Source organism: Xanthomonas sp. NCPPB 1132, assembly GCF_056629235.1.
Genome location: NZ_CM152819.1, coordinates 2,638,492 through 3,094,825, shown reverse-complemented (window position 1 = coordinate 3,094,825; position 456,334 = coordinate 2,638,492). Strand labels below are relative to the sequence as shown.

The following is a 456,334-nucleotide window of genomic DNA, read 5'->3' as shown; positions in this document are numbered from 1 at the left end:
ACATGCAACTGGCAGCAGAGGCCGTGCCGCATCGAGACGCAGCTGGCGTCGACGCTGGCGTCTCGCATTGGCCGGCACCGGCGCCGTTTGGTGTTGCGGTCGCCGCCAGCCTCGCCGCCGGCGTGCTGGCCGCGCTGTGGCTGCCGCGCCTGCTGCCCTGGCCGCTGGCCGTGGCGATCCTGCTCGCCGGGGCGGCGCTGTACGTGGCGGCGCCGCGCTGGCGCTGGCTAGGGGCGTTCGCGATCGGTGCCGGCTGGCTGGCGTTGGTCGCCGGCATGGTACTGGCAAGGCAGTTGCCGGCCGACTGGGAAAAGCGCGTGGTCGACGTCCGCGGCCAGGTGGTGGAACTGCCGCAGGCGGAGACCCGCCGCACCCGCTTCCTGTTCCGCGTGGACAGCGACGCGGCGCAGCCGGCGCCGTTGCGCGGTCGCCTGCTGCAACTGGCGTGGTACGACGACTTCGGCACGCATCAGGCGGGGCCGCGCAGCGCGCTGCGCGCCGGCGCGCGCTGGCAGTTGCAGGTGCGCGTGCGCGCACCACGTGGCCTGAGCAATCCCGGCGGCTTCGACGCCGAGGCCTATGCGTTGGCGCAGCGCATCAGTGCCAGCGGCTACGTGGTGGCGCCGCATGCGGCAGCGCAACTGGCGCCGGGACAGGGCATCGACGCCTGGCGCGCGGGCATGTCCGCACGCATCGCTGCGGCGATACCGCAGGCCTCGGCGCGCTACGTGCAGGCGCTGGCGCTGGGCGACACGCGGCGTCTGGACGATCGCGACTGGCGCATCCTGCGCGCTGCCGGGCTGACCCATCTCATCGCCATTTCCGGCTTCCATGTCGGCCTGGTCGCCGGCGCCTTCGCGTTGCTTGGCGGCGGCCTGTGGCGGCTGTGGCCGCAACTGGGCCGCCATTGGCCACGCCGCCAGGCCGCGGCCGCGCTGGCGCTGCTCGGTGCCGGCGGCTATACGCTGGTGTCGGGCATGGCCCTGCCGACCGTGCGCACCGCCCTGATGATCGCGGTGGTGGTGGCGGCACGGCTGTGGCGGCGACCGGTGCGGGTGGTCGATGCGCTGGCGCTGGCGGCGATCGCCATGCTGCTCTGCGACCCCCTGGCGGTGCTCTCGGCCGGCTTCTGGCTGAGCTTCCTCGGTGTCGCCTGGCTGGCCTGGTGCATGCCCGATGCCGGCCGCGGCTGGCGCGAGACGTTGCGCAGTTTCCTGACCGCGCAGGGCGTGGCCACGGTCGGCCTGCTGCCGGTGAGCACGATGCTGTTCGGGCAGGCCTCGCTGGTCGGGCCGCTGGCCAATCTGCTGGCGATCCCCTGGTGGAGCCTGGTGGTGGTGCCGCTGGCCCTGCTCGGGACCGCGCTGGAGGCACTGCATCCCGGCGCCGGCGCCTGGCTGTGGCGCCTGGCCGCGGCCTGCTTCGACCTGACCTGGCCGTTGTTCGTTGCCCTGGGCGAAAGCCGCTTCGCGCTGCGCTGGTTGCCGGAGGCGCGCGACTGGGCGCTGCCGCTGGCCATGCTGGGCGCGTTCTGGCTGCTGTTGCCGCGCGCGGTGCCGGGCAAGCCGCTGGCGGCGCTGCTGTGGTTGCCGTTGCTGCACCCGCCACTGGAGCGGCCACGGCCGGGCGAGGTCGATCTGGTGATGTTCGACGTGGGGCAGGGGCTGTCGTTGCTGGTCCGCACCGCCCACCACCAACTGCTGTACGACACCGGGCCGGCGGTGGAGGACGGCTACGACGCGGGCGAGCGGGTGGTGGTGCCGGCGCTGCATGCGCTCGGCGTGGCGCGGCTGGATCGCGCGGTGATCAGTCATGGCGACAACGATCATGCTGGCGGCCTGGGCGCGGTGCGCGCGGCGCTGCCGATTGGCCTGACCCAGGCTCCCGCCGGTGCGCCGTTGCCGTTGGACCGGGCCTGCGTGGCCGGCGAGGCCTGGGAGTGGGATGGAGTGCGTTTCCGGTTCCTGCATCCGACGCCACACTTTCCCTATCTGCGCAACGAGTCCAGTTGCGTCCTGCGCGTGGAGACCGCGCACGGTGCGTTGCTGCTGGCCGGCGACATCGGCGACGTGGTCGAGCGCACGCTGCTGCGCGAGACGTCGCAGGCGCTGCACGCCGAGGTGGTAGTGGCGCCGCATCATGGCAGTGCGCATTCCTCGCAGCCGGCCTTCGTTGCCGCCACCGGCGCACGGCTGGTGCTGGTCTCGGCAGCCTACGGCAACCGCTTCGGCCATCCGCACCCGGGCGTGGTGGCGCGCTGGCAGGCCGCTGGTGCCGAGGTCGCCGGCACGCCGCAGGGCGGTGCGCTGCGCGTGTGGCTGGGGCGCGCCGGCCTGCAACTGCGCGAGCGGCGGTCCTGGCGGGCGCGGCTGTGGGACGCGGCGGAGCGGGCGCGGGCGGCTGCTATCCTATCGGCCAGTGAACGAACGGCCGAGCGTGCCGGAGGGTTGCGACGTGTGGGAACTGGTCAAGGCCGGTGGCTGGCCGATGGTGCCGTTGCTGCTGTTGGGCGTGGTCGCGCTGGCGATCGTCCTGGAGCGGTTCTGGAGCCTGCGCCGTAGCGAGGTGTTGCCGCCGGGACTGGGCCAGGAAGTGCGCAACTGGGCCACGCGCGGCAAGCTCGATCCCACCCACATCGAGTCGCTGCGGCGCAATTCGCCGCTGGGCGCGCTGCTCGCCGCCGGCCTGGACGTGCGCAACCGCCCGCGCGAGATCGTGCGCGAGCGCATCGAGGACACCGGCCGGCACGTCGTGCACCGCATGGAGCGCTACCTGAACGCGTTGGGCACGATCGCTTCGGCCGGGCCGCTGCTGGGCCTGCTCGGCACCGTGGTCGGCATGATCCAGATGTTCCTCGGCATCCTCGACCATGGCCTGGGCGATGTGAACCAGCTCGCCGGCGGCATCGGCAAGGCGCTGGTGTGCACCGCCACCGGCATGATCATCGCGGTGCCGGCGCTGATCTTCCATCGCCATTTCAAGGGCCGCATCGCCGGCTATGTGATCGAGATGGAGCAGGAAGCCACCGCGCTGACCGATGCGCTGGACGGCCACGGCCGTGCCGTGGCGCCGGCGGCACGCGGCGCCGCGTCGAACGCCGCGACGGCCAAGGGCTGAGCCGGTGCGGATCCGCGACGACCGTGGCCAGGACGAGCCGCAGATCGACCTGGTGCCGTTGATCGACGTCATCCTGGTGCTCATCATCTTCTTCGTCGTGACCACCACCTTCGATGCACGTTCGACGCTGCAACTGCAGTTGCCCAACGCCAGCGACCGCAATGCGCCGCCGCCGGCGCGCGCGCTGAGCGTGCTGATCAACGCCGACGGGCATTACTTCATCAACGACCAGGAAGTGCTGCGCACCGACGTGGAGTCGGTCAAGCGCAGCATCGCCCAGGTCGCCGGCGACGACCGCGAACAGCCGGTGTTGCTGCGCGCCGACGCGCGCACGCCTTACCAGGCGGTGGTCACCGCGCAGGACGCGCTGGGCCAGCTCGGGTTCCGCCGCATCGCCATCGCCACTGCCCCCGAAGTCAACAGGGACGGAAGCTCCAAGTGAATGTACCCACCGACGTGCCCGTCCAGGATTCCCCCTGGCGGACCTATCGCCGCCTGTTGTCCTATGCCGGCGGCTACCGCGGCCTGCTGCTGATCGCCGCCGTCGGCGCGCTGCTGGAAGCGCTGGCCGGCTCCGGCTTCCTGGCGCTGATGAAGCCGATCACCGACGAGACCTTCATCGCCCGCAACCGCGAGGTGGCGATGTGGCTGCCGTTGCAGATCGTCGGCCTGTTCGTGCTGCGCGGCATCGCCGGCTACGTCACCGACATGTCGATGGGGCGTGCGGCGCGGAGCATTTCCCGCGATTTCCGGGTCAACGTGCTGGACAAGTACCTGCGCCTGCCGGGCAGTCGCTTCGATGCCGAGCCGGTGGCGTCGATGCTGGTGCGGCTGGGCTCGGACAGCGAGCAGGTGGCGCAGGCCGCGGTCGACGCGATGAAGGTGATGGTGCAACAGACCCTGCAGATCGTCGGCGCGCTGGCGGTGATGCTGTGGTACAGCTGGACCGTGACCGTCACCATCCTGCTGGTGGCGCCGCCGCTGGCCTGGGTGATGGACCGCGTGGCCAAGCGCTATCGGCGGGTCAGTCATCGCATCCAGGAAAGCAACGCGGAACTGATGCAGTCCGCCGAGCAGGCCCTGTCCGGCAACCAGGAGGTCAAGGTCTACGGCGCGCGCGCCAGCGAGATGGAGCGCTACCAGCACCTGGCCAATACCAACCTGCATCTGGCGATGAAGGTCGAATCCACCCGCGGCATCTCCTCGGCGGCGGTGCAGTTGCTGGGCGCGATCGGCCTGGCCGCGCTGCTGCTGATCGCCGGCCACGAGGCGCTGGCCGGGCGCCTGACCGCCGGCGAGTTCGTGTCGCTGATGACCGCGATGATGGCGATCATCCCGGCACTGAAGAACCTCACCAATGTGCAGAACATGCTGCAGCGGGGCGTCGCCTCGGCGCAGCGGCTGTTCGTGGTGCTGGACGCGCCGGAGGAACAGGACAGCGGCACCCGCCACATCGAGCGCGCGCAGGGCCGGATCGAGTTCCGCGAGGTCACCGCCGCCTATCCGGGGCAGGCGCGGCCGGCGCTGGCCGAGGTCAGCTTCGTTGCCGAACCCGGCACCGTCACCGCCATCGTCGGCCGCTCCGGCAGCGGCAAGTCGAGCCTGGTCAAGCTGATCCCACGCTTCTACGACCCGCAGTCCGGGCAGATCCTGCTCGACGGCCATCCGCTGCAGGAGTACCGCCTGGAGGATCTGCGCCGGCAGATCGCCCTGGTCGGCCAGCAGGTGATGCTGTTCGACGGCAGCATCGCCGAGAACGTCGCCTACGGCGAGATGCGCGACGCGGGCCCGGCGCAACTGCAGCAGGCGATCGCCGACGCCAACGCGATGGAGTTCGTCGAGCACCTGCCCGAGGGCGTGCAGGCGCAGGTCGGGGCCAAGGGCGGGCGCCTGTCCGGCGGCCAGCGCCAGCGCCTGGCGATCGCCCGCGCCATGCTGAAGGACGCGCCGATCCTGATCCTGGACGAGGCCACCGCGGCCCTGGACAACGAATCCGAGCGGCTGGTGCAGGATGCCTTGCACCGGCTGATGCCCGACCGCACCACGCTGGTCATCGCCCACCGCCTGTCGACCATCGAACACGCCGACCAGGTGCTGGTGATGGACCACGGCCGCATCGTCGAGCGCGGCACCCACCACGAGCTGCTGGCGCTGGGCGGGGTGTATGCGCACCTGCACAGCATGCAGTTCCGCGAAAGGCAGTTCGGATGAGCGAGCGCGGGCCGCACACCCCCGCCTACTGGTACGGCACGGGTTCGCCGCCGCTGCATGCGCGCGTGTTGACCCCGCTGTACGCGGCGGCGATCGCGCTGCGCCGTGCGCTGTACCGGCGCGGCTGGCGCAAGCGCCACAGCATCGCCGCACCGGTGGTGGTGGTGGGCAATCTCACCGCCGGCGGTACCGGCAAGACGCCGCTGACCATCGCCCTGGTGCAGCGCCTGCGCGACGCCGGCTGGAATCCGGGCGTGGCCAGCCGCGGCTACGGCCGCAGCCAGCCGCAGGAACCGCGCTGGATCGAGCCGGGCACCTCGGCCGAGCAGGGCGGCGACGAGCCGGTGCTGATCGCGCGCAAGACCGGCGTGCCGGTGCGGGTGGACCGCGACCGCGTCGCCGCGGCGCGCGCGCTGCTGCAGGCCGGCTGCGACATCGTGGTCTGCGACGACGGCCTGCAGCACTACCGCCTGCAGCGCGACATCGAGATCGAGGTGGTGGACGGCCAGCGCCGCTACGGCAACGGCCGCCTGCTGCCGGCCGGGCCGCTGCGCGAGCCGGTGGCGCGCGGCAACGAATGCGATTTCCGGGTCATCAACCTGGGCCAGGCCAGCGACAGCGGCGCGCTCGAAGCCGGCTTCGGCGAATGGGCGATGCGCCTGCGCATCGACAGCGCGCAGCCGTTGCGCGGCGGCCGTGCGCGGCCGCTGCGCAGCTTTGCCGGCCAGCGCGTGCATGCCGTGGCTGGCATCGCCCACCCGCAGCGCTTCTTCGACATGCTGCGCGCGCAGGGCATCGGCGTGGTCCCGCATGCCTTTCCCGACCACCACCAGTACCGCGCCGCGGACCTGGCCTTCGGCAGCGAACTGCCGGTGCTGATGACCGAGAAGGACGCGGTGAAGTGCGCGACCTTCGTCAACGATTGGTGCTTCAGCGTGCCGCTGGTCGCCGAGCTGCCGGCGGCGTTCTGGATCGGCCTGCTGGACCGGCTGGACAAGCTGCGCGGCCGCGCCGGCGAGTCCGGCGACTAGCGGCGCGGCGCATCAACTGTTTCCGCCGCAATCGCGCCGGATCCAGCGTCTCCCGTAGGAGCGGCTTCAGCCGCGATGGGGCGTTACCGGTAAAGCCCATCGCGGCTGAAGCCGCTCCTACAGGACGCTCAAGACGCTTCCGACGAGAGGTGCCTGGAGGCACGCAGGCGGCACGACGCTCGTCGCAGCCCACGCCTTGAGCACCGCGTTCCGCCAGCGAACCGCGCTAGAACCGGTAGTTCAGCGACAGCGCAGTGTTGCGTGGCGCGCCATAGTAGCCCTGCGCCCAGTACAGGCTGTTGATGTACTTGCGGTCGGTGACGTTGTAGACGTTGAGCGTGGCGCTGAACTGCGGGGTGAAGTCGTAGTGCGCCATCAGCCCGAGCAGCGCGTAGCTGTCCTGTCGGGTGAAAATCTCATTGCCGCTGGTGTCCACGGCCTGCTGGTCGCGGGAGATGTCGCTTTGCCAGGTCAGCGTCGCGCCCAGCTTCAGCGCTTGCCACTGCGGCACGGTGTAGGTGCTGGCGAGCTTGAAGGTGCGGCGCGGCACGTAAGTGCGCACGTTGTTGCCGGCGTCGTCCTTGAGGCTCAGCTGGGTGTAGCCGGCATTGAGCTGCCAGTGTTCGCCGAGCCGGCCGGCGATGTCGAACTCGTAGCCGGTGGAGGTGGCGTCCACCGGCTTGTAGGTCTGCAGCGTGCCGACGTAGGCATCGGCTTCGGCGGTGTTGTCCTGCTTGGCGCGGAAAATGGCGAACGAAGCATTGACCCGCTGCTGCAGCCACTGGCCCTTGATGCCCAGTTCCGCGTTGCTGCCGGTGATCGGGTCCAGCACCCGCAGGTTGCGGTCCAGTTCGGTCTGCGGATTGAAGATCTCCGCATAGCTGGCGTACAGCGCGTAGTTCGGATCGAAGGTGTACACCGCGCCGACGAACGGGGTGGTCTTGCTGGCGTCGTAGACGTGCTGCACGCCGTAGTTCTGGCCGCTGCTCTCGATCCGGGTGTGGTTGACGCCGGTGATCAGCTTCAGCGCATCGCTGAGGTTCCAGCGCGCGGTGGCGTAGGCGCTGCGGCGGATCATGTCGAACGCGGCGCCGGTCGGCGCGGTGGTGAACGCCGGCAGGCCGATGTCGCCGCTCCAGTTCTCCAGGCTGGGCAGGGCGAACCAGGCGCTGGTGTCGCTGGAATCGGGGTAGGTGGAGACCTGCGAGACGTCGATGCCGGCCCACTTCACCCCGGCCACCAGTTCGTGCTCGCGTCCGCCCAGCACGAACGGGCCACTGGCGTAGAGGTCGGCGTACTTCTGGGTTTCGTGGCTGACGTAGCGCGAGGGATAGGAGTACAGCCCCAGCCCGGTGGCGCGCTCGGGCGTGCCGTAGGCGTAGAACAGGTTGCCGTCCGACTCCAGCTTGCGGTAGTTCAGCGCGGCCTTGAGCTGCCAGCCGCCACCCAGCGCCTGCTGCAGTTCCACGAATGCGCGCTTGTCGGTGCTGTTCCAGTACGACCAGTCGGCCGAGGTGCTGGTCGAGCGCGCATAGTGGGTGGCGCTGCCGTCGCTGTAATACAGGGGCAGGGCGCCCCACATGCCGCCGTGGGGTTCGTTCTTCTGGTAGCTGGCGCCCACGCTGAGCAGGGTGCTGTCGCTCAGGTCGGCCTCGACGATGCCGTAGACGCTGCGCTTCTTCAGCGAGTAGCGGTCCAGGTAGCTGTCGCCGTCCTGGCCGGCGGCGACGATGCGCCCGCGCACGCTGCCGCTGTGGTTGAGCTTGCCCGACAGGTCCGCGTCCACCCGCCGCATGTCCCAGCTGCCGGCGGTGACGCCGACGCTTCCCTGCAGGTCCTGGGTCGGGCGCTTGCGCACGAAGTTGATCGTCGCCGACGGGTTGCCGGTCGAGGACAGCAGGCCGTTGGCGCCGCGCAGCACCTCCACGCGCTCGTACATCGCCGTGTCCAGGTCGCCCTCGGCGCCGCCGTTGGTGAACGGCAGGCCCAGCCCGTCGACCTGGAAATTGATGATGTCGAAGCCACGCGCGGTGTAGTAGGTGCGGTCGGTCTCGATCTTCTCCACGTTGACGCCGGTGGCCAACGCCAGCACGTCGTTGGCGTTGCGCAGGCCGAAATCGTCCATCTGCTCGCGGCTGATCGTGCTCACCGACTGCGGCGTCTGCAGGGGGCTCAATACCAGGCCGGTGCCGGTGGCGCTGGCCGGCGGGGTGTAGCCGTCGCTGCGCTGCGCAACCACTTGCAGCTTGTCCAGCAGCGTCGGCGCGGCCTCGCCGGTCGAGGCCGCTTCTGCGGTGGTCGTATCCGCATCGGCCGCGCTGGCGGCCAGCGGCGCCAGCAGGGCGGCGAGCGCCAGGCACAGCGCGTGGCGGCGGACGGGGGCGCAAGCCGGCGATGCGGCGAGCCGGGCGGAACGGGCAGGAAGGTTCATCGGGCGGGATCTATAGAATGGGAGGGAACGGCGGTGCGCCGCGTGGCCGGCAAGCGCCATCGAGGATGGTCTGCTGCCGTTTCGTTGGCGAATACGAACTATTCTCAATAAGCAATGGAGAAAGATCAACGCATGTGTCGGTTTCCCGAGTTCCAGCGTTCAGCCATGACCCTGCGCGCGGGCGCCGCATGAGCGCGCCGCCCCCCTTCGTGGTCGCCATCCCGGCCCGCTATGCCGCCTCGCGGCTGCCGGGCAAGCCCTTGCGTGCGCTCGGCGGCGAGCCGTTGATCCGCCACGTGGCCCGGCGTGCGCTCGCCGCCGGTGCCACGCAGGTGTGGGTGGCCGCCGACGATACGCGCATCGCCGCCGCGGTGGCCGACCTGGACGGCGTGCACGTGGCCACGACCTCCAGCGACCACGCTTCCGGCACCGACCGCCTGGCCGAGTGCGCCGACGTCGCCGGCTGGGACGATGCGACCCTGGTGGTCAACCTGCAGGGCGACGAACCGTTCGCGCCGGTCGCCGGCATCGTCGCGGTGGCCCGGACCCTGGCCGACAGCGGCGCCGAGATGGCGACCCTGGGCACGCCGGTGGACGCGGCCGAACACCTCTTCGATCCCAACGTGGTCAAGCTGGTGCGCCGCGCCGACGGCGATGCGCTGTACTTCAGCCGCGCGCCGCTCCCCTGGCACCGCGACGCCTTCGCCGCCTCGCAGGCGCAGCTGCCGCTGCCCGGCCCGTGGTTGCGGCATATCGGCATCTATGCCTATCGCGCCGGCTTCCTGCGCCGGTTTGCGACGATGCCGCCGGGGCAGTTGGAGCGGATCGAGTCGCTGGAACAGTTGCGGGTGCTGGAAGCCGGCTTCCGTATCGCGGTGGCGCTGTCGCCGGCGCCGTTCCCGCCCGGCGTGGACACGCCCGAGGACCTGGCGCGCGCCGAGGCCTATCTGCAGGGCGGCCAGGCATGAAGCTGCTGCTGGTGTGCCTGGGCAACATCTGCCGGTCGCCGATGGCCGAGGGCGCGCTGCGCCACCACCTGCAGCGCTCGCCGCTGGCGAGCGTGGTGGAGGTCGACTCGGCCGGCACCGGCGACTGGCACCGCGGCGAGCCGCCGGACCGGCGCGCGGTGGCCTGCGCGGCCGCGCACGACGTGGACATCGCCGGCCTGCGCGCGCGGCAACTGCGCGACCGCGACTTTGCCGAATTCGACTGGCTGCTGTGCGCCGATGCGGCGAACCTGCGCGACGTGCTGCAGCGCGCACCGGCGTCGGCGCGCGAGCGCGTGGCGCTGTGGCTGCCGTGGGCCGGCGTGCAAGGCCGGAGCGAGATCCCGGATCCGTACACCGGCGGCAGCGCGCAGTTCGAGCAGGTCTGGCAACTGGTAGACGAAGCGGCCGCCGGCAGCGTGGCACGAATGTCCGCCGACCTCGGCTCCGGCATAATCGGCCGATGAATTCCATCGCCGCCCTGGAACTTCCCGCGTCCGGCGCCTGGCTCAACGCCGAGCCGATCCGCCTGCGCGATCTGCAGGGCCGGGCGCTGGTGCTGGCCTTCGTCAACGCCGCCTCGGTGTGGTGCGCGCAGCGGCTGGCCGAACTCGGCCAGTGGCAGGCGCGCAATCCCGGACGGCTGCAGGTGATCGTGGTGCAGGTGCCGCGCTTCGACAGCGAGCGCGAGCCGCAGCGGGCACTGAAGCTGCTGCGCAGCCAGGGCGTGTCCGCGCCGATCCTGCTCGATGCCGATTGGGCCGCCTGGCAGCGCTTCGACATCCAGGCCTGGCCGACCTTGGTGCTGATCGACGCTGGCGGTGTCGAGCGCGAGCGCCTGGTCGGCATCGGCGGCGCCGAACTGGACAAGGCGCTGCACGCGCTGTGCGCCGGGCAGCCGTTGCCGCTGGACGAGGACCTGCGCGACGCCCGCGAGACCCAGCCGGAGCCGCGCCTGCCGCTGCGCTTCCCGACCGGCCTGGTGGTGGCCGACGACCTGCTGTACGTGGCCGACAGCGGCCATCACCGCATTCTCGAATGCAGCACCAATGGCCGCGTGCTGCGCCAGTTCGGCATCGGCACCGCCGACTTCATCGATGGCGCGATCGGCGAGGCGGCATTCCACCGTCCGCGCGGGCTGGCGCTGGAGCGCGGCGTGCTGTACGTGGCCGATACCGGCAACCATGCGCTGCGCCGGATCAACCTGCTCACCGGCCAGATCGACACGCTGTGCGGCAACGGCCGCGCCGGCGAGCCGGTCGAGGGGCGGGTGGAGCAACCGTTGCTGGCGCCGCTGAACCATCCGCAGGACGTGGTGATCGCCGACAACCAGGTGCACCTGGCGATGGCCGGCGACAACCGCATCTGGAGCTACGACCTGGGCAGCCGCAGCCTGCGCTGGCGCGCGGGCGCCGGTGCGCTGGAGTTGCGCGACGGCAGCGGCCACCTGGCCGCGTTCGCGCAGCCGTGCAGCCTGGCCGCGGTACAGCAGGTGCTGTACGTGTGCGATGCGCTGGGCTCGGCGGTGCGCTCGATGCAGTTGCGCGGGGACCTGGTGCAGACCCTGCTCGGCGGCCAGGGGCCGTGGGATTTCGGTAACGAGGACGGGCCGCGCAGCCGTGCCCGCCTGCAGTTCCCGCAGGCGATCGCGCTGAGCCCGGACGCGCCGCTGCTGTGGATCGCCGACAGCGGCAACGGCAGCCTGCGCAGCCTGCGCCTGGGCGGCGGCGAACTCTCCACCGCGGTGTTGCCGCGGCGCCTGCACGGCCCGGGCGGGCTGGCGGTGAGCGTGGGCACCGTGTGGATCGCCGAGACCGATGCGCATGCGGTGCTGCGCTACGACATCGCCAGCGGCGAACTGCGCGACCTCGCGATCGGCGAATGAGTACCCCCGAATTGCCCCCGTTCGACGGCAAGGCCTTTGCCGCCAACCTCAGTACCGCGCCCGGCGTCTACCGCATGTACGCCGCCGACGACACCTTGCTCTACGTCGGCAAGGCCGGCGCGCTGCGCAAGCGCGTGTCCAGCTACTTCAGCGGCTCGCCGAAGAACGCGCGGACCATGGCCATGCTGGCGCAGGTGGCGCGCATGGACGTCACCGTCACCCGCAGCGAGGGCGAGGCGCTGCTGCTGGAAAACCAGCTGATCAAGTCGCTGTCGCCGCGCTACAACGTGTCGCTGCGCGACGACAAGAGCTATCCCTACGTGCTGCTGACCCGCGAGGAGTGGCCGCGGATCACCCTGCACCGCGGCCCGCGTGCGGTGCCCGGCCGCTATTTCGGGCCGTATCCCGGCGTCACCGCGGTGCGCGAGACGCTGAACCTGATGCACAAGCTGTTCAAGCTGCGCAGCTGCGAGGACAGCGTGTTCCGCAACCGCTCGCGGCCGTGCCTGCAGTACCAGATCGGCCGCTGCAGCGCGCCGTGCGTGGCGCTGGTGGCGGCCGACGAGTACGCCGAGGCGGTGCGCCGCTCCACGCTGTTCCTGGAAGGGCGCAGCGACCAGCTCGGCGAGGAACTGGTGCAGGCCATGCAGGCCGCCAGCGAACGCCTGGAGTTCGAGCGCGCCGCGCGGCTGCGCGACCTGCTCGGCTCGCTGCGCAGCATGCAGAGCCGGCAGTACGTGGACGGCCGCGCCGCCGACCTCGACGTGCTGGCTTGCGCCACCCAGGGCGCCAACGCCTGCGTGCTGCTGCTGGCGTTCCGCGACGGGCGCAATCTCGGCACCCGCGCGTTCTTCCCCAAGACCAATGGCGAGGACAGCGCCGCCGAAGTGCTGGGCGCGTTCGTGTCGCAGTACTACGTCGAGCACGCGCCGCCGCGCGAGGTGCTGCTGGACCGGGAGATTCCCGACGCCGAGCTGATCGAGGCGGCGCTGAGTTCGGCGGCCGAGCGCAAGGTGCAGCTGAAGTGGAACGTGCGCGGCGAGCGCGCCGGCTACCTGGAGCTGGCCAGCCGCAACGCCCAGGCCACCCTGGTCACCGAACTGACCAGTCGCAACGCCCAGCACGCGCGCAGCGAGGCGCTGCGCGAGATGCTCGGCCTGGCCGAGCCGGTCAAGCGGGTGGAATGCTTCGACATCAGCCACACCATGGGCGAGGCCACGGTGGCCTCCTGCGTGGTGTTCGATGCCAGCGGCCCGGTGCGCAGCCAGTACCGCCGCTACAACATCAGCGGCATCGAGCCGGGCGACGACTACGCGGCGATGCGCCAGGCGATCGAGCGCCGCTTCCGCCGCGCCGCCGAAGGCGAGGGCAAGGGCGACGTGGTGCTGCCGGACGTGCTGCTGATCGACGGCGGCGCCGGCCAACTGGCGCAGGCCAATGGCGCGCTGGCCGACCTGGGCGTGGACGGGGTGCTGCTGATCGGCGTGGCCAAGGGCGCCGAGCGCCGCGCCGGCCACGAGACCCTGGTGATGCCGGACGGGCGCGAGTTGCGGCCGGGCGCGGCGTCGCCGGCGTTGCAGTTCATCCAGCAGGTGCGCGACGAGGCGCATCGCTTCGCCATCACCGGCCACCGCGGGCGCCGCCAGAAGGCGCGCATGACCAGCAAGCTGGAGGACATCCCCGGCATCGGCCAGCGGCGCCGCGCCAGCCTGCTCAAGCACTTCGGCGGACTGGCCGGGCTCAAGGCCGCCGGCGAGGCCGAGATCGCGCGGGTGGAAGGGATCAATGACGCACTGGCTGCACGAATCTACGCTAACCTGCACGGGCTGCCGGTACCCGATCCGGCAGGCGAGTAGAGCAGCGCAATGAAGTTGACCATCCCCACCTGGCTCACGCTGCTGCGGATCGTGATGATCCCCGTGCTGGTGCTGGTGTTCTATCTGCCGTACACCTGGACCAACTTCGCCTCGGCGGCGATCTTCGGCCTGGCCGCATTCACCGACTGGCTGGATGGCTGGGTGGCGCGGCGCTACCACCAGTACTCCGCGTTCGGTGCGTTCCTGGATCCGGTGGCCGACAAGCTGATGGTGGCGGTGGCGCTGTTCCTGATCGTGCAGGGCCATCCGACGCCGTGGATGGCGTTCTGGGCGGCGGTGATCGTCGGCCGCGAGATCGCGGTGTCGGCGCTGCGCGAGTGGATGGCCGAGATCGGCCAGCGCGCCAAGGTGCGCGTGGCGATGATCGGCAAGATCAAGACCACCGCGCAGATGGTGGCGCTGCTGTGCCTGCTGTACTCGGTGATGCCCGACGGCTCGCCGCCGGAGAGCGTGTGGATGGGCCTGTTCGTCTTCCACGTCGGCGACTGGACCCTGGCCATCGCCGCGATCCTGACCCTGTTGTCGGGCATCCAGTACCTGCATGCGGCCTGGCCGAGCCTGCGCGACGACGAGCGCGCCGCGGTGGCGGAAAAGAACGCGAAAAAAATCGAAGGCAACGGTTGACAGGCTGCGTGGTCCCGGTAGAATTCGCGGCCTCAAGCGGGAATAGCTCAGTTGGTAGAGCGCAACCTTGCCAAGGTTGAGGTCGCGAGTTCGAGTCTCGTTTCCCGCTCCAGATCATGAAAACAGGACCTTCGGGTCCTGTTTTCGTTTTGGGCGATGCCCTGCGATGGTAGGCGGGGCACGTGCACGCGGCGCGACCCTCGCGCGTTGCGGCGGGGGCTTTGTCCGCTTGCCGACGGTGCGGCGTCGTGCGCAACGTTTCGCCCGGACAGCACTGCCGTCGTCTCCCGCTGTCGCAGCCGCCGTGCTCCCTGTCGCTGTCATTGGGCCGCGTGATCGCGCGACGTGGCGCGTGTGGTTTCCTTGCTCCCAACTGCGTGTGCCGACGACGGTGCCTCTTCCCGCCATTGGCCTGGTCGGTCGCGCGCGAATGCTGGCGCATTGGCGCCGGCGACCGGAATGGCGGTTCCGGATCGGGATTGTGTCGACCGCCGTGACGGCCGCCTGCGGTAGCGTCGATGGCGGCTTGCAGACCGTGCAGCGACGCCCGCCGAGAGGCAGTTGGCCCGGCCAGGGTGTGCGGGCAACGCGTGCGCCGGCATCGACTGTCAGGCGCCGCGCGGCGCGATGCCGTCCACTCACCTGCCACTTCAGGAGCTACCGATGACCTTCGAGATCGCGACCTGGTACGACACATGGAACGCCACGGGCGCCGACAATCTTGCGCAGGGCAAAGTCCCGCTCGGCTATGCGAGCCGTTACAACCTGGCGTTCGGCAGCTTCGTGCCGGCCGCCAGCGGCTACACGCTGGATCTGGACCAGCAATTCGCCATGCAGCATCTCGCCCAGATCAAGGCGCAGGCGCCGACGGCGGTGATCTATGCCGGTGTGGGCGACACCGGGCTGGCCGAGACGGCGGCCGACAACCGCAACAACGCCAACCGTTCCACGGCCAATATCGTGGCCTACCTGCAACAGCATGGTCTCGCTGGGATCAGCATCGACGCCGAAGGCGGTGGCATGCCGTTCGTCGTCGAACTGGTCGGCCAGCTCAGCGCCAGCTTCAAGGCGGCGGGGCTGGGCATCGCGGTGTCGGTGCCATGGCCTGGCGATGGTCCGGACGGCCTGTATGGCGAGGGTGCGGTGGCGGCATTCAATCAGTACGTCGATGCCGCGGAGTTGCAGGATTATTCCTCGCTGGGCACGCCGCAGGATGCGCAGGTGTGGCTCGATGCCGGAGTCAGCGCCGGCATCCTGATGGGCGGTGTGGCCACCGAGAACGGCGATGTGCAGACCTCGCTCGAGGACACCGCCGCCTGGACCAATTACGCCTTGCAGCACGGACTGCGCGGCATGTTCAGCTGGCGGCTCGACAACGATCATGGTCTGGACGGCAAGAACGAAGACGTGCAGCCGACCTTCACCGGTGCCAAGACGATCTACGACACAGCCCAGGCGCAGTCGGGCGGTACGACCGCAGCGCGCTAGCGCGTGGCGCGTGTCGCGCCGCCTGTTCGTGCGCAGCGACACGCCTTGCGGCAGCGAGCGCATCGCCGGCCACCGATGACCGGCGATGCGCAGGCGCAGCAGTGCCACCCAGTGCTGCTGCACCTCGCGCGCCAGCGGTGGCGACGCCGTGCGGACGTGCGCCATCGCGCAGACGACACCCGCATGCCTGCGCCGACTCAGGGCGCGGGGGAGACCGCGCGGAATCCAGCATGTCCGCAGGCGGCGTCGTAGGCGTAGTCGCCCGCGGCGAGCAGGTGGCGGCCGCTGTTGATGTGCGCCGGTGGCGTCTTCAGCGGTCCGCGCCACTGCACGCTGTCCGGCGTCGCCAGCTTGCCGTCGCCGACCGCGAAGCCGTAGCCGAACACCGGCTGTCCCTTGGCGTCGACGACATCGAGTCGCAGTTGGGTGGCATCCGGCACCACGCGCGTGGCATGGCCGGCCAGTTGCACGGTCTGTTGCAGGCTGGCCGGCGTGGCGGGCGGCACCACCGGATTGAGCATCATGTAGGACACGCCGGTGTCGGGTAGCAGTTTGCCGCAGACGCGGTAGTCGCTGCCGCTGTCGGGGAAGCTGGCGCAGGCGGTGGGCGCCTGCCAGTCGCTGGGCGCGGTGGCGGTGGCCGCGCCGCGCTGCAGCGGCACCAGGGCGAAACCGGTCAATGCCTGCTTGCTGACACCCAGGGTGATGCCCTTGGCGCCGACGATGTAGCCGGGGCTCATGCGCTGCGCACGCATCTGCGACAGGTTGAGAAACGGATTGCGCGCGGCGTCGACGCCGCGGTCGTAGCCCACGCCCATCATGCCGAAGCCCGGCGCAATGGTGCTGCAGTCGCGCAGCACCTGCGTGGTGCTGCTTAGCGCGGGGCTGCCGTTGTAGCCGGCGCAGGTGGCGGGTACCTGCGCCAGCGGCTTGGGTGGTTGGGCCACGCTGGCGACATCGCAGGTGCACTGCGCCGCCAGCACGGTGATGCGGTCCACGCGCGCCGCGGCGCGCTTGCCGTCGGTGGAAACGCCGAGCCGCATCGGTACGTCCACGTACTTGCCGGGGTGATACTTGCCGTCGCTCGAGTAGAAGATGTAGCCGGGCGTGCTGGACGCGTCCCAGGCGCTGCGCAGCGCGTCGCTCAACGGCACCACCACGCCCGTGGAACCGATATCGACTTCCAGCACCTGGCTGCCGCTGCTGCGGCCATCGGCATCGCTGCCGAGCTGCACGCGCACTTGGTAGGCGAATTTGGGCGTGGCCTTGGAGACCAGCGGCAGATCCACGGTCTGCGACTGCAGCGCGCAGGTCTGCGCGGTGGCGGTGGCGCTCGCGGCCAGGCAAAGGACGGTGCCGCTCCAGCGTTTCCATCGGTTCATGGCGATGCCTCGGTTGGGTGTGGCGCCATGCTAGAGCGCAGCAGAACGGCGATCGCGCGCGGAGGTGCGCGATACGGCGCTTGTCTACTGCCACCGGCATGGCGCTGTGGTGGGCATTCCAGTCGTCGTGGGGCGGCACGCGCGTGTCGTAGTGTCCGCAGTGCGCTCTTCGCAAACGCTGAGCACGCGCAGCGCAGGGTTGCCAAGCCGGGGAGCTTGGTACACAATGCAGTCCGTTGTGCGTCGGGCTGATTCAAAAACATCTTTTGAATCAACGTGCTGGACGAAAGCCGTAAGGCGTTGTCCGATTCCCGCGCCAGGGGGCCCCGGCAGCGGGGCTTTGTTTTTGTCGGGCGCCATGGGCGTTGCGACAAGACGTCAGTCCACCGGCCTGGTGGCAGAGTGGTTATGCAGCGGACTGCAAATCCGCGTACGCCGGTTCAATTCCGACCCAGGCCTCCATTTCGTTTCAACGACTTACGTTCGTTTTTGCGGGTCCTGATCTTTCCGCAATCCAGGGGCTTTTTCCGCAATCGTCAGCGCATTTGGGGTCAACTTTGCCCCGTAGCGATTGCGCACATAGTGCTCGGTCATAACCACCGATCTGTGTCAGACCTGCTTCTGGGCCTGCCAAATATCGCCCGCCTCATCTGCTGACAGCCTCTTACTGCTCGTCCTTGATGCACAGGTCCCCGCTGGTCTCGCGCAATCCTTTGATGCCAGTGCACTGATTCGGCATCGCGGTGTAGCTTCGTTCACGCGCGAATTACAGATGTACGATATCGGGGCTTTCTCGCGGTTCGCGCTGACGTGCCGCTGCCCGCGATGGCACACCAAGTCACGTACTGACGGACGTGAATGGGCTTGATGGTTTGCGGCGCCGCAGGCGGGTCGGCATGCGGCGGCGTCGAACGTAATGCGCCCGCCCAGCTATGAGCATAGGTTGCGAGAGATCTTGTTCGTCTCGCTCGCGACGCACACGACCAGTTCGGCATCTGCCAAGTCGTGATCTCCGGCGATAAATGTGAGCATTTAAGTTGAAGGCCGGGCTAGACCGATGGGGTTGTTCTTGATCAACTCTAAGATGATGCGGATGTTGGTTGACTCGATGATTCCGGTATTCGCCCTGTAGACCAATGAGTGCTCCGAGTCACCCTCGTATACAGGCTCGGCTACATATCGGAAGCTGGTCACGACACTGCAGACCTGAAAATCATTTGAGCCTGGTGGAATAAAAACTACAGGCCCGCCAGAGAATCCAGGGTTGTTGAGGCCGTCTAGAAATATTGTTTCGAAACCATCTGCAACGACCATGGCGGAAACAATTGCTTTTTTGACGAAGGGAAGGGGGTATTTCCCATTAAGTTCGGGGGGCACTTCTGCACGCCATCCGTATGGGAAGCCAAGAAAAAATACATCTTGGCTCCATATCAGGCCTTTGCTGCTCGCCTCCAAGGGCAGGCGCTGGGACAGTTGCATGGAGGAAGCAAACACCGCTACATCTCCTGCTTCGTGGGTGCCAACTAGCTCGACAGGCATGCCTCGCCATTCCTTGCCTTGCCAGATGCCAATATAATCACCTGATTCCCATTGCTCAAGCAGGTGATTAGCCGTCACCAAGTACTGAAGACCTTGGACTTCTATGGTAAATAGCGTTCCCACATTATCGCCAATCTTAACTTGACGAACGCAGTGCAGAACATTTGAGTTGATCATGCGCAAGCTGCCTCTCGTCTGCGTATTGGGGGCTTCCTGTCTAGGCGTCGCTAGTGAAGCGGAAGGCTTTGATCCTAGTCGGAAACGCTACATCAAGTCGCAGCTAATTGGCTATTCCGGACTCGTGACTCATGTCAACTAGAACAGTCGCCAGTAGGCAGCGGAAGACGCAGTCGACCGGGAGGTTGCGTCCGACAAGTGGCAGGCCTGAGCCCAGCCAGTTGGGATTCTTAGCCTGCCTTCGATACGCCATTTGACGGCGTCTGAGGCGCGATGTTTACCCAGTAGGTCCTGCTCCGAAGCGTTCATGACGCAATAGAACATCCATCTTGGGTCGGACATGATCGGATCCGATGGCGACATGGTCCGAGCCTCGACATAAGGAGACATGTGCGCGATCGCTCCTCTGGCCATCGCGCACACGCGGCCTCACCAGCGATACGTCGCCGTCGCGGTGACCCGACGCTGCTCGCCGTAGTAGCAGTTGTCGTAGGCGTCGCAGTTGCTGAGGTAGGTCCTGTCGGCGAGATTGCGCACGTTCAGAGCGAAGTTCCAGCGGTCGCGGTCGTAGCCGAGCAGTGCGTCGAACAGGGTGAATGCCGGCACCTCGGCGCGCGCGGCGTCCAGGTCGCCGCGATTGGCGCCGGTGTAGCGCGCGCCCAGGCCGACGCGGATGCCGCTGTCGAAGCGGTAGTCGCCCCACAGCGCGGCGGCATGGCGTGAGACCGCTGACAGTGGCTTGTCCAGTTCATCTGGATTGCTGCTGGCGGTGACGTGCACCGTCGGCGTGTAGCTGTAGGAGCCGATCAGTTGCAAACGCGGCAGCGGGTGCAGCGTCGCCTCCAGTTCCAGGCCGCGGACCAGGGTCTCGCCGGTCTGGCGCGGGACGTAGTCCGGGTCGTAGGTCAGGTAGTTGCGCCGGCGCAGGTCGAACACGGCGGCGCTGTACGACTGGGTGCCGCCGTCGGGCTGGAAACGCAGGCCGGCTTCGTACTGGCGCCCGCTTTCCGGGCGGAACGCGCGGCCGCTCAGCGGGTCGCGCGTGGCGGTCGGCACGAACGATTCGCTGTAGCTCAGGTACGGCGCCCAGCCGTTCGCGGCCACGTAGGTCAGGCCGGCGCGCTTGCTGGCCTTGCCTTCGACGATGACGCTGCGGCTGCCGTCCAGGCGGCTGTCGAGCCGGCTGTCGGCGCGGTCGTAGCGGGCGCCGAGGGTGAGCAGCCAGCGCTCGCGCCAGCGCACCTGGTCCTGCACGTACAGGCCGGTCTGGCTCACCGTGGCGATGCCGTCGTACCACGGCGCGGGCATTCGCACCGGGTCGCCGTAGACCGGATGGCGGATGTCCAGCGGCGTGGTGGTGCCGCCGCTGTGGCTGACCTGGTCGATGCGCGTGCGCTGGTAGTCCAGGCCGAACAGCAGTGTGTGCTGCACGGCGCCGGCGTGCAGGCGCAGCTCGAGCTGGTTGTCCAGGTTCAGCGCGTGCACCGTTTCCCTGCTGTCCGAGGCGGTGCGGCGCAGTCGTGCGAAGTTGGCCGGGTCCAGTGGATCGGCGGGATCGTCGATGATGAAGCCGCGTCCCTGCACGCTGCGGTAGTCCACCTTCAGGCGGCCGTAGCGTGCGTTCTGGCGCAGGCGCAGCACGTCGTTGACGCGGTGTTCGAACAGCGCGGCGAGCATCGCCGTGTCCAGGTCGAAGCGGTTGTAGGTGGGGTCGCTTTCGAACAGGCGGCTGGGGAGATAGGTGCCGATCGCGGTCGGCACCAGCGATCCCACCGCCGGCCGCATGCGCAGGTACACGCCGGCGCGGGTGCGGCCGAGTTGCGAGAGCAGGGTGAGGCGGGTGGCCGCGCTGGGCGCCCAGGTCAGCGCCGGGGCCAGGAAGCGGCGGTCGTCGCGCATGCCGCCGGCCGGCAGTTCCGCCTCGCGCGCCAGGGCGGTGAGGCGGTACAGCACGGTGCCGTCCTCGCTGAGCGGCCCGGACAGGTCGCCGGCGAGTTGCCGGCGTTGGTGATCGCCGAGCTGCACCTGCAGCTCGTGCAGTGGTTCGGCGGTCGGCCGCTTGCTGATCGCGTTGACCAGCCCGCCCGGGCCGCTCTGTCCGTACAGCACCGAGGCCGGGCCGCGCAGCACCTCGATGCGCTCGGTGCCATAGCGTTCGATCGGCCAGATGCCCCAGTTGCCGTTGTTGCGCAGCGGCATGCCGTCCAGGTAGAAGCCGGGCGCATAGGCATCGAAGCCGCGCAGCGAGATCCAGTCGTAGCGCGAGTCGGTGCCGTAGCGGGTGGGGATCACGCCGGGCGTGTAGCTCAGCGCGTCCTTGAGCGTCTGCGCGCCCTGGGTCTGCATGCGCGCATCGTCGATCACCGACAGCGACTGCGGCGTTTCCAGCAGGCTGGTGTCGGTCTTGGTGGCGGTGCTGCTGCGCGTGCCGGGATCGCTGCGCTCGCTGACGCGCACGGTGGGCAGGGTGGTGGCGTCTTGCGCATGCGCGGCGTGCGGGCCGGCCGTGACAAGGACGGCGATGGCGGCGGCCAGCGGTGCGACGCGGCGGGTACGGCGCGCGAACGCCGGGCGGTAGAACATGGGCGACATCAGGCGGCTCCTTCGTTGCGATGCCTGTGCGCGACGAACGGGTCGCACAGGCGGAGGGAAGGGCTGCCTGGGCGCGGGCCTGGGTGGCGGGGTAATGATGGGTCCGCCGCCGTTGCGGCGGCGGACGCTGCGTGTGCTGGGCGTTGCGCGAGCGGGCGCTTACCAGCGGATGCCTTCGAACGGGTTCCAACTGGTGCTGCCCTTCACCCTGTCCAGATAGTAGGCGTAGTTGGCGGTCATGCCGACCAGGATTGAGTAGGCGATGCCGAAGGCCCGGGTGGCCGCGTCCGGCAGGAAGGTCAGCACGATGCCGCAGCACAGCGAGATGGCGAGCAGCATCAGCGCCTTGCGCCACAGCCCGAGCACGAACAGGTAGATGAAGCCGAAGAAGAAAGCAAACCAGTTCATGTTGAGGCGCAGCTTCTCCTTGAACGGCAGCGCCTTCATCGCCTCCTTGAAGCTTGCCGACTTGGGTTCGCCGTAGGTGTCGTAGAAAGTGAAGCGGAACTGCCATTTCGGGCTGTACTGGCTGTAGTCGTGGGTCGTGCTGTGCATCGGGGTTCTCTTCTTCGGGTGGTTGGGGTGGGGGAATGCCGGAGCGTCGACGCGCGCGACCGCGCCGGTCGGGCGAGGTGGTGGCGCGTTGACCTTTGGCGATGGCGTGGGCACCGTAGGCGCGCTCCGCCGAGCTGGCTCGCCGTGTTTGCGGGGGGCGCCGGGAGTGGAAGGCCAGGAGGGACGCCCTGGCCGGTCTTGATGCCGCAGTCGACCAGGAGCTCGCGATGGTTCTGAAGGACATCTCCGCTACGGCACGCCGCGCGCTGCCGCTGCTCGTCGCCACCCTGTTGGCGGTGCCGGCCGCAGCCAGGCAGACGCTGCAGTGTCCCGAGCGCCTGCGCGTGGCCGAAGCGCCATTGCAGAGTCCCGACCTGCCGGCCGACGCCCGCGTCGCATTCGCCGCCGCGCCGTCGCTGCGGCTGTTCTCCAGTGGCGTCTATTCCGGGCCGCCGCGCGAAATGGCGGCGCTGGTGCCGAGCAACGAGGACACGCGCCGCCCGGGTGATGCGGGCGTGTCGATCTGGCGCTTCGATGCGCCCGACCCGCACGGTCTCTATCTGGTCTGCGGCTATGGTCCCGATGGCCTGGTGCAGGTATCGCGGCGCGTCGGCGACGTCGCGCGTTGCGAGGCGAGGTCACTGCGTCCCAGTGGCGCCGAGCCGGCTGCCGGCACCCTGTTCGTATGCGAGTGAGGCCGCGCGATGGCAGGCGCGCGCAAGCTCGTGGCGATCACCGCGCAGGTGCTGTCCTGGAGCGCCTATGCGTTGGGCATGCTGCTGCTGTACGCCGTGTCCGGTAGCCCGTACGCATGGGTGGACGGTCCCGATCCGCAGCTGTCCTCCGCCAACTTCCAGCACAGCGGCAACGGGTGGCTGGTCGGCCTGTGCGTGCTGGCCGCGCTGCTGCTGGTGCAGGGCGTGCACGCGCTGCTGAGCCGCAGCCGCAGCGTGCGCCTGTGCTGCCTGGCTGCGATGGTGATCGCCTGCCTGGCCTGGTACTGCTGGAACTGAGCGCAGTCTCCAGACCGCGTGCATGCGGGACTGACGCAGGCACGCGAACGCCACGCGGCGCATGCCGCGAGCGGTGACGTCCTTGTCGCGCGTGGCGCGGTGCTGCATCGGGAGAACGGTTGTCCAGGACGGCAGAGCGGCCGGCGCCGCGTGCGCCGACGCGATTCCAGCCCGAAAGGGAAAATCCTGGTGAAGAGACGAGCGAGGGAGGGCGATCCCTACCTGGGGAGTCGGGATTGGGGATTGGTCAGGGCGGTGTAGCGCGGGCCTGACGGTTTCGTCGGTGATGGCGCGCGGCCGCTGTCATGTGCTCGCCTGGCTTGGCGCGTGGCTCAGCCCTGTGGCGTCCGATTTGCGCTGTCGCGCGACTTGCCCCGCACGCGCCGACGCAGCAGCCAGGCCGCCGCGGCCAGCAGCGCCAGCCCGGCCGCGCCCAGGCCGACGCGATGCGTGTGCACGAACTGTCGCACGGCCTGACCGCGCTCGATCCACAGACGCCGCCGCGCACCTTCGAAATCCGGCGTCTCGCAGGCGCCCACGCCGAACACATAGGCCTTGCCGGGCACCGGGTTGAGGGCGCCGTGCGCGACATAGCGCTGGTAGGAGCGGCGCGCCTGCGCCGGGTCGAGGGTGATCAACCAGTCGGTGGCCTGGCACAGCACCGCGGCGTAGGCCTGGCTGCGTGCGGGCAGGTCGTCGGCGGCGCGATCGGCCAGGGCGGCGGCGATCCAGCGGTAGTGGTAGCGGCGGTAGGGCTGGGCGGCGGTAGCGGTCCAGCGCTGCGCTTCGGCGGCGGCGAGCAGACCGCCTGGGCGCACCTGCGCATGCGGGGCCGCTTCGGCGAAGTTGCCGGCGTACACCCGGTTATCCGGCCCCAGCTCATAGCCCAGCAGTTCCATGCCCTGGCGGCGCGCGATCAGTGCGGCCCGGTAATGGCCCTCGGCGCGGCCGATGCCGGTCCAGGCCGATGCGCCCTGCCGCCGCGCATCGCGGTAACGGCGAGCCGCCTCGCGCAGTTCGGCCTGGGCGAAGTAGGGCAGTGCCTCGTCGTAGCGGCCGTCGCGCATCAGCCGGCGCGCCAGCAGTTCGCGCAGTTTCAGCGCCGGTGTCCGCTCCCAGTACTCCGCTGCCGCATCTGCGGCGGTCGGCGGCGCAGCGGGGACGTGGCGATCCACGTAGTCCTGCAGTTCCTGCACGGTGAGCACGCGCTCGGCGACCGCCGCGGCGTCTTCCCAGTAGAGGTCGCCGCTGCGGTACAGCTGCGCGAACGCGTCCACGTAGCTGCCGCGTTGCAGGGCCAGGATCGCCGCTTCGCCCTCGATGCGGCACTGCGGCTTGACCGTCTCGTTGCTCCAGTCGCCGTTGCGGCGCGTGCCCCAGTCTTCGTTCGGCGGGAAGCGCCGGGATGCCTGCGCATAGGCCTGGGCGGCGCGTGCCGCGTCGCCGTCGCGCAGCGCCATCTTCGCGCGCAGCCACCAGGCCAGGCCGCTGTCGCCGGCATGCGCGAGCAGGCGCGCGGTGGCAGGGTAATCGCCCTGGCGATAGGCCAACGCCGCCAGCCGGTCGGCGTCTTCCACCGGGTCGCGCTGCGCCTGTTCGAGCAGGCGCAGGAAGCGCGCCGAGGACAGGGTGCTGCCGGTCTCGGGGTCGAATGCAGTGGTGTCGCTGAGCAGTTTGGCGATCAGCAGCCGTCGCACCGCCTGTTGCTGCAGCAGCGGCGCCAGTTCGGCATCGCGGCGGCCGGCGAGGTCGGCGGCTATCTGCTTGAGCGAACTCATGCCGGTGTCAGAGCCCTGCGCCGCCTGCACCGCGTACAGGCCGATCGCGCCGTTCCAGTCGCCGCTGGCGAGCAGCAGGCGCGCCTCCTCGCCGAGGCTGGCGATGCCCAGCTCCAGCGGGTCGTCGAACCCGGCCAGGCGCAGCGCACGGGTCTGCTGGAAGGCTTGCCGCGCCTGCTGTCGGTACGTCTGCCGCTGCGCCAGTGCATCGCCGGCCAACGCGCCGTCGGCGGCCAGCGCCAGGCTGCGCCCCAGCGAGTAGGCGGCCCAGGTGCTGCGCGATCGGCGCTGCGCTTCGGGCAGGGCCAGCACCTTGCGGAAATAGTCCGTAGCCTGCGGATAATGCCCCTGCGCGAATGCGACCGCGCCGGCGGTGTACAGGCGCAGTTCCGGCGGCAGGTCGACCCCTTCGCGCTCGACGCGCCGCGCGTCGTCCAGCGCGCGGAGGTGTTCGATCCGGGCGAACCGCGCAGCGCCCAGTTGCGTGCGTTCGACGGCATCGTGCTGCTGCGGGAACTGCGCGCCGGCGTCCCAGTAGCGCGGCAGGGTCGCTGCGCTGGCACGGCCGAGGCCGTCGATCGGCGCACCCAGGCGTTGCACCTCGCGGGCGAAGCTGCCTTCCGGCAACTGCGCCAGCGCGCCGGCGCGGTCGTCGAGCAGACGGTACGGAAACTCCGGGCCGCAGGCGCGGGCGCGGCCCAGCGGTAGCAGGATCAGCGCGACGGCGAGCGCGGCGGCGCGCTGGGAATCACGGCAGGACATCGATGGCACCTGTGTGCAGGTTGCGGCAGCGGACCCAGCCGAGCGCACGGCGTTCTCCGGCGGCCAGGGGCGAGGAAGCGGTGGTGCGGTCGAAGCGGGGTCCCTGCTCCTGCAGGTGCAGCCGGTAATCGCCGAGGGCGTCGCCGGCCTCGCAGGCGCTGCCGTGCAGGACCACGTGCCGCGGCAGCGCAGCCGCGGCGGTGCAGTGGTTGGCCAGGATCAGGTCGTAGACCGGGCCGCTGCCGCTGGCGTGGACCTGCACCGCCGCCTGCAAGGGACGCCCGTGCACCACCGCCTGCAGCGTCGCCAGCGGCCAGGCGCGGCGATCGCCCGGCAGCGGCAGGCGGAACCAGACGATGCCGGCCAGGTGCGGCGGGCGGTGCGCGCGCAGCGCCTCGACGAAGACGGCCAGCTGCTGCGGCGACACGTGCAATTCGTGGCGCGTGCCGCGTGCCGACAGCGGCGCTTCGCTTTCGATCAGCGGTATGGCGTCGGTATCGGCATCGGCGTTGTCGACCAGGGCCACGCCGTAGGCCGGCAGGGCCAGCCAGAACGGCCTGGCGCTGCGCTGGGCGTAGCGGTCGGCCCAGCGTCGCGCCTGCGCCGGATCGAACAGGCCGGCCGCAGGCGCGTCCACCGCATGCACCTGCAGGACCGAACTGTCGACCGTGCGCAACAGCGGCGCCAGCGCCGGGCTGTCCAGCCAGGCGGGCAGGGCGGTGATGCTCAGCGCCAGGTCGGCCGGCAGCGCGCCGCGCAGCTGCCGCAGCAGCACGGCGTAGGCGGGCAGGCGCGCGGTGGCGCAATCGTGGTCGATCTCCACGCCGCGCAGCGCCACGCCGGCCGCGCGCCAGCGGCGCACCAACTGCAGGACCTCGGTGTCGATCCGCGCCGTGTCCAGTGCCGGCAATTGGCCGTCCAGCCGCACCACCGCGATCACCGGGCGGCGATCGGCGGCGAGCTGCCGTAGATCCACCGCGGCGCGGCCCCAGCCGGCGCGCGGATGCGCCTGCAGCGCCAGCACGCGCAGCGCTGCAAAGTCCGCGCGGGTTTGCGCCAGCGCCACTGCATGCGCGGCGCTCCATTGCCGTTGCCAGACGTAGACCTGCTGTTCCAACGGTGCCGGTGCCGACGCCGCGCAGCCGACCAGCAGCAGGCTCAGCCCGAGGAGCGCGTGGCGCAGTGACACGGCGGCCGGGTCAGGACACGCGCGGCCACACGCGGCCGCAGCGTGGCCACTGCACCTTCGCGCGGGCAGTGTGCGAAGCGTGGCTCATGCGCCGGCGATCACGAGAACAGCCCGAACAGGCGCTTCTTCGGCTTGGCCGCCAGTTGCCGGGCCAGCTCTTAGCTCTCGCGCACGTCCGCGCGCTCGTGCAGCGCCAGCGAGCGCTCGAAGGCGGCGACCGACGCGGGATAGGCGCCGAGGTTCATGTGGCAATTGGCTTCCATCATGTACAGCTGCGCCGCCGAACCGGGGTCGGCCTGCAACAGGTTGTCGTCGAGCAGGGCGCGCGCCGCGTCGCAGGCCGGCAATGCGCTGCGATAGTCCTTGAGCACGTAATGGCAGTTGGCCTGGTAGTAGTGCGTGTAGAAGTCGTCCATGCCGTCGCGCTGCACGGCGAGGAAGTCCTGCAATGCGGCCTTGGCGTCCGGCAGATAGTACAGCAGCAGGTAACCGCGCCCGTGCCGCGCGCGCTTGCCTGCCTGGGCGTCCTGCTGCTGCGTGGCCTGGGCGATCAAGGCGCCGTAGGCGTCGACCGCGGCCGGGTACGCGCGCGCCTCGCCGAGCGCGCTGGCATGCACGAACAGCGTGTCCAGGTCGTGCGGATTCGCCTGCGCGGCCGCCTGCGACAGGTCGGTGTCGACCTGCTGCGGCTGCAGCCGGCCCAGCGCCCGCGCCGCGGTCAGGCGGTGGTGCGCCTGCACCAGCGCGTACAGGCGCAGCAGGTCCGGATCGGCCTGGGCGTCGTCGGGCAGCGCCTCGAACGCCTCCTGCGCCGCATCGGCGATTTCCAGCACGTCGGCATGGCGGCCGACGCGGTTGAGATGGCTGCACGCCGCCTGCGCGCAATCCAGGAACAGCGGGGTGTCCAGATCGTAGTCCAGCATCAGGGTCAGCGCCAGCTCCGCCGCCTCGGCGTGCATGCCCTGGTAGCGATAGGCCGTGCGCAGGTTCTGGTACAGGAACTGGAACTGGCTGTGGCGCAGGCCTTCCTCGAGGATGGCCTGCGCCTGCGCGTACAGCCCGCGGTCCAGGTACAGCAGGCCGAGGTTGTTGCAGCACATCGCGAAGCTGTGGGTGTCGGTGTTGCAGGTCGCCGCATCGCCCAACTCCAACGCCTGCCGGAACAGCGTGGTGCCGTGCTCGTAGAGTGCGAACTGCACAGCGTCGACGTAGCCCGCGTCGGCCGGATCCATCCCCGCGTGCTTCCATTTGCCGATGGACACGCCGGCGCCGTAGTAGTGGCAGGCATGACGGTCGCGGAACTCCAACTGCAGCAGCTGAGGCGATTGCCCGGTAGGCAGCGCTTCCATCTCGAACAGACGAACCTGCAGATCCACCTGTGGCTGCAGCGCATGCGCCGTGCGGTAGGCGTCGATCGCGGCGGCGGGTTCGTCCAGCCAGTAGTGCGCGCTGCCCAGCAGGCGGTGCGCCTCGGCGTCGTGCGGGGCCAGGCCGATCGCGCGCTCGGCCCAGGCGGCGACGGTGCGCAAGGCCTGCGCGCGGTCGCTGCCGAAGTGTTCGCTGCGGTCCAGGTAGACCAGGCACTTCAGCCGCCACGGCGCCGCCTCGCCCGGGGTGGCCTGGATCCGCGCATCGCAGCGCTGCATCAGCAGATCGAGGTCGGCCGCCTGCAGATGGTTGAGCACGGTGGTGCCGGACCACAGCGTGTACAGGCCCTCGAGGTCGTCCTGGTGGAGGGCGGCCATGCCGCGTTGGATCAGGGTCTGCATGCAGCGGATGCTCCGGGACAGGACGGTGCGGGAGCCGGCAGCAGCGCGCGGCAGCGTCTCCCGCGGGGGACGTTGCGGTAGATAGACGAGCCAGTCGCGGCTTTCCCTACCGTGCCGCCTCGCGCGACTAGGGCGCCGCCGCCCCGAAGCGCCGGGTGTACTGCACGAACAGCTGGCGGCCGACGGTGTCGAACCAGGACATGTCGTAGAACGGGTACACCGTGGCGCTGCGATCGCGCGGTGGCATCGCATCCAGCAGGTTGGTCGCGGCCAGCGAGAGCGTGCTGCGCGCGTCGAGCCGGCATTCCACGGTGGCGTTGACGCGGTAGCTGGCGCCGATCCAGGCCGATCGCCCGCTGCCGGCATCGTAGCGGCCGAAGGCCGATTCCCAACTGGGCAGGCGCCCCAGCCGTTGCGCATGCAGGGTCGCCGACCAGGCCTGGCGCGACCAGCGCAGGCTGGCGTTGGCCTTGGTGCGCGACATGTCGACTCCGCTGTTCGCCGCGAACGCGTCCTGCATCGGCTCGCCGGCGTAGAGCTGGGTGCGGTACTGGCGGACCCAGGTGTAGGCCAGCGACACGTCGAACGTCCCGACGCGCGTCTCGCGTTGCCCGTGCAGCAGCGCATCGACGCCGCTGGTGGTGGTGCGCGCCAGGTTCATCGGTGCCAGCGCGACGGCGTAGAGCCGGCCGTCGGCGCTGCGGACCACGCGGGCGATGCTCTGCTGGCAGGCGGGCGAGGCGAGCGGGCGGCGGCCCAGGCGGCAGTCGGCTTCGTCGCGCAGCGCGCGGTCGGCGAACAGATCCTGCACCTGGTCGCGCAGATCGATGGCGAAGTAATCCAGGCTCAGGTCCAGCCCCTGCCGCGGCGACCACACCAGCCCGGCCGTCCACGAACGGCTGGTCTCCGGCTTCAGGTCCAGGTTGCCGCGGCGCCGGCGCAGCAGCGGTTCGCTGTCGAAGCGGCAATCGGCCGCGGCCACGGTGGCGTCTTCGCGGGCGCAACGCACATAGTCCGTGCCCACGCTTTCGTCGATGCCCTCGCCGGCGTAGAGGTAGTGCAGGTCGGGTGCGCGGAACGCCAGACCCTGCGAGGCGCGCAGCAGCAGGCGGTCGCTCGGTCGCCACTCCAGGCCATTGCTCCAGGTCAAACGGCCGATCTGGCGGCCGGAATAGGCATAGCGGTCGTAGCGCACCGCGCTGTCCACGGTCAGCGGCTCCAGCAGCGGCAGGCGCAGTTCCGCGGCCAGCGCCCCGCGCCGACGCTGGCCGGCGCCGTCGGCGTCGCGCCAGCTGTAGTAGTAGGACTGGGTCGCCAGCGGGTCGGGGTGCAGGGCGTAGGCCTGCGTGCCGACCTCGGCGGTGAGGGCGAGGCCGGCACCGCCGCCGCGCAGGCCGAACAGTGCCGGTTGGCGCAGGGTCAGCGTGGCCGCGTCGACCCGGGTTTGCGGTCGGTAGGTGGTGCGTGCGGCGATCGCGGCGTACTCGGCCGGCGTCAGCGCGGTGTACAGCCGTGCGGGGTCGGCGTCGAACATCGGATAGCCCGAACCCGGGTCCACGCCGACCTGCTCGCCGAGGAACAGGGCATTGGCACGCGCGGCGACGAGCTGCGGCCAGGTGGTGCGCAGGCGCGCCTGGGAGTGGCTCAGCACCGCCTCGTAGGCCCAATCGCCGCTGCCGAGCGCGCCCTCGACGCCGGTGGCCACGCTGAGCCGCTGCTGCCGGTTGTGGACCATGCCCACGTCCAGCCCGCCCATTTCCTCCGGGGCGAACTGCCGGCTCCAGTACTCCACCTGGGCGGTGCGGCGGTTGTAGAAATAGCCTTCCTCGTTGCCGTCCGGGCGCATGTAGGCCCAGGTCTGGACGCCGCGCATCAGCGCGATGTCCTGCAGGCCCACCTGCACGTCAGCGAACCACTCGGCACGCGTGCCCAGCGCGCGGTGCAGCGTGGCATAGGCATCGAGACTGCGCCGGCGGTGCAGCACGGTGCCGTAGCCGATGGCGCGACGGCTCCCGCAGTAGTAGCCGGGCAGGCCGCCGCCGCCTTCGCCGTCGCGCGCGCTATAGCCGGTGTCGTGATCGTTGAGCGAGGCCAGCCGCGCACAGGTCGCCGCGCCCGGATCGAGATACACGTCGTTGGCATCGGTGCGCAGGAACGCGCGCCGCGGTGCCGCCGCGCGCGCGGTGGGGGCGTCGCTGCTGGAATCCTGGCGGGCACGCTGATATGCCCATAGCGGCTGTTGCAGATTCGCCTCGACGCTGACCAGGCCGGACAGCGTCTCTCCAGAGAAACCGTGGGTGAGACTGGCCTGCAGCGTGCGTGCGTCGCCGCGGCTGCTCTGGCCGACGCGGGCGTCCACGGTGGTGCCGTCGGCGTCGCGCTTGAGCAGGATGTTGATCACCCCGGCGATCGCGTCGGAGCCGTAGATCGCCGAGGCGCTGCCGCTCAGCACCTCGATGCGCTCGACCATGGCCAGCGGGATGCTCGCCACGTCGACGAAGTTGCTGCGCCCGTTGAACGGCAATGGGAAGTCGGCCACGCGGCGGCCGTTGATCAGCACCAGGGTGTGGTTCGGACCCAGCCCGCGCAGGCTTACCTGTTCGGCGCCCGGCGTGTAGTCGGCGCCGCTGGCCGATTGCTGGCTCTGGGTCTCGCCGCCGTTCTGGGTCAGCGCGCGCAGCACATCCGGCAGGCGCTGGAAGCCGTTGGCGCGGATCTGCCCGGCGTCGATCGCCGTCACCGGCGCCGGCCCCTCCAGTTGCGCGCGCGGGAGGCGCGAGCCGGTCACCTGCAGCGTGGCGAGTTGCGCCGTCGCCGCGGCAGCGGGTGGCACAGGCGCCGGTGCGGCGACCGCGGCCATGCGCCGCAGCACCAGATCGCTGCCCTCGCGCCGGGCCTGCAGGCCGGTGCCCTGCAGCAGCGCGTCCAGTGCCTGCAGCGGATCGGCGATGTCGTGCACGCCGCGGGTGGACAGGTCGCGGACCAGGTCGGGCCGATACAGCAGTTGCAGGCCCGCCTGCCGCGCCAGCGCGTTCAGTGCCGGCGCCAACGGCCCGGCCGGGATGTCGAAGCCGCCTGGCTGCGCGATCGCCGCGGCGGCTGCCGTGGCGAGCAGCGCGCCCCACGTCAGTCTCCGCTGGATCGCGCGATGCGACATCTCCATCTCCTGGTGGTGCGACGGAACGAGGCGGGCGGCGCGGCGCAGCACGGCGCGGCTGCGGCGGCTAACGGCGGTGCAGGATCACCGCTTCCGCATGCGCTTCCATGCGGACCGGATACTCGCGTTCCAGCAGCCGCGCGAAGCCCTCCAGGTCGTTCCAGCGGACGCTGCCGCTGATCCGCAGCGCCTGCAGCGCCGGATCGGCCAGCACCAGCGGCCGCCGGTTGAAGCGGTTGATCTCGGCCACCGCCTGCGGCAACGCCACGTCCTCGAAACTGAGGTAGCCCTGGCGCCAGTCCAGTTGTCGCTCCGCCTCGGCGATGCTGCTGCGCTGCACGCGCGCGCCCTGCGTGTCTGCCGTGGCGATGCTGCCGGCCGGCAGCAGCACGGCCTGCGTGCGGTCCATGGCGTCGGTCTCCTCCATGCGCACCATGCCTTCGGTCACCACCACGCGCAGCGCATCGTGGTCCTGGCGCACGTCGAAGCGGGTACCGACCGCGACCACGCGACGCACGCCGCTCTGCACCACGAACGGTCGCGTCGGATCCTTGCGGACCGCGAAGAACGCCTCGCCTCGCTGCAGCACCACCCGGCGCGCCTGCGGCCCGATGCTGGCCTCGAGCAGGCTGTCGCTGCTCAGCGTCGCCTGTGAGCCATCGGCGAGGGTGACGGTGCGCAGTTCGCCGATGTCGGTGCGGTAGGCCTGGGCCATCGGCATCCCGGGCGCCAGGCGAAGATACAGCCCGGCGGCGACCGCGACGCTGGCCGCGGCCCCGAGCGCGGCCAGCAGCCATCCGCGGCGACGGGAGGCGGCACGCTGTCGCATAGCGCCCGCGCGCTTTGTGGTCGGTGGCGGGAGCGACGGCCCCGGCGTCACCGTCAGGCCCGTGCTCAGGCCGCGCGGCGCCGGATGCCCCGCGGGAATGCCGGCGCCCAGCGCGCGCAGGCGCGCGGCTTCGTTCCAGGCCACGTCCAGGCGCAGAAACGCGACCCGGTGCGCGGTGGACGCCTCCAGCCATGCGTCGAGTTCGGCCTGGTCCGCCTCGCGCCAGGTGCCGCTTTCGCGCCGTGTCAGCCACTGCGCGGCCAGCGCTTCAATCGCCCAGCTTTCCATCTTGCGGTTCCTGCAGCACGACGGGCATCGGCGCGGCGGTCACCACCGCGCCATGGAAATGATCGGCGAGCAGGCGCACGCCCTTGGCCATGTGTTTCTCGACGGTCTTCTCGCTGATTCCTAGGCGCACCGCCACCTCCTTCTGCGAAAGTTCCTCCACCCGCCGCAGCCAGATCACCTCGCGGCAGCGGTCCGGCAGCCGGTCCAGGGCATGGGCCAGCCGTGCCAGCACCTGGCGGCCGCCGAGCCAGCGTTCCGGCGAGCGTTCGTCCACCAGGACGTTCAGGTCGTCCGGATTCCCCACCGCCTCGATGGAGACGATACGGCTGCGCCGCACCCGGTCGGCCATCAGGTTGCGCGCGGTGGCGAACAGGAACGCCTGCGGGGTGTCCGGCAAGGCGCGCCGCGCCGCTTCGTAGACGCGCGTGTAGACCTCCTGGCGCAGATCGTGGATCTCCTGCGGATGCGGCCAGCAGCGCATCAGGTAGGCGATGAGTGCCGACTCGTGGGCGAGGATGTGCTGGGCGAACCAGCGGTCCAGTTCATTCGCCATGGCATCGCTCGATGCAGGCGCGCCGCGCACGCGCGCGGCAGCGCAGGCGCTGCGCATACGCGTCACGTCGCGGAGGCGGCGGTGCTGCCAGGGAACCGCCATGGCGGCAAAGCAGGGTGCGTCCTGTCACTGTGCTACTCCTCGATCCGCTGCCATGGGGGAAGCGGCGGTCTGCTTCGTCTATTCCAGCACGGGCCGAGGCGATCGGCCCGGTCACTCCATCTAGTTTCCCACCAAGGACCCGGCCAATGCACCTGCTGTCCCGTTTGCGTCACCACACCTTCGCCCTCCTGCTGTGCGCGCTGCCGCTGGCCGGCGCCACCACCAGCGCATCCGCCGAGCCAGCGCGGCCGGAGGTGGCCAAGCAGGTCAAGGCCTACGCCTCGGCCGACGGCGTGAAGGTGTCGACGCTGCGCTATGGCCCGCGCGAGCGCCAGCAGGCGCTGATCCAGGTCATCGACGCGGACAGCGCCATCGACGGCAGGATCCTGCTCGCCAGCACGCGCAGCACCGACAGGGACACGCGCTACACCGTGCAGCTCGACGGCCGCCCCTACGTGCTGCTGATCGTCAGCGAGGCCGCGGGCGAGCTGTACGTGCCGGACACGCCGAAGCCGACCTCGGTGCGTTACGACGCCGATCTGTCGGCGCAGAGCAATCCGGAGCACTACCTGACGGACTACCAGGAGCAGGGGAACGGGCGCTGACGCGCTGCGGCGTTCCGGCATGCCGGCACAGGTCGTTTTTGCGATGATGCCGGCCTCGCCATTCGCGCCTGACCTCATGCCCCCAACGCGCCCCGTCCTGCAGTGCATGCGCGTCATCGGCGCGGCCTTGGTCGCCGCGCTGAGCCTGGTCGCTGTTGCACAGGCGGCGCCGCCTGCGCAGACCGTCACCCGCTGCGGCTGGTTCGACAATCCCACGCCAGGCAATGCCACGCTCGTGGACAAGGACGGCGAATGGACGGTCGGCCAGCAGGGCGGGCACCAGGCCGAGGGCACGTGGCCGACGTTTCCGCCGGCGCGCTGGGTGGCGACCGGCACAGGCAGTGCCGGTTATGGCTGCGCCTGCCTCAAGGTGCGCGCGCGTGACGACACCCAGGAAGTCACCACGATCGTGGCGGCCACGGCGCAGCCCTTGAAGACCTGCCGACAGGACAAGGCGCTGCAGGGCAGGGAGCCGGAGAATCCGCTGAAGTAGCGCCTCGGTTGCGTGGCCGGTTGCCGGTGCGCTGCCATCAGGGGACGCGTTGCCGCCGAGAATGCGTTCCGATTCAGCGAGGCGGCCATGCCCGACCGAATCTCGCCATGGTCGACGTTCGCTGCGTTCAGGATCGGACGGCCGCGGTTGCGTGTCGCGCCGGCGGTGGCCGCCCGACCCGGCGTGCACGCGGCCGCTACCGATCCGACCCCAACGCCGCCGAACCGCGAACGGGAAAGGCCGGATCGCGGCCTGGCACGCCGCCAGCCGGCGGCGGACATTTTTTTGCAACGAAGGGCTAGCGCACCTCCCGGGAGGCGTGTAGAATGCGCGGCTCCCAAGCGGGAATAGCTCAGTTGGTAGAGCGCAACCTTGCCAAGGTTGAGGTCGCGAGTTCGAGTCTCGTTTCCCGCTCCAGATTGCGTCACCTGCCTCTTGCGAGGCAGGTGAAACCCCGAAAAAGGAGCTGCGGCTCCTTTTTTCGTTTCCGCAATTCGTCTTTTCCGAAGAACGCCGGCCCCGGCCTTGCGCCACGACGTCCTCGGCATCACGAACACGCCCGGCGTCCGCTCACGCAAGCGAGCCGGCGAGGAGCGCCTGTCTGGTCGCATCGTCGGCGGGGTAGAAGCATTCCAGCGTCAGCTCCGCCAGGGTCACGTCCGTTGCGGTACCGAAGACGGTGGTGGTGGAGAGAAACGACAGGATGCTCCCGCTGGCTCCGCTGCGGATCGAAAGCGGCACCGCGATCCGCGCGGCAGCGCCGTGCGGGCGATCGCTGGCCGGGCAGGGGAAGCCGTTGAGTTCGGCATGCAGCCTTTCGAGTGCGGGATCGGCGGATCGGTCGATCTCGAGGCGAAGCCGGGCCAGCAGATGGTGCCGCCATTCGGCGAGGTTGGCGATGCGCGGCGCCAGGCCATCGGGATGCAGGGTCGCGCGCAACACGTTGAGGGGCGCCGCCCGCAGCGCCGGATCGATGCCGACCAGCATCGCGGCCGCTGCGTCGTTGGCGCGCACCAGGTTCCAGTGACGGTCGACCGCAAGTGCAGGAAACGGAGCGTGAGCGCGCAGCACCGCGTCGACGGCCGCCAGCGCGGCCGCCATGTCGGGCGCGTCGAGGGCGCGCTCGCCATGCACGGGCGCATAGCCCGCGGCGTGCAGCAGCCGGTTCTGTTCCCTGAGCGGCATCGCCAGCGGTTCGGCCAGTCGCAGCAGCAGATCGCGGCTGGGCGCCGCCCGCCCGCTCTCGACGAAGCTCAGATGGCGCGTGGACACCTCTGCCGCGCAGGCCAGATCGAGTTGGCTGAGCCGGCGCCTGGCCCGCCAGTCGCGCAGCACGTCGCCCACGGTGATCGCGTGTGTGGTCATGTCCTCATCCTAGCGACCTGCGGCGGTGGGGCCATTACCTGTGAGGTAATCGCATCGTCGGATCGGTATCGGCATGCTCGGCCCATCAACGACGAGGAGATGGCGATGAACGACCCGGACACGCTGGCACGTGCCTATCTTGCGCTATGGAATGATGCGGATGCGGCCTCGCGCGACCGGCGCTTGTCCGATGGCTGGACCCCCGATGCCTGCTACGCCGACCCGATGATGACCGGCGCAGGCCATGACGGCATCGCCGCGATGATCGCGGCCGCCCGCGCACAGGTTCCCGGCCACCGATTCGCGCTGCGCGGCGCGCCCGATGCGCATGGCGCCTTCGTGCGCTTCTCCTGGACGCTGTCGCCCGAACAAGGCGCGCCGATCGCCGCCGGCACCGATATCGCCCGACTCGCAGCGGACGGGCGCATCGCCGAAGTCATCGGCTTTCTCGGCAAGGACAGCGCATGACGCCGGCCTTCATCCCGCGTGGCGATGGTCATGCGCTGTTCGTGCGCGACTGGGGCGAGGGCCCGCCTGTGGTTTTGCTGGCGGGCTGGGCGATGGACGGCCGGCTCTGGGGCGATACCATGCTCCATCTCAACGCCGCCGGCCTGCGCACCATCGCGTACGACCGCAATGGCCACGGAAGATCGACCGACCGTGCCGACTACGGCTACGACGCGCTCGCCGACGACCTGGCCGCCGTGCTGGAGACGCTCGACCTGGAGGGCGTCACGCTGGTGGCGCACTCGGGGGCGGGCGGCGAGGCGATCCGCTATCTCGCGCGCCACGGTCGTAGACGGATCGCGCGATTGATCCTTGTTGGGGCGACCGGTCCGCGGGTCGTCGGCAACAGCGGGATCACCCCGGCGATGGTGGATGCATTGTGCGCGCAGCTCGCCTTCGACCTGTCGGGCTGGATCGACGCCAATATCGCGCCCTTCGCGCCAGGGGCATCGGACCGCGTCAACGCGTGGATGGCCGCCATGGTGCTGGACTGCTCGCGCCGCGCCGTGGTCGCGTTCCAGCGCACCATCGCGCTGAGCGATCTCTCGGCGGAGGCCGCCGCGCTCACGTTGCCGGTCACCCTCCTGCATGGCGATCGCGACGTGTCCGCGCCGCTCGATGCCAGTGGCCGTGTCTATGCCGCGATCATCCCGGGCGCCGAACTGATCGTCTACGAAGGCGTGGCGCACGGCGTGATGGTGACGCATGCGGCGCGGCTTGCCGGCGATATCGTGCGGCGGATGAGGTGCTGCGCATGAGCTGCGGGCGAGGGCGAACGCGACGGCGCCGATCGTATTGCCGAAGTGCAGATAGCGGAGACGCTGGCATGAGTGCGAGGACACCTCCTGAAACGTACGTCATCACCTTCCACGTCAAGCTGGATCAGGTCGACCGCTTTCGCAGGCTGCTCGACCCGGTGCTCGACGCGATGCGTCACGAGCAGACCTTCGTGCGTGCGGTGCTGCACGTCGATCCCGAGCGACCGAATGTCTTCCAGCTGCACGAAACCTGGACCGACCGCGAAGATGTCCTCAACGTGCAACTGCATCGGTCGTACCGGCGGGAGTGGCACGCCGCGTTGGACGACCTGCTGCTTGCGCCGAGGCAGATCGCCATCTGGACGGTATTGCGCGCCGATTGAGGCCGGCCGCGAATGATGGCGTGCGGTTGGAGGAGGCTGGACGCGGCTTCGCGCGAGCATCGTGGTGGCGACGACCGCGAACCTGGCCGAGGTCGCGCAGACCGGTGCGCGGTTGCGTGCAAGGACATCGGCGCCTCAGCGTCCATCGCCTGGCGCACCGTTTGTCTGCTGGCGCTTCGTCGCGGAGCCGGCCGAAGGCGCTGCGCAGGTGACCGCTGCGTCCGTCATCAGTTTCGCGAGCGCAGCCCGGGCGATCGGGCGCGCGGCCTTGTTGTCCAGGCGCGAAAGTCGGGCGACGTCCAGGCCCGTCGCCTGCGCAAGCCGCAGACCCAGGTAGTAGCCGAAACGATCCGGCAGCCCATCCGGGGGATGACCGCCCATCTGCAGGGCGCTGGAGGTCGCCGCGCTGTCGGCGTCGTCGAAATGTGCAGCGATGAAGCACAGGGCCACCGACCAGCGGCGATCGGTCGCTGCGCGAATGGGTGCGGGGATGTCGAGCAGCAATTGATGATCCGTCGCCTGCGGCACCAGTGTGGCGGTCGCGTCGACGGCCAATGCTTCCTGCCACAGCGTGCACCAGAGCTGGTCGCAATCGGCGAAGTAGCGGGCGTGTTGCAGATGGAAGAGCTCGTGGATCAGGAACGGTTCGAGCGAATCGTCGGCGTGGTACTTCGCGATCAGGTCGGCGCCGAAGAGCATCACGTGCCGATGGCCCGGTTGCAGGTAGTCCGAACCGCCATCGCGCTGCCCAAGCGAGTGATAGAGGTAGATCGGCAGCGGTGACGCGAAGCCGGGAAATACACGCTCGAATCGCACGATCGCGCCGCTCAGGGCGGCCGGGAAATCGGCGATGGCGCGGTCGTAGTCCTCGTGATCGGCGGAAAGCTGATGCAAAGCGGCGTCGATCCGCTTGTCTGTGCCGGCACCTTCTGGATAGAGCCCGGGCAGCATCGCATCGATACGCGACCGGACCGCCGCGTTCCGTGCATCGTCCGGTTGTCCCGCCGTCTCGAGCGCGGCCTGTTCGAACGGCGTGGCGAGATCGACATAGTGGGTCGCTGGCGCCGCGCTCGCCGAATGAGCGATGGTCGAGAGACCGATGGTGAGGCAGATGCAGGTCAACAGCCTGCGCCCATTCCTGGCGTGTCCCATGGTCGCTCCTGGCGGATCCGGCGGAGGGGACGTCCCGCTTCGCGGGACATGCGTCGCGCCCATCGCGTCCGCATACGCGGGCGAGGGGCGATCGCGGCTTCAAGCGTAGCGCGGTTGCGCTTCGCCACCTGAGCGCTTCCTGTTTTGCACGCGTGGGTTCGCATGGCCCAGGGGCGCCGATGCCCGTTCGATGTTGCAGGAACGGCTGGCGCCGGCCTGGATCGGCTTACGCCGCCAGCCACCACCACGCGATCAGCGCGATCGACAGCGCGGCGACGCCGCCCAGCAGCCGCGGCCGCCGCCACCAGCGCCGCGGCTGGCGGTCGATGGCATTGGCGCCGGCCCGGCGCAGCAGGCCACGGGCGAACCCATGGCGGTCCATGCTGCGATCGCAGGCGTCGATGCAGGCACCGCAGGCGGTGCAGGCGTAGTGCGCACCGTTGCGCGGGTCGATGCCGGCCGGGCAGGCCTGCACGCAGGCGTCGCAGGCCACGCAGTCGCCGAGCTGCTCGGCGCTGAACTTGGGCAGGGTGCCGGCATACGCAGCCAGTGCCTCGCCGCGGCTGCCGCCTTGGCCGGCGAGCTGGGCGATGCTGGCGCGCCAGGCATAGTCGCGGGCGGTGACGGGATCGAGCAGGCGCCGCCCGCGCTGGGCGATGCTGCCATGGCCGCAGGCGCGGGCGCCACGCTGTTCGCCGCGCATCGCGTCGTAGCCGATCAGCGGCGTGTCGCGGTCGCTCAGCAGCGGCTGCAGGCGCGCGTACGGGCATAGGTAGCGGCAGACCTGGCTACGCAGGAAGCCGGCATTGCCCCAGGTGGCCAGCGCGTAGAACAGCACCCAGAACGTCTCCCAGCCGCTCCAGGCGAATGGATGCAGGCGTGCGACCAGGTCGGCGACCGGCACGAAATAGCCGACGAAGCTGACCCCGGTCCACAGCGCCACGCTCGCCCACACCACATGGCGCGCCGCGGCGGGCCAGTCGGCGAAGCGGCCCTCGATCCAGGCGAATGCATGGCTCCACACCGTCTGCGGACAAGCGACGCCGCACCACAGGCGCCCGGCGACGGTGGTGAGCACCGCCAGGGCCGCCGCGGCAGTTCCCAGCGCCAGCAGCAGCCAGCCGACATCGTGCGGCCACAGGGTCCAGCCGAACAGATCGAAGCGCCGCGCCGGCAGGTCCAGCAGCAGCGCCTGGCGACCGTGCCAGCGCAGCCACGGCAGTACGTAGAAACCGGCAAACAGCAGCCAAAGCGCGATGCGGCGCACCTGCGTATAGCGTTTTGGCGGCGCAGGACCGGTGGCAGTGACGGGCGCAGTGACCATGTGCAGGGGAATGGGACGCGGCATCTGCAGTCCGCTCAGGACAGCGGCGCGTCGTCGCCATGCGGCGCCGGACGCAACAGGAAGCCGGTCAGCAGGCTCGAGGCCAGCGTCGCCAGCCAGAACATGAAGAAGCCCACCGTGTAGCCCAGTTCGCGGCTCAACTGACGGCCGGGAAAGGTGATGTCGCGCAGCGCCAGCGGATCGACCAGGGCGAAGAACAGCACGCTCATGGCGCCGGCGACCAGGAAGCTCGGCCACAGGATCACCCCCAACCGCTGCACCAGCGGGCGCGGCGCGTCGGGATCGAGCGGGTCGAGCAGCGGATCGTCGGCTGAGGGCATGACGGTGGTTCCATCGCGAAAGGGAGATGCGGCATGCGCCAAGGCAGCGGCGCCACACGTCGCCGCGCCTGCCAGCCGCCTGGCCGCCGATCCCCCGTCGACACCGGCGTCGGCGCATGCCGCAGTCGCAGACTAGGCAGCGCGGGCAGGGCGGGCATTGATCCTGATCAAGGCCGCCGCTGCCACCGCGTGGAGACTGGGCAGGTCGAACGAGGTGGAGCGGGCCATGCAGGACGAGATCGAAGGCATGCCCTTGCCGGGGCCGGACCTATGCAGCGAAGCGGAGGTGCAGGCGCTGGTGGAGGTGTTCTACCGCCGCGTGCGCGCCGATGCGGATCTGTCTACGGTGTTCGCCGCGCACATCGAGGACTGGGACGCGCACCAGCAGCAGCTGTGCGATTTCTGGTCGGCGATGCTGCGCGGCACGCGGCGCTTCCGTGGTGCGCCGATGCCGCGGCACATGGCCATGCGCGAACTCAGCGCCCTGCTGTTCCAGCGCTGGCTGGGCCTGTTCCGCGCCACGACCGCCGAGCTGGCCAACCAGCCAATGCGCCTGCTGGCCGACGACATCGCACAGCGCATCGCCGAAACCTTCTGGCGCCGCCACCAGATGAGCTGGCGCCCGTTCGAGCCGGTGTCGCCGCTGCCGTCGGCCGCGTGTGCGGATTGATCCAGGTCAAGGCGGCCGCGCCGCGCGCCGCGCATGCTCGGTCCATGGACATCCTCACCGCGCCCGACCCCTCCGCCGCCTGGACCTTCGACGCCGACCTGCTGCGCCGCTACGACCGCCCCGGCCCGCGCTACACCTCGTACCCGACCGCGCCGCATTTCCAGACCGGCTTCGGCCCGGCGCAATTGTTCGCCGCGGTCCAGGCCAGCGATCCGCGGCGGCCGCTGTCGCTCTACGTGCACGTCCCGTTCTGCCGCAGCCCCTGTTTCTACTGCGGCTGCCACCGGGTCATCACCCGCGATCCGCAGCGCGGCCGCGCCTACGTGCAGCGGCTGCTGCGCGAGGCGGCGATGATGGCCGCGTGTTTCGACGGCGAGCGCGAGGTGGTGCAACTGCACCTGGGCGGCGGGACCCCCAACTTCCTCGCGCCGGAGCTGCTCGGCGAACTGGTGCAGGGCCTGCGCGGCCTGTTCCGCTTCAGCCAGGCGCCGGACCGCGACATGTCGATCGAACTGGACCCGCGTACGGTGACCCCGCAGGACATTGCCACCCTCGCCGAGCTGGGCTTCAACCGCGCCAGCCTGGGCATCCAGGATTTCGACCCGCTGGTGCAGCAGGCGATCAACCGTCGCCAGGGCGTGCACGAGACCCTGGACATCCTGCGCGCCTGCCGAACGCATGGCATGCGCTCGGTCAACGTGGACCTGATCTACGGCCTGCCGCGGCAGACCCCGGCCGGGTTCGAGCAAACCCTGGAGACGGTGATCGCGGCGCGACCGGACCGCCTGGCGGTCTACGGCTACGCGCACATGCCGCAGTTGTTCAAGGCGCAGCGGCGCATCGTCGACGCCGATCTGCCGGATGCCGAGCAGAAGCTGGCGCTGCTCGGCCTGGCGGTCAGCCGGCTCTCTGCAGCGGGCTATCAGTACATCGGCATGGACCACTTCGCGCTGCCGCAGGAAGACCTGGCGCGCGCGCAGCGGCAGGGCAGCCTGCACCGCAACTTCATGGGCTACACCACCCACGCCGACACCGACCTGCTGGGCCTGGGCGTCAGCGCGATCAGCCGCATCGGCGCCAGCTACAGCCAGAATCAGCGCGACCTGCCGGCCTGGGAAGCGGCGGTGGACGCCGGCGACAGCCCGGTGCTGCGCGGCCTGCAACTCAGCACCGACGACGCCCTGCGCGCCGAGCTGATCCAGCAGCTGATGTGCCAGGGGCGGGTGGACGTGGCGGCGGTGGCGCGGCGCCACGGCATCGACGTCGCCAGCTATTTCCGCGAGGAACTGCGCGCGCTGGCGCCGCTGTGCGCGGACGGCCTGGCCGACTACCGCGACGGCGTGGTCCAGGCCACTGCCCGCGGCCGCCCGCTGCTGCGCCTGATCGCCATGTGCTTCGACCGCTACCTGCGCCAGCCCGACCAGCCGGCGCGCTATTCGCGCGCGATCTGAGCGCCGCGCGCCACGTTTGCCGTTGGCATCCCCGGTGCCGCCGTGGCGGCGGTGCCGGGGACGTTTCGACGGCGGTGCCGCTGGAGCGACATTGGCATCCCCGCCATTTGCTGGAGGACCGGTGGACTTGTCTTGAGCATTCAAGCTGATCGGCGTCTCCGAGAGCGCCGGGCGATGGCTTTCAATCTCTACCCAAAGACCATTCGATGAGGAGGTCGTCGGGATCGATATTCTTTTCTCTGAGCGCAGCGATGATGATGGACTCAAGGCTGTCACGATCCGGTGCGCCATCCACTTCGTCGAGGATCCTCTTGCCCAACTGTTCCTTCTGGTCTTTGGAAAGCGGGCCACTCCACGTGTCACTGATATATTGGGCGAACGCACGCGCGCGCTTTTCTCTCTGGTACGTCTCGTTCACTCGCTTCTCCCTAAGCAGCCGGCGCGGCTGGTGTCGCAAGGTTTAGCACGGTGCCGTCCTGTGAGACGCGGTGACTGTGCCTTGCGTTCCGACAGTTTGCAGGACATCCCACAAATCGGATGAATTTTTCGGGCGCTTCTGCTCGCTAAGGCAGAGGGGCGAAGCCGCGCTTGGCGCTTCAGTGAACAGCCTAGGTGTGGAACATCCCCTGCGCGAGGCGCCTCCGGAACGATCAGCAAGCGCTAAGGCGACAGAGATGGCTGCCCTGGCCTGTGTGGCGTGTCGGTCTGCCACTAGCTGGTGCCCGGAGCCGGAATCGAACCGGCATGGGGTCGCCCCCGGCGGATTTTAAGTCCGATGCGTCTACCAGTTTCGCCATCCGGGCCTGGTGCAGGTAGGTTGCCCGATCGCGGTCGAATTGGGAACCGTGTAGCGCATCCCAGCGTTGGGCGGTCAACAGGTCAGGGGGATGCATGAGCACCTACCACGCCCAATGTGAACGCTCCGCTTTCTTTCACTTCTCCGAAAGGAGTGCGAAAGACAGCGTGCCTAGGCTCTGCCCCCATCAGCCGGAGAGCCACCTTGCGCGCCCAATGGAACATCCTTTGCGATTTTGACGGTACCGTGTCCCTGCAGGACGTGACCGACCGCCTGCTCGAGCACCTCGGGCGCCCCGGTTGGCAGGAACTGGAGGACGACTGGGTCGCCGGTCGGATCGGCGCCCGCGAGTGCATGAGCAAGCAGGTCGCGCTGCTCGACGGCGACGTCGATGCGCTGCACCGGGTGCTCGATGGCGTGCGGATCGATCCGGCCTTCGTGCGCTTCGTCGCGCTGGCCGAGCGCCTGGGCATCCCGCTGAGCATCGTCAGCGACGGCCTGGACTACGGCATCGCCCGCATCCTCGCCCGCCACGGCCTGCACCATCTCCCGATTATCGCCAACCGCCTGCTGCGCACCGATGCCGGCGAATGGCGCATGGCCTCGCCGCATGCGCGCCCGGACTGCCCCAGCGGCACCTGCAAGTGCGCGGTCATGGCGCAACAGCCGCCCGAGCGCGCCACCTTGCTGATCGGCGACGGCCGCTCCGATTTCTGCCTGGCCGGCAAGGCCGACCTGGTGTTCGCCAAGGACGGTCTGCTGCGCCATTGCCGCGCCAACGGGATCGCCCATTGCGCGATCACCGGTTTCGACGACGCCATCGCCCTGCTGCCCGACCTGGCGGTGCCGGCGACCACCACCGTGTCCTTCCCGCTTCCCGTCACCCAACGAGCCTGATCCCGATGAACCGGAATGTTTCGCTTTCCTCGCTCGCACCGCTGCATGGCGATGCCGCGCCCGATCCGGAGGCGCTGCTGCGCACCGGTGCCGACCACCAGCGCGCGCTGAGCGATGCGCAGATGCTGGCCGACGAGGCCCAGTACTGCTCCTACGGCGACACCGTGCACTACAGCGAGCCGCCGCGCATCTTCGGCCGCTGCGACGGCAGCTACCTGTACGACACCGAGGAAGTGCCGTACCTGGACCTGCAGATGTGGTACTCGGCGGTCAACTTCGGCTATGCCAATCCGCGCCTGAACCAGGCGCTGACCCGCCAGATCGAGACCCTGCCGCAGGTCGCCAGCCAGTACCTGCACCCGACCAAGATCGAGCTGGCCAAGACCATCGCGGTCGACGCCGAGCGCAAGTGGGGCCGCAAGGGCCGCGTGCACTTCAACGTCGGCGGCGCGCAGTCGGTGGAAGACTCGCTGAAGCTGGTGCGCAACGCCAGCGCCGGCAAGAGCCTGGTGTTCGCCTTCGAAGGCGGCTACCACGGCCGTACCCTCGGTGCCTCGGCGATCACCTCGTCGTACCGCTACCGCCGTCGCTTCGGTCATTTCGACCGCGCCCAGTTCATCGAATTCCCGTACCACTTCCGCGGCCCCAAGGGCATGTCCAAGGAAGAGTACGGCGAGCAGTGCGTGGCCAAGTTCGAGCGCCTGTTCGAGACCGAGTACAACGGCGTGTGGGATCCCAAGGCCGGGCAGTGCGAGTATGCGGCGTTCTACGTCGAGCCGATCCAGGGCACCGGCGGCTACGTGATTCCGCCGCCGAACTTCTTCACCGGCCTGAAGCGGGTGCTGGACAAGTACGGCATCCTGATGGTGGTGGACGAGATCCAGATGGGCTTCTTCCGCACCGGCAAGCTGTGGGCGATCGAGCATTTCGGCGTGACCCCGGACGTGCTGGTGTTCGGCAAGGCGCTGACCAACGGCCTCAATCCGCTGGCCGGCATCTGGGCGCGCGAGGAGCTGATCAACCCGACCGTGTTCCCGCCGGGCTCGACCCACTCCACGTTCGCTTCCAACCCGCTGGGCACCGCGGTCGGCCTTGAGACCATGCGCATGCTGGCCGAGACCGACTACGAGTCGATGGTCATGGCCAAGGGCGCGCACTTCCTGGACGGCCTGCGCGACCTGCAGAAGCGTCACCCGGAAATCGGCGACGTCGACGGCCTGGGCCTGGCCCTGCGTGCGGAAATCTGCCAGGCGGACGGCTTCACGCCGAACCGCAAGCTGCTCGACACCATGGTCGACATGGGCCTGGAAGGCGAACTGCGCCACAACGGCAAGCGCATCGGCCTGATCCTGGACGTGGGCGGCTACTACAAGAACGTCATCACGCTGGCGCCGTCGCTGCACATCAGCCACGAAGAGATCGACCTGGGCCTGTCCTTGCTGGACCAGTTGCTGACCCGCGCCAAGCAGGTCGCATGAGCCGGGCGGGAGACGACGCGCGCGGTTCGCGTTGCCTCCCGCCGTTGTCTGCGGCGGCGGGCGTTTCAGCCCGCCGCGCGCAGCGCGATCACCGCATTGAGTCCGCCGAAGGCGAAGGAATTGCTCAGCACCGCCTGCACCTGGCGGGCGCGCGCCTGGTTGGGCACGTAGTCCAGGTCGCATTCGGGATCGGCATCGAGGAAGTTGGCCGTGGGCGGCACCACCTGCTCGCGCAGCGCGCCGATCGCCGCCACCAGTTCCAGCGCGCCGGCCGCGCCGAGCGCATGGCCGTGCACCGCCTTGGTCGAGCTGACCGCCAGCGCCTCGGCGTGCGTACCGAACACCTGCCGCAGCGCCTGGGTTTCGCAGCGGTCGTTGGCCTGCGTGCCGGTGCCGTGGGCATTGATGTAATCGATCTGCTCAGGGGCCAGGCCGGCATCCTGCAGCGCCAGGCGCATCGCCGTGGCGGCGCCGTCGATGCTCGGCGCGACGATGTCGCCGGCATCGGAACTCATGCCGAATCCCGCCAGTTCCGCCAGCGGCAACGCGCCGCGGGCGGCGGCGTGCTCGGCGCTTTCCAGCACGAACATCCCGGCGCCTTCGCCCAGCACCAGGCCGCTGCGCTGCGCGCAGAACGGCCGGCAGGTGTCGTCGCTGACCACCCGCATCGCTTCCCAGGCGCGGATCAGCGCCAGGCTCAGGCAGGCTTCGCTGCCGCCGGCGATGGCCACGTCGGCCAGGCCATGGCGGACCATCAGCGCGGCCTGGGCGAAGGCGTGGTTGGCCGAGGCGCAGGCGCTGGACACGGCGAAGGCCGGGCCGCGCAGGCCGAAGGCGATGCTGATCTGGCTGGCCGGGGCGTTGGCCATGCTGCGCACGATGGTCAGCGGATGCAGGCGCTCGGCCTGGTCGCGGTACAGCCGGCGCGATTGTTCGTCGCGGCTGAGTTCGGCGCCGACGCCGGTGCCGACCACCACCGCGCAGCGCGCGCCGAGCGCGGCATCGCCGTGCGGCAGGCCGGCCTGGGCGATCGCCTCGCGGGCGGCGACCAGCGCCATCTGGGTCATGCGGTCGAGCTGGCCGGGGGCGATGCCGCCGGTCTGCGTGGCGTCGGGCGCGAACCCCGGCAGGGTCGCGGCCTTGCGCATCTTCAACGTGCTGAGCGGATCGGGCGAGGGCAGGGCGGCGATGCCGCTGCGGCCCTCGCGCATCGCGCTCCACAGGGCTTCGGCGCCCAGGCCGAGCGCGCTGACCGCGCCCATGCCGGTGATGACGACGCGCCGCGCGTGCGGAGAGGCGCCCATGGCGCGTCAGTGCGCCGGTTGCGCCGCGCCGGCCGCCGCCTTGGCCGCCAGCGCGTCCTCGACCGCCTGCACCAGCTTGCCGAGCGAACCGTCGTCCAGGTTCGGGTCGCGCTGCGGGAAGGTGATGTCGAAGTGTTCTTCGATGTCGAACAGGATTTCGATGGCCTCGAGCGAATCCACGCCCAGGTCCTGCAGCTTGGCATCGGGGGTCAGGCGCGCCGGGTCGATTTCGCCATGCTTGGCGACGATGCTGTGGATTTGCGACTCGATGGACGGGGTCATGGCAGTGCTCCGCGAAATGAAGGGCCACCGCGCGGCGCCCGCCGCCGGTGGATCGCACGCTGCGGCCTGGGCCGCAGCATCCATTCTCCACGCTAGACGATCAATCTTGCAGATGCCTTTCGTCAACCAACTCGAGCCGCAGGCCTTGCAGCGGCAGTTCCTGCAGCACCCGCCAGCCGGTTTCCTGATCCAGCCCCTGGAGCACGGGGTACCGGCCTTCGAGGCCGATTTCGACCTGCTCACCACCGCCGAACCCGCGCTGCGCGCGAAGGTGGCGCGGCTGCCGCTGCAGCGGCTGTGGCAGCGCCTGTTGCGGCCGCGCACCAGTTTCGTCGGCAGCACCGTCAGCGAATACGCCTGGCTGCCGCGCGCGGCCGACCCGGCGCAGTTGCCGCGGCAGTGGCGTACGCAACTGGGCCGGCGCCGCGCGCTGATGATCGTCAAGGACGTGCCGCAGCGCTCGCCGCTGCTGGACGACGCCGACAACGCCTGGGCGCAGGCCTTCCTGGACGCCTGCGAGCGCAACGGCTACGTGCTGCTGCGCGGGCAGGCGCTGGCCTGGGTGCCGATCGACTTCGCTTCCACCGACGAGTATTTGGCGCGGCTCTCGCGCGGGCGCCGGCGCAACATCCGCCGCAAGCTGCGCTCGCGCGCCGACCTGCAGATCGAGGTGCTGCCGACCGGCCCGGCCTTCGCCGATCCGGCGCTGCGCGCGCACTGCTATGCGCTGTACCAGGAGGTGTATGCGCAGAGCGAGATCCATTTCGACCTGCTCACCGCGACGTTCTTCGACGCGCTACTGACCGACGCCGACTCGGGTGGGCAGGTATTCGTGTATCGGCACCAGGACCGCATCATCGGCTGGAACCTGTGCTACGTGCACGAAGGCCGGCTGCTGGACAAGTACATCGGCCTGCATTACCCGGACGCGCGCGACCACAACCTGTACGCGCTGAGCTGGATCGAGAATCTCGACTACGCCTGCCGCCACGGCCTGACTGCCTATGTCGCCGGCTGGACCGATCCGGAAGTGAAGGCCCAGCTCGGTGCCAGCTTCACCTACACCTGGCATGCGGTGTACCTGCGCAATCCGCTGCTGCGCGCGGCGCTGCGCCGATTGCGGCCGCTGTTCGAATCCGACGACGTCGGGCCGGCCGCCGATGCCGCCGAGGAGGACTGAGATGCGCACTCCGGTTCTGCTCGATCTCGATGATTCGCTGGGCGCCGTACCCGATGCCGTGCGCCTGCCGCTGCGCGACTGGTGCGACGGCCTGCGCTTCGCCTGCTCGATGGCGCGGCTGCGCCGCTTCGGCGAGGCGCTGGAGCAGGCGCTGCCGGCGCGGTACGGCACCGTGCTGCTGGGCAGCGGCGATTTCCATCACCTGAGCCTGCCGTTGATCGTGCGCCTGGCGCAGCGCGCGCAGGCGCCGTTGCGGGTGGTGGTGTTCGACAACCATCCGGACAACATGCGCTTCCCGTTCGGCGTGCACTGCGGCTCGTGGGTGCGCCGCATCGCCGCGCTGCCGCAGGTGGCGCAGGTCGAGGTGGCCGGCATCACCTCCGGCGACGTCGGTCCCGGCCATGCCTGGGAAAACCATCTGCTGCCGCTGTATCGCGGCAAGTTGCGCTACTGGTGCAGCGGCGTGGACGTGGGCTGGGCGCGGCGGCTGGGCCTGGGCCAGGCGGTGCGCGGTTTCGACAGCGTGAGCGCGCTCAGCGACGCGTTCGTCGAGCACCTGCGGCGCACGCCGATGCCGACCTATCTGTCGCTGGACAAGGACGTGCTGGATCCGCAGGACGTGCGCACCAACTGGGACCAGGGCCAGCTGCGCGTGCCGCAGTTGCTGCAGGCGATCGAGGCGCTGCGCGGGCAGGTGTGCGGCAGCGACATCACCGGCGAAGTGTCGCTGGCCCATTACCCGCAATGGTGGAAGCGCAAGCTGGCGGCGCTGGATGCGCAACCCGAACCCTCGCCGGCGGACCTGTCGGCGTGGCAGGCGCAGCAGCACGCGTTGAACCTGCGGCTGCTGGCGCCGCTGGACGCGGCCAGTGTCGGTTAGCGCAGCCCCAGTCTGTAGGAGCGGCTTCAGCCGCGAGAGGCGTTACCGGTAATGCCTCTCGCGGCTGAAGCCGCGCCTACAGGATGCTTCCGGTCATTACGAGCGGCACATTTTCACCGCGACGCTGGCGAAGCCGCACGTCGCCCGGTCAGGCGCTCGGCGCGGCGGCGTGCACCAGGTCGAGGTCCAGCGGCGCCGGCCCGACCGCGCCGGCGCAGGCCGCCTGCAGCGTGGCGACGATGGTCTCGAAGCGCGCCTCGTCCAGCCAGGGGCTGTTGCTGATGCTCAGGCAGCGCGCGGCAAAATCGCTGGCGTTGGGCATCGGCGTGCGCTCGACGATGCCGTCCAGGTAGTCGTAGCCGGGCAGGGCATGCACGAACGGCACCGCCACGCCCAGTCCGCGCGGCCACAGGGTGGTCAGCACCGATTCGCGCGCGGCCGCGTCGGGCAGCAGCACCATCAGGATCGGCCAGCTGCCCTGGGCGCCTGGGGTATCGGCGATCACGGTCAGGCCGGGGATGCCGGCCAGGCGTGCGCTGCGGCGCCGACCCTGCTCGCGGATCTGGGCAAGAAACGCCGGCCAGCGCGCGCTGGCGCGTACGCCCACCGCTTCGCGCCAGGCGCCGACCGCGTGCTGGGCGATGGCCGTGCCGAAGCGGTCGCCGGCCGCACCGACGCGGTCGCCGCGGCGCAGCGCGCGACGGACCGGCGCGCCATACGCCCAGCGCAGCGGCTGCGGCCGGTACAGCGCGGCGTAGCCGAGCAGCTCCAGGCTGCGCCGCAGTTCCCAGCGCCAGTCGCGCTGGCCCAGGCGTGCGGCGGTGTCGGCCAGGCTGCGCTGCAGCGGCGCATGCCGCGACATCAGCAGCCCGCCTTCGTAGAGGGTCAGGCCCTTGCCGGCGGCCAGGCTGCAGAAGCCGATATCGCCGCCCAGGCCGGCCGGGCGGCCGTCCGGGTGCACGCCGCCCAGCGCCTGCGCCGCGTCCTCGATCAGCAGCGCGCCGCAGCCTTCGGCGGCGCGGCGCAGCGGCGCCAGGTCGGTCAGGCGTCCGCCCAGGTGGGTGGCGATGATCGCCAGGGTATCGCTGCCGCAGCGTTGCGCCAGCTGCACCGGGTCCAGTTCCAGCGAGCCAGGCAGCAGATCGCACAGCACCAGTTGCAGGCCGCAGTGCGCCACCGCCAGCGCCACCAGCGGGCAGGTATAGGCCGACACCAGCACCTGCCGGCGCCGGCTGGCCGCGGTCAGGGTGCGCAGCGCCACGATCAGCGCCGCGGTGCCGGAGCAGGTCAGCAGCGCCTGCGGCAGGCCGACCGCGCTGGCCAGGCGGGTGCGCGCACGGCCGGGCCACAGGTCGCGCCACTGCAACGGCAGACCGGCGGTCGGCGGAATCTCAATGCGCATCGGCGGGATCCGCGCGTTCGCCCATCGCCAGGCAGACGATGCCGCCGACGATCAGCGCCGCGCCCAGCGCCTGCAGGACGCCGATGTGTTCGTTGAACCACCAGGCCGACAGCAGCATCACGCTGACCACCTCCAGGTGCGAGGCGGCGAAGGCCGGGCCGATCGGCGCGTGCTCAAGCAACTTCATCCAGGTGAAGAACGCGCCGATGTAGCCGAGCAGCGCGGCGTACAGCCATGGGCTGCCGAGCAGGCGCAGCACCCAGGCCAGTTCGGCCTGCGGCGGGAAGGCGTGGGTGCCGGCCAGCTTGAAGCCGATCTGCGCCAGGGTGTCGAAGCTCAGCAGCAGGGCGAAGCCCACCGCGTAGCGATGCAGCGGCGGCCGGCTCACGAGCCCAACCCCACCACGGCCACGCCGGCGCTGACCAGGCAGATGCCGGCCACCTGCATGCGCCCGAGGCGTTCGCCGAACAGCCAGCGCCCGGCCAGCATGATCGCCACGATGTTGATCGAGCCCAGCAGCACGCCACGGCCCAGCGGCACCAGTGACAGGAACGCGGTCCAGGCGAGGAATTCGAACACGTAGCAGGCCACGCCGGCCCACAAGTACGGCTGCCGGGCCATGTTCTGCCAGCGCGCCATGCCAGTGCCCTGCGGTCGGCTGGCAACATACTTGAAGGCCAACTGGCCGGCGGTGTCGAGTGCCACCGTCGCCAGCCAGATTCCGACCACCGCGCCGCTCATCGCCATCAGGCGGCCGCCTGTTGCGGGGTGGTGAGGGCCGCGAAGAACTGCGCCAGGCGCGCGCCGAGCACGCGCCGTTCGCGGTCCAGGGTGATCATGTGGTAGCTGTCGTGCAGCAACAGCAGTTCCGTCGGCCCGGAGACGTTGGCGATCACCAGCCGCGCGTTGCGCAGGTCGGCGATGTCGTCCTCGGCCGCGTGCGCGACCAGGCACGGCGCGACCACCTTGGGCAGGTTGCGGCGCACGTCGCGCGAGAGCAGGTACATCTCGGCCAGCGCGTGCCACGGATTGCCGGGCAGGCCGGCGGCGCTGCTGTCGCCGCCGAGCATGGCGCTGCTGACCTGGGCGCGGATGCGCTCGTCGCGCAGGCCGTACGGCGGCTCTTCCAGGAACATGCGGCGCTTGCCGATGCCCAGGCGCTTGAACCACGGCAGCAGGAACGCCAGGCGCGCGCGCTTGGGGATGTTCCAGCCGTCGTAGCGGAAGGTGGCGCCGAGCACGCCGACCCCGTCCACCCACTGCGGACGTTCCTGCGCCAGGCGCAGCGCCAGCAGCGCGCCCATCGACAGCCCGGCCACGAACAGCCGGTCGACCTGCGGGCGCATGCGCTCGGCGGCGGCCTCGACGCTGGCGTACCAGTCGCGCCAGCTGGTGGCGAGCAGGTCGTCCTCGTCGCCGCAGTGGCCGGCCAGCTGCACGCCGTGCACGCTGAAGCCTTCGCGGTTCAGGCTCTTGCCGAGCAGGCGCATCTCGCTGGGCGTGCCGGTCAGGCCATGGATCAGCAGCACGCCGTTGCGGCCGCCTTCGAAGTGGAACTCGGCAGATTGGATCATCGGAATGGGCGCGGCTGTGCAGTCTCGGCAATCCGTGCAGGGTCGCCGCCGCGCGTTTCAGCAGCCTTTCGCCGCGGTGGCGGCGTGCAGGCTCAGCGCTTGGCCGCGGCCGGGTTGCGGAAGCGTACCAGCACGCGCTGGCCCAGGCGCAGGCTCGAGGGCTGGGTGAAGGCCAGCACGCAGGCCACGCTACGGTCGTTGCCGGCGGGCGTGGCGTCGTCGTGCAGCTGAGTGGGGCCGTAGGCCGGCGCCAGCCAGCGCACCACCGCCTCGCCGAGCACGGTCTGGCGGCCGTCGTCGCTGATCACCTCGGCGGCCATGCCCGGGGTGACGCTGCCGGCATAGCTTTCGTTCAATTCGGCGCGGACCAGGCGCGGCGCGTCCGGCAGCAGGGTCAGCAGCGGCGCGTTGGCCTCGCTGCGCGCGCCGACCGCGGCCGACAGCTGCAGCACGCGACCGGCCACCGGCGCCTGCAGCCGGTACTGCGCGCGCTGCAATTCGGCCGCGCGCACCTGCGCCTCGGCCAGGGCCGCGTCGCTGCGCGCGGTGTCCAGCGCGTCGACCAGGCTCTGCACCGCGTCGCTGGCGTCGTCGGCGCTCTGCCCGTCGCTGGCGCCAAGACGTGCCGCCTCGGCCAGCCGCCGTTGCTTCTGCTGGGCACTTTGCAGGCGTTGCTGGAGTTGTTTCAGGTGGGTGGCCGCGGCCTGCGCGCGGGTGCGGGCGATGTCCAGGTCGACCGCGGCGCTGCGGTCGTCGCCGGCGATCAGCAAGGCGCCTTTCTGCACCGCGTCGCCCTCGTGCACCGGCACCTCGCGCAGGGTCGCGGCGATCGGCAGGCCGAGCTTGAGCACGCCGCCTTCCACGTCGATGCGGCCGCGCGCCACCGCCAGGTAGGCCGGGGTGGTGGCCGGCGCCGGGGCCGGGGTGCGGTCCGATGGCGCGCATGCGGCCAGCAGCAGGCTCAGCAGGGGCGCGGCGGCGAACGCTTTCATGGTGCGGGATTCCGAGAGGGCAAGGGCGAGGGCGGCGCGTTGACGCGGCGGTCGTCGAGGATGCGGCCGTCCTCCATCGACAGCACGCGGTCGGCGTGGCGGATCAGGCGCGGGTCGTGGCTGACGCACAGCACCATGGTGTTGTGGCGGCGCGCGATGCGGTGCAATAGGTCGATCACGATCTGGCCGTTGCCGGCGTCCAGCGCGCTGGTCGGTTCGTCGGCGAACAGCAGCGCCGGGTGCTTGGCCAGCGCGCGGGCGATCGCCACGCGCTGCTTCTCGCCGCCGGACAGCTCGGCCGGGCGCAGGTGCTGGCGGTGGGCGATGCCGACTTCGGCCAGCGCCTCTTCGGCGCGGCTGCGCACCTCGGCCGGGGCCAGGCCCATGTACTGCAGCGGCAGCCGCACCTGGTCCAGCGCGCACAGCGCCGGGAACAGGTTGAAGCCCTGGAAGATGAAGCCCGTGTGGCGCAGCCGGAACTGCTCCAGCGCGGTGGCGCCGAGTGCGCCCAGTTCCTCGCCCAGCGCCAGCACCTGGCCGGCGTCGGCGCGCTGCAGGCCGCTGAGGATCGACAGCAGGGTGCTCTTGCCGCAGCCGGACGGGCCGGAGATCAGGGTCAGCTCGCCCGGCCACACCTGCAGTTCCACGTCGCGCAGCACCGGCGTGCGCAGGCTGCCGGAGACGAAGCTCTTGCACAGCCCGCTGCCGCGCAGGGTGGCGGCGGCCGGGTGCAGCGCGGCGGCGGCGACGATCCGGCTCATCGCAGCAGCAACGCCGGATCGGCGCGGCGCAGCCCGCGCAGCGCGGCCAGGGCCGAGACCACGGTCAGCAGCATCACCGCGCACACGCACAGGCCCCAGCCGCTGGCGTTGAACGCCACCGGCACGTCGTGCGCGCGGGCCAGCGCGACCAGCGCCGCGCCCAGCGCGCTGGCCCCGATCAGGCCCAGCGCACCGACCCAGGCGGCCTGTTCCAGCACCACCCAGCGCAGGTTGCGCATGCTCACGCCCAGCGCGTTGAGCGTGGCGTACTCGCGCGCGGCGCCGAGCACGGTGCCGAGCAGGGTCTGGCTGGTGATGGCCACGCCGACCAGCAGCACGATGCCGCCCAGGAACAGCACGCCGGAGCCGGCGCCGGTGTCGAACATCCAGAACAGGATGCTGCGCCGGGCGAAATCGTCGGCGCTCCAGGCTTCCACGCGCGGCCGCGTGACCGCGCTGTCGATCGCCTGCGCCACCGCCTGCGGGTCGGCGCCGGGGCGCAGCCTGGCCACCATGTAGGTCGGCCAGTCCGGATGTGCGGTGTCGGTGTTGAGCGCGCGCGCGGTGTCCAGCGAGGCCAGTACGTTGACCCCGCCCAGCGCGCGCAGGCCGCGGCCGACCCCGATCACCCGCACGCGGTGGCCGTTGATGCGCGCGCTGCTGCCGATGTCGACACCGAGCTTGTCCAGTTCCGCGCGGTCCACCACCACGGTGTCCGGTTCGCGCAGCGCCGCGCGCAGCGCCGGGCTGAGCAGGCGCGAGAACATCAGCCCGCCGTCGCGGGTGTCGATGCCGGAGATGTAGACCGACACCGCGCCGGTGTCGCCGGGGCCGCGCCAGTCGCCGTCGAACCAGATGAACGGCTCGACCTGCGCCACCCGCGGGTCCAGGTACAGCGGCGCGGCCGCGTCCGGATCGATGGCGCGGCCCTGGTCCACGCTCTGCGTGCCGGGATAGCCCAGCCACAGGTCGGCGTCGGAGCCGGAGACGTACACGCTGGCGCTGCCGAAGATGCCCAGCACCAGCGCGGTCTGCAGCAGAAGCAACAGGCTGGCGAAGCCCACCGACACCACCACCGGCAGGAAGCGGCGCCACTCGTAGCGCAGGGTCTGGCGGGCCAGCGCGACCATCAGGGCTGCGCGCCTTCGCGCTCGTTGCCGGTACCGGTGCCGGGAATCGGCGTGGTGGCGCTGCCCAGCGCGGTGTGCAGGGCGACGTAGGCCAGGTCGCGCTGGCGCTGCGCTTCCAGCAGCTCCAGCGTCGCCTGGTCGCGCGCGGCCTGCTGCGTGGCCACGTCCAGGTCGCTGCCCAGGCCCAGCCGCCGGCGCTGCTGCGCCGCCTCGGCGACCTGCTGCTGCGCCTGCAACACCTGTTGCTCGGTCTCGACGTTGCGCCGCTGCTGTTCCAGCGCGGTCAGCGCGTCCTCGACCTCGTTGACCGCCGACAGCACGGTCTGCCGGTAGGCCAGGGTGGCCGCTTCCAGCAGGTCGCCGCGCGCCTTGGCCCTGGCCTGGCGGATGCCCCAGTCGAACAGCGGGATGTCGATCACCGGGCCGAACGAGGCGATGCCGTGGGTGGCGGTGCGGCGGTGGCTCAGCAGACTGGTCGACCAGCGGATCGCGCCGCCCAGGCCGATGCTGCCGTAGCGGTCGGCGCGGGCGATGCCCAGCGCGCCGGCGGCGCTGATCACCTCGGCCTCGCGCGCGGCGATGTCCGGGCGCCGCCGCAGCAGGTCGGCCGGCACGCTGTCGACCGCGGCGATCTGCAGTTGTCCCGGCGCGCTGCTGGCCGCGGCCGTGCTCCACGCCGGGTCGGGCGCGTCGCGGCCCAGCAGCACCGCCAGGCGCCGGGCGGCCGCCGCCGCGGCATCGCGCGGCTCGTTCACTGCGGTCTGCGCCTGCAGCACCGCCGCCTGCGCCTGCGCCGCGGTGGCCGGCGCGGCCAGATGCAGGTCGACCAGGGTCTGCTGCAGGCTGGCCTGGCGCTGGCGCGCGTCGGCGATGTCCTGCAGCAGGCGTTCGGCCTGCTGCGCGTGGCGCAGATCGATCCAGTTGTGGGTCACGTCGGAGATCGTCGCCGCGCGGACCTGCGCCAGGTTGGCCTGGGCGCTCTGCAGGTCGCCGCGGGCCACGCGGTTGGTGGCTTCGCCGCGACCGAACAGCGGCAGCTCCCACTCCGAATCGACGCCCACGACCAGGAACGAGGCGCTGGCGTCCGGATCGATCGGGTCCTCGGTGCGCGCACGCAGTTGCGGCCGCAGCGTCGCGTCGGCGACCGCGTCCAGCCGCCGCGCCGCGCGCAGCCGTGCCAGCGCCTGGCCGACCTCCAGATCGTCCTGCAGCGCCTGCGCGACCAGCGCATCGAGCTGCGGATCGTGGAAATCCTGCCACCAGGCGCTGCCCGGCGGGCGCGGCGCGGCCGCCTGCGGCGTCGCGCTGCTCCAGTGCGCGGGCAGCGACGGCTGGCGCAGATCGGGAATGGGCTTGCTGGCGCAGCCGCCCAGCGCGAGCGCGGTGGCCAGCGCCAGTGCGCCGGCGCAGCGAAGACGGTGGCGGCTCATGCCCGCGGCTCCGCGCCGGCCGGCAGGTCCAGTTCCGCGCGCAGGCCGCCCAGCGCCGAGCGCCGGTAGCGCAGCGTCGCGTGGTGGCGGGCAGCGATGTTGGCGACGATGGCCAGGCCCAGGCCGGTGCCGCCTTCGGGCGCGTCCGGCGCGCGGAAGAACCGCTCGCCCAGGCGCGGCAGCAGGGCCTCGTCGATGCCGCTGCCGGCATCGTCCACGGCCAGGCGCACGTACAGCGGATCGCGGCGCAGGCTGACCGTGACCATGCGGCCGGCGGCATGCCGGAAGGCATTGTCCAGCAGGTTGTCGAGCAGTTCGCGCAGCGCATAGGTGTCGGCGGCCACCCAGGCGGGCGCGTCGTCGTCGCCGGCGTCGTAGCCCAGGTCCACGCCGGCGTGCAGCGCGTCGGGGATGCGGTCGGACAGGGCCTGCGGCAGCCATTGCGCCAGGTCCAGCGGCAGCAGCTCGCGGATGCTCTCGCGCGGCGCCTGGGTGCGGGTCAGCGCCAGCAGCTGGGTGGAGGTGCGGGTGGCGCGGTCGGTCAGCTGGCGGATGTGCTGAAGCGCCTGCGCGGTGTCTTCCGGGCGCTGGCTGGCCTGGGCGCGCTGCACGTGCATGCTCAGCCCGGCCAGCGGCGTGCGCAACTGGTGCGCGGCATCGGCCAGGAAGCGTTCCTGCAGCGCCATCATGTGCTTGAGCCGGCCCAGCAGGCCGTCGATGGCCTGGGTCAGCGGCAGGATCTCCACCGGGATGTCCGGGCCGGACACCGGGCTGAGGTCGCGCTGGCTGTCGTCGAGCCGGCGCACCGCCGGCTCCAGCATGCGCAGGCCGACGCGCACGCCATGCCACACCAGCACCAGCAGCGAGCAGGTGAGCAGCAGTTCGGTCGGCAGCATCAGCACCAGGATCTCGCGGGCGCGGCGGTGGCGGTCGTCCAGGGTCTCGGCCACCGACACGGTGAGCCAGTCGCCCGGCTCCAGCGCCGAGGGCAGCAGCAGGCTGGCCACGCGCACCGGCACGCCGTTGTCCATGCGGTCGTCGTACAGCATCACCCGGCCGATCTCGGCCGGATCCGGGTGCTTGGGAATCGGCTGGGTACTACCGCTGATCACCCCGTGGCGGCGGCTGTCGAGCTTGAAGAACACCCGGCCGTCGCTGCTGTACTCCAGCAGTTGCCGCGCCTGCAGGGTCAGCGGCATGCGCTCGCCGGGGTCGTTGACCGCGTTCGCCAGGCCCTGCGTGTCCTCCTTCAGGTCCATGTCATGGACGTGATTGGTGTACTTGAGCATCAACAGGTAGAACAGCGACGACACCATCAGCATCAGCAGCACGGTCGGGATCAGCAGGAACGCCAGCAATCGCTGGCGCAGGCTGGGATGGCGGTAGGCCGGCGCGTGCGCGGCGGTGGTGGCGCTCACTGCGAGGTCTGTGCGTGGTCGGCGGCCGGTGAGGCGGCGTGCGACTCCTCCAGCAGATAGCCCAGGCCGCGGATGGTTCGGATGCCGACGCCGGCGCCATGCAGCTTGCGCCGCAGGCGATGCATGGAGATGTCCAGGCCGTTGTCGGTGATTTCGTGCTGCCAATCGCACAGCGCCTCGGTCAGCTGGCTGCGGCTGACCACGCGCCCGCTGCGCAGCAGCAGGGTTTCCAGCAGCGCGAACTCGCGCGCGGTCAGGTCCAGCGGCTGGTCCTGCAGCCACACCCGGCGTCCGGCCAGGTTGATGCGCAATTGCCCCAGCACCAGCTCCGGCACGCCGCCGCTGCTGCTGCGGCGCAGGAGCGCACGGGTACGGGCAAGGAACTCGGACAGTTCGAAGGGCTTGATCAGGTAGTCGTCGGCGCCCTCGTCGAGCGCGCGGATACGGTCTTCCACCGCGTCACGGGCGGTCACCACCAGCACCGGGATCTCGTCGCGGCGGGCGCGCAGGCGTTGCAGCACCTGCAGCCCATCGCGGCGCGGCAGGCCCAGGTCCAGCACCAGCAATTGATAGCTTTCGCTACCGAGTGCGCGTTCGGCGGCGGCACCGTCGCCGACATGGTCTACCACGTGGCCGCACTCGGCGAGCGAGTCGCGTAATGCAACGGCAATGGACGTATCGTCTTCGGCGACCAGGATGCGCATGACGCGAAATGCTTGCAACGGGGATGTGGGAAAACCGTCGTAATCGACGGCGGCGAAGTCACTACGTTCACATACGTCGATGTAGCTTCGATGGAGTCTGTATCCAGATTCTTCGATGCGGTGATGACGATTGTCATCCATGACATCTTTTGCGCGCTCGCCGGTGCGGACGCCGCCGGGTAGGAAAAATCCTATAGCCGACCGCGGCATCCGCCGATCCTCATGCCCCCGGGGCGGCGGCATCATGCATGCGTCGGCAACGTCACCGCTCCCGCGCCAGGGAGACGGCTCCCACGGAATCGAACGGATCTCGATTCGCCGGCCACGTTTCGCTCCCGCAGGCGCCGACGGATCGGCGCAGCGCCACTGCGATCGGAATCGAAGGGAAGAAAACGCACGAGGCCCCGGCATGCCGGGGCCTCGTGCGTTCAACGTGCCGCTATCGAGCGCGAATCATGTCGGCATCATGCACGGACCGGCGGTCTGCACCGATCCTGTCAGCGCCGCGCCGCACACCACTGTCTGCACGCAGACTTTCAGGCCGCAGCCCGCCCGCCTTTGCCAATCCCCAATCCCGAATCCCGAATCCCGGCCCCTCAGAGCGCCCAGTCCAGCCGCAACCCCGCCACCAGGGCATTGGGCAGGTCGCGGGTACGCGCCGGCTCGTTGAACTGGTCCGGGTGCACGATGTAGTGCAGGTTCGGGGCGATGCGCAGCTGCTGGGTCACCTGGATGCCGTAGCTCAGTTCCATCATGGTCTGGGAGCGGTGCGGGGTGCCGCTGCCGCCGGCCGCGGCGCGGGCCAGGCGCAGGTCTTCCAGGGCGTCGTCGCTGTAGTGCTGCTGGGTGACGACGAAGGCGATGTTGTCCTGCGGGCGGCTGGCGAAGGTGCCGCGCTGGACCAGGCCCAGTTCCAGGAAATGGTCTTCGATCAACTGCCCGGAGGTGCCCTTGAGCACCGAGCCGAACAGCACCAGGCCGCGGTTGCTGTCCGGGTCGGGGCGGGTGACCTGCTGTTCGAAGCGGAAGAACGCGCCTGAGCGGCCGCTGCGGGTGGCGTAGTCCAGCCCGCTCAGCCGCGCCGGATTGCTGTTGCGGTCGTTGAGCGGATCGCGGTAGTCGGAATTGTCCTGCCAGCCGCCGAGCTCGTACATCGCCGGCAGGCGCGCGCCGCTGGCCTGGGTGCTGTAGCCGATCGCGTACGGCACGATCACCCCGGTGCTGTCGTTGGTGCTCCAGTTCAGGCCGTGCTGGCCGCGTTCGGCCTGGATCGGGTTGACCTCGTAGGCGCCGACGTGGACGTAGACGTTCGGGGTCACCCAGGCCTTGGCGTGCGCGGCCCAGCTGGACACCGGCCAGTAGGTGAAGTTGCTGGTGCGGAACACAAAGGTCGGGTTGCCGCAGGCCGAGTTGCCCTGGAAGTAGCCGCACAGCTCCGAGCCCAGGAAGTGGATGTTGGCCACGCTGCGGCCGGCTTCCAGTTCCAGGCGGTCGTTGAACAGCTTCTGGTCGATGGTGAAGTTGGCCAGGCGGGTGCCCTGGCCGCCGTAGATTTCCTGCACCGAGGTGCTGTTGCCGATGTTGCCGTTGGCCAGGTTGGTGCCATGGCGATTGATGCCGTAGACCTTCAGCGTGGCGCCGTTCCAGCCCATCAGCCGTTGCAGGTCCACGTCGGTGCCGAACATCAGCTGCCCGGCGTAGGCGCTGCCCTCATGCTTGCCGCCGTCCAGCGACACGGCGCCTTCGCCGGTGTAGGCGAGCTTGAGCTTGAAGGCGTCGCTGGCGTCCTGGGCGTGGGCCAGCGGTGCGGCGAGCGCCAGCGCCAGGGTGGCCAGGGGCAGGGACGAGACGAGGGGACGGGACATGGCGGAACTCCTCAGCAGGGAAAGGCCGGCGCGCCGCCAGCGGCGACGGGGGGAGGGGCATCGCATGGCGACGCGCCGGCGCATGGACGGGATCAGGCGAGAACCGGCTTCTTCAGCACCCGCAGCGCCACCGCGGTGACCACGGTGCCGGCGAGCAGCGCCACCAGGTACATGCCCAGGTGGCTGACCGCATTGGGGATCGGCAGCACGAACACACCGCCGTGCGGCACCTTCAGTTCGGCGCCGGCGGCCATCGAGATGGCGCCGGCCAGCGCCGAGCCGAGCATCAGCGCGGGGATGGTGCGCAGCGGATCGCGTGCGGCGTAGGGGATCGCGCCTTCGGTGACGAAGGCCAGGCCGAGCACGCCGGTGGCGGCGCTGCTGCCGCGCTCGTCCTGGGTGAAACGGCTGCGGAACACCCAGGTGGCCAGGGCGATGCCCAGCGGCGGGGTCATGCCGGCGACCATGGCTGCGGCCATCGGCGTGTACACCTGGCTGGCGATCAGGCCGGTGGAGAAGGCATAGGCGGCCTTGTTGACCGGCCCGCCCATGTCGAAGGCCATCATCGCGCCCAGCAGCAGGCCCAGCAGCACCGCGCTGCTGCCCTGCATGCCACGCAACCACTCGGTGAGCCAGGCCAGCAGTTCGGCCACCGGCTGGCCGACCACGTAGAGCATGGCCAGGCCGACCAGCAGGGTGCCCAGCACCGGCAGGATCAGCACCGGCTTCAGGCCCTCGAGCGTGCGCGGCAGCTTGATCGCCCGGTTCAGCGCGGCCACGCCGTAGCCGGCGATGAACCCGGCCAGGATGCCGCCGATGAAGCCGGCGCCGAGGTTGGCCGCGACCATGCCGCCGATCATGCCGGGGGCGATGCCGGGGCGGTCGGCGATGGAGTAGGCGATGTAGCCGGCCAGGGCGGGCACGATCAGGGTGAAGCCGGCCTTGGCGCCGATCTGGAACAGCGACCAGGCCAGGGTGCCCTTGTGCGCGTCGTCGAAGGCGTAGATGCCGCCGAGCGCGAACGCCAGCGCGATCAGCAGGCCGCCGGCGGTGACGAAGGGCAGCATGAACGACACGCCGGTCATCAGGTGCTTGTACGGGCCGGCGGAGCGGCCGCCCTGGGCCTTGGCCGGGGCGCTGCCGCCATTGCCGGCGGCGTGCACGCTGGCCTCGGCCAGGGCCTTGCGGATCAGGCCCGGGCCGTCGTTGATCGCCGGCTTGGTGCCGCTCTTGAACAGGCGCTTGCCGCCGAAGCGGCCCAGGTCGACCTCGCGGTCGGCGGCGATCAGCACCAGGTCGGCGGCGGCGATCTCCTCGGCGCTGAGCGCGTCCTGCGCGCCGACCGAGCCCTGGGTTTCCACCCGGATCTGGTGGCCCAGCAGCTTGGCCGCCTGCTGCAGGCCTTCGGCGGCCATGAAGGTGTGGGCGATGCCGGTGGGACAGGAGGTGATGGCGACGATGCGCTTGCCGGCGCCCTCGGTATTGTCGGCCGCGGCCGGCACGGCGGCGGCGTCGGACGTCGCGGCGGCCAGCAGCGGCGCCAGCACCGCGCCGGCGTCGGCCAGCACCGCGTCCAGCGCGCTGCGCTGCACGCGGCGGCCGGCGAAGCGGGCGGCATCGACGTCGCCGTCGCCGACCAGCAGCAGCGGCGCGGCGGCGGATGCGGCGGCCAGGTCCAGCGGTGCGATCACGCCCTGCGGCGTACGCACCTCGGCCTGCAGGACGGCGCCCCGCAGCGTGGCGGCATGCCGCAGCGCCTCTGCGGCGAGGACGGCTTCGGTACTGCGATCGCCGGCGGCGATCACCACGAGGATCGGATTCATGCGGGCTCCCGATGAGCGCAAGAGGGCGCGGCGCACAGCAGCGACGCGACGGAAGTCATGCCAGGGTCTCCACGCGGACCGCGGCGGCCAGCTCGGCCAGGCGCTCTCGCGGCAGCCGGCGGGCCACGCCGCTGCCCAGCGTGGCCACGGCGAAGGCGGTAGCCTGGCGCGCGCAGGTCGCCAGGTCGGCGTCGGCGCGCAATGCCGCGACCAGGCCGGCGACCATGGCATCGCCGGCGCCGACGCTGCTGCCGCCGGTCACCTGTGGCGGCTGCGCCAGCAGCGCCTGCTCGCCGCGCACGAACAGCGCGCCGTCGCTGCCCAGCGACACCACGACCAGGCCGATGCCGCGCGCCAGCAAGGCGCGTGCGGCGCCGAGCAGGTCGGCGGTGCTGGCCAGCGGTGCGCCGGCCCATTCCTCCAGTTCGTGGCGGTTGGGCTTGATCGCGAACGGCAGTTGCGCGCGCGGCGCGTCCAGGGCGGCGTGCAGCGGCGCACCGCTGGTGTCCAGCAGCACCCGCGCGCCGGCCGCGGCGGCCTGCGCCTGCAGATGCCGCCAGGTGTCCTCGGCCAGGCCGGCAGGCAGGCTGCCGCAGAGCACCACCGGCAGGTCGGGGCGCAGCAGCTCGGCCAGGCGCGCGCCGACGCTGTCGAGCTGCGCCTGGTCCAGGGCCAGGCCGGGCAGGTTGATGTCGGTGGTGGCGCCGCTGTCGTCGGCGACCAGCTTGAGGTTGGTGCGGGTGTCGCCGGGCACGCGCAGGCAGCGGTCGTCGATGCCGCGTTCGGCGAACAGCGCCTCGAACGTCTGCGCGTTGTCCGCGCCGAGCGCGCCGAGCGCGGCGCAGCGCAGCCCGGCGTCGGCCAGACAGGCGGCGACGTTGATGCCCTTGCCGCCGGCGATGGCATGGGCGCTGCGCGCACGGTGCACCTGGCCCGGTTGCAGCCGGTCGATCGCCACGGTCAGGTCGATCGCCGGATTCAGGGTGACGGTGACGGCATCGACGCTCATGCGCCGGCTCCGCCGTCGAGCGCGCGCACGTCCGCCGCGCTCTCGCACTCCAGCGCGCGCTGCGCCAGCGCCTGCAGCGCGTCCAGGCGGCTGCCGCGCAGGCGCGCCTTCACTGCGGGGATGTCGTTGGGCGTCATCGACAGCTCGTGCACGCCCAGCCCGGCCAGCAGCGCCGCGCCGAACGCATCGCCGGCCAGGCCGCCGCACACGCCGACCCAGCGGCCGTGACGCGCCGCGCCCTCGACGGTGGTGCGGATCAGCCGCAGCACCGCCGGATGCAGGCTGTCGGCCTCGGCGGCCAGGTCCGGGTTCTGGCGATCGATGGCCAGGGTGTACTGGGTCAGGTCGTTGGTGCCGATCGAGAAGAAGTCCGCGTGCTTGGCCAGCGCATCGGCCTGGATCGCCGCGGCCGGCACTTCGATCATGATGCCCAGCGGCACCTCCGGCGCCTGCAGTTCCGCGCGCAGACGCTCGCATTCGGCGCGCAGCGTCAGCAATTCCGCCGCCGAGGTGATCATCGGGAACATGATCGCCAGGCGCGCGCCGTCCTTGGCCGCGCGGTACAGCGCGCGCAGCTGCGGTTGCAGCAGGTCGGCGCGGCGCAGCAGCAGGCGCGCGCCGCGCACGCCCAGGAACGGGTTGTCCTCGCGCGGCAGATTCAGGTGCGCGACCTGCTTGTCGCCGCCGATGTCCAGCGCGCGCACGATCAGCGCGCGGCCGTCCAGCGCCTGCGCCATCGCGGTGTAGGTGGCGTATTGCTCGTCCTCGCTGGGCGTGCTGCCGCGTTCCAGGAACAGGAATTCGGTGCGCATCAGGCCCACGCTCTCGGCGCCCTGCGCCAGTGCCGCGGCGACCTGCTCGGGCAGGTTGACGTTGGCGCCGATCTCCACGCGATGGCCGTCCTCTGTCTGCGCCGGCTGGTTGCGCTGCTCGGCCTCGCGCGCGCGCAGTTGCTGCTGTTCGTCGATGTAGGCGCGGGCCGAGGCCAGGTCGGCCTCCGACGGCGCCAGGTACAGGCGGCCACTTGTGCCGTCGACGATGACGGTGGCGCCGTCCTCCAGGTCCAGCAGGTCGGCGCCGCCGGCGACCAGCGCCGGCAGGCCGAGGGTGCGCGAGAGGATCGCGGTGTGCGAGGTCGGCCCGCCGACGGCGGTGGCCAGGCCGAGCACGCGACCAGTGTCGAGGTTGGCGGTATCCGACGGCGACAGGTCGTGGGCGAGCAGGATGCACGGCGCGGCCGGCAACTGCGCCAGGCTGCCGCCGGCCAGGCTCGGATCCAGGTGCGCCAGCACGCGGCGGCCGACGTCGCGCAGGTCGCTGGCGCGCCCGGCCAGCACCGCGTTGCCCAGCGCCGAGAGCTTGTTGGCCAGGCGCTCGACCGACTGCTGCCAGGACCAGGCGACGCCGTGGCCCTCGACCATCAACTGGCAGGCCAGGGTGATCAGGTCGGTGTCGTTGAGCAGTTCGGCCTGGGCGCGGAAGATCGCCGCGTCGCCGGCGCCGAGGCGGCGCCGGGTGTCGTCCTCGATGGCCTGCAGTTGCGCGCGGGTGCGCTGCAGGGCGTCGTGCAGCAGGGCGCCGCCGTCGCTCAGCGGCACCGGCGTGTCCGCCACCGCGACGTCGTGGCCGGCGAGCTTGTGCACCACACCGATCGCCAGACCGGGGCTGGCGCCGATACCGACGATGGCCGGCTGCGCCTGTGGCGGGGTCCAGCCGGCGACCGGCGCGGCGCGACGTTGCGCGGCGGCGTCGGCATCGGCCTGCTCCTGCGCGGTCAGCGCGTCGATCACGCTGCGCAGCCGCGCCAGCGCCGCCGCGGCGTCCTGGCCCTCGGCGGAAATGGTCACGGTGTCGCCGGCGTGCAGGCCCAGTTGCAGCAGCGACACCAGGTTCTTGGCGTCGCCGACCTGGTCGCCGGCGCGCACCTGGATGCGGGCGGCGAAGCCGCGCGCGGTTTCCACCCAGCGCGTGGCCGGGCGGGCATGCAGGCCGGTGGGATAGCGCACGGTCCAGTCGAAGCGTTCGGCCAGGTCGCTGGCCGGGGCGGTGGGCGCGGTGGGGGCCGCGTCCTCGCTCAGCGCGGCGACGATCGCCTGCGGGTCGTCGCTGGCGAACAGCGCCTCCAGCCGCGGCGGGTCCTGGATCAAACGGGTCAGCCGCCGCAGCACGGCGATGTGGGTGTCGGACTGGGCGGCGATGGCGACCACCAGGCGCGTGGTCTGGCCCGGGTTCCACTCCACACCCTCACGCAATTGCAGGACGGCGATGCCGTCGCGGCGCACCAGGTGGCGGTCCTCGCCGGTGCAATGCGGGATCGCCACGCCATGGCCCAGGAAGGTGTTGGCCAGTGCTTCGCGGCGCAGCATGCTGGCCTCGTAGGCCGGCGGCACGCAGCCGGCGGCGACCAGCAACTGCGCCGCCTGGGCGATCGCGTCGGCCTTGTCGTGGGCCTGGGCGGCGACCCGGACCAGGTCGCTGGAAACCAGGGAGGAGGAGGGCGTCTGGGACACGCGGAGTCCTTGAGGGTGGGCGACGAGTGGGCGCAGTGTGGGAACGTTCCCAGTCGATCGTCAATGTGCAGTGCACAATTCTTCCGGAAAACCCTGGTGCTACTATCCCGAGGCGCCACAAAGACAGGGGGTTGACATGGAAAACAAGCGGGAACGTTGCCAGTGAGCGTCAGCATCCACGACGTGGCGCGGGTCGCCGGCGTCTCGACCTCGACGGTGTCGCGCGCACTGGGCCACGGCCCGGTGAGCGAAGAGGTGCGCGCGCGCGTGGAAGCAGCGGTGCGCGAAACCGGCTATCGGCCCAACCTGATGGCGCGGCGGCTGCGCTCGCAGCACTCGGGGGTCGTGGGCCTGATCGTCGCCGACATCCGCAATCCGTTCTTCACCGCGGCGATCCGCGCGGTCGAGGACGTGGCCTACCGCGCCGGCATGCGCGTGATCCTGTGCAATACCGACGAGGATCCGCAGCGCGAGGCGTTGTACCTGCAACTGATGCAGGAAGAGCGGGTCAGCGGGCTGATCTTCGCCCCCACCCGCACCACCCAGAGCCAACTGGGCAAGTTGAGCTTCGGCCATCCGGTGGTGCTGCTGGACCGCGCCGGCAAAAGTGGCACGCACGACAGCGTGGTGCTGGACAATGCGGCAGCGATGGCGGCCCTGGTCGATCACCTGGTCGACCGGGGCGTGCGCCGGATCGGCGGCCTGTTCGGCAGGACCAGCAGCACCGCCGCCGAGCGTCGCGACGGCTATCTGGAGGCGATGCGCGGGCACGGCCTGGCGCCGGATTACCGCGAGGTGGCGCCGAGCGCGGAGGCGGCGATCGCCGAGGTTCAGGACTGGCTGGCGCAGGCGTCGCGACCGGACGCGCTGGTGGCCAGCAACAGCCTGCTGCTGATGGGCGCGATGAAGGCCGCGCGCGGCGCCGGCCTGCGCATTCCGCAGGATCTGGCGCTTGCCGGCTTCGACAACGAAAGCTGGACCGACCTGGTCGAGCCCGGCATCACCGTGATCGAACAGCCGGTGGAGGAGATGGGACGTACCGCGATGTCGTTGCTGCTGGAGCGGATGAACGCGCCGACGCAGCCCACCCGCAAGGTGGTGCTCAGCGGCCGCTGCATCGTGCGCGGATCGAGCCTGCGCTGATGGCCGAAGGGGCGTGAGGGAGCGAGAGGGGTGCCGCTGCGGCGACGGTACGCTGCCGCAGCGGGCGTGGTGGCCTGCTTACTCGCTGCCGTCCGGTCGCGGGTAGTCGTGCTCGGGATCGGCGTGGTCGCGCTTGGGGTCGCTGTCGGGTTGGTCGCGATCCTTCCACTGCGCATCGTCGTTGTGGATCTTGTCCGGCGTGTGGCTGCGTTGCTGGGAATCGTGGGCGTTGTCGCGGTTGGCGGGCGGGGACATGACGAACTTCCTGGATCAGGCGGGGGTGGGCGCCGGATCCGGATGGCGGTCGTGCTGCTCGGATCCGTCCAGGCGCGCCCAGCAGGCGACGACCAGGGTTTCGGCATCGCTCCAGGCGATGCGCGGCCAGGGGTGTTCGGCGTCGTAGCGCTGACGCAGGCGCTGCAATCGCACGTCGTTGGATTCGCGCGGCAACTGCAGGAACACATCGCAGGCCATCTTGATCAGGCGCGCATGTTCGCTGAACGACTGCGACCCCAATTTGCCCGCCGCGTGCAGCGCCTTCCAATGCGCCAATTCGGCTTCGACATCCACGAGCAGGCTCGGAGCGTGACTCACGCGAGTTCTCCTTGAGTGAGAGGAAAGAGGGAGGCGGAGGGTGCCCCCCTGGCAGCCACCGCTCCATCACCCTAGGCCGCGGCGCGTAAAGGTGAGGTGGTGCTCATGTGGTGTGGATGACAAGACGCGCGCTCACACGGCCACAAAGCGTGATGTTGGACGCCGACTTTCACACACAGCGTTGTGAAGGCGGCCGACGCGGCGTGTGAAGACGAGGCGCGCATCTGCGACCCCGGCGTTCCGCCGGTCGACTTGGTCCGCGCCGCTGCAGCGGCTTACCATGCACGAGGTCCGCGTCCGCGGGCACCCCGATTTCCCCACCACGCGCCGACGGCCGCCGCTGCCGGCGCCCGTAAAGGATTGGCATGTCCGTCGCCCCCGTGTTCGATTCCGCGCCTCCGCGCATTGCCGTGATCGGCCTCGGCTATGTCGGCCTGCCGCTGGCGGTGGCGTTCGGCGCCCGCCACGACACGCTCGGCTACGACATCGATGCGCAGCGGGTGGCGCAACTGCGCGCCGGGCACGACCAGACCCTGGAACTGGAGGCCGAGGAACTGCGCGCCGGCGTGCACCTGCGCTACAGCGACGATGCCGCCGAGTTGCGCGACCGCAACGTGTACATCGTTACCGTGCCGACCCCGATCGACGCGCACGAGCAGCCCGACCTGCAGCCGCTGCGCCAGGCCAGCGAGTTGCTGGCCGGCGTGCTCAAGCGCGGCGACCTGGTGATCTACGAGTCCACCGTCTACCCAGGCACCACCGAAGAGGTCTGCGTGCCGTTGCTCGAGCAGGGCTCGGGATTGCGCTGCGACGTCGACTTCCATTGCGGCTACAGCCCGGAGCGGGTCAACCCCGGCGACCGCCAGCGGCGCCTGGCCGACATCCGCAAGATCACCTCCGGCTCCAACCCCGCCGCCGCCGCCGCGGTCGACGCGCTGTACGCCGGCATCATCGCCGCCGGTACCTGGCGCGCGCCGTCGATCCGCGTGGCCGAGGCGGCCAAGGTAGTGGAGAACATCCAGCGCGACGTCAACATCGCCCTGGTCAACGAGCTGGCGCTGATCTTCGACCGGCTCGGCATCGACACCCAGGACGTGCTGGACGCCGCCGGCACCAAGTGGAACTTCCTGCCGTTCCGGCCGGGCCTGGTCGGCGGCCACTGCATCGGCGTCGATCCTTACTACCTGCTGCACAAGTCCGAGAGCGTGGGCTACCACCCGGACCTGATCCACACCGCGCGCCAGGTCAACAACCGGGTCGGCGCGCATGTCGCCGCGCGGGTGCAGGCACTGCTGGCCGGTAAGGGCGTGGCGATGGCCGATGCGTCCGTGCTGGTGCTCGGCGTCACCTTCAAGGAGAACTGCCCGGACCTGCGCAACAGCCGCGCGCTGGAGCTGGTGCAGGCGCTGGCCGCGGCCGGCGCCCGCGTCGATGCGTGCGATCCCTGGGCCGATCCGCAGGCGGCGCAGGCACACGGCGTCGAGCTGCTGCCCGAACCGGTGCCCGGCCGCTACGACGCGGTGGTGCTGGCGGTGGCGCACGCGGCCTACCGCGACCTGGACGCGGCTCAGATCCGCGCGCTCGGCACGCCCGACCTGGTGGTCTACGACGTCAAGTCGGTGTGGCCGCGCGCGGCGGTGGACGACCGCCTGTAAGACGGGGCGCGGGCGCGCCTGGCACCGGCAAGCTGTACCTGCGCGGAGCGACCCCGGCGGCGGTGGCAACGCCATGACCGCCACACCCTCTACACTCGCCGGCTTCCGACGCCTGCGAGGACCGCGATGCACCGCTACCTAGCCTATCTCGCCAGCTGCCTGCTGCTGGCGCTGTCCATCGCCCTGTGCGCGATCTGGCCGCTGTGGGGCTGGGGCGTGGCCGCCTTCGCCGTGCTGGCGGGGCTGGGCACCGTGGACCTGCTGCAGACCCGCAGCACCCTGCGCCGCAACTACCCGATCCTGGCGCACTTCCGCTATGGCCTGGAATCGGTCGGCCCGGAGATGCGCCAGTACTTCCTGCAGAGCGACATCGAGGAGGCGCCGTTCTCGCGGCAGCAGCGCGCCCTGGTGTACCAGCGCGCCAAGAACGTGATGGACGTGGTGCCGTTCGGCACCCAGCGCAGCACTTACGCGCCGGACTACGAGTGGATCAACCATTCGCTGGCCACCAGCGAGATTGCCGACCACGACTTCCGCGTCACCATCGGCGCCGACTGCGCGCAGCCGTATGCGGCCAGCGTGTTCAACATCTCGGCGATGAGCTTCGGCGCGCTGTCGGCCAACGCCATCCGCGCGCTCAATTCCGGCGCGCGCCAGGGCGGCTTCTACCACGACACCGGCGAGGGCTCGATCTCGCCCTACCACCGAGAATGCGGCGGCGACCTGGTGTGGGAGATCGGCTCGGGCTACTTCGGCTGCCGCGACGAGGAGGGGCGCTTCGACCCGCAGCGCTTCGTCGCTAACGCGACGCTGGAGCAGGTCAAGATGATCGAGATCAAGCTCTCGCAGGGCGCCAAGCCGGGCCATGGCGGGGTGCTGCCGGCGGCCAAGGTCAGCGCCGAGATCGCCGCCACCCGCGGCGTCGCCATGGGCCGCGACTGCGTGTCGCCGTCGCGGCATTCGGCGTTCTCCACGCCGCTGGAATTGCTGCAGTTCGTGGCGCGGCTGCGTGAACTGTCCGGCGGCAAGCCGACCGGTTTCAAGCTGGCCATCGGCCACCCGTGGGAGTGGTTCGCCATCGCCAAGGCGATGCAGGAAAGCGGGCTGTACCCGGATTTCATCGTCGTCGACGGCGCCGAGGGCGGTACCGGCGCGGCGCCGGCCGAGTTCATTGACCACGTCGGCGTGCCGATGCACGAAGCCCTGCTGCTGGTCCACAACACCCTGGTCGGGCTGGACATCCGCGAGCGCATCAAGCTCGGCGCCGCCGGCAAGATCACCAGCGCCTTCGACATCGCGCGCACCCTGGCGCTGGGCGCGGACTGGTGCAACGCCGGGCGCGGCTTCATGTTCGCGTTGGGCTGCATCCAGTCGCTGAGCTGCCACAGCGACCGCTGCCCCACCGGCATCGCCACCCAGGACCGGCGCCGCTGGCAGCACCTGGACCCCACCGACAAGGCCACCCGGGTCGCGCACTACCACGCCAACACGCTCAAGGCCCTGCGCGAACTGCTCAGCGCCGCCGGGCTGACGCATCCTTCGCAACTGGGGCCGGAACACATCCTGCGCCGCATCTCGCAGGTGGAGATCCGCTCGCTGGCCTCGCTGTACCGCTACCTGGAGCCGGGCGAACTGCTGCGCACGGTGCCCGACCATGCGGTCTTCCACGATTACTGGGGCGACGCGCGCAGCGATTCGTTCCAGCCGCCGGAGCGGATCCGGCGCCTGCGCGACAGCAAGTCGCAATGAGCGAGGCGCCGCCGCCGATACGGTTGCGGCACGGGGTGCCCGAGGACATCCCGACGCTGTGGGCGTTGCGCACCCGTTGCGTGCGCGAGGTCTGCTGCAGCCATTATCCGCCGGAGGTGATCGCGCGCTGGTCGGCGGCGCCGGCACCGGCGTCGTACCGCGGGCTGGTCGTCGCGGGTGGGGTGATCGTCGCCGAGGATCGCGACGGACGCGTGTTCGGCTTCGGCACCGTCGACCTGGCCGGTGCCGAGATCGACGGCCTGTTCGTCGATCCCACCCTGCGCGGCGGCGGCCTCGGCCGGCGTCTGCTGCAGGCACTGGAACAGCGCCTTGCAGCCTGTCCGCGCATCCATGTCGCCGCTGCGCTGAACGCGGTGGCGTTCTACCGTTCGCAAGGGTATGTGGCGGTGCGCGAGGGAGGCTATCCCCATCCCAGCGGGATCGTGCTGGCGTGCGGGTTCATGGAGAAGCGCGGCGCGGCGCCACGCTGAGGTCGGTATCCCACAACATGGCGCGGATGTGGCAACGACGGCCTTTTTTGCACTGCCGCACGCGTTGCGCATGCTCGCCATCCACACCGCTGCCGGCTATCGTGCCGGTTCCTCCTCGGCGTGCTGCGCATGAACCAACCCTCGGTCCCCGACGTCGTTCCCGCGCCGCTGCCCGTCGACGAAGCGGAGCGCCTGCGTGCGCTGGCCGAGCTGGGGATGCTGGACACCTCGCCGGAGCCGACCTTCGACGACCTGATCTGGCTGACCAGCCGGCTGTGCGAGGTGCCGATCGCCCTGGTCTCGCTGATCGACGAACGCCGGCAATGGCTCAAGGCCAGCTGCGGCCTGCCCGCCGGCACCACCGGCTATCCGCGCGAGATGGCGTTCTGCACCTATGCCTTGCTGGAGTCGCAGTTGCTGGAGGTGCCGGACGCCACACTGGATCCGCGTTTCGCCGGCAACCCGCTGGTGTGCGGCGCGCCGCACCTGCGTTTCTACGCCGGCATGCCGCTGGTCGGCGACCAGGGCTATAGCTACGGCACCCTGTGCGTGATCGACACCCGTCCGCGGCAACTGGACGCACGCCAGCGCGAAGGTCTGCAGCGCCTGGCCCGGCAGGTCACCGCGCATCTGGAGGCGCGCCGCGACGCACGCATCGCCCACGACCAGGCCAAGACGCTGAGCCTGCTGCTGGAAACCATGCCCGACGGTGTGGTCTCGTGCCTGGCCGATGGCACGCTGGGCGAGTTCAACCAGGTGGCGCGGCAGTGGCACGGGGCCGATCCGCGCGCCTTGCCGCCCGAGCAGTGGGCGCAGTACTTCGACCTGTTCGATGCCAGTGGCCGGCGCCCGCTGACCAGCGAGGAAGTGCCGCTGGTCCGCGCCTGGCGCGGCGAATCGGTGCGCGATGCGGAAATCGTGATCGCCGCCAAGGGGCAGGCGCCGCGCAGCGTGCTGTGCAATGCGGAACGGCTGGACGGCGGCGATGGGCGCAGCCTGGGCGCTGTGTGCGTGATGCGCGACGTGAGCGCCGAACGCGCGGCGTCGCACGCGGCGCTGCTGGCGGGGCAGCGTTTCTCCGGCGCCTTCTCGGCGGCCGCGCACGGCATGGCGCTGGTGTCGCTGAAGGGGCGCTGGCTGGACGTCAACGACGCCTTGTGCGCGATGCTCGGCTACAGCCGCGAAGAACTGCTGGAGTTGCGTTTCCAGGATCTGACCCATCCCGAAGATCTGGCCGAGGACATGGAACAGGTGGCCGCGCTGATCGCCGGCCACCGCAGCGATTACCGCAGCGAAAGGCGCTACCGTCACCACGACGGCCATACCGTGCGTGCGCGTCTGGCGGTGTCGCTGGTGCGCGACGAACAGCAGCGTCCGCTGCACTTCGTCACCCATATCCAGGACATCACCGAGCAGCATCTGGCCGAACATCGCCTGCGCGACAGCGAGGCGCAGCTGCGCACCATCGCCGACAACGCGCCGGCGCTGATCGCCTACCTCGACCACGACCTGTGCTACCAGTTCGTCAACCGGCCGTATGCGGCGTGGTTCGGGCTGGCACCGGAGCGCATCATCGGCCGCCGCCTGCACGAGGTGCTGGACCCGCAGCAACTGGCTTTGCTGCAACCGCATCTGCCGGCGGCATTGCAGGGCGTGCCGGCGCAGTTCGATGCGGAGTTATGCGATGCCGCCGATGCCCTGCGGATCATGCACTTCAGCCTCATCCCGGACGTGGCGCTGGCGCCGCAGCGGGTCGGCCTGCACCTGATGATCAGCGACATCACCGGGCAGACCCGGTTGGCGCGGTTGCTGGAAGAGCGCGCGCTGCGCGACGAACTGACCGGGCTGCCGAACCGGATGGCCTGGAATCAGACGCTGCGGCGACGCATGAGCGAGCGCCGCAGCCAGGGCCAGGTGGCGGTGATGTTCCTGGATCTGAACGACTTCAAGGGCGTCAACGATCGTTTCGGCCATCACGTCGGCGATGCGCTGCTGGTGCACTTCGCGCGGCTGCTGCAGCGTTGCCTGCGCGGGCAGGACAGCATCGCGCGGTTGGGCGGCGACGAGTTCGTGGTGCTGCTGGAAGGCCTGGCCGACGCCAGGCGCGAAGTGCTGGCGGCCGCGGCGCGGATCATGGAGGCGTGCGCGGACGGCTGCGAGGTCAGTGGCCGGCACCTCCCGTTGCAGCCGAGCATCGGCATCGCCGTGCAGTCCGGCCCCGGCTTCGATCCGGTGCTGCTCACCCAGCGCGCCGACGAGGCCATGTACGTGGCCAAGCGCGATCCGCAGGCGCGGGTGCAGATCGCAACCCTCTGAGCGCGTTCTGCCGGCGCGATGCCCGCGCTGGCTACGGTGCGCTGTCCGCGGCCACGCGCCGGAACGGATAGTGACCGCCATCGGCGTCGAGCGTGCCCTGGTCGGCATCGCCGCGCGTATCGAAGCGGATGACGATGTCCTGCGCGCTCAGGAAGAATGCGTGATCCGACGCGGGAATCAGCGGATACGCCTGATCCTTGCGCAGTTCCACCAGCAGGCGGCCCTGCGCTTCGCGGATCCGGAACGTGCCCAGCTCGGGAATGGCGAACGTGCCGACGAAGCGTCGTTGCGCGGCGATGTCCAGCGCGACGGCGGTGCGCCGGACCGGCTGGAAGTCCGGCCAGGCGTAGGCCGCGGCGATGGCGCGCACGATCTCCAGACCCAGCTGGTAGCCCTGGTCGCCATTGCTGAGCACCACCGCGCCATCGCATCCCTGCGGATACACCACCAGCGTGGCCTTGTAGCCGGCGTTGGAACCGTCGTGATAGACGTACTTGCGCGCGCTGGCGCCGCCGATGTTCAGGCCCAGGCCGTAGCCGTCCCGCACCGGGGTCATCATGGCGCGGGCGCTGGCGGCGGACAGCACGCGGCCGCGGCCGGCCTGCGCAGCGCACAGTTCGATCGCATAGCGCGCCAGGTCCTGCGCGTTGGTCCACAGGCCGGCCGCGGCCAGTTCCGGGTAGGTGTGTGGGCCGCCTGCCACCGGTGCGCCATTGGCATCGTGCGGTTGCGCCGCGTGCGCCAGATCGCGTGCGGGCAGCGGTTGGCGGAAACTGCTGGCGCGCATGCGCAGCGGCGCCAGCACGCGCTGCTGCAGCAGCGTCAGAAAGTCCTGTCCGCCGACGTCGATCAGCAACTGCTGCATCACCGTGTAGCCGCCGCCCGAATAGCGGTAGCGCACCCCGACCGGCGCCTCCACCCGCACCGGCGCCGAGTTCGCGGGCGCCTGGCCGTCGAGCACCTGCTGCAGGGTGGGGACGGCGGCGCCGCGGGCGTAGCCGTCGAAACCGTGCACGCTGGTGCCGGCGGTGTGCGACAGCAACTGACGCAGGGTCACCGGATGGTCGTGGCTGTCGGCGGAATCGGGCAGGGTCCACCAGGTCAGGCGCGCATTGACCGGGGCGTCCAGCGTCACGTGTCCGTCCTGGACCAGGGACAAGGCCGCCATCGCCGCCACCGGCTTGCTCACCGAGCCGGCCTGGAACAGGGTCCTGGCGTCGACCGCAGCGCCGCCGGTGGCGGTGACACCATAGCCCTTGGCCCAGGCGATGCGGCCGCGATGGATCACCGCGATCGCCACGCCCGGGACGTGCAGTGCGTCCATCTGGTCGAGCAGCGACAGCTGCGCGCCCGCCTGGTTCTGGGTGACCACGGCCGGCAACAGGCCATGCTCGACCTGGCGCATCGTCGTGCTGGTGTCGGGTAGGGCGCTCGCGGCCACGACGTTGCCGGCCAGGCCAAGTGCGCAGAACAGGATCGATGGACGCATACGTCGCTCCAGGCGGCAGGTGACCTGGAACCGCGAGACAGCCGCGGTCACCACGTCCATGCAGGAATACGTGCTGCGGCGATGGCGACGACAGGCCCGAAGGTCACTGGCCGTTCCGGCCAGTCGCCGTGCCGATGTCGATCAGCGCGTGGCGCGCTGCAGCCAGGCCGCCGCGCCGCGCCCGGCGCGCACGCCGCTGGCGAAGCACGCGGTGAGCAGGTAGCCGCCGGTCGGCGCTTCCCAGTCGAGCATTTCGCCGGCGCAGAACGTGCCCGGCAGCGCCCGCAGCATCAGGTGCGCATCCAGCGCCTCCAGGCGCACGCCGCCGGCGCTGCTGATCGCCTCGGCCAGCGGGCGCGGGCGCTGCAGGGTCAGCGGCAGGCGCTTGAGCGTGGCCGCGGCCAGCGCCGGATCCTGGCCGGCCTGCTTGCCGAGGATCTCGAACAGCAGCGCCGCCTTGACCCCGTCGATGCCGGCCTGGCGGCGCAGGTGCTCGCCGAAGCTGCGGCCGCCGCGCGGCTTGCCCAGTTCCGCCTGCAGCCGCGGCAGGTCGCGGCCGGGTACCAGGTCCAGCCACAGCGTGGCCGGGCCGTGCGCGGCGATGGCCTCGCGCAGGTCCGCAGCCAGCGCATAGATCAGGCTGCCTTCGATGCCGTGCTCGCCGACCACGCATTCGCCCTGCAGCGACTGCGCCTGGCCCTGCGCATCGTGCCAGTGCGCGACCACCGGCTTCAGCGGCGCGCCGGCATGGCGTTCGCGGAAGTGCGCGCTCCAGTCCACGTCGAAGCCGCAGTTGGCCGGCTGCAGCGGCGCCACTTCCACGCCGCGCGCGCGCAGCGTGTCCTGCCAGGCGCCGTCGGAGCCGAGCTGCGGCCAGCTGCCGCCGCCCAGCGCCAGTACGCAGGCATCGGCCTGCACGCGCTGCTCGCCGTCGGCCCCAGCGAAGCGCAGCGCGCCGTCCGCGGCCCAGCCCAGCCAGCGCTGCTGCACGTGGAAGCGCACGCCGGCGTCCTTCAACCGCCGCACCCAGCCGCGCAGCAGCGGCGCGGCCTTGCGGTCCAGCGGGAACACCCGGCCGGAGCTGCCGACGTAGGTCTCCACGCCCTGCGCCTGCGCCCAGGCGCGCAGCGCGTCGGCATCGAAGTCGGCCAGCCAGTCGCCGACCGCGGTCGCGCGGTCGCGGTAGCGGGCGACGAAGCGCTCGAACGGATCGGAGTGGGTCAGGTTGAGGCCGCCCTTGCCGGCGATCAGGAACTTGCGTCCCACCGAGCCCTTGGCCTCGTACACGTCGACCTCGGCGCCGGCGGCGCGCGCGGTCTCGGCGGCGATCAGCCCGGCCGGGCCGCCGCCGACGATGACGAGACGGCCGCGCACCGGCGCGGCGTGCTTGCTGGCGGGCATCGGCGCAGTCGGCTCAACGCGGCTGGACATCGAGCAGTTCGACCTCGAACACCAGCGAGGCGCCCGGCGGGATCACCCCGCCGGCGCCGCTGTCGCCGTAGCCGTAGTCCGACGGCAGCATCAGCAGGCGCTTGCCGCCCACGCGCATGCCGGCCACGCCCTCGTCCCAGCCGCGGATCACCTGACCACCGCCCAGCACGAAGCTGAAGGGCTGGCCGTGGTCGGCGGAGGCGTCGAACTTCTCTCCGCGCTTGTCCTTGGCGTGCTCGTCGTACAGCCAGCCGGTGTAGTGCACGGTGACGCGGCTGCCGGGGCGCGCCTCGGCGCCGTCGCCGACGCGCTCGTCGGTGGCCTGGAACGCGACGATGCTGCCGCCCGGCGGCGGACCCGGCGGCGTGCAGCCGCTCAGCAGCCACGCCGGCAACGACAGGCTCAACAGCAGCAGGATTCGGCGCATGCGGGACGTCCACGGCGGGCAGGGCGTGCAAGGGTAGCGCATCGCCGCAGCGGCTATCATGCGGCGCATGGCCAAACTGCTGCTCAACCTGCGCCACGTGCCCGACGACGAACGCGCCGACGTGTGTGCGCTGCTCGACGGCGCCGGCATCGGCTACTACGAGACCCGCGCCGGCACCTTCGGCATCTCCGCCGGCGGCATCTGGCTGCGCAAGGACGCCGAGCAGGCGCGCGCCAGGGTGCTGCTGGCCGAGTACCAGGCCGAACGTGGCCAACGCGCCCGCGCCGAGCGCGCCGCGGCGTTGCGCGACGGCAGCGCCGAGACCTTCGCCGGCCTGTTGCGGCGGCGCCCGCTGTTCGTGCTGGCGACGCTGCTGGGCATGCTGCTGGTCGCCTCGCTGGTGCTGCTGCCGTTCCTGCTGCTGCGCGGGTAGCGGCGCGCGCTGCAACACGCGTCGCCGGGGTGCCGGTGTGCGCTGGCGCGGCCGGATTCGCGCAGCGGGCATGCGCCGCAGGCTCTAAAATGCGCCGATGATCGCCAACACCGCCGCCTACCACTTCGTCGCCATCACCGACCCCGACGCGCTCGCCGCGCAGTTGCATGCCTGGGCGCAGGACGGCGACCTGCGCGGCACGATCCTGGTGGCGGGCGAGGGCATCAACCTGTTCCTGGCCGGTGCGCCGGCGGCGATCGACGACTTCTACGCGCAGTTGCGCGCCGATCCGCGCTTCGCCGACCTGCGCGTCAAGTCCAGCACCAGCGCACAGCAGCCGTTCGCGCGGCTGAAGGTCAAGGTCAAGCCGGAGATCATCAGCTTCCGCCGCGACGCATCGTCGCCGCTGGAGGCCGAGCGCGCGCCAACGGTGGCCCCGGCCACCCTGCAGCGCTGGCTGCGCCAGGGGCACGACGACGATGGCCGGCGCGTGGTGCTGCTGGACACGCGCAATGCGCAGGAAGTGGTCTACGGCACCTTCGCCGGAGCGCTGACCCTGCCGATCGTCAAGTTCACCGACCTGCCGGAGGCGCTGGCCCCGCATCGCCCGGCCCTGGCCGATGCCACCGTGGTCAGCTTCTGCACCGGCGGCATCCGCTGCGAAAAGGCGGCGCTGTGGATGCGCGCCGACGGCATGGACAACGTGCTGCAACTGGACGGCGGCATCCTCGGCTACTTCGAGGAAGTGGGCGGCGAGGGCTACGACGGCCGCTGCTTCGTCTTCGACGAACGCGTGGCGCTGGATCCGCAGTTGGAGCCGCTGGTGGGCGGCTGATTGTCGCGGGATTGGGGAGTCGGGATTGGGGATTGGCAAAGGCGGGTTGCTGCCAGCTAATGCACGTGGCCCGTCAGGCGAAGCAGCAGCGGCTTCAACGAATCCCCAATCCCGACTCCCCAATCCCCACGCCGTCAGGCGTACTGCATCTTGCGCGTCATCCCGCCATCGACCACGAACTCCTGGCCGGTGATGAAGCCGGCCTGGGCCGACAGCAGATAGACCGCCAGGGCGCCGATGTCCGGTGGCGTACCGACACGACCGACCGGATGCTGCGCATGGTCCTGCCGCGACAGCTTGGGCGTGCGCCGCGCATTCGGCTTGCGCCAGGCATCGGTCGCGATCCAGCCGGGGCTGATGCAGTTGACCCGCACCGCCGGCCCGGCGCTGATCGCCAGCGCGTGGGTGAACGCCACCAGCCCGCCCTTGGACGCGGCGTAGGCCTCGGTGTCCGGCTCGGACTGCTGCGCGCGGGTGGAGGCGATGTTGACGATGGCGCCGCCGTCGCGGCTGTCGCGCAATGCCGGCAGGGCGTGCTTGCTGCACAGGAACGCGCCGCCCAGGCTCGCCCCGAGTCGTCGGTTCCACTCCCGCAGCGACAGCCGTTCCAGCGGTCCGGTGTGTGGATCGGCGATGCCGGCGTTGTTGACCAGCCCGTCGATGCGGCCGAACCGGGCCAGCGCAGCATCGACGAAGCGGCGCACGCCGGCCTCGGCGGCCACGTCGACGCGGCGGAACAGCAGGCGCTCGCCGACATCCAGTTCGGTCACGCAGGCACGCCCGGCGTCGGCGTCGAGATCGCCGAACACGACCGTGCCGCCAGCCCCCAGCACCGCCTGCACCACGCCGCGGCCGATGCCTTGCGCGCCTCCGGTGACCAGCACCACACGGTCGCGCAAGGGCAGGGCGGGGACGGGGGCGGGCGGCGGGATCAGCGACATGGGGGCGACCGGGCGAGGGCAGGGGTGTCAGCCTAGCCAGCGCGCTGTGCAACCAATGTGGTAGTGGCGCTTGCGTTGATCGGATGATGCGAGGCTTCGCCCGTACCCTCATCCGCCCCTTCGGGGCACCTTCTCCCGGAGGGAGAAGGAAGAGGCCAAAGCCCCTCTCCCGTTTGGAGAGGGGTTGGGGTGAGGGTACGGAGCGCGTAGCGCCCGCATGGATCTGTCGACGCGAGGCTTCGCCCGTACCCTCATCCGCCCCTGCGGGGCACCTTCTCCCGACGGGAGAAGGGGGGAGCCAAGCCCCTCTCCCACCGGGAGAGGGGTTGGGGTGAGGGTACGGCGGCCAGCCAAGCATCCCGCCCCCACGCACACCCATCACACCCAGCGCAAATCAGCGTTCCGGCCACGGCCGCTGCAATCGGCAACCGGCGTCCCCACCTCGTCCGTATCGCCTGCAGGAACCCGCCGCATCATGATGCCGATCTCCATCCTCGACCTCGCCCCTGTCTGCGAAGGCAGCGACACCAGCACCGCCTTCGCCAACATGCTGGACCTGGCCCAGCACGCCGAACGCTGGGGCTACCACCGCTACTGGCTGGCCGAGCACCACAACATGCCCGGCATCGCCAGCGCCGCGACCGCGGTGCTGATCGGGCATGTGGCCGGCGGGACCAAGCGCATCCGCGTCGGCGCCGGCGGCATCATGCTGCCCAACCACGCGCCGCTGCAGGTGGCCGAACAGTTCGGCACCCTGGCCTCGCTGTATCCCGGACGCATCGACCTGGGCCTTGGCCGCGCGCCCGGCACCGACCAGGCCACGGCGCGCGCGTTGCGCCGCTACTTCGACAGCGCCGACCAGTTCCCGCACGACGTCGCCGAACTGCTGCGCTATTTCGAGCCGGCGGTGGACGGGCAACTGGTGCGTGCCGTGCCCGGCGCCGGCATCGAGGTGCCGGTGTGGCTGCTCGGCTCCAGCCTGTTCAGCGCGCGCCTGGCCGCGGCGATGGGCCTGCCGTTTGCTTTCGCCTCGCATTTCGCGCCGGACGCGATGGACGAGGCGCTGGTGGTGTATCGCCGCGAGTTCCGCGCGTCGGCGCGCCTGCAGGCGCCGTATGCGGTGCTGGCCTTGAACGTGGTGGCCGCCGCGTCCACCGAAGAGGCGCGGCGTCTGTTCACCACCCAGCAGCAAAGCTTCGTCAACCTGCGTCGCGGCCGTCCCGGGCTGATTCCGCCGCCGATCGACGACATCGAAGCGTTCTGGGCACCGCACGAGAAGCTGGGTGTTGAGCGGGCGCTGGCCTGCACCGTGCTCGGCGATCCCGGCACGGTCGCGCAGGGTCTGTCGGACTTCGTCGCGCGGCACCGCCCGGACGAACTGCTGTTGACCGCGAACATCCACGATCACCCGGCGCGCTTGCGCTCGTTCCAGTTGGCGGCGGAGGCATGGACCCAGGTCGCTGCGGCCGCCTGATGCGCGCAGTTGCGCAGGTGTCTACGAGCGCAGACGCACCTGGGCGATAAACGCCGCACTCCTGTTGATGAACATCACAGCACGCACGGCTTTCACGATGTCTTGATTTTGCCCGGTATGTGATCGTGGTGCGTCACGCATCAGCGTGGCGTTCGGCCCAGGACATGGCCGTACAACGACGCGAACAGGGGATCGGCAATGAACGCACAACATCCGATGGCGCCGGTGCACGAATGTGGATTGGAGGCGGCACTGCAACAGCTGAGCAAATGCCTGGAGCGCGTCCGCGGCCAGGCGACCGAGCGGTCGACCCAGAACGCCTCGCCGCGCCAGGCGCACATGCGTAACGTGTTCGCCAACGAGACCGGGCTGTACCTGGTGAAGTGAGCGGGTGGCGCTGCGCGCTGCCGCCGCGATGCGTCAGCGCAGCTTCTGCATCCATTCCCGGCCCAGGTCGACCACCTGGTCCGAAGCCAACCCCAGGCTCAGCGCCACCGCGATGCTGCCCAGCCACGACAGCAGCATCAGCCCACCGTCCCGTTCCAGCAGCGCCAGCGCGAACAGCAGCAGCATCGCGCCGAAGGCGTAGTTGGTGAACGGGATCGGCAGCGACAGCAGGATCCCCAGCACGACCAACAGCAGGCCGCTGAACGCACGCGCCGGCAGGGTGTCGACCAGCGCCGGCAGGCGCGGCTTGAGCAGCCGGTCCAGGCGCCGCAGCCACGGCGCGATGCGGCCGACGAAGCGCTGCATGGTGCGGCGGCGCGGCCCGCGCTCGCCGATGAAGCGCGGCAACCACGGCTTGCGCAGCCCGATCAGCATCTGCAGGCCGATCAGCGTCACCAGCGGCCCGCTGATGCCGCCGGCCAGGCCCGGCACCGGCAGGAACGCGGGCAGGATCGCCACGAACAGGAACACGCCGAACGCGCTCTGCTGCAGATCGGCGAGGATCAGCCGCAGCCGCAGGTGTTCGTCCGGGTCGCCCAGGACGAAGGTATCGAGCAGGGTGCGGATGCCCTCGGCGCTGTAGCCGTGGTCGCCGTCGTGCGGCGCACCGCCGGGTGCGTCACCCGGTGATGTCATCGCTGTTCTCGTCCTGCAGCCTGCGCAGCAGCAGCTTGTCCACGCGTGCGCCGTCCAGGTCGACGATCTCGATGCGCCAGCCGGCCCAGTCGAAGAACTCGCCGGCGTGCGGGATGCGCCCGAAGTAGTAGATGCAAAGGCCGGCCAGGGTGTTGTAGTCGCCTTCCTCGGCGCTGGGCAGCTCGGCGCCACCGAGCAGTTCGCGCAGCTCCTCGATCGCGAGCGAGCCGTCGATCAGCAGCGAGCCGTCGGCGCGGGTCACCACCAGCGCGTCCTCGTCGGCGGTGTCGGCCGACTGCAGGCGCCCGACCACCGCGCCCATCAGGTCGCTGATCGTCACCAGGCCCTGGATCTCACCGTACTCATCCACCACCAGCGCCATCGACTGCTGTTCCTCGCGGAAGATCTCCAGCAGCTTCATCGCGTGGGTGGACTCGGACACGAACAGGGTGTCGCGCAGGCTCTGGAACAGCTGAGTGGCGTCGCCGTCCATGCGCGTGACCAGCGACTTCACCTCCAGCACGCCGGCGATGTCCTGATCGCTGCCGCGGTACACCGGGTAGCGCGAGAACTCGTGTTCGCGCATCACCTGCAGGTTGCGTTGCGGCTCGGCGTTGGCGTCGAGCCAGGCGATGCGGTTGCGCGGGGTCATCAGGCTGTCCGCGGTGCGGTCGCCCAGGCGCATGACCCGGTTCATCATGTCGCGCTCGTGCGCGTCGATCACGCCCGCCTCGTGGCTCTCGGCCACCAGCATGCGGATCTCCTCTTCGGTCACCGAAGCCGATTCCTCCTTGCCCAGGCCGAGCAGGCGCAGTACCAGCCGGGTCGAGCGCGACAGCACCCAGACGAACGGCGCGGCGGCCCGGGCCAGCCAGCCCATGGGAATGGCGACGAAGCCGGCGATGACCTCCGATCGGGTCAGCGCAAGGCGTTTGGGCACCAGCTCGCCGAAGATCAGCGTCAGGAAGGTGATCAGCACGATCGCCAGGGTCTTGCCGATCAGCGCCGACCACGGCTGCGGGTCGCCGAACAGGGTGAAGTTGGCCGCCAGCGCCGGGAACAGCGCCTGCAGCTTGGCCGCGATCGCCACGCCCATGGCCTCGCCGCCGAAGGTGCCGGTGAGGATGCCGATGGCGGTGATGCCGATCTGCACGGTGGACAGGAAGTGCTCGGGGTTCTCGGCCAGCGCCAGGGCCTTGGCCGCGCGCGTGCTGGACTGGGCCATCTGCTTCAGCCGGCTCTTGCGCGAGGTCATCAGCGACATCTCGGACATCGCGAAGAAACCGTTGAGCAGGATGAGGGCTGCAACGATCAACAGTTCAAGCATGTGCGCGCTCCTTGGCGCCAAGGAAAGCGGGGACATGGGCGCCGTTGCGGCGCAGGGGAGGGGGGCTGGGGTTGTCGTCCATAGGGTGCGCCCGCGAAGGGCGCGGCGGCGATGGTAACAAACCCGGGCGGGGGCCGCGTCCACGCCGCGCCGACATGGCCCGGGGCCTGCCCAGCGGCCGCGACTACCCGCAGGTGTCAGCAAACAGTCATAATTCCGCCCCAGTGCCGTCCTTCCCGCGACGGCGGGAAGCGCGTTGCATGTTTTCGTTGCAGACCATCTTCGGTTCCGGCAAGCAGTTCTACACCCTGCTCGACGAGGCGGCACAGGCCGCCTACGACAGCACCAAGGCCCTGCACGCGATGATGCGCGAGTCCGACCGGCAGCCGGCGCTGGACGCCTTCAAGCTGGCGCGCCTGCGCGAGCGCGCGGCCTCGGACAAGATCGGCCAGGCGCTGGTGGACAGCTTCATGACCCCGATCGAGCGCGAGGACATCGAGGCGCTGGGCTCGGCGCTGTACAAGATCCCCAAGCAGGTGGAGAAGTTCGCCGACCGCTACTCGCTGGCGATCCAGCACCTGGAGCACATCGACTTCGCCCCGCGCGCGGCGATGCTGGAGCAGGCCGCGGCGGTGGTGGTGGAGATGGTCCACGACCTGCGCAACATGCACCTGGACCGGATGAGCGCGCTCAACGACAAGCTGCGCTCGCTGGAGAACGAGGCCGACCGGCTGATGCTGGAGCTGTACCGCGACATCTACTCCGGCCGCCTGGACAACCTGCAGATGTTCCTGCTCAAGGAGTTCTTCGAAATCCTGGAGAAGGCCATCGACCGTTGCCGCGAGGCCGGCGTGGTGGTCTACCAGATCGTGCTGAAGAACTCCTGATGGACGCGCTGCGGAGTAGCTGCCCGCGCGGCCGTGGCGCCCTGCGCGCGCCGGCCGCCGCCGCCGCGTGCGTGGAGGCGCGCCGATGCTGAGCCTGGTCCTGATCGTGATCCTGGCGGCGCTGGTGTTCGAATTCATCAACGGCTTCCACGACACCGCCAACTCGATCGCCACGGTGGTCGCCACCAAGGTGCTCAGCCCCGGCTGGGCGGTGATGCTGGCCGCGGCGATGAACCTGGTCGGCGCGCTGACCGGCACCGCGGTGGCGATGACCATCGCCTCCGGCCTGCTCAACACCGACGTGGTCGCGGTGACCCCGCAGGTGGTGCTGTGCGCGCTGCTCGGCGGCATCGTCTGGAACCTGATCACCTGGTGGAAGGGCCTGCCGTCCTCGTCCTCGCACGCGTTGATCGGCGGCCTGTGCGGCGCCGGCCTGGCCGCGGCGCACAACGACTGGGATGCGCTGATCTGGTCGCAGACCGTCGGCGACTGGGCCAAGAACAAGGGCCTGCTGTGGAAGGTGTTCGTGCCGATGGTCACCTCGCCGATCGCCGGCTTCCTGCTCGGCATCGCGGTGATGCTGCTGCTGTGGGCGGCGATCGCCGGCCTGGCCAGGCTCGGCGGCCCGCTCGGGCGGCTGGCGCGGCCGCGCTGGGTCAACGCCTTCTTCGGCAAGGCGCAGATCGCCTCGGCCGCGTACATGGGCTACGCGCACGGCCACAACGACGCGCAGAAGACCATGGGCATCATCGCCATGACCCTGATCGGCGCGCAGAGCACCGGCGCCCTGGACGACCTGCCGTCGTGGCTGGCGTTCCTGCATCCCGACGCCCATCAGGGGCAGGGCATCGCGACCTGGATCGTGCTGACCTGCGCGGTGGTGATGGCCGCCGGCACCGCCTCCGGTGGCTGGAAGATCATCAAGACTCTGGGCCACAAGATGGTCAAGCTGCATCCGATCCACGGCTTCGCCGCGGAGACCAGCTCGGCCACGATCCTGACCCTGGCCGCGCACTTCGGCATGCCGGTGTCCACCACCCACAGCATCTCCACCGCGATCATGGGCGTGGGCTTCGCCAAGAACCCGCGCTCGCTGCGCTTCGGCGTCATCGAACGCATCGTCTGGGCCTGGATCCTCACCATTCCCGCCGCCGCCGGCGTGGCGTATCTGATTTTCCGCGGATTCGCCTTGGCTGGGTGGGTGTGAGGGAGCCGGGAATCGGGAGTAGGGAAACGGGAATCGTAAAAGCATAGATTTCCCGCGAACGGTGACGATGTCGCCCTCCGAAAGGAGTCTGGATACGGCTTACGTCCTCTTGTCGCAGCGAGTGTTGCCTGCGTGGCGACGTCGCGCAGCCGAGTGACTCTATCGCGATAGCACTCCCGAACCACGCAGGTCGGGGTATCGTCTCGATGACTGGGGAACCGCTTTTGCGATTCCCCATTCCCAATTCCCCATTTCCATCAATTCGCCCGATACATCGCCAGAACATCCTGCCGCAACGCGCGCTGGCTGTCGGCGCGGTTGTAGAACATGTGGCCGCCGGGGTAGTTCTTGACCTGCACGCGGGTGGGGTCGTTGCCCATCACCGGCATCTGGTCCACGGTCAGCACCGAGCCCATGAACGGGCACGACAGGTCGTTCCAGCCGTGCACGATCAGCACGCGTAGCTTCGGGTCGATCGCCACCGCCTGGCGCAATTGCGTCACCGAGCCCTTGCGCAGTTCGTCGTCCCAGTCCCACAGCCGGTTCACGTCGTAGTTCAGCGCCTCGTAGCGGGCGTCGACCTTCCAGCCGACCACGCGGGTCACGAAATCGACCATCGCGGTGGTGGTGGGGGCGATGATGCTGTCCAGCAGCGGGTCGTTGGCGCGTTGCTCGGGGGCGTTGGGGAACGGGTCGAAGGCGGTGACGTTGGAGTCGTAGCGGCTGCCCAGTTCGCCCTTGTCGCGGAACACCTCGCGCAAGTAGGCCTGGGTCTCCAGGCGGCCGCCGGCGCGGCGCACGAAGGCCGGGTCCAGGCCGGTCATCGCGGTCACCTGCTGGATCATGCGGGTGGTGCCGGCCGGGTCGGAGCGCCCGCGCAGCAGCGCGGTGACGTAGTCGCCGCGGGTGTAGTCGATCACCTGGCGCATCGCCTCCGGGGTCAGCTTGCCCTCGCGTTCCAGGCGTGCGGCGGTGATCGACGGCAGGGTCAGCATCCACGGCAGCGGCGAGACGTCGCCGTTGTCGTCCAGGGTCGGGTTCAGATACGGCGAGACCAGGACCACGCCGTTCATCGCCACGCCGAGCTTGGTCTGCAGGTAGTGGGTGATGCGCGGGCCGCGGAAGCCGCCGTAGCTTTCGCCGACCAGGTACTTGCGCGACTGCAGGCGCTGGTTCTTCAGCAGCCAGTCGTAGATGGTGCGCGAGAGGTACTCGATGTCGGCCTGCGGGTTGTAGAACTGCTTCTTGGCCTGCTCGTCGGGCACGCGCGAGCGGCTGAAGCCGGTGCCGACCGGGTCGATGAACACCAGGTCGGTGAAGTCCAGCCAGGTGCCGGGGTTGTCGCGCAGCTGCGCCGGCGCCGAGGCGCTGTCGCCCTCGCTGCCGAACGCCACCACCTTCGGCCCGATCGCGCCCAGGTTGAGGTACACCGAGGCCGCGCCGGGGCCGCCGTTGAGCGCGAAGGTGACCGGACGGTCCTTGCCGTCCATGGTGTAGGCGGTATAGACCACGTCGGCGACGACCTTGCCCTGCTTGTCCTTCACCGGCAGCGTGCCGACCTTGACCGTGTAGCGCAGGGTGCGGCCGTCGAGCTGGGTGGATTGGCTGGTCTGCGCGTCGGCCGGCAGGGGCGCCGGTTCGACGGCGGCGGGCTTGTCGGCCTTGTCGGCGTTCGCCGCATCGGCGTCGGCGGCCAGTGCCGCGGTCATCGGTGTCGCCGCCAGCAGCACGGCCAGCAGCACGGAGGGGAAGGTCGGCACGGGCGGTCGCTCGCAGGGAGGGAGCCGGCATGCTAGGCCGCGGCGCCGGCGCGGCGGATGTGCACAAAGCCATGGTCGGCGGCAGTGCACCGCGCCATGCCGGTCATCGGCGCTGGCTACAATCCTCGGCTCGTCCCGTACTCCGATCCGTCACGCATGCCTTCAGTTCGTTTCCAGCTGCCGTTGTGCCTGTCCCTGGTTGTGCTGCTGGCCGGTTGCGCCGGTGCGCCGCCGCCGGTGGCCGACTCGCCGGCCGCGCACGATGCGCATGCGCACGATCGGCATCGCCTGTGGCGATTGGTGAGTACGCGTTGCCTGCCGCAGGCGCGGCTCGGTGCCGATCCGGCGCCGTGCAGCGACGTGCATCCCTGGCCAGGCGAACGCTATGCCTTGATGAAGGACCTGCGCGGCGACTACCAGTACCTGCTGATCCCGACGGTGCCGGTGAGCGGGATCGAGGATCCGCGCGCGCGCGGTGCCGGCGCGCCGAACTGGCTGGGCCTGGCCTGGCAGGCGCGCACCCGGGTCGAGCGGTTGTTGCAGCGGCCGCTGCCGCGCGAACTGACCAGCCTGACGATCAATCCGCCCTCGGCGCGTTCGCAGGACCAGTTGCATATCCATATTGATTGCCTCGCGCCGCAGGTGCGCGACCAGTTGCAGGCGATGCAGGCGGCGATCGGCCCCACTTGGGCGCCGTTGCCGCAGCCGCTCCACGGGCACGCCTATCGGGCCATGCGCCTGGACGGCGAGGCGCTGGAGGCGAATCCACTGACCCTGCTGGCACGCGCCCTGCCGCCGCACCAGCACATGGCCCACCAGACCCTGGCGGTGGTCGGCGCGGAGTTCGATGGCCGTCCGGGCTTCGTGCTGCTGGCCGCCACCGCGCTTCCCGGTGATGGGGTCGGTGCGGAAGAACTGCAGGATCACGACTGCACCGGCGTGGTGCCGGCGGCGCCTGCGCGCGGCTAAGCCCCAGGTGGCGGTCGATCGCCGGTTGCCTGACTAACAGGCGTGCTGGTGCGAAAGCCCAGGCTCCGCCGCCGGGCTTCAGCCGCGACAGGGCTTTCCCGACAACGCCAGGTCGCGGCTGAAGCCGCTCCTGCGACGGCAGCAAGCAGCCGCGCTTGCGTCGCCTCAGACCTCCAGCGACGCCAGGTCGCCCTTGGTCTCCAGCCACTGCTTGCGGTCGCCGGCGCGCTTCTTGGCCAGCAGCATGTCCATCAGCGAGCGGGTCTGGTCGCCGTCGTCCACGGTCAGCTGTACCAGGCGCCGGGTGTCGGGGTGGATGGTGGATTCGCGCAACTGCTGCGGATTCATCTCGCCCAGGCCCTTGAAGCGGGTGACGCTGACCTGGCCCTTGATCTTCTCGCGTTCGATCTTGTCCAGCAGCGAGCGCTTCTCTTCCTCGTCCAGCGCGTAGAACACCTGCTTGCCCACGTCCACGCGGAACAGCGGCGGCATCGCCACGAACACGTGGCCGGCGCGCACCAGGGCGGGGAAGTGGCGCAGGAACAGCGCGGTCAACAGGGTCGCGATGTGCAGGCCGTCGGAGTCGGCGTCGGCCAGGATCACCACCTTGCCGTAGCGCAGGCCGTCGATCTCGTCCTTGCCCGGGTCGCAGCCGATCGCGATCGCCAGGTTGTGCACTTCCTCCGAGGCCAGCACGCTGCCGGAGGCCACTTCCCAGGTGTTGAGGATCTTGCCGCGCAGCGGCAGGATCGCCTGGAAATCCTTGTCGCGGGCCTGCTTGGCGCTGCCGCCCGCCGAGTCGCCCTCGACCAGGAACAGTTCGGTGCGCGACAGGTCCTGGCTGATGCAGTCGGCCAGCTTGCCCGGCAGCGCCGGGCCCTGGGTGACCTTCTTGCGCACGATCTGCTTCTCGGTCTTCAACCGCGCGCTGGCGCGGTCGATGGCGATCTGCGCGATGCGCGTGCCGGTCTCCACGTTCTGGTTCAGCCACAGGCTGAAGGCGTCGTGCGCGGCGCCCTCGATGAAGCCGGCGGCCTGGCGCGAGGACAGGCGTTCCTTGGTCTGGCCGCTGAACTGCGGGTCGGTCATCTTCAGCGACAGCACGAACGCCACGCGGTCCCACACGTCTTCCGGCGCCAGCTTGACGCCGCGCGGCAGCAGGTTGCGGAAATCGCAGAACTCGCGCAGCGCGTCGGTGAGGCCGCTGCGCAGGCCGTTGACGTGGGTGCCGTGCTGCGCGGTGGGGATCAGGTTGACGTAGCTCTCCTGCACCAGTTCGCCTTCCACCACCCAGGCCACCGCCCAGTCGACGATCTCGCGGTCCTTCTTCAGGCTGCCGACGAACAGCTCGGCCGGCAGCAGCTCGCGCTCGGCCAGTTCGCCGCGCAGGTAGTCGCGCAGGCCGTCCTCGAAATACCAGGTGTCCTGCTCGCCGGTGGCCTCGTCGTGCAGCTTGACGGTCAGGCCGGGGCACAGCACGGCCTTGGCGCGCAGCAGGTGGCGCAGCGCGCGCACCGCGAACTTCGGCGTGTCGAAATACTTCGGGTCCGGCCAGAAACGCAGGCGCGTGCCGGTGTTCTTCTTGCCGACGCTGCCGACGATCTCCAGCTTGGAGGCGGCAAAGCCATCGGCGAAGGCCATGCGGTACTCGTTGCCGTCGCGCTTGATGAACAGTTCCACCCGGGTGGACAGCGCATTGACCACGCTGACGCCGACGCCGTGCAGGCCGCCGCTGAAGGTGTAGTTGCGGTCGCTGAACTTGCCGCCGGCGTGCAGCCGGGTGAGGATCAGTTCGACGCCGGAAATCTTCTCTTCCGGGTGGATGTCCACCGGCATGCCGCGGCCGTCGTCGGACACCTCGCAACTGCCGTCCTTGTACAGCGTCACCTCGATGTGCCGGGCATGGCCGGCCAGAGCCTCGTCGACGGCGTTGTCGATGACTTCCTGCGCCAGGTGGTTTGGCCGTGCGGTGTCGGTGTACATGCCGGGCCGGCGCTTGACCGGGTCCAGGCCAGAGAGAACTTCGATGTCGGCGGCGTTGTAGCGGGTATTCATGCGTCTCAGCAGGTGGCGCGAAGCAGATCCGGAAGTGTGCGGTCTGCGGCGGTTTTTTGCACGTCGCCGGTGTTCAGGGCGGGTGCGGGGGGTCCACGCTACGCTGGCCCTGGAAAAACCGCGACGTCGCCCACATCTTCGTCGCACGCCCCAAAGGAGTCCGCCATGAACGTTCGCAAGCTGTTGACCCTGGCCGCCCTGGTCGCCGCCGCGGTGGCCGTGCCGGTCGCGATGGCCCAGGCGCAGAGCGCCGATCCGGCCGCCTCCGGTGCCGCCGCCTACGAGGCGCAGGTCGCCAAGGAAAAGGCCGAGGCCGACGCCAAGGCCAAGCGCCGCGCCGCCGCGGCCGCCGAGCACAAGGCCGGCAAGGATGCGGCCGCGCCGAAGAAGGAAGAGGAAGAGGAAGCGCGCAAGCCTTGAGTTTGCGCACGGTTTCCTGCACACGACGCCCCGGTCGCCCGGGGCGTCGCTTTTTTGTGGGGCGGCTGTTGCGCAAAAGCGCTTGGGCAAATCCGCTTCACCCGTTAAACTATGGCTTTCCGGGAGGCCTTTGAGCCATGACCCCCCTGATCTTCGTTACCGGCGGCGTAGTGTCCTCGCTTGGCAAGGGCATCGCGGCCGCTTCGCTTGCGTCCATTCTCGAAGCACGTGGCCTGTCGGTCACGATGATGAAGCTGGACCCCTACATCAACGTCGACCCGGGCACGATGAGCCCGTTCCAGCACGGCGAGGTGTACGTCACCGACGACGGTGCCGAGACCGACCTGGACCTGGGGCACTACGAGCGCTTCGTGCGCACGCGCCTGTCGCGCAAGAACTCGGTCACCACCGGACGCATCTACGAGAACGTGATCCGCAAGGAGCGGCGCGGCGACTACCTAGGCGCCACCGTGCAGGTGATTCCGCACATCACCGACGAGATCCGCCGCTGCGTGGATGAAGCCACCGCCGGCTACGACGTGGCGCTGGTCGAGATCGGCGGTACCGTCGGCGACATCGAATCGCTGCCGTTCCTGGAAGCGATCCGCCAGGTGCGCACCGAGCGCGGCGCCGAGAAGGCCATGTTCATGCACCTGACCCTGGTGCCGTACATCGCTGCGGCCGGCGAACTGAAGACCAAGCCGACCCAGCATTCGGTCAAGGAACTGCGCTCGATCGGCATCCAGCCGGACGTGCTGCTGTGCCGCTCGGAGCAGGCGATTCCGGATTCGGAGCGGCGCAAGATCGCGCTGTTCACCAACGTCTCCGAGCGCGCGGTGATCAGTGCCGCCGACATCGACGTGCTCTACGGCATGCCGCTGGAATTGCACCGACAGGGCCTGGACGAGATCGTCATCGAGCAGTTCAAGCTGCGCGACAAGGTCGGCGCGGCCAACCTGTCGGAGTGGGAAGCGGTGGTCGATGCGATCAAGCATCCGCTCGACGAGGTCACCATCGCTGTGGTCGGCAAGTACGTGGACCACCAGGATGCGTACAAGTCGGTCGGCGAGGCGCTCAAGCACGGCGGCCTGCGCCAGCGCACCAAGGTCAACCTGAAGTGGCTGGAAGCGCAGGACCTGGAAGGCAGCGACATGGCGGCGCTGGCCGACGTGGACGGCATCCTGGTCCCGGGCGGCTTCGGCGACCGCGGCTTCGAAGGCAAGGTGCTGACCTCGCGCTATGCGCGCCAGCACGGCGTACCGTACTTCGGCATCTGCTACGGCATGCAGGCCGCGGTGGTCGACTATGCGCGGCATGTCGCCGGGCTGGATGCGGCCAACAGCACCGAGAACGACCGGCAGTCGCCGTACCCGGTGATCGGCCTGATCACCGAGTGGCGCACCGCCAGTGGCGACGTGGAGAAGCGCGACGAGAAGTCCGACCTCGGCGGCACCATGCGCCTTGGCCTGCAGGAGCAACGGCTCAAGCCGGGCACGCTGGCGCGCGAGCTGTACGGCAAGGACGTGGTGGCCGAACGCCATCGCCACCGTTACGAGTTCAACAACCGCTACCGCACCCAGCTCGAGGACGCCGGCCTGGTGATTGCCGCCAAGTCGATGGACGACACCCTGGTGGAGATGGTGGAACTGCCGCGCGAGACGCATCCGTGGTTCCTGGCCTGCCAGGCGCACCCGGAATTCCTGTCCACGCCGCGCGACGGCCATCCGTTGTTCATCGGCTTCGTGCGCGCTGCGCGCGAACGCAAGGCGGGTGGGAAGTTGTTGAAGGAAGCGCGCGCGTAGTTCCTTCTCCCTGTGGGAGAAGGTGGCGCGAAGCGCCGGATGAGGGTGCGGGGCGAAGCCTCGCGGAGTTTGAGTTCCCTAGGCTTCGCCCGGACCCTCACCCCCAGCCCCTCTCCCGATGGGAGAGGGGAGTAACCTCGCCAAACATCTCGTGCCCGAACGGAACGAGGCTCAACCGATAGGTGATCCAATGAAACTGTGTGGCTTCGACGTCGGCCTGGACCAGCCGCTGTTCCTGATCGCCGGCCCGTGCGTGATCGAGTCGATGCAACTGCAGCTCGACGTTGCCGGCAGGCTCAAGGAGATCACCGGCCGGCTGGGCATCAACTTCATCTTCAAGTCCAGCTTCGACAAGGCCAACCGCACCTCCGGCACCAGCTTCCGCGGCCCCGGCCTGGAAGAAGGGCTGAAGGTGCTGGAGGCGGTGAAGACCCAGATCGGCGTGCCGGTGCTGACCGACGTGCACGAGTACACGCCGATGCACGAGGTGGCGGCGGTGGTGGACGTGCTGCAGACCCCGGCGTTCCTGGTGCGGCAGACCGATTTCATCAGGAACGTGTGCGCCGCCGGCAAGCCGGTCAACATCAAGAAGGGCCAGTTCCTGTCGCCGTGGGACATGAAGCCGGTGGTGGAGAAGGCCAAGTCCACCGGCAACGAGCAGATCATGGTCTGCGAGCGCGGCGCCAGCTTCGGCTACAACAACCTGGTCAGCGACATGCGCTCGCTGAGCGTGATGCGCGAGACCGGCTGCCCGGTGGTGTTCGACGCCACCCATTCGGTGCAGTTGCCGGGCGGGCAGGGCGGCAGTTCCGGCGGCCAGCGCGAATTCGTGCCGGTGCTGGCGCGCGCGGCGGTGGCGGTGGGCGTGGCCGGCGTGTTCGCCGAGACGCACCCGGATCCGTCCAAGGCGCTGTCCGATGGCCCCAACGCGTGGCCGCTGGACCAGATGGAAGCGCTGCTGGAAACGCTGATGGAACTGGACGCGGTCACCAAGAAGCACGGGTTCTCGCGCTTCGCCTGAGGTGCGCATGGCGGCGACCTCGTCGCCTCGCTGCGGCCGGTCGTGGGGGCTGGCCGCGTTGCTGCTGGCGCTGCTGGCGCTGCTGGCCTGGCTCGCCCTGGTCGGCACGGTCCTGTCCTTCCTCGCCAGCATCGGCGTGCCCGGCGATGGCGACAACGCCATCCGGGCCATGCGTCCGTGGATCCTCACCTCGCTGGGCGTGCTGGCGGTCTCCGCACCGGGTGGGCTGCTCGCCGCGGTGCAGGCCTGGCGATTGCGGCGGGGACGCGTCTTTGCGGTCATCGCGGCCGCGCTGCTGGCGCTGCTGCTGATCGTGGCGATCCCCCTGTCCGCGATCCTCCGCTGAGCCGCGTTATCGGCGTGATTTGGCAAGTGATGGGCCGGCGGGGATAATCATGCGGCATTCGTTCCCCGCCCCCTCTCCTGACAGGTAACCGGCCCGCCCATGAGTACGATCCGCAGCATCCACGCCCGTGAAATCCTCGACAGCCGCGGCAATCCCACGCTGGAAGCCGATGTCATCCTGGAGGACGGTTCGTTCGGTCGTGCCGCGGTGCCCTCGGGCGCGTCCACCGGCACCAAGGAAGCGGTCGAGCTGCGCGACGGCGACAAGACCCGCTATCTCGGCAAGGGCGTGCGCAAGGCGGTGGAGAACGTCAACACCACCATCGCCAGCGCGCTGCAGGGCTTCGACGCCGCCGACCAGCAAGGCCTGGACCGCCGCCTGATCGACCTGGACGGCACCGAGAACAAGGGCCGCCTGGGCGCCAACGCGCTGCTCGGCGTCTCGCTGGCCAACGCGCATGCCATTGCCGCCTCGCGCAAGCAGCCGCTGTGGCAGTCGCTGGCCGCGGGCAACACCGCCAACCTGGCGTTGCCGGTGCCGATGATGAACATCATCAACGGCGGCGCGCATGCCGACAACAACGTCGATTTCCAGGAATTCATGGTGCTGCCGGTCGGCGCCGCCTCGTTCTCCGAGGCGCTTCGCGCCGGCACCGAGATCTTCCATGCGCTGAAGTCGGTGCTGAAGGGCCACGGCCTGTCCACCGCGGTCGGCGACGAAGGCGGCTTCGCCCCGGATTTCCGCAGCAACGTCGAAGCGCTGGACACCATCCTCGAAGCGATCGGCAAGGCCGGCTACACCGCCGGTGAGGACGTGCTGCTGGGCCTGGACGTGGCCTCCAGCGAGTTCTACGACAACGGCAAGTACCACCTGGTGGGCGAGGGCAAGCGCCTGACCAGCGAGCAGTTCGTCGACTTCCTCGCCGACTGGGCCGCGCAGTACCCGATCGTCAGCATCGAGGACGGCCTGGCCGAGGACGACTGGGCCGGCTGGAAGCTGCTCACCGACCGCATCGGCAACAAGGTGCAGCTGGTCGGCGACGATCTGTTCGTGACCAACCCGAAGATCTTCAAGCAGGGCATCGAGTCCGGCACCGCCAACGCGATCCTGATCAAGGTCAACCAGATCGGCACCCTGACCGAGACCCTGGAAGCCATCGCCATGGCCGACAAGGCCGGCTACGCGGCCATCGTCTCGCACCGTTCCGGCGAGACCGAGGACACCACCATCGCCGACATCGCCGTGGCCACCACCGCCACCCAGATCAAGACCGGCTCGCTGTGCCGCAGCGATCGCGTGGCCAAGTACAACCAGCTGCTGCGCATCGAGGAAGCGCTGGGCAGTGCCGCGCGCTACGCCGGGCGCGACGCTTTCGTCTCGCTCAAGCGATAAGCCGTGCGCAACTGGCGCTGGCTGCTGCTGGTGCTGGCGGGACTGCTGGCGTGGCTGCAGTACCGTTTCTGGCTCGGCCCGGGCAATTCCGGCGAAGTGCTGGTGCTCGAAAGCCAGGTCGAGCACCAGAAGCGCGACAACGAAGGACTGCAGCAACGCAACGCCGCGCTCGCCGCCGAGGTCAAGGACCTCAAGGACGGCGAGGCGGCGATCGAGGAGCGCGCGCGTAGCGAACTGGGCATGATCAAGCCGGGCGAAAAGTTCTACCGCGTGGTCGAGAACGCGCCGGTGGCGGCGCCGGCCGGCACGGCCGCGGGCGCGCAGCCGGCGCCCGTCACCCCGGCGCCGGGCGAGCAACCCTGATGGCCACGGTCTGGGCCGTGGTCCCGGCGGCCGGCCGCGGCACCCGTTTCGGCGGTGCCACGCCCAAGCAGTATCTGCAGGCGGGTGGGCGTCCGTTGCTGGCGCATGCGTTGGAAGCGTTGCTGGCGCATCCGGCGGTGGCCGGGGCGATGGTGGCGCTGGGCGCCGACGATGCGCAGTGGCCGGGCTGGACCGAGTTGGCCGGCAAGCCGGTGCTGACCTGCCTGGGCGCTGGCAGCCGTGCCGGCTCGGTGCTGGCCGCGCTGCACGCGTTGCCCGAGTCGGTGAAGGCGGACGATTTCGTGCTGGTGCACGATGCGGCGCGACCGAACCTGGCGCTGGCCGACCTGGACCGGTTGCTGGAGGCCGGGCGCGGCGATCCGGTCGGCGCGATCCTGGCCGCGCCGGTGCGCGACACGCTCAAGCGTGCCGGCGACGACGGCGGCATCGACGGCACCGAACCGCGCGAGCGCCTGTGGCGCGCGCTGACCCCGCAACTGTTCCGGCGCATGCAACTGAGCCGGGCCCTGGAGCAGGCCGCCGCGGCCGGCGTCGAGGTCACCGACGACGCGATGGCGATGGAGTTGCTGGGGCTGCGGCCGCTGCTGGTGGAAGGCGCCGAAGACAATTTCAAGGTCACCACGCCGGCCGACCTGGCGCGGTTCGAGTTCGAACTGTTCCAGCGCGCGCGGCAGTCGTGATGCGCCTGCCGTCGGATGTGGCCGCCGCGGCGCGGCACGTGCTCCGTCCTTTTTCATTTTTTGTGGGATGTCTCCATGCCAATGTCTGAACTTCCCCGCATCCGCATCGGCCAGGGCTACGACGTCCATGCCTTCGGCGACGGCGACCACCTCATGCTCGGCGGCGTGCGCGTGGCGCACGAGCGCGGCGTGCTCGCCCACAGCGACGGCGACGTGGTGATCCACGCCCTGTGCGATGCCTTGCTCGGCGCGCTGGCGCTGGGCGACATCGGCCAGCATTTCCCGCCGTCCGATCCGCGCTGGAAGGACGCCGACAGCGCGCAGTTCCTCGATCACTGCGTGGGCCTGCTGCACGCGCGCGGCTGGCGCGTGGGCAATGCCGACATCACCGTGATCTGCGAACGGCCCAAGGTCGGCCCGCATGCGCAGGCGATGCGCGAACGCCTGGCGGCGCTGCTGCAGGTCGAACTGGACTGCGTCAGCGTCAAGGCCACCACCAGCGAGAAGCTGGGCTTCACCGGCCGCGGCGAGGGCATCGCGGCGCAGGCGGTGGCCTTGCTGGTGGCGCTGTGAGCGAGCTGCCGCGCGCGTTCGGGCCCGCGCCCCTGCAGGCGCGCATGCGCTGCAGCGCCGAGGATTTCCAGGTCGATGAAGTGCCGGCGTTCGCGCCCAGCGGCGAAGGCGAGCACCTGTTACTGACGGTGCGCAAGCGCGGCATGAACACCGCCTTCGCCGCGCGCCGCCTGGCGCAGTGGGCCGGGGTGGCGGAACTGGCGATCGGCTATGCCGGCATGAAGGACCGGCATGCGGTCACCACCCAGCGCTTCTCGGTGCATCTGCCCAAGCGCGTGGCGCCGTCCCTGGACAGCCTGCAGGACGCGGACCTGCAGGTGCTGGAGGCGCACTGGCACAACCGCAAGCTGCCGCGCGGCGCGCTGGCCGGCAACGGCTTCGTGCTGGTGCTGCGCGAGGTGCGTGGCGAGCGCCCGGCGATCGAGGCGCGGCTGGCGCAGATCGCCGCGCGCGGGATTCCCAACTGGTTCGGCGAACAGCGCTTCGGTCGCGACGGCGGCAACATCGGCGCCGCGCTGGCGATGTTCGGCGGTCGCCGGGTGCGGCGCGAGCAGCGCTCGCTGCTGCTGTCGGCGGCCCGTTCGGAACTGTTCAACCGGGTGCTGGCCGCACGCGTGGCCGCCGGCAACTGGGACAGCGCGCTGGACGGCGAGGTGTGGATGCTCGACGGCAGCCGCAGCGTGTTCGGTCCGGAGCCCCGGTCTGACGCGCTGGCCGAGCGCCTGCAGCGATTCGACATCCATCCGTCGGCGCCGCTGTGGGGCGCCGGCGAGTTGCGCAGCGTCGAGGCGGCGCGTGCGCTGGAACTTTCGGCACTGGACGAGGCGGTCGCACTGCGCCTGCGTGAAGGTCTGGAACGCGAGGGCCTGAAGCAGGAGCGGCGGGCGACCCGCCTGCGCGTGGCCGACCTGCAGTGGCGCTGGCTGGACGGGCAGGGCGACGCGCTGGAGCTGCGTTTCGCCCTGCCGCCGGGCAGCTATGCCACCGCGTTGCTGCACGAACTCGGCGAGGTCGAAGAGGCGCCGCAGGCGTCTACCGAGGCTTGAGCTTGGCCGCATCCGCCACGCCGGCCGCCAGGCCCTAGAACCGGTAGCTGCCGGTCAACAACAGGCTGCGGCCCTCCGGCAGCGGCACGAAGGTCTCATCGAACTCGTCGGCGTACAGCCGCCGATCGAAAATGTTGCGCATGCCCACGGTCACGCCCCAGGTCTCGGTGTGATAGGACACGTTCGCGTCCACGCTGGCCTGCCCGGGAATCTTGAAATAGCCGCCGGCCAGGCGGCGGCCGAGGGTGTGATCGCGCGCGAGGATGCCGCCTGCCACCCCCCAGCCGCTCCAGCGGCTGTCCTGGAACTGGTAGCTGCTCCACAGGGTGAAGCGCGTGCGCGGCACGCCGGTGGTCGGCGTACCGTCGCGCCGGCCGATGCGGGCCAGCGCCAGGCTGCTGCTCAGTTCCAGGCCGGGGGCGAGGGTGCCGACGACATCCAGGTCCAGCCCGCGGTTGCTCTGGCTGTCGATCGGCCTGGCGAAGTACGACGGATGCGCCAGCACCAGATCGAAACTGCGGTCGACGGTGATCTGGTAGTAGGCGGCGCTGAGCCGCGCCCGGTGGTCGAACAGATCGACCTTCGCACCGACCTCCACCTGCCGCGACAACGCGGGCGGCAGCGGCCGGCCGTTCTTGCCGAGCACGGCGCTCGGCGCAAAGCCGTTCATGGTGCTGGCGTACAGCGACGCCTCCGGGGTCAATTTGTAGACCACGCCGACATTGGGCACCCAGCGGCGCCGGCGCAACTGGCGCAGTTTGCCCCTGGCGTCGTAGCTGGAAATCTCGTACGCCGAGCGGCGCAGCGCCAGCAGCACGTCCCAGCGCTCGCCCATGCTGATCTGGTCCTGCAGCAGGATGCCGCTACGGCTCGACCAGGGGCTGCCTGGGGAATGGCGGATGCCGCGCTGCGAACGCGGCCAGTGCACCGGACCCAGCCGCTCGTCGCCGAACACGTCGTAGCGGTTGCGGTGCATCCGGATGAAGTAATCGCTGCTGCCAATGCGCGCGCGCGTGTAGTCCAGGCCGAGGGTCACGGTCTGCCGCAGCGGCCCGTCGCCGAAGCTGCCGACCAGGTCGTTCTGGATGGTGGAGTGCGCCGTTGTATTGCGGTAGGCCTCGGCATAGGCGAGCACGATGCCGTTCGGCGACGGCGACAACATGCCCCAGTTGCGCGCGTCGACGGCCTGGGTCACGTACTGGCCGCGGCTGCGCAGTTGCCAGCGGTCGCTGAGGCGCTGATCGAACAGGTAGTAGGCGCGCTGGGTGCGGTAGGCGGTGTGGTCCTGCGGATTGCCCAGGCGCAAGGTCCTTGGGGTCATCGCCGACACGCGGTTGCCGAGCAGCAGCGCATGGTCGGCGGCCGGCTGGCGATCGGTCACGCGCTGCACGCCGAATACCAGACGGTTGTCGTCTCCCTGCCAGGCGATGGACGGGGCGAGGTAGGCGGCGTTGCGCGGGCCGTAGCCTTGCGCCGTGGAATCGGCATGCTGGCCGGAGACGACGAGCCGGTAGCTCAGCGGCGTGGTGCCGATCGGCCCGGTCGCATCGAGGCCGGCCTGCACGTCGCCGCGTTCGCCCAGGATGTAGCTGAGTTCACGCTTGGGCGTGCGCAGCGGTTGCTTGGTGACGACGTTGATCAGCCCGCTCATGTCGCCGCCGTTGCTGTCGCCGAGGATCGATTCCGGCCCCTTGAGCACCTCGACCCGCTCCACGCCGATCATCGGCGGATAGCCGCCGAGCCCGACGAAGCTGTTCGGCATCCCGTCGGTCATGCCGTTGCCGGTGTAGATGCCGCGGATCTTGAACAGCGGCGCGCGCAACGGGTTATCGATCTGCTGCACGCTGGCCACGTTGCGCAGGGCGTCGGCGACGGTGCGCACCTGTTGCGATGCCAGCAGGTGTGGGGCGACCACGTTCACCGACTGCGGCACGGCGATGGAATCGGCGGCATAACGCAGTGCGTCGCTGGCATAGGCAGGCACGTCGCCCATGGCGTGCTCGGTCAGCGCCGCGGCGTCGACCTGTTCCAGCAGCTTGGGCGGCGTGCCGGCGCGGTGCGCATCGGCGGCGTCCGCAGGATCCACCGGCGCCGTGGCCGCAGGGGTGACCGCCACCGTGTTCGCATCGAGCATGCTGTAGGTGAGGCCACTCGATCGCAGCAGGCGCTGCAGCGCCGCGTCCGGGGTGAACACGCCTTGCAGCCCGTCGCTGCGCAACCCGGACAGGGTCGGGCTGGCGGTGAGCACCTGCACCTTGGCCTGCTTGCCGAATGCGATCAGCGCCGTGGACAGCGCCTGCGGCGGGATCGAGAACACGATCTGGCGTGCATCGGACGGGAGGGGCGCGGCTGGAGCTTGGTTCCAGGTTGCGAGCGGCAGCGCCAGGCTGCCGCAGATGATCACTCGCCTCAGCCCACGCACTGCACTTCGCCCCCCAGCGGAAGCGCGAATTATGCCATGCGCGGCTTCCCCGACGCGGCGCCCGGTCCGTCTGGCCGCGCTGCGCGCTGTCCAGGCAAAACTGGGCGGGAGAGGGCCGGGAAGCCGCTGCCTAACGGCGGCTCAGCACGATCTCGTCCTTGCCCTGGCGTACCCGCAGCGGGAACACCTGCGGCAGGGCGTCGATCCATTGCGCGGTCGCCTGGGTGTCGACCGTACCGGTGAAGCTCAGCCGCGCCAGCTCCGGGTCGGCCAGGCGCAGCGGGCGGTCGCTGTAGCGGTTGACCCTGGCGATGACCGTGTCCAGCGGCGTATCGACGAACTCCAGCCGGTGATCGCGCCAGGCAGTGGCCTGCGCCACGTCGATCTGGCTGACCTGCAGCGTGGGCCGGGCCGGGTCGTAGGACACGCGTTGCCCGGCCACCGCTTCCAGGCCGCCGCTGCCGTCGGCCGGCACCTGGCCGGCGCCGTAGATGCGGACCCGGCCTTCGGTGACCGCGACCTCGACGCGTTCGCCGTCGCGGCTGACATCGAAGGCGGTGCCGACGTCCAGGATCGACACGCCGCCGGCGTCGACCACAAACGGGCGCCCGGCGTGATGCGCCACCTCGAAGAAGGCCTCGCCGGCGATCAGGTCCACGTGGCGCTGCGCGGCACTGAAGCTGGTGCTCAGTCGCGAGGCGCCGCCGAGCGCGATCTTCGACCCGTCCGCCAGCACGATGTCGTGATGGCGGCTGATCGCGCTGCTGTAGACCTGGGTGACCGGCGGCGGGTGCAGCTGGCGCCAGGCGAGGGCGCTGCCGAGTGCCAGCACGCCGATGCAGGCCGCCACCTGCAGCGGCCGCCAGCGCGCGCGCGGCGGCGCGAAGGTGCGGACCAGTTCGTCTCGCGCCACGGGATCGAGCGTGCGCAACTCGCCGCCGAACGCATTGATTTGTTCGAACGCCTGCAGGTGCCGCGGGTCGGCCTCCGTCCAGTCCAGCCAGCGCGCGACGGTGTCCTCATTGCTGTCGGGTGCGCGCAGCAGGGTCCACCAGCGCGCGGCGTCGTCGAGGATGTGCTTGTCGATGCCGCTGTCCATTACGGGATCTCCGCTTCGTCGAAGCGTTTGCGGCAATGCGCGAGCGCGTTGGCCACATGGTAGCGGACCATCCGTTCGCTCACGTTCATCGCCTTGGCGATCATGCCGAAGTCCTTGCCTTCGATCACGTGCAGCACGAAGGCGCGGCTGGTCTTGGCCGGAAGTTCCTGCAGCGCCCGGGTCAGCACGCGCAGTTGCTCGCTGGCCGTGGCGTGACGCTCCGGAACCGGCGGGAGCGGCAGGTCGTGCTCCGGCAGCTCCACCGCCGCGTTTTCGCGGACCTTGCGCATGCGCAGCCGGTCTACCGCCAGGTTCGAGGCGACATGGAACAGATAGGCGCGCGGCGATGTCAGCGCGTCCGGACGCTCAAGGGTCACGATGCGCATGTACGCCTCCTGGGCCACGTCCTGCGCGTCCGCCATCGAGCCGAGCTTGCACTGCAGGAAGGCGAGCAGGGCGCGGTGATGTTCCTTGAACAACGCGTCGACGTGATGCGCATGTGCCCGCTCCGGCGACAGCGCGCCTTCGGTGTGCTCGGCCCGGCTCACGAATGCTGGTGCTCCTGCAGGGAAGCGGCCGCGGCAGTATAGCCAGGCTCACTGGCCGCCACGCGGCGCGGCGGCGCACGCGGTCGGCAGTGCGGCGGCCAGCAGGCCCTCGGCATGCGCGCGCAATGCCTCGCGGCGGCGAAACGCCGCGCGATGCTGGCTGGGCACATCGGCCGCGGTCTTGCGCGCCGGAGTCAGTGGCAACGCGAACCAGCCATCGGCAATGGGCGTACCGCCTTGTTCGATCCAGAACGCGTCGTAGTCGGACAGGAACACGTCTCGCTTGCGCTGCAGCGGATGCGCGCCATTGCAGACGGCACGGATCGCGTTCGCGCCGAGGCGCTCGGCGAAGGTGCAGGCCAGGGACAGCATCAGTTGCTTGGGCCTCAGCCCGTTCATCTGCTTGGTCAGCGCGCGCACCACGTCGCGGGCGTCGGCCCCCTTGGGGCCCTGCAGGCAACCGATCAGCACCGTCGGATGGGCAGCGTCGCCGGTCACGGTCAGCACCAGGCGATACAGCTCGCGTCCCGCCGCGTCGCTGAGCTGCAGCCACAGTTCGCCTTCGCAGCTCATTGGCGCCGGCGGCAGCAGCGACAGCGTCAGCGCGCTGCCATCGTGCAGCGGCAGCGTCCCCAGGTCCGCCTGGCCTTGCCGGTAGATGGCGTCGAACAACGCGGCCGGCAGGCGCTCGAGCATCAGGCGATAGTGCTGCCGGAGGTGGCGCAGCCGCGCCTTGCTGCCCCAGCGGGTGTTGACGAAACGATGCAGGTGGCGCTCGAGCAGACGCGGATCGCGCTCGGCATAGCCGCGCATCCGCGGATCGCGGCGCAGCTCGTCGAGGAAACGCAGATGCGTGGCAGGCATGCGCAGCGAACGCAGCAGGTACTTGGCGGCCTTGATCCCGCGCTGCACCGGGTTGCCGTGCCAGTCGGTCCGCCCCTGGAACGACGCCAGGAACAGCGGCCACCAGCGGGACGGGGCAGCCTTGCCGCTCGGCGGGGGCGACGGTGCCGGCCGGGCCAGCCGAGCCGATGTCGACGCGAACGCTGCAGCGCTCGCGGAAACGTCCACCAGATCAGTGGGTTGCAGGAGGAATTCGGTGGTTGCGTCGGTCACGTTCGGCTCGCAGAGGGGCGGTACTCTCTGACAAGACGTTTCAGCGGGCGAAAATTGAAATGCGTGCGTACGTCAGGTGATCGCGTCCGCGCGTATGGCGTCCTGGCCTGACCGGACCTTTGGCGGGCATGCCGCAGGTGCGTGCGACGGCACGCCGATGCACCGATGCAGGAGCGGCTTCAGGGCACCTCTAAAAACCCCACCTTTGGCATCATTGGTCTGGAGAACACGCCGAGGACGCCACGATGATCAGCCTGTTTGCCGGCCACGAACGCGAAGCCAAGCGGCAGCAGATCGGCGATCCTCTGGCTCTGCTGTCACGGCATATCGACTTTGCCGGGATTGCTCACGCCGTAGACGCGAAGCTGTCCTTGGGTACCGGCAAGCGCGGCGGCCGTCCGGCTTGGCCGACGCAGATGATGATCAAGCTGCTGCTGTTGCAGCAGTTGTACAACCTCTCCGACGATGCGCTGGAGTATCAGGTGCTGGATCGGCGCAGCTTCCAGCAATTCCTTGGACTGGAACACAGCGGCAAGGTGCCCGACGCCAAGACGATCTGGGTGTGGCGCGAACGGCTCAAGACCAAGGATCTGATGGGCGACATCAGCACGGCGATCGGTGAGCAATTGCAACGTGCTGGGTTCATTGCCCGCGGCGGTCAGATCATCGACGCCAGCATCGTCAGCGCTCCGATCCAGCGCAACACGCGCGAGGAGAACGCGCAGATCAAGCAGGGCGATGACGTCGGCCAGGACTGGAGTGATGCCAAGCGTGCGCAGAAAGACGTGCAGGCACGCTGGACCAGGAAGCATGGGGTGACGTTCTACGGCTACAAGCTGCACGCCAGCACGGACCGCCGCTGGGGTTTCATCCGCCGCTACGACGTGAGCGCGGCCAACGTGCACGACAGCCGCCACTTCGAGCAGGTGCTGGACCCGGACAACACCGGCCGCACGGTATGGGCCGATAGCGGGTATGCCGATGCAGCGCGAGAAGCAGACCTGAAAAAGCGTGGTTACCGCCCCGCGATCCAACATCAAGGGCAGGCACGCAAGCCCTTGAGCGAGGCAGCAAAGCGCCGGAACCGTCGCATTGCCAAGGATCGGGTGTTCGGCGAGCACCCGTTTGCGCGCTTGGCCCAACAAGGCGGCAAGTTCGTACGCTGCATCGGCTTGGCGCGGGCAAAGGTGGTGATCGGGCTGAAGGTCGCCAGCCATAACGTGATGCGGCTGGCACGGCTACAGGAGCGGGCCATGGTGCCGGCGTGATCGGCTGAGGTGGCCGAGCGGCCACCTCAGCCTCCCAACCACCACGATCAGGCGCCGCTCTGGTGCCGTTGCGACAGATGCTGCCCCTGGCTCCAGGTCGTGGCAGGTTGTTCGAGGTGCCCTTCAGCCGCGAGGGGTCTTCTCGTTCAAGCCGGTCGCGGCTGAAGCCGCTCCTGCGCAACTGTTACAGATCCGTGTGCGATGGCGGCTTCCGTGTGGACATGGTCCGGCCGGCGATCTCGGTGGTGCGTCGATCTTCCCTCGATCCGCGCCACCGCGCCGCGGCTGCGGCACCGCTCAGCGCCGCGCCAGCAGCACCAGCATCGCGCCGGTGCCGCCTTGCGCGGTCGGCGCCGAATGGAAGGCCAGCACGTCGTTGCGCTGGCGCAGCAGGCGGTCCACCAGGTTCTTCAGCAGCGGCACGCCGCCGGATTGCAGGCCCTTGCCGTGGACGATCCGCACGCAGCCGAACTCGTGCGCGTGCGCCTCGGCCAGGAACTGCCGTAGCAGCGCCTCGGCCTGCGCGGCGGTGGCGCCGTGCAGGTCCAGTTCGTCCTGGGCCGAGAACTGGCCCTTGCGCAGGCGTTGGAACACCCGCGCCGGCAGATGCTCGCGGCGGTAGCTGGCCACGTCGCCGGCTTCCAGCGGCGCGCTCTGGCGGAGCAATTGCTGGAACTCGCCTTGCGCCTCGGCGTCGTCGCGTTCGGCCATGCGTGCGCGCGGCTTGGGGCGCGGCTTGGGGTTGGCCGGCGGCGTCGCGTTGAGCGGGGCCACCTTGCCGATGGCCGCGCGGAACAGGGCGGCGGGGTCTTCGTCGTCGGAATGCGCCATGCGCACAGCTTAGAGCGTGCTGCGTGGTTTGAGGTGAGTGCGGGTGTCGCCGACAGCGCCTGCGCCATGGATCGTGGTCACGCTGATTGCCAAGGACAGCGCCGCTGTTGGCTGCCGCGCGAAGGCCGCCACCGCGATCGTCGGCGCGCCGTCAGCGACCTGGCCGGACGCATCCGGTATCATGCCCCGGTTTTCGAGGAGCACCATGCGCGTATTAGTGAGCAACGACGACGGCGTCGACGCCCCCGGCATCCGCATGCTGGCCGAGCAGTTGCGCGGCGCCGGCCACGAAGTGACGGTGGTCGCACCCGACCGCGACCGGTCCGGCGCCAGCAATTCGCTGACCCTGGATCTGCCGATCCGGCTCAAGCGCATCGACCATGACACCTGCAGCGTCGCCGGCACCCCGACCGACTGCGTGCATCTGGCGCTCACCGGCATGCTGGAGTTCGACCCGGACATCGTGGTCTCCGGCATCAACAATTCCGCCAATCTCGGCGACGACGTGATCTATTCCGGCACCGTCTCGGCGGCGATGGAAGGCCGCTTCCTCGGACTGCCCGCGGTGGCCGTGTCGCTGGTCACCCACAACCACGACCCACAGCATTTCCAGACCGCCGCACGTGCCGCGGTGGAGATCGTGGCCCAACTCAAGGCCGATCCGCTGCCGGCCGACACCATCCTCAACGTCAACGTGCCCGACCTGCCGTGGCAGGAGATCAAGGGCTTCGAGGTCACCCGGCTCGGCAACCGCCACCGCTCCGAACCGTGCCTGCCGCAGACCGACCCGCGCGGCGCCACCGTGTATTGGATCGGCCCGGCCGGGCGCGAGCAGGACGCCGGCCCCGGCACCGACTTCCATGCGGTGCGCACCGGCTTCATCTCGATCACCCCGATCCAGGTCGATCTGACCCGCTATCAGGCGTTGGAAAAGGTCGCCAGCTGGGTCGGCGGCCTGACCGCCGCGCTGGGCCGCACGGCATGACCCCGCGGTTGCGCCTGCAGCCGGAAGCGATCGGCATCGGCATGACCTCGCAGCGCGTGCGCGACCGCCTGGTCGAGCGCCTGCGCGAGGCCGGCATCCGCGACGAGAGCGTGCTCAACGCGGTGCGCACCGTGCCGCGGCATCTGTTCATCGATGAGGCGCTGGCCTCGCGCGCCTACGAGGACACCGCGCTGCCGATCGGCCATGGCCAGACCATCTCGCAACCTTGGGTGGTGGCGCGCATGACCGAGACGGTGCTGGAAGCGGCGCCGAAGAAGGTGCTGGAAGTGGGCACCGGTTCCGGCTACCAGGCGGCGATCCTGGCCGCGCTGGGCCTGGAGGTGCATACCGTCGAACGCATCGGCGACCTGCTGCGGCAAGCGCGCAAGCGCTTCCGCCAGCTCGGCATGAACGTGCGGAGCAAGCACGACGACGGCCGCATCGGCTGGCCCGAGCATGGCCCGTTCGATGCCATCGTGGTCACCGCTGCGGCACCGGCGCTGGTCGATGCGCTGGTCGAACAGCTGGCTCCGGGCGGTTGCCTGGTGGCGCCGGTCGGCGGCCCGTCCGCGCAATCGCTGATCCGCCTGCGCCGCGCGGCCGACGGCCAGATCGAACAAGACGTCCTGGCGCCGGTGACCTTCGTCCCGTTGCTTTCGGGCATGCTGGATTGACCTTTCGGAGCCTCGCTGGATGAAGATTTTCGGGCCGTTGTACGAACGTGCCATCGGCTGGTCGCGGCATCGCCGCGCGCCGGCGCTGCTGACCGGGCTCAGTTTCGCCGAGGCCATCGTGTTCCCGGTGCCGCCGGAAGTGATGCTGGCGCCGATGTCGCTGGCGCAGCCGCGGCGCGCGCTGTGGTTCGCCACGCTGAGCCTGCTCGGCTCCCTGGCTGGCGCGCTGATCGGCTACCTGCTCGGGCATTTCGCCTTCGCCGCGGTGCAGCCGCTGATCGAATGGCTGGGCTGGACGCAGAAGATCGACGCCCAGGTCAGCCATCTGCGCGAGGTCATCGCCGAGTCGCCGTGGCGCGCGTTCTGGCTATTGGTGCTGGCCGGTTTCACCCCGATTCCGCTGAAGATATTCACCTGGGCCTCAGGCATCGTCGGGGTGCCGCTGCTACCGTTCCTGGCGAGCATGCTGGTGGGACGCGGCAAGCGCGTGTACCTGGTGGCCGGGGCGATCCGCCTCGGCGGGCCGCGCGCGGAAGCCGCGTTGCGCCGCTGGATCGAGCCGCTCGGCTGGGTCGCCTCGGCGATCCTGGCGCTGCTGGTGGTGTGGGTCATATGGAGAGCCAAGTTCGGATGAGCGTCGATCGGTTGGTGCGGAACGGCCTGCGTTGCGGCCTGGGTGTGCTGGTGGCGGTGGCGCTTGGCGCCTGCAGCAGCGCCACGGTGGTGCGCACGCCGGGCGGTACGCCGGTGCGCGGCACCGCTGCCGCCTTGGCGCCACGCGTGTCCGTGCCCAAGCCCGGGGTCAGCGCCACCGTGCGCCGCGGCGACACGCTGTATGCGATCGCCCGCGCCAACAACATCACCCCGCAGGACCTGGCGGGCTGGAACGGCCTGCAGCCGCCGTACACGATCTACCCGGGGCAATCGCTGCGGTTGTACCCGCCTGGCGGCACGGTCGCCGCACGGCCCGGCGCTGGCCCTGTGGTGCCGCCGCCGGCGTCCGGTGCCGGCTCTGTCGCGCGGCCTCCGGTCGCGCCGGCGCCGACACCGGTCAGCAGCGGCTTCTCCTGGCGCTGGCCGGCCGATGGCGTGGTGGTCAGCCGCTTCGTCAGCGGCGAAACCACCAAGCAGGGTGTGGACATCGCCGGCAGCAACGGCGAGGCGGTGCGGGCCGCCGCCGATGGCGTGGTGGTGTATTCCGGCGCCGGACTGGTCGGCTATGGCGAATTGATCATCGTCAAGCACAACGAACAGTGGCTGTCGGCCTACGGCCACAACCGCAAGCGCCTGGTCAACGAAGGCCAGAACGTCAAGGCCGGCCAGCAGATCGCCGAGATGGGCCACAGCGGCGCGGCGCGCGACATGTTGCACTTCGAGATCCGCTACAACGGCAAGCCGGTCGACCCACTGCTGTATCTGCCGCCGAAGTAACCGGTCGCGCCGTCGCGTGGGCGGATCCCCGGCCCGGCGCAGCGCGCCGGGCGTTCGCCATCGGCGCGGCCCAGTGGGCCGCAAGCGCCGCGGTTCCCCCGGTGCGACACCGCGCACGCATTGTTTTGTGGGAGGGGCTTCAGCCCCGACGCGCTGTGCTCGAATCCCGCGGCAGACGCCACGCAGCGATCTGCAGAGACGAAAGGAACTACAGGCGTCATCTCTGTCTCGATCGCATGTTGTCCGCGGCGCGGCCAGGCCGTGGTTGAGGCCGCTAAGGTCAACGATCAGGAGGTCGCAGCGCCCGGCCCGCGACGCCTGGCTCAGCCTTCGAGCAGGAACCCGACCGCCACGCGCCGGCCTTCGGCGGCCAGCACGTTGTAGGTGCGCGCCGCGGCGGCGTTGTTCATCACTTCGATGCCGATGCCGCGGGTCAGGAACAGCGCCATCACCGCCGCGGCGGGAAACACCTGGCGTTCGCCGGTGCCGAGGATCACCAGGGCCGGGCTGAGGTCCAGCAGCGGTTGCAGATGCTGCGGCTGCAGGTCGCCGGCCAGCGGCGCCTGCCAGTCCTCGACCAGGGTGTCCGGGGCGAGGATGAAGCTGCGGGTCAGCAGCCGGTCGTTCACCTTGGCCTGGCGGCCGTCGGCCATGCGCAGGGCGTAGGCGTAGTCGGGCAGGTCCTGAGTCAGTTGCATAGGGTCACCGGGAGCGCGCTCAGGCGCGCGGCAGCACGATCTGCCGGTTTTCCTTGGCCGGGCGATACAGGATCGCGGTATGGCCGATGCGCTGCACCAGCACGCTGTGCGATTGCTCCACCAGGCTGCCGATGGCGGAGTCGCGGGCCTCGCGGTCGTCGCCGCCGACCTTCACCTTGACCAGTTCGTGGCGCTCCAGCACCTCGTCCAGTTCGGCCAGGAAGGCCGGGGTGACGCCCTTGCTGCCGATCTGCAGCAGGGGTTTGAGGTCGTGGGCCAGGCCGCGCAGGAAGCGGTTCTGGGCCGAGGTCAGGCTGATCGACATGCAGGTGGGAGCAGGGTTGGCAAGGGCGATCAGGGTATCATGGCCGCCCCTCCCGACCGTGCGTCCATGGCCACCCGCAGCAAAAGCAGCCAACGCTGGCTCCGCGAACATTTCGCCGACCCCTTCGTGAAGAAGGCGCAGGCCGAAGGCATGCGCTCGCGCGCGGCCTACAAGCTGGAGGAACTGCTGCAGCGCGACAGGCTGCTCAAGCCGGACATGGTGGTGGTCGACCTCGGTGCTGCCCCGGGCGGCTGGTCGCAGCAGGTGCGCAAGTCGATGGGCGACCGCGGCCGGGTGCTGGCCCTGGACATCCTGGAGATGCCGCCGCTGGCCGGCGTGGAGTTCCTTCACGGTGACTTCAGGGAAGACACGGTGCTATCGCAGTTCGAGGCCATGCTGGGCGACACCCCGGTAGACCTTGTGCTGTCGGATATGGCCCCCAATAAGAGCGGAATGGACGCGGTGGACCAGCCGCGGATGATGCATCTGGCGGAATTGGCGATGGCGTTCGCCGACAGCCACCTGAAGCCGAATGGCGCGTTCCTGATCAAGCTGTTCCAGGGCGTGGGGTTCGACGACTACATCCGCGACATGCGCCGCCGCTATGAGAAGGTGACCATCCGCAAGCCGGCCGCGTCGCGCAAGCGCTCGCCGGAGGTCTACGCCCTCGGACAGGGCAAGCGCGCCCAGATCAAGTAAGCTGAACGCAAGGCTGAATCCGCAATGCCACGCATCGAGACAGAGTTGAAGGGACACCGGAGCCAATGAGGATGAACGACTTGACCAAGAATCTGCTGTTGTGGGTAGTCGTCGCCGTCGTGCTGATGGTGGTGTTCAACAGCTTCTCGCCGCGTCTGGCCGGCGGCGCGGGCGTCGACACCGTGACCTACTCCCAGTTCCTCAAGGACGTGGATGCCGGGCGGGTGAAGTCGGTCGATTTCACCGACGCCACCAACCTCTCGGTCAACGCGATTCGCTTCAAGCGCGCCGACGGCAGCGAGGGCTCGGTGTACGGCCCGAGCGACGACAAGCTGATCGACGTGCTGTACAGCAAGAACGTGGACATCACCCGGCAGAAGCCCGACAACGGTCCGGGCTTCTGGTCGCTGGTCCTGAACTTCCTGCCGGTCATCCTGATCATCGGCTTCTGGCTGTTCATCATGCGCCAGATGCAGGGCGGGGGCGGCGGTGCCAAGGGCGCGATGTCCTTCGGCAAGTCGCGTGCCAAGCTGCAGGGCGAGGACCAGATCAAGATCACCTTTGGCGATGTGGCCGGCTGCGACGAGGCCAAGGAAGAGGTTGGCGAACTGGTCGACTTCCTGCGCGACCCGACCAAGTTCACCAAGCTCGGCGGCAAGATCCCGCGCGGCGTGCTGATGGTCGGCCCGCCGGGTACCGGCAAGACCCTGCTGGCCAAGGCGATCGCCGGCGAGGCCAAGGTGCCGTTCTTCAGCATCTCCGGTTCGGACTTCGTGGAAATGTTCGTCGGCGTCGGCGCCAGCCGCGTGCGCGACATGTTCGAGCAGGCCAAGAAGCACGCGCCGTGCATCATCTTCATCGACGAAATCGATGCGGTGGGCCGTCACCGCGGCGCCGGCCTGGGCGGCGGCCACGACGAGCGCGAGCAGACCCTCAACCAGTTGCTGGTGGAGATGGACGGCTTCGAGGGCGGCGAGGGTGTGATCGTGATCGCCGCGACCAACCGGCCGGACGTGCTGGATCCGGCGCTGCTGCGCCCGGGCCGCTTCGACCGCCAGGTCGTGGTGGGCCTGCCCGACGTGCGCGGCCGCGAGCAGATCCTCAAGGTGCACATGCGCAAACTGCCGCTGGCCGACGACATCGAGCCGATGGTGATCGCGCGCGGCACGCCGGGCTTCTCCGGTGCGGACCTGGCCAACCTGTGCAATGAGGCGGCCCTGTTCGCCGCGCGCGAGTCGGTCAAGGAAGTGCGCATGGATCACTTCGACCGCGCCCGCGACAAGATTCTGATGGGCGCCGAGCGCCGCTCGATGGCGATGAGCGAGGAAGAGAAGACCAATACCGCGTATCACGAAGCCGGGCACGCCATCATCGGCCGTCTGGTGCCCGACCACGATCCGGTCTACAAGGTCACCATCATTCCGCGCGGCCGTGCCCTGGGTGTCACCCAGTTCCTGCCCGAGGGCGATCGCTACAGTTCCACCCGCGAGAGCCTGCACAGCCGCCTGGCGACCCTGTACGGCGGCCGCGTCGCCGAGGAATTGATCTTCGGTTCCGACAAGGTCACCACCGGCGCCTCCAACGACATCGAGCGTGCCACCAAGATGGCGCGGAACATGGTCACCAAGTGGGGCCTGTCCAACGAGCTGGGGCCGATCGCCTACGGCGAGGAAGAGGACGAGGTGTTCCTTGGGCGTTCGGTCACGCAGCACAAGAGCGTGTCCGACGAGACCGCGCGCAAGATCGACGACGAAGTCCGCGAGATTCTCGACAACGCCTACAACCGCGCCAAGAAGATCCTCACCGACAACATCGACAAGCTGCACACCATGTCGCACTTGCTGCTGCAGTACGAGACCATCGACGCGCCGCAGATCGACGCGATCATGGAAGGCCGCGATCCGCCGCCGCCGATGGGCTGGAACAAGTCCGGCAAGGACGGCAGCAACGACAAGGGCAATTCGCGGCCGCTGCCGCCGATCGCCGGGCCGGCCGAACAGTTGTAAGCGCGGGGCAGCGTTCGATCGCCGAAAAGCCAGGGAGCGATCCCTGGCTTTTTTGTGGGCGGCGGCGACGCGTCTGGCGATACCAGACTCGTCGCCGCGGCGTGCGTGGGCGACAATGCGCGCTTCGTAGTCGGCGGGTGCCGGCCGATGCGCGCGTGCTGCGCACTACGGCAGCGTTCGGCCCGGCGCTGTCGCCCGCCGACGTCACCGTCGCGGCACTCGCCGAGCCGCTTCGCCGCCTGCCGCGGCCACCATCAGGAGACCCGCCGATGTTCGACACCTCGCCCAGCCTGCAGTGCGGCGCCCACCGGCTGCTGCTCGATCGCCCACGGGTGATGGGCATCGTCAACGTCACCCCGGACTCGTTCTCCGACGGCGGCGCGTACGCCAGTGTTGATGCGGCGGTGGCGCACGGCCTGCGCCTGGCCGCGGAGGGCGCCGACCTGCTGGACATCGGCGGCGAATCGACCCGTCCGGGTGCGACCCCGGTGCCGGTGGAGGAGGAGCTGCGGCGGGTGATCCCGGTGATCGAGCGGCTGGCCGCGCAGACCGCGTTGCCGCTGAGCGTGGACACCTTCAAGCCGGAGGTGATGCGCGCCGCGGTCGCCGCCGGCGCCGGCATGATCAACGACGTGCAGGCCCTGCGCCAGCCCGGCGCGCTGGACGCCGCCGCGGAACTCGGGGTGCCGGTGGTGCTGATGCACATGCCCGCCGACGCCTATGCCGCCGGCAGCGCGCCCGGCTACGACGACGTGGTCGGCGAGGTGCACCGTTTCCTGGCCGAGCGCATCTTCGCCGCGGAGATGGCCGGCATCGACAAGCGGCGCATCCTGGTCGATCCGGGCTTCGGTTTCGGCAAGAGCACCGCCGACAACCTGCAGTTGCTGGCGCAGTTGGCGCGGCTGGTCGAACTGGGTGTGCCGGTGCTGGCCGGGCTGTCGCGCAAGCGCAGCATCGGCGAGCTGACCGGGCGCGAGGCGCCGGAACAGCGGGTGGCCGGTTCGGTCGCTGCGCACCTGCTGGCCGCGCAGCGCGGCGCCGCGCTGCTGCGCGTGCACGACGTCGCCCCCACCGTCGACGCGCTGAAGGTCTGGCAGGCCCTGCAGGCGGTGCCGTTGCCGCGCGCCGTCACAGCGTCCGCTGCGGCGACGATCCGCTGGCCGGACGAGGACTGATGGCGGCCGACCGGCGCCCGCGCGCGATCGCGCTGATGGGCCCGACCGCCTCGGGCAAGACCGCCGCGGCGATCGCCCTGGCCGAACGCTGCGGCGGCGAGATCGTCAGCGTCGATTCGGCGCTGGTCTACCGCGGCCTGGACATCGGTGCGGCCAAGCCCGATGCGGCCGAGCGCGCGCGGGTACCGCACCACCTGCTGGACCTGCGCGATCCCTGGCAGACGTATTCGGCGGCCGAGTTCGCCGCCGATGCCCGCGCGGCGCTGGACGCGATCGTCGCCCGCGGCCGCCTGCCGATCGTCGCCGGCGGTACCGGCCTGTACTTCCAGGCGCTGCTGGAGGGGCTGGCGCCGATGCCGGCGGCCGACCCGCAGTTGCGCGCGGCGCTGGCCGCGCAAGCGCAGACCGACGGCTGGGCGGCGCTGCACGCGGAACTGCAGCGGATCGATCCGCCGGCGGCGCAGCGGATCCGCCCCGGCGACGCGCAGCGCATCCAGCGTGCGCTGGAGGTGTACCGCCTCAGCGGCCGGCCGATCAGTGCCTGGCAGGCGGATCCGGGGCCGCCGCGGCTGCCGCTGCGGGTGCTCAAGCTGGTGCTGGCGCCGGCCGAGCGCGCCGTGCTGCACGGGCGCATCGAGGCCCGCTTCGACGCGATGCTGGGGCAGGGCTTCCTCGACGAAGTGCGCGCCTTGCGCGCGTTGCCGCAGATGCAGGCAGTGGCGCAGCCGCTGGCGCTGCCGGCGGTGCGCGCGGTCGGCTACCGCCAGGCCTGGGAGTACCTGGACGGCATCGGCGATGCGGCGGACTTCCGCGCCCGCGCCATCGCCGCCACCCGGCAACTGGCCAAGCGCCAGTTCACCTGGCTGCGCGGCGAGCAGGATGCCCGCTGGTTCGACCCCATGCACGACGCCGGGCGCCTGCAGGCGGCCCTGGACGCCTTCCTCGGCTGATCCGGCGGCCGGTCGCGCTGTGCTGGCGCCCGCGGTTGTGTAACATCGACGTTCCGGACCACGGCAGGGGAGCTGCAGTGCCGTCCCGGACAATAAAAACAATAATCTGGGAGTCAAGCATGTCCAAGGGGCAATCCTTGCAGGATCCTTTCCTCAACGCGTTGCGTCGCGAACGGGTCCCTGTCTCGGTGTATCTGGTCAACGGCATCAAACTGCAGGGCACGATCGAGTCGTTCGATCAGTTCGTGGTCCTGCTGCGCAATACCGTCAGCCAGATGGTCTACAAACACGCCATTTCCACCGTGGTGCCGGCGCGCAACGTGCGCGTGGGACCGGGCGGCGGTTATGTGCAGCAGAACGAAGGTGGCAGTGCGGGTGATGACGAAGTCGAGTAGTTCGGTGGTAAACAGCGGAGCCGCGGGTGTTTGATCGGTCCCGCCGCGGCGAACACGCACTGCTGATCCAGCCCTACGCGGGCGGTCCGTTGGAAGACGATGTGCTGGAGGAGTTCGCCGACCTGGCGCGCTCGGCCGGCGCCAGCATCGCCGCCACCGTCACTGCGCGCATCGACAAGCCGAGTCCGGCGACGCTGATCGGCAGCGGCAAGCTGGAGGAGGTCAAGGCCGCCGCCGATGCCAGCGGCGCCGATCTGGTCCTGGTCAACCACGCGCTCAGCCCCGGCCAGGAGCGCAACCTGGAGAAATACCTGGAGCGGCGGGTGATCGACCGCACCGGGTTGATCCTGGACATCTTCGCCCAGCGCGCGCGCAGCCACGAAGGCAAGCTGCAGGTCGAACTGGCCCAGTTGCGGCACATGGCCACGCGGCTGGTGCGCGGCTGGACCCACCTGGAGCGCCAGCGCGGCGGTTCGATCGGTCTGCGTGGCCCAGGCGAAACCCAGCTGGAAACCGACCGCCGCCTGCTGCAGAAGCGTGTGGAGCAGTTGCAGAAGCGGCTGGAGAAGGTCGAGGTGCAGCACACCCAGATGCGCCGCGCGCGGGTGCGCAGCGAGCTGCCGCGGATCGCGGTGGTGGGCTACACCAATGCCGGCAAGTCGACCCTGTTCAACGCCCTGACCGATGCCGAGGCCTACGCCGCCGACCAGTTGTTCGCGACCCTGGACCCGACCGTTCGGCGCATCGCATTGCCCGGCGGCAACGCCATGCTGGCCGATACCGTCGGCTTCGTGCGCAACCTGCCGCACGAACTGGTCGCGGCGTTCCGCTCGACCCTGTCCGAGGCGCGCGAGGCGGATCTGCTGCTGCACGTGGTCGACGCCGCCGATCCGCTGCGCGAGGAACGCATCGCCCAGGTCGACGAGGTGCTGCACGCGGTCGGCGCCGGCGAGCTGCCGCAGTTGCTGGTGTTCAACAAGATCGACCGCATCGACGGCGCCGAGGTACGTCACGATGCGCAGGACGGGGTGCCGGACACGGCGCGACGCGAGCGGGTGTGGATCTCCGCGCGCGACGGCCGCGGCCTTGACCTGCTGCAGCAGGTGCTCGGCCAGCGGCTGGGCCTGCGCCACGTGCAGGGCAGCCTGCGCCTGCCGCCGAGCGCCGGGCGCCTGCGCTCGCAACTGCACCAGTTGCAGGTGATCCGCAGCGAGCAGGCCGACGAGGACGGCTGGCTGCTGCAGGTGGACATCCCGATCACCGAGGCCGAGCGCCTGGCCGCCGCGGCCGACGGCGCGCCGATCCGCGCATTGCTGCCGCCGCGCGAGCAGGAGGAGTGGCAACAGCGCTGAGCGGCGCGTCGGCGTTGTGCGGTCGATGCCGATTGGCGGACCGGCATGGCGGCGGGACCTGCGCCGCGTTGGCTGACGGCCGGCCATCCGTCGGCGCGCGCAGGCGCGACAGCCACGGCGAATTGGGCTACAAAGCGCACTGGTTTCCCGAGCTGTGCCATGACGCTTCCCACCGATTCGGAGTTGTTGCAACAGGCCACCGCGCTCAGCGATCGCTTGCGCACCGCGCGCGAGCGCCTGGTCACCGCCGAAAGCTGCAGCGGCGGCTGGATCGCCAAGGTGATGACCGACATCGCCGGGTCCTCGGCCTGGTTCGACTGCGGCATCGTCGCCTACAGCTACGAGGCCAAGCAGGCGCTGCTGGGCGTCCGCCCGCAGACCCTGGAGCACCACGGCGCGGTCAGCCGCGAGACGGTGATCGAAATGGTGTCCGGCGCGCTGGTCAATTCCGGCGCCAGCGTCGCGGTCGCGGTGACCGGCATCGCCGGCCCCGGCGGCGGCTCGGCGGACAAGCCGGTCGGCAGCGTCTGGCTGGGCTGGAAGCGCCGCGGCGGCTATGCCAGCGCGCAGTTGTTCCAGTTCCCGGGCGACCGCGATGCCGTGCGCCGGCAGACCGTGGCGGCGGCCCTGCGCGGCCTGGACGCGCTGTTGTGAGCGTGGCCGCGCGCCTGCGTCGAGGATGAGCGCGATGTGGGAGGCGTTGAGCACCGTCCGCGACCTGGGACGCCTGCAGGAAATCGCCTCGGTGCTGATCCGCTACGGGTTCGGCGACGTGGTCCGGCGCATCGGCATGGCCGACGTGCTGGAACGCGCCGGGCGCCTGTTGCACTGGCACAACGCCGAGGAACTGCTGCGCATGTCGGCGCCGCAGCGGGTGCGGCGCGCCCTGCAGGACCTCGGCCCAACCTTCGTCAAGCTCGGACAGGTGCTGGCCACGCGCGTGGACCTGCTGCCGCCGGAGTGGATCGACGAACTGGGCGAATTGCAGAACGCCGCGCCGGCACTGGACTACCCGCAGATCCTGCCGCAACTGATCGAGGCGCTCGGCGAGGCGCCGACGGCGATCTTCGCCGAAGTCGAGGAAATTCCACTGGCTGCGGCCTCGCTGGCGCAGACCCACCGCGCCTGGCTGCACGACGGCACCGCGGTGGTGATCAAGGTGCGCCGCCCCGGCATCCGCGAGGTGATCGAGGCCGATCTGCGGCTGCTGGCGCGGCTGGCCGAGATCGTCGAGGCGCGTGCGCACGACCTCAAGCGCTACCACCCGGCCGCCGTGGTGCAGCAATTCACCCTGTCGCTGCGCCGCGAGCTGGATTTCGCCGGCGAATGCCGCAATGCCGAGCGCATCGCGGCCAACTTCCAGGGACACGACGAGATCGTGATCCCGCGGGTGCACTGGCAGTGGACCTGCGAGACCTTGAACGTGCAGGACTTCGTCGACGGCATCGGCGGCCGCGACCTGGCCGCGGTCGACGCCGCCGGCCTGGACCGTCGCCAACTGGCGCGCACCGGCGCCGACATCGTGCTGAAGATGGTGCTGGAGGACGGCTGTTTCCACGCCGATCCGCATCCGGGCAACATCTTCTACCTGCCCGGCGAGCGCATCGCGGTGATCGACTTCGGCATGGTCGGGCGCATTTCCGAACAGCGCCGCTACCAAGTGGTGCAACTGCTGCACGGGCTGGTCACGCAGGACGCCGAGGCGGTGGCCGACATCCTGCTGGAGTGGACCGACGGCGAAGTCGAGGTCGATGAGGCGCGCCTGCACCTGGAAATCGCCGCCTTCGTCGACCAGTACCGCGGCGTGCCGCTGAAGGACCTGCGGGTCGGCGCGATGCTCGGCGACGTCACCGCGCTGCTGCGCCAGCACGCGCTGGCCTTGCCGGCCGACCTGGCGCTGATGATCAAGACCTTCCTGACCCTGGAAGGCGTCGGGCGCCAGCTCGATCCGGACTTCGACATGGCCGGCGCCGCCGCCCCGTACCTGGAGCGGGTGATGCTGCAGCGGTTCGCGCCGCGGGCGATGGCCCGGCGCGGCCGTCGCACCGTGCTGGGCGCGCTGGAACTGCTCGGCGACCTGCCGCGCGATACGCGCCGGCTGCTGCAGGCGGCACGGCGCGGGCGCCTGCAGTTGAACGTGGAGACCGGCTCGCTGAAAGGCTTCGGCGACCAGGTCAACCGCGCCGCCAACCGCCTGACCATGGGCATCGTCACCGCCGCGCTGATCATCGGCTCGTCGATCGTGATGAACAGCGTCGGCGGCATTTCCAGCCGCTGGCTGCTGGCGATCGGCGTCTGCGGCTTCGTCGGCGCGGCGCTGTCGGGGGTGTGGATCCTGTTCTCGATCTGGCGCAGCGGGCGCTGAGGGCCGCGCACGCTCTCGAGCATGGTCCGCCGGAAGGTGGAGCGGCTGGTCCGCAGGCACCACCTCGCTTCATCGGCGTGTCGGCGCGCACGCAATCCCTTGTGGGAGGGGCTTCAGCCCCGACGCGATGCACTCGAATCCCTCGGCACACATCGCTCTGACGCGATGCAGGGTCCAAAGAGGCGCGAGAATCAGCAGCCGCGCACCTGCCGATGACGGCATCGCAGGGCTGTCGGCGGAGTGGCCGCTACTGCCGGCAGCGAAGCGCGCCAGCACTCCAGATCCACGCGCCAGTTGCTCGCCAGCCAATTTAGTAGTATTACTACTAACCATGGACCTGACCGAAACCCAGCAGGCGATCCTCGACCTGATCGCCGAGCGCATCGAACACGATGGCGTGCCGCCGTCGCAGACCGAGATTGCCCGCGCCTTCGGCTTCAAGGGCGTACGCGCGGCCCAGTACCACCTGGAAGCGCTGGAACAGGCCGGCGCGATCCGCCGCGTGCCCGGACAGGCACGCGGCATCCGCCTGTTGGGTGGGGCGGCCGCTCCGGCCCCCGCGCCGCAGGTGGACAGCGCCGACGTGCTGCGCCTGCCGGTGCTCGGGCGCGTCGCGGCCGGCCTGCCGATCGGCGCGGACATCGGTTCCGACGACTTCGTGGTACTGGACCGGGTGTTCTTCTCGCCGGCCCCGGACTACCTGCTGAAGGTGCAGGGCGACTCCATGCGCGACGAGGGCATCTTCGACGGCGACCTGATCGGCGTGCACCGCACCCGCGACGCCCGCTCCGGGCAGATCGTGGTGGCGCGCATCGACGAGGAGATCACGGTCAAGCTGCTGAAGATCGGCAAGGACCGCATCCGCCTGCTGCCGCGCAACCCGGACTATGCGCCGATCGAGGTGCTGCCGGACCAGGAGTTCGCCATCGAAGGCCTGTACTGCGGCCTGCTGCGCCCCAACCGCTGATGCCGCGCGTGGAGCAGGGCATGCACTACAGCGCCGGCCGGAGTTTTCCGACCCCGGATATCGCCATTCGCCGCTGCCGTCGCCCGGTCCGGACGAATTATTTTCATCTCGCCACGCACTGTCTCAGTCCGTGCGATACCAGGCCCTTACATTGACCTCACTCCGCAAATCCTCCTCACCTTCCAAGGACACCACAATGGACGAGAACAAGAAGCGCGCGCTCGCTGCCGCCCTGAGCCAGATCGAGAAGCAGTTCGGCAAGGGCTCGGTGATGCGGATGGGCGATCGCGTCATCGAAGCGGTGGAAGTGATCCCGACCGGCTCGCTGATGCTGGACATCGCGCTGGGCATCGGCGGCCTGCCGAAGGGCCGCGTGGTCGAGATCTACGGTCCGGAATCCTCGGGCAAGACCACCCTGACCCTGCAGGCCATCGCGCAGTGCCAGAAGAACGGCGGCACCGCCGCGTTCATCGACGCCGAGCACGCGCTGGACCCGATCTACGCCGCCAAGCTGGGCGTCAACGTCGACGAACTGCTGCTGTCGCAGCCGGACACCGGCGAGCAGGCGCTGGAAATCGCCGACATGCTGGTGCGCTCGGGTTCGGTGGACATCGTGGTGGTCGACTCGGTCGCCGCGCTGACCCCCAAGGCCGAAATCGAAGGCGAGATGGGCGACCAGTTGCCGGGCCTGCAGGCCCGTCTGATGAGCCAGGCGCTGCGCAAGCTCACCGGCAACATCAAGCGCTCCAACACCCTGGTGGTGTTCATCAACCAGCTGCGCATGAAGATCGGCGTGATGATGCCGGGCCAGAGCCCGGAAACCACCACCGGTGGCAACGCGCTGAAGTTCTACGCCTCGGTGCGCCTGGACATCCGCCGCATCGGCGCGATCAAGAAGGGCGACGAGATCATCGGCAATCAGACCAAGATCAAGGTCGTCAAGAACAAGCTGGCGCCGCCGTTCAAGCAGGTCGTCACCGAAATCCTCTACGGCGAAGGCATCAGCCGCGAGGGCGAACTGATCGACATGGGCGTGGAAGCCAAGCTGGTCGAGAAGGCCGGTGCCTGGTACAGCTACGGCAGCGAGCGCATCGGCCAGGGCAAGGACAACGCCCGCGGTTACCTGCGCGACAACCCGCAGGTCGCGGCCAAGCTGGAAAGCGAGCTGCGCGAGAAGTTCCAGCCCACGGAAATCGCCCCGAGCGAGGCCGAGGCGGAAGACGACGACGCGTAATGGTTTTCTGCCGGGGGAGCGGTGGAGTCAGTGCCGCTCGTCTCCCTCGGCAGTCTTGAGCAAGCCAGGAGGGCGCGCGCCAGGGACGGCGCATTCTGAATCGGGGTGGCATCGCCGATGAGCGACGAACAGGCACAAGAAGCACCACGTCGGCGTCGCCGGCAACCGGAGCAGACGCCGCTGCAGAAGGCACTGGGCCTGCTGGTGCGGCGCGAGCATTCGCGCAAGGAGCTGACCCGCAAGCTGCGTGCGCGGGGCGTGGAAGCCGAGGCCGCTGCGGAAGCGGTGGAGCGCCTGAGCGGCGAGGGCTGGCAGGACGATGGCCGCTTCGCCGAACTGCTGGTGCGCAGCCGCGCCGGGGCAGGGTATGGCCCGCTGCACATCCGTGCCGAGCTTGGCACCCACGGCCTGGACAGCGAGGCCATCGCTGCCGCGATGGGCGCTTTCGAAGGCGACTGGACGGAGAACGCCCGCGATCTGGTCCGGCGTCGCTTCGGCGCCACCGGGGCGATGGACCTGCCGCAGCAGCGCAAGGCCGCCGATCTGCTGGCGCGGCGCGGTTTCGATGGCGACAGCATCCGCGCCGCGGTGCGCGACGCTGCGGAGGACTGAGCGGGCCGGGCCTGCTACCCTTGGCGAGTTGTCTTGTCCGGTTTCCGTGGCGCCCTCATCTACAGAGGAGCGCCAGGACGCCCGTCCGCTCGTCTATAGCCAGCCCATGAACGCACCCGCCAAATTCTCCACCTCCCAGATCCGCAGCGACTTCCTCGACTTCTTCAAGGGCAAGGGCCATACCATCGTGCCGTCCGCACCGCTGGTGCCCGGCAACGACCCGACGCTGCTGTTCACCAATTCCGGCATGGTGCAGTTCAAGGACGTGTTCCTGGGCGCCGAGAAGCGCAGCTATGTGCGCGCGGCGGACGTGCAGCGCTGCCTGCGCGCCGGCGGCAAGCACAACGACCTGGATTCGGTGGGCTACACCGCGCGCCATCACACCTTCTTCGAGATGCTCGGCAACTGGTCGTTCGGCGACTATTTCAAGAAGGATGCCATCGCCTGGGCCTGGGAACTGCTGACCCAGGTCTGGAAGTTGCCGGCCGAGCGCCTGCTGGTCACCGTCTACCACACCGACGACGAGGCCTACGCTTTGTGGCGCGACATAATCGGCGTGCCCGCCGAGCGCATTGTGCGTATCGGCGACAACAAGGGCGCGCCCTATGCCTCGGACAACTTCTGGCAGATGGCCGATACCGGCCCCTGCGGTCCGTGCACCGAGATCTTCTACGACCACGGCGCGCATATCGCCGGCGGTCCGCCGGGCTCGCCCGACGAGGATGGCGATCGCTTCATCGAGATCTGGAACCTGGTGTTCATGCAGTTCGATCGCCAGCCCGACGGCACCCTGGTGCCGCTGCCGGCACCCTGCGTGGATACCGGCATGGGCCTGGAGCGCCTGGCGGCGATCCTGCAGCACGTGCACACCAACTACGAGATCGACCTGTTCCAGACGCTGATCCGCAAGGCCTCCGAGCTGACCGGAACCGCCGACCTGGAGAACAAGTCGCTGCGCGTGATCGCCGACCACATCCGTGCCTGCGCGTTCCTGATCGTCGACGGCGTGCTGCCGTCCAACGAAGGACGCGGCTATGTGCTGCGCCGGATCATCCGCCGCGCCCTGCGCCATGGCTGGATGCTCGGCGTGCGCCAGCCGTTCTTCAGCAAGCTGGTGCCGACCCTGGTGGAGCTGATGGGCGAGGCCTATCCGGAACTGACCGCCGCCCAGGACACCGTGCTGCGTGCCCTGCAGGCCGAGGAGGAGCGCTTCGCCGAAACCCTCGATGCCGGCATGAAGATCTTCGAGGACGTCGCCGCCAAGGCGCAGGGCGGGGTGATCGCCGGCGAAGATGCCTTCCGCCTGTACGACACCTACGGCTTTCCGCTGGACCTGACCCAGGACATCGCCCGCGAGCGCGACCTGCGCGTTGACGAGCAGGGCTTCGAGACGGCGATGGACGAGCAGCGCCGGCGCGCGCGCGAAGCCGGCAAGTTCGGCGGCGGCGTGCAGCTGCCGGCGGACCTGGTGGCGACCCTCGTTCCGACCGTGTTCCTGGGCTACGACAGCCTGCAGGCCGACGGCCTGCGCGTGGTCGCCCTGCTCAAGGACGGTCGCCCGGTGCAGTCCGCCCAGGCCGGCGATGCGGTGATCGTGCTGACCGACAAGACCCCGTTCTATGCCGAATCCGGTGGCCAGGTTGGCGATCTCGGCACATTGACCGCCGCCGGCACCCGACTGTCGGTCACCGACACGCAGAAGTTCGCGGGCCAGTTCCACGGCCACGTTGGCACGCTGGAAGAAGGCAGCCTGAAGGTCGGCGACCTGCTGGCCGGTCAGGTCGACGCCGAGCGCCGCGGCGCCACCATCCTCAACCACTCGGCAACGCACCTGCTGCATGCGGCGCTGCGCGAGGTGCTGGGTACCCACGTCCAGCAGAAGGGCTCGCTGGTGGCGCCTGACCGCCTGCGTTTCGACTTCTCGCACTTCCAGCCGATCGCGGCCGAGGAACTGGCGCTGATCGAGCGCAAGGTCAACCAGCAGGTGCGCGCCAACAACGCTGCCGAAGTGCACCAGATGGGCATGCAGGAGGCGCTGGATTTCGGTGCGATGGCCCTGTTCGGCGAGAAGTACGGCGAGCGCGTGCGCGTGCTGAAGATGGGCGACTACTCCACCGAACTGTGCGGCGGCACCCATGTCGGGCGTACCGGCGACATCGGTTTGTTCAAGATCACCAGCGAAGGCGGCGTCTCCGCCGGCGTGCGCCGCATCGAGGCGGTGACCGGGCAGGGCGCGCTGGACTACGTGGCGGCCGAGGAGGCCAGGCTGCGTGAGGCGGCCGACTTGGTCGGCGGCAACAGCCATGACGTGGTCGACAAGATCCGCCAGCTCGGCGACCGCTACAAGCGCATGGAGCGGGAACTGGAGGCGCTGAAGGCCAAACTGGCCTCCGGCGCCACCGCCGATCTGGCCGGGTCGGCGGTCGACGTGGCCGGTGTGAAGGTGCTCGCCGTGCGGCTGGAAGGCTTCGATGCCAAGGCCCTGCGCGAGGCGATGGACCGCCTGAAGCAGCAACTGGGCGACAGCGTGATCGTGCTGGCAGGCGCCAGCGAGGGCAAGGTTGCCCTGGTCGCCGGCGTGAACGGCAGCCCAATGGGACGGGTCAAGGCCGGGGAACTGTTGAGCCACATCGCCGGTCAGATCTCTGGCAAGGGCGGCGGCCGCCCGGACCTCGCCCAGGGTGGTGGCGAGGACGGGCCCGCCCTTGCCCCTGCACTCGCCGGCGTCCCGGCCTGGGTCAAGCAACATCTCCCCTGAACACCCCAAGCCGCGCGCCTTGCTGGCAAGGCGCGGCTTCCCGTAACATCACCCCTCTTTTCACCTTTCATTTAGGCGTCCCGCAGTGCGGGCACCGTGCCGGTGAGACCCACCGGCTCCCTGGAGAATTTTAAACATGTTGATCCTGACTCGCCGGGTAGGCGAAACCTTGATGATCGGCGATTCGGTCACCGTGACGGTGCTTGGGGTCAAGGGCAATCAAGTGCGTATCGGCATCACCGCGCCGAAGGACGTTGCGGTGCATCGCGAAGAGATCTACCAGCGCATCCAGCGCGGCGACGAGCCGAACTCCCACGGCGGCGGTCACGGCGACCAATCTGCCGATTGATGCGTCGAAAGGGTTTACCTGGGACCCCACAACCCGGTATTCTTCGCGCCCGGTCGCGGAATATCCGCAGCGCAGAAATCCGGAGTGATGCCCGAGTGGCTGAAGGGGCTCCCCTGCTAAGGGAGTATAGGGTCAAAAGCTCTATCGAGGGTTCGAATCCCTCTCACTCCGCCAGTGTCAAGGAAACGCCCGCAAATCAACGATTTGTGGGCGTTTTTCTTTTTCGCCACCTTGGACGCTCGCTTGGACACTTCCATGCGAGTAGCGCACTACCTCACGCGCGGCGAGACCGGCCGCTACGACGTTCGTTTGCGCGTTCCTGCTGACCTGTAGACACAGTTCGAGCGCACGGTCTTCAATGCAGCACTGAAGTGACGTGCGATGCGCCGTGCTGCTGCAGCGTCATGCTCGCCTCTGCGCGTCGGCATGGTGGCACGTGAGCGCTGACGTGCCTTGCAGGAGTTCGAGCAGACGGTATCGCGCATGCTTGTGCTCAAGGAGCCGGTGATGAGCGCAGCGCCCTTTGACGTGTTGCATGAGGAAGCTTGGAGCCTGCCGCTGCGTTCAAGCTTCCCGTGAGTGTTTGCCGTGGGCCGTAGAGGATGAAGGCCAGGGCGATCGCTGCATCGTCCAGACTCTCTACTTTGTCGCTTTCAGTTGGTAGCAGTATCCAGGTGCATGCAGCTCGTTTTGCCACGCAATGTGATCAAGCGCGCAGGGCTCAGTGCTGTTCTGGGCAAACGCGGCCAGCGCGCCCTGAAGCGCAGCCCATCCTGCCGGTATCGATCGACCGTCTCTCCGCAGTGTGCTCTTGTCGACGATGGTGGTGAGTCAGATCGCGCTACTGCGTTTGCTTTCCGAGTTCGTCTGGACACGCGGGATGACAGTGGCAAGTCTGGCTGCAATGCTGCTTCATGTCGTTTTCCAGCCACGCATTTGCGCTGCTCATCTTGCGCCCGTCGCGTGTCGCGGTTGCAGGCTTCGCTCGGCAACGGTTGACGCGACGCCTCATTGGGATCGAAGTGCTTGAGCATGCAGGCTGGAAGCCAAGGATCTCATTGAGACGCAGGGGGAATGGCGATCCATCGATTGATTCCCATGCCCTGTCACGAAAAAATGTGCGTCGTCGCTGGATCGCGACGTTTCCTTCTTGCTCTGGTATCGAGATGCAGTCACACAAAATCCGCTTCATCATCATCGCGTTGCTTTGCCTTGGCGTCACGATCGCCAGCGCCGTCACGTTTTTCAGCAGGCCTGCGGCAGTGCCGACCCATTTGGCTGAAGCCGATGGGACGGTCGAAAAGGTGGACGCAACGCAGCGAAAGGGACGGCTTCAAAGCGTGAACTTCACCCTCGCGCCCGCCGGCGATGCATTCGAGTACTCCAGTGTGCTGCCCGGCATCGATGCGCTGTGGGGGCGTCTCAAGGTAGGATCACCGGTTCGCGTCACCTTCGACGATGCGGATGGCAAGCGATCCATCTGGGGGTTGCGCTTGGGCGATGACGTGGTCCTCACGCCCGAGCAGGCGCTCCAGGCGCGGCGCAAGAATGGCCAGGTTGGTGCCATGATCGGACTGATCGCCTTGCTTGGAGCAGGATACTTTCTGCATCGTGCTCGCAAGGCGTAGCCAAGCAGCCTGACAGCCTCGGCGCGCATCGGCCCGCCGCCGAGTCTGGATCTGCCAACAAGAAAGGCAGGGTAGGCCGGTGTTCTTCGGCAAGAAACGCATTTGGCCGCGTTTCTGTCCGGGTGAGCGCCAGTGGCGGCTGCCTAACGCCCGAAATGGCGTCGGTGGCGCATTGCACGGCGCTGTCTTCAGCTGTCCGCGTCGAGGGTCATCATGATGTGGATGATTCTTCCATGTTCGAGCTGAAAAGAGAGGCGCTTGTTCCTGGCCTGATAATAGCGCCAGTGCTGGCCATCGCTGTCATCCGTCGTGCCTTGGCCATAGGTGTCGATCAGCACATTCTGCGTGTCGCCGATCGCGACGCCTCTGGCTGTTTTGATCGTGGATGCGTTGATGGTGATCTGCGCAATGACGTAGCTGTCGATGTCGCGTTGCTGTTTTTGCCAGGATAGGTTTGCCGTATAGATGTCAAATCCGGCATATCGATGCTGGTAGTACTTGTAGCTGCTATCCCCGGCGGGCACATCCCCTACAAAGCGCTCGCTGATCTGGGTGCCTGCCTGCTTCCTGACCTGGTCGCTCCAGCTTTCACCCAAGGCGAAAGCGTGTGTGTTGATTGCCACGGTAAAGTCGCTTTCGGTCATTTCGACAAGTGCTGCGCGAGCTGCTGCCGCAGCCGTCATGTCAGCCTGGGCGGCAGGAAGCAGCAGGAAGAGCAATAGCGCTGCGCTTCTGGGGGAGGTGATCATGTGCATCGATGCTTTAATTGGGGCGCAATGTCTCGGGTGTGCGCGTGGTCGGTCGGCTGTGCACATGCGCGGGTTGTCGGATCACGCAGTGCATTGCGCATCGGCGAGGTTGTCCCGATGCCAGCGCAACGTGAGCTTCAGTATGGTGGGGCGCATGGAGTAATGCCATCGATTCCGAAGTGGCATGCGCCAAGCGACGTCATGGGGGTGCCTTCCCAACAGCTTCCGCGTCGATCTGATCAGGCGTGTGGTGGATCGCTTTCGAATCCATGCGAGTCCACTGTGAGCGGCGCATCGTGTCGTTTTGGATGCCCCTGCGAATGCTGTTTCGGCAAGCCACTTCGGGACGTGTCGCGTTCGATCGCCTTGGCTTCGCTGACGGGCGTTTTGGCAGCGCGTTGAAGCTGCACCGCGTTTCGTACGCCAGTCCGTCCATCGGTCATTTCAGAGGCTTGTATGCCTCTGGCTCTAGCGCGTCAGGCGAATCGACAGCAAGTCCACGCGGTGCAAATCGCTCGCAACAGCTCCCCGGCCATTGGCGGCAGGGGAGCAAGAGAACCTGGAACTCAGCCGCGCGCGTGGTCGCGCGCCTTGCCCACTTCACTCTGTACCTTGCCGGCGTTCTTCTGCATCTTGCCTTCGACTTCCTTCAGCTTGTTGCCGGTGACCTTGCCGGCGACTTCCTTGATGGTGCCCTTGATCTGGTTCTTGGCGCCTTCGGTGCGATTCTTGTCCATCGTTGACTCCGCAGTAGGGATGCCCTCAAGTGGGCATTGCCAAACTGCGCGCGGGCCGGTGGCGTGCAAGTGAAAATTGCGCGGACGTGCGCTCCATCATTTAGGTAGCGGACGGGTTGTAAGCCGAAGCCTGTAGCGGCGATCGCGCGCCCCGTTCGGGCTGGGCGCACTTGGTGCTTCTACAGCGGGAACACGCGCACCGCGACATGTCCTTCGTCTGTCTGCTGGCGGCGACGGCGTGGTCCGCATAGGTGCGCCGAGTGGCGACCCGCGACCGCGCTGCGCGCTCAGTACCAGCCCAGATACAGGGTGGTCACGCCCCAGGTGTCGATCAGGCCATGCGCGAGGATCATCGCCCACAGGTTGCGCCTGGAGCGCAGATAGGCATAGCCGAACATCGTGCCGACCACGCCGGTCAGCAGGATGCCAGAGGCGCCTTGCGCGGCGTGCATCAGGCCGAACATCACGCCGCCGACCAGTGCGGCGATCCAGCGGCCGCCGCGCAGACGGCCCAGCAGCGCATCGAGCTGGTGCATGAGGAAGGCGCGGAACACCAGTTCTTCGCCGAGCGCCGCGCTCAGCCACGCCGCGCCGATCAGATGAGTCGTGGCCTGGACGTTGCCCTTGAGCGCGCCGTAGGCGCTGTAGTCGGTCTTGTGCCCAGTGATGATGTCGATCAGCGGTTGCAGCACCGGCGTGATGAAGCCCACGGTCAACACCACCAGCAGCGCGGTCCAGCCAATCACCGACACCAGGCGAGGGCGCGCCACGCCGCATGCGAGGGAGGAGCGCGTTTCGATCCACACCAAGGAGAGACCGAGCAGGCCGACCACGGGCATGCGCCACGGAAACGGGAGCCATGCATAGGACGCCAGCGCGAGGATCGCGGCGCTGAGCGCAATACGCAGCAGCGGGTGGCGCATGAAGGAGGTGTTGGACGTGGCGTGGGTGTTGCTTTGCGCGGAGTACTGCATGCCTGACCTGGAAGGAAGCGGGCACTCAGCCTAGCGAGCCCGCGCCATCGAGCACTGTGCCAAAGGCCATGTAGACCAATGCAATGCGGCGAGCCCTACGGAAGATGCAGATGCCAGCATCGTGCGCGTCGCCAGCGACAAGCGCTGGCGACGCAATGCAGGCGCGGACGCGTCAATCCGCGTGCAATCCGAAACGGCGTGTGGCGACTATGCGCCCGGCGTCTGGCACTCGAACACGCTGACGCTGCGCGGCGGCGCCAGGAACTCGCTGGCACCGGCCGGCATGCTGTCGACCTGCAGCGCGTCGTCGGTGGACAGCACCAGCTTCCAATGCAGTTCCTCTTCCGAGGACGGCAGCACGAAGCTCACGCCCTCGTGGTAGGCGTTGATGACGATCAGCAAGGTATGGTCGTTGGCCAGTTCCTTGACGCCGGAGGTCTGCGCCTTGCCTTCCAGCAACAGCCCGACCGAGCGTGCGCCGGCATCTGTCCAGTGCGCATCGTCCATCTCGGTGCCGCCCGGGTTGAGCCAGGTGAGGTCGCGAACGCCGGCTTCTTCGTTGTACTGGCCGTTGAGGAAGCGACCGCGGGTCAGGATCGGGTAGCGCTGGCGCAGCGCGCTCAGCGCCTTGACGAAGGCGGTGAGGCGGCCCTCGGTGGGGTCGCGCTCCCAGTCGATCCAGGTGATCTCGTTGTCCTGGCAGTAGGTGTTGTTGTTGCCGCCCTGGGTCTGTGCGCGCTCGTCGCCGGCCAGCAGCATCGGCGTGCCCTGCGACAGCAACAGTGTCGCCAGCAGGTTCTTCATCTGCCGCTCGCGCAACTGCAGGATGCCGGCGTCGTCGGTCTCGCCTTCGACGCCGTAGTTGCAGGAGCTGTCGTGGTCGGAACCGTCGCGGTTGCCCTCGCCATTGGCGTCGTTGTGCTTGCCGTTGTAGCTGACCAGGTCGTGCAGGGTGAAGCCGTCGTGCGCGGTGATGAAGTTCACCGAGGCCCACGGCCGGCGCCCGCGCCGGTCGAACAGATCGGCCGAGCCGGTGAAGCGGGTGGCGAACTCGGCGAGCTTGCCTTCGTCGCCCTTCCAGAACGCGCGGGCGTTGTCGCGGAACTTGTCGTTCCACTCGGACCAGCCTGGCGGAAAGTGGCCGACCTGGTAGCCGCCGGGGCCGCAGTCCCAGGGTTCGGCGATCAGCTTGACCTGCGACAGCAGCGGATCCTGGTTGCACGCGTCGAGGAAGCCGCCGCGCTGGTCGAAGCCGGTCGGCTCGCGGCCGAGGATGGTGGCCAGGTCGAACCGGAAACCGTCCACGTGCATTTCGCCGGCCCAGTAGCGCAGCGAATCGTTGACGAACTGGATCACCCGCGAGTTGCTCAGGTTGAGCGTGTTGCCGGTGCCGGTGTCGTTGATGTAGTAGCGCTTGTCCTCGGCCAGGCGGTAGTAGCTGGCGTTGTCGATGCCACGGAAGGACAGGGTCGGGCCCAGCTCGCTGCCTTCGGCGGTGTGGTTGTAGACGACGTCGAGGATGACCTCCAGGCCCTGGCGATGCATGGCCTTGACCATGTCGCGGAACTCGTCGCGGTGGCCGCTGGCCAGGTAGCGCGACTTGATCGCGAAGAAGCCGAGCGTGTTGTAGCCCCAGTAGTTGCGCAGGTCCTTGTCGAGCAGATGCTGGTCGTCGAGGTAGGCGTGCACGGGCAGCAGTTCCACTGCGCTGACGCCCAGTTCCTTGATGTAGCGCAGCACCGGTTCCTGGGCCAGGCCGGCGCAGGTGCCGCGCAGTTCGTCCGGCACCTGCGGGTGGCGCATGGTGTAGCCGCGCACGTGGGTCTCGTAGACCAGGGTCTGGCTCCACGGGGTGAGCAGGCGCTGGTCGTCCTCCCAGTCGTAGGTGTCCTCTACCACTACGCACTTGGGCATGAACGGTGCGCTGTCGCGCTCGTCGAAGCTCAGGTCGCCGTCCGCATGGCCGACGGTGTAGCCGTACAGCTCGTCGGCCCAGATCAGGTCGCCCTCGAGCTCGCGCGCATAGGGATCGAGCAGCAGCTTGTTGGGGTTGAAACGGTGGCCTTCGCTGGGCGCGTAGGGGCCGTGCACGCGATAGCCGTAGCGCTGGCCCGGCTTCACGTCGGGCAGGTAGCCGTGCCAGATTTCGTTGGTGTATTCGGGCAGGTCCAGTCGGGTCTCGGTCCCGTCTTCGTCGAACAGGCACAGTTCCACGCGGGTAGCGTGCGCCGAAAACAGCGCGAAGTTGGTGCCCTGGCCGTCGAAGACGGCGCCGCGCGGAAAGGGACGCCCCTCGCGGATGCGCGAAGGGGTGGCATAGGCGGCACTGGTCGGATGGCGCATCGGGCTCTCGGCCGGCACGCCGGCAGTAGGGGAGGGAGAGCGGAAGCATTGCCGTGGATACCGTGCAGGACGCGTTACGGGATGCCGAAGGTGGCGTGAGGGCCCAGTGGAAAGCGAGCTGGCGGACGACGCAACGACGCTGTGGCGCCGCTGCGCGGGCCGCGATCGCGACCGTCGCGGCCCGGTCCGATGGTCCCGGGCGCGACTGGCCTGCAGCGCTCAGCGCGGCAGGTCGAACAGCAGGAACTCGCTGTCCTGGGCATCGGCGAACTGCAGGCTGGCCTCGTCGATCGCCTGGACCGCGTCGCCGGCCTGCAGGGTCTGGCCGTTGACGCTCAGCGTGCCGCGCACCACCTGCACATAGGCGCCGCGCCCGGCCGCCAGCGGGTAGTCCAGGCGCGCATCGCCGTCGAGGATGGAGGCGTAGATGCGCGCGTCCTGATGGATGCGCACCGCGCCGTCCTCGCCCTGCGGGGCCGCGATCAGTCGCAACTGGCCGCGCTTGCTGTCGGGGGCGAAGTGCTTCTCCTCGTATCCCGGATCGATCCCGGCGCGCTCGGGCATCACCCAGATCTGCAGGAAGTGCACCGGCTCGCTTGCGGAGTGGTTGAACTCGCTGTGGGTGACCCCGGAGCCGGCGCTCATGCGCTGCACGTCGCCGTAGCGCAGCACCGAGCCGTTGCCCATGCTGTCCTTGTGCTCCAGCGCGCCTTCGACCACATAGGACAGGATCTCCATGTCGCGATGGGCGTGGGTGCCGAAGCCCTGGCCGGGCTGCACGCGGTCCTCGTTGATCACCCGCAGCGGCCCGAAGCCCATGTGGCGCGGGTCGTGATAATGGCCGAAGGAGAAGGTATGGCGCGAGGACAGCCAGCCGTGTTCGGCGCGGCCACGGGTATTGGCGGGGCGGATCTGCAGCATGGGAGGCTCCTTGGTGGCGTTGATGTGCAAGTGGATCGAAAGCGCCCGGCTTGTTGATTTCGCGTGCGCTTCGGCTTGGAAACAAGTATCGGCGCTGTCGCCGGGTTTGAAAAACGGATAGATTCGGCATCCATCATCGAAGAATTCGAATGCTCAAGCTAAGTCTCGATGCCCTGCAGATCCTCGACGCCATCGACCGTCGCGGCTCGTTCTCGGCCGCCGGCAAGGCGCTGCACAAGGTGCCGTCGACCATCTCCTACACCGTCGCCAAGCTGGAGGAGGACCTGGGCGTGCAACTGTTCGAGCGGATCGGGCCGAAGGCGGTGCCGACCGCCGCGGGGGCCGAACTGCTGCGCGAAGGCCGCCACCTGCTGCGCGCCGCTGGCGATCTGGAACTGCGCGTGCGCCGCGTGGCCTCCGGCTGGGAGACCGAGTTCGCGCTGGGCCTGGATGCGGTGTTCGCGCCGGAATGCCTGGCGCAGGACATGGCGGCGTTCTACGCGGTCGCCGATCGCACCCGGTTGCGGGTGGTGCAGGAATCATTGTCCGGCACCTGGGAGGCGTTGCTGGACCGGCGGGTGGATCTGCTGGTCGGGGCGGCCGGGGAAGGGCCCAGCGGCGGTGGCTACGTGGCCGAGCCGCTGGGCACGTTGCCGTTCGTGTTCGCGGTCGCGCCCGGGCATCCGCTGGCGCAGGCGCCGGAACCGCTCAGCCGCAGCCAGTTGAGCGCGCATCGCGCGATCGCTGTGGCGGATTCGGCACGGCGGCTGCTGCCGCGCACGGTCGGGCTGCTGTTCGGCCAGGACGCGCTGACCGTGCCGGACATGCGCAGCAAGTATCGGCTGCAGCTGGCCGGGCTCGGCTTCGGCTTCCTGCCCGAGCCGTATGCGCGCGCGGCGTTGGCGCGTGGCAGCCTGGTGCGCAAGGCCGTGGAGGAGCCGAAGCCGGACGAGGTGTTCCAGCTGGCCTGGCGCAGCGGCGAGGAGGGCGCGGCGCTGGCCTGGTGGCGCGCGCGCATGCGTCAGCCGGGCGTGTTCGCGGCATGGCTGGCGCAGATGGCGGTGCGGCTGGATGAGGGGGTGTGAGGCACGTCGGGACACCGGCGAGGCGTGCTGCAGGGCGACGATGGATGGGTCTGTTCCGCCGGTGATGTCCTGCTGCCTGCGCGCGCGGTGGGCGACGGGAGGATAATGCGCGGCATCTTCTTCTTTTCGCCCGCCACGCCATGCAGGACCTGATTGCGCGCTACGGACTCGGGCTGGTCTTCGTCAACGTCCTGGCCTTGTCGCTGGGCCTGCCGGTGCCGGCGCTGCCCACGTTGATCCTGGTCGGGGCGACCTATGCGCTGCTCGATGGCACGGCGATGTGGAGTGCGCTGCTCGGCGCCTTGTCGGTGTCGATCGCGGCGAGCTTGCTCGGCGATCTGCTGTGGTTCGGTGCCGGGCGTCGTTACGGCAACCGCACCCTGCAGTCGCTGTGCCGGCTGTCGTTGTCGCGCGACACCTGCATGAAGCGCACCGAACGCTTCTATGCGCGCTGGGGCGTGCGCGTGCTGGCGGTGGCCAAGTTCGTGCCGGGCCTGTCGATGGTGTCGGTGCCGATGGCCGGCGCGATGCGTGTGCGCCCGGTGGCCTTCCTGCGCTACGACGCGCTGGGCGCGGCCTTGTGGGCGGGCGTCGGGTTGTTGCTGGGCCTGTGCTTCGCCGACCAGGTGCAGGACCTGCTGGACTGGCTGAGCCTGCTCGGCAGGCGCGCGGCGCTGCTGCTGGGCGGCCTGCTGGCGCTGTACGTCGGCTACCGCGCCTGGCGCCGGCACTCGCTGCGCAAGGCGATGGAGATGCGGCGCATCGACGTCGACGAACTGCACGCGCTGCTGCAGGGCGAGGCGCCGCCGCTGCTGCTGGACATTCGCGCTCCCGGCTACCGCACGCTGGAGCCGTTCGCCATTCCCGGCGCGCTGGAAGTGGACGATCGCCAGGTCGATGCGCTCGTCGCGCGCTTGCCGCGCGACCGCAGGATCGTCATCTACTGCGCCTGCCCGAACGAGGTGTCGGCCGCGATCCTGGCCAAGCGCTTGCGCCAGCACGCGTTCGAGGACGTGCTGCCGCTGCGCGGTGGGCTGGATGCGTGGCGTGCGGCGGGCCATCCGCTGGTCGCGCTGGACGCTGCGGCTGCAGTGGCGCCGCCGCCGAAGGGCGACACGATCGCGGCGTGAGTCGCCGTGGCGGGAACGTCATGCGTCCCGACGACGTCACGACGCATACGCTCCCGCCGATGCCGGCAAGTGCGTCGTCTGTAGGCATGGGTGTGGTTGGATAGGTAGGCAGGGCGCGCGTCCCGCTCCAGCGCGCTCGATTCTTCCGCCTGCATCGCCCGCATCCCGCTGGCGTGGCGAAGTCGAGCGGAGGTCCCGCCTGGGGCGCGTTCACTTGCTTGCCGGCGGATGCGTCCATGATTCCGTCGATGACAGCACCTGTTCGGCAAGCGCCTGTCGACGGCCATCCCGCAAGGCCGGCGCCGAAGCGAATCCTCATCCTCACCCTGCTGCACGGAGACAGCCATGAACATCGATCTATCCGGAAAAACTGCCCTCGTCACCGGCTCCACCGCGGGCATCGGCTTCGGCATCGCCAAGGGCCTGGCCGCGGCGGGCGCCGAGGTCGCGCTGAACGGTCGCGACCAGGCCCGTACCGAGGCCGCCGTCGCCGCGCTCAAGCGCGACCTCCCGGCCGCCAGCGTGCGCGCCGTGGTGGGCGACGTGGCGACCGCAGCCGGCTGCGATGCGATCGTCGCCGCGCTTCCTGCGGTCGATATCCTGGTCAACAACGCCGGCATCTTCGGGATGCAGGACTTCTTCGAGACGCCCGACGCGGAGTGGGAGCGCTTCCTGGCCGTCAACGTGATGTCCGGCGTGCGCCTGTCGCGCGCGTATCTGCCGGGGATGGCCGACAAGGGCTGGGGGCGCGTGCTCTTCGTCTCGTCGGAGTCCGGACTCAATATCCCGGTCGAGATGATTCACTACGGCGTGACCAAGACCGCCGATCTCGCCCTGTCGCGCGGCTTGGCCAAGCGCATGGCCGGCACCGGCGTCACCGTGAATGCGATCCTGCCGGGGCCGACGCTGACCGAAGGTGTCGCCGCCATGTTGTCCGAGCAGGTGGAGCAGTCCGGCAAGCCACTGGAGGAGGTCGCCGCCGATTTCGTCAAGGCGCATCGCGCCAGCTCGATCATCCGCCGCGCCGCGACGGTGGAAGAGGTCGCCAATCTGTGCGTCTACGTCGCGTCGCCGCAGGCGTCGGCGACCACCGGTGCGGCGCTGCGCGTCGACGGCGGCGTGGTGGATACCATCGCCTGAGCTGGTGTGGCCTCGTCGGTCGCGCAGGCGGGGTCGACGGCGCGCATCGCTCGCCGCTGCACGCGGCATGCAATCGCCGCCGCGCAGGCAAAAAAAACGACAAGCGATGGCTTGTCGTTTTTGATCTGACTGGTGCGCCCGGAGAGATTCGAACTCCCGACCGCCTGGTTCGTAGCCAGGTACTCTATCCAACTGAGCTACGGGCGCGTCGTCAGGCGCGGGATTATTCACGAGTTGCGGCGATTCGTCTACACCTGCGTGTCGTGCGCATGACGCAAGCGGGCGAGTACGCCGCCGCGCGCGGCCTGGTTGCGATCGCATCGCGGCGGCAAGGCAAAAAAAAACGACAAGCGGTGGCTTGTCGTTTTTCATCTGACTGGTGCGCCCGGAGAGATTCGAACTCCCGACCGCCTGGTTCGTAGCCAGGTACTCTATCCAACTGAGCTACGGGCGCGTCGTCAGGAGCGGAATTATGCGGGAGTCGATCTGGCCCGTCAATGCTCTTTCGGAAAAATTTCACCGATCCTCGCCCAGCAGCGCCGCGGCGACCGCAGCGGGTCGCTTCATCCAGGCGAAATGATCGGCGGCCGTGCCCAGCTGCGCGGCGTCCAGGCGATGGAGGTGCGATGCCGGCGACGCCAGCTTTTCGAGCAGGCCGCGCAGCGAACTCTCCGGCGCCAGCCAGTCGTCCTGCAGCACCACGCCGCGCACCGGCAGCGCCAGTTGTGCCAACTGCGCCTCCAGGTCGATGGCCAGGCCGGCCGCGGCGTAGCGGCCGCTGCGGCCCACGCGCGCCCAGTCGGCGATCAGGCCGCGCGCCTCGGTGCCGCCGAAGCCCAGGCGGCGACCATGCAGCACGCCCTGCCGCTGCGCCAGCCATGGCAGCAGACGGTACGCCAGCGGCAGCAGATAGCCTCGCGGCGCGGGAAAACGGCGCCAGTACGGCGTGCCGCTGGCGACCAGCCACAGCGCGGCGAAGGCCTGCGGCTGCAGGCTGGCGTAGCAACAGGCGAGCTGTCCGCCGAGGCTGTGGCCGCCGACGAACAGCGGTGCCGCGATCCTGCACCCGGCGATCGCCGCCTGGCTGGCGGGCAGATCCAGTTGCAGCAGGGCGCGATAGCCCCAGTCGCATTGTCGCGACGGCCGCAGCGTGCTGCTGCCGTTGCCGCGCCATTCGTGCATGAACACCGCCACGCCGTGCGCGGCCAGCGCTTCGGCGAACGGCAGGTAATGGCGAGCGGCCACGCCCAGCGCCGGCAGCCACAGCAGCGCCTGCCGCGGTGCGTCGGGAACGCGCGCCAGCAAGGTCCAGCGATGACCGTCGGCCGCGGCGACGGGCAGGGCGTGCTCGGCGATCGCGGACGCGCGGCTGGGTGCGGCACTCATGGGCCGCGCGCCGCGCCGAAGTGGTCCAGCACCGCCACGTCGCTGCGGCCGGGCCGGTAACTGCCGCGCAGTGCGCGCGCCACGTAGTCGATTGCCGCTTCGCAGGCGGCCGGCAAGGCCAGGCCCTGGCACAGCTGTGCGGCGATCGCCGCGGCCAGGGTGCAGCCGGTGCCGTGTGCGTCCAGCGCCAGTCGTGCGTGGCTGAACTCGCTGCGGCTGACGCCGTCGTCGTAGCGGTCGATCACCCGCTGGCCTTCCTGCAGATGACCGCCCTTGAGCAGCACCGCCTGTGCGCCGGCCTCGAGCAGCGCCGCGGTGGCGTGCTCGGCGTCGTCGGCATTGTCGATCGGGCGGCCGAGCAGCAACTGCGCTTCCGGCACGTTCGGCGTCACCAGCGTCGCCAGCGGCAACAGGCGGCCGCGCAGCGCGTCCAGGGCGTCGTCCTGCAGCAGCTTGGCGCCGCTGGTAGCCACCATCACCGGGTCCAGCACCACCCACGGCGGGCGGTACTCCTCCAGCGCATCGGCGACCAGGTGGATCACCTCGGCGTTGGCGAGCATGCCGAGCTTGACCGCGCCGATGTCGAAGTCGGCGAAGCAGGCATCGATCTGTGCGCGCAGGAACGACAGCGGCGGCACATGCACCGCGGTGACGCCGCGGGTGTGCTGCGCGGTCAGCGCGGCGGCGGCCGCCAGCCCGTGCACGCGATGCGCGGCGAAGGTCTTGAGATCGGCCTGGAGGCCGGCACCGCCGCCGGAATCGGTGCCGGCGATGCTCAGCGCGGAGACGACGGTGGGTTCGCTCATGCGCCGATTGTGCAGGGCTGGCGTCGCTGATGCACTCGGCCGCGCCTTCAGCGTTCGCGGCTGCGGTAGTGCGCCTGCAGCGCGTATAGCGTGCCGACCGTGCCGGTCAGCAGGGCGGGGCCGAGCAGGGCGTCGAAGCCGACCTGCCGGTAGGCCCAGGCGCCGAGGACGCCGCCGCACAGGAAGCCGCCGATGATCAGCAGGCTGAGGCGGATGCGCCGGCGCGGCAGCGGCAGTCCGCGCAGCGCCTGGCCCAGACCGATGCCCAGGTCGGTGAACATGCCGGTGAGGTGGGTGGTACGCACCACCGCGCCGCTGTAGACGGTGGTGGTGGCGTTCTGCAGGCCGCACGCGATCGCGGCGAGGACCGCGCCGGCGAGCTGCTGCTGCTTGAAGGCCTGCATCGCCGCCAGCAGCAGCAGCGCTTCCAGCGCCAGCGCCACGCCATAGCGGCGGCCCAGGCGCAGGCGGCTGTCCTGCACGATGAAGCCGCCGAGCATCGATCCGCCAAGGAACGCCAGCACCACGCCGACCAGTTGCGCGATCGCGCGCGCGTCACCATCGGCCAGCGCGGCGCCGAGCAGGGTGGTGGTGCCGGTGAGGTGGGTGACCGCCTGATGCTCGAAGCCGAGATAGCCGACCACGTTGACCATGCCGGCGACGGCGGCCAGCGCCCCGGCGAAGGCCCAGGCCCAGCGTGGCAGTTCCAGGTTCATGCCGCGCGCGAAGCAGCCGCGGCGCGGCGGCCGCGGGATGCAGCCGCCCCAGCGTGCCGCCGTTGGCGCCTGCCTGCGGCCATCTCAGCGTGCGCCGTTGACCGCGATCTCGGAGAAGCGGGCGCTGGCCGGGTCGTAGACCGCGCCCCAGAAGCGGCCGCCGCCGCCGCAGGCGCGGACCGCGTCGACCGCGGGGTCGCGCTCGCTGCCGTCGTCCGGTGCGAAGGCGTTGACGTAGATCGCCTGCTTGCCGCGGTACAGGATGCCGACGTACTGGCGATCGGACGCGGTGGGGTCGGCGATCTGCGGCTGCAGTTGCGCCAGGTGCGCTTCCAGTTGCGCGATCTGTTCCGGGGTCGGGATCCAGTAGCCGGTGACCGCGCCGTCCTGGCGCGCCGGGCTGTCGCGCGCGCAGGTGTCGAGCACCTGCGCGGCGGTGCTGTTGCGGGTGACGATCCACGACTGCCCGGCCTTGACCGCGGTCGGCACCATGGCCGGCCCGCGCGCGGTGGCGCAGGCGCCGAGCAGGGCCATGGCCAGCGCCGCGCCGGCCAGGCGCACGCCGGCGGCCGCGTTCACAGGACCTCCGAGGCGTAGTCGGCCAGGCGCGAACGCTCGCCGCGGCGCAGGGTGATGTGCGCGCTGTGCGGCCAGGCCTTGAAGCGATCCACCGCGTAGGTCAGGCCGGAGGTGGTCTCGGTCAGGTACGGCGTGTCGATCTGTTCGACGTTGCCCAGGCACACGATCTTGGTGCCGGGGCCGGCACGGGTGATCAGCGTCTTCATCTGCTTCGGGGTCAGGTTCTGCGCTTCGTCTAGGATCAGGTAGCGCGACAGGAAGGTGCGCCCGCGCATGAAGTTCATCGAGCGGATCTTGATGCGGCTGGCGAGCAGGTCGTTGGTGGCCTGGCGGCCCCAGGTGCCGCCTTCCTGGGTATGCGTGAGCACTTCCAGATTGTCGGTGAGCGCGCCCATCCACGGCGTCATCTTCTCTTCCTCGGTGCCGGGCAGGAAGCCGATGTCCTCGCCGACGCTGACCGTGGCGCGGGTCATGATGATCTCGCGGTAGCGCTGCTGGTCCATGGTCTGCGCCAGGCCCGCGGCCAGCGCCAGCAGAGTCTTGCCGGTGCCGGCGGTACCGAGCAGGGTGACGAAGTCGATTTCCGGGTCCATCAGCGCGTTGAGCGCGAAGTTCTGCTCGCGGTTGCGCGCGGCGATGCCCCACACCGCGTGCTGGCCGCTGCGGAAGTCGTCGACCAGCGCCAGCGTCGCCTTGCGCTCGGCGTTGACCTTGACCACGCGCAGTTCCACTTCGTCCTCGCCGGGCAGGTACAGGTACTGGTTCGGATACCAGTCCTCGTCGGCGGCCAGGGCGATCTCGTAGCAGGTGCGGCCCTTGTCGCTCCAGCTGCGCAGGTCCTGGTTGTGCTTCTGCCAGAAATGCTCCGGCAGCTCGATCGCGCCGGTGTAGAGCAGGCTGAAATCGTCGAGCGCGCGGTCGTTCTCGTAGTCCTCGGCGACCAGGCCGCTGATCGCCGCCTTGATCCGCAGGTTGATGTCCTTGGACACCAGGATCACCGGAATTTCCGGCTGCTCTTCGCGCAGCGCCAGCACCGCGGCCAGGATCTTGTTGTCCGGGGCGACGCTGCCGAAGCTGCGCCCCGGCTCGACCGGGCGCACCTGGAAGTACAGCCGGCCGATGGCGCCGGTGCTCTTGAGCTGGATGCCCTGCGGGTGGCTGAGCGGAATGCCGGATTCGATCTGCTCGGCGCCGGCGCCCTCGATCAGCTCGTTGAGGAAACGGCTGACCTGGCGCGCGTTGCGGCTGACTTCGGACATGCCCTTCTTGGCATTGTCCAGTTCCTCGATCACCTGCATCGGCAGGAACACGTCGTGTTCCTCGAACTTGAACAGCGCGGTCGGATCGTGCATCAGCACGTTGGTATCCAGCACGTAGATGCGCTTGCCTCGGGTCATCATGGATTCCTGGAAGAGGAGCAGGGACGAACCATCGCTGCCTGCGGGGCAGGGCGATGCGGGGTGCGGGAAACGGCAGTGGTCACTGCTTGGCGGCGGCCTGCAGCGCGTCTAGCACGGCCTGGGCGTGGCCGGGGACCTTGACCTTGCGCCAGCTGCGGACCAGTTGGCCGGTCGGCGAGAGCAGGAAGGTGCTGCGCTCGATGCCCAGCACCTGGCGGCCGTACATGTTCTTTTCCTTGATCACGTCGAAGGCGCGGCACAGCGCTTCGTCGGCGTCGCTGATCAGGGGGAAGCGGAAGCCCTGCTTGGCGCAGAAGTTGTCGTGCGACTTCACCGAGTCGCGCGACACGCCCAGCACGGTGGCGCCGGCCTGTTCGAACTGCGGCAGCAGTGCGTTGAACTCGATGCCCTCGGTGGTGCAGCCGGGCGTGCTGTCCTTCGGATAGAAATACAGCACCAGCCAGCGGCCGGCGTAGTCGCCGAGCGTGGCGCTTGCGCCGCCGGACAGCGCCAGCGGCAAGGCCAGCGTGCTGCGGTCCAGGGTGTCGCCGTCCTTCATGGGGTGTCCTCCGCGTGCATCGCCATCATCCGCGTTCGATTGCGTCGGTGTCCAGCGCGGCGCACTCAGAACTTCATCGGATCCATGATCGCGTCCAGGTTGAGGTGGTCGCAGAACTCGAGGAAGTCGTCGCGCAGCGCGGCGATGTGCATGTTCGCCGGCACGCCGATCGTCACCTGCGCCGAGAACATCTCCGCGCCGGTCTGCATGGCGCGGTAGCGCGTGCTCTGCAGGTTCTCGATGGTGATGCCCTGGCGGTCGAAGAAGTCGGCCAACTGGAACAGGATGCCGGGTTTGTCGGCGGCGATGACTTCGACGATGTACGGCAGCAGGTTGGACTGCGCCTGCTTGGCGCCGGTGCGGTACCACACCAGCTTCATGCCTTCCTCGCGGTCGAGGCGGGTGAGCATGGCTTCGAGCTTGGCCACCGAGTCCCACGAGCCGGTCGCCAGCGCGGTCACCGACACGTCGCGGCCGACCGTGGCCAGGCGCGCATCGACGAGATTGCAGCCGCTGTCGGCGATGCGACGCGTCACCGGCAACAAGGGCGACTCCGGATGCGTCGTGTAGGCGTTGATCAGGAGGTGGTTTTCGGTCGGCGCGGGCCGGGGCGTGGTGTCGGTCAAAGGGGCTTCCGGCATTGCGTAAGGCTGAACGGCATCCGGGCGGTCGCCCGGCATGGTGTGCAGCATACTTGCCCGCGCTTTCGGGCCGCAAGTAACATGCGGGGCGACCTTGCCCCGCTTGCGGGGCCGACCCGTCCGCGCAGCCTGCGCGGCCCTTTTCTCCCAGCGAGCACCCGGCATCTTGTCTCTCTCCGGCATCATCACCGCCCTGGCCACGCCCTTCCAGGGCAATGGCGACCTCGACCTCGACGCCTGGCAGCGGCTGCTCAAACGCCAGCTCGACGGCGGCGTGCAGGGACTGGTGGTGGCGGGATCGACCGGCGAGGCGGCCACGCTGCTGGACGAGGAATACGACCGGATCCTGCGCGAAGCGGTGCAGGCGATCGGCGGACGCGTGCCGGTGCTGGCCGGCACCGGCCTGTCCGGTACCGCCAAGACCGTGGCGCTGACCCAGCGCGCCGCCGCCGGTGGCGCGCAGTACGCGCTGGTGGTGACGCCGCCGTACGTGCGTCCGACCCAGGCTGGCCTGATCGCGCACTACACCCAGGTCGCCGAGCAGGGCGGCCTGCCGGTGCTGCTGTACAACGTGCCCGGCCGCACCGGCTGCGACCTGCTGCCGGAGACCGTGGCGCAACTGGCGCAGCATCCGAACATCGTCGGCATCAAGGAAGCCGTGAGCGACCCGCAGCGCATCGCCGCGCTGGCGGCCCTGCGCAGCGACCAGTTCGCCGTGTTCAGCGGCGACGACGGCAGCGCCGCGCAGGCGATGCTGGCCGGCTATGACGGGCTGATCTCGGTGGCCTCCAACGCCTTGCCGCGCGCTTACCGGCGCCTGTGCGACCTGGCGCGCGCGCGCCAGGCCGAACCCGCGCAGGCCTGGGACGCGCGGCTGCAGCCGTTCCATGCGTTCTGCGGCATCGAATCCAACCCGATCCCGGTCAAGGCGCTGTTGCAGCGCGCCGGGATCGGCCACGGCCTGCGGCTGCCGCTGCTGCCGTTGTCCGCGGCGCATCACGCCACGGCCGACCGACTTGCCGCCGACGCTGCCGCGTTGGAAGACCTATCCAGCCGCGAAACGCTCGCGGCCTGACTCCAGGAGATTGATTGATGCGTGCTTCCGTTCCCTACGTCCGCGTGCTGTCGGCCGCCGTGCTGGCGACCACCCTGGTCGCGGCCACCAGCGGTTGCAGCTGGTTCCACAAGGGCAAGCCGCGCGGCGACTACGCGCTGGCGCCCGACATGCGCCCGCTGGAAGTGCCGCCGGATCTGACCTCGCCCGATACCTCGGCGGCGATGAAGGTGCCGGCGCTGGCCTCGGCGCAGCGTCCTGCGGCCCCGGCCGGCCAGGCCCCGGCGGCCTCGAACAGCGGCTTCGTGGTGCCGGGGACGCGCGACCAGGTGTTCGGCCAGGTCGGCGATGCGCTGGGCGGCATCGAAGGCGTTACCATCGCCAGCCGCGCGCAGTTGCTGGGCTCCTACGACGTGGCCTACGAAGGCAGCAACTTCCTGGTGCGCGTGGTGGCGGTGGATGCCGGCGTGTACGTCTCGGCGGTGGATCCGCGCGGCCTGCCGGCCACCGGCGAGGCGCCGGTCAAGCTGATCGCCGCGCTGAAGGCAAAGCTGGGTCATTGATCCGGTGTGGTCCGGCGCGTGCGCCGGATCTGCTGCAGAACGCGAAACGGGCGCCTAGTGCGCCCGTTTTCGTTCCGCGAGAAAGGAGTGCAAGGGCAAGCGCCGTTCCTTGCTTCAGCGCCACGCTGCGCGCCGTACCCTCACCCCAACCCCTCTCCCGGAGGGAGAGGGGCTTCGGCTTCTTCCTTCTCCCCTCGGGAGAAGGTGCCCCGAAGGGGCGGATGAGGGTACGGGCGAAGCCTCGCGCCTAGGAGGGTGTAACCGCGTGTCTGGTCGAGCGGCGGCAACGCGAGTTGTCAGAGGCGCCCTGCGTATGCGAGTAGCGGCGTTGGCCGGGATGGGCTCTGCAAGATGCGCGTCGCGGCTGATTCAAAAAAGCAATAAGAGCTGCTCCTTGCTTCAGCGCGCTGCTGCGCGCCGTACCCTCACCCCAACCCCTCTCCCGAGGGGAGAGGGGCTTTGGCTTCTTCCTTCTCCCCTCGGGACCATGGTCCCCTTTTTGGGGGAAGGTGCCCCGAAGGGGCGGATGAGGGTACGGGCGAAGCCTCGCGTCCTACGAGGGTGTAATCGGATGTACGGTCGAGCGGCGGCAACGCGAGTTGTCAGAGGCGCCCTGAAGCCGCAGCTTGTCTCTACGGTTTTGTACGGTCTGGCGGGCGGCGCCTGGGCAGAATCCGCGGCGCGGTTACTTCTGCAGCAGCGGCAGCTTGTTCGGCTTGCCGTCCCACTCGGCGGCGTCGGGCAGCGGTTCCTGGCGCGTGGTCAGGACCGGCCAGGCCTTGGCCAGTTCCGCGTTGAGCGCGACGAAGCCTTCCTGGCCGGCCGGCACGTCGTCCTCGGGATAGATGGCATTGGCCGGGCATTCCGGCTCGCACAGCGTGCAGTCGATGCACTCGTCCGGATCGATCACCAGGAAGTTCGGGCCGGCGTGGAAGCAATCCACGGGGCACACTTCCACGCAGTCGGTGTATTTGCACTTGATGCAGTTTTCGGTGACGACGAAAGGCATGGCGGGATCCGGCGATTAACCCGGTAATTCTAATGCAAAGCGGCTGTCGCCGCCGTGTGTGCGGGGCAGCCGGGCAGGAGACAGGCGGCGGGCGGCTCAGCCCGCGAGGCCGCCGTGCTGCTGCGCCAGCCGATACAGGCCGCGTGCGGCCAGATCCTCCGGATGGGTGCGCACGCGGCTGCCGAGTGCGGCCAGCGCATGCGCGTAGCGCGCCAGCAGGCCGCTGCCGCCGACCAGGTGCACCACCGGCGGCAAGGTGGGGTGCGCGCGCAGTTCGTGGCCGATCAGCAGGCCGGACAGATACGACGGTGCCGCGGCGGCGCTCAGGCGTTCGAACAGGCCCAGGCTGCGCACGCCGAACAGATGGTGCAGCACCCCGCCGGGGTCGCCGCTGCGCTGCACGCCCGCATCGAACGCGGCCGCATCGAAGACGCCGTCGTCGGCGTCCATCAGCCGCGCCAGCAGGCTGTGCGTGCGCAGCAGCGCGTACAGCTCGCCGGTCATCATCGTCGCCAGCGAGGCGATGCGCCCGTCCTGCAGGGTTACCCACTTGCTGTGGGTGCCGGGCAGGCAGACGTGGTGGATCTCGGCCGTCAGCGGTTCCTGCGCAAGCAACGCGAGCAGGCCGATCAGTTGGGTCTCCTCGCCACGCATCACGTCCGGCACGGCGTCGGCGTCGCTGGCCACGCCGGGCACGAACCACAGCGTGCGGCCGGGCAGCGCCGGATCCTGCAGTGGCTGCATCGCCGCGGCCAGGGCGGCAGCGTCGGCCGGGCAGGGCGCGTACGGCAGTTCGATCCAGCCGTTGCGGCTGCCGATCATCCCGCACAGGACGATGTCGCCGTCCCAGCCGTCGATCAGGGCGGCCAGGGTCGCGGCGAAGCGGCCCTGGCAGGCGGCGATGCCCTGGTCGCTGCGGCGCTGGTCGAGAATGCCGCCGTCGGCGTCGAGCCGATAGCCGCGCAGGCTGCTGGTCCCCCAATCGACGACGATCATGCGCTGGCGATGCGTCCTTCGGGCAGGCCGGCGATGCCGACCGCGGCCACGTACACGCCGCCAGCCTGCGGCGTGCGTGCCAGTTCGTCCTCGCTGTGATCCTGCCGCGAGGTGCTCAGGTACAGCGTGCCGCCATCGGCGCCGCCCAGGGCGGGGCAGGTGGGATGCTTGACCGGCAGGGCGACACGGCGCTCGACGCTGCCGTCGGGGCGGTAGCGCACCACCTGCCAGGCGCGCCATTGCGCGTTCCACAGGTGGCCTTCGGCATCGACGATGGCGCCGTCCGGCTCGGCGCCGGCATGGTCCAGTTCGGCGAACACGCGGCTGTTGGCGGTGTGCGCGGTATCCGGGTCGTAATCGCAGCACAGGATGCGCGGCTGCACCGAGTCGCAGTAGTACAGGGTGCGGCCGTCGGCGCTGAAGCAGATGGCGTTTGGAATGGCCACGCCCGGCAACGGCAGGCGGCGCAGGCCGTGGCGCGCCGACCATTGGTAGAAGCTGCCGACCGGCGCCTGGTCCTCGCGCTCGCTCATGGTGCCGAACACGAAGTTGCCGTGGCGGTCGGCGCGGCCGTCGTTGCTGCGGGTGTCGTCGCGTTCCGGCTCCACGTCCGCCAGATGCTGCAGCGGCAGCGCGCTGTCGGTCTCGGCCGCGGCATCCGGATCGGCGGCGTACACGCCCTTGGCCAGCGCCAGCAGCAGGCGGCCGTCGTCGAACAGGCCCAGGCAGCCGGGGCGGTCGGGCAGGTCCCAATGGCGGCTGACGTTGCTGGACGGATCGTGGCGCCACAGGCAGCGGCCGCTGATGTCGACCCAGAACAGCACGCCGCGGCGTTCGCACCACAGCATGCCTTCGCCATGCGCGCAGCGGCTGTCCACCGCCAGCGTGGCGGTGTGGCGGGGCGGGGTGGACACGTTCATCGGCTCACCACTCGGCGATGCTGCCGTCGGCGTGACGCCAGATGGGGTTGTGCCAGTCGGGTGGGTTAGCGTTGGCATGGCGCAGGCGCTCCTCGTCGATCTCCACGCCGAGGCCCGGTTTGGGCAATGCGGCGATGCTGCCGCCATTGTCGCAGGCGAAGTCGTCCTTGTTGAGCACGTAGTCGAGCAGGTCGGCGCCTTCGTTGTAGTGGATGCCGATGCTCTGTTCCTGCAGCACCGCGTTGTGCGAGACGAAGTCCACCTGCAGGCAGGCGGCCAGCGCCACCGGGCCGAGCGGGCAGTGCGGCGCCAGGCCGACCTCGTAGGCCTCGGCCATGCTGGCGATCTTCAGGCATTCGGTGATGCCGCCGGCGTGCGAGAGATCCGGCTGCAGCAGCGACAGGCCGCCGGCCTGCAGCACCGGCTTGAAGTCGAAGCGCGAGAACATGCGCTCGCCGGCCGCCAGCGGGATGGGCGTGGAGGCTGCCAGCCGCGGGTAGTACTCGGCCTGCTCGGGCAGCACAGGCTCCTCGACGAACAGCGGCCTGAACGGCTCCAGTTCGCGCAGCAGCACGCGCGCCATCGGCGCGGCGACGCGGCCGTGGAAGTCGATGCCGAAGTCGATGGCGGTGCCGAACGCCTCGCGGATCTGCGCCACCTTGGCCACCGCGGCATCCACCGCGCGCGGGCCGTCGATCAGCTTCATTTCCTCGGTGCCGTTGAACTTGAAGGTGTCGAAGCCGAGGTCGCGGTAGCCCTGAATCTGCGCGATGGTCGCCGCGGGGCGGTCGCCGCCGACCCAGCGGTAGGTCTTCATGCGGTCGCGCACGCGCCCGCCCAGCAGTTCGTACACCGGCACGCCCAGCGCCTTGCCCTTGATGTCCCACAGCGCCTGGTCGATGCCGGCGATGGCGCTCATCAGGATCGGGCCGCCGCGGTAGAAGCCGCCGCGGTAGAGCATCTGCCAGATGTCGTTGATCCGTGCCGGGTCCTTGCCGATCAGGCTGTCGCCGAGTTCGCGCACCGCGGCCTCGACGCTGCGCGCGCGGCCTTCGATGACCGGCTCGCCCCAGCCGGTGATGCCCTCGTCGGTCTCGATCTTCAGGAACAGCCAGCGCGGCGCGGCGTGGTAGGTGGTGAGGCGGACGATCTTCATGCGCGGTCCAGATAGGCGTGGCGGAAGGCGGCGGCGTGCGCCTGGGTCTGTGCGAGCGACTGGCCGGGGCGGTACAGCTCGCCGCCGATGCCGGCGCCGATCGCGCCGGCGCCGAGGTAGTCGTGCAGGGTCTCGGTGTTGACGCCACCGACCACGAACAGCGGCACCTGCGCCGGCAGCACCGCGCGCAGGGCGCGCACGTGGCCGGGGCCGTAGGTGGCAGCGGGGAACAGCTTGAGCATCTGCGCGCCGGCATCGAGCGCGTCGAACGCCTCGGTGGCGGTGGCGAAGCCGGCCACCACCTGCAGGCCGCGCGCCACCGCGTGGCGGATCACCGGCGGACGCGTGTTGGGGGTGACGATGAAGCGTGCGCCGAGATCGGCCAGGGCATCGACGTCGCCGATCTGCAGCACGGTGCCGCCGCCGATCCAGCAGCGCTGCCCGAACGCCTGCGCGGCCGGGCCGATGCTGTCGGCCCAGCGCGGCGAGTTGAGCGGGATCTCGATCGCGTCGTAGCCGGCATCGGCCAGCGCCCCGACGTGCGCCAGCGCGTCCTCGGGAGTGAGACCGCGCAGGATCGCGATCAGCGGGAGTCGGAACGGGGAAGCGGCGGACATCGGGATACCTGGCGGAAACGACGGTGACGGAGGCGCCGGGCCAGCGAGACGCCGCGGCGGGACCGGAGGCGGGAGGCCACGGTCCGCGCCCGTGCGTCGGCGCGCTGGCGCAAACCCGGCGGCATCCGCCGCGGCAGGCCGGTGCCCGACGAACGGCGACGCCGGCGGGGGCGCGATGGACCGTAGCCTGCGCGCGTGAGCTATGCTCTGCAAATGAAATTTTAGGCATATTCTATTCCGCCGCCGAATAGGCGGTTTCGCCTTTCAGGACGCCTGCCCACGATGAATGCTTCTGCCAATCCCTGGTTCAACGCCGCGCGCCTGAAGACCCGGCATCTGTTGCTGCTGCTGCAGTTGCACGAGCACCGTTCGGTGCTGCGCGCCGCCGAGGCGGCCAGCATGACCCAGCCGGCGGCGTCCAAGTTGCTGGCGGAAATGGAGGACCTGCTGGGCGTGAAGCTGTTCGAGCGCCACGCGCGCGGGGTCGAGCCGACCTGGTACGGGCAGGTGCTGATCCGCCGCGCGCGCGCGGCGATGTCGGAGATCGGCCGCGCCCAGGAAGAGATCGCGGCGCTGTGCGAGGGGCGCATGGGCCAGGTCTCGATCGGCACCGTGGTCAACCCGGGGACCAATCTGGTGCCGCAGGCGATCGCCGAGGTCAAGCGCGAGTTCCCCGGCATCCTGGTGCGGGTGGAGATGGACTACAGCCGGCCGCTGGTGGCCAAGCTGCTCGACGGCCAACTCGACATCGTGATCGGGCGCATCCTCGGCCCCTATGGTGCCGAGGCGTTGGAATTCGAGCCGCTGGCCGACGAGCCGCACTCGGTGATCGCCCGCGCCGGCCACCCGCTGTCCACCCGCGCCGACCTGCGCCATGCCGACCTGGCCCGCTACGGCTGGGTGCTGCCGCCGGCCGACAGCGTGCTGCGCGCGCGCCTGGACGCTATGTTCCTGGAGCATGCGGTGCCGGCGCCGCAGAACGTCATCGAGACCTCGTCGCTGCCGGTGATGACCAGCCTGCTGCGCGGCAGCGACCTGCTCGCCGCGCTGCCGGCCGAGGCGGTGGCGCCGTACGTGCAGGCCAAGCTGCTGACCGTGTTGCCGATCACGCTAGGCGTGCGCATGGAATCGTTCGGCATCGTGCGCCGCCGCGATTATCTGTTGCCGCCAGGCGCCGAGCGCGTGTTGCTGGCGCTGCGCAATGCCGCCAAGCGGCTGTATCCCGAGCGCGCGGCGGGCCTCTGACTGTCATCGCTGGCGTTGTCATGCCGCGAGTGGACGATTTCGTAGACATGCCGTGGTGTGCATCCCGCTAGTCTGGAATCGCATAGCTGGGCGTGAAATTTTCATTTGCGTCACGCGAAGTGCATTTCTAGTCTCGGCCGATCGCGGTAGCGACGCGCTTGCCTGACAGCAGCAGCGCCACCCGATACGGCAGAGGCTTCGGCCGTGCCGTCACAACTCGCAGGACGGCGCCCTGTCGCGACCGTCACCCGTGTCTGTGTGCATGTCTCCTGGGAGGGAAACAGCATGGCATCGCAGCATCCCCGTGGTCCGGCCTGGCCGACCGCAGCGTCGCGCCGTCCCCGCGTTTTGCCGTATTCGCTCATCGCGCTGAGCATCGGCGTGTTGCTCAGCGCACAGGCGCTGGCGCAGGACGCCGAACCTGCCGCCAAACAGCCTGCCGCCAAGAAGAGCGATCCGGTCCAGCTCGATGCGATCGAGGTCAAGGGCGTGCGGGCGAGCCTGATCAAGTCGCAGTCGATCAAGCACGACGCCGAGCAGATCGTCGACGCGGTCAGCGCCGAGGACATCGGCGCGCTGCCGGATCGCAGCGTCACCGAGACCCTGCAGCGGGTCAGCGGCGTGACCATCGATCACTTCATGGCGCGCAACGACCCGGACCACTTCTCGGCCGAAGGCAGCGGGGTGATGATCCGCGGCATGACCCAGGTGCGCGGCGAACTCAACGGCCGCGACAGCTTCAGTGCCGCCAGCGGACGCGGGCTCAGCTTCGAGGACGTGCCGGCCGAACTGATGGCCGGCGTGGACGTGTACAAGAATCCCTCGGCGGAGATCATCGAAGGCGGCCTCGGCGGCACGGTCAACCTGCGCACGCGCATGCCGTTCGACCAGCCCGGCCGCGTGGTGGGCTTCACCGCCGACGTCAACTACGGCGACCTGAGCAAGACCTATAAGCCGTCGGGCTCGTTCCTGTTCAGCGATCGCTGGAACACCGGCCTGGGCGAAATGGGTTTCATGCTCGATGTGGCGCATTCGGAACTGGCCACGCGCAGCGACGGCATCCAGGTGGAACCGTTCGTGCGCCGCACCGATCCCGCGCTGCTGGCCGGCACCAGCTTCGACAAGGTGTACGTGCCCGGTGGCGTCAACTGGCGCCAGCTGGAGTTCGAACGCAAGCGCAAGGGCGTGGCGGCCGCCTTCCAGTGGCGGCCCAGCGACGCCACCGACCTCTACGTGCAATACCTGCGCTCGTCCTACGACATGAACTGGCAGGAGCGCGCGGCGTTCTTCAACGACGACACCAACGCGATCGCGCCGGCGCCCGGCACCACCTTCACCTACGACGACGCAGGCCGTTTCGTCAGCGGGTCGCCGGTGTCCAGTTCCTGGCGCGGCAACGTCACCGGCAACGACGGCGTGCGCTTCTACACCGACAACCGCTACGCCCGGCAGAGCACCACCACCTCCGACCTGTCCGGCGGCTTCACCCATCGCCTGACCGACCGGCTGACCGTGCGCGGCGACATGCAACTGGTGCAGTCGCAGAGCGACACCCTGGACTTCACCCTGTTCAGCTCGATCTATCTGCCGGGCCTGACCTTCGACCTCAGCGGCAAGTACCCTGCGGTGACCCTGGCCGACCCGAGCTACACCGCCGACCCCTCCAACTACTTCTGGAGTGCGGCGATGGATCACCTGGCCAAGAACCGCGGCCGCGAGCTGGCCACGCGCTTCGACCTGGAGTACAGCTACGACGACAATCCGTGGCTGCGCACCTTCCGTGCCGGCATCCGCGCCACCGACCGCACCCAGACCAACAAGAATTCCGGCTACAACTGGGGCGTGATCAGCGACAACTGGGCGACCATCCCCGGCACCGCCACCGGCCTGGCCGACCTGGCCAGCTACATGACCGCGTCCTCGTCGCTGTATTCCTTTTCGAACCTGTTGCGCGGCAAAGTGCGCGTGCCCAACAACCTGTACTTCCCGCGCAACAGCGCGGTCAAGGACTACGCCGGTACCTCGGCGCTGATCGAGCAGATCGTCGCGCTGCGCGGTTATGGCTGGGCGCCGGATCAGTACCAGTTGCAGGACACCAACCGCCAGTTCGAACGCACCCAGGCCGCGTACATGGTGATGTACTTCGGCAACGACACGGCGCTGGGCGTGCCGGTGGACGGCAACATCGGCGTGCGCGTGGTGCAGACCAGAACCGAGGCCTCGGGCTACGGCCAGTATCCGGACCTGTCCGCCACCTCGGCCTCGGACGCGCTCAAGGCCCAGTACTACGGGCAGTATTTCCCGAACGACGCGCGCGGCAGCTACACCGACGTGCTGCCGAGCCTGAACCTGCGCTTCAAGTTCTCCGATGCGCTGCAGCTGCGCCTGGCCGCGTCCAAGGCGATGGCGCGGCCGGACTACACCCAGTTGCAGCCGTATCTGCTGCTCACCGCCACCGTCAACGACGATGGCTCGCTGAAGGACTGGACCGGCTCCGCCGGCAACCCCAACCTCAAGCCGATGAAGGCCGACCAGTACGACGCCGCGCTGGAGTGGTACTTCGACAGCAGCGACATGATGTACGTGACGCTGTTCTACAAGAGCGTCAAGGACTACTTCTCCAACCAGACCGTCACCGAGAACTACGGCGGCCAGGATTTCCTGGTGACGCGTCCGTACAACATGGACAAGGGCCGCATCCGCGGCTTCGAGTACGGTTACACGCAGTTCTTCGATTCGCTGCCGGGCTGGATGAGCGGCTTCGGCGTCAATGCCAACTTCACCTTCGTCGACAGCAGCGGCGGCGTGAACACGGCCACCGATCCCTACACCAAGACCACCGTCACCGGCGTGGCGCTGCCGCTGGAAGGGCTGTCGCGGCGCAGCTACAACCTCGCCGGCATCTACGAGAAGGGCCCGCTGTCGGTGCGCCTGGCCTACAACTGGCGCTCGCGCTACCTGCTGACCGCCAGCGACGTGTCGACCAAGCTGCCGACCTGGTCGGACGACTACGGCCAGCTCGACGGCTCGGTGTTCTATCGGTTCACGCCGCACCTGCAACTGGGCATCCAGGCCAACAACATCACCAACGCGGAGACCAAGGTGCTGATGGGGCCGACCTCCTACAGCGATGGTGAGGTCGACACTCACCTGTACACGCGCAGCTGGTTCGTCAACGATCGTCGCTACTCGCTGGTGCTGCGCGCCAACTGGTAGGCGCGCAGCAATCTCCGGCGCGCGGTCCGCCTGCGGCGAGCGGGTGGCTGCCGCCGGCTTTCCTCCCGACGCAGGAACCGCTCATGGCAAGACCGCTGCATTCCACCGTTCGGCTGGCGCTGCTGGCGCTGGCGCTCGCGTCATGGCCGGCCGCGGCGGAACTGCAACTGCCGTTGCTGTTCGCCGACGGCGCCGTCCTGCAGCGCGATGCGCCGATTCCGGTGTGGGGCTGGGCCTCGCCTGGCGTACGCATCCAGGCGCGCCTGGACGGTGCCAGCGCCAGTGCGGTCGCAGGCCGTGATGGCCGCTGGCAACTGCAGTTGCCGGCGCATGCGGCCGGTGGCCCGTACGTGCTGGAGGTGCAGGGCGACGGCAGCCAGCACCGCATCGGCGATGTGCTGATCGGCGACGTGTGGCTGGCCAGCGGCCAGTCCAACATGGAGTGGCCGCTGGCGCAGGCGCGCGACGGCGCGCGCGAAGTGGCGGCGGCAACCGATCCGCAACTGCGCAACTTCAAGGTGCCCAAGGCCTGGGCGGCGCAGCCGCAGCCGCGGCTGCCCGGCGGCAGTTGGGTCGCGGCGACGCCGGCCACTGCCGGCGCGTTCTCGGCAGTGGCGTATTTCTTCGCGCGCGAGCTGCGCCAGCGCAACGGCGTGCCGATCGGCATCATCGACAGCACCTGGGGCGGCAGCGCGATCGAAGCCTGGATGGACGCCGCCTCGCCGGGCGTGGATGCGGCGCAGGTGCGCACGCGCATCGCGCAGATGCAGGCCAAGGACGCACAGGACCTCGACGAGACCCGGAAGCGCCTGGCGCGCTGGCCGCAGCCGACCATCGCGGATGCGGATGCCGGCTGGGCCGCCGCGGATCTGGACGACCGCGACTGGGACCGTCAGCCGCTGCCGGGGCTGTGGGAACAGCATGGCTACGTCGGCATGGACGGCGTCGCCTGGTACCGCAGCACTTTCACCCTCAGTGCAGCCGAAGCCAAGGCCGGCGCCGTCGTGGGCATCGGTCCGGCCGACGATGCCGACACCACCTACGTCAATGGCGTGGAGGTCGGCCACACCGAAGGGCGCTACACCGAACCGCGCCGCTACCGGGTGCCGCCGGCAGCGCTGCGCGCCGGCGTCAACCACGTCGCGATCCGCATCCTGGATACCGGCGGCTTCGGCGGCATTCCCGGCGATGCGGCGGCGTTCTTCATGCAGCCCGACGGCGGTCGGCCGCGCTCGCTGGCCGGCGACTGGCAGTTCCGCCCGGGCAAGGTCACGCTGGCCGCCAACGACGACAAGAACCAGGTCCCGACGCTGCTGTACAACGCGATGATCCATCCCTTGCAGCCGTTCCCGGTCAAGGGCGTGATCTGGTATCAGGGCGAGAGCAACGCCTACCCGTATGGCGCGCTGCGCTACCGGGAGCAGTTCGCGTCGCTGATCGGGCGCTGGCGGCAGGAGCGCGGACAGCCGCAGCTGCCGTTCCTGTGGGTGCAACTGGCCAACTGGAAGGCCGGCAACGACCAGGGCGACCTGAGTCCATGGGCGCAACTGCGCGAATCGCAGACCAGGACGCTGGCGCTGCCGGCCACCGGGCAGGCGGTGACCATCGACGTCGGTACGCCGGACAACATTCATCCCCCCAACAAGCAGGACGTGGGGCATCGCCTGGCGCTGGTCGCACGCCACGTGGCCTACTGCGAAACCCTGGTCTACAGCGCGCCGATGTTCGCGCGCGCCACGTTCGCCGATGGCCAGGCACGGGTGATGTTCGACCTGATGGGCAGCACCCTGGCGGTGCGTGGCGGCGGCACGGTGGTGCGTGGCTTCGCCCTGGCCGGCGCCGATCGCCACTTCCATCCGGCGCAGGCACGGATCGAGGGCGACCAGGTGGTGGTCCGCAGCGACGCGGTGCCGCAGCCGCAGGCACTGCGCTACGCCTGGAGCGAAAACCCCGAGGACGCCAATTTGGTCAACCGCGAGCAGTTGCCGGTGGGCCCGTTCCGCAGCGACGATTGGTGAGGCAGGGCACTGGCCGCATGCAAAGAACCGGATCGCCGTCGCGCGCGTTGCGCACCGCATGGCGGCTGCCGGTCCTGCTGTCGCTGCTGCTGAGCGCCTGCCAGGCCGCGCCGGATGCAGCGTCGGGTGGTGGGCACACGCCTGCTGCCGCGACATCGGCGCCGGGCCAGGCACCGATCCCGCGCCTGGTCAGCACCGACGGTCGCCATGCCTTGTTGGTCGACGGCGCACCGTTCCTGATCCTCGGCGCGCAGGTCAACAACTCCAGCAACTATCCGGCGGCGCTGGCGCAGGTGTGGCCGGCGATCCGCGCGCTGGGGTCGAACACGGTGCAGGTGCCGGTCGCCTGGGAGCAGGTGGAACCGGAAGAGGGCCGCTTCGATTTCTCCTTCGTCGATACCCTGCTGGCGCAGGCGCGCACGCAACGGGTGCGGCTGGTGCTGCTGTGGTTCGGCACCTGGAAGAACAACGGCCCCAACTACGCGCCGCACTGGGTCAAGACCGACGATGCGCGCTTCCCGCGCGTGGTCACGCGCGATGGGCGACGCCTGGGTTCGCTGTCGCCGCTGGCGCCGGCCACGCTGCAGGCCGACCGCACCGCCTTCGTTGCCTTCATGCGGCATCTGCGCCAGGCCGATCCGCAGCGCACCGTGATCATGGTGCAGGCCGAGAACGAGCCCGGCACCTACGGCAGTGCGCGCGATTTCTCGCCGATGGCGCAGCGCGTGTTCGACGGCCCGGTGCCGCAGGTGTTGCTGCAGCGGCTCGGCAAGTCGCCGGGCAACTGGGCGCAGGTGTTCGGCGCCGATGCCGACGAGATCTTCCATGCCTGGCACATCGCGCACTTCATCGACCGTATCGCCGAGGCCGGCAAGGCCGCGTATCCCTTGCCGATCTACGTCAATGCGGCGTTGCGCGGCCCGTTCAATCCGGGCCAGCCCGGGCAGTACGCCAGCGGCGGCCCCACCGACAACGTGCTGGACGTGTGGAAGGCGGCGGCGCCGCACATCGATTTGCTGGCGCCGGACATCTACATGCCCGAGTACCCGCTGTACACCACGGTGCTGCAGCGCTACGCGCGCCCCGACAACGCGCTGTTCGTCGCCGAGACCGGCAACCGCCCCGAGTATGCCCGCTACCTGTATCCGGCGCTAGGCCACGACGGCATCGGCTGGTCCACCTTCGGCATCGACTACAGCGGCTACTCCAACTATCCGCTCGGCGCCAAGCGCATGGATGCGCAGGCGCTGGCGCCGTTCGCGCTGGGCTATCGCGCGGTGGGCATGGGCATGCGCGTGTTCGCCCGCGCCGCGGCCGCGGGCAAGCTGCACGGCACCGCCGAGGCGCCGGGCCAGGCGGTGCAGGAACTGCCGCTCAACGCGCGCTGGAGCGCCACCGTCACCTATGGCGTGCCGCAGTTCTGGTTCCAGGGCGAGCCGCCCGGCAATCCCGCACCGATCGGCGCGGCGCTGATCGCCGAACTCGGCCCGGACACCTTCCTGATCACCGCCCAGCACGCGCGGGTGACCCTGCACCCAGCCAGCGCCGCGACCGCCAACATGCTCTACGACCGGGTCGAGGAGGGCGTGTACGACGGCGAGCAGTGGCGGTTCCGGCGCAACTGGAACGGCGACCAGACCGATTACGGACTCAATTTCTCCGACGTGCCGCAATTGCTGCGCGTCACCCTGGCGACCTATTGACGACGCGGCGGCGCCAGACGCGCCGTGCCGCGTGACTTTCCAAGGGAGTGAACATGCACCACGCCAACCGTTGCCTGCCGCCTTCGTTGCCACGCCTGTTGGTGCTGGCGTTGCTCGCGGTCGCCGCGTCCGCCGCCGCGCAGCAGGTGACCCGCGATGCCGACGGCATCACCGTGCATCCCAGCGCCAGGGGCGCGGCGCCGGTACGCCTGCAGGTGATCGATCGCGGCATCGTCCGGGTCAGCGCCGATCCTGCCGGCGCTTTCCAGCGCACACCCAGCCTGATGCGGGTGCCGGTGCAGGGCGACACCGGCTTTACGCTGGAGCAACACGGCGACACGGTGCAGCTCAAGACCGCGCGGATGACCGCGCAGGTCTCCACCCTCGACGGCCATGTCGGCTTCACCGATGCGCAGGGCACGCCGCTGCTGGCGGAAGTGGCGGGCGGGCGCAGCTTCGCGCCGCTGCAGGTCGAAGGCAGGAACTATTTCAGCGTGCGCCAACGCTTCGTCTCGCCGCCAGACGAGGCCTTCTACGGGTTCGGTCAGCACCAGCAGGGCTGGATGAACCAGAAGGGTCACGACATCGAACTGCTGCAGAGCAATCTCGACATGGCGGTGCCGTACCTGGTGTCCAGCCGCAACTACGGGATCCTGTGGGACAACAATGCGATCACCCGCTTCGGCGATCCGCGCGGGCTGCAGCCGCTGCCGGCGACACTGCGCCTGTACGACGCGCACGGCAAGCCCGGCGCGCTGACCGCGCACTACGCGATCGACGGCAAGCCGGTGCTGGAGCGTCGCGAAGCCGACATCGACTATCAGTACATCAAGGACCTGGCGAAATTCCCCGCCGCGGCCAAGCCCGGCGACAAGCGCCGCATGCAGGTGCGCTGGGAAGGCCAGATCGAGGCCGAGCGCGGCGGCACGCATACCTTCTCGCTCTACGCCAGCGAGTACGCCAGGCTGTGGGTCGACGGCAAGCTGCTGGTCGACCGCTGGCGGCAGAACTGGAACCCCTGGCACCACGAGTTCGCGCTGCAGCTGCAGCCCGGCCAGCGGCATACCCTCAAGGTCGAATGGGACCTGATCGATCCCAGCTACATCGCGCTGCTGCATCGCGACCCGCTGCCGGCGGCCGAAGCCGGCGACCTGTCGCTGTGGTCGGAAGCGGGGCAGATGATCGACTACTACGTCGTCGCTGGCGACAACGCCGACCAGGTCATCGCCGGCTACCGCACGCTGACCGGCAAGGCGGTGTTGCTGCCGAAGTGGGCCTACGGCTTCTGGCAGAGCCGCGAGCGTTACAAGACCCAGGACGAACTGCTCGGCGCGCTGGCCGAGTACCGTCGGCGGCAATTGCCGATCGACAACATCGTGCTCGACTGGTCGTACTGGCCGGAGAACGCCTGGGGCTCGCACGATTTCGACCGCGCGCGCTTTCCGGATCCGGACGGCATGGTCAAGGCGGTGCACGCCAGCCACGCGCAACTGATGATCTCGGTCTGGCCGAAGTTCTATCCGAGCACTGCCCACTACAAGGTACTGGACGCGGCCGGGCACATCTACCGGCGCAACGTCGAGGTGGGCGAACTGGACTGGATCGGCAAGGGCTACACCAACGCGTTCTACGACCCGTACGCGGCCGATGCGCAGGCGATCTACTGGCGGCAGATCGACGAAAAACTCAACCGCAAGGGCATCGATGCCTGGTGGCTGGATGCCGACGAGCCGGACGTGCACTCCAACCTGGACATCGCCGAGCGCAAGGCGCGCACCACTCCGACCGCGCTGGGGCCGTCCACCGAGTTCTTCAATTCCTACCCGTTGCCGCACACCCACGGCGTCTATGCCGGCGATCGCGCCGCCGATGGCAAGCGCGTGTTCATCCTCTCGCGCAAGGGCTACGCCGGCATCCAGCGCAACGCCGTGGCGGTGTGGAGCGGCGACATCGCCTCGCGCTGGGAGGATATGCGCGAGCAGATCTCCGCCGGCGTCAACCTGTCGATGTCGGGCCTGCCGAACTGGACCTTCGACATCGGCGGCTTCGCCGTGGAGAAGCGCTACGAAACCCAGGACCCGGCGCACCTGCCCGAGTGGCGCGAACTCAACACACGCTGGTTCCAGTTCGGCGCCTTCGTGCCGCTGTTCCGTTCGCACGGCCAGTTCCCGTACCGCGAGATCTGGAACATCGCGCCGGAAGGCACGCCGTACTACGCCAGCATGGCCTACTACAGCCGGCTGCGTTATGCGCTGCTGCCCTACATCTACACGCTCGCCGGCGACACCTATCACCACGACGGGGTGATGATGCGCGGCCTGCAGATGGACTTCCCGCACGACCCCAAGGTCGCCGACATCGACGACGAGTACCTGTTCGGCCCGGCGTTCCTGGTCGCGCCGGTGACCCGATTCGGTGCGACCTCGCGCCAGGTCTACCTGCCGGCGGGCACCGACTGGATCGACTTCACCAGTGGCGCGCGCCACGCCGGCGGCCAGACCATCGACGCCGCCGCGCCGCTGCAGCGCATGCCGCTGTTCGTGCGCGCCGGCGCCATCGTGCCGATGACCCAAGTGCAGCAGTACGTCGACCAGATTCCGGATGCGCCGCTGACCGTGGTGGTCTATACCGGCACCGACGGCCGCTTCTCGCTGTACGAGGACGACGGCACCGGCTACGGCTATGAGAAGGGCGAGTTCAGCCGAATTCCGCTGCAGTGGGACCAGGCCAGCGGCGTGTTGCGCATCGGCGCGCGCGAGGGGCGCTGGCCGGGCATGCATGACCGGCGCACCATCCATGTGCGCTTCGTCGATGGCCCGCGCGACGATGCCGGCGCACTCGAACCCGCCGCCGACGCCAGCGTGGAGTATCGCGGCCAACCCCTGGAGGTGCCGCGCAAGGGGACCGGCCATGCCGTCGCGGCGCGGGCAGGATGAGCCTGGGATGGCGCGCGAGATGGTGCCAGCGTTGGTTGCCCCATGCTGGCGGTCGTGGCGTGCTGACTGGGTCGCGATGCAGCTAAATAGGCGCGCTACGCCCGCACCCTCATCCGCCCCTTCGGGGCACCTTCCCCCAATGGGAGAAGGAACAGCGGCTAGCCCCTCTCCCCTCGGGAGAGGGGTTGGGGTGAGGGTCCGGCGCGAAAGCGACTCGTGGAGCCCGGGTGTACGAGGCTTCGCCCGTACCCTCATCCGCCCCTACGGGGCACCTTCTCCCAATGGGAGAAGGAACAGCCGATAGCCCCTCTCCCGTCGGGAGAGGGGTTGGGGTGAGGGTACGGAGCGAAGCGCTTCATCTGCTCCCTAGGGTACTTCCCCCGAAGAGGACCATGGTCCACGGGGAGAAGGGATGCATCGAATGCGCAACGGTGCAACATGCGCACACCCTGCGCGCAGGTTTGATGCAGCGCATCAAGATGGTGCCGTGTGTAGACACATCCTGCGCAGAGTCGAGACCGCGCCAGTCGCCATCGTGTCGCGCATGCGACGGGCCATCACTGCCCGCAATGACATGCGTTGGCTCGATCCGTGTCCCGCTTCTGCATGCGTTGACCGTGAATTGGCTGCAGGGCGGCAGGATCCATTGCGTGCGTACGTCATCGCTCGGGCCGCCCTGGCAGAGCGCGACGCGCAGCGTCATCATGCGCCGCTACGTGATGCATGCAGTGCGCACTACACTCGGCGTCACGGCGGGCGGTCCCCGCACGCCGGCCTTTCTCCTGGAGCGATGATGGAACTGGGTGTGTGCACGATGTGGCGGGTAGGGCAATGAGTCTGTACATCGGCCTGGACGTGGGCACGCAGAGCGTCAAGCTGCTCGCCTACCATGCCGACAGCCGGCAGGTGGTGGCCACCCACGGCCACGCGCTGGAGCTGATCAGCCGCGATGACGGCACCCGCGAGCAGCAGGCGCAGTGGTGGATCGACGGCATCGTCGCCTGCTTCGCTGCGCTGAGCGCCGAACAGCGGGCGCAGGTGCGGGCCATCGCGGTGTCCGGGCAGCAGCACGGCTTCGTGCCGCTGGATGCGCAGGGCCAGGTCACCGCGCCGGTGAAGCTGTGGTGCGACACCAGCACCCAGCGCGAGTGCGAGGAGATCATGGACGCGGTCGGCGGCGCGCAGCGCTGCGTGGAACTGGCCGGCAATCCGATCCTGGCCGGCTACACCGCCTCCAAGCTGCCGTGGACGCGCAAGCATCGTCCGGATGCCTACGCGGCGATGACGACGGTGCTGCTGCCGCACGACTACGTCAATTTCTGGCTCACCGGCGAGCGCTATGCCGAGGTCGGCGACGCCTCCGGCAGCGGCTGGCTGGACGTGCGTACCCGGCAATGGTCGGCGCCGCTGCTGCAGGCGATCGATCCGCAGCGCGACCTGGCCGCGGCGTTGCCGCCGCTGGTGCCGACCGAAAGCAGCCTCCGCTTGTCCGCCGCCGCAGCGCAGACGCTGGGCCTGCCGCGCGAGGTGCGCGTGGCCACCGGCGGCGGCGACAACATGATGGCGGCGATCGGCACCGGCAACGTGGTGCCGGGACGCCTGAGCATGAGCCTGGGTACCTCCGGCACGCTGTTCGCCTATGCAGAGCGCCCGGTGGTGGACCCGGACGCACGCTGGGCCGCGTTCTGCTCTTCCAGCGGCGGCTGGCTGCCGCTGATCTGCACCATGAATTGCACGGTGGCCACCGAGACCATCGCGCGCCTGTTCGGCATCAAGACCGGGCAGGGCGAGGCATTGCTCGCCGCCACCGCGCCCGGTGCGGATGGACTGGTCCTGCTGCCGTTCTTCAACGGCGAACGCACCCCGAACCTGCCGGCCGCGCGCGGCTGCCTGACCGGCATGGACCTGCACAACACCACGCCGGCGCATTTCTATCGCGCGGCGATGGAGGGCGCCAGCTACAGCCTGCGCAACGGTTTCGACGCCTTCGTTGACGCCGGGCTGCAGTTCGATGCCATCTCCCTCACCGGCGGCGGCAGCAACAGCATCGGCTGGCGCCAGCTCATCGCCGATCTCTTCGGGCTGCCGGTGCACGTGCCGGCGCAGGCCGAGGGCGCGGCATTCGGCGCCGCGCTGCAGGCGCTGTGGGCCGACGGCTGGGCGCAGGGCGCGCGCGCCAGCCTGGCCGAGGTGGTGCTGCAGCACCAGCAGGACGACCCGGCGCGGTCCGCGCAGCCGGATGCGCAACGCGGTGCGCAGTACCAGGCGCACTACCAGAGCTTCCAGCGGCATCTGCAGGCCATCGGCCCGCTGTACGCCGCGTGATTCCCTTTCCCCCGCAACGCACCAGGACTTCGTGATGAGCACTTCCGTCTACACCGGCGCCAAGGAGTTTTTCCCTGGCATCGGCCGCATCCCGTTCGAGGGCAAGGCCTCGGACAACCCGCTGGCGTTCAAGGTCTACGACGCCGACAAGCGCGTCGGCGACAAGACCATGGCCGAGCACCTGCGCTTCGCCGTGGCCTACTGGCACAGCTTCTGCGGCAACGGCGCCGATCCGTTCGGCCCCGGCACCCGCGCCTATCCCTGGGACGCCGGCAGCGATGCGCTGGGCCGCGCCGAGGCCAAGGCCGATGCGGCCTTCGAGTTCTTCACCAAGCTCGGCGTGCCGTACTACTGCTTCCACGACGTGGATCTGGCGCCGGACGCCGAGGACATCGGCCAGTACGAAAAGAACCTCAAGCACATGGTCGGCATCGCCAGGCAGCGCCAGGCCGACACCGGGGTCAAGCTGCTGTGGGGCACCGCCAACCTGTTCTCGCATCCGCGCTACATGAACGGCGCGGCGACCAACCCGGACTTCGACGTGGTCGCGCGCGCGGCGGTGCAGGTCAAGGCCGCGCTGGAGGCGACGGTGGAATTGGGCGGCGAGAACTACGTGTTCTGGGGCGGCCGCGAAGGCTACGCCTGCCTGCACAACACGCAGATGCGGCGCGAGCAGGAGCACCTGGCGCGGTTCCTGACCCTGGCCCGCGACTACGGGCGCAGCATCGGCTTCAAGGGCAATTTCCTGATCGAGCCCAAGCCGATGGAGCCGATGAAGCACCAGTACGACTTCGACAGCGCCACCGTGGTCGGCTTCCTGCGCCAGCACGGCCTGGACCAGGACTTCAAGCTCAACATCGAGGCCAACCACGCCACCCTGTCCGGGCACAGCTTCGAACACGACCTGCAGGTGGCCAGCGACGCCGGCCTGCTCGGCAGCATCGACGCCAACCGCGGCAATCCGCAGAACGGCTGGGACACCGACCAGTTCCCGGTCGACCTGTACGACACCGTGGGCGCGATGCTGGTGGTGCTGCGGCAGGGCGGGCTGGCCCCGGGCGGACTCAACTTCGACGCCAAGGTGCGCCGCGAGTCGTCCGATCCGCAGGACCTGTTCATCGCCCACATCGGCGGCATGGACGCGTTCGCGCGCGGTCTCGAAGTCGCCCACGCGCTGCTCACCGCCTCGCCGCTGGAGCAGTGGCGCCGCGAGCGCTACGCCAGCTTCGACAGCGGCGCCGGCGCGGCCTTCGCCGCCGGCAACAGCACGCTGGTCGACCTGGCCGCGCACGCCGCGCAGGCCGGCGAGCCGACCCAGCGCAGCGGCCGCCAGGAAGCCTACGAGAACCTGATCAACCAGTACCTGCTGCGCTGAACCGGTGCGCGGCGGCGGCCCGGTGCCGCCGCTGCGCACGCTCCTTCCCGCGCGCCGGCCGTCTTCCTCTTGCACGCCACCAGGTGAATCCATGTCCAGTGTTCCGATCGATCGCCACGCCGACGCCGGCGAGAACACCCGCCTCATCATCCTGATCAGCTGCGTCGCCACCATCGGCGGCTTCCTGTTCGGCTTCGACAGCGGCGTCATCAACGGTACCGTCGATGGTCTCAAGGAGGCCTTCCAATCCAGTTCCGCCGGCACCGGCTTCGAGGTCGCCTCGATGCTGCTCGGCTGTGCGGTCGGCGCGTTCCTGGCCGGCTCGCTGGCCGACCGCTGGGGCCGGCGCACGGTGCTGATCGTCTCGGCGGCGCTGTTCCTGCTGTCGGCGTTGGGCGCCGGCGCGGCGCACAACTCGGCGGTGTTCGTGCTGGCGCGGATGATGGGCGGGTTCGCGGTGGGCGCGGCCAGCGTGATGTCGCCGGCCTACATCGCCGAGGTCGCCTCGGCGCGCTACCGCGGCCGCCTGGCCACGGTGCAGCAGATCGCGATCATCGGCGGGCTGTTCTGCGCCTTCCTCAGCAACTATCTGCTGGCCAAGGCGGCCGGCGCGTCCACCGAGGCGCTGTGGCTGGGGCAGCCTGCCTGGCGCTGGATGTTCTGGATGCAGGCGCTGCCGTCCACGGCGTTTCTGCTGCTGTTGCTGGCGATTCCGGAGAGCCCGCGCTTCCTGGTGGTGAAGGGCCGCCGCGAGCAGGCGCTGGCGGTGCTGACCCGGCTGTACGGCGCCGGCACCGCGCAGACCAAGCTGACCGAGATCTCCGCCTCGCTCTCGGCCGACCAGCACAAGCCGCGCCTGTCCGACCTGGTCAGCAAGGTCACCGGCAAGGTCCGCCCGATCGTGTGGATCGGCATCGGTTTGGCCACCTTCCAGCAACTGGTCGGCATCAACGTGGTGTTCTACTACGGCGCGGTGCTGTGGCAGGCGGTGGGCTTCTCCGAGAGCGACGCGCTGTTGATCAACGTGCTGTCCGGCGCGTTGAGCATCGGCGCCTGCCTGGTCACGGTGGTGCTGATCGACCGGATCGGGCGCAAGCCGCTGCTGTGGATCGGCTCGGCAGGCATGGCGGTGTCGCTGGCACTGGTCACCATCGCCTTCGCCAGCGCCTCGCTGGATGCGGCGGGCAAGCTGGCGCTGTCGCCGGGCATGGGCCGGCTGGCGCTGATCGCGGCCAATGTCTACGTGGTGTTCTTCAACATGTCCTGGGGTCCGGTGATGTGGGTGATGCTGGGCGAGATGTTCCCCAACCAGATCCGCGGCTCCGGCCTGGCCGTGGCCGGCGCGGCGCAGTGGATGTCCAACTTCGCCATCACCGTGACCTTCCCGATCCTGCTCGGCAGCATCGGCCTGGCCGGTGCCTACGGCATCTACACCGTTGCTGCGTTCCTGTCGGTGTTCTTCGTGCTGCGCTATGTGTACGAGACCAAGGGTAAGGAACTGGAGCAGATGCAGGGCTGAGGCCGATGCGCACGCGCGTGCTGCGCGCGTGCCGTGTCCGGATCGAGGTGTCTGTAGTGAGCGGCTGAAGGCATTGCCGGATCGGTGGCGGCGCTGCGCGCGCCGGACCCTCACCCCAACCCCTCTTCCGGTGGGAGAGGGGCTCTGGCCTCTCCCTTCTCCCACTGGGACCATGGCCCCCTTTTCGGGGAGAAGGTGCCCCGCAGGGGCGGATGAGGGTCCGGGCGAATCCTTGCGAGCAGGTCCGCGCAGCCCATAGACATCATTGATTCCTGAGGTTCGCGAAGGGCGGTCCCATCGGCGTGCGCTTGTTGTGTTACTTTATAACAATTGCGACTCCGCCTTGCTTGCCTTCCCTCGCTCCCTTGCCGCTCCCGCCGATCCGATGAACCTGCAGATCCCCTCGCCATTGCCCGATGTCGCTGCCGACGAACCGTCGCAGATCTCCGCTCCCCTGAACTGGGTGGGCATGGACGGCATCGCGCTGCCGATCAGTCTGGAAATGGGCGAGGGCGTGCCTGCGGCACCCGTGCCGGCGCAGGCCGCGCTTGCCGTCGATCTGCCGTCGGCGCAGGTCAAGGGCATTCATATGTCGCGGCTGTACCGCCTCCTCGACGAGAGCGCGCAGCAGCCGCTGTCGCCGTCGCGCCTATCGCAATTGCTGCGGGCGATGGTGCACAGCCATGCCGACTGCGCCTCGACCGCGGCGCGGGTGTCGCTGCGGCTGGAACTGCTGCGTCGCAGCCCGGCGCTGCGCAGTCCGGGGCTGGCCGGCTGGCGGGCGTATCCGCTGCGGATCGACGCCGAGCTGCGCGGCGGCGTGGTCCGCCTGGGGTTGAGCGTGGAGTTGTTGTATTCCTCGACCTGTCCATGCTCGGCGGCGCTGGCGCGGCAACTGCTCAGCGAGGCTTTTGTGCAGCAGCACGTGGATCAGGCCTTGGTCCCGCGCGAGGCGGTCGCGGACTGGCTGCTCCGGCACGGCAGCCATGCCACCCCGCATAGCCAGCGCAGCGTGGCCTCGGTGCGGGTCGGCGTGTCGCCCCGTGCGGTGCGCTTCGACGCCGAGGGAGTGATCGTGCTGGCCGAGCAGGCCCTGGCCACGCCGGTGCAGGCGGCGGTGCGCCGCGCCGACGAACAGGCATTCGCGCGCCGCAACGGCGAGAACCTGATGTACGTGGAGGACGCCGCGCGGCGCCTGCAGCATGCGCTGGGTGCGCGCTACGCCGACGTGCAGGTGCAGGTGCGGCACCTGGAGAGCCTGCATGCGCACGATGCGGTGGCGGAGACGGGGTCGGCGCCGGTTGCCATCGCGGCGGGGGAGGGCGGCCGCTGACGCAGCGCGAGCTGACCCGCGGCGACGTGCCCAATGTCGCCGCTCAGCTCCTGCGCCTGTGCGATCGAGCCTTCGCCCGGGCCGGCATGGGCGCCTCGGCGTTCTTCGAGACGCCGGCCGGCACCTGCTTCCGCCTGGTCGAGGGCGACCGGCGCCAGCGCCCACTGATAGACACGGCGTTGCCGACCGCCGGCCCCAGAACGCAAAAAACCCCGCCAAGGCGGGGTTTCTGCGGTGTCGCGCTGCAGGCGAGGCGAGGATGGCGCTCCCTAGGGGACTCGAACCCCTGTTTTAGCCTTGAGAGGGCCACGTCCTAACCACTAGACGAAGGGAGCGTTTGGTCGCGTCGATTGCAGCGCGCTAGTATATGGGTCTCGCCGCCCTTCGGCAATCCCGCAACCCGATACGGAAGCGCCATCATCAATCCGCCAGTTCCATCGCCATTCACCCTGCGCGCGATTCCGCGCGATCAGCACCCCATCTCGCGCAAGGACATCAGCCCCAACGCCCTGCGCGTGCTGTACCGGCTGCGCGAGGCCGGCTTCGGCGCGTACCTGGTCGGCGGCGCGGTCCGCGACCTGCTGGTCCAGGTCCAGCCCAAGGATTTCGACGTCGCCACCGACGCCACCCCCGAACAGGTCAAGCAGCTGTTCCGCAACTGCCGCCTGATCGGCCGCCGCTTCCGCCTGGCGCACGTGGTCTATGGCCGTGAGATCATCGAGGTCGCCACCTTCCGCGCCAACGTCGACGACGGCAGCGGCGACCGCGAAGTGGACAACGGCCGCCTGGTCCGCGACAACGTCTACGGCAGCATCGAGGACGATGCGGTGCGTCGTGATTTCACCTGCAACGCCTTGTACTACGCCATCGAGGACTTTTCGGTGCGCGACTACGTCGGCGGCTTCGAGGACGTGCAGGCGCGGTTGATGAAGCTGATCGGCGACCCCGAGCAGCGCTACCGCGAAGACCCGGTGCGCATGCTGCGTGCGGTGCGCCTGGCGGCCAAGCTCGATTTCGAGATCGAGGCCGGCACCGCCGAGCCGATCCCGCGCCTGGCCGGGCTGCTGGCCGAGGCCGCGCCGGCGCGGCTGTTCGAGGAAGTGCTCAAGCTGTTCCTGTCCGGCCATGGCGTGGCCAGCTTCGAGGGCCTGGAGCGGCACGGCCTGCTCGCCGCGCTGTTCCCGGAGAGCGCGGCGGCGCTGCGCTCCAACCGCAGCGGCGCATTGCGGCGGATGCTGATCGAGGGCTTGCGCAACACCGACAACCGCGTCGCCAACGACGAGCCGGTGTCGCCGGCGTTCCTGTTCGCGCTGCTGCTGTGGCCGGCGTACTGCCGCGCGCTGATGACCCTGCAGAAGCAGGGCATGCAGATGGAGGAGGCGCAACGCCGCGCCGCCGACCGGGTGACCCTGCACCAGCTGAGCACCGTGGCGCTGCCGCGGCGCTTCTCGCTGCCGATGCAGGAGATCTGGCTGCTGCAGTCGCGCTTCACCTCGCGCCAGCGCAAGCGGGTGATGCGCACGCTGTCGCACCCGCGCTTCCGCGCCGCGTTCGATTTCCTGATCGTGCGCCAGTCCGCCTCGGACGAGCATGCGGCCGACATCGCCTACTGGCGCGAGCTGCAGCAGCAGCCCGGCTACGCGCCGCCGCCGCGCGGCTTCGATCCGGAGGTGGACTACGCCGGCGACGAGCTGGCGTTCGCGCCGCCGGCCGACAGCGAAGAGACCCCCAAGCGCCGCCGGCGCCGGCGCCGCCGCCCTGACGCCGCCACGCCCGTCGAGTGAGCGCCGCGACACCGGCGCCGGTCCAGGCCTGCATCGGCCTGGGCGGCAACCTTGGCGACGCCGCGGCGACCCTGCGCGCGGCGCTGGCCGCGCTCGACACCCTGCCGCAGACCCGCCTGCTGCGCGCCTCGCAGCTGTACCGCAGCCCGGCCTGGGGCCGCGAGGACCAGCCGGACTTCATCAACGCCGCGGCGCTGGTGGCCACCGCGCTGCCGGCGCCGGATCTGTTGCAGGCGCTGCTGGACCTGGAACACCGCCATGGCCGCCAGCGCCTGCCCGGCGAACGCTGGGGTCCGCGCACCCTCGACCTGGACCTGCTGCTGTACGCGCAGGCGACGATCGACCTGCCCGGGTTGCAGGTGCCGCATCCGTTCCTGCACCAGCGCGCCTTCGTGCTGCTGCCGTTGGCTGAGATCGCCGCCGACGCGGTGATTCCGGGGCATGGAACGGTACGTGACGTACGCGACCGCATCGAAACCGGCGGGATCGCGCCAATCGGTAGATAATGCTCGGCTCATTACCGCCGCACATGAGCTTATGAGCAGCCACGCCGACAGCAAGCCCTGGACCGTTCCCGCCCTGGCCGAGGCCAAACGCCGCCAGCAGAAGCTGGTGATGCTGACCGCCTACGACGCCGGCTTCGCGCGGACCTTCGACGCCAACGGGGTGGACCTGATCCTGATCGGCGATTCGCTGGGCATGGTGGTGCAGGGCCATGATTCGACCCTCCCGGTGAGCGTGGACGACATCGCCTATCACACTGCCGCGGTGGCGCGGGTGCTGCAACGCGCGCTGCTCGTGGCCGACCTGCCGTTCCAGTCCGATGCCACCCCCGAGCGGGCGCTGGACGCGTCGACCCGGTTGCTGCAGGCCGGCGCGGAGATGGTCAAGCTGGAGGGCGCCGGCCACAAGCTGGACGTGATCCGCTTCCTCAGCGAACGCGACATCCCGGTGTGCTCGCACCTGGGCCTGACCCCGCAGTCGGTGCTGACCTTCGGCGGCTACAAGATCCAGGGCCGCGAAGAGGCCGCCGCGGCCAAACTGCTCGCCGACGCCAAGGCGGTCGCCGCGGCCGGCGCCGCGCTGCTGGTGCTGGAGTGCGTGCCGTCGCCGCTGGCCGCGCGCATCACCGCCGAGATCGACATCCCCACCATCGGCATCGGCGCCGGCCCCGACTGCGACGGCCAGGTGCTGGTGATGCACGACTTCCTCGGCCTGGACAGCGGCCACCGCCGCCCGCGCTTCGTCAAGGATTTCCTGGCCGAAGGCGGTTCCATCGCCGGTGCCGCCCGTGCCTACGCCGACGCGGTGCGCGCCGGCACCTTCCCCGACGCCGAACACGCCTACGCCAAATGATCGAGACCATCACCGACCTGGCGCGACTGCGCGCCACTGTCTCCGGCTGGAAGCGGCAGGGCCTGCGCGTGGCCTTCGTGCCGACCATGGGCAACCTGCATGCCGGGCATTTCTCGCTGGTGATGCTGGCGCGGCAATACGCCGACCGCGTGGTCTCCAGCGTCTTCGTCAATCCGACCCAGTTCGGCCCGAACGAGGATTTCACCCGCTACCCACGCACGCCCGAGGCCGACACCAGCGGCCTGGAAGGCGCCGGCTGCGACGTGCTGTGGCTGCCGACGGTGGAGAGCATGTATCCGCTGGGCGTGGAGCTGGCGCTGCGCATGCACACCCCGGGCGTCAGCGAAGTGCTGGAGGGCGCGTGCAGGCCCGGCCATTTCGACGGCGTCTGCACCGTGGTCGCGCGCCTGTTCAACCAGGTGCAGCCGGACCTGGCCGCGTTCGGCAAGAAGGACTACCAGCAACTGGCGGTGATCCGGCAGATGGTCGCCGACCTGGCGTTCCCGATCGAGATCCTCGGCGGCAGCATCGTGCGCGAGGCCGACGGCCTGGCGATGAGCTCGCGCAACCAGTACCTGTCGGCCGAGGAGCGGCCGCGCGCGGCGCAGATCCACCGCACCCTGCGGGCGATGCGCGACGGCCACCTGGCCGGGCGCCCGCGCGCCGAGGTGGAGGCGGACGCGACCGCGCAGTTGCAGGCGGCCGGCTTCGAGGTCGACTACAGCGTGCTGCGTGCGCCCGACCTGAGCGAGCCGCAGGACGCCACCGGCCCGCGCGTGGCGCTGATCGCCGCGCGCCTGGGCCGCACCCGGCTGATCGACAACCTGGAATTCTGAGCGCGGTCGTCTGATCCCGTCGTAGGAGCGGCTTTAGGGCACCTCTAAAAACCCCACCTTTGGCATCATTGGTCTGGAGAACACGCCGAGGACGCCACGATGATCAGCCTGTTTGCCGGCCACGAACGCGAAGCCAAGCGGCAGCAGATCGGCGATCCTCTGGCTCTGCTGTCACGGCATATCGACTTTGCCGGGATTGCTCACGCCGTAGACGCGAAGCTGTCCTTGGGTACCGGCAAGCGCGGCGGCCGTCCGGCTTGGCCGACGCAGATGATGATCAAGCTGCTGCTGTTGCAGCAGTTGTACAACCTCTCCGACGATGCGCTGGAGTATCAGGTGCTGGATCGGCGCAGCTTCCAGCAATTCCTTGGACTGGAACACAGCGGCAAGGTGCCCGACGCCAAGACGATCTGGGTGTGGCGCGAACGGCTCAAGACCAAGGATCTGATGGGCGACATCAGCACGGCGATCGGTGAGCAATTGCAACGTGCTGGGTTCATTGCCCGCGGCGGTCAGATCATCGACGCCAGCATCGTCAGCGCTCCGATCCAGCGCAACACGCGCGAGGAGAACGCGCAGATCAAGCAGGGCGATGACGTCGGCCAGGACTGGAGTGATGCCAAGCGTGCGCAGAAAGACGTGCAGGCACGCTGGACCAGGAAGCATGGGGTGACGTTCTACGGCTACAAGCTGCACGCCAGCACGGACCGCCGCTGGGGTTTCATCCGCCGCTACGACGTGAGCGCGGCCAACGTGCACGACAGCCGCCACTTCGAGCAGGTGCTGGACCCGGACAACACCGGCCGCACGGTATGGGCCGATAGCGGGTATGCCGATGCAGCGCGAGAAGCAGACCTGAAAAAGCGTGGTTACCGCCCCGCGATCCAACATCAAGGGCAGGCACGCAAGCCCTTGAGCGAGGCAGCAAAGCGCCGGAACCGTCGCATTGCCAAGGATCGGGTGTTCGGCGAGCACCCGTTTGCGCGCTTGGCCCAACAAGGCGGCAAGTTCGTACGCTGCATCGGCTTGGCGCGGGCAAAGGTGGTGATCGGGCTGAAGGTCGCCAGCCATAACGTGATGCGGCTGGCACGGCTACAGGAGCGGGCCATGGTGCCGGCGTGATCGGCTGAGGTGGCCGAGCGGCCACCTCAGCCTCCCAACCACCACGATCAGGCGCCGCTCTGGTGCCGTTGCGACAGATGCTGCCCCTGGCTCCAGGTCGTGGCAGGTTGTTCGAGGTGCCCTTTAGCCGCGACCGGGCCTGACCGATGAAGGCCCGGTCGCGGCTAAAGCCGCTCCTACGACGCTTACGGCGGGCGCCGCCTGCCACCGCCGTTTCACCCCTCGGCTGCTAAACTGCGCGTCTTTCCTGACCGCAGTCCCGCCCCATGCAACTGAGCCTGTTGAAGACCAAGATCCACCGCGCCACCGTCACCCATTCCGAGCTGAACTACGAAGGCTCGATCGCCATCGATGGGCTGCTGCTGGACGCGACCGGCATCCGCGAGTTCGAGCAGGTGCATATCTGGGACGTCACCAACGGCGCGCGGTTCAGCACCTATGCGATCCGTGCCGACGAGGGCAGCGGCATCATCTCGCTCAACGGCGGCGCCGCGCGCCACGTGCAGGTCGGCGACCTGATCATCATCGCCGCCTTCGCCGGCATGAGCGAAGAGGAAGCCGCGCGCTTCCAGCCGACCCTGGTCTACGTGGACGGCAACAACCAGATCACCCATACCAACCACAGCATCCCAAAGCAGGCCGCATGACACAGTCCACCGGTTTCGACGCACTGCATTCCCACGCCCAGCGCTTGCGCGGGGCGCGCCTTCCCGACCTGCTGACGGCCGAACCTGGCCGCGCCGAGACGTTGGCGCTGCAGGTCGGACCGCTGTACTTCAATTTCGCGCGGCAGAAGTACGACCGCGCCGCGCTCGACGCGCTGCTGGCGCTGGCCGCCGACCACGACCTGGCCGGCGCCTTCCAGCGCCTGTTCCGCGGCGAGACGGTCAACGTCACCGAAGGCCGCGCCGCGCTGCATACCGCGCTGCGCGGCGACCTCACCGACGCGCCGGTGGCCGGCCAGGCCCACGCCAGCGCGCGCGAGGTGCAGCAGCGCATGCGCGCGCTGATCGACGCCCTGGCGCAGACCGAGGTCACCGACATCGTCAGCGTCGGCATCGGCGGCTCCGATCTCGGCCCGCGCCTGGTCGCCGACGCGCTGCGTCCGGTCAGCGGCGCGCGCTTCCGCGTGCATTTTGTTTCCAACGTGGACGGCGCAGCGATGCAGCGCACCCTGGCCACGCTGGATCCGGCGCGCACTGCCGGCGTGCTGATCTCCAAGACCTTCGGTACCCAGGAAACCCTGCTCAACGGCCAGATCCTGCGCGACTGGCTGGGCGGCAGCGAGCGCCTGTACGCGGTCAGCGCCAATCCCGAGCGCGCCGCCAAGGCCTTCGACATCGCCGCCGGCCGCGTGCTGCCGATGTGGGACTGGGTCGGTGGGCGCTACTCGCTGTGGTCGGCGGTGGGCTTCCCGATCGCGCTGGCGATCGGCGCCGATGCCTTCGAACAATTGCTGGAGGGCGCGGCGCAGTTCGACGAACACGCCCTGACCGCGCCGCTGGAGCGCAACGTGGCCGTGCTGCATGGCCTGACCACGCTGTGGAACCGCAACCTGCTCGGCTACGCGACGCAGGCGGTGATGACCTACGACCAGCGCCTGGCGCTGCTGCCGGCCTACCTGCAGCAGCTGGTGATGGAGAGCCTGGGCAAGCGCGTGCGCCTGGACGGCAGCCCGGTCGAGGCCGACACCGTGCCGGTGTGGTGGGGCGGCGCCGGCACCGACGTGCAGCACAGCTTCTTCCAGGCACTGCACCAGGGCACCAGCATCGTGCCGGCCGACTTCATCGGCTGCATCCGCAACGACGATCCGTACACCGTCAACCACCAGGCGCTACTGGCCAATCTGCTGGCGCAGACCGAGGCGCTGGCGAACGGGCAGGGCAGCGACGATCCGGCCCGCGACTACCCGGGCGGCCGCCCGAGCACGCTGATCCTGCTCGACGCGCTGACCCCGCAGGCACTGGGCGCGCTGATCGCGATGTACGAGCACAGCGTGTACGTGCAGTCGGTGGTGTGGGGCATCAACGCCTTCGACCAGTTCGGCGTCGAACTGGGCAAGCAACTGGCCAGCCAGTTGCTGCCGGCGCTGCAGGGCCAGTCCACCGAGATCGCCGACCCGGTCACGCGCGCGGTGCTGGCGCGCTTGCAGGGCTGAGCGAAGCAGCATCTGATCGCGCGAGCCTGGCTGGCTCGCGCGATCGGTCAGTGATGCTGGACGCTGCGCTCAGACGTCGTCCAGGCGCAATCCGACCGGGTCGCCAGTCAGATAGCCCACCGCGGCACCGTAGCGGTCCTTGTAGTTGGCTCGGACCAGTGGATCCAACTGCGCCTTGACCTTGTCGTGCAACGGGCTTTCCCAGTCGCCGGGATGCTGGAAGTTGCTCATCACGTAGGTCCAGCCATGGATCTCGTCGACCGCATGCAGGCCGGTGGATTCGGCCCCGGCCGGCACCGACAGCAGCCGCGACAGCTTGCCGGTATCGACGTTGTAGGCCCACAGGAAGTTGTTCACGTGCATGGCGCTGTCCTCGCCGATGAACAGCGTGCGCAGGCGTTGCGAGAACTTGATGTTGTCCGGATTGGCGATGCGCTCCGGGTCGGCCAGATTGCCCAGCGTGTCGGCCGCCGGCAGGTCGCGGCCGGTCAGTGCGGGCGGGGCGCTCATCGACACCGGTACCCACTCGCTGCGGATCGGCTGGCCGAGCTGGTCGCGCTGGCCGCCGCGCAGCGGCAGCGCATAGATCGCGCCGGCGGTCGGGCCTTCCACGCGGATGTCGCCGGAGCCATCGAGCATGCTGCCCTGGATGTAGGACATCGCCGAGTAGGCGATGCGGTCGCGCGTGTCGACCGTGGTGCCCTCCATCTTGGTGAAGCCCAGGCTGCCGCCGACCAGCGCGGCGTAGCGGTGGGTTTCCAGGAAGGCGGCGGCCTGTTCCATGCCCGGGCGCAGCCGCACCCAATTGAAGCCGCCGCTGTAGGGAATGCGGGTGTAGCCGGCGTCGCCCGGATCGCGCGTGGCCACGTCCATGATGTCGCCGATGCGCAGCACGTCGGCCATCGCTTCGATCTCGTCGCTGCTGGCGTGGCCCAGGCGGATCCAGTCCAGGGTGGCCGCGCCGGGGCCGCTGGCCGAGCGCTGCCGCCACTTCGCCACGTACAGGGTGCCGCTGGACAGGTCGCACTCGCGATCGGCGACGAACAGGAACAGGCCGCCGTTGCTGGCGTCGTCGCCCATCAGCACGGTGCGCCGGTCCGGCATCACCTGCACCAGTTCGTGCGAGATGCGGCCCAGGCAGTAGTGCTTGCGGATGCTGCCGCTGCCGTCGGCGTGCACGGTCACTTCCGGCAGGTGCCCGTAGTGGTACGGATTGGCGCGGGTGGGATCGCCATAGAGGTGTTCGCTGAAGCGCTGGAACTGGGTGTTGCCGGCGATGCTGGCGGCATCGGGTTCGTACTCCTCGCTGGACAGATGCGTGTTCCAGGGCGACAGGCTGGCGCCGCAGGTGGTCCACAGGCCATGCACCGCCGAGGTATCGACGTTGTGGTACTTGACCAGGCGCAGGTGGCCGCTGCGCGGGTCCTGGTCCAGGGTCAGCACCGCGATCGGCGCCGGCAGTTGACGATAGGTGCCGTTGCCGGCCAGATCGCGCGTGGTGTACTCGAACTGCACCACCGCGAACACCGTGTTGCCGCGCACGCCGGGCACGTGCGCGTGCGGCAGGGTCAGCAGCGACGAGCCGTCGGGACAGTCCGAGAAGAACGGACGTTCGGCACCCGGGACCGAGCGGTCCAGGATCGGCCGGTTGTGGATGTCGTAGTAGCCGCCGGCCAGCACGCTGCCGCCGGCGCCGTCGGGGACCTGGTCGCCGGTCATGAAGAACGGGCGGTAGGTCAGGGCGTAACGCTGGCGGCTGCCATCGTGCAGGATCACATCGACATGCGAGCGCACGCTGGTGGTGGCCATCGCCGCGGGGTCGGCGAGCGACGGCGCAGCCATGCCGTCGAAGCTGACCGCGCGCACGCGCGGCCGTGGTGGGCGGCCTGGCCGCGGTCCCGGCTGAGGTGGCAGACGCGCGGCCGCGGCGTCGCTCGCCAAGACGGCGGCGGAAAGGCTGCCGAGCGGCAGCAGGGAGGTGCCGGCGAGCAGGCGCAGGGCGCGGCGGCGACCGGAATCGGGGAGATGCGACATCGGGGGACTCTCCAGAACGGGCGGGATACCGACCACTCCCCCTCTGTGCCGGCCCGGCCCAACCTAGGCGCGCTTGGTGACATTTGTTTGAAATCCGGGAGCGCGCGCGGCAGGCGGCTGCCGCGGTGGACGCGGTGCCGCTTGCGCAGTGCGCGACGAGGTCGATATTGCAACGCAGCAAATGCAGGGTCGGCACTGGGTGCCGGGGGAGGGCCGGCAACGACCCGGACGCGGCCCCAGGCAAGCCACGCCGGTATTCCATCGCTATAGCGTCAGTCCATATCCGTGCGGCATCGAGGCATACCTCGCGTCGCGGTTGACAGGCTTGGGGCGATTCGGGAAGCGTAGGCGCCGGCCGCACCTCGGCGTGTGCGGTCCGGCCGCGACATGGCATGCGTTCGCCGTTCCTGGGAGGGAGTCTCTTGCACACACAGACCGCTGGCGCGCGCGCGCCGCTTCGCACGGCGCTGGCCGCGGCCGCCGCTTTGGGCCTGCTGGCCCTGGCCGCCGCGGTTCCCGGTCGCTCCGTGCCGGTCGCACCGGCGGCCGCACCGCCGCCGCCGATCCATCCGGACCGGTGGCCGTCGCCGGCCTGGCCATTGAAGGAGGATCCGGCGCTGGAGGCGCGCATCACCAAGCTGATGGCGCAGATGTCGGTGGAGCAGAAGGTCGGGCAGACCGTGCAGGGCGACATCGGCAGCATGACCCCGGAGGACGTGCGCAAGTACCACATCGGCTCGGTGCTGGCCGGCGGCAATTCCGATCCGGGCGGCAAGTACGACGCCAGCCCGGCGCAGTGGCTGGCGCTGGCCGATGCCTACTACGCGGCGTCGATGCAGACCGACGGCGCCGGCCCGGCGATCCCGATCATCTTCGGCATCGACGCGGTGCACGGGCAGAGCAACATCGTCGGCGCCACGCTGTTCCCGCACAACATCGGCCTGGGCGCGACTCGCGACCCGGAACTGATGCGCAAGATCGGCGAGATCACCGCCGCCGAGACCCGCACCACCGGCATGGAGTGGACCTTCGCCCCGACCGTGGCGGTGCCGCAGGACGACCGCTGGGGCCGCACCTACGAAGGCTATTCGGAGTCGCCCGAGGTGGTGGCCAGCTTCGCCGGCAAGGTGGTCGAGGGGCTGCAGGGTGTGCCCGGCACGCCGGGTTTCCTGGACGGGTCGCACGTGATCTCCTCGGTCAAGCACTTCCTCGGCGACGGCGGCACCACCGACGGCAAGGACCAGGGCGATACCCGGATCAGCGAACAGCAGTTGCGCGACATCCACGGCGCCGGCTATCCGCCGGCGATCGCGGCGGGGGCGCAGACGGTGATGGCCTCGTTCAACAGCGTCAACGGGGTCAAGATGCACGGCAATCAGGTCATGCTGACCGACGTGCTGAAGGGGCAGATGCATTTCGGCGGCTTCGTGGTCGGCGACTGGAACGGCCATGCCCAGGTCCCGGGCTGCCGCAAGGACGATTGCCCGGCCGCGTTCAACGCCGGCGTCGACATGCTGATGGCGCCGGACAGCTGGAAAGGCGTGTACGAGAACGCGCTGAAGGCGGTGAAGTCGGGCGAGATCCCGATGGCGCGGCTGGACGATGCGGTGCGGCGCATCCTGCGGGTCAAGCTGCGCCTGGGCCTGTTCGAGGCCGGCAAGCCGTCGCAGCGCCCGCTCGGCGGCAAGTTCGCGCTGCTCGGCGCGCCCGAGCACCGCGCGGTGGCGCGGCAGGCCGTGCGCGAATCGCTGGTGCTGCTGAAGAACCAGCAGCAGCTGTTGCCGCTGAAGCCGCAGCTCAAGCTGCTGGTCGCCGGCGACGGCGCCAACGACATGGGCAAGCAGGCCGGCGGCTGGACCCTCAACTGGCAGGGCACCGGCACCAAGCGCGCCGACTACCCCAATGGCACCACCATCTGGGAGGGCCTGCAGCAGCAGGTCGGCGCCGCCGGCGGCAGTGCCGAACTGGCGGTGGACGGCAAGTTCACCACCAAGCCGGACGTGGCGGTGGTGGTGTTTGGCGAGCATCCCTACGCCGAGTTCCAGGGCGACATCGCCACGCTGCTGTACAAGCCCGGCGACGACAGCGACCTGGAACTCATCAAGTCGCTCAAGGCCCAGGGCATCCCGGTGGTGGCGGTGTTCCTGAGTGGGCGGCCGCTGTGGGTGAACCGCGAAATCAACGCCGCCGACGCCTTCGTCGCGGCCTGGTTGCCGGGTTCCGAAGGCGCCGGCATCGCCGACGTGCTGCTGCGCAAGCCCGACGGCAGCGTGCAGTACGACTTCCACGGCAAGCTGAGCTTCTCCTGGCCGCGCACCGCGGTGCAGTTCGCCAACAACGTCGGGCAGAAGAACTACAGCCCGCAGTTCGCCTTCGGCTATGGCCTCACCTACGAAGACAAGGGCGATCTGAGCCGGCTGTCCGAGGTCTCGGGCGTGTCCGGTGCGCAGGCAGTGGGCGGGGTATACCTGGACCGCGGCAAGCCGGCGGTGGGCATCAACCTGATCCTGTTCGGCGGCGCCCAGGCCAACCTGCCGGCGGCGACCTTCCCGGCGGCACTGGCCGACGGATCGCTGAAGGTCACCGCGATCGACGACAAGGCGCAGGAGGATGCGCGCCGCTTCGTCTGGTCCGGCAGCGGCAAGTCCGGGTTGGCGCTGGTGTTGCCCAAGCCGCTGGACGTCTCGCGCGAGAGCAATGGCGACGTGCAACTGATCCTGACGTTGAAGGTGGACGCGGCGCCCAGCGCAGCCGCGCGCCTCGGCGTGGCCTGCGGCCACGACTGCGGCGCGCGCGTGGACCTGGGCAAGGCCTTGGCCGCGCTGCCCAAGGGCGAGTGGCGCACGCTGGGCGTGCCGTTGAAGTGCTTCGCGGCGGCCGGCGCCGACCTGACCCGGCTGGAGCGTCTGCCGGAGATCGAGAGTGACGGCGCACTGGACCTGGCGCTGTCGCGGATCGCGCTGGGCAGCAGCAACGACGCGCAGAGCGTGGTCGACTGCCCGCTGCACTGAGCGGCGGCGCAGGCGGCGAATGGGTTGATCGAACGAGCGGCGCCGCCCATGCGGGCGGCGTCATGGACAACGGTGCGACAGGGCTGCGGCCCGTAGGAGAAGGCAGTGGGGTTGGCGACGTTGGATGTGGCGATCGTGGTGGTCTACCTGGCGGGCATCTTCCTGCTCGCGCAATGGGTGTCGCGGGAGAAGGCGGGGCACCGCAAGAGCGCGGAAGATTACTTCCTGGCCAGCAAGACCCTGCCGTGGTGGGCGATCGGCGCCTCGCTGATCGCGGCGAACATTTCCGCCGAGCAGATCATCGGCATGGCCGGTTCCGGTTACGCGATCGGCCTGGCGATCGCCTCCTACGAGTGGATGGCGGCGCTGACCCTGCTGATCGTCGGCAAGTTCTTCCTGCCGATCTTCCTGCGCAACGGCATCTACACCATGCCGCAATTCCTGGAGCAGCGTTACGGCAAGTGGATCCGCACGCTGATGGCGGTGTTCTGGCTGCTGCTGTACGTGTTCGTCAACCTGACCTCGATCCTGTGGCTGGGGTCGATCGCGGTGAGCCAGGTCACCGGCATGGACCAGACCCTGGCGCTCGCGCTGATCGGCGTGTTCGCGCTGGTCTACCAGCTCTACGGCGGATTGAAGGCGGTGGCGCTGACCGACATCGTGCAGGTCACCCTGCTGGTGCTCGGCGGCCTGCTGGTCGCAGGGCTGACCCTGTCGAAGATCGGCGACGGCGCCGGTGTGCTCGCCGGCTTCCGGCATCTGTGGAACGCTCACCCCGAGCACTTCCACATGATCCTGTCCAAGGACAACCCGTTCTACAAGGACCTGCCGGGCCTGAGCGTGCTGCTCGGCGGCCTGTGGGTGATGAACATCAGCTACTGGGGCTTCAACCAGTACATCATCCAGCGCGCGCTGGCGGCCAAGAACATCGGCGAGGCGCAGAAGGGCATGGTGTTCGCCGCGTTCCTGAAGCTGCTGATGCCGGTGGTGGTGGTGGTGCCGGGCATCGCCGCGGTGGTGCTGGCGCCGGACCTGGCCAAGCCCGACCAGGCCTATCCGACCATGATGCAGTTGCTGCCCAGCGGCATCCTCGGCCTGGTGTTCGCCGCGCTGGTGGCGGCGATCGTGGCCTCGCTGGCGTCCAAGATCAATTCGGTGGCGACCATCTTCACCCTGGATTTCTACGCCAAGTTCCGCCCGCAGGCCGACCAGCCGCAACTGGTGCGGGTCGGCCGCGTGGCCGCGGTGACCTCGGTACTGATCGGCATCCTCACCGCGCGGCCGCTGCTGGGCAATTTCGACCAGGGCTTCCAGTTCATCCAGGAATTCACCGGCTTCTTCACCCCGGGCGTGGTGGTGATCTTCATGCTCGGCCTGTTCTGGAAGCGCGCCAACGAGGCCGGCGCGCTGACCGCGGCGATCGGCTCGGTGCTGCTGTCGTTCGCGCTGAAGAAGCTGTGGCCGGAACTGCCGTTCATGGACCGCATCGGCCTGGTGTTCGTGCTGTCGCTGGTGGCAGCGGTGGTGGTGTCGCTGCTCACCCCGCTGGCGCCGGCGCGCGATCTGATCCGCACCGACGATGTGCGCTACGGCACCACGCTGGGCTTCAAGCTCGGCGCCGCCGTGGTGATCGCGATCCTGGTAGCGCTGTACGCGGTGTTCTGGTGAGCCACGGGCCGGCCGTGGCGCGGTGCGCTCAGGCGTCGCCGCCCTGCCACGGCTCGGCCAGCCAGGCGTCGAGCGCCTCGGCCGGCATCGGCCGCGCGATCCAGTAGCCCTGGCCTTCGTCGCAGCCCCACTCGCGCAGCATCCGGTACACGGTTTCGCTCTCGATGCCTTCGGCCACCACCTGCTGGCCGAAGTCGTGGCCGAGATGGATCATCGACGGCACCAGCATGCCGTCGCTGCGGCTGCCGGGCAGGGCGCGGATGAACGACTGGTCGATCTTCAGCGCGCTGGCCGGGATGTTCTTCAGATAGCCGAGGTTGCTGTAGCCGGTGCCGAAGTCGTCGATGGCGATCTTCACCCCGAGCGCGCTGATCTGCTGCAGCTTTTCGCCCACACGCTGCGGATCGCGGATCATCGCGCTCTCGGTGAATTCGATCTCCAGCGCGCCGGGGGCCAGCGCGTGCTGCTGCAGCAGCGCCTGCAGGCGGACGATGAAGTCGACCTGCTCCAGGTCCACCGCCGACACGTTCAGCGCGACGCTGAAGGTGTAACCGCGCCGTTGCCACAGCGCCGCCTGGGCGATGCCGTTGCGCAGCACCCAGGCGGTGATGCGGCTCATCAGTGCGGTCTTTTCCGCCAGCGGAATGAAGTCGTTCGGCGCCACCGTGCCCAGCAACGGATGCTGCCAACGCAGCAACGCCTCCACGCCGACGCATTCGCCGCTGCGCAGGCTCACCCGCGGCTGGTAGTGCAGGCTCAGCTGGCCTCTGGCGTCCAGTGCCTCGGGCAAGGCGGCGAGGATGCGGAAGGCATTTCGCTGGTTGGCGTCGTGGTTGCGCTCGTACAGGCTCCAGCGCTGGCCGCGCTGGCGCGCCATGTCCACCGCGGTGGTCAGCGAGCGCACCGTGTGGTTGGCGCTGAGCGCACCGTCCAGGCGCACCGCGCCCAGCGAGGGACTGGCCGCGTGCGGAATGCCCTGGTGGTCGATCGCCGCGGCGAAGGCGTCGCAGACGTGCTCGCACCAGTACTCCAGATGCGCGGTGTCGCTGCCTTCCATGATGAACACGAAGGTGGTGGTGTCGATGCGGTACAGCGGCAGGCTGCCCAGCGCCTGGCGCAGGCGGTCGCGCGCGGCCAGCAGGTAACCTTCTGCGTACTCCCAGCCCAGCGCCTTGACCATGTCGCGGAAATAGTCGATGCCGCACACGTCGATCGCCACCGCGGTGTCGTGCTGGTCCGCGCTCTGCAGCGACAGCCACATGGTCAGGTCGTCGTTGAAGCGGCTGCGGTTGGGCAGGCCGGTCAGCGCGTCGACGAAGCCGCTGTTGCGCAGGGTGTCGATGCGCACCATCAGCAGGTCGCGCAGGTCCTGCAGGGTGCGCCGCGCGACCTCGTCGAACTCGTGGCGCGGCTCGCTGTCGATCACGCACAGCGTGCCGAGGCTGGCGCCGTCGGCCATCAGCAGCGGCGCGCCGGCGTAGAAGCGGATGAACGGCGGTCCGGTGACCAGCGGGTTGTCGCAAAAGCGCGGGTCCTGGCGCGCGTCGGGCACCACCATCAGTTCCGGGCTGTGGATCGCGTAGGCGCAGAACGCCTGGCTGCGCGGCGTCTGCGGCACCTCCAGACCGACCCGGGACTTGAACCACTGGCGATGTTCGTCGATCAGCGAGACCAGCGCGATCGGCACCCGCAGGTAGCGGGACGCCAGTTGCGTGACCAGATCGAAGACCTGGTCGGCCGGCGTGTCCAGCAGGCACAGCTGGCGCAGGGCACTGAGCCGTTGCGGCTCGTCCAGCAAGGCGGGTGGGGGAGACTTCAGCATGCCGGGTTATCGGCCCGGTAGCAGGGGACTTGAGCGCTGGCCGGACGGGCGGTTCAGGCTGCCGCGGCGCCGCGCCGCACGCTCAGCGCGGCGGATCGCGCTGCGGGCTGGGCCGCTTGGCCAGCTTGCGCTGCAGCGAGCGGCGGTGCATGCCGAGCAGGCGCGCGGCCGCGGACACGTTGCCGCCGGTCTCGTGCATGGCCTGCTGGATGTGCTCCCACTGCAGGCGGCTGAGCGGGGTCATCGCGTCCGGCACGTCGCTGCCGTCCTCGTCTTCGTCCTCCTCGGCCTCCAGGCCGATCGCGCGCAGGATCATCGGCACGGTGGCCGGCTTGGGCAGGTAGTCGTCGGCGCCGAGCTTGATCGCCTCCACCGCGGTGGCGATGCTGGCGTAGCCGGTGACCAGCAGGATCTGCATGTCGGCGCGGATCGCGCGCAGCGGCTGGATCAGCGCCAGGCCGGATTCGTCGCCGAGCTTGAGATCGATCAGCGCGTAGTCCGGCGGCGACTCGGCGGCAAGCGCCAGCGCGGCGGCGGCGCTGTCGGCGGTGCGCGTCTCCAGGCCGCGGCGGGCGAGGGTGCGTTGCAGGGTGCGCAGGTACAGCGGATCGTCGTCGACCAGCAGGCCCAGCGGGGTGTCGGTGTTCATGCGGAGGTCTCCAGGGCGAGCAGCGGCAGGCGGAAGCCGACCCGGGCGCCATGGTCCGGCGCCGGCTCGGTCCACAGTTCGCCGCCCAGGCGTTCGATGGTCGCATGCGACAGCGCCAGGCCCACGCCCATGCTCTCGGGCTTGCCGCTGCGGAACAGGGTGGCCGGCAGGCCGACCTGGTTGGCGTCGAAGCCGCCGCCGTAGTCGCGCACCTCGCCGACCAGTTCGCTGCCGGTGACCCGCACGTTCAGGTCCACCTGCGGATGGCCGGCGCGTTCGCCGGCGTCGGCGGCGTTGTTCAGCAGGACCTGCAGCAGGTGGCCGATGGCGCTTTCCATGCGCAGCTGCAGCGGCGCGTCGTCGTTGCGGCGCAGGCGCACGGTGGGCCGCACCAGTTGCCACTGGTGCAGCACCTGCGCCAGCGACACGGTCTGCCCGCCGGCGCGCTGCGCCGGTGCGGCCAGCGCCAGCACCCGCTCGCGGCACTGCACCAGCAGTTCGCGCAGCGTGTCCAGGTCTTCGCGCAGTTCCGGCTGGGTGCTCTGTTCGGCGATGTCGTCGGTGAGCAGGGTCATCGTCGCCAGCGGCGTGTTCAGCTCGTGCGCCACCGAGGCGGCATGGGTGGCCAGGGCGACGATGCCTTCGTTGCGGGTGAAGCGCTCGCGCAGCAGCGCCAGTTCGCGCTCGCGTTCGCGCATGGCCATCGCCAGGCGGGTGGAGAACACCAGTACCACCACCGTGGACAGCAGGAAGTTGGCGGCCATGCCCCAGCGCTGCAGGTCCAGCGCCTGGTAGGGGCCGTGCGGCAGCGGCAGGCCGAAGACGGCGCTGACCGTATAGCCGGCCACGCAGGCCAGCGCCACCGCCAGCGCCCAGCGCAGCGGCAGCGCCAGCACCGCCAGTGCGATCAGCACCAGGAACAGCGAGCCGAAGGCGTTGCCGATGCCGCCGCTCCAGCCGACCATCCAGGTCAGCACCGTCACATCGACCAGGATGTGGCCGAAGGCGGTGGCCGGGGCGGCCGAGTCGGCATGGCGCAGGCGCAGCTGCGCGTACAGGTTGAACAGCGCCAGCACCGCCACGCCGGCCCACAGCGGCGCCTGCGGCAGCGGCAACTGCAGCGGCCAGGTCGCCACCAGGATCGTCGCGGCCTGGCCGGCTGTGGCCAGCCAGCGCAGGCTGCACAGGGTGCGCAGGAAGGAGGCGTCGGTGGAATCCATGCTGCGCATCGTATGCGCTGGGCCGGGGGCCTGCCTGCGACAAACCGTCGCAGCGGCGCCGCCTCGCTGAATCGGCGGTGCCGGCGCGTGCGGAAGGAGGCGCCGCGCAGGCTAAAATGGGCGCATGTACGATGCCGTCAGCCGCCCCACGCCCCCCGCCGATGCCGCGCCCTGGGCGCGCCGTCTCACCCAGCCGGTCCGCATCGGCGGCGTCACCATGGGCGGCGGCAAGCCGGTGGTGGTGCAGTCGATGACCAACACCGACACCGCCGACGTCGCCTCCTCGGTCAAGCAGGTGGCCGAACTGTGGCGCGCCGGTTCGGAGCTGGTGCGCCTGACCGTCAACAATCCCGAGTCGGCCGCGGCGATCCCGCGCATCGTCGACAAGCTGCGGATGATGGGCATCGAGGTGCCGCTGATCGGCGACTTCCACTACAACGGCCACCAGTTGCTGGCCGCAGAGCCGGCCTGCGCCGAGGCGCTGGCCAAGTACCGGATCAATCCCGGCAATGTCGGCTTCGGCAAGAAGAAGGACACCCAGTTCGCGCAGCTGATCGAATTCGCGCTCAAGTACGACAAGCCGGTGCGCATCGGCGCCAACTGGGGCTCGCTGGACCAGGCGCTGGCGGCGCAGCTGATGGACGAGAACTCGCGGCGCGAGGTGCCGTGGGATGCCGGCCGGGTGCTGCGCGAGGCGTTGATCCGCTCGGCGCTGGATTCGGCCGAGCGCGCGGTGGAACTGGGCCTGGGCCGCGACCGCATCGTGCTCAGTTGCAAGGTCAGCGGCGTGCAGGAACTGATCGCGGTGTACCGCGACCTGGCGCAGCGCTCGGACTTCGCCCTGCACCTGGGCCTGACCGAGGCGGGCATCGGCAGCAAGGGCATCGTCGCTTCGGCGGCCGCGCTGGCGGTGCTGCTGCAGGAAGGCATCGGCGACACCATCCGCATCTCGCTGACCCCCGAGCCGGGGCAGTCGCGCACGCAGGAAGTGATCGTCGCCCAGGAACTGCTGCAGACCACCGGCCAGCGCGCCTTCACCCCGCTGGTCACCGCCTGCCCGGGCTGCGGCCGCACCACCTCCGAGTTCTTCCAGGAGCTGGCCAAGGTGGTGCAGAACCACGTCCGCGCGAAGATGCCGGAGTGGAAGGTGAGCCATCCCGGCGCCGAGAGCATGACCCTGGCGGTGATGGGCTGCGTGGTCAACGGACCGGGCGAGTCGCGCCACGCCAACATCGGCATCTCCTTGCCCGGCACCGGCGAGGCGCCGGCCGCGCCGGTGTTCATCGACGGCGAGAAGAAGGTGACCCTGCGCGGCGAGAACATCGCCCAGGAGTTCGTGGCGCTGATCGACGAGTACGTCGAACGCACCTATGTCCGCCGCACCGGGTGAGTCCGCCGCCGAGGCGGCCGGGCTGCGCCGCTGGTTGCGGCTGAACGCCTGGCGCGTGGTGCTGCTGTTCGCCGGGGTACTGCTGCCGCTGGGCGTGTTCGTGGCCCTGGCCGAGGACGTGCACGCACTCGAAGACCTGTATTTCGACGAGCCGTTGCTGTGGAGCATGCGCGGCCTGACCAGCCCGGGCTGGGATCGTTTCTTCACCGTGGTCACCGAGGCCGGCTACCAGTACGGGGTGATCCCGCTGGACACGCTGATCGTGCTGGTGCTGCTGGGCCTGCGCCGCTGGCGCGAAGCGCTGTTCGCCGCGCTGTCCTTCATCGGCTCGGCGCTGCTGAACATGGGTGCCAAGCAGTTCTTCCAGCGCGACCGGCCGAGCCTGTGGGAGTCGATCGCGCCCGAGCACCACACCTTCAGTTTCCCCAGCGGTCACGCGATGGGTTCGATGACCCTGGCCGCGGTGCTGATCGCGCTGAGCTGGCGTACCCGCTGGCGCTGGCCGGTGCTGTGGCTGGCCGGCAGCTTCACCCTGCTGGTCGGTGTGTCGCGGGTGTACCTGGGCGTGCATTACCCCTCGGACATCCTCGGTGGCTGGAGCGCGGCGCTGGTGTGGGTGGTGGGGCTGTACCTGCTGCTGTTCCGCGGCGCGCGCCGGCCGCGCTGGCGCGTGCGGCGCGCCGTGTCCTAGCGGCGCCGTTCGATGCGTGGCGACGCACCGTAGCGCAGCACGCTCAAGTTCCGGCGGCGGTCGCCGATAACGCGATCTTGCAGGGATAGGGGGCAAGCAGGGGATGGACGTCGAACGGCGCAGCGTTGCGGCGGCGAAGCCTGGTCGATGAGGCGCTGGAACTGCCGCCCGATGCGGCCGCGCGCGATCAAGCGCGCCTACGCGCTGCGCTTGAAGACCACCCGGCCCGACGACGACCCGGGCGCGTTCCAGCAGTTGGACGCGACCTATCGGGCGGCATTGGCCTGGGCGGAAGCGCCGACGTGGCGCGCAGCACGCGCGCGCCACGATCGATGACCTGCAGGTCGATGTGTCGCTGGTGCCACCTGCGGCAGTGCGTCCGCTGGTCGTGGGCCCCTGGCCGATTTCGTGCATACCCCGGTGTTGAAGGGCGAACTGGCGCCTCGCGCATTGCTGGGCGCGGCCATCGGCCAGTATCGTCATCCTGTCGGGATGCGTAGCGGCGGATTGGGGGTGGCCGTCGGTTCCGCGCTCGCCTACGTCGCGACATCCCGCATGGCAGGCCGCATGGACACCGAATCCCGAAAGGCGATCATCCCTGGGCTCGGCGTGGTGGGGGGCTGTGCGTACCTCTGGCCATCGCGGTCCAGGCCGGTGCCTGGCCCGGCGCCGTGGTTGCGCTGTTGTTCCGGGCCCTCTCGCTGATCCAGGACATCCAGCATCGCGCCCTGCACAGGCACGTCTAGAATTTTCATAATGGATAGGGACACAAGGATCCGCACATGATCGTAGGTATCGACCTCGGCACCACCCACTCGCTGATCGGCATCCACGACGCCGACGGTGGGCGCCTGTTCGCCAATCCACACGGCGGCCTGTTGACCCCGTCGGTGGTCAGCGTCGACGACGATGGCAACCTGCTGGTCGGCCAGCCCGCCCGCGATCGCCTGGTGACCCATCCGGGCCACAGCGTGGCCGCGTTCAAGCGCTGGATGGGCAGCCCGCGCGAGACTCGGTTGGGACAGCGCAGTTTCCGTCCGGAAGAGCTGTCCGCGCTGATCCTGCGCTCCCTGATCGCCGATGCCGAGGCCGCGCTGGGTGAGAAGGTCGAGGAAGCGGTCATCAGCGTGCCGGCGTATTTCTCCGACGCACAACGCAAGGCCACCCGGGTGGCCGGCGAACTGGCCGGTATCCGCGTCGAACGCTTGATCAACGAGCCGACTGCCGCCGCGCTCGCCTACGGGCTGCAGGAGCGCGGGGGAGAAGGCCGCGTGCTGGTGCTCGATCTCGGTGGCGGCACGTTCGACGTGTCGCTGTTGGAAATGTTCGACGGCGTGGTGGAAGTGCATGCGAGCGCAGGCGACAACTTCCTCGGTGGCGAAGACTTCCTGCAGGTGCTGGTGGACGGTTTCTGTGCCGAGCATCGGCTCGATCCGGCCAAGCTCGCACCCAGCGACGGCGCCCAGTTGCGGCGACGGATCGAGCAACTCAAGCGCGAACTGAGCACCCAGGCGCAGGCGGCAGTGAGCCTGAGCATCGCCGGGCAGACGTACAGCTGGGACATCGACGAGTCGCGCTTCGCCCAGCTGGCCGAGCCCTTGCTGCAGCGCATGCGCGCACCGATCGAACGGGCGCTGCGCGATGCCAAGTTGCGGCCGTCGGAACTGGACGACATCGTGCTGGTCGGCGGCGCGGTGCGCATGCCGATGATCAGCCGCCTGGCCACGCGCATGCTCGGCCGCCTGCCGCTGCGTCACGTCAATCCCGACCATGCGATCGCCCTGGGGGCGGTGGTGGCGGCCGGCCTGAAGAGCCGCGACGAGAGCCTGCGCGAGGTGGTGTTGACCGATGTCTGCCCTTATACGCTGGGAACGCAGGTATCGCGCCGCGGCGGCGATGGGCAACTGCGCAACGGGTATTTCCACCCGATCATCCCGCGCAACAGCGTGGTGCCGGTCAGTCGCGAAGACACCTTCTATCCCATCCACGAGCGGCAGACCGAAGTGGTCATCGACGTCTACCAGGGCGAGAACCCCATGGTCGAGCGCAACATCAAGCTGGGCGAAGTGCGGGTGGCGCTGGATCCCAAGCGCCCGCGCAACGAGCAGAGCGTGCTGACTCGCTTCACCTATGACGTGGACGGTTTGCTGCAGGTCGAGGTCGTCGAGGAGGCCACCGGCAAGCGGCACGAATTGATCCTCGAACAGAATCCCGGGCTGCTCGACCGCGACGAAATCGCCCGGCGCTTGCTGGCGCTGGCCGAACTGAAGGTGCACCCGCGCGATCAGCAGCAGAACCTGGCGATGCTGGCACGCATCGAGCGTGTCTACGAGGAGTACATCGACGAACGCCAGACGCTGCAGCATTGGCTCGACCAGTTCCGCGCGGTGCTCGAAAGCCAGGAGACGGTCCGTATCGAACGCCATCGCCAGGAACTGGCCCAGACACTGGACGAGCTGGAAGCGCGCGCATGAGCTGGGCATTGGCGGCATTGGGGCTGGATGAGGACGCCGACGAGCGCGCCATCAAGCGGGCCTACGCGGCGCGCCTGAAGGTGACCCGTCCGGACGAAGATCCGGCCGGCTTTCAGCAACTCCACGAGACCTACCAGGCGGCGCTTGGCTGGGCGCGGCACTTCGCCGCTGCGCATCGCCCGGCCGAGCCGGCCGTCGAGGGCCTGGAACACCAGGATGATGTACTGCACGCGCAGGCGCAGGCGGATGTCGGGTTTGCGCGGGCTTCCTTGGCGCAGGAAACCGTGCGGGCGCCCACGCAGCATGATGCCGACGTGCTTCAGCCTGCCAACGTCGCGGAAGCGCCCGAACGCTTCGCAGTGCCAGAGGCCGCCGAAACGCCAGCCATCCGGCATCCTGCTGTCGCATCCAGGATCGGGCCTGCCGAGACGGAGCCTCCGTCCGTGGACATGGCGCAGATGCAGTTGCGCATCCTGCATCAAGCGCAGCAACTGGAACCGGCAGCGCTGCGCGCCTGGCTGCTCGCGCAACCGGAGCTTTGGTCGCTGGACCACAAACCGCAGATCGGTGCCGACCTGCAGCGCCATCTGCTCGAACACGAGGAAACGCTCAGCCTCTACCACTACGAGGTGCTGGCGGATTTCTTCGACTGGGAGCAGGCGCTGGACGCTCCCGATCCCTACCTCGTGCAGCATGCCTGCGCACGGATGCACCAGCGTTGGCGGCTGCAACCGTCCGGGCATGGAGAGCTGAGCGAGGCGCTGCGGCGGCGCGGCGACTCAGATGCGTCCGTTCCCTATGTGCGCAAGTTGCTGGCGTTGCTGGGCCCGAAGGCGTCCGACAGTGCGGTGTTCGCGGCGATGCTGTGGCCGGGCCGGCCCACCCGCATGCGGCGGCTGCTTGAACTGATCGGCTACGTGCCGGATGGTCGCAAGCCACCGCCGCCGTTGCAGCGAGAGCGTGCCAACACCTGGTACCTGGCCGGCGAACGGCACATGTTCAATCCGATTGCCTTCATGGTCGGAGTGGCGCGTAGCCTGATCGCGGCAGCAGCCTTCCTGCTTCTGTGCCTCTTGTTGGCGATGCTCGATCGCAATCCGGCACCCGGGATCTCGCCGATGCTGAAGGCCGGCGGCATCGGCGCCGCTCTCATCGTTGGTGGCTGGCTTGCCTGGGACTGCTTCGCTTCGCTGCTGCGTTGGCAGTCCCGACACGAAACCGATGCCTGCGTCAGACGCCCGCTGTTGCAGCGCTTCTTCATCCCGATGCTCGGCATGGTCGCCATTGCATGCATTGCAGCGGACAAGTCCTGGGCTGCCGCAGCCATCGCCTTGCCGCTATTGATGATCGCGGTTGTACGCTGGATGCGCCGTGCTGGATACCGGCTTCAGATGGAATGGGGTTGGGGCTGGGTGTGGGCTGGATTCTTTGTGCTCAAGGCTGCCTTCCTGGGGGTCGGCATGTTGGTCCTCTACCCGCAGGTCGCGCTCGGCGGCACCGCGATCGCCTGGCTTGGCGATCTGATCTCGCAGTGGAGAGCCAGAAAGAGGGCGATGGCCTGACCGGTTACCAGCTCGAACTGGCGCCGCCGCCGCCGGAGCTGCCGCCGCCGGAGGACGAGTCGCTGCTGGAGGACGAAGACGAGGAGGAGGAGGACGATCCTGGGGACTCGGCCGCGGCGCGTTCCTTGGCGGCCTGCTCGGCGTAGTAGCTGGCGGTGTAGGCGAACACGCCGGGCGCGGTCTCGGCGATGTGGCCCTTGCGGATCAGCGCATTGCGCCGCCGCGCGAGCGACTGCAGGAAGCGGCTGTAGCGTTGCGGCGAGCGGTAGCGTTGCGCGGCGACGGCCAGGGTCAGCACCAGGATCAGCAGTTCCAGCGCCAGGAAGATCACGTACATGGTCATCGACCTGGCCGACAGCAGGAACACGAAGATGCCGGGATTGGCGCTCAGGAACAGGCGGATGAACCACGCCAAGAAGCCGCCACGTGCGGTGTCCTGCACCAGTTCCTCGGGCTTGCCCGACAGGCGTGGGTGCCGCCGCAGCAGGCGCCTGCGCAGGATGCCGGTCCAGGCACTGCGCAGCGGCGGCAGCAGCCACACCAGCGCCAGCAGGCCTGCCCAGGCGATGGCGCCGCGCCGCCAGTGCATGCCGTCGTCGGCCGGTTGCGCCAGTTCGGCGACGGCTGCGGGATCCTGCGCGGCGGCGCGGCCCATGAAGTCGAAGGCGGCCACGATGGCGTCGGCGGTGTCGCCCTGGCGCAGGCGTGGGGCCAGGTAGTCGTCCAGCGCGTGCCGGGCGACCACGTCGGGCAGCACGCCTTCCAGGCCGTAGCCGACCTCGAAGCGCGAACGCCGGTCCTGCATCGCCAGCACCAGCAGCAAGCCGTTGTCGCTGCCCTGCCGGCCGAGCCGCCAGGTGTGGAAGGCGCGCTCGGCCAGCCGCTCGATCGGTTCGTCCTGCAGCGACGGCACGATGTAGACCGCGCCCCAGATGTGCTGACGTTCGCGCAGGCGCTGCAGCGCCGCGTTGATCCGTTGGGTGTCGTCGGCGCTGAGCGTGCCGGCGGGATCGACCACGTTCGGCGTGTAGGGCGGAATGGCGACGGCGCCGCGGCCGAGCGCCGGCCACAGCAGCAGGGCCAGGAGCAGCAGCGTACCGGGCCGGAACGGCGCCCAGGCGCATAGCGTGCCGGGGCTGCGGCGCGGAGTGGTGACGTGTGGGCGCTGTTTGCGCATCGCTAGGCCAGGCTGTGCAGGGCCGCGGCACGCGCGTGCAGCACGGTCGTGTCGAACAGCGGTACCGCCGCGTCGGCGGGGCCGACCAGCAAGCCGATCTCGGTGCACCCCAGGATCACCGCCTCGGCGCCTTGCGCCTGCAGCCCGGCGATCACCTCGCGGTAGCGTAGCCGCGACGATGCCTGGACCAGACCCTGGCACAGTTCCTCGTAGATGATACGGTGCACGTCCTCGCGCGCCGGCGCATCCGGGATCAGCACGTCGAAGCCGCGCCGCTGCAATCGTTCGCGGTAGAACGCCTGCTCCATGGTGAAGCGGGTGCCGAGCAGGCCGACGCGGACGATGCCGGCGGCCTGCAGCGCATCGGCGGTGGCATCGGCGATGTGCAGCAGCGGCAGCGGCACCGCGGCGGCGATCGCGTCGGCGACGCAGTGCATGGTGTTGGTGCACAACACCAGGAAATCGGCGCCGCCGGCCTGCAGTGCGCGCGCCGACGCCGCCAGTGCGGCGCCGGCCGCATCCCAGTCGCCGTCGCGCTGGTACTGCGCGATCTCGTGGAAGTCCACGCTGTGCAGCAGCAGCTTGGCCGAGTGCAGTCCGCCCAACTGTGCGCGCACCGTCTCGTTGATGTGCCGGTAGTAGGGCAGGGTGGATTCCCAGCTCATGCCGCCGATCATGCCGATGGTCTTCATCCTGGGTCGCTTGCTGCCGTCTTGAGTGCGCGAGGATGGTAGCGGCATCGGCCACACGCAGCGACCGCGCGTGGCGCTCAGGCGTCCAGCGTCGGGGGCGTGCCGGCACCGGCGCGTGCCGCGCGCCGCGCCAGCACCGCCTCGCGATGGGCGATGTAGGCGTTGGCGCCGAGGATCACCACTGCGCCGAGCACGGTGCCGCCGTCCGGTGTTTCGTCGAACAGCCACCAGCCGAACAGCGCCACCAACGGCAACTGCGTGAAGCTGATCGGGGTCAGCGCGGAGACCTCGCCGAGGCGCAGCGCATGCGTCCATAGCAACTGCCCGAGGGTGCCGAACAGGCCGGTGGCCAGCAGCCACAGCCAGTCGATGCCCTGCGGCCAGCGCCACACGAACAGCGCCGGCAGCAGCGACATCGGCACCCAGAACGCGTAGGTGTAGAACACCACCGTGTTGGCGGCGTCCACCCGCGCCAGTTGCTTGATCTGGATCGCGACCAGGGCGCTCATCACCGCCGCCAGCACCGCCACCAGGGTGCCGGGGCTGAACGCGGCGGCGCCGGGGCGCACGATCAGCAGCACCCCGACGAAGCCGCACAGCACCGCCAGCCAGCGCCGCAGCCGCACCGTCTCGCCCAGCCATAGCGCGGCGGCCAGGGTCGCGAACAGCGGGGTGGAGTAGGACAGGGCGATGGCCTGCGACAGCGGCAGATGGCCGATCGCCCAGAACCCGGCCAGCATCGACACCAGGCCGATCGCGGTGCGCAGCAGGTAGCGCGGCAGTTGCGCGGTGCGCGGCCATGGCCGGCCCGGGCGCAGCAGCATCGGCAACAGGAACAGCAGGCCGAACAGGTTGCGGAAGAACGCGATCTGCAGCGTGGACAGCTGCGCCGAGGCCAGCCGGATCGCAACGACCATCAGCCCGAAGGCCATCGTACTGGCCAGCATCAGCAGCGCCGCCCGCAGCGGCGTGGGCGCGCTTACCACTGCGCGCCGACGATACGCGGTTCCGGCTCCAGGATGACGCCGAAGCGCTCGCCCACCGAGGCGGTGATACGCCGCGCCAGCGCCAGCAGTTCGGCACCGCTGGCCTGGCCGTGGTTGACCAGCACCAGTGCGTGCGCGGCGGACACGCCGGCATCGCCGTCGCGGTAGCCCTTCCAGCCGCAGGCCTCGATCAGCCACGCCGCCGACAGCTTGCGCTGGCTGTCGTCGTCGCCGGGAAACACCGGCAACGCCGGGTACTCGTGCTGCAGCGCCAGCGCCTGTTCCAGCGGCAGCAGCGGGTTCTTGAAGAAGCTGCCGGCGTTGCCGAGCACGTCAGGGTCGGGCAGCTTGCGCCGGCGGATATTGATCACCGCCTGGGCCACGTCGGGCGCGCCGGGCGTGGCGATGCCCATCGCCTGCAGTTCCTCGCCGATGCCGGCGTAGTCCAGGCGCAGCGCGTGCAGCCGCGGCAGGTTGAACTCCACCGCGGCGATCAGGTAGCGGTCGGGCTGGCGCTTGAACAGGCTGTCGCGGTAGCCGAACTCGCAGGCGGCCGCGTCCAGCCGCACGAAGCGCGCATCGGCGCGGTCGTAGGCCTCGACCACATGCACGAACTCGCCCATCTGCGCGCCGTAGGCGCCGATGTTCTGGATCGGCGCGGCGCCGACCGTGCCGGGGATCAGCGCCAGGTTTTCCAGGCCGGACAGGCCCTGCGCCAGCGACCACATCACCAGCTCGTGCCAGCCCACGCCGGCGCCGGCGCGGACGATGGCGTAATCGGCGCGGTGTTCCAGGGTGTCGATGCTGCGATTGGCGAAGCACAGCACCACCCCGGGCGCGTCGCCGGCGAACAGCATGTTGCTGCCGCTGCCCAGCGGCAGCAGCGCGGCGCCGGCCAGTTCCGGCGCCAGCAGCGCCTCCGGCAGCGCTTCGGGGGCGAAGATCTGCAGCAGCCACGGCGCCTGCGCGGCGACGTGGAAGGTGTTGAGCGCCTGCAGCGGCGCCTGCGCGGTGAGCGACCAGGCCGTGGTGCTCATGGCGCGACCACGTCCCCGCGGCTGGGCGCTTCGCGGCGTCGGCGCATCGCCTCGACGCACTCGCCGATCAGCTCCGGACCGCGGAACACCAGCCCGCTGTAGCACTGCACCAGGGCCGCACCGGCGGCCATCTTCGCCACCGCGTCGGCGCCGGACAGGATGCCGCCGACACCGATCAGCGGGATGCTCTCGGGCAGGCGCGCGCGCAGCCGGCGCAGCACCAGGGTGGACTGGCCCAGCAGGGGGGCGCCGGACAGGCCGCCGCTTTCCCCGCCCAGCGGCTCGTGCTCCAGGCCGGGCCGGGCGACGGTGGTGTTGGTGGCGATCACCCCGTCCACCTGCAGGTCCGACAGCACCCGCGCCGCCGCGTCGATGTCGCTGTCGCTCAGGTCCGGCGCCACCTTGACCAGCATCGGCACGCGCTTGCCGTGGCGCGCGGCCAGCGCTTCCTGCGCCTCGCGCAGCCGCGCGATCAACTGCCGCAGCGCCTGTTCTTCCTGCAGTTCGCGCAGGCCGGCGGTGTTGGGCGAGGAGATGTTGACGGTGACGTAGTCGGCCAGCGCGTAGACCTTCTCCAGGCCGTGCAGGTAGTCGGACGCGGCGTCCTCGTTCGGGGTGTCCTTGTTCTTGCCGATGTTGATGCCGAGCAGGCCGCGCCGGCGCCGCGCGCGTTCGACGTTGCGCACCAGCGCGTCCACGCCCAGGTTGTTGAAGCCCATGCGGTTGATCACCGCCTGCTGCCGCGGCAGGCGGAACATGCGCGGCTGCGGGTTGCCGGCCTGCGCGCGCGGGGTGACGGTGCCGATCTCGACGAAGCCGAAGCCCAGCGCCAGCAACGCGTCGATGTGCTCGCCGTTCTTGTCCAGGCCCGCGGCCAGTCCGACCGGGTTGGGAAACTCCAGACCGAAGGCGCGCGTGGGCATCGGTGCGATCGTGCGCGCCAGCAGCGGATTGGTGCCGGTGCGGTAGGCCAGTTCGATCGCGCGCAGGCCCAGGGCGTGGGCGCGCTCGGCGTCGAAGGCGAACAGGAACGGTCGGGCGAGGGAATACATGGCGTGGCTCAGGTCAGCGTCCCGGCGAAGGCGCGGGTGCGGTAATGGAACGCGACGACGCCGTCGCGCTGGTGCCGGTCGAACAATGCACGCAACGCCTCCAGCATCGGCGCGTGGCGCGGGTGGCCGGGCAGCGGCGCGTAGGAGGACGACAGCAGGCGTCCGCGCAGCGCCTCGAAGTCCATGCGCTGTTCGTTGGGGAACTGTGCGGTGCCGCGCAGGCCGGCGCCGAACCAGCGCTGCATGGTGGCATCGTCGTGATAGCGCTCGGCCACCGCGCTGTAGTCGGTGCCGTAATCCAGCAGCAATTGCTCGTAGCCTTCCAGGAACGGCGTAGCGTCAAGCAGGCGCGAGTTCCAGTAGACCAGCGCCAGGCCGCCGGGGCGCAGCACCCTCGCCCATTCGCGGCGCACCGCCTCCAGGTCGAACCAGTGGAAGGCCTGCGCCGCGCTGATCAGGTCGACGCTGGCGTCGGCCAGGGTGGTGGCCTCGGCGCTGCCGTCGATGGCGCGGAAGCCCGGCTGGTCCTGCAGCAATTCCTCGGCGGCCGCGCGCATCGCGGCGTTCGGCTCCACCGCCAGGGTCGGGTGCCCGGCCAGCAGGAACATCCGCGTGGAAATGCCGGTGCCGGCGCCGATGTCGGCAACCAGCGCGTCGTGGGCCACGCCCAGCTCGCCGTGCACCCAGTCAAGCAGGGTCGGCGGATAGCTGGGGCGATAGCGTACGTAATCGGCGACGCGGTCGCTGAAGCGCTCGCGCGGCGCGGCGGCCTCCCGGCTCACGACTGGGTGCTGGCGAACCACGCCAGCCCGCCGAAGAACAGCACGAAGGCCAGCACCGCCAGCACGGCCAGCACCACCGCGGCCCAACCCAGGATCAGCCCGCCCACCGCCAGGCCGTCGCCCTGGAAGCGCTGCGGCTGGCGGCGGATCTGCGCGCGCGCCAGATGCCCGGTGACGATCGCGCCGAGGCTGCCCAGCACCGGCATCAGGGTCCAGCCGAGGATGCCGGCGATCAGGCTGACCACTGCCAGGGAATTGGTTTCGCGAACGGTGCTCATCTGGACTCCTCATGCGAGCAGGGCGGCATGCGCCAGGTGGACGCGCGCTTGCGCAGGATGGGCGAATTATCCCAGAAGCGCGCCTGGCGTGCGCCGCTCATACGGGCATGCGCCCGTGCCGCAAGGCATGCGCCCAGTGCGGCTGGCCGTTGCGCTCGGCCTGCGCGGCGGCGCTGGCGTGGTCGTAGTCGATCGCGTGCAACTGCGCGTGCCACTGGCCGTCGCGGTATTCCAGCACCGCGTAGCGCGCCTGCGGCGTGCCGGTTTCGACCCGGTGCGGTTGCGGCTGGGTCTCGGCGTAGGCGGGCAGGCCGACACTGCCGGGATTGCACAGCAGGCGCCCGTCGTCCAGGCGCAGCGTGCGTGGCAGGTGGCTGTGCCCGCACAGCACCAGCGCCGCGTGCGGGGCGTCGCCGAGCCGCTCGCGCACGCGCTGCGCATCGGCGGCGCGCAGCCGCGGCGGTTCCAGTTCGTCGAGCAGCCAGCACAGGTCGTCGTGCGGCGTGCCGTGGCACAGCAGCGCATGCGGCAACGACAGGGTCGGCGGCAATGCGGCCAGCCAGCGCCGCTGCGCCAGCGTCAGTTGCGCATGAGCATAGGCGTCGCTGGCGCCCATGGTCGCCGGTTCCAGTTCGCTCAACTGGCGCTCGTGGTTGCCGCGCACCGTGGGCAGCGCCAGCGGCATCAGCCGCGCGGCGGTTTCCCGCGGCCACAGCGGGCCGGAAACGATGTCGCCCAGGTTGACGATCCGGTCCACGCCGCGCCGTCCGATATCCGCAAGCACGGCCTCCAGCGCGGGCAGGTTGCCGTGGATATCGGAGAGCGCGGCCAGACGCATCTTACAGATCGAATTTGATGCCCTGCGCCAGCGGCAGCGAATCGGAGTAGTTGATGGTGTTGGTCTGCCGGCGCATGTACACCTTCCACGCGTCCGAGCCGGACTCGCGGCCGCCGCCGGTGTCCTTCTCGCCGCCGAAGGCGCCGCCGATCTCGGCGCCGGAGGTGCCGATGTTGACGTTGGCGATGCCGCAGTCGCTGCCGGCCGCGGACAGGAACTTCTCCGCCGCCTTCAGGTTCTGGGTGAAGATCGACGAGGACAGGCCCTGCGGTACGCCGTTCTGCATGTCGATGGCCTCGTCCAGGGTGCTGTACTTCATCACGTACAGGATCGGCGCGAAGGTCTCGTGCTGCACCACTTCATCGCTGTTCTTCAGGCCGGTGACGATGGCCGGCAGCACGAAGTTGCCCGGGCGGTCCAGCGCGGTGCCGCCGGTCTCGACGGTGCCACCGGCGGCCTTGGCCTTGGCGATCGAGTCCAGGAACTGCTCGACCGCGCCGCTGCTGTTCAGCGGGCCCATCAGGTTGGCCGGGTCGGTGGGGTCGCCGATCTTGCCTTCGACCTGCTTGTAGGCCTTGACCAGGGTCGCCAGTACGGTGTCGTAGATCGATTCGTGCACGATCAGGCGACGCGTGGTGGTGCAGCGCTGGCCGGCGGTGCCGACCGCGCCGAACACGATGCCGGGCACCGCCAGCTTCAGGTCGGCGCTCTCGTCGAGGATGATCGCGTTGTTGCCGCCCAGCTCCAGCAGGCAGCGGCCCAGGCGGCGCGCGCACTTCTCGGCCACGACGCGGCCGACCTGGGTGGAGCCGGTGAAGCTGATCAGCGGGATGCGGGTGTCCTCGACCAGGCGCTCGGACAGCGCCACGCCGGCATCGTTGATCAGGAAGAAGATGTCCGGGAAGCCGGCATCGCGCAGGGCGTCGTTGCAGATCTTCATCGACGCGATGGCGGTCAGCGGGGTCTTGTTGGACGGCTTCCAGATGCAGATGTCGCCGCAGATCGCCGCCAGGAACGCGTTCCAGCTCCACACCGCGACCGGGAAGTTGAACGCACTGATGATGCCGACCAGGCCCAGCGGCTGGTACTGCTCGTACATGCGGTGGCCGGGGCGCTCCGAGTGCAGGGTGTAGCCGTACAGCATGCGGCTCTGGCCGACCGCGAAATCGGCGATGTCGATCATCTCCTGCACTTCGCCGTCGCCTTCCGGCTTGCTCTTGCCCATTTCCAGCGCGACCAGCGAGCCCAGCGCGTCCTTGTGCTTGCGCAGCGCCTCGCCGCACAGCCGCACCGCCTCGCCGCGGCGCGGGGCCGGGGTGGTGCGCCAGACCTTGAACGCGGCCTGGGCGCGGGCGATCACCGTCTCGTAGTCCTGCTCGGTGGTGGCCTGCACCTCGGCGATGATGGCGTTGCTCGACGGGTTCAGCGGCTGCAGTACGCCGGCGCCGGTGGCGCTGGACCACTCGCCATTGCCGAGATAGGTGCCGGAGTTGGTGGCGGCGAGGCCGAGCGCCTTGAGCAGGTCAGCGGACATGGAATCTCCTGGGTTCGTTGCGACAGGGAAGGCGACCGCAGGCGGGGGACGCGGGACGCGCAGCCAGCAATTTTAGCAGACCGGACGCAGCCGGCCGTCGCCGCTGCCGGGCTGGATACCTCGTGGGCGCAAAAGCCCACCGGCGCGCCGTCATGGCGGCTCCGCCACGTGCTTCGGCAGGCAAAGAGGGAGGACCGAGGGAGGGGGGCGCTGCCGGCACGCGCGCCGCTGCCGCCGACATGAACGAAATGGTGACCCCGGCGCGATTCGAACGCACGACCTGTCCCTTAGGAGGGGACCGCTCTATCCAGCTGAGCTACGGGGCCATTGGCCTGCGGGGGATTCTACGACGCTGAATCGCGCGTTGTCGCCCCGGCCTGCAATAACGTCCTCTACACCTTGTGCCGACGCGGGCTGAGCATCGCCCTGCGTAGGCTGCGGACGTCGGCCACTGCGCCTGGCGGCGATTCGCGCTGCGATCCCGCGTCGTTGCAGGGGCGACACATGACGGACGCAGTCGCGTCCGTCACGTCCGCTACAAGCGTCCCGACCGCAGTTCCTACGGCGGGACGATCGCCGCCGCGCATCGGCGGTCCTGGTCGCTGCGGGCTGGCGTGATCGCCGGTTGTCCGGCATGACCGCAGCGATTCCCACCCCTATGCGAAGCAGGAGTCACAGATGAAAACAGCAATGAAGATGGTCCTGGTCGGTTCGATGCTGGCTGCCCTGGCAGCGTGTAAGCGCGATGGCGACCAACCGGCCACCGATCCGAATGCGGCCAATCCGCCGGCCGCGGCCGATGGCAGCCCGGCAGGCGGCAGCACCGCTCCAGCAGGCAGCACCGCGCCGGCGGGCAGCACCAGTGGCGACGCCAGCGGCACCGCGACCGGCACCACCGGCACCGCGACCGGCACCACCGGCACCGATGCCGGCCAGGGCACGATGCAGGGGCAGGACGGCACGTCACCGACCACCCCGCAGGACCCGGCCAACCCGGATCCGCAGCAGCCGCCGCAGACGCCGCCGGCGGATCAGAAACAGCAGTAAGGCTTGCGCAAGCGCGCGGCGCCAAGGGCGTCGCGCGCTTGGTCGGTGCGGATCGTTCGGTACAGGTCGCATCGGAAGTTTCCGTGTGCCTGCTTGCCATGCAACCCGGCGCAACGCCGGGTTTTTCACGCTTTCGCGATAGTCACTTTTGCAACCGTCTTTTGCGGCCGGCTGATCGATGCTGCGCTTGCACACGCGGTGCTTGACAGCGCCCCGGCGCATGATGTCCTCTTGCGTCCATGCCTCTGGTCCACGCCCTCGTCGCTCCCTCGCTTCCGCGTTCGCTTCTGCGTGCGGCTGCGGGCGCTGCGGGCATTACCACCGGTATTACCACCCTCACCATTCGCCCGGTGCGGCCCGTCGTCTTCGTCTGATCGTCGAACACCACGGCCCCGCACCCGGATCAGGATGCGGGGGACACCCTCGGCCTGATGCGAGCGGGGCCTCCACTCCGAGGTCTCCCATGTCGTCCCCCGCCGTCGCTCCCGCTGTTGCCGTTTCGCCCGATTCCGCCGTCGATCCCGCGCTCGCCGCCGCCACTGTCGTGCACAAGTTCGGCGGCACCTCGGTGGCCGATGCCGAACGCTACCGCCATGTCGCGCAACTGCTGCTGGCGCGCCCGGAGCGGCTCCAGGTCACCGTCGTCTCGGCGATGAAGGGCGTCACCGACGCCTTGATCGGCCTGGCGGAGCTGGCGGCGCGCGGCCACGGCGACTGGCGCGAGCGGTGGCACGAGACCCGCGCCCGCCATCGCGCCGCCGCCGTGGCGCTGCTCGGCGAGCACGCCGGTGCCACGGTGGAATGGCTGGACGCGCGCTTCGAGCACCTGGCCGAGATCCTCGCCGCACTGGCGGTGATCGGCGAGCTGCCGCGGGAAGTGCTGGACCGCGTGCAGGGCCTGGGCGAGGTGTATTCGGCGCAACTGCTGGGCGACCACCTGCGGGCGCTGGGCGAGGACTGCGCGGTGCTGGATGCGCGCGAGGTGCTGGTGGTCGACCGCGGCGAGCTGGGCGTGGATGTGGACTGGGAAGCGAGCGCGCAGCGCCTGGCGCAGTGGCGCGCGCAGCACCCGCAGCAGCGCATCGTGGTCACCGGCTTCGTCGCCCGCGACCGCGCCGGCCGCATCACCACGCTCGGCCGCAACGGCAGCGACTACTCCGGCGCGATCTTCGCCGCGCTGTTCGAGGCGGCCGAACTGCACATCTGGACCGACGTCGACGGCGTGCTCTCGGCCGATCCGCGGGTGGTGCCCGAAGCGGTACAACTGGAGACGCTCAGCTACGACGAAGCCTGCGAACTGGCGTACTTCGGCGCCAAGGTGGTGCACCCGCAGACCATGTCGCCGGCGATCGAGCGCGGCCTGCCGATCATCATCCGCAACACCTTCCAGCCCGAGCACCCGGGCACCCGCATCACCGCCAGCAGCGCCACCAGCGGCCCGATCAAGGGCCTGACCCTGAGCCCGGACCTGGCCGTGCTGAATCTGGAAGGCACCGGCCTGATCGGCGTGCCCGGCACCGCCGAGCGCGTGTTCGCCGCGCTGCGCAACGCGCGGGTGTCGGTGGTGATGATCTCGCAGGGTTCCTCCGAACATTCCATCTGCTGCGTGGTGCGGCAGAACGAGGCCGAGCGCGCGCGCGATGCGGTGCTCTCGGCCTTTGCCCACGAACTTGTGGTGGGCCAGGTACAGCGCGTGCAACTGACCACCGGCATCAGCGTGCTGGCCGCGGTCGGCGACGGCATGGCCGGCCAGCCCGGCGTGGCCGCGCGCCTGTTCGAGTCGCTGGGTCGCGCCCAGGTCAACATCCTGGCGATCGCGCAGGGCTCGTCCGAGCGCAATATCTCGGTGGCCATCGACAGCGCCCATGCGACCAAGGCGCTGCGCGCCGCGCATGCCGGCTTCTGGCTGTCGCCGCAGACCTTCTCGGTCGGCGTGATCGGGCCGGGCAATGTCGGTGCTGCGCTGCTGGACCAGTTGCGCGCGGCGCAGCCGCAACTGCTGGCCAAGGCCAACCTCGACCTGCGCCTGCGCGCCGTCGCCTCGCGCAGCACGATGCGCCTGGAGCCGCGTGCCTTCGCCGGCGACTGGCGGCAGGCGCTGGCGGCCGGCCAGCAGCCGACCGATCTGGACGCGTTTACCGCGCACCTGCTGTCGGCGCACCTGCCGCATGCGGTGATCATCGACTGCAGCGGCAGCGCCGACGTCGCCGACCGTTACGCCGGCTGGCTGGCCGCCGGCATCCATGTGGTGACCCCGAACAAACAGGCCGGCGCTGGGCCGCTGCCGCGCTTCCACGCCATCCGCGCCGCGGCCGCGGCCAGCGGCGCGCGTTTCCGCTACGAGGCCACGGTCGGCGCCGGCCTGCCGGTGATCACCACCTTGCGCGATCTGGTCGATACCGGCGACGCCGTCACCGCGATCGAAGGCATCTTCTCCGGCACCCTGGCCTGGCTGTTCAACAAGTACGACGGCAGCGTGCCGTTCGCGCAGCTGGTGGCCGAGGCGCGCGGCATGGGTTACACCGAGCCGGACCCGCGCGACGACCTGTCCGGCACCGACGTGGCGCGCAAACTCGTCATCCTGGCGCGCGAGGCCGGGCACGAACTGAGCCTGGAGGACGTGGCGGTGGAAAGCCTGGTGCCGGAGGCGCTGCGGCAGGCCAGCGTGGACGACTTCATGGCGCGCCTGCACGAAGTCGATGCCGTCTTCGCGCAGCGCCTGCAGGCGGCCAAGGCGCGCGGCTGCGTGCTGCGCTATGTGGCGCGGCTGGCGCCGGGCCATGCGCCCAGCGTGGGCCTGGTGGAACTGCCGGCCGACCATGCCTTCGCCAACCTGCGTCTGACCGACAACGTGGTGCAGTTCACCACCCGCCGCTACTGCGCCAATCCGCTGGTGGTGCAGGGCCCGGGCGCCGGCCCGGAGGTGACCGCCGCCGGCGTGTTCGCCGACCTGCTGCGGGTGGCGGCGGGCGAGGGCGCGCGCCTGTGAGCCGGATGCAGACGCTCGCGGCCGGTGTCGTCGGCACCGCTGCGCTGCCGACGCAGGCCCGCGCGTTCGCGCCGGCCTCGGTGGCCAATGTGGCGGTGGGCTTCGACCTGCTCGGCTATGCGGTGGAGGGCGTCGGCGACACGGTGACGGTGCGCCGCATCGATGCTCCGGAGGTGCGCATCGCGGCGATCCGCGGCACCACCGTGGCCCTGCCGCTGGAGGCCGCGCGCAATACCGCCGGTGCCGCGCTGATGTCGTTGCGCGAGGCGTTGGCGCTGCCGTTCGGCTTCGAACTGGAGATCGACAAGGGCATCCCGCTCAGCTCCGGCATGGGCGGCTCGGCCGCCTCGTGCGTGGCGGCGCTGGTGGCGGCCAATGCCTTGCTGCCCGAGCCGCTATCGCGCGACGCACTGTATCGCTACGCGCTGGACGGCGAGGCAGTGGCCAGCGGCAGCCGCCACGGCGACAACCTCGGGCCGATGCTGCTGGGCGGGCTGGTGTTGTCGACCCTGGAGCGGCTGGTGCCGGTACCGGTGCCGGGCGGTTGGCACAGCCTGCTGGTGCATCCGGACGCCACGCTGGAGACGCGCCATGCGCGCGCGGCGCTGGCCGGGGATTACCGGCTCGGCGAGTTCGTGGCGCAGAGCGCGAACCTGGCGTTGGTGTTGGCGGGCTGCCATGCCGGCGACGAGGCGCTGGTACGCGCCGGCCTGCGCGACGTGCTGATCGAGCCACGCCGCGCGCCGCTGATCGTCGGTTTCGACGCGGCCAAGGCGGCGGCGTTGGCGGCGGGGGCGATGGGCGCGGGCATTTCCGGCGCAGGCCCCAGCGTCTTCGCCTGGTTCGCCAGCCGCGCCGAGGCGGAGGCGGCGGCACCGGCGGTGCAGTCGGCTTTCGCGGATGCGGGCTTCGGCAGCCAGCATTGGGTCTCGCCGCTGCAGTGTGCGGGCGCGACGTTGCTGTAGCCACTTATTGGAGCGGTGCGTCGTCCGCGCCGCTGTTGCTGTCGCTAGTGTCGTTGCTGTTGCCGATTTTGAATTTGCTGTTGCTGTTGCTCTGGTTTTTGCTTTGCTGTTGCTGTTGCTGTTGCCGTGCCGGGTTCCCTTCCGAAGCGGCGGCCATCGCGGGGAAACACCCGAAGGGCGGCGTACATGGATGTACGCCGTCCGCGGCAGGGGCAGGATGCCCCTTCCGCGGATCCCCGCGATGGACGCGGACCCGGAGCGCGCAGCGCGGAGGGCGCGAGGCAGGGCGCGCTTGACCAGCCTTCGGCTGTGGTAAAGCGCTTCTTTTGGTTGCCTTTTCTTTGCGCGAGCAAAGAAAAGTAACTCGCCCGCAAGGGCGAAAGCCTTTGCTGTTGCTTGAAGTTTACGTGTCAGGTGAGAAGGTCTGTAGGAGCGGCTTTAGCCGCGACCAACGTAGTCGGTGATGTTTGTAGCGGCTAAAGCCGCTCCTACGATTCAGCGGCCGCTACAGTGGCAGCAAGTTCAAGAGCAAAGCTTTCGCCTGGCGGCGAGTCACTTTTCTTTGCTTGTGCAAAGAAAAGTAACCAAAAGAAAGCACACCCCGCAGCGCGCCCTCCGCGCTACGCGCTCCGGGTCCGCAGCCACGGCAGGCATTTTTCGACGGCACATCCATGTGCCGGCGAAAAACGACGCGCATCCTGCGCGTCGCCCTTCGGGTATTCGCCCGCCGCGGCTGCCGCGCCGAGGGGACCCCGGGTGAAGCAAAACAGCAACAGCCAAAGCAACTGCAACAGCAACAGCAATAGCAATAGCAATAGCAATAGCAATAGCTAAGAACGGCAGTGCGATCGAATTCTCCCTGTTAATGGAACCACCATGAACTTCATCTCCACCCGTAATGCCGCACCCGCCGTCTCGCTCAGCCAGGCCATCGCCGCCGGCCTCGCCCCCGATGGCGGCCTGTACGTGCCCGAGCGCATGCCCGCCGCCCGCGACCTGCGCGCCGGCGCCAGCCTCGCCGAGACTGCTGCGGAACTGCTGGCACCATTCTTCGAGGGCGACGCCCTGGCCGCTGAATTGCCGGCGATCTGCACCGAAGCCTTCGACTTCCCTGCGCCCCTGCAGCCGCTGGCCACCCCCGGCGACCACGCGCTGGAGCTGTTCCATGGTCCGACCGCCGCGTTCAAGGACTTCGGCGCCCGCTTCCTGGCGGCCTGCCTGACCCGCGTGCGGCGCGGTGCGGCGACGCCGCTGACCATCCTGGTCGCCACCTCGGGCGACACCGGTGCCGCGGTCGCGGCCGCGTTCCATCGCCAGCCCGGGCTGCGCGTGGTGGTGCTGTATCCGGACGGGCGCGTGTCGCCGCGGCAGGCGCACCAACTCGGCTGCTTTGGCGACAACATCCACGCCCTGCGCGTAGCCGGCTCCTTCGACGACTGCCAGGCGCTGGTCAAGCAAGCCCTGAACGATGCCGAGCTGCAGGCGCAGGCGCCGTTGAGTTCGGCCAACAGCATCAGCCTGGGGCGCTTGTTGCCGCAGATGAGCTACTACGCGCACGCAGCGCTGCAGCACCACGCCGCGCACGCGCAGCCGCTGAACCTGGTGGTGCCCACCGGCAACCTGGGCAATGCGCTGGCCGCGATCCTGGCGCGGGCGCTGGGCGTGCCGCTGGGCCGGATCGTGCTGGCGACCAATGCCAATCGCGTGCTGCCGGACTTCTTCGCCGGCGCCGACTACACGCCGCAGCCCAGCGTGGCGACCCTGGCCAATGCGATGGACGTCGGCGCGCCGAGCAATGTCGAGCGCCTGCGCTGGCTCTACCAGGGCGACGACGCTACGCTGCGCACGCAGTTCCAGGCCTACTCGGTGGACGATGCGCAGATCCGCCAGACCATCGGCGAGCGCTTCCGCCGCTACGGCGAGGTGCATTGCCCGCACACCGCCACTGCGCTGCACGTGCTGCAGCAACTGCGCGCCGAGGGGGCCGAGGCCGACGCCGGCGACTGGGCAGTGGCGGCCACTGCGCATCCGGCCAAGTTCGAAGGGGTGGTGGAGCCGCTGATCGGGCAGCCGGTGCAGGTGCCGCCGGCCCTGGCGGCGTTGCTGCAGCGGCCGGCGCAGGCCGAGCCGATCGCGCCGGACTACGCGGCCTTGCGCGCGCGGCTGCTCGCCGGTTGAGCGGTGCGCGGGCCGCGGTGCCTGCGCATCACCTGGCGGCTCAGTCGGACGGCTGCAGCCGCTGCCAGGCGGCCAGGACGATGCCGCGCACCTGCAGCCAGTCCAGGCGCGAGCGCGGGTGGTCGCGCAGGAACACGTCGCGCAGTTGCGCGACCACGTCCTCCACGCGTTGGCCGTGGTACTTGAGGTAGGCGTCGTAGGCCAGCTTCAGCGCCGGCTCGTAGTCGTGGAACGTGTAACCGGGCTGATGGAAGGGGCTGTGTACGAACTGCGCCTTCCAGAACTCAAGTTCGCGCTCGCGGTCCAGCATCACGCAGGCGCGCGAGGCGTGTTGCATCTCGATGGCGACGGCCATAGTGGCCCTCCGAGTGGTCCCCCCCACCGGCACCGCGGCGGCGCCGCAGGTGTATTGCGCACGCAGTCTAAGCCGGCAGGACGCCGCTGCCGCGAGGGCCGGCTGAAGCGTTCAGAGCGGGCGCGGCGGCAGCGTTGCACGCGCTGGCAGGCAGGCGACCCGTCGGCCGCCAGCGGAGGTTGCACGGTTGTCCACACGCGATGTGGAGCGTTGCCCTGGAATCCTGTGGATAACTGGCCGGGCGCCGCACGGCGTCAGTGCCTGCAGCGGCGTGGCGAAAAAATCGCCACCTCAGTCCGCTCAGTCTTCGTCCGACGCCAGCCGGTGCAGCGCGGCGAAGTCGCGGATCTCGACCACATGCAGTTGCGGCAAGGCGATCAGGCCCTGCTGGCGCAGCTTGGTGAAGGTGCGGCTGACCGTCTCCATGGTCAGGCCGAGATGGTCGGCGATGTCGCCGCGGCCCATCGGCAGCACCACCTTGTTGCCGGCATCGCCCTGGCGCGCCGCGCGGGCAGCCAGCTTGAGCAGGAAATCGGCCAGCTTCTCGGCCGGCTGCAGCCGCGCCAGCGCCAGCGCCGCGTCCTGCGCCGCGTCCAGTTCCAGGCAGGCGCGCTGGAGCAGCTTGCGCTCCAGGTGCGGAAACTGGCTGCGCAACTGCTGCATCTGCGCCACCGGCACCCGGCACACCCGGCTGTCGGCGATGGCTTCGATGTCGTGGCGGTGCCGGGCCGATTCGCTCAGGCCCACGTAGTCGCCGGGCAGCACGAAGCCGGCCACCTGGCGGCGGCCGTCGGCGAGGGTACGGACCAGGCGCAGTGCGCCGGCTGTCACCGTATAGACCGCCTGCCGCGCCTCGCCGGTGCGCGCCAGGGTGGCGCCGGCGGAGTAGGTCAGCGAAGTGGTGACCCGTTCCAGCGCCTGCACCTCGTCGCAGGCCAGCGCCGAGCAGATCGCCAGGTGGCGGACCGCGCAATGCAGGCATTCGTTGCCGTGCGGCGCGCGCGGGGCGGCCGGTTCGGCGTAGGGCAGGGCGAATCCGGAAGGGGGCCTGTTCATGGGCGTGGCAGCGGCTTCGGCACCCGCGAATGATACGCCGATGCGGTCGGGCGTGGCCGGTGCGGCTAGAATTGGCATCCCGCTCGCCCCCGAATCGCAGGAGTTCCGCACGTGATCAAGCCCCGTACGCCGCCCGGCATCATGGAATTGCTGCCGCGCGAGCAGATCGCGTTCCAGCGCATGCTGGACGTCATCCGCCGCAATTACGAGCGGTTCGGGTTCCTGCCGGTGGAGACGCCGGTGTTCGAGCTGTCCGATGTGCTGCTGACCAAGTCCGGCGGCGAGACCGAGCGCCAGGTGTACTTCGTGCAGTCCACCGGCGCGCTGGCCAATGCCGCGGCCGAGGGCGCCGAGGGCGGGCTGCCGGAACTGGCGCTGCGCTTCGACCTGACCGTCCCGCTGGCCCGCTATGTGGCTGAGCACGAGCACGAGCTGAGCTTCCCGTTCCGCCGCTACCAGATGCAGCGCGTGTATCGCGGCGAGCGCGCCCAGCGCGGTCGCTTCCGCGAGTTCTACCAGTGCGACATCGACGTGATCGGCAAGGACGCGCTGAGCATCCGCTACGACGCCGAGGTGCTGGCGGTGATCCACGCGGTGTTCGCTGAGCTGGGCATCGGCGATTTCGCTGTGCAGTTGAACAACCGCAAGCTGATGCGCGGCTTCTTCGAAAGCCTGGGCGTGGCCGAGGGCGAGCGCCAGCTCGCGGTGCTGCGCGAGGTCGACAAGCTGGACAAGCGCGGCGCCGACTACGTGCGCGAGACGCTCGCCGGCGAAGGCTTCGGCATTCCCGCCGAGCAGGTGCAGCGCATCCTCGACTTCGTCGCGGTGCGCTCCAGCGGCCATGCCGATGCGCTGGCGCGGCTGCAGGCGCTGGAGGCCGATGCGGCGTCCAGTGCGATCCTGCGTGAGGGCGTGGCCGAACTGCGCGAGGTGCTGGCCCTGGTCAAGGCGCTGGGCGTGCCGGAGAGCGCGTACTGCCTGAACTTCTCCATCGCCCGCGGCCTGGACTACTACACCGGCACCGTCTACGAGACCCTGCTGACCGACTACCCGCAGATCGGCTCGATCTGCTCGGGCGGCCGCTACGAGGACCTGGCCAGCCACTACAGCAAGTCCAAGTTGCCCGGCGTGGGCATCTCCATCGGCCTGACCCGGTTGTTCTGGCAGTTGCGCGAGGCCGGCCTGATCGACGGCATCGCCTCCAGCAGCGTGCAGGCGATGGTGGCGCTGATGGACGAGGCCAAGCTCGACGACGCGCTGGACATCGCGCGGCGCCTGCGCGCCGGCGGCATCAATACCGAAGTGCAGATGGAGCCGAAGAAGATCGGCAAGCAGTTCCAGTACGCGGCCCGCGCCGGCATCCGCTTCGTGGTGCTGGCCGGCGACGACGAACTGGCGCATGGCGTGGTCGCGGTCAAGGACCTGCTGCGCGAGCAGCAGTTCGAGGTCGCCCGCGACGAACTGGCCAGCACGCTGCAGGTGGAACTGGAGCAGGCCAAGGTGATGGCCTGAGTCTGGTGGCGACGGCCGGCGGCGGCCGCCGCGCTCTGCAGGACTCTCGTAGGAGCGGCTTCAGCCGCGCCCAGCATGGCCGGTAAACCCGGCCGTGGTTGATCCCCCGGGCGCGGGCTACAGCAGGCCCGCACCCTGCAGCATCGCCTTCAGCGCACGCCGCTGCGCGGCGTCGTCCGCCGGCCAGCCCTGCAACTGCGCGACGACCTTGCCGTCGCGCACCAGGAAGAACGTCGGCATGCGCCATTCGCGTGGCAGCAGCGGCCATTCCTCCACGTCGTAGAGCGGATGCAGCGGCGTCTGCGGCTGCGCCTGGTTCCAGGCGCGCAGTGCCTCCAGGTCCTCGCTGCCGGGCGGCAGGGTCAGCCACAGCGCATGGCGGCGGAACGCCGGGCCCAGTTCGGGATCGGCGGCGATGGCGCGCGCGGCGTCGGCGGCGAAATGGCAGCCGGCGGTGACCAGGAGTTGGGTCGGCCCCAGATCGATGCGCTCCCGGCGCAGGGTGCGGCCATCGGCGTCCAGCGACCATAGCGTCGGCCCCTGCGCCGCTGTGCCCAGGCGGTCCTCGAAGCGCAGCCAATGCGGCCAGTCGGTGCTGCCGCCATCTGCCAGCAGGCGCCGTGCGTCGTCCACACGATGCGCGAGCAGCAGCGCGTTGCCGGCGTCGTCCACCTGCGCCGCGCTGGCCTGGCCGCGGTGCCGCAACTGCGCCAACACCTGCAGTTGCGTGTCCAGTCCCGCCGGGGTGGGGCGCAGCGCGTAGGTCACGACGACGGCCCGATACAGAAGGTCCAGCGCGCTCGCGTCCGATTGCGCGAGGGCGGCGGGGTCGAATGCTTCGGGCAGGGCGCTGCGCACGGCGGGCCAGGGATCGCGTCCAGTGCGGCGCAGGCCGTCCAGATTCCGGTTGTAGACGTTGTAGCGGCGCTCGAGGTCGCCGATCGGGCTGGCGGGATCGTGGGCGCGCGGCTGCGTCGCCCAGTGCGGCAAGCTCTCGGCGTAGCGCTCGGCGCCGAACAGGGCCAGCAGTGCGCGGCCCTGTTCGCGGGTGAGCTGCGGCAGATCCTGCGTATCGAATCCGCCCAGGCCGTCGCGCCCGAACACCAGGCCGTCGAGAAAGCGCTCGCGGGCGCCGGGCGTGAGGGCGTCCAGGGGCGTGGCCTGGCCGGCGTGGGCGCGCAGGTAGGCCTGGAGCTGGGCGGTGGAGCGGATCGGCAGTCCTGGCGCAGTGGCCGCGGTGTCGCCGCTTGCGGCTCCTTGGACGGGAGGCGGCGGCTGCGCCAGCGCCTGCGTCGCCAGGCACAGGGCAAGAGCGGCAAAACACGCATGGCGCATGCGGCATTCCAGAGGGGGCGGCGGTCATTGCCGATCCTAGCGGCTGCTGGGTGCTCCTTCCATGCGCTGCCGGCGGCGTCTGCGCGCAGCGTGAGGCCGGATCGCGGCAACGCGCACGTCGCCAGAACGCGCAACAGGAGAGTCCGGAGGCTGAATGCCAGGTCGCTGCGACCCGTGCAAGCTTGACCTTGTAATAGCGTGCTATTACATTAGCGCAATGAAACAACGTCCCACCCCTGCAGCAGACCGCGATGGCGACGCCTCGCTCAAGGCGTTGGCGCGTACCCTGGCCCAGCTCGGCAAGCCGCAGGAAGTGGCGGCGTTCCTGCAGGACCTGTGCACGCCGGCCGAGCTGGAGGCGATGGCGGACCGCTGGCGGGTGGTACCGCTGCTGCTCAAGGGCGTGCCGTACCGCGAGATCCACGACCTGACCCAGGTCAGCGTCACCACCATCGGCCGTGTCGCACGGACCCTGGAATACGGCGCTGGCGGCTATGCCGCGGCGCTGCGCCGGCAGACGGCGCGCCCCTCCGATTCCCACTGAGATGTCCTGATGAGTGCTTCCCTGGCAGCACCGGCCCGCGACCGGCTGCGTATCGCGATCCAGAAGAGCGGCCGCCTGGCCGAGCCGGCCCGCGCGGTGCTGGCCGCCTGCGGGCTGAGCTGGCGCGAAAGCCGCGACAAGCTGTTCTGCTACGGCGAATCGTTGCCGGTGGACCTGCTGCTGGTGCGCGATGACGACATTCCCGGGCTGATCGCCGACGGCGTGTGCGACTTCGGCATCGTCGGCCGCAACGAACTCGAGGAGCAGGCCGGCGAGCGCCGCCGCAACGGCTTGCCGGAGGCCTATCGCGCCCTGCGCGGGCTGAACTTCGGCCAGTGCCGGCTGATGCTGGCGGTGCCGGAGAGCTGGGAGTGGAGCGGCCCGCAGCAGGTGCAGGGGCTGCGCATCGCCACCAGCTATCCGGCGGTGCTGGCCGACTGGCTGGACGCGCGCGGCATCGCCGCGCAGGTGGTGGAACTGTCCGGCTCGGTGGAGATCGCGCCGCGCCTGGGTACCGCCGACCTGATCTGCGATCTGGTCTCCAGTGGCGCCACCCTGGCCGCCAACCAGCTCAAGCCGGTGGAGACGCTGCTGGAGAGCGAGGCGGTGCTGGCCGGCCCGGTCCGCGAACCGGCCGACGCCCGCGCGGGCCTGGCGGCGATGCTGCTGCGCCGGCTCGACGGCGTGCTCAAGCTGCGCGACAGCAAGCTGCTGATGTTCCGCGCCGCGCGCGAACGCGTCGCCGACCTGGCGCGGCTGCTGCCCGATGCCGAGCCGCTGGTGCAACTGCCCGGCGACGCCGACGGCCCGCTGCAACTGCAGACCATGTGCCACGGCGCGATCACCTGGCAACGCATGGAGGAACTGGAGCGCGCAGGCGCGCAGGGGTTGATGGTCTTGACGGTGGAGCGGTCGCTGGCATGAATCGATTGGAATGGAGCGCGCTCGACGCGCAGGAGCGCACCCAGGCGCTGACCCGGCCGGTGCAGCGCGTCGCCGACCAGACCCGCAGCGCCGTGGCACAGGTGCTGGACGCGGTGCGCAACCGCGGCGACGTCGCGTTGCGCGAGCTCACCGCGCGCTTCGACGGGGTGGTGCTGGAGACGCTCGAAGTGAGCGCCGAGGAGTTCGCCGCCGCCGAAGCGGCGGTGCCGGCGCCGCTGCGCGGGGCGATGGCCGAGGCGGCGGCGCGGATCGACACCTTCCACCGTGCGGGCATGGCGCAGCCGTATGCGGTCGAGACCGCGCCGGGCGTGGTCTGCGAGCGCGTGGTGCGGCCGATCGGCCGGGTCGGCCTGTATGTGCCGGCCGGCAGCGCGCCGCTGCCGTCGACCGCGCTGATGCTGTGCGTGCCGGCGGCACTGGCCGGCTGCCGCGAGGTGGTGCTGTGCACGCCGCCGCGCGCCGATGGCTCGGCCGATCCGGCGGTGCTGGTCGCGGCGACCCTGTGCGGCGTCGATCGGGTGTTCAAGCTCGGCGGCGCCCAGGCGATCGCGGCGATGGGTTTCGGCACCGAGACCGTACCGTCCTGCGACAAGCTGTTCGGCCCGGGCAACAGCTACGTCACCGAGGCCAAGCAGCAAATCGCGCAGGCCGGCGCGGCGGCGATCGACATGCCGGCCGGTCCGTCCGAAGTGTTGGTGATCGCCGACGCCGGCGCCGATGCCGCCTTCGTTGCCGCCGACCTGCTGTCGCAGGCCGAGCACGGCCCCGACTCGCAGGTGCTGCTGCTGTCCGACAGCGCCGCGTTGATCGAGGCGGTGGAGAACGAACTGGAGCGGCAGCTGGCGACGCTGCCGCGTGCGGCGATCGCCCGGCAGGCGCTGGCCGCGTCGCGGCTGATCCGCGTCGACACGCTGGATGAAGCGTTCGCCATCAGCAACCGCTACGCCCCGGAACACCTGATCCTGGCGCTGCGCGCGCCGCGCGACTGGCTGGACCGCGTCGAGGCCGCCGGCTCGGTGTTCTTGGGCGACTACACCCCCGAGGCGCTGGGCGACTACTGCAGCGGCACCAACCACGTGCTGCCCACCAGCGGCGCGGCGCGCGCCTACAGCGGCGTGAGCGTGGCCAGCTTCCAGAATTTCGTCAGCGTGCAGAGCGCCAGCGCCGCCGGCATCGCCACGATCGGCGGCTGCGCGGTGCTGATGGCGCGTGCCGAGGGCCTGGACGCGCACGCCAATGCGGTGGCGCTGCGCATGGAGAAGGCGGCATGAGCGCGGTCTCCGACGCCGCGCGCGCCGTGCTGGCGCTGGTCCGCCCGGACCTGCGCGACTTCGCCGGCTACTCGTCCGCACGCAGCAGCGCGCTGCAGGGCGACATCTGGCTCAATGCCAACGAGTCGGCCTGGGCCAACGCCGCCGATGGCGACGCTGGCAATCGCCGCTATCCCGACCCGCAGCCGCCGGCGCTGCGCGCCGCCCTGGCGCAGTTGTACGCCTGCGCCCCGGAACAGGTGCTGCTCGGCCGCGGCAGCGACGAGGCCATCGACCTGCTGCTGCGCGCCCTGTGCGAACCGGGCCGTGACGCCATCGTCATCACCCCGCCGGTGTTCGGCATGTACGCGGTCTGCGCGCGGTTGCAGAACGCGCGCGTGGTCGAGGTGCCGCTGCGCGATACCGCCGAAGGCCTGCTGACCGACGTCGACGCGGTGGTGGACGCCGCGCTGAGCCAGATGGCCAAGCTGGTGTTCCTGTGCTCGCCGGGCAACCCTGGCGGCGCGGCGATCGCGCTGGCCGATATCGCCCGCGCCGCCGAGCGCCTGCAGGGCCGTGCGGTGCTGGTGGTGGACGAAGCCTATGGCGAATTCTCCGACGAGGCCTCGGCGACGACCTTGCTCGCGCGTCACGCCAACCTGGCAGTGCTGCGCACGCTGTCCAAGGCCCACGCGCTGGCGGCAGCGCGGATCGGTTGCGTGATCGCCGATCCAGCGCTGATCGCGGTGCTGCGGCGCTGCCAGGCGCCGTATCCGATTCCGTCGCCGTGCACGCAACTGGGGCTGGCCGCGCTGCAGCCCGAACCGCTGCGGCAGACCGCGGCGCGGGTGCAGGAGGTGCGTGCCGAGCGCACGCGCATGCAGGCGGCGCTGGCGGCGCTGCCCGGCGTGCGTCAGGTGTATCCGTCGCAGGGCAATTTCCTGCTGCTGCGCTTCGACGACGCCGAGGGTGCGTTCCAGGCGCTGCTGGCGGCCGGGGTGGTGGTGCGCGACCAGCGCGCCGCGCCCGGCCTGGGCGACGCATTGCGCATCACGCTGGGGACGCCGGCGCAGAACCAGCGCGTGCTCGGCGCGCTGCAGGCGTGGAGGGCCGCGGCATGACCCCGATCCTGTTCGTGGACCGCGACGGCACCCTGATCGAGGAGCCGGCCGATTTCCAGATCGACGCCTACGAGAAGCTGCGCTTCGTGCAGGGCGTGATCCCGGCGATGCTCAAGCTGCGCGACGCCGGCTACCAGTTCGTCATCGTCACCAACCAGGACGGCCTGGGCAGCGAGGCGTATCCGCAGGCCGCTTTCGACGGCCCCAACGACCTGATGCTGCAGATCTTTGCCAGCCAGGGCATCGTGTTCCGCGAGGTACTGGTCGACCGCAGCTGGCCGGCCGACAATGCGCCCACGCGCAAGCCCGGCATCGGCCTGATGCTGCCGTACCTGCAGGACCGCAGCATCGACTGGGCACGCTCGGCGATGGTCGGCGACCGCGTCACCGACATCCAGTTCGCCGAGAACCTGCGCATCCGCGGCTTCCAGTTGCGCACCGCGCAGTTCGGCGGCGAGTGGGACTGGGCCGGCATCGCCCACGAGCTGGCCGATGCGCCGCGGCGTGCGCGGGTGCAGCGCGATACCAAGGAAACCCGCATCGTGGTGGAACTCGATCTGGACCAGGTGCGCGACCCGCACTGCGCCACCGGCCTGCCGTTCTTCGATCACATGCTCGAGCAGATCGGCAAGCACGGCGGCTTCTCCCTGGACGTGCGTGCCGAAGGCGACCTGCACATCGACGAACACCACACCATCGAGGACACCGGCCTGGCGCTGGGCCAGGCGCTGCGCCAGGCCTTGGGCGACAAGCGCGGCATCGGTCGCTACGGCTTCACCCTGCCGATGGACGAGACCCTGGCCAGCGCCGCGCTGGATTTCAGCGGGCGTCCGTACTTCGTGTTCGAAGGCGAGTTCAAGCGCGAGCGGGTCGGCGACATGCCCACCGAACTGGTGCCGCACTTCTTCCGCTCGCTGTGCGACGCGGCCGGGCTGAACCTGCACCTGAGCGTGCGCGGCGACAACGACCACCATAAGGTCGAGGCCTGCTTCAAGGCGCTGGCGCGCGCCTTGCGCCAGGCGCTGAAGCGCGAGGGTGCGGCGCTGCCCTCGACCAAGGGGGTATTGTGATGCGCGCGGGTTTCGCCGGGTGCGTACGATGAGCGATGTCGCCCTGATCGATGCCGGCGGCGCCAACCTCGGTTCGGTGCGTTACGCGCTCGAACGCCTCGGCGTGGAAGCCCGGCTGGTGCGCGACGCCGCCGGACTGCGAGGCGCGGAGCGGGTGATATTGCCGGGTGTCGGCGCCGCGCCGCACGCGATGGCGCGGCTGCGCGAGCAAGGTCTGATCGAGCCATTGCGCGCGCTGCAGGTGCCGCTGATCGGCATCTGCCTTGGCATGCAGTTGCTGTTCGAGCGCTCGGAGGAGGGCGATGTCGATTGCCTGGGCCTGCTGACCGGCGTGGTCCGGCGCATGCCGCCGGCGCTGGGCATCCGCGTGCCGCACATGGGCTGGAACCGGCTGTTGCCGCTGCGGCCGTCGTCGCTGCTGGCGGGCGTGCCGGACGGTGCCAGTGCCTACTTCGTGCACGGCTATGCCGCACCGGTCACAGGCGACACTGTTGCCGCCTGCGATCATGGCGGCCTGTTCACCGCGGTGGTGCAGCATGGTCGCCGCTGCGGCGCGCAATTCCATCCCGAGCGCTCGGCCGACACCGGCGCGCGCATCCTGCGCAACTTTCTCGAGACCGATTTCCCATGAGCTTCGTCGTCTATCCCGCCCTCGACATCCGCGACGGCCGCGTGGTGCGGTTGGCGCAGGGCGACTACGCCCGCGAGACCCACTACGGCGACGATCCCCTGCGCCGCGCGCAGGCCTTCGCCGAGGCCGGCGCACAGTGGATGCACCTGGTCGACCTGGATGCGGCGCGCGCCGGCGGCTACACCCTGGCGCCGCTGCTGCAGCGGATCCGCAGCGAGACCGGGCTGCAGGTGCAGACCGGCGGCGGCGTGCGCTCGCGTGCCGACGTGCAGCGCCTGCTCGAGGCCGGCGCCAGCCGCGTGGTGATCGGCTCGCTGGCGGTGCGCGATCGCGAATCGGTGCTGGAATGGCTGGCCGAGTTCGGTCCCGAGCGCATCACCGTGGCGCTGGACAGCCGCCAGGACGCGCACGGCGTCTGGCGCCTACCGGTGCACGGCTGGACCGAGACCTCGTCGCTGAGCCTGGATACGCTGGCCGGCGAATACGCCGCGGCCGGGCTGGTGCATCTGCTGTGCACCGACATCGCCCGCGACGGCATGCTGTCCGGGCCGAACCTGGCCTTGTACGCGCACCTGCGGCAACTCGCGCCGACGCTGGCGGTACAGGCCTCCGGCGGCATCCGCGACGCCGCCGACGTGCGCGGCGCGCGCGAGGCCGGCTGTGCCGGCGCGGTGCTCGGCAAGGCCTTGCTGGAAGGGCGGCTGGGTCTGGACGAGGCGCTGGCATGCTGAGCCGGCGCATCATCCCGTGCCTGGACGTGCGCGAAGGGCGCGTGGTCAAGGGCGTCAAGTTCCGCGACCACGTGGACATGGGCGACATCGCCGAACTGGCGTTGCGCTACCGCGACCAGGGCGCCGACGAACTGGTGTTCTACGACATCGGCGCCAGCCCGGAAGGGCGTTCGGTGGACTACGCCTGGGTCGAGAAGGTGGCGCGGTTGCTGGACATCCCGTTCTGCGTGGCCGGCGGCATCCGCGACGTCGCCACTGCGCGTGCGGTGCTGCACGCCGGCGCCGACAAGATCTCGATCAATTCGCCGGCGCTGGAGCGGCCGGCGCTGATCGCCGAGCTGGCCGAGGCCTTTGGCGTGCAGTGCGTGGTGGTCGGCATCGATTCGATCCGCGAGGGCGACGGCCAGTGGCGCGTGCGCCGCTTCACCGGCGATCCCGGCAAGACCCAGGCGCTGCGCGTGCGCACCCTGGACTGGGTGGTGGAGGCGCAGCGCCTGGGCGCCGGCGAGATCGTGCTCAACTGCATGGACAACGACGGCGTGCGCCGCGGCTACGACATCGCGCAACTGCACGAGGTGCGCGCCCTGTGCAAGGTGCCGCTGGTGGCCTCCGGCGGCGCGGGCGAGATGCAGCACTTCGCTGACGTGTTCGAGCGTGCCGACGTCGACGGCGCGCTGGCCGCCAGCGTCTTCCACAGCGGCGCGATCCCCATTCCCGAACTCAAGCGCTTCCTGCGCCAACGACAGATCGAGGTGCGCGATGGCGCATGAAAATTCCCACGATGCGGACGCCGCCGACGCGGCGCTGGACTGGGCCAAGGGCGACGGCCTGCTGCCGGTGGTGGTGCAGGATGCCGCCACGCTGCGCGTGCTGATGCTGGGCTATATGAACCAGCAGGCGCTGGCGGCCACGCGCCGCAGCGGCCAGGTCACCTTCTACAGCCGCAGCAAGCAGCGGTTGTGGATCAAGGGAGAAAGCTCCGGCAACGTGCTGGACGTAGTGGCGATCGACACCGATTGCGATCGCGACACCTTGCTGGTGCTGGCGCATCCGCGCGGGCCGACCTGCCACCTCGGCCGCGACAGCTGCTTCCCGCAGGCGCCGGGCCAGTTCCTGGGCGCGCTCGACCGCCTGGTCGCGCAGCGCGAACGCGAGCGGCCGGCCGGCAGCTACACCACGCAGCTGTTCGAGAAAGGCACGCGGCGCATCGCGCAGAAGGTGGGCGAGGAGGGCGTGGAGACCGCGCTGGCCGGCGTCGCCCAGGGCGACGACGAACTGCTCGGCGAATCCGCCGATCTGCTCTACCACCTGACCGTGCTGCTGCGCGCGCGCGGCCTGGGCTTGGCCGATGCGGTGGCGGTGCTCGAAGCGCGGCACCGGTAGTCCAGGTGACGCCGCGTCAGGCGTCGCCCATCTTGTCTACATCGCAGCCGCCCTGCCGGTCTGATGTCGCTTGACAGCCCGCATGCCATTGATGAGCATTCGGACACGTGCGAATGCGCTGCCAAGATGGCAGCACCAACGCGGATGTTCAGGCCGCGAACTGCGTTCGCGGCGATCAACTGGCGTGCAATGGAGATGCAATGGGAAGTCGGCTGGATGCATCACGCCTCGCTGCGGGTAGTGCGCTCCCTGTGCGGTCCGCCGGTGTCGGCCCATGAGCCCCGGCGCCCGGGATCTCGGGGGCGCCCTGCAACTGGCGCGCGTCATCAGGCGACTCAAGGCGCAGGTGCAGCCCGGCGAGTTGGGCGCGGAGACGGTCGAACACCTTGTGCGCCGCTACGCGCGCGTGCGCCCGCCGGCGTTGACGCTGGACATGCAGAGCCACTACGACCCAAACTGGCCGCGCGCATTCGAAGAGGAAAAGGATCGGCTGCTGGACGCGTTCGCCGGAGAGGATGTGCTGGGTGTCGAGCATATCGGCAGTACGGCGATCCCGGACCTGCCGAGCAAGAACATCCTGGACATCGCGATGGCACGCGGTGCATCGCTGTCGGCCGAACGGCAGTCCGGCATATTGTCGGAACTCGGCTATCAGGCACATGGCGAAAGCCCGATCGATGCAGGATTCTCCTGGCATTGGCGCATCGGGCAGGCCGGCGATCGCGCGTTCGTGGTCCATACCTGTGCCGCCGACAATCCCCGATTCACCGACATCCGCAATTTCCGCGATTTCCTGCGTGCGTTTCCAAAAGAACGGCAGCGCTATCTGGAGCTCAAGCAGGCGTTGGCGGCGGTGCCCGGCCAGACATGGCTGGACTACAGCGTGTTCAAGAAAGTCCTCGTGGTGCGGATCACCGCACGCGCCAATGCGTGGCGCCAGGGGGGCTGACATGCCGGCATCCCTCCTGGAGGAATCCCGGCGTCATCTGCAGATGCGATCCGGTGCGGCATGAAGGCCTCGCACAGCCTGATCGCGCTGCAGGCCCTGTTTCGACGCGAAATCGCGCACATGTTCCGCATGTGGGTGCAGACGCTGGTTCCGCCGCTGACGATGATGGTCCTGTACGTCCTGATCTTCGGCAAGTTGATCGGAATCCGGATCGGAACCGTCGACGGCGTCAGCTACCTGCACTTCATCGCGCCGGGCCTGGTGATGATGTGCATCATCACCAACAGCTACGCAAACGCATCGAACGCGTTCTATTTCATCCGCTTCAATCGCGCGATCGAGGAACTGCTGGTGTCGCCCATGCACGACTGGACCATCCTGCTGGGCTATGTGGCCGCGGCGGTGGTGCGCGGCCTGCTCGTCGGGGGGCTGGTGTTGTTGATCGCATTGCCGATGACCGCACTGCAGGTCGCGCACCCGTTCATCGTCTTTCTTTCGGCGCTTCTGGCGGCCACGATCTTTTCGCTGGTCGGTGTCATCGTCGCGATCTACGCGAAGAACTTCTACGACACGGCGCATGTGTCCACCTATGTGCTGACCCCGCTGTCCTATCTCGGTGGTGTGTTCTACCCGATCGGCCTGCTGGGCGAGCCCTGGCAGAGCATTGCGCGCATCAATCCATTGATGCACATGATCAGCGCGTTCCGCTATGGCGTGCTGGGTGCGGACACCGCAGCGAGCGTCGGCACCTCGCTTGTGGTCATGCTGATGTTCATTATAGGCTTGGGCGCTTTCGCGCTGACGTTGCTCGGCAGAGGTTTCGGCGTCAGATCCTGAGCATGGCGGTGAAGCATGCGCAGGACGCAGCGGTGACGATCGGCCGTCAGGACCAGGGAGCTCGCGACATGGACATCGGCGATGCCGCGCTCGCGCCAGGCCTGGTGGAAGCAGCACTCGATCAATCGGTGTATCGGGACACCCGATACGACGTGCGCGTGCGCGACCTTGTCGCCGTGTTGGGCCGTGACGGCAAGCGCGTTTTCGTTGTCGGAGGTGCGCCACGCGACTGGCTGGCGGGCCTGCCTGGCAAAGACATCGATCTGGCGCTGGAGTGCGGCGTGGACGAGGCGCTGTGCCTGCTGCGCGACGTCTATCCCGATGCGGAGGCTGCGGTGCGCATGCGCAACGACCGGTTCGGCGTGGTGCGCTGGGGCGACCCCGCATCAGGCGCGGTCGATCTCAACATCCTGCGCAGCTGGCGGGATATCCATGGCAGCGACATGTGGACGACGACGTTCGTCGCGCGTTCGGATCTGGTCGAAGACGCGCTGATGCGCGATTTCTCGGTCAATGCGTTCTATTACGATTGCGCAAACCAGGTGCTGCGCGATCCTCTGCGGTGCGGCATTCAGGATCTGCGCGAAAAATCCCTGCGGATCATCGCCCATCCGCACGTGCTGGCGGCGAGTTACCGGATGACCTTCCGCATCGCGCAATTCCTCAGTCGCGGCTATTCGCCGACGTCGAACGTGCTCGAGTATCTGGAAAGCCATGCCGATCGCGACATCCAGGGCATGGGCGCGCGCATTCGTCGATGGACACCGGAGCAGCTGCGCGTGGAACGCGATCAGCAGGCAGCGTTCAAGGGCGTCCTCTATGCGCACGCCCGCCAGGCCGCCTCCATCGAGACCTTGGACGCCTTCTTCGGCTGAGGGAAACCTGCATGCACGCATCCATCGCCACGACGCCGGCCCCGTTCCGGCGCGTCTTCCAAGCCGGGATGCGCGACGGCGACGGCCACCTGCTCGGCGGCACGGAAGTGCTGCATCTGGTGCCGCATCGAGGAAAGCTGTTTTCCCTGTTGTCCTATTCCCACAACCGTTACCTGCCGGGCGACCCCGCGGTCGGCGCCCAGGTCGCCATGCTGGATCGCGCCGACGGCGAATGGCGCCAGGTGCACGCCTACGACCGCGACTACTGGCGGGCAACGCTCAGGTCGGTGGCGTTTACCGAGGACGAACGCGGGCGAACGCTCGATGCGCCCGTCTCGCTGCTGCTCGCCGGGCCGTCCAGCAACAAGGGCACCGTGTATGTCGATTGCCTCGACGACGACACCGGGACGTGGGCGCGCACGCACCTGGGGAGCGGGTCGGGCCTGACCGCCGCGCGCAGCTTCTTCGTCCACCGCGACACGGTGACCGGGCAGGAGCGCGTCTTCGTCGGCACCTTGCCGCTCGGCATCTTCAGCGGCAGCTACGATCCGGACGTGCCAGGCAAGATCCGCTGGGACCCACAGGCCGAGCTAAGCGGCTACCGGCGCCGTCCCATGGCCTTCACCGAATGCGATGGGGTCCTGTACGTCAGCATCAGGCCGCACATCTATCGGCGCATCGACGGCCCTGTGCCGCGATGGGAGAGCGTGCACACGATCGCCGAACCGCTGATCTTCCCGAGTTGCGGATATCGCGGGCTCACGGGCGTGCCGCATCCCTCCGGATCGGGTCAGGTGTTGCTGGCGGCGTTGGAAGGCGACCGTTGCCGCATCGTCCGGATCGATCCGCAGGACGACTTCAGGGAGACCCTCGAACTGGATGTCCTCGAGTTTCTGGGCGCGCACTGGGGAAAGCGCCCGGCCTTTGGCGTGGTCGCCTACGACGACTTCACGCCGGTGCTCGATCCCGCCAGCGCACAGACGTTGCTGCTCGCAGGCGTTGGCGCCAGCGACAGTGCCAGCGACGACGTCCACCCACCCGACGGCTGGGCCCGCGACGCCTGGTATCTGATCCGCGATCCGGATGGGCAGCGGCATACGCTCGCGCGGATCGACTCTGCGGATCTGGCGCCGTCCACGCCTCTTTTTGCCGCACGCAGCTTCGCGGCCTCGCCGTTCGAACCAGGAATGCTGTACGTGGGCGGCTACGACCCCAATGCGCAGCCGTGCCGAGACACCGCATGGGTATTTTCCGCATCGGTCGAGACCGTGCTCGCACCGCGAACGCGATGAGATTGAGTGCACTGTCGCACCCGCATCGACGCCAGCACTTGTCTACATTTTCGAGTCGCGGATGAAAGGTGCGTTGAATTTCGCAAATTTTTCTGAATATACTCGGGCCATAGCCCCTACAGCATAAGGAAATGCACAATTATTGGTTGTGCATCTGACAGCCGTATGTCTGCGGCCGGCAGCATGCTTCAAGGACGGATATGACCTCGCACCTGCTGGCCTCCTGGACCGCCTTTCCGGATCCGCCCCCTGCGGACGCGTATGCCGATGGATGGTGCGCCGACGCAGTCCCCTCGCAACGGCTCAACGATTATCTGGCCTTGCGCGGTTCCACCACCTTCTTTCTGGAGGCGCTCGCCGGATCGCCCGTCGAGGTCCATGTCCTCGATCAGCATATCGAAGCGCGGGCGAATGAAGGCGAGGTCCTGTGCCGCCGTTCCTGCCTTTACGTGCGCGATCCACGCAACATCCTCCTGGTCGCCGAATCGTCGATCCGCTTGTCCTGCGTCGACGCGCAGCAGCGGCAGAAGCTGCTCGACGGCAGCGTAGGAATCGGCAAGCTGTTCGATCCGCACGATCGTGGTCTCCTTGAAAAGACCGACCTGGAGACGCTGGCCTTGCCTGCACCTCGCAGTCTCCGCACCGAATCGACCTGGGCGCTCTCGCGGCGCTACACGATGAAACTCAACGGCATCGACTGCGTCGAGGTCAGCGAAATCCTCAACAACGAATCGCTGGAGCGCGCATGATGACGCCGGTCGAGTGCGCCGACGCGCCCGCGTGCGACTGGCGCGGCGCGCTCGCCGCCAGCGGCAGCGTGGTGCACCTGAATGGAGCGCGGGCGACGCTGCAGGACTTGCTGCACAGCGGGCGCGAGCGCTGGAAGGCCAAGCGCGGGTGCACGCGGGCGGCGATGCTGGGCGTCGACGATCTGGAGATGCTGTCGCAATTGCTGGCCGCCATTGTCGATGGGCATTCGCTGCTGCTGTGTGCAGGCAACGCGGCGCCACCGCCGCTGTGCGATGTGCATGTCGGTGCGTCGGTCGAAGGTGGCGCTGCGCCGTCGCCGCTGCAGATCCTCCCTCCACCGGCCGGGCATGCGCAGTGGCCCGTGGGCTTGGCGGTGCTGTCCTCGGGCACGGTGGGGGCGCCCAAGGTGATCTGGCATGCATACGACGATCTGCTGGCGACCAGCGCCATGGTGCTGCGCCGGTTGCAAATCGGCGCCGACGATCGGGTGTTGATCACCGTTCCCCTGCATCACATGTATGGTCTCGGCGCGGCGCTGCTGCCGGCATTGCTGGCCGGTGCGCAGATCCATCTGCTGCCCAAGGCCAATCTGTTGGGCTTCAACGATGCGCTGCGCGCCGCAAGGCCGACATGGGTCTATTCCACGCCGCATCTGTTGCGAATGCTGCTGCAGCGCAAGAACGCCCCGGTCGTCGGCTGCCGCGGCCTGGTGCTTGCCGGCGACGCGACGCCGCCGGTACTGCACGCGCAGGCGCAGCAGGTCTTCAATCGCCTTTTCGACCTCTACGGAAGTTCCGAACTGGGTGTGGTCGCGATTTCCGCGCCCGATGCGCCCGGGGCGTTGCGTCCGCTCGAGGGCGTGTCCGTATGCATCACGGAGACCAGCGCCGGACAGGGCAATCTCCTGGTGACCCATCCGCACGCCGCCACGCATCTGGCCCATCAGGGCGAACTGACGGCGTTTCCCGCCGTCTGGGACACGCGCGACATCGCGGCCTTCGATGACAGTGGCGGCTTCTGCATCCGCGGCCGCGCCGATCTCAGCCTGAACCGCGCGGGCAGGCTGCTGATCCTGGCCGATCTGGAGAGCACCATGATGGCGTGGCCCGACGTCGCGCAGGCTGTGGCGATCGTGCTCGACGAAGACACCACGGCGGGCAAGGCGATCGCGGCCGTGGTCAAGCCTGCCAACCCCACGCTGACCGTCGACGTGCTCAAGCAGCATGCGTCGATCACGCTGCCGGCCTTCGCCAGGCCGGATCACTACACGCTCGTTTCGGATCTGCCTTGTCTGGGCAGCGGAAAGCCCGACCGGAAGACCATCATCAAGGACTACTGCCATGGATAAGCCCCAGATCGTCGATACCTTGAAGCGGCTGATCGCCGAGGACCTGGATCTCAATGTGCGCTACGAGCAGATCCCGGATGGGGCGTCGTTCCTGGAAGACGGGCTTGCGCTGGATTCGATCAGCATGGCGGAGTTCATCAACCATCTGGAGCGCCGCTTCCCGATCCGCATCCTGGACGAAGACCTGGAGTCGGACACGTTCAGGTCGCTGGACAGCGTGGCCTCGCTCGTGCTCATGCGCCTGCCGGCGCGCACGGCCGAGGCGGCGCAATGACCGAGCTCACGATCGCGCTGGTCGACGACGCGCGTGGTCCGCCCCTGCCGCCGCCGCCGGACTATCGCAACGAACTGCCCAACCGCGACGGCTTCGTGGTGGCGTGGCCTCCCCAGCGCTACTGGAAGTCGGCCGGCGACGCCGATCTCCTGGCCGAACAGCCGCTGCATCTGTACTTCCATATCCCGTTCTGCCTGCAGCGCTGCCGCTACTGCTTCTTCAAGATCGAGATCCTGTCCGACTCCTCGCACGCGGTCCGCGAGCGCTATGTCGACGCGCTGTGCCGCGAGATCGAACTGGTCGCCGATGCGCACAGGTTGCGCGGACGCACGGTGAAGTCGATCTACTTCGGCGGCGGCACGCCGAGCGTGATCCAGCCCGAGCAGTTGCGCCGCATCAAGCGCAAGATCGAGGAGTGCTTCGTGCTCGATGCGCCGGAGTTCGTCTTCGAGATCGAGCCGATCACGTTGAACAACCGCATGATCGATGGGCTGGCGGATCTGGGCGTCAACCGGATCAGCTTCGGCATCCAGTCCTTCGACGACCGCGTGGTCGCCCTGACCGGTCGCCACGATACCGACGAGAAGAACTCGCGGGCGATCGAGCGCGCCCTGAAGACCGGTGCCGTGGTCAATGTGGACCTGCTGTCCGGGCTCGAAGGCGAGGTGATGGGCAGCTGGCAGCATTCGATCAACCGCGCCATCTCCCTCGGCGTGCATGCGGTCACCGTCTACAAGATGGAGTTGTACTCCAACGCGCACTACATGAACGACGTCCGCCAGGGCACGCTCACGCTGCCCGGTGCGGACCAGGAAATGGCGTTTGCGCGCTGGGGCCTTTCGCGGCTGCGCGAGGCAGGCTATCTGCCGTCCACCTATTTCACCTTCACCCGCGAAGGGAAGTATCCGCAACGGCACATCATCAGCCGCTGGCGCGGCGAAGACCTGTATGGCTTCGGCGCATCGGCGTTCGGCACCGTGGGCGGACGCAGCCGGCAGAACGTCACCGAGATCGATGCCTATCTGGACCGCGTCGAGCGCGGTGCGATCCCGACGCAGCGGGTGCTGGAGATCAGTAGCGCCGACCAGATGCTGCGCGACCTGGTGATGGGGCTGAAGACGACCGCGATCGACCTCGGCGCCTACCGCGACAGGCATGGCGTGCAGCTGGACACGACGCTCGCCGAGGACCTTGCGCACCTGCAGCAGCAGGGCCTGGTCACGCTCGAGGACGAGCGGCTGCGCCTGACCGACGAAGGCATCCTCTACGGCGACTACTGCGGCCGTTATCTGGGCGCCGGACTGCGCCGCAATCTCACCGGAAAGGCCGGACCGCTGAGAGCCTGACCACGATGCTGATCACGCCGGATTTCGTTTTCATCCATATGCCCAAGACGGGCGGAACGTTCATCACCGAGATGCTGCGACGTGCGTACGGCCCGCGGGCCGTCGAGACCGGGCGCAAGCACGGCACCTGCGACGAGATCCCGGACGCGGACCGAGGCAAGCCGATCCTCTCGGTCATGCGCTCGCCGTTCGATCGCTACGTCTCGCAGTACCACTATGGCTGGTGGAAGACGCATCCGCAGGAATACTGCGATCCTGCGCGGATCCAGCAGGAGTTCCCGGCGTATCCCCAGGTCGGTTTCGGGGAGTTCGTCGCGATCGCCAATCGTTTCTTCGTCAATGTGCATCGCGGCATGCCCAGCGGCTACGACACGCCGAAGCTGCCGGCCGAACGTGCGATCGGATGGCATACCGAGCAGTTCATCCGCTTCTTCTGCCGGGACCCGAAGCGTGTGTTCGCCGGCATCGTCGACCAGGACCTGGACCGGGGCCATCTGCAGGCGCATGAGTATCCGGTCGAGTTCCTGCGCACCGAGACGCTCAACGACGACCTCGCCGATTACCTCGAACGGCAGGGTGCGGATGCGGCGCTGTCCAGGCGCGTCCGACAGCACGACCGGATCATGCCGGATCAGGCCCACGAAGCGCGGGCGCGCCCGCACGCACGCGACTATTTCGACGATCGCTTGCGCGATTTCGTCGCGCGCAAGGAGGCCTTCCTGTTCAATCGCTTTCCGGAATACCGGGCAGGTGTGCAATGACGCAGACGCGCAGCGGCGATCGCGTCGCCCTCATCAGCGGCGGCAATCGCGGGATCGGGCTGGCGACGTGCGAAGGCCTCGCCGAGCGTGGCATGCAGGTGTACATGGGGTGCCGGAACCTGGCCGATGGCATGGCGGTGGTCGCGCGCCGCCAACTGAGCGGGGTGACGCCGATCCAGCTGGACGTCTGTTCCGAAGCGTCGATGGCCGCGGCGGTCGACGTCATCGCACAAGCCCACGGGCATGTCGATTTGCTCGTGAACAATGCCGGCGTCTCCGTCGGCGTGCGCGATACGCCCAGTACGGAAGCCGAGGCGCAGGCGCGGGCGACGTTCGACGTCAACTTCTTCGGCCCGTGGCGGCTGATCCAGTTGGTCCTGCCCCTGATGCAGTTACGGCCGCAGGCGCAGATCATCAATGTCTCCAGCGGGCACGGCAGTTCGACCAAGATCGAAGGCAACAACCTGGCGTACCGCAGCTCGAAGTCGGCACTGAATGTGCTGACCCAGGCGCTGGCCATGGAGCTCGCCGACCGCGGCATCCGCGTCAATTGCATGACCCCAGGCTGGGTCAGGACCAAGCTCGGCGGCATCGCCGCGCCGCGCTCGCCGGAGCAGGGGGCCGAGACCATCCTGTGGCTGGCCGATGGCGGCGGCGAGACCGGCAAGTTCTACAAGGACAAGGCGGTTTTCCCGTGGTAAAGGCGCCCAACCTGTTCGTGATCGGCGCGCCGAGGTGCGGGACCACCTCGTTGTTCGCCGCGCTCAAGCAGCATCCGGACGTCTACGCGACCGTGCTGAAGGAGCCGCACTTCTACGCCGCGGACCTGCCCGCGCAGCCGCACACCGTCTCCGATCCCGCAGACTACCAGCAGCTGTTCGCTGCTGCGGGCGACCAGCGCTATCGCGCCGAAGCGTCGGTCTGGTACTTCTACAGCCAGGAGGCGCCGGCACGGATCGCCAGGGCGCATCCGGAAGCGCGGATCATGCTGCTGCTGCGAAGCCCGGCCGACATGCTGCTCAGCCTGTATGCGCTGTATCTGCGCACGGGCAACGAAGCCGACACGGATCCAGAAGCGGCCGTGTTCCGCACGAGCGAGGCACGTTTCGCGAACACCTACTTCCCGTTCGGGCTGCACTACCTCAACTTGCTGGACGTCACCCGGCCGCTGTCGCGCTGGCGCAGCTTCTTTCCCAGCGAGCGGTTGCGGGTGCTGACCTACGAGGACATGTACGCGTCGCCGCAGGCGGGGTTTCGCGATCTTTGCGGCTGGCTGGGCATCGACCAGGAAGTGCCGGTGAGCTTCGATGCCCGGCATGCACGCGAGGCGGTGCGTCGCATGGCAACCAAGCAACTGCGCGATCTGCCCGATCATCTCCGCCGGAAGCTGAATCCCGCTGCGTCCCGATTGCACGCCGGCAAGGCGGACGTTGCGATCCCCGCTGCGCTGCGCACGCGTCTGCGCCACCACGCGCAGGAACGCAACGCCGGCTTCGCGCTGGCAGCGGACAGGCCATGGCCTGACGCGTGGCGAGCTGCCTGACAGGCTCGCCGGGAACATGATCGCCCGCGTGGCGGGTCAGGGCAGGGGACCATGTCTTCGGGTGGACGCCTGAGCGGACCGCGGGCGCCCAGCCACCTCAAGCGAAGGGCTGCGGCGCCGTTGATCGCCTGCGTCCGCCCAACCATTGGAGCGGCTGTGCAGGACGTCGCCGGCCCGCTGGCTGTGCGCTGCACCGTCCGGTCGCGGTCACTGTCGTTCCGTGATCAATGGCTACAATGGAGGTTTGGCTTCCCGGGATTGACCATGTTGCTGCGTGCCGTCGTGCTCACCTGCCTGTTGACCGCCGCGCTTCCCGTGCTGGCGCAGCCGGCGACGATCAGCGGCAGCGTCTACCAGGAGCGCGATGGCCATGCCGGCCGTGGCGATGGCGAGCCCGGCATCGCCGGCGTGCAGGTCTCCGACGGCGTGCACATCGTGCGCACCGATGCGCAGGGTCGCTACTCCCTGCAAGTGGAGCCGGGACGCACGGTCTTCGTGATCAAGCCCGATGGCTACACCTTCGCCAGCGCAGGCAACGGTCTGCCTGCCTATTGGCGCCACTACGCGCCGGCCGGCTCGCCCAGGCTCAAGTACCCGGGGATCGCGCCGACGACCGGCGCCACCGAGCACTGGGATTTCGCCCTGCGCGCGCAGCCCAAGGCCGACAGCACCGAGGTGCTGGTCTTCGCCGACAGCCAGACCGCCTCGATGACCGACGTCGGCTACTACGCCCGCGCGATCGTCGCCCCGCTGGTCGGCAAGACCCAGGCGCGCCTGGGCACCACGCTGGGCGACCTGGTCAGCGACGACTTGTCGCTGTTTCCCGCGCTGAACGCCGAAACCGTCAAGCTGGGCGTGCCGTGGTTCCACGTGCCCGGCAACCACGACCTGAATTTCGACGCGGCCGACGATCTGGGGTCGTTGGCCAGCTGGCGCGCGATCTACGGCCCGGACACCTACGCGGTGGAGGATGGGGGCGCCAGCTTCGTGTTCCTCGACGACGTGATCTATCAGCCGCAGCGCCAGCCCGACTACATCGGCGGCTTGCGCGAGGATCAGTTCGCGTTCCTGCAGACCTACCTGGCGAGCGTTCCCAAGGATCGGCTGCTGGTACTGGGAATGCATATCCACCTGTTCGACGCGGTCCCCGGCAAGGAGTCCTTCCGCCATGCCGACCGTGCGCGACTGTTCGCGCTGCTGAAGGACTTCCCGCACGTGCTGGTGCTCACCGCGCACAGCCATACCCAGCGGCACATGTACTACACCGCCGCCGACGGCTGGCAGGGCGCGAGCCCGCTGCACGAGTACAACGTCGGCGCCGCTTGTGGCGCCTATTGGTCCGGCGTCAAGGGCGCCGACGGCGTGCCGGTGACGACGATGTCCGACGGCACGCCCAATGGCTATGCCGTGCTGACCGTGAAGCGCGGCGGCGACTATGCGCTGGCCTATCACGCCGCGCGCGCCGCCGGCGATCCGCAGTTGCAGTTGCATGCGCCCAAGGTGCTGCGCCGCGGTGCCTACCCGGCCTGGGGGGTGTACGCGAACGTGTTCATGGGCGAAGACGACACACGTGTGGAGTACCGTCTCGATGGCGGCCCCTGGAAGCCGATGCGGCACGTCCGGCAGCCGGATCCGGACCTGCTCGCGGAGAACGCGCGCGACGATGCCGCCGACGCGTTGCGTGGTTACGACCGTTCGCCGGAAGCCACACCGTCGGAACACCTGTGGCGCGGCGTCCTGCCCACCGACCTGAGCGTCGGCGCACACCGGATCGAGGTTCGCGCCTTCGATCGCTGGCGCGGCGAGCAGCGCGCCAGCACCAGCTATCGGTTGCAGGACGCGTCGCCCTGAACGCGCCGCGGGTGCGACGCTGGTGTCCCGGCGACGCCAGTTCAGTCGCGATCTAGGTTCTTTCAACCGCTGTCCTGGGCTGGGATGGCGCGCCGGACCGGACAAACGCAGGCCCATTCGCCATGCCCGCGCCGATCGGCGCATCGGCTTCATCGCCAACGACAACAGCCGGTGCTACTTCGCCCAGCGTCCGCGTGTACTCGGCCCGAGCGCCGTGCCGACTTTCATTTGCAGGTTACGCGAAGGACATTCCTTGCATTGATTGAGTAGCTGCATTGCTCCACACGGTTCGCCAGCGTTACATCCTGCGTTTGCTTGTCCGCGTACTTGCAGCGCATGGTGACGAAGCGTCCCTCATCGTAGATGTAGCCGAGAACCCAATGGCCGTCTCGTTCCTTTGCCACGTCGGGTTCAAGCGTTGCGAGATCCTGTGGTTCTCCATCGAATGCATCAATGGAGCGAAGTGGCTGGTTCTGTCGAATGGGGCAGACGGAAGGCGCGGCGAGCGCACTCCTCCAGCCAAATAGGTAAAGGAGAAGCGCGGCAATTTGCTTGCTCAATGACATGGACGTTGTTTCCATCTGCGCCGCTTCGGTCGGGCCTTCGCCTGTGTAGCCTTGATCGAAGAAAGCCGGTTTCACCGTCTCGCCCTTGACATGCTGGACGTCCTGCACCAGCGATCGCACCTGGGCGTGCTGCTGCTCGTTGGCAGGCGTGACCTGCACCGCAGACAAGTAGCCGAGCGTGTCCCTCGCCAGATGCATCTTGCTCCCTCTCTTGCGCGTGTGCCCATCGTAGCCAGCGCGTGGTCCGCTTTCTGCAGCGCTCGGCCATCCATGGTCTCGGCGCAGGGCTTGCTCTGCGGCACCGCAGGATCGAACGCAAGTCGCTAACCAGCAGGGCGCGGCGAAGGCCCATTCTTCATCGGATACGTCAGTTGGATAGAGACGTGGTCGCTTCATTCGCCTACGATCGCCGCATGAACGCACGTCCATAAAAGCGAGCTCTTGCCGTTGATGCCCCGCGCGCTTTCCCTTCTCCCTTTGGAACCAGGTGCCCCGAAGGGGCGGATGAGGGTACGACCGCCGCCGACGCCACACACAGGTGGCTTTGGCTCCTGCGACTCCCCAATCCCGACTCCCCAATCCCGAGGCGCGCTACTTGCGCGCCTTAACAAACGCCTCCCGAAACCGCAGCATCTCCGCTTCGGTGCCCACGGTGACGCGGACCAGCTTCGGCCAGATCGGCCAGCTGCGGCCGACGATCACGCCTTGCTTGGCCATCGCCGCGGCGAAGGCGGCGCCGTCGCGCTTGACGTCGACCATGAAGCAGTTGGCCTGCGACGGCAGGCACTTGTAGCCCTTGCTCTGCAGCCAGGCGATGGTGTCGTTGCGGATGCGCGCGTTCTCGGCGCGGCGGGTCGGCACCAGTTGCAGGTCCTGCAGGCTGGCGATGCCGGCGGCCAGCGCAGGCACCGACACCGGATTCTCGCCGAACGCGGCGAGCTTGGTCTGCAGCCCCGGCGCGGCCACTGCCAGGCCCAGGCGCAGCCCGGCCATGCCGTACAGCTTGGAGAAGGTGCGCAGCACCAGCAGGTCCTGGCGCTGGCCGATCAGGTCGATCACCGAGGGCTCCTCGCTGTAGTGCAGGTAGGCCTCGTCGACCAGCAGCACGCTGGAGGCGGGCTTGTTGGCCAGCAGCCATTCGATGTCGGCGCGCTTGGTGATCGAGCCGGTCGGGTTGTTCGGATTGCACAGGTAGATCAGGCCGGCATTCGGATCGGCGCTGGCCATGGCCTTGACGTCGTGCGCGCCGTCGGCGCGCAGCGGCACCCGCCGCACCGGCGCGCCGTGCGCGGCGGCCACGTCGGCGACCGCCTCGAAGGTCGGATCGGCCACCACCACGCCAGCGCGCGGCGTGGTGAAGGCGCGCGCGGCGCGCGCCAGCGGCTCGCTGGAGCCGGGATACGCCGCCACGTGGTCGGCCGGCAGGCGCTGCTGGCCAACGAAGGCGGCGATCAGTTCGTCCGACAGCTCGAACAGATAGCGCCCGCTGCGCGGCAGGATCGCCTGTGCGGCTGCCAGCGCGGCGGGCGAGGGGCCCAGTGGGCATTCGTTGAAGTTGAGATAGACCGTGCCGGCGGCCGGCGCCACGCTGGGTGTCGCGGCTACAGCGGCCGCTGCCTTGCGTCGCGCCGCCTCGGCAACGGGGGCGAGGCCGACGGCGCCGAGCGCCAGACCGGAGGTGGCCAGGGACAGGAAGGAACGGCGCGAGACCGGTAGCGACACGTGGCTCTCCAGAGCGGGCGGGGGGAGGTCACGTTAACGAGGTGTTAATGGCGCGGCAAGGGAGTGAAGAGCCGGGATTCGGGATTTGGGATTTCGGGATGGGCTTGAGGCTGGGATTCGGGATTGGGATCGGGGATTAGGGATTGGCGAAGCCGGGGTGGTGACGTGGATGGCGCAGCGCGCCCCGTACCCTCACCCCAACCCCTCTCCCGGTGGGAGACGGGCTTCAGCTTCTCCCTTCTCCCACCGGGAGAAGGTGCCCCGCAGGGGCGGATGAGGGTACGACTGCCGCCGACACCAGAAGTCCGAGCTCGGCTCTTGCGAATCCCCAATCCCAAATCGCCAATCCCGGCCGTCAAGCGAATCCCCAATCCCCAATCCCGGCCGTCCGGCCGTCAAGCCGACTCCCCCATCCCCGCCTTCCAGCTACTATCGCCCCCTCTCCGTTACCCGCCTTTCCGCTGCGCATGACCGTCACTCCCGATCCCCAGCAGCGTGTCGCCGACTTGCGCCAGCGCATCGACGACGCCAACCATCGCTACTACGTGCTCGACGACAACGCGATCCCCGATGCCGAGTACGACGCGCTGATGCGCGAGCTGGAGGCGCTGGAAGCCGCGCATCCTGAACTGGCCAGCGCGGACTCGCCGACACGCCGGGTCGGCGCGCGGCCGGATGGCAGATTCTCGGAAGTGCGTCACGCGATCCCGATGCTGTCGCTCGCCAACGCCTTCGAGACCCCGGGCGTCGCCGAGGACGCCGACGATCGCACGCGCTTCGCCGAGGTCGCCGATTTCGAGCGCCGCATCGAGCGCGAACTCGACCTGGCCGCGCCGGTGTTCTCGGTCGAGCCCAAGCTCGACGGCTTGGCGATCAGCCTGCGCTACGAGGACGGCGTGTTCGTGCAGGGCGCCACCCGTGGCGACGGCAGCACCGGCGAGGACGTCACCGCCAACCTGCGCCAGGTGCGTTCGGTGCCGCTGAAGCTGCGCGACCTCGGCGTGCCGCCGCCGGCGGTGCTGGAAGTGCGCGGCGAGATCTACATGCCGCGCGCCGCCTTCGCCGCGTGGAACGCGCAGGCGCTGGAGCGCAACGAAAAGCTGCTGGCCAATCCGCGCAATGGCGCCGCCGGGTCGCTGCGCCAGCTCGATCCGGCGGTGACCCGGCGCCGGCCGTTGGCGTTCTTCGCCTACTCGGTGGGCGAGGTGCGCGGGCTGGAACTGCCCGAAACCCACTCGCAGACGCTGCAGTTGCTGCGCGACTACGGCTTCCCGGTGGCGCCGGAGGCGGACACCGCCACCGGCTTCGATGGCCTGATCGCGTATTTCCGCCGCATCGGCGCCGCCCGCGACAGCTTGCCGTACGACATCGATGGCGTGGTCTACAAGCTCGACGACTACGACCAGCAACAGGCGATGGGCTTCGTCTCGCGCGCGCCGCGCTGGGCGCTCGCGCACAAGTTCCCGGCGCAGGAGCAGTCCACCATCGTCGAGGCGATCGAGATTCAGATCGGACGCACGGGGGTGGCTACGCCTGTAGCGCGTCTTAAGCCAGTGTCGGTGGCCGGCGTCGTGGTCACCAATGCGACATTGCACAATGCCGACCAGATCGCGAGGCTGGATGTGCGGGTGGGCGACAAAGTGATCGTTCGCCGCGCTGGCGACGTGATTCCTGAAGTGGTATCGGTAGTTAAGGAGGAGCGTCCACCGAGCGATCTGCCTCTCGGTTCCGTACTGCTTCGAAAGTTGGCATTTCTTAATCGTGGAGCTACAAAAGAGCAGCGGAGGTTGAATGCCAAACGCACTTTCTTTCCGTTGGTGCTTGAGAAGTTGCCTGGACGCGAAGGTTTGGATGTCTCGCAATTGCTTTACCTGATCGGTACCAGCGATGTCGTCCGCAACGTTGGCATACATCGAGTGCGCCCACTGAAGCGAGCGAGATCCAGCTTGCGCTCGCGGGGCTTTCTACCTTGGATGAATCCGACGGCCGCACTGCAGACCTTGCCGTGGACGATGCCGGCGGCTTGCCCGGTGTGCGGCTCGGAACTGGTCAAGGAAGAGGACGCGGTGGCCTGGCGCTGCAGCGGCGGCCTGGCCTGTGCGGCGCAGCGCAAGGAGACCGTGCGGCACTTCGCCTCGCGTCGCGCCATGGACATCGAAGGCCTGGGCGAGCGCCAGGCCGATGCCCTGGTCGAGTTCGGCTTCGTGCAGTCGCTGGCCGACCTGTACGCCTTGAGCGTGGAGGATCTGGTGCGGATGAAGACCGCGCTGGACGCAGCCACTGCCGCCGACCTGCTGCAGGCGCTGGAGGACAGCAAGGGCGCGCTGGCGCTGGATGCGGTCGGCCGCGCCGCGTTGGAGGACGCGGCCATGCCGTGGCGGCGCGCCGACTTCCTGCGCGCGTACCTGGCAGTGGACCTGGGCGGCAAGCTGGCGAGCAAGTGGGCGGAGAACCTGGTCGCCGGCATCGACGCCAGCCGCGCCACCACGCTGCCGCGCTTCCTGTTCGCGCTGGGCATTCCGCACCTGGGCGAGACCACGGCCAAGGCGCTTGCCTACTGGCTGGGCTCGCTGGCATTCGTGCGCAGCACCCCCGCGGTGCTGCTGCAGGCCTTGCCGGACATCGGCGGCGAGGTGGCGCGCTCGATCGCCACGTTCTTCGAGCAGCCCGGCAACGCCGCGGTGGTCGATGCGCTGATCGCCGCCGGCATTCGCTTTTCCGACGAGGGCGCACCGCCTGCGGAACTGCGCGAGCGCCTGGACTTGGCGCATCTGCTCGGCACGCTGCCGGTGGACAAGCTCGGCGGCAAGAGCGCGCAGCGCCTGGCCGCCACCTACGGCACGTTGCACGCGTTGCTGGGCGCCAACGAAAGCGGCTGGACCGGCGCCGGCCTGTCCACGGCCGGCGCCGCCAACCTGGCCGCGTACCTGGCCGATCCGGTGCAGAAGCAGGCGCTCCTGGATGCCGAGGCGGCGATGCAACGCCTGCTCGATGCCGCCCCGGCGCAGACCCGGCGCCGCGCCGGCCCGCTGGACGGGCAGACCGTGGTGCTGACCGGCACGCTGAGCGCGCTGACTCGCGACGAGGCCAAGGCACGCCTGGAGGCGCTGGGCGCCAAGGTGGCCGGCAGCGTGTCGAAGAAGACCTCGTTCGTGGTCGCCGGCGAGGCCGCCGGTTCCAAGCTCGACAAGGCGCAGGAACTGGGCGTGGCGGTGTGGGACGAGGCGCAGTTGCTGGCGTTCCTGCAAGCGCAGGAGCAGGGCGCATGAGTGCGCCCGGCACGCTGCAGGACGAACTGCGCTGGCGCACCGCCGGCGTGGCCGACCAGCCGGCCCTGCTGGCGATGCTGCAGGCGTTCTACGCCGAGGACGGCATCGCCTTCGACGCCGAGCGGGTGACGCGTGGCCTGCGGGCGCTGCTGGCGCAGCCGGCGCTGGGCGAGGCGCTGCTGTGGCTGGCGCCGGACGACGCGGTCGTCGGCTATGCGCTGATCACCGCGTGCTTCAGCGTCGAACTGGGCGGGCGCTATCTGCTGCTCGACGAGCTGTATCTGGGTCCGGCCGCGCGCGGCCGCGGCTGGGGCCGGCGCGCGGTGGCGCTGGTCGAGGCGCGCGCCCGCGCGCTGGGCGTGGATGTGCTGCGGATGGAGGTCAACCACCACAACGCCGCCGCCAAGCGCCTGTACCTTCGCCTTGGCTACCGCGACGACGCGCGCGACCAACTGAGCCGCCGGCTCGACACGGCGCCCTGATGGACCTGCTGTCCGCCCTGCAATTGCGCGCCCGGCTCAATGCCGCCATCCGCGGCTTCTTCGCCGCGCGCGGCGTGCTGGAAGTGGAAACGCCGATGCTGTCTGCGGCCGGCAACACCGAGCCGAACATCGACAGCTTCCAGACCCGCTTCAGCGGCCATGTCGACGCCGGTCCGGCGCTGCGCTGGCTGCGCACCTCGCCCGAGTACCCGCTGAAGCGGCTGCTCGCCGCGGGCATCGGCGATTGCTACGAACTGGGGCGGGTGTTCCGCAACGGCGAGGCCGGCGGCCGCCACAATCCCGAGTTCACCATGCTCGAGTGGTATCGGGTCGGCTGGGATCACCGGCAATTGATCGAGGAAACCGTGGAACTGGTGCGCACGGCGCTGGCGCTGGTCGGGCGCAGCGCCGCGCTGCAGGTGCTCAGCTATCGCGACCTGTTCCTGCAGGGGCTGGGCCTGGATCCATTCACTGCGCCGTTGGAGGCGCTGCAGCAGCCGCTACGCGATATCCGCATCGATGCCGACGGCCTGGGACGCGACGACTGGCTGGACCTGCTGATGACCCACCGCCTGCAGCCGGCGTTCCCGGTCGACCGCCTCACCGTGGTCCACGACTGGCCGGCCAGCCAGTGTGCCCTGGCGCGCGTACGCGAGGACGACCCGCCAGTGGCCGAGCGCTTCGAGCTGTACCTGGGCAGCTATGAACTGGCCAACGGCTACCACGAGCTCAACGATGCCGCCGAGCAGCGCCGGCGTTTCCTGCGTGACCACGCGCTGCGGCAGGCACGCGGCGCGGTGCTGCCGCCGCTGGACGAACGCCTGCTGCAGGCGTTGCCGGCATTGCCCGACTGCGCCGGCGTGGCGGTCGGCGTGGACCGGCTGCTGATGGCGATGCGCGGCACCGCGCAGATCGGCGACGTGCTCGCCTACGATTTCGCGCATGCCTGAACCGGCCGTCACGTGTTTTCGCGGCGCCTTGTTGCGTTGTCCACACCGATGATGGTTTGATCGGGCACGGCATGCGCACGCCGCGCGCCAGCAGGTCTTCGTTGTTCAGGTTCTAGGCATAGGGGCAGAGCCAAGCATGAAGTGGGCGTACGGGCTCGGTGGCTGGTGTTGGCTGGGGTTGGCGGCAAGCGTGTGGCCGATGCCGTCGCCGGCGCAGGACGCCGATGCGTACGATGCCGCGGTGGTGCGCTGCGAGTCGCGCGACATGACCTGGGTGCACTGTCCGATGTCCACCGACCAGGGCGTGCAACTGGTGCGGCAACTCTCCGACAACGACTGCATCCGTGGCAGCGAGTGGGGGTCTGACGCCACCGGCGTGTGGGTCACCCTCGGCTGTCGCGCCGAATTCCGTCCCAATCCGGTGGAAGCGCCGCGCAGCGCGATGCGCCGCGTGTTGCGCTGCGAGTCCGATGGTCGCCTCGAGAGTTGCCCGGTGATGCTGCGCGGGGCGCCGGTGCGGTTGATGCGGCAGTTGTCGTCGGTGCCGTGCCGCGAGGAGCGCAGCTGGGGCGTGCGCCGCAACGAAATCTGGGTCGCGCGCGGTTGCCGCGGCGAGTTCGAGATCGGCGCCGCCGACGGCTCCGGGTTTCCCGCCGGCCCACGGCCGGTGTTGTGCGAATCCAAGGGCAAGGCGCGGCGCCGCTGTGGCGTCAGTGTCCAGGACCATGTGCAACTGCGCCGGCAGTTGTCCGGCGCGCCTTGCGTGCAGAACGACAGCTGGGGCTGGGACCGCGACGGCATCTGGGTCGACAAGGGCTGCCGCGCCGAGTTCAGCGTCAACTGAGCGCTGGCGCGGCGCTGTGACGCCGCGCGGCGTCCTCAATCCGCAATCGCCGGCGTTTACAATGGGGCGATGAACGCCGCCCTCGATATCGATTACGCCCGCTACGACCATATCCGCCCGATCCTGTGGACCGGCGACGCGCTGGAACTGCTGGATCAGCGCAAGCTGCCGTTCGCGGTGGAACACGTGCGCTGCAGCGACAGCGACGAGGTCGCTGCGGCGATCCACGCCCTGGCCGTGCGCGGCGCGCCCGCGATCGGCATCGCCGCCGGCTGGGGCACGGTGCTTGCCGCACGCGAGGTGCAGGCCGAGACCGGCGCCGAGGCGCTGCTGAAGCTGGAGCCGGCCCTGCAGCGGCTCAATGCCGCGCGGCCGACCGCGGTCAACCTGGCCTGGGCGCTGGCGCGCATGCGCACGGCGCTGGGCGCGGCCGGCAGCGACTGGCGCTCGGTGCTGGAGCGCGAGGCGCAGGCGATCGCCGAAGAGGATCTGGCCGCCAACCGGCACATGGGCGCGCTCGGCGCCGGCCTGATCGCGCCCGGCAGCGGCGTGCTGACCCATTGCAACACCGGCTCGCTGGCCACCGCCGGCTTCGGCACCGCGTTGGGCGTGATCCGCGCCGGCGTCGCCCAGCAGCGCATCGCCAAGGTGTTCGCCGGCGAGACCCGGCCCTGGCTGCAGGGCGCGCGGCTGACCGTGTGGGAACTGCAGCAGGACGGCATCGACGCCACCCTGATCGCCGATTCGGCCGCCTCGCACCTGATGAAGACCGGCGCGGTGCAGTGGGTGATCGTCGGCGCCGACCGCATCTGCGCCAACGGCGACACCGCCAACAAGATCGGCACCTACCAGCTGGCGATCGCCGCGCGCCACCACGGCGTCAGGTTCATGGTGGTGGCGCCGTCGTCCACGGTGGACATGGACACCGCCGACGGCGCGCAGATCGAGATCGAGCAGCGCGATCCGGGCGAGCTGTTCGGCGTCGGCGGCACCCGCACCGTGGCCGACGGCATCGCCGCCTGGAATCCGGTGTTCGATGTGACCCCGGCGGACCTGATCGACGCCATCGTCACCGAGCGCGGGGTCATCGAGCGCCCGGACCTGCCGCGCATGCGCGCCGCCTTCGGCGGCTGACCAGGGACACTGCGGCGGCGCCCGGCGGGCGCTGCCGAAGGCGCGCAAGTGCTTGTTCGCGCCGGCAAAACCGGGCAATCGGGCGCCCGTCATGATAGAATCCGGCGGTTCGATCGACCGCCGTGCGCCCTAGGCGTGCGGCCGCGGCGGGCCCGCCTGTCGCGGGCCGGCGTCGTGGTCGATCCGCCACCAGACTTACGGAACCCGAATGGCAGAATCCGCCAAGGAAATCATCCAGGTCAACCTGGAAGACGAGATGCGCAAGAGCTACCTCGATTACGCCATGAGCGTGATCGTGGGGCGTGCCCTCCCGGATGCGCGCGACGGCCTCAAGCCGGTGCATCGCCGCGTGTTGTTCGCGATGAACGAGTTGGGCGCGCACAGCAACAAGCCCTACTACAAGTCGGCGCGTATCGTCGGCGACGTCATCGGTAAGTACCACCCGCACGGCGACCAGTCGGTGTACGACACCCTGGTGCGCATGGCGCAGCCGTTCTCGCTGCGCTACATGATGGTGGACGGGCAGGGTAACTTCGGCTCGGTCGACGGCGATTCCGCGGCGGCGATGCGTTACACCGAGGCGCGCATGTCGCGGCTCGCGCACGAGATGATGGCCGACATCGACAAGGAAACCGTCGATTTCCAGCCCAATTACGACGAGAAGGAACAGGAACCGTCGGTGATGCCGACGCGCTTCCCGAGCCTGCTGGTCAACGGCTCGGCCGGTATCGCGGTGGGTATGGCCACCAACATCCCGCCGCACAACCTGACCGAGTCGATCAATGCCTGCCTGGCGCTGATCGACAACCCGCAGATCGATGTCGACGGGCTGATGGAACACATCCCCGGCCCGGATTTCCCGACCGCGGGCATCGTCAACGGCACCACCGGCATCGTCGCCGGCTACCGCACCGGCCGCGGCCGCGTGCGCATGCGCGCCAAGGCCGAGATCGAGATCCAGGACAACGGCCGCGAAGCGATCGTGGTCACCGAGATCCCGTACCAGGTCAACAAGGCGCGGCTGATCGAGAAGATCGCCGAGCTGGTCAAGGAAAAGAAGCTCGAGGGCATCAGCGAGCTGCGCGACGAGTCCGACAAGGACGGCATGCGCATCTACATCGAGGTCAAGCGCGGCGAAGCCGCCGATGTGGTGCTGAACAATCTGTATCAGCAGACCCAGATGGAGTCGGTGTTCGGCATCAACATGGTGGCGCTGGTCGACGGCCGCCCGCAGCTGCTGAACCTCAAGCAGATGCTGGAGGCGTTCGTCCGCCACCGTCGCGAAGTGGTCACCCGCCGTACCATCTTCGAACTGCGCAAGGCGCGCGCGCGTGCGCACATCCTCGAAGGCCTGACCGTCGCGCTCGCCAACATCGACGAGATGATCGAGCTGATCAAGACCTCGGCGAACCCGAACGAAGCGCGCGAGCGCATGCTGGCCAAGACCTGGCAGCCGGGCCTGGTCGGCGCGCTGCTCAATGCGGCCGGCGCCGAGGCCTCGCGCCCGGAAGACCTGCCCAGCGGCGTCGGCCTGGTCGGCGGCGGCTACCAGCTGACCGAAGTGCAGGCCACGCAGATCCTGGAAATGCGCCTGCACCGCCTGACCGGCCTGGAGCAGGAGCGCCTGACCGAGGAATACAAGCAGCTGCTGGAGGCCATCGCCGGGCTGATCCGCATCCTGGAAAACCCGGACGTGCTGCTGCAGGTGATCCGCGAGGAGCTGGTCAACATCCGCGAGGAATACGGCGACGCGCGCCGCACCGAGATCCGCCACAGCGAAGAGGACCTGGACATCCTCGACCTGATCGCGACGGAAGACGTGGTGGTGACCCTGTCGCACGCCGGCTACGCCAAGCGCCAGCCGGTCAGCGCCTACCGCGCGCAGCGCCGCGGCGGCCGCGGCCGCAGCGCGGCGGCGACCAAGGAAGAGGATTTCATCGACCAGCTGTGGCTGGTCAACACCCACGACACGCTGCTGACCTTCACCAGCAGCGGCAAGGTGTTCTGGCTGCCCGTGCACCAGTTGCCCGAGGCCGGGCCGAATGCCCGTGGTCGCCCGATCGTCAACTGGATTCCGCTGGAGAACGGCGAGCGCGTGCAGGCGGTGCTGCCGGTGCGCGAATACGCCGAAGGCCGCTATGTGTTCTTCGCCACCCGCAACGGCATGGTCAAGAAGACCCCGCTGAGCGAGTTCGCGTTCCAGCGCAAGATCGGCAAGATCGCGATCAACCTCGACGAGGGCGACGCGCTGGTCGGCGTGGCGCTCACCGACGGCGAGCGCGACGTGCTGCTGTTCGCCTCCAACGGCAAGACCGTGCGCTTCTCCGAGCGGCCCAAGGACGACGAGGCCGATGACGCGGTCGTCGACGACACCGGTGCTGACGAAAGCGCCGCGGCCGACGACGACGTGGCAGGCGAGGAGGGCGACGACGCCCGTGGCGCGCGGCGCAAGAGCCGCGGCGGAGTCAAGCCAACCGGGCGCAGCAGCCGCGGCGTGCGCGGCATCCGCCTGGCCAAGAGCGAGTACGTGGTCAGCCTGATCGTGGCCGAGCCGGCCGTGGGCCAGGACGAGGACGCCGACGACGTCGACGCCGCGGCGGACACCGAGGCCGATGCCGAGGCGCGCAACGGCGACGAGGCCGATGCCTACATCCTCACCGCGACCGAGAACGGCTACGGGAAGCGCACCCCGCTGGGCGAGTATCCGCGCAAGGGCCGCGGCACCCAGGGCGTCATCGGCATCCAGACCAGCGAGCGCAACGGCAAGCTGGTCGGTGCGGTGCTGCTGAGCACCCGCGACGAAGTGCTGCTGATCTCCGACGGCGGCACCCTGGTGCGGACCCGCGCCTCGGAAATCTCCCGCGTCGGCCGCAACACCCAGGGCGTGACCCTGATCCGCCTGTCCAAGGGCGAGAAGCTGCAGGCAGTGGAACGCCTGGACGGCTCGCTGGTCGAGGAAGACGGGTTGCCGGGCGAGGAGGGCGCCGCCGAAGGCGCTGGCGAGGCGCCACCGCCGCAGGCGTGACCACGCCTGAGTGAACGACGACGCCGGCCTCGTGCCGGCGTCGTCGTTTTTGGAGTGGCCACCATGACGATGCTAGCGACCTGCTGCGCGTGCACGCTGGCGGCGCCACGACAGTCATGCGTTCTGCCGCCGCGCCACATCGCCTGTCTCCATGTCCTCGGGCAATCGCTGCTCTCCACTGCACATGCTGTGTGATGTCCAGGTCGCCGCCGCATCACGAAGACCGCAAGATTGCGTGTCACTGTGTGTCGCCCGGAAACGCGTGATGTTCACTTGCAGCCTGGGATAAACGCGAGGCGGCGCGCACGCGCCGCTGCCACGGCGGATGTTCCGCGTGGCCGTGTCCTGCGAGGAGTGGCAATGAACGAATTCGAACGAACCGCGCGTCGTGGCGGCTGGCCGCTGCGGTTGCTCGGCGGTGTCTGCGCGCTGATCGGCGCAGTGCTGGCGATTGGCGGCGCCTGGCTGCTGGCGCTGGGCGGCTCCTGGTACTACCTTGTCGCCGGCCTCGGCCTGGCGATTTCCGGCGTGCAGCTGTGGCGCGGCTGGCGCAGCGGCGCGTTGTGGTTCGCCGCGACCTTCCTGCTGTCGCTGCTGTGGGCGGCGTGGGAGTCGGGTACCGACTATTGGCGCTGGGTGCCGCGCATGGGCCTGATGGTGTTCCTGGCGCTGTTGCTGGCGTTGCTGCTGCCGCGGCTGGACCGGCCGTTCTCGCGCACGCTGTCGCGCACGCTCGCCGCGGTGCTGGCGCTGGTGTTCGTCGGCGCGTTCGCGCTGGCGTTCCTGCCGTACGGGGTGACCGAGGCCGACGGCACGCTGGCGCATGCGGCCGGCATGGCCGCGGCGCTGGCGACCCCGCGCACCGGCGCGCAGCCTGCCGACGCGCCCGCCGATGCCGACTGGGCCGCCTACGGCCGCGACAACGCCGGCAGCCGCTACACGCCGCTGCGGCAGATCGCCCCGGACAACGTGGCGCAGTTGCGTACCGCCTGGACCTTCCGCACCGGCGACCTGCCGGACAAGCGCTGGGGCGCGGAAACCACGCCGCTGAAGATCGGCGACAGCCTGTATCTGTGCAGCGCACGCAACCAGATGATCGCGCTGGATGCGCGCAGCGGCCGCGAACGCTGGCGCTACGATCCCAAGGTGGCGGACAAGGCGATCCCGTATACCGCCGCCTGCCGCGGCGTCAGCTATTACGCGGTGCCCGACGCCCAGGCCACGGCGTCCACGGCCTGCCGCCAGCGCATCATCGAAGGCACCCTGGACGGGCGCCTGATCGCGGTCGATGCGGCCGACGGCAAGCCCTGCGAGGACTTCGGCCAGCACGGCCAGGTCGACATCACCGTCGGCATGGGCTCCACGCCGCCGGGCTACGTCTCGATCAATTCGCCGCCGACCATCGTGCGCGGGGTCGTCGTCACCGGCCACCAGGTGCTGGACGGACAGAAGCGCTACGAACCGTCCGGCGTGATCCAGGGCTTCGATGCGGTGACCGGCGCGCTGCGCTGGGCCTGGGACATGACCCATCCGGACTGGGCCGGCGCGCCGCCGCCGGGGCAGACCTGGACCCGTGGTACGCCCAACATGTGGACCAGCGCCGCCGGCGACGAACAGCTCGGCTACGTGTACCTGCCGATGGGCAATTCCTCGGCCGACTACTGGAGCAGTTCGCGCACCCCGCAGGAAGACCGCTATGCGACCTCACTGGTCGCGCTGGACGTCACCACCGGCAAGCCGGTGTGGAATTTCCAGACCACCCACATCGACGTGTGGGACTACGACCTGGGGTCGCAACCGACGTTGCTGGATTTCCCGCACGACGGCACGACCGTGCCGGCGGTGCTGCTGCCGAGCAAGCAGGGCGAGCTGTACGTGCTCGACCGGCGCACCGGCAAGCCGCTGGTCGGGGTCGAGGAACGCGCGGTGCCGGGTGGCGGCGTGGAGCCGCAGCGCCGCGCCAGGACCCAGCCGTTCTCGCTGTACCACTCGCTGCGCAAGCGCGACCTGACCGAACGCGACATGTGGGGCATGACCCCGATCGATCAACTGGTGTGCCGCATCCAGTTCCGCAGTGCCAGCTACAAGGGCATCTACACGCCGCCGGAAGCCGACCGCCATTCGATCGAGTACCCCGGCTACAACGGCGGCTCGGACTGGGGCAGCGTGGCGGTGGATCCGCGGCGGGGTGTGATCGTCGCCAACTACAACGACATGCCCAACTACAACCTGCTGGTGCCGCGGGCCAAGGCCGACAAGATGGGCTGGGCGCCGCGCGACCAGGTGCGCGGCGACAGCGGCGGCGCCGAGGGCGCCGGCGATCCGCAGGCCGGCACGCCGTACGCGATCAACGTCAACGCCGGCTGGCGCCTGCCGTTCACCGGGCTGCTGTGCAAGCAGCCGCCGTACGGCGGCATCCGTGCGATCGACCTGGCCAGCGGCAAGACCTTGTGGGACCGTCCGTTCGGCAGTGCGCGCGGCAACGGCCCGTTCGGCATCCACTCCGGATTGCCGATCGAGATCGGCACGCCCAACAACGGCGGCGCCGTGGTCAGCGCCAGCGGGCTGATCTTCATCGCCGCGGCGACCGACGACATGATCCGCGCGATCGACCTGGCCAGCGGCAAGACCCTGTGGCAGGCCAAGCTGCCCGCCGGTGGCCAGGCCACGCCGATGGTGTACGCGGTCGACGGCCGCGAGTACCTGGTCATCGTCGCCGCCGGCCATCACTTCATGGAGACCAAGCGCGGCGACTACGTGATCGCCTATGCGCTGCCGCCGGCAGGCTGATGCGGGCTGCCGCTGCGAGGTCGCGATGCGGCTTCGCGGCGGCGGGGTGTGGCGGAGGCGGGAAGGGCGTGATTGCCCTCCTGTCGCCGCTCACGCCCGTCGCGTTGCGTGCGTCCAACGACGGGTGTGCGATGCGTCGTAGGAGCGGCTTCAGCCGCGACAGGCATTCCTGTGAAGGCCTGTCGCGGCTGAAGCCGCTCCTACGAGATGGGATCGAGATACGCCCATATCGCGCCGGCACCTATTCCAACTGATCCCGGGCGAACGCCGCGTCCAGGGCTTCCATCGCATCGCGCGGCTTGAGCTTGGCGGCTTTCTCGAAGGCCGCGGCGGCGCCGTCCTCGCGCTTGTCCCCATGCAGCAACAGCAGCACGTTGGCGTGTTCGATGTGGGCGATCGGGGCGTCCGGCACCAGTTTCAGCGCCTGCTGGATGTGCTGTTCGGCGGTGGCGGCCTTGGCCCCGTAGGTGAGGCCGCCGATCATCGCGCCGACCTTGCCGATGATCTCGGCGTGGTACAGCGCCAGCGCCATGTGCGCCTCGGCATGCTTGGGCTCCAGTTCCAGCGCCGCTTCCAGCGACGTGCGCACCTTGCTGGCGATGCCCTGCTTGAGCGCCTTGACGATGCTCAATCCCTGGCTGTAGCGGCCCAGCGCGAACGCGTGGCGGTAGTGGCTGTTGGCCTCGTCCGGCAGCGCCGCAATCGCCGCCTCGGCCAGCGCCGCGGCCTGCTGCAGCCGCTGCAACTGTTCTTTCTCGTCGTCGACCAGATAGCCGGCATGGATGCCGATCGCCTTGACCGCGACCGAGGCGCCGAACACGCCCAGCGCCTTGCCGGCCTCGTAGGCCTGCTGGAACTGCCCGTGGTGGAAGGCACGCCAGGCCTCGATCAACGCGGCCGAGAGGGTCTGCGCGTCGTGGCCCTTTCCGGCCTTTCCCGCGGCGTCCAGCAGCGCCTGCGCGCGTGCCGGATCCGGGTAGGGTTCCCTGTCGCCGGCGTGCAGCTTGGGCCAGGCTTTCTTCAGCGCATCGCCGGCGTAGGCGTAGGCCTTGGCGTCGTATGGGAACGGCGCCCACGCGCCCGATTTTGCTGCCATGCGGATCTCCCTGTGCGGCGCCGGGCCACGGCGTCCGCGCCGAGCATGGCGCGGGCGCCGGCGCGTGGCAAGGGTGGTCGTGGATAGTGTGTTTGCTCAAGCCACCGGCGCCAGCATGGCACGCATCGGGGCCACTGCCGGCCCTTCTGGAGATCCTGCGATGGCGACCAAGAAGCGTTCCACTTCCGCGCTGCGGCCGGATCGGCTGAACCCGCGGCACCTGTGGCTGGCGGGGCTGGGCGTGGTCGCGCTGACCCGCAAGCGCGCGCTGGCCGCCGCCGCCGATGCCGCGCAGGGCGCAGCGACGCTCAAGGCGCTGGCCACGCAACTGGCCGACGAGGCCGAGAGCAGCATGCGCGAGGGCGCCGCGGCGCTGCGTGGCCAAGTGCAGCCGTTGAGCGCCGAGGTCGAGGCGCGCCTGCAGCCGGTGCTGGTCAAGCTGGGGCTGAAAGCCGCGCCGCGCTCCGCCTCGCGCAAACGCCCGGCCGCGCCCGAGCGCGCCAAGCCCGCCGCCAGGAAGCGTGCGGCCGCGCGGCGCCCAGGTGCCGCCAGCAAGCGCAGTGCAGGCGCTCGATAAAAACCCGGGCGCAGGCGCTGCCATGCCAGCCGCCTGCCTGCCGTGGTGGCGCGGCGCTAAGGGCGGCGCATTGCATGCCGGGACTGCCGTCGGTCTGCGTATACGGTGCGGAGAGCGATTGCATGCTCGCCAAGACAGTTCCTATTGATCACAATAAGGAATGAAAACGATTTTGTTGCTTGGCTGTCTGGCCGCCGTCCCGTTCCTTGCGCACGCCGCCGACTCGGCCGGTCGCGGAACCTGCCTTGGCGCGGTCAAGCAGGAACTCAGACTGGCCTGGCCGCAGAATCACACGATCAATATCGTGACCTTCGGGCACAGCGTGCCTGCCGGCTATTTCGTCGTTCCGGAGGTGCGCAGCAAGGAGGCGTACCCACAGCGTGTCGCCGATGCGCTGGAGCAGCTTTATCCGACCGCGGTCATCAACGTGATCACCTCGGCGGTCGGCGGCGAGAATTCCAGTCAGGGGCTGGGCAGGTTCGTCGCGGAAGGCCTGGGGCATCGGCCGAAAGTGATCACCATCGACTACGGCCTCAACGACCGCAATCTGACGGTCGCGCAGTCGCGCGCCAACCTCACGGAGATGATCCGCGAAGCACGATCGGCGAACGCGTGCGTGGTGTTGATGACGCCGAGCATCGATCTGAAAGGCGATCCGCCCGCATCCAAGTCGACCCTGCTCGAACAGGTCGACATGATCCGCAGGCTTGCGAAGACCCAAGGCGTCTCGTTGGGCGATTCGTACGCGGCCTTTGCGGCCTACAAGGGAAATCGACAGGACCTGATGGCGCAGTCGAACCATCCCAATGCAAAGGGGCATCAGCTCATCGCGGACAGGTTGGTCGAACTGTTCAAGTAAGCGGTGTGCAGCGGCAGGGCGACGCGCGTGCGACGCCGTCCGCGTCCGGGTCGTCCGGCAGCATTGCGAGCGAGGTGGTTCGCCGTTGGCGGCGGAACGCCGCGTTCGGGCATACTCGCGGGCCGTTCCCAAGATGCCGACACCATGCAGATCCGGCCTGCGACGCTCGACGACGCCGAGGCGATGGTCGCGGTGCAGAACGCGATCTTCGCCGCCGGCCTGCGCAAGGCACCGACCGATCCGGCGACGGTGCGCGCGACCTATCTGCAGCATCCCGATCGCCTGCAGTGCGTGCTGGCCGAGGCGTCCGACGGGCGCGTCCTCGGTTTCCAGTCGCTGCGCATCGCACGTCCCGGCAATGCCTATGACGTCGCCGAGGGCTGGGGCATCATCGGCACCCATGTCGACCCGCGCGCGGCGCGCCGTGGCGTCGGCAGCGCGCTGTTCCGGGCCACGTGTGCGGCCGCGCGCAGCGCCGGGCTGGCGCAGATCGACGCCAGCATCGCCGCCGACAATGCGCTCGGGCAGGCGTACTACGAGGCCATCGGCTTTCGCACCTACCGCACCCCGCCGGGCCTGGTCTGCAAGGTCTATCGGCTCGACGGGCCAGCCGCGCAGGCTGCCGCCGACTGAGCGGGCCCGCCCCGCCTGTGCTTGCGCGCAGGGCAGGGCGCGTCAATCCAGATAGGCGTCCATCAACGCCGCCAGGTGTGCGCGTTCGGCGTCGCGCAGGAACGGGGCGATCAATTGCATCACCTGCACGATGCCTTGGCGGATCGCCACTTGCTCGTCCTTCTCGCCGCGCGCGGCCGCGTAGTTGAGCCAGAACGTGGCCACCACCAGCACGTTGGTGGCCACGCCGCTTCTTTCCTGGGCGCTGGCGCGCATCGCCCCGGTCTGCGCCAGGCCCTCGAACACCGCCTGCACGCTGGCGTCGGCGCGGCGCAGGATGCGCGCGAAGCGCAGGCGCAGGCGCCGGCTGCGGCTGAGGATCTCGACCAGGTCGCGGTACAGGAAGCGATAGTCCCAGATGCATTCGAACACCAGGTGCAACTGCAGCCAGATGTCCTCCAGCCCCGGCAGGCGCGCGCTCGGCAGCGCCAGCGCCGCGTCCATGCGCTCCTCGTAGCGCGCGAACAGATGCTCGATGATGTCGTCCTTGTTGCGGAAGTGGTAGTACAGGTTGCCGGGGCTGATCTCCAGCTCGTCGGCGATGTGGTTGGTGGTGACGTGCGGCTCGCCCTGCGCGTTGAACATCGCCAGGGCGGTCTCGAGGATGCGCCGCCGGGTGTCGCGGGCCATCAGGCCAGCAGCTTCTTCACCAGGTCCACGTACTTCTTCTGCGCGTCGGCTTGCGGCATGCCCTTGAGCTTGGCCCAGGCCTCGTACTTGGCGGTGCCGACGAAGTCGAAGAAGCCCGGCTTGGCGCCGCTGACGTCGCCCTCCGAGCCTTGCTTGTACAGCGCATAGAGCCGCAACAGCGTGTCGTTGTCGGGGCGCTCGGCCCGTTGCTTGATGTCCTGGACCGCTTTCTCGAAGGCCGTCTTGCTGTCTGCCATGATCCCGCTCCGCCCTGACCGGCAGGCATCACAGCACGGGCGCGGGGCCGGGTCAACGCGGGCCGTGGCCGTCGGCCGGGGCGAACGGCGGCGTCACAGCATCGACAGTGCGTCGGCCTGGCGGCTGTCGGCGATGCGTTCGTGCGCATGCGCGGCCTGTTCGTGCGCGGCCTGCGCCTGCCGCGCCAGCGAGGCCTTGGCAGCGATGGAACGGATCGCATCGGTGACCTCGGCCAGCGGCACCTGGGTGCTCAGCCGCTGGAAGGTGTCGCGGCTGTTGTAGCCCGAACCGTCGCGCAGGTACTGCTCGTACATGGTCAGCAGCTCGGTGCAGGCGGCGGTGAGGGTTTCCATGTTGTTGCGGGCCAGAGCATGGCCGACCTGGTCCAGGTTGTGCAGGCAGTCGGACAGCCAGTGCAGGTCGTAGCGCGCGCTGGCCGGCTCCGGGCCGTTGTGGCCGCGACTGTAGGCGCTGTAGCGGCGGATGCTGCGCGCCACCCGCGCGACATGCGCGAGCAGGGTGCCGACTTCGTCGGCGATGTCGATCTGCGCCAGGGCGATGGTCGACGGCGGCGTTGCCGGAGTCGGCGCGGGCGTCGCCTTCGCTGCGGCCGGCGAAGGCGCATTGGCAGGCGCGGCCGTGGCGGACGCCGCTGCAGCGGGCGCCGCCTCGTATTCGAGGGTTGCACGCAGGCGCTCGTGGTCCTGGCGCAGCGTTTCCAGTTCCTGCGCGCTGGCGGCGGCCTGCGCCTTCAGTTGGCTCAGCGCCGCCTGATACCGCGCGATGGTCTCCTTCGCAGTCGCGTCGCGCCGATAGGCGTGCCCCAGACGCTGGAACAAGCCATGCGCGAACGCTGTGGCAACGGCAGCCCACAGCGCCACGGCAGGAGTGAGGTAGATCAGGATGCCCATGCAGGCTCCTTGAAACGATGCATCCCTTGTCGGCGCATCTCGGCCGATCTTGAGGGTGCATCGTGCGAGCGGTGACGCAGTTCCGGTTTGGCGCCTCGCGGGCCGCCCGCCGCCGCGAGGCGACGGACGCCGCGTCGGCCTCAGCGCAGGATGCCAGGCAGATCCAGGTGCTTGTCGCGCGCGCAGGCCAGGGCGATGGGATAGCTCGCGTCGGCATGGCGCATCACCCCGGTGGCCGGGTCGTTCCACAGCACCCGGGCGATGCGCTTGGCCGCCGCCTCGGTGCCGTCGCAGACGATGACCATGCCGGCGTGCTGCGAGAAGCCCATGCCGACGCCGCCGCCGTGATGCAGCGAGACCCAGGTGGCGCCGCTGGCGGTGTTGAGCAGGGCGTTGAGCAGTGGCCAGTCGGAGACCGCGTCGGAGCCGTCGGCCATGGCCTCGGTCTCGCGGTTCGGCGAGGCGACGCTGCCGCTGTCTAGGTGGTCGCGGCCGATCACCACCGGCGCCTTCAGTTCGCCGTTGGCGACCATCTCGTTGAACGCCAGTCCGAGGCGGTCGCGATCGCCCAGGCCGACCCAGCAGATCCGCGCCGGCAGGCCCTGGAACTGGATCTTCTCGGCGGCCATGTCCAGCCAGCGATGCAGGTGCGGGTTGTCCGGAATCAGTTCCTTGACCTTGGCATCGGTCCTGGCGATGTCCTCCGGGTCGCCGCTCAGTGCGGCCCAGCGGAACGGGCCGACGCCGCGGCAGAACAGCGGACGGATGTAGGCGGGGACGAAGCCCGGGAAATCGAAGGCATTGGCCACGCCTTCCTCCAGCGCCATCTGCCGCAGGTTGTTGCCGTAGTCCACGGTCGGCACGCCCAGCGCGTGGAAGCCGAGCATGGCGCGGATGTGGTTGGCCATCGAGGCGCGCGCGGCCCGTTCCACCTTCTTCGGTGCGGAGATGCGCTTGGCGTCCCACTGCTCGACGGTCCAGCCCTGCGGCAGGTAGCCGTTGACAGGATCGTGCGCGGAGGTCTGATCGGTCAGCAGGTCCGGCTTGACGCCGCGTGCCAGCAGCTCGGCGAGCACGTCGGCGACGTTGCCGAGCAGGCCGACCGAGCGCGGCGTCTTCGCCGTGCACGATTCGGCGATCAGGCGCAGCGCCTCGTCCAGATTATCGGTCCAGGTATCGAGGTAGCCGGTGCGCAGGCGCATGTCGATGCTGCTCTTGCGGCACTCCACCGCCAGGCACGAGGCGCCGGCCATCACCGCGGCCAGCGGCTGCGCGCCGCCCATGCCGCCGAGGCCGCCGGTGAACAGCCACTTGCCGGACAGATCGTCGCCGTAGTGCTGCCGGCCCATTTCCACGAAGGTCTCGTAAGTGCCCTGCACGATGCCCTGGGCGCCGATGTAGATCCAGCTGCCGGCGGTCATCTGGCCGTACATGGCCAGGCCCTTCTTGTCCAACTCGTTGAAGTGGTCCCAGTTGGCCCAGCGCGGCACCAGGTTGGAGTTGGCGATCAGCACCCGCGGCGCGTCGGCATGGGTGCGGAACACGCCGACCGGCTTGCCCGATTGCACCAGCAGCGTCTGGTCGTCGTCCAGCCGCTTGAGCGTCTCGACGATGGCGTCGAAGCTTTCCCAGTCGCGCGCGGCGCGGCCGATGCCGCCGTACACCACCAGTTCCTGCGGGCGCTCGGCCACGTCCGGGTGCAGGTTGTTCATCAGCATGCGCAGCGGCGCCTCGGTCAGCCAGCTCTTGGCGGTGAGGGTGCTGCCGGTGGGCGCGTGGATGGTGCGGGTGGCGTCGAGGCGGGTCATGCGGGAATCCTCAGGTGGATGCGCGGAAGGCGGAACGCGGCGCGCGCGTCAGTCGGCGGCGCGGCCGGATGCGGCGGGGCGGCGGGCGAAATCGAGGCAGGCCTGCAGCACCTGCTGCAGCACCGCGCGCAGCGGCGCGGCGTGGTCGGGTTGCCAGGGTGACGGCCAGTTGCTTTGGTCGACCGTGTGCGGCTCGTGCATGTAGCCGCGGCAGGCCAGTTCCATCTGGATCGCGTGCACGCCGTCGGCCGGCGCGCCGTGGTGGCGAGTGCTCCAGCCGCCCTTGAAGCGGCCGTTGCGCACGTGGCTGAAGCCGCTGCCGGCGCAGACGCGTTCGACCGCATCGGTCAGCGCTGCCGCGCAACTGCTGTCCACCACGCCGGAGGCGCCGGCGCTGCCGATGTTGAACTGCGGCAACTCGCCGTCGAACAGGTGCGGGATGCGCGAGCGGATCGAATGCGCGTCGTACACCACGATGGCCGGGTGCAGCGCGCGCAGGCGCGCGATCTCCGCGTTCAGCGCGGCGTGGTAGGGCGCGAACCAGCGCGTGCGGCGCGCGTCGATCTCGGCCGCGTCGGGTTCGGCGCCGGGCCGGTACAGCGGCTGCGCGTCGAAGGTGGTGAGCGGGCACAACCCGGTGGTGTTCTGCCCGGGATACAGCGACACCCCGGCCGGGTCGCGGTTGACGTCGATCACCGAGCGCGAGATCGCGGTGCGCACCGTGGTCGCGCCGAGCGTTTCGGCGAAGTCGTACAGCAGGTGCACCCACCAGTCGGCATCGCGCTGCGCCAGCCACGGCGAGACGAAGCGGTCGGCCAGCGCCTCCGGCAGTTCGGTGCCGGTATGCGGGAAGCTGAGGATCAGCGGCGCATCGCCGCGGTGCACAGTGAGCCAGTCGGGCAGGGATGTCATACGGCCTCGCGTTGTGCCTGTCCTGTAGGAGCGGCTTTAGCCGCGACGGAGCATTACCCGTTAACGCTCCGTCGCGGCTGAAGCCGCTCCTACGACGGGTTCTTCAGATCACACTTGCCTCGGGCAAGTGCATCGCCACCGCCGCAGCCAGCGCGCCATCGCGCACCAGCGCGGTCGCGGCCAGCATGTCCGGGTGGAAGTAGCGATCGTCCTGCAGCGCCGGCACGCGGGCGCGCAGCAGTGCGCGTGCCGCTTCCAGCGCGGCGCTGGAGCGCAGCGGCGCGTGGCAGTCGCAGCCCTGCGCAGCCGCCAGCAGTTCGATGCCGACCACGTTGGCCGCGTTCTCGGCCATCGCCAGCAGGCGACGCGCGCCGTGCGCGGCCATCGACACGTGGTCTTCCTGATTGGCCGAGGTGGGGATCGAATCGACGCTGGCCGGATACGCGCGCTGCTTGTTCTCCGACACCAGCGCCGCGGCGGTCACCTGCGGGATCATGAAGCCGGAGTTGAGGCCGGGCTTGGGCGTCAGGAACGCCGGCAACCCGGACAGCGCCGGGTCCACCAGCATGGCGACGCGGCGTTCGCTGATCGAGCCGATCTCGCACACCGCCAGCGCCAGCATGTCGGCGGCGAAGGCCACCGGCTCGGCGTGGAAGTTGCCGCCGGACAATGCCTCGCCGGTGTCGCTGAACACCAGCGGGTTGTCGGAGACGCCGTTGGCCTCGGTGGTCAGGGTGGTGGCGGCCTGGCGCATCACGTCCAGCGCCGCGCCCATCACCTGCGGTTGGCAGCGCAGGCAATACGGGTCCTGCACGCGTACGTCGTTGTCGCGGTGCGAATCGCGGATCGCCGAGTCGCGCATCAATTCACGCAGCGCTGCGGCGGTGGCGATCTGCCCGGGCTGGCCGCGCAGTGCGTGGATGCGCGGATCGAACGGGGTGTCCGAGCCTTTCGCGGCCTCGGTGGACAGTGCGCCGGCGACCAGCGCGGCATGGAACACGCGCTCGATCTCGAATAGCCCGGCCAGCGCATAGGCAGTGGAGTACTGGGTGCCGTTGAGCAGCGCCAGGCCCTCCTTGGCGCCCAGCGTCAGCGGCTGCAGCCCGACCTGGGCCAGCGCCTGCGCCGCCGGCAGGCGCGCGTCGCCGACGAAGGCCTCGCCGACGCCGAGCATCACCGTGGCCAGGTGCGCCAGCGGCGCCAGGTCGCCGGAGGCGCCGACCGAACCCTGGCACGGCACCACCGGGATCACCTCGTGCTGCAGCAGCGCTTCCAGCATCGACAAGGTTTCCGGGCGCACACCGGAGGCGCCCTGGGCCAGGCTCGCCAGCTTCAGCGCCATCATCAGCCGCACCACCGGCACCGGCATCGGCGCGCCCACCCCGGCCGCATGCGACAGCACGATATTGCGCTGCAGGGCGTGCAGGTCCTCGCGCTCGATGCGCACGCTGGCCAGCTTGCCGAAGCCGGTATTGATGCCGTACACCGGCGCGCCGGTGGCCACGATCGCCTCCACGGTCTGCGCGCTGCGCAGCACCGCGTCGGCGCAGGCCGGGTCCAGGCGCACGCCGGCGCCGCGGTACACCGCGCGCCACTGCGCCAGGCTCACCGCGCCGGGGCGCAGCAGGATCTCGTCGTCGCTCATTGTCCTCTCCAGATACGCGCATGCAGCGGGTTGAAGCCCATGCGATAGACCAATTCGGCCGGTTCGGCGATGTCCCAGATCGCCAGGTCGCAGGCCAGCCCGGCGCGCAGCCGGCCGACCTGGTCCTGGCGCCCGAGCGCACGCGCCGCCTCGCGGGTGAAGCCGGCGATGCATTCGGCGACGGTCAGCCGGAACAGCGTCGCCGCCAGGTTCATCGCCAGCAGCGGGCTGGTCAGCGGCGAGGTGCCGGGGTTGCAGTCGGTGGCCAGCGCGCGCGGCACGCCGGCGGCGCGCAGCGCGGCGATCGGCGGCAACTGGGTGTCGCGGGTGAAATAGAACGCGCCCGGCAGCAGCACCGCGACGGTGCCGGCCGCGGCCATCGCGGCGACGCCGGCGTCGTCCAGGTATTCGACATGGTCGGCCGAGCGCGCGCCGTAGCGCGCCGCCAGCGCCGCACCGCCCTGGTTGGACAACTGTTCGGCATGGATCTTCAGCGCCAGGCCATGGCGCTGCGCGGCCTGGAACACCTGCTCGGTCTGCGCCGGTGTGAAGGCCAGGTGCTCGCAGAACACGTCCACCGCCTCGGCCAGGCCCTGCGCGGCGACCGCCGGGATCATGCGCTCGCAGACTTCGTCGATGTAGGCCTGCGCCTCGGCGCCGGGCGGCACCGCGTGCGCGCCGAGGAAGGTCGGCGACACGGCCACCGCGCGCAGTTCGCCCAGGCGGCGGGCCACGCGCAGCAGGCGCAGCTCGTCCTCCAGCGTCAGGCCGTAGCCGGACTTGATCTCCACCGTGGTCACGCCTTCGGCCAGCAGCGCGTCCAGCCGCGGCAGGCTGGCGGCGAGCAGGGCGTCGTCGTCGGCGGCGCGGGTGGCGCGCACCGTGGAGACGATGCCGCCGCCGGCGCGGGCGATGTCGGCGTAGCTGGCGCCGAGCAGGCGCTGCTCGAACTCGCCGGCACGGTTGCCGGCATAGACCAGGTGGGTGTGGCAATCGATCAGGCCGGGGCCGATCCAGCGTCCGCCGCAGTCGATGCTGCGCTGCGCCGACAGCGGGCCGGGCAACTGCGCGGCGGCGCCGGCATAGACGATGCGGCCATCGCGGCACGCGACCACGCCGTCGTGGACCAGCCCCAGGCCGCCGTCCTCGGCGTCCAGCGTCATCAGGTGCGCGTTGTGCCAGAGCGTGTCGCAGGGCATGGTCACGGGAAAGCTCGTCGGTTATTTTGTATATACAATATTGTGGTCGATGGAGGGTGTCCAGTGCAGACCCAGGCGCAGCAGCAGGCCAGCGGCAAGGCGGGATCGGGCGAATTCTGGTGCGCGCACGCGCTGCTGCCGCAGGGCTGGGCGCGGGACGTGCGCATCGGCGTGCGCGGTGGCCGCATCGTTGCGGTCGAGAGTGGCGCGCCCGCGGCGCTGGGCGATCGACGCCTGGACATCGTGGTGCCCGGGCTGGGCAATCTGCACAGCCACGCCTTCCAGCGTGGCATGGCCGGGCTGACCGAGATCGGCGGGCGCAGCGGCGACAGCTTCTGGAGCTGGCGCGAGTTGATGTACCGCTTCCTGCAGCGGCTGAGCCCGGACGATCTGCAGGCCATCGCCGAGCAGGCCTATGTGGAAATGCTCGAGGCCGGCTTCACCCGGGTCGGCGAGTTCCATTACGTGCATCACGCCGCCGACGGCCGGCCCTATGCCGACCGCGCCGAGATGGCGCAGCGCCTGGCCGCCGCGGCGCAGACCAGCGGCATCGGCCTGACCCTGCTGCCAGTGTTCTATGCGCATGCCGACTTCGGCGGCGCCGCGCCGAACCCGGCGCAGCAGCGCCTGCTGCACGACGTCGACGGCTTCGCCGCGCTGCTGGACGGCAGCCGCCGCGCCCTGCAGGGACTGGACGTCGCGGTGCTGGGCCTGGCCCCGCACAGCCTGCGCGCGGTCACCCCGGACGAGCTGGCGGCGCTGCTGCCGCTGTGCGACGGCCCGGTGCACATCCATATCGCCGAACAGACCCGCGAGGTCGATGCCTGCCTGGCCTGGAGCGGGCAGCGGCCGGTGCAATGGCTGCTGGCGCACGCGCCGGTGGATGCGCGCTGGTGCCTGGTGCACGCCACCCATGTCGACGCGGCCGAAGTGCAGGGCATTGCCGCCAGCGGCGCCGTGGTCGGGCTGTGCCCGATCACCGAGGCCAATCTTGGCGACGGCCTGTTCCCGATGCCGGAGTTCGTGCGCGCCGGCGGCCGCTTCGGCGTGGGCTCCGACTCCAATGTGCTGATCGATGCGGCCGAGGAACTGCGCCTGCTCGAGTACGGCCAGCGCCTGAGCCTGCGCGGGCGCAACGTGCTCACCGGCGACACTGCGCTCTCCAGCGGCCGCTTCCTGTTCCAGTCCGCAGCGCAGGGCGCGGCGCAGGCGCTCGGTGTCGAACAGGGTCTGTGCGAGGGCGCCCCGGCCGATCTGGTCGAGCTGGACGCCGCGCATCCGGCACTGCAGGCGCGCCATGGCGACGCCTGGCTGGACAGCTGGCTGTTCGCCGCGCGCGGCAGCGCGGTGCGTTCGGTGTGGCGCCACGGCCGCGAACTGGTGCGCGAAGGCCGCCACCTGCAGCGCGAAGCCGTCGCCGCGCGCTATGCGCGTGCGTTGACCCGGTTGCTGGACGCATGAGGCGCGCGCCTCGCGTCGCCTTGCGCAGTCGCCGCCGCAGCGCGGAGCGCCCATGAGTCCCGCAGCACCGGTGTTGCCGCTCAACCAGCGCATCCGCCGCGACATCGAGGCGCGCATCCGCAGCGGCGAGTGGCCGCCCGGCCACCGCATTCCGTTCGAGCACGAACTGATGGCGCAGTACGGCTGCTCGCGCATGACCGTCAACAAGGTGCTGGCGCTGCTCGCCGACGCCGGCATGATCGAGCGCCGGCGCCGCGCCGGCTCGTTCGTGGCGCGGCCGCATCCGCACATGGAGCAGGTGGCGCTGGAGATCCCGGACATCCCGGTCGAGGTCGCCGCGCGCGGACATGTCTACCGTTTCGAACTGCTGGAGCGGCAGCAGCGTGCGCCGCGCGCGGCGTTGCCGCAGGAAGCCGAGGTCGCCGCGGGCGGCAGTCTGCTGGCGCTGCAATGCCTGCACTACGCCGACGGCCGCCCGTTCGCGCTGGAGGAGCGGGTGATCAACCCGGTGGCGGTGCCGGAGGCCTTGGAGATGGACTTCGCGGTCACCGTGCCCGGCAGCTGGCTGCTGCAGCACGTGCCCTGGACGCGCGCCGAGCACCGCATCAGCGCGGTCGGCGCCAGCGCCGCGCAGGCGACGCGCCTGCAGGTGCCGGCCGGCACCGCCTGCCTGTTGATCGACCGCCGCACCTGGCGCGGCGAACAGGCGGTGACCTTCGTGCGCCAGGTATTCCTCGGCGACACCTACGACCTGGTCGCGCGCTTCTCGCCCGGCGCGCGCTGAGCCGGGCGCGCCCGGCCGACTCAAGGCGGCGCAATGACGTCGGGAAGGCGGCTCGAGCCGCGACGCGCTTGTCCGTGCGGTCGCGGTTGACGGCGCTCCTTCACGACCACATGGCCCGAGGCGAGCGCAGGTTGCTAGAGGTACCCGCCGTCGCCTCTGCGCTGCGCGATGCTGCGATGCCGCACGTTCGCCATACGCCAGCGTGCGTTTGTCCTGCCTGCCGCACTCTGGCAAGTTAGCGCCAGGGCCGGGCGAGGGGCCGTGGCCGCGGAACGAGGGATGGTTCGGCATGACGTATTTCGTGACAGGCGCCACCGGTTTCATCGGCCGTTACCTGATGGCCAGGCTGATGCGGCGCAAGGGCGTCGTACATGTGCTGCTGCGCAAGGAGTCGCAGCGCAAGTTCGATGCGCTGGTGCGCGAGCAGGGCTGGGATCCCAAGCGCCTGGTGGTGTTGCACGGCGACGTCGGCGCGGCGTACTGCGGGCTGACCGCGGCGCAGCGCAAGGCGCTGCACGGCAAGGTCAAGCATTTCTTCCACCTGGCCGCGCTGTACGACCTCACCGCCAAGGCCGAGGACCAGCGCGTCGCCAACCTCGACGGTACCCGCAACGCGCTGGAACTGGCCGCGCAGATCGGCGCCGGCATCTTCCACCACACCAGTTCGATCGCGGTGGCCGGGCTGTACCCGGGCATCTTCCGCGAGGACATGTTCGAGGAAGCCGAGGGCCTGGACGATCCCTATCTGCGCACCAAGCACGACGCCGAGGCGCTGGTGCGCGCCGAGACCCGGACCAAGTGGCGCATCTACCGACCGGCGATGGTGGTCGGCGATTCGCGCACCGGCGCCATCGACAAGATCGACGGCCCGTACTACTTCTTCCCGCTGATCAAGAAGCTGCGCCAGCTGCTGCCGCCGTGGGCGCCGATGCTCGGCATCGAGGGCGGGCGGATCAACCTGGTGCCGGTGGACTTCGTCGCCGATGCGATGGACCACATCGCGCACAAGCCCAAGCTCGACGGCCACACCTTCCATCTCACCGATCCTGAGCCGCTGCGCGTGGGCGAGGTGCTCAACGTGTTCTGCCGCGCCGGCCACGCGCCGGAGATGACCTTGCGGGTGGACGCGCGCATGTTCGCGTTCGTGCCCTCGAGCATCCGCGCCGCGATCGGCAGCCTGCCGCCGATCCGCCGCTTCACCGGCATGCTGCTGCGCGACTTCCGCATCCCGCGCGAGGTGCTGAAGTTCATCACCTATCCCACGCGCTTCGACAGCCGCGAGACCGAGCGCGCGCTCAAGGGCAGCGGCATCGCCGTGCCGCGGCTGGAGGACTACGCCTGGCGCCTGTGGGACCACTGGGAACGGCACCTGGACCCGGACCTGTTCGTCGACCGCTCGCTCAAGGGCAAGGTCCGCGGCAAGGTGGTGCTGATCACCGGTGGCTCCTCGGGCATCGGCCTGGCCACCGCGCAGCGCGTCGCCGAGGCCGGCGCCATCACCGTCATCGTGGCCCGCGGCGAGCAGGAACTGCATGCCGCGCGCGATGCGATGAACGCCAAGGGCGGCAAGGTCTTCGCCTACACCGCCGACCTGTCCGACCTGGCCGACTGCGACCGCCTGCTCAAGACCGTGCTGGAGGCGCACGGCCATGTCGACGTGCTGATCAACAACGCCGGCCGCTCGATCCGCCGCTCGATCGAACTGAGCTACGACCGCTTCCACGATTTCGAGCGCACCATGCAGCTGAACTACTTCGGCAGCCTGCGCCTGATCATGGGCGTGCTGCCGGGCATGACCGCGCGGCGCAAGGGCCACATCATCAACGTCAGCTCGATCGGGGTGCTGGCCAACTCGCCGCGCTTCTCCGCCTACGTCGCCTCCAAGGCGGCGCTGGATGCCTGGAGCCGCTGCGCGCAGGGCGAACTCTCGGGCAAGGGCATCAGTTTCACCACGGTCAACATGCCGCTGGTGAAGACCCCGATGATCGCGCCTACCAAGATGTACGACAGCGTGCCGACGCTGAGCGTGGACGAGGCCGCCGACCTGATGGTCAAGGCCATCATCGAACGCCCCAGCCGCGTGGCCACCCGCCTCGGCATCTTCGCTGCCCTGGTCAATGCGGTGGCGCCGAAGGCCTACGAGGTGGTGATGAACACCGCTTTCGAACTGTTCCCAGACTCCGCCGCGGCCAAGGGCGACCGCAAGGCGCTACGCGAGACCAAGCCAAGCCAGGAGCAGATCGCGTTTGCAGCGCTGATGCGGGGGGTGCATTGGTAGGAGCTGGGAATCGGGAATGGAGAATCGGGAATCGCAAAGGCGCTGGCTGCACGCAGGGCCGCTGCTGTGCCATTCAGGCAAGAACGTCGCTCGTGCATGCTCGTCGCGCGCCGATAGCCCGCTCTACCGATTCCCCATTCCCGATTCCCCAATCCCGGCTCAGAACGTCCTGCATTGCCGCCACCGCACCGGTTCCTCATGGCCGGGGCGTGGGTTGAGCTGGATGCGGACGGTGCGCAGGGACGGGTAGCGTTCCACTTCCTTGCAGATGCGCGGCCACACCTGGGCGTCGTCGCCGCTGCGGTCGACCACCAGGGTCATCTGCGTCTGCCAGATGCCGCGGATCACGCCCGGGGTGCCGGCCAGGGCCTTGGAGAGGTCCTGACGTTGGCGTTGTTCGGTGGCGGGGTCGGGCTCGGCCAGGTCGCCGGCGTCGTCGAGCGTCGGCGGGGGCGCGGCAGCGGTGGAGCTCGTTGGCGTGGTTGCCGGCGTAGGGGCGGCTGCGGCGGCGGGCGTAGGCGATGGCGCCGTTGCGGCCACGGCTGTAGGCGGCGCTTCCGGTTGCTGCAACGCCAGCGCACCGACGCCGACCACCACGCCCAAGGCCAGCGACGCCAGGCCGGCGATGGCGATGTGGCGCTGCGCGCGGCGGCGGCTGGCGCCGATCACGCCGTCTTCCAGTTCGCTGGGCAGGTAGGGCTTGAGCAGCGGCCAGATGCGCCGGCCATCGAGGATTTCCACCGCCTGCTTCTCGGCCGCGGCGATGCCGTCGCGCTGCACCTTGCCTTCGGTGATCAGGATGCCGCCCTGCGCGCCCATCAGCCGCGCCGCCGCACCCAGTTCGTTGACCGCGGCCGAGCCGATCCGGTAGGCGCGGCCGTGCTTGCACGACAGCAGCCAGCGCGCGTCGCCGCGGGTCATCACGAAGTCGCTCTGCGGTTCCTGGCTCGTGTGCTCGTCGACGGTGGCGTCCTGCAGATCGCGCTGTTCGCGCATCGCGCGCCGCACCATGTAGGAGAAATCGCGCCAGTGCAGGCCGGCCAACGCATGCAGCCCGGCGCTGGTCTCGTTCTCGCGGCGCCGCACCAGCCACAGGTAGAGGCTGGCCGCCAGCCATGCCGCGACCGCCAAGAGCGCTGCCGCTATCCAGGAAAACATGCTCGCACCCGCACACGCGCCGTAAAGAAGTCAGTGTATCGCCAGCGTGTCACGGCGCCGGCAAGGCGACAGCGGTGGAAGGCGGACAAAAAAGACCCGCCAGTCCGAAGCCGAGAGGGGAGGGGAGCAAACGGTCTTCTGATGGACTGGCGGGTCCGTTTCGATTGTCTGGAAAAACGTGTTGCTTTGCAACAATTCCGTTACTCGGCCGGGGTCGGGGCCTCGCTGCGCTTGCGGCTGGCGCGCTTGGGCGCGGCCGCACGCTTGGCTGGCGCGACCTTGGCGACCACCGGGCCGGCAGGTCGGCGCGCCGGTGCCGCGCGCTTTGCGGCGCTCGCCGGCGACGCAGTGGTCTTCCTGGCGGCCTTCTTCGCTGTCGGCGTCTTGCCCGCCGCCGGCGTGGCACGGCCGCCGCGCAGATGCCGCAGTTCGCCGTTGAGCGCGTCCACGCGCTCGATCAGCGCACCCAGGTCTTCACGGCTGGGCACTTCCAGGCGGCGCAGGGCACGCTGCACGCGGTCCTCGAACACCTTCTCCAGGCGGTCCCAGGTATCGGCGGCGCGCTCGCGGGCCTGGCCGACGCGGTTCTCCACCGCATCGCGCACCGCGTCGACGCCGCCGCCGGCCAGCTTGCGCGTGCTCTGCTCCAGGCTCAGGCCTTCCTTCACCAGGGTCTCGAACAGCTTGCCGCCCTCGGCCTGCGCACGGCCGAACGCGCCGACCCCGGCCAGCCAGACCTGCTGCGCCGATTCGCCCAGGCGCTTGGACAGCTTCTCCGCCTGCGCCTGCAGGGTGTCGTCGGCAGCGGCGGTGCTGCGCTTCTTGCGCGCGGATTTCTTCAGAGTGGCCATGACGGTGCGGTTCCTTCGGTGGGTGAGTGGCGGGATTCGAGACTCGGGACTGTGACTAGAGTAATCACACCAGCGCGCGCAGAACGTGCGCGGGTAGCGATGGCGACGTCGGCCGGCGCTGCACGCTACGCCTCCGGCGAACGCCGGGTGCGGCGCTTGGCGCGGCGGTTGGCGATGACCTGGTCGACGTCGTCCAGCGCACGCCGCAGGCGCGCGGTGGTCTCGGTCATGCGCCGCGGCTGCACGTCCACGCCATCGAGGAAGGTGCGCTTGCGGTCGTTGAGGATGTCGTGGCGCAGTGCGATGCCGTGCGCGGCCAGCAGCGGCTCCAGCGTCTGCGCGTTGCGGCGCAGGTCCGACAAGGTGTTGCGGTAGGCGAGCTGGCACACGCGGTGGCGCGCGGCGTAGCTGAAGAGATTGGTGAAGAACAGCTCGCCGTTGTCGGCGTTGGGTTCGAACACCAGTTGATCCACCTGCGGATACTGCCGCGCGTACTTCTCCAGCCCCACCTGCATGCGCGATTGCAGCAGGGTGCGGAAGGTCTGCGACAGCACCGCCGGCAGGCCGCCGGCGAGCAGCCGTGCGCGGTCGACGTGGCCATTGCGGCGCGGCGCGTGGGTGGCGTCGTAGGGCACCAGCGGGTTGATCCCGATCATCAGGTCGATACCGCGCTCCAGCAGGGTGGAGGCATGCATGGTGCGGCGCAGCGCACCGTCCACGTAGTGGTGGCCGTCGATCTGCACCGGCGGGTACAGCCCGGGCAGCGCCGCGCTGGCCTGAATCGCCAGCGAGATCGGCACGTGGTCCATGCCCGGCTCGCCGAAGCGCACCGTGCGGCCACTGTCCAGGTCCACCGCAACCACGAACAGATTGGTGCCCAACTCGCGGAAATCGTTGCTGCGGCCACGGCGGCTGAACACGTCCTGCAGGAAGCGCTCGACCCCGGCGTTGTCGAACAGGCCGCTCGGCACCAGCCCGCCGAAGCGGGTGATCAGGTCGGACCAGCGGGTCTTGCGCGGTTCGGTGAGCAGGTCGTGCCACCAGCCGTAGGCCAGCCGCGGCAGGGTCGCTGCGCGGCGCAGGTATTCGTAGACGTTGGGCCGCAGGAAGTCTTCCGGGCGGAAGTGCGCATCGTCGCTGTTGCCGGTGACGAAGATCCGGCAGATCTCGGCGCTGCTGACCCGGTTGGCCAGCCCGGCGGTGAGGAATGCGCCGGAGCTGACCCCGACGTAGCAATCCAGGCGGGTCAGGTCCAGTCCGTCCAGCGCCTCGTCCAGGGCGCGCAGCGCGCCGAGGCCGTACATGCCGCCGATCGGGCCGCCGCCGGCGATGGCCAGGCCGATGCGGCCGTTGGAATGGGGACGGGGCGAGGCGCTGTGGAGGGAAAGCATGCGCGGTCCGCAGGAGGCAGTGGCGCGAGTGTAGCCGAGCGCCGTGACGCTTGCGGTCGTGCCGGGCTGCGACCATCATCGGCGGCCATGGCGCGCAGCACTCCCGTCCTGGAACGACTCGGCCGCCGCCTGGCGTGGCACCAGGCGCTGCACGACCCCGTGCGCGAACCGCGCAACGCATTGCGCTGGCTGCAGGAACTGCGGCGCTGGCAATCGGAGCGGCTGGAGCGCAGCTTCGAGCATTTCCTGGAGGATCCGCAGCGGCGTCCGGCGGCGATGTTCTTCCTGACCGACGTCTATGGCGACCGCGACTTCAGCCGCCGCGATGCCGATATCGTCAAGGTGTTGCCGATGATGCAGCGGCTGATGCCGGCGTCGCTGCTGGACACCGTGGCCGACGGCATCGAACTGGGCGCGCTCACGCATGCCCTGGATCTGCGCATGGCCGAGGCGTTGCAGGGCCTGGCACCGCGGCGCAAGCGCCTGGACGAAGCCTTGTATGCCGAAGCCTATCGGCAGACCGGGCTGCCACGGCTGCGCCAGCGCCAGATCGACCTGATCGCCCGCGTCGGCCTGGGCCTGGCCAAGGCGGTGCATACCCCTGGCGTGCGCATGCTGTTGCGCTTCGCTCGCGGCCCGGCCAAGGCGGCGGGGCTGTCGGAACTGCAGGGATTCCTGGAGCGGGGTTTCGACGCGTTTTCCAAGTTGGGCGACGCCGAGGGGTTCATCGGCGACATCGAGACCACCGAGCGCGCCGTGTCGCAGCGGTTGTTCGCGGGCGATCCGGATCCGTTTGCGTTGGAGTGAGTCGGCGGCCGGATCCTCACCCCAACCCCTCTCCCGAGGGGAGAAGGGCTCGATGCACTGATCAGCCCAGCTTTTCCGACAGCACGCGGCGAATCTCGCTTTCCACCGTGCCCTTCATCGCCGACAGCAGGAAGCCCAATTCAGCGGTCACGTGCACCTGCTTGGGCAGCAGTTCGATGCGGCCGTCCACGCCCGAGCGCGAGAACAGCAAGGAATCGCCATCCCAGTGCGATTCCAGGTCGAAGCGCTCGGCCAGTTTCTTGGCGGCGGTTTCGATGGCCTTGCGCGCCTGCGCGGGGGTCTTGTCGTGGTCGTGGCGGATGTCGATGCTGGACATGCTGGCTCCTGTGCGGGCGGGTGACCGCGTGAACGATCAGGCATTGTGCGTATGCGCGGTGCATTGTCCAGCACGCGCGCTTCTGCGCGCGCAGGCAACCTGCTAGGCTGCCCGCCGTGCACGATCTGCTAGTCCATTTCAGCAACCGCCAACACCCCGACCGGCCCCTGCGCGCGGGCGTGCATCGCATCGTGCGGCTGGCCTCTGGTCAGGTCAGCGTGGTCGACGACACCCAGGGCGCATTGCTGCTGGCGCAGTTCTGCCTGGACCGGCGCGGTCTGTGGCTGCAGGTCGCCAACGGCAGCCGCGGCATCCACGTCAACGGCCGCCCGGTGCGGCGCATGGCGCTGCTGCGTGCCGGCGACGCGGTTTATGCCGACGGCGTCGAAATGGTGGTGCAGGGCAAGTGCGAGCCGCTGCAGCGCCTGCCCGAAGTCAGCGAGGCCGAGCACGACGATCCGCGCCTGGTCCTGCGCGGCGTCGGCGGTCCGCACCACGGCCGCAGCTTCACCGTGGACCGCGTACGCAGCGTCGGCCGCCTGCGCGAGTGCGACATCCGCATCGACGATCCGGCCTGCGCCGAGCAGCACGCGCGACTGGAACGGCACGGCGAGCGGGTGCTGCTGCGCGGCTTCGGCGAGGCGCAGACCCAGGTCAACGGCGTCGCCGTGCGCAGCTGCTGGCTGCAGCCCGGCGACCAGGTGGTATTCGATGCCCAGCACCGCTTCGTGCTCGAAGTCCCGCAGGTCGTCGGTGCCGAGCCGCTGCGCGACGACCCCGCCCTGGCCGCGCTCGCGCTGACCCCGGCGGTGGCGCCGCGTCCGGCCACCGCGCGGCGCTGGCCGTGGCTGTTGCTCAGCGCCTTGTTGCTGGCCGCCGCGCTCAGCGGCCTGCTGTGGTTCGGCGCGCGCTGAGCGCCCGCCAGCCGCGCCAGCCCAGCAGCACCGCCAGGATCGCTGCGTACAGCAGCGGTTCGCGGATGTCCGATTTCACCAGCCACCAGAAGTGCAGCACGGCAAGCACGCCGATCGCATAGATCGCCTTGTGCAGCTTGCCCCAGTTGCGCTTGAGCCGGCGCATCCAGCCCTGTGTCGAGGTGATCGCCAGCGGCACCAGCAGCAGCCAGGCCAGGAAACCCACGGTGATGTACGGGCGTTTGACGATCTCCTCGAAGATCTGCGTCCAGTAGCCGCGCAGGTCCAGCCCCAGGTAGGCCGCCAGATGCACGGTCGCGTAGAAGAACGAGTACAGCCCGAGCATGCGCCGGAAGCGCAACAGCACCGATTGACCGGTCAGTTGCCGCAACGGGGTGATCGCCAGGGTCAACAGCAGCAGCCGCAGCGCCCACAACCCGGTGCGATGCTCGACCTCGGCCACCGGATCGGCGCCCAATGCATCGCTGCCGGTCTGCCACACCTGCCAGAACTGCCAGCCCAGGTACGCCATCGGCGCCAGCGCCAGCGCATGCACCATCGCCTTGGCGGCGATCAACGAAGCGGAGGTCTTAGCCATGCGCCGTCATCGCGCCGTGTCGGCACAGGTGCCACGCGGCACGCCGACTGCGATTCCAGCCGTCGCGCGAGGCAACCACCAGGCGCCGCGCTTTTCCCATTCCCGATTCCCAACTCCCCATTCCCAGCCTCTCCTCAATACCATTTCTTCAGATCCATCCCCGCATACATGGACGCCACCTGGTCGGCATAGCCGTTGAACGGGCGGGTGGGAATGCGCTCGGCGAACAGCTTGCTGGCCTTGCCGGCGATACGGCGCTCGGTCTTCTGGCTCCAGCGCGGATGGTCCACCGCCGGATTGACGTTGGAGAAGAAGCCGTACTCGGACGGCTGCAGCTCGTGCCAGGCGGTCTCCGGCATGCGCTCGACGAAGCGGATCTCGACGATTGACTTGATGCTCTTGAAGCCGTACTTCCACGGCACCACCAGCCGCAGCGGCGCGCCGTTCTGCTGCGGCAGCGGCTTGCCGTACAGGCCGGTGGCGAGCAGGGTCAGCGGGTGCATGGCCTCGTCGATGCGCAGGCCTTCCTTGTACGGCCAGTCGATCGAGCTGTAGCGGATGCCAGGCATCTGCTGCGGATCCGCCAGGGTGGTGAAGGCGACGTACTTGGCCTTGGAGGTCGGCGCGAAGCGCTTGAGCACGTCGCCCAGCGGCACGCCCAGCCACGGGATCACCATCGACCAACCCTCCACGCAGCGCAGCCGGTAGATCCGCTCCTCGGGGGTGTGGCCCTTGAGCAGGTCGTCCAGGGACAGCGCGCCCGGCTTCTCGCATTCGCCGGAGACCTTCACCGACCAAGGCGAGGTGCGCAGGGTCTTGGCCGCCTTCGACGGATCGGTCTTGTCGGTACCGAACTCGTAGAAGTTGTTGTAGCTGGTCACGTCCTCGTAGCGGGTCAGCTCCTCGTTGGTGCGGAACCCGCTGCGCGCCTGCTCCGGCGTCACCACGGTCTTCGGCGGGGCCGGCGGCTCGGCATCGGCGCAGCCGACCAGGCCGGCCACCGGGGTCAGCGCCAGGGCCTGCAGCAGGCGCCGCCGGTCGCGGTAGACCGCCTCGTCGGTGATCTCGCGGCTGGGGACGGTGAGGGCATCGCGCAACGACATGGCGGACTCCTGGAGCGAAGGGGCGAGCAGTGGCGGGGACTTCAACACAGACTACGCATGCGCAGGGCGAATGGATGCAAATGCAACCTAAATTGCCCGGGCCGCAAGCTGTTGCGCTGCGGCATACTAGGGGTCCTGTCCGATAGGTGCCCCATGACGCGCGCGTTCAATTTCAGTGCCGGCCCCGCTGCGTTGCCGGAATCGGTCCTGCGCCAGGCGCAGGCGGAGATGTTGGAGTGGAATGGCGTGGGCGCCTCGATCGTGGAGCTGAGCCACCGCGGCGCCGAGTTCATGGAGGTGGCGGCGCAGGCCGACGCCGACCTGCGCCGGCTGATCGGCATTCCCGACGACTATGCCGTGCTGTTCCTGGCCGGTGGCGCCACCACCCAGCAGGCGCTGCTGGCGCTGAACTTCGCCGCGCCCGGGCAGACCGTGGACTACGTGGTGACCGGGCACTGGGGCAAGACCGCGATCAAGCAGGTCGGGCCGTACGTCGACGTGCACGTGGCCGCCAGCAGCGAGGCCGACGGCTTCCGCGACATCCCGCCGCGCGCCGCATGGCAGCTGCGCGAGGATGCCGCCTACGTGCACATCACCGCCAACGAGACCATCCACGGCGTGGAGTTCCGCGACACGCCCGACGTCGGCGACGTGCCGCTGTTCGCCGATTTCAGCTCCAGCATCGCCTCCGAGCCGATCGACGTCTCCAAGTACGCGCTGATCTACGCCGGTGCGCAGAAGAACCTCGGCCCGGTCGGCGTCACGGTGGTGATCATCCGCCGCGACCTGCTTGAACGCGCCGGCCAGCCGCGCGCGGACATCTTCGACTATCGCTCGCACGTGGCGCGCAACTCCATGCTCAACACCCCGCCGACCTGGAACTGGTACCTGGCCGGGCTGGTGTTCAAGTGGATGCTGGCCGAGGGCGGCGTGGAGGCGTTCGCCGCGCGCAACCAGGCCAAGTCGGCGCTGGTGTATTCGGCGATCGACGCCTCCGGCGGCTTCTATCGCAACGAAGTCGCGGCGGCGGTGCGCTCGCGGATGAACATCCCGTTCTTCCTGCCGGACGAGACCCTCACCACGCGCTTCGTCGCCGAGTCCAAGGCGGCCGGATTGCTGGCGCTGAAGGGCCACAAGGCGGTCGGCGGCATCCGCGCGTCGCTGTACAACGCCATGCCGCTGGCCGGTGCGCAGGCACTGGTTGCGTTCATGCGCGACTTCCAGCAGCGCCACGGCTGAGTCGCCGATTTTTGTAGGAGCGGCTTCAGCCGCGACCGGATCGCTGGCGATCCGGACCACCGAGGAACCCCCGATCCATGGCCGCAAAGCCGAAGAAATCTCCCGCCGCCGACGCCAAGCCGGCCAAGCCCGCGAAACCCGCCGCCACGCCGGCCCTGGCCGACGTGCGCGCCAAGATCGACGAGATCGACCGCAATATCCAGGCGTTGATCGCCGAGCGCGCGCAGTTCGCGCACCAGGTCGGCAAGGCCAAGGGCAAGCTCGCCGCGGCGGTGGACTATTACCGCCCCGAGCGCGAGGCGCAGGTGCTGCGCATGGTGGTCGACCGCAACCAGGGCCCGCTCAGCGACGAAGTGCTGGTGCACGTGTTCCGCGAAATCATGTCCGCGTGCCTGGCGCAGCAGGAGCCGCTGAAAATCGGCTACCTGGGGCCGGAAGGCACCTTCAGCCAGCAGGCGGTGCTCAAGCATTTCGGCCGCTCGGCGGTGGGCCTGCCGATGGCCACCATCGAGGAAGTGTTCCAGGAAGTGGAAAGCGGCAACGCCGACTTCGGCGTTGTGCCGGTGGAAAACTCGGGGCAGGGCACGATCCAGGTCACCCTGGACATGTTCCTGACCTCCAACCTGAAGATCTGCGGCGAGACCGAGCTGCGCGTGCACCAGTTCCTGCTCTCGCGCAGCGGGCGGCTCGACGCGATCGAGCGGATCTATGCGCATCCGCAGTCGTTCGCGCAGACCGCCGGCTGGCTGCGCGCGAACCTGCCCAAGGTGGAGAAGATTCCGGTCTCCAGCAACGCCGAGGGCGCGCGCCGCGCGCGCAATGCCGACGATGCGGCGGCGATCGGTGGGGAGAGCGCGGCGCACGTGTATGCGCTGAAGAAGGTCATCATGAAGTCGATCGAGGACGACGCGGACAACACCACGCGCTTTCTGGTGATCGGGCGGCAGATCTTCCCGCCGTCGGGGCACGATCGCACGTCGGTGCTGGTGTTCATCCACGACAAGCCGGGTGCGCTGTTCGATGTGCTCAGTCCGTTCGCGCGGCATGGGATCAGCATGAACCGGATCGAGTCGCGGCCGTCGCATCAGGCGAAGTGGGAATATGGGTTCTTCATCGATCTGGCGGGGCATGTGGAGGATGAGGCGATGAAGTTGGCGTTGGCGGAGTTGAAGGCGCATTCGGCGCAGATCAAGGTGTTGGGGTCGTATCCGGTTGCGGTGCCTTGAGTTGGTTGCGCGGTTGCTTCGTCTCTAACCGCTGCAGGGCGCTTTGGTCACTAGGAGATGTGCACCTGTAGGAGCGGCTTCAGCCGCGACGGGGCATTCCCTGGAATGTGAAACCGCTTCTTCAGCAGCAACAGCTTTAACGGCAACAGCTTTCGCGCTTGCGCGCGAGTTACTTTTCTTTGCTTGTGCAAAGAAAAGTAACCAAAAGAAAGCACCCCCGGGCGGGCTGCCCCGCGCTGCGCGCGGGGTCCGCGGACACGACGGGAATTTTCGGAAGGCACATCCATGTGCCTGCCGAAAACGACGCGCATCCTGCGCGTCGCCCCTCACGGGGTTTTACCCGTCGTGCCCGCCAGCCCTTACGGGGGATTGAGAGCAACAGCGAAAGCAAGAACAACGGCAACAGCAGGGACAACAGCAACAACAATCGCAACAACGGCAGCAACGGCAGCGGCGGTGCTGACTTGGTGTAAGCGTCGTGGCAGCAGCGCAAGCGCGCTGTAGCGGCGCCGATGTCGCCGGGTGATGGTGGATCTTCGGGTGGTTGGACTTTCAGGAACGATGATGAGCAACGAGCAAGGCTGGATCGCAACGCGCGGCACTGCGCTGCAGGGCACGCTGACGGTGCCGGGGGACAAGTCGGTGTCGCACCGGGCGGTGATGTTCGCGGCGTTGGCCGATGGCACGTCGCGGATCGAGGGGTTTCTCGAGGGCGAGGACACGCGTTCGACGGCGGCGATCTTCGCGCGGCTCGGGGTGCGGATCGAGACGCCGTCGCCGTCGCAGCGCATCGTGCATGGGGTGGGCGTCGATGGGCTGCAGGCGCCGCAGGGCGAGCTGGACTGCGGCAACGCCGGCACCGGCATGCGCCTGCTCGCCGGGCTGCTCGCGGCGCAGCCGTTCGACAGTGTGCTGGTCGGCGATGCGTCGCTGTCCAAGCGGCCGATGCGGCGGGTGACCGAGCCGCTGGCGCTGATGGGCGCGCGCATCGACACCGAGGCCAATGGCGTGCCACCGCTGCGCATCCACGGCGGGCAGCCGCTGCGCGGCATCGACTTCGTCTCGCCGGTGGCCAGTGCCCAGGTCAAGTCGGCGGTGCTACTGGCCGGGCTGTATGCGAACGGTGTCACCTCGGTGCAGGAGCCGCATCCGACCCGCGACTACACCGAACGCATGCTGTCCGCGTTCGGCGTGGACATCGAGTTCTCGCCTGGCCAGGCACGCCTGCGTGGTGGTCAGCGCCTGCGCGCCACCGATATCGCGGTGCCGGCGGACTTCTCCTCGGCGGCGTTTTTCATTGTCGCCGCCAGCATCATTCCCGGCTCCGACATCACCCTGAAGGCGGTCGGGCTCAATCCGCGCCGTACCGGCCTGCTGGCGGCGCTGCGGCTGATGGGCGCGGACATCGTCGAGCACAACCACAGCGAGCACGGCGGCGAGCCGGTCGCGGACCTGCGCGTGCGCTACGCGCCGCTGCGCGGTGCACGTATTCCGGAGGACGTGGTGCCGGACATGATCGACGAGTTCCCGGCGCTGTTCGTCGCCGCGGCCGCCGCCGACAGCCAGACCGTGGTCAGTGGCGCGGCGGAACTGCGGGTCAAGGAATCGGACCGCCTGGCGGCGATGGCCACCGGGCTGCGCAGCCTCGGCATCGTCGTCGACGAAACCCCGGACGGCGCCACCATCCACGGCGGCACGCTGGGCGCCGGGACCATCGAAAGCCACGGCGACCATCGCATCGCGATGGCCTTCGCCATCGCCGGGCAACTGGCGCAGGGCGAGGTGCGGATCGAGGACGTGGCGAATGTGGCGACGTCGTTCCCGGGCTTCGACGCGCTGGCGTGCGGCGCCGGATTCGGATTGCGCAGCTCCTGAAGCAAATGCACCACATCGGCCGCGTAGAAGCGCGGCCGGTGGAACAGGCAGGTCCGGAAGTCAGGAAATCAGTGCGTCGGCTGCGGACGCGGCGGATCCTTGGCAGGCGTCGATGACGAGGCCTGGTAGCCACTGGCGTCGTCGTCGCGGTCCAGTGCCAGCCACCAGCCGATCACGGCCAGCGCCAGCGCGATCACAACCATCCAGGCCCAGGGCGATCCGTGGTCGGCGCGCGCATGCTGGTCCCCGCGCTCAGTCGGCCGCGCGGAAGAGCGCTTCCACGCATGGATTGGCTGTGTCGACTTGTAGGGGGTGGGCATGGCGGCAACTCCGGTGCCGTGGGTGCGGGGCCAGTGTCGCCCAGGACCGGTACCTGCAGTGTCACCCCCGTGTGAACGCCGCCGGCGCAACCGGGTGGCGGTTCAGTTACTTCGGTTACGGCCCTGGCTTGAAGTCGAATGGGATCTCGATGCTGGCCGGCACCGCGCGGCCGTTCTGCTGCGCCGGGCGGAACTTCCAGCGGCGCACGGTTTCCATCGCCGCGCGGTCCAGGTCGCGCGAGCCGCTGCGGCGGAGCAGGGCCACGCCGGCAGGCGCGCCGCTGGCATCGACCTCGACCCGCACCACCACGGTGCCGGCATCGCCACGGCGCAGCGCCGCCGGCGGATAGCGCGGCGGCGGGGTCTGTCCTTCCAGCGGCACCGGGCGGTCGCCCGGGGCCAGCGCGGTGGCAGTGCTGCCGGCGCCATCGCTGCCTGCGGCAGGAGCCGGTGCTTCCGTGGTTGGCGGCGGGGCCGGCGCGGTTTCCACCAGCTTCGGTGCGTCGCCGGCGGGCGCCGGCTTGGCCTGCGGCATGCTGCTGGCGGCGCTGCCGGCGGGCAGCGGCTCGGGCAGCGGCTTCACCTGTTCGGTGTCCTGCTGCACCTGCTGCGCCGGCTGCGGCTTGTAGAAATCGTTGTCCTTGCGTCCGACCAGCCACACCACCAGGAACAGCAGCAGGCCGGCGACGAAGGCGATGCCGACGATCGCGAGCAGGCGCCGCGGCAGATGCAGCACGATGCCGGGCTTGGAAGACGAGGGCGACGTGGACATGAGGCTCACCGTGGGGAACCGCCCGATTCTGGCATAGCCGCGGTGAATCGCGCGCCGCGGCGGGCGCGGGTCGGCAAAACCGCGACGGACAGGCGATAATCCCAGGTTCGTTCCCCTGGCACCCCGCGCCCATGCTCGATCCCGCTCTGCTTCGCCAACAGCCCGCCGACCTCGCCGAGCGCCTGCGCACCAGCCGCGGCTATGCGCTGGACGTGGCCGCCCTGGACGCCCTGGAGGCCGACCGCAAGCGCATCCAGGTGCGGACCCAGGAACTGCAGAGCCTGCGCAACAGCCGTTCCAAGGCGATCGGCCAGGCCAAGGCCAAGGGCGAGGACGCGAGTGCGCTGATGGCCGAAGTGGCCGGCTTCGGCGACGAACTGAAGGCCTCCGAGCAACGCCTGGACGAGATCCGCGCGCAACTGGAGACGTTGGCGCTGGAGATTCCCAACCTGCCACAGGCCGACGTGCCCGTGGGCAAGGACGAAGCCGACAACGTCGAACTGCAGCGCTGGGGCAGCCCGTGCAGCTTCGATTTCGAGGTCAAGGACCACGTCGAACTCGGCGCCCGCCACGGCTGGCTGGACGGCGAGTCCGCGGCCAAGCTGTCGGGCGCGCGCTTCACCGTGCTGCGCGGGCCGATCGCGCGCCTGCACCGCGCCCTGGCGCAGTTCATGCTGGACCTGCACACCGGCCCGCACGCCTACCAGGAAACCAACGTGCCGGTGATCGTCAACGCCGACAGCCTGTACGGCACCGGCCAGTTGCCGAAGTTCGAGGAAGACATGTTCGCCACCGCGCTGGGCGAACAGAAGCGCTACCTGATCTCCACCTCGGAGATCTCGCTGACCAACCTGGTGCGCGACGAGATCGTCGAGGCCGAGCGCCTGCCGCTGCGCATGACTGCGCACTCGCTGTGCTTCCGCTCCGAGGCCGGCAGCGGCGGCCGCGACACCCGCGGCATGATCCGCCAGCACCAGTTCGAGAAGGTGGAACTGGTCAGTGTGTGCCGCCCGGAAGATAGCGCCGCCGAACACGAGCGCATGACCCGCTGCGCCGAAGTGGTGCTGGAAACGCTGGGCCTGCCGTACCGCAAGATGCTGCTGTGCACCGGCGACATGGGCTTCTCCGCCAGCAAGACCTACGACCTGGAAGTCTGGCTGCCGTCGCAGCAGACCTATCGCGAGATCTCCTCCTGCTCCAACTGTGGCGATTTCCAGGCGCGGCGCATGCAGGCGCGCTGGCGCAACCCGGCCACCGGCAAGCCCGAACTGCTGCACACGCTCAACGGCTCCGGCACCGCGGTCGGTCGCGCCATGATCGCGGTGATGGAGAACTACCAGAACGCCGACGGCTCGATCACCGTGCCCGACGCGCTGCGCCCGTACATGGGCGGGGCCGAGCGGATCGGCTGACTGCCGCCAGCCCGGGGCGTTGGTCCCGGGCGATCCTGGCGTTGCCGTGGTTGCGGCGACGCGTCTTGCGCGACTGCGTGTTGCAGGCGAGCTGCCGCGATGCAGTCGGCTCCCGACTGCGTCTGCATGTCTTCGAGTGGGCCGGGGAGGGGCATCCGCAGGTATTTCTCACTGCCGCACCCGCCCCAAACGGCCCTCCGCGTGCGCCAAACGCCCTGATCCATCACTTTGCGCTAGCCCAGCCGGGGTTACGATGCGCGCGTCTACCTCCTTGCCTGAGCCACCGCGCGAGCGCGACCCGCGTCCCTGCAGCGCAAATCGTTGTAGGAGTAGAATGAACCGGATCCGATTGTCCCCATCGTTCTAAATATCGAAAGAACATGCACGACCTCAACGATCTGTACTACTTCGCCATGGTGGTCGACCACGGCGGGTTTGCCGCCGCCGAGCGCGCCCTGGGCATCCCCAAGTCGCGCCTGAGCCGCCGCATCAGCCAGCTGGAGAGCGACCTGGGCGTGCGCCTGTTGCAGCGCTCCACGCGCCGCTTCGCCGTCACCGACCTGGGCATGAGCGTGCATCGCCACGCCCAGACCATGCTGGCCGAGGCGCAGGCCGCACGCGAAGTGGTCGACCGGCTCAGCGCCGAACCGCGCGGGCTGGTGCGGGTCAGCGTGCCGGTGTCGCTGGCGCAGATGCAGCTGCCCAAGCTGCTGCCGATGTTCCTGGACCAGTACCCCAAGGTGCGGCTGCAACTGAACATCAGCAACCGCCGCGTCGACATCATCAACGAAGGCTACGACGTCGCCCTGCGCGTGCGCTCGCGCCTGGACGACGACGGCAGCCTGGTGATGCGCAGCTTCGGCCAGGTCCAGGAACTGCTGGTCGCCAGCCCCAAGTACCTGGACCGCGCCGGCCGTCCCAAGGATCCGGAGGAGCTGACCTCGCACGTCACCCTCAGCATCAGCGAGGACGAGGCGCGGCAGCGCTGGGAACTGCACGGCCCGGCCGGCGAAGTGCGCCGCGTCGACCTGCAGCCGCGCGTGGCCGGCTTCGACTTCCCGCTACTGCAGTCGATGGTCAAGGACGGCTTCGGCATCACCCTGCTGCCTGAGACCGTCTGCGCCGAAGCCGTGCGCAACGGCGAACTGGAAGTGGTGCTGCCGGAATGGTCGCTGCCGCAGGGCATCTGCCATGCCGTGTTCGCCTCGCGCCGCGGCCTGCTGCCGGCGGTGCGCGTGTTCATCGACTTCCTCGCCGAACACCTGCCGCGCCAGATCGAAGCCTCGCGCCTGGACTGTGGCGGCAACTGTCCCGAACGCACCAAGGCTCGTCACTCGACCCTGGGCGCGATGGCGGTCGAGGCGGGTTGATCGCGACGCCGGCCGAACACGTCGGTCGAGCAAAACCGCCGCGGGCGTGCGAAAATGCGCGTCTGTGCCGGTGGTCCTGGGTTCGGTGTGCATGTGGTGCCATCAGCGGCACCGACCGCGTCGATCGGGACAGGCACTGCAGCGTCGTGCTTCCGCGGCGTTGTGCTTCAAGCGGCTGCGACGCTCTTCCGCAGCACCGTCGCGTTCGCAAACGGAGAGATGGCCGAGCGGTTTAAGGCACCGGTCTTGAAAACCGGCGAAGGGTCAAACCTTCCGTGGGTTCGAATCCCACTCTCTCCGCCAATTGCGGATATAAGTTTTTGAAATTAAAGGCCGCCAAGAGCGGCTTTTAATTTTGTCCCCTACTTTATGCTCTTGAAGACAGAGGTAATGGACGATACAACGCATTCGAAAACCGAATTTAAACGACAGGCTGCAGATGTGCTCCTCGGCGCCGAGCACAGCGCTATGGGAACGCTCACCTTCAGTGGTGACACAGGAGTCAGCTACAACCTGGCATAAAAGGCGCTTGGTAGCTTTGCGTCGACGTCCCCCCGCTTTCAGTAGCGGGGCTCTTTAGAGTCCGGGTTTCATCGTAGCGGCTTTGGCTGCTAGCTGTTGGGCATAGGCGGCCGGGGGCAGGCCGCCCAAGATCTTCTTCGGTCGCTCCTCGTTGTATTCCCGTCGCCAGGTCTCGATCTCGGTGCGGGCGTGCAGCAGCGTCGGGAACCAGTGCTCGTTGAGGCATTCGTCGCGCAGGCGGCCGTTGAAGCTCTCGATGTAGGCGTTCTGGTTCGGCTTGCCTGGCTGGATCAAGCGCAGCTGCACACCGCGCTCGTGGGCCCACGTCACCATCGTCTTGCCGCAGAACTCCTTGCCGTTGTCGGTGCGGATCACCTGCGGCAGACCCCGTGTCAGCGCCAGCCGATCCAGCACCCGGGCCACGCCGTGACCAGAGATGGCCCGCTCCACCTCGATCGCCACTGCCTCGTGCGTGGCATCGTCGACGATGGTCAGGGCCTTGAGCACCCGGCCCTCGGCGGTGCGGTCGAACACGAAGTCCATCGACCAGACCTGGTTGGCGGCTTCAGGCCGAAGCAACGGCTGGCGCTCGCCCAGCAGCACCTTCTTCCGCTTGCGCCGGCGCACCTGCAACCTGGCCTCCTGATACAGCCGTTCCACCCGCTTGTAGTTCACCGGCCACTGCTCCTGCCGCAGTTTCAGATAGATCATCCCGACGCCGTAGCGCTTGTGCCGCTGCGCCAGCGCCAGGATCCGCTCGCGCAGCTCGACGTTGCGATCCGGACGCGGGACGTAGCGCAGCGCGCTGGCGCTCATCCGCACCACGGCCAGAGCCCGTCGCTCCGTGAGCCCGCGCTCCATCAGCTGCCGCACCAGCATCCTGCGCGCCGGTGCGGTCACCACTTTTTTCGCAGGGCATCCTTGATGACGTCGTTCTCGAACAGCTGCTCGGCCAGCAGCTTCTTCAGCCGCGTGTTCTCCGCCTCCAGCTCCTTGAGCCGCTTGGCCTCCGGCACGCTCATGCCGCCGAACTTGCTGCGCCACAGGTAGTAGGACGCCTCGCTGAACCCGTGCCGCCGGCACAGGTCCTTCACCGCCACGCCGGCTTCGGCCTCACGCAGAAAGCCGATGATCTGCTCTTCGGAAAAGCGCTTCTTCACGTCCAATCTCCGTCTCGTTGGGGATTGGACTCCAAATCGCCGTGCTACTCAAAACTGGGGGGACGTCGATGGGCCACTGGTCACTCGCGTTTAGGTCTAGTGGGACTGCGCACGGCGTCGGCAGACAGCTCTGACGCTAGTTTTCGCTGCTCGGATGGTGATAGGGAGGCTGCGCTCAGAATTATCTGAGCCATTGTGTCATTGTCAGCCACCAGATAGGCCAACAGAACGCCAAGCTCCTCAGCGAGCCTATCTGCCGTGACGAAGTCGGATTCCGAAGTTCCTAACTCGTACCTATTCCCTCTGCTGAACACGACTTCCTCCCAGAGCCCAATTCGCCTTCCAAGCTCTCTGCCACACTGGCGTTCGAGGCGTGATGGCGTGTGCGGAGCCTAGGGGCGGGACGCCTGCGTTGATCTAGGGCGGTGGGACCTCCCCAGTGTTTGCGTCCTAAAGACACCCACAGCGTCAGAACTTGGCCGCCACCGATTGCGCGCGATGCTGGCTGGGCGATGCATCGAAGTTGCGCTTGAATGCAACCGCGAACGCGCTTTCAGACGAATAACCGACAGACATGCCGATCGCACCGACCGACAGCGTCGACGTCAGCAGACGATGAGACGCCAGGGCCATGCGCCACCGGGTCAGATAATCCATCGGTGTCTCGCCGGTGACGCGCTCGAAATGGGCGGCGAAGCTGGAGCGCGACATCCGTGCGGCGGCGGCCAATTCTGCGACCGTCCACCGATGGCTGACGTTCGCGTGCATGGCCGTCAGGGCACGATGGAGCGAGGGCACGCCTAGCGCGGCCAGCCATCCCATTTGCTGCTGGCCTGTCTCCAGATGTGCGCGCAAGGCCTCGATCAACAGCGCCTGCGCAAGGTGTCCAGCGAGCAGATCGCTGCCTGGCCGAGGTTCGCGCAGTTCGACGATGAGGCGCCGTACGCTGGCTTGAAGCGCCGCCTTGTGGTCTTGGGACCGAATGTGGACCACCGGCGGTACGGCTGCAAGGATGGCCGCGGCATATTGGCCGCGCAACGAAAAGAATCCCCCGATGCCTTGACACACTCCGCCGCCGTTGAGTTCAGCGACGTGGCCAGGCGGCACCTGTGTCAGGAACGAGATGGCGTCCTGCCACGTCCCGGGGGCGCCTGCATATAGCTGCATGGCGGCTCCTCCTTGCACAAGGATCACATCACCCGGTTCCAGAGCGATAGGAGGGCCAGCGTCCTGCAGCACGATCCTGCATTCCCCCGAATCGATAGCAAAGCATCGGATGCCGTCGGCTGCTGGGAAACGCAGTCCCCAGTCGCTCCCAGCGTCCAACCCGCGAAATCCATACGAGTCGAGCTGAACGAGAGTGAGGATGTCGGAAAGCGGGTCGGTCATGTCTGGACGATAGCGACAGAGGTTTCGACGATCGAACATGGGCTCGGCTGCCCGGCACCGATAGTGTTGCACTTGAAGGACGTGGCTGACATGCCGCGGCTTGAAGTCCGGCCCATGGCCGCATTTGTCACTCCAGGGAGCAGCATGATGCATTCGACGTATCGGTCGCAGGCAAGCACGACAGCGAAATCCAGACGGTCGGGCTATGCATGGGGCGTGCTCGCTGTGTTGAGCGGCATGGTCGCCCTGGTGTCCTATCGCTATCTGTTCGACCGAGGTCCGGTGCCACCTGGGGTCGCAGCCAACCGGCATGTGCATCCATGGTTGATCGTGCACGCGACCAGCGCCGCGACGGCGCTGCTCTGTGGGCCCTTGCAGTTCGTTCGCCGGCTTCGTCTGCGTCACCCGGCGTGGCATCGGGCGACCGGACGCGTGTATGTCGCCGGTTGCGTGGCCGGAGGCCTCTCCGCCCTGTTTCTTGCGGCCGGGATATCCACCGGGCCTGTCGCTGGTGCGGGGTTCGGCGCGCTCGGAATCGCGTGGATGGCGACAACGGCCATCGCCCTACGCAAGGTCCTGACAGGTCGGCTGGCTGAGCATCGGCGCTGGATGATCCGCTCGTTCGCCTTGACCCTGTCTGCGGTGACGCTGCGTCTTTACCTGCCTTTCTCGACGTTTGTCTTGGGCATCGAATTTGTCGTGGCCTATCGGGCAATTGCCTGGTTATGCTGGCTGCCGAATCTTCTGGTAGCCGAGTGGCTGATGAAAACGCACCCATCGGCCCTCGGGCGAGATGACGTTAGCCCCGATTTCAAGCGCTCAGACTAGGCATCCGCGCCGCGGGATCCGCGATAAGCGCCTTGTCTCGCTTGAGCATTTGCGAGTAGGTCTGGAAGTAGGATCTCCAGTGCGGACGGGATGCTGTTTCTCTTCATTCAGTTGCGGGTTGCACGTCTTCGCAACCCGGTGCTACCGTCCGGCCGAGCTTCCAAAAGGGTCACCCGGTTTGGCGAGCAAAGCGTCTCTAGGACAGTGGCGGACACGGATGCTGGCCGGGATCGGTGGCATTGCCGCGATCGTAGTGGGGTGGGGCATCGGCTTGTTCGAGGCCAAGGAGGTGCCGGTGCCGCCCGTGCTGCAGTCTGGGAAGGACGTGGCCGCAGGCGAGTGGTCGCTGCGCTTCGATCACGTCGAGACCAGTGACCGGCTACCGAATGGCGACACCATGTCGCGCGACGGTCGCAAGGCGATCGTGCTGTATCTGCAGGCCACCAATCGCACCACGCAGACCAGCGGCTCGCTGGTGCAGGCGGTTGCGTTGAAGACGCCGCCGCGCGGGGCCGATGCGCGGCCGACTGCTTACCTCTTGCGCGATCGTGCGGCGACCACCGAACTGCAACCGGGCCTGCCGGAACAGATCGCGCTCGTCTGGACCTATCCGGCGACGGAACAGGTGGCTGGCCGCCTGCGCTTCGACATCACAGCCAGGACCTTCAAGGCCTTCGACAATCTCTACGCGCAGCCGATATGGACCGATCCGCATCCGGTCGGGGTCGTGGAGTTGCCGCTTGGCGCATCGCGAGCAGGTGCGCCGTGAAGCGGCTCTCCGCCATCGCGATCCTGCTGCTCGGCTTCGTGCTGCTTGCCGGGATGCGTTGGACGATGCCGCGCTACGAGCGCATCACCGGCCCGATCGCAGTGTCCGGCGCGCCGGGCGGCTGGGTGCAGACCGACAATCTGGCCGTCGACGCCGGCACACCTCAGCTCGCGCGCACCATCCACTTCAAGGCGGCGGGCGCGGTGCAGCAGCGCGACAGTGGCGGCCTGTGGCTGGTGGTGCCGGTACGATCGAAGGTCGCGCGCGCGACCGCACGCGTGCATGGCCGGGTCTGGGCAACGCCCGACGGCCGCCGCTACCGCGCCAGTGGTCGCGCGGAGATGGGCGACGCGGTGCTGTCGTCGATCAAGACGCTGCAGCCTGGGCTGGAGCGCAAGGACGTGTTGGTGTTCGAACTGCCGTCCGCGCTCGCCAGGGCCGGCGGCACGCTGCTGCTGTCGGAAGACCGCGACCCGCAGCTGACGGCCGAGGCTCAGGTGCGCTACCCGCTGCTCCCGCCCGCAACGGCGGTCACCGATGTGCTCGATCTGGATGCGCTGCATGCACGCCTCTGACCGCGACGTGCCCCCGGCCGTTTCCGACCGGCGCATGCGCTGGCTCGCCCTGGCGGCGCTGCTGGTGCTGTTGCCGTGCACGATCGCCGCGACCGGCTGGCGCGACGCTCGGGAACTGCTGCACGCGCGCGAATGGCGACCGGTCGAGGTGGCGATGACGCAGACCAGGGAGTACGACGGTGCCGCCGTCCGACTGGTATCGGTCGACGTGCTGCCGTTCGAGCCAGGTCTGCCCGCCGATCGCACCTTCGTGCGCACGCGCCTGTCGCTGGTGCCTGGCGCCGCCGGCGCGCAATGGAGCGATTGCACACTCAAGCTGGTCGATGGCACTGACCGGTCGTGGGCTGCGATCGACACCGTGCCGGACCTGTTGCAGCGCGCCCTGGCCAAGCCGGGCGAACCACCCGGCGTGGCCTGCGATGGGCTGGCCGTGTCCGCGGCCAAGCCGGGCGTGCCCTTGGCGATCGACGGCTACTACCTGGTGCCGCGTGCGGTGGCCGCGCAGCTGCAACTTACCGTGAGCACGCGCGGCGGCCGTCCGCGTTACCTGCGCTTCGCGAGAGGAGCAACGCCATGACCGAGATGGCGCTGCGTGGCGGGCCGCTGGGGTTGATCGGCGACACGCTGCGGCTGTGGTTTCGCTACTTGCCGCAATTGCTCGCCGTGGCGCTGGCCGGTGTACTGCTCAACGAACTGCTGCTGCAAGCCGCGGTGTGGATCGGCTATCAGAACCGGCTCGCCGGCTTGCTGTCGCTGACCCTGGTGGTGCTGGTCAAGCTGGTGATCTTCGTTCTGCTGTTCGAAACGTTGCGCCCGGCCTTGCCGGGGATCGCCAGCGCGGCATTGGCCGAGCAGGCCGACGCGTCGGCAGCAGAGGACGAGGGTAGGGCGCGCTTGCGCCGCCTGTCTACCATCGTGTCGCAGGCGCTGGTGCCGTTCTTCGCCTACTACGCCGCCTGGGGTTTCCTCGGTGAGACCATTCGCGCCTACGGCCGCGAGGGCTTGGGGCAGTTCAATCCGTTCGATCCGACCTACCGCGGGTCGCTGTTCGAGGTGTCGGGCGGCTGGTGGCTGGCGGCGTCGGTGGCGCTGCTGTGGCTGATCCGGCGCGCGGCGAAAAAACAGAAGCAGCGCAGCGCGCATCCGGCCTGGAACGTGCTGATCGTGCTGTGCGAGGCGGGCTGGACCTTCGTCGGCATGTACGTGCTCACCGAATGGAAGGGCGGGGTGTTCCGCTGGCTGGCGCATCTGCGCATCGCCGATCTCGGCCAGCAACTGTGGCAGGGCATCAGCCATCCGATCGGCGTCGCCCACGCCGCATTGCCCGACGCGGTGGAGCAGGCACCACCGGGCGTGGCGGACACGCTGGTGGTGATCTTCTTTTCCGCGTTGTTGCCGGTGGTATGGCTGGCCTTGGCCGCGCTGATCTACCGCTACGACGTCCACAATACCGAATGGAATGCGCCCGCCAAGTGGTCGAGCAAGGTCGACGGCACGCTGGGGCTGTGGCGGAAACTGCCGACCTGGTTGCGCGACTTCATCGGCCATTTCTGGGCCGGCACCGTCTCGCGCTATCGCGCCGCGGCCAACAGCGTGCAACTGGCCGGCGCGACCGGACTGGCGGCGCTGGTGACGCTGATCGTGCTGTATCGCGCCCTGGACTGGGCCTCGGCCTGGGCCTGGATGGGCCTGACCCGGCTGATCGGCCCGCACCCGCAGGTGGTGTGGCAGGCGATCGCCAATCAGCTGTCGGTGGTGCTGGGCACGCCCAGCGACCCGGGTGACGGCATCCTGCTGCAGACGCTGAAGATCTGCCTGCTCGCGGCGACGCTGGAGCGCGCGTTCCGTGCCGGGCGCAGTTGGCGGGCGTTGAAGTAGTCCGGCCTGTCTTGGGCTTCTGCCTCTAGCGGTCGGCAGGGACAGATAACGGCGGCGACGACCGCGTGGCGAACTCGTCGAACAGCGCCCGCAGCACCGGCGTCCTGGGCATCCTGTCCAGCGGGATCTCGGTCTCTTCGAACCAGCTCCGGTCCGCCTCGGGATGCGGACCGCTGAGGACGACGGTGCCGCGGCCGAAACTATAGCGGGCCGCGGCCACGTCGCCATTGGCGTAGGTGGCGAGCGCGCGGAAGCCGCCCTGGGTGCTCTGCGGGAAGTAGGGGCCGTCCTGGAAGAACACGCTGTCGGGGCGCCCATTCCAGCGAACCGCGACGGCGTCCTCATCGATGGTGGTGACGGGGAAGCCGGGCCGCCCGACCTCGCCATCGAGATCGTCGCCGATCAGGCCCATGTTGGTGTCGTCGGCGAGATACGCGCCCATGCACAGACCCAGATAGCCGCCGCCCTGCGCGACGAAGTCGCGGATGGCGGCGATGCGGCGCTCGCCCATCGCCTGCAGCGCGGCCGGAATGTCCTGCCCGCCGCCCGGTTGCACATACACCGCGTAGCTGCGCAGGGTGGCAGGCGTGACGTCCTGCGCCTCCTTCGGGCCGATGATGTCGACTTGGTACTGCGGACTCAGCGCCTCGATCGCGTCCTTGGCGGTTTCGGAGCAGTCGTCGCAGCCTGCAGCGCCGCGATAGACCGCGACCCGGATCGGGGGTTGTGCGTTCGCCGCGGACACGCAGGCGAACGCGAGGCAACACAGCGCTGCCAGTCGCAATCGAAGTTTCATGGTTGGCGCTCCTGGTGCACGTCGGAGATTCAGCGCTTGTGCGCACGCGGCAATGCAATCAATCGGGAGTCTCCGTCGCCGATCGACGGCCCGATCTTGCAATCGGCGAGGCGCACCGCCTCGTGGCCGGCAACCTTGCGCGGCAGGCAACTGCCGCCATGCGTGCAGAACGCACCGCCCGACGGCGTCTCGCGCGCGATGTCCACCGGCACGGTCTGGCCCTTGTTCCAGGTGTTGTGCATGTCGTCCTGCACTGCGGCCAGCATCACCGCGTGACAATCCGGCGCCGGTGTGCGTGCGCTCGCCATGGCGGGGGCACCCGTGAGCGCGATCAGCGTGGCCAGAAGGGCGTTGCGCATGGTGTCTCCTGTTGGTTGTGGTTCGGCAAGGTGCGCCCGCAAAGGGCGGCAGTGCTGTGGAGTGGAGACTGGCGTGGGCGACCTACATCAATCGATTCGCCTGCAACCAGGCATGAACAGTCCATTGCCTTCGCTGCGCGGCCGCGCGTGGTCAGTGGGGGCGAGCATCTGCAAGCGCGTGGACACGCCCATGAAAAACGCCGCGACGGGTCACCATCGCGGCGTGTTGAACAAGCACAGGGACTTCCTGGAAAGCGGCGCCGGGCGCCGCCTTCAGGCACAAGCATACTCAGCCGGCAGCCGGCGCCTTGGTATCGCCGGCCTTGATGTCGCCCGGCTGGCACTCGCCCAGGCGCTTGCCGTCCATCTTCATATGCGTCTTCATCGACATACCGCCCGGCAGGCCGGTGATCGTGGAGTGCGATTCGGACGCAATCTCGGTGGCGCTGAAGGTGCCGGTGCTGGTGCCGGCGACCTTGATGTCGCCCATCGTGCAATGCATCTTCGCGTCGATCTTGCCGTCCTTCATGCTGAAGGTGTCGTACACGCAGTTTTTCTGCATCGGCGAGGCACTGCCGAAGAGGCTGGCGGGATCGTTGATCTGCTCGGCGGTGAGGCACACCTTGGCGGTGCTCGGCGGCATCTTCGGCATCTGCGGCATGTTGCCGGACCCGCCGCTGGTCTCGCTGCTCACCTGTTCGATCCGCATCTCCCACTGGCCTGGCTGCAGCTTGGCCGCTTGCACCTTGGCCACGTCGGCGACCGAGGCGTTGGACATGGCGACGTTGCCGCCGTTCTTGTCGCCGCCCTTGCTGCAGGCGGCGAGCAGCACACACACGGCAAGCGTTGCCGGCACGGTCAGACGCATGAACTTCTCCCTAAGTTATGTGAGGTGCGCGGAGCATAGCCGGGGGCGTGATTAAGATCACGTCGACGCCGGGCGCTCGCAGCCGACCCGTGCCTGGCGCCGCAGCGGCACCGGGGAAGCGGACGAACCGATCGCTGCAGGCTCGCCCAGCGGCTGCGACAGAACAGAGAAACCTTGCGAAGTCGCGCGACATCGCCGCGCGATTGCATGCGCGTCGAACGCGCGTGATCCTGAGACACGGAGTGCGTTGCCGCCGCGGCCGCCGTGCACGGACCATTCCGCTCGGCTCTGCTAGCGTCTGCGCCGCCGCGCGTGACCCCCACGCCCATTGCTTCGGTTCTCCCCGACATGCCAAGCCTCGCCGAACGCCCCGCGATTCTCGAAGACAAGCGCACCATGAAGATGGCCCGCTCCGCCCACGCCTACGTGCGCGGCAATACCGCCAGGTTCTACGAATGGCTGGCAGCGTCGCCAGCGGCGCGACGCGTGCCGATGGGGCCGGCGATCTGGATCTGCGGCGATTGCCACCTCGGCAATCTGGGCCCGGTCGCCGACGGTGAGGGGCGCGTGGAAATCCAGATCCGCGACCTCGACCAGGGCGTGATCGGCAACCCCGCGCACGATCTCATCCGCCTGGGTCTGTCGCTGGCCACCGCGGCGCGCGGCTCGGACCTGCCCGGCGTCACCACGGCGCGGATGATGGAAGCGATGATCGACGGCTACGGCGCGGCGATCGCCGACCCGACCCGCGAGCATCCGGGCGCCGAACCCGAGACCGTGCGCAGCATCCGCCGCGAGGCGTTCGGCCGGCGCTGGCGGCATCTGGCCAAGGAACGCCTGCAGGCGGTGGAGCCGCGCATCCCGCTGGGCGAGAAGTTCTGGACCTTGGCGCCGGAGGAACGCGAGGCGCTGGAGCGGCTGTTCGCCGATCCGAAGGTGGCGCAGATGGTGCTGTCGCTGAAGGGGAAACCCAAGGATCGCGAAGTGCGTCTTGTCGATGCGGCGTAATGGATGAAGGGCTGCAGTTCGCTGGGCCTGTTGCGCTACGCGGCGATCGTCGCGCTGAAGACCGGTAAGGGCCACTGGTCCTATGCGCTGGTCGATCTGAAGGAGGCGGTTGCGCCGATCGCGCCGGCGGCGCCCGACGTGCGGATGCCGGCGGACAACGCGGAGCGCGTCACCGCCGCGGCGCGGGCGCTGTCGCCCTACCTGGGCAGCAGGATGATGCCGGTGCACATGCTGGGCCGCTCGCTGTTCATTCGCGAACTCTCGCCGCGCGATCTGAAACTCGAAGTCGACCAGTTCAATCATGCCGAGGCGGTGCGCTCCGCGCGCTATCTCGCCTTCGTCGTCGGCAAGGCGCATGCGCGACAGATGAAGCCGCGGACGCGCGCCGGGTGGCTAGAACTGCTGAACGCCGATCGGCGCAAGGCCATCGACGCACCGTCGTGGCTCTGGGAGAGCGTGGTCGCGCTCGCCGGCCACCACGAAGCCGGCTATCTGGAGCACTGCCGTCGCTATGCGCTCGCCGCATGAGGACGAATGCGGTGCGGCGAAGGAGCGGGGCCGCGTTCGACAGCGCGTGTCGACCCAGCGAAGCGATCTGCGGACGTCGTTGACGGATAAATTTTACCCGGGTATAAATTGCCGAACGTTTTCAGCGTGTCTGCCATGCCCGATCCCCTGCAAATGCCCTGTACCGCCTTCGCCGGCCACCGCATGTGGATGGCCGGGCCGCTGGGCGAGGTCGCATTGGCTGCAAAGCGCGCGGTACTGGCGGGCGAGACGCTGCTGATCTTCGACGACGCCAGCGGCGGCATCGTCGATCTCGATGTGCGGGGCAGCGATGCGGAGGTTCTGGCACGGTGGTCGCGACCGCCGGCGTCCGCCACCGAACGCGACGGCTCTGGCGCCGTCGCCGCCGTCGTGCCGGACGCGGGGGGACACGGCAGAAGCCGCGGACGCCCCAAGCTGGGGGTCGTCGCGCGCGAGGTGACCTTGTTGCCGCGGCAATGGGAATGGCTGGCGTCGCAGCCCGGTGGTGCCTCGGCCGTGCTGCGTCGGCTGGTGGACGAGGCCCGCAAGGCGACGCAGCCACGCCAGCAGCGCCGCGCTGCGCAGGAGCGCGCATATCGTTTCATGCAGGCGCTGGCCGGCGATTTGCCCGGTTACGAAGAGGCGCTGCGCGCACTCTTTGCGGACGATCGCGCCGCATTGGAACACCGCATCGCCGGTTGGCCTGCGGATGTCCGCGCATATGCGCTGCACCTCGCCTTCGACGCCCCCGCTGGCGCGTCTTCGCCCCCCATATCTGGAGCCCCGCATGCATGACCCGGGCCGCACGCATTATCTCGAACCGACCCAGGACGCCGGTCGCAGCTTCCTGCAGCGCGGCATGACTGCGTCGCTGGTGATGCTCAACCTGCTGCGATTTCGCGAGGTTGCCGATTACGCGCAGCATCCGCAACTGGCACCCGCCGTGCCCATCAGCGGCGCGCAGGCGTTCGATCGCTACATCCGGCATACGTTGCCGCATCTGCGCGCGAGCGGGGCGACCTGCTGTTCCTCGGTCGCGGCGGTCCGTTCCTGATCGGCCCCAACGACGAGCGCTGGGACATGGCGATGCTGATCCGGCAAGCGAGTCCGGCAGCGTTCGTCGGCTTCGCCAGCCATCCCGCGTATCTCGCAGGTCTTGGGCATCGCACTGCGGCGCTGCAGGACGCGCGCCTGTTGCCACTGTCCGAGTGTTCTGTCGGATGATCGGCGATGCTGGAGCGATCGGCGCCGTACAACGCGTACGCGTCGAAGGCCTCGACATCGCCTGGGACAGCGTGGGCGATGCCGATGCCGAGGCGGTGCTGCTGATCTCCGGATTGGGGACGCAGATGATTCGTTGGACCAGCTCCTTCTGCACGGGGCTGGCAGCCAGGGGCTATCGCGTCATCCGCTTCGACAACCGCGATGCCGGTGCCTCCACTCACTTCAGCACGTGCGCAGTGCCGGATTTCGCCGAACTCGCCGCCGCACTGCGGGCCGGGCGACAGCCCGAGACGCCGTATACGCTCGCCGCAATGGCCAGCGATGCGATCGGACTGCTCGATGGGCTGGGCGTGGCGCGTGCGCACATCGTCGGACGCTCGATGGGCGGCATGATCGCGCAGATACTGGCAAGCGATTATCCGCAGCGGGTGCTGTCGCTCACCTCGATCATGTCGAGCACGGGAAACCCCGCGCTGCCACAGGCGACGCCGGAGGTCATGGCGCTGATGTCGGCGCCTGAACCCGATCCCGCGCACGATCTGGACGGCTATCTGGGAGCGCGTCTGGCGTTCGCGCGCCGGCTCGCGGGCAGCGGGTATCCGTTCGATGCTCAGGCCCATCGCAAGCTGCTGCTGCAGGAGCTGGCGCGTTGCCGTGGCACGGGCGGCACGGCAGATGGCGGCTGTCGCCACGGCCGGCGATCGGCGCGCGCGCTTGGCCACCATCGCCGCGCCCACGTTGGTCGTTCACGGCAGCGACGATCCCTTGATCCTGTCGGCCTGTGGCGAGGACACGGCGCACGCGATTCCCAGCGCCAGGTATCTGCCCGTGCCGGGCATGGGCCATGATCTGCCGCGCGGCTGCGAGCGCATGCTGATCGAGGCGATCTGCGCGGTGGCGCGCGGCTGAGTGCGTGTGCGTGGGGGGGCGGCGATCAGTGCATCGATCGGATGCGCCGAGCGCAGTGCGCCGCCTGCGTGTGCTTTTTCGTCCTGGTCGCAGGCCTTGCCTGCAGCGGGGCATGTTGCTGCTTTCGTCCTGGCCAAGGGCCGCCATGGCCGAGCGCACTGCAGCTTGGCGCATGCCGGTGGCCGTGGCGAGTCAGCAGGCGATCCAGGTCCAGCGCCATGTCCCAACGGTCCAGCCCCGGGCCATAGCCGTTGGCCATCACGCGTTCGACGCCGAAGCCGAAGCGCGCGTAGAACGCCCGGGTGTGCTGGCTGGTGTCCAGTTCGATCCGCGCCACGCCGGCGCTGCGCCGGCAGGCGTCGAGCCGCGCCTCGGTCAAGGCGCGGCCCAGGCCCTGGCGGTGCAGGCGGCGGTCGACCATGCCCCAGCCGAAGCTGGCGACGCGGCCGTCGGAGCGCAGCGCGTGGCCGCCGCAGGCCACGACCGCGCACGCGCGGACGATGACCAGGTAGTGCCAGGTGCCCACGTCGTGTTCGAGGAAGCGCTCGAAGGCGGCGCGTTCGCTGCGGTCAAAGAACTGCGGGACGTTGCTGTCGAACAGCGCCAGGCAGGCGGCGTGGTCCTGGGTGACATAGGGGCGGATCATGTTCATCCGGGCAGTGTGCCGCAGGCGGCCAAGCGCGTCGTGGTCGTACCAAAGTGCGATGGCGCGCGTCGGCCATTTCCCAAGCCGGTTGTCGGAAAATTTCGCCGGCTCTGTCCGGGAATCCGCGGTGGGGAGTGTCCGGGAGCGGGAAGGGCGAGGGTCAGATAATTCTGACGTGAGATCAGGATTGTCCTGATAACGCTTTTCCCATCGCGCCCGCATACTGGCCTCGGCCTGACGCAGGGACCGTCGCGCGCCTTCCGAGGAAAGCGCAGGCAGGTCACTCGACCCTGCGTGCCGAGCCTTGAGTAAGCTCGGCAGGGTTTTGATGACGCCATCATGACGTTTCGCGAGGTGCGAATGAGCACCCCGTGAAGCGTCATCGTTTGTCTACGAATTCGTCTTGCCCTGAATAATTCACGCAGATACTCTGGATGGTGCGGTATCCGCTGCGTTGGGGTTATACGAGATGGCCATCAGGGTTTTTCTGGTCGATGATCACGCTCTTGTCCGGACGGGCATGAAGCTGATCCTGTCGAATCAAACGGATATCGAGATCGTCGGCGAGGCTGACAGCGGCGAAAATGCGCTCCCACAGATCCGCCAGCTGAAGCCGGACATCGTTCTGTGCGATCTGCACATGCCAGGCGTCAGCGGGCTGGAAGTCACCGAGCGTATCGTCAAGGGCAACCACGGCACCAAGGTCATCATCGTGTCGGTACTGGAAGACGGCCCGCTGCCCAAGCGCCTGCTGGAAGCCGGCGCCTCCGGCTACGTCGGCAAGGCCGGCGATGCACAGGAGTTGCTGCGCGCGGTGCGCGACGTGGCGATGGGCAAGCGATACCTCGGCGCCAACATCGCGCAGAACCTGGCGCTGGCCAATCTGGAAGGCGGCGGCTCGCCGTTCGACGCGCTGTCGCCGCGCGAACTGGAAGTGGCCCTGCTGCTGACCCGCGGCCTGCGCCAGGAAGACATCGCCAAGCGCCTGAGCCTCAGCGCCAAGACCGTGAACACGCACAAGGCGCGACTGTTTGAGAAGGTCGGGATCCAGGACAACATCGCCCTGGCGCGCCTGGCCACGCAATACGGATTGCTGGATCCGGCGCACCCGCTGTAATCGCCGGGACTGGTCGGACTGCATGGGAGCGGCCTTCGGGCCGCTCTTGCGTTTTGCTTGCACGAACGAGGGGACTTGTTCGTGGTAGATCGACTGAGACCAAGCGTTCGTCGGCTTCGCCGAGGTCCCGTGCCTTCGCAAGTGCCGCGGTCGCGATGGCTGGGTGCCGCCGCTGCATCACTTGGCGCAAGCGCGGTGTAGGAGGCTGCAGGCGCTCTTCGCGCATGCGTCAGGCACTGCTGCAGCAAGCCTGCAACGACATGGGCGTGCAGGTGTTGGGGCATCTTCAGGACAACGCCAGTCGCCGCCTTCCATGCATCACGTGCGCGACCATTTGCTCTCGTAGGAGCGGCTTCAGCCGCGACGAGGCGTTACCGGTGAGGCCTCGCGGCTGAAGCCGCTCCTACGGGATGGCAGCGCGAGCAGGAGGCGTTGAAGTCTCGCGCATGCGGGCGATCGCCTTGAAATACCGCATTGCGCGCGCTTCGCAGCGCCCATGAAAAAAGCGGCCCGAAGGCCGCTTTTTCCTGCTGCAACGGAACGCGCTTGGATCAGCCGCGATCCTTGTGCTCGTCGCCGTTCGCCTTGTCCGCGGCATGCGGCGCATGCGTTGCGGACTGCGCAGCCGCGGCGGCACGTTCCTTCTTGTTCGCCTCGTCTGCAGCCGCGACCTGCGCCTGCGTCGGCGCGGCCGGCGTGGCGACCGCGGCGTTGCTGTCGCTCGCCGGGGCAGATGCAGGCTCGGTCGGCGTTGCGGCCGCTGCTTCGCCACTCTGCGGGACCTGCGCCGGTGCCTCGGCGAAGGCGTCGAGCAGGGTGGTCTGCACCGGCGCGTAGGCCGGCTTGACCGGCGCGGTTTCCTCGGCACGCGGTTCCGCGGAAACGGCGGGCGCGGTCGTCGGCGCCGCGCTCGGCGCGACGGTAGCCGTCGCCGGTGCAGTCACGCTCGCCGGATCCTCGACCGTCGCCGTGGCATCCGCGGCCTCCGGTTCCACAACCGGCGCCTTCACGGCGGTGGCGGTCGGCTGCTCGACGGACGCGGTGACCGCCTGCGGCTGCTGCGGCGCGGCCGGCGCGACGACCGGGGTTGCAGGCTCTGACGGTGCTGCCGCGCGCTCGGCGGCGACCGTTTCCTGCGCAACCGGCGTGGTCGCGGCGACCGGAGCCGGTGCTGCAGCCACCACGGTATCGGCGTGGGCCACGGCGGCAGCGTTGACGCCCTGCGCTGCAGCGGTCGGTGCAGTCGGCGCGGTCGGCGCAGGCGATGCGATCACGGCATCGGCAGCGGCCGGCTGCATCGGTGCGGTGGCCGGCGCAGGCACGGGGTCGGCGGTGATCGGCGCGGGGGGCTGGGCTGCTGCGTCATCGGTCGGTGCCGGTGCACTGACAGCAGCCGGACGCTCACGACGCGGCTCACGCTTTTCCTGCGGCTCGCGCTTTTCCTGCGCGGGCGACTGCGGCTTGGGCGCCGGCGCGTCGGAGGCTGCGTCGTCGTCGAAGTCGAACTCCGGCTGGCTGCGGCTCGGCGCCTGCGCGCTTTCGCCATCGCTGTCGCTGTCGCCGGCATCCAGGTCGGCATCGTCCAGCCCGCTGGCATCGCCGGCAGCGCCGGCTTCGCCATTGCCACGGCGGCGGCGGCGGCCACCGCGACGGCCACGACGGCGGCGGCCGCCGGCGTCGCCCGTACCGTCCTCACCCTCGGCGCCTTCGCCAGCGGGCACGGCCTGTGCGGTTTCCGCGGCGCTTTCGCGCGCATCGATACTGTCTGCTGCGGCGGCCGGTGCCGGTTGCACCGGTGCCGGGGTGGCGGCCTCGACGGCCGCTGCCGGCTCCTGGGTCGCGGCGATCGCGCCACCGGCGATCGCCGCGGCGGCCAGGGTGGTGGCGTCCTGCGCCGGCGTCACCGGAGCGGTCGCGACCGGCGCGGCCTGCTGCTTGGCGACGGCCTCGTCGGCGCGCGGCTGACGCTGCGGCTTGTCGCCCTGCACGGCGGCCTGCGCCGGCTCCTGCTGCGGCTTCGGCTGGCGCGGCGGGTTCTGCGGCTGCTGCTGCTGCTTCGGCGGCTTCGGCGTTTGCGGCTGCTGCTGCGGCTTGGCCTGCTGCGCGGCCTGCTCGTTGCGCGGCGCCTTGGGCTGCTGGTTCTGCTGCCCGGCGGGCGCGGCGCCACCGTTGCCGGCGCGGCGCTCGTCGCGGCGGGCGTTGCCGCCACCGTTGTTGCCGTTGCCGCGGGCGGCATTGCCGCCCTGGCCGCCGTTGCGGTTGCCGTCGCGGCGGGCGTTACGGTCGTTGCGATCGCCACGGTCGTTGCGGTTGCGGTTGCCGTCCTGCGGGCGCTGTCGCTGAGCCGGCTCGGCCGCGGCCGGGGCGGGGGCCGGGCTGTCGCCGGCGCCGAAGATGCGCTTCAGCCAGCCGACCACACCGGTGGCCGGCGGCGCGACCGGGGCCGGCGCAACCACCGGCGTCGGAGCCGGTGCGGCCACCGGTTCCTCGACCACTTCGCGCACCGGGGCCGGCTGCGAGTGCTTCACATTGGTTACCGCAGGCGCCGGGATGTTCAACTGCGCCTTGGTCAGCGCATGCACCGGCAGCTTGCGCGGGGTGCCGCGCTGGTAGCTGGGCTTGGTGCTTTCCTCGCCCAGCTCGTTCTCGCGCAGGCGGGTCACTTCGTAGTGCGGGGTGTGCAACTGCTCGTCGGCGACGATCACGATCGGCGCGTCGTGGCGCTTCTCGATCTCGCTGAGCGCGCGGCGCTTCTCGTTGAGCAGGTAGTTGGCGATCTCCACCGGGGCCTGCACCAGCACCTGCCCGGTGTTCTCCTTCATCGCGTGCTCTTCGGCGACGCGGATGATCGACAGCGACAGCGACTCGACGCTGCGCATGCGGCCGTGGCCGTCGCAGCGCGGGCAGACGATCTGGCTGGACTCGCCCAGCGACGGACGCAGGCGCTGGCGGCTCATCTCCAGCAGGCCGAAGCGCGAGATGCGGCCGATCTGCACCCGCGCGCGGTCGTACTTGAGCGCGTTCTGCAGGCGGTTTTCGACCTCGCGCTGGTGCTTGTTGGAGGCCATGTCGATGAAGTCGATCACCACCAGGCCGCCGAGGTCGCGCAGGCGCAGCTGGCGCGCGACCTCTTCGGCCGCCTCCAGGTTGGTCTGGAACGCGGTGTCCTCGATGTCGCTGCCCTTGGTGGCGCGCGAGGAGTTGACGTCCACCGCGGTCAGCGCCTCGGTCTGGTCGACCACGATCGAGCCGCCGGAGGGCAGGCGCACGCTGCGCTCGTAGGCGGCCTCGATCTGCGACTCGATCTGGAAGCGGTTGAACAGCGGGATGTCGTCGGTGTAGTGCTTGAGCTTGCGCAGGCTCTGCGGCATCACCTGCTGCATGAACTCCTTGGCGTCGCCGTACATCTCGGCGGTATCGACCAGGATCTCGCCGATGTCGGCGCGCAGGTAGTCGCGCAGGGCGCGGATGATCAGCCGCGATTCCTGGTAGATCAGGAACGGCGCCGGCTTGGCAAGAGCGGCCTCGGCGATCGACTTCCACACCTGCAGCAGGTAGTCCAGGTCCCACTGCAGCTCTTCGGCATCGCGGCCGACGCCGGCGGTGCGGATGATCACGCCCATGTCGTCGGGGATGTTCAGCTTGTCCAGCGCTTCCTTCAGCGCGGCGCGGTCTTCGCCCTCGATGCGGCGCGAGACGCCGCCGGCGCTGGGCGAGTTCGGCATCAGCACCATGTAGCGGCCGGCCAGGGAGATGAACGTGGTCAGGGCCGCGCCCTTGTTGCCGCGCTCCTCCTTGTCCACCTGCACTACGACTTCCTGGCCCTCGCGCAGCAGTTCGCGGATTGTCGCCTTGTTGTGGTCGACGCCGGCCTGGAAGTAATCGCGGGAGATTTCCTTCAGCGGCAGGAAGCCGTGGCGCTCGCCGCCGTATTCGACGAAGGCCGCTTCCAGCGAGGGCTCGAGCCGGGTGATGCGGCCCTTGTAGATGTTGGACTTCTTCTGTTCCTTGGACGGCTGCTCGATGTCGATGTCGTACAGGGTCTGGCCGTCCACGATGGCCACACGCAGTTCTTCTGCCTGCGTGGCGTTGATCAGCATTCGCTTCATTGTTGCGTTCCTCGCGCTGCTACCGCGCGGAACGCCATGGGGTTTCGCTTCTGGTCACGCTTCGTCGCCCATCGCGCAGGCGCGGGGTGGGCGTCTTGGGTTTCCAGCGCTACGACACCACGGCGAGCCGCGGGAGCGCTTTTTGCTTTTAGGTGGTTCAGGACCGGCGGCGACTCCAGCCAGGCTGGGCGCCGCACGGGGCATGTTCAGCGCGGACGCTTGCGGCATCCGGCGATGGCCGGGTAGGCCGGTGAGCCGCTAACATGGCCGCCCCGGGGGCGGTGGTCGCGCACTGTGCCGGAATCGTCGTAAGCCGGGCTTCTGGCCCTCAACTAACTTCCAACGAAATCAAACCCTTATCTCGCCCCCCGAGTGTAACAGAATAAACTGCCTGATGACTTCCCCCCCGATCCCTCCGAAGCCGCGCGATGTCGCGACCAGCGCGGTGCGCATTCTCAAGGTCCCGGAAGACAGGGCCGGACAGCGCGTAGACAATTTCCTGCTCGGCCAGCTCAAGGGCGCGCCGCGCAGCCTGATCTACAAGCTGATGCGCAGCGGGCAGGTGCGGGTCAATGGCGGCCGCACCAAGGCCGAGCGCAAGCTCGAAGCCGGCGACGAGGTGCGCATCCCGCCGGTGCGGCTGACCGAGGAGGGCGAGAAGAGCGCGCCGCCGGATGCGTTCATGGCCAGGCTGGAGGCGGCGATCGTCTACGAGGACGCGCGGCTGCTGGCGCTGAACAAGCCGTCGGGCGTTGCCAGCCATGGCGGCAGCGGGATCAGTTTCGGCGCCATCGAGACGCTGCGTGCGCTGCGTCCCAATCAGTCGCTGGAGCTGGTGCACCGACTCGACCGCGACACCTCCGGGCTGCTGATCGTGGCCAAGAAGCGTTCGGCGCTGACCGAACTGCAGGCGCTGATGCGTGAGGACGACCGGGTCCAGGGTCGCGGCATCAGCAAGCGCTATCTGACCCTGCTGGTCGGGCGCATGCCCGACGGCACCATGAGCGTGGACGCGCCGCTGCACATCGGCCTGCGCCAGGGCGGCGAGCGCCACGTGCAGGTGAACGCGGCCGGCAAGCCGTCGCTGAGCCACTTCCGGGTGCTGGAGCGGCGTGGCGGGCATTCCTATTGCGAGGTGCGGATCGAGACCGGCCGCACCCATCAGATCCGCGTGCATGCCCAGCACCTCGGGCATCCGGTCGCCGGCGACGACAAGTACGGCGATCCGGCGGTCAACAAGCGCCTGCGGGAGCAGATCGGGCTCAAGCGCCTGTTCCTGCATGCCGCCTCGCTGGAGTTCAGCCTGGACGACGGCAAGACACCTTATCTATTGAACGCACCGCTGGCCGACGAACTGGCCGAGGCGCTGAACCGCCTCGGCTGAGCCCGGCGTGGCGGAGCGGGAGCGGCATCGCTGCCGCCCCCGCATTGCGCTCAGCTTTCGTGATGGTCGTGATCGTGGCGCCCGTCGTGGTGCGCGGGCGCCGGCCGTTGTGCCGGACGCGACTCGGCCGGCCGCGGCTCGGGCATGCGCGGCGGCGGGGAGAACCGGGCCACGCGCTGTTCCTGGCGCTGCTCCTGGCGCGGTTCCGGCATCGGTGCGCGCATCGTCTCGCGCGGCATCTCCTGCGCGCGCGCCTCACGCTGGGGCGCCGGCGCATGCCAGGCCTGGGCGCGCGGGGCTTCGGCCGGCATCGCCTCTCGCGGTGGCTGCGCACGCGCCATCTCGCGGGCCGGGTTGTCGCGGGCGAAGCCGGTCGGCTGCATGGCGGGGTCGCCGCGCCGCGGCGGTTCGGCGAAGCGCGGCGTCGGCGTAGGCGTCAGCGCCTGCGGTACCGGGCGGCCATGGAACTGCGGGACCGGCATCGCCGGAGCCGCGCGAGACGCGTTCGGCTGGGCCATCGCCACGCTGCGTTGCGGTGCCGCGACACGCTGGGCGAAACCGGGCAGCAGCCGCTGGTCACGCGCGGCGGCCATGGCCGCTGGCGTACCCGGCGCCGGCAGGCGCTGCACCGGCGGTGGCATCGCCGCCACCGGGCGGCCGGCCTGCAGCATCTGGTTGGTGAAATGCGGCATGGTCTGCGGCATCGCCGGCGGCTGCGCGCGCGCCGGTCCGAACGCCGCTGCCGGCGCACGTGCCGCCATCGCCGCGGCGGCCATCGCGGCCCCCGGCGCACGCGCGCCAGCGAAGGCCTGCTGCCCGCCCGGACCGCCCATCGGCGCGGCCGGCGGCGGCGCACCGCGGTAGTCGTTGTGCACGTAGCTGCGTTTGTCGTAGTGGTTGTTGATGATGGTGGTGCGCGGCGCGTACACGCTGTTGCGGTAGACCACGTAGTTCGGCGCCGACGGCGGCGCGTTCCAGTTCACCCCCCAGTTGTTCCAGCCCCAGCTGTGCCACGGCGGCGCCGGTTCCAGCCAGCCGAACACGCTGTGGTGGTGGTGTTCGAGCGCGTCGCCGACCAGTACGCCGACGCCGAACGAAATGATGCCGGCGGTGACCAGGTCGCCGGTGTCGTAGTAGGGGCGCGGCGGGCGGTAACGGTACTCGCGATAGACGTTGACCGGTGCGCCGTAGACCACGTCGGGATCGTAGCGGGGCACGTAGACCACGTCCGGCTGCGCCGGTTCGATCACGATGGTGCGGGTCGGCGGCGGCACCGCGTCGGCATAGGCCGGGGCCGGCTCCACCACGGTGCGCTGCACCACCTGCACGCGCTGCTGCGGGGTGCTGCGCAGGTGGCCCTGCGCCTGCGCGCGTTGGCGCATCACCTGCACCGCGTCGAGCACCTGGTTGGGATCGTGGGCGTAGGCGTCGCCCAGCGCGCGGGTCCAGTCGCCGTTGCCGGCCAACTGGTCGACCACATCGGGGAAGGCGGTCAGCGCCTTGACGCTGGGATCCCAGGGCTGCGCCGCGGCCGCCTGCAGGCGGTCGGTGGCGGACAGGGTGCGGTTGTTGCGCAGCCAGTCCTGCGCGGACATCACCTGGTCCGGATACACCGAAGCGGCCAGGGTCTGCGCCAGCAGCTTGTCCGGGAACAGCGCGATCGGCGCGACCAGTTGATACAGCTGATCGGCGGTGGGCGCGACGTAGGGCGCAGGTGCCGGCGCTGCGGCGGGGGCCGGCGCATCGGCCTGGGCCGCGGGGGCGGGCGCATCCTGTCGTTGACAGGCGCCAAGCGCCACCACGCTCAGGGCGGTGAACAGGGCCAGCCTGGCCGGAGGAAACGGGCGGAGATCCATGCGACACCTCATCGAGCGGGGCGAAGGTGGCCGCAGCATGCGCCGCCTTGGGTGTCTGCGACCTTTCTGCGCGGCGCTATCGCGCGGGTCAGCGAACGCGCGTTCAGCCGGCGTCGGCCGCTGCCATCAGACCGGCGCGGACAGGCGGAACAGCACCAGGCTGAGCGCCAGCGTGGCCATGCCTGCGACCAGGCCGTACACCGTCTCGTGCCCCTGCGCGTAGCGCTTGGCCGCCGGCAGCAATTCGTCCAGGGCCAGGAACACCATCACCCCGGCGATCAGCCCGAACACCGCGCCGAACACCGCCTCGGACAGGACGCGCGCCAGCGCGACGTAGCCGATCAGCGCGCCGATCGGCTCGGCCAGGCCGGACAGCAGGCTGGCGGCGAAGGCATAGGACTTGCGCCCGGTGGCGTAGTGCACCGGCACCGCGATGGCGATGCCTTCGGGGATATTGTGCACGGCGATGGCGAAGGCCAGCGGCATGCCCACCGCCGGGCTCTCCAGCGTGGCGAAGAAGGTGGCCAGGCCCTCGGGGAAGTTGTGCGCGGTGATCGCCACCGCGGTGAGCAGGCCGACGCGCTTGACGTAGGCGCGGTTGTCGTCGCGGAACAACGGATCGCGGCTGTTGAGGCTTTCGTGCGGATTGGGCACCAGCCGGTCGATCGCCACGATCAGCACCATGCCGGCCAGGAACGCCAGGGTGGCGTAGGCCTGGCCCAGGCGCGGATCGAAGGCCGCGCTGAAGGCGGCGATCGACTTGCCGAGGATCTCGGTCAGCGACACATACACCATTGCGCCGGCGGAGAAGGCCAGGCCGAAGGCGAGCAGGCGCGGATTGGGTCCCCTGCTGAACAGCACCAGCACACTGCCCAGGCCGGTGGCCAGGCCGGCGCCGAGAGTCACGGCGAGCGCGACCAGGACGTTGTGCAAGGGGATGTCCAGCATGCGCCGGCGGTTCCGAAGAAGAGGCGTCGATCAGACCCGGCGCGCTGCAGGTGTCGCGTGAAGGCGCGCGGCGCGCGCCCGTGGTTCAGCCGGCCTTGTGCGCCTGCCCGTCCAGCGCGAAGCAACGGTCCGGGCGCGGCTGCGGCGGATTGAAGTTGACCGGCACCTGGATGGTCCACGGTACTGCCTGGCCGTTGCGGGTGGCCGGCTTGAACGTCCAGCCGCGCACGGCCTCCTGTGCCGAGGCGTCCAGCTTGGCCTGGCCGCTGCCGGTGACCACGTCCACCTCGGTGGGCTTGCCCTGCACGCCGACCACCACCTTCAGCACCACCGTGCCGCCGAGCCCGGCGCAGGCCACGTCGATCGGGTAGTCCGGTGGCGGCGTCTTCACCGCGGCGACCTCGGTCGGCGGCTGGGCCACGGTATGTGTCTGGGATTGCTGGGATTGGCCGCAGGCGCTGAGCAGCACGGTGCTCAGGCAGGCCAGGGGGAGCAGACGGCGGGCGGTGGCGGTCATCGGGATCATTCCGGAAGGGCGGACGCCTTGGCGGCGCAGATGAAGTCGTTCTCGCTGAGGCCGCCGACGTCGTGGGTGGAGTAGCGCACCACCACGCGGTCGTAGTGCACGCCCAGGTCGGGGTGGTGGTCCTCGCGGTGCGCGATCCAGGCCAGCGCGTTGACGAAGGCCAGGGTGCGGTAATAGTCGGGGAAGCGGAAGGTGCGGCTGATCGCAGTGCCGTTCTCCACGACTTCCCAGCCGGGCACCTGCGGCAGCAGTTCGGCGACGCGCGCCTGGGTCAGTTTGTACTCGCTGCCCTTGCAGGGCGAGCAATGGGCCTGGGCGAGGGGGATCAGGTCGTTCATGGAGGGTCTCTGCGGTGGAACGGACAGGGCCAGTCAACATACTGCCCGCGATGAGCGCAGGGCGTGGAAGGGTCTAGAATACCCGCATGATCCAGATCTCAGACAACGCACAGGCCCATTTCCGCAAGCTGCTCGAACGCGAGGCCGTGCCCGGCATGGGCGTGCGCCTGAGCGCGGTCGATGCCGGCACCCCGCGCGCGGATGCGCGGCTGGAGTTCGCCGAGCCGGCGGACCTGGCCGGCGACGAATGGGCGATCGACTGCGCCGGCTTCACTCTGTACGTGGCGGCCGACAGTGTCGCCTGGCTCGACGGCGCCGAAATCGACTACGTCACCCAGGGCACCGGCCAGCAGCTCACCATCAAGGCGCCCAAGATCAAGGGCGAAGCGCCGGGCGAGGCGGCCTCGCTGGTGGAGCGGGTGCGCTGGGTCGTGGAAAACGAGGTCAATCCGCAACTGGCCCAGCACGGCGGCCGCGTGGCGGTGCAGGAAGTGTCCGCCGATGGCGTGGTGCTGCTGCGCTTCGGCGGCGGCTGCCACGGTTGCGGCATGGCCGATGTGACCCTGAAGCAGGGCATCGAGAAGACGTTGATGGGCCGCGTGCCCGGGGTGACCGCGGTGCGCGACGCCACCGACCACGACAGCGGCAGCGCTCCCTACATTCCGCGCGATTCGGCCGCCTGACGTCCCGCTGCCGGTGACGCGCGCCACCGACATCCTTGATGTGTTGTTGGCGCGCACGCCGCGCAAGCTGCTGCGCGATCGCCGCACCGGTCTGCCATACGCATGGGCGCACTGGATCGCGGCGCAACCCGCCGTGCCGCGGCCGTTCGCCGCCCCCGAGCTGATTGCGGCGATGCCGCCGGCGCAGCCGCTGGTGACCACGCGTCTGCCGGCCTTGCCGCTGTGGCAGGCGTTCCGCCGCCTGTGGTGGCAGCACTGGGATCCGGCGCCGTACGACCAGCGCTGGTGGCGGCGCATCGCCGTGCTGCTGAGCCTGCTGCTGCATCTGCTGTTCGCCATCTTCCTGCTGTGGGTGGCGTTCGTGCGTTGGCTGCCGCCGCTGACCGATGCGCACCAGGCCGGACGCGTGCAGGTGGAATTCGTCGGCCGCGGCACGCCCGCCGAGAGCGGTGGCGGTGCGCCGGCCGAAGCGTCCGCATCCACGGACGCGACGTCGCCGACCCCGCCGCGTGCGCAGCGCGCCGCGTCCGCGCGGCCGCGCCCGACGTCGCCCGCCGCTGCAGCGCCTGCACCTGCACCTGCCGCGGAGCCGGCTCGGCCGGTGCCCGCGCCGACCACGGCCAGTGCACCGCCACCACCGGCGGAACAGCCGCTGCAGGTGACCGAGACGCCCACGCCGACCCGCGACTTCGTGCTGCCGCCGCCGCCGAGCGTCCGTGTGCCGGTCCCGACGCCGCGCGCGGTGGTGCCGCCCGACGTGCACGTGCCGGTGCGCGAGGTCGAGGTGGTCACCGACGTGCCGACCGTGGCGCAGCTGCGGCCGCGCGACATCGCGACGCCGCGCCCGGCCGCGCCGCAGGTGCAGGTGCGCGAACGCGAGGTGCCGGCTCCGTTGCCGCAGGTGCAGGTTCCGGCGCCACAGCTACGCACGCCGGTGCCGACAACAGTGCTGCGCAGTGCCGAGGTGCCACAGGTGCGTCAGATCGAAGTGCCGACGCCGAGTACCGCCACCGCGAGCTCACCCACGCCGGCACCGCCGGCTGCCCCGGTCGCCAGCCCGGACACCACGCCGGCGAGCGCGCCGACCCCGCAGCCGGCGCCGGCCGCCGCAGCCGGCGCTGCGGCCAGTGCGACTGCCAAGCCGACCGCCGCTACGGCCGGCACCGCACCGCCCGGCAGTCAGGCCGCAGCGCCTGGTAGTGGTCCTGCGCCGGTCGCCCGCGATGGCGGCTGGGCAACGCCGCAGCGCGGCGACGACTGGGGTGCGGCCGCCCGCAATCGTCCAGGCGATGCCGGTGCGGGCGCCAGCAAGGGCGGCGGCCTGTTCAATGCCGACGGCAGCGTGCGCCTGGCCGATGGCCGCGGCAACGACCAGGCGCCGGCGCGCAGCGCGCCCGGCTCGGAGACCGACACCTGGACGCGCGAGCGCATCGAAAAGGCCGGCGAGTGGCTCAAGCGTCCGCCGTACGACTACACGCCGACCTCGTTCGACAAGTACTGGCTGCCGAACGCGACGCTGCTGGAAGAGTGGGTGCGGCGCGGCATCAAGTCGGTGAAGATCCCGATACCGGGCACCACCAGCAGCATTTCCTGCGTGATCTCGATCCTGCAGGTGGGCGGCGGCTGCAGCATCACCGACCCCAATCTCAACGAGCAGCCGGCCGGCGCACGGCCGCCGCCGAACGTGCCGTTCAAGCGCGAGCTGCAGGAAGACAACGGCAGTCGTTGAGTGGCGGGGTGCGGGCTTGGTGTCAGAAGAGGGCGCCGCACATCACCTGCTTTCAGCGCACGCGAGCGACGCGGCTGCACTGAGTGGGCGGCTTCAGCGGCACGGCTTTCCATGAATGGGCTCATCGCTGGGGAAAGACAACTCCAAACGATCTGTCGCGCACGACGTGCTGTCTCGTAGGAGCGGCTTCAGCCGCGACGGCCGTTCCCGGTGAAGCCCGGTCGCGGCTGAAGCCGCTCCTACGTGGGGCCCTCGCGTTGGATGGCGCGGGAGCGACAGATTGAGCGTGATGCGAACGCACATCCGGAGCGCACCGCGTGCGGCCGCGTCGCCGCTGCTCAGCAGTGCACCATGGTGCAGGCGACCACGCACGTCATGCGGTGTGCGTCGCTGCCAGCGCGTGGTGCGTTCAATTCACGCCGTGCAAATCGCGCAACTGGCTGCTGCGCGAGCCGAAGTAGGCGGCCAGGTCGGCGATGTCCTGGTCGCTGAGCTGCGCCGCCTGCGGGCTCATCAGCGGATGCGTGCGCGTGCCGCCGCGGTAGGCCTGCAGCGCGTGCGCGAGGTAGTCGCCGTATTGGCCGCCGAGCTTGGGATAGGTCGGGTCGATCGGCGCGTTGCCGTCGGCACCGTGGCAGTCGATGCAGCTCTGCCCTGTGGCCTTGCCCTTGGCGTGGGCCAGTTTGTCGCCGGCCTCGATGCGCCCGCCGGGCAGGCCGGCGGAGGAGCCGGAACCGTGCTCGCCGCTGGCGTGGCCGGGGTCGCCGGCGGATTTGCTGGTGGATTCCACCTGCGATTGCGAACAGGCCCCCAGGCACAGGGCGGCAAGCAGGACGAGGGCGGGACGCAAGGCGTGCGCGGCGTTCGGCATGGGAGGCCTACTTGAGGGTGGACAGGAAAGCGGCGATGTCGGCGATCTCCTGGTCGGAGAAGCTTTCCGCCTGGGCCTGCATGGTCGGGTGCTTGCGCTTGCCGAGCCGGTATTCGGTCAGTGCCTGGGTAAGGTACTGCGCCGACTGCCCGCCGATCTTTGGGATGCGGTAGCTGGGGTAGGCGTTCTTGTAGCCGGTGACGCCGTGGCAGCCCTGGCAGGTGTAGGTGAGCACCCGGCCGTTGGCCGCGTTGCCCTGCACAGGCGCGGGTGCCGCGGCTGCGGCGGCGGGAGCGGCGGGCGCCGGCGCGGTCTGCGCCATGGCCGGGGCGGCCCCAACAGAAACGAGTACGGCCAGAGCAAAACAAGCGGCTAGCGGCTGCGTGCGCATGGTTTCGTGGTCCGGAGGACGGATTGGGGTTCCGGCGTGGGGGAACACGGAACGGCCCGAGTATAGCCTCACCTTTCGCGGCTCCGAAACTGGCGGCGGTGGGCGACCCGTGACCTTTGGGGCATACGGCACGACGTTATTTGGTGATCTACTTATCTACAACACCATTTACGCCATCCACCGGGGATACGACGATGACGCGACCGCTTCCGCGCCGCACTGCCACTTGCGCCGCCGCGCTGCTGGTCACCACCACGCTGCTGCTCGGCGGCTGCAAGCCGGCCGCCGAGGCCAAGGCCAAGGCCGCCGACAGCGAAAAGGCACCGGAGGCCGTGCCGGTGGAGGTGGCGGCGGCCAGTCGCCGCGCGGTGGCGGCCAGCTACAGCGGCACCGCGGCGCTGGAAGCGCGCGCCGAGTCGCAGGTGGTCGCCAAGACCTCCGGCGTGGCCCTGGCGGTGCTGGCCGAAGAAGGCCAGCAGGTGCGCGCCGGGCAGCCGCTGGTGCGGCTGGACCCGGACCGCGCGCGCCTGGCGTTGGCGCAGAGCGAGGCGCAACTGCGCAAGCTGGAGAACAACTACCGCCGCTCGCAGCAACTGGTGGGCCAGCAACTGGTCAGTGCCGCCGACGTCGACCAGATCAAGTACGACCTGGCCAACGTGCGTGCGCAACACCAGTTGGCCGCGCTGGAGCTGTCCTATGCCACGGTGGTGGCGCCGATCTCCGGGGTGATCGCCTCGCGTTCGATCAAGACCGGCAACTTCGTGCAGATCAATACGCCGATCTTCCGCATCGTCGACGACTCGCGGCTGGAGGCCACGCTCAACGTGCCCGAGCGCGAACTGGCTACGCTCAAGACCGGGCAGCCGGTGACCCTGCTGGCCGATGCGCTGCCGGGCAAGCAGTTCCGTGGCCGGGTCGACCGCATCGCACCGGTGGTGGATGCCGGCAGCGGCACCTTCCGCGTGGTCTGCGCCTTCGACGAGGGCGCCGAAGCGCTGCAGCCGGGCATGTTCGGCCGCATCCGCATCGATTACGACCAGCGCACCGATGCGCTGGTGGTGCCGCGGCTGGCGCTGCTCGACGATGGCGAGCCGGCGGTGTTCCGCGTGGTCGCCGGCAAGGTCGCGCGGGTGCCGGTGACGCTGGGCTATGCCGAAGGGCCGTGGGTGGAGATTCGCCAGGGACTGCAGGCCGGCGACCAGGTGGTCACCGCCGGCAAGGTCGCGCTGCGCGACGGTAGCCGCGTGCAGGTGATCGCGCCGCAACGCGAGGTCGCCGCTGCCGCACCGGCGACCGCTTCCGGAGCGCGCTGATGCACGGCGCCGGTCCCGACGCGCACGCGCCGCCTGCGCCCGCCGCTGCGCACGGCGGCGGCCTGGTCGAATTCGCCACCCGCCGCCGCGTGACCATCGCGATGATCACGCTGACCATGCTGCTGTTCGGCGCGATCGCGCTGCACGGGCTCAAGGTCAACCTGCTGCCGGACCTGAGCTATCCGACCCTGACCGTGCGCACCGAGTACGCCGGCGCCGCGCCGTCGGAGATCGAGACGCTGGTGACCGAGCCGGTGGAGGAGGCGGTCGGCGTGGTCAAGAACCTGCGCAAGCTCAAGTCGGTCTCGCGCACCGGACAGAGCGACGTGGTGCTGGAGTTCGCCTGGGGCACCAATATGGACCAGGCCAGCCTGGAGGTGCGCGACAAGATGGAGGCGCTGTCGCTGCCGCTGGAGGCCAAGGCGCCGGTGCTGCTGCGCTTCAATCCCTCCACCCAGCCGATCATGCGCCTGGTGTTGTCGAGCAAGACCGCCGCGCACACCGACGCCGAGGCGGTGCGCGCGCTGACCCAGTTGCGTCGCTACGCGGACGAGGACCTGAAGAAGAAGCTGGAGCCGGTGGCGGGCGTGGCCGCGGTCAAGGTCGGCGGCGGGCTGGAGGACGAGATCCAGGTCGACATCGACCAGCAGCGGCTGGCGCAGCTCAACATGCCGATCGACACGGTCATCGCGCGGCTCAAGGACGAGAACGTCAATCTCTCCGGCGGGCGCCTGGAGCAGGGCACGCAGCGCTACCTGGTGCGCACGGTCAACCAGTTCGCCGACCTCGACGAGATCCGCAACTTGTTGCTGACCACCCAGGGCGCCGGTGGCAACGCGGCCGACGCGGCCCTGCAGCAGATGTACGCGATCGCCGCTTCCACCGGCTCGGAAGCGGCGCTTGCCGCGGCGTCGGCGGCGCAGAGCGCGACCTCCAGCACGACCACTACCGTCGCAGGCGGCATGCCGATCCGGCTCAAGGACGTGGCGCAGGTACGGCAGGGCTACAAGGAGCGCGAGGCGATCATCCGCCTGGGTGGCAAGGAGGCGGTGGAACTGGCCATCTACAAGGAAGGCGACGCCAACACCGTGGCCACCGCGGCGGCGCTGCGCAAGCGCCTGGAACAACTGCAGGCGCAGATTCCCGCCGACGCCGAACTGACCACGCTGGAGGACCAGTCGCGCTTCATCGAACACGCCATCGGCGACGTCAAGAAGGACGCGGTGATCGGCGGCCTGCTGGCGATCCTGATCATCTTCCTGTTCCTGCGCGATGGGTGGAGCACGTTCGTGATCGGGCTGTCGCTGCCGGTGTCGATCGTGACCACGTTCTTCTTCATGGATCGGCTCGGCCTGAGCCTCAACGTGATGTCGCTGGGCGGCCTGGCGCTGGCCACCGGCCTGGTGGTGGACGATTCGATCGTGGTGCTGGAAAGCATTGCCAAGGCGCGCGAGCGCGGCCTGAGCGTGCTCGATGCGGCGATCGTCGGTACCCGCGAGGTGGGCATGGCGGTGGTCGCCTCGACCCTGACCACGATCGCGGTGTTCCTGCCGCTGGTGTTCGTGGAAGGCGTGGCCGGGCAACTGTTTCGCGACCAGGCGCTGACCGTGGCGATCGCCATCGCGATCTCGCTGGTGGTGTCGATGACCCTGATCCCGATGCTCAGCTCGCTGAAGGGCCGTGCGCCGCTGGCGTTCCCGGTGGAGCCGGCGCCGCCGCACTGGCAGCCGCGGCGCGGCTGGCTGAAGCCGCTGGCCTGGAGCCGGCGCGGCGCCGCTGCGGCGGTGCGCGGGGTGTTCTTCGGCGTGGCCTGGCTGTGCGTGCGGCTGTGGCGCGGTGCGGTGGCGGTGGTCGCGCCGGTGATGCGCAAGGCCAGCGCCCTGGCGATGGCGCCGTACGCGCTGGCCGAGCGCGGCTACCTGCGGCTGCTGCCCGGCGCGCTGGCGCGTCCGGGCTGGGTGCTGGGACTGGCGGCGCTGGCCTTTGCCGCGACCCTGGCGGTGGCGCCGCTGCTGGGCGCCGACCTGATCCCGCAGCTGGCGCAGGACCGCTTCGAGATGACGGTGAAGCTGCCGGCCGGCACGCCGCTGCGGCAGACCGATGCGCTGGTGCGCGAACTGCAGGAAGTGCACGACAAGGATGCGGGGGTGCAGGCGCTGTACGGGGTCAGCGGCAGCGGCACCCGGCTCGACGCCAACCCCACCGAGAGCGGCGAGAACATCGGCAAGCTGACCATCGCCATGGCCGGCGGCGGCAGCGCGCAGTTCGAGGCGCAGCAGAGCGAGCGCATGCGCGCGACGATGCGCAACCATCCGGGCGTGCAGGTCGGTTTCAGCCGGCCGGAGCTGTTCAGTTTCTCCACGCCGCTGGAGATCGAACTGCGCGGCCAGGACCTGCAGACCATCCAGCACGCCGGGCAGAAGCTGGCGGCGCTACTGCGCGGCAATGGCCACTTCGCCGACGTCAAATCCACGGTGGAGGAGGGCTTCCCGGAGATCCAGATCCGCTTCGACCAGGAACGTGCCGGTGCGTTGGGACTGACCACGCGGCAGATCGCCGACGTGGTGGTGAAGAAGGTGCGCGGCGACGTCGCCACCCGCTACAGCTTCCGCGACCGCAAGATCGACGTGCTGGTGCGCGCGCAGCAGAGCGACCGCGCCAGCGTCGACAGCATCCGCCGGCTGATCGTCAATCCGGGCAGCAGCCGGCCGGTGACCCTGGACGCCGTCGCCGACGTGGTCGCCACCACCGGTCCCAGCGAGATCCACCGCGCCGACCAGATCCGCGTGGCGATCGTCTCGGCCAACCTGCGCGACATCGACCTGGGCACGGCGGTGCGCGAGGTGGGCGAGATGGTGGCGCGCGATCCGCTGGGCGCCGGCGTCGGCATGCACATCGGCGGGCAGGGCGAGGAACTGGCGCAGTCGGCACGCTCGCTGCTGTTCGCGTTCGGCCTGGCGGTGTTCCTGGTGTACCTGGTGATGGCCTCGCAGTTCGAATCGTTGCTGCACCCGTTCGTCATCCTGTTCACCATACCGCTGGCGCTGGTCGGCGCGGTGCTGGCGCTGCTGCTGACCGGCAAGCCGGTGTCGGTGGTGGTGTTCATCGGCCTGATCCTGCTGGTGGGCCTGGTGACCAAGAACGCGATCATCCTGATCGACAAGGTCAACCAGTTGCGCGAGGAGGGCGTGGCCAAGCGTGCCGCGCTGATCGAAGGCGCACGCTCGCGGCTGCGGCCGATCGTGATGACCACGCTGTGCACGCTGTTCGGCTTCCTGCCGCTGGCGATCGCCAGCGGCGAGGGCGCCGAGGTGCGTGCGCCGATGGCGATCACCGTGATCGGCGGGCTGCTGGTGTCCACGTTGCTGACCCTGCTGGTGATCCCGGTGGTCTACGACCGCCTGGACCGCCGCGCCGACGCGTACTACGCCGAGCGCGGACGCCGCGCGCGGCAACGCGAGCACGGCGAGCAGCGTCTGCAGGACGGCGAGGGCGCCCCGGCATGAGCGTCGCCGAGTTCAGCATCCGCCGTCCGGTCACCACCATCATGTGCTTCGTGTCGCTGGTGGTGGTCGGGCTGATCGCCGCCTTCCGCCTGCCGCTGGAGGCCTTGCCGGACATCTCCGCGCCGTTCCTGTTCGTGCAGCTGCCGTACACCGGCTCCACTCCGGACGAGGTCGAGCGCAACCTGGTGCGGCCGACCGAGGAAGCGCTGGCGACGATGACCGGGATCAAGCGCATGCGCTCGACCGCCACCGCCGACGGCGCCAACATCTTCATCGAGTTCTCCGACTGGGACCGCGACATCGCCATCGCCGCCTCCGATGCGCGCGAGCGCATCGACGCGATCCGCGCCGACCTGCCGACCGACCTGCGGCGCTACAACGTGTTCAAATGGTCCAGCAGCGATCAGCCGGTGTTGAAAGTGCGCCTGGCCGGCGCGGCCGACCTGACCGGCGCGTACGACATGCTCGATCGCGAGTTCAAGCGTCGCCTGGAGCGCATTCCCGGGGTGGCCAAGGTCTCGGTGTCGGGCGCGCCGCCGAACGAGGTCGAGATCGCCATCGCCCCGGACCGGCTCAGCGCGCACAACCTCAGCCTCAACCAGCTCAGCGAGCGCCTGGGCAAGCTCAACTTCTCGCTGTCGGCCGGGCAGATCGACGACAACGGCCAGCGCCTGCGGGTGCAGCCGGTCGGCGAACTGCGCGACCTGCAGGAACTGCGCGACCTGGTCATCGACGCCAAGGGCCTGCGCCTGGGCGACATCGCCGAGGTGCGGCTGAAACCGACCCGGATGAGCTACGGCCGGCGCCTGGACGGGCGCCCGGCGGTGGGCCTGGACGTGTTCAAGGAGCGCAGCGCCAACCTGGTCGAGGTCTCGCGCGCGGTGCTGGCCGAGGTCGAGCAGATCCGCAAGCAGCCGGCGCTGAGCGACGTGCAGATCAAGGTCATCGACAACCAGGGCAAGGCGGTGACCTCGTCGCTGGCGGAACTGGCCGAAGCCGGCGCGGTCGGCCTGCTGCTGTCGGTGACGGTGCTGTTCTTCTTCCTGCGCCACTGGCCGTCGACCTTGATGGTGACCCTGGCGATCCCGATCTGCTTCGCAATCACCCTGGGTTTCATGTACTTCGCCGGGGTCACCCTCAACATTCTGACCATGATGGGCCTGCTGCTGGCAGTGGGCATGCTGGTGGACAACGCGGTGGTGGTGGTGGAGAGCATCTACCAGGAGCGCGAGCGCATGCCCGACCAGCCGCAGCGCGCCTCCATCGTCGGCACCCGCAACGTCGCCATCGCGCTGTCTGCGGGCACCCTGTGCCATTGCATCGTGTTCCTGCCGAACCTGTTCGGCGAGACCAACAACATCAGCATCTTCATGTCGCAGATCGCCATCACCATCTCGGTGTCGCTGCTGGCGTCGTGGCTGGTGGCGGTGAGCCTGATCCCGATGCTGTCGGCACGCATGCGCACCCCGGCACTGCTGCATTCCCCGCATGGGCTGATCCCGCGCCTGCAGCGCCGCTACGCGCGGGTGCTGGCCTGGTCGTTGGCGCACCGCGGCTGGAGCGTCTGCGCGATCGTGCTGATCAGCGCGCTGAGCGTGATCCCGATGATGCAGACCAAGAAGGACATGTTCGGCGGCGACGGCGGCGAGCAGGTCTTCATCGGCTACCAGTGGAAGGGCGCGTACACGCGCGAGCAGATGGCCGGGGAAGTGACCCGGCTCGAGCGCTTCGTCGATGCGCGGCGCGCGCAGTACCACGTGACCCAGGTGTATTCCTGGTTCAGCGAGGAGGAGGGCAGCAGCACCACGCTGACCGTGGATCTGAAGCAGGTCCGCGACCTGCCCGGCCTGATGGAACGCATCCGCAAGGAACTGCCGCGTTCGGCGCGGGTGGACTTCCACGTCGGCAACAGCAACGGCGGCGATGGCGGCAACGGTGGCGGGCAGACCGTGCAGGTACAACTGGTCGGCGATTCCACCGAGGCGCTGCGCGCGCTCGCCGACGACGTGGTGCCGCTGCTGGCACGGCGCAAGGAACTGCGCGACGTGCGCGTGGACAGCGGCGACCGCAGCACCGAACTGGCGGTGCGGGTGGATCGCGAGCGCGCCGCCACGTTCGGCTTCAGCGCCGAGCAGGTCGCCAGCTTCGTCGGCCTGGCGCTGCGCGGCGCGTCGCTGCGCGAGTTCCGCCACGGCGACAACGAGGTGCCGGTGTGGGTGCGTTTCGCCGGCGCCGAGCAGACCTCGCCGGAAGACCTGGACAGCTTCAACGTGCGCACCCAGGACGGGCGCAGCGTGCCCTTGCTGAGCCTGGTCGAGACGCAACCGCGCGCCGCCGCGACCCAGATCGCCCGCACGAATCGGCAGACCACGCTGACCATCACCGCCAACCTCGGCGCCAAGGTCACCGCGCCGGAGGCCAAGCAAGCGATCGAGGACACCCTCAAGGCGGTCGACTTCCCGGTCGGCTATCGCTACAGCTTCGACGGCGCGGACGGCCAGGACGACGATCAGGCCAGCCAGCAGATGCTGTTCAACCTGCTGATCGCGCTGGTGATGATCTACGTGGTGATGGCCGCGATGTTCGAATCCCTGCTGTTTCCCGTGGCGATCATGAGCGGTGTGTTGTTCTCAGTGTTCGGCGTGTTCTGGCTGTTCTGGATCACCGGCACCAGCTTCGGCATCATGGCCTTCATCGGCATCCTGGTGCTGATGGGCGTGGTGGTGAACAACGGCATCGTGATGATCGAGCACATCAACAACCTGCGCCGGCGCGGCCTGGCCCGTACCGAGGCGCTGATCGAAGGCTCGCGCGAGCGCCTGCGCCCGATCATGATGACCATGGGCACGGCGATTCTGGCGATGGTGCCGATCTCGCTGACCACCACGCAGATGTTCGGCGACGGCCCGGCCTACTACCCGATGGCACGCGCGATCGCCGGCGGCCTGGCGTTCTCGACCGTGGTCAGCCTGCTGTTCCTGCCGACCATCTACGCGATCCTGGACGATCTGAGCAACGGCGTGGCGGGCTTGGTGCGGCGCGCGCGTGGTATCGCTGCACCGCAAGCCGCATGAGCTTTTCGTAGGAGCGGCTTCAGCCGCGACAGGCGTCCCAGGGAAGGCCCGTCGCGGCTGATCCCGCAAAAGGGGACAAGAGCCGCTCCTACGAAGTCAATGCCTTCGGCTGTTCAACCCGCCAGCTTGCCGAAGATGCGGAAGCCGGCCAGCCACACGCCGAGCATGCTGCCCAGGTTGGTCAGCAGGAAGGTCAGCACCACCCGCGAGACGCGGTTGCGGTACCAGCCGCGCAGGTTCTGCGCATCGTCGCGCAGGGCCAGGAAATCGCCATAGGCCGGCTTGCGCATGTGCACCTCGACCAGGGCGCTGAACGCCCCGGCCGGCACGCCGGGGCGGAACGGCTTCAGCGGCGCGGCGATGGCGCCGGCGATCACGCTCAGCGGATGGCCGCCGGCGAGGATGCAGCCCAGCCCGGCCAGGCCGCCGGTGAACAGCACCCACTGCAGCAGCAGGTCGGTGCCCAGCGCGAAACCGCCGTGCCAGTAGCCCCAGGCCACGCCGCCCAGCACCAGCGCGGTCAGGGTCAGGGTGATCCATGGCACCTTCTTCTTGGTTTGCACCTCTTCCAGCGCCTTGCGCAGCGTCGCCGGGTCGTCCTGGTCGCCCTGCAGATGCCGCGCCAGACCGGCCAGGTGACCGGCACCGACCACCGCCAGCACCTCGCGCACGCCGGTCGACGGCGCGCCTTCCAGCGGTTCGGCATTGCCGGTCAGCGGCAGCGCGCGCTGTTGCGCCTGTTCCTCGCGCAGGCGCGTGGCCATGTAGCGGTCGCGCTCGGCGATGATGGTTTCGTACAGCGCCGGGCTCTCGCTGGCGAAGTCGCCGAAGCTGGCCTCGAGCATGTCGCCCTGCTTGAGCTTCTCGATCTCCGCCTCGCCGACCTCGTCGGAGGCGAACAGGCCACCGAGCAGGCCGCTGGCCAGCTTCAGCTTGCCGAAGAAGCCGAGCCGGCTGGAGGCGCGCTTGAAGGTCAGGCCGACTTCGCGATCGACCAGGTACACCGGCAACTGCCGTTCGCGCGCCAGCAGCACCGCGCGCTTGAGTTCGGCGCCGGGCTCGATGCCCAGTTGCTCGGCCAGGCGCCGCTGGTAGGCGGCCAGCGCCAGGTTGGCGGCGAACAGGGCCACGCGGCCCTTGCGGATCACCTGCACCAGGTCCAGCTTGGTCAGCGCATCGGGATCTGTCAGCGCCTGCAGGCGCTGCGGATCCAGTTCCACCGCCACAGCATCGAAGCGGCCGCTGCCGATCGCCCGTTCCACGGCAGCGACGCTGGCCAGGGACACGTGCGCGGTGCCGAGCAGGGTGTAGCGGATGCCATCGCGTTCGACGATGCGGTACGGCTGGCCGTCGAACAGCGCATCGTCGCCGTCGGCCTGGGAAAGTTCGTTCATTCCATCACTCATCGGAGGGCGCCTCGTCGGCGCCGGGGCTCAGCGGGCATTGAGGGTGTGAGGGCATCGGCCGCGACAGGCATGGGCGCCTGCCGCCGGGGCACGCTGCGTCGCAACCCGCGGCGCGGCGCATGCGAGGACCGGGGCGGCGCTGCAGGTCAGTCGATGTAGCGTTTCAGCAGATCGCCGTAGGCATCGATGCGACGGTCGCGCAGGAACGGCCAGATCCGCCGCACGTGCTCGCTGCGCTGCAGGTCGACGTCGCAGACCAGCACGGTCGGCTCGGCGCCGGCTTCGGCAATGAACTCGCCCTGCGGACCGAGCACATGGCTGTTGCCCCAGAACTGGATGCCCGATGCACCCAGCGGCGACGGCTCGTGGCCCACACGGTTGCAGCTCAACACGGGCACGCCATTGGCCACGGCATGGCCACGATGGCTGAGGATCCAGGCATCGCGCTGGCGTTCCTGCTCGGCCTGTTCGTCGTTGGGGTCCCAGCCGATCGCGGTGGGATACAGCAGCAGTTCGGCGCCGGCCAGCGCCATCAGCCGCGCCGCTTCCGGGTACCACTGGTCCCAGCACACCAGCACGCCGAGGCGACCGACCGAGGTCTGGATCGGGGTGAAGCCCAGATCGCCCGGGGTGAAGTAGAACTTCTCGTAGAAGCCCGGATCGTCGGGGATGTGCATCTTGCGGTATTTGCCCAGCAGGCTGCCGTCCTTTTCGAACACCACCGCGGTGTTGTGGTACAGGCCGGCGGCGCGGCGCTCGAACAGCGAGCCGACCAGGACCACGCCATGGCGCTTGGCCAGCGCGCCCAGGCGTTCTGTGCTGGGGCCGGGAATCGGCTCGGCCAGGTCGAATTCGTCCACCGACTCGTGCTGGCAGAAGTACGCGCCGTTGTGCAGTTCCTGCAGCAGCACCAACTGCGCGCCCTGCGCGGCAGCTTCGGCCACACGCGATTCGATCGCTGCCAGGTTCGCCGCGGCGTCGCCGTGGTTGCGCTCCTGGATCAGCGCGACGGAAAGAGTGTTTCGGCTCATTGCGGAATCAAGGTTCGCGGTAAACCGGCATGGTAGCGCGGATGGCCGCGCGGCAGGTTCCAGGGAGATGAATGCCGCGCCGCGCGTGGCCGCAGCACGGGCGTGGTCGGCGCTGCGCCGGCGTGCGGCGCAGCGGCGGCGGCTCAGTCCGCGAGCAGTCCGGCCGGCAACTGCATGGTGATGCAGTGCAGGCTGCCGTTCTGCCAGATCAGCGCACGGCAGGGAATCGGCACGATTTCGTGCTGCGGGAAGGCCTGCGCCATCACCGCCTGCGCCTGCGCATCGGCCGCGTCGCCGTAGGCCGGCATCAGCACCGCGCCGTTGACGATCAGGAAATTGGCGTAGGAGGCGGCCAGGCGCCGGCCCTCATCGATGACCGGCTGCGCCCACGGCAGCGGGAACAGGCGATAGGGCGCGCCCTCGGCGGTACGCAACACCGCCAGTTCGGCGCCCATCGCCTGCAGCTCGGCGTAGTGCGAATCGCCGGCGTCGTCGCAGGCCTGGTAGACGATCGCGTCGGTCCCGGCGAAGCGGGCGAGGGTGTCGATGTGCGCGTCGGTGTCGTCGCCTTCCAGGTAGCCGTGGTCCAGCCACAGCACGCGCTGCTGCGCCAGCCAGTCGGCCAGGTCGTGGCTGAGCGACTCGCGGCTGCGCTGCGGGTGGCGCTCGTGCAGGCACTGCCAGGTGGTCAGCAGGGTACCGGCGCCGTCGCAGTCGATGGCGCCGCCCTCAAGGGCGAAATCGATGCGGCGCACGGCGCTGTCGGCGAACAGGCCCTGTTCGGCCAGCACGCTCACCAACTGGTCGTCGCGGCTGGCCTGAAACTTGCCGCCCCAGCCGGTGAAGCGGAAATCCAGCAACTGGAAGCCGCCGCCGGCGCGCGCCAGGGTGATCGGGCCGGAATCGCGCAGCCAGGTGTCGTCGTACTCGGCCTCGACGAAGCGCACCCGCTGCATGTCCACCCGCGCCGAGCGCAGCCGGGCCTCGGCATAGATCTGCAGGTCGGCATCGGCCACGCAGATCAGCACCCGCTGGAAGCGCACGATCGCCGCGACCAGGGCGATGTAGGTCTCCTCGACCTCGGCCAGGCGTTCGGCCCAGTCGGTGCCGGCATGCGGCCAGGCGATCAGGATGGCGGACTGGGGCTCCCATTCCGCGGGAAGGCGAAGACGATCAGACATTGCGACCACTACTCACGTGCTGCCGGGGGACGCCCGGCGGTTATCTACGTCCCCACACAGAAATGTGCGGGTGTTTGCCCGGGACGCGCGCTAGCGGATCGCCGGCTTCGGGCCGATCTCGTTGGGATCGGCCTTGTTGGCGACCACGTCCACCACCTTCTGTTTCTCGAAGTACACGGTGAAGGCCGGATAGACCCAGCGGTTGATGGTCGGCCACTGCCGCTTCTGGCCGCCGCGCGGCTCCAGCTTCTGCTGCGGGGCGCCGTAGCGCGCCTGCACCTGGGCCATGCTCAGGCCGCGGGTCGGCAGCGCCGCCGCGGGTTCTTCCTTGACCCGATCGACCAGCAGGGTCTCGGCGTGGGCGCCGCCGGCCAGGCCCAACACGGCCAGCAGCGGCAGGACGGACAGACGATGCTTCATCACGTGTACTCCCCAGAGGACGAACGCCGATTACAGCAAACTTCGGCAACAAAAAACCGCCCGAAGGCGGCTTTCGTCGACGACCGGCCACCGCTGCGCGCGGTGCGGCAGGGCAGGCCGGGTCGGATCAGCGCTGACGCGCCTTGAAACGGGGGTTGGACTTGCAGATCACGAAGACCTTGCCGCGGCGGCGGACCACCTTGCAGTCGCGGTGACGGGCCTTCGCCGACTTCAGGGAGGACAGGACTTTCATGGCACACCTCGGCGTAAACTTGTGGATTCGAAGGAGGGCGGCACGGCCGAAACCATGGCGCGGGATCAGTAAGCCGGCGATTGTAGCCTGGTTTTCTTCATGGTTTCAACTGCTTGCGCCAGCCCGGCCGGCGTCGGCGCTACAATGCGCCGCCCCCCGTCCGAGGAACCGCATGAACGAGCCCGCTCCCGTCCTGACCATCGATGGCCCATCCGGGGCCGGCAAAGGCACCGTCAGCCGCATCGTCGCCGCCCGCCTGGGCTGGCACTACCTGGATTCGGGGGCGCTGTACCGGGCGGTCGGGGTCGCGGCCAGCTGGGCCAATCTGGACATTTCCGACGCCGCCGCCCTGGTGCGCTGCACTTTCGACACCCGGGTGGATTTCGACGAGGTCGCCGGCGGCGGCCTGCGGGTCCGGATCAACGGCGCCGACGCCACCGACGAGTTGCGCCTGGAGACCACCGGCGCGGTGGCCTCGGCGATCGCCGCCATTCCCGAGGTGCGCGCGGCGCTGAAGCAGCGCCAGCGGGCCTTCCGCACCCCTCCCGGGCTGGTCGCCGACGGTCGCGACATGGGGACGGTGATTTTCCCGGACGCCCCCTGCAAGGTGTTCCTGACCGCCAGCGCCGAGGAGCGTGCCCAGCGCCGGCATAAGCAGTTGAAGGAAAAAGGGGTTTCGGTTATATTCGACGACCTGCTGCGCGAGATCATGGCCCGCGACGCACGCGATGCCCAACGCGCGGTGGCCCCGCTGAGGCCGGCAGACGATGCCGTCCTCCTCGATACCACCGGCATGGACATCGACCAGGTGGTGGGCCGCGTCCTGCAGTTGCTGCCGGTCTAAGCGGCACGCAGGCAGCAGCAGGGCGGCATCGTCATGGATGCCGCCGGTTCCTCGCAACACCCGCAACATCCAGGTTCCACCGATAGCGTCAAAGGCTCCGCTGCGCATCCCGCGCTGCGGTTTTTCCATTCCACACCCGGCCGCTGTTCGGGCCGACTAACAGGTGGACAGTCGCTGTTTTCCAGAAGAAAACGCCCTGTCCGTGTGTCCACTAGAGTAATTTCAAATGACCGAATCTTTTGCCGAACTGTTCGAAGCCAGCCAAGCCAACCTGGCCAAGCTGAAGCCCGGCGCCATCGTCACCGGTACCGTCGTGGAAGTCCGCGGCGACGTGGTGGTGATCAACGCCGGCCTGAAGTCCGAAGGCATCGTGCCGATCGAGCAGTTCCGTAACGACGCTGGCGAAATCGACGTCGCCGAAGGCGACCTGGTCAAGGTCGCGCTCGACTCGCTCGAGAACGGCTTCGGCGAGACCGTGCTGTCGCGCGAGAAGGCCAAGCGCGCCATGGTGTGGGACGAGCTGGAAGAAGCGTTGGAGAAGAATGAGACCATCACCGGCCGCATCAGCGGCAAGGTCAAGGGTGGTTTCACCGTGGACATCAAGGATGTCCGCGCGTTCCTGCCCGGTTCGCTGGTGGATGTGCGCCCGGTGCGCGACCCGGCCTACCTGGAAGGCAAGGAACTGGAGTTCAAGCTGATCAAGCTGGACCGCAAGCGCAACAACGTGGTGGTCTCGCGTCGTGCCGTGGTCGAGAGCGAGCACTCGGAAGAGCGCGAGCAGCTGATGGACAAGCTGCAGGAAGGCGCGATCCTGAAGGGCGTGGTCAAGAACCTGACCGACTACGGCGCGTTCGTGGACCTGGGCGGCATCGACGGCCTGCTGCACATCACCGACATGGCCTGGAAGCGCGTGCGCCATCCGTCCGAAGTGGTCAACGTCGGCGACGAGCTGGACGTGCGCGTGCTGAAGTTCGATCGCGAGCGTAACCGCGTCAGCCTCGGCCTGAAGCAGCTGGGCGAGGATCCGTGGGATAACATCGCCCGCCGCTACCCGGCCAACAGCCGCGTGTTCGGCAAGGTCTCCAACGTCACCGATTACGGCGCGTTCGTCGAGATCGAGCCGGGCGTGGAAGGCCTGGTGCACGTGTCCGAGATGGACTGGACCAACAAGAACGTCAACCCGTCCAAGGTCGTGCAGGTCGGCGACGAAGTCGAAGTGATGGTGCTGGACGTGGACGAAGAGCGTCGCCGCATCTCGCTGGGCATGAAGCAGGTCGCCGCCAATCCGTGGGAGACCTTCGCCGCCACCCACAAGAAGAACGACAAGGTGTCCGGCCAGATCAAGTCGATCACCGACTTCGGCATCTTCATCGGCCTGGACGGCGGCATCGACGGCCTGGTGCACCTGTCCGACATCAGCTGGAACACCACCGGCGAAGACATCGTGCGCAACTTCAAGAAGGGCGACACGCTGGAAGCCGTGGTGCTGGCGGTGGACCCGGAGCGCGAGCGCATCAGCCTGGGCGTCAAGCAGCTGGAGCAGGATCCGTTCGGCCAGTACATGGCCGCCAACCCGAAGGGCTCGAAGGTCGAGGGCGTGGTGCGTGAAGTGGACGCCAAGGGCGCCACCATCGACCTGGCCGACGGCATCGAAGGCTACGTCGCCGCACGCGACATCGCCAACGAGCGCGTCGACGACGCCAGCCAGCACCTGAAGGTCGGCGACAAGATCGAAGCCAAGTTCGTGGGCATGGACCGCAAGGGCCGCACCCTGCAGCTGTCGATCAAGGCCAAGGACGATGCCGAAATGCGCGAAGTGCTGGAGGAATACCAGTCCGCGTCGGGCGGCACCACCCAGCTGGGCGCGCTGCTGCGTGCGCAGCTGAACGGCAACAAGTCCGAGTAATCCGCCACACGCAGCGTTACTGGCACGGCCCGGTGTTCCCGGGCCGTGCCAGGTTGCGACCCCACTGCACGCATCCGTAAATGACCAAATCCGAGCTGATCGAAATCCTGGCGCGCAAGCAGGCGCATCTGAAGTCGGACGACGTCGATCTGGCGGTGAAGTCGTTGTTGGAAATGATGGGCGGCGCCCTGTCCGGCGGCGATCGCATCGAGATCCGCGGCTTCGGCAGCTTTTCCCTGCATTACCGGCCGCCGCGCCTGGGACGCAATCCCAAGACCGGCGAGTCCGTCGCGCTTCCCGGCAAGCACGTGCCGCATTTCAAGCCCGGCAAGGAGCTGCGCGAGCGCGTGAGCGGCGTCGTCCCGGTCGAATCCGACACGCCCTGAGCCCGGCGTCCGGCGCTTGCCGGAATCCACGCCTGTTCGGCTAATCTAGTGTCTCCCGACGCTGGAGTTGCTCATGAAGATTGCACGACTGCTGATCCTGCTGGTGTTGCTGTTGGCCGGCCTGGTCATCGGGTCGCTCAATTCGCAGCCGATCCAGATCAACTTCGTGTTCTCCAGCATCGCCACCACCTCCGGCATCGCCATCATCGTCTCGCTGTTCGCCGGCGTGCTGATCGGTGCCTCGCTGGTCCTGGCGGCCCTGGTGATTCCCCTGTATGCCAAGCTGCGTCGCGCCAACAAGGCCGCGAACGCCGCTGCGCCGGCCGTCGCGCCGGTTTCCCCCCATGCCCACCAGCCCTTGGACGGACGCTGATCTTCGATGGACTTTCTGACCGAGTGGTTCTGGTTCTTCCTGTTCCTGCCGCTGGCGGCGCTGAGCGGCTGGGTGATCGGTCGCCGTGGCGGCCAGCGTCATGGCGACACCCAGGTCAGCCGGCTATCCAGCACCTATTTCCGCGGCCTCAACTACCTGCTCAACGAGCAGCCGGACAAGGCGATCGAGCTGTTCCTGCACATTGCCGAACTGGACAAGGAAACCTTCGAGACCCAGGTCGCACTGGGCCACCTGTTCCGTCGCCGCGGTGAGGTCGATCGCGCCATCCGCCTGCACCAGGGCCTGGTCCAGCGCGGCGACCTGAGCGACGCGCAGCGCGTGCAGGCCTTGCTGGCGTTGGGCGAGGACTACATGAAGTCGGGGCTGCTGGACCGCGCCGAAACCGTGTTCACCGAACTGGCGCAGATCGACCAGCGCGCGCCGCAGGCGCTCAAGCACCTGATCAGCATCTATCAGGCCGAGCGCGACTGGGAAAAGGCCATCGACAACGCCACCCGCTACGAAGAGGTGACCGGTGAGCCGATGGGCAAGCTGATCGCCCAGTTCGAATGCGAACTGGCCGATCGCTATCGCGCCTCGGGCAAGAACGAACTGGCGCGCGCGGCGATCGCACGCGCCTACCAGGCCGACGCCAAGTCGGTGCGCGCTGGCATCCTGGAAGGGCGCATCGACGTCGACGACGGCAACGACGAGGCCGCGATCCGCGCCTTCGAACGCGCCGCCCGCCACGACCCGGACTACCTGCCGGAAATCATGCCGGCGCTGATGGAGTGCTACCGCCGCGGCCAGGATCTCAGCGGCGCGCGCGCGTTCCTGTCGGAGATGACCGAGCACTACCGCGGCATCGCCCCGGTGCTGGCGCTGACCCGCCTGATGGAGTCGCAGGAAGGCATTTCCGCTGCGCGCTCTTATCTGGGCCGGCAGCTCAAGGACCGACCGTCGGTGCGCGGCGAGTCCGCGCTGATCGACCTGACCCTGGCCGAGGGCGCCGATTCCACCGCGACTCTGCAGGACCTCAAGCACATCACCGACCAGTTGCTGGTGCGCAATCCCAGCTACCGCTGCACCCGCTGCGGCTTCGGCGCGCGCACCCACCACTGGCAATGCCCCAGTTGCAAGGAGTGGGGCACGGTCAAGCCGTTGCTCAACTACGCGGTGGTGTAGTGCCCGTCGCAGGAGCCGCGCTGCTCTTGGCGCTCGGGGTGTTCAGCGCGGTCGGCACCTGGCTGTCGCGCCAGTACGCACTCAAACGCAAGTTGATGGATGCGCCCGGCGAGCGGCGCAGCCACACCGTGGCGACGCCGCGCGGCGGTGGCGTGGCGATCGTGGCGGCGGTGCTGCTGGCCTGCGGCTGGGCGGCCCTGCAATGGCCGCAGCACGGCGCGGGCGTCGCCACCGTTGCCGCCGGCTTGGTGCTGGTCGCCGGCGTCGGTTGGTGGGACGACCACCGTTCGCTGTCGGCGGCGTTGCGATTGCTGGTGCATGCGGTGGCGGCGACTCTGCTGGCTGCACTTGTCTACAGGGCGAGCCAACCGCTGTGGATGGTCGCACTGGTGTGGTTGGCGACGGTTTCGTTGATCAATATCTGGAATTTCATGGATGGCATCAATGGTCTGGCCACTAGCCAGGCGATGCTCGCCGCCCTGGGATTCGCCTGGTTGCTGCCTGAGCCGCTGCGTTGGCCGTGCTGGGTGCTGCTGGTGGCCTGCGCAGGATTTTTGCCGTTCAACTACCCGCGGGCGCGCATTTTCCTCGGCGATGTCGGCAGCGGCGCGCTCGGTTACCTGATCGCCGCGCTGTTCGCCTGGTACATCGTCGCCGGCGGGCAGGCACCCTGGCTGCCGGCATTTCCGCTGTCGGCCTTTGCCATCGACGCGGGCTTCACGCTCGCCTCGCGCATGCTCGCCGGCGAACGCTGGTGGCAACCGCACGCGCAACATTTCTATCAGCGTTGGGTACACACCGGCAGTAGCCATACTGTCGTCACGCTCGCCTACGGTCTGTTCAGCATTGTCGCGATTACAATTGCGCGGCTGGGCAGACCGCTGGATGCGGGCCTCCAGGCCGGTCTGACGATCGCCTGGTTCTGTTCGGCAGGTGTGCTTTGGCTGGCTTTGCGCAACCGGATGCGCCGAACTCTTACGGATTACTGATGCTTTCCACGCGCGACCGAGTCACCGAGCTGTTTCCGAAGGCCTCCGTGGTCATCCACGATCTGGCCATCGTCTGGGTCTGCTGGCAACTGCTGCACGCCGCGCGCTACACCATGCTCCCCGGCGAGCATCCGTTGCCGCTGTGGAACCTCAACACCGCCATCGTACTGGTGGCCCAGGGCCTGGTGTTCTGGAAGGTCGGCCTGTACCGCGGCCTGTGGCGCTTCGCCAGCGTTCCCGACCTGCTCAATATCTTCAAGGCCAGCTTCTATGGCCTGGTGGCGATCGTGCTCGGGCTGGCCTACAGCCGTTTCGATGCGATCCCGCTGTCGGTGCTGATGGTGTATCCGTTCGCGCTGTCGGCGCTGCTGGGCGCGCCGCGGCTGCTGTATCGCGCCTGGAAGGACTACCAGATCGCGCACTCGGACGACACCGCGCGGCGTGTGCTGATCGTCGGCGCCGGCCGTGCGGCCGAGGCATTGGTGCGCGACCTGCGCCGCTCCGGTGCCTACCAGCCCGTGGGATTCGTCGACGACGCCGGCCACCTGCACGGCGCCAAGCTGCAGGGCCTGCCGATCCTGGGCCGCATCGACGAGGCCGGCGCGATCGCCAAGGAAACCGCGGCCAAGCTGCTGGTCATCGCGATTCCGTCGCTGGACGCGGCCGGCATGCAGCGCGTGGTGGCGATCTGCGAAAGCACCGGCCTGCCGTTCCGCACCGTGCCGCGCCTGCTCGACGTGCTCGACGGCCATTACCTGCCGGGCGAACTGAAGGAGGTCGCGATCGAGGACCTGCTCGGGCGCAAGCCGGTGACCCCGGACTGGAAGCTGATCAAGGGCTGGCTGTCCGGGCGTACCGTGCTGGTCACCGGCGCCGGCGGCTCGATCGGCTCGGAACTGTGCCGGCAGTGCGCGCGCCACGGCGCACGCAAGATCGTGTTGCTGGAGATCAGCGAACTGGCGCTGATCACCATCCATGCCGACCTGCGCCGGACCTTTCCCGATCTGGAGATCGATTGCGTGCTTGGCGATTGCGGCGATCCGGCGGTGATCCGCCACGCCATGCAGGTGGCCGAGCCGGACGCGGTGTTCCATGCCGCCGCCTACAAGCAGGTGCCGCTGCTGGAGCAGCAGTGCCGCGAGGCGGTTCGCAACAACGTGCTGGCCACCGAGAACGTGGCGCGTGCCTGCGTCGCCGCCAAGGTCTCGACCTTTGTGTTCATTTCCACCGACAAGGCGGTCAATCCGGTCAATCTGCTCGGCGCGTCCAAGCGCTATGCGGAAATGGTGTGCCAGTCGCTGGACGACCAAGCGGTGAACACGCGCTTCGTGACGGTGCGCTTCGGCAACGTGTTGGATTCGGCCGGCAGTGTGGTGCCGCTGTTCCGTGAGCAGATCCGCCAGGGCGGCCCGGTGACGGTGACCGATCCGCAGGTGACGCGCTACTTCATGACCATTCCCGAAGCCAGCCAGCTGATCGTGCAGGCCGCGGCTTCCGCGTCGCATGGCGCCATCTACACCCTGGACATGGGCGAGCCGGTGCCGATCCGTCTGCTGGCCGAGCAGATGATCCGCCTGGCTGGCAAGCAGCCCGGGCGCGACATCGCCATCGTCTACACCGGCCTGCGGCCGGGCGAGAAGCTGCACGAAACCCTGTTCTACGCCGACGAGAACTATCGGCCCACCTCGCATCCGAAGATCCTGGAAGCGGGCGTGCGCAGCTTCTCGCGCGAGGACGTGCTGCGCGGCGTGCAGCAGCTGCGCACCGCGGTAGCCGATTACGACAGCGACACCATCGAGAAGGTGTTGCGCATGACCATGCCGGAGTTCGCGCCCTTGCGTCAGCAAGACGGTCACGACGGCTCCGCTACCATCGTTCCATTCCCCGCACGCGAGGCCAGAAGGCTCTGATGAGCAAGAGAATCCGCAAGGCAGTATTCCCGGTTGCAGGTCTGGGTACCCGCTTCCTTCCCGCCACCAAGACGGTTCCCAAGGAAATGTTGCCGATCATCGATCGGCCGCTGATCCAGTACGCCGTGGACGAGGCGATCGAGGCCGGTTGCGACACCCTGATCTTCGTCACCAACCGCTACAAGCACGCAGTCGCGGATTATTTCGACAAGGCCTACGAACTGGAGCAGAAGCTGGAGCGTGCCGGCAAGCACGAACAGCTGGAAATGATCCGCCACGTGCTGCCCGATGGCGTGCGCGCGATCTTCGTGACCCAGGCCGAAGCGCTGGGCCTGGGCCATGCGGTGCTGTGCGCCAAGTCGGTGATCGGCGACGAGCCGTTCGCGGTGCTGCTGCCGGACGACCTGATCTGGAATCGTGGTGACGGCGCGCTGAAGCAGATGGCCGATCTCAACGAGCGCAGCGGCGCCAGCGTGATCGCCGTGGAAGACGTGCCGCACGAGAACACCGCCAGCTACGGCATCGTCGCCACCGAGGCCTTCGACGGCCGCAAGGGCCGCATCGCGCAGATCGTCGAGAAGCCCAAGCCCGAAGACGCACCGAGCGATCTGGCGGTGGTCGGTCGTTACGTGCTCAGCTCGAAGATCTTCGAACTGCTGGAAAGCACCGGCACCGGTGCCGGCGGCGAGATCCAGCTGACCGACGCCATCGCCGCGCTGTTGAAGAGCGAAGAGGTCGACGCCTATCGCTTCGAGGGCACCCGTTTCGATTGCGGTACCCACCTGGGCCTGGTCGAGGCGACCATCCGCTTCGCGCTGGAGAACAAGAAGCTGGCCAAGCCGGCGCGTGAGAAGCTGACCCAGATGCTCGCCGAGGAGTGAGCTGGGCCACAGCGCGCCGCTGCAGGGTGGCGCGCTGGCCGAGTTTCTGATCCAGTAGCGTCAAGCAATGATTCGATCCGAATCGGTCGAATCGGATGACAAACAAAAAAGCAGCCGCGAGGCTGCTTTTTTGCGCTGGCGTGCGCAACAACGCTTGATGCCGGACCCTCACCCCAACCCCTCTCCCGGTGGGAGAGGGGCTATCGCCCGCTTTTGGATAAGGTGCTGAGGGTAGGGCGCTGCCGCGCGCTTACAGCGCCTCGATGATGCCCGCGGCGCCCATGCCGGTGCCGATGCACATGGTGACCATGCCGTACTTCTGCTTGTGGCGACGCAGGCCGTGCACCAGGGTGGCGGTGCGGATCGCGCCGGTGGCGCCCAGCGGATGGCCCAGGGCGATGGCGCCGCCCAGCGGATTGACCTTGGACGGGTCCAGGCCGCTGTCGCGGATCACCGCGAGCGACTGCGCGGCGAAGGCTTCGTTGAGCTCGATCCAGTCCAACTGGTCCTTGCTCAGGCCAGCCTGCTTGAGCGCCTTCGGAATCGCCTCGATCGGACCGATGCCCATCACTTCCGGACGCACGCCGGCGACCGAGAAGCTGACGAAGCGGGCCAGCGGGGTCAGGCCGTAGTCCTTGATCGCCTGCTCGGAGGCCAGCAGCACCGCACCGGCGCCGTCGCTCATCTGCGAGGAGTTGCCGGCGGTGACGCTGCCGCCGAACTGGCCGTTGCGGAACACCGGGCGCAGCTTGGCCAGGCCTTCGATCGAGCTGTCCAGACGCGGGCCTTCGTCGGTGTCGACCAGCTTCTTGCGCAGGGCGATGACGTTGCCGGCCAGGTCGGGCTGGTGCGAGACGATCTCGTACGGGCTGATCTCGTCGCGGAACTCGCCGGCGGCGATCGCGGCGATGGCCTTCTGGTGCGAGGCGAGGGCGAAGGCATCCTGTTCCTCGCGCGACACCTTCCATTCCTCGGCCACCTTCTCGGCGGTGATGCCCATGCCGTAGGCGATGGCGACGTGGTCGTCGGCGAACACGCTCGGCGACAGCGCGACCTTGTTGCCCATCATCGGCACCATCGACATCGATTCGGTGCCGCCGGCCAGCATCAGGTCGGCGTTGCCCAGGCGGATCTGGTCGGCGGCCAGCGCCACCGCCTGGATGCCCGAGGAGCAGAAGCGGTTGATGGTCTGTCCGGCCACCGAGTTCGGCAGGCCGGCCAGCAGCACGCCGATGCGCGCCACGTTCATGCCTTGCTCGCCCTCGGGCATCGCGCAGCCGATGATCGCATCGTCGATGCGCGAGGTGTCGATGCCCGGCGCCTGCGCGACCACCGCGCGCAGCACGTGCGCCAGCATGTCGTCGGGACGGGTGTTGCGGAACATGCCCTTGGGCGCCTTGCCGACCGGGGTACGGGTGGCGGCGACGATGTAGGCTTCCTGGATCTGTTTGCTCATGGCTTTCTCCGAAAGCCGGGATTGGGGATTCGGGATTGGGGATTCGTCAGAGCGGATCCCGGCGTCGAATGCTTTGCCCGGCTGATAAATGGTGGGAGGCGAGGGTGGCATCAGGTATTGGGGATCCGCCGTAACGAATCCCCAATCCCGACTCCCGAATCTCAGTTCCTCAACGGCTTACCCGTCTTGAGCATGTGCCCAATCCGCGCCTGGGTCTTTTCCTGCTGGGCCAGTTCGACGAAGTGCTTGCGCTCGAGCTTGAGCAGCCATTCCTCGTCCACCAGCGCGCCGCGGTCGACTTCGCCGCCGCACAGCACGGTGGCGATGCGGGTGGCGATCTCGTAGTCGTACTCGCTGATGAAGCGGCCTTCCAGCATGTTGACCAGCAGCATCTTGAAGGTCGCGATGCCGACGTCGCCGGCGACCTGGATGCGTCGCGCCGGCAGCGGCGGGCGGTAGCCGCCTTCGGCCAGGGCGCGCGCCTCGGCCTTGGCGATGTACAGCGATTCATAGCTGTTGAACACCACCTTGTCGGTGCCGCGCAGCAGGCCCAGTTCCTTGGCGTTGACCGCCGAGGTGGAGACCTTGGCCATGGCCACGGTTTCAAAGGTCTTCTTCAGTTCGGCGAACACGTCGCCGCCCGGACCCGCGGCCTGCGCCGCGCGCACCGCGATCTCCTTGAGGCCGCCGCCGGCCGGCAGCAGGCCCACGCCGGCCTCGACCAGGCCGATGTAGCTCTCCAGCGCAGCCACGGTCTTGGCGCTGTGCATCTGGAACTCGCAGCCGCCGCCCAGGGCCAGCCCGCGCACCGCCGCGACCACCGGCACCAGCGAATACTTGATGCGCTGGCTGGTGGCCTGGAAGTTGGCGACCATCGCCTCGAACGCATCGACCTTGCCGGCCTGCAGCAGGCCCAGCGCGCCGGCCAGGTCGGCGCCGGCGGAGAAGGGTTCCTTGTGCTGCCACAGCACCAGGCCCTTGAAGTCCTTCTCGGCGCGGCCGACCGCTTCCTGCAGGCCGTCCAGCACCTGGTCGGAGACGGTGTTCATCTTGGTCTTGAAGCTGACCACGGCGATATCGTCGCCGTCGTGCCACATGCGCAGGCCGTCGTTCTCGAACACGGTCTCGCCCTGCGCGAACTTCTCGCCCAGCAGCGGATCGGGGAAGCGCTGGCGCTTGTACACCGGCAGCGCCGAGCGCGGCAGCTTGGCGTCGCGCGCCGGGCTGTACGAGCCCTCGGCGGCATGCACGCCGTCGCGGCCATCGAACACCCAGTTCGGCAGCGGCGCGCTGCTCATGCTCTTGCCGGCGGCGATGTCGTCGGCGATCCACTGCGCGACCTGCTTCCAGCCGGCGGCCTGCCAGGTCTCGAACGGACCCAGCGCCCAGCCGTAGCCCCAGCGGATCGCCAGGTCCACGTCGCGCGCGGTCTCGGCGATGTCGGCCAGGTGGTGGGCGCTGTAGTGGAACAGGTCGCGGAAGGTCGCCCACAGGAACTGCGCCTGCGGATGCTGGCTCTCGCGCAGCTTGGCGAACTTCTCGGCCGGGTTCTTGATCTTCAGGATCTCGACCACTTCCGGCGCGGCGGCGCGGTCGGCCGGACGGTAGTCCTGCTTCTGCAGGTCCAGTACCACGATGTCCTTGCCGACCTTGCGGAAGATGCCGGCGCCGGTTTTCTGGCCCAGTGCACCCTTGCCGATCAGCGCCTCCAGCCACTTCGGCGCCTTGAAGAAGGCATGCCAGGGATCGTTCGGCAGCGTGTCGCCCATGGTCTTGATGACGTGCGCCATGGTGTCCAGGCCGACCACGTCGGAGGTGCGGTAGGTGGCCGACTTCGGACGGCCGACCAGCGGGCCGGTGAGGCCGTCGACCTCGTCGAAGCCCAGGCCGAACTGCTCGGTGTGATGGATGGTGGACAGGATCGAGAACACGCCGATGCGGTTGCCGATGAAGTTCGGGGTGTCCTTGGCGTAGACCACGCCCTTGCCCAGGGTGGTGACCAGGAAGCTCTCCAGGCCTTCCAGCACCGCCGGCTCGGTGTGCTTGGCCGGGATCAGCTCGGCCAGGTGCATGTAGCGCGGTGGGTTGAAGAAGTGCACGCCGCAGAAGCGGTGGCGCAGCTGTTCCGGCAGCACGTCGGACAGGGCGTTGATGCCCAGGCCGGAGGTGTTGGAGGCCAGCACCGCATGGTCGGCCACGAACGGCGCGATTTTCTTGTACAGGTCCTGTTTCCAGTCCATGCGCTCGGCGATGGCTTCGATGATCAGGTCGCAGCCGCGCAGCTGCTCCAGGCCGGAGTCGTAGTTGGCCGGGGTGATGGCCTCGGCAAGGGCGGTGCTGGCCAGCGGCGCCGGGCTGAGCTTGGTCAGGTTGGCGATCGCCTTGAGCACCACGCCATCGGCGGGGCCTTCCTTGGCGGGAAGATCGAACAGCACGGTGTCGACGCCGGCGTTGGTCAGGTGCGCAGCGATCTGCGCACCCATCACGCCCGCGCCCAGGACGGCGGCACGGCGGACGAGCAGGGGATTGGACATAGCGATCAGCCTCTGTGGGTCAACGTTTGCGGGATCAGGGAGCCGAGTGGGCGAGGAAGCCGGCTTCGGCGAAACGGATGAGTTCGCGGGCGGCGTGGGCACGGTGCGCGCCCTCGCTGACGCCGGCGGGGCGCTTGATCAGGCCGAAGTCGGCCATGGCGTAGGTCAGGGCGCCGGCCAGGAAATCCAGGCGCCAGTACAGTTCCTGCTTGCTCAGCCCGGGCACGCAGGCGGCGATGGCCTTGCCGAACTCGCGCAGCACGTGACCGTAGTGGTCGGACAGGAACTGGCGCAGGCTGTCGTTGTTCTCGGCGTAGGCGCGGGCGATCACCCGCACGAAGGCGCCGCCGCTCTGCCGCTCCTGGGCCATTGCCAGGGCCGGCTCGACGAAGGCGGCCAGCACCGGGCCGAGCTGGCCGGGATGCTGCCGTTGCGCGGCCTCCAGCTGCGCCATGCGCGCGGCGGTCATCTCGTCCATGCGCCGCCGGAACACCTCGTTGACCAGGTTTTCCTTGGACCCGAAGTGGTAGTTCACCGCGGCGATGTTGACGTCGGCCTGACTGGTGACCTGGCGCAGCGAAGTGCCGGAAAAGCCGTGCTGCGCGAACAGTTCCTCGGCCGCGCTGAGGATGCGGTCCTTAGTCGAGAAGTGCGCTTGCTTTGCCATGCGGCCGCCAGAATCAATCAAACGATTGTTTGAGTCTAGGCCCGGGCGGGGAGGGCGTCATGCTGCTTTGCAGCACGATTCAGGCCCGACCGTGCAAAGCCGGCGCCGATTGGATAGAATTGTCCATCGCAATTCTGGCTAAGCCCGCGTTTTGACGCGGGTTTTTTTCATGTTAACCTCGGGCCTTCAGTGGCCCGCCCAACGGAGAACTTCCCATGGCGCTGGAGCGCACCCTGTCCATCATCAAGCCCGATGCCGTCGCCAAGAACGTCATCGGCGAAATCTACTCGCGCTTCGAGAAGGCCGGCCTGAAGGTCGTGGCCGCCAAGTACAAGCAGCTGTCGCGCCGCGAGGCCGAGGGCTTCTACGCCGTGCACCGCGAGCGTCCGTTCTTCAACGCGCTGGTCGAGTTCATGATCTCCGGGCCGGTGATGATCCAGGCGCTGGAAGGCGAGAACGCCGTGGCCGCGCACCGCGACCTGCTGGGCGCCACCAACCCGAAGGACGCCGCGCCGGGCACCATCCGCGCCGACTTCGCCGATTCGATCGACGCCAACGCCGCGCACGGCTCGGATTCGGTCGAGAACGCCGCCAACGAAGTGGCGTATTTCTTCGCTGCCACCGAAGTGGTTTCGCGCTAAGCGAGGTCGTCGTGAACGAGGTCGTCCTTCCTCCCTTGGCCATCGCCGATCCCGTGCGGACCGGCGCGGCGGCCAAGCAGAATCTGCTCGACCTCGATCGCGAGGGGCTGGAGCGTTTCTTCGCCGAGACCCTCGGCGAAGCGCGCTACCGTGCCCACCAGGTGATGAAGTGGATCCACCACCGCTACGTCACCGACTTCGACCAGATGACCGACCTCGGCAAGGCGCTGCGCGCCAAGCTGCAGCAGCATGCCGAGGTCGTCGTCCCCAACATCGTGTTCGACAAGCCCTCCGCCGACGGCACCCACAAGTGGCTGCTGGCGATGGGCGTGGACGGCAAGAACGCGATCGAGACCGTGTACATCCCCGACAAGACCCGCGGCACGCTGTGCGTGTCCTCGCAGGTCGGTTGCGGCCTCAACTGCACGTTCTGCTCCACCGCCACCCAGGGCTTCAACCGCAACCTCTCCACCGCCGAGATCATCGGCCAGGTGTGGGTGGCGGCGCGGCATCTGGGCAACGTGCCGCACCAGATGCGCCGTCTCACCAACGTGGTGATGATGGGCATGGGCGAGCCGCTGATGAACTTCGACAACGTCGTGCGCGCGATGAGCGTGATGCGCGACGACCTGGGCTACGGCCTGGCCAACAAGCGCGTGACCCTGTCCACCTCGGGCCTGGTGCCGCAGATCGACCGCCTGTCCAGCGAAAGCGACGTGTCGCTGGCGGTGTCGCTGCATGCGCCCAACGATGCGCTGCGCGAGACCCTGGTCCCGCTCAACAAGAAGTACCCGATCGCCGAGCTGATGGCGGCCTGTGCGCGCTACCTGCGCGCCAACAAGCGCCGCGAGTCGGTGACCTTCGAATACACCCTGATGAAGTGGGTCAACGACCAGCCCGAGCACGCGCGGCAGCTGGCGCGGCTGATGCGCCAGTTCGACAACGCGGTGCAGGCGTCGAATGCCGGCAAGGTCAACCTGATACCGTTCAATCCGTTCCCGGGCACGCGCTACGAGCGCTCCGGCGAGACCGAGATCCGCGCGTTCCAGAAGATCCTGCTGGACGCGCAGGTGCTGACCATGGTGCGGCGCACGCGCGGCGACGACATCGATGCGGCCTGCGGGCAGCTCAAGGGGCAGGTCATGGACCGCACCCGTCGACAGGCCGAGTTCAAGCGCGAATTGCAGACGCGGGCGGATCGGGATGCGGCGGCGTAGCCAAGGGCGTTCCCTCGCGATGGTGGCGATCGCAGTGCTGGCCTTGCCGGGCTGCAACTGGATCGCGGCCAAGACCGGCACGGTGCGCACCAGCGAGCAGGTGCAACCGCAGTATTCCTTCCGCGACAACCGTGCGGTGAAGGCGCGGGTGGCCTTGCAGGAACAATTGGGTCTGGCCGCCAACGGGCTCGCCTCCGGCGACCTGGAGGCCGCGCAGACGCATGCGCGCAAGGCGCTGGCGCTGGATCCGCAATCGGTGGACGCGCTGACCGTTCTGGCGGTGCTCGCCGATCGCCGCGGCGACGCCACTACCGCCGGCGGGTACTACCGCAAGGCCGCCGAGCTGGCGCCGAGCAACGGTGCGACCTTGAATAACTACGGTGCCTGGCTGTGCGCGAATGGGTCGCCGGCCGAGTCGCTGGCCTGGTTCGACCGCGCGCTCGCGTTGCAGGACTACGCCACGCCGGCCTCGGCGCTGGCCAACGCCGGCGGCTGCGCCTTGCAGGTCGGCCAGCGCGAGCGCGGCGAACGCGACCTGCGCAAGGCGCTGGATCTGGATCTGGACAACGCATACGCGCTCGAGGCGATGGCCCGCAACGAGGTCGCGCAAGGGCGCTTTTTTGAGGCGCGCGCCTTCGCCGAGCGGCGTCTGGCGGCTGCGCCTGCCACCGCTTCCGTGTTACAACTTGCTATTCAGATTGAGCAAAGGCTGGGCGACAAGGCTGCCGCCGGCCGTTACCAACAGCGGTTGCGCAAGGAGTTTCCCGACGCCGCGACCACGACACCCGGGGCTAGTGCATTGTGATCAGTGATTCCAATCCGAACGCTTTCGATGGCGCCAAAGGCTGCGGGCAACAGCTCCGCGAAGCGCGCGAAGCGGCCGGCCTGAGCATCGACGACGTCGGCAGCCGACTGCGCATGCCGGTGCATGTGGTGCAGGCACTCGAGTCGGAGCAGTGGCAGCGCCTCGGCGCGCCGGTGTTCGTCCGCGGGCAGTTGCGCAGCTATGCGCGCCTGCTCGGCGTCGATCTGGAGCCGTTGCTGCAGACCGCGCAGATCGCGCCGGTGCAGCCGGTCGAATTGATCAGCCACACCCATACGCCGCCGCTGCGGCGCATGCTCGAAAGCGCCACGCGGCGCATGGTCTACGTGGTGATCACCGCCGGACTGGCGGTGCCGGTGTGGTACGCCACCCGCAGCCATTTCGCCGACGACAACGGCCCCAGCACCGCCTCGCTGGATGTGGTGCCGGGCACGCCGGGTACGACCCCGGCGGCAACGGCGACGCCGGCCAATGGCGCCGCTGCGGCGGCACCGGCCGCGCCGGCGGCCGCACGCCCTGCGCCGAGCGCGGCGCCATACATCGCCTCGCTGACGCCGATGCCGCGTCCGGCCGCCGAGCCGGAGAAGAACACGCTGAGCCTGTCGTTCCAGGGCGACAGCTGGGTGCAGATCCTTGCCCCCGACGGCACGCCAGTGGAAAAAGCCCTGCTGAAGGCGGGCGAGACCCGCACCTATGCGCCGGGCCAGGTCGGGCGCGTGGTGCTGGGCAATGCCTCCGCGGTCCAGGTTCAGCAATCCGGGAGTACCGTGGATCTGACCCCGTTCAGGCGCGCGAACGTGGCGCGCTTTGCGGTATCCTCTGACGGTTCCGTGGTGCCCGCCTCCGAGTGACGGCGGCGCGGTTCCTCACTTTCAACATTCCATGTCCCGTCGCAGCGGCGGGGCGAGAGTACGCATGGCGATTGACGACCTGCTCGACGAGCACGAACAAAGCGAACGCGTCCGCACTTGGCTCAGGAAGAACGGCGCCGGCCTGATCGGCGGCATCGTCCTGGGCCTCGGCGCGATCATCGGCTGGCAGTGGTGGACCAAGCAGCGGTCCAACGATCTGGCCCAGGCCAATGCCCGCTACGAAGCGGTGCTCAAGAGCATCCAGGCCAGTCAGCTGGACAAGGCGGCCAAGGACATGGCCGAACTGCAGCAGGGCTCGGCCAACATCTACGCCGAACTGGCGGCGCTGCGCCTGGCCAAGGCGCAGGTCGACGCGGGCAAGTCCGATGCCGCGTTGACCACGCTGCGCGCGCTCAAGGCCGACGGCGAAATGAAGGTGCTGGTCGACCACCGCGTGGCGCGGTTGCTGATTTCCGGCGGCAAGCCGCAGGACGCGCTGGCGCTGGTGGCCTCGGCCACCGATTCGCAGGGCCTGGAGATTCGCGGCGATGCGCTGATCGCGCAGGGCAAGCGCGATGCGGCGCGCGATGCGTACGCCAAGGCGCTGACCAGCCTGGGCGTGGCCTCGCCGCAGCGGCGCGTGGTCGAAACGAAATTGATGGATGCGGGCGGCAGCGTGCCGAATGCCGCGGAGCCGATCTGATGAAGGTAGTCATGTTCAAGCGTGTCGCCACCGTGGCCCTGCTGGGTCTGGCTCTGTCCGGCTGCAGCACCGTCAAGGGCTGGTTCGCGGGCAAGGATGCGGCCGCCAAGAAGGCCGCCGAGCCGGCCGAACTGGTCAAGTTCACCCCGTCGGTGAAGGTGGTGAAGCTGTGGTCCACCGACGCCGGCAAGGGCGAGCGCATGATCGGCGTGCGCCAGCACCCGGTGGTGGCCGACGGCAAGGTGTATGCGGCCGCGACCTCCGGCACGGTGTACGCGCTGGATCTGCAGACCGGCAAGACCATTTGGGAATACGACGCCAAGCAGGCGCGCAAGCAGCAGCTGTCGCAGGCCGAGGACCAGCCGAAGAGCCAGGTCGAGAGCGAGTCCGGCAAGAATTTGTCCAAGGACGAGCGTGCCGCCTACAAGCAGCGCCTGCGCAATGAGAAGCAGCAGGCCAAGGAACGCAAGCGGCTCGAGAAGAAGCGTCCGCTGCCACGTTTCGCCGGCGGCCCCGGCGTGGGCGACGGCCTGGTGGTGGTCGGTGCGCTGGATGGCGCCGTGATCGCGCTCGATGCCGCCAACGGCACCGAGAAGTGGCGCGCCAAGGTGCCCAACGAAGTGATCGCCGCGCCGGTGATCGCGCAGAACATGGTGTTCGTGCGCAGCAATGATGGCCGCACCACGGCGTTCGATGCGGCCACCGGCCAGCAGCGCTGGTTCAATGCGCAGGAACTGCCGAGCCTGACCGTGCGCGGCAACGCGCCGGTGGTGGCGGGTCCGGGCGTGCTGTTCATCGGTAACGACGACGGCACCCTGGCCGCGCTGGCGATGCAGGACGGCCGCGTGCTGTGGGAGCAGACCATCGGCGTGCCGGAAGGCCGCACCGAACTGGAGCGCATGGCCGACGTCGACGGCGCGCCGGTGCTCGACGGCACCACGCTGTACGCGACCAGCTTCAAGAACCAGACCGTGGCGCTGGAAGGCCCGAGCGGCCGCCCGCTGTGGAACCGCGATCATGGCGGCGCCGGCGGTGTCGGCGTCAGTTCCGGCAACGTGGTGGTGGCCGACAACGCAGGCACCGTGTGGGCGCTGGACAAGGCCTCCGGATCGGCGATGTGGTCGCAGCCGGGGCTGGCGCGCCGCTCGCTGACCGGCGTGGCGATCCAGGGCGATTACGCCGTGGTCGGCGACTACAAGGGCTATCTGCACTGGCTGCGGCTCGACAACGGCGAGTTCGCCGCGCGCGAGCGGGTCGGGCGCAAGCCGCTGGTGGCGCAGCCGGTGGTCGCGGACGGGATCCTGCTGATGCAGAACACGAAAGGCGACCTGACCGCGTTCCGGTTGGGTCAATAACAAGAGAAGGATGTCGCGATGCTGCCGCTGGTCGCCCTGGTTGGACGGCCGAATGTCGGCAAGTCCACGCTGTTCAATGCGCTGACGCGCAGCCGTGACGCGCTTGTCCACGACCAGCCGGGCGTCACCCGCGACCGCCACTACGGGGTATGCCGGCTGCAGCCGGACACCCCATTCGTGATCGTCGATACCGGCGGCATCTCCGGCGAAGAGGAAGGCCTGGCCGGTGCCACGGCCGAGCAGGCACGCGCCGCCGCCGGTGAGGCCGACCTGATCCTGTTCGTGGTCGACGGACGCGAGGGATCGTCCGCGCTCGACGACGAGATCCTGGCCTGGCTGCGCAAGCTGGCGCGGCCGACCCTGTTGCTGATCAACAAGATTGACGGCACCGACGAGGACCAGGTCCGCGCCGAGTTCGCGCGCTACGGCCTCGGCGACGCCATCGCGGTGTCCGCTGCGCATCGCCACGGCATCGACGATCTGCTCGACGAGGTCCTGGAGCGGCTGCCGGAAGAGGGCGCCGGCGAAACCCTGGATACCGACCCGGCGCGCATGCGTATCGCCTTCGTCGGCCGCCCGAACGTCGGCAAGTCGACGCTGGTCAATCGCCTGCTGGGCGAGGAGCGCATGATCGCCTCCGAAGTGCCCGGCACCACCCGCGACTCGATCGCGGTGGACCTGGAGCGCGACGGGCGGCTGTACCGGCTGATCGACACCGCCGGCCTGCGTCGCCGCGGCCGCGTCGAGGAGGCGGTGGAGAAGTTCAGCGCGTTCAAGACCCTGCAGGCCATCGAGCAGTGCCAGGTTGCAGTGCTGATGCTCGATGCCGGCGAAGGCGTGACCGACCAGGATGCGACCGTGCTCGGCGCGATCCTCGATGCCGGCCGCGCCCTGGTGGTGGCGATCAACAAGTGGGACGGGCAGAGCGACTACCAGCGTGCCCAGGCCGAAGACCTGCTGTCGCGCAAGCTCGGCTTCGTCAGCTGGGCCGAAGCGGTGCGCATCTCCGCCAAGCATGGCTCGGGCCTGCGCGAGCTGTTCCAGGCGATCCATCGCGCGCACGCCTCGGCAGTGCGCGAGTTCAGCACCAGCGAAGTCAACCAGGCGCTGGAAATCGCCTACGAGAGCAATCCGCCGCCGAGCATCCGCGGCCACGTCTCCAAGCTGCGCTACGTGCATCCGGGCGGCAGCAATCCGCCGACCTTCATCGTCCACGGCACGCGCCTGAAGGTGCTGCCGGAGTCGTACAAGCGCTACCTGGAGAACTTCTTCCGCAAGCGCTTCAAATTGGTCGGCACGCCGGTGCGCTTCATGTTCCGCGAAGGCGCCAATCCGTACGAAGGCAAGAAGAACGTGCTGACCGAGCGCCAGATCGCCAAGAAGCGGCGCCTGATGAAGCACGTCCGCGGCAAGTAGCCGCACGATGGACACGCGGCGCGCGATCACCCTCGGCATTCTCGCCGGCGGCCGCGCGCAGCGCCTGGGCGGATGCGACAAGGCCTGGCTGCAACGCGACGGGCAGGCGCAGGTGCAATGGCTGGTGCAGGCATTGGCGCCACGGGTGTCCGCGGTGCTGGTCAGCGCCAATCGCAGTTTGCCGCGCTATGCCGCCGTCGGCCTGCAGGCTGTGCCGGACCGTGTCGCGGCGCCGCCCGGCGCCGAACGTTCGCTGGGGCCGATCGCCGGATTGGATGCGCTCGCCGCCCACTGCGGCACACCGTGGCTGCTGACCGTGCCGGTCGACCTGTGGCGGTTGCCGCCGGACCTGCCGGCGGTGCTCGCCGCGGCCGCTGTGGACCGCGATGGCGCCTGGATCGAGGATGCCGCCGGCGCGCAGCCGCTGGTGGCGCTGTACCGGGTGGCTGCGTTGCGTCCGGCGCTGGAGGAGGCGCTGGCGGCGGGCCGTTATGCGCCGCGTGCCTTGCAGCAGCGCCTGCGGATGCGGCCGGTGGCGTTGCCGGAGATCGTGCTGGGCAATCTGAACACGCCGCAGGATCTGGCCGCAGCGGGTATCCTGCCGCCACCATGACCGACTATCCCTCCCGGATCGCCTATACCGACGCGCTGGCGATCGTCGCTGCCGCTGCGCGCGCCCGTCCCGTCAACAGCGAGCGCCTGGCGGCGTCGCGTGCCGATGGCCGCATCCTGATCGAACCGCTGGATGCGCCGATCGACCTGCCGCCGTTCGCCAACAGCGCGATGGACGGCTTCGCGTTGCGCCACGCCGACCTGAGCCCGGGGGCGGCGACCGACTTGCGCCTGGCCGGAGAGCAGTTCGCCGGCACCGATCGACAGCAGGCGCTCGCGCCCGGCGAGTGCCTGCGCGTGACCACCGGCGCGCCGTTGCCGGCCGGTGCGGATACGGTGGTGATCAAGGAAAACGTGCACGAGCACGATGGCCTTGTGCAGGTGCCGGACGGGCTCGCCGCGGGCGCGCACGTGCGGTCGCGTGGCGAGGACGTGCGCGCCGGCGAGCGCGTGCTCGAGGCCGGCATGCTGCTGACGCCCTCGCGCATCGGCCTGGCTGCGGCCCTGGGCGTGGACCAGCTGACGGTGGCGGCGCGGCCGACCGTGGCGGTGTTCGCCACCGGCGACGAGCTGGTCGAGCCGGGCCTGCCGTTGCAGCCCGGGCAGATCTACAACAGCAACCGCGACATGCTGATGGCGCAGCTGCGCCTGCTCGGCCTGTCGCCGACCGCCTGGCCGACCCTGCCGGACGATCCGCAGCGCATCCAGGCCATGCTCGCCGATGCGGCCTCGGCGTTCGACGTGGTGCTGACCTGCGGCGGCGTCTCGGCCGGCGAGAAGGACTACCTGCCGCGTCTGTTGGTCGAGCACGGCCGCATCCTGTTCTGGAAGGTGCGCATGCGCCCGGGCATGCCGCTGCTGTTCGGCGAGTGGGATCGCGCCCTGTTCCTGGGCTTGCCTGGGAACCCGGTGTCTGTGCTGGCCACCTTCCTGGCGATCGGGCGGCCGTTGCTGGATGCGCTGCAGCGACGCAGCGAACCGCACCGGGCCTGGCGGGCGCGACTGGCGGCCGGCTGGGACAAGCGCCACGACCGGCTGGAGTTCCTGCGCGGGCGCATGCGCTGCGACGCGCACGGCCAGTTGTGGGCGGAACCGAATCCCGCCGACGGCTCGCACCGCCTGCGCGGCGCCGCCGACAGCGACGTGCTGCTGCGGCTGGAGGAGGGCGCACGCCAGTTCCAGGCCGGCGACGTGGTCGAGGTGGTGCCGTATTGAGGGCATCTCCTAAGCACCCGCATCCAACACCAGCAAGCCGGATACAGGATGCCTGGGGGAATGGTTTCAGCGGGATGGGCGTTCCCGGCCAAGCGCGTCGCGGTTGAATGAGAGGCGCCTTAGAGCCGTGGCGGACGCGGGTCCGGTTTGCGCCGATAATGCGCGCATGGGCATTCGAGAACTCACCCCTGCACAGGCGCAGGCGCGGCAGGCGCAGGGCGCGCGGCTGATCGACATACGCGAGGAGCACGAGCGTGCCAGCGGCATGGCCGCCGGCGCGCAAGGCGTGGCCCGCGCGCAGTTGCAGGCCGACCCGGCCGCCTATCTCGGCGCCGACACCGAGGTGCTGCTGATTTGCCAGAGCGGCAAGCGCTCGCACGATACCGCGGTGCTCCTGGAGCAGGCCGGCTATCCGCAAGTCGCATCGGTGCTGGGCGGCACCACGCGCTGGCAGCGCGAGGGTTTGCCGCTGCAGCGACCGGCGCTGGAACCGGAGCAGGAAGACTTCTTCGACCGCTATTCGCGGCATCTGCGCCTGCCCGAGGTCGGGGTCGAGGGGCAGCGCAGATTGCAGGCCGCGCGCGTGCTGCTGGTCGGCGCCGGCGGCCTGGGCTCGCCGGCCGGTTTCTACCTGGCCGCGGCCGGGGTGGGGCAGTTGCGCATCGCCGACGACGACATGGTCGAGCGCAGCAACCTGCAGCGGCAGATCCTGCACGGCGAGGCGCGAATCGGCCAGGCCAAGGTGGACTCGGCTGCGGCGAGCCTGGGGGCGCTGAATCCGGGTGTGCGCGTGGAGGCGGTGCGAGAGCGGGTCACCGCGGACAACGTCGAACGTCTGCTGCAGGACGTGGATGTTGTGCTGGACGGCTCGGACAATTTTCCGGCGCGTTATCTGCTCAACGATGCCTGCGTGAAGCTGGGCAAGCCGCTGGTGTACGGCGCGGTGCAGCGCTTCGAGGGCCAAGTGAGCGTGTTCGACGCCGGCCGACGGCGCGGGCAGGCGCCGTGCTACCGCTGCCTGTTCCCGGAACCGCCGCCGCCGGAGTTCGCACCGAACTGTGCCGATGCCGGCGTGCTCGGGGTGCTGCCCGGCATCGTCGGGCTGCTGCAGGCCAACGAGGTACTGAAGCTGTTGCTGGAGATCGGCGAACCGCTGCGCGGCCGCCTGCTGCACTTCGACGCACTGGCGATGCGCTTCCGCGAAACCCGCCTGTCCGCCGATCCGCAGTGCCCGGTGTGCGCGCCGGACCGGCCGTTCCCTGGTTATATCGACTACGCGCAGTTCTGCGGCGCTGAGCGTTAGCTGCTACTAGGCGTCGTTGTTCGCGGCGGCGCCCGTACCCTCATCCGCCCCTTCGGGGCACCTTCTCCCGGTGGGAGAAGGGGGGAGGTCTCGATGGCTGAAACAGCATCGCGCACGCTCAAGCCCCTCTCCCACCGGGAGAGGGGTTGGGGTGAGGGTACGGCGCGAAGCGCCTCGCGATGTCTGGTTGCACTAGCTCGTCGATGGCGCAGCGGCGTCCGAACCCTCATCCGCCCCTGCGGGGCACCTTCTCCCGGTGGGAGAAGGGAAGCGGGGTTTCGATGGCTGAAACAGCATCGCGCACGCTCAAGCCCCTCTCCCACCGGGAGAGGGGTTGGGGTGAGGGTAGGGCGCGAAGCGCTTCGCGATGTCTGGCTGCACTAGCTCGTCGATGGCGCAGCGGCGCTCGTACCCTCATCCGCCCCCGCGGGGCACCTTCTCCCGGTGGGAGAAGGGAAACACGATCTACGTGTTGATCGCATGATCTTGACTGTCCGGCACGCGACCACATGCGTGTCGTGCGAGAGGTGCTTTGTGCGCAGCACGCAGTGCGCCGCGTCTCACCTCGCATTCCGCTCCATAGGGATGTCCGGACCTTGTGCGTAGAATCGGCGCATGACCAGTCCAGCCGACAGCAGCGAATTGATCAAGGTGGTGGCGCTGCTCGGCGCCGCCGTGGTAGCGGTGCCGGTGTTTCGCCGGCTCGGCCTGGGATCGGTGCTCGGCTACCTCGCCGCTGGCCTGGCGATCGGGCCGTTCGGCCTGGGTTGGTTCTCCGATCCGCAGGCGATCCTGCATGTCGCCGAACTGGGCGTGGTCATGTTCCTGTTCGTGATCGGCCTGGAAATGCGGCCCTCGCATCTGTGGAGCCTGCGCAAGCAGATCTTCGGCCTGGGCACCGCGCAGATCATCGTCTGCGCCAGCGTGCTGACCGGCGTCGGCCTGGCCTTCGGTTTCCCGCTCCCGGTGGCCTTCATCGCCGCCTCGGGGTTCGTGCTGACGTCCACCGCGGTGGTGATGCAGTTGCTCGGCGAGCGTGGCGACATCGCCCTGCCGGCCGGTCAGAAGATTGTGGCGATCCTGCTGTTCGAGGACCTGTTGATCGTGCCGCTGCTGGCGGTGGTGGCGTGGATGGCGCCGGTGCCCGCGGATGCCTCGGCGCCGTCGCGCTGGGTCGGCATCGGCGTTGGCGCCGCGGCGATCGTCGGCCTGTTGGCGGCCGGGCGCTGGCTGCTCAACCCGCTGTTCCGGCTGCTGGCCGCGGCCAAGGCGCGCGAGGTGATGACCGCGGCCGCCCTGCTGGTGGTGCTGGGCGCAGCGCTGCTGATGCAACTCGGCGGGCTATCCATGGCGATGGGCGCGTTCCTGGCCGGCGTGCTGCTGTCCGAATCGACCTTCCGCCACCAGATCGAGGCCGATATCGAACCGTTCCGCGGCATCCTGCTGGGGCTGTTCTTCCTCGGCGTCGGCATGGCGCTGAACCTGGCGGTGGTGGCCGCCAACTGGACCCTGATCCTCAGCGGCGTGCTCGCGTTCATGGCGGCCAAGGCCGCGTGCATCTACCTGGTCGCGCGGCTCACCGGCAGCGGCCATGTGCAGGCGCTGGATCGCGGCGTGCTGATGGCGCAGGGCGGCGAGTTCGCCTTCGTGCTGTTCGCCGCCGCCAGCGGCGCCGGCGTCATCGACGCGCAGATCAACGCCAACCTGACCGCCATCGTGGTGCTGTCGATGGCGCTGACGCCGCTGTTCGTGCTGCTGTACCGGCGCTGGGCGCCGGTGGAGGCGCCGTCGATGGAAGGCGTGGATGCGGCCGACGGCCTCACCGGCAGCGTGCTGATCATCGGCTTCGGGCGCTTCGGCCAGGTCGCCAGCCAGTCGCTGCTGGCGCGCGACGTGGACGTGACCATCATCGACAACGACATCGAGATGATCCAGAGCGCGGCCAAGTTCGGCTTCAAGATCTACTACGGCGACGGCACCCGTCTGGACGTGTTGCACGCCTCCGGCGCGCACAGCGCCCGTGCCATCGCGGTGTGCGTGGACAACCGCGAGGCGGCCAATCGCATCGTCGAGCTGACCACCACCGAGTTTCCGCAGGCCAAGCTGCTGGTGCGTTCCTACGACCGCGAGCACGCGCTGGAGCTGATCGCCGCCGGCGTCGACTACCACATCCGCGAGACCTTCGAATCGGCGGTGGAATTCGGCCAGGCCGCGCTGATCGAGCTGGGCATGGACGAGAGCGAGGCGCGTTCCATCGCCCGCGAGATCCGCCGCCGCGATGCCGAGCGGCTGGAACTGGAGATCGCCGCCGGCACCGTGCGTGCCGGCACCGGCCTGATGTACGGCAACATCACCCCGGCGGTGCCCACGCCGACCCCGTTCACGCCGCCGCGGCGCGAGAGCCGCACGCTGAACCCGGAAGGCGTGCCGGTGGCGGAGCCAGCGCAGGAGCGTGACGGCACATAGCCGCAATGGTTGGCGGGGAGTTGTAGAAGCGGCTTTTAGCCGCGACAGTACCTTCCTGGGAATGCCCGGTCGCGGCTAAAGCCGCTCCTACGACAGGCGCCCAGCCTCAGCGCAGGAACGCCTGCAGCGCCCGCACGTAGCCCGGATCGTCGCTGATGTCGTTGTGGTCGGCCTGTGCGAAGGCGACCACGGTCGGATGCTGCGGCAGGGCCTTGAGCAGGGCATCGGTGCTGGCCGGCGGCACCACCTGATCGCGGCCGGCGCGCAGGATCAGCAGTGGGCCGCGAAAGGCACGCAAGGCGCGCACCGAGTCGTAGCGATCGCGCAGCAACCAGCGCACCGGCGCCCACGGGTAGTGCGCCTGCGCCGCCGACACCAGGCTGTCGAACGGTGTGACCAGCACCAGCCGCGCCACCGCGCGCCGCGCCGCCAGTTGGCTGGCCACGCCGCTGCCCAGGCTGCGTCCCAGCACCGCGATCTGTGCCTGCGGTTGCGCGGCGTGCACATGGTCGTACAGCGCCACGGCATCGTCGATCAACGCGGCTTCGGTGGGCTTGCCGTCGCTGGCGCCGTAGCCACGGTAGGCGAGCAAATAGAGGCTGTGGTCGGGCAGGGCGGCTTGCAGCTGCGCGCGGGCGAAACGCAGATCCTCGGCATTGCCGCCGAAGTACAGCAGCACCTTGTCGTGACCGGGATTGACCTGCCAGCCGCGCAGCTCCACGTCCGCGCCGCGACGCAGCGCGAAATCGGTCTGCGCCGCTGCCACCCGCGTGCCCTGCGGGAAATACAGCAGGTCGCGCTGGCCCAGGTAGAGCAGGGCGCAGACCACCAGGTAGGCGGCGACGAGAATGGCCGCCGCGATCGCGGTGTAACGCAGCATTGCTAGCCGTGCTTGCGCTGCGCCTCGGCGAAGGCGGCCAGTTGCGCCGGGGTGGCCTCGGCCTGGTGCTGCGCCTTCCAGTCGGCGAACGGCATGCCGTAGACGCGCTCGCGCGCCTGTTCCTTGCTGAGATCTTCGCCTTCGGCGGCCGCCGCTTCGCGGTACCAGTCGGCCAGGCAGTTGCGGCAGAACCCGGCCAGGATCATCAGGTCGATGTTCTGCACGTCGGGGCGGTCGTGGTTGAGGTGCTGCAGCAGGCGGCGGAAGGCGGCGGCCTCGATGCGGGTGGTGTCGGTCATGGCGGAATCGGGGACAATGGACATCCCCCGACTCTACACCCGCCCGCCCCGATGACCGATTCCGTGCCCGTCTCCTCCGTCCCGGCCCGCATCCTCGACGGTCGGCGCATCGCCGAAGACCTGCTCGACGAGCTGAAGGCGCGGGTCGACGCGCGGCTGGCGGCCGGGCAGCCGCGGCCCGGATTGGCGGTGGTGCTGGTGGGCGGCGACCCGGCCTCGGCGGTGTACGTGCGCAACAAGCGCCGCGCGGCCGAGAAGGTCGGTATCGAGGCGTTCGACTACGACCTGCCCGCCGGTACCAGCGAAGCCGAGCTGCTGGCGCTGATCGACCGGCTCAATGCCGACCCCAAGATCCACGGCATCCTGGTGCAGTTGCCGCTGCCGGGCATCCCCGATGCCAGCCGGCTGATCCATCGCATCGATCCGCGCAAGGACGTGGACGGCTTCCATCCGGAGAACGTCGGCCACCTGGCGCTGCGCGAATTCGGCCTGCGTCCGTGCACGCCGCGCGGCATCGTCACCCTGCTGGCGCACACCGACCAGCCGGTGCGCGGGCGCAACGCCACCATCGTCGGCGTCAGCAACCACGTCGGCCGGCCGATGGCGCTGGAACTGCTGATCGCCGGCTGCACGGTCAGTTGCTGCCACAAGTTCACCCCGCCGGAGGTGCTGCAGGCGCGGGTGCGCGACGCCGACATCCTGGTGGTGGCGGTGGGCCGGCCGGGGCTGATCCCGGGCGAGTGGGTCAAGCCCGGCGCGGTGGTGATCGACGTCGGCATCAACCGCCTGGACGACGGCCGCCTGGTCGGCGATGTCGGCTTCGACGCAGCGGCGCAGCGCGCCAGCTGGATCACGCCGGTGCCAGGCGGGGTGGGGCCGATGACCGTGGCCACGCTGATGCAGAACACGATCGAGGCCGCTGAGGCGGCCGGGATTGGGGATTCGGGATTGGGGATTCATTGAAGGCTGCGCGGGATTCGGGATTCGGGAGTCGGGATTCGAGATTCGTTAAAGGCAGAGCAAAAAGCGCATGCACAGCCCTTCCGGTTTGTATGCGGGATCGGCAGGCCGTCGAGATCGCCCTGCTGAAAGAGAGGCAAACGGCCCGACCGCGCAGGGCGCGGTCTTGACGAATCCCCACTCCCGAATCCCCAATCCCCGCCCCAAATGCGTTAAAATGCCGCGCTTCTCCACACTCGGGTCCGCCGATGCTGCGCATCCAGGCTGAAGCTCTCACCTACGACGACGTCTCGCTCGTCCCCGCCCATTCGATCGTCCTGCCCAAGGACGTCAGCCTGGAAACCCGGCTGACCCGCGACCTGCGCCTGAAACTGCCGATCCTGTCGGCCGCGATGGACACGGTCACCGAGCACCGCCTGGCGGTGGCCATGGCCCAGCTCGGCGGCATCGGCATCATCCACAAGAACCTGACCCCGGCGCAGCAGGCGGCCGAAGTGGCGAAGGTCAAGAAGTTCGAGGCCGGTGTCATCACCGAGCCGTTCACGGTCGGTCCGGAGACCACCATCGGCGAGGTGCTCAAACTCACCCGCGCCCGCAACATCTCCGGCGTGCCGGTGGTGGACGGCAGCGAGCTGGTCGGCATCGTCACCAGCCGCGACATGCGCTTCGAGAAGAAGCTCGACGATCCGGTCCGCCACATCATGACCAAGAAGGATCGCCTGGTCACCGTGCGCGAAGGCGCCAGCGACGAGGAAGTGCTGCAGTTGCTGCACCGCCACCGCATCGAGAAGATCCTGGTGGTCAACGACGGCTTCGAGCTGCGCGGCCTGATCACGGTCAAGGACATCCAGAAGAAGACCGACAACCCGAACGCCGCCAAGGACGCCGCCACGCGGCTGCTGGTCGGCGCCGCGGTGGGTGTCGGCGGCGATACCGAACAGCGCATCGAACTGCTGGCCGCGGCCGGCGTGGACGTGGTCATCGTCGACACCGCGCACGGCCATTCGCAGGGCGTCATCGACCGCGTGGCCTGGGTCAAGAAGACCTACCCGCAGTTGCAGGTGATCGGCGGCAACATCGTCACCGGCGACGCCGCGCTGGCGCTGATGGACGCCGGCGCCGACGCGGTCAAGGTCGGCGTGGGCCCCGGCTCGATCTGCACCACGCGTGTGGTCGCCGGTGTCGGCGTGCCGCAGATCACCGCGATCGACATGGTCGCCGAGGCGCTGCAGGACCGCATCCCGCTGATCGCCGACGGCGGCATCCGCTATTCCGGCGACATCGGCAAGGCGCTGGTCGCCGGCGCCTCCACGGTGATGGTCGGCGGCCTGTTCGCCGGCACCGAGGAAGCCCCGGGCGAGGTCGAACTGTTCCAGGGCCGCAGCTACAAGAGCTACCGCGGCATGGGCAGCCTGGGCGCGATGGAGAAGGGCAGCAAGGATCGGTACTTCCAGGATGCCTCCGACGCCGACAAGCTGGTGCCGGAAGGCATCGAAGGCCGCGTGCCGTATCGCGGCCCGCTCAGCGGCATCATCCACCAGCTGACCGGCGGCCTGCGCGCGACCATGGGCTACGTGGGCTGCGCCACCATCGAAGAGATGCGCACCAAGCCCAAGTTCGTCACCATCACCGGTGCCGGCCAGCGCGAAAGCCACGTCCACGACGTGCAGATCACCAAGGAACCGCCGAATTACAGGATGGGCTGACGCCCATCCGGGAATGGGGAATCGGGAGTCGGGAATCGATGAACCAGCGTCTGCACCGCTTTGCCCATTCCCGATTCCCCGTTCCCGATTCCCGGCCCCAATGACCAACATCCACAGCGACAAGATCCTCATCCTTGATTTCGGTGCGCAGTACACGCAGTTGATCGCGCGGCGCATTCGCGAACTGGGCGTGTATTGCGAGATCTGGGCGTGGGACCACGATCCGGCCGAGATCGCCGGCTTCGGCGCGAAAGGCATCATCCTCTCCGGTGGCCCGGAATCGACAACGCTGCCGGGGGCGCCGGCAGCGCCGCAGGAAGTGTTCGACAGCGGCCTGCCGATCTTCGGCATCTGCTACGGCATGCAGACCCTGGCCGCGCAGCTCGGTGGCGCCACCGAAGCGGCGGACCAGCGCGAGTTCGGCCATGCCGAGGTCGAGGTGGTCGCTGCCGATGCGCTGTTCTCCGGCCTGACCGATCACGCAGGCGCGTCGCGCCTGAACGTGTGGATGAGCCACGGCGACCACGTGTCGCAGGTGCCGCCGGGCTTCACCATCACCGCCGTCACCGACCGCATCCCGGTCGCGGCCATGGCCAACGAGGCCAAGCGCTGGTACGGCGTGCAGTTCCATCCGGAAGTCACCCACACCCTGCAGGGTCAGACCCTGCTGCGCCGTTTCGTGGTCGACGTGTGCGGCTGCGCCACGCTGTGGACCGCGGCCAACATCATCGACGACCAGATCGCCCGCGTGCGCGCCCAGGTCGGCGACGACGAAGTGATCCTCGGCCTGTCTGGCGGCGTGGATTCGTCGGTGGTCGCCGCGCTGCTGCACAAGGCGATCGGCGACAAGCTGACCTGCGTGTTCGTCGACACCGGCCTGCTGCGCTGGCAGGAAGGCGACCAGGTGATGGCGATGTTCGCCGAGCACATGGGCGTCAAGGTGATCCGGGTCAACGCGGCCGACCGCTACTTCCAGGCGCTGGCCGGCGTCAGCGATCCGGAAGCCAAGCGCAAGATCATCGGCAACCTGTTCGTGGAGATCTTCGACGAAGAGTCGAACAAGCTCCGCAACGCCAAGTGGCTGGCGCAGGGCACCATCTACCCGGACGTGATCGAGTCGGCCGGCAGCAAGACCGGCAAGGCCCACGTCATCAAGAGCCACCACAACGTCGGCGGCCTGCCCGAGCACATGAAGCTGGGCCTGGTCGAGCCGCTGCGCGAACTGTTCAAGGACGAAGTGCGGCGCCTGGGTGTCGAACTGGGCCTGCCGCGCAGCATGGTCTACCGCCATCCGTTCCCCGGCCCCGGCCTGGGCGTGCGCATCCTCGGCGAAGTGAAGCGCGAGTACGCCGAACTGCTGGCCAAGGCGGACGCGATCTTCATCGACGAGCTGCGCAAGGCCGACCTCTACGACAAGACCAGCCAGGCCTTTGCCGTGTTCCTGCCGGTGAAGTCGGTCGGCGTGGTCGGCGATGCCCGCGCCTACGAATGGGTGATCGCGCTGCGCGCGGTGGAGACCATCGACTTCATGACCGCGCACTGGGCGCACCTGCCGTACGACTTCCTCGGCACGGTGAGCAACCGCATCATCAACGAACTGCGCGGCGTGTCGCGGGTGGTGTACGACATTTCCGGGAAGCCGCCGGCAACGATCGAGTGGGAGTGAACAGACGGTTGTTGCTGGAGAAGAAGGCGCTGCGGCGCCTTTTTCGTTGGTGTGACATGAATGCTAGTTCTGATGCCAAAATCAGGCTTACCTATCGACCTGATACCTCAATTGACGGTGGGGGCTTGGTAGCTATCAAGGAGAGGGCTGGAAATGAGCCGGATGTGGATGGTGCGCGGTGAAGGCGGCAGCCTCTACGACGCCTTTCGGGAGCGTGGGGTGGCTGCCGTGGGTTGGAACCAGTTGGCGGTGCAAGCCAAGCCTGGAGTCGGACGCAAGCAGTTGATCGCCTTGTATCAGACCGCCGAGCCCCTCGCGAAGCAACGCAATGCGGTTTCGGGCGCATCCCAGGCCTGGCGCTTTGTCAACGACATTCAGGAGGGCGACTGGGTCATCACCTATTCGCCCGCCAATCGCTTGAACTCCATCGGCAAGGTCGCTGGACCAGCGGAGCACTACCCCGAGCAAGGCATGCCGCTGGTACGTAAGGTGCAGTGGCAAGGGCAGGAACTGCCGCGCGACAACTTGGGCACCAGCACCAAAAACAGCCTGGGTTCGACACTGACTCTATTCGAGGTGCCGTCCAACGCGGCAGCCGAAGTGCTGGCGGCGCTGAAGGGTAAGCCGGCGCCAGCAGTGGAAGATGAAACTGAAGAAGTCATTGCCGATCCATTAGCCGATATTGAATCGCAGGCACTGAAACGCATCAAGGATCGGGTCAACGAACTGGACTGGGATGACATGCAGCAGCTAGTTGCCGGCATCCTGCGCGCCATGGGCTACAAGACCCAGGTCTCGCCGCCTGGCTCCGACCGTGGGAAGGACATCGTGGCGTCGCCGGACGGCTTCGGCTTCGAACACCCGCGCATCGTCGTAGAGGTCAAGCATCGCAAGGGACAGATGGGAAGCCAGGAGATTCGCAGCTTCCTCGGCGGCCGCCATAAGGATGATCGCGGGCTGCATGTCAGCACGGGCGGTTTCACCAAGGACGCCCAATATGAAGCTGACCGCGCCTCCATCCCGCTAGTGATGTGGACACTGGACCATGTGGTCCTCGCACTAGTTAAGCACTACGACGCGACCGACGCCGAAACTAAACGGATTGTTCCATTAAAGCGGCTGTATTGGCCAGCGTGAGTTGGAAATGAACGACATGAGCCAAACAGCCGTACAACAGGCACTCTATCAACGCAAGACAGTGCCACCCAAATATTTCATCAAGGTGAACCCACATGGCGCAAGCTGATACCTTGGTCGCCCTGGTAAAAGCAGCCAGCAGCGGCGACCAACCTTCTTTCCGAAAGTCGACCGAAGCCTTGATTCAAGAAGAGCGTGGCAAGGGTCACCGAATCCTGGCCGAGCGCCTGGAAAAGGCATTACGCGCGTCCTCTCATCAAGCAACCTTGTTCCAATCGTCCATGCCAACGGCGCGCCCCACACAGGCCGGCGGAGTTGCGCCAAAGGATTTGGTTGATGAATTGACACCGGAACGCGCGATGGAAGGCTTGGTGCTCGCTGATAGTATCCGCGAGCAATTGCGAGAAGTTGTCGAGGAACAGCATCGCACTGAGTTACTGCATGCTCATGGTCTGAGCCCTAGGCACCGAGTCTTGTTGGCTGGGCCGCCGGGGAATGGAAAAACATCGGTTGCTGAAGCGTTAGCATTTGAGTTGATGGTACCGCTGATCGTTGTGCGTTATGAATCATTGATTGGCAGTTATCTGGGGGAGACCTCTGTTCGTTTGAAGGCGCTTCTCGACTACGCCAGAACGCGGCGCTGCGTGTTGTTCTTCGATGAATTCGAGACATTGGGAAAAGAGCGAGGAGATACACACGAAACCGGAGAGATCAAGCGTGTCGTCAGCTCTTTGCTGCTTCAACTCGATGACCTTCCGGATTATGTGGTGGTTGTTGCTGCTAGCAATCACCCAGAGCTTTTGGATAGGGCCGTTTGGCGGCGCTTTCAGGTTCGACTAGAACTTCCACTACCCACGCGCGCGCAGTTGACCGCGTTCGTCGCCTCGATCAGCGAACGCAGTAAAGTCAATTTTGGTTTAGCGGCCGAGACCGTCGCAAAAAGGCTTTTGGGCCTCAGCTTTTCAGAAGTGGAAGAGTTCTGTCTGGGAGTAGTCCGGAGGGCGGTATTGGATCAAAAAGTGGATGACGCCAGAGCCATCGTCTTTTCCAGGTTAGATCAGTGGAAGAAACGGTTGAAACCTGCCAATAAAGAAGCATCAGACGAATAAGGCACAAGGAGGGGGTATGCCTGATGAGTACTTGCCGTTGCTGGTTTTTCCTGAGAAGCGAATTCTCCAGCCAGAAAAGGGCAATGGTTTTCCACCTGGGAAACGGAATTTGCCCGGCCATGGCGCCCAGGTAGCCCGTATTGGAAGACAGATCGAGCATCTGGAAGAAGCCTTCGCACGCTATCAGGCCAGCCTGGCTGGTGCTCTGGCCGGGCTCGAACCTGAAATGGTTCTAGTCATCGAGATCGTTGGACGTCTGGATGACTTCCGACAAGCCGTTGAAGCGGCTGGCTTAGAGTGGCTAGGGGAGACGGAAATCGACGATCTAGAGGCTGAGGATGAAGGCTTCCATGAGCGAGATGCTGCTGGTCAACCTGCGGTTAAGTCGCTGAGCGGTCGCATGTTTCTGGCCATGAGCAACATGGCTGGCTTGCGAGAGATTCTCGCGCTTTGGGAGCAATGGAAAGCCAATGGAAGCCTGCCCCACGGAAAAACAAAGTGGAAGGCCGTTTTCGAGCAATTGAACGTGCTGAGGCGCTGGGGCATTGAGGAGACATTGGTCGAAACAGGAATGATCGACCGCTGGCAGGACCTGCTTGAACCCCTTGACCCCGAAGAGAAGGTCAGATTTCAGATTGAGCTTTTCTACCGCAAGAGGGTTGAGAAGCGTCGAAATAATGAAGTGGCAATTCGTTCATTGCTTGAAGGCCTCGGAGGCCAAGCGCTTTCGGCGTTCCTTGATATGCCTCAGATCGCGTTCCATGCGGTCAAGGCCGAATTGCCTGCTCACGCCATTCAGTCGCTGCTCCGTCAAGTAGCTGCAGATGGAGCTGATATCGACATCGAACTGTTCAAATTCGCCGGCATCATGTATTTCCGCCCGACCGGGCAAAGCTTGGCGGTTTCTGAGGAGGGTGAGGGAGAGCCGGCTACGTTCCCTGAAAGTGTCAGTGACCTTCCTCCTGTTGCCGCGCTCCTTGATGGTGCTCCATTGCAATTGCATGAAGCACTGAAAGACCGACTGCTGGTTGATGACACATTTGGCTTGGAGGCCACTTATCAACCCGGTGAGCGCAAGCATGGCACCGCCATGGCTTCCTTGATTCTTCATGGGGATCGCAGCAATCCCGAGTCCGAACCGCTACCGCATAAACTGTATTGCATCCCGGTGATGCAGCCTGACCATCAGACACGCGACCATATTGAACATATGCCGGATAACGTCTTCTTTGAAGACCGCATCCATATTGCCGTTCGGCGCATGTTCGAAGGCTCTGGCGACGTCCCCCCGCAAGCGCCTACAGTCAAGGTCATCAATCTTTCCATTGGTGATTCAGCGCGGGAATTTATCCATACGCCAAGTCCTTGGGCACGGTTACTAGACTGGCTGGCCTACCGCCACCGCGTACTGTTCTGCGTCAGCGCGGGCAACTACTGCGGCGAGATTGATATCGGACTCAATCAGCAGCAGTTCGCGGCTCTTTCTGATGGAGAGAAGCTAAGCGCCACCGTCAAAGCGATATCAAATAGCTTGACATGCCGGCGTCTGCTTTCGCCGGCAGAAGCGATGAATGCCATTGCGGTAGGAGCCGCTCACGCCGATGATTCTGGAGATGCATATCCGCAATTTGGCCAGCGTGTCGATGTGCTGCCTTCGCAAACTCTGTTCAGTCCTGCCACCCGTCTGGGTTTTGGTTTTAAACGCTCCATAAAGCCTGACATCCTCATGCCTGGCGGGCGGCAACTCTACAACGCCCCTTTGCTAGCTAGATCAACCCTGTACAGCGTTGACAACTCCATCGTCCGGCCAGGTCAAAAAGTTGCGCTAGACAGCAGACAGCAAGGCGTTTTAAACAACGAAGCCTTCTGGCGTGGAACCAGCAATGCGACGGCGCTGGCCACACGAGGTGCGGTGCGGCTGTACGACATGCTGAACAGACTACGCCACGAGGAGGGGGAGGATATTCCCGATACGTTGATGTCGGTGCTGATGAAGGCGCTACTGGTACATGGGTCTAAGCAAGACGACGCTGGCAAGCAACACATCGAAAAAGCATTGAAAGACGCGCGCAACTCTCGCCAGTTCAAGCAAGTTATCACGCGCTACCTTGGCTATGGAGCCGTGGATATCGAGCGTGTGCTGACTTGCACTGCCCAGCGAGCAACTGTTTTGGGCTGCGGAGAAATTCGTGAAAACGAGGTGCATGAATACGCTTTCCCCATCCCTAGCAGTCTTTCTTCCCAAAGGATTTGGCGGCGGTTGGTCGTGACTCTCGCTTGGCTGACACCAATCAATCCGGACCACCGCAATTTTCGAGAGGCCAAGCTGACGCTAGAGCCAGGAGGGGGAAATTGGTCCAGTCAGATCCTCAAACTGGATCGTCAGGACGGTGACCACAATCAGGTCGAGCGTGGCACCGTGCAGCATGAAGTGTTGGAAGGCAAGAAGCAGATCCAGGCCTTCGAGGACGGCGAGATCTTGCGCATTCGCGTCACCTGTAAAAAGGATGCGACTGCACGCCTTGATGCTGTCATTCCCTACGGGCTCGCTGTGACGTTGGAAGCGAAGGAAGACATTCCGATCTATCAGCAAGTCCGCGCCCGTATCAAGCAACCGGTGCGTATTGCACCAGTCGTAGGCCGATGATCGTGACCTCATAACCGAGCAAAAGACCGGCGCGTTGTTCGGCGCGCTCATACCAACCGCGCCGGCATCGCCAACCATTGACGCAGGAACATCAACAAGGTGTCGAGACATACCGATGCAGAGGAGATCGCGCCGGCCATACTGGCAGCGTCCGGCGCAGTCTCTGCCTGCTTCGGTTTTCAGGAGGACGCGCCCTTTGCGTTTGAGAAGCGGCAGGACGTGCCGGAAGTGAGTCACGCGTCTGACGGCACGGCGCTGCGCCTGGACCGCGCATCGCCAGGACACACCTCCCAGCGCAGATCGCCGGTGTAGCGCGACGCCATGCGGCCCAGGTCGTCCAGCGCGAAGAGATGCAGCCAGCGATTGTCGAACAGCGCGCGAACCTGCGGATGGCGTTCGAGGATGCCGGTGATTGCCTCGGTCGGTGCCTCGATCAGTACCGACAGCCGCAGCGGTTCGTGGATGAGCCGTTCGCCGTCATGGACCGATTGCCAGGGGAGTCCGCCGCGCAGCAGGCCGCCGTTGCCCTCGACCACGCCGATGCCGCCGGTGACGTTGTGCAGCAGCTTGTTGCCGGCGCCGAAGACCTCGGGCGCGACGGTCGAGCCGTAATACTGCAGGCTGATCCAGCTGGCGACGACGACCGGGGCGGTGAGGATCAGCTCCAGCACGCCGAAACCTTCATCGCGCCGCCAGTCGTAGTCGTGCAGGAAGGCGCGTCCGGCCAGGTCGCGCCCGGCCGTGCGGGCGCGCGGCGCGGCGATGAAGGCCTGGCAGCCGGCCAGGGCCCATTCCGGGCGCAGTTCGGCCCAGTCGCGGGAGCGAGGCGCGATGTCCTGGCTGCGCTGTGCGCGTGGCAGACGCAGGGCGCGCTCGCCGCGCGTCAGCACGCCGGCGACGTGCAGCCAACGCGCCGCCTGGTCGAGGTCGGCGGCATGGTCGGGCGAAGGATGGTCGGCGCTGTACAGCGTGACCGCATCGGTCGTGGTGTCGTGCAGTGCGCCGACGAACAACGTATCGGCCGGGATCGCGATGCCGCGTTCGGCGAGACCGGCGCGTACCTCGGAGTCGTTGAGCAGCGCGGCCAGCAGCCGCGCGTTCACTTCGCCGGAATAGCCGCCGCAGGCGCCGCAGTGCAGGGCGCTGGCGTGCGGATTGTTGACCACGTTTGCCCCGTGGCCGGCGATCACAACGAGGCGGGCGAACCCGGTGGTGAGCGACATCGCGGTGAGGATGCACGTGGCCATGGTCAGTCGCGTGTCGAGGTCGAGCGCCTCCGCCGGGCGCGGCGCGGGATCGTTCGGCGCCGCTTGCCGCGTCAGCCCCAAGCCATCGCGCAGCAGCTTGGCGACGTAGATCGGGCCGGTGGCCTCGACGAAGGCGAACGAGGAAATGGCGGCCAGCTTGAAGCGTCCCCAGGCACGCTTCGCACGCGCCGCGATCCGCGCGGCGAGGTCCGCCTCGGCCACCGAGGCCGTCGCCGCTCCCGCGCAGGTGTGCACCGCCGGCGTCAGCAGCACCGGAATGCGTCCCTCGACCACGTCCGAGGCGAACCGGCGATGGCCGATGCCCAGCCCGAAGAATCCGGCGAATCCCAGGGTCTGGACGCCGGCATCCAGGCTTTCCAGCGCGCGACGGAACACTTCCGAGCGCACGTCGATGCAGAAGGCCATCTGCAGCTTCATCCGCTCGGGTGTCGCCGTGAGCGGGGCGGGTGCCGCAAGCAGGGCGTCGAGCTGCCGCTGCGCCGCGCGTTCGGCCGCTTCCTGCAGGAGGCTGTCGACGACATCGTCCGGTGTCGCCGCCACCGGCGCGCTGTAGGCGTCGATGGCGCTTCGCCACTGCGGCGCGATCGCCGCACCGAACTTGCCCAGCAGCGCGGCGTCCCAACTGATGCGGATGGCGAGCAGGTCGGTGACGCAGGCATCGGTTCCGCCGATCAACTCCGCTTGCCAGAGCCGATGCCGCGCAACCTGGCTCCAGCCGCCCAGCGTGGTCAGCAGGCGGTGGAAGTAGCCCTCCAGTGCCTCCGTTGCGAGGCCGAGGCGGGCGACCCCCTCGGCGATCGCTTCCTCGGCAGTCGCTGGCGCGTCCGCCACCTGCTGGGCGAATCGGGTGAGTCCGGCGATTTCCGGCGTCAGATCGTGGGTCGCGACCAGCCGCCATGCGTTATAGGCACCGCCGGACTGCCCGGCGACCCACAGCGCCTGGCCCTGATCGAAGTAGCTGGCGGCCCAGTGTCCGATGCGCTCTTCGACGATGCCCGGCCAGTCGACCAGCGACGCATCGCGTGCCAGATCGGCGACGGTCGGGATCGCCTGCGGGGCAGGGCGGGTGGCTTCGATGGCGAGCTTCAGGGCGGACACGCTCGGCGGGCGCAGCGCCGCCGGCGCGTTGTGCCAGGCCGCCTGCAGATCCTCTTCGGCGATCTCGCCGGACTGCAGCCGCTGCGCATACCAGGCGCGCGGCATGGTCACGGCGATGCCGGCGGCGCGCCGCAGCCGCGCCGCCGCGATCGGCAGCGGTTCGCCGGTCTGGCCGAGGAAGGGATTGACCGCCACGCTCGAAGCGAGCGGCCACAGCGGGGGAATGGCGCGCGCCGCACGCGCGGCGGCGGCGATGATCGCAGCGTGGGACAGGGGCGACGCGTCGGTGGTGGTCATCAGCATGGGGGTGTCCTGGCGGTTAGGGAGTCACGAGGTCTTGCGGACGGACCAGCCGCCGAGCAGGCGATCGAGCGTGGCGTTGGCATACAGGCCATTGGAGAGATGCACGCGCAGCCCGGCGGCGGCCGGGTGCGTGGCCCACAGCGGGAACAGCGCCTGCGCCACCGCCACCAGGCCGAAGCTCAGCACCGCCAACGCCATCAGCGTCCACTCCAGCCGGCCCGGCGCCGGCGTTGCCGGCAGCACGCCGGCGGTCAGCCATTCGGCGGCGGTCTGCAGCGCGAAGTAGCCGATCGCGGCGGCGCTGGCGTAGAGCGCGGTCCTGCGGGTGAGCGGGCGCGGCGCGGCATCGGCGAGGCCCTGGGCCAGCAGATAGGCCACACCGAAGATCAGGATGGCGCCCAGGGCCAGCGCCTGTGGCGACTTGTGCCCGAAGCCGAAGGCGAACCCGAAGGCCGCGCCGATGCCGATGTAGATCGCCAGCGCGATCAGGAAGGCGCGGCCGACCGCGGCCCCATCGGGCACCGCCACCGGCCCGGGTCGGCGAATCGACGCCACCTGCTCGACCGCGCCGCCGGAGGCCAGGAAGGCATGCGCCTTGTACAGCGAGTGCGCGACGATGTGCAGCAGCGCCAGCGGAAACAGCGCAAGCCCGCACTGCAGGATCATGAAGCCCATCTGCGCGACGGTGGACCAGGCCAGCGAGGTCTTGACCGCGGGCTGGGTCAGCATCACCAGCGCACCGAACAGTGCAGTGAACCCGCCCAGCATCGCCAGCACGGCGAGCACGCCAGGGGCCGCCAGCATCAGGTCCGCGAAGCGGATCAGCAGGAAGCCGCCGCCGTTGACCACGCCGGCATGCAGCAGCGCCGACACCGGCGTGGGCGCCTCCATCATCTCGGTGAGCCAGCCGTGGGTCGGGAACTGCGCCGATTTCAGCACCGCGGCCAGTGCCATCAAGGCGGCCGCCGCGGTAAGGGCCCAGCCATGCTGGCCGTTCCGCACCAGTGTGTTGATGGTGGCGATGTCGGTGGTGCCCAGGCTGTTCCAGACCAGCGCGGCCGCACTCACCAGGGCGATGGCACCGATGCTGGAGAACAGGCGCTTCTTGCGTGCGGCGCGCTGCGCCGCCACGCGGTCGGGATAGAACAGCAGCAGGCGATTGAGCGCGATGCTGGTTGCGATCCAGGCCACCACGATCTGGACCAGGTTGCCGGCCTGCACGAGCAGCAACACCGCGGCGAGCGCGACGCACAGCCAACCGGTGAAGTAGCCCTGGCGCGCCTCGCCATCGAGATAGGTGCGGGTGTAGCGCACCACGATCCAGCCGACGAAGGCGACCAGCAGCAGCATCGTGGTGCTCACCGCATCGAGCCGGACCGACAGGCCGATGCCGTTCGCTCCGAGCAGTTCGCTGTCGCCGGCGCCCCGGGCGATCAGCAGCGCCAACGAGGCGATGGCGACGATCAATGCGCCGAGCGCGGCACTTTCGGCGAAGGCGGGGAGGAAGCGGGGGCGTCGGCCGCTGCGGACGAAGCCGAACACGGCGGCAACCAGCAGCAGCAATGGGGCAGAGAGCGGCAGCAGATAGAGCGACAAGGCAATCCCCTCGGATCGGGCACGGTGGCGGGCGGCGCCACGATAGCGATCGCTGGGGTCGAACAAAAATTCATTGTTTTCACGATATCGTTCGTTATTATCGAACGATGGCCGCCCTTAACTACAACCACCTGCGCTACTTCTGGGCCGTGGCCCACGACGGCAATCTCACCCGCACCGCCGAGCGGCTCAACCTCACGCAATCGGCCCTGTCGGTGCAGATCCGCAAGCTGGAGGAGCGTCTGGGCCACGCGCTGTTCGAGCGGCGCGGGCGGCAATTGCATTTGACCGAGGCCGGGCAGATCGCGCTGGACCACGCCGATGCGATCTTCGCCACCGGCGATGAACTGCTGGGCACGCTGCGACAGACCGGCGCCGCGCGTCAGGCGCTGCGGGTCGGTTCGCTGGCCACGCTGTCGCGCAACTTCCAGTTGGAGTTCCTGCGGCCGCTGCTCGGCCGAACCGACATCGACCTGATCCTGCGCTCGGGCAGTGCCGGCGAACTGCTGCGGGCGCTGGAAGCACTGAATCTCGACGTGGTGCTGCTGAATCAGGCGCCGCCGAGCGACGCGCTGACGCCGTTCGTGACCCATCGGCTCGCCGAGCGACCGGTCAGCCTGGTGGGCACGCCGGACCGGCTGGGCCATGCCGCCAGCGTCGCCGATCGGCTTCGCCAGCATCCCATCATCCTGCCGACGGTGGACAACAGCGTGCGCGCGGGATTCGACGCCCTGGCCGATCGCCTGGGCGTGCGCCCGCAGATCGTGGCGGAAGTGGAGGACATGGCGATGATGCGCCTGCTGGCGCGCGAGGACATCGGCCTGGCCGTGCTCCCGCCGATCGTGGTCAAGGACGAGATCGCCGCCGGCGTGCTGGTGGAGGGTGATCAATTGCCGGACATCGTGGAGACCTTCCACGCCGTGACCATGGCGCGGCGGTTTCCGAATCCGTTGGTGCGGCTGCTGCTGCAGCCTTCGGCGGCATCTGGCAGTCTGTAGCGCCAATGGTCGCAGCCGTCGGGTACAGGCGTTGACCGGCGTATGCATAGGCCGCGTAGGCATTCGGCAGCACGAACTAGAATGGTTTCCACCCCGCCTTTTCCACATCAGCGACGAGGTGGCCCTGCATGGGTTCGCTCTCGACTTGCAGGCATGGCACCGGCGCCACGCCGAGATGGCTGTCTCGCCATGCAGCGCCGGTCTCCTTCGCCGCTGGTGACGCGATCGCGTGCGCCATGAGTGATGGCCCACGCACGCGCATCAGGCGGGTCGTGCAACCCAGAGGGTCCAACGGTCTTTCTCGACGATTTCCCCGTGCGCGGGCAATCGGTCACGGAGGTCGTCGATCAGGGACTGCAGTTCGTCATCGCTCAGTTCGTGCAGGATCGAGCGACCGGTGCGTGCCCCGAGGTCGAGGGCCAGCGATTCGAAGTCACCATAGCGTTTGCGTGTCTCCCACAGCGAATGCTCGGCGATGTCGGTGAAGCCGGCAGCTTGCATTGCCGCCGCGACGGTCGCGTGCGTAGGTCGACGGCCGGCCTCGATGGCGCGAAGCCGCGGAAAGCGGTCGAAGAAGTAGCCACGCAGGTGCGTGCTGGATCCAGGCAGGTCGACGTCCTCGGGTGTGCGGTCCTGCACCAGCAGGCGGCCACCGGGCGCCAGCAGGCGACGCGCCTCGGCAAAGCACGCCGCGTAGTCCGGCAGGTGGTGAATCAATGCGCGCTGGAACACCACATCGCAGCTCGCCGCGGGAAGCCCCGTCGCGGTGGCGGTGCCTTGTACGAAGCAGACGTTGTCCATGCCAGTGCCTCGCTCGCGGCTCGCAGCCACCATCTCCGCGGAGAAATCGACGCCTGTGACCTGGGCGGCGCCCAGCGCATGCCAGGCCAGCGCGTAAAGTCCGCCGCCGCAGCCAACGTCGGCAATCCGCTTGCCGGCAGGTTCGACAAGGGCGTGCACGGCTTCCATCCAGGCAGGATCGACGTCCCTGCCGGAGTACGTGTATCGGTTCTGGTGAGCGTGGAAATCGATGGGCATTGGCAGTGGACCATGGCGGGATGCACGGCCTGCGATGCTAGGCAGGGATAATCGGAATGTAAAATATCTGCTTGCTACCATGAGCAGATATTTTGAATATCATTAACGCCATGGAATTGCGCCATCTCCGTTATTTCGTCGCCGTGGCAGCTGCGCAGAGCGTGACCAGGGCGGCGGCACAGCTGGGCATTCAGCAGCCGCCGCTCAGCCAGCAGATCCGCGACCTGGAGCGCGAACTGGGTGTCGAACTGTTCCAGCGGACGCCGCGCAGCGTGCGCCTCAACGAGACGGGCCGCGTGTTCCTGGTGGATGCGCAGGCCATTCTGGCCGCGGCCGACGACGCTGTCGTTCGCGTCCGGTGTGCGGCGCAGGGGCAACTGGGGCGGCTGGTAATGGGCTACACCAGTTCGGCTGCGCTGCATCCGCTGGTACCGCGGATATTGCGGGCGTTCCGCGAACGCCATGCGCAGGTCGCGTTGGACGTACGTGAAAACACTACCGACAGCCTGTTTCGTGCGGTGATGGCCGAAGAAATGGATGCGGCGTTCGTCCGCGCTCCGGCCGAGCGCTTTGCGCCGCTGCGCGCCGTCACCCTGTGCGAAGAAGCGGTGGTGGTCGCGCTGCCGCGTGGACACCGGCTGAGCGCGGCAACCGGTGCGTTGGCGCTGGAAGAGCTGGCGATGGAGGAGTTCGTGCTGTATCGCAGCCCGGAGGGGCCGGGCATCCTGGACGTGCTGTCCGCTGCCTGCCAGCGTGCCGGTTTCGCGCCACGCGCGGTGGCCACCGTGCCGCGTCTGCTGTCTGCTGCCGCCATGGTGGCGGCCGGGCAGGGCATTGCGATCGTGCCGATGGCGCTGCAGTCGCTGCATCGCGAGAGCGTGGTGTACCGGATGCTGGATCCGGCATCCGCGTTCACCGTTCCGTTGACCTTGATCTGGCGCGATGCGTCATCCGGCTCGCCATTGGCGCGTTTGGTGGCGTTGGCGAAGGACGCATGAGGCGGCGCGGCGCATCCCGCCCCGGTTTGCGTCAGTAGTCGCTTGCGCGGACTTCGTATCGAGCATCGGCGAACTGCTGCGGGCGCTGGAAGCGCTGAATCTCGACGTCGTCGTGCTGAATCGGGCGCCTCCCGGCGACCGGCCGCCGGTGTTGTGGCGAGCTCCTCCGGCATGGGCCGTCAGCGAGACCCTGCCGCGTTTGTCGCCAGCAGTTCTTTTGCCATCTCCAGCGCCTGCTCACGCGAGGCGGCAAGCAGCATGGGGTAACCCCAGAACTTGGCGAACAGCACCGCAAAAGCCTTGTATCCGACGCGTTTGGCCGAGTTGGGTTCGATCTGGATCATCGCCAGCACCAGCCTTCGCAGTTCGGCCTTGTGTTTTTTCATCCACAGCGCCGTGCGTTTCTTTTCTTCCGGCGTGTGGTCGTGGTCTTCGCTTGGCGTGCTGTCGCTCAGGATCACGAACGGCTCCCCGCGCCGCAGGTTCGCCTCGAACTCATCGAAGTCCTTCTGGTGGTCATGCCCGGGTTCCTGGGACAGGTTCATCCAGACCAAGGGGAAGTTCGAACTATTCATGGGCATGGCCAACTCCTTGACGCTTGATGTGCCGCCAGGTGATCGCCATGGCGAACGCACCGGGCAGGGTGATGAAGAGCACGGCAGAGAGCGCGACATACCAGCCGTCGCGCAGCCCGTCCGCGATTCCTCCGAGGGTATTCAGGACGACGAGCACGCTGCCGAGGACCAGGGCGATTCCTTGCGTCCGGCGGGTCCCGATCAGTGCGAGCAGCACCGTGACGATCCAGCAGCCGTAGAAGGCGGAAAACATCCACAGGATGCCGGGATCGAACGTGATGGCCGCTGTCGCTCCGTGCGCTCTCACGAAGGTATTGACGTAGAAGAACAACTGGAAGGTCACGAAAAGCACGACACCCGTCGCGGTCGTCAACCAGAACAATGCGACCCTGTTCGGGGCGTGCATGGTCGCGTCTTGGGTAGGGCGTAGTGGGGCGGAGGGCTGAAGTGGCATGGGTAGGGTCTCTGAAATCGATGGCGGGATGGCCGGTTCTCACGCAGTGACGCGTTCGCCTGCGAGCGTCTCAGTACCGGTAGTCCAGCGTCACCATCACGTTGCGCGGTGCGCCGTAACTCACGGTGTCGAAGTCGCCCTTCTGCAGCGCGTACGTCCTGTCGAAGACGTTGTTGACGTTCACCGCCAGGCGAATTTTTTGGGTGATGGTGTAACGTGCCAGCAGGGAGGCGAGGGCATAGGAACGCTGTTCCCCGCCCAGTGAACTGGTGCCGGTATTGGGCGCCTCGTAGATGCGGCTTTGCCATTTGACGCCGCCGCCCACCGTCAACTTGCTCCACGCACCCGGCAATCGGTAGGTGGTGAAAAGCTGGGCCGTGGTGCGCGGGAGTTGCGAATTCAGGCGGACGCCATCGCCGTCTTCCGCGGTGAAGTGCGCGATGCCTGCAGCGATGTTCCAGCCATGCGCCAACTCGCCCTGCAGGTCCAGTTCGATGCCGCGCGACTTTGTCCCGTCGGCGCCTTTGTAGGCTTGCGCGCCGCCTGGCGTATAGGTCCCGGCGACGCTCTGCGCCGCGTTGTCCAGCGTGGTCTCGAACACGGCGATCGACGCATTCAGGCGTCCGTCGAGGTAGTTGCCCTTCAGGCCGAGTTCCTTGGTTTTCCCCTTGGACGGCGTGAGCACGTTGCCCTTGCTGTCCCGGTAATCCGTTTGCGGGTTGAAGATGCCGGTGTAGCTGACGTAGGCCGAGTAGGTCGTGTCGAGGTCGTAGATCAAGCCCGCATACGGGGTGAATTCGCCCGTCTTCTTGTAGTGCAGCCTGTTGTTGCCGGCGGTGTCGTCGATGTCGTAGTTGCTGACGCGGCCGCCGACGATGAATTTCAGTGGATCGGCCAGGGAAAAACGCGCCGCGCCATAGACACCGCTCTGCTTGACCCGGGTGCCAGTGGGTATCCACGTCATGGCGGCGAAGTCGGGCCGGGGATAGGGTTGGCTCAGGTCATAGACATCGACCGGCATGAAGCCCGCATAGAAGGGTGCGATGTCCCGCTGGCTGGCCGTACGACGCGAGCTCATCGCCCCCAGCACCAGCTCGTGCTGGCGGCCCAGCAGTTCGAATGGGCCGCTGGCCATCGCATCGACGGTGTTTTGCCGGCTCCGCCCGTCGGACGCCAGCGCGACCGGGTACGCCCCGTTGGGGTAGACGCCCAGTCCCGTGGCGCGATCGGGGCGGCCGACCAGGCCGAGGAGCTCGGCATCGTAGTCCGTGCGGTACTGGTTCGCGACGACGCGGAGCGTCCAGCCGTTGCCGAAGCGATGCTCGAGCTCGGCAAACCCGGTTTTGAGCGTGTTGTCCCAACGGCTCCAGTCCTGCGCATAGCTGCTGGAGCGCGGGTAGTGTGCCTGCGTGCCGTCGCTGAACCACAGCGGCATGCCGCCCCAGGTGGTGCCTTTCGGCGTGATGTCCTGATAGTCGACGCCCAGACTCAGTGTCGTGTCCGCTGTCAGATCCGCCTCGATGATGCCGTAGAACGATTGCCTCTGCGGTGTGTAGCGGTCGAGGTACGAATGGCCGTCCTGGTACGTGCCCACCACCCGCGCGCGGATGCGACCGTCGTGGGTTAACGGCGTGGAGACGTCGGCCATTCCCCGGTAGGTGTCCCAGCTACCCGCGCCCAGCGAGGCGGACGCGGAGAATTCCGGGGTCGGGCGTTTGCGCACGAGATTGATGGCGGCCGAGGGATTACCGGTGCCGGTCAGCAGGCCGGAGGCGCCGCGCACGACCTCGACACGGTCGTAGAACGCGGTATCGAGCGAACCGATGCCGCTGCCGTTGACGATGTTGCCGACCACCGTGGGAATGCCGTCGTACTGCAGGTTGTTGATCAGAAATCCGCGCGAGTAGAAACTCGTCCGTTCGCTGTCGGACTGATACGACGCGATCCCGGTGGCGTTCTCCAGCACGCCCTGCACCGACGTCAGTTGCTGGTCGTCCATACGTTGGCGCGTGATCACCGTGACCGACTGCGGCGTGTCCCGCAGCGACAGCGGCAGGCGTGTGGCCGCCGCCGTCTCGCCCGTGGTGTAGGAGCCGGTCCCTTCGGTCGCCGCCGCATCTGCGCGGAGCGTGACGTTGACCGCCGGCAAGGTCTGCGCTTCGTTGGACGCGTTTTCCCCAGCCTCGTTCGGTCGCTGCGCTGGCTCGGCGGCGCATGCGCCGTGCGTGCTGACGGCGATTGCCGCTGCGAGTGCCGAGCCCAACAGACTGCGGGGTGAGGGCGTGTGCTGATGCGCCGGCGGACGCGGGGCACGCTGCCCGATTTGCCGCTGGAGCGCGCCGACATCCGTAAGTTCGCACATCAAACGATACTCATTTGCGTTTGTGTGCGGTATTTAACACCGGGGTTGCGCTGGCTCGATGGCGAATTCAGGCCAGAGTGTTTTTCAATTCGGTCAGCTAGTCACTGGGCGCACAGGGTGGCCGGAACGCGACATGCTCTGGCCTGATGGCGCAATGCGCGCTGCGCATCCACGACTAGTCTGTGCAGGCGGCGCTGACGCCGTACTGGTGCGCAGCAGCGCGACGGCACTTGGCGTGCGTCGTCCGTAACAGCCGGGAGGCCACGCCGTTCCGGGGTTCCAACTGGCATCGCGAAGGGGGAGGAATGGAACCATGCGATGACGCGCTTGCGATCGTGGGCCTGGCCGCATCCTCCGAGCGGCGCGTGAAACGGCTGTCAGGCAAACACAAACACACGACGATGCGCAAAGCTGCAGCCAGCCTCGAGAGCGGATGCGTGGTGTCGACTCAGGAACGGCGCCTGATCGCGCACAAGCTGCGACCGACGGCCGCGCGTGCCGATGTCTTGCGCGCCTTGGAGCAGGCGGCGCCGAGTTGTCTCGATGCCAGCCGGGTGTACCGCCTCCTGAGCGGTCGGCGCGATCGCCTTACGCCGGGATCGGTGTATCGGGCACTGCACGATCTGTGGGTCGCCGGCTTGCTGGTTCGCACGGAAGGCACGCGTGGGCGTGCGTTCTACGCGATCAGGCCCGACCTGCTGACCGCCCGCCACGACACGCCGCGCTGTCGCTGCGGCGCGCGACTGGTGTTCATCGAAGACCCGGTCTTGCGTGCGCACCTTCGGTCACTGGCCTGCGAGGAGGGCTTCGTGCTCGACGCGGAGACCGTCTTCACCATCACCACGACGTGTGCGCGATGCGGGCAACTCCGCACTGCGGCACGTGGGGGGGCAGAGGACGATCGAAGGTCACGCACCAGGCGGGCCTGATCCGATCAAGGCGAGATGTCGTTGGGGAGCACGATGCCGGGCACGGGAGCAAGTTCGGCGCCGTTCCTGCGGTCGGACAGATAGCGCGCTGGCGGCTTGCCGACGGCCTTGCGGAACATGGTGACGAACCCGCTGGCGTTTTCGTAGCCCAGTTCCAATGCCACGGTCTGCACGCTTTCTCCCTTGGTCATGCGTTGCAGTGCCAGGATGACGTGCAGTTGCCGGCGCCAGCGCCCGAAACTCATGCCGATTTCGTGCAGCAGCAGGCGGCTCATGCTGCGCTCGCTCATGCCGATGCGGGTCGCCCAGACAGCCTTCGAGGTCTTGTCGGTGGGGTCGGCAAGCAGCAGTTCCGCGAGGCGGCGCAATCGTCCGTCGCGCGGCATGGGCAGATGCAGATCCTCGACCGGCGCTTCCACCAACTCGTCGAGCAATGCGGCAATCAGCCGATCTTCCCGGCCTCCCTGCGGGTACAGCGCGGGAAAACCGGCCACCTTCAGCAGCAACTCGCGCAGCAGGGGCGATACCGCAATGGTGCAACACGTGGTCGGAAGATCGGCGGCGGCATCGGGATCGACGAACAGGCAATGGCATTCGGTTTCGCCCGACCCGCGCGCCGCGTGGGGCAGGTCACCGGGGATCAAGATGGCGCACTGCGGCGGCACGATCCAGACGCCGTCTTCGATTTCGCAATTCAGGACGCCGCGAATGGAGTAGATCAGCTGCGCCTTGTGGTGCCGATGCCGCGCATTCTCCCAGCCCTTTGTCACCGAGGTGGCACGCAGGGCAACAACAGGGCGAGGCACGTTGTCGACGTCCAGAGACTCGATGACGTCGGTGATGGCAACGCTCGACATGATGCGCTGGAACTCGTGTTGCCGTGGACTGCTGTCTGTTTTGAATAATACTATTAAAAAACTTTCCAATTGCATGCGGCCGTTGTTGCGGCAGGCTTCTGCATGGCGCGTGGGGCGCGCGGCAGCATATTGCCTGGCATGGCGCCAGCGAGCGCCTTCGACTGCATCAGCCGTGGCTGGGCATCGGCGCGCCTACCGCTTCGCGAATGGCGGCCGGCGCCGTCGACCAGGCGCCTGCATGGAACGGCGGCTTCGGGTCGTACTGGATCTTCAGCTGTGCCTTCATCGCTTCCGCATCCCCGCGCAGGTGGCCGATGAGCGCCAGCGTCATGTCCAGGCCGGCCGAAACGCCCGCGGAGGTCCAGTACTTGTCGCTGACCACCCAGCGCTCGTCCACATAGGTTGCGCCCTGGTCGTTCAGCATGTTCTGCAGGGCCCAGTGCGTGGTGGCGCGGCGGCCGCGCAGCAGCCCGGCGCGGCCCAGGATGAGGGCGCCGGTGCAGACGCTTGCGGTGATCCGCGATGTCCTGTCGATCCGCCGGATCCAGCCCATGACGTCGGCATCGTTGGAAACGTCGCGCACGCCCATGCCGCCACCCGGGATGAGCAGGACGTCGGCCTTGTCGATGTCCTGGATCAGCGCATTCGCCTGATAGGTCACCATGCCACTGTCGCTGCGGTAGGGATCGCGGGTCTTGGCCGCCAGCACCAGGTCGATGCCCGGCACCCGATGGAGCAGTTCATAGGGGCCGATCCAGTCGAGCATGGTGGTGCCCGGGAACAGCAGGATCACCACCTTCGTCGGCGCCGCGGAGCCCGGCGGCGTCGTGCTATCCGGATGTGTCTTCGATGGCGCGGTGGGCGGCGTGGACGGCGCGGCCATCACGCGGTGGCCGGCCAACAGTGCGCCCAGGCCGAACAGCCCCAATTGGCTGACATACCGGCGCATCGCGTTGTGGTCCATGGGGTCTCCAGACTTGGGCATGCCGTTCTCCTTGTGATGGCGGTGGATGGTCGCTGCGGGCGACGCGTGCTGGCGGGGACTGACAGGGGCCGACAGGTCGGCGCCGCGCAGGCAGCTCAGAAGCTTTCGAGCACGATCTTGCCGCGCGCGCGATGCGTCTCGATCCATTCGTGCGCACGCCGCAGATTGGCGGCATTCACCTTGCCGAAGTGTCCGGCGAGCGTGGTGCGCAGCACGCCGGCATCGATCAGTGATCCGACGCGAGTCAGCAGTTCGTGCTGGCGGATCTGGTCGGGCGTCGCGTGCATCGACCGCGTGAACATGAACTCCCAATGCAGCGACACGCTCTTGGTTTTCAGCTTGCGGACGTCGATGCGATCGGGATCGTCAATGAGCGCGACGTGCCCCTGCGGATTGATCGCGGCGGCGATCTCGTCGAAATGGCGGTCGGTCTGGTTCAGGCTCGCGATGTAATCGACGCCGGCGAAGCCGATGCGCCGCAGTTCTTCGGACAGCGGCCTGGTGTGGTCGATCACATGTTGCGCGCCGAGGTCACCGACCCATTTGGCGGTTTCCGGACGCGACGCGGTGCCGATCACGGTGAGGCCGGTGAGCCGTCGCGCCAGTTGCACAAGGATCGAGCCGACGCCACCGGCTGCGCCGATCACCAGCAGCGTGGCGCCTTGCGATGGGTCGCCTTCCGGAATCTTCAGGCGATCGAACAGCAATTCCCAGGCCGTGATGGTGGTCAGCGGCAGGGCCGCCGCCGCCGCGAAATCGATGCGCTGCGGCATCCGTCCGGCGATGCGCTCATCGACCAGATGCAATTCGCTGTTGGTGCCGGGGCGCTGCAATGCGCCGGCGTACCAGACCTTGTCGCCGGGCTTGAAGCGCGTGACGGCAGTGCCCACGTCGCGCACCACGCCGGCTGCATCCCAACCGAGCACCTTGGCTTGGCCGGCTTCCGGCGCGACGTTTGCGCGGATCTTGACGTCGACCGGATTGACCGACACCGCGCGGACCTCGACCAGCAGGTCGTGTGCGCCGGGGAAGGGGTCGGGCAGGGTCAGCTCAACCAGCGCGTCGGCATCGCTGATCGGCAAGTTGCGGTAGTAGCCAATGGCTTTCATGTGCGCTCCGGACTGAGGACAGGATCGAACCGGCGCACGGCAGCAACGCGTCGTTGCGCCGCGGGTGGGTTCGGCTCACGCCATGATCGTCATGCGCCGCACGCGGTAACAGGCGCCGTGCGCGATATCAGTTTCAAAATTATTTTGAAATCTTCCGGTCCGGCGCGAGGTGCCCGTCTGCGTCACTCCAGATAGCCGTTGATCCTGTGCAGCAGGAAGTCGCGCAGCGCGTTGACCGTGGGCGACAGCATCGCCCGGTGCGCGCAGACCAGGTGCAACGGCGCGCGTTCTCCCTCGAAGTCCGTCAGTGCCGCCTCGAGGCGGCCGGCGCGCAGGTCGTCCAGTACATCCAGCCTGGACTTGTAGGCGATGCCGAGCCCCGCCACGGCCCAGCGCCGGACCAGTTCCCCGTCGTCGCTGCTGCGGTCGCCGTGCACGGTCACCACCTCCGGCGTACCGCCGCCGAAGAAGGTCCAGCGATCGTGCAGGGCATCGCTCAGGGCAAAGCGCAGGCAGTTGTGCCTGGCCAGATCGGCCGGTGTGGTCGGCCGTCCGTGGCGCAGAAAGTAACCGGGCGACGCGCACAGCACGCGCCGGTTCTCGGGCGCCAGCGGCAGCGCGACCAGCGAGGAGTCCTCGGACACGCTGTAGCGGATCGCCACGCTGACCGGGGCGCGGATCATGTCGGTGATCTGGTCGCCGATGCGGATCTGCAGGGAGACGCTCGGGTACTGCGCCTGGAACGCGTCCAGCCATCGCAGCAGCACGGTGCGCCCCAGGTCGGACGGCATCGACAGCGACACCGCACCGCCGATCATTTTCCGGCCTTGGGCCACCGCGTTGCGTCCGGCCTCGACCTGCTCCAGCACGTTGCGCGCGTACTGCAAGTAGCGTTCGCCATCCGGCGTCAGCCGCAGGCTGCGTGTCGATCGCGCGAGCAGCCGGGTGCCGAGTTCGGTCTCCAGCCGCTTCAGCGCCACGCTGGCGACCGCCGGCGTGAGGTCCAGTTGGCGGGCGGCCGCCGACAGGCTGCCATGGTCGGCCGCGGACACGAAGATCCGCACGTCTTCCAGTCTGATCATCCAGGTCTTTCCAGCAGATGCGCCGCACCACGCATGGCACGGGACGGCGGCGAAGGTGTGATTTTCAAAATTATCACAAGACTGCTTGCCCCGCCGGGTGCTGTTTCCGGACAGGTCGACTCACCACACTCCGGCAGGCCTGTCATCCACACGTCCTGCTGGAGAAACCCATGCCACACCACTTCGCCCCGCCTCGCTGGGTCCTTTTTGTCGCCGCCAGCCTCGCAGCTTGCGGTGCGTTCGCAGCGTCCGTCGCCGCAGCGCCGGCGACGGCACCCCCCGCTACGCTCGTCGTCGTGCGCGAGAGCCAGCAGATGCCGTGGAATGCGGTGGCGCTGGATGGGCGAGGGCGCTTCATCGTCAGCACGCCGCGCTGGACGGGCAATACGGGCCCGGCCGTGGCCATCGCGCGCAAGGATGGCGCGCTCGCCCCCTATCCGGACGTCGGCTGGAACAGCTGGACGCCGGGCAGCGCCGCGGGGCACGCGTTCGTCAGCGTCAACGCGATCCACAAGGACGCACGCGGCGACCTCTGGATCGTCGACACGGGCACGCCGGAGTTCGGCGGCACGCCGGTGGCCGATGGCGCCAAGGTCGTCCACATCGATCCGCGCACCGATCGCGTGGTGCGCGTCTACCTCTTCCCGAAAGACGCGATCCGCGATCACTCCTATGTCGACGACATCCGCATCCACGGTCGACATGCCTACCTGACCGATGCCGGCGAAGGCGCGGTGATCGTGCTGGACCTGGACAGCGGCAATGCGAGGCGCCGCTTCGATGGCGCAGCGTTTGCCCGCGCCCGCCCCAACGACAGGATCGTCGTCAATGGCAAAGTGCTCACCGGCAACGATGGCAAGCCGCTGCAGGTCAATGCCGATCCGTTGGAGCTGAGTCCGGATGGCCGCACCCTGTACTTCGGCCCACTGACCGGCCCGCTGTCGCAGATCGAGACGCGCCATCTGGACGACGACGCCATCGGCGACGCCGCCCTCGCGCAGCATGTGCGCCCGTGGTTCGACAATCCGCCGATCGGTGGCACCGCGATGGGCGCCGACGGCAGCCTGTACTACACGCCGCTGGCCGACAACACGCTGGTGCGGCGTGCACCGGACGGGACGGTATCGACGATCGCCCACGATCGCGATCTGCGTTGGGCCGATGCGCCGTTTCTCGATGGCCAGGGCCACGTCTACCTGCCGGTTGCGCAGATCGACGGTGCACCGGCCTTCAATCAAGGCACATCCACCATTCGCTTCCCGGTGAAGCTGTACCGGGTCGATCTGCCGGCAGGCCAGCGCTAGCTGTGCTTTAGGTGCGGCATGTTCGTCGCCGGGCGTGCTGCGCAGTCCTTCCGTCCATCAGAGAGCGCCGAGTGAGTCGGCACTTCTTTCCCCGGAGTCGAATTCCATGGCCCAGACCCTGCAGGTTCGTCTGCTGACGATCGATCTCTCGTTTCATCGTGCGGCCTCCGGTGTGATCCGGTCCGTTCTTGCCCGCCATGGCGTGGACGTGACGGAAACGCTCGCCCCGCACGCGCAGGCCTTCGCACAACTGCACGCGGGCGCGGCCGACATGCTGTGCAGCGCATGGCTGCCCGACAGCCACGGCGTCTATTTCGCTCCGATGGCGAGCAGGTTCGAGAAGGTCGCCGTCCTCTACCGCCCCTATGCGTACTGGGGCGTGCCGGACTACGTGCCGCAGGCCCTGGTGTCCTCGATCGAGGAGCTGCGCAAGCCGGAGGTGGCTGCACGCATGCACAAGCGCATCCAGGGCATCGGCGCGGGCGCGGGCATCAGCCGGTTCTCGCGCGCGGCGATGACGCAGTATGGCCTTGCAGAGGCCGGTTATCACTTCGAGAACGGCACACTGGACGACTGCGTGGCGGCGTACGAACATGCGGTGCAGCACGGCCATTGGGTCGTGGTGCCGTTGTGGAAGCCGCAGTTCCTGCATGAGACATACGCGATCCGGCCACTGCAGGATCCGCTGGGAGTGATGGGCGGCGCCGACGAGGCGACGCTGCTCGTGCGCCACGAGGTGATGCACCGGTTGCCGGAAGAGGCAGCGGCCGCGTTGCGTAACACGTATCTGGGCAACGAAGCGGTGTCGCGGCTGGATGATCTCGTCTCGCGCGAACGGATGGATCCGCTGGAGGCCGCGCGTCGTTGGTCGCAGGCCACGAACTAGCGATGCCCTGTCGCCGCGCCAGGTGAGCGGGTTCGGGACCGGTGCCAGCGCGAAAGTCTGCGTCTCAAGACATGCACCGCGGCTTCGGCCGCAGACCTTGATGCACGTCGCACGCTACGGCCGCGGAATCCGAGAGGACGTCATCCTGTGCGCGCTTATGCTGGCGGCGCGGCGAAGCTCTCCGGCCAGACCAGCGAACGGTGAAGCTGCGCGCCGGCCATGGCGCCGCTGCCCACGGCCAGTGACAGCGAATGCGGCGCTTTCGCCAGGTCGCCGCAGGCGAAGACGCCGGCCACCGAGGTCCTGTGCTCGGCGTCGATGCGGACCTGGAGGCCCATCGGCGTCTCTTCCAGCTGGCAGCCCATGGCTTCGGCGAGGGAGCCGGACGGGACGGTGCGCGGGGCCGTGAAAAGGCCGGCGAAGGTCAGCCGGCGACCGTCGGCCAGGACCACGTCGGCATGCCCGTCGATCCTGTCGATGGGCGCCTCCTCGATCGCCACGCCGCGGCCGGTCAGGCGAGCCCTGGCCGCTTCGTCCAGGTGCAGCGCGCCGTTGACGAGCAAGGTCACATCGCCCCATTCGGTGAGCAGTTCGGCCTGGTGCGCGGACAGCGGGCCGGCGCCGACGATGCCGATGCGACCCTGGTCCAGCTCGTAGCCGTGGCAGTACGGGCAGTGGAAGACCGCCGTGCCCCAGCGTTCGGCAAGACCGTCGACGGCCGGAAGCCGGTCGGCGACGCCAGTGGCCAGCAGGATGCGACGTCCCTGGTGAGTGCCGCCATCGGAGGTGGTCACCGTGAAGGCGTCCAGGGAGCCGGTGACGGTCAGTGCGTGGGCGTCGAGCCAGGCCAGCGTCGGATAGGCGTCGAGTTGCTGGCGCGCGGTCGCCGCGATGGCGTCCGGCGGCACGCCGTCCTGGCCGAGGAAGCCATGTGCATGGCGGGCCGTGCGATTGCGGCGCTGACCCGCGTCGATCACCAGCACGGAGCGGCGTGCCCGCAGCAATTGCAGGGCGGCGGCCATGCCCGCATAGCTGCCGCCGATGACGATGGTTTCGTAATGCATGCTCAATTCCTCGTGCGTCGTGCCGCCGCATGCCGGCGCGCGAAGTCGGCGGCCAGGTCGGCAAGGGTGATCTCCGAAAACCGCTTCAACAGCAACGCCTCGGCTTCTGCGAACGTGCTTTCCAGTGCGGCATTCACCGCTTGCTCCACCAGGCACGCCGGGGATTCGTGGCGATTGCCGATGGCGAACAGGGCCGGTTCGCCCAGTGCCTCGTGCAACTGGCGCAGAGTGACCGCGGCCAGGTCGGCATGGATGCGCCACCCGCCGGCGTGCCCGCGGTCCGAGGTCACGATGCCGGCTTCGCGCAGGTACCCCATCGTGCGCCGGACCACGACGGGGTTGGTGCCCAGGCACTGGGCCAGGGCGTCGGAGGTCATGGGGCCCTCGTGCTCGGCCATGTGCAGCAAAGCATGCAGGACGGAGGACAGGCGGCTGTCGCGTTTCATGTAACTAATGATGTTTCGAAATGCGTGGCGGGTCAAGCACGACCTGCATTCCGGCGTGGTCGATCGCGTGCAACCGGATTCGCTTTGATTGCGGATGCGCTGCTGTCGGCGGCCGGGCGTTTGTTCATCGTGGACAGGTAACGACCTTGTCGGGCGCCATGGCCGCGGCGCTGTTTGTCGACCGCTTCACGCCTCGGACCACGTACCTTGATCCAGCCTGAGATGCAGGCGGAATTCCCCGGATGGGAAAGGAACATGGAATGAAGACGAAGACGAAGGCGAAGGGCTTGGCGATCATGGCGGCAGCTGGGCTGGCGCTGTCCTTTCAGGCGCAGGCACAGTCCTGCTGTCCCTCTGGCGGGCATGGGGTGGTGGGCAAGGGACTCGGCGAAAGCGTGCCCAAGGCGCTGAATCTGGCCACGGACTCGGCCTGGCGCGTCTACGCGTTCTCGCGCGATGGCGTGAACTACCTGCAGATCAACGACGCCAGCGGTGTGGTGCGTGCCGCGGTCGGCCGCATCGGCAAGACCCTGTGGGTGCTGCCGATGGGCAGCGACGTGGCGCGGGTCTCGCTGACGGCATCGCCGGCGATGCCGGGTCGCGTGATCTATCGGACAGCGGATGTGGTGGTGCGGCTGCGCGAGGATGCCAGCGGCGACGCCTGGGAGATCACCGCGGTGGAGTGAGGCCGGCGGCCTGGCTTTCGGACACCAGGAAGCTGAAGCTCAACGCATGGCGGCGCCGGCAGGTGCCGCCATGCGCCTGCAGGCGGACCGCCAGCTCGCGCTCCGGCGCCTCCGGGCGGCGCCGCAAGGCGCTCAGCATCGCGGCATCGGCGGTGATGCGGATGGCGATGCCCTGCCGCCCTCTGGCACGCCATACGCGCGCCTGCAGCAGATGGGTGTGGGCCACGGGCAGCGTCTCGATCGCGTCGAGGATGCAGCGATAGGCCACCAGTTGCAGGCCCAGCGACAGCCGCCGCGGATCGCAATGCAGGCGGCAGCGGAACTCCGTCCCGCACAGGTTGGCGAAGGTCGGCGAGCGCAGGGTGGGGTACAGCCCATGCGTCTCGATGCCGAGCGGATACAGTGCAGTGACGTACTCGTCCAGCAACTGCGCCTGGATCACGCCGGTGCGGGTCATCTGCATGGCGGCGGCGTAATGGCCGCGCGCGCGCAGGTCCTCCACCACGTCGCGACGCAGCTTGTTGATCTGGGTGCTGAGGTCGGTGTAGTCGACCACGCGCCGGCGCAGCGTGCGTTCGGCCGACAGATAGCCGGCCTGCGCGAAGGCCAGCGCCTGCTCGCGCAGGCGTCCGTCGTCGCGCATGTGCCGATAGGCCGCGGAGATGCGCGATCCGAACGCGAACATCATCGTGGCCGTGGCAGCAAGCAGGATCTGCACCACGAACGCGTCGGCGTCGTGCATGCCGGGTGCCACGACCCTGGGCATGGACAGCGCCACGGCGACGTTCGCCAGGACCACGCCGAGCGCCGCGCCCCGCCACCCATGTCGCAGCGTCAGCACGATCGCCGGGATCACCAGCAGGACCATCAGCAGTTGCCGCAGCAGCGCGTCGCCGGCCAGGGCGATCGATGCCGACAGCGCCACGACCACGCCGATCGACGCCAGCCCCTCGCGCAGCAGCGAGGCCTGCATCTGCGCGGGCTCGTCGCGGCGCAACCACAGCAACGCCGGCAGCACGAACATCAGCGTGCCGAGGTAATCGCCAAGCCAGTAGCGCAGCAGCACGTCCAGTGGCGCGGGCCCTGCCGGCCCGCCAAGTGCGGTGTTGATCGCGATGTTGCACAGCGTGCTCCACAGCGCGGTCGCCAGTGTCAGCGGCAGCAGCCAGTGATCGTTGCGTGCCAGATCCGGAATGCGTTGACGCACGACGACCGGCAGCAGCGACACGGCCGGCATCAGCAGGAACGGACTCAGATATGCCCAGGTGGCGCTTGCGCCCCAGGCCTCGCTCATCGGAATGCGCAGCGTCAGCAACGCGGCGGCTTCGCCGGCCAGCAACCACGGCCAGCGCCGTGCGGGCAGGAACAACAGGCTGGCGACGCGCACGCCTGCCGGCAGATACCACTGGTCCACGGAGCAGCGCCAGGCCAGCAGGAAGGCGCTGCAGTAGGCCGCGCTCAGTAGAGCGCCTTTGGCGATATCTCGTCCCGCGGCCATCCCCGCCATCCGTGGTGTGTTGCCGCTACTGTATAAGCCAGCTCGCTGTCGAAGGTAGACAGTTGGCGGCGGACGCGACAGTGTGAGACGCATCGCAGTGATCGACGGATGCAGACGCATACCTGTTGGTTTTTCCTGGCTGTGCATTCGCGTTAGCGGTAACAACGCTGACGCTTCGCTCCGACACCCGGCGTTCGATCCCGTGACCGCAAGGCCCGCGCGAAACCTTGCAGCGAAGCGTGCTGTCGATACCTTCAGGCGGCGTGACATCGTTTCGATCGGCGAGGGAAACGGCCTGGCGTGTGCGGCCGCGCCCGCATCGTGTTCAGGACGGCCGGTCACAACGTTGGATGGTCTACGTTTGTAAGCGGGGAAGGCGTAGCATCGCGCCATGGCTTCCGTGCATCGGCCTCCGGTTCCGGCATTGCGCGGCCTGGTGACATCGGTGTGGGCGTACGATCCAGCACCGATGTCGGCAGCCGAACGGGCGCCCGTGCGCGAGCATGTGCTGCCGACTGGCGCCACGCATCTCGCTGTTCGGGTCGGCGGCGCTCCGTTGCAGGTGTTCGACCACGCCGCTGACCTGCATGGCCATCGCCTGGGCCATGCGGTGGTGGGCGGGGTGCGCACGGCGTATCACGTGCGCGATGTCGCGCAGCCCGCCGTCTCGGTCGGTGCGATGTTGCGTCCCGGCGCCACCGGCGTGCTGCTTGGCGTGCCCGAATCCGCGTTGGCCGGGCATCACACGCCGCTGGAGCTGTTGCTGTCCGCTGGCGAGGTCGATGCGCTGCTGGAACGGCTGCAGGTGTGCATCGATGCGCCAGCGCGGCTGGCGGTATTCGAACATTGGTTGACTGCGCGTGCTCGTGGCCGGCCACCGATGCTGCATCCAGCGCTGGAAAGGATGTTTGCGTGCGCCTGGCATCCAGGGTTGCGCGTGGAGACAATGGTGCGCGCCAGCGGGCTCAGCCATCGGCATTGCATCGCCATGTTCCGGCAGGCCACCGGTCTCGCGCCGAACGCCTGGCTACGGCTGCAACGGTTCTCGCATGCGCTGGAACTTGCCTGCGACCGATCGCGGGACTGGGCCGGGATCGCCGCCGCCAGTGGCTTCGCCGACCAGGCGCATCTGGCCAATATCTTTCGCAGCGTGGCCGGGGTGACGCCGTCCGCCTGGCGGCGGATGGCCGACCCGGCCGCACCACGGCACGTGCCGCGCTGAGCGGGGTGCAGGTCAAATCCTTGCAAGACGCTGTGCATGCGCCGCGGCACACTAATGGCCTGTCACCACACGAGGCCTCGACATGGCGATCCACGAGCTCTATGCCTACCAGTGCGTGCGCGACGCAGCCGCCGCAATGGCGTTCTACGCCCAAGCGTTTGGCGCACGCGAACTGTTCCGCCTCACCGAGCCGGACGGGCGCATCGGCCATGCCGAAGTGGATCTCGACGGCCATACGCTGATGTTGTCGGAGGAGTATCCGGACATGGGCGTGCGCAGCCCGGAACACCTCGGTGCCACGCCGGTCACGCTGCACCTGCATGTGGACGATGCCGACGCGTTGGTCGCCCGCGCGGTCGCCGCGGGCGCCACGCTCGAGCGCGGCATGCAGGACCACTTCTACGGCGAACGCTCCGGCACCGTGCGCGATCCCTTCGGCCACCGCTGGCTGATCGGCCACGCGATCGAGTCGGTGACGCCGGAGGAGATGCAGCGGCGCTATACGGCGCTGTTCGCGAAGGCGCCGACACCCTGAGCAGGGAGCTGATGGCGGCGAGGCCTACCAGCAGCCGTCGCAGTTCGACGTCAGCAAGTTCATCATCGCGAGGACCACGTCGTGGCCATCGGCCAGATCGCGCTCGCTACCGGCGACGCCGGGACGTCGCTGTTTTCCTATTGCGACGTCTGGCGATTTCGCGATGGGCGGATGGCGGAATTGGAGGCGTACGTGGTGCCGCTGCCGGCAGCACAGGACCGTCAACCTCGGGCGCGCGCCCGGCCTATCGCTCACTGCAACACGGTATCCGCCAGCAGCTTCAGGTTCAGCACCACGATCAGCGCGGCGATCGCCCAGGCCAGCCAGGCCAGGCCGCGCCGCACCACCAGCGGGCCCATGCGCTGCTTGTCGGTGACGAAGCGCACTAGCGGAATCACCGCGAACGGTAACTGCATCGACAGCACCACCTGGCTCAGCACCAGCAGCTTGGCGGTGCCCTGTTCGCCGTACAGCGAGGTCACGGCGACCACCGGCACGATCGCCAGACCTCGGGTCAGCAGGCGCCGCGCCCACGGCGGCAGGCGCAGGTGCAGGAAGCCCTCCATCACGATCTGCCCGGCCAGGGTGGCGGTGACGGTGGAGTTGATGCCGGAGGCCAGCAGCGCCACCGCGAACAGGGTCGAGGCCAGGCCGACGCCGAGCATCGGCGCCAGCAGTTCGTGGGCCTGTTCGATTTCCTCCACGTCGGTGCGGCCATGCGCATGGAACACCGCGGCGGCCAGGATCAGGATCGCGGCGTTGACGAACAGCGCCAGGCTCAGCGCGATGGTGCTGTCGGCCAGCGCCCAGCGCAGCGCCGAGCGGCGGCCCTGGTCGGTGCGCTCGTAGGCGCGGGTCTGCACGATCGACGAATGCAGATATAGGTTGTGCGGCATCACCGTCGCGCCGATGATGCCGATCGCCAGGTACAGCGCGGCTGGGTCGGTCACCACCTGCGCGCGCGGGATGAAGCCGGCCAGCACCTCGCGCAGCGGTGGCGCGGCCAGCACGATCTGCACCAGGAAGCAGGCGAAGATCACCGTCAGCAGGGCGATCACGAATGCTTCCAGCGCGCGGAAGCCGCGGCGCATCAGGAACAGCACAAGCAGCGCGTCGATCGACGTAATGATCGCGCCGGCGGTGAGCGGGATGCCGAACAGCAGCTTCAGCGCGATCGCGGTGCCGATCACCTCGGCCAGGTCGCAGGCGACGATGGCGGCCTCGCAGGCCAGCCACAGCAGGAAGTTCACCGGCTTGGAATAGTGCGCGCGGCAGGCCTGGGCCAGATCCAGGCCGGTGGCGATGCCCAGGCGCGCGGCCAGCCCCTGCAGCACGATCGCCATCAGGTTGGAGAGCAGGATCACCGACAGCAGCAGGTAGCCGAAGTGCGAGCCGCCGGCGATGTCGGTCGCCCAGTTGCCCGGATCCATGTAGCCCACCGAGACCATGTAGCCGGGCCCCAGGAAGGCCAGGAAGCGGCGCCAGCCCAGGCCGGTGCGCGGCACGGCGACGCTCGCGTTCATCGCCCCCAGGCTGGGGCGCGCCTCGCCATGGCTGGCGTGTTCGGCAGCGGAACTCGGCAGGGGCAGGGGGGCGGCCATGGCGACGACAGCGTGGGGCGGGGTGCGAACGAGTATATAGCAGATGCTATATGGATTAGCATTGGCAATTCAAATCGCTGCGATAGCCCGGATTTCGGCCAGAATAGGCAGGTGGCCGGCGGGCGCCGGCACAGGACAAGGGCGTTGCGATGCAGAAAAGCGGGAAGTCGATGGCGCCGCCGGCGGTGCTGCTCGACGCCGAAGTGCAGGTCGAAAGCTTCCGCCAGGTGCGCGAGGCGCACCGCCTGGAGCTGATCGAGGACTATGTGGAGCTGATTTCCGACCTGCTCGCCGACGGCGGCGAAGCGCGGCAGGTGGATATCGCCGCGCGCCTGGGCGTGGCCCAGCCGACCGTGGCCAAGATGCTCAAACGTCTGGTCAAGGGCGGCTGGGTGGTGCAGCGTCCGTATCGCGGCGTGTTCCTGACCGCCGAGGGCGAGGCGCTGGCCGCGGCCAGCCGGCAGCGCCACCAGACCGTGGAGCAGTTCCTGCTGGCCCTGGGCATCGACGCGGACACCGCACGCCGCGATGCCGAGGGCATCGAACACCACGTCAGCGAGGCGACGCTGGCGGTGTTCGCCGAGTTCGTGCGCAAGCACGGCGCGTCGCGATGAGCGCGGGCGACGACGCGCACCGGGCGCGCGACGCGCACTGGATGCGCCACGCGCTGGCCCTGGCCGAGCGCGCCGAACGCGAATTCGACGAGATCCCGGTCGGTGCGGTGCTGGTCTCTGCAGACGATGCGGTATTGGGCGAGGGCTGGAACCTCAACATCGCCGAACACGATCCCAGCGCGCATGCGGAGATCGTCGCGCTGCGCCAGGCCGGTCGCCGGCTCGGCAATCATCGCCTGGTCGGCAGCCGCCTGTACGTGACCCTGGAGCCGTGCGCGATGTGCGCGATGGCGGTGGTGCACGCGCGGGTGGCGGAACTGGTCTACGCCGCGACCGATCCCAAGACCGGTGCCTGCGGCAGTGTGTTCGACCTGCTCGTCGATCCGCGCCATAACCACCGCGTGCAGGTCCGCGGCGGGGTGCTGGCGGCGGAGGCCAGCACGCGCCTGACCAATTACTTCCGCGCCAAGCGCGGCAAGCCGCCGCTGGGCGCGTGAGCGGCAAGCCCCTGCCGGTTGCGCAGGCCGCGCGGTATCATTGAAGCCTGATACGACACTTCCGCGCCGGCCCCGCCGCCGCGAACGACAGGACGGTGATATGGCGCAAGCGCACGTGGCGAACGATCGGCTGATCTGGATCGATCTGGAAATGACCGGCTTGGATACCGATCGCGATTCGATCATCGAAATCGCCACGGTGGTGACCGACGGGCAACTCAACGTGCTGGCCGAGGGCCCGGAGTTCGCCATCGCCCATCCGCTGCAGACGCTGGAGGCGATGGACGAGTGGAACCGCAACCAGCACCGCCATTCCGGCCTGTGGCAGCGCGTGCTCGACAGCCAGGTCACCCTGGCCGGGGCCGAGGCCGAGACCATGGCGTTCCTGACCCAGTGGTGCAAGCCCGGCACCTCGCCGATGTGCGGCAACTCGATCTGCCAGGACCGGCGCTTCCTGCACCGGCAGATGCCGCGGCTGGAGCGCTTCTTCCACTACCGCAACCTGGACGTGTCGACGCTGAAGGAACTGGCGCGGCGCTGGGCGCCGGCGGTGTCGGCCGGGCTGACCAAGACCTCATCGCACACCGCGCTCAGCGACGTGCACGATTCCATCGACGAACTGCGCTACTACCGCCCGTTCATGGGCAGGCTGGGCGGGCAGGGCGAGGGCTGATCCGTCGTCCGCGGCGCTTTGTCAGGCGCGAATGCGGAATGGCGCCCGACAATCGTCGGGCGCGTGCCATAAAGGCAGGTGTTGACGCCGCCGCTCAGCGCGCCAGCGGCGGTCCCGGCTTGGTCTCGCCGTCGTCGGTCACGCCCTTGGTCAGCAGCTCGGCGATCGGGCGGCCGTCGGCATCGTGGTGGTACACGTGCAGGTCGCGCTGCGGATACGGAATGCTGAGCCCGTTCTCCAGCAACTGGTTGCGGATCTGCTCCAGTGTGCTGCTCTTGGCCGCGCCGAAATCGCCGTTCTTGGCGTAGCCGAACAGCATCAGGTCCACCGTGCTCTCGCCCAGGTTGGTGACCTGCACGAACGGGGCGGGCGTCTTCAGGATGTTCGGGTTGTCCTGGGCGATCTTCAGCAATAGCTCCTGCGCCTTCTTCAGGTCGTCGCCGTAGCCGACGCCGACGGTGATCTCCAGGCGCCGGTTGGGCAGTGTGCTGTAGTTGACGATCGGCGCGGTGGTGATGGTGCTGTTGGGCAGGGTCACCATGCGCTCGTCGAAGGTGCGGATGCGGGTCTGGAAGATCCGGATCTCGTCGACCACGCCTTCCTGACCGGCCACCACCACGTGGTCGCCGTCGCGCATCGGCCGCAGCACGATCAGCATGACCCCGGAGGCGATGTTGGACAGCGAGTCCTTCAGCGCCAGGCCCACCGCCAGGCCAGCGGCGCCGAGCACGGCGAACAGCGAGGTCGGCGGCACGCCGATCTTCTGCAGCGCAGTGACCAGCACGAGCACCAGCATCAACGCATAGGCGACGTTGCGCAGGAAGTTGCTGAGGGTGGTTTCCACCCGTGCGCGCAGCAGGGCGCGCTGCAGCCACATGCTCAGGCGCTTGGCGATCCACATCCCGACCACCACGATCAGGATCGCCACGCCCCAGTTGAGCGCGTACTGCGCCCAATCCAGGGTCCGCCAGTCGAACGGGCGCGCCGTCCGCGTCGCCGGCGCAGCGGTCGTGGCCGCCGTCAGTGCCGTCAGCCACGACTGCATCGGCATCACCCCTTGCTCTTGAGCTTGGCCAGGCGCAGCCAGGTGTCGACCACGGTGTCCGGGTTCAGCGACACCGACTCGATGCCTTCCTGCATCAGCCACTCCGCCAGGTCCGGGTGATCCGACGGACCCTGGCCGCAGATGCCCACGTACTTGCCCTTGGCGCGCGCGGCCTTGATCGCCATCGACAGCATCTTCTTGACCGCTGGATTGCGCTCGTCGAACAGGTGCGCCACGATCGAGGAATCGCGGTCCAGGCCCAGGGTGAGCTGGGTGAGATCGTTGGAGCCGATCGAGAAGCCGTCGAAGATCTCCAGGAATTCCTCGGCCAGCAGCGCGTTCGACGGCACCTCGCACATCATGATGATCTTCAGGCCGTTCTCGCCCTGGCGCAGGCCGTTGCTGGCCAGCACCTCGACGACCTTGCGGCCTTCCTCGAGGGTGCGCACGAACGGGATCATGACCCACATGTTGTCCAGGCCCATCTCGTTGCGCACCTTGAGCACGGCCTTGCATTCCAGCGCGAACGCGGCGGCGAAGCTCGAATCGACGTAGCGGCTGGCGCCGCGGAAGCCGATCATCGGATTCTCTTCGTGCGGCTCGTAGTTGCTGCCGCCGATCAGGTTGGCGTACTCGTTGGACTTGAAGTCCGACAGACGCACGATCACCGGGTGCGGCGCCACCGACGCGGTCAGCGTGGCGATGCCTTCGGCCAGGCGGTTGACGTAGAAGCTCACCGGGTCGGCATAACCGGCGATCTTCTCGTCGATCTTCTTCTTGGTCGCCGCGTCCTGCTTGGCGTACTCCAGCAGTGCGTTGGGATGGATGCCGATGTGCGCGGCGATGATCATCTCCAGGCGCGCCAGACCGATGCCGGCGTTGGGCAACTGGCCGAAGTCGAACGCCCGCTCCGGGTTGGCCACGTTCATCATGATCTTCAGCGGCGCCGGCGGCATGTTGCCCAGGTCCGTGGTGGTGCGCTCGAACGGCAGGCGCTCGCCATAGATGTAGCCGGTGTCGCCTTCGGCGCAGCTGACCGTCACTTCCTTGCCGTCCTCGACCAGCTCCATCGCGTTGCCGGTGCCGACCACTGCCGGCACGCCCAGCTCGCGTGCGATGATCGCCGCGTGGCAGGTGCGGCCGCCGCGATTGGTGACGATCGCCGAGGCGCGCTTCATCACCGGCTCCCAATCGGGATCGGTCATGTCCGCGACCAGCACGTCGCCGGGCTGCACCCGGTTCATGTCCTCCAGGCTGCGCACCACACGGGCGACGCCGGCGCCGATCTTCTGGCCGATGGCACGGCCTTCGGCGATCACCTCGCCGCGCTGCTGCAGCGCGAAGCGTTCGATCTGGGTCGCATGGCCGCGCGACTTCACCGTCTCCGGGCGCGCCTGCACGATGAACAGCTTGCCGCTGACGCCGTCCTTCGCCCATTCGATGTCCATCGGCCGCTGGTAGTGATGCTCGATCACCAGCGCCTGCTTGGCCAGTTCCTGCACGTCCTCGTCGCTGATCGAGAAGGTGTTGCGCAGCTCGGCTGGGGTGTCCTCGATGCGCACACGCTCGCCCGGAACGTCCGAATACACCATGCGGATCAGCTTGCTGCCCAGCGCGCGGCGCAGGATCGCCGGCTTGCCGGCCTTCAGGGTGGGCTTGTAGACATAGAACTCGTCGGGATTGACCGCGCCCTGCACGACCATTTCGCCGAGGCCGAAGCTCGAGGTAACGAACACCACGTCGCGGAAACCGGACTCGGTGTCCAGGGTGAACAACACGCCGGAGGCGCCGACGCCCGAGCGCACCATCAGCTGCACACCGGCCGACAGGAACACGTCCTCGTGCTTGAAGCCGTGGTGTACGCGGTAGGCGATGGCGCGATCGTTGTAGAGGCTGGCGAAGACTTCCTTGACCTTGTGCACCACGTCGTCGGCGCCGGTCACGTTGAGGAAGGTCTCCTGCTGGCCGGCGAAGCTGGCGTCGGGCAGGTCTTCGGCGGTGGCCGAGGAGCGCACCGCGACCGCGACTTCACCGCCGCCGTTCTCGTTGCACAGTTGCGCGTAGGCGTCGCGGATCGCCTGGTCCAGCTCCGGCTGCAGCGGCGCGTCGATCACCCATCCGCGGATTTCCTTGCCGGCGGCGGTCAGCGCGCCCACGTCTTCCACGTCCAGCGTGGCCAGCTTGTCGAAGATGCGCTGGTACAGATCGTTGTGGGCGACGAAGGCCTTGAACGCTTCGGCGGTGGTGGCGAAGCCGCCCGGCACGGACACGCCGAGCCCCGCCAGATTGCCGATCATTTCGCCGAGGGAGGAATTCTTGCCACCGACGCGAGCCAGGTCGGCCAGGCGCAGCTCATGCAACCACAGGATGTTCTCGTTCAAGCGCGATGCTCCGTTAGGCCATCGCCCGAGGCGGGCTGAATGGCCGCGTCCGTGAGGGAAGAAGCCGATATGATGCAGTGCGCACCCGAGCCGGCACAAGCGAAGCGGGCGCATCCGTTGGGTTTCAGCCAGGAGAATGCAGGCAATGTCGACGATCAGACCGGTGTTCTACGTGTCCGATGGAACCGGTATCACCGCTGAAACCATTGGGCATAGCCTGCTCACCCAGTTCAGCGGTTTCAGCTTCGTCACCGACCGCATGTCGTTCGTCGACGATCCGGAAAAAGCCCGCGATGCCGCGCAGCGCATCCATGCCGCGGGCGAGCGCTATCAGGTCCGGCCGATCGTGGTCAACTCCTGCGTCGACCCGCAACTGAGCATGCTGCTGGCCGAGAGCGGGGCGCTGATGCTCGACGTGTTCGCGCCCTTCATCGAGCCGCTGGAGCGCGAGTTGAACGCGCCGCGGCACTCGCGCGTGGGACAGGCGCACGGTCTGGTCGATTTCGAGACCTATCACCGCCGCATCAACGCGATGAACTTCGCGCTGGCGCACGACGACGGCATCGCGCTCACCTACGACGAAGCCGATGTGATCCTGGTCGCGGTGTCGCGCGCGGGCAAGACGCCGACCTGCATCTATCTGGCGCTGCATTACGGCGTGCGTGCGGCCAACTATCCGCTGACCGATGAGGACCTGGAGAGCGATCGACTGCCGCCGCGGCTGCGCGCCTACCGCAACAAGCTGTTCGGGCTGACCATCGATCCCGAGCGGCTGCAGCAGATCCGCCAGGAGCGGCGGCCGAATTCGCGGTACTCCAATGCCGAAACCTGCCGGCGCGAAGTGGCGGCGGCCGAAACCATGTTCCGCATGGAGCGCATTCCCACCTTGAGCACCACGCATACCTCGATCGAGGAGATTTCCAGCAAGGTGCTCGCGACGCTGGGGCTGCAGCGCGAGATGTTCTGATCAGGGTGGTTGCGGGCGGGTCTGCGCCGGTCGGGGCGGGGCCGCTCCTGGCAGCGATGGAATTTCCGCACTTCGCCGCATGGATCTCCAAGGTAGGCCGCTGACGCCGATCCGTCAATGCTGCCGCCGGCGCGATGCAGCGTGTAGGATCGGCCCATGCAGCACGCCCTGACCCGCAGCGAACGCATCCCCCGGCTCAGCCGTTTCGGCTGGCTGATGGGGCTGTACGCCGAGAACTATCTGCACCTGAACCGCCTGTTCGTGCCGGCCGACCTGGCCGCCGGCAGTTATGTGTCCAGCATCGGCGACGGGCTGGACCTACGTCTGGACGTGATCGAACGCCACCGCTACACCGTCGAGCTGCGCCTGACCTACGACCTGTGCGATCCGCTGACCGGCGAGCCGGACCCCTCGGCCTACGTGCGCCTGTACCTGGATGCGCGCCAGGCCGAGACCACGCATTGCTATGTCGGCCGCCGCTGGCAGGACGTGATGGGGCTGTACCCGCCGCCGGCGGAACTGATCAGCCACCGCATGCGCATGAACACCTTCCTCGGCAAATGGCTGGAATACCTGGCCGAGCGCGGCCACGGCGTGGCCACGTTGCGGTCGGCGCCGCCGCTGCCGCGCGCGGCGCAGGACGCGGCGACGCCCGCCGTCTAGCCACGGGCTAGACGAAGCGGCGGCGCGGTTACGGCATACTGCGCGCCCGTCGCCATCCGCCTTCTCCGCATGCCTTACACCCCCATTGTCGCCACCCTGGGCTACGTGCTCTCGCCTGACCGCAGCCAAGTGCTGATGGTCCATCGCAATGCCCGGCCCGGCGATCATCACCTGGGCAAGTACAACGGCCTGGGCGGCAAGGTCGAGGCGGACGAGGACGTGCTGGCCGGCATGCGCCGGGAGATCCTGGAGGAGGCCGGCATCACCTGCGAGGCGCTGCAGTTGCGCGGCACCATCAGCTGGCCGGGATTCGGCAAGCACGGCGAGGACTGGCTGGGCTTCGTGTTCCTGATCGAGGCCTACAGCGGGGAACCGTTCGCCGAAAACACCGAGGGCGCGCTGGCCTGGGTGCCGATCGCGCAGATGGACACGCTGCCGATGTGGGAGGGCGATCGCCACTTCCTGCCGCTGGTGTTCGATGGCGACCCGCGCCCGTTCCATGGGGTCATGCCGTACCGCGACGGCCGCATGCAGTCCTGGCGCTATTCGCGCGTCTGACATTAAGCCCCTCTCCCGCCGGGAGAGGGGTTGGGGTGAGGGTACGGCGCGAAAGCGACTCGCGGAGTTTTGCTGCGCCAGGCTCCGCCCGTACCCTCATCCGGCCCTTCGGGCCACCTTCTCCCGATGGGAGAAGGAACAGCCTCATCCTTCTCGCGCCCGGCTTGTCCACAGCGGCTGTGGATCGATCCTGCACAAACCTGTGGGCAAGCGTGGCAAGTCCCTGAAATGGCTGCCCGCTTTTGCCGGGTGGCGAAAATTTCAGCAGTCCCGGTCGCGCTTCTCCACAGCCGGTGTGGATGAAAGCGCATGAACGCTGTGGATAAGAGGCCGGTGGCGTTGTGCCGCAACGGTCACCGCCGCGCTGGCGAAAAATTCGCCAGCGTCGATTGCGCGAGCACGCAGCCGGACGTGCGTGCCTGTCGCGGTGCTACTGTGCGGTCCAGCCGCCATCGATGGCGATGGTCTGCGCGGTGATGTTGCGCGCCGCCGGCGAGGCCAGGAACGCCACGCAGCCGGCCAGTTCGTCGTAGGCGATGAACACGCCCTTGGGCATCGGCTTGAGCATTACCTGGGCGATCACGTCGGCTTCGGAAATGCCGCGGGTGCGCGCCTGGTCGGCGATCTGCTTGTCCACCAGCGGCGTCTTCACGTAGCTGGGGCAGAGCGTGTTGATGGTGATGTCGGTGTCGGCAGTCTCCAGCGCGATCACCTTGGAGAAACCGATCAGGCCGTGCTTGGCGGCGACATAGGCGCTCTTGTACGGGCTGGCGACCAGCGAGTGGATGCTGCCGATGTTGACGATGCGGCCGAACCCGCGCTCGCGCATGCCCGGCAGCACCGCCTGGGTCAGCCGCGCCACGCCGGTCAGCATTACCTCCACCAGCAGGCTCCACTTGTCCATCGGGAACTCCTGCAACGGCGCCACGTGCTGCAGCCCGGCGTTGTTGACCAGTACGTCCACCGGCCGGCTGACGGCCGCCAGCGCCGCGGCGATGCTGTCCGAACTGGCCACGTCCAGCGCCACCGCCTCGGCCGAGCCGCCGGCCTGGCGCAACTGCGCGGCGACCGCGTCGGCGGCGGTCGGGTCGAGGTCGCTGACGACGATGTGGTAGCCGCCGGCGGCCAGTTCTTTGGCGATGCCGGCGCCGATGCCGCTGGCGGCACCGGTGATCAGGACGGTCTGCATAAGGCAATACCTGCGCGAAAGTGGGGGGCCGTCAGCGTAGCAGCGCGCCGCGGCGCCCGGCAGCGCCCGCTCGCCAGTGCGGCGGCGCCACGCTACCCTGTGCCATCGCTTGCCGCTCACGCCGGATCCGCCACGTTATGCCGATGAAACGCCATTTCTCCATGCTGCGCGAGTTCCAGCTGGCCGACTGGTTCACCCTGGCCAACGCCTTCTGCGGCACCGGCGCGGTGTTCGCGGCGATGCGCTTCCTGCAGGACGGCCGCCGCAGCGACCTGCTGTTCGGCATGGCGCTGATTCCGCTGGCGTTCGTGTTCGACGCGCTGGACGGCCGGGTGGCGCGCTGGCGCAAGTCGTCCTCGACCCTGGGCCGCGAGCTGGACTCGCTGGCCGACGTGATCTCCTTCGGCGTGGCCCCGGCCGCACTGGCCTACGCCTGCGGCATGCAGGGCGGTTGGGACTGGCTGGTGCTGAGTTTCTTCGTCTGCTGCGGGGTCAGCCGCCTGGCCCGCTACAACGTCACCGCCGAGCAACTGGCCGGCGACGGCGACAAGGTGCCGTACTTCGAAGGCACGCCGATCCCGAGCAGCCTGGGGCTGGTCATCGTGCTGGCGATCGCCGCGCACCTGGGCCACATCGGCGATGCTTTGTGGTGGGGCGAGTGGCGGCTGGGACCGTGGCTGTTGCACCCGCTGGCGCTGCTGTTCGCGCTGTCCGGCTCGCTGATGATCAGCAAGACGCTGCGCATCCCCAAGCCCTGATCGCAGTGGGTTGCTATCATCGCGGGCCAGTTCGGGAGAGTGGCGATGAAGGCTAGCGGCGGCGGTGGCGCCGGCGATTTGGAGGCGATGACGCGGCAGTACTGGGAGGCCTGGAGCGCCGCGTTGCGTCAGGGTGTGCCGGCTCCCGCGTCCGCCGCGGCTGACGACGGCGCCGGCGCCTGGCGCGAGGCGATCGCGGCCTGGAGCCAGTGGTTGCCGCGCGGCAGCGCACCGCAGGCCGAAGACGCGGTGGCGCAGTTCCAGCAGCAGGCCGGCGACTGGCTCGGCGCGATGCAGCAGGTGGCGGCGCAGTTCGCCGGCCGCGACGCCAGCAGTGCCGACGTCGCCGACGCGTGGAAGCGCCAGGTGCAGGGCCAGCGCGAACAATTGCTGCAGTGGCTGCTGGGCGCCGTGCGCGGCACCGGCCAGGCCGGGATCGATCCGTGGTTGCAGCAGGCGGCGCAGTGGCTGCAGGGCCTGCAGCGCGACAGCGGGCCGTGGCTGCAGATGCCCGGGTTCGGCCCGGCGCGCAACCACCAGGCGCGCTGGCGGGCGCTGGCCAAGGCGCAGCAGGACTACCAGGCGCAGTTGCAGGCCTATCTGGGGCTGCTGCAGGGCGCCATCGACCGCGCCTTCGGCCTGTTCGAGGACAAGCTGCGCGCGCACGAGGAGCCGGGCAGGCAACTGACCAACGCGCGGGCGATGTTCGATCTTTGGATCGACGCGGCCGAGGAGGCCTATGCGGCGGCGGCGCTGTCGCCGGAGTTCCGCCAGGTCTACGCCGACGTCGCCAATGCGCAGATGCGCCTGCGCGCCCTGCTGCAGCGCGAGACCGAGCAGGTCTGCGAGCAGGTGGGCCTGCCCACCCGCACCGAGCTTGATGCCGCGCATCGGCGCATCGCCGACCTGGAGCGGCGGCTGCGGCGGCTGGAACGCGGCGAAGGGCAGGGCGCGCCTGCTGCCCCGGCCCCGGCGCCGACCAAGGCAACGCCGCAGAAAAGCACCAGGAAGGCGGCCGCCAAGCCTGCCGCTGCGAAGCCGGTAGCGGTCGCACCAAAATCCAAATCCAACGCCACAGCGGCAAAGAAGGCCGCGTCCGCGGCCAAGCCGCGGCGTGCCGGGACCACGTCCTCCGCCGCCCGCCGGAGTCGCGCATGAAGGGACCGCTGAGCTTCAGCAGCGACGATCTGGTCCAGGAAACCCTGGAGTTGCAGCGCAAGCTGCTGGAGGGCCTGCGCGTGCTGCCCGGCCTGGACACGGTCGACTACGGTGCCACCGCGCGGCAGGAAGTGTGGCGCGACGGCAAGGTGGTGCTGTACCGCTTCGTCGGCGAACGCCCGCCCACCGCCAAGGTGCCGCTGCTGATCGTCTATGCCCTGGTCAACCGTCCGTACATGGTCGACCTGCAGGCCGATCGCTCGCTGGTGCAGGGCCTGCTGGCGCTGGGCGAGGACGTCTATGTGCTGGACTGGGGCTACCCGGACCGCTCCGAGCGCTATCTGACGCTGGAGGACTACCTGCTGCGCTACATCGACGGCGCGGTGGACCACCTGCGCGCAGCCGGCGACGGCGCGCCGGTCAACATGCTCGGCATCTGCCAGGGCGGCACGTTCTCGCTGTGCTATGCCGCGTTGCAGCCGGAGAAGGTGCGCAACCTGGTCACCATGGTCACGCCGGTGGATTTCCACACCCCGGACAACATGCTGTCCAACTGGGCGCGCCAGGTCGATGTCGACCTGTTCGTGGACACCCTCGGCAACGTGCCGGCGGACCTGATGAACGTCAGCTACCTGATGCTCAAGCCGTTCCGGCTGAACCTGCAGAAGTACGTGGGCCTGCTCGACATCCTCGACGATCCACGGGCGCTGGAGGACTTCCTGCGCATGGAAAAATGGATCTTCGATTCCCCGGATCTGGCCGGCGAGACCTTCCGCGAGTTCGTCAAGCAGTTCTACCAGGACAACGCGCTGATGCACGGACGCGCGCGCATCGGTGCGCATACGGTGGACCTGGGCAAGGTCACCATGCCGGTGCTCAACGTCTACACCGAGCAGGACCATCTGGTGCCGCCGGACGCCTCGCGGGCACTGCGCGGCGTGGTCGGCAGCCGCGACTACGCCGAGCTGAGTTTCCGCGGCGGCCATATCGGCATCTACGTTTCCGGCCGCGCCCAGCGCGAGGTGCCGGCGGCGCTGCATCGCTGGCTGGCCGAGCGCGATGGCGGGCACTGAGCGCCCGCTGCGGCGCGCCCTCACGCCGCGCCTGCGCCGGCGGGCGTAGAGTCGTTCCGCCGTCGTCGCTGGAGCCCGTGCCATGTCGCAAGCCCGTTCGCTGTCGCGCTCGTTGAACGACCGCATGATCGCGGGCGTGATGGGCGGCATCGCCCATCGCTTCGGCTGGAATGCGACGCTGCTGCGGGTGCTGTACGTGGTCGGCTCGATCGTCTCGGCCGCATTCCCCGGCATCCTGGTCTACCTGATCCTGTGGCTTCTGATTCCCAACGAAGCCGATTGAAGCGGCCGCTGCCGCTGGCGTTTCGCCGTGCCGGCATCGTCTTCGGCGTTCTGTGGACCTCGCCAAACACGGCGCTCGGAGTGCTCGCGGGGACCATCACGCTGGCATTCGGTGCGCGCCTGCGTTTCAGCCGCCGCGAGCTGGCGCTGGTGTTCGAACGGGTGCCGTTGCGGCCGCGCGGGGCGATGACCCTGGGCAACGTGATCCTGCTCAGCGCCGACGATCTGGACGTGGCCTGCGCCACCTACGAACACGCCGCCGGTCGCTGCCGGCATCCGGCCGTGCGGCTCGGCGACCACGAGCGCGCGCACGTGCTGCAGTACATGCTGCTGGGGCCGTTGTTCCTGCCGGTGTATCTGGCCTGCGGTGGGGTCAGCGTGCGCAACCCGCTGGAGCGTGCCGCCGATCGCTACGCAATGCACGGCCGCGGCTGGTGGCCAGGTACTGGCTGAGGTCATGGCGCCTGCGTTCGCCAGGCATCGCATTGTCGCGTAGGAGCGGCTTCAGCCGCGACGGGGCATTCCCGGGAATGCCCCGTCGCGGCTGAAGCCGCTTGTGTCAAATAAGGGTCTATCGTTGCAGGTGAGAGCGGAGTGCGGCAGGCCGTTTAGCCGCAGTGCCAGCAAGCACGAGTAGGAGTCAGCGCCGCCGCACTCCGGTTCTCCTGCCTGACAAGCCCGAACAGTTGCCCGAGTGACGAGCTCGAACTCCACAAGCATGGGCATCGGCAGGAGCGCTCTCGTCCCTGAGTCTACTGCGGAGAACGTCTATGCGGCGCCATGTCGGGATCGATGTATCCAAGGCCGAACTGGTCATTCATGTCCTGCCGGACGAGCAGGCCTGGACCCAACCCAATACGCCACAGGGGCAACGCGCGCTGGCCCAACGCCTGGCGGAGCTGGGCTGCGAGCGGATCGTGCTGGAAGCCAGTGGCGGCTACGAACATGCCGTGCTGCAGGTGCTCCGAGAGGCAAACCTGCCGGCAGTGCGGATGGCCGCCGATCGTCCGCGCAAGCTCGCCCAGGCCTTGGGCCTGCATGCCAAGACCGATGCCCTGGACGCGCGCCTGCTGGCCATCGCCGCCCAGCACATCCCGACCATGCCCACGCCCGTGGCGCCCGAGCACCAGCAGTCTCTTCGCGAACTGCTGGACCTGCGTGCCACCCTGGTGAGCCAGCGTGATGCCCATCGGCGGCGCCTGGAGCACATCACCAGCGCCAAGGTGCAACACCGCTGCCGAGAGGTGATCGCCCTGCTGAACCAGCAGATCCAGACGTTGACGCAGGAGATCGAGCAGCAGGGCAAGACCTGCTCGAGCCTACCCAAGGTGCCTGGGCTCGGCACGATCCTGCGCGCGGTTCTGGCCGCGCGGCTGCCAGAGCTGGGCACGCTGCCGCCACGCAAGCTCGCTGCCCTGGTCGGGCTGGCCCCGTTCAATCACGACAGCGGCTGCTGGAAAGGCCAGCGCCGCATCAAAGGCGGACGTGCCGACGTGCGGCGCGTGCTGTACATGGCCACCTGGGCCAGCATCCGCGCCAAATCCCCCTTGGCCAACACTTACGCGCGCCTGCGCGCAGGCGGCAAACCGGCCAAGGTCGCCATCGTCGCCTGCATGCACAAGTTCCTGCGCTGGCTCAATGCCATCGCGCGCGATCAGGCCCCGTACGCTCCTCCTGTCATCGCAGGTGCATGACAGTTGACTCCTACGAATGTATCCGTGGCGCTTGTCGGCTGCTCGCGTCAGTCGAGCCGTGAAAAACCGAACAGGCGCTTGAGCGGATGCGCATGCCGCTCGATCTGCGCGCGCAGCAGGCCGGCGCCGATCATGTTGTAGGTGATGCCGTTGCCGCCGTAGGCCATGGCGAACTGCACGCGCGGGCCGTGCTGCGGATGCGGGCCGAAGAACGGCAGCCCGTCCTCGGTCTCAGCGAAGGTGCCGGCCCAGGCGAAGGTCGGCTGCAGCTCCAGCCTGGGCATCACCTTGGCGATCTTGCGCGAGAGCGTGCGCGCCTTGCTGTCCACGCGCGCGTCGCGGCGTGCCGGCACGTCGACGCTGTCGTCCTCGCCGCCAGCGACGATGCGGCCGTTGCCGGTGCTGCGCAGGTACAGATACGGCCGCGCGCTTTCCCAGATCATGGTGTCGCGCAGCGGGCCGAGGACGGAGGCTTCCAGCGGGTCGCTGACGAAGGCGTAGCTGCTGCGGTTGCGCGCCACGCGCTGGTCCAGCCAGTGTTGGTTGGCGTAGCCGGCAGCCATCACCACGTGGCCGGCGCGGACCTGCACGCCCTGGTCGGTGTGCAGGGTCACGCCGCGGCTGTTGACCACGATCCGTGCGATGCGGGTGCGGTCGTAGACGCCGACCCCGCGCCGGAAGGCGCGGCCGAGCAGGCGGTAGGTGAGGCGGTATGGATCCACCCGCGCCGCCTGGTGGCTGAGGATGGCGCCGTGCGCCTGGATGCCGTAGTCGGCGTCCAGCACCTGCGCGTCCAGCCATTCCACCTTCAGGCCGTGCCGCGCGCGCACCTCCAGCTCTTCCTGCAGCACCCGCACGTGGCGGCGCTTGCTGGCGTAGTACAGGCTGTCGTTCCAGCCGAAGTCGACATCACGCAGGGGTCGCACCAGGTCGCGCAATTGCTCCAAGGCCTGTGCGCAGGCGCCGTAGGCCAGCGCGGCGGCAGGTTCGCCATAGCGTTTGGCCAGGTCGATCAGGTGGGTGTCGATCTCGTACTGCAGCAGGGCGGTGCTGGCCGCGGTGCTGCCCCAGCCGATGTCGCGTTGCTCCAGGACCGTCACCGCGTGCCCGTGCGTGCTCAGTTCCTCGGCGATCAGGGCGCCGGTGATACCGCCGCCGACGATGGCGACATCGCAACGCACATCGTCGCGCAGTTGCGGAAAACTCTGCATCAGGCCATTGCGGACCGACCAGAAGGGATAACCGCTCTTGAGATCCATGGCGCCCCTGCGCAGGAAGGATGTGCGACTTACACGCAGGCCCGGTTAAGTCCGCGTGAGGCCGGGCGGACGTCATGTTGGGGCAAACAGCCGCGATTAACCTCGGTGCAGAAGTCCCTCACATCGCGCTGTGTATGGTGCGCGCCAGTTCCACGAATTCCCTGTAGAGGAAGCGTCATGTCGGTCGTTCTGTACATCGGTGGCAGCAAGGACGGAGAGAAGGGCGTGATGCCCTACGGTTTCCGCAAGTCCATGAAGGAAACCGAGGCAGGCCCGGAGATCTATGTCGAGCGCGTGCTGGCGCTGAGCGACCGGCAGGTGCGGATCATGGCGCTGGAATCGCTGCAGGACGATATCGTGGTAGAACGCTTGCATAGGTATTATTCGCGTTGACGCCGGCGTGCGAACCCCGGTGTGGTCGCCCGCCTAGGTGGGCCAGCGACGGTTCGCATCGACCTGCCATCGACCATGCCCGCACCAGAAACCAGCAACACCTCGGCGCCGCCGACGACCGTCGACCCGAACGCCCCCACCGACATGTCCAACCAGCGCAGCGATATTTTCTTCGCTGCGGTGCAGACCACGCGCATGCCGATGATCGTGACCGATCCGCGGCAGCCGGACAACCCGATCATCTTCGTCAACCGCGCGTTCCTGGAGATGACCGGCTACGGCCGCGATGAGTTGATCGGCAACAACTGCCGCTTCCTGCAGGGGCCGGACACCGACCGCGAGACCGTACGCAACGTCCGTGAGGCGATCGCCACGCACGACGAGGTGGCGGTGGAGATCCTCAACTACCGCAAGGACGGTTCCAGCTTCTGGAACGCGCTGTACATCTCCCCGGTCTACGACGACCGCGGCGAGCTGGTGTACTTCTTCGGTTCGCAGTTGGACGTCAGCCGCCGTCGCGACGCCGAGGACGCCCTGCGCCAGGCGCAGAAGATGGAAGCGCTGGGCCAGCTCACCGGCGGCATCGCGCACGATTTCAACAACCTGCTGCAGGTCATGTCCGGGTACCTGGAACTGATCGAGCATGCGGTCGAGAGCGATCCGCTGAATCCATCGCTGCTGCGCAAGAGCGTGGACCGCGCGCGCGACGCCGCCGGCCAGGCCGCGCGCCTGACCCAGCAGTTGCTGGCGTTCGCGCGCAAGCAGAAGCTGGAAGGGCGTGTCCTCAACCTCAATACCCTGGTCGCCGGCATGAGCGACGTGGCCGAGCGCACGCTCGGCGACGGCATCGCGTTTTCGCTGGAACTCTCGCCGGATCTGCGCAATTGCCGGATCGACCCCACCCAGGCCGAAGTGGCGCTGCTGAACATTCTGATCAACGCGCGCGACGCCATGGCCGACCAGGCCGCGCCGCGCCTGGTGATCCAGACCCGCAACGTCTCGGTGCGCGCCGACGAACCCACCACCTACGACAACCTGCTGCCCGGCCACTACGTGTGCGTGTCGATCACCGACAACGGCAGCGGCATGCCGCCGGAGGTGCTGGCACGGGTGCTGGATCCGTTCTTCACCACCAAGGAAGAGGGCAAGGGCACCGGCCTGGGCCTGTCCATGGTCTACGGCTTCGCCAAACAGTCCGGCGGTGCGGTGCGGCTGTATTCGGAGGAGGGCCACGGCACCACCGTGCGCCTGTACTTCCCGATCGACGACAACGTCGAGAACATGGCGCCGCGCGATTCGCGCACGCGCCGTCCGTTCGACCGGCAGGGCGACGAGACCATCCTGATCGTCGAGGACCGCCCGGACATCGCCGAGCTGGCGCGGCTGTTCCTGGGCGACCAGGGCTATGCCACGCACGTGGTCTACAACGCCCGCGAGGCGCTGGAGCTGCTCGACACCGGCGTGCACGTGGACCTGCTGTATTCGGACCTGATCATGCCGGGCGGCCTCAACGGGGTGATGCTGGCGCGCGAGGCGCGGCGGCGCCGGCCCAAGATCAAGGTGCTGCTGACCACCGGTTATGCCGAGTCCTCGATCGAGCGTACCGATGCCGGCGGCAACGAGTTCGAGGTGCTGGCCAAGCCGTACAACCGCCAGGAGCTGATCCGCAAGGTGCGCATGGTGCTGGACGGCCCGAACGGCGTCACCTGACGCCGCCAGCTTGGCGCGCGCCTGTCAACGGGTTCCCCGGCGGCGCGCGCACTGCGAAAATGCGGGGTTTCCGCAAGGCGGCTTCGGCCGGACGCAATGCACGACACTCAGCTCGCCCAGCAGATCGCCAATACCATCGCCGCCGAGATCGGCGCGCAGCCGGCGCAGGCGCGCGCCGCCATCGCCCTGCTCGACGAGGGCGCCAGCGTCCCGTTCATCGCGCGCTACCGCAAGGAAGTGACCGGCGGGCTCGACGACACCCAGTTGCGCAACCTGGAAGTGCGCCTGACCTATCTGCGCGAACTGGAAGAGCGCCGCGCCGCGGTGCTGGCCAGCATCGCCGAGCAGGGCAAGCTCAGCGACGAACTGCGCGCGGAGATCGTCGCCGCCGACACCAAGTCGCGGCTGGAAGACCTGTACCTGCCGTACAAGCCCAAGCGCCGTACCCGTGCGCAGATCGCCCGCGAGGCCGGGCTGGAGCCGCTGGCCGACGGCCTGCTGGCCGATCCGGCGCTGGTGCCGGAGACCTTCGCCGCCGGCTTCGTCGATGCCGACAAGGGTGTGGCCGACGTCAAGGCCGCGCTGGAGGGTGCGCGCGCGATCCTGATGGAGCGTTGGGGCGAGGATGCCGCGCTGGTCGGCGAACTGCGCAGCTGGCTGGGCGAGGTCGGGGTGATCCGCGCCCGCGTGGCCGAAGGCAAGGAGCAGGAAGGCGCCAAGTACCGCGACTACTTCGACCACGCCGAAGCGCTGGCCAAGATACCCTCGCATCGGCTGCTGGCGCTGTTCCGCGCGCGCCGCGAGGAGATCGTGTACCTGGAGCTGGATCCCGGCGCCGATGCGGAGGCCGGCCACCAGTACGCCGAGGGCCGCGTGGCGCTGCGCGCCGGCATCGCCAACCAGGGCCGTCCCGGCGACCGCTGGCTGCTGGACGCCTGCCGTCTGACCTGGCGCGCCAAGCTGCACATGCACCTGTTGTTGGACCTGTTCAACCAGGCCCGCGAAAAGGCCGAGGCCGAGGCGATCGCGGTGTTCGGCGACAACCTGCAGGACCTGATGCTGGCGGCACCCGCCGGGCCGCGCGTGACCCTGGGCCTGGATCCGGGCATCCGTACCGGCTGCAAGGTCGCGGTGGTCGACGCCACCGGCAAGATGCTGGCCACCGACACCATCTATCCGCACGAGCCGCGCCGGCAGTGGGACCAGTCGCTGCACACGCTGCGGCAGCTGTGCACGCAGCACGGCGTGGAACTGATCGCGATCGGCAACGGCACCGCCAGCCGCGAGACCGACAAGCTGGCCGCGGACCTGATCAAGCAGAATCCGCAGCTGAAGCTGGAGAAGATCGTGGTCAGCGAGGCCGGCGCCTCGGTGTATTCGGCCTCCGAATTCGCCGCCAAGGAGTTCCCGCAGCTCGACGTGTCGCTGCGCGGCGCGGTGTCGATCGCGCGGCGCCTGCAGGATCCGCTGGCGGAACTGGTCAAGATCGAGCCCAAGGCGATCGGCGTGGGCCAGTACCAGCACGACGTCGACCAGTACCGCCTGGCGCGGGCGCTGGACGCGCGAGTGGAGGACTGCGTGAACGCGGTCGGCGTGTACGTCAACACCGCCTCGGCGGCGCTGCTGTCGCGCGTGTCCGGGCTGTCGTCAAGCGTGGCCGAGAACATCGTGCGCCATCGCGACGACAACGGCCCGTTCAAGCGCCGCAAGGATCTGCTCAAGGTGCCGCGGTTGGGCGAGAAGACCTTCGAGCAGTGCGCCGGCTTCCTGCGCATCGCCGATGGCGAGGAGCCGCTGGACGCCTCGGCGGTGCACCCGGAAGCCTACCCGGTGGTGGAGCGCATCGTCGGCGCCACCGGCAAGCCGATCAAGGCGCTGATCGGTGATGGCGGTTTCCTGCGCGGGCTCAAGCCGGACCAGTTCACCGACGAGAAATTCGGCCTGCCGACCGTGCGCGACATCCTCAAGGAACTGGAGAAGCCGGGTCGCGACCCGCGCCCGGAGTTCAAGGCGGCGCGTTTCGCCGACGGCGTGGAGGACATCAAGGACCTCAAGCCGGGCATGGTGCTGGAGGGCGTGGTCAGCAACGTCGCCGCCTTCGGTGCGTTCGTCGATATCGGCGTGCACCAGGACGGCCTGGTGCACATCTCCGCGCTCTCGGACAGCTACGTCAAGGATCCGCGCGACGTGGTCAAGGCCGGCGACATCGTCAAGGTCAAGGTGCTGGAGGTGGACGTGGCGCGCAAGCGCATCGCGCTGACCCGGCGCCTGGACGACACGCCGGCACCGGCGCGTCCCGCCGACCGCGACACTGGCGCACGCAGTGCGGGCGGCCCGCCGCGGCGCGAACGCGACGGGCGCGGTGCCCCGGGCGGCGGCAATGCCAAGCCGCGGCCGGCGGCCGCGGCACCGGTCAACAGCGCGCTGGCCGACGCGTTCGCCCGCGCCAAGCGCGGCTGAGGTTCAAGGGGAAAGAGGAGCCGGCGCGCCTGCGCCGGTCCATCCGATGACGGCCGTACGGTGCGGCCGCGTGGCGCGCCGGATCAGGCCGATTCGGCGCGCGGGCTCTCGTCGGTGGCGAGCGTGGCCGGCGGCGGTGCCACCAGCGATGCGGCCAGTCCAAGCAGCTTGACCGGATCCACCGGCTTGCCCAGGTGGGCATCGAAGCCGGCTTCCAGGGCCAGCGCGCGGTCTTCGCTGCGCACGTAGGCGGTGAGGGCGATGGCGGGGATGCGGCTGGCCGCACCGGCACCGCGGGCGCGGACGCTGCGGATCAGGCTGTGGCCATCGCGGCGCGGCATGCCGACGTCGCTGACCAGTAGCGCATAAGGGCGCTCGCGCAGCAGCGCTTCGGCATCGTCGGCGCAGACCGCGGCCTCGACCACGGCACCGGCTTCCTGCAGGAAGCGCTGGGTGACGCCGCGCGAATCCATGTCGTCGTCCACCACCAGCACGCGCACGCCGTCCAGACGGATGCCGCCACGCCGCCGCACGGCGCTGGACAGCGCCGCGTCCTGGTCGCGGTGGATCGGCTCCAGGGGCTGCAGATCGTTGCGCGGCAGCAGCAGGGTGAACGTGGCGCCGAGACCGACGCCATCGCTGCTGACGGACAACTGGCCCTGGTGCAGTTCGGCCAGCTGCTTGGCGATGGCCAGACCCAGGCCGAGGCCGCCGGCACTGCGCGTGCTGCTCGCATCGGCCTGACGGAAACGGTCGAACACGTGCGGCAGGAACGCCGGGTCGATGCCGATGCCGGTATCGCTGACGGCGATGCGCACATGCGTGCTGATGCTGTCCAGGGTCACCGAGACCGTGCCGGCGCTCGGGGTGAACTTGATCGCGTTGCCGATCAGATTGGTCAGCACCTGCTGCAGCCGCACCGGATCGCCCAGGTAGGGCAGGGCGGTCGTGTCGTCGGCGACCAGCACGATGTCGATGCCCTTGTTCTGCGCGCCGGGGCGGGCCGCATCGATGGTGTCGCCGAGCAGCGTGCGCAGATCTAGCTCGTCCGTGTCCAGGCGCACCTTGCCGGACAGGATGGCGCTCATGTCCAGCAGATCGTCGATGATCTGCGCCTGCGCGTGGGCGCTGCGTTCGATCACTTCCAGCCCCTTGATCAGGTCCTTCTCGCGCACCGATGCGTCCTGCATCAGCCGCGACCAGCCCAGGATCGCGTTGAGCGGTGTGCGCAGTTCGTGACTGAGCGTGGCCAGGAATTCGTCCTTCATGCGGCTGGCGCGTTCGGCGTCGCCGCGCGCGCTTTGCTCGGCGGCGAGCAACTGCTGCAGGCGCAGGTCGGTGCCGCGGCGCTCGATGATGATGCCAGCCAGGTGCGAGGCCGAGCGCGCCAGGTCCTGTTCGTGCGGGTTGGGATAGTGCACGAATGGGTAGTACATCGCGACCACGCCCAGCACCTCGCCGTCGCTGGCCAGGATGGGGGTGGAGCAGCAGGCGACGATGTCCGCCTCCAGGGCGGTGGCGAGATAGTCCTGCCAATGCGGGTTGACGCGCACGTCGCTGCACAACACCTGCCGGCGCAGGTAGGCGGCGCGTCCGCAGCAGCCGGTGTTGGGGTCGATCGGCAGGCGCTGCACGGCCTTGCGGAAACTCTGCGGCATGCTCGGCGCGGCGCCTTCCAGCAGGCACTGGCGGTGCTCGTCGACCAGCATGATGGTGCAGCGCAGGCCGACATCGCTCTGCGACTCGATGCCGCGCGCGATTGCCTCCAGCACCGCGTTCAGCGGCTTGCCGGTGGTGATCATCTCCAGCGCAGCGCGCTCGGCCGCGGTGGCGTTTTCGATGCGCTTGCGCTCGGCGATATCCAGCAGGGAGCCGATGAAACCCAGGAACTGGCCGGACGAACTGAAGCGCGGCGTGGCGCTCGCCAGGCACCAGCGATACTCGCCATCGTGGCGGCGCAGGCGGTATTCCAGCGTGTAGGCGCGGCGGTCGGCGCAGGCGCGCGCCAGGGCGCGGCCGACCGAGGCCAGGTCGTCGGCATGGACCTGTTCCTGCCAACCGCTGCCCAGCGCTTCCTGCTCGCTTTGCCCGGTGAACAGATACCACTGGCGGCTGATGTACTCGCAATCGCCGTCGGCATTGGCCATCCAGATCATGACCGGCGCGTTGTCGCACAGTTGGCGGAAACGCAGTTCGCTTTCCTGCAGGCGCTGTTCCGTCAAGCGGCGGTCGTGGATGTCGGTATTGGTGCCGATCCAGCGCACGATGTGGCCGCTGTCGTCGCGGATCGGCAGGGCGCGGCCGAGGTGCCAGCGGTACTCGCCGTCGTGGCGGCGCAGCGGATATTCGATCTCGTACGGCCTGCCGCTGCGCAGCGCCTCCGGCCACACCTCCATCACTCGCGCCAGGCCTTCCTCGGTGTGCACATGGCGCCAGCTGTCGTAGCCGGCCTCGCCAACCGGCAACCCGGTGTACTCGTACCAGCGCCGATTGAAGTAGTCGACGTGGCCGTCGGGCATGGCAGTGAACACGATCTGCGGCATCGCGTCGGCCAGTTCGCGCAAGCGCGCGGCGCTGTTGGCCAGTTCTCTCTGCGCGTCCGCGCGTTCCATCGATTCCCAGCAGCGTGCCGCCACCAGCCGCACCAGCTCGATCTCGGCCGACGTCCAGACCCGCGGCTGGGCCTGGTGCACGCCGATCGCAGCGACCAGGCGGCCGGCCTTGTGCAGCGGCGCGGTGAGCACCGCGCGCAGGCCCAGGCGTAGGTAGTTGGGATCGTCCACGCGCATCGGCGGCTGGTGGGTCTCGGTGTCGTGCACCACCCACGGCCGGTTCTCGCGCATGCACTCCAACAGATCGCCGCCGAAGTCGCTGAAGCGCGAGCGCCCGGTCAGGTGGCTGGCGCCGTCGACGTAATCCGCACGCACGTCGAACGCGTCCTCGTCGGCCTCGACGATCGCGTAGGCGCAGCGGTTGGCGCCCAGGTGCTTGCCGAGCAGGGCGGCGCCGGTTTCGCAGATCGCTTCGGCGCTGTGCAGGTTCTGCAGGGTGTCCTCGAGCATCAGCAGGAAACTGTCGTGCGCCTGGGCGCGCGCCTGCTCGGTGCGGTCGATGCCATGCACCAGGATCCCGCTGACCTTGCCCTCGGCGTCGTGCATCGGCTGGTACACGCATTCCAGCGTGGTGTCCGAGGTCGCTTCGTGCGGACTGCGGCACAGCTGGAAGGTCATCGACTCGTCGATGAACGGCAAGCCGCTGGCGCGGACATTGTCGAGCAGGCGGATGACGCCTTGCTCCTGGATTTCGGGAATGGCCTCGATCAGCGGCCGACCGACCACATCGCGCGGCCCGACCAGTTGCTGGTAGCGCTGGTTGACGGTCTCGATCACGTAGTCCGGGCCACGCAGGATCGCCAGCGCCGCTGGGGATTGCTCGAAGGCATCGGCCATCTGCGCGCGTTGCGCTTCCAGCGCCTTCAGCAGCGTATCGCGCTCGCGCGCCAGGGTGATGCGCGCGGTGTCCTCGGTGCACACGCACAGCACGCCGGCGATGTCGCCTTCGTCGTCGAACAGCGGGCTGTAGGAGAAGGTGAAGTACACCTGCTCGCTGTAGCCGTTGCGCAGCATGGTCAGCGGGATGTGTTCGTTCCAGGTCGATTCGCCGCTGGCCATCACCTGGTCGGCCTGCGCCCGCACCTCGGGCCACACGTCCGGCCACACCTCTTCCATTGGCCGCGCGAACCCCTGCGGGTGCCGCAACCCGAGGATCGGCACGTAGGCGTCGTTGTACAGGTTGAACTGGCGCTCGCCCCAGCGCACCGCCATCGGAAACCGCGAGTTCAGGCAGATCGACAGCGCGGTGATCAGGCTCCGCGGCCAATGCTCCATCGGGCCCAGTTCGTGCTCGTGCCAATCGATGGCGCGCAGCAAGGCCCCCGTGGCGCTGCCGGCGGGAAACCGGACAGGAGGCGGCGAACAGTCCTTGGCGTTGATGGCTGAATCCCTCGAATCGTCCCCGCCAGGCGGCGGGCTTACGATCGAGGATTCTCAGGGGCGTGCGGTCGTCTTGGCGTGAGCGTCCTGCAGCGCCTTGATCAGCTGCTCGGACAGGTAGGGCTTGGTCAGCACCACGCCGGCGGCGAAGCTGGGGGGCAGGGTGTCGGCGGCGACGCCGGTGGCGAGCACGAAGGGCGTGCCGCGCTCGGTCAATGCCCGCGCCACCGGTTCGCTGGTCTCGCCGGCGGAGAGGCGGAAGTCGAGCACGGCCCGGTCCGGCCGTTCGCTGTCGATCAGCGCAAGCGCCTGCTGCACGGAGGCGGCGACGCCGACCACCTCGGCACCGGCCTGGGCAAGCTGCAACTCCAGCAGCGTGGCGTTCATCTCGTCGTTCTCGACCACCAGGATACGCAGGCCCCGCAATGCCGACATCGCTTGCTCGTTAAGGTTTGGGAACGGAAAGTATAACGGGACCGTCACAGCCGCCGCCTAGACAACCGACACAGGAAGATGAAGCGTTTACCTGTGCCTGCCTTCAGATGTGGTGGGCGCGCAAAAAACAAACGGCAGCCGAAGCTGCCGTCAGTCCTGGTGCCGAAGGTGGGACTCGAACCCACACGCTTTTAAGGGCGGCGGATTTTGAGTCCGCTGCGTCTACCGATTCCGCCACTTCGGCGCGGCCGCGGAGTATAGCCGACACTTCGGCTCGGCCGCCAGCGCATTTGCGCTCGCCGTCCTTGGGCAGGGCAGGCGGGGGCGATCAGCGGCCGTGGTGGCTGCCGAGCGTCTCTACATATAAGTGCACGCCTCGCAGGTAAGTGCGTTGTGCGGTATCGGCAATTGCCGGCGATGGGTGCGCTGGAGTCTCTGCCAGGCGCTTTGGCGCTTTCCGCAGACTGCATCCAGCGCTCGGTGCGAGGTGCGTACGCCGTTGAACGCAGTGACGCAGCGGATTTTGCGGGTCGCGGCGAGCGCCATCGCGACGTCGCGAACGTTCCGCAAAAAAACGCTTGCGTGTGCCGATCACGATCGTTAATATTCCGCTCCTCGCAGCACGTGGGGCCATAGCTCAGCTGGGAGAGCGCTTGCATGGCATGCAAGAGGTCGCCGGTTCGATCCCGGCTGGCTCCACCAACTTTTCGGACATAGGCCGTCCGCAAAAGCGACATCGTTAACAGCGTCCCCATCGTCTAGAGGCCTAGGACATCACCCTTTCACGGTGGCGACCGGGGTTCGAATCCCCGTGGGGACGCCATTTTTCAGCAGGAATTCCTAGCGCGTATCCGGGTTCGGCTCTGCCGAACGCAATGAGTGCGGGGTTTGTACATCGGAAGAAAATCGGGTAAGATTCCGCTTCTGCCAGTACACGTGGGGCCATAGCTCAGCTGGGAGAGCGCTTGCATGGCATGCAAGAGGTCGCCGGTTCGATCCCGGCTGGCTCCACCAACTTTTCGGACATAGGCCGTCCGCAAAAGCAACATCGTTATCCGCGTCCCCATCGTCTAGAGGCCTAGGACATCACCCTTTCACGGTGGCGACCGGGGTTCGAATCCCCGTGGGGACGCCACTTTTCGAAAACACCCGGCAATGCCGGGTGTTTTTTTATGTGCGCGGCGGTCGTGTGCGGTCGAGGCCAGATGGCGGCAGTGCCGGTGCTGGACGCCAAGTGGATCGCTGGCTGCTTCGAGCGAGCGGTGTAGCTGTTCCCTTCTCCCTTCGGGAGAAGGTGCCCCGAAGGGGCGGATGAGGGTACGGGCGTAGCCTCGCATGGCCAGAGTGGTGCAGGCGCTGCGCGCCCCGTACCCTCACCCCAACCCCTCTCCCGGAGGGAGAGGGGCTTTTGTCCTTGTCCTTGAGAGATGGCTAGCGCTGCGCCAGCTCAATGCAGCAGCCGGCGGATCTGCAGGATCGCCTGCGGCGTGCGTTGCACGCTGTGTCCAGAGACGATGACGGTTTCCGAGGCGGCGCCGGGCAGGTGGGCGCTCCAGTACGGCACGATGCCGTCGCTCGACTGCGCCAGCGGCACGCGCGGATCCTCCTGCCCGATGATGGAGTGGTAGGTCACCTGCGGCGAGATCGGCAACTGCGCCGCGGCGAGGATGAAGGGATCGTGGTCGCTGAGGCTGTCGATGCTGTTGGGCAGGGCGCCGAGCATATCCTTGCCGGCGATGTCCTTGAATTGATCCAGCACGCGCCGGGGCAGGCCGATCACGGTGCGTGCCAGCTCGCCGAGCGTGCCGGCGGCTTCCGGGGTGCCGCGGTGCGGGGTGGCCAGGAAGATCGCCTCGGACACTTCCGGCATCGGCGCGAAATGCAGCATCGGTCCGAGCCTGGCCTGCAGCGCCTGGCGCGCGCGCGGATCCAGAGTTGCATCGTCGAACAGGGTGCGCCACAGGTGGTCGCCTTCGCTGGAGGACACCATCAGTCGTGCCAGCACGCCGCCCATGCTGTGCCCGATCAGCACCATGTCATGCGCGGACACGCTGCGGCGTTGTGGATCGAGCCGGTCCAGCGTCTGCTGCAGCGCCGTGCGAACCTGCAGATGGGTGTAGGGAATTGGCAGGTTGGTCGGGTAGTACACCAGCCAGATCTGATAGCGCGCGCGGACCTGCGGATCGCCGAGCAGGTCGTTGGCCAGGTTGACCCAGGCCTCCGGGCTGCTGGCCAGCCCGTGCAGCAGCACCAGCACGCGCCGGTGCGGGTCGTAGGGCTGGGTCAGGAACACGTGCGGCCGGTCGATGCCGTGCCCGAGGCCGAGCAGGGTGCGCAGCGATTGCGCGGCGAAGCCGGCGCGCGCCATCCACACGCCATAGCCGGCGCTGAAGTTGGCGGCCAGCGGCACGTCGATACCGCCCATCGCCACGCGCTCGCCGAGCGAGGGATCGTGGACCTCCACGTGCGCGCTGTGACCGGCCAAGACGTCCTTCAGAGTGCGGCCGTCAAAGCGCAGCAGCACCGTGAGGTTGGGCGTGGGCATGTCGCTGTAGGCAGGCGCAGCATCGGCATCGGCCATGACGTCCGTCGTCGGCTGCGGCAGGACCGCGACCATTTCCGCGCCGAAGCCATCGCGCCGATACACGCTGCGCAGCCCGTCGAAGCGCAGATCGCCGGCCGCCAGCATCGCCTCGGGCATCGGCATGTCCTGCGGGTTGCCGGCGCCGCTGGCATCCAGCGTCACCGTCCAGTCGGGCAGGGTGGCGATCTGCGCGCCGGCGTCGTGCGTGGCGGGCGGATGCCGCCGGTAGCGCGCGAACAAGGCGGTCACCGCTCGCTGTACGGCGTAGTTGTAGTAGTCGCGCACCTGGGTCTGGCGTTCCTCGAAAGCGCGTTCGCTGGGCGTGCGTCCGCTGAAGAACAGGTAGGCGTAGGCATAGCGCGCGGTCTGCAGCCAGGCGGCCAGCGTGGCATCGCTGTCGGCGTGTTGCCTGGCGGCGCGTTGCGCGGCCAGCAGCGACAGCTCCGCCGCCGTCGCCAGGGCGCGTTCCTGGTCCATGTCGGCGTTGCCGAGCAACCGGTCGATGCACGGCGGCGCCTTCGCCGTGCAGCTTGCCGCGTCCAGGCCGGCGACGTTGAGCGTCTGCAGGGCGGCGTCGCTGGGGCGCGCGGCGCTCAGCGCATCGCCGCGCTTGGCCTGGATGTAGCGCGCCGCATCCACCCGCTGCAGGGTGACGCTGGCGCAGCCACCCGCGCACAGCGCCATGCACAGCACGGCGCAGGCCAGGATCACGCGGCGCCAGCGCTGGGGCATCACGCCGCAACATTCGCCGGCCTGCCGGCGCGGCGTGCGAACAGCAGGTCGTACAGCACCGGGATCACGCCCAGCGTCACCAGCGTGCCCAGGGCCAGGCCGCCGATCATGGTGATGGCCATGCCGGTCCACAGCGGCCCGGCGAACAGCATCAGCGGGATCAGGCCGACGATGCAGGTCAGCTTGGTCATCACGATCGGGCGCAGGCGCTTGACCGCCGCGGCGATCAACGCCTCGTGCCGGCTCAGGCCATCGGCCAGTTCGGCCTCGATCCGTTCGAGCAGCAGCACCGCGTTGTTGACGATGATGCCGGCCAGCGCGAGCAGGCCGAAGGTGGCCATGAAGCCGAACGGATAGCCGGTGACCAGCAGGGCGAGGGTGGCGCCGATCAGCACGAACGGAATGCTGGCGACCACGATGAACAGCTTGCGGAACGAATTGAACTGCCACACGAACAGCAGCAGGATCGCACCCAGCGCATGCGGCATGTACTGCAGCAGCGCCTGGTTGGCTTCGGCGGCGTCCTCCAGTTCGCCACCCATCTCGATGCGATAGCCGGGCGGCAGGCGCAGCGCCGCCACCTTGTCGGCCAGCGCGGCCACCACCTGGTCGGTGGTCAGGTCCGGATTGCGGCCGGTGACGGTGATGGCGCGGCTGAGGTTGCGGCGCTGGATCGTCGAGGGTTCCGAACTCAATTGGATGTCGGCGATCGCCGACAGCGGCAGCGGCGCGGCGCCGGAGGACGGATAGATCGGCGTGTCGCCGGGGTTGCCGCCGCGTGCACCCGGGCCGCTGTCGCCGCGCAGCACGATCGGCACGTTGCTGCCGTCGTCGTGGATCACCGAGGCGTCCACGCCGCCATAGCGCAGTTGCAGCGCCTGGGCGATGTCCTCGCTGGCGACGCCGGCGCGCCGCGCCTTGGCCTGGTCCACCTGCACCACGTAGCGCGGAATGCGGCTGTCCCAGTCGTCGCTGACGTCCAGCGTGCCGGGCAGGGCGCGCAAGGCGTCGGCGATGCCGGCGGCGAGGCGGCGCAGTTGCGCCTCGTCCGGGCCGATCACCCGGTAGATGGCCACGCCGGATTCGGTGGAGCCCAGCGAAAAGCGCTTGGGCTCGGCGCGCACCGCCGGATAGGCCTGGCGCAGGTGGGTGCGCACCTTGGCGATCAGCGCGTCGATGTCGGTGCCCGGCTGCACGCTGACGGTGAAGTAGGCGATGTTGGCCGCCGGTAACGGCGGGTTCAGCCCGAGCACGATGCGCGGGCCGCCGTCGGCGACATAGCCGATGCTGTCGACGATCTGCGGGTTCTGCTGACGGTCGGCCAGCCACTGGCTGATCGACTGCACGGTGCGCAGGGTCTCGCGCGCATCGCTGCCCGGTTGCAGGGTCACCGGCATCTGGAACTGCAGGCGATCGGACTTGGGCAGGAAGCTGTACGGTACCGAGACCAGCACGGTCACCGCCAGCGTCAGCAGAGCGAGCATGCTGCCCAGGAACAGCGCCTTGTGCGCCAGCAGCGCCTCGATCGCACGCCGGTACAGTCGGTAAGGCTTGGACGTGTAGCTGTCGCCATGGCCGTCGGCCGGCGCGGCATGCGCGCGGGCGAAGTACATGCACAGCAATGGGGTGATGGTGATGCTGAGCAGCCAGGAGCCGAGCAGGGTGACCGCCAGCACGATCGCCAGCGATCGCATGTACTCGTTGGTGCTGGTCTGGCCGAAGAAGAACGGCGAGAACGCCAGCACGATCACCAGCGAGGAGGTCAGCAGCGGGATGGCTAGGCTGCGGCCGGCGGCCTCGCAGGCGGCGCGGCGTTCCTCGCCGGCGGCCAGGCGCCGCTCGATGTCCTCGGCGATGACGATGCCGTTGTCCACCAGCAGGCCCAGCGCCAGGATGATCGCGGCGATGGACACGGTCTGCAGTTCCACGCCCAGCACACGCATCGCGATCAGTGCGCCGAGGATGGTCAACGGCACGATCGCGCCGACGATCAGGCCGGTGCGCCAGCCCAGGAACAGCATCACCACCGCCATCACGATGACGATGGTCTCGCCCATGACGTGGTGCATCTTGCCCATCTCGCGCTCGACCACGTCGGCCTGGAAAGTGACCACGTGCTGCGCGAAGCCCACCGGCAGCGCCTTGGCGGTTTCGCCCAGGGTGCGGCGCAGCGCCTTGCCGACCTCGGCAACGTTGTTGCCGGGCGCCATCGACACCGCCACCACCACCGCCGGCTGGCCCTGGTAGATCGCGCCGGCCTCCGGCGGATCCACCGGCATCAGCTCGATGCGCGCCAGTTGCGCCAGCGGGATCTGCCGCGGGCCGTCGGCGCCCTGCGTGGCGATCGGGGTATTGCGCAGCGCGTCCAGGTCGCGCACTTCGCCGGAGGTGGTGACGGTCATCGCCATGCCCGACGCGGCGACCAGGCCGCCGCCGACGACGATGTTCTGCGCGCGCAGTTGCTGCGCGATGGCGGCGGGGGTGAGGCCGGCCTCGCCCAGCCTGGTGCGGTCGAAGGCGACATAAACGCGCTCGTCCTGCACGCCGTGGAAGGTGACCCGCTCGACGCCGGGCACGGCGTAGAGCTGCGCGCGCATCTGCCGCAGCGGTCCGAGCATCTCGGCGGTGTTGAAGCCGGGCGCGGTGACCGCGATCGAGGCGATGGCGACACGGCCGAAGTCGTCGTCCACCAGCGGGCCCTGGGTGCCCGCCGGGAGTTCGGCACCAGCTTCGGCGGCCTTGCTGCGTACGCGCTGCCACAGCGCCGGCAGGTCCTTGACGCTGTCCTGTGCGGTGACCTGCACGATGGCGCTGCCGGGATGGATGGTGGTGACGATCTTCTTCAGCCCACTGACCTCGCGCAGGCGTTCCTCAAGCGGGCGCGCGAGCAGGTTCTCCACGCGTTCGCTGGGCATGCCGGGGAAACCGACCTGCACGATCGCGTCGCGCACGGTCACGCTCGGTTCCTCCTGCGACGGGAAGCCGAGGAAGGTGACGATGCCGCCGATCAGGATCAGGGCGGCGCTGAACAGCGCCAGGCGGCTGGATTGCAAGGTGGCGCGGGTCAGGTTCATGGCGAGACGGTGCCGAGGCGGGTGGTGGGACGGAACGGCACGACGTGCTGACCGTCGTGGAGGAAGGCGGCGCCGGCGGCGACGACGCGCTCGCCCGGCGCCAGGCCACGCAGGATCTGCACGCGGCCGCCATCGCTGTGCCCGGTGACGACCCGGCGGCGACGCACGCTGCCGCTGTCCTGGCGGTACACGAACACCATGGTGTGGCCATCGGCCATGCTCGGGAGCAGCGCGCTCAGCGGTACGCTCGGCGCCTGGTCGGCGCCGCTGTCGGGCAGGGCCAGCAGCAGCGATTCGCCGCTGCGCGGCTGCGCGGCATCGGCGCTGTCGCTGTCGAACAGCGCCTGCACGGTGGCACCGCCATCCACGCGTTCGGAGACGCTGCGCAGGCGCAGCGGCAAGGCCTGCTGCGGTGCGTTGCTGCGGTAGGCGAGGACACGCTGGCCGGGTTGCAGCGCCGCCGCATGATCGGCCGGCAAGGTCGCCAGCACCTGCGCGCGATCCGCACCGACCAGCTGCAGCACCGGCTGGCCGGCGCTCACCACGGTGTCGGGCTGCTGCAGCCGCGCCACCACGCTGCCGTCGAACGGCGCACGCAGTTCCGACTGGCGCACCGCGCGATGCGCCAGCGCCAGGTCCGACTGCGCGCTGCGCACCCGCGCCTGCGCCGCGGCGAAGGCGCTCTTGGCTGCGGTCAGGGCGGCCGCAGACGCGGCGCCGTCGTCGAACATGGCCTGCTGCTGGGCGAGCTGGGTCTGTTGCTGCTGCAGCTCGGCCGCGGCGATGCCGACGCCGGCCTCGGCCTGCTGCAGGCGCAGGCCGTTCGGCTCCGGGTCCAGGCGCGCGAGCACCTGGCCGGCGTGGACGCGGTCGCCCACGTCCACGGCGATGGCGGCGATGCGGCCGCCGCCTTCGAAGCTGAGGTCGGCGCGCTGTTGCTGGCGCACCTGGGCGAGGTAGCGGGTGCTGTCGTGCGCGGCATCGTTGCCGACGGTTTCCAGCTTGACCGCGCGTGGCGCGTCGGGGGGCGGTGCGGCCTCGTGGCCGCAGCCGGACAGCGCCAGTGCGGCCAGCGGCAGGCACAGTGAGAGAAGCAGGGTGGGGCGCAAGGTCATGGTCGGCGATGTCCCGAAAGCGATCAGAAGGTGTAGGTGACGGTGGCGCCGCCGCCGGCAGCGGCACGGCGACGCACCACCGGACTGCCGTCGGCGGGGCCGACGTAGCGGGTGGCGTCGAGCAGCAGCGAGGCGGTCCAGTGCGGCGACAGGGTGTGATCCCATTCGGCGCCGACCGAATAGGCGTACACGCCCGCATCGGCACGGTGCGGTTGCAAGCCGCTGGTCGCGCTCTGCGCATCGGTGACGCCGAAGTACGTCTGGTTGAAGCGGCGGTCGCCGAAGTGCGCGTCCAGGTCCAGGGTCACGTTGTCGGCCGCGGCCTGCAGCAGGGTGAAGCGCGCGCCGGCGCGGTAGCGGTTGCGGCGCGCGCCGTCCTTCAGCGCGAACTCCGCTTCGGCGTCCAGCGCCAGGTACGGGGTGAGTTGCTGCATGACCAGGCTGCGCGCGGTGATCGCGCCGGGGACGTCGCTCATGCCGGCCAGGCGTTTGGAGCCGGGACGCCAACTGCTGTTGCGTTGCAGGCGGCCCAGGTCGTAGCCGAACGACTGGCTGGCGGAGAAGCCGTGCGCGTTCTGGAGCTGCACGCCGGCGCCACGCAGCGTGTCCGCGAACAGGATGCCGCGCTGTATCGAAAACACCGGCACCGCCTGCACGCGGTCGTCGGCGGAGCCGGGATAGCGCGGGGTCAGCATGGCGCCGGCGCCCACGCTCACTTGGGTGCGATCGCCGAACAGGCCGGCGCTGGGCGTTGGGTCGGGGTCTGCGGCGTGCGCCGCTGGCGGCAGCGCCAGCACGGCGGCGGTCAGCGTCGGCGACAGAAGGGAGAGAACGTGCTTCATCGGGGCAACCTCGTGCGGGGGAAAGATCAGGGCGCGTGCGGCAACGGCACGCCGTAGAACGCGCGGAACAGCGCGATGCGATCGAGCAGCAGGTCCTGACGCGCCTGCACATGCGCCAGGTCGGCCTGCGCGGCCTGGATGTCGCCGGTCAACAGCTCGGGGCGGTCCTGCAGACCTTGCGCGACGCGCTGCTGCAGGCGCGCCACACGCTGGCGTTCGCGTTCGAGATTGGTGCGTTCGCCACGTTCGCGCTGCTGCAGCGCTGGCAACGCATCCAGCGCATCGGCGACCTCGCGGAACGCCGCCTCCACGGTCTTCTCGTAGTCGGCCACCGCGCCGTCCTTGCGCAGCTGTGCGATGTCCAGGTTGGCGCGGTTGCGGCCGCCGTCGAACAGCGGCAGCACCAGTTGCGGCATGAAGCTCCAGGTGCGGCTGCCGGGCATGAACAGGCCGTTCAATGCATCGCTGGCGGTGCCCAGCGAGGTGCTCAGGCGGATCGACGGGAAGAACGCCGCGCGCGCGGCGCCGATGTCGGCATTGCGCGCGCGCAGTTCGGCCTCGGCCTGGCGCACGTCCGGGCGCTGCAGCAGCAGCTGCGAATCGAGGTCGCGCCAGGCGCGGCTGTCGTCCTGCTCGGCGCCGGGCAATAGCTCCTGCAGGGTGCCGGCGCCGTCCGGGGCGGCGTAGCCGGCGAGCAGTTGCAGGGCGCGGCGGGCGGCGGCGCGGTCGCTGGCGGCCTGTTGCGCGCGCGCCTGCGCCTGGTCGTCGTCGTGGCGCTGGCGGTCCAGCGCATCGCGGGAAATGAGCCCGACCGCCTGCTGGCGTGTGGCGATCGCCAGCAGCGCGGCACTGCGCTCGGCGATGGTCTGCGTCTGCTGCTGGCCCTGCAGGGCGGCGCGTTCCAGCGTGTAGGCACGCAGGACTTCGGCGATCAGCGCGCCGCGCGCCGCCTGCCGGCCCTCTTCGGAGGCCAGGTAGCGCTGCTGCGCCGCCGCCGACAACGAGGCCAGCTTGCCGAACAGGTCCAGTTCGAAGCCGTCCACGCCCACTGCGACGGTACTCAGCTTCTGGCCATAGCGTGCCTGCGTGGCCGCGTCGTCGTAGTCGCGGCGCGTGTCCTGGGCATCGAGGCCGAGCTGCGGCAGCTGCTGCGCGCGTTCGATGCGGTACTGGGCGCGGGCCTGCTGCACGGTCAGCACGGCGTTGCGGAAGTCCGGGTCGTGGGCCAGCGCCTGGGTGACGAGTGGGGTCAGGTCGTGCTGCGGCGAGAACGCGCGCACGAACTGCTGCTCCTGCTCGGTGAGCGCACCGTCGCTTCGGCCAGGTGCCGCGGCCACGGTTGCGGCGGTCGCGCCCAGGGTGGGTGGCAGTGCGGTTTGCGGGCGCTGGTAGACCGGCGCCAAAGAGCAGCCACCCAGGGCAAGTGCGAGAAGCCCGAACAGGGCGTGGGTGCGACGCAGGCGGAGCAGCGGGGACGGTAGAATCATGGCGGCAGTCGGGTGATCGAACTCGACTGCCAGCATCGGCGGGCATGTTCAAGCCGCCTTCTAGGAATCTTCAAGATTCCATCAAGACGCCAAACACGGGCACCGGGCATGCACGCGAAGAAGATCCTGCTGGTCGAAGACGATGCCGACAGCGCCAGCATCCTCGAGGCCTACCTGCGCCGCGACGGCTTCGAGGTCACCATCGCCGAGGATGGACAGAAGGCGGTGGCGGTGCATGCGCAGTGGAAGCCGGACCTGGTGCTGCTGGACGTGATGCTGCCGCGGCTCAGCGGCACCGAGGTGCTGTCCACGATCCGCCGCAGCAGCGACACGCCGGTGATCATGGTCACCGCGATGGGCGACGAACCGGAGAAGCTCGGCGCGCTGCGTTACGGCGCCGACGATTACGTGGTCAAGCCGTACAGCCCCAAGGAAGTGGTGGCGCGGGTGTTTGCGGTGCTGCGCCGCGCCGGGCCGGCACGCGCCAGCGAGGAGCCGCTGCGCCACGAACGCCTCACCGTGGACACTGCCGCGGTGCGTGCCACCGTGCGCGATGCCGACGGGCAGGACGTGGCGCTGGAACTGACCCCGACCGAATTCAACATCCTGGCGACGCTGATGAAGACGCCGTTCAAGGCCTTCACCCGCAGCGAATTGCTGGAGATCTGCCTGCCCGACAGCGATGCGCTGGAGCGGGTGGTGGATGCGCACGTGCACAACCTGCGCAAGAAGCTGGAACACGAGCAGGTCACCGGGCTGCTGGTGACGGTGCGCGCCATCGGTTACCGCTTCCGATGAACTGGTCCTGGTTCCGCCGCAAGCCCCACGCGCCACTGTGGCAGTGGGTGGGCCTGCGCATGAGCGCGCTGGCGGTGTTGACCATCATTGCGATCGCGCTGGGCATGGTGCTGCGCTTCGCGATCTGGGACGTCTCCACCCTGAGCCGCCTGCCGCCGCAGGCGCGGCAGGAGATGCTGCAGCTGCGCGAGGATCCGCACAGCAATGCGCGGCGCCTGTGGGAGCTGTTCGAGACCTATTACGACGTGGCCGACTTCCTGCCGGGCCTGGCCAGCCGCGACTGGTGGCTGCTGGCGGGCATGGTGCTGGCGTCGATTCCGGTGATCGTGGTCTGCGGTCTGCTCGCTTCGCGGCCGCTGTCGCGGCAGTTCTCCAACGTGGCCGCGGCGGCGCGGCGGATCAGCGATGGCGATTTCGCCGCGCGCGCGCGGGTGGTGCCCGGTGCGCCGGACGAACTGGCCGGGCTGGCGATCGACTTCAATGGCATGAGCGCGCAGCTGCAGCAGTACGAACGCGAGGTGCGCGAGTCCAGCGCGATGCTGGCGCACGAACTGCGTACCCCGCTCAACGCGGCGATGGGACGGGTGCAGGGCATGCTCGACCAGGTGTTCCCGAGCAGCGAGGAGCAGTTGCGCATGGTCCAGCGACAGCTGGAGCAGATCAATCGCCTGGTCGGCGACCTGCACCTGCTGTCGATGGCCCGTGCCAACCAGCTGATGCTGGAGCCGCAGCGGTTCGCGCTCGGCGCGCTGGTCCGCGAGCGCCTGACCTGGACCGCGCAGCCGTTGCAGGAGGCCGGCATGCAGGTGCAGGTCCGCATCCCCGACCACCTGCACATCAGCGCCGACCGCGACCGCCTGGGCCAGGTGCTGTCGGTGCTGATCGACAATGCGCTGCGCTACGCCGCGGCCGGTGGCGAACTGGCCCTGGAGGCGCAGGCCGATGCCGAGGGTGTGCTGATCCGCGTCGCCGACCGCGGTGCCGGCGTCGACGAGGAGGCGCTGGCGCGGATGGGCGACCGCTTCTGGCGCGCCGACGACTCGCGTGCGCGCCATTCCGGCGGCAGCGGCCTGGGCCTGTCGATTGCCGCGGCGATCTGCCAGGCGCACGGCGGCGCGCTGGAATTCGCCAACCGCGAGGGCGGCGGGCTGTGCGCGCGGGTGCGCTTGCCGCCTGGATTGGCTGGCGAAGCTGGCAGGGGTAGCGGTAACGCGTCTGCGCCGAAGCCGCGTAAGCGGCAGGCTTGAGTTACGGCCTATGTAGGACGAGCGACCGCAGATTCGTGGTGCGGTAGAGTCGACTGCACGAACGGATGCGTTCAGTCCCAGATTTCCACGTGAGTACCGCATTGGACACAAACCGCCAACACCGCGCCGTCCCAACGGGCAAGACTGCCGAAGAATGGCAAGCCATCGAGCACGCCGCCATCCAGGAACTACAACGGCGCGCCGAGGAGGCACACGCGACCGTGATCGCGTTGCTGGATCGGCACAGCAGGAACTTCAGTGCCAAGCAGTTGGCTCAGATAAAGCGCCGGTTAGGGGAGCGTTGAGCGGCTAGCGCGCCGTGCACGTCCATAGTTCGTTTTACATAAGATACATTATGCGAAATTTCGTGCATGGCCACGCAGCGGCTGCGTTGGGTCTGGCTGTGGCTTACCTCTTGTCAGTTTCTTTAGTTCGTGTCCTTTTCGCTTGGATCGTGTGCCTGTTTGATTTAAAAGGATTTTTCTCTCTCCAAGGACACGATCCAGCTGTGCAAAGCGGCGCATCAGCGGGGTGTCTTATAGGGCCTCTTCCATCGCCGGATCGCTCAACGCGTACCGCTGCTGCAGGAAGTGGATTCGCAGCATTGTCGCCGGCGGATAGAGCTGCCGTCCCGGCCGACCCAGAGTCGGATAATGCGGCTCGATCAGCGCCAGCAGCGCCTTCCATGGCACCACCTGCTCCATCTCTTTCAGGAACAGCTCGCGTCGCGTGCGCTTGCGCAGGTTGGCGGCCTTGTTCAGAACTTCCCTAACAGATCACACTCAAACCCTGCAGTCACGGATGGGCACCTCGAGCAATGAGGTAGTCGCGAATCGCTGATCCCTTGGCCTGATTGAGTGGGGATCGACGCGCGCCCAGCTCGCTGTTGACGGCGAGGTTCACATTTGCGCCCCGACTGACCAGTGCCTTGACGTTCTCGAGACTGCCACTTCGTGCGGCGTTGATCAGTGGTGTTTCATCGCCGAGCGCAATGGCATTGACGTCGCTGCCAGCCGCGATGAGGTGTTCGATCAGCGCGGCGTTATCAGCCGTGGCTGCTGCCGCCATCAGCGGGTTGCCATCGCCGCGTACGGCAAGCTTTACATCGGCACCAAGCAGTAGCAACTCTTTGGCCATGTCAAGATTGCGCGTCCGGGCCGCGACAATGAGAGCGGATCCTTCATGCTCGACTACGGCATTGACATTGACGCCCGAAAGAACCAGCTCGCGGACGCTGTTCTCGTCACCAGCGCGTACCGCAGCGAGTAGAAGCAGCGCGCTCGTATCGACGCGCGCAGCGGCCCTCGTCGTTGCCGCCGTGTCCTGCGGCTGCGCGCTTACGACGACCGCCGCCAGCGCCGAGGCCAACACCCCGGCGGTCACGATAGGTCCGATCCAGACACCTTTTCTTGAAGTTTTCATCGGCAACTCCTGGGTTTGGCAATTGAGCGAGTAAGTGCTGACGCCTGCGTGCGATCAAGGGCTGTCTGACTTGAGCGCCTGCAGCAGGGCCTGTTTTTCTTCCGGGGTCTTGGCGTTTCGGTAAAGGGACAGCAGTGCTCCGCCATCGCCGTCTGCCATTTGGAGGGCCGCAATCGTCTCGGCGCGCAGCGGTGCCGAGCGGGCAACCATCGGATACAGCGCAAGCAGCTGTTTGTGCCCCCCAGCGACACCGAGCGCCTTGATGGCGTCGCGTCGAACCTCAAGATTGCTGTCGCCCGAAGCGATGCGCGCCAATGCATCAGCGTCTCCCGCCACGCCAAGTGCCTGAATCGCCGCACGGCGTACCGGAACCGCGGCATTCTCCCGTGCCGCTGCTTCCAATGCTGGCCCTGCACCTGCAACTCCCAACGCCTTCAGCACGCGTTGCTGCATGACCGGGTCCGTACTCGTGGCATACAACTGCTGCAATTGTGCGGTGGCGCCGGACACGCCTAGAAAGTGCACGGCCGCGCCGGCCAATGCGGGGTCTTTACCGCCGGCCACCTTAGTGAGTTGCTGCACTGCCTTGGGATCGTCGATCTGGCCGAGCACGAAAAGCGCCCGTCGACGATCTTGCTCGGAGCCACCGGCCTGCAACCGCTGGACAAGCTTCGCCACGGCCTGGTCTGCAGGCAGATTCAGCAAGCCCAGCAGCGCCTCTTCGTCGCGCTCGCCTCCCTGCAACCGTCTGGCCTGAGCAATCCAGGGACTGCCCGGATATTCCACGTGCAGACGCCGCAGTAACGGCTGGGCTTCCACGCCGCGTCCCGCCTGGCTCAGCGCGTAGGCCTGCCAGTACAGGGTCGCATCCGCGCCGCTGCGGCCATCAAGCTTGCGTTCGAGCGCGGCGAACTGCCGCACCGCCAGATCCCAGTCGCCCTCGCTGAGCGCTTGATGGGCCTTTCGATACAGAGCCTTCTCATCGTTCGAGTAAGCATCCTGGTCGATGGACGATGGCTGATCCGCTGACAGGGCTGCCATCGAGGCGGTGCCTGTACCAATGACCATTGCCAATGCGAAAAAAACAGGAAGTTTTGAATGTCTCATGGCTTCACCTCGATTCAAACACGCCGGCGTTCCGTCGCCTTGAGACCGGCCTCGACGGCACGGACCTGGAACAGCAAATCGGCATTGCGTACCACGTCCCGCATGCCGTTCTGATCCAGTTGGATGCCCGCGTCGGGCGTTTGGTTAGCCAATTCGAGCAATACCGGTTCGAGCGAGCTCAGGAAGACGGCCAATCCCCGATCGCCGCTGCGCGCCGCTGCCGCAGCAAGAAGTCTGTTGTCGTCCAGCAATACCTGGGCTTCGCCAGCGCTTCCAACGATGAAGAGCGTTCCGTCGCCGTTGAGCACTTCCACCAGCATTGCCTCGGTCCGACGGAGGTGAGACGCCATCGCGTCGTCGATGATCCGATTGGGTGTGGCGGAGATGGCAGTCGTCGTCGGGAGGCCGGGTTGTCGCGCAGGAGAGGTCGCCACTAAACGCTCCGGGGCGAGCATGGGCCGAACCACCAAGCCGATGGACAGTGCCAGGACGGCCGCCGCCGCCGCTCGCATCCAGCGTCGCCGCCGCCGCGGGACCGGCATGCGCAGTTGCACCAGGTGCTCCCTGCCCGCCTCTGCCCGCAGGCGCGGCTGGAGCTGCCGCCAGAGACGTTCTTCATAGCCTTGGTCCGGCTCGGGCACGAGCACGTCGTCTGCCGCTGCAAGCAATCGCTTCAGCGTGTCCAGACGCGTACGCACGGACGCGTCGTCCGCCAATGCGACCTCGATCTCCCGAAGCCGCGATGCCGACAATCCATCGCGGTAGTGAAACAGCACAAGTTCGTCGTCGCTGACAACATGTTTCATGGTCACCTCACCGATTCCAAAGCGCCGCGCAACTTGCGCACGGCGCGAAAAATCGCCTGTTTGCATTGCCCGATGTTCATCGACAGGGTTTGTGCGATCTCGTGCAACCCCTGGCCTTCGCAGTGCCTGAGCACGAAGGCGGCGCGCTCGTTGGCGCTCAGCGCCGCCATCTGGGCGCCAATACGATCGGCAAGTTGCGCACTTGCCGCGTGATCCTCTGGTCCGGGAAGCTCGTCGACCAACGAGGACAGATAGTCGGGGCCGTCATCGTCGACGTCCTTCCAGAGGCGACTGACTTCGTGCTGGTGACGGGCATTGCGGCGAAGTTGTTCCAATGCCGCGTTGACCGCGATCCGATGCAGCCAAGTCGGGAAGGCGGCGCGCTCGTCGAAGCTGCCCAAGTGTCGCCAGACGTTGTAGAACGTCTCCTGCACTGCATCGTCCGCCATTGCGGCGTCGCGGGTGATGCGCAGACACAGGCTGCGAACTTTGCGAGCATGCGCATCGAGCAGCCGACGGAATGCCTGCTGGTCACCGCGCCTCGCCAGCGCTAGCCATTGAAGTTCAGCATCGTCCATGGAAGTGGGATGTGTCTGCAGGCCCGCCGGTTAGCCAGGATCCATGGGAAATTGTGAGACTTCCATCAATCCTGTGGCGTTCAACTCAAAACCGGTACCTGACCTTGGCGAGCAATTGATCGGCATCGCGCAACCGCAGTGCTTCGTCGAGCAGGTCCAGGTCACCCACTCCGTCCCGCTCCTGACGTGTTGCTCCTCCACGTGAGTACGCCAGGAACAGATCCGATTGTGGACCCAGAAGATAGCGGTAGCGTAGCTGGAAACCGAAGTTGTTGACATCGAAGTTCGACAGGGACTCGCTAGCAGCCAACATGCGGCCATCGTCCGCCAGGACATAACGTTGGCCGTCCTTGGCGCGTACGGCCAACCATTCGAGTTTGAGGCGAAGCTCGTGGCGCATGCCCGGGAACCAGTTCATGTTGATGCTCAGGAAATCGACCCGGCGGGCGTAGCGACCGAAGTTGCGCTGGCCCTCCCAGATCAGCCAGTCATTGCCCCACTCCGGACCTAGTTCAAGCTCGGCATTGAACAGATCGCTCGGGTACCAGTTGGCGATGAGCGTCAGCACCTTGGACGGACGCGCGGACAGCCCGCGCCCGATCAGGTCGCCGGCACCGAAGAACGCCCAGTCGCCATAGCGTGGCGTGGTCCATTCGACGGTGGCCTTGTAGCGCCTGGACTTCTTCCACAGTCCATTGCCACGAGAAATGAGGTCGTCGGCACCTGGCGAGATTACGGACGTCTCAAGCACCAGTCGGTTGCCCGAGCGGAAATTCAGCGCGTTGGTCAGGATCAGGTACGTGGGCAGGTCGTCACCGGAATCGTTGCTGCGCGCCTGCACTTCCACTGCGGTTCGCACACTGCTCAATCGCGACGCGGCGTCCGGACTGCGATGGACATACTCACCCGTCGCCTCGACTTCGTTCAGGCTACTGCGCCGCTGGTAACCCAGGTCGTTGAAGTTGAGATCCCGACCGAAATGCGTTGCCTCCAGCTCATAGCTCCAGCGGCTGGAGGGAATCCAGTTGACACGTGTCCATGCACCGCTGTCGTGGGTCGATGTGCGGGCTTGGTCGGTGAAGCTGCCCAGCACCTGGGCGTTGACGATCAGGCGCTCGCTCGGACGCCAACTGATATCTACTGCCTGCACTTGCGCCGAACGGTTCAGGTAGGGTCGCTCGGTCTGGGTCCCGAGCCACCCGAGATTCAGAGTACGGCTGGCTGGGTACTGCAGTCGAGCCACGTAGAAGTCGCGTCCGGCCACTCCGTCTTCGGTCGCCACCATGAGCCCGTAGCCAAGCGCGCCTGCCGACCCGATGAGCTTGAGCGCCGCATCGATATCGCTCGCCCCCGATCCGTCATCGGCGTCGCCACCGATGCGGCGCGTATGTACCAAGCGGCCTTCATCGGGTGTGCGCAGGTCGAAGATGCCCTGGTTCTCGGTGAAGAAAGGGCGCTTGTCGCTGTAGAACGTTTCGATCGCGTCAAAATTGACCACCAGATCGTCCGATTCCACCTGTCCGAAATCCGGATTGAGGGTAGCGCTCAACTGGAAGTCGGGCGAAGGCTTCCAGAACAGGTCGATACCCGCCTCGTAACGGATGGCGCCGTTGATGAAATCATGTCGAGCGGTTGCGTATGGCCAGTAATGGAAAAGCGATTTGCGATACTGTGCGATCTCCACTGGCTCGAACCCGGACAGGAACCGGCTGCGCTCTGCCGAGACGCTGGGGAAGGCCTGGCGCTCCCTGGTACTTCCCAGCGAGCGTCCGAAGTACACGGCCACCTTGCGCGTGGGCTGTTCCACGCCGCGCATGGACGCCACTGACCAAGGGATGAGCATCTCCGCCTGCCATCCCTGCTCTCCCTCGCTCACTGCCCAAGTCCAGTCGGTGTCCCAGTCGAGATTTATTTCCCGCTCGTTGGTCACTACGCCATCCTGGATCGAGCCGGACAATCCGACCGTGAAGCTGTAGGCTGTGCGCCCATCGCCATCGAAATCGATGATGAAGTTCACCCGATCCGATTCTCGACGCTGGTCGCGCTCCAGTCGCGGCTTGACCCGGGCGACTCCCGGCCTCTGCTCGACCAAAAAGGCCACTGCGATGCCGTCAGGCGTAGACAACAGCCGAGCCTGGGTGCCCAGGCCGGGCTCGGGGGCGGTCAAACGGTACGGGTCGGTGACCTTGAAGTCGTCGAATCGTAGTGCCTCAGACCATTCCGGTTCATCGACCCGCCCATCCAGCTTGATCGCCCCGGATGCCGGGGCGCTGTGACACGCCAGCCCCCCTGCCAGCAGCAGGGAAAGCCACACCATACGCAGTTGCAGACCCATTGGCATCCGTCCTTGATCCTCAAACACTCCTGTCGTTAGATGCCCCACCGGACGAAAAGTCATCTGGCAACATCGCCTTTCCTGCGCGACAGGCCTAAAGATCCGCCACGCAACAAGCGCGAACAGAAGCCGCAGGCGCTTTTCCTTCAGGCGTCATCTTCTGCATACAGGCGGTTGGCGGACTCGGTCCATTGCGGCACAAAGCCCGGCGTTGTGTAGGCGAAGTTGATGGCGGTCCGTAACGCATCCACCCTCAACGGAGCCACACGATGCGCGGTGGTGTCGGTCTTGAGGAGATAAGCATCGGTGGCCTTGAGCGGCAAGCGGATGGGGTTGATGTCCAGGTCCGACAGCGCGCCATTCGGGCACATCTCCGCATACCCGCCGCCCTCTTCTCCGGGCGATTCCATGATGAGCACGAACGACAACGGATAGTCGTCGTAGTGCGCACCGAAGGTATCCGAAGAGCGTCGGAGCTGGTTGATCACGTATCTGTCGATATCGTCGTCGAGCGGCAAAACCCGCTCGCCGACCACATCTGAAAGGAAATCCAGCAACGTCGGAGAGTTGTACAACTCAGGGATTATCGTGGACATCCGCTCAATCGTGTGTCCGTTGACGACATTCATGCGCCGCGGGGAGTTCTCCATGCATTCCATGAGGAAGTCGCGCCGGCGCGAATGCTCCAGAAGACGATCGACTTCTGCCTTCAGCGTCGGAAAGAAGGCATCGCTGATGAAGCCGGGAAACGGGACGTGATGCAGATTCTGGTAGTGCAACCTGAGGTTGCCGGCGACGGCGTTCCCAGGTTGGTAGAGATCTTGTCGGAACATGAGGCTGCCTCAGCCGAGAGCGGAAAGGCGTCGGTCCGACCGGACCGACGATTGGATCAATCGAAATAGGACTCCAAACCGCCACGACGGCGCACATCCAGCGTGCAGCAATGGAATCCACCGCCGAAGCGGTTGAAATTGATCAGTGAGTAGGGAATCGGTTCGAAGCCCCATGCCTCGAACTGCCGCAGCAAGGGCTCCTCGCTGGCCTCCACGAAGATGCGCTTCTCGTCCAGCATGAAGGTGTTGGCCACAATCCAGTTGCTGCACATGGAGAATTCGCGAGTGATGTCGATGGTGGGCGGCGGCGGGACCAGCTTCTCCCAGGTATCAAACATTTTGGGCAATTGGTGGATGCGTTCGGGGTTGATGAGCACCTTGCCCGGTGCCAGCGGTGTAAAAGTGGCGTCGATGTGCATCGGGTGGGTGTCTACGACGTCAAGCGTATGGACCCGATACTCCGGTCCCAGGTGCCGCTGCAGCCAGGCAATCCCCATCTCATTGGTGACATTGCTCTTCTGCGCAAAGATGTCACGCCCACACCGGGCGAAGTCGGCCGCATCGAAGACCGGCTCGAATTCGGTGATGGCATACATCATCTCGTCCATGGACTCCGGGCTCTTGAAGTCCTGCACGTAGAGATCGTCCAGCAGTTCCGGCTTGGGCGCGGCGGTCCAGCGCGCCCCCTTGCGGAAATATCCCTTGAGCACCTCGCGAAATGCATTGGGTTCGAAGTAGCGGTTCCGCCATGCCATCGGCGCTTCGATGATGTCGTTTCCCACGACCAAGAACGTGTCGCGGGGCATCGCAGAGTACAGGCTCCCCTTGGCCTGCCAGTCCGGCGTGGCGAAAGGTCGGCTCTGGCGGATCGTCGCCGGCCGCTGCACGGTGACGCCGGCCTCGCCGAGAAGCTTCACAAAGCCCTCAAGCTCTTCGCGCGCCTTGTCCAGCATATCCTGCGGGAATCGCTCTCCGCCCTTGCGACGGAACATGTCCCAGGCAACTTCCGGCATCGTCGATTCCAAGGTGACGTGCCACTCCGGTACGACCGCGTCGTCGATGCGTCCGACCACCACTTCTTCCAGTGGGTCCCATTCGTTATAGGAGTTGACCACGCCGTAGTCCACGGTCGGCGCTGTACTGAAAAAATGATTCAGTTCATCCATTACACACGTCTCCATTTCAAGTCAGAAGTTCGGGTCGCCGTCTGGGCCTCCCCGGCCGTCATATCCCCTCCGCTCGCTGCGGACGATCACGTCTCCGACAGGTACGCCAAGGTCTTGCGCTCTCCTTTGAACGACTCGCGACCGTGCATCATCAGCACGTTGTCGATCATCAGCAGATCGTTGCGCTGCCAATCGAACAGCAGCTTGTTCTCATTCATCACCCTGCGGATCTCCGCCAGCACCGTTTCTTCAATGGGCGTCCCGTCGCCGTACTCGCACTCGTGCGGCAACCGCCCCTTTCCAAGCGCCTGCTCGAACATGGTGCGAATCGCCGGATTGAGTGCGGACGGATGCCATTGCTCCGCCTGGTTGAACCACACTTGTTCGCCCGTGCCAGGGTGAGTGGCAAAGGGCTCGCACAGCGTAGAGACACGCAGTGCGTCGCTCCCACTCCAGTGGCACACCGATCCCTGGTCGGCGGCGATCTGCTCCACTTGCTGGCGATCGTTGGACTGATATGTCGCCTGCCAGCTCTTTCCAAGCGGGATTTCGCTTTGGAAGTTGCGGATGTAACTGAGTTTGCGCGTCCCTAAGCGATCGCGGATGTCGTCGCGCAGCGATCGCAATACGTCGCCGCTGTTGGCAAGCGAGGTTTGTCCACCGGATGCCGCTGGAATCAGGCAGTAGAAGAACAGCCGGCTCGGCCAACGCGGCAGGTAGGACATCTCATTGTGCATCGAAATGATTTCGCTCGCTGGATAGTCCGTCGACGTATAGACGTCGACCGCGACCTGACTGCGTGGCGTGTTTCCGCCTATGTACTCGAACGGGCGTGCGCCGAGTGCCTCGGCGCCCTGACGGAAGCCTTCCGCGCCGTCCAGGGCGAATCCGCGGAACAGGATGCCGCCATGTTGCACAAGCCATTGCTGCAACTGTTCCTGGTGGCTGTGGATGTAGTCATGCAGTGCCGCGACGCTGGCATCGCCATCCGGCGTGATGACGATGGGATGGTGGGCGGCGGAGAACAACGGACGTACGTGCATTGCAGTTCCTTCTAATGATGCGCTTGCATCGAATGGTGCATTGGGGCAACGGCTAAGCGTGCAGCGGCTCGTGCACGTTGGACAGGGCGGCACGCACCTGGTCGACGACCTGTTGCCGATGCGTATCGATGAAGAAGTGCCCGCCGTCGAACCAGATCGTGCTCAGCGGATGGCTGGACTCCCGTCCCCAGCCGTCCACCTGGCCCTCTCCACGGATGTCGTCGTGCTCACCGGCAAACAACGTGATGGGAAGACCCAGTTGTGGTCCCCCACGATACCGGTACGTTTCCGCTATGGAGAAGTCGGCGCGCAACGCCGGCATCAGCAGATCCATCAACTCGCGGTTCTCCAGCACCATCCGTGGCGTGCCCTTGTAAACGCCGAGCACGTCGATGAACGCATCGTCGTCAAGGAGGTGGTAGTTGCGCGGCACGCTGCGGAACTGAGGGGCCTGGCAACCGGACACGATCAGCTGTCGCGGTAGCGACATCCCATGCAGGCGCAGGTAGCGGGTCAACTCGAAGGCGACCAAGGCACCCACACTGTGCCCGAAAAACGCAAAGGGCCGATCATTGTGTCGCGCGATCACCGGCACCAGGGATTGCAGCAATGCCTGCATCGTGGTGACTGGCGGTTCGGCCAGGCGCGCGCCGCGGCCTGGAAGCTGCACCGCGCAGACTTCCACGTCCGGCCCGAGGGCGCTTCCCCATCCGTGGAAGATGGAGGCGCTGCCACCTGCATAGGAGAAGCAATACAGTCGAAGGCGCGCGGTCGGAGCAGGCTGTCCGACAAGCCAACCGGCCTGGCTGGATTGACTCATGCAGGGCTCCTTGCGTCTCGCCAATCGCACAATGCTTCGGCCAGTTGGCCCACCTGGGGTTCGGCAAGCAACGTGTAATGGTCCCCCTCCATCCACACCACGTCGTTCGGATGTGTGTCGAGCGCTGCTTCGTCCTCCCCTCCCCCGACCCGGAACTGCTGGGTGGGCTTCATCAACGCGGTCTGGCTGAAATCCCGCAGAAGTTGAAGATGATGTGAGCCCACCGCGATCTGCGTCTGCAGATGTTCGAATGTGGGGCGGTCCATCGCTGGCTGTAACGCGGCTTCCAGCAAAGGGGATGCCTCTGCGTACGTTAAAGTAGGAAGCCTTGCCAACAGCAGATCCGCTGCATCGCCTGTATCGCGCAGCGTATAGCGGCTACCGCGAAGCTCGGCCATTGCCGCATAGCGGTACGCAGTGCTGGTATCGGCGGGGATTGCTGTCGTATGGGTATCGATCCAGCCGAGATACTCCACTACGGCACCCTGCGCCTGCAGGGCCGTGGCGACGGCTGCCGCGAACATTCCCCCGGTCGACCAGCCCAGCAGGTGATAAGGGCCCCGCGGGCGTACGTGCTGGATTGCCTGGGCATACTGAAGCGCCAACGCATCCAGGCTGGGCGATTCGCCGAGATCCACGACTTCGGCCGAACGCACCCCAAATACCTGCCAATGCGTCGATAGGCGTTGTGCCAATGGTAAATAGCGCGCCACCTGCCCACCGATCGGATGGATGCAGAACAGGGCCGGTGCTCCGGTATCGCCGGCCAGCATCGTCACCAGCGTCTGTGTTGCCGGGGCGGCGGGATCATACTGGCCGCGGCGGCTCCCATGCAGTGTTTCGGCCATCGCCGAGAGTGTGGGCGATGCGAAGACGGTGGCGAGTGAGAGTGTCGCTCCCAGCCTCTCTCGGGCGAGATAAGCCAGTCGAATGGCCGACAGCGAGTGACCGCCAAGTTCGAAGAAGTGATCGTCGCAGCCGACGCGATCCGTTCCCAATAGCTCGCTCCACAAACGTGCCAGCGCCTGCTCGTCCGGTGTGCGTGGCGCCACATAGGGACGTTGCGCCAGCGCGGCTTGATCCGGAGCCGGCAACGCGGTGCGGTCCAGCTTTCCGTTCGGACTCAGTGGCAATTCGGCGAGTTGCACGAAGGCGCTGGGAAGCATGAACTCCGCCAGGGTCAGCGCGAGCCGCTGGCGAAGGAAGCCGGCATCCAGATCGACACCCTTTTCCGGCACCACGTAGGCTACCAGGCGCAGGCCGGTCGCATGGTCGCGCGCCACAACGGCGCAGGCACGTATCCCCGGGATCTCACCTAGGCGCGCTTCGATTTCGCCCAGTTCGATCCGGAACCCGCGCAGCTTGATCTGGAAATCGTTGCGCCCTAGGTACTCGATCTCTCCGTTATCGCACCACCTGACCTTGTCTCCGGTGCGGTACATCCGCCCAGCTCCAGTCTGCATGAAGGGATCTTCGACGAAGCGCTCGGCCGTCAGCGCCTCGCGTTTCCAGTAGCCGAGACCGACTGCCACCCCTCCAACATGGAGTTCCCCGGGTACGCCAATCGGCGAAAGACGCCCCTGCTCGTCGAGGACGTACAGTCGGCAATGCCCCAGGGGACGTCCTATCGGGACATGGGTTTCGGCGTCAGGTAGACAACGGTGGAAGGTGGACGTCACCGCCGTCTCGGTGGGGCCATAGAGGTTGAAAAGCCGGTGCGTCGAGGCCCAGGCCCGAGCCAATGCGGGAGGCAGCACTTCTCCTCCCAGCATCAGTGTGATCGAGGATGGTATGGCTGCGCCGGCACCACAGGCCTGCAACGCTGAAGCGGGCATCGCGACATGGCTGATCTCGAATCGCCGCAGCGTGTCCACTAGCGCGTCGCCAGGGCGCAAGCTTTCGCGATCTGCCAGGCACAACGCCGCGCCGGAGCACAGCGACACAAATATCTCGAAGACGCTGCCATCGAAACTGGGCGAGGCGAACTGCAGGATGCGGCTGCTGTCGTCGATGCCGACCGCCTGCAACGAAGCACGTATCATTGCGCTGACACCAGCATGGCGATTGATGGCCGCCTTGGGGCGGCCCGTCGAGCCGGAGGTGTAGATCATGTAGGCCGCGTCGTTCGGCTGTGCTGCGGCCTCCTGCGCATGCAGGCAGTGCTCGCTTTCGCGCCGGGCCGACGGACCCATCATGTCCTCGAGCACAATCACGGTACCGGCGAACCCCAATCGGCGCACTTGCGTTTCCGCCGCTCGGGTGGCGAGCACCAACGATGGCGCGCTGTCTTCAAGCATGAACGTCAGGCGCTCAGCCGGATAGTCCGGATCCATCGGCACGTAAACCGCACCTGCCTTGAGCACTCCCAGTAGCGCCTGGATCATCGTTTCCCCGCGTTCCGCGAAGACGGCGATTCGATCGTGGCGAACGACGCCCTGCTCACGCAGAGCGCGGGCCAGGTGGTTGGCGATACGGTCTAGATCGTCATATCGGCAGTGGCCAAAAGCACCGTACAGCGCCACCGCATCCGGGCGCCGGGCGACTTGTGCCTCGAACAGTTGGACCAATGTTTCGGGCCGCCCGCAGGCCATATCGTCTGGCGACCTGGCGAACGCCTCGAGCAACTGCATGCGCTCGCCGACAGGCATCACGTCGACCGACAAAGCCTCGACTGCAGCTTCGCCGGCAAGGGCAGTGACCAGCCCCTCCGTTGCCTGAAGCAGATAGGCAACCACGCGCTTTGCATCAATGCTTCCGCATGTCTGCGCCGTCAGCGTGAAACCTGTTCCCAGATCGTCCACACACGCGCCGATGGGATAGTTGGTCCGCTCTTCCGTTCCAAGTGCATGAATCCCATCCCATACCTCTATGCTCTCTTCCCCGTCTTCCACCAGATGGCTGTGACGGTAGTTGAACAGCGTGGTGAACAACGGCAATGGAGCCCTCACCCCGCTGCAGCGCTGAGCGAGCGTCAACGATGCCTGCTCATACTGGAGCAGTTCGCCCAATGCCTGCTGCGCATGCTGCACAGCGTCGGTGACGGTGCAACCGGTCAGATCCAAGCGCAGCGGCAAGGTGTTGATGAACATTCCGACGACTTCATCGGCCGCCTCCGATCCTTGCAGGCGACCGGACAGCACTGTGCCGAACACAACATCGGCGCGATCGATCAGCCGGGCCAATACCATCGCCCAGGCCACGTGGAACAGCACGGCGGGCGTCACTCTGGAAGCGCGAGCCTGCTCGCGAACGGAGGTGGTCAACGACGACGGCAGGTCGACTCGCGCACGGCGAACGTAACCAGCTTTGCCGTGGATATCCAGCACGCCAAACGGCGCGGTGGGTTCAGTCACGGAACCGAGCTGTTTGCGGAAGTGGGCTTCATGCCCTGCGTCGTCCGAATCGACTGCCCGTGCGATGAAGGTGCGGTACGGCTGCGGAGGCGGCAAGGTGTGCGCATGCCCCTGCAAAATCGTCCGGATTTCGCGGTACAGCAGTTGCATGGAGTAGTTGTCGTCAACCAGATGATGGTTGAGCAGCGCCATCCGCCATTGGCCACTCGCAGTGTCTTCCACCACCTGGATACGGAGTAATGGGGCCTTCTCCAGGTCCAGCTTGATCCGGGCCGGGTCGCTGACCTTGAGCAACGCCTGCATGGGGGAACTTCCCTCCACCGGGCTCAGCACTTCCATCGGCAATGGCGCTCGGCGATGCACCACCTGCACCGGCCGCTCCAGTCCCTGCCAGCGCGGTGCGCTGCGCAGAATGTCATGCCGTTCAATCACCTGCTGCAGCGCTGCTACGAAGGCATCCAGCTTCTCCCGTCGGTCAAACGTGAACAACGACCGCACGAGGTAGGGATCACCCGGACGTTCACTGTCGATCAGGTGGTGGAAGAGGATGCCCTCCTGAAGCGGACCGAGGGGATAGATGTCCTGCACATTGGCGGCGCCCCCCGGTATGGATGCGACGATGGCGTCGATCTGAACCTGCGAGAGGCTCACCAGCGGCAGCAGGTCTGGCGTGATCCGTTCTGTGGCCGGGGTAATGGGATTGGCGGCGACGCTTCGCTGCACGGCCGCCGCCGTGCTCTGCAGCAGCGTCGCCAATTGCATGAGGACCGGGGTCATGAAGACCGCACGCACGTCGATGCTCCATCCGCGCTGGCGCAAGCGTTCGATCAGGCTCACCACCAACAGCGAGTGGCCGCCCAGTTCGAAGAAGTGATCGTGGCGACTGACCTGCTCCAGCGTCAGCAGCTCCTGCCAGACCTGGGCCAGCGCCTGCTCCCGCTCGCCCTGCGCCGCCTCGAACGGACGCTGCAGGACCGCGCTCTGATCCGGCACCGGCAGCGCCTGCCGGTCCAGCTTGCCGTTGGTTGTCAGCGGCAGCGCCTCCAGCGCCACGAATGCGCTGGGCAGCATGTATTCGGCCAGGTCGCGGGCCAGCGCCTGACGCAGCGCATGCACCTCGCACGCCTGCCCCGATTCCATCACCACGTAGGCCACCAGCCGCTTGTCGCCCGGACTGTCCTCGCGCGCGATCACCACCGCCTCGCGCACGCCGGCACAGGCGCTCAGGCGCGCCTCGATCTCGCCCAGTTCGATCCGGTAGCCGCGGATCTTCACCTGGAAGTCGTTGCGTCCCAGGTATTCGATCGTCCCGTCGGCGCGCCAGCGGCCCAGGTCGCCGGTGCGGTACATCCGCGCCTGCGGATCGGTGCTGAACCGATCCGGCACGAACCGCTCGGCGCTCAGTGCCGGCCGGTTGAGATAGCCGCGCGCCACGCCCGCGCCGGAGACGTATAGCTCCCCGCTCACTCCCACCGGCACCGGCTCCCCGCCCGCATCCAGGACATACAGCCGCAGATCCGGGATCGCCTGGCCGATCGGGCTGCCGTGCGAGGTCAGGATGTCGGCCTCGGTGATCGGCCGATGGGTCGCATGCACGGTGATCTCGGTGATGCCGTACATGTTGACCAACTGCGTGGACGAGGTCGGGGTGTGCCGCACCCAGTCCGCCAGCATCGCCGGCTCCAGGGCCTCGCCCCCGAATACGATCAGGCGCAGCGCATGCGCGCCCGCGCCCGCCGCCGCACTCAACGCACGGAACGCACTGGGCGTCTGGTTCAGCACCGTGACCTGCTCGGTCACCAGCAACGTGTAGAACTCCGCTGGCGCGCGCGCGCACAGCGATGGCACCACCACCAGCCGCCCGCCGTAGTTCAACGCTCCCCACAGCTCCCACACCGAGAAGTCGAACGCATAGGAATGGAACAGCGTCCAGACATCCTGCGGGCCGAAGTTGAACCAGTGCTCGGTGGCCGCGAACAACCGGCTCACCTGTGCATGTTCGACCATCACGCCCTTCGGCTGACCGGTCGAGCCGGAGGTGTAGATCACATACGCCAGGTGGTGCGGCTGCAGCCCCAACTGCGCCGGGTCTGGCGCGTGCACCGGCTGCGCCTGCCACTGTGCCGCCTGGTCCAGCGCCAGGATCGGGACGCTCGTTGCCGGCAGCGTGGCGGCCAGTGCGATCTGGGTCAGCACTGCCACCGGTGCGCTGTCGGCCAGCATGTAGGCCAGCCGGTCGCCGGGATAGGCCGGGTCCAGGGGGACGTAGCCGGCACCGGCCTTGAGAATGCCGATCAGGCCCACCACCAGTTCCAGGCCGCGCTCCACGCACAGCGCCACCCGCTCATCCGGGCGCACGCCCAGTGCGATCAACCGGTGCGCCACCTGGTTGGCGCGCCGTTCCAGTTCGCCATAGCTCAACGTCTGCCCTTCCCACCGCACCGCCGTGGCGTGCGGCGTGCGGGCCGCGTGGGCTTCGAATCCGGCATGCACCAGCCCGGGCGAGAACGTCTGCGCTCTTCCTGCATGGGCCTGCGCATGGAAGCCGCCCAGCACCTGCGCGCGTTCGTCCGCCTCCAGCAGCGGCAGCGCCATGAGCGGGCCATGCGCATCGGCCACCATCGCCGCCAGCAAGGTCTGCCACTGCGCCAGCATCCGCTCCACCGTGGCACGATCGAACAGGTCGCTGGCATAGACCAGACTGCCGCTCAGCGTCTGTCCCTGATCCACCAGCGACAGCGACAGATCGAACTGCGCCGTCTGTGCGGGGCTGGGCATCTGCTCAAGGGTCAGGCCCGGCAACTGCAGGCCGCCGCGGTCAGGCGTGTTGTTCAGGCTCAGCATCACCTGGAACAGGGGGCTGTGGCGCAGGCTGCGCACCGGCTGCACTGCCTCGACGACCTGTTCGAAGGGCAGGTCCTGGTGGTCGTAGGCCGCCAGCGTGGTCGCCTTCACCTGCGCCAGCAGGTCGGCCACGGTCGGGGCCGCCTCCAGGTTCACCCGCAGGGCCAGCGTATTGACGAAGAAGCCGATCAGCGGCTCCAGTTCGCGCCGGGTGCGGTTGGCCACCGGGCTGCCGATCACCACCTGCGACTGCCCGCTCAGGCGCGACAGCAGTGCCGACCAGCCGGCCAGCAAGGTCATGAACAGGGTCGTGCCATGCCGCTGCGACAGGGCGCGCAGCCCGGCGCTCAGCGCAGCCGGCAGATGCACCGCGAGCCGCTCGCCCGCATAGCGCTGCACCTGCGGACGGGGACGGTCGACCGGCAGTTCCAGCAACGCCGGCGCACCGGCCAGTTGCGCACGCCAATACTGCAGGTGCCCCTGCAACGTATCCCCCTGCAACCAGCCGCGCTGCCAGGCGGCGTAGTCGGCATACTGGATCGACAGCGCCGGCAGCGGGTCGGCCTGGCCCTGGCAGAAGGCGGCGTACAACGCGCTGACCTCCTGCACCAGTACGCCGATCGACCAGCCGTCGGACACGATGTGGTGCTGGGTCACCAGCAGCACATGCGTGTCCTGGTCCAGGCGCAGCAGGCGCCCGCGTACCAACGGCCCCTGCACCAGGTCGAACCGTGTGCCGGCCTCCTCCTGGCTGTGCCCGGCCACGGCCTGCGCCTGGGCATCGGGCAGCAACGCGGACAGGTCGTGCCACTGCAGCCGGAAGCCGATGTCGGCCGCATCGACGAGCTGGACCGGACCATCGGCTTGGCTGACGAAGCGTGTGCGCAGGTTCTCGTGGCGGGCGACGATGCGGTCCAGGCTGGCCTGCAGCGCGGCCCGGTCCAGTGCACCGTGCAACTGCAGCGCCACCGGCATGTGGTACGCGGCGCCGGCGGCCGGGTCCAACTGGTCCAGGAACCACAACCGCTGCTGCGCCCACGACAGCGGCAACGGCCGGCTGCGATCGGCCAGGGCGATGGAGGTCCGGGAGGGAGCGAGAGAGGCCGTGCTGTCGAGGCTGGCGGCCAGCGCCGACAGGGTCGGCCGTGCGAACAGTTCGCGGAGCGGGACCTCCAGTTGCAGCGATGCGTGCAACCGTGAGGCGACCTGCACGGCCAGCAGCGAGTGGCCGCCCAGCTCGAAGAAGTGGTCGTGGCGCCCCACCCGTTCCACGCCCAGCAGGTCCTGCCAGATCGCCGCGATCGCCTCCTCGATCTCCCCGTGCGGCGCTTCGTACGCACGCACCGGAACCGCCGCCGTCTCCGGCGACGGCAGCGCCTGACGGTCCAGCTTGCCATTGGCCGTCAGCGGCAACGCCTCCAGCGCCACGAACGCGCTCGGCACCATGTACTCGGCCAGCCGCTGCAGCAAGACCTGCCGCAGCGCCGACACATCGCAGGCCACCCCCGGCGCCATCACCACGTACGCCACCAGCCGCGTGTCGCCCTCGCCGTAGGCACGCGCCACCACCACCGCCTCGCGCACGTCCGCACACGCCAGCAACTGCGCCTCGATCTCCCCCAGCTCGATCCGGAAGCCGCGGATCTTCACCTGGAAGTCGTTGCGCCCCAGGTACTCGATCGTCCCGTCGGCCCGCCACCGGCCCAGATCCCCGGTGCGGTACATCCGCGCCTGCGGATCGGCACTGAACCGGTCCGGCACGAACCGCTCCGCGCTCAACTGCGCACGGTTCCAGTAGCCACGTGCCACCTGCACCCCGCCGATGCACAGCTCACCGGCCACCCCCACCGGCACCGGCTCGCCCTGCCCATCGAGGATGTACACCGGCACGTTCCGGATCGGACGCCCGATCGTCGGCGTCGCACCGGCCTGCTGCACGCCGATCAGCGTCGCATCCACCGTGCACTCGGTCGGACCGTACATGTTGAAGAACGCGATCCGCTCGGACCCGCGCAAGCGCGCCCACAACGCCGGCCCGATCGCCTCGCCCCCCAGCAGCACGCTGCGCGGACGATGGCCCGTCCCCTCCAGCAGGCCCGCCGCCAGCAGGCCTTCCAACTGCGAGGGCGTGCTGTCCAGCGCATCGATCCGCTCCTGCTCCAGGAACGCCAGCAGCGCCGGGCCGCTGGCCCGGATCTGCTGCGGTACCGGCATCACGCAATGCCCGGACAACCACTGCAGCCATCCCTTGAGCGACATGTCGAAGGCGTACGCGGCGTTCACCGCCACACGCGCATTGGCCGGCAGGTCCCGATGCGTGCTCTGGCGCATCGCACGCCAGAAGTTCACCGGCGAGCGATGCTCGATCATCACCCCCTTCGGCTGCCCGGTCGACCCGGACGTGTAGATCATGTACGCCAGATGCTGCGGCTCCAGCGCCACCGCCGGCGCCTGCGTCGGCTCGGCGGCCAGCGTCGCATCGTCCAGGTCCACCACCGGCACCGCCACCGACAGCTTCAGCGACGCCAGCACATCGCCCTGGCTGACCACCGCACGCGGGGCACTGTCCTGCAGCATGTACGCCAACCGCTCCTGCGGATACCCCGGGTCCAGCGGCACATAGCCTGCGCCGGCCTTCCAGATCCCCAGCAGGCCCACGCCCATCTGCACCCCACGCTCCACGCAGATCGCCACCCGATCGTCCGGGCGCACGCCCAGCGCCACCAACCGTTGCGCCAGCTGGCTGGACTGACGATCCAGCGTGGCAAAGTCCAGCGTCAGGCCGCCGAAGGCGATCGCCGGCGCCTGCGGCGTACGCGCCACCTGCGCGGCGAACAACCCCACCACGTGCTCGTCCGGCGTGCACTCCTCGATGCGGTTGAAGCCATGCACGACCAGCTGCCGCTCGGCCGCCGGCAGGATCGCCAGCTGACGCAGCGGCTGCTGCGCCCCCGTCTCCAGCGCGTCCAGCAATGCGCACAGCGCCTGTTCCATGTACCCCACCAGGCGCTGCGGGTCGATCCCGTCCACCGCCAACGCAGTCAGCCCGAACGCCTCCCCCAGGTCCTCCACCGACATCGTCAGCGGATAGTTGTTGCGGGTGTCGCCTCCGATCAGGCGCATGCCCTCCCATGCCTGTGCCGCCTGCGCGCTCTCCTCGGGCGTGGCGGCATGGCTGTGCCGGTAGTTCAGCAGCGAGGTGAACAGCGGCAGCGGAGCGGCCACGCCACTGCAGCGCTGTGCCAGTGCCAGCGACGCCTGCTCGTGTTCCAGCAGCGCGCTCAGTTGCTCGTGCACCGCCGCGACGGAGCCGCGTGCATCGGCTCCCTGCCCGATCCGCACCGGCAAGGTGTTCAGGAACATGCCCACCACCTGGTCGGCGCCCTCCGACCCCTGCAGCCGTCCGGAAAGCACCGTCCCGAACACCACGTCGCCATCGCGCCCGCTGCACTGCCCTACCACCCGTGCCCAGGCCACGTGGAACAGCACCGCCGGGCTCACGCCCAACTGCCGCGACTGCCTGCGGATCGCCTGCGCCATCGCCAGCGGCAGCCCACTGCGTGCCTCGTTCACCGCCGCCCCGTCGTGGCGGACGTCCATCACCCCGAACGGTGCGCTCGGTTCCTCGATGTCGCCCAGTTGCTGGCGGAAATACGCCTCGTGGGCAGCAACGTCCTCGTGCTGCATCTGCGCGATGAAGTGACGATACGGCCGTGCCGGCGGCAGCGTGCCGCCGCCCAGCAGCGTCTGGATTTCCGACAGCAGCAGATCCATCGCCACGTGGTCGCAGACCAGGTGGTGCCGCAGCAGCGCCAGCAACCATTCCCCGCGCACCGGGTCTTCCACCACAAACGCGCGCATCACCGGCGCCTGGCTCACCGGCACCCGATGCCGGCGCGGATCGGTCGCCTGCTGCAACTGCGCCAGCGCATCCTGGCCGGCGTCCACTGCCAGTTCCTGCACCGGCAAGCGCGCCTGCCGGTGCACGACCTGCACCGGTTGCGGCAGCCCCTGCCACTGCATCGCGCTGCGCAGGATGTCATGCCGGTCGATCATCTGCTGCATCGCCCACAGGAACGCATCCAGTCGTGCCCGGTCGGCGAAGGCCACTACCGAACGCATCAGATAGGCGTCGCCTTCGCGCTCCTGCTCCAGCAGGTGGTGGAACAAAATGCCTTCCTGCAGCGGCGCCAGCGGATAGATGTCCTGGATGTTGGGCACCCCGCCCGGCACCTGCGCCACGATCTGGTCGATCTGTGCCTGCTCCAGCCGCACCAGCGGCAGCAACTCCGGCGTAAGGCGGGTGGTCTGGGGGGTGATCGGATTGGCAGCCAGCGTCGGACCGCCCTGGTGCTCGGCGCCCATGCGCTCAGCCAGCGCGCTCAGGATCGGGGCCGTGAACACGCTGCGCACATCGGTGACATGGCCGCGCTGGCGCAACCGTTCGATCAGTCCGATCACCATCAACGAGTGGCCGCCCAGCTCGAAGAAGTGGTCGTGGCGCCCCACCCGCTCCACGCCCAGCAGGTCCTGCCAGATCGCCGCGATCGCCTCCTCGATCTCCCCGTGCGGCGCTTCGTACGCACGCACCGGAATCGCCGCCGTCTCCGGCGACGGCAGCGCCTGACGGTCCAGCTTGCCATTGGCCGTCAGCGGCAACGCCTCCAGCGCCACGAACGCGCTCGGCACCATGTACTCGGCCAGCCGCTGCAGCAAGACCTGCCGCAGCGCCGACACATCGCAGGCCACCCCCGGCGCCATCACCACGTACGCCACCAGCCGTGTGTCGCCCTCGCCGTAGGCACGCGCCACCACCACCGCCTCGCGCACGTCCGCACACGCCAGCAACTGCGCCTCGATCTCCCCCAGCTCGATCCGGAAGCCGCGGATCTTCACCTGGAAGTCGTTGCGCCCCAGGTACTCGATCGTCCCGTCGGCCCGCCACCGGCCCAGATCCCCGGTGCGGTACATCCGCGCCTGCGGATCGGCACTGAACCGGTCCGGCACGAACCGCTCCGCGCTCAACTGCGCACGGTTCCAGTAGCCACGTGCCACCTGCACCCCGCCGATGCACAGCTCACCGGCCACCCCCACCGGCACCGGCTCGCCCTGCCCATCGAGGATGTACACCGGCACGTTCCGGATCGGACGCCCGATCGTCGGCGTCGCACCGGCCTGCTGCACGCCGATCAGCGTCGCATCCACCGTGCACTCGGTCGGACCGTACATGTTGAAGAACGCGACCCGCTCGGACCCGCGCAAGCGCGCCCACAACGCCGGCCCGATCGCCTCGCCCCCCAGCAGCACGCTGCGCGGACGATGGCCCGTCCCCTCCAGCAGGCCCGCCGCCAGCAGGCCTTCCAACTGCGAGGGCGTGCTGTCCAGCGCATCGATCCGCTCCTGCTCCAGGAACGCCAGCAGCGCCGGGCCGCTGGCCCGGATCTGCTGCGGTACCGGCATCACGCAATGCCCGGACAACCACTGCAGCCATCCCTTGAGCGACATGTCGAAGGCGTACGCGGCGTTCACCGCCACACGCGCATTGGCCGGCAGGTCCCGATGCGTGCTCTGGCGCATCGCACGCCAGAAGTTCACCGGCGAGCGATGCTCGATCATCACCCCCTTCGGCTGCCCGGTCGACCCGGACGTGTAGATCATGTACGCCAGATGCTGCGGCTCCAGCGCCACCGCCGGCGCCTGCGTCGGCTCGGCGGCCAGCGTCGCATCGTCCAGGTCCACCACCGGCACCGCCACCGACAGCTCCAGCGACGCCAGCACATCGCCCTGGCTGACCACCGCACGCGGGGCACTGTCCTGCAGCATGTACGCCAACCGCTCCTGCGGATACCCCGGATCCAGCGGCACATAGCCTGCGCCGGCCTTCCAGATCCCCAGCAGGCCCACGCCCATCTGCACCCCACGCTCCACGCAGATCGCCACCCGATCGTCCGGGCGCACACCCAGCGCCACCAACCGTTGCGCCAGCTGGCTGGACTGACGATCCAGCGTGGCAAAGTCCAGCGTCTGGCCGCCGAAGGCGATCGCCGGCGCCTGCGGCGTGCGCGCCACCTGCGCGGCGAACAACCCCACCACGTGCTCGTCCGGCGTGCACTCCTCGATGCGGTTGAAGCCATGCACGACCAGCTGCCGCTCGGCCGCTGTCAACAAAGGCAGCGCACTCAGGGCTGCGTTCTCATGAAGACACATGCCGGCCAGCAGGGTGAACCACTGCGTCACCATGCGCTCGGCCGTGGCGCGATCGAACAGATCGCTGGCGTACTCGAGCTCGCCCTCCAGCGACACACCGCCATCGCTCAACAACATGCGCAGGTCAAAGTGCGCCGTCGGATGCGCAGGCTCCACTTGGATGACATCCAGGCCAGGCAGCGACAGGGTGCTGTTGCGAGGCGTATTGTCCAGCGTCAACATCACCTGGAACACTGGGCTATAGCTGAGGCTCCGCTCAGGCTGCAACGCCTCGACTACTTGGTCGAAAGGAAGATCCTGGTGGGCATAGGCGGCCAGCGCTGTGCGCTTGATTCGTTCCAGCAGCTGCAGGCAGGTCGGGTCATCGTCCAGTTGGACGCGTAGCGCGACGGTGTTGACAAAACAGCCCACCAGCCCTTGCGTTTCCACAGCATCCCGGTTCGCCACAGGGCTGCCTATCACCACGTCGGTCTGCCCACTCAAGCGGGCCATCAACGTGGACCAGCCTGCCAGCAGTACCATATAGGTCGTCGTGCCGCTCCTTTGTGCCAACTCCTTCAACGACTGGGTCAATGCCTCAGCAAACATCACCGGAACACGATCTCCGGCATAGCTCTGCACTGCGGGCCGGGGGCGGTCGGTCGGCAGCAGGAGCAACGGCGGGGCACCGCGGAGGTGTCCGCGCCAGAAGGACAGCCGATCTTCCAGTTCCTGTCCCTGCAACTGCTGCCGCTGCCATACCGCATAGTCTGCGTACTGGATCGGCAAAGGCGGCAACGGATCAGGCCGTCCCAAGCGGAAGCATGGATACAACGTAGTGAATTCGTTGATCAACACACCGATAGACCAGCCGTCGGAGACGATATGGTGCTGAGTCACCAGAAACAGATGCTCGCGCTCACGTAGCTTGAGGAGACAGGCCCGGATCAACGGCCCGTGCTCCAGATCGAACGGAGTACGCACCTGCTCCGATACGATCAACGCAACTTGGGCATCGTCCAGGCGTCCCGCAGGATCGCTGAGATCCTGGTAGTCCATCGGCAGTCCGTTGACGTCGTTCCGGATCACCAGCCGTGCCGCATCCCCCGATTTAACAAACACCGTCCGCAGGTTCTCGTGGCGCATGACGATGCGATCCAGGGTGGCCTGCAATGCCGACACGTCCAGGTCGCCGTCCAAGCGCAACGCCACCGGCATGTGATAAGCCACGCTTGCGGCTTGATCGAACCTTTCAAGGAACCATAGCCGCTGTTGCGCCCAAGACAGCGGCAGCGTACCGCTCCTGTCCGCGCGAGGAATGGATGGACTCAATGCAGGCTTGGCGGTGCTTGTCTTTGCCAAGCGGCGACGCATCAATTCCAGCTTAAGCAGTTCGATTTCCGACGATGATGAATGCGTCATGGCGTACCTACGGAACGAATTGCCGATCTGGCGAAAATGAGTCGATTCATGCGTCTTCTGTTTCCAGCAAGGCACGCAAGTCGTCGGCGGACAGGCCCTCAAGCGCATCGGCATGAGCCGCAATGGCGTCCTGGGGGTACTGCTCTACGATGGCGCTCATCACAAGTGCGGAGAGTGCCGAGAGCTGAGCGGCCTGAAACAGACCGGCAACCGGTACGCTGACGCCGAACCGCTCACGCAACCGTGAGGCGACCTGCACGGCCAGCAGCGAGTGGCCGCCCAGCTCGAAGAAGTGGTCGTGGCGCCCCACCCGTTCCACGCCCAGCAGGTCCTGCCAGATCGCCGCGATCGCTTCCTCGATCTCCCCGTGCGGCGCTTCGTACGCACGCACCGGAACCGCCGCCGTCTCCGGCGCCGGCAGCGCCTGACGGTCCAGCTTGCCATTGGCCGTCAGCGGCAACGCCTCCAGCGCCACGAACGCGCTCGGCACCATGTACTCGGCCAGCCGCTGCAGCAAGACCTGCCGCAGCGCCGACACATCGCAGGCCACCCCCGGCGCCATCACCACGTACGCCACCAGCCGTGTGTCGCCCTCGCCGTAGGCACGCGCCACCACCACCGCCTCGCGCACGTCCGCACACGCCAGCAACTGCGCCTCGATCTCCCCCAGCTCGATCCGGAAGCCGCGGATCTTCACCTGGAAGTCGTTGCGCCCCAGGTACTCGATCGTCCCGTCGGCCCGCCACCGGCCCAGATCCCCGGTGCGGTACATCCGCGCCTGCGGATCGGCACTGAACCGGTCCGGCACGAACCGCTCCGCGCTCAACTGCGCACGGTTCCAGTAGCCACGTGCCACCTGCACCCCGCCGATGCACAGCTCACCGGCCACCCCCACCGGCACCGGCTCGCCCTGCCCATCCAGCACATACATGCGGGTATTGGCGATCGGCCGTCCGATCGGAACCGCGGGCCGCGTCGTGCCCTCGGCACAGTTCCACCAGGTCACCTCGATCGCCGCTTCTGTCGGCCCATACAGGTTATGCAGCTCCACCTGCGGCAGCTTCGACCGTACCTGTGCCGCCAGCGCCAACCCCAGCGCTTCGCCGCTACAGAAGATCTGCCGCAGTCCCGCACACCGGCCCGCCGGCAGACGATCAAGGAACGCCTGCAACATCGACGGCACGAAGTGCGCCACCGTGATCTGCGCACTTTCGATCAACGCGATCAAATAGTCCGGATCCTGATGACCCTGCGGTTGCGCCAGGACCAGCCTGGCCCCGGACAGCAGCGGCTGAAATATCTCCCAGACCGACACGTCGAATCCGAACGGCGTCTTGTGCAACACCCGCTCGCCCACCATCCAGGGGAACTGCGTCTTGCCCCAGTGAAGGCGATTCATCACCGCATGGTGTTCGTTCATCACCCCCTTCGGTTGCCCGGTCGAACCGGAGGTGTAGATCACGTAGGCCAGGTGCTGCGGCGTCAACCCGGCGACCTGCAGGTCATGCGTCGGCGCGTCTTCCCACACCCGCGCCGTCAAGACCAGCGTCGGCACCTGCGCCTCCTGCGGCAGCAAACCGAGCGTGGACGGCTGTGCCAGCACCGCCGTCGGCGCACAGTCGGCCAGCATCCCCGCCAGGCGCTCGCGCGGATGTGTCGGGTCCAATGGCACATACGCCGCGCCGGACTTGAGGATACCCAGCAGGCCTACCACCATGTCCAGCCCACGCTCGGCGCAGATCGCCACGCGCGCATCGGGCCTCGCGCCCAGGGCGGCAAGCCGGTGCGCCACCTGATTGGCACGCTGGTTCAACTCCGCATAGCAAAGCGTCACCCCTCCGCACTCCAGCGCCACCGCGTCCGGCGTGGCACGAGCCTGTTCCTCGAACGCGTGGTGGATCAGCGTCATCGGCCGCGGCATCGAGGTGGCGTTGAACACCTCCAGCACCCGCTCACGCTCCGGCGACGGCAACCACGGCAGCGAGACCAGTGCGCCCTCGTGCGCGCACAGCGCCTGCAGCAGCGTCTCCAGACAGGCAACATGCCGCTCGGCCGTCGATGCATCGAAAAGATCGGTCGCATAGGACAGTTCTCCGATGATCCGGTTGCTCTGAGGCCGCAACGAAAGCTCCATATCGAAGTGCGCCTTCGACGCTTCGCTCTGCAGCTGCTCCACCTGCAACCCAGGCAACGACAGTGCTTCATCTCCAGGCGTATTGTCGAAACTGAGCATTACCTGGAACAGCGGGCTGTGGCTCATGCTGCGCACCGGTTGCACCGCCTCGACCACCTGCTCGAACGGCAGGTCCTGATGCTCATAGGCGCCCAGGGTCGTCGCCTTCACCTGTGCCAGCAGATCCGCCACGTCCGCCGCCCCGCCCACGTTCACCCGCAGCGCAAGCGTATTGACGAAAAAGCCGATCAGCGGCTCCAGCTCCGGACGCATTCGGTTGGCTACCGGTGTCCCCACCACCACCTCCGCCTGCCCACTCAGGCGCGACAGCAGCACGGACCATGCAGCCAACAGCGTCATGAACACCGTCGTGCCGTGTCGCCGAGACAGTGCTGTCAGGTCGTCGCACAGTCCAACTGACAACTGCACTGGCACGCATGCGCCGGCATAGCGTTGCACCGCAGGCCGCGGCCGATCAACCGGCAATTCCAAGAGAATGGGAGCGCCTCGCAGCTGCCCGCGCCAGTATTCCACCTGATCGCGCCGCCCCTCGGCATACGCAGGGCTGCGCTGCCACAGGGCGTAGTCGGCGTAATGCAACGGCAGCGGCGGCAACGGATCCGGCTGCCCGGCCCGAAATGCCGCATACAGCGCATTGATTTCGCTGATCAACACGTTGATCGACCAGCCGTCGGACACGATGTGATGCTGTGTCATCAGCAGCACATGCTCTTCATCCGCCAGACGTACCAGCGAACCGCGGATCAGCGGGCCATGCGCCAGATCGAACGGTGTGTGCGCTTCATCGTGGCGGAGACTGGCCAGCACGGCTGCCTGCTGATCGGCAGACTGCCCGCGCAGATCATGCGCCCGCAAGCAGAATGGCGTATCTCGCGCCGAAACGACCTGTACGGCATCTCCCTGGTGACTCACAAAACAAGTACGCAGGATCTCGTGCCGGCTGACAACCCGGTCCAGACTCGCTAGCAACGCCACATCATCCAGCACACCGCTCAAGCGCAATGCCACCGGCATGTGGTACGCCGCCCCGGCCGACGGATCGAGCTGATCCAGGAACCATAGCCGTTGTTGAGCCCACGACATCGGCAACGCAGGGGGCCGCGGTGCACCCAGTGCAACAGGCACCTGAACGGATGCAGCCGATTCGTCAGGACGGGCCAGCAACGCGGCCAGATCGAACAACCGAGGGTGGGTGAACAGATCGCGCAAGCGCACCTCGCGTCCCAGCGCCTCACGCAGCCGCGAGGCCGCTTGTGCTGCTGACAGAGAATGCCCACCCAGCTCGAAGAAATCGTCGTATCGCCCGACCTGTCGCAACCCCAGCAGCGCACACCACACGTCTGCGATACGCTGTTCGACGGGTCCGCAAGGGGGCTGGTGCGGTTGCCGTACCACTGCATCGTCGCCCGGTTCAGGCAGTGCTGCACGATCGATCTTGCCATTGGGCGTCAGCGGCAACGCGGACAGCACAACGTAGGCCGCAGGCAGCATGTAGGCCGCCAGTTCAGCGGCGAGCGCCTGCCGCAGCTCAGCGACTCCGATAGTAGCGCCTTGCCTTGGTACCACGTACGCGACAAGCCGCTTTTCCCGGTGAACGTCTTCTCTCGCGAGCACCACTGCTTCGTCCACACCCGGGAACGCTGCCAGGCGCGCCTCGATTTCGCCCGGTTCGATTCGAAATCCTCGGATCTTGACCTGGAAATCAGTGCGGCCTACGTATTCCAGGATCCCGTCTGCGCGTCGGCGACCGAGATCGCCGGTCCTGTACATGCGCGCCCGGGGATCTGCCACAAACCCATCACGCACGAAACGCTCGCTGGTCAACTCCGGGCGATTCCAATAGCCCAAGGCCACCTGAGGACCGGCGATGTACAGTTCACCCACGACACCTACCGGCACCAGCGCGCCCCATCGATCAAGCACATGCACTGCGGTATGCGCCACTGGATGGCCGATCGGGACATCCTGTCCCTCCTGCAATGCCCCCTGCTCGAGCAGCATCGCCGTCGCATATACCGTGGTCTCGGTCGGTCCGTAGGTATTGAGTACAGGACAGGCCGTGGCCTGACTCCATGCGTCGAAGAAGCGTCGCTCTACCTTTTCTCCTCCCACCACAACGCGGCGTACCGATGGCGACGGCGCACCGTCCCGCAGGGCAATAGCCCAGCGATTCCAGAATGCCGTGGGCAGGTCGACGGTGTCGATCCGGTGGCTGGCCAGGAATGCGGCGAACTCCGCGTCGGCAGCCAGCAATGTCTCTGGCCGAAATACCAGTGTCGCTCCGGCCGATAGCGTCGGAAATATCTCGACAACCGAGCTATCGAACGACGCAGAAGCGAACTGCAGCATACGCTGGCCGGGTGCCAATGCACAGTTGCCGATATGCACGGAGACCTGTGCTGCAAGGTTACCGTGCGTCACGGCGACGCCTTTCGGCTCGCCGGTGGAGCCGGATGTGTAGATGAGATACGCGACGTCGTCGGACTTCGGCGCATTCGCTGCGCTCAGCAGCATCACGTCAGCCTCAGCTACATCTATCCCTGGCAGCACCACGCGATCGACGTCAGCGCGCGTCGGCAGAACGTCATCGGATGCCGGAGATACGACTACGCAGGCTGGCAGGCTGTCATCCAGCATGTATGCCAAACGGGCCTGGGGATAGCCAGGATCGAGAGGTACGTAGGCTGCGCCCGCTTCCCACGTTGCCAGCATCGCGGCAACCAGTTCCGTACCGCGTGGCAGGCAAAGCGCCACGCGATCTCCACGGCCGACCCCTCTCTCGGCCAGTCGGCACGTGATCTGGCTAGCGCGCAGCGCCAACTCGGCATAGGTGACTTCGACATCGCCGTCAACGAGTGCAATAGCCTCTGGTGCAACCGCTGCCCAGTGCCTGAAGCCTTCCAGCGCCGACCGAACGGCCGCGCACCCTGCTATACCTCCGCTCATGCTCGCTGGCCGAGGTGGCATGAGTTCCAACGCATAGACCTTCTGCGTCTCGTCAGACGCCATGCTCCCCAGCAGATGTGCCCATGCGTTTGACCATTCGGAGATGGTCTCACGCCCGTACATTGATGGGTTGAAACGAAGGTCGCAGCGCACCCCGGTCTCGAGTTCCATCGCCTCAAGCATCAGTGGGAACGTCTCGCCGCCGCTCCGCGCTACCGGATAGCCCCGCAAGTGGAGACCCGCCCAGGCGGTCGGCATCGATGCCTGGCACTCTTCCCAGAGCGCACGCATGCCTGCGCCGTGGCGCGCGTGCTGATATACGAACATGGTCTGGAACAGTTCGATCGTCGACAGACCAGAGCGACCACGCAGATCTTCCACCAGGCTGGAATAGGGATAGTCCTGGTGCCGCAATGCGCGCCGAGAGTCGTTGCGCGCCTGTCGCAACACGTCCTGCACAGTGGTGTCTTCGGTGAATCGCGCAACCAGCGCGACAGGATTGACGAAGTCACCTACCACATGCTCCCAGCGCGCCCCGCTGCGGCCGGGCATCGGCGATCCCACCGCGATCTCGGCTTGGCCGGTGATGCGGTGCAGGAAAATCTGCCATGCCGAAAGAAGGACTGTATAGATGCTTGCGCCATGGCGGCGAGCGAGTGCGCGCAACGCCGTAGTCAACGTCGGCGCAAGCCAGACAGGCACCACCTGTGTTTCGCCTGCTACATCCTGGCATTTGCGATCCACAGGCAACTGCAACGCTGGCGGCAACGACGCCATGACATGATTCCAGTGGGAACGCTGCGAAGCCGCCCGCTCCGAGGAAAGCCAGTCGCGTTGCCAGCCTACGTAATCCGGATAGTCGATGTCGAGATCGCCTCCGAATGGAGCCTCGGCATCCTGCAAAAGCAAGCCCAATTGTTCCAGCAGTATCCAGAACGACCAGCCATCTACCGCAATGTGGTCGAACGCCAATGTGAGAATCTGTGTGCCCGCCTCCTGCGCATAGAGACCCGCGCGATACGGTGCTTCTTGCTCCAGCAAGAAAGGCTGAGATGTGGCCCGAACGATCTCCTGCTGCAACGCAGCTTCGTTCCAACCGGTCACGTCCTCCACATGCAGTGTCGGCGCGACCTCATGGATGAAACGCTGATGTGGTATTCCATCGTGCTCGACGATGCGCAGTCGAAGTACAGCATGACGTGCCGCCAGCCGAGCCAGCGCACTGCGCAACACCTCCGCGCACAGATGGCCCTCGATACGAGCGGCAAAAACGATGTTGTGATCACCCTGGCGTTCGGGTGCCATGCGATACGCCAGCCAGCGGCCGCGCTGGGCCGCAGACAACGGAATCCATTCGGTCTCGGCCACATTGCAGGTTGCCACGGACACGCCACCCCCCCGACGAGAAATCACGATCCAGCTTCAGCCTCGCGCCTAACCGCGTCGGGTTTGGCGCGACAGCGCCCGACGCACTGCACTGCAAGGCGTTTTCGATACCGGCATTAGCAAAAAAGCGCGCGAATCAGCTGGCGGCAACGCACATCGCATTGCCGCGCAGATAGGACGTCCCGCAGGCATTCACCGTAAACCGCACACGACCTTGTCATGCGACTGAAATTGCCGCATGGCGGATGCCGCAGAGCGAGTAGCGAGTGGCGCGTGGAAGACGCACATCAGACATCCTGTCCATCCCAGTTCATCCCTAAGCTGCAATGACCATGCAGACCATGGCATCGGCGTTGCTGCAAACAACGTTTGGCGCACCAAGTAACGAGTCGCTACGAATGCGTGGTGCGGCTGGACTCTAGCGTCCAAAGCGGGTCTTTCACAATCGCATCACGCGACAATCTCTGGATCTGTGGAGCAAGTCGCACTCTCGCGCAAAAACCAATGCGGCACGGGTTGCATCTAACGCGGCCCCGACGAAGACAACATCCGCGACACGTGCGAAACATGCGCGTTGCAGAACGTGAAAGTAGCCGAGCAACGATCTGGAACTGTTCAAAAGGTGTGATATACAGGCGCACGCCGACGTTGCCAATACGGCAACCAACAGAGATGGAACTGTTCTTCCTAGCGCAATCTGGAGGCGCTCTCCGAATGCTTACTCGCCCTGCCGATGATCTGCGCGCAAGCCCCGAGCATGCATTTTTCCGACACCCGGCCTACGGCCGCAGGACCGCATCGTGAGTGCACTCCGTCCCTTCCGCACGCACCCCGTTGCCGCACGACTCATCCTGCTGGTAGCGATCCCGCTACTGGCGCTTGCGAGCTGGATCTGGCTAGAACTGCGCGGCAGTCTGCCACCAGAAGCGGTCACACGAATCACGAGTGGCGTGTCCTCGCCGGTCGACATCGAACGCGACGCGCAGGGCGCCGTTCACATCCGGGCGAAAACGGATTCCGATGCCTTCTTCGCAGTCGGCTATGCCCAGGCGCAGGATCGGCTTTGGCAGTTGGAAGTGCAGCGACGCATGGCACGCGGCGAACTGAGCGAGGTGTTCGGCAAGGACAGCATCGATGCCGACGTATGGCTTCGAACCCTGGGCTTGCACGCATCGGCGCGCAGCGCCTGGACCACGCTCAGCGCGCCGGCGCGCGCGTCGCTCACCGCCTACACCGCTGGCATCAATGCGCGTATCGCTGAAACCGACAAGCTGCCCGTCGAGTTCAGGCTGCTGGGACTGAAGCCACAGCCGTGGACCGAGATGGATTCATTGGCTTGGGTCAAGGTTTTCGCCCTGGACTTGGGCGGCAATTATCGTCGCGAGATGGACTACTACCTGACCAGATCGCTGCTGGGAGAGGATCGCGCCGCGACCTTCTTCCCAGGCTATCGCAGCGCTACGCAGGCCACTGTGCCTGCAGCGACTCCATCGGCCGATACAGGCCTCCAAGCGATGGCTGACACGCATCGCCGAGTATTGGCATCACTGCACCTGGCGCTGCCAAACACCGGCAGCAATGCATGGGTGATCGGGGGAAAGCACACCACCGACGGGGGCGCGCTTCTCGCCAACGACCCGCATCTCGGGCTTCAGATTCCCTCGTTGTGGTACGCCGTCAGCCTCGAGACGCCGACCCTGCACTCGAGCGGCATGAGCCTGGTAGGCCTTCCTCTGGTCGTGTTCGGGCGCAACGACCACATCGCGTGGGGCGGCACCAACATGATGGCGGACACCCAGGATCTGTTCTTCGAGCGAACCGACGCAAATGGCGATCGTTACGATACCGACGGCGGCTGGATCCCATTTGAACAGCGCACCGAAACAATCCGGGTCCGCGCGGAGTTTCCCGACGTCCTGCGACGACAGTATGCCCCCGTTACTCTGCATGTCCGAAGTACCCGGCACGGCCCCATCATCAGCGATCAGTTCGCCGTGTTCGACCGACCTGTCGCCCTGCGCTGGACCGGCCTGGATCCCGACGATTCCAGCTATGAGGCATTCTTCAGGCTGAACTACGCCAAAGACTGGACGCAGTTCCGCAGCGCGCTTGATCACCTGGTCGCACCCGCCATGAACATGCTGTATGCCGACAGGGCGGGCAATATCGGCTATATCGGCGCTGGACGCATACCATTGCGACGCCAGGGCGAAGGAACACTGCCGGTACCGGGCTGGGACCCGGCTTATGGCTGGAAAGGCTCGGTCCCCTCCGCCGAATGGCCGCAACGCTACAATCCGCCCGAAGGCTACCTGATCAGTGCCAACGACGGCATCAACGACGCGGACTATCCCTACTTCGTCTCGCATGACTGGGCATCGCCGGCACGGGCGCGTCGCATCCGGCAGCTGATCCAGGCAGGCATCGGTGCAGGCAAGACGTTCGATGTCGCGGACATGGAGCGCATGCAGGCGGATACGCTGGATCTCAACGTAGCGGCGATGATGGCGACCCTACGGAACAGGCTCCCCCCTGACGGGCACTCCAGTCGCGCCGCACAGTACCTTGCGCACTGGGACGGGAACACCCAAGCCGACAGCCAGGCCGCGAGCATCTTCCACGCCTGGATGCGGCAGCTCCGCCAGCAGCTGTATTCCAATCCACTGCAAGGCGACTGGAATAATCCGCAACGCACGCGCCAGCTGCGTCGACTTGCCGGTACGGTAAGGCTCGAGCAACTGGAACAGAGCCTGCGCAACGATGACGGCCACTGGTGCAGCGCCGCCAAGACGGCTAACAGTGCGCTACCCGCCTGCGATGCCGTGCTTGCCACCTCCCTTACCGCTGCGCTCAACGAACTCCACAAGCTGCGTGGGGATTGGAGCATGGACAGTTGGGGGTGGGGTCAGCTTCACCGAACCGTGTATGCGCACCCACCGATGAGCCACATCAAGCCGCTCCGCCCGCTGTTCGAACGCCGGATCGATAACGGCGGCTCCGCCGACGCCATCAATGTCGCGTCGGCCGATTTCAGCGATGCGGAAGGCTATCTCCAGAAATTCGGCGCAGGCTTCCGCCAGGTGATCGCCATGAGCCGGAATCGCATACGGCACGAGTACATGAACTCCACCGGCCAATCAGGCAATGTGATGAGCCGTCACTACGACGACATGGTCGAACCTTTTCAAAAGGTACGCTACTACCCGCTGTCCCCCGCAGCGACTGGCACCGACAGCGCTACCTCCGCCCGCGGGACCCGGCCATGAATCTGCTAGGGCAGTTCTCGGGCCGGGCGCCGAATCGGGTCTTCGCGTCGATCATTCTCGGCGGGCTGTCCGGCATCAGCTATTCGCTGCTGATCCCTCTGGTGCTGAGCGTGATTCAAGATGGCGACCGCCGATTCGACGAAGTCGTCTCGCCACCCACCACGTGGCTCTTCCTGGAGATCGCGAACGCTCCGTTCGCAATCGTCTTTGCGGCTGTCTGCGTCTTCATCCTGGTATCGCGCACCGTATCGCAGATCATGTTGACGCGGGTGGCCATCGATGTCGCGTCGGACCTGCGATCGCAGATGTACGCGCGCATTGCCGCAGCGCCACTTCAGGCGCTAGAGCAGATCGGAGGGCCGCGGCTGATCGCCGCATTGACCACCGACGTGCCCCGCATCGTGTTGGGCGCACGCCTGATGCCGGATCTTCTCATCAATGTGGTCACCCTGGTCGGCATGCTCGGCTTTCTTCTCGTGCTAAATTCGGACGTGTTCGTGTTCGTATTGGGCTGCATCGTGTTCGGCGTGGTGACTTACCAGATTCCGATCATTTTCGGACGCCGATACTTCGTCCGCGCGCGTGCCGGGTTCGACCATCTGCAGGAGTCCATCCACGGACTCATCCATGGAATCAAGGAACTCAAGCTCAGCGACGTCAAACGCAACACATTCTTCGGCGAAGTGCTCATGCGCCATGAGCGGGAGGTGCGCGACAGCGAGAAGTCAGGACATACGCTGGTTCGGGCGGCAAGTAATTACGGTGACCTGCTCAGCTTCTTCGTCATTGGCTGCATCCTGTTCGTATTCGTGAACTACAGGATCGTGACCAGCTCGGAACTGATCGGCGTGATCATGGCACTTCTGTACATTACCGGCCCGGTAGCCATGATCCTCAACTACATCCCGCAGTTGACGATGTCCCGTGTTTCCCTCAACCGCGTGGAACGGCTGTTCAATGAAATTCCGGCCGAGGCCATCGCCATGGGCCAGCTTCCGGCTGTCACATGGGACCGCATTCGGCTCGAGTCCGTCTGCTACACACATGCTGCTGCCGACGGCAAGGGCTTCCGGGTCGGACCGCTCGATCTGGAACTCCGCCGCGGCGAAGTCACCTTCATTGTCGGCGGCAATGGGTCGGGAAAGTCGACCCTCAGCAAGCTCATCACCCTGCACTACCGTGCAGGGGAAGGGACCATTCGGTTTGGCAGCCAAGCCGTCACAGACGCCACGATCGGCACGTTGCGCCAGTGCATCGGCGCGATCTATTCGGATTATCACCTGTTCAACCGCGTGCTCGGCGATGCCGATCCTGACAACCGGACGGAACAGATCACGTACTACCTCAAGGCCCTTGGCCTGGAACACAAGGTCCGCTATGAGGACGGTTGCTTTTCAACGCTGGCGCTCTCCGATGGGCAGCGGCGACGCATGGCCTTACTGGCCGCCATCCTCGACGACAAGGACGTCTACCTGTTTGACGAATGGGCCGCCGACCAGGATCCAACATTCAAGGCCGTCTTCTATCACGAGATTCTTCCAGCACTGAAGCGACGCAACAAGGTGATCGTGGCGATCAGTCACGACGACCGCTATTTCGATATTGCCGACAAGATCGTCACGCTGGAGGATGGCCGGATCAGCCACATACGTGAAACCGGGGGGGACGCAATCCAGCGCAACTTTCAGCCACGTGGCGATACATTCGTGCTCAGGGACGATGCGAGCGTACCCTAGAGCGCGTTATGAATTTTGAAGTAGAGCCTTAGCATTTCCGAGCATGATGATGCTGAAGACGATAAAGTCGATTCCTGCCAGGGTTTCCGGTAGGCGCTCGTAGTCACGAGCCAGGCCTCGGAGCCGATTGACTCACCACAGCTGCGCTCTATGACCCAGCGACGCGGCAGTGGCACAAAGCCTTCTTGGCCTCCGGTACTTTACCGCGCGCAGTTCGATGCCTTCTTCCTGTGCCGCTTCTGCCGGGCTTTTGCCTGTGTCGCCTTGATGGATGAAAGCCAGTTCCTCGTCTTGCCCGTGACATGCTGGACTTCCTGCGCCAGTGATCGCACCTGAGCGCGCCCCTGCTCGCTGGCAGGGGTGACCTGTACTGCCAACAGGTGGCCTAGCGTGTCCACAGCCATATGCAACTTACTGTCGTTCTTGCGCTTATAGCCGTCGTAGCCAACACGCGGTCCGCTTTCGCATGTAATCTACAGCGTCCGGCCGATCCAGGATCGGCACGTCAGGTTGCCGTTGCTCGCCTTGCGCAACCGGCAAGATCAAAGACTAGTCGCCAACCATTGCCTTAAAGCAGTCAGCCCGCAACCCCCGCTCGGTAGCTGGTAGAACGCCTCCCACGGCGGAAACCCATGGGAATCAAGCGCCAGGGCGCCCCGGCTCCCGCCATCCAGCGCAAGGCATTGAACATTAAGCGCTGGTCATGCGCTGCCGTGCTTGCGGATCCATCAGCGTCAAGCAGGGTGCAGCGAAGGCCCATTCTTCATTGGATACGCCCATCGGATAGGGGAGACTTCATCCGCTACGATAGCCGTGCGAGCCTCAGGTTCATAACCTGCTTAGCAAGAAATGAAATGGATCCCCGGATCCTGTGGAAATGCTTCCTGCAGCGGAGGTGCTACGACGCTGGGATCAGGATTGTCTGTCAGAGGCGATACAGACTGCCAGCGCCGTCCGGTGACATCCCGTCAATGCAGTCCGCCATCGGCAACCCCTGTGACCATCCCGCCGCCATGGCCTGCGCATCGCGTAATGGATCGGACGCCTTGGCGCGCTCATTGCGAAGACGGCAGGTTTTGGGGTCTTGGGCGAAAAGACCGCGCGCGAACAGTCTGCCCTGCTCTGCCAGCTTGGTGGTCTTGGGTCCGCGGATTGCGGCGAAGCGCGGCAATGCTTGATCCAGCGCGCCGTCCGCCTCTTCGAGGCACCGCGCGAGATGCCAGGCGTCTTCCAAGGCCTGACAGGCGCCCTGGCCCGAGGTCGGCAGTGGCGCGTGCGCCGCATCGCCGACGAGCAGCACATTTGCTCGGCTCCAGGTGTGTAGCGGCTCCACGTCATGCACGGCGATCAGTTGGATGGATTGCGCCGGCGTGGCTTCGATGAGGCGGGCGACCGGCTCCGGCCATCCTGCAAACAGATCCATCACCTCCCTGCGCATCTCCGCTGCGGTAGTCGCCTCGGGCAATGGCCGCGCCTGCGCGGCGGCCCAGTACACCAGATCCGTCCGGATCGGGACGCAGCCGAAACGGTCGCCGGATCCCCAGTAGTCATGAATTGCCATGTCGCTCAGCAACGGGCCATTGCCCTGCGCAACGCCGATCCAGTTCACGAACCCTTGGTAGATGGGCGTGTTGTCCCCCGCGACGAACTTGCGCGCCACCGAGCCCATGCGGCCATCCGCGCCAATGAGCAGATCCGGACGGATGCTCTTCCCGTTCTCGAACCGTGCCACGGCCTTGCCGCCAGCATCCAGATCGATCGCGACGGCTCGATGCCCGAACTCCACCTGGATACCAGCGCGTGCCACGTGGTCCAGCAGTACCGCCTGCAAGTCGCGGCGCAGGATCGTATGGGTCGGGTAGCCCATGAGTCGGTCCAGCAGCGTGATGTCCAGGCCTCCCAGCGCGTTACCCGCTGCGTCTTTGCGGTGTACCGACACTGGCCGACCGCCCACCGCCCCGACATCCTCCAACAACCCGAGTTCCTGCAGCACAAAGCCAGCGTTGGGCCAAAGCGTCACGCCAGCGCCCATGGTGGCCGGCCCGTTCCGACGTTCATAGACGCGCAGGGTGTGCCCCTGCTTGTGCAACGCGAGGGCCACGCTCAAGCCTGCAATGCCGCCCCCCAGTATTCCGATTTCCATGCCGATGCATCCCGATTCGATTGGTCCAGGCGTGCCATTGCAGGGCAGCCGTTGGACGGGAGTGCATCTTGGACCTCGCCAATTCCGCCAACTAGCATGCGAAAATGGCGGAGTTTCATACCCCAGTTGGGATAATGGTGCGCAGCGACCTCGACCTCAATGCAGTCCGCGTCTATGTGGCCGTCGTCGACGCGCAGAGCTTTTCCGGGGCTGGGCGCCTGCTGGCGTTGCCGTCGTCCAACGTCAGCCGTCACGTCGCGGCGCTGGAGCGCAGGCTGGGCGTGCGCTTGCTGGAACGCAGCACGCGCCATCTGCGCATGACGGAAGCCGGACAGCTGGTGTACGCGCGCGCCAAGCCGGTCCTCGACGCTTTGCTGGCCACGGAGGAGGAGCTTGGCGTAGCACAGCGCGAATTGAAGGGCCCCCTCAGGATGTGCATGCCCAACGAAGCGCCCAGGCTGCTCGCGCCTATCATCGCGGAATTCTGCAGCCTCCATCCGGGCATCGAGCTGGAATGCGACACACGCCTGACCGGCCTGGAGGTGTTGCGCGAGGACATGGATCTCTCCATCGTCTTCCACCGCGGGCGTCAGGATGACAGTGCGTTCATCACCCGCGAACTGGCGACGTTGCCCAGTATCGTGGTCGCGTCCCCCACGCTACTGGCCCAGACCGGAATGCCGCGCCACGTGCGCGAACTCAAGTCCTTGCCGTGCATCACCACCGTGAGCGCCCTGAAGGGGCAGCCCTGGCAGTTCCTGGATCCTGCGGGCGAGATCGTGAAGGTGCCCGTGCGCAGCCGCTATCGCGTCAACAGCGGGGAACTCGCCGTGGCCGGCGCGCGCCAGGGTCTCGGCTTTGCGATTGTTGCGGCCTACCCGTGCCAGGAAGATCTTGCCGCAGGCAGGTTGCAGGAAGTGCCGCTGGATCTATGCCCTGCCCCGCTGCAATTGCTTGGCGCCTACAGGGCACCTCTAAAAACCCCACCTTTGGCATCATTGGTCTGGAGAACACGCCGAGGACGCCACGATGATCAGCCTGTTTGCCGGCCACGAACGCGAAGCCAAGCGGCAGCAGATCGGCGATCCTCTGGCTCTGCTGTCACGGCATATCGACTTTGCCGGGATTGCTCACGCCGTAGACGCGAAGCTGTCCTTGGGTACCGGCAAGCGCGGCGGCCGTCCGGCTTGGCCGACGCAGATGATGATCAAGCTGCTGCTGTTGCAGCAGTTGTACAACCTCTCCGACGATGCGCTGGAGTATCAGGTGCTGGATCGGCGCAGCTTCCAGCAATTCCTTGGACTGGAACACAGCGGCAAGGTGCCCGACGCCAAGACGATCTGGGTGTGGCGCGAACGGCTCAAGACCAAGGATCTGATGGGCGACATCAGCACGGCGATCGGTGAGCAATTGCAACGTGCTGGGTTCATTGCCCGCGGCGGTCAGATCATCGACGCCAGCATCGTCAGCGCTCCGATCCAGCGCAACACGCGCGAGGAGAACGCGCAGATCAAGCAGGGCGATGACGTCGGCCAGGACTGGAGTGATGCCAAGCGTGCGCAGAAAGACGTGCAGGCACGCTGGACCAGGAAGCATGGGGTGACGTTCTACGGCTACAAGCTGCACGCCAGCACGGACCGCCGCTGGGGTTTCATCCGCCGCTACGACGTGAGCGCGGCCAACGTGCACGACAGCCGCCACTTCGAGCAGGTGCTGGACCCGGACAACACCGGCCGCACGGTATGGGCCGATAGCGGGTATGCCGATGCAGCGCGAGAAGCAGACCTGAAAAAGCGTGGTTACCGCCCCGCGATCCAACATCAAGGGCAGGCACGCAAGCCCTTGAGCGAGGCAGCAAAGCGCCGGAACCGTCGCATTGCCAAGGATCGGGTGTTCGGCGAGCACCCGTTTGCGCGCTTGGCCCAACAAGGCGGCAAGTTCGTACGCTGCATCGGCTTGGCGCGGGCAAAGGTGGTGATCGGGCTGAAGGTCGCCAGCCATAACGTGATGCGGCTGGCACGGCTACAGGAGCGGGCCATGGTGCCGGCGTGATCGGCTGAGGTGGCCGAGCGGCCACCTCAGCCTCCCAACCACCACGATCAGGCGCCGCTCTGGTGCCGTTGCGACAGATGCTGCCCCTGGCTCCAGGTCGTGGCAGGTTGTTCGAGGTGCCCTACAGTCACCGTCATTCGGTCACTGCGCGGGTTCGGGCGTTGCTGGAGTTCATCCAATTGCGGTTGCAGGGGTTTGGTGGGCCATCCCAGGTGACCGCCAAATCAACGACGCGGCGTAGGAAACATGCCTAGTCAGGGCTGCGCGAGTTGCTGGCTGACCAGTTCCTGCTGTTCGCAGCCGTTGGCTTCGCAGTACAAACGCAACCATGCTCAGCGACAGGATTCCGGCAACTTCTCCAGCAAGCCCGCCACCACCGGTGTCAGCCGATTCGCGACTTCCGGCGAAATCGCCTCCCCCGCCCCCTGCCCGCCTGCGCTGCGGGCCTGCTCGCAGGCCTTGACGATCCGGGGGCGCATGCCGGACCAGAGCGCCCTGCACTGCCAGCCGTCCCGGCCAAGCGGCAGGACCGCGTAGGCGATGGACTGGCATTCCTGCGCGGCACGAACGCCCAGCGGCTGGCCGGCGTACTCGTGCGGCACGGTGTCCAGTGTCGGTTGGTAGTAGCTGTCGGGGAACGTTGCTGCGTAGCGCTCCGGGTCCAGTTGCAGCGGCAGGCCGGGCGCCGTGAGGTCGAGCGCGCGGCCGCAGGGCGCCGCAGCGGCGATGCGCTGGATCGCCTGGTAGATCGGCTGGTCCAGGTCGGGCTCGCGTGCCGTCACCTCGGACGTTGCGACCAGCACCGGCAGGCGGGCGCGGTTGGCCATCTTCGCCAGTTCACCAGAATGGGCCGGTGCGCAGCGTTCGCGGACACTGGCGGCGATCAGGAACGTGGCGTCGCGCGCGAATGCGGGATCGCTGTGCAGCAGTGTGGTGATGCGCTTGTCGGCTGCATCTTCGGACAATGGCGCGACATGAAATGCGGGCACAGTTGGCGGGTGGATCGCCGTGGTCGCAGCAGCACGCGGTGTCGGTGCCACGTGCCCGTGCGTGCGCAATGCCAACAGCACGCCGCCGGCAACGACGAGCCCACAGGCGGCGATCGCGATCGCCAAACGCATCGGCGACTGCAGGTGCATCGAACTGCCCTCAGCCCTGCACCGGGGTGATCGTGGCGTCCTCTGCCTCGTAGGTGGCATTGGCGATATCGGCCTTGAAGTCGGCCAGATGCAGCCGCCCCTGCAGGTGGAACGGGTCCCATAGCTCCGGCACGTCGATCGGGGTGCGCAGCACCACGTGCAGGATCTGGTTTGGTGGCGGAGGCGGCACGTGGATGCAGGCGCCATAGAACGGCACGAACAGCAGTTCGCTGACCTTGCCCTGGTCGTCGCTTTCCAGTGGCACCACGTAGCCGTCCAGGGCGAAGCGTTTGCCTTCCAGGCCTTTCACCACTTGCGACGAACCGAACTGGGCGGCGCGCTGGGTGCCGGAATGGTCGATCGGCATGCCGTTGACCACGGACGGGCCATCGTCGACGGGCGCCGGCTGATCCATCACCGCGGCGTCGCCGCGCCAGGCCGCGTTGATCCGCGGCGGTGGTCGCTGGTAGATGTCGTTGGCTGGTGCCAGTTGTTCCCAGCGTTCGACGGTGTCCGGGGCAGCGTCGGCTGCTGCGGTCGTGTGCTTTGCTGCCGGTGATCGTGTCGGCGTGGCGTCCGGCTGCTTCCCGCCATCACCGTGGCAGCCCGCCAGCAGGCACAGTACTCCAGCCAGCAGGAGATGGCGATCAGCCTTTTTCATAGGGATGCAGGTGGGCCTGCTCCATCGTGTAGGCGGTACCGGCGAGTTCGCCGTGCAGGGTTTCCGCGCGCAGTTGGCCGCTCAGGTAGAACGGGCTGTACATGTCGGGCGGGTCGATCGGGGTATCCAGGCGCACATGCACGATCTGGTTCGGCGGCGGCGGTGGCACGTGGATGCAGGCGCCGTAGTAAGGCACGAACAGGAACTCGCGCACGCGCCCTGCGTCGTCGCTGTCCAGCGGCACCACGTAGCCCGGCAGGCGCACCTTGCGCGCCAGCACGGCGGCCACGGTGTTGTAGGTGCCGGTCTGCGGCATCGCACGCTTGCCGGTGTGGTCGACCGCTGGTTCCTCGCTGTTTTCCAGCGCCTTCAGTTCGGCCGGCGGCAGCATCGCGCTCCAGTCCAGTTCGCGATAGCCGTCGGCATCCGGCTCGCCCAGCGGTGGGTTGATCGCCGCATCGTTGCCTGGTGCTGGCTGCGCCGCCGCTGTTTCCTGCGCTTTTTTCGGAGCGGCGGGTTGTTGCTGCCGGCCGCAACCGCACAACACGGCGAGCGCCAGCAAGGAAAGGATCCAGCGCGTCATGCTCACAGCTCCGGCGAGAGGCCATCGGCCAGGGTGCGGCGATAGGCCAGCAGGGCCGGCACGATGCCGGCGAGCACGCCGGCCAGCAGCACGCAGCCGAGCCAGCCCCATTCCGCCGCGCTGGGTGCGATGCGGTTGATCGCCAGGCCGAAATGATCGAGCACCCAGCCGCGCGCCAGCCAGCTGGTCGCGGTCACCGCCAGCAGTGCCAGTGCGCACGACACCACGGTGACCAGGCCGGCCTCGAACAGCAGCAGCCAGGCGATGTCGCGCGGCCGTGCGCCGACCGCGCGCAGGATCGCCATCTCGCGCCGGCGCTCCTGCAGCGTGGCCACCAGCAGCGCGACCATCGACACCAGGCCGAGCAGCACCACCAGCGAGGCGATCATGCGCAAGGCGCCTTCGGCGGTGCCCAGCGTGCCCCATAGCTGCTGCAGGGTGACGCCGGGCATGATCGCCAGCATCGCTTCCTCAGGATACTCGTTGATCCGCCGCTGCACCGAGAAGGTGGCGATGCGGGTCTTCAGGCTGAGCATGAAGGCGGTGATGGTGTCCGGGGTCAGGTCCATCGCCCGCGCCTGCGCGGCGCTGACGTGCTGGCCCGGCAGGCGCACGCCGGAGTGCCAGTCGATATGGATCGCCTCGATCGCCTGCAGCGACACCAGCACGCTGGAATCCACCGGCGTGCCGGTGCGGCGCAGGATGCCGACGATCCGGAACGGTTTGTCGGCATGGGTGGCCAGGCTGATCCGGCCGGTGCCATGGGTCAGCACGATCTCGTCGCCGAGGTGGCGGCCGAGCGCGGCAGCGACGTCGGCGCCGATCACCGCATCGTAGAGGTCGTCGAACGCCCTGCCCTGCGCGAACGCCAGCGGGTGCTTGGCGCCGTAGTGGTAGTGCTCGAAGAAGCCGGTGCTGGTGCCGACCACGCGGTAGCCGCGGTAGGAATCGCCCAGCGACAGCGGCACCGCCCACTTCACCTCGGGCATCGCGCTCAGGTCCTGGTAGCTCTTCCACGAGACGTTGTTGGTGGCGTCCCCGATGTGGAACACCGAGTACAGCAACAGGTTCACCGGGCCCGAGCGCGCGCCGACGATCAGGTCGGTGCCCGACACGGTGCTGGCGAAGCCTTCATGCGCCTGGGTGCGGATGCGCTCCACGCCCAGCAGCAGGGTCACGCTCAGGGTGATCACCAGTATCGTCAATGCCACGCCCAGGCGCCGGCTGCGCAGGCTGGCCAGCGCCAGCGTCAACAGCGTCATCGCGCACCTCCGGCGCTGGCGCGGTTGAGCGTGGCCAGGTCGGCCTGGGCGTCGAACAGCGGTGCGATCGACGGATCGTGGCTGACCACGATCGAGCTGGTGCCGCCCTGCCGGCACTCGGCGAACAGCAATTGCAGGAAGGCCTGCGCCGCGACCGGGTCGAGCGCGGAGGTGGGTTCGTCGGCGAGCAGCAAGGGCGGCCGCGCGATCAACGCACGCGCCGCGGCCACGCGTTGCTGTTGGCCGACGCTGAGGCGCGCGGCCGGGCGCGACCATAGCGCCGCCACGTCCAGGCCCAGCGCGACCATCAGCCGCTCGATCTCGGTGTCCAGCGCCTGCGTGCCCGCCGCCAGTCGACCGCGGCGCGCGGAGAACTGCAGGCCCAGCGCGATGTTGTCGCGGGTGCTCAGGAACGGCAGCAGGTTGAATTGCTGAAACACCACGCCGCAATGGTCAGCACGGAAGCGGTCGCGTGCAGCCTTGCGCAAGGCCGCCAGGTCCTGCCCGGCCACGCGCACGCGGCCTGCCGTGGGCTGCAGCACGCCGGCGATCAACGCCAGCAAGGTGCTCTTGCCCGATCCGCTGGCGCCGCGCAGCAGCAACTGCTGCCCGCGCGGCAGCGCAAACGATGCGATGTCCAGCACCGACGCGGTTGCACCGGGATAGCCGAAGCGGACCTCGCTCAGTTCGACCACATGCGGCTGGCTCATTGCGGCAGCGTCACCCGGGCCTGCCCGGCCACCACCTCGGTGCGGCCCTGGCCGGCGGCGGTGGCGACGTCGACCACCGCCGTGTTCAGCCCGGGGAAACGCTGCGGCAGCAATACCTGCAGGTGATCGAGCCGCGCCGGCCGCGCGCAGTCGAAGATGTAGTGAGCGTGGAATTCGGCATGGCTGTGGCCGGGTTCGTCCGGATCGGCCATCGCCACGTCGTAGCCCTCGGTGGTGACCTGCGCACTGCGCAGCGAACACGCCGCCGCGACCGGGAACTGCAACCAGCCGGCAGCGCGCAAGGTGGCGACCGCAGCTTGCAGCCGCTGACGTTCGTCGGCGTCGCGTGCCGGATGTTCGAAGTCGAGGATGCCGATGCCGGGCGCACTGAGTTGCACGTCCACGGCGGTGCCATCGACAGCGACCTCCAGGTTGGCCTGGCCGTGTACGTGCGGGCCGTGGTGGCGAACCGCTGCGGCGGCCGGCGAACTGGCGAAGAGGCACAACAGGATCAGGGGAATGCCAGGTCGCATATGCAGCGCATCGGTTGAGTTACACTATAACATTAGTGAACAATCGAACGTGGGCGCAAGCCTGTTGCTGCCGTCAGTCAGCCGCGGTTCGCATCCGGCCATCGCCGCCTCGCTTCGCAGGCCGGGCCTGCGATGCACGGCGCAGAACCTCAAGGAACCTCCATGTCGTCTTCCATCGTTCCCGACAGCTACACCGCCTGGCGCCACTGCATCGAGGTCGACTGCCGCCTGCGCCTGGAGCCTGCCTACATTGCGCAACGCATTGCCGCGCTCAACGACCCCAGCGACCACCACACTCAGCAGTTCGTGCGCTGCTGGGGCGAGCCGCATCGCCAGCAGGTGCTGCAGTGGTTTGCGCAGGCACAGGCCGCATTCGCCGACGGTCGCGCATGAACCCTCTCGCGCGGCAGGACGCAGTCGCTGGTGCCGCTGGACGGCGATGCATTCCTTCTGCGAACGCCGCACGGCCGGACGTGCTGAACGCGGCGCGGCATGACGATGCCCTGATCCCAATGAGGGCATTGCTTCGTCAAGCGATCGAGGTCGGCGGCGGCCGGCGCACGCATCGGCTGCGCGCTCTTCTCTGATGCGCTGACGCCCCTGGACGGGAACGCCAACTTCGCTGGAGCCATCTCACTGACACGTGCGCTGCAAAGCAGGCTGCCAAGCTACGACGGCTGCCGGTAGCATGCACGCGCATCGCCGCCGGCATCCACTTCCCACGCTCCCGCAAGGACACCCAACGTGCTTCTCGCTTCCATCGCCAGCGCGCATCCCGCGCGCCGCTTCCTGTCCGCCGCCCTGACCTGCCTGCTGCTGTCTGCAGGCACCGGCGCCGAGGCCCGGCCGCAGCCCTCACATTTCCAGATCGTCGAGAGCGTGCCCGAGGCCAGCGTCTACGGCGAGCCCGGGGTGCCGCGCACCCAGCAGACCTGGCTGGCGATGATCAACGGTGCCAGGCGGCGCATCGACATCGCCGCGTTCTATATCTCCGAGAAGCCCGGCACAGGACTGACCCCAGTGCTGGACGCGCTGGCGGCCCGCGCCCGTGCCGGGGTGGCGGTGCACCTGCTGGTCGACCATACCTTCCTGGCCAAGAACCCGGACAGCGTCGCCTGGCTGGGCAAGGTGCCGGGTATCACCGTGCGGGTGCTGCCGGTCGATACGCTGACCGGCGGCGTGCTGCACGCCAAATACATGATCGTCGACGATGCCAGCGTGTTCGTCGGCAGCCAGAACTGGGATTGGCGGGCGCTGGAGCAGATCCATGAGATCGGCGCGCGCATCGATGACGCGCGCTTCGCCAAGACCTTCGCCGCCAGTTTCGACTACAACTGGCGCCTGGCCGACGAAGGCAATCTGGCCAAGGCGCAGGCGCGCGGCGTGCAGCCGCCGGACTTCGCACCGGTCACCGCCGCCGATCCTGTGCTGCTGGATGCCGGCAGCGACGCGCCGCTGGTCGCCTTCCCCGCCTTCAGCCCGCCGGCGCTGCAGCCGGCCTGGGTCAGCGCCGAGGAGCCGGCGCTGGTCGAGATGATCCGCGCCAGCCAGCATGCGCTGCGCATCCAGGTGATGACGCTCTCGGCGATCCGCAGCTTCGGGCCCAAGGGCTGGTGGGCGCCGGTCGATGGCGCCATCCGCGACGCCGCCGCACGTGGCGTGCAAGTGCACATCATCGTCGCCGACCGGGCGCTGCGCGAACCGATGCAGGCGTACCTGAAGAGCCTGGCTGCGCTGCCCAACATCACGGTGAAGTTCAGCCGCCTGCCGCCGGCGCCGCAGGGCTTCATTCCGTATGCGCGGGTCGAGCATGCCAAGTACGCGGTCGCCGACGACCGCAGCAGCGTCATCGGCACCGGCAACTGGGAATGGAGCTACTTCAACACGGCGGTGGACGCCTCGGTATTCGTCAAGGGCAAGGGACCGGCCGAGACCTTGACGCGCATCTTCGACCGCGACTGGAATGGCCCTTACGTGACGACGCTGCAGCCTGGCCAGAGCTACGAGGCACCGCGGACCGAGTAGTCGCTGAGTCGTCCTGCGACGTGTGCATCCATGGGTGGGCCGGCGCGTGTCAAAGCATGCGCTCGGCCCGAAGACACGGCGCCGCGTCAATGCGCTGCGTTGACCTGCCGGATGCTGCTGCGAGGGTCTCGCGCGCCGATCGCTACGAAGTCTTAACCAGCGCTCCCTATCCTAGCCCCGCGCTGGAAGGCGCCCGTTGCGCCATGCATTGCCGCATGCGCCGCGACGCACGCCTCCAATTGCGTACGGACACCCACACACAAGGAGACGCCATGAAGAAGCTGCACGCACTCGTGTTCGCAGGAAGCTTGCTGGGCCTCGCCGCACCCGCCCTCGCTGAGGTCGCCAATCTCA

379 protein-coding genes, 15 tRNA genes and 5 pseudogenes (1 of these 399 cut by a window edge) are annotated in these 456,334 nt (G+C 68.6%); 223 read left to right on the top strand and 176 right to left on the bottom strand.

Going from position 1 to position 456,334, the window contains the following annotated elements:
- The first annotated feature begins 2 nt into the window (after positions 1–2).
- Genes AC1G9L_RS13195 through lpxK form a run of 5 tightly spaced genes read left to right on the top strand, consistent with a single transcriptional unit; the run spans position 3 to position 6,359 of the window.
- Positions 3–2,561, top strand: coding sequence for a DNA internalization-related competence protein ComEC/Rec2 (locus tag AC1G9L_RS13195; RefSeq protein ID WP_481069281.1), 2,559 nt, complete (start codon positions 3–5; stop codon positions 2,559–2,561).
- Positions 2,455–3,117 (top strand): MotA/TolQ/ExbB proton channel family protein, encoded by a 663-nt coding sequence (locus AC1G9L_RS13190; RefSeq protein ID WP_029562039.1) that lies wholly within the window; start codon positions 2,455–2,457, stop codon positions 3,115–3,117. Before AC1G9L_RS13195 ends, AC1G9L_RS13190 begins: the two co-directional genes overlap by 107 nt.
- Before the next feature lie 4 nt (positions 3,118–3,121).
- Complete coding sequence (locus tag AC1G9L_RS13185) at positions 3,122–3,559, top strand: ExbD/TolR family protein (RefSeq protein WP_019800228.1); 438 nt, start codon at positions 3,122–3,124, stop codon at positions 3,557–3,559.
- The gene (gene msbA / locus AC1G9L_RS13180; RefSeq protein ID WP_481069280.1) at positions 3,556–5,328 is read left to right on the top strand and encodes a lipid A export permease/ATP-binding protein MsbA; all 1,773 of its coding nucleotides are present in this window, start codon (positions 3,556–3,558) and stop codon (positions 5,326–5,328) included. Before AC1G9L_RS13185 ends, msbA begins: the two co-directional genes overlap by 4 nt.
- Positions 5,325–6,359: a tetraacyldisaccharide 4'-kinase gene (lpxK, locus tag AC1G9L_RS13175; protein ID WP_481069279.1), complete on the top strand. Its 1,035-nt coding sequence runs from the start codon at positions 5,325–5,327 to the stop codon at positions 6,357–6,359. Before msbA ends, lpxK begins: the two co-directional genes overlap by 4 nt.
- 226 nt (positions 6,360–6,585) lie before the next feature.
- Here the strand turns inward: lpxK and AC1G9L_RS13170 are convergent, their stop codons facing one another.
- Positions 6,586–8,790, bottom strand: a complete 2,205-nt coding sequence (locus AC1G9L_RS13170; protein WP_019802415.1) for a TonB-dependent siderophore receptor — start codon at positions 8,788–8,790, stop codon at positions 6,586–6,588.
- A gap of 188 nt (positions 8,791–8,978) precedes the next feature.
- On the opposite strand from AC1G9L_RS13170, the gene kdsB reads away from it, so the two are divergent.
- From kdsB to AC1G9L_RS13135, 7 genes are all read left to right on the top strand, one after another.
- Positions 8,979–9,758 (top strand): 3-deoxy-manno-octulosonate cytidylyltransferase, encoded by a 780-nt coding sequence (kdsB, locus tag AC1G9L_RS13165; RefSeq protein WP_481069277.1) that lies wholly within the window; start codon positions 8,979–8,981, stop codon positions 9,756–9,758.
- The gene (locus AC1G9L_RS13160; RefSeq protein WP_481069275.1) at positions 9,755–10,243 is read left to right on the top strand and encodes a low molecular weight protein-tyrosine-phosphatase; all 489 of its coding nucleotides are present in this window, start codon (positions 9,755–9,757) and stop codon (positions 10,241–10,243) included. The genes kdsB and AC1G9L_RS13160 overlap by 4 nt, the downstream gene beginning before the upstream one ends.
- A complete protein-coding gene (locus AC1G9L_RS13155) occupies positions 10,240–11,661 on the top strand; it encodes a hypothetical protein (RefSeq protein WP_481069274.1) in 1,422 nt (473 codons plus the stop codon). Before AC1G9L_RS13160 ends, AC1G9L_RS13155 begins: the two co-directional genes overlap by 4 nt.
- A complete protein-coding gene (uvrC, locus tag AC1G9L_RS13150; RefSeq protein ID WP_019800285.1) occupies positions 11,658–13,517 on the top strand; it encodes an excinuclease ABC subunit UvrC in 1,860 nt (619 codons plus the stop codon). The genes AC1G9L_RS13155 and uvrC overlap by 4 nt, the downstream gene beginning before the upstream one ends.
- A gap of 9 nt (positions 13,518–13,526) precedes the next feature.
- Entirely contained in the window at positions 13,527–14,162 is a 636-nt protein-coding gene (pgsA, locus tag AC1G9L_RS13145; protein ID WP_010342633.1) for a CDP-diacylglycerol--glycerol-3-phosphate 3-phosphatidyltransferase, read from the top strand.
- 36 nt (positions 14,163–14,198) lie between these two features.
- A tRNA-Gly gene (locus tag AC1G9L_RS13140) sits at positions 14,199–14,274 on the top strand.
- 551 nt (positions 14,275–14,825) lie between these two features.
- Positions 14,826–15,650, top strand: a complete 825-nt coding sequence (locus tag AC1G9L_RS13135) for a glycosyl hydrolase family 18 protein (protein WP_019800286.1) — start codon at positions 14,826–14,828, stop codon at positions 15,648–15,650.
- Between the two features lie 197 nt (positions 15,651–15,847).
- Here the strand turns inward: AC1G9L_RS13135 and AC1G9L_RS13130 are convergent, their stop codons facing one another.
- A complete protein-coding gene (locus AC1G9L_RS13130; RefSeq protein ID WP_019800287.1) occupies positions 15,848–17,032 on the bottom strand; it encodes a hypothetical protein in 1,185 nt (394 codons plus the stop codon).
- Between the two features lie 388 nt (positions 17,033–17,420).
- Here AC1G9L_RS13130 and AC1G9L_RS13125 point away from each other — a divergent pair.
- Positions 17,421–17,494: transfer RNA gene (locus AC1G9L_RS13125), tRNA-Cys, on the top strand.
- A 570-nt stretch (positions 17,495–18,064) separates the two neighbouring features.
- Here the strand turns inward: AC1G9L_RS13125 and AC1G9L_RS13120 are convergent.
- From AC1G9L_RS13120 to AC1G9L_RS13110, 3 genes are all read right to left on the bottom strand, one after another.
- Positions 18,065–18,748 (bottom strand): S1 family peptidase, encoded by a 684-nt coding sequence (locus AC1G9L_RS13120; RefSeq protein ID WP_343242788.1) that lies wholly within the window; start codon positions 18,746–18,748, stop codon positions 18,065–18,067.
- Between the two features lie 429 nt (positions 18,749–19,177).
- Entirely contained in the window at positions 19,178–21,340 is a 2,163-nt protein-coding gene (locus tag AC1G9L_RS13115) for a TonB-dependent siderophore receptor (protein WP_481069273.1), read from the bottom strand.
- A 159-nt stretch (positions 21,341–21,499) separates the two neighbouring features.
- A complete protein-coding gene (locus AC1G9L_RS13110) occupies positions 21,500–21,895 on the bottom strand; it encodes a DUF2628 domain-containing protein (RefSeq protein WP_019802298.1) in 396 nt (131 codons plus the stop codon).
- A 227-nt stretch (positions 21,896–22,122) separates the two neighbouring features.
- On the opposite strand from AC1G9L_RS13110, the gene AC1G9L_RS13105 reads away from it, so the two are divergent.
- Together AC1G9L_RS13105 and AC1G9L_RS13100 are read left to right on the top strand one after the other, a co-directional pair.
- Positions 22,123–22,590 (top strand): STY0301 family protein, encoded by a 468-nt coding sequence (locus tag AC1G9L_RS13105; protein WP_019802299.1) that lies wholly within the window; start codon positions 22,123–22,125, stop codon positions 22,588–22,590.
- A gap of 9 nt (positions 22,591–22,599) precedes the next feature.
- Positions 22,600–22,908, top strand: a complete 309-nt coding sequence (locus AC1G9L_RS13100) for a hypothetical protein (RefSeq protein ID WP_019802300.1) — start codon at positions 22,600–22,602, stop codon at positions 22,906–22,908.
- 332 nt (positions 22,909–23,240) lie between these two features.
- Here the strand turns inward: AC1G9L_RS13100 and AC1G9L_RS13095 are convergent, their stop codons facing one another.
- From AC1G9L_RS13095 to AC1G9L_RS13070, 6 genes are all read right to left on the bottom strand, one after another.
- On the bottom strand, positions 23,241–25,448 hold the full coding sequence (locus tag AC1G9L_RS13095) for a hypothetical protein (RefSeq protein ID WP_481069272.1): 2,208 nt from the start codon (positions 25,446–25,448) through the stop codon (positions 23,241–23,243).
- Positions 25,435–26,637: a DUF3142 domain-containing protein gene (locus AC1G9L_RS13090; protein WP_481069271.1), complete on the bottom strand. Its 1,203-nt coding sequence runs from the start codon at positions 26,635–26,637 to the stop codon at positions 25,435–25,437. Before AC1G9L_RS13090 ends, AC1G9L_RS13095 begins: the two co-directional genes overlap by 14 nt.
- A gap of 158 nt (positions 26,638–26,795) precedes the next feature.
- A complete protein-coding gene (locus AC1G9L_RS13085; protein ID WP_019800334.1) occupies positions 26,796–28,406 on the bottom strand; it encodes a hypothetical protein in 1,611 nt (536 codons plus the stop codon).
- Between the two features lie 127 nt (positions 28,407–28,533).
- Positions 28,534–31,563 (bottom strand): TonB-dependent receptor domain-containing protein, encoded by a 3,030-nt coding sequence (locus AC1G9L_RS13080; protein ID WP_481069270.1) that lies wholly within the window; start codon positions 31,561–31,563, stop codon positions 28,534–28,536.
- A 67-nt stretch (positions 31,564–31,630) separates the two neighbouring features.
- On the bottom strand, positions 31,631–32,680 hold the full coding sequence (locus AC1G9L_RS13075; protein WP_481069269.1) for a FecR family protein: 1,050 nt from the start codon (positions 32,678–32,680) through the stop codon (positions 31,631–31,633).
- The gene (locus tag AC1G9L_RS13070) at positions 32,661–33,233 is read right to left on the bottom strand and encodes an RNA polymerase sigma factor (protein WP_481069268.1); all 573 of its coding nucleotides are present in this window, start codon (positions 33,231–33,233) and stop codon (positions 32,661–32,663) included. The genes AC1G9L_RS13075 and AC1G9L_RS13070 overlap by 20 nt, the downstream gene beginning before the upstream one ends.
- 248 nt (positions 33,234–33,481) lie before the next feature.
- Here AC1G9L_RS13070 and AC1G9L_RS13065 point away from each other — a divergent pair, with 248 nt between their 5' ends.
- From AC1G9L_RS13065 to AC1G9L_RS13055, 3 genes are all read left to right on the top strand, one after another.
- Positions 33,482–33,940 (top strand): hypothetical protein, encoded by a 459-nt coding sequence (locus AC1G9L_RS13065; RefSeq protein WP_019800394.1) that lies wholly within the window; start codon positions 33,482–33,484, stop codon positions 33,938–33,940.
- Positions 33,941–33,959: 19 nt separating this feature from the next.
- Positions 33,960–34,433, top strand: coding sequence for a DUF4087 domain-containing protein (locus tag AC1G9L_RS13060; protein WP_481069267.1), 474 nt, complete (start codon positions 33,960–33,962; stop codon positions 34,431–34,433).
- A 341-nt stretch (positions 34,434–34,774) separates the two neighbouring features.
- Positions 34,775–34,850 (top strand) — tRNA-Gly (locus AC1G9L_RS13055).
- Between the two features lie 153 nt (positions 34,851–35,003).
- On the opposite strand, the gene AC1G9L_RS13050 is transcribed toward AC1G9L_RS13055, so the two are convergent.
- Positions 35,004–35,798 carry an MmyB family transcriptional regulator gene (locus AC1G9L_RS13050; protein WP_019800396.1) on the bottom strand — a complete coding sequence of 265 codons (795 nt, stop codon included), beginning with the start codon at positions 35,796–35,798 and terminating at the stop codon, positions 35,004–35,006.
- A gap of 105 nt (positions 35,799–35,903) precedes the next feature.
- Here AC1G9L_RS13050 and AC1G9L_RS13045 point away from each other — a divergent pair, with 105 nt between their 5' ends.
- From AC1G9L_RS13045 to AC1G9L_RS13035, 3 genes are all read left to right on the top strand, one after another.
- Positions 35,904–36,266: a nuclear transport factor 2 family protein gene (locus AC1G9L_RS13045; protein ID WP_481069266.1), complete on the top strand. Its 363-nt coding sequence runs from the start codon at positions 35,904–35,906 to the stop codon at positions 36,264–36,266.
- Positions 36,263–37,063, top strand: a complete 801-nt coding sequence (locus AC1G9L_RS13040) for an alpha/beta fold hydrolase (RefSeq protein WP_019800398.1) — start codon at positions 36,263–36,265, stop codon at positions 37,061–37,063. Before AC1G9L_RS13045 ends, AC1G9L_RS13040 begins: the two co-directional genes overlap by 4 nt.
- Positions 37,064–37,131: 68 nt before the next feature.
- Positions 37,132–37,446, top strand: coding sequence for an antibiotic biosynthesis monooxygenase (locus AC1G9L_RS13035; protein WP_019800399.1), 315 nt, complete (start codon positions 37,132–37,134; stop codon positions 37,444–37,446).
- Between the two features lie 135 nt (positions 37,447–37,581).
- Here AC1G9L_RS13035 and AC1G9L_RS13030 read toward each other — a convergent pair whose 3' ends face one another.
- The 3 genes from AC1G9L_RS13030 to AC1G9L_RS13020 form a co-directional block, all read right to left on the bottom strand.
- Complete coding sequence (locus AC1G9L_RS13030; RefSeq protein ID WP_481069265.1) at positions 37,582–38,598, bottom strand: DUF2268 domain-containing putative Zn-dependent protease; 1,017 nt, start codon at positions 38,596–38,598, stop codon at positions 37,582–37,584.
- A 226-nt stretch (positions 38,599–38,824) separates the two neighbouring features.
- Positions 38,825–39,946, bottom strand: a complete 1,122-nt coding sequence (locus AC1G9L_RS13025) for a 4Fe-4S dicluster domain-containing protein (protein ID WP_481069264.1) — start codon at positions 39,944–39,946, stop codon at positions 38,825–38,827.
- Positions 39,947–39,957: 11 nt separating this feature from the next.
- The gene (locus AC1G9L_RS13020) at positions 39,958–40,263 is read right to left on the bottom strand and encodes a hypothetical protein (protein WP_019800681.1); all 306 of its coding nucleotides are present in this window, start codon (positions 40,261–40,263) and stop codon (positions 39,958–39,960) included.
- A gap of 226 nt (positions 40,264–40,489) precedes the next feature.
- Between AC1G9L_RS13020 and AC1G9L_RS13015 the strand changes: the two genes are divergently transcribed.
- Positions 40,490–40,933 carry a group III truncated hemoglobin gene (locus AC1G9L_RS13015; protein WP_481069263.1) on the top strand — a complete coding sequence of 148 codons (444 nt, stop codon included), beginning with the start codon at positions 40,490–40,492 and terminating at the stop codon, positions 40,931–40,933.
- Between the two features lie 44 nt (positions 40,934–40,977).
- The gene (hemN, locus tag AC1G9L_RS13010; protein WP_481069262.1) at positions 40,978–42,384 is read left to right on the top strand and encodes an oxygen-independent coproporphyrinogen III oxidase; all 1,407 of its coding nucleotides are present in this window, start codon (positions 40,978–40,980) and stop codon (positions 42,382–42,384) included.
- Between the two features lie 181 nt (positions 42,385–42,565).
- Here hemN and AC1G9L_RS13005 read toward each other — a convergent pair whose 3' ends face one another.
- Positions 42,566–42,802 carry a hypothetical protein gene (locus AC1G9L_RS13005; RefSeq protein WP_019800678.1) on the bottom strand — a complete coding sequence of 79 codons (237 nt, stop codon included), beginning with the start codon at positions 42,800–42,802 and terminating at the stop codon, positions 42,566–42,568.
- Positions 42,803–43,100: 298 nt separating this feature from the next.
- A tRNA-Leu gene (locus AC1G9L_RS13000) sits at positions 43,101–43,187 on the bottom strand.
- A 197-nt stretch (positions 43,188–43,384) separates the two neighbouring features.
- Here AC1G9L_RS13000 and AC1G9L_RS12995 point away from each other — a divergent pair.
- Both AC1G9L_RS12995 and AC1G9L_RS12990 read left to right on the top strand, forming a co-directional pair.
- Positions 43,385–44,077 (top strand): MtnX-like HAD-IB family phosphatase, encoded by a 693-nt coding sequence (locus AC1G9L_RS12995; RefSeq protein WP_481069261.1) that lies wholly within the window; start codon positions 43,385–43,387, stop codon positions 44,075–44,077.
- A gap of 122 nt (positions 44,078–44,199) precedes the next feature.
- Positions 44,200–45,555: an aspartate aminotransferase family protein gene (locus AC1G9L_RS12990; protein ID WP_199774659.1), complete on the top strand. Its 1,356-nt coding sequence runs from the start codon at positions 44,200–44,202 to the stop codon at positions 45,553–45,555.
- A gap of 65 nt (positions 45,556–45,620) precedes the next feature.
- On the opposite strand, the gene AC1G9L_RS12985 is transcribed toward AC1G9L_RS12990, so the two are convergent.
- On the bottom strand, positions 45,621–46,859 hold the full coding sequence (locus tag AC1G9L_RS12985) for a beta-ketoacyl-[acyl-carrier-protein] synthase family protein (RefSeq protein ID WP_481069260.1): 1,239 nt from the start codon (positions 46,857–46,859) through the stop codon (positions 45,621–45,623).
- A gap of 6 nt (positions 46,860–46,865) precedes the next feature.
- Positions 46,866–47,141: an acyl carrier protein gene (locus tag AC1G9L_RS12980; RefSeq protein ID WP_010342598.1), complete on the bottom strand. Its 276-nt coding sequence runs from the start codon at positions 47,139–47,141 to the stop codon at positions 46,866–46,868.
- A gap of 112 nt (positions 47,142–47,253) precedes the next feature.
- Between AC1G9L_RS12980 and AC1G9L_RS12975 the strand changes: the two genes are divergently transcribed.
- Both AC1G9L_RS12975 and AC1G9L_RS12970 read left to right on the top strand, forming a co-directional pair.
- On the top strand, positions 47,254–48,321 hold the full coding sequence (locus AC1G9L_RS12975) for a GNAT family N-acetyltransferase (RefSeq protein ID WP_481069259.1): 1,068 nt from the start codon (positions 47,254–47,256) through the stop codon (positions 48,319–48,321).
- Position 48,322: 1 nt separating this feature from the next.
- Positions 48,323–49,201, top strand: a complete 879-nt coding sequence (locus AC1G9L_RS12970; RefSeq protein WP_019802118.1) for an arginase family protein — start codon at positions 48,323–48,325, stop codon at positions 49,199–49,201.
- A gap of 148 nt (positions 49,202–49,349) precedes the next feature.
- Here AC1G9L_RS12970 and AC1G9L_RS12965 read toward each other — a convergent pair whose 3' ends face one another.
- From AC1G9L_RS12965 to ptsP, 14 genes are all read right to left on the bottom strand, one after another.
- Entirely contained in the window at positions 49,350–50,603 is a 1,254-nt protein-coding gene (locus AC1G9L_RS12965; RefSeq protein WP_481069258.1) for a DegT/DnrJ/EryC1/StrS family aminotransferase, read from the bottom strand.
- Positions 50,593–50,991 carry a DMT family transporter gene (locus AC1G9L_RS12960; protein ID WP_019802414.1) on the bottom strand — a complete coding sequence of 133 codons (399 nt, stop codon included), beginning with the start codon at positions 50,989–50,991 and terminating at the stop codon, positions 50,593–50,595. The genes AC1G9L_RS12965 and AC1G9L_RS12960 overlap by 11 nt, the downstream gene beginning before the upstream one ends.
- Positions 50,988–51,350: an EamA family transporter gene (locus tag AC1G9L_RS12955; RefSeq protein WP_019802413.1), complete on the bottom strand. Its 363-nt coding sequence runs from the start codon at positions 51,348–51,350 to the stop codon at positions 50,988–50,990. The genes AC1G9L_RS12960 and AC1G9L_RS12955 overlap by 4 nt, the downstream gene beginning before the upstream one ends.
- Positions 51,350–52,177 (bottom strand): alpha/beta hydrolase, encoded by an 828-nt coding sequence (locus AC1G9L_RS12950; protein ID WP_481069257.1) that lies wholly within the window; start codon positions 52,175–52,177, stop codon positions 51,350–51,352. The genes AC1G9L_RS12955 and AC1G9L_RS12950 overlap by 1 nt, the downstream gene beginning before the upstream one ends.
- Before the next feature lie 92 nt (positions 52,178–52,269).
- Entirely contained in the window at positions 52,270–53,169 is a 900-nt protein-coding gene (locus AC1G9L_RS12945; RefSeq protein ID WP_481069256.1) for an HlyD family secretion protein, read from the bottom strand.
- The gene (locus AC1G9L_RS12940) at positions 53,166–53,930 is read right to left on the bottom strand and encodes an ABC transporter ATP-binding protein (RefSeq protein ID WP_010342590.1); all 765 of its coding nucleotides are present in this window, start codon (positions 53,928–53,930) and stop codon (positions 53,166–53,168) included. The genes AC1G9L_RS12945 and AC1G9L_RS12940 overlap by 4 nt, the downstream gene beginning before the upstream one ends.
- The gene (locus AC1G9L_RS12935; RefSeq protein WP_010342589.1) at positions 53,927–55,060 is read right to left on the bottom strand and encodes an ABC transporter permease; all 1,134 of its coding nucleotides are present in this window, start codon (positions 55,058–55,060) and stop codon (positions 53,927–53,929) included. The genes AC1G9L_RS12940 and AC1G9L_RS12935 overlap by 4 nt, the downstream gene beginning before the upstream one ends.
- Positions 55,060–56,490 (bottom strand): efflux transporter outer membrane subunit, encoded by a 1,431-nt coding sequence (locus AC1G9L_RS12930; protein WP_481069255.1) that lies wholly within the window; start codon positions 56,488–56,490, stop codon positions 55,060–55,062. Before AC1G9L_RS12930 ends, AC1G9L_RS12935 begins: the two co-directional genes overlap by 1 nt.
- Entirely contained in the window at positions 56,487–57,908 is a 1,422-nt protein-coding gene (locus AC1G9L_RS12925) for a sensor histidine kinase (RefSeq protein ID WP_481069254.1), read from the bottom strand. Before AC1G9L_RS12925 ends, AC1G9L_RS12930 begins: the two co-directional genes overlap by 4 nt.
- Positions 57,905–58,612, bottom strand: coding sequence for a response regulator (locus AC1G9L_RS12920; RefSeq protein WP_019802458.1), 708 nt, complete (start codon positions 58,610–58,612; stop codon positions 57,905–57,907). Before AC1G9L_RS12920 ends, AC1G9L_RS12925 begins: the two co-directional genes overlap by 4 nt.
- Before the next feature lie 596 nt (positions 58,613–59,208).
- Positions 59,209–60,477, bottom strand: coding sequence for a carbohydrate porin (locus AC1G9L_RS12915; protein WP_019802456.1), 1,269 nt, complete (start codon positions 60,475–60,477; stop codon positions 59,209–59,211).
- 92 nt (positions 60,478–60,569) lie between these two features.
- On the bottom strand, positions 60,570–62,300 hold the full coding sequence (locus AC1G9L_RS12910; RefSeq protein ID WP_481069253.1) for a PTS fructose transporter subunit IIC: 1,731 nt from the start codon (positions 62,298–62,300) through the stop codon (positions 60,570–60,572).
- 55 nt (positions 62,301–62,355) lie between these two features.
- Complete coding sequence (gene pfkB, locus AC1G9L_RS12905; RefSeq protein WP_481069252.1) at positions 62,356–63,309, bottom strand: 1-phosphofructokinase; 954 nt, start codon at positions 63,307–63,309, stop codon at positions 62,356–62,358.
- A complete protein-coding gene (gene ptsP / locus AC1G9L_RS12900; protein ID WP_481069251.1) occupies positions 63,306–65,819 on the bottom strand; it encodes a phosphoenolpyruvate--protein phosphotransferase in 2,514 nt (837 codons plus the stop codon). The genes pfkB and ptsP overlap by 4 nt, the downstream gene beginning before the upstream one ends.
- Before the next feature lie 162 nt (positions 65,820–65,981).
- Here ptsP and AC1G9L_RS12895 point away from each other — a divergent pair, with 162 nt between their 5' ends.
- Positions 65,982–66,962, top strand: a complete 981-nt coding sequence (locus AC1G9L_RS12895) for a LacI family DNA-binding transcriptional regulator (RefSeq protein WP_010341033.1) — start codon at positions 65,982–65,984, stop codon at positions 66,960–66,962.
- 78 nt (positions 66,963–67,040) lie between these two features.
- Here AC1G9L_RS12895 and AC1G9L_RS12890 read toward each other — a convergent pair whose 3' ends face one another.
- Both AC1G9L_RS12890 and AC1G9L_RS12885 read right to left on the bottom strand, forming a co-directional pair.
- Entirely contained in the window at positions 67,041–67,217 is a 177-nt protein-coding gene (locus tag AC1G9L_RS12890) for a hypothetical protein (protein ID WP_010341034.1), read from the bottom strand.
- 15 nt (positions 67,218–67,232) lie between these two features.
- Entirely contained in the window at positions 67,233–67,556 is a 324-nt protein-coding gene (locus tag AC1G9L_RS12885; protein ID WP_017911090.1) for a hypothetical protein, read from the bottom strand.
- Between the two features lie 365 nt (positions 67,557–67,921).
- On the opposite strand from AC1G9L_RS12885, the gene AC1G9L_RS12880 reads away from it, so the two are divergent.
- The 4 genes from AC1G9L_RS12880 (at position 67,922) to AC1G9L_RS12865 (ending at position 73,767) form a co-directional block, all read left to right on the top strand.
- On the top strand, positions 67,922–69,211 hold the full coding sequence (locus tag AC1G9L_RS12880; RefSeq protein ID WP_019799802.1) for a nucleotide sugar dehydrogenase: 1,290 nt from the start codon (positions 67,922–67,924) through the stop codon (positions 69,209–69,211).
- A 126-nt stretch (positions 69,212–69,337) separates the two neighbouring features.
- Positions 69,338–70,960, top strand: coding sequence for a glutamate synthase-related protein (locus AC1G9L_RS12875; protein WP_019799803.1), 1,623 nt, complete (start codon positions 69,338–69,340; stop codon positions 70,958–70,960).
- 17 nt (positions 70,961–70,977) lie between these two features.
- Positions 70,978–71,451, top strand: a complete 474-nt coding sequence (locus AC1G9L_RS12870) for a GNAT family N-acetyltransferase (protein ID WP_481071130.1) — start codon at positions 70,978–70,980, stop codon at positions 71,449–71,451.
- 129 nt (positions 71,452–71,580) lie between these two features.
- A complete protein-coding gene (locus tag AC1G9L_RS12865) occupies positions 71,581–73,767 on the top strand; it encodes a diguanylate cyclase domain-containing protein (protein WP_019799805.1) in 2,187 nt (728 codons plus the stop codon).
- 31 nt (positions 73,768–73,798) lie between these two features.
- Here AC1G9L_RS12865 and AC1G9L_RS12860 read toward each other — a convergent pair whose 3' ends face one another.
- The 3 genes from AC1G9L_RS12860 to AC1G9L_RS12850 form a co-directional block, all read right to left on the bottom strand.
- A complete protein-coding gene (locus AC1G9L_RS12860; RefSeq protein ID WP_481069250.1) occupies positions 73,799–75,256 on the bottom strand; it encodes a serine hydrolase domain-containing protein in 1,458 nt (485 codons plus the stop codon).
- A gap of 141 nt (positions 75,257–75,397) precedes the next feature.
- On the bottom strand, positions 75,398–76,657 hold the full coding sequence (locus tag AC1G9L_RS12855; RefSeq protein WP_481071128.1) for a TIGR03862 family flavoprotein: 1,260 nt from the start codon (positions 76,655–76,657) through the stop codon (positions 75,398–75,400).
- A gap of 13 nt (positions 76,658–76,670) precedes the next feature.
- Complete coding sequence (locus AC1G9L_RS12850; protein ID WP_481069249.1) at positions 76,671–77,114, bottom strand: FKBP-type peptidyl-prolyl cis-trans isomerase; 444 nt, start codon at positions 77,112–77,114, stop codon at positions 76,671–76,673.
- Between the two features lie 67 nt (positions 77,115–77,181).
- Between AC1G9L_RS12850 and AC1G9L_RS12845 the strand changes: the two genes are divergently transcribed.
- Positions 77,182–77,547 carry a DUF6164 family protein gene (locus tag AC1G9L_RS12845; RefSeq protein ID WP_481069248.1) on the top strand — a complete coding sequence of 122 codons (366 nt, stop codon included), beginning with the start codon at positions 77,182–77,184 and terminating at the stop codon, positions 77,545–77,547.
- A gap of 97 nt (positions 77,548–77,644) precedes the next feature.
- On the top strand, positions 77,645–78,382 hold the full coding sequence (locus AC1G9L_RS12840) for a sulfurtransferase (RefSeq protein ID WP_019800697.1): 738 nt from the start codon (positions 77,645–77,647) through the stop codon (positions 78,380–78,382).
- A gap of 134 nt (positions 78,383–78,516) precedes the next feature.
- On the opposite strand, the gene AC1G9L_RS12835 is transcribed toward AC1G9L_RS12840, so the two are convergent.
- Positions 78,517–79,323, bottom strand: a complete 807-nt coding sequence (locus tag AC1G9L_RS12835; RefSeq protein ID WP_481069247.1) for an SDR family oxidoreductase — start codon at positions 79,321–79,323, stop codon at positions 78,517–78,519.
- Between the two features lie 475 nt (positions 79,324–79,798).
- On the opposite strand from AC1G9L_RS12835, the gene AC1G9L_RS12830 reads away from it, so the two are divergent.
- Together AC1G9L_RS12830 and AC1G9L_RS12825 are read left to right on the top strand one after the other, a co-directional pair.
- Positions 79,799–80,797, top strand: a complete 999-nt coding sequence (locus tag AC1G9L_RS12830; RefSeq protein ID WP_019802460.1) for an MsnO8 family LLM class oxidoreductase — start codon at positions 79,799–79,801, stop codon at positions 80,795–80,797.
- A 198-nt stretch (positions 80,798–80,995) separates the two neighbouring features.
- On the top strand, positions 80,996–81,184 hold the full coding sequence (locus AC1G9L_RS12825) for a hypothetical protein (RefSeq protein WP_019802461.1): 189 nt from the start codon (positions 80,996–80,998) through the stop codon (positions 81,182–81,184).
- Positions 81,185–81,217: 33 nt separating this feature from the next.
- Here the strand turns inward: AC1G9L_RS12825 and AC1G9L_RS12820 are convergent, their stop codons facing one another.
- Positions 81,218–81,880: an exopolysaccharide biosynthesis protein gene (locus AC1G9L_RS12820; protein WP_010343419.1), complete on the bottom strand. Its 663-nt coding sequence runs from the start codon at positions 81,878–81,880 to the stop codon at positions 81,218–81,220.
- The gene (locus AC1G9L_RS12815; RefSeq protein WP_019802464.1) at positions 81,864–83,207 is read right to left on the bottom strand and encodes a CNNM domain-containing protein; all 1,344 of its coding nucleotides are present in this window, start codon (positions 83,205–83,207) and stop codon (positions 81,864–81,866) included. The genes AC1G9L_RS12820 and AC1G9L_RS12815 overlap by 17 nt, the downstream gene beginning before the upstream one ends.
- 260 nt (positions 83,208–83,467) lie before the next feature.
- On the opposite strand from AC1G9L_RS12815, the gene AC1G9L_RS12810 reads away from it, so the two are divergent.
- Both AC1G9L_RS12810 and AC1G9L_RS12805 read left to right on the top strand, forming a co-directional pair.
- Positions 83,468–84,094 (top strand): DUF47 domain-containing protein, encoded by a 627-nt coding sequence (locus AC1G9L_RS12810; protein ID WP_010343421.1) that lies wholly within the window; start codon positions 83,468–83,470, stop codon positions 84,092–84,094.
- A gap of 85 nt (positions 84,095–84,179) precedes the next feature.
- A complete protein-coding gene (locus AC1G9L_RS12805) occupies positions 84,180–85,301 on the top strand; it encodes an inorganic phosphate transporter (protein WP_010343422.1) in 1,122 nt (373 codons plus the stop codon).
- A 257-nt stretch (positions 85,302–85,558) separates the two neighbouring features.
- Here AC1G9L_RS12805 and AC1G9L_RS12800 read toward each other — a convergent pair whose 3' ends face one another.
- Positions 85,559–87,010: a S10 family peptidase gene (locus AC1G9L_RS12800; RefSeq protein ID WP_481071126.1), complete on the bottom strand. Its 1,452-nt coding sequence runs from the start codon at positions 87,008–87,010 to the stop codon at positions 85,559–85,561.
- Positions 87,011–87,217: 207 nt separating this feature from the next.
- On the opposite strand from AC1G9L_RS12800, the gene AC1G9L_RS12795 reads away from it, so the two are divergent.
- Positions 87,218–88,030, top strand: coding sequence for a CDP-diacylglycerol diphosphatase (locus tag AC1G9L_RS12795; protein ID WP_481069246.1), 813 nt, complete (start codon positions 87,218–87,220; stop codon positions 88,028–88,030).
- A gap of 165 nt (positions 88,031–88,195) precedes the next feature.
- On the opposite strand, the gene parE is transcribed toward AC1G9L_RS12795, so the two are convergent.
- Positions 88,196–90,085 carry a DNA topoisomerase IV subunit B gene (gene parE, locus AC1G9L_RS12790; protein WP_019800589.1) on the bottom strand — a complete coding sequence of 630 codons (1,890 nt, stop codon included), beginning with the start codon at positions 90,083–90,085 and terminating at the stop codon, positions 88,196–88,198.
- Positions 90,086–90,250: 165 nt separating this feature from the next.
- Between parE and AC1G9L_RS12785 the strand changes: the two genes are divergently transcribed.
- The 9 genes from AC1G9L_RS12785 (at position 90,251) to truD (ending at position 97,749) form a co-directional block, all read left to right on the top strand.
- Positions 90,251–90,505 (top strand): hypothetical protein, encoded by a 255-nt coding sequence (locus tag AC1G9L_RS12785; protein WP_010343426.1) that lies wholly within the window; start codon positions 90,251–90,253, stop codon positions 90,503–90,505.
- Positions 90,506–90,642: 137 nt separating this feature from the next.
- Positions 90,643–92,307, top strand: coding sequence for a CTP synthase (locus tag AC1G9L_RS12780; protein ID WP_019799956.1), 1,665 nt, complete (start codon positions 90,643–90,645; stop codon positions 92,305–92,307).
- A gap of 190 nt (positions 92,308–92,497) precedes the next feature.
- Positions 92,498–93,328, top strand: coding sequence for a 3-deoxy-8-phosphooctulonate synthase (gene kdsA, locus AC1G9L_RS12775; RefSeq protein WP_019799957.1), 831 nt, complete (start codon positions 92,498–92,500; stop codon positions 93,326–93,328).
- A 7-nt stretch (positions 93,329–93,335) separates the two neighbouring features.
- Positions 93,336–93,674 carry a hypothetical protein gene (locus AC1G9L_RS12770; protein WP_019799958.1) on the top strand — a complete coding sequence of 113 codons (339 nt, stop codon included), beginning with the start codon at positions 93,336–93,338 and terminating at the stop codon, positions 93,672–93,674.
- Positions 93,675–93,773: 99 nt separating this feature from the next.
- Complete coding sequence (gene eno, locus AC1G9L_RS12765) at positions 93,774–95,066, top strand: phosphopyruvate hydratase (RefSeq protein ID WP_019799959.1); 1,293 nt, start codon at positions 93,774–93,776, stop codon at positions 95,064–95,066.
- 3 nt (positions 95,067–95,069) lie between these two features.
- Positions 95,070–95,429, top strand: a complete 360-nt coding sequence (ftsB, locus tag AC1G9L_RS12760) for a cell division protein FtsB (protein ID WP_481069245.1) — start codon at positions 95,070–95,072, stop codon at positions 95,427–95,429.
- The gene (ispD, locus tag AC1G9L_RS12755; protein WP_481069244.1) at positions 95,429–96,130 is read left to right on the top strand and encodes a 2-C-methyl-D-erythritol 4-phosphate cytidylyltransferase; all 702 of its coding nucleotides are present in this window, start codon (positions 95,429–95,431) and stop codon (positions 96,128–96,130) included. The genes ftsB and ispD overlap by 1 nt, the downstream gene beginning before the upstream one ends.
- A gap of 81 nt (positions 96,131–96,211) precedes the next feature.
- A complete protein-coding gene (gene ispF, locus AC1G9L_RS12750) occupies positions 96,212–96,703 on the top strand; it encodes a 2-C-methyl-D-erythritol 2,4-cyclodiphosphate synthase (protein ID WP_019800131.1) in 492 nt (163 codons plus the stop codon).
- A gap of 44 nt (positions 96,704–96,747) precedes the next feature.
- Complete coding sequence (truD, locus tag AC1G9L_RS12745; RefSeq protein WP_481071124.1) at positions 96,748–97,749, top strand: tRNA pseudouridine(13) synthase TruD; 1,002 nt, start codon at positions 96,748–96,750, stop codon at positions 97,747–97,749.
- A 34-nt stretch (positions 97,750–97,783) separates the two neighbouring features.
- Here the strand turns inward: truD and AC1G9L_RS12740 are convergent, their stop codons facing one another.
- The 4 genes from AC1G9L_RS12740 to AC1G9L_RS12725 form a co-directional block, all read right to left on the bottom strand.
- Positions 97,784–100,066, bottom strand: a complete 2,283-nt coding sequence (locus tag AC1G9L_RS12740) for a TonB-dependent siderophore receptor (RefSeq protein WP_481069243.1) — start codon at positions 100,064–100,066, stop codon at positions 97,784–97,786.
- A 235-nt stretch (positions 100,067–100,301) separates the two neighbouring features.
- Positions 100,302–101,270: a FecR family protein gene (locus AC1G9L_RS12735; protein WP_481069242.1), complete on the bottom strand. Its 969-nt coding sequence runs from the start codon at positions 101,268–101,270 to the stop codon at positions 100,302–100,304.
- Positions 101,270–101,818, bottom strand: a complete 549-nt coding sequence (locus tag AC1G9L_RS12730) for a sigma-70 family RNA polymerase sigma factor (protein ID WP_019799609.1) — start codon at positions 101,816–101,818, stop codon at positions 101,270–101,272. Before AC1G9L_RS12730 ends, AC1G9L_RS12735 begins: the two co-directional genes overlap by 1 nt.
- A 48-nt stretch (positions 101,819–101,866) precedes the next feature.
- Complete coding sequence (locus AC1G9L_RS12725) at positions 101,867–102,934, bottom strand: DUF535 family protein (protein WP_019799608.1); 1,068 nt, start codon at positions 102,932–102,934, stop codon at positions 101,867–101,869.
- A gap of 245 nt (positions 102,935–103,179) precedes the next feature.
- On the opposite strand from AC1G9L_RS12725, the gene AC1G9L_RS12720 reads away from it, so the two are divergent.
- Entirely contained in the window at positions 103,180–104,202 is a 1,023-nt protein-coding gene (locus AC1G9L_RS12720) for an IS5 family transposase (RefSeq protein ID WP_019798968.1), read from the top strand.
- Positions 104,203–104,499: 297 nt separating this feature from the next.
- On the opposite strand, the gene AC1G9L_RS12715 is transcribed toward AC1G9L_RS12720, so the two are convergent.
- Together AC1G9L_RS12715 and AC1G9L_RS12710 are read right to left on the bottom strand one after the other, a co-directional pair.
- The gene (locus AC1G9L_RS12715) at positions 104,500–105,033 is read right to left on the bottom strand and encodes a Smr/MutS family protein (RefSeq protein WP_019799122.1); all 534 of its coding nucleotides are present in this window, start codon (positions 105,031–105,033) and stop codon (positions 104,500–104,502) included.
- A 9-nt stretch (positions 105,034–105,042) separates the two neighbouring features.
- On the bottom strand, positions 105,043–105,240 hold the full coding sequence (locus tag AC1G9L_RS12710; RefSeq protein ID WP_019799123.1) for a hypothetical protein: 198 nt from the start codon (positions 105,238–105,240) through the stop codon (positions 105,043–105,045).
- Between AC1G9L_RS12710 and surE the strand changes: the two genes are divergently transcribed.
- The 4 genes from surE to AC1G9L_RS12690 are packed head-to-tail and all read left to right on the top strand — an operon-like array spanning position 105,239 to position 108,123.
- Positions 105,239–106,018: a 5'/3'-nucleotidase SurE gene (surE, locus tag AC1G9L_RS12705; RefSeq protein ID WP_481069241.1), complete on the top strand. Its 780-nt coding sequence runs from the start codon at positions 105,239–105,241 to the stop codon at positions 106,016–106,018. The genes AC1G9L_RS12710 and surE overlap by 2 nt on opposite strands.
- Complete coding sequence (locus AC1G9L_RS12700; protein ID WP_010341528.1) at positions 106,015–106,692, top strand: protein-L-isoaspartate(D-aspartate) O-methyltransferase; 678 nt, start codon at positions 106,015–106,017, stop codon at positions 106,690–106,692. Before surE ends, AC1G9L_RS12700 begins: the two co-directional genes overlap by 4 nt.
- 19 nt (positions 106,693–106,711) lie before the next feature.
- Positions 106,712–107,326: a YqaA family protein gene (locus tag AC1G9L_RS12695; RefSeq protein WP_010341527.1), complete on the top strand. Its 615-nt coding sequence runs from the start codon at positions 106,712–106,714 to the stop codon at positions 107,324–107,326.
- Positions 107,323–108,123: a peptidoglycan DD-metalloendopeptidase family protein gene (locus tag AC1G9L_RS12690; protein WP_481069240.1), complete on the top strand. Its 801-nt coding sequence runs from the start codon at positions 107,323–107,325 to the stop codon at positions 108,121–108,123. The genes AC1G9L_RS12695 and AC1G9L_RS12690 overlap by 4 nt, the downstream gene beginning before the upstream one ends.
- 323 nt (positions 108,124–108,446) lie before the next feature.
- On the opposite strand, the gene AC1G9L_RS12685 is transcribed toward AC1G9L_RS12690, so the two are convergent.
- On the bottom strand, positions 108,447–108,821 hold the full coding sequence (locus AC1G9L_RS12685) for an MTH938/NDUFAF3 family protein (RefSeq protein WP_019802533.1): 375 nt from the start codon (positions 108,819–108,821) through the stop codon (positions 108,447–108,449).
- Between the two features lie 19 nt (positions 108,822–108,840).
- Positions 108,841–109,146, bottom strand: coding sequence for a ribosome assembly RNA-binding protein YhbY (yhbY, locus tag AC1G9L_RS12680; RefSeq protein ID WP_019802532.1), 306 nt, complete (start codon positions 109,144–109,146; stop codon positions 108,841–108,843).
- A gap of 66 nt (positions 109,147–109,212) precedes the next feature.
- Here yhbY and rlmE point away from each other — a divergent pair, with 66 nt between their 5' ends.
- The 15 genes from rlmE (at position 109,213) to AC1G9L_RS12605 (ending at position 125,636) form a co-directional block, all read left to right on the top strand.
- The gene (rlmE, locus tag AC1G9L_RS12675; protein ID WP_010341320.1) at positions 109,213–109,845 is read left to right on the top strand and encodes a 23S rRNA (uridine(2552)-2'-O)-methyltransferase RlmE; all 633 of its coding nucleotides are present in this window, start codon (positions 109,213–109,215) and stop codon (positions 109,843–109,845) included.
- A 71-nt stretch (positions 109,846–109,916) separates the two neighbouring features.
- A complete protein-coding gene (ftsH, locus tag AC1G9L_RS12670) occupies positions 109,917–111,851 on the top strand; it encodes an ATP-dependent zinc metalloprotease FtsH (RefSeq protein ID WP_010341319.1) in 1,935 nt (644 codons plus the stop codon).
- 269 nt (positions 111,852–112,120) lie between these two features.
- A complete protein-coding gene (gene folP, locus AC1G9L_RS12665) occupies positions 112,121–113,026 on the top strand; it encodes a dihydropteroate synthase (RefSeq protein ID WP_481071122.1) in 906 nt (301 codons plus the stop codon).
- Entirely contained in the window at positions 113,026–113,976 is a 951-nt protein-coding gene (gene miaA / locus AC1G9L_RS12660) for a tRNA (adenosine(37)-N6)-dimethylallyltransferase MiaA (protein ID WP_481069239.1), read from the top strand. Before folP ends, miaA begins: the two co-directional genes overlap by 1 nt.
- 119 nt (positions 113,977–114,095) lie before the next feature.
- Positions 114,096–114,371 carry an RNA chaperone Hfq gene (hfq, locus tag AC1G9L_RS12655; protein ID WP_010341316.1) on the top strand — a complete coding sequence of 92 codons (276 nt, stop codon included), beginning with the start codon at positions 114,096–114,098 and terminating at the stop codon, positions 114,369–114,371.
- Positions 114,372–114,397: 26 nt separating this feature from the next.
- Positions 114,398–115,723: a ribosome rescue GTPase HflX gene (gene hflX / locus AC1G9L_RS12650; protein ID WP_481069238.1), complete on the top strand. Its 1,326-nt coding sequence runs from the start codon at positions 114,398–114,400 to the stop codon at positions 115,721–115,723.
- 159 nt (positions 115,724–115,882) lie between these two features.
- Positions 115,883–116,377 (top strand): nicotinamide-nucleotide amidohydrolase family protein, encoded by a 495-nt coding sequence (locus AC1G9L_RS12645; protein WP_019800516.1) that lies wholly within the window; start codon positions 115,883–115,885, stop codon positions 116,375–116,377.
- 34 nt (positions 116,378–116,411) lie between these two features.
- Positions 116,412–118,088: a 2-polyprenylphenol 6-hydroxylase gene (ubiB, locus tag AC1G9L_RS12640; RefSeq protein ID WP_481071120.1), complete on the top strand. Its 1,677-nt coding sequence runs from the start codon at positions 116,412–116,414 to the stop codon at positions 118,086–118,088.
- 331 nt (positions 118,089–118,419) lie between these two features.
- A complete protein-coding gene (lexA, locus tag AC1G9L_RS12635; RefSeq protein WP_017910626.1) occupies positions 118,420–119,055 on the top strand; it encodes a transcriptional repressor LexA in 636 nt (211 codons plus the stop codon).
- 196 nt (positions 119,056–119,251) lie between these two features.
- Positions 119,252–120,289 (top strand): recombinase RecA, encoded by a 1,038-nt coding sequence (recA, locus tag AC1G9L_RS12630; RefSeq protein WP_017910627.1) that lies wholly within the window; start codon positions 119,252–119,254, stop codon positions 120,287–120,289.
- Between the two features lie 117 nt (positions 120,290–120,406).
- Positions 120,407–120,901 (top strand): recombination regulator RecX, encoded by a 495-nt coding sequence (gene recX / locus AC1G9L_RS12625; RefSeq protein WP_019800518.1) that lies wholly within the window; start codon positions 120,407–120,409, stop codon positions 120,899–120,901.
- Between the two features lie 106 nt (positions 120,902–121,007).
- Positions 121,008–123,659, top strand: a complete 2,652-nt coding sequence (gene alaS, locus AC1G9L_RS12620) for an alanine--tRNA ligase (protein WP_481069237.1) — start codon at positions 121,008–121,010, stop codon at positions 123,657–123,659.
- A 136-nt stretch (positions 123,660–123,795) separates the two neighbouring features.
- Positions 123,796–124,008 (top strand): carbon storage regulator CsrA, encoded by a 213-nt coding sequence (gene csrA / locus AC1G9L_RS12615; protein WP_010341308.1) that lies wholly within the window; start codon positions 123,796–123,798, stop codon positions 124,006–124,008.
- 81 nt (positions 124,009–124,089) lie between these two features.
- A tRNA-Ser gene (locus tag AC1G9L_RS12610) sits at positions 124,090–124,182 on the top strand.
- A gap of 740 nt (positions 124,183–124,922) precedes the next feature.
- On the top strand, positions 124,923–125,636 hold the full coding sequence (locus AC1G9L_RS12605) for a hypothetical protein (RefSeq protein ID WP_481069236.1): 714 nt from the start codon (positions 124,923–124,925) through the stop codon (positions 125,634–125,636).
- Positions 125,637–125,824: 188 nt separating this feature from the next.
- Here AC1G9L_RS12605 and AC1G9L_RS12600 read toward each other — a convergent pair whose 3' ends face one another.
- The 5 genes from AC1G9L_RS12600 to AC1G9L_RS12580 form a co-directional block, all read right to left on the bottom strand.
- Positions 125,825–126,385 (bottom strand): hypothetical protein, encoded by a 561-nt coding sequence (locus AC1G9L_RS12600; RefSeq protein WP_481069235.1) that lies wholly within the window; start codon positions 126,383–126,385, stop codon positions 125,825–125,827.
- A gap of 566 nt (positions 126,386–126,951) precedes the next feature.
- Positions 126,952–127,122 (bottom strand): CsbD family protein, encoded by a 171-nt coding sequence (locus AC1G9L_RS12595; protein WP_017914264.1) that lies wholly within the window; start codon positions 127,120–127,122, stop codon positions 126,952–126,954.
- Positions 127,123–127,409: 287 nt separating this feature from the next.
- Positions 127,410–127,961, bottom strand: coding sequence for a CPBP family intramembrane glutamic endopeptidase (locus AC1G9L_RS12590; protein WP_481071118.1), 552 nt, complete (start codon positions 127,959–127,961; stop codon positions 127,410–127,412).
- Between the two features lie 342 nt (positions 127,962–128,303).
- A complete protein-coding gene (gene glgX, locus AC1G9L_RS12585) occupies positions 128,304–130,439 on the bottom strand; it encodes a glycogen debranching protein GlgX (protein ID WP_481069234.1) in 2,136 nt (711 codons plus the stop codon).
- A gap of 219 nt (positions 130,440–130,658) precedes the next feature.
- A complete protein-coding gene (locus AC1G9L_RS12580) occupies positions 130,659–131,360 on the bottom strand; it encodes a pirin family protein (RefSeq protein ID WP_010343924.1) in 702 nt (233 codons plus the stop codon).
- 149 nt (positions 131,361–131,509) lie between these two features.
- Between AC1G9L_RS12580 and AC1G9L_RS12575 the strand changes: the two genes are divergently transcribed.
- The 3 genes from AC1G9L_RS12575 (at position 131,510) to AC1G9L_RS12565 (ending at position 134,715) form a co-directional block, all read left to right on the top strand.
- Positions 131,510–132,445 (top strand): LysR substrate-binding domain-containing protein, encoded by a 936-nt coding sequence (locus tag AC1G9L_RS12575; RefSeq protein ID WP_481069233.1) that lies wholly within the window; start codon positions 131,510–131,512, stop codon positions 132,443–132,445.
- A 140-nt stretch (positions 132,446–132,585) separates the two neighbouring features.
- Positions 132,586–133,575: a VTT domain-containing protein gene (locus AC1G9L_RS12570; protein ID WP_019802165.1), complete on the top strand. Its 990-nt coding sequence runs from the start codon at positions 132,586–132,588 to the stop codon at positions 133,573–133,575.
- Positions 133,576–133,920: 345 nt separating this feature from the next.
- Positions 133,921–134,715, top strand: a complete 795-nt coding sequence (locus AC1G9L_RS12565) for an SDR family oxidoreductase (protein ID WP_019802164.1) — start codon at positions 133,921–133,923, stop codon at positions 134,713–134,715.
- Between the two features lie 130 nt (positions 134,716–134,845).
- Here the strand turns inward: AC1G9L_RS12565 and AC1G9L_RS12560 are convergent.
- The 9 genes from AC1G9L_RS12560 to AC1G9L_RS12520 form a co-directional block, all read right to left on the bottom strand.
- A tRNA-Arg gene (locus tag AC1G9L_RS12560) sits at positions 134,846–134,922 on the bottom strand.
- Positions 134,923–135,092: 170 nt separating this feature from the next.
- Positions 135,093–135,169: transfer RNA gene (locus tag AC1G9L_RS12555), tRNA-Arg, on the bottom strand.
- 62 nt (positions 135,170–135,231) lie between these two features.
- The gene (locus AC1G9L_RS12550) at positions 135,232–136,101 is read right to left on the bottom strand and encodes an alpha/beta hydrolase family protein (RefSeq protein ID WP_481069232.1); all 870 of its coding nucleotides are present in this window, start codon (positions 136,099–136,101) and stop codon (positions 135,232–135,234) included.
- The gene (thiD, locus tag AC1G9L_RS12545) at positions 136,098–136,907 is read right to left on the bottom strand and encodes a bifunctional hydroxymethylpyrimidine kinase/phosphomethylpyrimidine kinase (RefSeq protein WP_209246687.1); all 810 of its coding nucleotides are present in this window, start codon (positions 136,905–136,907) and stop codon (positions 136,098–136,100) included. Before thiD ends, AC1G9L_RS12550 begins: the two co-directional genes overlap by 4 nt.
- Before the next feature lie 47 nt (positions 136,908–136,954).
- Positions 136,955–137,623: a YoaK family protein gene (locus tag AC1G9L_RS12540; RefSeq protein ID WP_010343917.1), complete on the bottom strand. Its 669-nt coding sequence runs from the start codon at positions 137,621–137,623 to the stop codon at positions 136,955–136,957.
- Between the two features lie 84 nt (positions 137,624–137,707).
- Positions 137,708–138,202 (bottom strand): hypothetical protein, encoded by a 495-nt coding sequence (locus tag AC1G9L_RS12535; RefSeq protein ID WP_481069231.1) that lies wholly within the window; start codon positions 138,200–138,202, stop codon positions 137,708–137,710.
- Positions 138,199–139,599: a PhoH family protein gene (locus AC1G9L_RS12530; RefSeq protein ID WP_481069230.1), complete on the bottom strand. Its 1,401-nt coding sequence runs from the start codon at positions 139,597–139,599 to the stop codon at positions 138,199–138,201. The genes AC1G9L_RS12535 and AC1G9L_RS12530 overlap by 4 nt, the downstream gene beginning before the upstream one ends.
- An 82-nt stretch (positions 139,600–139,681) precedes the next feature.
- Positions 139,682–140,161 (bottom strand): peroxiredoxin, encoded by a 480-nt coding sequence (locus AC1G9L_RS12525; RefSeq protein ID WP_010343914.1) that lies wholly within the window; start codon positions 140,159–140,161, stop codon positions 139,682–139,684.
- Between the two features lie 65 nt (positions 140,162–140,226).
- Complete coding sequence (locus AC1G9L_RS12520) at positions 140,227–140,802, bottom strand: glycine cleavage system transcriptional repressor (protein ID WP_087943489.1); 576 nt, start codon at positions 140,800–140,802, stop codon at positions 140,227–140,229.
- A gap of 166 nt (positions 140,803–140,968) precedes the next feature.
- On the opposite strand from AC1G9L_RS12520, the gene dapA reads away from it, so the two are divergent.
- Both dapA and AC1G9L_RS12510 read left to right on the top strand, forming a co-directional pair.
- On the top strand, positions 140,969–141,877 hold the full coding sequence (gene dapA / locus AC1G9L_RS12515) for a 4-hydroxy-tetrahydrodipicolinate synthase (RefSeq protein WP_019801241.1): 909 nt from the start codon (positions 140,969–140,971) through the stop codon (positions 141,875–141,877).
- Between the two features lie 17 nt (positions 141,878–141,894).
- Complete coding sequence (locus tag AC1G9L_RS12510) at positions 141,895–142,419, top strand: hypothetical protein (RefSeq protein WP_010343910.1); 525 nt, start codon at positions 141,895–141,897, stop codon at positions 142,417–142,419.
- Between the two features lie 685 nt (positions 142,420–143,104).
- On the opposite strand, the gene fdxA is transcribed toward AC1G9L_RS12510, so the two are convergent.
- From fdxA to AC1G9L_RS12485, 5 genes are all read right to left on the bottom strand, one after another.
- Entirely contained in the window at positions 143,105–143,428 is a 324-nt protein-coding gene (gene fdxA / locus AC1G9L_RS12505; RefSeq protein WP_017909525.1) for a ferredoxin FdxA, read from the bottom strand.
- Between the two features lie 96 nt (positions 143,429–143,524).
- Positions 143,525–144,424: a 2-dehydro-3-deoxygalactonokinase gene (locus AC1G9L_RS12500; protein ID WP_481069229.1), complete on the bottom strand. Its 900-nt coding sequence runs from the start codon at positions 144,422–144,424 to the stop codon at positions 143,525–143,527.
- On the bottom strand, positions 144,421–145,338 hold the full coding sequence (locus AC1G9L_RS12495; protein ID WP_481071117.1) for an SMP-30/gluconolactonase/LRE family protein: 918 nt from the start codon (positions 145,336–145,338) through the stop codon (positions 144,421–144,423). The genes AC1G9L_RS12500 and AC1G9L_RS12495 overlap by 4 nt, the downstream gene beginning before the upstream one ends.
- 10 nt (positions 145,339–145,348) lie before the next feature.
- A complete protein-coding gene (dgoD, locus tag AC1G9L_RS12490; protein ID WP_017909522.1) occupies positions 145,349–146,500 on the bottom strand; it encodes a galactonate dehydratase in 1,152 nt (383 codons plus the stop codon).
- A complete protein-coding gene (locus tag AC1G9L_RS12485; RefSeq protein ID WP_041500105.1) occupies positions 146,497–147,117 on the bottom strand; it encodes a 2-dehydro-3-deoxy-6-phosphogalactonate aldolase in 621 nt (206 codons plus the stop codon). Before AC1G9L_RS12485 ends, dgoD begins: the two co-directional genes overlap by 4 nt.
- A 282-nt stretch (positions 147,118–147,399) precedes the next feature.
- On the opposite strand from AC1G9L_RS12485, the gene AC1G9L_RS12480 reads away from it, so the two are divergent.
- The 9 genes from AC1G9L_RS12480 (at position 147,400) to folE2 (ending at position 164,787) form a co-directional block, all read left to right on the top strand.
- Entirely contained in the window at positions 147,400–148,362 is a 963-nt protein-coding gene (locus AC1G9L_RS12480) for a LysR substrate-binding domain-containing protein (RefSeq protein WP_019801827.1), read from the top strand.
- A 363-nt stretch (positions 148,363–148,725) separates the two neighbouring features.
- Positions 148,726–151,578, top strand: a complete 2,853-nt coding sequence (locus AC1G9L_RS12475; protein WP_481071115.1) for a TonB-dependent receptor — start codon at positions 148,726–148,728, stop codon at positions 151,576–151,578.
- A gap of 83 nt (positions 151,579–151,661) precedes the next feature.
- Entirely contained in the window at positions 151,662–153,596 is a 1,935-nt protein-coding gene (locus AC1G9L_RS12470; protein ID WP_019801829.1) for a sialate O-acetylesterase, read from the top strand.
- Positions 153,597–153,613: 17 nt separating this feature from the next.
- Positions 153,614–155,299, top strand: coding sequence for a DUF5597 domain-containing protein (locus AC1G9L_RS12465; protein WP_481069228.1), 1,686 nt, complete (start codon positions 153,614–153,616; stop codon positions 155,297–155,299).
- A gap of 53 nt (positions 155,300–155,352) precedes the next feature.
- Complete coding sequence (locus tag AC1G9L_RS12460) at positions 155,353–158,235, top strand: TIM-barrel domain-containing protein (protein ID WP_019801831.1); 2,883 nt, start codon at positions 155,353–155,355, stop codon at positions 158,233–158,235.
- A gap of 831 nt (positions 158,236–159,066) precedes the next feature.
- A complete protein-coding gene (xylB, locus tag AC1G9L_RS12455) occupies positions 159,067–160,560 on the top strand; it encodes a xylulokinase (RefSeq protein WP_019801832.1) in 1,494 nt (497 codons plus the stop codon).
- A 34-nt stretch (positions 160,561–160,594) separates the two neighbouring features.
- A complete protein-coding gene (gene xylA, locus AC1G9L_RS12450) occupies positions 160,595–161,935 on the top strand; it encodes a xylose isomerase (protein WP_481069227.1) in 1,341 nt (446 codons plus the stop codon).
- Between the two features lie 91 nt (positions 161,936–162,026).
- Complete coding sequence (locus AC1G9L_RS12445) at positions 162,027–163,454, top strand: sugar porter family MFS transporter (RefSeq protein ID WP_019801349.1); 1,428 nt, start codon at positions 162,027–162,029, stop codon at positions 163,452–163,454.
- Between the two features lie 397 nt (positions 163,455–163,851).
- Positions 163,852–164,787 (top strand): GTP cyclohydrolase FolE2, encoded by a 936-nt coding sequence (gene folE2, locus AC1G9L_RS12440; protein WP_481071113.1) that lies wholly within the window; start codon positions 163,852–163,854, stop codon positions 164,785–164,787.
- A 260-nt stretch (positions 164,788–165,047) separates the two neighbouring features.
- On the opposite strand, the gene AC1G9L_RS12435 is transcribed toward folE2, so the two are convergent.
- Positions 165,048–165,122, bottom strand: a tRNA-Glu gene (locus AC1G9L_RS12435).
- 30 nt (positions 165,123–165,152) lie between these two features.
- Here AC1G9L_RS12435 and pcnB point away from each other — a divergent pair.
- The 7 genes from pcnB (at position 165,153) to pgi (ending at position 172,043) form a co-directional block, all read left to right on the top strand.
- The gene (gene pcnB / locus AC1G9L_RS12430) at positions 165,153–166,571 is read left to right on the top strand and encodes a polynucleotide adenylyltransferase PcnB (RefSeq protein ID WP_295911571.1); all 1,419 of its coding nucleotides are present in this window, start codon (positions 165,153–165,155) and stop codon (positions 166,569–166,571) included.
- Positions 166,568–167,077 carry a 2-amino-4-hydroxy-6-hydroxymethyldihydropteridine diphosphokinase gene (gene folK, locus AC1G9L_RS12425; RefSeq protein ID WP_481069226.1) on the top strand — a complete coding sequence of 170 codons (510 nt, stop codon included), beginning with the start codon at positions 166,568–166,570 and terminating at the stop codon, positions 167,075–167,077. The genes pcnB and folK overlap by 4 nt, the downstream gene beginning before the upstream one ends.
- 31 nt (positions 167,078–167,108) lie before the next feature.
- Entirely contained in the window at positions 167,109–167,927 is an 819-nt protein-coding gene (panB, locus tag AC1G9L_RS12420) for a 3-methyl-2-oxobutanoate hydroxymethyltransferase (RefSeq protein ID WP_019800594.1), read from the top strand.
- Positions 167,924–168,763, top strand: coding sequence for a pantoate--beta-alanine ligase (gene panC / locus AC1G9L_RS12415; RefSeq protein WP_481069225.1), 840 nt, complete (start codon positions 167,924–167,926; stop codon positions 168,761–168,763). Before panB ends, panC begins: the two co-directional genes overlap by 4 nt.
- 99 nt (positions 168,764–168,862) lie before the next feature.
- Positions 168,863–169,885, top strand: a complete 1,023-nt coding sequence (locus AC1G9L_RS12410; protein WP_019798968.1) for an IS5 family transposase — start codon at positions 168,863–168,865, stop codon at positions 169,883–169,885.
- A gap of 266 nt (positions 169,886–170,151) precedes the next feature.
- The gene (gene panD / locus AC1G9L_RS12405; protein WP_019802071.1) at positions 170,152–170,532 is read left to right on the top strand and encodes an aspartate 1-decarboxylase; all 381 of its coding nucleotides are present in this window, start codon (positions 170,152–170,154) and stop codon (positions 170,530–170,532) included.
- Positions 170,529–172,043 carry a glucose-6-phosphate isomerase gene (gene pgi, locus AC1G9L_RS12400; RefSeq protein WP_481069224.1) on the top strand — a complete coding sequence of 505 codons (1,515 nt, stop codon included), beginning with the start codon at positions 170,529–170,531 and terminating at the stop codon, positions 172,041–172,043. Before panD ends, pgi begins: the two co-directional genes overlap by 4 nt.
- A gap of 69 nt (positions 172,044–172,112) precedes the next feature.
- On the opposite strand, the gene AC1G9L_RS12395 is transcribed toward pgi, so the two are convergent.
- Positions 172,113–174,077, bottom strand: a complete 1,965-nt coding sequence (locus AC1G9L_RS12395; RefSeq protein ID WP_481069223.1) for a PhoX family protein — start codon at positions 174,075–174,077, stop codon at positions 172,113–172,115.
- Between the two features lie 392 nt (positions 174,078–174,469).
- Between AC1G9L_RS12395 and AC1G9L_RS12390 the strand changes: the two genes are divergently transcribed.
- Both AC1G9L_RS12390 and AC1G9L_RS12385 read left to right on the top strand, forming a co-directional pair.
- Positions 174,470–177,088 (top strand): glycoside hydrolase family 3 protein, encoded by a 2,619-nt coding sequence (locus AC1G9L_RS12390; RefSeq protein ID WP_481069222.1) that lies wholly within the window; start codon positions 174,470–174,472, stop codon positions 177,086–177,088.
- 105 nt (positions 177,089–177,193) lie between these two features.
- The gene (locus tag AC1G9L_RS12385; RefSeq protein ID WP_010340044.1) at positions 177,194–178,756 is read left to right on the top strand and encodes a sodium/sugar symporter; all 1,563 of its coding nucleotides are present in this window, start codon (positions 177,194–177,196) and stop codon (positions 178,754–178,756) included.
- Positions 178,757–178,784: 28 nt separating this feature from the next.
- Here the strand turns inward: AC1G9L_RS12385 and AC1G9L_RS12380 are convergent, their stop codons facing one another.
- From AC1G9L_RS12380 to AC1G9L_RS12370, 3 genes are all read right to left on the bottom strand, one after another.
- On the bottom strand, positions 178,785–180,578 hold the full coding sequence (locus AC1G9L_RS12380; RefSeq protein WP_481069221.1) for a sensor domain-containing phosphodiesterase: 1,794 nt from the start codon (positions 180,576–180,578) through the stop codon (positions 178,785–178,787).
- Between the two features lie 82 nt (positions 180,579–180,660).
- Positions 180,661–181,227: a response regulator gene (locus tag AC1G9L_RS12375; RefSeq protein WP_019802086.1), complete on the bottom strand. Its 567-nt coding sequence runs from the start codon at positions 181,225–181,227 to the stop codon at positions 180,661–180,663.
- Positions 181,224–182,447, bottom strand: coding sequence for an ATP-binding protein (locus tag AC1G9L_RS12370; protein ID WP_481069220.1), 1,224 nt, complete (start codon positions 182,445–182,447; stop codon positions 181,224–181,226). Before AC1G9L_RS12370 ends, AC1G9L_RS12375 begins: the two co-directional genes overlap by 4 nt.
- A 124-nt stretch (positions 182,448–182,571) precedes the next feature.
- Here AC1G9L_RS12370 and ispG point away from each other — a divergent pair, with 124 nt between their 5' ends.
- From ispG to AC1G9L_RS12345, 5 genes are all read left to right on the top strand, one after another.
- Positions 182,572–183,837, top strand: coding sequence for a flavodoxin-dependent (E)-4-hydroxy-3-methylbut-2-enyl-diphosphate synthase (gene ispG, locus AC1G9L_RS12365; RefSeq protein WP_019802088.1), 1,266 nt, complete (start codon positions 182,572–182,574; stop codon positions 183,835–183,837).
- Complete coding sequence (locus tag AC1G9L_RS12360) at positions 183,818–184,528, top strand: phosphatase PAP2 family protein (protein WP_019802089.1); 711 nt, start codon at positions 183,818–183,820, stop codon at positions 184,526–184,528. Before ispG ends, AC1G9L_RS12360 begins: the two co-directional genes overlap by 20 nt.
- Before the next feature lie 171 nt (positions 184,529–184,699).
- Positions 184,700–184,864, top strand: a complete 165-nt coding sequence (locus AC1G9L_RS12355; protein WP_019802090.1) for a hypothetical protein — start codon at positions 184,700–184,702, stop codon at positions 184,862–184,864.
- A gap of 446 nt (positions 184,865–185,310) precedes the next feature.
- Entirely contained in the window at positions 185,311–187,002 is a 1,692-nt protein-coding gene (locus AC1G9L_RS12350) for an Hsp70 family protein (RefSeq protein ID WP_019802092.1), read from the top strand.
- Positions 186,999–188,564 (top strand): J domain-containing protein, encoded by a 1,566-nt coding sequence (locus AC1G9L_RS12345; RefSeq protein WP_481069219.1) that lies wholly within the window; start codon positions 186,999–187,001, stop codon positions 188,562–188,564. Before AC1G9L_RS12350 ends, AC1G9L_RS12345 begins: the two co-directional genes overlap by 4 nt.
- A gap of 4 nt (positions 188,565–188,568) precedes the next feature.
- Here the strand turns inward: AC1G9L_RS12345 and AC1G9L_RS12340 are convergent, their stop codons facing one another.
- From AC1G9L_RS12340 to AC1G9L_RS12295, 10 genes are all read right to left on the bottom strand, one after another.
- Positions 188,569–189,741, bottom strand: coding sequence for a TPM domain-containing protein (locus AC1G9L_RS12340; RefSeq protein ID WP_481069218.1), 1,173 nt, complete (start codon positions 189,739–189,741; stop codon positions 188,569–188,571).
- 2 nt (positions 189,742–189,743) lie between these two features.
- Positions 189,744–190,481: an aspartate/glutamate racemase family protein gene (locus AC1G9L_RS12335; protein WP_481069217.1), complete on the bottom strand. Its 738-nt coding sequence runs from the start codon at positions 190,479–190,481 to the stop codon at positions 189,744–189,746.
- A 29-nt stretch (positions 190,482–190,510) separates the two neighbouring features.
- On the bottom strand, positions 190,511–191,380 hold the full coding sequence (locus AC1G9L_RS12330) for a DMT family transporter (RefSeq protein ID WP_050946502.1): 870 nt from the start codon (positions 191,378–191,380) through the stop codon (positions 190,511–190,513).
- A gap of 32 nt (positions 191,381–191,412) precedes the next feature.
- Positions 191,413–192,456: a UDP-N-acetylmuramate dehydrogenase gene (murB, locus tag AC1G9L_RS12325; protein ID WP_017916939.1), complete on the bottom strand. Its 1,044-nt coding sequence runs from the start codon at positions 192,454–192,456 to the stop codon at positions 191,413–191,415.
- Positions 192,453–193,508, bottom strand: a complete 1,056-nt coding sequence (locus AC1G9L_RS12320; RefSeq protein WP_481069216.1) for a quinone-dependent dihydroorotate dehydrogenase — start codon at positions 193,506–193,508, stop codon at positions 192,453–192,455. The genes murB and AC1G9L_RS12320 overlap by 4 nt, the downstream gene beginning before the upstream one ends.
- Positions 193,509–193,516: 8 nt before the next feature.
- A complete protein-coding gene (locus AC1G9L_RS12315) occupies positions 193,517–194,290 on the bottom strand; it encodes a methyltransferase domain-containing protein (RefSeq protein ID WP_019800061.1) in 774 nt (257 codons plus the stop codon).
- The gene (locus AC1G9L_RS12310; protein WP_019800062.1) at positions 194,287–194,568 is read right to left on the bottom strand and encodes a DUF4190 domain-containing protein; all 282 of its coding nucleotides are present in this window, start codon (positions 194,566–194,568) and stop codon (positions 194,287–194,289) included. The genes AC1G9L_RS12315 and AC1G9L_RS12310 overlap by 4 nt, the downstream gene beginning before the upstream one ends.
- Positions 194,569–194,665: 97 nt before the next feature.
- On the bottom strand, positions 194,666–195,406 hold the full coding sequence (locus AC1G9L_RS12305; protein WP_481069215.1) for a metallophosphoesterase family protein: 741 nt from the start codon (positions 195,404–195,406) through the stop codon (positions 194,666–194,668).
- A 1-nt stretch (position 195,407) separates the two neighbouring features.
- Entirely contained in the window at positions 195,408–196,940 is a 1,533-nt protein-coding gene (amaB, locus tag AC1G9L_RS12300; protein WP_019801298.1) for an L-piperidine-6-carboxylate dehydrogenase, read from the bottom strand.
- 249 nt (positions 196,941–197,189) lie between these two features.
- A tRNA-Arg gene (locus AC1G9L_RS12295) sits at positions 197,190–197,266 on the bottom strand.
- A gap of 352 nt (positions 197,267–197,618) precedes the next feature.
- Here AC1G9L_RS12295 and AC1G9L_RS12290 point away from each other — a divergent pair.
- From AC1G9L_RS12290 to AC1G9L_RS12280, 3 genes are all read left to right on the top strand, one after another.
- Complete coding sequence (locus AC1G9L_RS12290) at positions 197,619–197,987, top strand: hypothetical protein (protein WP_481069214.1); 369 nt, start codon at positions 197,619–197,621, stop codon at positions 197,985–197,987.
- Between the two features lie 463 nt (positions 197,988–198,450).
- Entirely contained in the window at positions 198,451–200,976 is a 2,526-nt protein-coding gene (thrA, locus tag AC1G9L_RS12285; RefSeq protein WP_481069213.1) for a bifunctional aspartate kinase/homoserine dehydrogenase I, read from the top strand.
- A gap of 5 nt (positions 200,977–200,981) precedes the next feature.
- Positions 200,982–201,941: a homoserine kinase gene (locus tag AC1G9L_RS12280; RefSeq protein WP_481069212.1), complete on the top strand. Its 960-nt coding sequence runs from the start codon at positions 200,982–200,984 to the stop codon at positions 201,939–201,941.
- A 4-nt stretch (positions 201,942–201,945) separates the two neighbouring features.
- Here the strand turns inward: AC1G9L_RS12280 and AC1G9L_RS12275 are convergent, their stop codons facing one another.
- Positions 201,946–202,098, bottom strand: coding sequence for a hypothetical protein (locus AC1G9L_RS12275; RefSeq protein ID WP_019801060.1), 153 nt, complete (start codon positions 202,096–202,098; stop codon positions 201,946–201,948).
- A gap of 719 nt (positions 202,099–202,817) precedes the next feature.
- Between AC1G9L_RS12275 and thrC the strand changes: the two genes are divergently transcribed.
- The gene (gene thrC / locus AC1G9L_RS12270) at positions 202,818–204,119 is read left to right on the top strand and encodes a threonine synthase (protein ID WP_481069211.1); all 1,302 of its coding nucleotides are present in this window, start codon (positions 202,818–202,820) and stop codon (positions 204,117–204,119) included.
- Positions 204,120–204,159: 40 nt separating this feature from the next.
- Here thrC and AC1G9L_RS12265 read toward each other — a convergent pair whose 3' ends face one another.
- Positions 204,160–204,474, bottom strand: a complete 315-nt coding sequence (locus AC1G9L_RS12265) for a hypothetical protein (RefSeq protein WP_010340756.1) — start codon at positions 204,472–204,474, stop codon at positions 204,160–204,162.
- 300 nt (positions 204,475–204,774) lie between these two features.
- Entirely contained in the window at positions 204,775–205,530 is a 756-nt protein-coding gene (locus tag AC1G9L_RS12260) for a Crp/Fnr family transcriptional regulator (RefSeq protein ID WP_010340758.1), read from the bottom strand.
- Between the two features lie 111 nt (positions 205,531–205,641).
- Here AC1G9L_RS12260 and hisS point away from each other — a divergent pair, with 111 nt between their 5' ends.
- Positions 205,642–207,042 carry a histidine--tRNA ligase gene (gene hisS, locus AC1G9L_RS12255; RefSeq protein WP_019801176.1) on the top strand — a complete coding sequence of 467 codons (1,401 nt, stop codon included), beginning with the start codon at positions 205,642–205,644 and terminating at the stop codon, positions 207,040–207,042.
- 117 nt (positions 207,043–207,159) lie between these two features.
- On the opposite strand, the gene AC1G9L_RS12250 is transcribed toward hisS, so the two are convergent.
- Positions 207,160–208,377: a thioredoxin domain-containing protein gene (locus AC1G9L_RS12250; protein WP_481069210.1), complete on the bottom strand. Its 1,218-nt coding sequence runs from the start codon at positions 208,375–208,377 to the stop codon at positions 207,160–207,162.
- Between the two features lie 217 nt (positions 208,378–208,594).
- Here AC1G9L_RS12250 and AC1G9L_RS12245 point away from each other — a divergent pair, with 217 nt between their 5' ends.
- The 21 genes from AC1G9L_RS12245 (at position 208,595) to AC1G9L_RS12145 (ending at position 227,878) form a co-directional block, all read left to right on the top strand.
- Complete coding sequence (locus AC1G9L_RS12245; RefSeq protein WP_481069209.1) at positions 208,595–208,921, top strand: YerC/YecD family TrpR-related protein; 327 nt, start codon at positions 208,595–208,597, stop codon at positions 208,919–208,921.
- Between the two features lie 9 nt (positions 208,922–208,930).
- A complete protein-coding gene (hisG, locus tag AC1G9L_RS12240) occupies positions 208,931–209,845 on the top strand; it encodes an ATP phosphoribosyltransferase (protein WP_152236963.1) in 915 nt (304 codons plus the stop codon).
- Positions 209,842–211,137: a histidinol dehydrogenase gene (hisD, locus tag AC1G9L_RS12235; protein ID WP_481069208.1), complete on the top strand. Its 1,296-nt coding sequence runs from the start codon at positions 209,842–209,844 to the stop codon at positions 211,135–211,137. Before hisG ends, hisD begins: the two co-directional genes overlap by 4 nt.
- Entirely contained in the window at positions 211,134–212,237 is a 1,104-nt protein-coding gene (gene hisC / locus AC1G9L_RS12230) for a histidinol-phosphate transaminase (protein WP_481069207.1), read from the top strand. Before hisD ends, hisC begins: the two co-directional genes overlap by 4 nt.
- Positions 212,234–213,307, top strand: coding sequence for a bifunctional histidinol-phosphatase/imidazoleglycerol-phosphate dehydratase HisB (gene hisB, locus AC1G9L_RS12225; RefSeq protein WP_481069206.1), 1,074 nt, complete (start codon positions 212,234–212,236; stop codon positions 213,305–213,307). The genes hisC and hisB overlap by 4 nt, the downstream gene beginning before the upstream one ends.
- A gap of 28 nt (positions 213,308–213,335) precedes the next feature.
- Complete coding sequence (gene hisH, locus AC1G9L_RS12220; protein WP_019800501.1) at positions 213,336–213,938, top strand: imidazole glycerol phosphate synthase subunit HisH; 603 nt, start codon at positions 213,336–213,338, stop codon at positions 213,936–213,938.
- Positions 213,935–214,669: a 1-(5-phosphoribosyl)-5-[(5-phosphoribosylamino)methylideneamino]imidazole-4-carboxamide isomerase gene (hisA, locus tag AC1G9L_RS12215; protein WP_481069205.1), complete on the top strand. Its 735-nt coding sequence runs from the start codon at positions 213,935–213,937 to the stop codon at positions 214,667–214,669. The genes hisH and hisA overlap by 4 nt, the downstream gene beginning before the upstream one ends.
- Positions 214,663–215,439 carry an imidazole glycerol phosphate synthase subunit HisF gene (gene hisF / locus AC1G9L_RS12210; RefSeq protein WP_019800385.1) on the top strand — a complete coding sequence of 259 codons (777 nt, stop codon included), beginning with the start codon at positions 214,663–214,665 and terminating at the stop codon, positions 215,437–215,439. The genes hisA and hisF overlap by 7 nt, the downstream gene beginning before the upstream one ends.
- Positions 215,429–216,052, top strand: coding sequence for a bifunctional phosphoribosyl-AMP cyclohydrolase/phosphoribosyl-ATP diphosphatase HisIE (gene hisIE, locus AC1G9L_RS12205; RefSeq protein ID WP_019800384.1), 624 nt, complete (start codon positions 215,429–215,431; stop codon positions 216,050–216,052). The genes hisF and hisIE overlap by 11 nt, the downstream gene beginning before the upstream one ends.
- Before the next feature lie 274 nt (positions 216,053–216,326).
- Complete coding sequence (locus tag AC1G9L_RS12200) at positions 216,327–217,001, top strand: GrpB family protein (protein ID WP_019800383.1); 675 nt, start codon at positions 216,327–216,329, stop codon at positions 216,999–217,001.
- A 60-nt stretch (positions 217,002–217,061) separates the two neighbouring features.
- Positions 217,062–217,838, top strand: a complete 777-nt coding sequence (locus tag AC1G9L_RS12195; RefSeq protein WP_019800382.1) for an ABC transporter permease — start codon at positions 217,062–217,064, stop codon at positions 217,836–217,838.
- A 2-nt stretch (positions 217,839–217,840) separates the two neighbouring features.
- Positions 217,841–218,713, top strand: coding sequence for a nucleotidyltransferase family protein (locus AC1G9L_RS12190; RefSeq protein ID WP_481069204.1), 873 nt, complete (start codon positions 217,841–217,843; stop codon positions 218,711–218,713).
- An 11-nt stretch (positions 218,714–218,724) separates the two neighbouring features.
- The gene (locus tag AC1G9L_RS12185; protein WP_481069203.1) at positions 218,725–220,005 is read left to right on the top strand and encodes a hypothetical protein; all 1,281 of its coding nucleotides are present in this window, start codon (positions 218,725–218,727) and stop codon (positions 220,003–220,005) included.
- 200 nt (positions 220,006–220,205) lie between these two features.
- Positions 220,206–220,754, top strand: a complete 549-nt coding sequence (locus tag AC1G9L_RS12180; RefSeq protein ID WP_019800380.1) for a hypothetical protein — start codon at positions 220,206–220,208, stop codon at positions 220,752–220,754.
- A complete protein-coding gene (locus AC1G9L_RS12175; protein WP_481069202.1) occupies positions 220,751–222,103 on the top strand; it encodes an AMP-binding protein in 1,353 nt (450 codons plus the stop codon). Before AC1G9L_RS12180 ends, AC1G9L_RS12175 begins: the two co-directional genes overlap by 4 nt.
- Positions 222,096–222,377: an acyl carrier protein gene (locus AC1G9L_RS12170; RefSeq protein ID WP_010340779.1), complete on the top strand. Its 282-nt coding sequence runs from the start codon at positions 222,096–222,098 to the stop codon at positions 222,375–222,377. The genes AC1G9L_RS12175 and AC1G9L_RS12170 overlap by 8 nt, the downstream gene beginning before the upstream one ends.
- Positions 222,374–223,723, top strand: a complete 1,350-nt coding sequence (locus AC1G9L_RS12165; RefSeq protein ID WP_019800378.1) for a radical SAM protein — start codon at positions 222,374–222,376, stop codon at positions 223,721–223,723. The genes AC1G9L_RS12170 and AC1G9L_RS12165 overlap by 4 nt, the downstream gene beginning before the upstream one ends.
- A 5-nt stretch (positions 223,724–223,728) precedes the next feature.
- A complete protein-coding gene (locus tag AC1G9L_RS12160; protein WP_481069201.1) occupies positions 223,729–224,484 on the top strand; it encodes a hypothetical protein in 756 nt (251 codons plus the stop codon).
- Positions 224,481–225,185 (top strand): SDR family NAD(P)-dependent oxidoreductase, encoded by a 705-nt coding sequence (locus AC1G9L_RS12155; protein WP_019800376.1) that lies wholly within the window; start codon positions 224,481–224,483, stop codon positions 225,183–225,185. Before AC1G9L_RS12160 ends, AC1G9L_RS12155 begins: the two co-directional genes overlap by 4 nt.
- A 50-nt stretch (positions 225,186–225,235) precedes the next feature.
- Positions 225,236–226,027, top strand: coding sequence for a sulfotransferase (locus tag AC1G9L_RS12150; protein WP_481069200.1), 792 nt, complete (start codon positions 225,236–225,238; stop codon positions 226,025–226,027).
- 264 nt (positions 226,028–226,291) lie between these two features.
- Positions 226,292–227,878, top strand: a complete 1,587-nt coding sequence (locus tag AC1G9L_RS12145) for a calcineurin-like phosphoesterase C-terminal domain-containing protein (protein WP_019800374.1) — start codon at positions 226,292–226,294, stop codon at positions 227,876–227,878.
- 224 nt (positions 227,879–228,102) lie between these two features.
- Here AC1G9L_RS12145 and AC1G9L_RS12140 read toward each other — a convergent pair whose 3' ends face one another.
- The gene (locus AC1G9L_RS12140; RefSeq protein ID WP_019800373.1) at positions 228,103–228,642 is read right to left on the bottom strand and encodes an STY0301 family protein; all 540 of its coding nucleotides are present in this window, start codon (positions 228,640–228,642) and stop codon (positions 228,103–228,105) included.
- 393 nt (positions 228,643–229,035) lie between these two features.
- The gene (locus tag AC1G9L_RS12135) at positions 229,036–230,166 is read right to left on the bottom strand and encodes a pyridoxal phosphate-dependent aminotransferase (protein ID WP_481069199.1); all 1,131 of its coding nucleotides are present in this window, start codon (positions 230,164–230,166) and stop codon (positions 229,036–229,038) included.
- 467 nt (positions 230,167–230,633) lie between these two features.
- On the opposite strand from AC1G9L_RS12135, the gene ligA reads away from it, so the two are divergent.
- The 7 genes from ligA to AC1G9L_RS12100 all read left to right on the top strand — a co-directional run bounded on the left by ligA (position 230,634) and on the right by AC1G9L_RS12100 (position 242,660).
- Complete coding sequence (gene ligA, locus AC1G9L_RS12130; protein ID WP_481069198.1) at positions 230,634–233,435, top strand: NAD-dependent DNA ligase LigA; 2,802 nt, start codon at positions 230,634–230,636, stop codon at positions 233,433–233,435.
- A complete protein-coding gene (locus AC1G9L_RS12125) occupies positions 233,432–233,917 on the top strand; it encodes an N-acetyltransferase family protein (RefSeq protein ID WP_481069197.1) in 486 nt (161 codons plus the stop codon). Before ligA ends, AC1G9L_RS12125 begins: the two co-directional genes overlap by 4 nt.
- Complete coding sequence (gene epmA / locus AC1G9L_RS12120; RefSeq protein ID WP_019801323.1) at positions 233,917–234,867, top strand: EF-P lysine aminoacylase EpmA; 951 nt, start codon at positions 233,917–233,919, stop codon at positions 234,865–234,867. Before AC1G9L_RS12125 ends, epmA begins: the two co-directional genes overlap by 1 nt.
- A gap of 136 nt (positions 234,868–235,003) precedes the next feature.
- Positions 235,004–235,711: a DUF3011 domain-containing protein gene (locus AC1G9L_RS12115; RefSeq protein WP_481069196.1), complete on the top strand. Its 708-nt coding sequence runs from the start codon at positions 235,004–235,006 to the stop codon at positions 235,709–235,711.
- Between the two features lie 69 nt (positions 235,712–235,780).
- Positions 235,781–236,845, top strand: a complete 1,065-nt coding sequence (mtnA, locus tag AC1G9L_RS12110; protein ID WP_481069195.1) for an S-methyl-5-thioribose-1-phosphate isomerase — start codon at positions 235,781–235,783, stop codon at positions 236,843–236,845.
- Positions 236,846–237,053: 208 nt separating this feature from the next.
- Complete coding sequence (gene gyrA, locus AC1G9L_RS12105; protein WP_019801984.1) at positions 237,054–239,870, top strand: DNA gyrase subunit A; 2,817 nt, start codon at positions 237,054–237,056, stop codon at positions 239,868–239,870.
- A 360-nt stretch (positions 239,871–240,230) separates the two neighbouring features.
- Positions 240,231–242,660, top strand: a complete 2,430-nt coding sequence (locus AC1G9L_RS12100) for a membrane-bound PQQ-dependent dehydrogenase, glucose/quinate/shikimate family (RefSeq protein ID WP_481069194.1) — start codon at positions 240,231–240,233, stop codon at positions 242,658–242,660.
- A gap of 241 nt (positions 242,661–242,901) precedes the next feature.
- On the opposite strand, the gene AC1G9L_RS12095 is transcribed toward AC1G9L_RS12100, so the two are convergent.
- Entirely contained in the window at positions 242,902–243,756 is an 855-nt protein-coding gene (locus AC1G9L_RS12095; protein ID WP_019801883.1) for a hypothetical protein, read from the bottom strand.
- A 160-nt stretch (positions 243,757–243,916) separates the two neighbouring features.
- On the opposite strand from AC1G9L_RS12095, the gene AC1G9L_RS12090 reads away from it, so the two are divergent.
- The 3 genes from AC1G9L_RS12090 (at position 243,917) to AC1G9L_RS12080 (ending at position 245,825) form a co-directional block, all read left to right on the top strand.
- Positions 243,917–244,333 carry a hypothetical protein gene (locus AC1G9L_RS12090; RefSeq protein WP_481069193.1) on the top strand — a complete coding sequence of 139 codons (417 nt, stop codon included), beginning with the start codon at positions 243,917–243,919 and terminating at the stop codon, positions 244,331–244,333.
- Between the two features lie 160 nt (positions 244,334–244,493).
- Entirely contained in the window at positions 244,494–245,192 is a 699-nt protein-coding gene (locus AC1G9L_RS12085) for a GDSL-type esterase/lipase family protein (protein ID WP_019800857.1), read from the top strand.
- Positions 245,193–245,336: 144 nt separating this feature from the next.
- Positions 245,337–245,825 carry a GNAT family N-acetyltransferase gene (locus AC1G9L_RS12080; protein ID WP_019800858.1) on the top strand — a complete coding sequence of 163 codons (489 nt, stop codon included), beginning with the start codon at positions 245,337–245,339 and terminating at the stop codon, positions 245,823–245,825.
- Positions 245,826–245,867: 42 nt separating this feature from the next.
- Here AC1G9L_RS12080 and AC1G9L_RS12075 read toward each other — a convergent pair whose 3' ends face one another.
- From AC1G9L_RS12075 to hutI, 7 genes are all read right to left on the bottom strand, one after another.
- Positions 245,868–246,494 (bottom strand): TetR/AcrR family transcriptional regulator, encoded by a 627-nt coding sequence (locus AC1G9L_RS12075; RefSeq protein ID WP_019800859.1) that lies wholly within the window; start codon positions 246,492–246,494, stop codon positions 245,868–245,870.
- Entirely contained in the window at positions 246,494–246,751 is a 258-nt protein-coding gene (locus AC1G9L_RS12070) for an acyl-CoA-binding protein (protein WP_019800860.1), read from the bottom strand. The genes AC1G9L_RS12075 and AC1G9L_RS12070 overlap by 1 nt, the downstream gene beginning before the upstream one ends.
- A 93-nt stretch (positions 246,752–246,844) precedes the next feature.
- Complete coding sequence (locus AC1G9L_RS12065; protein WP_481069192.1) at positions 246,845–247,663, bottom strand: hypothetical protein; 819 nt, start codon at positions 247,661–247,663, stop codon at positions 246,845–246,847.
- 140 nt (positions 247,664–247,803) lie between these two features.
- The gene (gene hutU / locus AC1G9L_RS12060) at positions 247,804–249,471 is read right to left on the bottom strand and encodes a urocanate hydratase (RefSeq protein ID WP_019801492.1); all 1,668 of its coding nucleotides are present in this window, start codon (positions 249,469–249,471) and stop codon (positions 247,804–247,806) included.
- A gap of 48 nt (positions 249,472–249,519) precedes the next feature.
- Complete coding sequence (gene hutG, locus AC1G9L_RS12055; RefSeq protein WP_481069191.1) at positions 249,520–250,383, bottom strand: N-formylglutamate deformylase; 864 nt, start codon at positions 250,381–250,383, stop codon at positions 249,520–249,522.
- A gap of 103 nt (positions 250,384–250,486) precedes the next feature.
- A complete protein-coding gene (gene hutH / locus AC1G9L_RS12050) occupies positions 250,487–252,028 on the bottom strand; it encodes a histidine ammonia-lyase (protein WP_481069190.1) in 1,542 nt (513 codons plus the stop codon).
- Positions 252,025–253,227: an imidazolonepropionase gene (hutI, locus tag AC1G9L_RS12045; RefSeq protein ID WP_481071111.1), complete on the bottom strand. Its 1,203-nt coding sequence runs from the start codon at positions 253,225–253,227 to the stop codon at positions 252,025–252,027. The genes hutH and hutI overlap by 4 nt, the downstream gene beginning before the upstream one ends.
- A gap of 63 nt (positions 253,228–253,290) precedes the next feature.
- Between hutI and AC1G9L_RS12040 the strand changes: the two genes are divergently transcribed.
- From AC1G9L_RS12040 to AC1G9L_RS12030, 3 genes are all read left to right on the top strand, one after another.
- Positions 253,291–254,688, top strand: a complete 1,398-nt coding sequence (locus AC1G9L_RS12040) for a formimidoylglutamate deiminase (RefSeq protein ID WP_481069189.1) — start codon at positions 253,291–253,293, stop codon at positions 254,686–254,688.
- A gap of 52 nt (positions 254,689–254,740) precedes the next feature.
- Positions 254,741–255,472: a histidine utilization repressor gene (gene hutC / locus AC1G9L_RS12035; RefSeq protein WP_481069187.1), complete on the top strand. Its 732-nt coding sequence runs from the start codon at positions 254,741–254,743 to the stop codon at positions 255,470–255,472.
- Between the two features lie 289 nt (positions 255,473–255,761).
- The gene (locus AC1G9L_RS12030) at positions 255,762–257,750 is read left to right on the top strand and encodes an SDR family oxidoreductase (RefSeq protein ID WP_019801181.1); all 1,989 of its coding nucleotides are present in this window, start codon (positions 255,762–255,764) and stop codon (positions 257,748–257,750) included.
- Positions 257,751–257,909: 159 nt separating this feature from the next.
- Here the strand turns inward: AC1G9L_RS12030 and AC1G9L_RS12025 are convergent, their stop codons facing one another.
- From AC1G9L_RS12025 to AC1G9L_RS12015, 3 genes are all read right to left on the bottom strand, one after another.
- Positions 257,910–258,908 carry a restriction endonuclease gene (locus tag AC1G9L_RS12025; protein ID WP_481069185.1) on the bottom strand — a complete coding sequence of 333 codons (999 nt, stop codon included), beginning with the start codon at positions 258,906–258,908 and terminating at the stop codon, positions 257,910–257,912.
- Positions 258,909–259,108: 200 nt separating this feature from the next.
- Positions 259,109–259,759, bottom strand: a complete 651-nt coding sequence (locus tag AC1G9L_RS12020) for a phasin family protein (protein WP_481069183.1) — start codon at positions 259,757–259,759, stop codon at positions 259,109–259,111.
- 125 nt (positions 259,760–259,884) lie between these two features.
- On the bottom strand, positions 259,885–261,150 hold the full coding sequence (locus AC1G9L_RS12015; RefSeq protein WP_010342559.1) for a patatin-like phospholipase family protein: 1,266 nt from the start codon (positions 261,148–261,150) through the stop codon (positions 259,885–259,887).
- Between the two features lie 87 nt (positions 261,151–261,237).
- Between AC1G9L_RS12015 and AC1G9L_RS12010 the strand changes: the two genes are divergently transcribed.
- Positions 261,238–261,957 carry a DUF8198 family protein gene (locus AC1G9L_RS12010; protein ID WP_019800443.1) on the top strand — a complete coding sequence of 240 codons (720 nt, stop codon included), beginning with the start codon at positions 261,238–261,240 and terminating at the stop codon, positions 261,955–261,957.
- A gap of 61 nt (positions 261,958–262,018) precedes the next feature.
- Here AC1G9L_RS12010 and AC1G9L_RS12005 read toward each other — a convergent pair whose 3' ends face one another.
- A complete protein-coding gene (locus tag AC1G9L_RS12005) occupies positions 262,019–262,294 on the bottom strand; it encodes a polyhydroxyalkanoic acid system family protein (RefSeq protein WP_010342562.1) in 276 nt (91 codons plus the stop codon).
- Positions 262,295–262,410: 116 nt separating this feature from the next.
- Here AC1G9L_RS12005 and AC1G9L_RS12000 point away from each other — a divergent pair, with 116 nt between their 5' ends.
- Positions 262,411–263,208 (top strand): FHA domain-containing protein, encoded by a 798-nt coding sequence (locus AC1G9L_RS12000; RefSeq protein WP_010342563.1) that lies wholly within the window; start codon positions 262,411–262,413, stop codon positions 263,206–263,208.
- On the opposite strand, the gene msrQ is transcribed toward AC1G9L_RS12000, so the two are convergent.
- On the bottom strand, positions 263,177–263,806 hold the full coding sequence (msrQ, locus tag AC1G9L_RS11995) for a protein-methionine-sulfoxide reductase heme-binding subunit MsrQ (protein ID WP_481069181.1): 630 nt from the start codon (positions 263,804–263,806) through the stop codon (positions 263,177–263,179). The two genes, AC1G9L_RS12000 and msrQ, sit on opposite strands and share 32 nt — an antisense overlap.
- A 134-nt stretch (positions 263,807–263,940) precedes the next feature.
- Positions 263,941–264,909 carry a protein-methionine-sulfoxide reductase catalytic subunit MsrP gene (gene msrP, locus AC1G9L_RS11990; protein WP_019799671.1) on the bottom strand — a complete coding sequence of 323 codons (969 nt, stop codon included), beginning with the start codon at positions 264,907–264,909 and terminating at the stop codon, positions 263,941–263,943.
- A gap of 153 nt (positions 264,910–265,062) precedes the next feature.
- Between msrP and serC the strand changes: the two genes are divergently transcribed.
- The 3 genes from serC (at position 265,063) to aroA (ending at position 269,249) form a co-directional block, all read left to right on the top strand.
- The gene (serC, locus tag AC1G9L_RS11985) at positions 265,063–266,148 is read left to right on the top strand and encodes a 3-phosphoserine/phosphohydroxythreonine transaminase (RefSeq protein WP_019799670.1); all 1,086 of its coding nucleotides are present in this window, start codon (positions 265,063–265,065) and stop codon (positions 266,146–266,148) included.
- 77 nt (positions 266,149–266,225) lie between these two features.
- The gene (gene pheA, locus AC1G9L_RS11980) at positions 266,226–267,374 is read left to right on the top strand and encodes a prephenate dehydratase (RefSeq protein ID WP_019799669.1); all 1,149 of its coding nucleotides are present in this window, start codon (positions 266,226–266,228) and stop codon (positions 267,372–267,374) included.
- Between the two features lie 561 nt (positions 267,375–267,935).
- Positions 267,936–269,249, top strand: coding sequence for a 3-phosphoshikimate 1-carboxyvinyltransferase (gene aroA, locus AC1G9L_RS11975; protein WP_481069179.1), 1,314 nt, complete (start codon positions 267,936–267,938; stop codon positions 269,247–269,249).
- A gap of 68 nt (positions 269,250–269,317) precedes the next feature.
- Here the strand turns inward: aroA and AC1G9L_RS11970 are convergent, their stop codons facing one another.
- Together AC1G9L_RS11970 and AC1G9L_RS11965 are read right to left on the bottom strand one after the other, a co-directional pair.
- Positions 269,318–269,452, bottom strand: coding sequence for a hypothetical protein (locus AC1G9L_RS11970; protein ID WP_019799667.1), 135 nt, complete (start codon positions 269,450–269,452; stop codon positions 269,318–269,320).
- Positions 269,453–269,684: 232 nt separating this feature from the next.
- A complete protein-coding gene (locus AC1G9L_RS11965) occupies positions 269,685–270,341 on the bottom strand; it encodes an energy transducer TonB (protein WP_481069177.1) in 657 nt (218 codons plus the stop codon).
- A 131-nt stretch (positions 270,342–270,472) separates the two neighbouring features.
- On the opposite strand from AC1G9L_RS11965, the gene serS reads away from it, so the two are divergent.
- The 3 genes from serS (at position 270,473) to AC1G9L_RS11950 (ending at position 273,426) form a co-directional block, all read left to right on the top strand.
- Positions 270,473–271,753, top strand: a complete 1,281-nt coding sequence (gene serS, locus AC1G9L_RS11960; RefSeq protein WP_019799978.1) for a serine--tRNA ligase — start codon at positions 270,473–270,475, stop codon at positions 271,751–271,753.
- Positions 271,754–272,133: 380 nt separating this feature from the next.
- Positions 272,134–273,123 carry a LysR family transcriptional regulator gene (locus AC1G9L_RS11955; protein WP_010342573.1) on the top strand — a complete coding sequence of 330 codons (990 nt, stop codon included), beginning with the start codon at positions 272,134–272,136 and terminating at the stop codon, positions 273,121–273,123.
- Between the two features lie 213 nt (positions 273,124–273,336).
- Positions 273,337–273,426: transfer RNA gene (locus AC1G9L_RS11950), tRNA-Ser, on the top strand.
- A gap of 273 nt (positions 273,427–273,699) precedes the next feature.
- Here the strand turns inward: AC1G9L_RS11950 and AC1G9L_RS11945 are convergent.
- Both AC1G9L_RS11945 and AC1G9L_RS11940 read right to left on the bottom strand, forming a co-directional pair.
- A protein-coding gene (locus AC1G9L_RS11945; protein WP_481069175.1) for an IS3 family transposase occupies positions 273,700–274,805 on the bottom strand; the annotation gives its coding sequence in 2 pieces (ribosomal slippage) (positions 273,700–274,547 and positions 274,547–274,805; 1,107 coding nt in all).
- 468 nt (positions 274,806–275,273) lie between these two features.
- On the bottom strand, positions 275,274–276,194 hold the full coding sequence (locus AC1G9L_RS11940; protein WP_019802331.1) for a cupin domain-containing protein: 921 nt from the start codon (positions 276,192–276,194) through the stop codon (positions 275,274–275,276).
- A gap of 147 nt (positions 276,195–276,341) precedes the next feature.
- On the opposite strand from AC1G9L_RS11940, the gene AC1G9L_RS11935 reads away from it, so the two are divergent.
- The 5 genes from AC1G9L_RS11935 to AC1G9L_RS11915 all read left to right on the top strand — a co-directional run bounded on the left by AC1G9L_RS11935 (position 276,342) and on the right by AC1G9L_RS11915 (position 280,244).
- On the top strand, positions 276,342–277,022 hold the full coding sequence (locus AC1G9L_RS11935; RefSeq protein ID WP_481069173.1) for a DUF2306 domain-containing protein: 681 nt from the start codon (positions 276,342–276,344) through the stop codon (positions 277,020–277,022).
- 217 nt (positions 277,023–277,239) lie between these two features.
- Positions 277,240–277,791, top strand: a complete 552-nt coding sequence (locus AC1G9L_RS11930; protein WP_019802329.1) for a hypothetical protein — start codon at positions 277,240–277,242, stop codon at positions 277,789–277,791.
- Positions 277,788–278,366: a hypothetical protein gene (locus AC1G9L_RS11925; protein ID WP_019802328.1), complete on the top strand. Its 579-nt coding sequence runs from the start codon at positions 277,788–277,790 to the stop codon at positions 278,364–278,366. The genes AC1G9L_RS11930 and AC1G9L_RS11925 overlap by 4 nt, the downstream gene beginning before the upstream one ends.
- Positions 278,353–278,943, top strand: coding sequence for a hypothetical protein (locus tag AC1G9L_RS11920; RefSeq protein ID WP_481069171.1), 591 nt, complete (start codon positions 278,353–278,355; stop codon positions 278,941–278,943). The genes AC1G9L_RS11925 and AC1G9L_RS11920 overlap by 14 nt, the downstream gene beginning before the upstream one ends.
- Positions 278,940–280,244, top strand: a complete 1,305-nt coding sequence (locus AC1G9L_RS11915) for a hypothetical protein (RefSeq protein ID WP_019802326.1) — start codon at positions 278,940–278,942, stop codon at positions 280,242–280,244. The genes AC1G9L_RS11920 and AC1G9L_RS11915 overlap by 4 nt, the downstream gene beginning before the upstream one ends.
- Positions 280,245–280,269: 25 nt before the next feature.
- Here AC1G9L_RS11915 and AC1G9L_RS11910 read toward each other — a convergent pair whose 3' ends face one another.
- The 3 genes from AC1G9L_RS11910 to AC1G9L_RS11900 form a co-directional block, all read right to left on the bottom strand.
- Positions 280,270–281,040, bottom strand: a complete 771-nt coding sequence (locus tag AC1G9L_RS11910; RefSeq protein WP_481069169.1) for a BPL-N domain-containing protein — start codon at positions 281,038–281,040, stop codon at positions 280,270–280,272.
- A gap of 29 nt (positions 281,041–281,069) precedes the next feature.
- The gene (locus AC1G9L_RS11905; protein WP_019802324.1) at positions 281,070–281,399 is read right to left on the bottom strand and encodes a hypothetical protein; all 330 of its coding nucleotides are present in this window, start codon (positions 281,397–281,399) and stop codon (positions 281,070–281,072) included.
- Positions 281,400–281,688: 289 nt separating this feature from the next.
- Positions 281,689–282,267 (bottom strand): DUF3617 domain-containing protein, encoded by a 579-nt coding sequence (locus tag AC1G9L_RS11900; protein ID WP_481069167.1) that lies wholly within the window; start codon positions 282,265–282,267, stop codon positions 281,689–281,691.
- A gap of 348 nt (positions 282,268–282,615) precedes the next feature.
- On the opposite strand from AC1G9L_RS11900, the pseudogene AC1G9L_RS11895 reads away from it, so the two are divergent.
- The 5 genes and pseudogenes from AC1G9L_RS11895 to AC1G9L_RS11875 all read left to right on the top strand — a co-directional run bounded on the left by AC1G9L_RS11895 (position 282,616) and on the right by AC1G9L_RS11875 (position 285,875).
- Positions 282,616–283,803, top strand: a pseudogene (locus tag AC1G9L_RS11895) (DUF2252 family protein).
- 135 nt (positions 283,804–283,938) lie between these two features.
- Complete coding sequence (locus AC1G9L_RS11890; protein ID WP_481069165.1) at positions 283,939–284,598, top strand: DUF2239 family protein; 660 nt, start codon at positions 283,939–283,941, stop codon at positions 284,596–284,598.
- Complete coding sequence (locus AC1G9L_RS11885) at positions 284,591–284,857, top strand: hypothetical protein (RefSeq protein ID WP_481069163.1); 267 nt, start codon at positions 284,591–284,593, stop codon at positions 284,855–284,857. Before AC1G9L_RS11890 ends, AC1G9L_RS11885 begins: the two co-directional genes overlap by 8 nt.
- Positions 284,858–284,883: 26 nt before the next feature.
- On the top strand, positions 284,884–285,027 hold the full coding sequence (locus AC1G9L_RS11880) for a hypothetical protein (protein ID WP_481069161.1): 144 nt from the start codon (positions 284,884–284,886) through the stop codon (positions 285,025–285,027).
- Positions 285,024–285,875 carry an alpha/beta fold hydrolase gene (locus AC1G9L_RS11875; RefSeq protein WP_019802319.1) on the top strand — a complete coding sequence of 284 codons (852 nt, stop codon included), beginning with the start codon at positions 285,024–285,026 and terminating at the stop codon, positions 285,873–285,875. Before AC1G9L_RS11880 ends, AC1G9L_RS11875 begins: the two co-directional genes overlap by 4 nt.
- An 86-nt stretch (positions 285,876–285,961) precedes the next feature.
- On the opposite strand, the gene AC1G9L_RS11870 is transcribed toward AC1G9L_RS11875, so the two are convergent.
- Positions 285,962–286,582: a GNAT family N-acetyltransferase gene (locus AC1G9L_RS11870; RefSeq protein WP_481069159.1), complete on the bottom strand. Its 621-nt coding sequence runs from the start codon at positions 286,580–286,582 to the stop codon at positions 285,962–285,964.
- 469 nt (positions 286,583–287,051) lie between these two features.
- Here AC1G9L_RS11870 and AC1G9L_RS11865 point away from each other — a divergent pair, with 469 nt between their 5' ends.
- On the top strand, positions 287,052–287,699 hold the full coding sequence (locus tag AC1G9L_RS11865; protein ID WP_481069157.1) for a response regulator: 648 nt from the start codon (positions 287,052–287,054) through the stop codon (positions 287,697–287,699).
- A 551-nt stretch (positions 287,700–288,250) separates the two neighbouring features.
- Here the strand turns inward: AC1G9L_RS11865 and AC1G9L_RS11860 are convergent.
- Complete coding sequence (locus AC1G9L_RS11860; protein WP_481069155.1) at positions 288,251–291,808, bottom strand: Rne/Rng family ribonuclease; 3,558 nt, start codon at positions 291,806–291,808, stop codon at positions 288,251–288,253.
- Positions 291,809–292,202: 394 nt separating this feature from the next.
- Here AC1G9L_RS11860 and AC1G9L_RS11855 point away from each other — a divergent pair, with 394 nt between their 5' ends.
- Positions 292,203–293,192, top strand: a complete 990-nt coding sequence (locus AC1G9L_RS11855; protein WP_043090516.1) for an RluA family pseudouridine synthase — start codon at positions 292,203–292,205, stop codon at positions 293,190–293,192.
- A 50-nt stretch (positions 293,193–293,242) separates the two neighbouring features.
- On the opposite strand, the gene AC1G9L_RS11850 is transcribed toward AC1G9L_RS11855, so the two are convergent.
- From AC1G9L_RS11850 to AC1G9L_RS11835, 4 genes are all read right to left on the bottom strand, one after another.
- Positions 293,243–295,048 carry a DUF3300 domain-containing protein gene (locus tag AC1G9L_RS11850; RefSeq protein WP_481069153.1) on the bottom strand — a complete coding sequence of 602 codons (1,806 nt, stop codon included), beginning with the start codon at positions 295,046–295,048 and terminating at the stop codon, positions 293,243–293,245.
- Positions 295,049–295,174: 126 nt separating this feature from the next.
- Positions 295,175–295,996, bottom strand: coding sequence for a zinc transporter ZupT (zupT, locus tag AC1G9L_RS11845; RefSeq protein WP_019800225.1), 822 nt, complete (start codon positions 295,994–295,996; stop codon positions 295,175–295,177).
- Positions 295,997–296,081: 85 nt separating this feature from the next.
- On the bottom strand, positions 296,082–296,513 hold the full coding sequence (locus AC1G9L_RS11840) for a TonB family protein (RefSeq protein WP_019800224.1): 432 nt from the start codon (positions 296,511–296,513) through the stop codon (positions 296,082–296,084).
- Between the two features lie 5 nt (positions 296,514–296,518).
- Positions 296,519–296,860 (bottom strand): 4a-hydroxytetrahydrobiopterin dehydratase, encoded by a 342-nt coding sequence (locus tag AC1G9L_RS11835; RefSeq protein WP_010343877.1) that lies wholly within the window; start codon positions 296,858–296,860, stop codon positions 296,519–296,521.
- Positions 296,861–296,946: 86 nt separating this feature from the next.
- Between AC1G9L_RS11835 and AC1G9L_RS11830 the strand changes: the two genes are divergently transcribed.
- Together AC1G9L_RS11830 and AC1G9L_RS11825 are read left to right on the top strand one after the other, a co-directional pair.
- Complete coding sequence (locus AC1G9L_RS11830; RefSeq protein WP_019800223.1) at positions 296,947–297,543, top strand: NfuA family Fe-S biogenesis protein; 597 nt, start codon at positions 296,947–296,949, stop codon at positions 297,541–297,543.
- A 13-nt stretch (positions 297,544–297,556) separates the two neighbouring features.
- Entirely contained in the window at positions 297,557–299,272 is a 1,716-nt protein-coding gene (locus tag AC1G9L_RS11825; RefSeq protein WP_481069151.1) for a transmembrane repetitive protein, read from the top strand.
- A 409-nt stretch (positions 299,273–299,681) separates the two neighbouring features.
- Here AC1G9L_RS11825 and AC1G9L_RS11820 read toward each other — a convergent pair whose 3' ends face one another.
- Both AC1G9L_RS11820 and AC1G9L_RS11815 read right to left on the bottom strand, forming a co-directional pair.
- Positions 299,682–300,143: a c-type cytochrome gene (locus tag AC1G9L_RS11820; protein ID WP_019800789.1), complete on the bottom strand. Its 462-nt coding sequence runs from the start codon at positions 300,141–300,143 to the stop codon at positions 299,682–299,684.
- A 7-nt stretch (positions 300,144–300,150) separates the two neighbouring features.
- The gene (locus AC1G9L_RS11815; RefSeq protein ID WP_026143839.1) at positions 300,151–300,534 is read right to left on the bottom strand and encodes a c-type cytochrome; all 384 of its coding nucleotides are present in this window, start codon (positions 300,532–300,534) and stop codon (positions 300,151–300,153) included.
- Between the two features lie 194 nt (positions 300,535–300,728).
- Here AC1G9L_RS11815 and AC1G9L_RS11810 point away from each other — a divergent pair, with 194 nt between their 5' ends.
- From AC1G9L_RS11810 to AC1G9L_RS11800, 3 genes are read left to right on the top strand one after another with little or no spacing between them, the layout of a single operon-like run.
- Positions 300,729–301,847, top strand: a complete 1,119-nt coding sequence (locus tag AC1G9L_RS11810; RefSeq protein WP_481069149.1) for an efflux RND transporter periplasmic adaptor subunit — start codon at positions 300,729–300,731, stop codon at positions 301,845–301,847.
- Positions 301,847–305,353 carry an efflux RND transporter permease subunit gene (locus AC1G9L_RS11805; protein WP_481069147.1) on the top strand — a complete coding sequence of 1,169 codons (3,507 nt, stop codon included), beginning with the start codon at positions 301,847–301,849 and terminating at the stop codon, positions 305,351–305,353. Before AC1G9L_RS11810 ends, AC1G9L_RS11805 begins: the two co-directional genes overlap by 1 nt.
- Positions 305,350–308,427, top strand: a complete 3,078-nt coding sequence (locus AC1G9L_RS11800; protein WP_019799705.1) for an efflux RND transporter permease subunit — start codon at positions 305,350–305,352, stop codon at positions 308,425–308,427. Before AC1G9L_RS11805 ends, AC1G9L_RS11800 begins: the two co-directional genes overlap by 4 nt.
- A gap of 113 nt (positions 308,428–308,540) precedes the next feature.
- On the opposite strand, the gene AC1G9L_RS11795 is transcribed toward AC1G9L_RS11800, so the two are convergent.
- From AC1G9L_RS11795 to ykgO, 5 genes are all read right to left on the bottom strand, one after another.
- Complete coding sequence (locus AC1G9L_RS11795) at positions 308,541–309,833, bottom strand: TraB/GumN family protein (protein ID WP_481069145.1); 1,293 nt, start codon at positions 309,831–309,833, stop codon at positions 308,541–308,543.
- A gap of 146 nt (positions 309,834–309,979) precedes the next feature.
- Positions 309,980–310,864 (bottom strand): carbon-nitrogen hydrolase, encoded by an 885-nt coding sequence (locus AC1G9L_RS11790; RefSeq protein WP_019799707.1) that lies wholly within the window; start codon positions 310,862–310,864, stop codon positions 309,980–309,982.
- Between the two features lie 143 nt (positions 310,865–311,007).
- Positions 311,008–312,045: an agmatine deiminase family protein gene (locus AC1G9L_RS11785; protein ID WP_019799708.1), complete on the bottom strand. Its 1,038-nt coding sequence runs from the start codon at positions 312,043–312,045 to the stop codon at positions 311,008–311,010.
- Positions 312,046–312,135: 90 nt separating this feature from the next.
- Positions 312,136–312,465, bottom strand: a complete 330-nt coding sequence (locus AC1G9L_RS11780) for a hypothetical protein (protein WP_010342886.1) — start codon at positions 312,463–312,465, stop codon at positions 312,136–312,138.
- A 127-nt stretch (positions 312,466–312,592) separates the two neighbouring features.
- Entirely contained in the window at positions 312,593–312,718 is a 126-nt protein-coding gene (gene ykgO / locus AC1G9L_RS11775) for a type B 50S ribosomal protein L36 (RefSeq protein ID WP_010342887.1), read from the bottom strand.
- Between the two features lie 172 nt (positions 312,719–312,890).
- Here ykgO and cmk point away from each other — a divergent pair, with 172 nt between their 5' ends.
- From cmk to galU, 8 genes are all read left to right on the top strand, one after another.
- Positions 312,891–313,562 (top strand): (d)CMP kinase, encoded by a 672-nt coding sequence (cmk, locus tag AC1G9L_RS11770; RefSeq protein WP_019799709.1) that lies wholly within the window; start codon positions 312,891–312,893, stop codon positions 313,560–313,562.
- Between the two features lie 226 nt (positions 313,563–313,788).
- Complete coding sequence (rpsA, locus tag AC1G9L_RS11765; RefSeq protein WP_010342889.1) at positions 313,789–315,468, top strand: 30S ribosomal protein S1; 1,680 nt, start codon at positions 313,789–313,791, stop codon at positions 315,466–315,468.
- Positions 315,469–315,548: 80 nt separating this feature from the next.
- Positions 315,549–315,854, top strand: coding sequence for an integration host factor subunit beta (locus tag AC1G9L_RS11760; RefSeq protein ID WP_010342890.1), 306 nt, complete (start codon positions 315,549–315,551; stop codon positions 315,852–315,854).
- 73 nt (positions 315,855–315,927) lie between these two features.
- Positions 315,928–316,227: a LapA family protein gene (locus tag AC1G9L_RS11755; RefSeq protein WP_010342891.1), complete on the top strand. Its 300-nt coding sequence runs from the start codon at positions 315,928–315,930 to the stop codon at positions 316,225–316,227.
- A 6-nt stretch (positions 316,228–316,233) separates the two neighbouring features.
- A complete protein-coding gene (lapB, locus tag AC1G9L_RS11750) occupies positions 316,234–317,412 on the top strand; it encodes a lipopolysaccharide assembly protein LapB (protein WP_019799710.1) in 1,179 nt (392 codons plus the stop codon).
- A complete protein-coding gene (locus AC1G9L_RS11745; RefSeq protein ID WP_019799711.1) occupies positions 317,412–318,401 on the top strand; it encodes a lipopolysaccharide biosynthesis protein in 990 nt (329 codons plus the stop codon). The genes lapB and AC1G9L_RS11745 overlap by 1 nt, the downstream gene beginning before the upstream one ends.
- Positions 318,401–320,311: an SDR family NAD(P)-dependent oxidoreductase gene (locus tag AC1G9L_RS11740; protein WP_019799712.1), complete on the top strand. Its 1,911-nt coding sequence runs from the start codon at positions 318,401–318,403 to the stop codon at positions 320,309–320,311. The genes AC1G9L_RS11745 and AC1G9L_RS11740 overlap by 1 nt, the downstream gene beginning before the upstream one ends.
- Positions 320,311–321,192 (top strand): UTP--glucose-1-phosphate uridylyltransferase GalU, encoded by an 882-nt coding sequence (gene galU, locus AC1G9L_RS11735; protein ID WP_029562082.1) that lies wholly within the window; start codon positions 320,311–320,313, stop codon positions 321,190–321,192. The genes AC1G9L_RS11740 and galU overlap by 1 nt, the downstream gene beginning before the upstream one ends.
- A gap of 250 nt (positions 321,193–321,442) precedes the next feature.
- Here the strand turns inward: galU and AC1G9L_RS11730 are convergent, their stop codons facing one another.
- The 3 genes from AC1G9L_RS11730 to AC1G9L_RS11720 form a co-directional block, all read right to left on the bottom strand.
- Positions 321,443–322,648, bottom strand: coding sequence for an acetyl-CoA C-acyltransferase (locus AC1G9L_RS11730; RefSeq protein ID WP_019799713.1), 1,206 nt, complete (start codon positions 322,646–322,648; stop codon positions 321,443–321,445).
- A 161-nt stretch (positions 322,649–322,809) separates the two neighbouring features.
- A complete protein-coding gene (locus AC1G9L_RS11725; protein WP_019799714.1) occupies positions 322,810–325,182 on the bottom strand; it encodes a 3-hydroxyacyl-CoA dehydrogenase NAD-binding domain-containing protein in 2,373 nt (790 codons plus the stop codon).
- A 34-nt stretch (positions 325,183–325,216) separates the two neighbouring features.
- Positions 325,217–325,849, bottom strand: a complete 633-nt coding sequence (locus AC1G9L_RS11720) for a TetR/AcrR family transcriptional regulator (protein WP_010342898.1) — start codon at positions 325,847–325,849, stop codon at positions 325,217–325,219.
- A gap of 215 nt (positions 325,850–326,064) precedes the next feature.
- Here AC1G9L_RS11720 and ndk point away from each other — a divergent pair, with 215 nt between their 5' ends.
- The 11 genes from ndk (at position 326,065) to AC1G9L_RS11665 (ending at position 338,451) form a co-directional block, all read left to right on the top strand.
- Positions 326,065–326,490: a nucleoside-diphosphate kinase gene (gene ndk, locus AC1G9L_RS11715; RefSeq protein WP_002812972.1), complete on the top strand. Its 426-nt coding sequence runs from the start codon at positions 326,065–326,067 to the stop codon at positions 326,488–326,490.
- A gap of 11 nt (positions 326,491–326,501) precedes the next feature.
- Positions 326,502–327,707 (top strand): dual-specificity RNA methyltransferase RlmN, encoded by a 1,206-nt coding sequence (gene rlmN, locus AC1G9L_RS11710; protein ID WP_481069141.1) that lies wholly within the window; start codon positions 326,502–326,504, stop codon positions 327,705–327,707.
- Positions 327,694–328,512, top strand: coding sequence for a type IV pilus biogenesis/stability protein PilW (pilW, locus tag AC1G9L_RS11705; RefSeq protein WP_481069139.1), 819 nt, complete (start codon positions 327,694–327,696; stop codon positions 328,510–328,512). The genes rlmN and pilW overlap by 14 nt, the downstream gene beginning before the upstream one ends.
- Positions 328,509–329,381, top strand: coding sequence for a helix-turn-helix domain-containing protein (locus AC1G9L_RS11700; RefSeq protein WP_481069137.1), 873 nt, complete (start codon positions 328,509–328,511; stop codon positions 329,379–329,381). Before pilW ends, AC1G9L_RS11700 begins: the two co-directional genes overlap by 4 nt.
- Before the next feature lie 64 nt (positions 329,382–329,445).
- The gene (locus tag AC1G9L_RS11695) at positions 329,446–330,084 is read left to right on the top strand and encodes a tetratricopeptide repeat protein (RefSeq protein ID WP_019801532.1); all 639 of its coding nucleotides are present in this window, start codon (positions 329,446–329,448) and stop codon (positions 330,082–330,084) included.
- On the top strand, positions 330,084–331,439 hold the full coding sequence (gene bamB, locus AC1G9L_RS11690; protein WP_019801533.1) for an outer membrane protein assembly factor BamB: 1,356 nt from the start codon (positions 330,084–330,086) through the stop codon (positions 331,437–331,439). Before AC1G9L_RS11695 ends, bamB begins: the two co-directional genes overlap by 1 nt.
- A gap of 18 nt (positions 331,440–331,457) precedes the next feature.
- A complete protein-coding gene (der, locus tag AC1G9L_RS11685) occupies positions 331,458–332,855 on the top strand; it encodes a ribosome biogenesis GTPase Der (protein ID WP_017913737.1) in 1,398 nt (465 codons plus the stop codon).
- A gap of 7 nt (positions 332,856–332,862) precedes the next feature.
- Positions 332,863–333,468 (top strand): molybdenum cofactor guanylyltransferase, encoded by a 606-nt coding sequence (gene mobA / locus AC1G9L_RS11680; RefSeq protein WP_481069135.1) that lies wholly within the window; start codon positions 332,863–332,865, stop codon positions 333,466–333,468.
- On the top strand, positions 333,465–334,682 hold the full coding sequence (locus AC1G9L_RS11675; RefSeq protein WP_481069133.1) for a molybdopterin molybdotransferase MoeA: 1,218 nt from the start codon (positions 333,465–333,467) through the stop codon (positions 334,680–334,682). Before mobA ends, AC1G9L_RS11675 begins: the two co-directional genes overlap by 4 nt.
- Positions 334,683–334,848: 166 nt before the next feature.
- Positions 334,849–335,985: a molybdopterin-synthase adenylyltransferase MoeB gene (moeB, locus tag AC1G9L_RS11670; RefSeq protein ID WP_019801695.1), complete on the top strand. Its 1,137-nt coding sequence runs from the start codon at positions 334,849–334,851 to the stop codon at positions 335,983–335,985.
- Between the two features lie 615 nt (positions 335,986–336,600).
- Positions 336,601–338,451: a monovalent cation:proton antiporter-2 (CPA2) family protein gene (locus AC1G9L_RS11665; RefSeq protein ID WP_019800100.1), complete on the top strand. Its 1,851-nt coding sequence runs from the start codon at positions 336,601–336,603 to the stop codon at positions 338,449–338,451.
- A 106-nt stretch (positions 338,452–338,557) separates the two neighbouring features.
- Here the strand turns inward: AC1G9L_RS11665 and AC1G9L_RS11660 are convergent, their stop codons facing one another.
- Positions 338,558–339,331 (bottom strand): alpha/beta fold hydrolase, encoded by a 774-nt coding sequence (locus AC1G9L_RS11660; RefSeq protein ID WP_019800099.1) that lies wholly within the window; start codon positions 339,329–339,331, stop codon positions 338,558–338,560.
- Positions 339,332–339,333: 2 nt separating this feature from the next.
- On the bottom strand, positions 339,334–339,630 hold the full coding sequence (locus AC1G9L_RS11655) for a DUF1244 domain-containing protein (protein WP_019800098.1): 297 nt from the start codon (positions 339,628–339,630) through the stop codon (positions 339,334–339,336).
- Between the two features lie 51 nt (positions 339,631–339,681).
- Between AC1G9L_RS11655 and folD the strand changes: the two genes are divergently transcribed.
- The 6 genes from folD (at position 339,682) to AC1G9L_RS11625 (ending at position 348,855) form a co-directional block, all read left to right on the top strand.
- Positions 339,682–340,593 (top strand): bifunctional methylenetetrahydrofolate dehydrogenase/methenyltetrahydrofolate cyclohydrolase FolD, encoded by a 912-nt coding sequence (folD, locus tag AC1G9L_RS11650; protein WP_019800097.1) that lies wholly within the window; start codon positions 339,682–339,684, stop codon positions 340,591–340,593.
- A 245-nt stretch (positions 340,594–340,838) separates the two neighbouring features.
- Entirely contained in the window at positions 340,839–342,296 is a 1,458-nt protein-coding gene (gene guaB / locus AC1G9L_RS11645; RefSeq protein WP_019800096.1) for an IMP dehydrogenase, read from the top strand.
- Between the two features lie 100 nt (positions 342,297–342,396).
- Positions 342,397–343,962 carry a glutamine-hydrolyzing GMP synthase gene (gene guaA / locus AC1G9L_RS11640; protein ID WP_010342916.1) on the top strand — a complete coding sequence of 522 codons (1,566 nt, stop codon included), beginning with the start codon at positions 342,397–342,399 and terminating at the stop codon, positions 343,960–343,962.
- A 153-nt stretch (positions 343,963–344,115) separates the two neighbouring features.
- Positions 344,116–345,099, top strand: coding sequence for a restriction endonuclease (locus AC1G9L_RS11635; RefSeq protein WP_019800095.1), 984 nt, complete (start codon positions 344,116–344,118; stop codon positions 345,097–345,099).
- Between the two features lie 95 nt (positions 345,100–345,194).
- Complete coding sequence (locus tag AC1G9L_RS11630) at positions 345,195–346,208, top strand: AAA family ATPase (RefSeq protein ID WP_481069131.1); 1,014 nt, start codon at positions 345,195–345,197, stop codon at positions 346,206–346,208.
- Positions 346,209–346,224: 16 nt separating this feature from the next.
- Positions 346,225–348,855, top strand: coding sequence for a S8 family peptidase (locus AC1G9L_RS11625; RefSeq protein ID WP_481069129.1), 2,631 nt, complete (start codon positions 346,225–346,227; stop codon positions 348,853–348,855).
- Positions 348,856–349,088: 233 nt separating this feature from the next.
- On the opposite strand, the gene AC1G9L_RS11620 is transcribed toward AC1G9L_RS11625, so the two are convergent.
- Together AC1G9L_RS11620 and AC1G9L_RS11615 are read right to left on the bottom strand one after the other, a co-directional pair.
- Positions 349,089–351,524 carry a YbcC family protein gene (locus AC1G9L_RS11620; RefSeq protein ID WP_481069127.1) on the bottom strand — a complete coding sequence of 812 codons (2,436 nt, stop codon included), beginning with the start codon at positions 351,522–351,524 and terminating at the stop codon, positions 349,089–349,091.
- Between the two features lie 24 nt (positions 351,525–351,548).
- On the bottom strand, positions 351,549–353,120 hold the full coding sequence (locus AC1G9L_RS11615) for a proton-conducting transporter transmembrane domain-containing protein (protein WP_481069125.1): 1,572 nt from the start codon (positions 353,118–353,120) through the stop codon (positions 351,549–351,551).
- A gap of 107 nt (positions 353,121–353,227) precedes the next feature.
- Here AC1G9L_RS11615 and AC1G9L_RS11610 point away from each other — a divergent pair, with 107 nt between their 5' ends.
- Positions 353,228–354,118 carry a LysR family transcriptional regulator gene (locus AC1G9L_RS11610; RefSeq protein WP_019799548.1) on the top strand — a complete coding sequence of 297 codons (891 nt, stop codon included), beginning with the start codon at positions 353,228–353,230 and terminating at the stop codon, positions 354,116–354,118.
- A gap of 261 nt (positions 354,119–354,379) precedes the next feature.
- Here AC1G9L_RS11610 and AC1G9L_RS11605 read toward each other — a convergent pair whose 3' ends face one another.
- Positions 354,380–355,156: a methyltransferase domain-containing protein gene (locus AC1G9L_RS11605; protein ID WP_019799547.1), complete on the bottom strand. Its 777-nt coding sequence runs from the start codon at positions 355,154–355,156 to the stop codon at positions 354,380–354,382.
- 110 nt (positions 355,157–355,266) lie between these two features.
- On the opposite strand from AC1G9L_RS11605, the pseudogene AC1G9L_RS11600 reads away from it, so the two are divergent.
- Positions 355,267–355,392, top strand: a pseudogene (locus AC1G9L_RS11600) (LysR family transcriptional regulator); the annotation flags it as partial.
- A 36-nt stretch (positions 355,393–355,428) separates the two neighbouring features.
- A complete protein-coding gene (locus AC1G9L_RS11595) occupies positions 355,429–356,154 on the top strand; it encodes a LysR substrate-binding domain-containing protein (protein ID WP_481071109.1) in 726 nt (241 codons plus the stop codon).
- A 179-nt stretch (positions 356,155–356,333) separates the two neighbouring features.
- Here AC1G9L_RS11595 and AC1G9L_RS11590 read toward each other — a convergent pair whose 3' ends face one another.
- The 3 genes from AC1G9L_RS11590 to AC1G9L_RS11580 form a co-directional block, all read right to left on the bottom strand.
- Positions 356,334–356,729 carry a hypothetical protein gene (locus AC1G9L_RS11590; RefSeq protein WP_481069123.1) on the bottom strand — a complete coding sequence of 132 codons (396 nt, stop codon included), beginning with the start codon at positions 356,727–356,729 and terminating at the stop codon, positions 356,334–356,336.
- A complete protein-coding gene (locus AC1G9L_RS11585; RefSeq protein WP_481069121.1) occupies positions 356,722–357,135 on the bottom strand; it encodes a hypothetical protein in 414 nt (137 codons plus the stop codon). Before AC1G9L_RS11585 ends, AC1G9L_RS11590 begins: the two co-directional genes overlap by 8 nt.
- Before the next feature lie 118 nt (positions 357,136–357,253).
- Complete coding sequence (locus AC1G9L_RS11580; RefSeq protein WP_481069119.1) at positions 357,254–359,545, bottom strand: TonB-dependent siderophore receptor; 2,292 nt, start codon at positions 359,543–359,545, stop codon at positions 357,254–357,256.
- A gap of 305 nt (positions 359,546–359,850) precedes the next feature.
- On the opposite strand from AC1G9L_RS11580, the gene AC1G9L_RS11575 reads away from it, so the two are divergent.
- Positions 359,851–360,474: a transcriptional repressor gene (locus AC1G9L_RS11575; protein WP_019799542.1), complete on the top strand. Its 624-nt coding sequence runs from the start codon at positions 359,851–359,853 to the stop codon at positions 360,472–360,474.
- Positions 360,475–360,479: 5 nt separating this feature from the next.
- On the opposite strand, the gene AC1G9L_RS11570 is transcribed toward AC1G9L_RS11575, so the two are convergent.
- From AC1G9L_RS11570 to AC1G9L_RS11555, 4 genes are all read right to left on the bottom strand, one after another.
- A complete protein-coding gene (locus AC1G9L_RS11570) occupies positions 360,480–361,331 on the bottom strand; it encodes an AraC family transcriptional regulator (protein ID WP_481069117.1) in 852 nt (283 codons plus the stop codon).
- A gap of 166 nt (positions 361,332–361,497) precedes the next feature.
- Positions 361,498–362,295: a DJ-1/PfpI family protein gene (locus AC1G9L_RS11565; protein ID WP_019799540.1), complete on the bottom strand. Its 798-nt coding sequence runs from the start codon at positions 362,293–362,295 to the stop codon at positions 361,498–361,500.
- Between the two features lie 116 nt (positions 362,296–362,411).
- Positions 362,412–363,425, bottom strand: a complete 1,014-nt coding sequence (locus AC1G9L_RS11560; RefSeq protein ID WP_019799539.1) for a zinc-binding alcohol dehydrogenase family protein — start codon at positions 363,423–363,425, stop codon at positions 362,412–362,414.
- Positions 363,426–363,607: 182 nt separating this feature from the next.
- Complete coding sequence (locus AC1G9L_RS11555; protein ID WP_019799538.1) at positions 363,608–364,507, bottom strand: LysR substrate-binding domain-containing protein; 900 nt, start codon at positions 364,505–364,507, stop codon at positions 363,608–363,610.
- Between the two features lie 170 nt (positions 364,508–364,677).
- On the opposite strand from AC1G9L_RS11555, the gene AC1G9L_RS11550 reads away from it, so the two are divergent.
- Both AC1G9L_RS11550 and AC1G9L_RS11545 read left to right on the top strand, forming a co-directional pair.
- A complete protein-coding gene (locus AC1G9L_RS11550) occupies positions 364,678–365,811 on the top strand; it encodes an L-dopachrome tautomerase-related protein (RefSeq protein WP_481069115.1) in 1,134 nt (377 codons plus the stop codon).
- 106 nt (positions 365,812–365,917) lie between these two features.
- Positions 365,918–366,697 (top strand): glycine betaine ABC transporter substrate-binding protein, encoded by a 780-nt coding sequence (locus tag AC1G9L_RS11545; protein WP_019799536.1) that lies wholly within the window; start codon positions 365,918–365,920, stop codon positions 366,695–366,697.
- 155 nt (positions 366,698–366,852) lie between these two features.
- Here AC1G9L_RS11545 and AC1G9L_RS11540 read toward each other — a convergent pair whose 3' ends face one another.
- Together AC1G9L_RS11540 and AC1G9L_RS11535 are read right to left on the bottom strand one after the other, a co-directional pair.
- Positions 366,853–367,761 carry an FAD-dependent oxidoreductase gene (locus AC1G9L_RS11540; protein ID WP_019799535.1) on the bottom strand — a complete coding sequence of 303 codons (909 nt, stop codon included), beginning with the start codon at positions 367,759–367,761 and terminating at the stop codon, positions 366,853–366,855.
- 2 nt (positions 367,762–367,763) lie between these two features.
- Positions 367,764–368,207, bottom strand: a complete 444-nt coding sequence (locus AC1G9L_RS11535) for an Rrf2 family transcriptional regulator (RefSeq protein WP_019799534.1) — start codon at positions 368,205–368,207, stop codon at positions 367,764–367,766.
- 260 nt (positions 368,208–368,467) lie between these two features.
- On the opposite strand from AC1G9L_RS11535, the gene AC1G9L_RS11530 reads away from it, so the two are divergent.
- Positions 368,468–368,893, top strand: coding sequence for a hypothetical protein (locus AC1G9L_RS11530; protein WP_019799533.1), 426 nt, complete (start codon positions 368,468–368,470; stop codon positions 368,891–368,893).
- On the opposite strand, the gene AC1G9L_RS11525 is transcribed toward AC1G9L_RS11530, so the two are convergent.
- Positions 368,877–370,391: an MASE1 domain-containing protein gene (locus AC1G9L_RS11525; protein ID WP_019799532.1), complete on the bottom strand. Its 1,515-nt coding sequence runs from the start codon at positions 370,389–370,391 to the stop codon at positions 368,877–368,879. The two genes, AC1G9L_RS11530 and AC1G9L_RS11525, sit on opposite strands and share 17 nt — an antisense overlap.
- A gap of 391 nt (positions 370,392–370,782) precedes the next feature.
- On the opposite strand from AC1G9L_RS11525, the gene AC1G9L_RS11520 reads away from it, so the two are divergent.
- Positions 370,783–371,613, top strand: a complete 831-nt coding sequence (locus AC1G9L_RS11520) for a helix-turn-helix domain-containing protein (protein WP_481069113.1) — start codon at positions 370,783–370,785, stop codon at positions 371,611–371,613.
- 82 nt (positions 371,614–371,695) lie between these two features.
- Positions 371,696–372,148, top strand: coding sequence for a VOC family protein (locus AC1G9L_RS11515; RefSeq protein WP_019799530.1), 453 nt, complete (start codon positions 371,696–371,698; stop codon positions 372,146–372,148).
- Positions 372,149–372,399: 251 nt separating this feature from the next.
- Here the strand turns inward: AC1G9L_RS11515 and AC1G9L_RS11510 are convergent, their stop codons facing one another.
- Entirely contained in the window at positions 372,400–373,671 is a 1,272-nt protein-coding gene (locus AC1G9L_RS11510) for an Nramp family divalent metal transporter (RefSeq protein ID WP_019799529.1), read from the bottom strand.
- A 227-nt stretch (positions 373,672–373,898) separates the two neighbouring features.
- Between AC1G9L_RS11510 and mntR the strand changes: the two genes are divergently transcribed.
- The 3 genes from mntR to orn all read left to right on the top strand — a co-directional run bounded on the left by mntR (position 373,899) and on the right by orn (position 375,533).
- Entirely contained in the window at positions 373,899–374,363 is a 465-nt protein-coding gene (gene mntR / locus AC1G9L_RS11505; RefSeq protein WP_026143893.1) for a manganese-binding transcriptional regulator MntR, read from the top strand.
- Positions 374,360–374,860, top strand: coding sequence for a tRNA adenosine(34) deaminase TadA (tadA, locus tag AC1G9L_RS11500; protein WP_019799528.1), 501 nt, complete (start codon positions 374,360–374,362; stop codon positions 374,858–374,860). The genes mntR and tadA overlap by 4 nt, the downstream gene beginning before the upstream one ends.
- A 100-nt stretch (positions 374,861–374,960) precedes the next feature.
- Positions 374,961–375,533 carry an oligoribonuclease gene (orn, locus tag AC1G9L_RS11495; RefSeq protein ID WP_019799527.1) on the top strand — a complete coding sequence of 191 codons (573 nt, stop codon included), beginning with the start codon at positions 374,961–374,963 and terminating at the stop codon, positions 375,531–375,533.
- 94 nt (positions 375,534–375,627) lie between these two features.
- Here the strand turns inward: orn and AC1G9L_RS11490 are convergent, their stop codons facing one another.
- Positions 375,628–376,578 carry a mechanosensitive ion channel domain-containing protein gene (locus tag AC1G9L_RS11490; RefSeq protein WP_019799526.1) on the bottom strand — a complete coding sequence of 317 codons (951 nt, stop codon included), beginning with the start codon at positions 376,576–376,578 and terminating at the stop codon, positions 375,628–375,630.
- Between the two features lie 5 nt (positions 376,579–376,583).
- Positions 376,584–378,959 carry a phosphoenolpyruvate synthase gene (gene ppsA, locus AC1G9L_RS11485; RefSeq protein WP_019799525.1) on the bottom strand — a complete coding sequence of 792 codons (2,376 nt, stop codon included), beginning with the start codon at positions 378,957–378,959 and terminating at the stop codon, positions 376,584–376,586.
- Positions 378,960–379,104: 145 nt separating this feature from the next.
- Here ppsA and ppsR point away from each other — a divergent pair, with 145 nt between their 5' ends.
- The 3 genes from ppsR to AC1G9L_RS11470 all read left to right on the top strand — a co-directional run bounded on the left by ppsR (position 379,105) and on the right by AC1G9L_RS11470 (position 381,147).
- Positions 379,105–379,926: a posphoenolpyruvate synthetase regulatory kinase/phosphorylase PpsR gene (ppsR, locus tag AC1G9L_RS11480; protein ID WP_010342958.1), complete on the top strand. Its 822-nt coding sequence runs from the start codon at positions 379,105–379,107 to the stop codon at positions 379,924–379,926.
- 156 nt (positions 379,927–380,082) lie between these two features.
- Positions 380,083–380,589 carry a DUF1249 domain-containing protein gene (locus tag AC1G9L_RS11475; protein ID WP_371182052.1) on the top strand — a complete coding sequence of 169 codons (507 nt, stop codon included), beginning with the start codon at positions 380,083–380,085 and terminating at the stop codon, positions 380,587–380,589.
- A gap of 69 nt (positions 380,590–380,658) precedes the next feature.
- The gene (locus AC1G9L_RS11470; protein ID WP_019800985.1) at positions 380,659–381,147 is read left to right on the top strand and encodes an NUDIX domain-containing protein; all 489 of its coding nucleotides are present in this window, start codon (positions 380,659–380,661) and stop codon (positions 381,145–381,147) included.
- A 430-nt stretch (positions 381,148–381,577) separates the two neighbouring features.
- Here AC1G9L_RS11470 and AC1G9L_RS11465 read toward each other — a convergent pair whose 3' ends face one another.
- Positions 381,578–382,336 carry a 3-hydroxybutyrate dehydrogenase gene (locus AC1G9L_RS11465; protein WP_481069111.1) on the bottom strand — a complete coding sequence of 253 codons (759 nt, stop codon included), beginning with the start codon at positions 382,334–382,336 and terminating at the stop codon, positions 381,578–381,580.
- Positions 382,337–382,479: 143 nt separating this feature from the next.
- Between AC1G9L_RS11465 and AC1G9L_RS11460 the strand changes: the two genes are divergently transcribed.
- The 6 genes from AC1G9L_RS11460 to AC1G9L_RS11435 all read left to right on the top strand — a co-directional run bounded on the left by AC1G9L_RS11460 (position 382,480) and on the right by AC1G9L_RS11435 (position 387,301).
- Positions 382,480–383,094: a CDP-alcohol phosphatidyltransferase family protein gene (locus AC1G9L_RS11460; protein ID WP_010342962.1), complete on the top strand. Its 615-nt coding sequence runs from the start codon at positions 382,480–382,482 to the stop codon at positions 383,092–383,094.
- A 45-nt stretch (positions 383,095–383,139) separates the two neighbouring features.
- Positions 383,140–384,252 (top strand): class III poly(R)-hydroxyalkanoic acid synthase subunit PhaE, encoded by a 1,113-nt coding sequence (gene phaE / locus AC1G9L_RS11455; RefSeq protein ID WP_481069109.1) that lies wholly within the window; start codon positions 383,140–383,142, stop codon positions 384,250–384,252.
- Entirely contained in the window at positions 384,249–385,325 is a 1,077-nt protein-coding gene (locus AC1G9L_RS11450) for a class III poly(R)-hydroxyalkanoic acid synthase subunit PhaC (protein WP_019801335.1), read from the top strand. The genes phaE and AC1G9L_RS11450 overlap by 4 nt, the downstream gene beginning before the upstream one ends.
- Positions 385,326–385,407: 82 nt before the next feature.
- Positions 385,408–385,608, top strand: coding sequence for a PspC domain-containing protein (locus AC1G9L_RS11445; RefSeq protein WP_010342965.1), 201 nt, complete (start codon positions 385,408–385,410; stop codon positions 385,606–385,608).
- Entirely contained in the window at positions 385,605–386,060 is a 456-nt protein-coding gene (locus AC1G9L_RS11440; protein WP_019801336.1) for a hypothetical protein, read from the top strand. Before AC1G9L_RS11445 ends, AC1G9L_RS11440 begins: the two co-directional genes overlap by 4 nt.
- 317 nt (positions 386,061–386,377) lie before the next feature.
- Entirely contained in the window at positions 386,378–387,301 is a 924-nt protein-coding gene (locus tag AC1G9L_RS11435) for an IS110 family RNA-guided transposase (protein WP_481069107.1), read from the top strand.
- A 47-nt stretch (positions 387,302–387,348) separates the two neighbouring features.
- On the opposite strand, the gene AC1G9L_RS11430 is transcribed toward AC1G9L_RS11435, so the two are convergent.
- Positions 387,349–388,560, bottom strand: a complete 1,212-nt coding sequence (locus tag AC1G9L_RS11430; protein WP_019799103.1) for an FAD-dependent oxidoreductase — start codon at positions 388,558–388,560, stop codon at positions 387,349–387,351.
- Positions 388,561–388,737: 177 nt separating this feature from the next.
- On the opposite strand from AC1G9L_RS11430, the gene AC1G9L_RS11425 reads away from it, so the two are divergent.
- The 3 genes from AC1G9L_RS11425 (at position 388,738) to AC1G9L_RS11415 (ending at position 393,123) form a co-directional block, all read left to right on the top strand.
- On the top strand, positions 388,738–388,953 hold the full coding sequence (locus AC1G9L_RS11425; protein WP_010342968.1) for a hypothetical protein: 216 nt from the start codon (positions 388,738–388,740) through the stop codon (positions 388,951–388,953).
- A gap of 75 nt (positions 388,954–389,028) precedes the next feature.
- Positions 389,029–390,663, top strand: coding sequence for a histidine kinase famiy protein (locus tag AC1G9L_RS11420; RefSeq protein WP_019799104.1), 1,635 nt, complete (start codon positions 389,029–389,031; stop codon positions 390,661–390,663).
- 96 nt (positions 390,664–390,759) lie between these two features.
- Positions 390,760–393,123, top strand: coding sequence for a Tex family protein (locus AC1G9L_RS11415; protein WP_481069105.1), 2,364 nt, complete (start codon positions 390,760–390,762; stop codon positions 393,121–393,123).
- Positions 393,124–393,206: 83 nt separating this feature from the next.
- On the opposite strand, the gene AC1G9L_RS11410 is transcribed toward AC1G9L_RS11415, so the two are convergent.
- The 3 genes from AC1G9L_RS11410 to AC1G9L_RS11400 form a co-directional block, all read right to left on the bottom strand.
- Positions 393,207–397,010 (bottom strand): PAS domain-containing protein, encoded by a 3,804-nt coding sequence (locus AC1G9L_RS11410; RefSeq protein WP_481069104.1) that lies wholly within the window; start codon positions 397,008–397,010, stop codon positions 393,207–393,209.
- Positions 397,011–397,169: 159 nt separating this feature from the next.
- A complete protein-coding gene (locus AC1G9L_RS11405; protein WP_019799270.1) occupies positions 397,170–397,550 on the bottom strand; it encodes a response regulator in 381 nt (126 codons plus the stop codon).
- Positions 397,551–397,707: 157 nt separating this feature from the next.
- A tRNA-Leu gene (locus AC1G9L_RS11400) sits at positions 397,708–397,794 on the bottom strand.
- A 382-nt stretch (positions 397,795–398,176) separates the two neighbouring features.
- Between AC1G9L_RS11400 and AC1G9L_RS11395 the strand changes: the two genes are divergently transcribed.
- From AC1G9L_RS11395 to AC1G9L_RS11380, 4 genes are all read left to right on the top strand, one after another.
- A tRNA-Ala gene (locus tag AC1G9L_RS11395) sits at positions 398,177–398,252 on the top strand.
- Positions 398,253–398,297: 45 nt separating this feature from the next.
- Positions 398,298–398,373: transfer RNA gene (locus tag AC1G9L_RS11390), tRNA-Glu, on the top strand.
- A gap of 115 nt (positions 398,374–398,488) precedes the next feature.
- Positions 398,489–398,564, top strand: a tRNA-Ala gene (locus tag AC1G9L_RS11385).
- A gap of 45 nt (positions 398,565–398,609) precedes the next feature.
- Positions 398,610–398,685 (top strand) — tRNA-Glu (locus AC1G9L_RS11380).
- A 312-nt stretch (positions 398,686–398,997) separates the two neighbouring features.
- Here the strand turns inward: AC1G9L_RS11380 and AC1G9L_RS11375 are convergent.
- From AC1G9L_RS11375 to AC1G9L_RS11355, 5 genes are read right to left on the bottom strand one after another with little or no spacing between them, the layout of a single operon-like run.
- Positions 398,998–400,869 (bottom strand): esterase/lipase family protein, encoded by a 1,872-nt coding sequence (locus AC1G9L_RS11375; RefSeq protein WP_481069102.1) that lies wholly within the window; start codon positions 400,867–400,869, stop codon positions 398,998–399,000.
- On the bottom strand, positions 400,866–403,940 hold the full coding sequence (locus AC1G9L_RS11370) for an efflux RND transporter permease subunit (protein WP_019800752.1): 3,075 nt from the start codon (positions 403,938–403,940) through the stop codon (positions 400,866–400,868). Before AC1G9L_RS11370 ends, AC1G9L_RS11375 begins: the two co-directional genes overlap by 4 nt.
- The gene (locus tag AC1G9L_RS11365; RefSeq protein WP_481069100.1) at positions 403,937–405,055 is read right to left on the bottom strand and encodes an efflux RND transporter periplasmic adaptor subunit; all 1,119 of its coding nucleotides are present in this window, start codon (positions 405,053–405,055) and stop codon (positions 403,937–403,939) included. The genes AC1G9L_RS11370 and AC1G9L_RS11365 overlap by 4 nt, the downstream gene beginning before the upstream one ends.
- 23 nt (positions 405,056–405,078) lie before the next feature.
- A complete protein-coding gene (locus AC1G9L_RS11360; RefSeq protein WP_019799402.1) occupies positions 405,079–405,897 on the bottom strand; it encodes a MipA/OmpV family protein in 819 nt (272 codons plus the stop codon).
- A 26-nt stretch (positions 405,898–405,923) separates the two neighbouring features.
- The gene (locus tag AC1G9L_RS11355) at positions 405,924–407,381 is read right to left on the bottom strand and encodes an efflux transporter outer membrane subunit (RefSeq protein WP_481071107.1); all 1,458 of its coding nucleotides are present in this window, start codon (positions 407,379–407,381) and stop codon (positions 405,924–405,926) included.
- A gap of 111 nt (positions 407,382–407,492) precedes the next feature.
- Here AC1G9L_RS11355 and AC1G9L_RS11350 point away from each other — a divergent pair, with 111 nt between their 5' ends.
- From AC1G9L_RS11350 to AC1G9L_RS11340, 3 genes are all read left to right on the top strand, one after another.
- Positions 407,493–408,182 carry a response regulator gene (locus tag AC1G9L_RS11350; RefSeq protein WP_019801264.1) on the top strand — a complete coding sequence of 230 codons (690 nt, stop codon included), beginning with the start codon at positions 407,493–407,495 and terminating at the stop codon, positions 408,180–408,182.
- The gene (locus AC1G9L_RS11345) at positions 408,179–409,429 is read left to right on the top strand and encodes a sensor histidine kinase (protein ID WP_481069098.1); all 1,251 of its coding nucleotides are present in this window, start codon (positions 408,179–408,181) and stop codon (positions 409,427–409,429) included. Before AC1G9L_RS11350 ends, AC1G9L_RS11345 begins: the two co-directional genes overlap by 4 nt.
- An 89-nt stretch (positions 409,430–409,518) precedes the next feature.
- A complete protein-coding gene (locus tag AC1G9L_RS11340; RefSeq protein ID WP_481069096.1) occupies positions 409,519–409,734 on the top strand; it encodes a hypothetical protein in 216 nt (71 codons plus the stop codon).
- A 234-nt stretch (positions 409,735–409,968) separates the two neighbouring features.
- On the opposite strand, the pseudogene AC1G9L_RS11335 reads toward AC1G9L_RS11340, so the two are convergent.
- The 12 genes and pseudogenes from AC1G9L_RS11335 to AC1G9L_RS11280 form a co-directional block, all read right to left on the bottom strand.
- Positions 409,969–410,190, bottom strand: a pseudogene (locus AC1G9L_RS11335) (transposase); the annotation flags it as partial.
- 34 nt (positions 410,191–410,224) lie between these two features.
- Positions 410,225–410,851, bottom strand: a complete 627-nt coding sequence (locus AC1G9L_RS11330; protein WP_481069094.1) for an ankyrin repeat domain-containing protein — start codon at positions 410,849–410,851, stop codon at positions 410,225–410,227.
- Between the two features lie 54 nt (positions 410,852–410,905).
- Positions 410,906–411,958, bottom strand: coding sequence for a HEAT repeat domain-containing protein (locus AC1G9L_RS11325; protein WP_481069092.1), 1,053 nt, complete (start codon positions 411,956–411,958; stop codon positions 410,906–410,908).
- Positions 411,959–411,972: 14 nt separating this feature from the next.
- A complete protein-coding gene (locus AC1G9L_RS11320; protein ID WP_481069090.1) occupies positions 411,973–412,764 on the bottom strand; it encodes a hypothetical protein in 792 nt (263 codons plus the stop codon).
- A gap of 2 nt (positions 412,765–412,766) precedes the next feature.
- Positions 412,767–413,342 (bottom strand): sigma-70 family RNA polymerase sigma factor, encoded by a 576-nt coding sequence (locus tag AC1G9L_RS11315; RefSeq protein WP_019799431.1) that lies wholly within the window; start codon positions 413,340–413,342, stop codon positions 412,767–412,769.
- A gap of 85 nt (positions 413,343–413,427) precedes the next feature.
- On the bottom strand, positions 413,428–415,677 hold the full coding sequence (locus tag AC1G9L_RS11310) for a DUF5916 domain-containing protein (RefSeq protein WP_019799432.1): 2,250 nt from the start codon (positions 415,675–415,677) through the stop codon (positions 413,428–413,430).
- Between the two features lie 146 nt (positions 415,678–415,823).
- A complete protein-coding gene (locus tag AC1G9L_RS11305; RefSeq protein ID WP_019799433.1) occupies positions 415,824–416,510 on the bottom strand; it encodes a HalD/BesD family halogenase in 687 nt (228 codons plus the stop codon).
- A 56-nt stretch (positions 416,511–416,566) separates the two neighbouring features.
- Complete coding sequence (locus tag AC1G9L_RS11300; RefSeq protein ID WP_481069088.1) at positions 416,567–417,676, bottom strand: hypothetical protein; 1,110 nt, start codon at positions 417,674–417,676, stop codon at positions 416,567–416,569.
- Positions 417,677–417,762: 86 nt separating this feature from the next.
- The gene (locus AC1G9L_RS11295; RefSeq protein ID WP_019799435.1) at positions 417,763–418,719 is read right to left on the bottom strand and encodes a TauD/TfdA family dioxygenase; all 957 of its coding nucleotides are present in this window, start codon (positions 418,717–418,719) and stop codon (positions 417,763–417,765) included.
- Between the two features lie 52 nt (positions 418,720–418,771).
- Complete coding sequence (locus AC1G9L_RS11290; protein WP_481069086.1) at positions 418,772–419,539, bottom strand: thioesterase II family protein; 768 nt, start codon at positions 419,537–419,539, stop codon at positions 418,772–418,774.
- Complete coding sequence (locus AC1G9L_RS11285) at positions 419,536–433,344, bottom strand: amino acid adenylation domain-containing protein (protein ID WP_481069084.1); 13,809 nt, start codon at positions 433,342–433,344, stop codon at positions 419,536–419,538. Before AC1G9L_RS11285 ends, AC1G9L_RS11290 begins: the two co-directional genes overlap by 4 nt.
- Positions 433,345–433,390: 46 nt before the next feature.
- A complete protein-coding gene (locus AC1G9L_RS11280; RefSeq protein WP_481069082.1) occupies positions 433,391–439,852 on the bottom strand; it encodes an amino acid adenylation domain-containing protein in 6,462 nt (2,153 codons plus the stop codon).
- An 818-nt stretch (positions 439,853–440,670) separates the two neighbouring features.
- On the opposite strand from AC1G9L_RS11280, the gene AC1G9L_RS11275 reads away from it, so the two are divergent.
- Complete coding sequence (locus AC1G9L_RS11275; protein ID WP_481069080.1) at positions 440,671–443,136, top strand: penicillin acylase family protein; 2,466 nt, start codon at positions 440,671–440,673, stop codon at positions 443,134–443,136.
- Entirely contained in the window at positions 443,133–444,872 is a 1,740-nt protein-coding gene (locus tag AC1G9L_RS11270) for a cyclic peptide export ABC transporter (RefSeq protein ID WP_019799338.1), read from the top strand. The genes AC1G9L_RS11275 and AC1G9L_RS11270 overlap by 4 nt, the downstream gene beginning before the upstream one ends.
- Positions 444,873–444,878: 6 nt before the next feature.
- On the opposite strand, the pseudogene AC1G9L_RS11265 reads toward AC1G9L_RS11270, so the two are convergent.
- Positions 444,879–445,652 (bottom strand): annotated as a pseudogene (locus AC1G9L_RS11265) (transposase).
- 145 nt (positions 445,653–445,797) lie between these two features.
- A complete protein-coding gene (locus AC1G9L_RS11260; protein ID WP_481071106.1) occupies positions 445,798–446,973 on the bottom strand; it encodes an FAD-dependent monooxygenase in 1,176 nt (391 codons plus the stop codon).
- Positions 446,974–447,119: 146 nt separating this feature from the next.
- On the opposite strand from AC1G9L_RS11260, the pseudogene AC1G9L_RS11255 reads away from it, so the two are divergent.
- A pseudogene (locus AC1G9L_RS11255) lies at positions 447,120–447,965 on the top strand (LysR family transcriptional regulator); the annotation flags it as partial.
- Between the two features lie 79 nt (positions 447,966–448,044).
- A complete protein-coding gene (locus AC1G9L_RS11250; RefSeq protein WP_019798968.1) occupies positions 448,045–449,067 on the top strand; it encodes an IS5 family transposase in 1,023 nt (340 codons plus the stop codon).
- A 332-nt stretch (positions 449,068–449,399) separates the two neighbouring features.
- Here AC1G9L_RS11250 and AC1G9L_RS11245 read toward each other — a convergent pair whose 3' ends face one another.
- The 6 genes from AC1G9L_RS11245 to AC1G9L_RS11220 are packed head-to-tail and all read right to left on the bottom strand — an operon-like array spanning position 449,400 to position 453,955.
- The gene (locus AC1G9L_RS11245) at positions 449,400–450,206 is read right to left on the bottom strand and encodes a hypothetical protein (protein WP_481069078.1); all 807 of its coding nucleotides are present in this window, start codon (positions 450,204–450,206) and stop codon (positions 449,400–449,402) included.
- Positions 450,207–450,216: 10 nt separating this feature from the next.
- Positions 450,217–450,867, bottom strand: a complete 651-nt coding sequence (locus AC1G9L_RS11240; protein ID WP_481069076.1) for a DUF3299 domain-containing protein — start codon at positions 450,865–450,867, stop codon at positions 450,217–450,219.
- On the bottom strand, positions 450,854–451,450 hold the full coding sequence (locus AC1G9L_RS11235; protein ID WP_019799480.1) for a DUF3299 domain-containing protein: 597 nt from the start codon (positions 451,448–451,450) through the stop codon (positions 450,854–450,856). Before AC1G9L_RS11235 ends, AC1G9L_RS11240 begins: the two co-directional genes overlap by 14 nt.
- A gap of 2 nt (positions 451,451–451,452) precedes the next feature.
- On the bottom strand, positions 451,453–452,706 hold the full coding sequence (locus AC1G9L_RS11230; protein WP_481071104.1) for an ABC transporter permease: 1,254 nt from the start codon (positions 452,704–452,706) through the stop codon (positions 451,453–451,455).
- Positions 452,707–452,708: 2 nt separating this feature from the next.
- The gene (locus tag AC1G9L_RS11225; RefSeq protein ID WP_019799478.1) at positions 452,709–453,422 is read right to left on the bottom strand and encodes an ATP-binding cassette domain-containing protein; all 714 of its coding nucleotides are present in this window, start codon (positions 453,420–453,422) and stop codon (positions 452,709–452,711) included.
- Positions 453,419–453,955: a ZrgA family zinc uptake protein gene (locus tag AC1G9L_RS11220; protein WP_481069074.1), complete on the bottom strand. Its 537-nt coding sequence runs from the start codon at positions 453,953–453,955 to the stop codon at positions 453,419–453,421. The genes AC1G9L_RS11225 and AC1G9L_RS11220 overlap by 4 nt, the downstream gene beginning before the upstream one ends.
- Positions 453,956–454,117: 162 nt before the next feature.
- Between AC1G9L_RS11220 and AC1G9L_RS11215 the strand changes: the two genes are divergently transcribed.
- From AC1G9L_RS11215 to AC1G9L_RS11205, 3 genes are all read left to right on the top strand, one after another.
- Positions 454,118–454,348, top strand: a complete 231-nt coding sequence (locus AC1G9L_RS11215) for a hypothetical protein (protein WP_019799476.1) — start codon at positions 454,118–454,120, stop codon at positions 454,346–454,348.
- A gap of 351 nt (positions 454,349–454,699) precedes the next feature.
- The gene (locus AC1G9L_RS11210) at positions 454,700–455,980 is read left to right on the top strand and encodes a phospholipase D-like domain-containing protein (protein ID WP_019799475.1); all 1,281 of its coding nucleotides are present in this window, start codon (positions 454,700–454,702) and stop codon (positions 455,978–455,980) included.
- 272 nt (positions 455,981–456,252) lie between these two features.
- Positions 456,253–456,334: the 5' end (the start) of a hypothetical protein gene (locus AC1G9L_RS11205; protein WP_019799474.1), read on the top strand. 200 nt of this gene lie beyond the right edge of the window; only the first 82 of its 282 coding nucleotides appear in the window; it begins with the start codon at positions 456,253–456,255; the stop codon falls past the right edge of the window.

Excerpts from the sequence above, each read along its gene's own strand:
- AC1G9L_RS11305 (WP_019799433.1), bottom strand. The coding sequence starts at position 416,510 with ATGTTCCGACAAGATCTCTACCAACCTGGGAACGCCGTCGCCGGCAAC.
- AC1G9L_RS11510 (WP_019799529.1), bottom strand. The coding sequence starts at position 373,671 with ATGAACGCGAGCGTCGCCGTGCCGCGCACCGGCCTGGGCTGGCGCCGC.
- AC1G9L_RS12015 (WP_010342559.1), bottom strand. The coding sequence starts at position 261,150 with ATGCTTTCCCTCCACAGCGCCTCGCCCCGTCCCCATTCCAACGGCCGC.
- AC1G9L_RS12280 (WP_481069212.1), top strand. The coding sequence starts at position 200,982 with ATGCAGACGCTCGCGGCCGGTGTCGTCGGCACCGCTGCGCTGCCGACG.
- AC1G9L_RS11570 (WP_481069117.1), bottom strand. The coding sequence starts at position 361,331 with ATGTCGAGCGTTGCCATCACCGACGTCATCGAGTCTCTGGACGTCGAC.
- AC1G9L_RS13135 (WP_019800286.1), top strand. The coding sequence starts at position 14,826 with ATGACCTTCGAGATCGCGACCTGGTACGACACATGGAACGCCACGGGC.
- orn (WP_019799527.1), top strand. The coding sequence starts at position 374,961 with ATGGCGCAAGCGCACGTGGCGAACGATCGGCTGATCTGGATCGATCTG.
- AC1G9L_RS11240 (WP_481069076.1), bottom strand. The coding sequence starts at position 450,867 with ATGAAAAAGGCTGATCGCCATCTCCTGCTGGCTGGAGTACTGTGCCTG.
- rlmE (WP_010341320.1), top strand. The coding sequence starts at position 109,213 with ATGGCCACCCGCAGCAAAAGCAGCCAACGCTGGCTCCGCGAACATTTC.
- AC1G9L_RS11580 (WP_481069119.1), bottom strand. The coding sequence starts at position 359,545 with ATGTGCGAACTTACGGATGTCGGCGCGCTCCAGCGGCAAATCGGGCAG.
- AC1G9L_RS12850 (WP_481069249.1), bottom strand. The coding sequence starts at position 77,114 with ATGCGCCGAATCCTGCTGCTGTTGAGCCTGTCGTTGCCGGCGTGGCTG.
- pheA (WP_019799669.1), top strand. The coding sequence starts at position 266,226 with ATGGCCGCAAAGCCGAAGAAATCTCCCGCCGCCGACGCCAAGCCGGCC.
- AC1G9L_RS11325 (WP_481069092.1), bottom strand. The coding sequence starts at position 411,958 with ATGAGACATTCAAAACTTCCTGTTTTTTTCGCATTGGCAATGGTCATT.
- hutI (WP_481071111.1), bottom strand. The coding sequence starts at position 253,227 with ATGCCCTGCGACACGCTCTGGCACAACGCGCACCTGATGACGCTGGAC.
- AC1G9L_RS12645 (WP_019800516.1), top strand. The coding sequence starts at position 115,883 with ATGACGCTTCCCACCGATTCGGAGTTGTTGCAACAGGCCACCGCGCTC.
- AC1G9L_RS12470 (WP_019801829.1), top strand. The coding sequence starts at position 151,662 with ATGGCAAGACCGCTGCATTCCACCGTTCGGCTGGCGCTGCTGGCGCTG.
- AC1G9L_RS11420 (WP_019799104.1), top strand. The coding sequence starts at position 389,029 with ATGCCCGCACCAGAAACCAGCAACACCTCGGCGCCGCCGACGACCGTC.
- AC1G9L_RS12820 (WP_010343419.1), bottom strand. The coding sequence starts at position 81,880 with ATGACATCACCGGGTGACGCACCCGGCGGTGCGCCGCACGACGGCGAC.
- hutU (WP_019801492.1), bottom strand. The coding sequence starts at position 249,471 with ATGACCCGCCTCGACGCCACCCGCACCATCCACGCGCCCACCGGCAGC.
- AC1G9L_RS11855 (WP_043090516.1), top strand. The coding sequence starts at position 292,203 with ATGACTTCCCCCCCGATCCCTCCGAAGCCGCGCGATGTCGCGACCAGC.
- AC1G9L_RS13155 (WP_481069274.1), top strand. The coding sequence starts at position 10,240 with ATGAATTCCATCGCCGCCCTGGAACTTCCCGCGTCCGGCGCCTGGCTC.
- kdsB (WP_481069277.1), top strand. The coding sequence starts at position 8,979 with ATGAGCGCGCCGCCCCCCTTCGTGGTCGCCATCCCGGCCCGCTATGCC.
- ndk (WP_002812972.1), top strand. The coding sequence starts at position 326,065 with ATGGCGCTGGAGCGCACCCTGTCCATCATCAAGCCCGATGCCGTCGCC.
- AC1G9L_RS11365 (WP_481069100.1), bottom strand. The coding sequence starts at position 405,055 with ATGACCTTGCGCCCCACCCTGCTTCTCTCACTGTGCCTGCCGCTGGCC.
- lpxK (WP_481069279.1), top strand. The coding sequence starts at position 5,325 with ATGAGCGAGCGCGGGCCGCACACCCCCGCCTACTGGTACGGCACGGGT.
- AC1G9L_RS12500 (WP_481069229.1), bottom strand. The coding sequence starts at position 144,424 with ATGATCGTCGTCGATTGGGGGACCAGCAGCCTGCGCGGCTATCGGCTC.
- AC1G9L_RS13070 (WP_481069268.1), bottom strand. The coding sequence starts at position 33,233 with ATGGCGAATGAACTGGACCGCTGGTTCGCCCAGCACATCCTCGCCCAC.
- AC1G9L_RS11785 (WP_019799708.1), bottom strand. The coding sequence starts at position 312,045 with ATGTCTGATCGTCTTCGCCTTCCCGCGGAATGGGAGCCCCAGTCCGCC.
- AC1G9L_RS11310 (WP_019799432.1), bottom strand. The coding sequence starts at position 415,677 with ATGGGTCTGCAACTGCGTATGGTGTGGCTTTCCCTGCTGCTGGCAGGG.
- AC1G9L_RS12975 (WP_481069259.1), top strand. The coding sequence starts at position 47,254 with ATGCCTTTCGTCAACCAACTCGAGCCGCAGGCCTTGCAGCGGCAGTTC.
- AC1G9L_RS11360 (WP_019799402.1), bottom strand. The coding sequence starts at position 405,897 with ATGAAGCACGTTCTCTCCCTTCTGTCGCCGACGCTGACCGCCGCCGTG.
- AC1G9L_RS12485 (WP_041500105.1), bottom strand. The coding sequence starts at position 147,117 with ATGTCCGCCGCTTCCCCGTTCCGACTCCCGCTGATCGCGATCCTGCGC.
- AC1G9L_RS13025 (WP_481069264.1), bottom strand. The coding sequence starts at position 39,946 with ATGCCGCGTCCCATTCCCCTGCACATGGTCACTGCGCCCGTCACTGCC.
- AC1G9L_RS12955 (WP_019802413.1), bottom strand. The coding sequence starts at position 51,350 with ATGGCGATGAGCGGCGCGGTGGTCGGAATCTGGCTGGCGACGGTGGCA.
- AC1G9L_RS12890 (WP_010341034.1), bottom strand. The coding sequence starts at position 67,217 with ATGTCCCCGCCCGCCAACCGCGACAACGCCCACGATTCCCAGCAACGC.
- AC1G9L_RS11790 (WP_019799707.1), bottom strand. The coding sequence starts at position 310,864 with ATGAGCCGAAACACTCTTTCCGTCGCGCTGATCCAGGAGCGCAACCAC.
- msrP (WP_019799671.1), bottom strand. The coding sequence starts at position 264,909 with ATGTCGTTGCGCGATGCCCTCACCGTCCCCAGCCGCGAGATCACCGAC.
- AC1G9L_RS12260 (WP_010340758.1), bottom strand. The coding sequence starts at position 205,530 with ATGAACAGGCCCCCTTCCGGATTCGCCCTGCCCTACGCCGAACCGGCC.
- AC1G9L_RS11840 (WP_019800224.1), bottom strand. The coding sequence starts at position 296,513 with ATGACCGCCACCGCCCGCCGTCTGCTCCCCCTGGCCTGCCTGAGCACC.
- AC1G9L_RS12910 (WP_481069253.1), bottom strand. The coding sequence starts at position 62,300 with ATGAATCCGATCCTCGTGGTGATCGCCGCCGGCGATCGCAGTACCGAA.
- AC1G9L_RS13130 (WP_019800287.1), bottom strand. The coding sequence starts at position 17,032 with ATGAACCGATGGAAACGCTGGAGCGGCACCGTCCTTTGCCTGGCCGCG.
- AC1G9L_RS12540 (WP_010343917.1), bottom strand. The coding sequence starts at position 137,623 with ATGAACCTGGAACTGCCACGCTGGGCCTGGGCCTTCGCCGGGGCGCTG.
- AC1G9L_RS11300 (WP_481069088.1), bottom strand. The coding sequence starts at position 417,676 with ATGGATGAACTGAATCATTTTTTCAGTACAGCGCCGACCGTGGACTAC.
- ligA (WP_481069198.1), top strand. The coding sequence starts at position 230,634 with ATGACCGTCACTCCCGATCCCCAGCAGCGTGTCGCCGACTTGCGCCAG.
- AC1G9L_RS12965 (WP_481069258.1), bottom strand. The coding sequence starts at position 50,603 with ATGCGCATTGAGATTCCGCCGACCGCCGGTCTGCCGTTGCAGTGGCGC.
- AC1G9L_RS13160 (WP_481069275.1), top strand. The coding sequence starts at position 9,755 with ATGAAGCTGCTGCTGGTGTGCCTGGGCAACATCTGCCGGTCGCCGATG.
- AC1G9L_RS12010 (WP_019800443.1), top strand. The coding sequence starts at position 261,238 with ATGGCGCGCAGCACTCCCGTCCTGGAACGACTCGGCCGCCGCCTGGCG.
- AC1G9L_RS11450 (WP_019801335.1), top strand. The coding sequence starts at position 384,249 with ATGAAGGGACCGCTGAGCTTCAGCAGCGACGATCTGGTCCAGGAAACC.
- hisA (WP_481069205.1), top strand. The coding sequence starts at position 213,935 with ATGAGCTTCGTCGTCTATCCCGCCCTCGACATCCGCGACGGCCGCGTG.
- AC1G9L_RS11955 (WP_010342573.1), top strand. The coding sequence starts at position 272,134 with ATGCACGACCTCAACGATCTGTACTACTTCGCCATGGTGGTCGACCAC.
- AC1G9L_RS12570 (WP_019802165.1), top strand. The coding sequence starts at position 132,586 with ATGCAGGACCTGATTGCGCGCTACGGACTCGGGCTGGTCTTCGTCAAC.
- moeB (WP_019801695.1), top strand. The coding sequence starts at position 334,849 with ATGGGCATTCGAGAACTCACCCCTGCACAGGCGCAGGCGCGGCAGGCG.
- AC1G9L_RS11345 (WP_481069098.1), top strand. The coding sequence starts at position 408,179 with ATGAACTGGTCCTGGTTCCGCCGCAAGCCCCACGCGCCACTGTGGCAG.
- recX (WP_019800518.1), top strand. The coding sequence starts at position 120,407 with ATGAGCGACGAACAGGCACAAGAAGCACCACGTCGGCGTCGCCGGCAA.
- AC1G9L_RS11525 (WP_019799532.1), bottom strand. The coding sequence starts at position 370,391 with ATGGCCGCGGGACGAGATATCGCCAAAGGCGCTCTACTGAGCGCGGCC.
- AC1G9L_RS11625 (WP_481069129.1), top strand. The coding sequence starts at position 346,225 with ATGCCTGATGAGTACTTGCCGTTGCTGGTTTTTCCTGAGAAGCGAATT.
- hutG (WP_481069191.1), bottom strand. The coding sequence starts at position 250,383 with ATGACATCCCTGCCCGACTGGCTCACTGTGCACCGCGGCGATGCGCCG.
- AC1G9L_RS12290 (WP_481069214.1), top strand. The coding sequence starts at position 197,619 with ATGAAAACAGCAATGAAGATGGTCCTGGTCGGTTCGATGCTGGCTGCC.
- AC1G9L_RS11905 (WP_019802324.1), bottom strand. The coding sequence starts at position 281,399 with ATGCGCAACGCCCTTCTGGCCACGCTGATCGCGCTCACGGGTGCCCCC.
- zupT (WP_019800225.1), bottom strand. The coding sequence starts at position 295,996 with ATGCTGGACATCCCCTTGCACAACGTCCTGGTCGCGCTCGCCGTGACT.
- AC1G9L_RS12780 (WP_019799956.1), top strand. The coding sequence starts at position 90,643 with ATGACCCCCCTGATCTTCGTTACCGGCGGCGTAGTGTCCTCGCTTGGC.
- AC1G9L_RS11875 (WP_019802319.1), top strand. The coding sequence starts at position 285,024 with ATGATCGGCGATGCTGGAGCGATCGGCGCCGTACAACGCGTACGCGTC.
- AC1G9L_RS11965 (WP_481069177.1), bottom strand. The coding sequence starts at position 270,341 with ATGTCCACGTCGCCCTCGTCTTCCAAGCCCGGCATCGTGCTGCATCTG.
- ppsR (WP_010342958.1), top strand. The coding sequence starts at position 379,105 with ATGTCGACGATCAGACCGGTGTTCTACGTGTCCGATGGAACCGGTATC.
- AC1G9L_RS11675 (WP_481069133.1), top strand. The coding sequence starts at position 333,465 with ATGACCGACTATCCCTCCCGGATCGCCTATACCGACGCGCTGGCGATC.
- AC1G9L_RS11610 (WP_019799548.1), top strand. The coding sequence starts at position 353,228 with ATGGCCGCCCTTAACTACAACCACCTGCGCTACTTCTGGGCCGTGGCC.
- AC1G9L_RS13075 (WP_481069269.1), bottom strand. The coding sequence starts at position 32,680 with ATGGAAAGCTGGGCGATTGAAGCGCTGGCCGCGCAGTGGCTGACACGG.
- AC1G9L_RS12915 (WP_019802456.1), bottom strand. The coding sequence starts at position 60,477 with ATGTCCCGTCCCCTCGTCTCGTCCCTGCCCCTGGCCACCCTGGCGCTG.
- AC1G9L_RS13065 (WP_019800394.1), top strand. The coding sequence starts at position 33,482 with ATGCACCTGCTGTCCCGTTTGCGTCACCACACCTTCGCCCTCCTGCTG.
- AC1G9L_RS11730 (WP_019799713.1), bottom strand. The coding sequence starts at position 322,648 with ATGAGCAAACAGATCCAGGAAGCCTACATCGTCGCCGCCACCCGTACC.
- amaB (WP_019801298.1), bottom strand. The coding sequence starts at position 196,940 with ATGTCCGCTGACCTGCTCAAGGCGCTCGGCCTCGCCGCCACCAACTCC.
- AC1G9L_RS12080 (WP_019800858.1), top strand. The coding sequence starts at position 245,337 with ATGCAGATCCGGCCTGCGACGCTCGACGACGCCGAGGCGATGGTCGCG.
- AC1G9L_RS11835 (WP_010343877.1), bottom strand. The coding sequence starts at position 296,860 with ATGAACGACCTGATCCCCCTCGCCCAGGCCCATTGCTCGCCCTGCAAG.
- AC1G9L_RS11520 (WP_481069113.1), top strand. The coding sequence starts at position 370,783 with ATGGCTTCCGTGCATCGGCCTCCGGTTCCGGCATTGCGCGGCCTGGTG.
- AC1G9L_RS12860 (WP_481069250.1), bottom strand. The coding sequence starts at position 75,256 with ATGCGTCCATCGATCCTGTTCTGCGCACTTGGCCTGGCCGGCAACGTC.
- AC1G9L_RS11220 (WP_481069074.1), bottom strand. The coding sequence starts at position 453,955 with ATGCGACCTGGCATTCCCCTGATCCTGTTGTGCCTCTTCGCCAGTTCG.
- AC1G9L_RS12025 (WP_481069185.1), bottom strand. The coding sequence starts at position 258,908 with ATGTTTTCCTGGATAGCGGCAGCGCTCTTGGCGGTCGCGGCATGGCTG.
- AC1G9L_RS11755 (WP_010342891.1), top strand. The coding sequence starts at position 315,928 with ATGAAGATTGCACGACTGCTGATCCTGCTGGTGTTGCTGTTGGCCGGC.
- AC1G9L_RS12510 (WP_010343910.1), top strand. The coding sequence starts at position 141,895 with ATGCGTGCTTCCGTTCCCTACGTCCGCGTGCTGTCGGCCGCCGTGCTG.
- pgsA (WP_010342633.1), top strand. The coding sequence starts at position 13,527 with ATGAAGTTGACCATCCCCACCTGGCTCACGCTGCTGCGGATCGTGATG.
- ispF (WP_019800131.1), top strand. The coding sequence starts at position 96,212 with ATGTCTGAACTTCCCCGCATCCGCATCGGCCAGGGCTACGACGTCCAT.
- AC1G9L_RS11695 (WP_019801532.1), top strand. The coding sequence starts at position 329,446 with ATGGCGATTGACGACCTGCTCGACGAGCACGAACAAAGCGAACGCGTC.
- AC1G9L_RS11215 (WP_019799476.1), top strand. The coding sequence starts at position 454,118 with ATGTCGTCTTCCATCGTTCCCGACAGCTACACCGCCTGGCGCCACTGC.
- AC1G9L_RS12685 (WP_019802533.1), bottom strand. The coding sequence starts at position 108,821 with ATGCAACTGACTCAGGACCTGCCCGACTACGCCTACGCCCTGCGCATG.
- AC1G9L_RS12030 (WP_019801181.1), top strand. The coding sequence starts at position 255,762 with ATGACGTATTTCGTGACAGGCGCCACCGGTTTCATCGGCCGTTACCTG.
- AC1G9L_RS11370 (WP_019800752.1), bottom strand. The coding sequence starts at position 403,940 with ATGAACCTGACCCGCGCCACCTTGCAATCCAGCCGCCTGGCGCTGTTC.
- AC1G9L_RS13080 (WP_481069270.1), bottom strand. The coding sequence starts at position 31,563 with ATGTCGCATCGCGCGATCCAGCGGAGACTGACGTGGGGCGCGCTGCTC.
- AC1G9L_RS11590 (WP_481069123.1), bottom strand. The coding sequence starts at position 356,729 with ATGAATAGTTCGAACTTCCCCTTGGTCTGGATGAACCTGTCCCAGGAA.
- AC1G9L_RS11575 (WP_019799542.1), top strand. The coding sequence starts at position 359,851 with ATGGAACCATGCGATGACGCGCTTGCGATCGTGGGCCTGGCCGCATCC.
- AC1G9L_RS11535 (WP_019799534.1), bottom strand. The coding sequence starts at position 368,207 with ATGAAACGCGACAGCCGCCTGTCCTCCGTCCTGCATGCTTTGCTGCAC.
- guaB (WP_019800096.1), top strand. The coding sequence starts at position 340,839 with ATGCTGCGCATCCAGGCTGAAGCTCTCACCTACGACGACGTCTCGCTC.
- AC1G9L_RS12395 (WP_481069223.1), bottom strand. The coding sequence starts at position 174,077 with ATGTCGCATCTCCCCGATTCCGGTCGCCGCCGCGCCCTGCGCCTGCTC.
- AC1G9L_RS11900 (WP_481069167.1), bottom strand. The coding sequence starts at position 282,267 with ATGCGTCTGACCGTGCCGGCAACGCTTGCCGTGTGTGTGCTGCTCGCC.
- AC1G9L_RS11620 (WP_481069127.1), bottom strand. The coding sequence starts at position 351,524 with ATGCTGATGACCACCACCGACGCGTCGCCCCTGTCCCACGCTGCGATC.
- AC1G9L_RS11315 (WP_019799431.1), bottom strand. The coding sequence starts at position 413,342 with ATGGACGATGCTGAACTTCAATGGCTAGCGCTGGCGAGGCGCGGTGAC.
- AC1G9L_RS11245 (WP_481069078.1), bottom strand. The coding sequence starts at position 450,206 with ATGCACCTGCAGTCGCCGATGCGTTTGGCGATCGCGATCGCCGCCTGT.
- AC1G9L_RS12945 (WP_481069256.1), bottom strand. The coding sequence starts at position 53,169 with ATGAAAGCGTTCGCCGCCGCGCCCCTGCTGAGCCTGCTGCTGGCCGCA.
- AC1G9L_RS13195 (WP_481069281.1), top strand. The coding sequence starts at position 3 with ATGCAACTGGCAGCAGAGGCCGTGCCGCATCGAGACGCAGCTGGCGTC.
- glgX (WP_481069234.1), bottom strand. The coding sequence starts at position 130,439 with ATGCGCCATCCGACCAGTGCCGCCTATGCCACCCCTTCGCGCATCCGC.
- AC1G9L_RS12075 (WP_019800859.1), bottom strand. The coding sequence starts at position 246,494 with ATGGCCCGCGACACCCGGCGGCGCATCCTCGAGACCGCCCTGGCGATG.
- rpsA (WP_010342889.1), top strand. The coding sequence starts at position 313,789 with ATGACCGAATCTTTTGCCGAACTGTTCGAAGCCAGCCAAGCCAACCTG.
- AC1G9L_RS12605 (WP_481069236.1), top strand. The coding sequence starts at position 124,923 with ATGTCGTTTTCCAGCCACGCATTTGCGCTGCTCATCTTGCGCCCGTCG.
- mtnA (WP_481069195.1), top strand. The coding sequence starts at position 235,781 with ATGAACGCCGCCCTCGATATCGATTACGCCCGCTACGACCATATCCGC.
- AC1G9L_RS12830 (WP_019802460.1), top strand. The coding sequence starts at position 79,799 with ATGATGCCGATCTCCATCCTCGACCTCGCCCCTGTCTGCGAAGGCAGC.
- AC1G9L_RS11350 (WP_019801264.1), top strand. The coding sequence starts at position 407,493 with ATGCACGCGAAGAAGATCCTGCTGGTCGAAGACGATGCCGACAGCGCC.
- AC1G9L_RS11285 (WP_481069084.1), bottom strand. The coding sequence starts at position 433,344 with ATGACGCATTCATCATCGTCGGAAATCGAACTGCTTAAGCTGGAATTG.
- hfq (WP_010341316.1), top strand. The coding sequence starts at position 114,096 with ATGTCCAAGGGGCAATCCTTGCAGGATCCTTTCCTCAACGCGTTGCGT.
- AC1G9L_RS11550 (WP_481069115.1), top strand. The coding sequence starts at position 364,678 with ATGCCACACCACTTCGCCCCGCCTCGCTGGGTCCTTTTTGTCGCCGCC.
- AC1G9L_RS12550 (WP_481069232.1), bottom strand. The coding sequence starts at position 136,101 with ATGAGTGCCGCACCCAGCCGCGCGTCCGCGATCGCCGAGCACGCCCTG.
- AC1G9L_RS13035 (WP_019800399.1), top strand. The coding sequence starts at position 37,132 with ATGAGTGCGAGGACACCTCCTGAAACGTACGTCATCACCTTCCACGTC.
- AC1G9L_RS13170 (WP_019802415.1), bottom strand. The coding sequence starts at position 8,790 with ATGAACCTTCCTGCCCGTTCCGCCCGGCTCGCCGCATCGCCGGCTTGC.
- AC1G9L_RS13100 (WP_019802300.1), top strand. The coding sequence starts at position 22,600 with ATGGCAGGCGCGCGCAAGCTCGTGGCGATCACCGCGCAGGTGCTGTCC.
- AC1G9L_RS11270 (WP_019799338.1), top strand. The coding sequence starts at position 443,133 with ATGAATCTGCTAGGGCAGTTCTCGGGCCGGGCGCCGAATCGGGTCTTC.
- AC1G9L_RS12990 (WP_199774659.1), top strand. The coding sequence starts at position 44,200 with ATGCTGGCCGACGAGGCCCAGTACTGCTCCTACGGCGACACCGTGCAC.
- AC1G9L_RS11740 (WP_019799712.1), top strand. The coding sequence starts at position 318,401 with ATGCTTTCCACGCGCGACCGAGTCACCGAGCTGTTTCCGAAGGCCTCC.
- AC1G9L_RS12935 (WP_010342589.1), bottom strand. The coding sequence starts at position 55,060 with ATGGTCGCGCTGGCCCGCCAGACCCTGCGCTACGAGTGGCGCCGCTTC.
- AC1G9L_RS13060 (WP_481069267.1), top strand. The coding sequence starts at position 33,960 with ATGCCGGCACAGGTCGTTTTTGCGATGATGCCGGCCTCGCCATTCGCG.
- AC1G9L_RS12460 (WP_019801831.1), top strand. The coding sequence starts at position 155,353 with ATGCACCACGCCAACCGTTGCCTGCCGCCTTCGTTGCCACGCCTGTTG.
- AC1G9L_RS12380 (WP_481069221.1), bottom strand. The coding sequence starts at position 180,578 with ATGCTGAAGTCTCCCCCACCCGCCTTGCTGGACGAGCCGCAACGGCTC.
- AC1G9L_RS13115 (WP_481069273.1), bottom strand. The coding sequence starts at position 21,340 with ATGTCGCCCATGTTCTACCGCCCGGCGTTCGCGCGCCGTACCCGCCGC.
- AC1G9L_RS13050 (WP_019800396.1), bottom strand. The coding sequence starts at position 35,798 with ATGACCACACACGCGATCACCGTGGGCGACGTGCTGCGCGACTGGCGG.
- AC1G9L_RS12795 (WP_481069246.1), top strand. The coding sequence starts at position 87,218 with ATGCCTTCAGTTCGTTTCCAGCTGCCGTTGTGCCTGTCCCTGGTTGTG.
- AC1G9L_RS12370 (WP_481069220.1), bottom strand. The coding sequence starts at position 182,447 with ATGGATTCCACCGACGCCTCCTTCCTGCGCACCCTGTGCAGCCTGCGC.
- AC1G9L_RS12565 (WP_019802164.1), top strand. The coding sequence starts at position 133,921 with ATGAACATCGATCTATCCGGAAAAACTGCCCTCGTCACCGGCTCCACC.
- AC1G9L_RS12930 (WP_481069255.1), bottom strand. The coding sequence starts at position 56,490 with ATGAGCCGCCACCGTCTTCGCTGCGCCGGCGCACTGGCGCTGGCCACC.
- AC1G9L_RS12100 (WP_481069194.1), top strand. The coding sequence starts at position 240,231 with ATGAACGAATTCGAACGAACCGCGCGTCGTGGCGGCTGGCCGCTGCGG.
- ispG (WP_019802088.1), top strand. The coding sequence starts at position 182,572 with ATGTACGATGCCGTCAGCCGCCCCACGCCCCCCGCCGATGCCGCGCCC.
- folD (WP_019800097.1), top strand. The coding sequence starts at position 339,682 with ATGACCGATTCCGTGCCCGTCTCCTCCGTCCCGGCCCGCATCCTCGAC.
- AC1G9L_RS13085 (WP_019800334.1), bottom strand. The coding sequence starts at position 28,406 with ATGCAGACCCTGATCCAACGCGGCATGGCCGCCCTCCACCAGGACGAC.
- panC (WP_481069225.1), top strand. The coding sequence starts at position 167,924 with ATGATCGAGACCATCACCGACCTGGCGCGACTGCGCGCCACTGTCTCC.
- AC1G9L_RS12600 (WP_481069235.1), bottom strand. The coding sequence starts at position 126,385 with ATGATCACCTCCCCCAGAAGCGCAGCGCTATTGCTCTTCCTGCTGCTT.
- bamB (WP_019801533.1), top strand. The coding sequence starts at position 330,084 with ATGAAGGTAGTCATGTTCAAGCGTGTCGCCACCGTGGCCCTGCTGGGT.
- truD (WP_481071124.1), top strand. The coding sequence starts at position 96,748 with ATGCGCTGCAGCGCCGAGGATTTCCAGGTCGATGAAGTGCCGGCGTTC.
- AC1G9L_RS11530 (WP_019799533.1), top strand. The coding sequence starts at position 368,468 with ATGAAGACGAAGACGAAGGCGAAGGGCTTGGCGATCATGGCGGCAGCT.
- hutC (WP_481069187.1), top strand. The coding sequence starts at position 254,741 with ATGAGTCCCGCAGCACCGGTGTTGCCGCTCAACCAGCGCATCCGCCGC.
- AC1G9L_RS12525 (WP_010343914.1), bottom strand. The coding sequence starts at position 140,161 with ATGAAGGACGGCGACACCCTGGACCGCAGCACGCTGGCCTTGCCGCTG.
- AC1G9L_RS12355 (WP_019802090.1), top strand. The coding sequence starts at position 184,700 with ATGCGGCCGCGCGCGATCAAGCGCGCCTACGCGCTGCGCTTGAAGACC.
- AC1G9L_RS11880 (WP_481069161.1), top strand. The coding sequence starts at position 284,884 with ATGGCGATGCTGATCCGGCAAGCGAGTCCGGCAGCGTTCGTCGGCTTC.
- AC1G9L_RS13105 (WP_019802299.1), top strand. The coding sequence starts at position 22,123 with ATGGTTCTGAAGGACATCTCCGCTACGGCACGCCGCGCGCTGCCGCTG.
- uvrC (WP_019800285.1), top strand. The coding sequence starts at position 11,658 with ATGAGTACCCCCGAATTGCCCCCGTTCGACGGCAAGGCCTTTGCCGCC.
- AC1G9L_RS12145 (WP_019800374.1), top strand. The coding sequence starts at position 226,292 with ATGTTGCTGCGTGCCGTCGTGCTCACCTGCCTGTTGACCGCCGCGCTT.
- AC1G9L_RS12020 (WP_481069183.1), bottom strand. The coding sequence starts at position 259,759 with ATGGCCACTCTGAAGAAATCCGCGCGCAAGAAGCGCAGCACCGCCGCT.
- AC1G9L_RS12305 (WP_481069215.1), bottom strand. The coding sequence starts at position 195,406 with ATGCGTCTGGCCGCGCTCTCCGATATCCACGGCAACCTGCCCGCGCTG.
- dgoD (WP_017909522.1), bottom strand. The coding sequence starts at position 146,500 with ATGAAGATCGTCCGCCTCACCACCTACCACGCCGCGCCGCGCTGGCTG.
- AC1G9L_RS11585 (WP_481069121.1), bottom strand. The coding sequence starts at position 357,135 with ATGCACGCCCCGAACAGGGTCGCATTGTTCTGGTTGACGACCGCGACG.
- AC1G9L_RS12185 (WP_481069203.1), top strand. The coding sequence starts at position 218,725 with ATGCACGCATCCATCGCCACGACGCCGGCCCCGTTCCGGCGCGTCTTC.
- AC1G9L_RS13020 (WP_019800681.1), bottom strand. The coding sequence starts at position 40,263 with ATGCCCTCAGCCGACGATCCGCTGCTCGACCCGCTCGATCCCGACGCG.
- AC1G9L_RS12275 (WP_019801060.1), bottom strand. The coding sequence starts at position 202,098 with ATGGCCGCCGCTTCGGAAGGGAACCCGGCACGGCAACAGCAACAGCAA.
- AC1G9L_RS11800 (WP_019799705.1), top strand. The coding sequence starts at position 305,350 with ATGAGCGTCGCCGAGTTCAGCATCCGCCGTCCGGTCACCACCATCATG.
- hemN (WP_481069262.1), top strand. The coding sequence starts at position 40,978 with ATGGACATCCTCACCGCGCCCGACCCCTCCGCCGCCTGGACCTTCGAC.
- AC1G9L_RS12115 (WP_481069196.1), top strand. The coding sequence starts at position 235,004 with ATGAAGTGGGCGTACGGGCTCGGTGGCTGGTGTTGGCTGGGGTTGGCG.
- AC1G9L_RS12805 (WP_010343422.1), top strand. The coding sequence starts at position 84,180 with ATGCTGAGCCTGGTCCTGATCGTGATCCTGGCGGCGCTGGTGTTCGAA.
- AC1G9L_RS12770 (WP_019799958.1), top strand. The coding sequence starts at position 93,336 with ATGGCGGCGACCTCGTCGCCTCGCTGCGGCCGGTCGTGGGGGCTGGCC.
- AC1G9L_RS12855 (WP_481071128.1), bottom strand. The coding sequence starts at position 76,657 with ATGCCCGCCAGCAAGCACGCCGCGCCGGTGCGCGGCCGTCTCGTCATC.
- thrA (WP_481069213.1), top strand. The coding sequence starts at position 198,451 with ATGTCGTCCCCCGCCGTCGCTCCCGCTGTTGCCGTTTCGCCCGATTCC.
- der (WP_017913737.1), top strand. The coding sequence starts at position 331,458 with ATGCTGCCGCTGGTCGCCCTGGTTGGACGGCCGAATGTCGGCAAGTCC.
- hutH (WP_481069190.1), bottom strand. The coding sequence starts at position 252,028 with ATGAGCGACGACGAGATCCTGCTGCGCCCCGGCGCGGTGAGCCTGGCG.
- AC1G9L_RS11820 (WP_019800789.1), bottom strand. The coding sequence starts at position 300,143 with ATGCCGAACGCCGCGCACGCCTTGCGTCCCGCCCTCGTCCTGCTTGCC.
- serS (WP_019799978.1), top strand. The coding sequence starts at position 270,473 with ATGCTCGATCCCGCTCTGCTTCGCCAACAGCCCGCCGACCTCGCCGAG.
- AC1G9L_RS12200 (WP_019800383.1), top strand. The coding sequence starts at position 216,327 with ATGAGCCCCGGCGCCCGGGATCTCGGGGGCGCCCTGCAACTGGCGCGC.
- AC1G9L_RS12980 (WP_010342598.1), bottom strand. The coding sequence starts at position 47,141 with ATGACCCCGTCCATCGAGTCGCAAATCCACAGCATCGTCGCCAAGCAT.
- parE (WP_019800589.1), bottom strand. The coding sequence starts at position 90,085 with ATGAATACCCGCTACAACGCCGCCGACATCGAAGTTCTCTCTGGCCTG.
- AC1G9L_RS12320 (WP_481069216.1), bottom strand. The coding sequence starts at position 193,508 with ATGTATTCCCTCGCCCGACCGTTCCTGTTCGCCTTCGACGCCGAGCGC.
- AC1G9L_RS11865 (WP_481069157.1), top strand. The coding sequence starts at position 287,052 with ATGGCCATCAGGGTTTTTCTGGTCGATGATCACGCTCTTGTCCGGACG.
- hisB (WP_481069206.1), top strand. The coding sequence starts at position 212,234 with ATGACCCCGATCCTGTTCGTGGACCGCGACGGCACCCTGATCGAGGAG.
- fdxA (WP_017909525.1), bottom strand. The coding sequence starts at position 143,428 with ATGCCTTTCGTCGTCACCGAAAACTGCATCAAGTGCAAATACACCGAC.
- ubiB (WP_481071120.1), top strand. The coding sequence starts at position 116,412 with ATGTGGGAGGCGTTGAGCACCGTCCGCGACCTGGGACGCCTGCAGGAA.
- AC1G9L_RS11760 (WP_010342890.1), top strand. The coding sequence starts at position 315,549 with ATGACCAAATCCGAGCTGATCGAAATCCTGGCGCGCAAGCAGGCGCAT.
- AC1G9L_RS12180 (WP_019800380.1), top strand. The coding sequence starts at position 220,206 with ATGACCTCGCACCTGCTGGCCTCCTGGACCGCCTTTCCGGATCCGCCC.
- AC1G9L_RS12920 (WP_019802458.1), bottom strand. The coding sequence starts at position 58,612 with ATGCGCATCCTGGTCGCCGAAGACGATACGTCCATTGCCGTTGCATTA.
- AC1G9L_RS11235 (WP_019799480.1), bottom strand. The coding sequence starts at position 451,450 with ATGACGCGCTGGATCCTTTCCTTGCTGGCGCTCGCCGTGTTGTGCGGT.
- AC1G9L_RS12700 (WP_010341528.1), top strand. The coding sequence starts at position 106,015 with ATGACCCCGCGGTTGCGCCTGCAGCCGGAAGCGATCGGCATCGGCATG.
- AC1G9L_RS12140 (WP_019800373.1), bottom strand. The coding sequence starts at position 228,642 with ATGCATCTGGCGAGGGACACGCTCGGCTACTTGTCTGCGGTGCAGGTC.
- AC1G9L_RS12125 (WP_481069197.1), top strand. The coding sequence starts at position 233,432 with ATGAGTGCGCCCGGCACGCTGCAGGACGAACTGCGCTGGCGCACCGCC.
- AC1G9L_RS11445 (WP_010342965.1), top strand. The coding sequence starts at position 385,408 with ATGTCGCAAGCCCGTTCGCTGTCGCGCTCGTTGAACGACCGCATGATC.
- AC1G9L_RS13040 (WP_019800398.1), top strand. The coding sequence starts at position 36,263 with ATGACGCCGGCCTTCATCCCGCGTGGCGATGGTCATGCGCTGTTCGTG.
- AC1G9L_RS11320 (WP_481069090.1), bottom strand. The coding sequence starts at position 412,764 with ATGAAACATGTTGTCAGCGACGACGAACTTGTGCTGTTTCACTACCGC.
- AC1G9L_RS12710 (WP_019799123.1), bottom strand. The coding sequence starts at position 105,240 with ATGGTGCTCCTCGAAAACCGGGGCATGATACCGGATGCGTCCGGCCAG.
- AC1G9L_RS12360 (WP_019802089.1), top strand. The coding sequence starts at position 183,818 with ATGTCCGCCGCACCGGGTGAGTCCGCCGCCGAGGCGGCCGGGCTGCGC.
- AC1G9L_RS11850 (WP_481069153.1), bottom strand. The coding sequence starts at position 295,048 with ATGGATCTCCGCCCGTTTCCTCCGGCCAGGCTGGCCCTGTTCACCGCC.
- AC1G9L_RS12595 (WP_017914264.1), bottom strand. The coding sequence starts at position 127,122 with ATGGACAAGAATCGCACCGAAGGCGCCAAGAACCAGATCAAGGGCACC.
- AC1G9L_RS12350 (WP_019802092.1), top strand. The coding sequence starts at position 185,311 with ATGATCGTAGGTATCGACCTCGGCACCACCCACTCGCTGATCGGCATC.
- thiD (WP_209246687.1), bottom strand. The coding sequence starts at position 136,907 with ATGAGCGAACCCACCGTCGTCTCCGCGCTGAGCATCGCCGGCACCGAT.
- AC1G9L_RS11660 (WP_019800099.1), bottom strand. The coding sequence starts at position 339,331 with ATGCTGCGTTACACCGCGATCGCGGCGGCCATTCTCGTCGCCGCCTAC.
- AC1G9L_RS12785 (WP_010343426.1), top strand. The coding sequence starts at position 90,251 with ATGAACGTTCGCAAGCTGTTGACCCTGGCCGCCCTGGTCGCCGCCGCG.
- AC1G9L_RS12950 (WP_481069257.1), bottom strand. The coding sequence starts at position 52,177 with ATGATCCAATCTGCCGAGTTCCACTTCGAAGGCGGCCGCAACGGCGTG.
- mntR (WP_026143893.1), top strand. The coding sequence starts at position 373,899 with ATGCAGAAAAGCGGGAAGTCGATGGCGCCGCCGGCGGTGCTGCTCGAC.
- msrQ (WP_481069181.1), bottom strand. The coding sequence starts at position 263,806 with ATGGCTAAGACCTCCGCTTCGTTGATCGCCGCCAAGGCGATGGTGCAT.
- AC1G9L_RS12800 (WP_481071126.1), bottom strand. The coding sequence starts at position 87,010 with ATGACCGCGGCACTGGCCGCCGACGCCGATGCGGCGAACGCCGACAAG.
- mobA (WP_481069135.1), top strand. The coding sequence starts at position 332,863 with ATGGACACGCGGCGCGCGATCACCCTCGGCATTCTCGCCGGCGGCCGC.
- AC1G9L_RS12175 (WP_481069202.1), top strand. The coding sequence starts at position 220,751 with ATGATGACGCCGGTCGAGTGCGCCGACGCGCCCGCGTGCGACTGGCGC.
- recA (WP_017910627.1), top strand. The coding sequence starts at position 119,252 with ATGGACGAGAACAAGAAGCGCGCGCTCGCTGCCGCCCTGAGCCAGATC.
- AC1G9L_RS11815 (WP_026143839.1), bottom strand. The coding sequence starts at position 300,534 with ATGCGCACGCAGCCGCTAGCCGCTTGTTTTGCTCTGGCCGTACTCGTT.
- pfkB (WP_481069252.1), bottom strand. The coding sequence starts at position 63,309 with ATGAGCGTCGATGCCGTCACCGTCACCCTGAATCCGGCGATCGACCTG.
- AC1G9L_RS11910 (WP_481069169.1), bottom strand. The coding sequence starts at position 281,040 with ATGAAACTTCGATTGCGACTGGCAGCGCTGTGTTGCCTCGCGTTCGCC.
- AC1G9L_RS12520 (WP_087943489.1), bottom strand. The coding sequence starts at position 140,802 with ATGCCGGAAGCCCCTTTGACCGACACCACGCCCCGGCCCGCGCCGACC.
- AC1G9L_RS12715 (WP_019799122.1), bottom strand. The coding sequence starts at position 105,033 with ATGGCGCATTCCGACGACGAAGACCCCGCCGCCCTGTTCCGCGCGGCC.
- AC1G9L_RS12940 (WP_010342590.1), bottom strand. The coding sequence starts at position 53,930 with ATGAGCCGGATCGTCGCCGCCGCCGCGCTGCACCCGGCCGCCGCCACC.
- AC1G9L_RS12330 (WP_050946502.1), bottom strand. The coding sequence starts at position 191,380 with ATGCTGGCCAGTACGATGGCCTTCGGGCTGATGGTCGTTGCGATCCGG.
- AC1G9L_RS13045 (WP_481069266.1), top strand. The coding sequence starts at position 35,904 with ATGAACGACCCGGACACGCTGGCACGTGCCTATCTTGCGCTATGGAAT.
- AC1G9L_RS12480 (WP_019801827.1), top strand. The coding sequence starts at position 147,400 with ATGAATGCTTCTGCCAATCCCTGGTTCAACGCCGCGCGCCTGAAGACC.
- AC1G9L_RS11805 (WP_481069147.1), top strand. The coding sequence starts at position 301,847 with ATGCACGGCGCCGGTCCCGACGCGCACGCGCCGCCTGCGCCCGCCGCT.
- AC1G9L_RS11780 (WP_010342886.1), bottom strand. The coding sequence starts at position 312,465 with ATGAAGCATCGTCTGTCCGTCCTGCCGCTGCTGGCCGTGTTGGGCCTG.
- AC1G9L_RS11565 (WP_019799540.1), bottom strand. The coding sequence starts at position 362,295 with ATGGACCACAACGCGATGCGCCGGTATGTCAGCCAATTGGGGCTGTTC.
- AC1G9L_RS11930 (WP_019802329.1), top strand. The coding sequence starts at position 277,240 with ATGCTGGCCGGGATCGGTGGCATTGCCGCGATCGTAGTGGGGTGGGGC.
- AC1G9L_RS13110 (WP_019802298.1), bottom strand. The coding sequence starts at position 21,895 with ATGCACAGCACGACCCACGACTACAGCCAGTACAGCCCGAAATGGCAG.
- AC1G9L_RS13015 (WP_481069263.1), top strand. The coding sequence starts at position 40,490 with ATGCAGGACGAGATCGAAGGCATGCCCTTGCCGGGGCCGGACCTATGC.
- AC1G9L_RS12445 (WP_019801349.1), top strand. The coding sequence starts at position 162,027 with ATGTCCAGTGTTCCGATCGATCGCCACGCCGACGCCGGCGAGAACACC.
- AC1G9L_RS11720 (WP_010342898.1), bottom strand. The coding sequence starts at position 325,849 with ATGGCAAAGCAAGCGCACTTCTCGACTAAGGACCGCATCCTCAGCGCG.
- AC1G9L_RS12095 (WP_019801883.1), bottom strand. The coding sequence starts at position 243,756 with ATGGCAGCAAAATCGGGCGCGTGGGCGCCGTTCCCATACGACGCCAAG.
- miaA (WP_481069239.1), top strand. The coding sequence starts at position 113,026 with ATGGCGGCCGACCGGCGCCCGCGCGCGATCGCGCTGATGGGCCCGACC.
- AC1G9L_RS11475 (WP_371182052.1), top strand. The coding sequence starts at position 380,083 with ATGCAGCACGCCCTGACCCGCAGCGAACGCATCCCCCGGCTCAGCCGT.
- AC1G9L_RS11290 (WP_481069086.1), bottom strand. The coding sequence starts at position 419,539 with ATGAGTCAATCCAGCCAGGCCGGTTGGCTTGTCGGACAGCCTGCTCCG.
- AC1G9L_RS12840 (WP_019800697.1), top strand. The coding sequence starts at position 77,645 with ATGATCGCCAACACCGCCGCCTACCACTTCGTCGCCATCACCGACCCC.
- AC1G9L_RS12465 (WP_481069228.1), top strand. The coding sequence starts at position 153,614 with ATGCAAAGAACCGGATCGCCGTCGCGCGCGTTGCGCACCGCATGGCGG.
- AC1G9L_RS12575 (WP_481069233.1), top strand. The coding sequence starts at position 131,510 with ATGCTCAAGCTAAGTCTCGATGCCCTGCAGATCCTCGACGCCATCGAC.
- lapB (WP_019799710.1), top strand. The coding sequence starts at position 316,234 with ATGGACTTTCTGACCGAGTGGTTCTGGTTCTTCCTGTTCCTGCCGCTG.
- surE (WP_481069241.1), top strand. The coding sequence starts at position 105,239 with ATGCGCGTATTAGTGAGCAACGACGACGGCGTCGACGCCCCCGGCATC.
- hisC (WP_481069207.1), top strand. The coding sequence starts at position 211,134 with ATGAGCGCGGTCTCCGACGCCGCGCGCGCCGTGCTGGCGCTGGTCCGC.
- phaE (WP_481069109.1), top strand. The coding sequence starts at position 383,140 with ATGAAGGCTAGCGGCGGCGGTGGCGCCGGCGATTTGGAGGCGATGACG.
- AC1G9L_RS11295 (WP_019799435.1), bottom strand. The coding sequence starts at position 418,719 with ATGCACGTACGTCCGTTGTTCTCCGCCGCCCACCATCCCATCGTCATC.
- AC1G9L_RS12880 (WP_019799802.1), top strand. The coding sequence starts at position 67,922 with ATGTCCGTCGCCCCCGTGTTCGATTCCGCGCCTCCGCGCATTGCCGTG.
- AC1G9L_RS12410 (WP_019798968.1), top strand. The coding sequence starts at position 168,863 with ATGATCAGCCTGTTTGCCGGCCACGAACGCGAAGCCAAGCGGCAGCAG.
- lexA (WP_017910626.1), top strand. The coding sequence starts at position 118,420 with ATGGACCTGACCGAAACCCAGCAGGCGATCCTCGACCTGATCGCCGAG.
- AC1G9L_RS11885 (WP_481069163.1), top strand. The coding sequence starts at position 284,591 with ATGCATGACCCGGGCCGCACGCATTATCTCGAACCGACCCAGGACGCC.
- AC1G9L_RS12165 (WP_019800378.1), top strand. The coding sequence starts at position 222,374 with ATGACCGAGCTCACGATCGCGCTGGTCGACGACGCGCGTGGTCCGCCC.
- AC1G9L_RS11405 (WP_019799270.1), bottom strand. The coding sequence starts at position 397,550 with ATGTCGGCATTGCGGGGCCTGCGTATCCTGGTGGTCGAGAACGACGAG.
- AC1G9L_RS11870 (WP_481069159.1), bottom strand. The coding sequence starts at position 286,582 with ATGATCCGCCCCTATGTCACCCAGGACCACGCCGCCTGCCTGGCGCTG.
- AC1G9L_RS12085 (WP_019800857.1), top strand. The coding sequence starts at position 244,494 with ATGAAAACGATTTTGTTGCTTGGCTGTCTGGCCGCCGTCCCGTTCCTT.
- cmk (WP_019799709.1), top strand. The coding sequence starts at position 312,891 with ATGAACGAGCCCGCTCCCGTCCTGACCATCGATGGCCCATCCGGGGCC.
- AC1G9L_RS11655 (WP_019800098.1), bottom strand. The coding sequence starts at position 339,630 with ATGACCGACACCACCCGCATCGAGGCCGCCGCCTTCCGCCGCCTGCTG.
- murB (WP_017916939.1), bottom strand. The coding sequence starts at position 192,456 with ATGAGCACCACGGCCTGGTCGCTCACCGCGCAGGCGCCGCTGCAGGCG.
- AC1G9L_RS11725 (WP_019799714.1), bottom strand. The coding sequence starts at position 325,182 with ATGTCCAATCCCCTGCTCGTCCGCCGTGCCGCCGTCCTGGGCGCGGGC.
- panB (WP_019800594.1), top strand. The coding sequence starts at position 167,109 with ATGAGCAGCCACGCCGACAGCAAGCCCTGGACCGTTCCCGCCCTGGCC.
- hisD (WP_481069208.1), top strand. The coding sequence starts at position 209,842 with ATGAATCGATTGGAATGGAGCGCGCTCGACGCGCAGGAGCGCACCCAG.
- guaA (WP_010342916.1), top strand. The coding sequence starts at position 342,397 with ATGACCAACATCCACAGCGACAAGATCCTCATCCTTGATTTCGGTGCG.
- AC1G9L_RS11465 (WP_481069111.1), bottom strand. The coding sequence starts at position 382,336 with ATGCAGACCGTCCTGATCACCGGTGCCGCCAGCGGCATCGGCGCCGGC.
- AC1G9L_RS12865 (WP_019799805.1), top strand. The coding sequence starts at position 71,581 with ATGAACCAACCCTCGGTCCCCGACGTCGTTCCCGCGCCGCTGCCCGTC.
- hisIE (WP_019800384.1), top strand. The coding sequence starts at position 215,429 with ATGGCGCATGAAAATTCCCACGATGCGGACGCCGCCGACGCGGCGCTG.
- AC1G9L_RS11415 (WP_481069105.1), top strand. The coding sequence starts at position 390,760 with ATGCACGACACTCAGCTCGCCCAGCAGATCGCCAATACCATCGCCGCC.
- AC1G9L_RS12590 (WP_481071118.1), bottom strand. The coding sequence starts at position 127,961 with ATGCCCGTGGTCGGCCTGCTCGGTCTCTCCTTGGTGTGGATCGAAACG.
- AC1G9L_RS11810 (WP_481069149.1), top strand. The coding sequence starts at position 300,729 with ATGACGCGACCGCTTCCGCGCCGCACTGCCACTTGCGCCGCCGCGCTG.
- AC1G9L_RS12810 (WP_010343421.1), top strand. The coding sequence starts at position 83,468 with ATGTTTTCGTTGCAGACCATCTTCGGTTCCGGCAAGCAGTTCTACACC.
- AC1G9L_RS11545 (WP_019799536.1), top strand. The coding sequence starts at position 365,918 with ATGGCCCAGACCCTGCAGGTTCGTCTGCTGACGATCGATCTCTCGTTT.
- AC1G9L_RS11915 (WP_019802326.1), top strand. The coding sequence starts at position 278,940 with ATGACCGAGATGGCGCTGCGTGGCGGGCCGCTGGGGTTGATCGGCGAC.
- AC1G9L_RS12970 (WP_019802118.1), top strand. The coding sequence starts at position 48,323 with ATGCGCACTCCGGTTCTGCTCGATCTCGATGATTCGCTGGGCGCCGTA.
- csrA (WP_010341308.1), top strand. The coding sequence starts at position 123,796 with ATGTTGATCCTGACTCGCCGGGTAGGCGAAACCTTGATGATCGGCGAT.
- epmA (WP_019801323.1), top strand. The coding sequence starts at position 233,917 with ATGGACCTGCTGTCCGCCCTGCAATTGCGCGCCCGGCTCAATGCCGCC.
- AC1G9L_RS12690 (WP_481069240.1), top strand. The coding sequence starts at position 107,323 with ATGAGCGTCGATCGGTTGGTGCGGAACGGCCTGCGTTGCGGCCTGGGT.
- AC1G9L_RS12155 (WP_019800376.1), top strand. The coding sequence starts at position 224,481 with ATGACGCAGACGCGCAGCGGCGATCGCGTCGCCCTCATCAGCGGCGGC.
- thrC (WP_481069211.1), top strand. The coding sequence starts at position 202,818 with ATGAACTTCATCTCCACCCGTAATGCCGCACCCGCCGTCTCGCTCAGC.
- AC1G9L_RS11665 (WP_019800100.1), top strand. The coding sequence starts at position 336,601 with ATGACCAGTCCAGCCGACAGCAGCGAATTGATCAAGGTGGTGGCGCTG.
- AC1G9L_RS12530 (WP_481069230.1), bottom strand. The coding sequence starts at position 139,599 with ATGACCCGAGGCAAGCGCATCTACGTGCTGGATACCAACGTGCTGATG.
- AC1G9L_RS11490 (WP_019799526.1), bottom strand. The coding sequence starts at position 376,578 with ATGCAGTCGTGGCTGACGGCACTGACGGCGGCCACGACCGCTGCGCCG.
- ftsH (WP_010341319.1), top strand. The coding sequence starts at position 109,917 with ATGAACGACTTGACCAAGAATCTGCTGTTGTGGGTAGTCGTCGCCGTC.
- AC1G9L_RS12735 (WP_481069242.1), bottom strand. The coding sequence starts at position 101,270 with ATGGACAGCGGCATCGACAAGCACATCCTCGACGACGCCGCGCGCTGG.
- tadA (WP_019799528.1), top strand. The coding sequence starts at position 374,360 with ATGAGCGCGGGCGACGACGCGCACCGGGCGCGCGACGCGCACTGGATG.
- hisG (WP_152236963.1), top strand. The coding sequence starts at position 208,931 with ATGAGTGCTTCCCTGGCAGCACCGGCCCGCGACCGGCTGCGTATCGCG.
- AC1G9L_RS12815 (WP_019802464.1), bottom strand. The coding sequence starts at position 83,207 with ATGCTTGAACTGTTGATCGTTGCAGCCCTCATCCTGCTCAACGGTTTC.
- serC (WP_019799670.1), top strand. The coding sequence starts at position 265,063 with ATGACGCGCGCGTTCAATTTCAGTGCCGGCCCCGCTGCGTTGCCGGAA.
- AC1G9L_RS11425 (WP_010342968.1), top strand. The coding sequence starts at position 388,738 with ATGTCGGTCGTTCTGTACATCGGTGGCAGCAAGGACGGAGAGAAGGGC.
- AC1G9L_RS12310 (WP_019800062.1), bottom strand. The coding sequence starts at position 194,568 with ATGAGCACCGTTCGCGAAACCAATTCCCTGGCAGTGGTCAGCCTGATC.
- AC1G9L_RS11605 (WP_019799547.1), bottom strand. The coding sequence starts at position 355,156 with ATGCCCATCGATTTCCACGCTCACCAGAACCGATACACGTACTCCGGC.
- AC1G9L_RS12835 (WP_481069247.1), bottom strand. The coding sequence starts at position 79,323 with ATGTCGCTGATCCCGCCGCCCGCCCCCGTCCCCGCCCTGCCCTTGCGC.
- AC1G9L_RS13095 (WP_481069272.1), bottom strand. The coding sequence starts at position 25,448 with ATGTCCTGCCGTGATTCCCAGCGCGCCGCCGCGCTCGCCGTCGCGCTG.
- AC1G9L_RS11540 (WP_019799535.1), bottom strand. The coding sequence starts at position 367,761 with ATGCATTACGAAACCATCGTCATCGGCGGCAGCTATGCGGGCATGGCC.
- AC1G9L_RS12825 (WP_019802461.1), top strand. The coding sequence starts at position 80,996 with ATGAACGCACAACATCCGATGGCGCCGGTGCACGAATGTGGATTGGAG.
- alaS (WP_481069237.1), top strand. The coding sequence starts at position 121,008 with ATGAACGCACCCGCCAAATTCTCCACCTCCCAGATCCGCAGCGACTTC.
- gyrA (WP_019801984.1), top strand. The coding sequence starts at position 237,054 with ATGGCAGAATCCGCCAAGGAAATCATCCAGGTCAACCTGGAAGACGAG.
- AC1G9L_RS11470 (WP_019800985.1), top strand. The coding sequence starts at position 380,659 with ATGCCTTACACCCCCATTGTCGCCACCCTGGGCTACGTGCTCTCGCCT.
- AC1G9L_RS12265 (WP_010340756.1), bottom strand. The coding sequence starts at position 204,474 with ATGGCCGTCGCCATCGAGATGCAACACGCCTCGCGCGCCTGCGTGATG.
- AC1G9L_RS12340 (WP_481069218.1), bottom strand. The coding sequence starts at position 189,741 with ATGCGCAAACAGCGCCCACACGTCACCACTCCGCGCCGCAGCCCCGGC.
- AC1G9L_RS12195 (WP_019800382.1), top strand. The coding sequence starts at position 217,062 with ATGAAGGCCTCGCACAGCCTGATCGCGCTGCAGGCCCTGTTTCGACGC.
- AC1G9L_RS12695 (WP_010341527.1), top strand. The coding sequence starts at position 106,712 with ATGAAGATTTTCGGGCCGTTGTACGAACGTGCCATCGGCTGGTCGCGG.
- AC1G9L_RS12580 (WP_010343924.1), bottom strand. The coding sequence starts at position 131,360 with ATGCTGCAGATCCGCCCCGCCAATACCCGTGGCCGCGCCGAACACGGC.
- AC1G9L_RS11630 (WP_481069131.1), top strand. The coding sequence starts at position 345,195 with ATGGCGCAAGCTGATACCTTGGTCGCCCTGGTAAAAGCAGCCAGCAGC.
- yhbY (WP_019802532.1), bottom strand. The coding sequence starts at position 109,146 with ATGTCGATCAGCCTGACCTCGGCCCAGAACCGCTTCCTGCGCGGCCTG.
- AC1G9L_RS12375 (WP_019802086.1), bottom strand. The coding sequence starts at position 181,227 with ATGAACACCGACACCCCGCTGGGCCTGCTGGTCGACGACGATCCGCTG.
- AC1G9L_RS11515 (WP_019799530.1), top strand. The coding sequence starts at position 371,696 with ATGGCGATCCACGAGCTCTATGCCTACCAGTGCGTGCGCGACGCAGCC.
- galU (WP_029562082.1), top strand. The coding sequence starts at position 320,311 with ATGAGCAAGAGAATCCGCAAGGCAGTATTCCCGGTTGCAGGTCTGGGT.
- AC1G9L_RS11555 (WP_019799538.1), bottom strand. The coding sequence starts at position 364,507 with ATGATCAGACTGGAAGACGTGCGGATCTTCGTGTCCGCGGCCGACCAT.
- AC1G9L_RS12245 (WP_481069209.1), top strand. The coding sequence starts at position 208,595 with ATGAAACAACGTCCCACCCCTGCAGCAGACCGCGATGGCGACGCCTCG.
- AC1G9L_RS12005 (WP_010342562.1), bottom strand. The coding sequence starts at position 262,294 with ATGTCCAGCATCGACATCCGCCACGACCACGACAAGACCCCCGCGCAG.
- xylB (WP_019801832.1), top strand. The coding sequence starts at position 159,067 with ATGAGTCTGTACATCGGCCTGGACGTGGGCACGCAGAGCGTCAAGCTG.
- AC1G9L_RS11225 (WP_019799478.1), bottom strand. The coding sequence starts at position 453,422 with ATGAGCCAGCCGCATGTGGTCGAACTGAGCGAGGTCCGCTTCGGCTAT.
- aroA (WP_481069179.1), top strand. The coding sequence starts at position 267,936 with ATGATGAGCAACGAGCAAGGCTGGATCGCAACGCGCGGCACTGCGCTG.
- AC1G9L_RS13120 (WP_343242788.1), bottom strand. The coding sequence starts at position 18,748 with ATGATCAACTCAAATGTTCTGCACTGCGTTCGTCAAGTTAAGATTGGC.
- hisF (WP_019800385.1), top strand. The coding sequence starts at position 214,663 with ATGCTGAGCCGGCGCATCATCCCGTGCCTGGACGTGCGCGAAGGGCGC.
- AC1G9L_RS11830 (WP_019800223.1), top strand. The coding sequence starts at position 296,947 with ATGATCCAGATCTCAGACAACGCACAGGCCCATTTCCGCAAGCTGCTC.
- AC1G9L_RS12390 (WP_481069222.1), top strand. The coding sequence starts at position 174,470 with ATGCGTTCGCCGTTCCTGGGAGGGAGTCTCTTGCACACACAGACCGCT.
- AC1G9L_RS13030 (WP_481069265.1), bottom strand. The coding sequence starts at position 38,598 with ATGGGACACGCCAGGAATGGGCGCAGGCTGTTGACCTGCATCTGCCTC.
- AC1G9L_RS12190 (WP_481069204.1), top strand. The coding sequence starts at position 217,841 with ATGGCGGTGAAGCATGCGCAGGACGCAGCGGTGACGATCGGCCGTCAG.
- AC1G9L_RS11430 (WP_019799103.1), bottom strand. The coding sequence starts at position 388,560 with ATGGATCTCAAGAGCGGTTATCCCTTCTGGTCGGTCCGCAATGGCCTG.
- AC1G9L_RS11635 (WP_019800095.1), top strand. The coding sequence starts at position 344,116 with ATGAGCCGGATGTGGATGGTGCGCGGTGAAGGCGGCAGCCTCTACGAC.
- AC1G9L_RS12170 (WP_010340779.1), top strand. The coding sequence starts at position 222,096 with ATGGATAAGCCCCAGATCGTCGATACCTTGAAGCGGCTGATCGCCGAG.
- AC1G9L_RS11970 (WP_019799667.1), bottom strand. The coding sequence starts at position 269,452 with ATGGTTGTGATCGCGCTGGCGCTGGCCGTGATCGGCTGGTGGCTGGCA.
- AC1G9L_RS12845 (WP_481069248.1), top strand. The coding sequence starts at position 77,182 with ATGGCCAAACTGCTGCTCAACCTGCGCCACGTGCCCGACGACGAACGC.
- AC1G9L_RS11250 (WP_019798968.1), top strand. The coding sequence starts at position 448,045 with ATGATCAGCCTGTTTGCCGGCCACGAACGCGAAGCCAAGCGGCAGCAG.
- kdsA (WP_019799957.1), top strand. The coding sequence starts at position 92,498 with ATGAAACTGTGTGGCTTCGACGTCGGCCTGGACCAGCCGCTGTTCCTG.
- pgi (WP_481069224.1), top strand. The coding sequence starts at position 170,529 with ATGACACAGTCCACCGGTTTCGACGCACTGCATTCCCACGCCCAGCGC.
- folP (WP_481071122.1), top strand. The coding sequence starts at position 112,121 with ATGTTCGACACCTCGCCCAGCCTGCAGTGCGGCGCCCACCGGCTGCTG.
- AC1G9L_RS11330 (WP_481069094.1), bottom strand. The coding sequence starts at position 410,851 with ATGAAAACTTCAAGAAAAGGTGTCTGGATCGGACCTATCGTGACCGCC.
- AC1G9L_RS12345 (WP_481069219.1), top strand. The coding sequence starts at position 186,999 with ATGAGCTGGGCATTGGCGGCATTGGGGCTGGATGAGGACGCCGACGAG.
- AC1G9L_RS11940 (WP_019802331.1), bottom strand. The coding sequence starts at position 276,194 with ATGACCGACCCGCTTTCCGACATCCTCACTCTCGTTCAGCTCGACTCG.
- AC1G9L_RS12720 (WP_019798968.1), top strand. The coding sequence starts at position 103,180 with ATGATCAGCCTGTTTGCCGGCCACGAACGCGAAGCCAAGCGGCAGCAG.
- AC1G9L_RS12250 (WP_481069210.1), bottom strand. The coding sequence starts at position 208,377 with ATGCGCCATGCGTGTTTTGCCGCTCTTGCCCTGTGCCTGGCGACGCAG.
- AC1G9L_RS11935 (WP_481069173.1), top strand. The coding sequence starts at position 276,342 with ATGCATTCGACGTATCGGTCGCAGGCAAGCACGACAGCGAAATCCAGA.
- eno (WP_019799959.1), top strand. The coding sequence starts at position 93,774 with ATGAGTACGATCCGCAGCATCCACGCCCGTGAAATCCTCGACAGCCGC.
- pilW (WP_481069139.1), top strand. The coding sequence starts at position 327,694 with ATGCGGCGGCGTAGCCAAGGGCGTTCCCTCGCGATGGTGGCGATCGCA.
- AC1G9L_RS11435 (WP_481069107.1), top strand. The coding sequence starts at position 386,378 with ATGCGGCGCCATGTCGGGATCGATGTATCCAAGGCCGAACTGGTCATT.
- AC1G9L_RS11860 (WP_481069155.1), bottom strand. The coding sequence starts at position 291,808 with ATGAAGCGAATGCTGATCAACGCCACGCAGGCAGAAGAACTGCGTGTG.
- xylA (WP_481069227.1), top strand. The coding sequence starts at position 160,595 with ATGAGCACTTCCGTCTACACCGGCGCCAAGGAGTTTTTCCCTGGCATC.
- hisH (WP_019800501.1), top strand. The coding sequence starts at position 213,336 with ATGAGCGATGTCGCCCTGATCGATGCCGGCGGCGCCAACCTCGGTTCG.
- AC1G9L_RS11890 (WP_481069165.1), top strand. The coding sequence starts at position 283,939 with ATGCCCGATCCCCTGCAAATGCCCTGTACCGCCTTCGCCGGCCACCGC.
- AC1G9L_RS12335 (WP_481069217.1), bottom strand. The coding sequence starts at position 190,481 with ATGCCGCTACCATCCTCGCGCACTCAAGACGGCAGCAAGCGACCCAGG.
- panD (WP_019802071.1), top strand. The coding sequence starts at position 170,152 with ATGCAACTGAGCCTGTTGAAGACCAAGATCCACCGCGCCACCGTCACC.
- AC1G9L_RS11410 (WP_481069104.1), bottom strand. The coding sequence starts at position 397,010 with ATGGAGCATTGGCCGCGGAGCCTGATCACCGCGCTGTCGATCTGCCTG.
- AC1G9L_RS11795 (WP_481069145.1), bottom strand. The coding sequence starts at position 309,833 with ATGAGTGATGGAATGAACGAACTTTCCCAGGCCGACGGCGACGATGCG.
- AC1G9L_RS12070 (WP_019800860.1), bottom strand. The coding sequence starts at position 246,751 with ATGGCAGACAGCAAGACGGCCTTCGAGAAAGCGGTCCAGGACATCAAG.
- AC1G9L_RS12985 (WP_481069260.1), bottom strand. The coding sequence starts at position 46,859 with ATGGGCGCCTCTCCGCACGCGCGGCGCGTCGTCATCACCGGCATGGGC.
- AC1G9L_RS11460 (WP_010342962.1), top strand. The coding sequence starts at position 382,480 with ATGAAACGCCATTTCTCCATGCTGCGCGAGTTCCAGCTGGCCGACTGG.
- ykgO (WP_010342887.1), bottom strand. The coding sequence starts at position 312,718 with ATGAAAGTCCTGTCCTCCCTGAAGTCGGCGAAGGCCCGTCACCGCGAC.
- AC1G9L_RS12090 (WP_481069193.1), top strand. The coding sequence starts at position 243,917 with ATGGCGACCAAGAAGCGTTCCACTTCCGCGCTGCGGCCGGATCGGCTG.
- AC1G9L_RS12065 (WP_481069192.1), bottom strand. The coding sequence starts at position 247,663 with ATGGGCATCCTGATCTACCTCACTCCTGCCGTGGCGCTGTGGGCTGCC.
- ispD (WP_481069244.1), top strand. The coding sequence starts at position 95,429 with ATGGCCACGGTCTGGGCCGTGGTCCCGGCGGCCGGCCGCGGCACCCGT.
- AC1G9L_RS12875 (WP_019799803.1), top strand. The coding sequence starts at position 69,338 with ATGCACCGCTACCTAGCCTATCTCGCCAGCTGCCTGCTGCTGGCGCTG.
- AC1G9L_RS12160 (WP_481069201.1), top strand. The coding sequence starts at position 223,729 with ATGCTGATCACGCCGGATTTCGTTTTCATCCATATGCCCAAGACGGGC.
- AC1G9L_RS11560 (WP_019799539.1), bottom strand. The coding sequence starts at position 363,425 with ATGAAAGCCATTGGCTACTACCGCAACTTGCCGATCAGCGATGCCGAC.
- AC1G9L_RS11920 (WP_481069171.1), top strand. The coding sequence starts at position 278,353 with ATGCACGCCTCTGACCGCGACGTGCCCCCGGCCGTTTCCGACCGGCGC.